At 70.7% G+C, this 451415-nt stretch carries 411 protein-coding genes, 4 tRNA genes, 4 pseudogenes and 3 riboswitches (2 of these 422 cut by a window edge); of the genes and pseudogenes, 150 read left to right on the top strand and 269 right to left on the bottom strand.

Going from position 1 to position 451415, the window contains the following annotated elements; all coding sequences use genetic code 11:
- Window positions 1-152 carry the 5' portion of a hypothetical protein gene (locus ACFZBP_RS27135; RefSeq protein ID WP_383460365.1) on the bottom strand. It extends 91 nt beyond the left edge of the window, so 152 of the gene's 243 nt are visible here — the first part of the coding sequence; its start codon is at window positions 150-152; its stop codon lies off the left edge, out of view.
- Window positions 145-1005 (bottom strand): mycothiol conjugate amidase Mca, encoded by an 861-nt coding sequence (gene mca / locus ACFZBP_RS27130; RefSeq protein WP_391416919.1) that lies wholly within the window; start codon window positions 1003-1005, stop codon window positions 145-147. The genes ACFZBP_RS27135 and mca overlap by 8 nt, the downstream gene beginning before the upstream one ends.
- A gap of 168 nt (window positions 1006-1173) precedes the next feature.
- On the opposite strand from mca, the gene ACFZBP_RS27125 reads away from it, so the two are divergent.
- Window positions 1174-1572: a DUF4307 domain-containing protein gene (locus ACFZBP_RS27125; RefSeq protein WP_383460362.1), complete on the top strand. Its 399-nt coding sequence runs from the start codon at window positions 1174-1176 to the stop codon at window positions 1570-1572.
- Window positions 1573-1786: 214 nt separating this feature from the next.
- Window positions 1787-2287 carry a transcription elongation factor GreA gene (gene greA / locus ACFZBP_RS27120; protein ID WP_383460359.1) on the top strand — a complete coding sequence of 167 codons (501 nt, stop codon included), beginning with the start codon at window positions 1787-1789 and terminating at the stop codon, window positions 2285-2287.
- Window positions 2288-2351: 64 nt separating this feature from the next.
- Here greA and ACFZBP_RS27115 read toward each other — a convergent pair whose 3' ends face one another.
- From ACFZBP_RS27115 to ilvA, 3 genes are all read right to left on the bottom strand, one after another.
- Window positions 2352-3209, bottom strand: coding sequence for an ABC transporter permease (locus tag ACFZBP_RS27115; RefSeq protein ID WP_391416786.1), 858 nt, complete (start codon window positions 3207-3209; stop codon window positions 2352-2354).
- Entirely contained in the window at window positions 3206-4186 is a 981-nt protein-coding gene (locus ACFZBP_RS27110; RefSeq protein ID WP_391416784.1) for an ATP-binding cassette domain-containing protein, read from the bottom strand. The genes ACFZBP_RS27115 and ACFZBP_RS27110 overlap by 4 nt, the downstream gene beginning before the upstream one ends.
- A gap of 152 nt (window positions 4187-4338) precedes the next feature.
- On the bottom strand, window positions 4339-5568 hold the full coding sequence (gene ilvA / locus ACFZBP_RS27105) for a threonine ammonia-lyase (RefSeq protein WP_391416782.1): 1230 nt from the start codon (window positions 5566-5568) through the stop codon (window positions 4339-4341).
- Between the two features lie 163 nt (window positions 5569-5731).
- Between ilvA and ACFZBP_RS27100 the strand changes: the two genes are divergently transcribed.
- The 3 genes from ACFZBP_RS27100 (at window position 5732) to ACFZBP_RS27090 (ending at window position 7074) form a co-directional block, all read left to right on the top strand.
- On the top strand, window positions 5732-6238 hold the full coding sequence (locus tag ACFZBP_RS27100; RefSeq protein ID WP_383455983.1) for a MarR family winged helix-turn-helix transcriptional regulator: 507 nt from the start codon (window positions 5732-5734) through the stop codon (window positions 6236-6238).
- Between the two features lie 108 nt (window positions 6239-6346).
- Window positions 6347-6829 carry a sigma factor-like helix-turn-helix DNA-binding protein gene (locus ACFZBP_RS27095; protein ID WP_391416780.1) on the top strand — a complete coding sequence of 161 codons (483 nt, stop codon included), beginning with the start codon at window positions 6347-6349 and terminating at the stop codon, window positions 6827-6829.
- Complete coding sequence (locus tag ACFZBP_RS27090) at window positions 6826-7074, top strand: hypothetical protein (protein ID WP_383455533.1); 249 nt, start codon at window positions 6826-6828, stop codon at window positions 7072-7074. Before ACFZBP_RS27095 ends, ACFZBP_RS27090 begins: the two co-directional genes overlap by 4 nt.
- 10 nt (window positions 7075-7084) lie before the next feature.
- Here the strand turns inward: ACFZBP_RS27090 and ACFZBP_RS27085 are convergent, their stop codons facing one another.
- On the bottom strand, window positions 7085-8239 hold the full coding sequence (locus ACFZBP_RS27085) for a cystathionine gamma-synthase (RefSeq protein WP_391416778.1): 1155 nt from the start codon (window positions 8237-8239) through the stop codon (window positions 7085-7087).
- A gap of 123 nt (window positions 8240-8362) precedes the next feature.
- On the opposite strand from ACFZBP_RS27085, the gene ACFZBP_RS27080 reads away from it, so the two are divergent.
- The 3 genes from ACFZBP_RS27080 to ACFZBP_RS27070 all read left to right on the top strand — a co-directional run bounded on the left by ACFZBP_RS27080 (window position 8363) and on the right by ACFZBP_RS27070 (window position 10767).
- Entirely contained in the window at window positions 8363-9481 is a 1119-nt protein-coding gene (locus ACFZBP_RS27080; RefSeq protein WP_383455540.1) for a hypothetical protein, read from the top strand.
- A gap of 79 nt (window positions 9482-9560) precedes the next feature.
- On the top strand, window positions 9561-10226 hold the full coding sequence (gene msrA / locus ACFZBP_RS27075; RefSeq protein ID WP_391416773.1) for a peptide-methionine (S)-S-oxide reductase MsrA: 666 nt from the start codon (window positions 9561-9563) through the stop codon (window positions 10224-10226).
- A 76-nt stretch (window positions 10227-10302) separates the two neighbouring features.
- Window positions 10303-10767 (top strand): SRPBCC family protein, encoded by a 465-nt coding sequence (locus tag ACFZBP_RS27070; protein ID WP_391416769.1) that lies wholly within the window; start codon window positions 10303-10305, stop codon window positions 10765-10767.
- A 69-nt stretch (window positions 10768-10836) separates the two neighbouring features.
- Here the strand turns inward: ACFZBP_RS27070 and ACFZBP_RS27065 are convergent, their stop codons facing one another.
- Window positions 10837-11769, bottom strand: coding sequence for a helix-turn-helix domain-containing protein (locus ACFZBP_RS27065; RefSeq protein WP_391416767.1), 933 nt, complete (start codon window positions 11767-11769; stop codon window positions 10837-10839).
- 172 nt (window positions 11770-11941) lie between these two features.
- Between ACFZBP_RS27065 and ACFZBP_RS27060 the strand changes: the two genes are divergently transcribed.
- Entirely contained in the window at window positions 11942-12982 is a 1041-nt protein-coding gene (locus ACFZBP_RS27060; RefSeq protein ID WP_383455553.1) for an NAD(P)-dependent alcohol dehydrogenase, read from the top strand.
- Window positions 12983-13030: 48 nt separating this feature from the next.
- Here ACFZBP_RS27060 and ACFZBP_RS27055 read toward each other — a convergent pair whose 3' ends face one another.
- From ACFZBP_RS27055 to ACFZBP_RS27045, 3 genes are read right to left on the bottom strand one after another with little or no spacing between them, the layout of a single operon-like run.
- Window positions 13031-14065, bottom strand: coding sequence for an iron chelate uptake ABC transporter family permease subunit (locus ACFZBP_RS27055; RefSeq protein WP_391416765.1), 1035 nt, complete (start codon window positions 14063-14065; stop codon window positions 13031-13033).
- Window positions 14062-15048 carry a FecCD family ABC transporter permease gene (locus tag ACFZBP_RS27050; RefSeq protein WP_383455559.1) on the bottom strand — a complete coding sequence of 329 codons (987 nt, stop codon included), beginning with the start codon at window positions 15046-15048 and terminating at the stop codon, window positions 14062-14064. Before ACFZBP_RS27050 ends, ACFZBP_RS27055 begins: the two co-directional genes overlap by 4 nt.
- Window positions 15045-16100, bottom strand: a complete 1056-nt coding sequence (locus tag ACFZBP_RS27045; protein WP_391416762.1) for an ABC transporter substrate-binding protein — start codon at window positions 16098-16100, stop codon at window positions 15045-15047. Before ACFZBP_RS27045 ends, ACFZBP_RS27050 begins: the two co-directional genes overlap by 4 nt.
- 249 nt (window positions 16101-16349) lie before the next feature.
- Between ACFZBP_RS27045 and ACFZBP_RS27040 the strand changes: the two genes are divergently transcribed.
- Window positions 16350-16733, top strand: coding sequence for a VOC family protein (locus ACFZBP_RS27040; protein ID WP_383455565.1), 384 nt, complete (start codon window positions 16350-16352; stop codon window positions 16731-16733).
- 81 nt (window positions 16734-16814) lie between these two features.
- On the opposite strand, the gene ACFZBP_RS27035 is transcribed toward ACFZBP_RS27040, so the two are convergent.
- From ACFZBP_RS27035 to ACFZBP_RS27015, 5 genes are all read right to left on the bottom strand, one after another.
- Complete coding sequence (locus ACFZBP_RS27035; RefSeq protein ID WP_391416760.1) at window positions 16815-20084, bottom strand: S8 family serine peptidase; 3270 nt, start codon at window positions 20082-20084, stop codon at window positions 16815-16817.
- 237 nt (window positions 20085-20321) lie between these two features.
- Window positions 20322-21005 (bottom strand): ABC transporter ATP-binding protein, encoded by a 684-nt coding sequence (locus ACFZBP_RS27030; RefSeq protein WP_383455569.1) that lies wholly within the window; start codon window positions 21003-21005, stop codon window positions 20322-20324.
- Window positions 21006-21370: 365 nt separating this feature from the next.
- Window positions 21371-22861 carry an ABC transporter permease gene (locus tag ACFZBP_RS27025; RefSeq protein WP_383455571.1) on the bottom strand — a complete coding sequence of 497 codons (1491 nt, stop codon included), beginning with the start codon at window positions 22859-22861 and terminating at the stop codon, window positions 21371-21373.
- 158 nt (window positions 22862-23019) lie between these two features.
- Window positions 23020-24270, bottom strand: a complete 1251-nt coding sequence (locus ACFZBP_RS27020; protein WP_391416756.1) for an Ig-like domain-containing protein — start codon at window positions 24268-24270, stop codon at window positions 23020-23022.
- A gap of 220 nt (window positions 24271-24490) precedes the next feature.
- Window positions 24491-24844 carry a hypothetical protein gene (locus tag ACFZBP_RS27015; RefSeq protein ID WP_383455576.1) on the bottom strand — a complete coding sequence of 118 codons (354 nt, stop codon included), beginning with the start codon at window positions 24842-24844 and terminating at the stop codon, window positions 24491-24493.
- A gap of 151 nt (window positions 24845-24995) precedes the next feature.
- Here ACFZBP_RS27015 and ACFZBP_RS27010 point away from each other — a divergent pair, with 151 nt between their 5' ends.
- On the top strand, window positions 24996-25292 hold the full coding sequence (locus ACFZBP_RS27010) for a hypothetical protein (RefSeq protein WP_383455987.1): 297 nt from the start codon (window positions 24996-24998) through the stop codon (window positions 25290-25292).
- A gap of 42 nt (window positions 25293-25334) precedes the next feature.
- Window positions 25335-26096, top strand: coding sequence for a hypothetical protein (locus tag ACFZBP_RS27005; protein WP_391416754.1), 762 nt, complete (start codon window positions 25335-25337; stop codon window positions 26094-26096).
- Window positions 26097-26150: 54 nt separating this feature from the next.
- Here ACFZBP_RS27005 and hutH read toward each other — a convergent pair whose 3' ends face one another.
- From hutH to ACFZBP_RS26980, 5 genes are all read right to left on the bottom strand, one after another.
- Window positions 26151-27689 (bottom strand): histidine ammonia-lyase, encoded by a 1539-nt coding sequence (hutH, locus tag ACFZBP_RS27000; RefSeq protein WP_391416916.1) that lies wholly within the window; start codon window positions 27687-27689, stop codon window positions 26151-26153.
- 181 nt (window positions 27690-27870) lie between these two features.
- Window positions 27871-29016, bottom strand: a complete 1146-nt coding sequence (locus ACFZBP_RS26995) for a diguanylate cyclase domain-containing protein (protein ID WP_383455582.1) — start codon at window positions 29014-29016, stop codon at window positions 27871-27873.
- Between the two features lie 136 nt (window positions 29017-29152).
- Window positions 29153-29959, bottom strand: a complete 807-nt coding sequence (locus ACFZBP_RS26990) for an enoyl-CoA hydratase-related protein (RefSeq protein WP_391416751.1) — start codon at window positions 29957-29959, stop codon at window positions 29153-29155.
- Window positions 29960-30944: 985 nt separating this feature from the next.
- Window positions 30945-32078: an adenylate/guanylate cyclase domain-containing protein gene (locus ACFZBP_RS26985; protein ID WP_062721964.1), complete on the bottom strand. Its 1134-nt coding sequence runs from the start codon at window positions 32076-32078 to the stop codon at window positions 30945-30947.
- A gap of 143 nt (window positions 32079-32221) precedes the next feature.
- Window positions 32222-33082 carry a biotin--[acetyl-CoA-carboxylase] ligase gene (locus tag ACFZBP_RS26980; protein ID WP_383455592.1) on the bottom strand — a complete coding sequence of 287 codons (861 nt, stop codon included), beginning with the start codon at window positions 33080-33082 and terminating at the stop codon, window positions 32222-32224.
- 110 nt (window positions 33083-33192) lie between these two features.
- Here ACFZBP_RS26980 and ACFZBP_RS26975 point away from each other — a divergent pair, with 110 nt between their 5' ends.
- Window positions 33193-34806, top strand: coding sequence for an acyl-CoA carboxylase subunit beta (locus tag ACFZBP_RS26975; protein WP_383455594.1), 1614 nt, complete (start codon window positions 33193-33195; stop codon window positions 34804-34806).
- 17 nt (window positions 34807-34823) lie between these two features.
- Window positions 34824-35033 (top strand): acyl-CoA carboxylase epsilon subunit, encoded by a 210-nt coding sequence (locus tag ACFZBP_RS26970; RefSeq protein WP_383455596.1) that lies wholly within the window; start codon window positions 34824-34826, stop codon window positions 35031-35033.
- A gap of 57 nt (window positions 35034-35090) precedes the next feature.
- Here the strand turns inward: ACFZBP_RS26970 and ACFZBP_RS26965 are convergent, their stop codons facing one another.
- A complete protein-coding gene (locus tag ACFZBP_RS26965; protein ID WP_391416747.1) occupies window positions 35091-36221 on the bottom strand; it encodes a GDSL-type esterase/lipase family protein in 1131 nt (376 codons plus the stop codon).
- Window positions 36222-36341: 120 nt separating this feature from the next.
- On the opposite strand from ACFZBP_RS26965, the gene mmpB reads away from it, so the two are divergent.
- Both mmpB and ACFZBP_RS26955 read left to right on the top strand, forming a co-directional pair.
- Entirely contained in the window at window positions 36342-36470 is a 129-nt protein-coding gene (gene mmpB / locus ACFZBP_RS26960) for a morphogenic membrane protein MmpB (protein ID WP_093747104.1), read from the top strand.
- A 31-nt stretch (window positions 36471-36501) separates the two neighbouring features.
- Window positions 36502-37122, top strand: coding sequence for a Maf family protein (locus tag ACFZBP_RS26955; RefSeq protein ID WP_383455602.1), 621 nt, complete (start codon window positions 36502-36504; stop codon window positions 37120-37122).
- Here ACFZBP_RS26955 and ACFZBP_RS26950 read toward each other — a convergent pair.
- On the bottom strand, window positions 37091-37597 hold the full coding sequence (locus tag ACFZBP_RS26950; RefSeq protein ID WP_383455605.1) for a hypothetical protein: 507 nt from the start codon (window positions 37595-37597) through the stop codon (window positions 37091-37093). The two genes, ACFZBP_RS26955 and ACFZBP_RS26950, sit on opposite strands and share 32 nt — an antisense overlap.
- A 360-nt stretch (window positions 37598-37957) precedes the next feature.
- Here ACFZBP_RS26950 and ACFZBP_RS26945 point away from each other — a divergent pair, with 360 nt between their 5' ends.
- Both ACFZBP_RS26945 and ACFZBP_RS26940 read left to right on the top strand, forming a co-directional pair.
- Complete coding sequence (locus ACFZBP_RS26945; protein WP_391416743.1) at window positions 37958-39730, top strand: biotin carboxylase N-terminal domain-containing protein; 1773 nt, start codon at window positions 37958-37960, stop codon at window positions 39728-39730.
- A gap of 83 nt (window positions 39731-39813) precedes the next feature.
- The gene (locus tag ACFZBP_RS26940; RefSeq protein ID WP_383455610.1) at window positions 39814-40398 is read left to right on the top strand and encodes a TetR/AcrR family transcriptional regulator; all 585 of its coding nucleotides are present in this window, start codon (window positions 39814-39816) and stop codon (window positions 40396-40398) included.
- A gap of 102 nt (window positions 40399-40500) precedes the next feature.
- Here the strand turns inward: ACFZBP_RS26940 and ACFZBP_RS26935 are convergent, their stop codons facing one another.
- On the bottom strand, window positions 40501-41442 hold the full coding sequence (locus ACFZBP_RS26935; RefSeq protein ID WP_391416741.1) for a DeoR family transcriptional regulator: 942 nt from the start codon (window positions 41440-41442) through the stop codon (window positions 40501-40503).
- 166 nt (window positions 41443-41608) lie between these two features.
- Window positions 41609-43072 (bottom strand): NAD(P)H-quinone dehydrogenase, encoded by a 1464-nt coding sequence (locus ACFZBP_RS26930; RefSeq protein ID WP_279616904.1) that lies wholly within the window; start codon window positions 43070-43072, stop codon window positions 41609-41611.
- Window positions 43073-43153: 81 nt separating this feature from the next.
- Here ACFZBP_RS26930 and ACFZBP_RS26925 point away from each other — a divergent pair, with 81 nt between their 5' ends.
- From ACFZBP_RS26925 to ACFZBP_RS26905, 5 genes are all read left to right on the top strand, one after another.
- The gene (locus tag ACFZBP_RS26925; protein ID WP_062721955.1) at window positions 43154-43591 is read left to right on the top strand and encodes a gamma-glutamylcyclotransferase; all 438 of its coding nucleotides are present in this window, start codon (window positions 43154-43156) and stop codon (window positions 43589-43591) included.
- A gap of 302 nt (window positions 43592-43893) precedes the next feature.
- Window positions 43894-44112: a hypothetical protein gene (locus ACFZBP_RS26920; RefSeq protein WP_391416737.1), complete on the top strand. Its 219-nt coding sequence runs from the start codon at window positions 43894-43896 to the stop codon at window positions 44110-44112.
- Between the two features lie 103 nt (window positions 44113-44215).
- The gene (locus ACFZBP_RS26915) at window positions 44216-45040 is read left to right on the top strand and encodes a purine-nucleoside phosphorylase (protein ID WP_383455618.1); all 825 of its coding nucleotides are present in this window, start codon (window positions 44216-44218) and stop codon (window positions 45038-45040) included.
- A gap of 249 nt (window positions 45041-45289) precedes the next feature.
- Window positions 45290-46921, top strand: coding sequence for a phospho-sugar mutase (locus ACFZBP_RS26910; RefSeq protein ID WP_391416735.1), 1632 nt, complete (start codon window positions 45290-45292; stop codon window positions 46919-46921).
- A gap of 222 nt (window positions 46922-47143) precedes the next feature.
- Entirely contained in the window at window positions 47144-48328 is a 1185-nt protein-coding gene (locus ACFZBP_RS26905; protein ID WP_391416733.1) for a hypothetical protein, read from the top strand.
- Between the two features lie 316 nt (window positions 48329-48644).
- Here ACFZBP_RS26905 and ACFZBP_RS26900 read toward each other — a convergent pair whose 3' ends face one another.
- Window positions 48645-49322, bottom strand: a complete 678-nt coding sequence (locus ACFZBP_RS26900) for a PH domain-containing protein (protein WP_383455627.1) — start codon at window positions 49320-49322, stop codon at window positions 48645-48647.
- A gap of 480 nt (window positions 49323-49802) precedes the next feature.
- On the opposite strand from ACFZBP_RS26900, the gene deoC reads away from it, so the two are divergent.
- The 5 genes from deoC to ACFZBP_RS26875 all read left to right on the top strand — a co-directional run bounded on the left by deoC (window position 49803) and on the right by ACFZBP_RS26875 (window position 54270).
- On the top strand, window positions 49803-50765 hold the full coding sequence (gene deoC, locus ACFZBP_RS26895; RefSeq protein ID WP_391416914.1) for a deoxyribose-phosphate aldolase: 963 nt from the start codon (window positions 49803-49805) through the stop codon (window positions 50763-50765).
- A gap of 5 nt (window positions 50766-50770) precedes the next feature.
- A complete protein-coding gene (locus ACFZBP_RS26890) occupies window positions 50771-52207 on the top strand; it encodes an aldehyde dehydrogenase family protein (RefSeq protein WP_383455633.1) in 1437 nt (478 codons plus the stop codon).
- Complete coding sequence (locus ACFZBP_RS26885; protein WP_391416729.1) at window positions 52200-53084, top strand: aldehyde dehydrogenase family protein; 885 nt, start codon at window positions 52200-52202, stop codon at window positions 53082-53084. The genes ACFZBP_RS26890 and ACFZBP_RS26885 overlap by 8 nt, the downstream gene beginning before the upstream one ends.
- Before the next feature lie 85 nt (window positions 53085-53169).
- On the top strand, window positions 53170-53871 hold the full coding sequence (locus ACFZBP_RS26880; protein ID WP_391416727.1) for a uridine kinase: 702 nt from the start codon (window positions 53170-53172) through the stop codon (window positions 53869-53871).
- 60 nt (window positions 53872-53931) lie between these two features.
- The gene (locus tag ACFZBP_RS26875; protein ID WP_391416725.1) at window positions 53932-54270 is read left to right on the top strand and encodes a DUF6281 family protein; all 339 of its coding nucleotides are present in this window, start codon (window positions 53932-53934) and stop codon (window positions 54268-54270) included.
- 195 nt (window positions 54271-54465) lie between these two features.
- Here the strand turns inward: ACFZBP_RS26875 and ACFZBP_RS26870 are convergent, their stop codons facing one another.
- Window positions 54466-55236, bottom strand: coding sequence for a SigE family RNA polymerase sigma factor (locus ACFZBP_RS26870; RefSeq protein WP_383455651.1), 771 nt, complete (start codon window positions 55234-55236; stop codon window positions 54466-54468).
- A gap of 276 nt (window positions 55237-55512) precedes the next feature.
- Here ACFZBP_RS26870 and afsQ1 point away from each other — a divergent pair, with 276 nt between their 5' ends.
- The 5 genes from afsQ1 to ACFZBP_RS26845 all read left to right on the top strand — a co-directional run bounded on the left by afsQ1 (window position 55513) and on the right by ACFZBP_RS26845 (window position 59538).
- Complete coding sequence (gene afsQ1 / locus ACFZBP_RS26865; RefSeq protein WP_041819431.1) at window positions 55513-56190, top strand: two-component system response regulator AfsQ1; 678 nt, start codon at window positions 55513-55515, stop codon at window positions 56188-56190.
- The gene (locus ACFZBP_RS26860) at window positions 56187-57749 is read left to right on the top strand and encodes an ATP-binding protein (RefSeq protein ID WP_391416722.1); all 1563 of its coding nucleotides are present in this window, start codon (window positions 56187-56189) and stop codon (window positions 57747-57749) included. The genes afsQ1 and ACFZBP_RS26860 overlap by 4 nt, the downstream gene beginning before the upstream one ends.
- Window positions 57749-58354 carry a hypothetical protein gene (locus ACFZBP_RS26855; protein WP_391416720.1) on the top strand — a complete coding sequence of 202 codons (606 nt, stop codon included), beginning with the start codon at window positions 57749-57751 and terminating at the stop codon, window positions 58352-58354. The genes ACFZBP_RS26860 and ACFZBP_RS26855 overlap by 1 nt, the downstream gene beginning before the upstream one ends.
- Before the next feature lie 319 nt (window positions 58355-58673).
- The gene (locus tag ACFZBP_RS26850) at window positions 58674-59225 is read left to right on the top strand and encodes a VanZ family protein (RefSeq protein WP_391416719.1); all 552 of its coding nucleotides are present in this window, start codon (window positions 58674-58676) and stop codon (window positions 59223-59225) included.
- A 106-nt stretch (window positions 59226-59331) separates the two neighbouring features.
- Window positions 59332-59538, top strand: coding sequence for a PspC domain-containing protein (locus tag ACFZBP_RS26845; protein ID WP_062721939.1), 207 nt, complete (start codon window positions 59332-59334; stop codon window positions 59536-59538).
- A 66-nt stretch (window positions 59539-59604) separates the two neighbouring features.
- On the opposite strand, the gene ACFZBP_RS26840 is transcribed toward ACFZBP_RS26845, so the two are convergent.
- On the bottom strand, window positions 59605-60879 hold the full coding sequence (locus ACFZBP_RS26840; RefSeq protein ID WP_383455666.1) for an MFS transporter: 1275 nt from the start codon (window positions 60877-60879) through the stop codon (window positions 59605-59607).
- Between the two features lie 62 nt (window positions 60880-60941).
- Here ACFZBP_RS26840 and ACFZBP_RS26835 point away from each other — a divergent pair, with 62 nt between their 5' ends.
- Complete coding sequence (locus ACFZBP_RS26835; RefSeq protein WP_383455669.1) at window positions 60942-61895, top strand: LysR substrate-binding domain-containing protein; 954 nt, start codon at window positions 60942-60944, stop codon at window positions 61893-61895.
- Window positions 61896-62058: 163 nt separating this feature from the next.
- Here ACFZBP_RS26835 and ACFZBP_RS26830 read toward each other — a convergent pair whose 3' ends face one another.
- Window positions 62059-62820 (bottom strand): alpha/beta hydrolase, encoded by a 762-nt coding sequence (locus tag ACFZBP_RS26830; RefSeq protein ID WP_391416716.1) that lies wholly within the window; start codon window positions 62818-62820, stop codon window positions 62059-62061.
- Window positions 62821-62981: 161 nt separating this feature from the next.
- On the opposite strand from ACFZBP_RS26830, the gene ACFZBP_RS26825 reads away from it, so the two are divergent.
- From ACFZBP_RS26825 to ACFZBP_RS26815, 3 genes are all read left to right on the top strand, one after another.
- The gene (locus ACFZBP_RS26825) at window positions 62982-64145 is read left to right on the top strand and encodes an adenosine deaminase (protein ID WP_391416714.1); all 1164 of its coding nucleotides are present in this window, start codon (window positions 62982-62984) and stop codon (window positions 64143-64145) included.
- Between the two features lie 138 nt (window positions 64146-64283).
- Window positions 64284-64682 (top strand): ATP-binding protein, encoded by a 399-nt coding sequence (locus tag ACFZBP_RS26820; RefSeq protein WP_383455678.1) that lies wholly within the window; start codon window positions 64284-64286, stop codon window positions 64680-64682.
- Between the two features lie 201 nt (window positions 64683-64883).
- A complete protein-coding gene (locus ACFZBP_RS26815) occupies window positions 64884-65900 on the top strand; it encodes a sigma-70 family RNA polymerase sigma factor (RefSeq protein ID WP_383455681.1) in 1017 nt (338 codons plus the stop codon).
- Here the strand turns inward: ACFZBP_RS26815 and ACFZBP_RS26810 are convergent.
- On the bottom strand, window positions 65784-66170 hold the full coding sequence (locus ACFZBP_RS26810; RefSeq protein WP_383455993.1) for an STAS domain-containing protein: 387 nt from the start codon (window positions 66168-66170) through the stop codon (window positions 65784-65786). The genes ACFZBP_RS26815 and ACFZBP_RS26810 overlap by 117 nt on opposite strands.
- Window positions 66171-66341: 171 nt before the next feature.
- Between ACFZBP_RS26810 and ACFZBP_RS26805 the strand changes: the two genes are divergently transcribed.
- The gene (locus ACFZBP_RS26805; protein WP_391416712.1) at window positions 66342-67262 is read left to right on the top strand and encodes an AEC family transporter; all 921 of its coding nucleotides are present in this window, start codon (window positions 66342-66344) and stop codon (window positions 67260-67262) included.
- Between the two features lie 6 nt (window positions 67263-67268).
- Here the strand turns inward: ACFZBP_RS26805 and ACFZBP_RS26800 are convergent, their stop codons facing one another.
- The 9 genes from ACFZBP_RS26800 to ACFZBP_RS26760 form a co-directional block, all read right to left on the bottom strand.
- The gene (locus ACFZBP_RS26800; RefSeq protein WP_391416710.1) at window positions 67269-67937 is read right to left on the bottom strand and encodes a Uma2 family endonuclease; all 669 of its coding nucleotides are present in this window, start codon (window positions 67935-67937) and stop codon (window positions 67269-67271) included.
- 20 nt (window positions 67938-67957) lie between these two features.
- Window positions 67958-69235 carry a thymidine phosphorylase gene (locus ACFZBP_RS26795; protein ID WP_391416911.1) on the bottom strand — a complete coding sequence of 426 codons (1278 nt, stop codon included), beginning with the start codon at window positions 69233-69235 and terminating at the stop codon, window positions 67958-67960.
- Window positions 69236-69327: 92 nt separating this feature from the next.
- A complete protein-coding gene (locus ACFZBP_RS26790; RefSeq protein ID WP_383455690.1) occupies window positions 69328-69738 on the bottom strand; it encodes a cytidine deaminase in 411 nt (136 codons plus the stop codon).
- A complete protein-coding gene (locus ACFZBP_RS26785) occupies window positions 69735-71000 on the bottom strand; it encodes an ABC transporter permease (RefSeq protein ID WP_383455693.1) in 1266 nt (421 codons plus the stop codon). Before ACFZBP_RS26785 ends, ACFZBP_RS26790 begins: the two co-directional genes overlap by 4 nt.
- Window positions 70997-72121, bottom strand: coding sequence for an ABC transporter permease (locus ACFZBP_RS26780; protein WP_391416707.1), 1125 nt, complete (start codon window positions 72119-72121; stop codon window positions 70997-70999). The genes ACFZBP_RS26785 and ACFZBP_RS26780 overlap by 4 nt, the downstream gene beginning before the upstream one ends.
- A complete protein-coding gene (locus tag ACFZBP_RS26775) occupies window positions 72121-73755 on the bottom strand; it encodes an ATP-binding cassette domain-containing protein (protein ID WP_391416908.1) in 1635 nt (544 codons plus the stop codon). The genes ACFZBP_RS26780 and ACFZBP_RS26775 overlap by 1 nt, the downstream gene beginning before the upstream one ends.
- 171 nt (window positions 73756-73926) lie before the next feature.
- Complete coding sequence (locus tag ACFZBP_RS26770) at window positions 73927-74979, bottom strand: BMP family protein (protein ID WP_383455698.1); 1053 nt, start codon at window positions 74977-74979, stop codon at window positions 73927-73929.
- Window positions 74980-75390: 411 nt separating this feature from the next.
- Window positions 75391-76443: a BMP family ABC transporter substrate-binding protein gene (locus ACFZBP_RS26765; protein ID WP_391416705.1), complete on the bottom strand. Its 1053-nt coding sequence runs from the start codon at window positions 76441-76443 to the stop codon at window positions 75391-75393.
- Between the two features lie 239 nt (window positions 76444-76682).
- Window positions 76683-77912 carry a M20 family metallopeptidase gene (locus ACFZBP_RS26760; RefSeq protein WP_383456002.1) on the bottom strand — a complete coding sequence of 410 codons (1230 nt, stop codon included), beginning with the start codon at window positions 77910-77912 and terminating at the stop codon, window positions 76683-76685.
- A gap of 287 nt (window positions 77913-78199) precedes the next feature.
- On the opposite strand from ACFZBP_RS26760, the gene ACFZBP_RS26755 reads away from it, so the two are divergent.
- Window positions 78200-78877, top strand: coding sequence for a methyltransferase domain-containing protein (locus tag ACFZBP_RS26755; RefSeq protein WP_391416701.1), 678 nt, complete (start codon window positions 78200-78202; stop codon window positions 78875-78877).
- 7 nt (window positions 78878-78884) lie between these two features.
- Here ACFZBP_RS26755 and ACFZBP_RS26750 read toward each other — a convergent pair whose 3' ends face one another.
- From ACFZBP_RS26750 to ACFZBP_RS26735, 4 genes are all read right to left on the bottom strand, one after another.
- A complete protein-coding gene (locus tag ACFZBP_RS26750; protein ID WP_383456005.1) occupies window positions 78885-79955 on the bottom strand; it encodes a hypothetical protein in 1071 nt (356 codons plus the stop codon).
- Between the two features lie 147 nt (window positions 79956-80102).
- The gene (locus ACFZBP_RS26745; protein ID WP_383455707.1) at window positions 80103-81041 is read right to left on the bottom strand and encodes an N-acetylneuraminate synthase family protein; all 939 of its coding nucleotides are present in this window, start codon (window positions 81039-81041) and stop codon (window positions 80103-80105) included.
- Window positions 81042-81054: 13 nt separating this feature from the next.
- Complete coding sequence (locus ACFZBP_RS26740; RefSeq protein WP_383455710.1) at window positions 81055-82314, bottom strand: cytidylyltransferase domain-containing protein; 1260 nt, start codon at window positions 82312-82314, stop codon at window positions 81055-81057.
- Between the two features lie 161 nt (window positions 82315-82475).
- On the bottom strand, window positions 82476-83789 hold the full coding sequence (locus tag ACFZBP_RS26735) for a DUF6716 putative glycosyltransferase (RefSeq protein ID WP_391416698.1): 1314 nt from the start codon (window positions 83787-83789) through the stop codon (window positions 82476-82478).
- A 198-nt stretch (window positions 83790-83987) separates the two neighbouring features.
- Between ACFZBP_RS26735 and ACFZBP_RS26730 the strand changes: the two genes are divergently transcribed.
- From ACFZBP_RS26730 to ACFZBP_RS26720, 3 genes are all read left to right on the top strand, one after another.
- On the top strand, window positions 83988-84968 hold the full coding sequence (locus tag ACFZBP_RS26730) for a glycosyltransferase (protein ID WP_391416696.1): 981 nt from the start codon (window positions 83988-83990) through the stop codon (window positions 84966-84968).
- On the top strand, window positions 84968-86338 hold the full coding sequence (locus tag ACFZBP_RS26725) for a polysialyltransferase family glycosyltransferase (RefSeq protein WP_391416693.1): 1371 nt from the start codon (window positions 84968-84970) through the stop codon (window positions 86336-86338). The genes ACFZBP_RS26730 and ACFZBP_RS26725 overlap by 1 nt, the downstream gene beginning before the upstream one ends.
- A 123-nt stretch (window positions 86339-86461) precedes the next feature.
- Window positions 86462-87595, top strand: a complete 1134-nt coding sequence (locus tag ACFZBP_RS26720) for an acyltransferase family protein (protein ID WP_391416690.1) — start codon at window positions 86462-86464, stop codon at window positions 87593-87595.
- A gap of 131 nt (window positions 87596-87726) precedes the next feature.
- Here the strand turns inward: ACFZBP_RS26720 and ACFZBP_RS26715 are convergent, their stop codons facing one another.
- From ACFZBP_RS26715 to ACFZBP_RS26705, 3 genes and pseudogenes are all read right to left on the bottom strand, one after another.
- Window positions 87727-89067 carry a polysialyltransferase family glycosyltransferase gene (locus ACFZBP_RS26715; protein WP_391416687.1) on the bottom strand — a complete coding sequence of 447 codons (1341 nt, stop codon included), beginning with the start codon at window positions 89065-89067 and terminating at the stop codon, window positions 87727-87729.
- Window positions 89064-90047 carry a glycosyltransferase gene (locus ACFZBP_RS26710; protein WP_391416685.1) on the bottom strand — a complete coding sequence of 328 codons (984 nt, stop codon included), beginning with the start codon at window positions 90045-90047 and terminating at the stop codon, window positions 89064-89066. The genes ACFZBP_RS26715 and ACFZBP_RS26710 overlap by 4 nt, the downstream gene beginning before the upstream one ends.
- 104 nt (window positions 90048-90151) lie before the next feature.
- Window positions 90152-90451, bottom strand: a pseudogene (locus ACFZBP_RS26705) (TetR/AcrR family transcriptional regulator C-terminal domain-containing protein); the annotation flags it as partial.
- Between ACFZBP_RS26705 and ACFZBP_RS26700 the strand changes: the two are divergent.
- Window positions 90438-90800, top strand: a complete 363-nt coding sequence (locus ACFZBP_RS26700; RefSeq protein WP_391416683.1) for a hypothetical protein — start codon at window positions 90438-90440, stop codon at window positions 90798-90800. The pseudogene ACFZBP_RS26705 and the gene ACFZBP_RS26700 sit on opposite strands and share 14 nt — an antisense overlap.
- Before the next feature lie 27 nt (window positions 90801-90827).
- Here the strand turns inward: ACFZBP_RS26700 and ACFZBP_RS26695 are convergent, their stop codons facing one another.
- Entirely contained in the window at window positions 90828-92408 is a 1581-nt protein-coding gene (locus tag ACFZBP_RS26695; RefSeq protein WP_391416681.1) for a methylmalonyl-CoA mutase family protein, read from the bottom strand.
- A gap of 166 nt (window positions 92409-92574) precedes the next feature.
- Between ACFZBP_RS26695 and ACFZBP_RS26690 the strand changes: the two genes are divergently transcribed.
- Window positions 92575-93438, top strand: coding sequence for a L,D-transpeptidase family protein (locus ACFZBP_RS26690; RefSeq protein ID WP_391416679.1), 864 nt, complete (start codon window positions 92575-92577; stop codon window positions 93436-93438).
- Window positions 93439-93650: 212 nt separating this feature from the next.
- Here the strand turns inward: ACFZBP_RS26690 and ACFZBP_RS26685 are convergent, their stop codons facing one another.
- The 8 genes from ACFZBP_RS26685 to ACFZBP_RS26650 all read right to left on the bottom strand — a co-directional run bounded on the left by ACFZBP_RS26685 (window position 93651) and on the right by ACFZBP_RS26650 (window position 100799).
- Complete coding sequence (locus tag ACFZBP_RS26685; RefSeq protein WP_391416676.1) at window positions 93651-94787, bottom strand: hypothetical protein; 1137 nt, start codon at window positions 94785-94787, stop codon at window positions 93651-93653.
- Window positions 94787-95449: a sigma-70 family RNA polymerase sigma factor gene (locus tag ACFZBP_RS26680; RefSeq protein ID WP_391416674.1), complete on the bottom strand. Its 663-nt coding sequence runs from the start codon at window positions 95447-95449 to the stop codon at window positions 94787-94789. Before ACFZBP_RS26680 ends, ACFZBP_RS26685 begins: the two co-directional genes overlap by 1 nt.
- Window positions 95450-95897: 448 nt before the next feature.
- Window positions 95898-97043, bottom strand: a complete 1146-nt coding sequence (locus ACFZBP_RS26675) for an FAD-dependent oxidoreductase (protein ID WP_391416672.1) — start codon at window positions 97041-97043, stop codon at window positions 95898-95900.
- A gap of 10 nt (window positions 97044-97053) precedes the next feature.
- Window positions 97054-97572, bottom strand: coding sequence for an isoprenylcysteine carboxyl methyltransferase family protein (locus tag ACFZBP_RS26670; protein ID WP_383455754.1), 519 nt, complete (start codon window positions 97570-97572; stop codon window positions 97054-97056).
- Entirely contained in the window at window positions 97569-98657 is a 1089-nt protein-coding gene (locus ACFZBP_RS26665; RefSeq protein WP_391416670.1) for a 3-oxoacyl-[acyl-carrier-protein] synthase III C-terminal domain-containing protein, read from the bottom strand. The genes ACFZBP_RS26670 and ACFZBP_RS26665 overlap by 4 nt, the downstream gene beginning before the upstream one ends.
- The gene (locus ACFZBP_RS26660; RefSeq protein ID WP_391416668.1) at window positions 98654-99835 is read right to left on the bottom strand and encodes a geranylgeranyl reductase family protein; all 1182 of its coding nucleotides are present in this window, start codon (window positions 99833-99835) and stop codon (window positions 98654-98656) included. The genes ACFZBP_RS26665 and ACFZBP_RS26660 overlap by 4 nt, the downstream gene beginning before the upstream one ends.
- Complete coding sequence (locus ACFZBP_RS26655) at window positions 99835-100626, bottom strand: UbiA family prenyltransferase (protein ID WP_391416666.1); 792 nt, start codon at window positions 100624-100626, stop codon at window positions 99835-99837. The genes ACFZBP_RS26660 and ACFZBP_RS26655 overlap by 1 nt, the downstream gene beginning before the upstream one ends.
- Before the next feature lie 47 nt (window positions 100627-100673).
- Window positions 100674-100799, bottom strand: coding sequence for a hypothetical protein (locus tag ACFZBP_RS26650; RefSeq protein WP_383455766.1), 126 nt, complete (start codon window positions 100797-100799; stop codon window positions 100674-100676).
- A 492-nt stretch (window positions 100800-101291) separates the two neighbouring features.
- Between ACFZBP_RS26650 and ACFZBP_RS26645 the strand changes: the two genes are divergently transcribed.
- Window positions 101292-102095 (top strand): alpha/beta fold hydrolase, encoded by an 804-nt coding sequence (locus ACFZBP_RS26645; RefSeq protein ID WP_383455768.1) that lies wholly within the window; start codon window positions 101292-101294, stop codon window positions 102093-102095.
- Window positions 102092-103345 (top strand): SpoIIE family protein phosphatase, encoded by a 1254-nt coding sequence (locus ACFZBP_RS26640; protein ID WP_391416663.1) that lies wholly within the window; start codon window positions 102092-102094, stop codon window positions 103343-103345. Before ACFZBP_RS26645 ends, ACFZBP_RS26640 begins: the two co-directional genes overlap by 4 nt.
- A 121-nt stretch (window positions 103346-103466) precedes the next feature.
- On the opposite strand, the gene ACFZBP_RS26635 is transcribed toward ACFZBP_RS26640, so the two are convergent.
- The 3 genes from ACFZBP_RS26635 to ACFZBP_RS26625 form a co-directional block, all read right to left on the bottom strand.
- A complete protein-coding gene (locus ACFZBP_RS26635; RefSeq protein WP_391416661.1) occupies window positions 103467-104360 on the bottom strand; it encodes an oxygenase MpaB family protein in 894 nt (297 codons plus the stop codon).
- An 888-nt stretch (window positions 104361-105248) separates the two neighbouring features.
- On the bottom strand, window positions 105249-106100 hold the full coding sequence (locus ACFZBP_RS26630; RefSeq protein ID WP_391416659.1) for a hypothetical protein: 852 nt from the start codon (window positions 106098-106100) through the stop codon (window positions 105249-105251).
- A gap of 212 nt (window positions 106101-106312) precedes the next feature.
- A complete protein-coding gene (locus ACFZBP_RS26625) occupies window positions 106313-106930 on the bottom strand; it encodes an RNA polymerase sigma factor (protein WP_383455778.1) in 618 nt (205 codons plus the stop codon).
- A 253-nt stretch (window positions 106931-107183) separates the two neighbouring features.
- Here ACFZBP_RS26625 and ACFZBP_RS26620 point away from each other — a divergent pair, with 253 nt between their 5' ends.
- The gene (locus tag ACFZBP_RS26620) at window positions 107184-108080 is read left to right on the top strand and encodes a septum formation family protein (RefSeq protein WP_391416656.1); all 897 of its coding nucleotides are present in this window, start codon (window positions 107184-107186) and stop codon (window positions 108078-108080) included.
- Window positions 108081-108211: 131 nt separating this feature from the next.
- Here the strand turns inward: ACFZBP_RS26620 and ACFZBP_RS26615 are convergent, their stop codons facing one another.
- On the bottom strand, window positions 108212-108607 hold the full coding sequence (locus ACFZBP_RS26615) for a hypothetical protein (RefSeq protein WP_391416654.1): 396 nt from the start codon (window positions 108605-108607) through the stop codon (window positions 108212-108214).
- A 166-nt stretch (window positions 108608-108773) separates the two neighbouring features.
- On the opposite strand from ACFZBP_RS26615, the gene ACFZBP_RS26610 reads away from it, so the two are divergent.
- Window positions 108774-109268: a DUF1877 family protein gene (locus tag ACFZBP_RS26610; protein WP_391416652.1), complete on the top strand. Its 495-nt coding sequence runs from the start codon at window positions 108774-108776 to the stop codon at window positions 109266-109268.
- 24 nt (window positions 109269-109292) lie between these two features.
- Here ACFZBP_RS26610 and ACFZBP_RS26605 read toward each other — a convergent pair whose 3' ends face one another.
- The 3 genes from ACFZBP_RS26605 to ACFZBP_RS26595 form a co-directional block, all read right to left on the bottom strand.
- Window positions 109293-109907 carry a hypothetical protein gene (locus ACFZBP_RS26605; protein WP_383455789.1) on the bottom strand — a complete coding sequence of 205 codons (615 nt, stop codon included), beginning with the start codon at window positions 109905-109907 and terminating at the stop codon, window positions 109293-109295.
- Between the two features lie 117 nt (window positions 109908-110024).
- On the bottom strand, window positions 110025-110528 hold the full coding sequence (locus ACFZBP_RS26600) for a hypothetical protein (protein WP_391416649.1): 504 nt from the start codon (window positions 110526-110528) through the stop codon (window positions 110025-110027).
- Window positions 110529-110617: 89 nt separating this feature from the next.
- Entirely contained in the window at window positions 110618-112231 is a 1614-nt protein-coding gene (locus ACFZBP_RS26595) for a family 20 glycosylhydrolase (protein WP_391416904.1), read from the bottom strand.
- 215 nt (window positions 112232-112446) lie between these two features.
- On the opposite strand from ACFZBP_RS26595, the gene ACFZBP_RS26590 reads away from it, so the two are divergent.
- From ACFZBP_RS26590 to ACFZBP_RS26570, 5 genes are all read left to right on the top strand, one after another.
- A complete protein-coding gene (locus ACFZBP_RS26590) occupies window positions 112447-113022 on the top strand; it encodes a 2-oxo-4-hydroxy-4-carboxy-5-ureidoimidazoline decarboxylase (protein WP_391416648.1) in 576 nt (191 codons plus the stop codon).
- Between the two features lie 187 nt (window positions 113023-113209).
- Entirely contained in the window at window positions 113210-113590 is a 381-nt protein-coding gene (gene sdhC / locus ACFZBP_RS26585; RefSeq protein ID WP_079056196.1) for a succinate dehydrogenase, cytochrome b556 subunit, read from the top strand.
- 5 nt (window positions 113591-113595) lie between these two features.
- Window positions 113596-114078, top strand: coding sequence for a succinate dehydrogenase hydrophobic membrane anchor subunit (locus tag ACFZBP_RS26580; RefSeq protein ID WP_062721899.1), 483 nt, complete (start codon window positions 113596-113598; stop codon window positions 114076-114078).
- Window positions 114079-114100: 22 nt separating this feature from the next.
- Window positions 114101-115855: a succinate dehydrogenase flavoprotein subunit gene (gene sdhA / locus ACFZBP_RS26575; RefSeq protein ID WP_391416644.1), complete on the top strand. Its 1755-nt coding sequence runs from the start codon at window positions 114101-114103 to the stop codon at window positions 115853-115855.
- Entirely contained in the window at window positions 115855-116616 is a 762-nt protein-coding gene (locus tag ACFZBP_RS26570) for a succinate dehydrogenase iron-sulfur subunit (protein WP_190072415.1), read from the top strand. Before sdhA ends, ACFZBP_RS26570 begins: the two co-directional genes overlap by 1 nt.
- Window positions 116617-116922: 306 nt before the next feature.
- Here the strand turns inward: ACFZBP_RS26570 and ACFZBP_RS26565 are convergent, their stop codons facing one another.
- The 3 genes from ACFZBP_RS26565 to ACFZBP_RS26555 are packed head-to-tail and all read right to left on the bottom strand — an operon-like array spanning window position 116923 to window position 120301.
- Window positions 116923-117405: a hypothetical protein gene (locus tag ACFZBP_RS26565; RefSeq protein WP_391416642.1), complete on the bottom strand. Its 483-nt coding sequence runs from the start codon at window positions 117403-117405 to the stop codon at window positions 116923-116925.
- Window positions 117402-119900 (bottom strand): DUF4132 domain-containing protein, encoded by a 2499-nt coding sequence (locus ACFZBP_RS26560; protein ID WP_391416640.1) that lies wholly within the window; start codon window positions 119898-119900, stop codon window positions 117402-117404. The genes ACFZBP_RS26565 and ACFZBP_RS26560 overlap by 4 nt, the downstream gene beginning before the upstream one ends.
- An 8-nt stretch (window positions 119901-119908) precedes the next feature.
- On the bottom strand, window positions 119909-120301 hold the full coding sequence (locus ACFZBP_RS26555; RefSeq protein ID WP_391416638.1) for a hypothetical protein: 393 nt from the start codon (window positions 120299-120301) through the stop codon (window positions 119909-119911).
- A gap of 68 nt (window positions 120302-120369) precedes the next feature.
- Here ACFZBP_RS26555 and ACFZBP_RS26550 point away from each other — a divergent pair, with 68 nt between their 5' ends.
- The 5 genes from ACFZBP_RS26550 (at window position 120370) to ACFZBP_RS26530 (ending at window position 124041) form a co-directional block, all read left to right on the top strand.
- On the top strand, window positions 120370-120780 hold the full coding sequence (locus ACFZBP_RS26550) for a VOC family protein (protein WP_383455807.1): 411 nt from the start codon (window positions 120370-120372) through the stop codon (window positions 120778-120780).
- A gap of 130 nt (window positions 120781-120910) precedes the next feature.
- A complete protein-coding gene (locus ACFZBP_RS26545) occupies window positions 120911-121318 on the top strand; it encodes a hypothetical protein (RefSeq protein WP_383455809.1) in 408 nt (135 codons plus the stop codon).
- Between the two features lie 37 nt (window positions 121319-121355).
- Window positions 121356-121904, top strand: a complete 549-nt coding sequence (locus tag ACFZBP_RS26540; protein ID WP_391416902.1) for a DCC1-like thiol-disulfide oxidoreductase family protein — start codon at window positions 121356-121358, stop codon at window positions 121902-121904.
- Window positions 121905-122123: 219 nt separating this feature from the next.
- Entirely contained in the window at window positions 122124-123170 is a 1047-nt protein-coding gene (locus ACFZBP_RS26535; protein WP_391416636.1) for a trypsin-like serine peptidase, read from the top strand.
- A gap of 37 nt (window positions 123171-123207) precedes the next feature.
- Window positions 123208-124041, top strand: coding sequence for a TetR family transcriptional regulator (locus ACFZBP_RS26530; protein WP_391416634.1), 834 nt, complete (start codon window positions 123208-123210; stop codon window positions 124039-124041).
- Window positions 124042-124059: 18 nt separating this feature from the next.
- Here the strand turns inward: ACFZBP_RS26530 and ACFZBP_RS26525 are convergent, their stop codons facing one another.
- On the bottom strand, window positions 124060-126471 hold the full coding sequence (locus tag ACFZBP_RS26525; protein WP_391416900.1) for an MMPL family transporter: 2412 nt from the start codon (window positions 126469-126471) through the stop codon (window positions 124060-124062).
- Window positions 126472-126635: 164 nt separating this feature from the next.
- Between ACFZBP_RS26525 and ACFZBP_RS26520 the strand changes: the two genes are divergently transcribed.
- Both ACFZBP_RS26520 and ACFZBP_RS26515 read left to right on the top strand, forming a co-directional pair.
- Window positions 126636-127325, top strand: coding sequence for a response regulator transcription factor (locus ACFZBP_RS26520; RefSeq protein ID WP_383455817.1), 690 nt, complete (start codon window positions 126636-126638; stop codon window positions 127323-127325).
- Window positions 127322-128779: an ATP-binding protein gene (locus ACFZBP_RS26515; RefSeq protein WP_391416631.1), complete on the top strand. Its 1458-nt coding sequence runs from the start codon at window positions 127322-127324 to the stop codon at window positions 128777-128779. The genes ACFZBP_RS26520 and ACFZBP_RS26515 overlap by 4 nt, the downstream gene beginning before the upstream one ends.
- Before the next feature lie 107 nt (window positions 128780-128886).
- Here ACFZBP_RS26515 and ACFZBP_RS26510 read toward each other — a convergent pair whose 3' ends face one another.
- The 3 genes and pseudogenes from ACFZBP_RS26510 to ACFZBP_RS26500 form a co-directional block, all read right to left on the bottom strand.
- Window positions 128887-130443: an ABC transporter substrate-binding protein gene (locus ACFZBP_RS26510; RefSeq protein WP_391416629.1), complete on the bottom strand. Its 1557-nt coding sequence runs from the start codon at window positions 130441-130443 to the stop codon at window positions 128887-128889.
- Window positions 130444-130659: 216 nt separating this feature from the next.
- Window positions 130660-132188: pseudogene (locus ACFZBP_RS26505) on the bottom strand (metallophosphoesterase).
- Window positions 132189-132245: 57 nt separating this feature from the next.
- Window positions 132246-132485 (bottom strand): SCO4848 family membrane protein, encoded by a 240-nt coding sequence (locus ACFZBP_RS26500; protein WP_062702372.1) that lies wholly within the window; start codon window positions 132483-132485, stop codon window positions 132246-132248.
- A 91-nt stretch (window positions 132486-132576) separates the two neighbouring features.
- Here ACFZBP_RS26500 and ACFZBP_RS26495 point away from each other — a divergent pair, with 91 nt between their 5' ends.
- Window positions 132577-133863, top strand: a complete 1287-nt coding sequence (locus ACFZBP_RS26495; protein WP_383455832.1) for a D-alanyl-D-alanine carboxypeptidase family protein — start codon at window positions 132577-132579, stop codon at window positions 133861-133863.
- On the opposite strand, the gene ACFZBP_RS26490 is transcribed toward ACFZBP_RS26495, so the two are convergent.
- Genes ACFZBP_RS26490 through ACFZBP_RS26475 form a run of 4 tightly spaced genes read right to left on the bottom strand, consistent with a single transcriptional unit; the run spans window position 133811 to window position 136773 of the window.
- Window positions 133811-134794, bottom strand: coding sequence for a YhjD/YihY/BrkB family envelope integrity protein (locus ACFZBP_RS26490; protein WP_391416627.1), 984 nt, complete (start codon window positions 134792-134794; stop codon window positions 133811-133813). The two genes, ACFZBP_RS26495 and ACFZBP_RS26490, sit on opposite strands and share 53 nt — an antisense overlap.
- Window positions 134782-135258 carry a GtrA family protein gene (locus tag ACFZBP_RS26485; protein ID WP_391416626.1) on the bottom strand — a complete coding sequence of 159 codons (477 nt, stop codon included), beginning with the start codon at window positions 135256-135258 and terminating at the stop codon, window positions 134782-134784. Before ACFZBP_RS26485 ends, ACFZBP_RS26490 begins: the two co-directional genes overlap by 13 nt.
- Window positions 135252-136244 (bottom strand): decaprenyl-phosphate phosphoribosyltransferase, encoded by a 993-nt coding sequence (locus ACFZBP_RS26480; protein ID WP_391416624.1) that lies wholly within the window; start codon window positions 136242-136244, stop codon window positions 135252-135254. Before ACFZBP_RS26480 ends, ACFZBP_RS26485 begins: the two co-directional genes overlap by 7 nt.
- Window positions 136237-136773 (bottom strand): phosphatase PAP2 family protein, encoded by a 537-nt coding sequence (locus tag ACFZBP_RS26475; RefSeq protein ID WP_391416623.1) that lies wholly within the window; start codon window positions 136771-136773, stop codon window positions 136237-136239. The genes ACFZBP_RS26480 and ACFZBP_RS26475 overlap by 8 nt, the downstream gene beginning before the upstream one ends.
- Before the next feature lie 133 nt (window positions 136774-136906).
- Here ACFZBP_RS26475 and ACFZBP_RS26470 point away from each other — a divergent pair, with 133 nt between their 5' ends.
- Both ACFZBP_RS26470 and ACFZBP_RS26465 read left to right on the top strand, forming a co-directional pair.
- On the top strand, window positions 136907-138262 hold the full coding sequence (locus ACFZBP_RS26470; protein ID WP_383455845.1) for an FAD-binding protein: 1356 nt from the start codon (window positions 136907-136909) through the stop codon (window positions 138260-138262).
- 26 nt (window positions 138263-138288) lie between these two features.
- Window positions 138289-139044: a decaprenylphospho-beta-D-erythro-pentofuranosid-2-ulose 2-reductase gene (locus ACFZBP_RS26465; RefSeq protein WP_391416620.1), complete on the top strand. Its 756-nt coding sequence runs from the start codon at window positions 138289-138291 to the stop codon at window positions 139042-139044.
- Between the two features lie 160 nt (window positions 139045-139204).
- On the opposite strand, the gene ACFZBP_RS26460 is transcribed toward ACFZBP_RS26465, so the two are convergent.
- Both ACFZBP_RS26460 and trpS read right to left on the bottom strand, forming a co-directional pair.
- Window positions 139205-139783, bottom strand: a complete 579-nt coding sequence (locus ACFZBP_RS26460; RefSeq protein WP_383455852.1) for a 2'-5' RNA ligase family protein — start codon at window positions 139781-139783, stop codon at window positions 139205-139207.
- A gap of 215 nt (window positions 139784-139998) precedes the next feature.
- Entirely contained in the window at window positions 139999-141012 is a 1014-nt protein-coding gene (gene trpS / locus ACFZBP_RS26455; protein ID WP_383455854.1) for a tryptophan--tRNA ligase, read from the bottom strand.
- Window positions 141013-141143: 131 nt separating this feature from the next.
- Between trpS and ACFZBP_RS26450 the strand changes: the two genes are divergently transcribed.
- From ACFZBP_RS26450 to ACFZBP_RS26440, 3 genes are all read left to right on the top strand, one after another.
- Entirely contained in the window at window positions 141144-141704 is a 561-nt protein-coding gene (locus ACFZBP_RS26450) for an RNA polymerase sigma factor (protein WP_383455857.1), read from the top strand.
- Window positions 141697-142716 (top strand): hypothetical protein, encoded by a 1020-nt coding sequence (locus ACFZBP_RS26445; RefSeq protein WP_391416616.1) that lies wholly within the window; start codon window positions 141697-141699, stop codon window positions 142714-142716. Before ACFZBP_RS26450 ends, ACFZBP_RS26445 begins: the two co-directional genes overlap by 8 nt.
- Before the next feature lie 196 nt (window positions 142717-142912).
- Window positions 142913-143653 carry a hypothetical protein gene (locus ACFZBP_RS26440; RefSeq protein ID WP_391416613.1) on the top strand — a complete coding sequence of 247 codons (741 nt, stop codon included), beginning with the start codon at window positions 142913-142915 and terminating at the stop codon, window positions 143651-143653.
- A gap of 25 nt (window positions 143654-143678) precedes the next feature.
- Here the strand turns inward: ACFZBP_RS26440 and ACFZBP_RS26435 are convergent, their stop codons facing one another.
- A complete protein-coding gene (locus ACFZBP_RS26435) occupies window positions 143679-145127 on the bottom strand; it encodes a glycine hydroxymethyltransferase (protein ID WP_383455864.1) in 1449 nt (482 codons plus the stop codon).
- A gap of 31 nt (window positions 145128-145158) precedes the next feature.
- Window positions 145159-145264, bottom strand: a riboswitch (ZMP/ZTP riboswitch).
- A gap of 162 nt (window positions 145265-145426) precedes the next feature.
- Between ACFZBP_RS26435 and rocD the strand changes: the two genes are divergently transcribed.
- A complete protein-coding gene (rocD, locus tag ACFZBP_RS26430; protein ID WP_391416611.1) occupies window positions 145427-146641 on the top strand; it encodes an ornithine--oxo-acid transaminase in 1215 nt (404 codons plus the stop codon).
- Window positions 146642-146694: 53 nt separating this feature from the next.
- On the opposite strand, the gene ACFZBP_RS26425 is transcribed toward rocD, so the two are convergent.
- Window positions 146695-147882, bottom strand: coding sequence for a glutathionylspermidine synthase family protein (locus tag ACFZBP_RS26425; protein ID WP_391416609.1), 1188 nt, complete (start codon window positions 147880-147882; stop codon window positions 146695-146697).
- A 12-nt stretch (window positions 147883-147894) separates the two neighbouring features.
- The gene (locus tag ACFZBP_RS26420) at window positions 147895-148242 is read right to left on the bottom strand and encodes a hypothetical protein (protein WP_391416608.1); all 348 of its coding nucleotides are present in this window, start codon (window positions 148240-148242) and stop codon (window positions 147895-147897) included.
- 119 nt (window positions 148243-148361) lie between these two features.
- Here ACFZBP_RS26420 and ACFZBP_RS26415 point away from each other — a divergent pair, with 119 nt between their 5' ends.
- On the top strand, window positions 148362-149192 hold the full coding sequence (locus ACFZBP_RS26415; RefSeq protein WP_391416898.1) for a hypothetical protein: 831 nt from the start codon (window positions 148362-148364) through the stop codon (window positions 149190-149192).
- 318 nt (window positions 149193-149510) lie between these two features.
- Here the strand turns inward: ACFZBP_RS26415 and ACFZBP_RS26410 are convergent, their stop codons facing one another.
- Complete coding sequence (locus ACFZBP_RS26410) at window positions 149511-150908, bottom strand: aminotransferase class I/II-fold pyridoxal phosphate-dependent enzyme (protein WP_391416605.1); 1398 nt, start codon at window positions 150906-150908, stop codon at window positions 149511-149513.
- 47 nt (window positions 150909-150955) lie between these two features.
- Here ACFZBP_RS26410 and ACFZBP_RS26405 point away from each other — a divergent pair, with 47 nt between their 5' ends.
- The 3 genes from ACFZBP_RS26405 to ACFZBP_RS26395 are packed head-to-tail and all read left to right on the top strand — an operon-like array spanning window position 150956 to window position 152666.
- Window positions 150956-151468 (top strand): carboxymuconolactone decarboxylase family protein, encoded by a 513-nt coding sequence (locus tag ACFZBP_RS26405; RefSeq protein WP_383455877.1) that lies wholly within the window; start codon window positions 150956-150958, stop codon window positions 151466-151468.
- A gap of 2 nt (window positions 151469-151470) precedes the next feature.
- On the top strand, window positions 151471-151923 hold the full coding sequence (locus tag ACFZBP_RS26400; RefSeq protein ID WP_391416603.1) for a carboxymuconolactone decarboxylase family protein: 453 nt from the start codon (window positions 151471-151473) through the stop codon (window positions 151921-151923).
- The gene (locus tag ACFZBP_RS26395; RefSeq protein ID WP_391416601.1) at window positions 151920-152666 is read left to right on the top strand and encodes an isocitrate lyase/phosphoenolpyruvate mutase family protein; all 747 of its coding nucleotides are present in this window, start codon (window positions 151920-151922) and stop codon (window positions 152664-152666) included. The genes ACFZBP_RS26400 and ACFZBP_RS26395 overlap by 4 nt, the downstream gene beginning before the upstream one ends.
- Window positions 152667-152707: 41 nt before the next feature.
- Here ACFZBP_RS26395 and ACFZBP_RS26390 read toward each other — a convergent pair whose 3' ends face one another.
- The 5 genes from ACFZBP_RS26390 to ACFZBP_RS26370 form a co-directional block, all read right to left on the bottom strand.
- Window positions 152708-153679, bottom strand: coding sequence for a glycine betaine ABC transporter substrate-binding protein (locus tag ACFZBP_RS26390; protein WP_391416599.1), 972 nt, complete (start codon window positions 153677-153679; stop codon window positions 152708-152710).
- Window position 153680: 1 nt separating this feature from the next.
- Window positions 153681-155630: an ABC transporter permease subunit gene (locus tag ACFZBP_RS26385; RefSeq protein WP_391416597.1), complete on the bottom strand. Its 1950-nt coding sequence runs from the start codon at window positions 155628-155630 to the stop codon at window positions 153681-153683.
- On the bottom strand, window positions 155630-156802 hold the full coding sequence (locus ACFZBP_RS26380; protein WP_391416595.1) for a betaine/proline/choline family ABC transporter ATP-binding protein: 1173 nt from the start codon (window positions 156800-156802) through the stop codon (window positions 155630-155632). Before ACFZBP_RS26380 ends, ACFZBP_RS26385 begins: the two co-directional genes overlap by 1 nt.
- The gene (locus ACFZBP_RS26375; RefSeq protein ID WP_391416593.1) at window positions 156802-158331 is read right to left on the bottom strand and encodes a GMC oxidoreductase; all 1530 of its coding nucleotides are present in this window, start codon (window positions 158329-158331) and stop codon (window positions 156802-156804) included. Before ACFZBP_RS26375 ends, ACFZBP_RS26380 begins: the two co-directional genes overlap by 1 nt.
- 135 nt (window positions 158332-158466) lie before the next feature.
- Window positions 158467-159984, bottom strand: coding sequence for an aldehyde dehydrogenase family protein (locus ACFZBP_RS26370; protein ID WP_391416591.1), 1518 nt, complete (start codon window positions 159982-159984; stop codon window positions 158467-158469).
- Between the two features lie 208 nt (window positions 159985-160192).
- Here ACFZBP_RS26370 and ACFZBP_RS26365 point away from each other — a divergent pair, with 208 nt between their 5' ends.
- Window positions 160193-161080 (top strand): GNAT family N-acetyltransferase, encoded by an 888-nt coding sequence (locus ACFZBP_RS26365; protein WP_391416589.1) that lies wholly within the window; start codon window positions 160193-160195, stop codon window positions 161078-161080.
- Between the two features lie 31 nt (window positions 161081-161111).
- Here ACFZBP_RS26365 and ACFZBP_RS26360 read toward each other — a convergent pair whose 3' ends face one another.
- The 6 genes from ACFZBP_RS26360 to ACFZBP_RS26335 form a co-directional block, all read right to left on the bottom strand.
- The gene (locus tag ACFZBP_RS26360; RefSeq protein WP_391416587.1) at window positions 161112-161972 is read right to left on the bottom strand and encodes a hypothetical protein; all 861 of its coding nucleotides are present in this window, start codon (window positions 161970-161972) and stop codon (window positions 161112-161114) included.
- A gap of 130 nt (window positions 161973-162102) precedes the next feature.
- On the bottom strand, window positions 162103-163092 hold the full coding sequence (locus tag ACFZBP_RS26355) for a malate dehydrogenase (RefSeq protein WP_383455904.1): 990 nt from the start codon (window positions 163090-163092) through the stop codon (window positions 162103-162105).
- A 365-nt stretch (window positions 163093-163457) separates the two neighbouring features.
- On the bottom strand, window positions 163458-164732 hold the full coding sequence (locus ACFZBP_RS26350; RefSeq protein WP_391416584.1) for a DUF2690 domain-containing protein: 1275 nt from the start codon (window positions 164730-164732) through the stop codon (window positions 163458-163460).
- Window positions 164733-165152: 420 nt separating this feature from the next.
- Window positions 165153-165641 (bottom strand): helix-turn-helix domain-containing protein, encoded by a 489-nt coding sequence (locus tag ACFZBP_RS26345; RefSeq protein WP_391416582.1) that lies wholly within the window; start codon window positions 165639-165641, stop codon window positions 165153-165155.
- Between the two features lie 222 nt (window positions 165642-165863).
- A complete protein-coding gene (locus tag ACFZBP_RS26340) occupies window positions 165864-166340 on the bottom strand; it encodes a DUF3017 domain-containing protein (protein ID WP_391416580.1) in 477 nt (158 codons plus the stop codon).
- A complete protein-coding gene (locus ACFZBP_RS26335; protein ID WP_391416578.1) occupies window positions 166330-167184 on the bottom strand; it encodes a bifunctional methylenetetrahydrofolate dehydrogenase/methenyltetrahydrofolate cyclohydrolase in 855 nt (284 codons plus the stop codon). Before ACFZBP_RS26335 ends, ACFZBP_RS26340 begins: the two co-directional genes overlap by 11 nt.
- Window positions 167185-167460: 276 nt before the next feature.
- Between ACFZBP_RS26335 and ACFZBP_RS26330 the strand changes: the two genes are divergently transcribed.
- From ACFZBP_RS26330 to ACFZBP_RS26300, 7 genes are all read left to right on the top strand, one after another.
- Complete coding sequence (locus tag ACFZBP_RS26330; RefSeq protein ID WP_383455919.1) at window positions 167461-168096, top strand: hypothetical protein; 636 nt, start codon at window positions 167461-167463, stop codon at window positions 168094-168096.
- Window positions 168097-168249: 153 nt separating this feature from the next.
- Complete coding sequence (locus ACFZBP_RS26325; protein WP_391416576.1) at window positions 168250-169023, top strand: FHA domain-containing protein; 774 nt, start codon at window positions 168250-168252, stop codon at window positions 169021-169023.
- A complete protein-coding gene (locus tag ACFZBP_RS26320) occupies window positions 169020-170639 on the top strand; it encodes a protein kinase (protein WP_391416574.1) in 1620 nt (539 codons plus the stop codon). Before ACFZBP_RS26325 ends, ACFZBP_RS26320 begins: the two co-directional genes overlap by 4 nt.
- 216 nt (window positions 170640-170855) lie before the next feature.
- The gene (locus ACFZBP_RS26315) at window positions 170856-171596 is read left to right on the top strand and encodes an FHA domain-containing protein (RefSeq protein ID WP_391416572.1); all 741 of its coding nucleotides are present in this window, start codon (window positions 170856-170858) and stop codon (window positions 171594-171596) included.
- Entirely contained in the window at window positions 171593-172948 is a 1356-nt protein-coding gene (locus ACFZBP_RS26310) for a protein kinase (RefSeq protein WP_391416570.1), read from the top strand. The genes ACFZBP_RS26315 and ACFZBP_RS26310 overlap by 4 nt, the downstream gene beginning before the upstream one ends.
- Window positions 172949-173041: 93 nt before the next feature.
- Window positions 173042-173635 carry an ALF repeat-containing protein gene (locus tag ACFZBP_RS26305; RefSeq protein WP_391416568.1) on the top strand — a complete coding sequence of 198 codons (594 nt, stop codon included), beginning with the start codon at window positions 173042-173044 and terminating at the stop codon, window positions 173633-173635.
- A gap of 36 nt (window positions 173636-173671) precedes the next feature.
- Window positions 173672-175153, top strand: coding sequence for a protein kinase (locus ACFZBP_RS26300; RefSeq protein ID WP_391416566.1), 1482 nt, complete (start codon window positions 173672-173674; stop codon window positions 175151-175153).
- A 13-nt stretch (window positions 175154-175166) separates the two neighbouring features.
- On the opposite strand, the gene ACFZBP_RS26295 is transcribed toward ACFZBP_RS26300, so the two are convergent.
- Complete coding sequence (locus ACFZBP_RS26295; protein ID WP_391416564.1) at window positions 175167-175331, bottom strand: DUF397 domain-containing protein; 165 nt, start codon at window positions 175329-175331, stop codon at window positions 175167-175169.
- Window positions 175332-175341: 10 nt separating this feature from the next.
- Window positions 175342-176196, bottom strand: coding sequence for a Scr1 family TA system antitoxin-like transcriptional regulator (locus ACFZBP_RS26290; RefSeq protein ID WP_391416562.1), 855 nt, complete (start codon window positions 176194-176196; stop codon window positions 175342-175344).
- 116 nt (window positions 176197-176312) lie between these two features.
- Here ACFZBP_RS26290 and ACFZBP_RS26285 point away from each other — a divergent pair, with 116 nt between their 5' ends.
- Complete coding sequence (locus tag ACFZBP_RS26285; protein WP_391416560.1) at window positions 176313-176528, top strand: hypothetical protein; 216 nt, start codon at window positions 176313-176315, stop codon at window positions 176526-176528.
- Window positions 176525-176890, top strand: a complete 366-nt coding sequence (locus tag ACFZBP_RS26280) for an ATP-binding protein (protein WP_391416558.1) — start codon at window positions 176525-176527, stop codon at window positions 176888-176890. Before ACFZBP_RS26285 ends, ACFZBP_RS26280 begins: the two co-directional genes overlap by 4 nt.
- Before the next feature lie 58 nt (window positions 176891-176948).
- Here ACFZBP_RS26280 and ACFZBP_RS26275 read toward each other — a convergent pair whose 3' ends face one another.
- Both ACFZBP_RS26275 and ACFZBP_RS26270 read right to left on the bottom strand, forming a co-directional pair.
- On the bottom strand, window positions 176949-177341 hold the full coding sequence (locus tag ACFZBP_RS26275) for a peptidase inhibitor family I36 protein (protein WP_391416556.1): 393 nt from the start codon (window positions 177339-177341) through the stop codon (window positions 176949-176951).
- A gap of 103 nt (window positions 177342-177444) precedes the next feature.
- Window positions 177445-178491 (bottom strand): helix-turn-helix domain-containing protein, encoded by a 1047-nt coding sequence (locus ACFZBP_RS26270; RefSeq protein WP_391416896.1) that lies wholly within the window; start codon window positions 178489-178491, stop codon window positions 177445-177447.
- 185 nt (window positions 178492-178676) lie between these two features.
- Between ACFZBP_RS26270 and ACFZBP_RS26265 the strand changes: the two genes are divergently transcribed.
- Window positions 178677-180419: a protein kinase gene (locus ACFZBP_RS26265; protein WP_391416554.1), complete on the top strand. Its 1743-nt coding sequence runs from the start codon at window positions 178677-178679 to the stop codon at window positions 180417-180419.
- A gap of 89 nt (window positions 180420-180508) precedes the next feature.
- On the opposite strand, the gene purH is transcribed toward ACFZBP_RS26265, so the two are convergent.
- On the bottom strand, window positions 180509-182080 hold the full coding sequence (purH, locus tag ACFZBP_RS26260; RefSeq protein ID WP_391416552.1) for a bifunctional phosphoribosylaminoimidazolecarboxamide formyltransferase/IMP cyclohydrolase: 1572 nt from the start codon (window positions 182078-182080) through the stop codon (window positions 180509-180511).
- Entirely contained in the window at window positions 182077-182691 is a 615-nt protein-coding gene (gene purN, locus ACFZBP_RS26255; protein WP_391416550.1) for a phosphoribosylglycinamide formyltransferase, read from the bottom strand. Before purN ends, purH begins: the two co-directional genes overlap by 4 nt.
- Window positions 182692-182957: 266 nt before the next feature.
- Between purN and ACFZBP_RS26250 the strand changes: the two genes are divergently transcribed.
- Window positions 182958-183758 (top strand): hypothetical protein, encoded by an 801-nt coding sequence (locus tag ACFZBP_RS26250; protein WP_391416548.1) that lies wholly within the window; start codon window positions 182958-182960, stop codon window positions 183756-183758.
- Between the two features lie 75 nt (window positions 183759-183833).
- Here ACFZBP_RS26250 and ACFZBP_RS26245 read toward each other — a convergent pair whose 3' ends face one another.
- Window positions 183834-185909, bottom strand: coding sequence for a DUF6350 family protein (locus tag ACFZBP_RS26245; protein WP_391416546.1), 2076 nt, complete (start codon window positions 185907-185909; stop codon window positions 183834-183836).
- Window positions 185910-185970: 61 nt separating this feature from the next.
- On the opposite strand from ACFZBP_RS26245, the pseudogene ACFZBP_RS26240 reads away from it, so the two are divergent.
- Window positions 185971-187010, top strand: a pseudogene (locus ACFZBP_RS26240) (sigma factor-like helix-turn-helix DNA-binding protein).
- A gap of 237 nt (window positions 187011-187247) precedes the next feature.
- Here the strand turns inward: ACFZBP_RS26240 and sucD are convergent.
- The 7 genes from sucD to ACFZBP_RS26205 form a co-directional block, all read right to left on the bottom strand.
- The gene (sucD, locus tag ACFZBP_RS26235) at window positions 187248-188132 is read right to left on the bottom strand and encodes a succinate--CoA ligase subunit alpha (RefSeq protein WP_383452452.1); all 885 of its coding nucleotides are present in this window, start codon (window positions 188130-188132) and stop codon (window positions 187248-187250) included.
- A 27-nt stretch (window positions 188133-188159) separates the two neighbouring features.
- Window positions 188160-189338, bottom strand: coding sequence for an ADP-forming succinate--CoA ligase subunit beta (gene sucC, locus ACFZBP_RS26230; protein ID WP_383452450.1), 1179 nt, complete (start codon window positions 189336-189338; stop codon window positions 188160-188162).
- Between the two features lie 526 nt (window positions 189339-189864).
- Window positions 189865-191964, bottom strand: coding sequence for a hypothetical protein (locus ACFZBP_RS26225; protein WP_391416542.1), 2100 nt, complete (start codon window positions 191962-191964; stop codon window positions 189865-189867).
- Between the two features lie 282 nt (window positions 191965-192246).
- Entirely contained in the window at window positions 192247-192723 is a 477-nt protein-coding gene (locus tag ACFZBP_RS26220) for a hypothetical protein (RefSeq protein ID WP_391416540.1), read from the bottom strand.
- Between the two features lie 774 nt (window positions 192724-193497).
- Window positions 193498-194661: a VWA domain-containing protein gene (locus ACFZBP_RS26215; RefSeq protein ID WP_383452444.1), complete on the bottom strand. Its 1164-nt coding sequence runs from the start codon at window positions 194659-194661 to the stop codon at window positions 193498-193500.
- A gap of 148 nt (window positions 194662-194809) precedes the next feature.
- Entirely contained in the window at window positions 194810-197524 is a 2715-nt protein-coding gene (locus ACFZBP_RS26210; RefSeq protein ID WP_391416894.1) for a DUF5682 family protein, read from the bottom strand.
- Between the two features lie 199 nt (window positions 197525-197723).
- Window positions 197724-198854, bottom strand: a complete 1131-nt coding sequence (locus ACFZBP_RS26205; protein ID WP_391416536.1) for an AAA family ATPase — start codon at window positions 198852-198854, stop codon at window positions 197724-197726.
- 157 nt (window positions 198855-199011) lie between these two features.
- Between ACFZBP_RS26205 and ACFZBP_RS26200 the strand changes: the two genes are divergently transcribed.
- Together ACFZBP_RS26200 and ACFZBP_RS26195 are read left to right on the top strand one after the other, a co-directional pair.
- The gene (locus ACFZBP_RS26200; protein WP_391416534.1) at window positions 199012-200367 is read left to right on the top strand and encodes an SWIM zinc finger family protein; all 1356 of its coding nucleotides are present in this window, start codon (window positions 199012-199014) and stop codon (window positions 200365-200367) included.
- Window positions 200368-200411: 44 nt separating this feature from the next.
- Entirely contained in the window at window positions 200412-202073 is a 1662-nt protein-coding gene (locus ACFZBP_RS26195; RefSeq protein ID WP_383452438.1) for a DUF5691 domain-containing protein, read from the top strand.
- An 83-nt stretch (window positions 202074-202156) separates the two neighbouring features.
- Here ACFZBP_RS26195 and ACFZBP_RS26190 read toward each other — a convergent pair whose 3' ends face one another.
- Window positions 202157-202564 (bottom strand): cobalamin B12-binding domain-containing protein, encoded by a 408-nt coding sequence (locus ACFZBP_RS26190; protein WP_383452484.1) that lies wholly within the window; start codon window positions 202562-202564, stop codon window positions 202157-202159.
- A 644-nt stretch (window positions 202565-203208) separates the two neighbouring features.
- Here ACFZBP_RS26190 and ACFZBP_RS26185 point away from each other — a divergent pair.
- The gene (locus ACFZBP_RS26185; RefSeq protein ID WP_391416531.1) at window positions 203209-204069 is read left to right on the top strand and encodes an alpha/beta fold hydrolase; all 861 of its coding nucleotides are present in this window, start codon (window positions 203209-203211) and stop codon (window positions 204067-204069) included.
- Window positions 204070-204440: 371 nt separating this feature from the next.
- A complete protein-coding gene (locus ACFZBP_RS26180; protein ID WP_391416891.1) occupies window positions 204441-205928 on the top strand; it encodes a peptidoglycan DD-metalloendopeptidase family protein in 1488 nt (495 codons plus the stop codon).
- A 105-nt stretch (window positions 205929-206033) separates the two neighbouring features.
- Here the strand turns inward: ACFZBP_RS26180 and pcrA are convergent, their stop codons facing one another.
- Entirely contained in the window at window positions 206034-208517 is a 2484-nt protein-coding gene (gene pcrA, locus ACFZBP_RS26175; protein WP_391416529.1) for a DNA helicase PcrA, read from the bottom strand.
- Between the two features lie 292 nt (window positions 208518-208809).
- A riboswitch (cyclic di-AMP (ydaO/yuaA leader) is annotated at window positions 208810-208968 on the top strand.
- Window positions 208969-208976: 8 nt separating this feature from the next.
- On the opposite strand from pcrA, the gene ACFZBP_RS26170 reads away from it, so the two are divergent.
- Window positions 208977-210137 (top strand): NlpC/P60 family protein, encoded by a 1161-nt coding sequence (locus tag ACFZBP_RS26170; protein ID WP_391416526.1) that lies wholly within the window; start codon window positions 208977-208979, stop codon window positions 210135-210137.
- Between the two features lie 317 nt (window positions 210138-210454).
- The gene (locus tag ACFZBP_RS26165; RefSeq protein WP_391416524.1) at window positions 210455-211480 is read left to right on the top strand and encodes a tellurite resistance/C4-dicarboxylate transporter family protein; all 1026 of its coding nucleotides are present in this window, start codon (window positions 210455-210457) and stop codon (window positions 211478-211480) included.
- On the opposite strand, the gene ACFZBP_RS26160 is transcribed toward ACFZBP_RS26165, so the two are convergent.
- The gene (locus ACFZBP_RS26160) at window positions 211458-211811 is read right to left on the bottom strand and encodes a hypothetical protein (protein WP_391416522.1); all 354 of its coding nucleotides are present in this window, start codon (window positions 211809-211811) and stop codon (window positions 211458-211460) included. The genes ACFZBP_RS26165 and ACFZBP_RS26160 overlap by 23 nt on opposite strands.
- 532 nt (window positions 211812-212343) lie before the next feature.
- Here ACFZBP_RS26160 and ACFZBP_RS26155 point away from each other — a divergent pair.
- On the top strand, window positions 212344-213408 hold the full coding sequence (locus ACFZBP_RS26155) for an NlpC/P60 family protein (RefSeq protein WP_391416520.1): 1065 nt from the start codon (window positions 212344-212346) through the stop codon (window positions 213406-213408).
- A 37-nt stretch (window positions 213409-213445) separates the two neighbouring features.
- On the opposite strand, the gene ACFZBP_RS26150 is transcribed toward ACFZBP_RS26155, so the two are convergent.
- Window positions 213446-214165 (bottom strand): LuxR C-terminal-related transcriptional regulator, encoded by a 720-nt coding sequence (locus ACFZBP_RS26150; RefSeq protein WP_383452423.1) that lies wholly within the window; start codon window positions 214163-214165, stop codon window positions 213446-213448.
- Entirely contained in the window at window positions 214162-215487 is a 1326-nt protein-coding gene (locus tag ACFZBP_RS26145) for a PspC domain-containing protein (protein WP_383452421.1), read from the bottom strand. Before ACFZBP_RS26145 ends, ACFZBP_RS26150 begins: the two co-directional genes overlap by 4 nt.
- Before the next feature lie 143 nt (window positions 215488-215630).
- Between ACFZBP_RS26145 and ACFZBP_RS26140 the strand changes: the two genes are divergently transcribed.
- Complete coding sequence (locus tag ACFZBP_RS26140) at window positions 215631-217022, top strand: PspC domain-containing protein (protein ID WP_391416517.1); 1392 nt, start codon at window positions 215631-215633, stop codon at window positions 217020-217022.
- Entirely contained in the window at window positions 217009-217233 is a 225-nt protein-coding gene (locus tag ACFZBP_RS26135) for a hypothetical protein (protein WP_391416515.1), read from the top strand. The genes ACFZBP_RS26140 and ACFZBP_RS26135 overlap by 14 nt, the downstream gene beginning before the upstream one ends.
- On the opposite strand, the gene ACFZBP_RS26130 is transcribed toward ACFZBP_RS26135, so the two are convergent.
- Together ACFZBP_RS26130 and ACFZBP_RS26125 are read right to left on the bottom strand one after the other, a co-directional pair.
- Window positions 217224-217754 (bottom strand): TQO small subunit DoxD, encoded by a 531-nt coding sequence (locus ACFZBP_RS26130; RefSeq protein WP_391416889.1) that lies wholly within the window; start codon window positions 217752-217754, stop codon window positions 217224-217226. The two genes, ACFZBP_RS26135 and ACFZBP_RS26130, sit on opposite strands and share 10 nt — an antisense overlap.
- A gap of 447 nt (window positions 217755-218201) precedes the next feature.
- Window positions 218202-219482, bottom strand: a complete 1281-nt coding sequence (locus ACFZBP_RS26125) for a hypothetical protein (RefSeq protein ID WP_391416513.1) — start codon at window positions 219480-219482, stop codon at window positions 218202-218204.
- A gap of 278 nt (window positions 219483-219760) precedes the next feature.
- On the opposite strand from ACFZBP_RS26125, the gene ACFZBP_RS26120 reads away from it, so the two are divergent.
- Complete coding sequence (locus tag ACFZBP_RS26120) at window positions 219761-220651, top strand: DUF4429 domain-containing protein (RefSeq protein WP_391416511.1); 891 nt, start codon at window positions 219761-219763, stop codon at window positions 220649-220651.
- Window positions 220652-220783: 132 nt separating this feature from the next.
- Here ACFZBP_RS26120 and ACFZBP_RS26115 read toward each other — a convergent pair whose 3' ends face one another.
- Entirely contained in the window at window positions 220784-221590 is an 807-nt protein-coding gene (locus ACFZBP_RS26115) for a class II aldolase/adducin family protein (protein ID WP_383452411.1), read from the bottom strand.
- A gap of 183 nt (window positions 221591-221773) precedes the next feature.
- Between ACFZBP_RS26115 and ACFZBP_RS26110 the strand changes: the two genes are divergently transcribed.
- Window positions 221774-222247, top strand: a complete 474-nt coding sequence (locus tag ACFZBP_RS26110; protein WP_391416508.1) for a pyridoxamine 5'-phosphate oxidase family protein — start codon at window positions 221774-221776, stop codon at window positions 222245-222247.
- Window positions 222248-222292: 45 nt separating this feature from the next.
- Here the strand turns inward: ACFZBP_RS26110 and guaA are convergent, their stop codons facing one another.
- Window positions 222293-223870, bottom strand: coding sequence for a glutamine-hydrolyzing GMP synthase (gene guaA / locus ACFZBP_RS26105; protein ID WP_383452407.1), 1578 nt, complete (start codon window positions 223868-223870; stop codon window positions 222293-222295).
- A 343-nt stretch (window positions 223871-224213) separates the two neighbouring features.
- Here guaA and ACFZBP_RS26100 point away from each other — a divergent pair, with 343 nt between their 5' ends.
- Complete coding sequence (locus ACFZBP_RS26100; RefSeq protein ID WP_383452405.1) at window positions 224214-224522, top strand: chorismate mutase; 309 nt, start codon at window positions 224214-224216, stop codon at window positions 224520-224522.
- 537 nt (window positions 224523-225059) lie between these two features.
- Here the strand turns inward: ACFZBP_RS26100 and ACFZBP_RS26095 are convergent.
- Window positions 225060-226232: a hypothetical protein gene (locus ACFZBP_RS26095; protein ID WP_391416504.1), complete on the bottom strand. Its 1173-nt coding sequence runs from the start codon at window positions 226230-226232 to the stop codon at window positions 225060-225062.
- A 252-nt stretch (window positions 226233-226484) separates the two neighbouring features.
- On the opposite strand from ACFZBP_RS26095, the gene ACFZBP_RS26090 reads away from it, so the two are divergent.
- Window positions 226485-227528 carry an LPXTG cell wall anchor domain-containing protein gene (locus tag ACFZBP_RS26090; RefSeq protein ID WP_391416502.1) on the top strand — a complete coding sequence of 348 codons (1044 nt, stop codon included), beginning with the start codon at window positions 226485-226487 and terminating at the stop codon, window positions 227526-227528.
- Between the two features lie 95 nt (window positions 227529-227623).
- Here ACFZBP_RS26090 and ACFZBP_RS26085 read toward each other — a convergent pair whose 3' ends face one another.
- From ACFZBP_RS26085 to ACFZBP_RS26045, 9 genes are all read right to left on the bottom strand, one after another.
- Window positions 227624-229441, bottom strand: coding sequence for a GMC oxidoreductase (locus ACFZBP_RS26085; protein WP_391416499.1), 1818 nt, complete (start codon window positions 229439-229441; stop codon window positions 227624-227626).
- Between the two features lie 48 nt (window positions 229442-229489).
- A complete protein-coding gene (locus ACFZBP_RS26080; protein WP_391416497.1) occupies window positions 229490-231103 on the bottom strand; it encodes a succinic semialdehyde dehydrogenase in 1614 nt (537 codons plus the stop codon).
- A gap of 133 nt (window positions 231104-231236) precedes the next feature.
- Window positions 231237-232922: a protein kinase gene (locus ACFZBP_RS26075; RefSeq protein WP_391416494.1), complete on the bottom strand. Its 1686-nt coding sequence runs from the start codon at window positions 232920-232922 to the stop codon at window positions 231237-231239.
- Window positions 232923-232962: 40 nt separating this feature from the next.
- Complete coding sequence (locus ACFZBP_RS26070) at window positions 232963-234639, bottom strand: protein kinase (protein WP_391416492.1); 1677 nt, start codon at window positions 234637-234639, stop codon at window positions 232963-232965.
- Window positions 234640-234793: 154 nt separating this feature from the next.
- Window positions 234794-235048, bottom strand: a complete 255-nt coding sequence (locus ACFZBP_RS26065) for a hypothetical protein (RefSeq protein WP_391416490.1) — start codon at window positions 235046-235048, stop codon at window positions 234794-234796.
- 319 nt (window positions 235049-235367) lie between these two features.
- Window positions 235368-236531, bottom strand: coding sequence for a protein kinase (locus tag ACFZBP_RS26060; protein WP_391416487.1), 1164 nt, complete (start codon window positions 236529-236531; stop codon window positions 235368-235370).
- Between the two features lie 104 nt (window positions 236532-236635).
- Window positions 236636-238318, bottom strand: a complete 1683-nt coding sequence (locus ACFZBP_RS26055; RefSeq protein WP_391416484.1) for a protein kinase — start codon at window positions 238316-238318, stop codon at window positions 236636-236638.
- Between the two features lie 162 nt (window positions 238319-238480).
- Entirely contained in the window at window positions 238481-241222 is a 2742-nt protein-coding gene (locus ACFZBP_RS26050) for a protein kinase (protein WP_391416481.1), read from the bottom strand.
- 185 nt (window positions 241223-241407) lie between these two features.
- The gene (locus ACFZBP_RS26045; protein WP_391416478.1) at window positions 241408-243546 is read right to left on the bottom strand and encodes a protein kinase; all 2139 of its coding nucleotides are present in this window, start codon (window positions 243544-243546) and stop codon (window positions 241408-241410) included.
- 210 nt (window positions 243547-243756) lie between these two features.
- Here ACFZBP_RS26045 and ACFZBP_RS26040 point away from each other — a divergent pair, with 210 nt between their 5' ends.
- A complete protein-coding gene (locus ACFZBP_RS26040) occupies window positions 243757-244842 on the top strand; it encodes a serine hydrolase (RefSeq protein ID WP_391416886.1) in 1086 nt (361 codons plus the stop codon).
- A gap of 85 nt (window positions 244843-244927) precedes the next feature.
- On the opposite strand, the gene ACFZBP_RS26035 is transcribed toward ACFZBP_RS26040, so the two are convergent.
- On the bottom strand, window positions 244928-246634 hold the full coding sequence (locus ACFZBP_RS26035) for a glycerol-3-phosphate dehydrogenase/oxidase (protein WP_383452379.1): 1707 nt from the start codon (window positions 246632-246634) through the stop codon (window positions 244928-244930).
- Window positions 246635-246897: 263 nt separating this feature from the next.
- Here ACFZBP_RS26035 and ACFZBP_RS26030 point away from each other — a divergent pair, with 263 nt between their 5' ends.
- Window positions 246898-248106 carry a nucleotide sugar dehydrogenase gene (locus ACFZBP_RS26030; RefSeq protein ID WP_391416474.1) on the top strand — a complete coding sequence of 403 codons (1209 nt, stop codon included), beginning with the start codon at window positions 246898-246900 and terminating at the stop codon, window positions 248104-248106.
- Window positions 248107-248683: 577 nt separating this feature from the next.
- Here ACFZBP_RS26030 and ACFZBP_RS26025 read toward each other — a convergent pair.
- The 4 genes from ACFZBP_RS26025 to ACFZBP_RS26010 form a co-directional block, all read right to left on the bottom strand.
- On the bottom strand, window positions 248684-249808 hold the full coding sequence (locus ACFZBP_RS26025) for a GuaB3 family IMP dehydrogenase-related protein (protein WP_383452375.1): 1125 nt from the start codon (window positions 249806-249808) through the stop codon (window positions 248684-248686).
- A 119-nt stretch (window positions 249809-249927) separates the two neighbouring features.
- Complete coding sequence (gene guaB, locus ACFZBP_RS26020; protein ID WP_391416471.1) at window positions 249928-251430, bottom strand: IMP dehydrogenase; 1503 nt, start codon at window positions 251428-251430, stop codon at window positions 249928-249930.
- A gap of 140 nt (window positions 251431-251570) precedes the next feature.
- Window positions 251571-252158: a sigma-70 family RNA polymerase sigma factor gene (locus ACFZBP_RS26015; protein WP_030946246.1), complete on the bottom strand. Its 588-nt coding sequence runs from the start codon at window positions 252156-252158 to the stop codon at window positions 251571-251573.
- A 305-nt stretch (window positions 252159-252463) separates the two neighbouring features.
- The gene (locus tag ACFZBP_RS26010; RefSeq protein WP_003948568.1) at window positions 252464-253075 is read right to left on the bottom strand and encodes a response regulator transcription factor; all 612 of its coding nucleotides are present in this window, start codon (window positions 253073-253075) and stop codon (window positions 252464-252466) included.
- Window positions 253076-253456: 381 nt separating this feature from the next.
- Between ACFZBP_RS26010 and ACFZBP_RS26005 the strand changes: the two genes are divergently transcribed.
- Entirely contained in the window at window positions 253457-253789 is a 333-nt protein-coding gene (locus ACFZBP_RS26005) for a WhiB family transcriptional regulator (protein WP_383452370.1), read from the top strand.
- Between the two features lie 112 nt (window positions 253790-253901).
- On the opposite strand, the gene ACFZBP_RS26000 is transcribed toward ACFZBP_RS26005, so the two are convergent.
- Window positions 253902-254807 carry a LysR substrate-binding domain-containing protein gene (locus ACFZBP_RS26000; RefSeq protein WP_391416468.1) on the bottom strand — a complete coding sequence of 302 codons (906 nt, stop codon included), beginning with the start codon at window positions 254805-254807 and terminating at the stop codon, window positions 253902-253904.
- Window positions 254808-254887: 80 nt separating this feature from the next.
- On the opposite strand from ACFZBP_RS26000, the gene ACFZBP_RS25995 reads away from it, so the two are divergent.
- The 3 genes from ACFZBP_RS25995 (at window position 254888) to ACFZBP_RS25985 (ending at window position 258108) form a co-directional block, all read left to right on the top strand.
- Window positions 254888-255547: an MOSC domain-containing protein gene (locus ACFZBP_RS25995; protein ID WP_391416466.1), complete on the top strand. Its 660-nt coding sequence runs from the start codon at window positions 254888-254890 to the stop codon at window positions 255545-255547.
- A 208-nt stretch (window positions 255548-255755) separates the two neighbouring features.
- Window positions 255756-257291, top strand: a complete 1536-nt coding sequence (locus tag ACFZBP_RS25990; RefSeq protein WP_391416464.1) for a multicopper oxidase domain-containing protein — start codon at window positions 255756-255758, stop codon at window positions 257289-257291.
- 43 nt (window positions 257292-257334) lie between these two features.
- Complete coding sequence (locus ACFZBP_RS25985) at window positions 257335-258108, top strand: SDR family NAD(P)-dependent oxidoreductase (RefSeq protein ID WP_383452361.1); 774 nt, start codon at window positions 257335-257337, stop codon at window positions 258106-258108.
- Here the strand turns inward: ACFZBP_RS25985 and ACFZBP_RS25980 are convergent.
- Window positions 258071-261676 carry a hypothetical protein gene (locus ACFZBP_RS25980; RefSeq protein WP_391416461.1) on the bottom strand — a complete coding sequence of 1202 codons (3606 nt, stop codon included), beginning with the start codon at window positions 261674-261676 and terminating at the stop codon, window positions 258071-258073. The two genes, ACFZBP_RS25985 and ACFZBP_RS25980, sit on opposite strands and share 38 nt — an antisense overlap.
- Window positions 261677-261817: 141 nt before the next feature.
- On the opposite strand from ACFZBP_RS25980, the gene ACFZBP_RS25975 reads away from it, so the two are divergent.
- Window positions 261818-262510 carry an ester cyclase gene (locus ACFZBP_RS25975; protein WP_391416459.1) on the top strand — a complete coding sequence of 231 codons (693 nt, stop codon included), beginning with the start codon at window positions 261818-261820 and terminating at the stop codon, window positions 262508-262510.
- 69 nt (window positions 262511-262579) lie between these two features.
- Here ACFZBP_RS25975 and groL read toward each other — a convergent pair whose 3' ends face one another.
- The 4 genes from groL to ACFZBP_RS25955 all read right to left on the bottom strand — a co-directional run bounded on the left by groL (window position 262580) and on the right by ACFZBP_RS25955 (window position 266863).
- On the bottom strand, window positions 262580-264208 hold the full coding sequence (gene groL / locus ACFZBP_RS25970; protein ID WP_383452352.1) for a chaperonin GroEL: 1629 nt from the start codon (window positions 264206-264208) through the stop codon (window positions 262580-262582).
- Window positions 264209-264326: 118 nt separating this feature from the next.
- Entirely contained in the window at window positions 264327-264635 is a 309-nt protein-coding gene (groES, locus tag ACFZBP_RS25965) for a co-chaperone GroES (protein WP_013001368.1), read from the bottom strand.
- Window positions 264636-264974: 339 nt separating this feature from the next.
- On the bottom strand, window positions 264975-265808 hold the full coding sequence (locus tag ACFZBP_RS25960) for a polysaccharide deacetylase family protein (RefSeq protein WP_391416456.1): 834 nt from the start codon (window positions 265806-265808) through the stop codon (window positions 264975-264977).
- Window positions 265805-266863, bottom strand: coding sequence for a polysaccharide deacetylase family protein (locus ACFZBP_RS25955; RefSeq protein WP_391416455.1), 1059 nt, complete (start codon window positions 266861-266863; stop codon window positions 265805-265807). The genes ACFZBP_RS25960 and ACFZBP_RS25955 overlap by 4 nt, the downstream gene beginning before the upstream one ends.
- A 90-nt stretch (window positions 266864-266953) precedes the next feature.
- Between ACFZBP_RS25955 and ACFZBP_RS25950 the strand changes: the two genes are divergently transcribed.
- Complete coding sequence (locus ACFZBP_RS25950; protein WP_391416453.1) at window positions 266954-268141, top strand: methyltransferase domain-containing protein; 1188 nt, start codon at window positions 266954-266956, stop codon at window positions 268139-268141.
- A 54-nt stretch (window positions 268142-268195) separates the two neighbouring features.
- Window positions 268196-268483, top strand: a complete 288-nt coding sequence (locus ACFZBP_RS25945) for a hypothetical protein (protein ID WP_391416451.1) — start codon at window positions 268196-268198, stop codon at window positions 268481-268483.
- 46 nt (window positions 268484-268529) lie between these two features.
- Here the strand turns inward: ACFZBP_RS25945 and ACFZBP_RS25940 are convergent, their stop codons facing one another.
- The 5 genes from ACFZBP_RS25940 to ACFZBP_RS25920 form a co-directional block, all read right to left on the bottom strand.
- A complete protein-coding gene (locus ACFZBP_RS25940) occupies window positions 268530-269792 on the bottom strand; it encodes an RNA polymerase sigma factor (protein ID WP_383452344.1) in 1263 nt (420 codons plus the stop codon).
- A gap of 47 nt (window positions 269793-269839) precedes the next feature.
- Window positions 269840-270196, bottom strand: a complete 357-nt coding sequence (locus ACFZBP_RS25935) for a YciI family protein (protein WP_383452342.1) — start codon at window positions 270194-270196, stop codon at window positions 269840-269842.
- Between the two features lie 112 nt (window positions 270197-270308).
- Window positions 270309-271379 carry an LCP family protein gene (locus ACFZBP_RS25930; protein WP_391416884.1) on the bottom strand — a complete coding sequence of 357 codons (1071 nt, stop codon included), beginning with the start codon at window positions 271377-271379 and terminating at the stop codon, window positions 270309-270311.
- A gap of 87 nt (window positions 271380-271466) precedes the next feature.
- Window positions 271467-272762: an endo-1,4-beta-xylanase gene (locus ACFZBP_RS25925; protein ID WP_391416882.1), complete on the bottom strand. Its 1296-nt coding sequence runs from the start codon at window positions 272760-272762 to the stop codon at window positions 271467-271469.
- Between the two features lie 216 nt (window positions 272763-272978).
- Window positions 272979-274067, bottom strand: a complete 1089-nt coding sequence (locus ACFZBP_RS25920) for a LacI family DNA-binding transcriptional regulator (protein ID WP_383452341.1) — start codon at window positions 274065-274067, stop codon at window positions 272979-272981.
- A gap of 122 nt (window positions 274068-274189) precedes the next feature.
- Between ACFZBP_RS25920 and ACFZBP_RS25915 the strand changes: the two genes are divergently transcribed.
- Window positions 274190-276508, top strand: coding sequence for a glycoside hydrolase family 3 N-terminal domain-containing protein (locus ACFZBP_RS25915; RefSeq protein ID WP_391416447.1), 2319 nt, complete (start codon window positions 274190-274192; stop codon window positions 276506-276508).
- A gap of 69 nt (window positions 276509-276577) precedes the next feature.
- On the opposite strand, the gene ACFZBP_RS25910 is transcribed toward ACFZBP_RS25915, so the two are convergent.
- From ACFZBP_RS25910 to tsaB, 5 genes are all read right to left on the bottom strand, one after another.
- Window positions 276578-280993, bottom strand: a complete 4416-nt coding sequence (locus ACFZBP_RS25910; protein ID WP_391416445.1) for a LamG-like jellyroll fold domain-containing protein — start codon at window positions 280991-280993, stop codon at window positions 276578-276580.
- Between the two features lie 113 nt (window positions 280994-281106).
- On the bottom strand, window positions 281107-281379 hold the full coding sequence (locus ACFZBP_RS25905; RefSeq protein ID WP_391416443.1) for a hypothetical protein: 273 nt from the start codon (window positions 281377-281379) through the stop codon (window positions 281107-281109).
- On the bottom strand, window positions 281376-282476 hold the full coding sequence (tsaD, locus tag ACFZBP_RS25900; protein ID WP_383452333.1) for a tRNA (adenosine(37)-N6)-threonylcarbamoyltransferase complex transferase subunit TsaD: 1101 nt from the start codon (window positions 282474-282476) through the stop codon (window positions 281376-281378). Before tsaD ends, ACFZBP_RS25905 begins: the two co-directional genes overlap by 4 nt.
- Entirely contained in the window at window positions 282469-282966 is a 498-nt protein-coding gene (gene rimI, locus ACFZBP_RS25895; protein WP_383452470.1) for a ribosomal protein S18-alanine N-acetyltransferase, read from the bottom strand. The genes tsaD and rimI overlap by 8 nt, the downstream gene beginning before the upstream one ends.
- Before the next feature lie 65 nt (window positions 282967-283031).
- On the bottom strand, window positions 283032-283688 hold the full coding sequence (gene tsaB, locus ACFZBP_RS25890) for a tRNA (adenosine(37)-N6)-threonylcarbamoyltransferase complex dimerization subunit type 1 TsaB (RefSeq protein WP_383452331.1): 657 nt from the start codon (window positions 283686-283688) through the stop codon (window positions 283032-283034).
- A 112-nt stretch (window positions 283689-283800) separates the two neighbouring features.
- Here tsaB and ACFZBP_RS25885 point away from each other — a divergent pair, with 112 nt between their 5' ends.
- Entirely contained in the window at window positions 283801-284352 is a 552-nt protein-coding gene (locus ACFZBP_RS25885) for a hypothetical protein (protein WP_391416440.1), read from the top strand.
- Window positions 284353-284678: 326 nt separating this feature from the next.
- Here ACFZBP_RS25885 and tsaE read toward each other — a convergent pair whose 3' ends face one another.
- The 4 genes from tsaE to ACFZBP_RS25865 form a co-directional block, all read right to left on the bottom strand.
- Window positions 284679-285191, bottom strand: a complete 513-nt coding sequence (gene tsaE, locus ACFZBP_RS25880; RefSeq protein WP_383452325.1) for a tRNA (adenosine(37)-N6)-threonylcarbamoyltransferase complex ATPase subunit type 1 TsaE — start codon at window positions 285189-285191, stop codon at window positions 284679-284681.
- Window positions 285157-286398, bottom strand: coding sequence for an alpha/beta fold hydrolase (locus ACFZBP_RS25875; RefSeq protein ID WP_383452323.1), 1242 nt, complete (start codon window positions 286396-286398; stop codon window positions 285157-285159). The genes tsaE and ACFZBP_RS25875 overlap by 35 nt, the downstream gene beginning before the upstream one ends.
- Window positions 286399-286584: 186 nt before the next feature.
- The gene (gene alr, locus ACFZBP_RS25870) at window positions 286585-287751 is read right to left on the bottom strand and encodes an alanine racemase (RefSeq protein WP_391416437.1); all 1167 of its coding nucleotides are present in this window, start codon (window positions 287749-287751) and stop codon (window positions 286585-286587) included.
- A gap of 69 nt (window positions 287752-287820) precedes the next feature.
- Window positions 287821-288711 (bottom strand): L,D-transpeptidase family protein, encoded by an 891-nt coding sequence (locus ACFZBP_RS25865; protein WP_383452319.1) that lies wholly within the window; start codon window positions 288709-288711, stop codon window positions 287821-287823.
- Window positions 288712-288808: 97 nt separating this feature from the next.
- Between ACFZBP_RS25865 and ACFZBP_RS25860 the strand changes: the two genes are divergently transcribed.
- Window positions 288809-289180, top strand: coding sequence for a holo-ACP synthase (locus tag ACFZBP_RS25860; RefSeq protein WP_062721780.1), 372 nt, complete (start codon window positions 288809-288811; stop codon window positions 289178-289180).
- Between the two features lie 59 nt (window positions 289181-289239).
- Here the strand turns inward: ACFZBP_RS25860 and ACFZBP_RS25855 are convergent, their stop codons facing one another.
- Complete coding sequence (locus tag ACFZBP_RS25855; protein WP_383452317.1) at window positions 289240-290388, bottom strand: hypothetical protein; 1149 nt, start codon at window positions 290386-290388, stop codon at window positions 289240-289242.
- Window positions 290389-290547: 159 nt separating this feature from the next.
- On the opposite strand from ACFZBP_RS25855, the gene ACFZBP_RS25850 reads away from it, so the two are divergent.
- Complete coding sequence (locus ACFZBP_RS25850) at window positions 290548-291984, top strand: NAD(P)H-hydrate dehydratase (protein ID WP_391416434.1); 1437 nt, start codon at window positions 290548-290550, stop codon at window positions 291982-291984.
- A gap of 177 nt (window positions 291985-292161) precedes the next feature.
- Window positions 292162-292704, top strand: a complete 543-nt coding sequence (locus tag ACFZBP_RS25845) for an MOSC domain-containing protein (RefSeq protein WP_383452313.1) — start codon at window positions 292162-292164, stop codon at window positions 292702-292704.
- Between the two features lie 30 nt (window positions 292705-292734).
- Here the strand turns inward: ACFZBP_RS25845 and glmS are convergent, their stop codons facing one another.
- The 4 genes from glmS to ACFZBP_RS25825 all read right to left on the bottom strand — a co-directional run bounded on the left by glmS (window position 292735) and on the right by ACFZBP_RS25825 (window position 296904).
- The gene (gene glmS / locus ACFZBP_RS25840; RefSeq protein WP_391416431.1) at window positions 292735-294582 is read right to left on the bottom strand and encodes a glutamine--fructose-6-phosphate transaminase (isomerizing); all 1848 of its coding nucleotides are present in this window, start codon (window positions 294580-294582) and stop codon (window positions 292735-292737) included.
- 69 nt (window positions 294583-294651) lie between these two features.
- Window positions 294652-294783, bottom strand: coding sequence for a hypothetical protein (locus tag ACFZBP_RS25835; RefSeq protein ID WP_391416429.1), 132 nt, complete (start codon window positions 294781-294783; stop codon window positions 294652-294654).
- Window positions 294784-295045: 262 nt separating this feature from the next.
- A complete protein-coding gene (locus tag ACFZBP_RS25830; protein WP_383452309.1) occupies window positions 295046-295861 on the bottom strand; it encodes an ABC transporter permease in 816 nt (271 codons plus the stop codon).
- The gene (locus ACFZBP_RS25825) at window positions 295858-296904 is read right to left on the bottom strand and encodes an ATP-binding cassette domain-containing protein (RefSeq protein WP_391416426.1); all 1047 of its coding nucleotides are present in this window, start codon (window positions 296902-296904) and stop codon (window positions 295858-295860) included. The genes ACFZBP_RS25830 and ACFZBP_RS25825 overlap by 4 nt, the downstream gene beginning before the upstream one ends.
- Window positions 296905-297140: 236 nt before the next feature.
- On the opposite strand from ACFZBP_RS25825, the gene coaA reads away from it, so the two are divergent.
- Window positions 297141-298109, top strand: coding sequence for a type I pantothenate kinase (coaA, locus tag ACFZBP_RS25820; RefSeq protein ID WP_383452305.1), 969 nt, complete (start codon window positions 297141-297143; stop codon window positions 298107-298109).
- Between the two features lie 16 nt (window positions 298110-298125).
- Window positions 298126-299064, top strand: a complete 939-nt coding sequence (locus ACFZBP_RS25815; protein WP_391416424.1) for a DUF389 domain-containing protein — start codon at window positions 298126-298128, stop codon at window positions 299062-299064.
- A gap of 124 nt (window positions 299065-299188) precedes the next feature.
- On the opposite strand, the gene glmM is transcribed toward ACFZBP_RS25815, so the two are convergent.
- The 4 genes from glmM to ACFZBP_RS25795 form a co-directional block, all read right to left on the bottom strand.
- The gene (gene glmM / locus ACFZBP_RS25810; protein ID WP_391416422.1) at window positions 299189-300547 is read right to left on the bottom strand and encodes a phosphoglucosamine mutase; all 1359 of its coding nucleotides are present in this window, start codon (window positions 300545-300547) and stop codon (window positions 299189-299191) included.
- A gap of 238 nt (window positions 300548-300785) precedes the next feature.
- The gene (rpsI, locus tag ACFZBP_RS25805; protein WP_359047574.1) at window positions 300786-301298 is read right to left on the bottom strand and encodes a 30S ribosomal protein S9; all 513 of its coding nucleotides are present in this window, start codon (window positions 301296-301298) and stop codon (window positions 300786-300788) included.
- A 42-nt stretch (window positions 301299-301340) separates the two neighbouring features.
- Entirely contained in the window at window positions 301341-301784 is a 444-nt protein-coding gene (gene rplM / locus ACFZBP_RS25800) for a 50S ribosomal protein L13 (RefSeq protein WP_010036634.1), read from the bottom strand.
- A gap of 401 nt (window positions 301785-302185) precedes the next feature.
- On the bottom strand, window positions 302186-303445 hold the full coding sequence (locus ACFZBP_RS25795; RefSeq protein WP_391416419.1) for a glycosyltransferase 87 family protein: 1260 nt from the start codon (window positions 303443-303445) through the stop codon (window positions 302186-302188).
- A 73-nt stretch (window positions 303446-303518) separates the two neighbouring features.
- Between ACFZBP_RS25795 and ACFZBP_RS25790 the strand changes: the two genes are divergently transcribed.
- The 6 genes from ACFZBP_RS25790 (at window position 303519) to ACFZBP_RS25765 (ending at window position 311967) form a co-directional block, all read left to right on the top strand.
- On the top strand, window positions 303519-304403 hold the full coding sequence (locus ACFZBP_RS25790) for a hypothetical protein (RefSeq protein ID WP_391416417.1): 885 nt from the start codon (window positions 303519-303521) through the stop codon (window positions 304401-304403).
- A gap of 251 nt (window positions 304404-304654) precedes the next feature.
- Window positions 304655-305839: a glycosyl hydrolase gene (locus ACFZBP_RS25785; protein WP_391416415.1), complete on the top strand. Its 1185-nt coding sequence runs from the start codon at window positions 304655-304657 to the stop codon at window positions 305837-305839.
- 241 nt (window positions 305840-306080) lie between these two features.
- Window positions 306081-307532, top strand: coding sequence for a glycosyltransferase family 2 protein (locus ACFZBP_RS25780; RefSeq protein WP_383452292.1), 1452 nt, complete (start codon window positions 306081-306083; stop codon window positions 307530-307532).
- 56 nt (window positions 307533-307588) lie between these two features.
- Window positions 307589-308788, top strand: coding sequence for a glycoside hydrolase family 113 (locus ACFZBP_RS25775; RefSeq protein ID WP_383452290.1), 1200 nt, complete (start codon window positions 307589-307591; stop codon window positions 308786-308788).
- 15 nt (window positions 308789-308803) lie between these two features.
- The gene (locus tag ACFZBP_RS25770; protein WP_391416412.1) at window positions 308804-309904 is read left to right on the top strand and encodes a sugar phosphate nucleotidyltransferase; all 1101 of its coding nucleotides are present in this window, start codon (window positions 308804-308806) and stop codon (window positions 309902-309904) included.
- A gap of 35 nt (window positions 309905-309939) precedes the next feature.
- Window positions 309940-311967: an SGNH hydrolase domain-containing protein gene (locus ACFZBP_RS25765; protein WP_391416410.1), complete on the top strand. Its 2028-nt coding sequence runs from the start codon at window positions 309940-309942 to the stop codon at window positions 311965-311967.
- Window positions 311968-311997: 30 nt separating this feature from the next.
- Here the strand turns inward: ACFZBP_RS25765 and truA are convergent, their stop codons facing one another.
- The 10 genes from truA to secY all read right to left on the bottom strand — a co-directional run bounded on the left by truA (window position 311998) and on the right by secY (window position 319531).
- A complete protein-coding gene (gene truA / locus ACFZBP_RS25760) occupies window positions 311998-312852 on the bottom strand; it encodes a tRNA pseudouridine(38-40) synthase TruA (RefSeq protein WP_383452284.1) in 855 nt (284 codons plus the stop codon).
- Between the two features lie 141 nt (window positions 312853-312993).
- Window positions 312994-313485 carry a 50S ribosomal protein L17 gene (gene rplQ / locus ACFZBP_RS25755; RefSeq protein ID WP_383452282.1) on the bottom strand — a complete coding sequence of 164 codons (492 nt, stop codon included), beginning with the start codon at window positions 313483-313485 and terminating at the stop codon, window positions 312994-312996.
- A gap of 176 nt (window positions 313486-313661) precedes the next feature.
- Window positions 313662-314684 carry a DNA-directed RNA polymerase subunit alpha gene (locus ACFZBP_RS25750; RefSeq protein WP_003966937.1) on the bottom strand — a complete coding sequence of 341 codons (1023 nt, stop codon included), beginning with the start codon at window positions 314682-314684 and terminating at the stop codon, window positions 313662-313664.
- Between the two features lie 205 nt (window positions 314685-314889).
- On the bottom strand, window positions 314890-315294 hold the full coding sequence (rpsK, locus tag ACFZBP_RS25745) for a 30S ribosomal protein S11 (RefSeq protein ID WP_003956432.1): 405 nt from the start codon (window positions 315292-315294) through the stop codon (window positions 314890-314892).
- 70 nt (window positions 315295-315364) lie between these two features.
- Complete coding sequence (gene rpsM / locus ACFZBP_RS25740; RefSeq protein ID WP_062721749.1) at window positions 315365-315745, bottom strand: 30S ribosomal protein S13; 381 nt, start codon at window positions 315743-315745, stop codon at window positions 315365-315367.
- Between the two features lie 188 nt (window positions 315746-315933).
- A complete protein-coding gene (gene rpmJ, locus ACFZBP_RS25735) occupies window positions 315934-316047 on the bottom strand; it encodes a 50S ribosomal protein L36 (protein ID WP_003998809.1) in 114 nt (37 codons plus the stop codon).
- A 60-nt stretch (window positions 316048-316107) separates the two neighbouring features.
- On the bottom strand, window positions 316108-316329 hold the full coding sequence (gene infA / locus ACFZBP_RS25730; RefSeq protein ID WP_003948620.1) for a translation initiation factor IF-1: 222 nt from the start codon (window positions 316327-316329) through the stop codon (window positions 316108-316110).
- A gap of 248 nt (window positions 316330-316577) precedes the next feature.
- Window positions 316578-317414 (bottom strand): type I methionyl aminopeptidase, encoded by an 837-nt coding sequence (gene map, locus ACFZBP_RS25725; RefSeq protein WP_383452280.1) that lies wholly within the window; start codon window positions 317412-317414, stop codon window positions 316578-316580.
- A 141-nt stretch (window positions 317415-317555) separates the two neighbouring features.
- Entirely contained in the window at window positions 317556-318218 is a 663-nt protein-coding gene (locus ACFZBP_RS25720) for an adenylate kinase (RefSeq protein ID WP_383452278.1), read from the bottom strand.
- Window positions 318218-319531 (bottom strand): preprotein translocase subunit SecY, encoded by a 1314-nt coding sequence (gene secY, locus ACFZBP_RS25715; RefSeq protein WP_383452276.1) that lies wholly within the window; start codon window positions 319529-319531, stop codon window positions 318218-318220. Before secY ends, ACFZBP_RS25720 begins: the two co-directional genes overlap by 1 nt.
- Window positions 319532-319874: 343 nt before the next feature.
- Here secY and ACFZBP_RS25710 point away from each other — a divergent pair, with 343 nt between their 5' ends.
- Together ACFZBP_RS25710 and ACFZBP_RS25705 are read left to right on the top strand one after the other, a co-directional pair.
- Entirely contained in the window at window positions 319875-320297 is a 423-nt protein-coding gene (locus ACFZBP_RS25710; RefSeq protein ID WP_383452274.1) for a hypothetical protein, read from the top strand.
- 100 nt (window positions 320298-320397) lie between these two features.
- Window positions 320398-321357 carry a hypothetical protein gene (locus tag ACFZBP_RS25705; protein WP_391416405.1) on the top strand — a complete coding sequence of 320 codons (960 nt, stop codon included), beginning with the start codon at window positions 320398-320400 and terminating at the stop codon, window positions 321355-321357.
- Window positions 321358-321446: 89 nt separating this feature from the next.
- On the opposite strand, the gene rplO is transcribed toward ACFZBP_RS25705, so the two are convergent.
- The 38 genes from rplO to ACFZBP_RS25515 all read right to left on the bottom strand — a co-directional run bounded on the left by rplO (window position 321447) and on the right by ACFZBP_RS25515 (window position 349304).
- Entirely contained in the window at window positions 321447-321902 is a 456-nt protein-coding gene (gene rplO / locus ACFZBP_RS25700) for a 50S ribosomal protein L15 (RefSeq protein WP_023547373.1), read from the bottom strand.
- A 2-nt stretch (window positions 321903-321904) separates the two neighbouring features.
- Window positions 321905-322087, bottom strand: a complete 183-nt coding sequence (rpmD, locus tag ACFZBP_RS25695; protein WP_003974250.1) for a 50S ribosomal protein L30 — start codon at window positions 322085-322087, stop codon at window positions 321905-321907.
- 2 nt (window positions 322088-322089) lie between these two features.
- Window positions 322090-322695 carry a 30S ribosomal protein S5 gene (gene rpsE, locus ACFZBP_RS25690; protein ID WP_009190144.1) on the bottom strand — a complete coding sequence of 202 codons (606 nt, stop codon included), beginning with the start codon at window positions 322693-322695 and terminating at the stop codon, window positions 322090-322092.
- Window positions 322696-322731: 36 nt separating this feature from the next.
- A complete protein-coding gene (gene rplR / locus ACFZBP_RS25685) occupies window positions 322732-323115 on the bottom strand; it encodes a 50S ribosomal protein L18 (protein ID WP_030930487.1) in 384 nt (127 codons plus the stop codon).
- 3 nt (window positions 323116-323118) lie between these two features.
- Window positions 323119-323658, bottom strand: coding sequence for a 50S ribosomal protein L6 (gene rplF / locus ACFZBP_RS25680; protein WP_053846786.1), 540 nt, complete (start codon window positions 323656-323658; stop codon window positions 323119-323121).
- A gap of 24 nt (window positions 323659-323682) precedes the next feature.
- The gene (rpsH, locus tag ACFZBP_RS25675) at window positions 323683-324081 is read right to left on the bottom strand and encodes a 30S ribosomal protein S8 (RefSeq protein ID WP_129799270.1); all 399 of its coding nucleotides are present in this window, start codon (window positions 324079-324081) and stop codon (window positions 323683-323685) included.
- Window positions 324082-324293: 212 nt separating this feature from the next.
- Complete coding sequence (locus ACFZBP_RS25670; RefSeq protein ID WP_003948630.1) at window positions 324294-324479, bottom strand: type Z 30S ribosomal protein S14; 186 nt, start codon at window positions 324477-324479, stop codon at window positions 324294-324296.
- Between the two features lie 5 nt (window positions 324480-324484).
- On the bottom strand, window positions 324485-325042 hold the full coding sequence (rplE, locus tag ACFZBP_RS25665; protein ID WP_053661885.1) for a 50S ribosomal protein L5: 558 nt from the start codon (window positions 325040-325042) through the stop codon (window positions 324485-324487).
- Window positions 325042-325365, bottom strand: a complete 324-nt coding sequence (gene rplX, locus ACFZBP_RS25660) for a 50S ribosomal protein L24 (RefSeq protein WP_030046380.1) — start codon at window positions 325363-325365, stop codon at window positions 325042-325044. Before rplX ends, rplE begins: the two co-directional genes overlap by 1 nt.
- A 2-nt stretch (window positions 325366-325367) precedes the next feature.
- Window positions 325368-325736: a 50S ribosomal protein L14 gene (gene rplN, locus ACFZBP_RS25655; protein WP_003998823.1), complete on the bottom strand. Its 369-nt coding sequence runs from the start codon at window positions 325734-325736 to the stop codon at window positions 325368-325370.
- A gap of 101 nt (window positions 325737-325837) precedes the next feature.
- Window positions 325838-326122 (bottom strand): 30S ribosomal protein S17, encoded by a 285-nt coding sequence (gene rpsQ / locus ACFZBP_RS25650; RefSeq protein ID WP_018543912.1) that lies wholly within the window; start codon window positions 326120-326122, stop codon window positions 325838-325840.
- Window positions 326122-326346, bottom strand: coding sequence for a 50S ribosomal protein L29 (gene rpmC, locus ACFZBP_RS25645; RefSeq protein ID WP_007494763.1), 225 nt, complete (start codon window positions 326344-326346; stop codon window positions 326122-326124). The genes rpsQ and rpmC overlap by 1 nt, the downstream gene beginning before the upstream one ends.
- On the bottom strand, window positions 326346-326765 hold the full coding sequence (gene rplP, locus ACFZBP_RS25640; RefSeq protein ID WP_030745246.1) for a 50S ribosomal protein L16: 420 nt from the start codon (window positions 326763-326765) through the stop codon (window positions 326346-326348). Before rplP ends, rpmC begins: the two co-directional genes overlap by 1 nt.
- A gap of 5 nt (window positions 326766-326770) precedes the next feature.
- Window positions 326771-327592 carry a 30S ribosomal protein S3 gene (gene rpsC / locus ACFZBP_RS25635; protein ID WP_031477835.1) on the bottom strand — a complete coding sequence of 274 codons (822 nt, stop codon included), beginning with the start codon at window positions 327590-327592 and terminating at the stop codon, window positions 326771-326773.
- Window positions 327592-327939 carry a 50S ribosomal protein L22 gene (rplV, locus tag ACFZBP_RS25630; RefSeq protein WP_019753093.1) on the bottom strand — a complete coding sequence of 116 codons (348 nt, stop codon included), beginning with the start codon at window positions 327937-327939 and terminating at the stop codon, window positions 327592-327594. The genes rpsC and rplV overlap by 1 nt, the downstream gene beginning before the upstream one ends.
- A 44-nt stretch (window positions 327940-327983) precedes the next feature.
- Window positions 327984-328265 (bottom strand): 30S ribosomal protein S19, encoded by a 282-nt coding sequence (gene rpsS, locus ACFZBP_RS25625; protein WP_019753092.1) that lies wholly within the window; start codon window positions 328263-328265, stop codon window positions 327984-327986.
- A gap of 12 nt (window positions 328266-328277) precedes the next feature.
- Window positions 328278-329114, bottom strand: coding sequence for a 50S ribosomal protein L2 (rplB, locus tag ACFZBP_RS25620; protein WP_037887002.1), 837 nt, complete (start codon window positions 329112-329114; stop codon window positions 328278-328280).
- A 40-nt stretch (window positions 329115-329154) separates the two neighbouring features.
- Window positions 329155-329574 carry a 50S ribosomal protein L23 gene (gene rplW, locus ACFZBP_RS25615; protein ID WP_234761752.1) on the bottom strand — a complete coding sequence of 140 codons (420 nt, stop codon included), beginning with the start codon at window positions 329572-329574 and terminating at the stop codon, window positions 329155-329157.
- Entirely contained in the window at window positions 329574-330230 is a 657-nt protein-coding gene (rplD, locus tag ACFZBP_RS25610) for a 50S ribosomal protein L4 (RefSeq protein WP_234761751.1), read from the bottom strand. Before rplD ends, rplW begins: the two co-directional genes overlap by 1 nt.
- Window positions 330231-330238: 8 nt before the next feature.
- Complete coding sequence (gene rplC / locus ACFZBP_RS25605; protein ID WP_046732368.1) at window positions 330239-330883, bottom strand: 50S ribosomal protein L3; 645 nt, start codon at window positions 330881-330883, stop codon at window positions 330239-330241.
- A gap of 17 nt (window positions 330884-330900) precedes the next feature.
- A complete protein-coding gene (rpsJ, locus tag ACFZBP_RS25600) occupies window positions 330901-331209 on the bottom strand; it encodes a 30S ribosomal protein S10 (protein WP_003948644.1) in 309 nt (102 codons plus the stop codon).
- 370 nt (window positions 331210-331579) lie between these two features.
- Entirely contained in the window at window positions 331580-332698 is a 1119-nt protein-coding gene (gene pqqE / locus ACFZBP_RS25595; protein WP_391416400.1) for a pyrroloquinoline quinone biosynthesis protein PqqE, read from the bottom strand.
- Complete coding sequence (pqqD, locus tag ACFZBP_RS25590; RefSeq protein ID WP_383452262.1) at window positions 332695-332973, bottom strand: pyrroloquinoline quinone biosynthesis peptide chaperone PqqD; 279 nt, start codon at window positions 332971-332973, stop codon at window positions 332695-332697. Before pqqD ends, pqqE begins: the two co-directional genes overlap by 4 nt.
- Complete coding sequence (pqqC, locus tag ACFZBP_RS25585; RefSeq protein ID WP_391416397.1) at window positions 332970-333707, bottom strand: pyrroloquinoline-quinone synthase PqqC; 738 nt, start codon at window positions 333705-333707, stop codon at window positions 332970-332972. The genes pqqD and pqqC overlap by 4 nt, the downstream gene beginning before the upstream one ends.
- Window positions 333704-334603, bottom strand: a complete 900-nt coding sequence (gene pqqB / locus ACFZBP_RS25580; protein ID WP_391416395.1) for a pyrroloquinoline quinone biosynthesis protein PqqB — start codon at window positions 334601-334603, stop codon at window positions 333704-333706. Before pqqB ends, pqqC begins: the two co-directional genes overlap by 4 nt.
- An 8-nt stretch (window positions 334604-334611) precedes the next feature.
- Window positions 334612-334752 (bottom strand): pyrroloquinoline quinone precursor peptide PqqA, encoded by a 141-nt coding sequence (locus ACFZBP_RS25575; protein WP_391416393.1) that lies wholly within the window; start codon window positions 334750-334752, stop codon window positions 334612-334614.
- A gap of 67 nt (window positions 334753-334819) precedes the next feature.
- Window positions 334820-335926, bottom strand: a complete 1107-nt coding sequence (locus ACFZBP_RS25570; protein ID WP_391416391.1) for a PQQ-dependent sugar dehydrogenase — start codon at window positions 335924-335926, stop codon at window positions 334820-334822.
- 144 nt (window positions 335927-336070) lie between these two features.
- Window positions 336071-336556, bottom strand: coding sequence for an adenylyltransferase/cytidyltransferase family protein (locus ACFZBP_RS25565; RefSeq protein ID WP_391416389.1), 486 nt, complete (start codon window positions 336554-336556; stop codon window positions 336071-336073).
- Window positions 336556-338097: a fibronectin type III domain-containing protein gene (locus ACFZBP_RS25560; protein WP_391416387.1), complete on the bottom strand. Its 1542-nt coding sequence runs from the start codon at window positions 338095-338097 to the stop codon at window positions 336556-336558. The genes ACFZBP_RS25565 and ACFZBP_RS25560 overlap by 1 nt, the downstream gene beginning before the upstream one ends.
- A gap of 74 nt (window positions 338098-338171) precedes the next feature.
- Window positions 338172-339716, bottom strand: a complete 1545-nt coding sequence (locus ACFZBP_RS25555) for a polysaccharide biosynthesis C-terminal domain-containing protein (protein ID WP_391416384.1) — start codon at window positions 339714-339716, stop codon at window positions 338172-338174.
- Window positions 339713-341263: a hypothetical protein gene (locus ACFZBP_RS25550; RefSeq protein ID WP_391416381.1), complete on the bottom strand. Its 1551-nt coding sequence runs from the start codon at window positions 341261-341263 to the stop codon at window positions 339713-339715. Before ACFZBP_RS25550 ends, ACFZBP_RS25555 begins: the two co-directional genes overlap by 4 nt.
- Window positions 341260-342690, bottom strand: coding sequence for a hypothetical protein (locus ACFZBP_RS25545; protein ID WP_391416379.1), 1431 nt, complete (start codon window positions 342688-342690; stop codon window positions 341260-341262). Before ACFZBP_RS25545 ends, ACFZBP_RS25550 begins: the two co-directional genes overlap by 4 nt.
- Window positions 342691-342844: 154 nt before the next feature.
- On the bottom strand, window positions 342845-344050 hold the full coding sequence (locus ACFZBP_RS25540; protein ID WP_391416377.1) for a glycosyltransferase: 1206 nt from the start codon (window positions 344048-344050) through the stop codon (window positions 342845-342847).
- Window positions 344051-344077: 27 nt separating this feature from the next.
- Entirely contained in the window at window positions 344078-345058 is a 981-nt protein-coding gene (locus ACFZBP_RS25535) for an NAD-dependent epimerase/dehydratase family protein (protein ID WP_391416375.1), read from the bottom strand.
- Window positions 345059-345178: 120 nt separating this feature from the next.
- Window positions 345179-345880, bottom strand: coding sequence for a CDP-alcohol phosphatidyltransferase family protein (locus ACFZBP_RS25530; RefSeq protein ID WP_391416373.1), 702 nt, complete (start codon window positions 345878-345880; stop codon window positions 345179-345181).
- Window positions 345881-346100: 220 nt separating this feature from the next.
- The gene (locus ACFZBP_RS25525; protein WP_391416371.1) at window positions 346101-347216 is read right to left on the bottom strand and encodes a glycosyltransferase; all 1116 of its coding nucleotides are present in this window, start codon (window positions 347214-347216) and stop codon (window positions 346101-346103) included.
- Entirely contained in the window at window positions 347213-347800 is a 588-nt protein-coding gene (locus ACFZBP_RS25520) for a putative colanic acid biosynthesis acetyltransferase (RefSeq protein ID WP_391416368.1), read from the bottom strand. The genes ACFZBP_RS25525 and ACFZBP_RS25520 overlap by 4 nt, the downstream gene beginning before the upstream one ends.
- 76 nt (window positions 347801-347876) lie before the next feature.
- Window positions 347877-349304 (bottom strand): exopolysaccharide biosynthesis polyprenyl glycosylphosphotransferase, encoded by a 1428-nt coding sequence (locus ACFZBP_RS25515; protein WP_391416366.1) that lies wholly within the window; start codon window positions 349302-349304, stop codon window positions 347877-347879.
- 429 nt (window positions 349305-349733) lie between these two features.
- Here ACFZBP_RS25515 and ACFZBP_RS25510 point away from each other — a divergent pair, with 429 nt between their 5' ends.
- On the top strand, window positions 349734-350204 hold the full coding sequence (locus ACFZBP_RS25510) for a hypothetical protein (RefSeq protein WP_391416364.1): 471 nt from the start codon (window positions 349734-349736) through the stop codon (window positions 350202-350204).
- Between the two features lie 98 nt (window positions 350205-350302).
- On the opposite strand, the gene tuf is transcribed toward ACFZBP_RS25510, so the two are convergent.
- The 16 genes from tuf to ACFZBP_RS25430 form a co-directional block, all read right to left on the bottom strand.
- Window positions 350303-351496 (bottom strand): elongation factor Tu, encoded by a 1194-nt coding sequence (tuf, locus tag ACFZBP_RS25505; protein WP_030046358.1) that lies wholly within the window; start codon window positions 351494-351496, stop codon window positions 350303-350305.
- 154 nt (window positions 351497-351650) lie between these two features.
- Window positions 351651-353777, bottom strand: a complete 2127-nt coding sequence (gene fusA, locus ACFZBP_RS25500) for an elongation factor G (RefSeq protein WP_030046357.1) — start codon at window positions 353775-353777, stop codon at window positions 351651-351653.
- Window positions 353778-353816: 39 nt separating this feature from the next.
- Complete coding sequence (rpsG, locus tag ACFZBP_RS25495) at window positions 353817-354287, bottom strand: 30S ribosomal protein S7 (RefSeq protein WP_003992340.1); 471 nt, start codon at window positions 354285-354287, stop codon at window positions 353817-353819.
- A 2-nt stretch (window positions 354288-354289) separates the two neighbouring features.
- Complete coding sequence (rpsL, locus tag ACFZBP_RS25490) at window positions 354290-354661, bottom strand: 30S ribosomal protein S12 (protein ID WP_003948652.1); 372 nt, start codon at window positions 354659-354661, stop codon at window positions 354290-354292.
- 341 nt (window positions 354662-355002) lie between these two features.
- Window positions 355003-355467 (bottom strand): DUF1707 domain-containing protein, encoded by a 465-nt coding sequence (locus tag ACFZBP_RS25485; RefSeq protein ID WP_391416361.1) that lies wholly within the window; start codon window positions 355465-355467, stop codon window positions 355003-355005.
- Window positions 355468-355739: 272 nt separating this feature from the next.
- A complete protein-coding gene (locus tag ACFZBP_RS25480; RefSeq protein ID WP_383452224.1) occupies window positions 355740-359639 on the bottom strand; it encodes a DNA-directed RNA polymerase subunit beta' in 3900 nt (1299 codons plus the stop codon).
- A 98-nt stretch (window positions 359640-359737) separates the two neighbouring features.
- Entirely contained in the window at window positions 359738-363223 is a 3486-nt protein-coding gene (gene rpoB / locus ACFZBP_RS25475) for a DNA-directed RNA polymerase subunit beta (protein ID WP_383452222.1), read from the bottom strand.
- A gap of 581 nt (window positions 363224-363804) precedes the next feature.
- Entirely contained in the window at window positions 363805-364194 is a 390-nt protein-coding gene (gene rplL, locus ACFZBP_RS25470) for a 50S ribosomal protein L7/L12 (protein ID WP_062706819.1), read from the bottom strand.
- 114 nt (window positions 364195-364308) lie between these two features.
- Window positions 364309-364839 carry a 50S ribosomal protein L10 gene (gene rplJ / locus ACFZBP_RS25465; RefSeq protein WP_030641169.1) on the bottom strand — a complete coding sequence of 177 codons (531 nt, stop codon included), beginning with the start codon at window positions 364837-364839 and terminating at the stop codon, window positions 364309-364311.
- A 289-nt stretch (window positions 364840-365128) separates the two neighbouring features.
- Window positions 365129-365980 (bottom strand): hypothetical protein, encoded by an 852-nt coding sequence (locus ACFZBP_RS25460; protein ID WP_391416356.1) that lies wholly within the window; start codon window positions 365978-365980, stop codon window positions 365129-365131.
- A gap of 108 nt (window positions 365981-366088) precedes the next feature.
- On the bottom strand, window positions 366089-366898 hold the full coding sequence (locus ACFZBP_RS25455) for a hypothetical protein (RefSeq protein WP_391416354.1): 810 nt from the start codon (window positions 366896-366898) through the stop codon (window positions 366089-366091).
- 129 nt (window positions 366899-367027) lie between these two features.
- Entirely contained in the window at window positions 367028-367753 is a 726-nt protein-coding gene (gene rplA / locus ACFZBP_RS25450; protein ID WP_383452215.1) for a 50S ribosomal protein L1, read from the bottom strand.
- A 79-nt stretch (window positions 367754-367832) separates the two neighbouring features.
- Window positions 367833-368267 (bottom strand): 50S ribosomal protein L11, encoded by a 435-nt coding sequence (gene rplK, locus ACFZBP_RS25445; RefSeq protein WP_028805116.1) that lies wholly within the window; start codon window positions 368265-368267, stop codon window positions 367833-367835.
- A 202-nt stretch (window positions 368268-368469) separates the two neighbouring features.
- Complete coding sequence (gene nusG, locus ACFZBP_RS25440) at window positions 368470-369327, bottom strand: transcription termination/antitermination protein NusG (protein ID WP_062721680.1); 858 nt, start codon at window positions 369325-369327, stop codon at window positions 368470-368472.
- An 80-nt stretch (window positions 369328-369407) separates the two neighbouring features.
- Window positions 369408-369692, bottom strand: a complete 285-nt coding sequence (gene secE / locus ACFZBP_RS25435; RefSeq protein ID WP_062721677.1) for a preprotein translocase subunit SecE — start codon at window positions 369690-369692, stop codon at window positions 369408-369410.
- A gap of 108 nt (window positions 369693-369800) precedes the next feature.
- Window positions 369801-369873 (bottom strand) — tRNA-Trp (locus ACFZBP_RS25430).
- 283 nt (window positions 369874-370156) lie between these two features.
- Here ACFZBP_RS25430 and ACFZBP_RS25425 point away from each other — a divergent pair.
- Together ACFZBP_RS25425 and ACFZBP_RS25420 are read left to right on the top strand one after the other, a co-directional pair.
- Window positions 370157-371383 (top strand): pyridoxal phosphate-dependent aminotransferase, encoded by a 1227-nt coding sequence (locus ACFZBP_RS25425; RefSeq protein ID WP_062721676.1) that lies wholly within the window; start codon window positions 370157-370159, stop codon window positions 371381-371383.
- A 138-nt stretch (window positions 371384-371521) separates the two neighbouring features.
- Window positions 371522-372559, top strand: a complete 1038-nt coding sequence (locus ACFZBP_RS25420) for an adenosine deaminase (protein WP_391416350.1) — start codon at window positions 371522-371524, stop codon at window positions 372557-372559.
- A gap of 42 nt (window positions 372560-372601) precedes the next feature.
- Here ACFZBP_RS25420 and ACFZBP_RS25415 read toward each other — a convergent pair whose 3' ends face one another.
- The 8 genes from ACFZBP_RS25415 to ACFZBP_RS25380 form a co-directional block, all read right to left on the bottom strand.
- Complete coding sequence (locus tag ACFZBP_RS25415) at window positions 372602-373828, bottom strand: UDP-N-acetylmuramate dehydrogenase (protein WP_391416348.1); 1227 nt, start codon at window positions 373826-373828, stop codon at window positions 372602-372604.
- A gap of 295 nt (window positions 373829-374123) precedes the next feature.
- Window positions 374124-375578: a DHA2 family efflux MFS transporter permease subunit gene (locus ACFZBP_RS25410; protein ID WP_391416346.1), complete on the bottom strand. Its 1455-nt coding sequence runs from the start codon at window positions 375576-375578 to the stop codon at window positions 374124-374126.
- A 121-nt stretch (window positions 375579-375699) separates the two neighbouring features.
- Entirely contained in the window at window positions 375700-376263 is a 564-nt protein-coding gene (locus ACFZBP_RS25405) for a TetR family transcriptional regulator (RefSeq protein ID WP_391416343.1), read from the bottom strand.
- A gap of 126 nt (window positions 376264-376389) precedes the next feature.
- Window positions 376390-376818, bottom strand: coding sequence for a MaoC family dehydratase (locus ACFZBP_RS25400; RefSeq protein WP_383452201.1), 429 nt, complete (start codon window positions 376816-376818; stop codon window positions 376390-376392).
- 5 nt (window positions 376819-376823) lie between these two features.
- Window positions 376824-377288 carry a MaoC family dehydratase N-terminal domain-containing protein gene (locus ACFZBP_RS25395; protein WP_383452199.1) on the bottom strand — a complete coding sequence of 155 codons (465 nt, stop codon included), beginning with the start codon at window positions 377286-377288 and terminating at the stop codon, window positions 376824-376826.
- A 136-nt stretch (window positions 377289-377424) separates the two neighbouring features.
- Window positions 377425-377589, bottom strand: coding sequence for a 50S ribosomal protein L33 (rpmG, locus tag ACFZBP_RS25390; RefSeq protein WP_003948671.1), 165 nt, complete (start codon window positions 377587-377589; stop codon window positions 377425-377427).
- Window positions 377590-377679: 90 nt separating this feature from the next.
- A tRNA-Met gene (locus tag ACFZBP_RS25385) sits at window positions 377680-377752 on the bottom strand.
- Window positions 377753-377798: 46 nt separating this feature from the next.
- Window positions 377799-377871: transfer RNA gene (locus tag ACFZBP_RS25380), tRNA-Thr, on the bottom strand.
- A gap of 285 nt (window positions 377872-378156) precedes the next feature.
- On the opposite strand from ACFZBP_RS25380, the gene ACFZBP_RS25375 reads away from it, so the two are divergent.
- The 3 genes from ACFZBP_RS25375 (at window position 378157) to ACFZBP_RS25365 (ending at window position 380702) form a co-directional block, all read left to right on the top strand.
- Window positions 378157-379419, top strand: a complete 1263-nt coding sequence (locus tag ACFZBP_RS25375; RefSeq protein WP_383452197.1) for a hydrolase — start codon at window positions 378157-378159, stop codon at window positions 379417-379419.
- 216 nt (window positions 379420-379635) lie between these two features.
- Window positions 379636-380292 (top strand): SDR family oxidoreductase, encoded by a 657-nt coding sequence (locus tag ACFZBP_RS25370; protein WP_383452195.1) that lies wholly within the window; start codon window positions 379636-379638, stop codon window positions 380290-380292.
- Window positions 380293-380294: 2 nt separating this feature from the next.
- Window positions 380295-380702, top strand: coding sequence for a nuclear transport factor 2 family protein (locus ACFZBP_RS25365; RefSeq protein ID WP_391416340.1), 408 nt, complete (start codon window positions 380295-380297; stop codon window positions 380700-380702).
- A gap of 118 nt (window positions 380703-380820) precedes the next feature.
- On the opposite strand, the gene ACFZBP_RS25360 is transcribed toward ACFZBP_RS25365, so the two are convergent.
- Both ACFZBP_RS25360 and ACFZBP_RS25355 read right to left on the bottom strand, forming a co-directional pair.
- The gene (locus tag ACFZBP_RS25360) at window positions 380821-381033 is read right to left on the bottom strand and encodes a hypothetical protein (RefSeq protein ID WP_234766817.1); all 213 of its coding nucleotides are present in this window, start codon (window positions 381031-381033) and stop codon (window positions 380821-380823) included.
- An 86-nt stretch (window positions 381034-381119) separates the two neighbouring features.
- A tRNA-Tyr gene (locus ACFZBP_RS25355) sits at window positions 381120-381201 on the bottom strand.
- A 225-nt stretch (window positions 381202-381426) separates the two neighbouring features.
- On the opposite strand from ACFZBP_RS25355, the gene ACFZBP_RS25350 reads away from it, so the two are divergent.
- Entirely contained in the window at window positions 381427-381915 is a 489-nt protein-coding gene (locus tag ACFZBP_RS25350) for a YajQ family cyclic di-GMP-binding protein (RefSeq protein ID WP_019756392.1), read from the top strand.
- Window positions 381916-382079: 164 nt separating this feature from the next.
- Here the strand turns inward: ACFZBP_RS25350 and ACFZBP_RS25345 are convergent, their stop codons facing one another.
- Window positions 382080-382346 carry a GlsB/YeaQ/YmgE family stress response membrane protein gene (locus tag ACFZBP_RS25345; RefSeq protein WP_383452190.1) on the bottom strand — a complete coding sequence of 89 codons (267 nt, stop codon included), beginning with the start codon at window positions 382344-382346 and terminating at the stop codon, window positions 382080-382082.
- A gap of 137 nt (window positions 382347-382483) precedes the next feature.
- On the opposite strand from ACFZBP_RS25345, the gene ACFZBP_RS25340 reads away from it, so the two are divergent.
- Window positions 382484-383749, top strand: coding sequence for an amino acid permease (locus ACFZBP_RS25340; protein WP_391416337.1), 1266 nt, complete (start codon window positions 382484-382486; stop codon window positions 383747-383749).
- A gap of 204 nt (window positions 383750-383953) precedes the next feature.
- On the opposite strand, the pseudogene ACFZBP_RS25335 reads toward ACFZBP_RS25340, so the two are convergent.
- The 13 genes and pseudogenes from ACFZBP_RS25335 to ACFZBP_RS25275 form a co-directional block, all read right to left on the bottom strand.
- A pseudogene (locus ACFZBP_RS25335) lies at window positions 383954-384588 on the bottom strand (SMI1/KNR4 family protein).
- A 121-nt stretch (window positions 384589-384709) separates the two neighbouring features.
- Window positions 384710-385105 (bottom strand): YccF domain-containing protein, encoded by a 396-nt coding sequence (locus tag ACFZBP_RS25330; protein WP_383452184.1) that lies wholly within the window; start codon window positions 385103-385105, stop codon window positions 384710-384712.
- Window positions 385102-385965 (bottom strand): zinc metalloprotease HtpX, encoded by an 864-nt coding sequence (gene htpX, locus ACFZBP_RS25325; RefSeq protein ID WP_383452182.1) that lies wholly within the window; start codon window positions 385963-385965, stop codon window positions 385102-385104. Before htpX ends, ACFZBP_RS25330 begins: the two co-directional genes overlap by 4 nt.
- Before the next feature lie 241 nt (window positions 385966-386206).
- Complete coding sequence (locus tag ACFZBP_RS25320; protein WP_383452180.1) at window positions 386207-387742, bottom strand: NADH-quinone oxidoreductase subunit N; 1536 nt, start codon at window positions 387740-387742, stop codon at window positions 386207-386209.
- Complete coding sequence (locus tag ACFZBP_RS25315; RefSeq protein WP_391416334.1) at window positions 387739-389313, bottom strand: NADH-quinone oxidoreductase subunit M; 1575 nt, start codon at window positions 389311-389313, stop codon at window positions 387739-387741. Before ACFZBP_RS25315 ends, ACFZBP_RS25320 begins: the two co-directional genes overlap by 4 nt.
- 6 nt (window positions 389314-389319) lie before the next feature.
- A complete protein-coding gene (locus ACFZBP_RS25310) occupies window positions 389320-391314 on the bottom strand; it encodes an NADH-quinone oxidoreductase subunit L (protein WP_391416332.1) in 1995 nt (664 codons plus the stop codon).
- A complete protein-coding gene (gene nuoK / locus ACFZBP_RS25305) occupies window positions 391311-391700 on the bottom strand; it encodes an NADH-quinone oxidoreductase subunit NuoK (RefSeq protein WP_391416330.1) in 390 nt (129 codons plus the stop codon). Before nuoK (ACFZBP_RS25305) ends, ACFZBP_RS25310 begins: the two co-directional genes overlap by 4 nt.
- Window positions 391700-392395 carry an NADH-quinone oxidoreductase subunit J gene (locus tag ACFZBP_RS25300; protein ID WP_391416328.1) on the bottom strand — a complete coding sequence of 232 codons (696 nt, stop codon included), beginning with the start codon at window positions 392393-392395 and terminating at the stop codon, window positions 391700-391702. The genes nuoK (ACFZBP_RS25305) and ACFZBP_RS25300 overlap by 1 nt, the downstream gene beginning before the upstream one ends.
- The gene (locus tag ACFZBP_RS25295) at window positions 392392-392961 is read right to left on the bottom strand and encodes a 4Fe-4S binding protein (protein WP_391416326.1); all 570 of its coding nucleotides are present in this window, start codon (window positions 392959-392961) and stop codon (window positions 392392-392394) included. Before ACFZBP_RS25295 ends, ACFZBP_RS25300 begins: the two co-directional genes overlap by 4 nt.
- A 2-nt stretch (window positions 392962-392963) precedes the next feature.
- Window positions 392964-393932 carry an NADH-quinone oxidoreductase subunit H gene (locus ACFZBP_RS25290; protein WP_383452169.1) on the bottom strand — a complete coding sequence of 323 codons (969 nt, stop codon included), beginning with the start codon at window positions 393930-393932 and terminating at the stop codon, window positions 392964-392966.
- On the bottom strand, window positions 393929-395392 hold the full coding sequence (locus tag ACFZBP_RS25285; protein ID WP_391416324.1) for an NADH-quinone oxidoreductase subunit C: 1464 nt from the start codon (window positions 395390-395392) through the stop codon (window positions 393929-393931). The genes ACFZBP_RS25290 and ACFZBP_RS25285 overlap by 4 nt, the downstream gene beginning before the upstream one ends.
- Window positions 395389-396021, bottom strand: a complete 633-nt coding sequence (locus ACFZBP_RS25280; protein ID WP_391416321.1) for an NADH-quinone oxidoreductase subunit NuoB — start codon at window positions 396019-396021, stop codon at window positions 395389-395391. Before ACFZBP_RS25280 ends, ACFZBP_RS25285 begins: the two co-directional genes overlap by 4 nt.
- Entirely contained in the window at window positions 396012-396407 is a 396-nt protein-coding gene (locus ACFZBP_RS25275) for an NADH-quinone oxidoreductase subunit A (protein WP_062724076.1), read from the bottom strand. Before ACFZBP_RS25275 ends, ACFZBP_RS25280 begins: the two co-directional genes overlap by 10 nt.
- Before the next feature lie 305 nt (window positions 396408-396712).
- Between ACFZBP_RS25275 and ACFZBP_RS25270 the strand changes: the two genes are divergently transcribed.
- From ACFZBP_RS25270 to ACFZBP_RS25250, 5 genes are all read left to right on the top strand, one after another.
- Entirely contained in the window at window positions 396713-397921 is a 1209-nt protein-coding gene (locus ACFZBP_RS25270) for a sensor domain-containing protein (RefSeq protein WP_391416319.1), read from the top strand.
- 208 nt (window positions 397922-398129) lie between these two features.
- Window positions 398130-399494: a sensor domain-containing protein gene (locus ACFZBP_RS25265; RefSeq protein ID WP_391416317.1), complete on the top strand. Its 1365-nt coding sequence runs from the start codon at window positions 398130-398132 to the stop codon at window positions 399492-399494.
- Between the two features lie 431 nt (window positions 399495-399925).
- Complete coding sequence (locus ACFZBP_RS25260; protein ID WP_383452468.1) at window positions 399926-400585, top strand: LuxR C-terminal-related transcriptional regulator; 660 nt, start codon at window positions 399926-399928, stop codon at window positions 400583-400585.
- A 253-nt stretch (window positions 400586-400838) separates the two neighbouring features.
- The gene (locus ACFZBP_RS25255; RefSeq protein WP_383452158.1) at window positions 400839-402767 is read left to right on the top strand and encodes a 2-oxoacid:acceptor oxidoreductase subunit alpha; all 1929 of its coding nucleotides are present in this window, start codon (window positions 400839-400841) and stop codon (window positions 402765-402767) included.
- Window positions 402760-403839, top strand: a complete 1080-nt coding sequence (locus ACFZBP_RS25250; protein ID WP_391416314.1) for a thiamine pyrophosphate-dependent enzyme — start codon at window positions 402760-402762, stop codon at window positions 403837-403839. The genes ACFZBP_RS25255 and ACFZBP_RS25250 overlap by 8 nt, the downstream gene beginning before the upstream one ends.
- 147 nt (window positions 403840-403986) lie before the next feature.
- Here the strand turns inward: ACFZBP_RS25250 and ACFZBP_RS25245 are convergent, their stop codons facing one another.
- Window positions 403987-404391, bottom strand: a complete 405-nt coding sequence (locus tag ACFZBP_RS25245) for a winged helix-turn-helix transcriptional regulator (RefSeq protein ID WP_391416312.1) — start codon at window positions 404389-404391, stop codon at window positions 403987-403989.
- Window positions 404392-404488: 97 nt separating this feature from the next.
- Between ACFZBP_RS25245 and ACFZBP_RS25240 the strand changes: the two genes are divergently transcribed.
- From ACFZBP_RS25240 to ACFZBP_RS25225, 4 genes are all read left to right on the top strand, one after another.
- Window positions 404489-405343 (top strand): NAD(P)H-binding protein, encoded by an 855-nt coding sequence (locus tag ACFZBP_RS25240; protein ID WP_391416310.1) that lies wholly within the window; start codon window positions 404489-404491, stop codon window positions 405341-405343.
- Window positions 405344-405563: 220 nt separating this feature from the next.
- Window positions 405564-406562, top strand: coding sequence for an EamA family transporter RarD (rarD, locus tag ACFZBP_RS25235; RefSeq protein ID WP_391416878.1), 999 nt, complete (start codon window positions 405564-405566; stop codon window positions 406560-406562).
- Window positions 406563-406895: 333 nt separating this feature from the next.
- Entirely contained in the window at window positions 406896-407378 is a 483-nt protein-coding gene (locus ACFZBP_RS25230; protein ID WP_383452149.1) for a VOC family protein, read from the top strand.
- A gap of 136 nt (window positions 407379-407514) precedes the next feature.
- Entirely contained in the window at window positions 407515-408465 is a 951-nt protein-coding gene (locus tag ACFZBP_RS25225) for a M28 family peptidase (protein ID WP_391416308.1), read from the top strand.
- A gap of 25 nt (window positions 408466-408490) precedes the next feature.
- On the opposite strand, the gene ACFZBP_RS25220 is transcribed toward ACFZBP_RS25225, so the two are convergent.
- Complete coding sequence (locus ACFZBP_RS25220) at window positions 408491-409849, bottom strand: tetratricopeptide repeat protein (protein WP_391416306.1); 1359 nt, start codon at window positions 409847-409849, stop codon at window positions 408491-408493.
- Between the two features lie 271 nt (window positions 409850-410120).
- Here ACFZBP_RS25220 and ACFZBP_RS25215 point away from each other — a divergent pair, with 271 nt between their 5' ends.
- The 3 genes from ACFZBP_RS25215 (at window position 410121) to ACFZBP_RS25205 (ending at window position 412561) form a co-directional block, all read left to right on the top strand.
- Complete coding sequence (locus ACFZBP_RS25215) at window positions 410121-410642, top strand: DUF6668 family protein (protein WP_391416304.1); 522 nt, start codon at window positions 410121-410123, stop codon at window positions 410640-410642.
- On the top strand, window positions 410639-411844 hold the full coding sequence (locus ACFZBP_RS25210; protein ID WP_391416875.1) for an amidase family protein: 1206 nt from the start codon (window positions 410639-410641) through the stop codon (window positions 411842-411844). Before ACFZBP_RS25215 ends, ACFZBP_RS25210 begins: the two co-directional genes overlap by 4 nt.
- Window positions 411845-411976: 132 nt before the next feature.
- Window positions 411977-412561, top strand: a complete 585-nt coding sequence (locus tag ACFZBP_RS25205) for an NAD(P)H-dependent oxidoreductase (RefSeq protein WP_391416302.1) — start codon at window positions 411977-411979, stop codon at window positions 412559-412561.
- Window positions 412562-412601: 40 nt separating this feature from the next.
- Here the strand turns inward: ACFZBP_RS25205 and ACFZBP_RS25200 are convergent, their stop codons facing one another.
- The 4 genes from ACFZBP_RS25200 to ACFZBP_RS25185 all read right to left on the bottom strand — a co-directional run bounded on the left by ACFZBP_RS25200 (window position 412602) and on the right by ACFZBP_RS25185 (window position 417381).
- Entirely contained in the window at window positions 412602-413504 is a 903-nt protein-coding gene (locus ACFZBP_RS25200; RefSeq protein WP_391416300.1) for an ABC transporter permease subunit, read from the bottom strand.
- Window positions 413491-414459 (bottom strand): ATP-binding cassette domain-containing protein, encoded by a 969-nt coding sequence (locus tag ACFZBP_RS25195; protein ID WP_391416298.1) that lies wholly within the window; start codon window positions 414457-414459, stop codon window positions 413491-413493. Before ACFZBP_RS25195 ends, ACFZBP_RS25200 begins: the two co-directional genes overlap by 14 nt.
- 195 nt (window positions 414460-414654) lie before the next feature.
- The gene (locus ACFZBP_RS25190) at window positions 414655-415959 is read right to left on the bottom strand and encodes an outer membrane lipoprotein carrier protein LolA (protein ID WP_391416296.1); all 1305 of its coding nucleotides are present in this window, start codon (window positions 415957-415959) and stop codon (window positions 414655-414657) included.
- A 411-nt stretch (window positions 415960-416370) separates the two neighbouring features.
- Window positions 416371-417381 carry a polyprenyl synthetase family protein gene (locus ACFZBP_RS25185; RefSeq protein ID WP_383452134.1) on the bottom strand — a complete coding sequence of 337 codons (1011 nt, stop codon included), beginning with the start codon at window positions 417379-417381 and terminating at the stop codon, window positions 416371-416373.
- 207 nt (window positions 417382-417588) lie between these two features.
- On the opposite strand from ACFZBP_RS25185, the gene ACFZBP_RS25180 reads away from it, so the two are divergent.
- The 3 genes from ACFZBP_RS25180 to ACFZBP_RS25170 all read left to right on the top strand — a co-directional run bounded on the left by ACFZBP_RS25180 (window position 417589) and on the right by ACFZBP_RS25170 (window position 422404).
- Complete coding sequence (locus ACFZBP_RS25180; RefSeq protein WP_391416293.1) at window positions 417589-419091, top strand: oligopeptide:H+ symporter; 1503 nt, start codon at window positions 417589-417591, stop codon at window positions 419089-419091.
- A gap of 64 nt (window positions 419092-419155) precedes the next feature.
- Window positions 419156-421204 (top strand): CocE/NonD family hydrolase, encoded by a 2049-nt coding sequence (locus ACFZBP_RS25175; RefSeq protein WP_391416291.1) that lies wholly within the window; start codon window positions 419156-419158, stop codon window positions 421202-421204.
- Window positions 421205-421489: 285 nt separating this feature from the next.
- Window positions 421490-421658, top strand: a riboswitch (cyclic di-AMP (ydaO/yuaA leader).
- Window positions 421659-421663: 5 nt separating this feature from the next.
- A complete protein-coding gene (locus tag ACFZBP_RS25170; protein WP_391416289.1) occupies window positions 421664-422404 on the top strand; it encodes a transglycosylase SLT domain-containing protein in 741 nt (246 codons plus the stop codon).
- A 32-nt stretch (window positions 422405-422436) separates the two neighbouring features.
- Here the strand turns inward: ACFZBP_RS25170 and ACFZBP_RS25165 are convergent, their stop codons facing one another.
- Window positions 422437-423291, bottom strand: coding sequence for a Cof-type HAD-IIB family hydrolase (locus ACFZBP_RS25165; protein ID WP_391416287.1), 855 nt, complete (start codon window positions 423289-423291; stop codon window positions 422437-422439).
- Between the two features lie 325 nt (window positions 423292-423616).
- On the opposite strand from ACFZBP_RS25165, the gene fahA reads away from it, so the two are divergent.
- Together fahA and ACFZBP_RS25155 are read left to right on the top strand one after the other, a co-directional pair.
- A complete protein-coding gene (gene fahA / locus ACFZBP_RS25160) occupies window positions 423617-424840 on the top strand; it encodes a fumarylacetoacetase (RefSeq protein ID WP_383452124.1) in 1224 nt (407 codons plus the stop codon).
- 261 nt (window positions 424841-425101) lie between these two features.
- Window positions 425102-426040, top strand: a complete 939-nt coding sequence (locus ACFZBP_RS25155; protein WP_391416284.1) for a M48 family metalloprotease — start codon at window positions 425102-425104, stop codon at window positions 426038-426040.
- A 34-nt stretch (window positions 426041-426074) separates the two neighbouring features.
- On the opposite strand, the gene recQ is transcribed toward ACFZBP_RS25155, so the two are convergent.
- The 15 genes from recQ to ACFZBP_RS25080 all read right to left on the bottom strand — a co-directional run bounded on the left by recQ (window position 426075) and on the right by ACFZBP_RS25080 (window position 444369).
- Window positions 426075-428093 carry a DNA helicase RecQ gene (recQ, locus tag ACFZBP_RS25150; RefSeq protein ID WP_391416873.1) on the bottom strand — a complete coding sequence of 673 codons (2019 nt, stop codon included), beginning with the start codon at window positions 428091-428093 and terminating at the stop codon, window positions 426075-426077.
- A gap of 212 nt (window positions 428094-428305) precedes the next feature.
- Window positions 428306-429955, bottom strand: coding sequence for an NADH-quinone oxidoreductase subunit NuoN (gene nuoN / locus ACFZBP_RS25145; protein ID WP_391416282.1), 1650 nt, complete (start codon window positions 429953-429955; stop codon window positions 428306-428308).
- Window positions 429952-431523, bottom strand: a complete 1572-nt coding sequence (locus ACFZBP_RS25140; protein ID WP_391416280.1) for an NADH-quinone oxidoreductase subunit M — start codon at window positions 431521-431523, stop codon at window positions 429952-429954. Before ACFZBP_RS25140 ends, nuoN begins: the two co-directional genes overlap by 4 nt.
- 5 nt (window positions 431524-431528) lie before the next feature.
- Entirely contained in the window at window positions 431529-433493 is a 1965-nt protein-coding gene (nuoL, locus tag ACFZBP_RS25135) for an NADH-quinone oxidoreductase subunit L (RefSeq protein ID WP_383452116.1), read from the bottom strand.
- Window positions 433494-433508: 15 nt separating this feature from the next.
- A complete protein-coding gene (gene nuoK, locus ACFZBP_RS25130) occupies window positions 433509-433808 on the bottom strand; it encodes an NADH-quinone oxidoreductase subunit NuoK (protein ID WP_003998919.1) in 300 nt (99 codons plus the stop codon).
- The gene (locus ACFZBP_RS25125) at window positions 433805-434647 is read right to left on the bottom strand and encodes an NADH-quinone oxidoreductase subunit J (protein ID WP_391416277.1); all 843 of its coding nucleotides are present in this window, start codon (window positions 434645-434647) and stop codon (window positions 433805-433807) included. Before ACFZBP_RS25125 ends, nuoK (ACFZBP_RS25130) begins: the two co-directional genes overlap by 4 nt.
- Complete coding sequence (gene nuoI / locus ACFZBP_RS25120) at window positions 434644-435285, bottom strand: NADH-quinone oxidoreductase subunit NuoI (protein WP_030046280.1); 642 nt, start codon at window positions 435283-435285, stop codon at window positions 434644-434646. The genes ACFZBP_RS25125 and nuoI overlap by 4 nt, the downstream gene beginning before the upstream one ends.
- Window positions 435278-436639, bottom strand: coding sequence for an NADH-quinone oxidoreductase subunit NuoH (gene nuoH / locus ACFZBP_RS25115; protein WP_383452112.1), 1362 nt, complete (start codon window positions 436637-436639; stop codon window positions 435278-435280). The genes nuoI and nuoH overlap by 8 nt, the downstream gene beginning before the upstream one ends.
- The gene (locus ACFZBP_RS25110; protein ID WP_383452110.1) at window positions 436636-439140 is read right to left on the bottom strand and encodes an NADH-quinone oxidoreductase subunit G; all 2505 of its coding nucleotides are present in this window, start codon (window positions 439138-439140) and stop codon (window positions 436636-436638) included. Before ACFZBP_RS25110 ends, nuoH begins: the two co-directional genes overlap by 4 nt.
- Window positions 439137-440486 (bottom strand): NADH-quinone oxidoreductase subunit NuoF, encoded by a 1350-nt coding sequence (nuoF, locus tag ACFZBP_RS25105; protein WP_391416274.1) that lies wholly within the window; start codon window positions 440484-440486, stop codon window positions 439137-439139. Before nuoF ends, ACFZBP_RS25110 begins: the two co-directional genes overlap by 4 nt.
- Complete coding sequence (gene nuoE, locus ACFZBP_RS25100) at window positions 440486-441358, bottom strand: NADH-quinone oxidoreductase subunit NuoE (protein WP_383452106.1); 873 nt, start codon at window positions 441356-441358, stop codon at window positions 440486-440488. Before nuoE ends, nuoF begins: the two co-directional genes overlap by 1 nt.
- Window positions 441355-442677 (bottom strand): NADH-quinone oxidoreductase subunit D, encoded by a 1323-nt coding sequence (locus tag ACFZBP_RS25095; protein WP_217205782.1) that lies wholly within the window; start codon window positions 442675-442677, stop codon window positions 441355-441357. The genes nuoE and ACFZBP_RS25095 overlap by 4 nt, the downstream gene beginning before the upstream one ends.
- On the bottom strand, window positions 442674-443444 hold the full coding sequence (locus tag ACFZBP_RS25090; protein ID WP_391416272.1) for an NADH-quinone oxidoreductase subunit C: 771 nt from the start codon (window positions 443442-443444) through the stop codon (window positions 442674-442676). Before ACFZBP_RS25090 ends, ACFZBP_RS25095 begins: the two co-directional genes overlap by 4 nt.
- Window positions 443441-443995 carry an NADH-quinone oxidoreductase subunit B family protein gene (locus ACFZBP_RS25085; protein ID WP_007383964.1) on the bottom strand — a complete coding sequence of 185 codons (555 nt, stop codon included), beginning with the start codon at window positions 443993-443995 and terminating at the stop codon, window positions 443441-443443. Before ACFZBP_RS25085 ends, ACFZBP_RS25090 begins: the two co-directional genes overlap by 4 nt.
- Window positions 443996-444009: 14 nt before the next feature.
- Complete coding sequence (locus ACFZBP_RS25080; RefSeq protein ID WP_030950624.1) at window positions 444010-444369, bottom strand: NADH-quinone oxidoreductase subunit A; 360 nt, start codon at window positions 444367-444369, stop codon at window positions 444010-444012.
- Window positions 444370-445082: 713 nt separating this feature from the next.
- On the opposite strand from ACFZBP_RS25080, the gene ACFZBP_RS25075 reads away from it, so the two are divergent.
- Window positions 445083-445910: a C40 family peptidase gene (locus ACFZBP_RS25075; protein WP_383452102.1), complete on the top strand. Its 828-nt coding sequence runs from the start codon at window positions 445083-445085 to the stop codon at window positions 445908-445910.
- Window positions 445911-445986: 76 nt separating this feature from the next.
- Here the strand turns inward: ACFZBP_RS25075 and ACFZBP_RS25070 are convergent, their stop codons facing one another.
- On the bottom strand, window positions 445987-447813 hold the full coding sequence (locus ACFZBP_RS25070) for an FAD-dependent oxidoreductase (RefSeq protein WP_391416270.1): 1827 nt from the start codon (window positions 447811-447813) through the stop codon (window positions 445987-445989).
- 88 nt (window positions 447814-447901) lie between these two features.
- On the opposite strand from ACFZBP_RS25070, the gene def reads away from it, so the two are divergent.
- Entirely contained in the window at window positions 447902-448534 is a 633-nt protein-coding gene (gene def, locus ACFZBP_RS25065) for a peptide deformylase (RefSeq protein WP_391416268.1), read from the top strand.
- Between the two features lie 24 nt (window positions 448535-448558).
- Here the strand turns inward: def and ACFZBP_RS25060 are convergent, their stop codons facing one another.
- Window positions 448559-449878 (bottom strand): geranylgeranyl reductase family protein, encoded by a 1320-nt coding sequence (locus tag ACFZBP_RS25060; protein WP_383452096.1) that lies wholly within the window; start codon window positions 449876-449878, stop codon window positions 448559-448561.
- A 98-nt stretch (window positions 449879-449976) separates the two neighbouring features.
- Here ACFZBP_RS25060 and ACFZBP_RS25055 point away from each other — a divergent pair, with 98 nt between their 5' ends.
- On the top strand, window positions 449977-450483 hold the full coding sequence (locus tag ACFZBP_RS25055) for a GNAT family N-acetyltransferase (RefSeq protein ID WP_383452094.1): 507 nt from the start codon (window positions 449977-449979) through the stop codon (window positions 450481-450483).
- Between the two features lie 160 nt (window positions 450484-450643).
- Window positions 450644-450955 (top strand): PASTA domain-containing protein, encoded by a 312-nt coding sequence (locus ACFZBP_RS25050; RefSeq protein ID WP_383452092.1) that lies wholly within the window; start codon window positions 450644-450646, stop codon window positions 450953-450955.
- On the opposite strand, the gene ACFZBP_RS25045 is transcribed toward ACFZBP_RS25050, so the two are convergent.
- On the bottom strand, window positions 450942-451415 hold the 3' portion of the coding sequence (locus ACFZBP_RS25045) for a demethylmenaquinone methyltransferase (protein WP_383452090.1). 222 nt of this gene lie beyond the right edge of the window; 474 of the gene's 696 nt are visible here — the last part of the coding sequence; its start codon lies off the right edge, out of view — the gene reads right to left on this strand; the stop codon is at window positions 450942-450944. The two genes, ACFZBP_RS25050 and ACFZBP_RS25045, sit on opposite strands and share 14 nt — an antisense overlap.

Below are 451415 nucleotides of genomic sequence, written 5' to 3'. Positions count from 1 at the left end.
ATCGACTTCATCAGGCCCCAGACCGCCAGGGCCATCACCGCGAAGACGATGAAGCCGAGGACGCCGGGGGTGACCTTGTCCTCGTCCACCTCCTTGGCGAGGGTGGCGAGCTGTGTCATTGCCAGGCTTGCGCTTGCGCTCATGTCAGGCATTGTCGCGGATGCCCGCAAAGAGGTCGTCCTCGGGGAGGGAGGTATCGACGAGGGACTTCGCCAGCTCGTACTCCTCCGTCGGCCAGACCTCCTTCTGGAGCTCCAGCGGTACCCGAAACCAACCGCCGTCGGGGTCGATCTGCGTGGCGTGCGCGATGAGCGCCTTGTCACGGATCTCGTAGAAGTCACCGCACGGAACGTGCGTGGTCAGCGTGCGCTGCTTCATCCCGAACTCGTCCCAGCGCTTGAGCCAGTCCCCGTACGGGGACTCCATGCCACGGTCGAGCATGGCCTGGTGCAGCGCCTCGGTGCGGGGGCGGTTGAAGCCCTGGTTGTAGTAGAGCTTCCGCGGCTGGTACGCCGGGCCGTACTCCGCCTCCGGGTACTTCTCGGTGTCCACCGCGCCCTCGAACGCCACCATCGAGATCTTGTGGGTCATGATGTGGTCGGGGTGCGGGTAGCCGCCGTTCTCGTCGTAGGTGGTGATCACCTGGGGACGGAAGGAGCGGATCTGCTTCACCAGCTCACCGGCCGCCTTGTCGACGTCCTCCAGGGCGAAGCAGCCCTCGGGGAGCGGGGGCAGCGGGTCGCCCTCGGGCAGACCGGAGTCGACGAAGCCGAGCCACTCCTGCTTGACACCCAGGATCTCGCGGGCCTCGTCCATCTCCTTCTTGCGTACCTCGTGGATGTGCTCCTCGATGTACTTGTCGCCCTGCAGCTTCGGATTGAGGATGGAGCCGCGCTCCCCGCCCGTGCAGGTCACGACCAGCACGTCCACCCCCTCGGACACGTACTTCGCCATGGTCGCCGCGCCCTTGCTCGACTCGTCGTCGGGGTGGGCGTGCACGGCCATCAGTCGCAGCTGGTCAGTCAAGACTCAATCCTCGTAAGTCGGCGCCCCGGTGTCTTCGGGGGCGAACGGCGCTTCTATAGTGACCGAATCGGGGGGCGGATAATTCCGGGGTACGGCCCGGAGGCCCCGTTTCGGGACATCCGTCCCGCCCCGGCCGAGAGGACGATCATGAGTACGGCGAGCACGCGGCTGTCCGAGAGCCGCTACGGCCGCTCCTCGGACCAGCGCGCCGACCGCACGCTCAAGGTCGTCGGCGCCGCCCTCGGGGCCGTGCTGCTGGCGGTGATCGGCTACTTCGGCTATCACTACGTCGGCCAGAACAAGATCAGCGCCGAGGTGATCGAGTTCGACGCGGGCAAGGACGCGGTGAAGGTGCATCTGGAGGTCCGCAAGGACTCCGGCGCCTCCGGCTACTGCACGCTGCGCTCCCAGGCGGAGAGCGGCGCCGAGGTGGGCCGGGCCGACTTCCGCTTCGACGGCGACGCCACCCGCATCGACAAGGTCGTCACCCTGCGTACGACGTCCCAGGGAACGACGGCCGAGCTGCTCGGCTGCCACGCCGACTGACCGCACCGCCGACCGAAGCCGACCGGACCTGATCGACACCGACCGGCCGCGTCCAGGTTACATAGGCGCTGACCTGCGTTGACGTGATTCTGATGGCTTATGTCCTCCCCCTTCGGCCATTGAATTGTTAGGCTCGTGGTTTCGCCCATCCGTGAAGGAACATCCTTCTGGGTAGGGCGATGCTTTGTATTCCCAGTACCTACGAGGAGCACCTGTGACCCAGACCAGCGAGAACGTCACCTGGCTGACCCAGGAGGCGTACAACCAGCTCAAGGCCGAGCTGGAGTACCTGTCTGGTCCTGCGCGCACGGAGATCGCCGCCAAGATCGCGGCCGCGCGCGAGGAGGGCGACCTGCGCGAGAACGGCGGGTACCACGCGGCCAAGGAGGAGCAGGGCAAGCAGGAGCTCCGAGTGCGCCAGCTGACCCAGCTCCTGGAGAACGCCAAGGTCGGCGAGGCGCCGGCGTCGGCGGACGGCGCGGTGGCGCCCGGCATGGTCGTGACGATCGCCTTCGACGGTGACGAGGACGACACCCTGACCTTCCTGCTCGCCTCCCGCGAGTACGCCAGCTCCGACGTCGAGACGTACTCCCCGCAGTCCCCGCTGGGCTCCGGCGTGATCGGCCACAAGGTCGGCGAGGACGCCGAGTACGAGCTGCCGAACGGCAAGACCGCCAAGGTGAAGATCCTCAAGGCCGAGCCGTACAACGGCTGACCTCGGGACCTCCAGCACCGGCCTTCCACGAGCCCCCGGCCGCCTCCCGGCACCGGGGGCCTCGTCATGCGGTCGCGGAGCGGTACTTCCGTACCGCGAGGGTGCGGAACACGATGATGATCAGGACCGAGTAGATCAGCGAGGCCCAGACCGGGTGCTGCATGGGCCAGGCGTCCGACGGCGACTGTCCGGGATTGGCGAACAGCACACGGCACGCCTGCACGGTCGCGCTGAACGGGTTCCACTCGGCGATGTGCCGCAGCCACGGGGTCATATGGCTGGTGTCCACGAACGCGTTCGAGATGAAGGTGACCGGGAAGAGCCAGATCAGCCCGCTGGACGTGGCCGCCTCCGGTGTCCGCACGGACATGCCGATCAGGGCACCGATCCAGGTGAACGCGTAACCGAGCAGGAGCAGCAGCCCGAAGGCTCCCAGGACCCTGCCCGCGTTCGTGTCGCCGTTCGAGCCCACCCGCCAGCCGACCAGCAGGGCCACGACCGCCAGCACGACGAGCGTCAGCGCCGTCTGTACGGAGTCGGCGAAGGTACGCCCGGTCAGCACCGCGCCGCGCGCCATGGGCAGCGAGCGGAAACGGTCGATAAGGCCCTTGTGCATGTCGTCGGCGATGCCCGCCCCGGAACTGGCGGTGGCGAAGGTGACGGTCTGCGCGAAGATGCCCGCCATCAGGAAGTTCTTGTAGTCGGCGGCGCTGGTGCTGTTGCCGATCTGCATCGACCCGCCGAAGACGTAGGTGAACAGCACCACGAACATGATGGGCTGGATGAGCCCGTAGATGATCATCTCCGGGATCCGGGACATCCGGATCAGGTTGCGCTTGGCGACGACCATCGAGTCCCGGACGGACTGGCTGAACGGGTTCGTGGCCGGCGCGACCCGCACGGCGTCGGTGACGGCGCTCACTTCGCGGCCTCCTTCTTGTCGTTCTCCTCGGTCCCGGCCTCCGCGAGGTGGCCCGTCAGGGACAGGAACACGTCGTCGAGGGTCGGGCGGCGCAGACCGATGTCGTCGATCTCGATGCCGCGGGTGTCGAGCTCACGGATGACCTCGGCCAGGAGTTTGGCGCCGCCGGTCACGGGGACGGTGAGCTTGCGCATGTGCTCCTCGACCGCGGTGTCCCCCTTGCCGAAGCCGCTCAGCACCTCGGAGGCGGGCTGGATGTCGTCGCGCTCGTGCACCACGACCTCGACGCGCTCGCCGCCGGTGCGGGCCTTGAGCTGGTCGGAGGTGCCCTTGGCGATGACATGGCCGTGGTCGACGACGGCGATCTCGTGCGCCAGGTGGTCGGCCTCTTCGAGGTACTGGGTGGTCAGCAGCAGGGTCGTACCGCCGGAGACGAGCTGTTTGATGACCTCCCAGAGCATCTGGCGGTTGCGGGGGTCGAGCCCGGTGGTCGGTTCGTCCATGAACATCACGGGCGGGGAGACGACCAGGGCGGCGGCGAGGTCCAGGCGGCGGCGCATACCGCCGGAGTAGGTCTTCGTGGGCCGGTCGGCGGCGTCGGCGAGGTCGAACTGGGCCAGCAGTTCGTCCGCGCGGGCCTTCGCGGCCCTCGCCTTCATCTGGTACAGCTGGCCGACCATCTGCAGGTTCTCGCGGCCGGTGAGGTACTCGTCGACCGCCGCGAACTGGCCGGACAGGCCGATGGAGCGGCGGACGGCGTCGGGATGCCGGAGGACGTCGATACCCGCGACGACCGCCGAGCCGCTGTCGGGGCGCAGCAGGGTCGTGAGGCAGCGGACGGTGGTCGTCTTGCCCGCGCCGTTCGGCCCGAGCAGGCCGAGGACCGTGCCCTCGGGGACATCGAGGTCGACGCCGTCCAGAGCCCTTACGTCACCGAAGGTCTTCACCAGGCCTTCGGCATAGATGGCGCCTGGCATATGAATCTCCACGTCGTCGGGAAACTTCGGGAAGCCTAGGTTTGCACTTTTCGTTCCGCCGGGTGGCGGAATCACGAGACACACCATAACGCGATATATCGCGTCTCACAATGGACTTGCCCGAAGGAGTGACACGGGGGGTCTTCGAGGCTTCAGCCGATGACGGTGTAACCCGCGTCGCGCAGGGCGTGGCCGACCTCGACGCAGTGCGCGCGGCCCTTCGTCTCCAGGTGGAGTTCGACCTCCGCCTCCGTGAGCCCGAGCCGCGGGTCGGTCCGTACATGGCTCACGTCGAGGACGTTGGCGTCGACCGTCGACAGCACCCCCAGCAGTGTGGCGAGCGCGCCCGGCCGGTCCGTCAGCCGCAGCCGTACGGCCAGGTAGCGGCCCTGCGCGGCCATGCCGTGCCGCAGGACGCGCTGGAGCAGCACCGGGTCGACGTTGCCGCCGGACAGCAGCGCGACGACCGGCCCCTCGAAGGACGTGGGGTCACTGAGCAGCGCGGCGACAGGGCTCGCGCCGGCCGGTTCGACGACCAGCTTGGCCCGCTCCAGGCACAGCAGCAGGGCGGTGGCGATCTCGTCCTCGGTGACGGTGCGGACCTCGTCGACCAGGTCGCGGACGAGTCGGAACGGCACGTCACCGGGCCGGCCGACCTTGATGCCGTCGGCCATCGTCGCCGGGTTGTCGACGGCGACCGGGTGCCCGGCCGCCAGCGAGGGCGGGTACGCCGCCGCGCCCGCCGCCTGCACGCCGACGAGCCGCACGTCGGGCCGCAGCGCCTTCACCGCCGTCGCGACGCCCGCCGCGAGCCCGCCCCCGCCCACACCGACGACGACGGTGCGCACCTCGGGGCACTGCTCGAGGATCTCCAGGCCGACCGTGCCCTGGCCAGCGATGATGTCGGGGTGGTCGAAGGGGTGGATGAAGACCGCGCCGGTGGCGGCGGCGTACTCCTGCGCCGCGGCGAGCGTCTCGTCGACGACCTGGCCGTGCAGCCGCACCTCGGCGCCGTAGTCCCGGGTGGCGCTGATCTTCGGCAGCGGGGCGCCCTTCGGCATGAACACGGTCGAGCGGACGCCGAGCAGCGACGACGCGAGCGCGACGCCCTGCGCGTGGTTGCCGGCGCTCGCGGCCACGACCCCCGCGGCCCGCTCCTCCGGCAGCAGCCCGGCGATCCGCACATACGCGCCGCGCAGCTTGAACGATCCGGTCCGCTGGAGGTTCTCGCACTTGAAGTGGACCGGCGCGCCCACCAGCTGGGACAGGTGCCTGCTGCCCTCCATCGCCGTCACCCGCGCCACGCCCGTCAGCATCTTCTGGGCGCCCCGTACGTCGTCGAGCGTGACGGGCGGCAAGGAGTCAGCCGTGCTGTAGCTCATGACACAAGTCTCGCAGTTCACAGGCACAAGGCCCTGTTGTGACCAAGCACCGAGATGGGTTTGCGCAGCGCCGGTACACCCCGGGTCCGGGCCGCGTACCCTGTCCCCCAACCCAGCACCCCCCTGATGAAGTGAGCCCCCGGCCATGCCCACAACACCCGACATGTCGATGGACATGACGACCGTCGCCGACAGCGGTCTCCTCGACACGCTGCAACACGAGGTGGCGGTCTTCGCCCGCCGTGCCGAACAGACCCGGCTCGGTGGCGTCGGTCAGGTGCGCAACTCCATGGACCGCGCCGCGTATCTGCTGCTCAACCGCCTCGACAAAGAGGGCCCCATGGGGGTCAAGGCGCTGGCGGCGAGCATGGGGATCGACTCTTCGACGGTCACCCGGCAGGTGGCGCCGCTCGTCGACACGGGCCTCGTCAAGCGCACCTCGCACCCGGAGGACGGCCGGGCGGTGGTGCTGCAGCTCTCCCCGCGCGGGCAGTCGCGGCTGGAGGAAGTGCGCTCGTCGCGACGTCAGTTGATGGCCGAGCTGACGCAGGACTGGGCGCCGGAGGAGCGCGAGGCGTTCTGCTCGCTCCTGACCCGCTTCAACACGGCGCTCTCCTCGCGGATGGCGGCGCAGGGAATCTCCGGCGCGGAGACGCCCTCGGTGTCCTGAGGGTGATCCGGTCCCGGCTCTTGACCCGGGCCCGCGGCCGGCCTCATATGAAACCGGGTCCACTCGTGCGGGGCCCGGTTCCTCAGGGTCGGTCAGGCGGGAGGGACGGTGGGACGACGACGTGTGGTCCAGGACGCCCGCCGGAACCGCGAGTTCGAGGCGTTCGTCGCGGGTGCGGCCGGACGGCTGCTGCATGCCGCCACGCTGCTCACCGCCGAGCCGCCCGATCGCAACCCACGCGCGCGGCGCCTGCTGACGCTGTCCCTGGCGCACACGTACGCGTGCTGGGACGGGCTGCGTGGCGAGGACCCGTACGACCGCGCCCGCGGCCAGCTGGCCACCCGCTTCGCCCGCTCCACCTGGCGCCGGCACCACCCGCACCCCGGCAGTCCACTGGCCCGGCTCTCCTCGCAGGAACGTCTGATCCTGGTCCTACGGCTGTACGAGGGGGTCGCCGAGGAACAGGCGGCGGCGCTGCTGGGTCTGCCCCCGGAACGCGTCCAGACGATCTGCGACCGGGCGACGGCGCGGCTGCTGCATCCCCGCGGCACGACGCAGGCCGTGCCGGTCGCGAAGGCGGTGTCGCCGTGAGCCGCGCCCAACGCGAAGCAGCAGCGAGGCGGATCATGGAGCGCGCGCCGACCCCCGTCCCGCCGGACCTGTACCCGGAGGTGCTGCGACGCGGGGGCCGCATGCTGCGCCGCAGAAGGGCCACCGCGCGGCTGATGTGGCTGCTCCTGCTCGCGGCCACGGCGGCGTTCGTCATCTGGGCACTGACGGCCCGCCCGTGGGTGGAGCCGCCGTCGGAGACGACCCCACCGCTGACGGGCTGGTGAGCCTGGAGGACTATCCCAGTGCCTGCTGAAGGTCCTCGATGAGGTCCTCGACGTTCTCGATGCCCACGGAGAGCCGGACGAGGTCGGCGGGGACCTCCAGGGCGGAGCCGGCCACGGAGGCGTGGGTCATCCGCCCCGGGTGCTCGATCAGCGACTCGACACCGCCCAGGGACTCGCCGAGCGTGAACACCTTGGCGCGGTTGCAGACCTCGACGGCCGCCTCCTCGCCGCCCTCGACCCGGAACGAGATCATGCCGCCGAACGCCTTCATCTGCTTGGCGGCGACCTCGTGACCGGGGTGGTCGGGCAGGCCCGGGTAGAGCACACGCGTCACGCGCGCGTGCCGGGTGAGCATGTCGGCGATCTTCGTGGCGTTCTCGCTGTGCCGGTCCATGCGCACCGACAGCGTCTTCGTCCCCCGCAGCACGAGCCAGGAGTCGAAGGGCCCGGCCACGGCGCCCATGGCGTTCTGGTGGAAGGCCAGTTCGTCACCCAGGTCCGGGTCGCCGACGATCAGCGCGCCGCCCACGACGTCCGAGTGACCGCCCATGTACTTGGTCAGCGAGTGCACGACGACGTCCGCGCCCAGCGACAGGGGCTGCTGGAGATACGGCGTGGCGAAGGTGTTGTCGACGACGAGCCTCGCACCGGCGTCCCGGGCGACCTGCGCGACGGCGGCGATGTCGGTGATCCCCAGCAGCGGGTTGGAGGGGGTCTCGACCCACACCACCTTGGTCTTCGGGGTGATGGCGGCGCGCACTGCGGCCGGGTCGCTGGTGTCGGCGACCGACCACTCGACGCCCCACCGCGCGACGACCTTGGCGAACAGCCGGAACGTGCCGCCGTACGCGTCATTGGGGATGACCACATGGTCGCCGGGGCTGAGCAGCGTACGCAACAGGCAGTCCTCGGCCGCCAGTCCGGACGCGAACGCGAGGCCGCGGCGACCGCCCTCCAGGGCGGCGAGGTTCTCTTCCAGGGCGGTCCTGGTCGGGTTGGCGCTACGGCTGTACTCGTAACCGCCGCGCAGCCCCCCGACGCCGTCCTGCTTGTAGGTCGAGACCTGGTAGATCGGCGGGACGACCGCGCCGGTGAGGGGATCGGCGGTGTTGCCCGCGTGGATCGCCAGGGTCTCGAAGTGCTGACTGATGTGCCTGTCACTCATGGGCACCGAGCGTAGTCCGCGAACGGGAGGGATGCGCCCGCGCAAGCCGGAGACCCCGCCCACCCGCAAACGGTCGACGACACCCGTTGGCCAATTGTCGGCGTCGTCTGGAACGCTTGAGGCATGGAGATTCTCTGGGTCCTGATGGCGCTGGTCATGCTCGGCTTCGTGGTGTTGCCGTTCATGCGGCGTCGGCGGGGCATGATCGAGCAGGTCCCGCCGGGCCACCCCGACGCCGCGGATCCGGCGAACTACGGCTTCGTACGCCAGGAGGAGCTGGACGTCCGGATGCCCGGCCCCGACCAGGACCTGCTGGACGTCCTGGACCTGGTGCAGCGCACGCAGGACTACAAGGCGGCCTCCCAGCTCCTCGCCGGCACCGAGACGGAGGGCGAGCTGCGCTGGCAGCGTGTGCAGGCCTTCGCCGGAGCGGCGTCGCTGGAGCTGCAGCAGCGTCCCGGCGGGGTCAGTGAGTCGCCGGGCGGCCAGTGGCTGCGGGTGTGGCGCACCGAGCAGCCCAAGGACGCGGGCGGCGCGGCCGTGCACGCGGAGTTCCTGGTGCAGCAGGCGTGGCGGACGGCGACGCCGGGCACGGACGAGTTCCGGATCATCATGGAGGAGGCGAAGTCGGCGTGCGGCGACGCGGCGCTGCTGGCCCCGGGTGATCCGATCCCGTACATCATCGAGCTGTCGGTGGCCCGTGGACTGGCCTACGCCCGCCCGGAGTTCGAGCAGCTCTGGCTGAAGATCCTGGACCGGGCCCCGGCCCACATGGGCGCGCATCTGGCGGCCCTGCACTACTGGTGCGAGAAGTGGCACGGCTCGCGCCAGCTGGCGTACGACTTCGCGGAGGCGGCGGCGGCCCGCGCGCCCCAGGGCTCCCTGCTCGCCGCGATGCCGCTGTTCGCGGTGTTCGAGCATCTGCCCGAGGTGAACCTGGTCAGCGGCTTCTACCAGAGCGAGGTCGTGACGAAGGCGATGCACGGCGCGCTGTTCGCGGTGCACGCGGCCCGCCATGACGACCCGATGCTGGCGCACGTACGCCATCTGCTGGTCTTCTTCCTGGTCCGCGGCGAACGCTGGGCGGAGGCCATGGACCAGCTGACGCACGTCGACGGTCACGTCGGGGCGCTGCCCTGGACGCTCTCCCCGGACCCGGCGGCGGAGTTCGCGGTGTACCGCGCGCTGGCGGTGGCGGGCTACGAGGCCAACGGCGGCAGCCCGGCGACGCTCCCGCACTGAGCCCGGAATCTGCGGGGCCGGCCGTACGTTGAAGGGGGTACCGCCCGGTTGGGAGGTGCCCCACGAGGAAGGAAGCCTCATGCTCTTCGGCCGTACGCCCGTCCTGCCCACCCCCGAGCAGGCGCTGCAGGGCCGTCCGGAACCGATCTTCACGGTCCCCGACCACCACACCGTCCTCGGCAACCCGCTGCTCGGCCCCTACCCCGAGGGCCTGGAGACCGCCGACTTCGGGCTGGGCTGCTTCTGGGGCGCCGAGCGCAAGTTCTGGCAGCTCCCGGAGGGCGTGTGGACGACCCTGGTCGGCTACCAGGGCGGCTACACCGAGCACCCCACCTATGAGGAGGTCTGCTCGGGCCTGACCGGCCACACGGAGGTCGTCCGCGTGGTCTTCGACCCGAGCGTGATCTCGTACGAGCGGCTGCTGAAGACGTTCTGGGAGGCCCACGACCCCACCCAGGGCTTCCGCCAGGGCAACGACGTGGGCACGCAGTACCGCTCGGCGATCTACACGCACACCCCGGACCAGGCGAAGACGGCCGAGGCGTCCCGCGAGTCCTACCAGGAGGTCCTCACGCGCGCCGGCCACGGCACGATCAGCACGGAGATCCTCCCCGCGGAGGGCCGCACCTTCTACCCGGCCGAGGCGTACCACCAGCAGTACCTCGACAAGAACCCGGCGGGCTACTGCGGAATCGGCGGCACAGGCGTCTCCTGCCCGATCGGCGTCGCCAGGGCCGACGGGTGAGCGACGGCGTCACCGCGTCACCGGTCCAGGCCCGGTCGTCGGGCGGGGGGCGGCTCCGGCTGCTTTGATGGAGGGCATGAGCAGCAGAAGTGTCGTCGTGGAGCGGCGTATCGCCGCAGGCCAGGGGCCCGTGTGGGAGTCCTTGACCGATCTGCGGGGCATGGAGCAGATGCTCAGCGGGGTCACCGGCGTCGAAGTGCTCACGGCCGGGGTCTTCGGGGTCGGCACGCGGTGGCGGGAGACGCGGCGCATGTTCGGCAAGGAGGCCACCGAGGAGATGTGGGTGACGGCCTGCGAACCGCCGGAGCGCTATGTGGTGGAGGCCGAGTCGCACGGCACCCGCTACATCTCGGAATGGCAGCTGCTGGCGGACGGGCCGACGGCGACGACGGTGCGTATGACGTTCACGGGCGTGACCTCCGGCGGGGTCACGGGCCTGCTCGCCAGGGTTCTGGGCGGCGTGGGCGCCCGGGCGGTGAGCAAAGCCGTCGCGAAGGACCTGGAGGACGTCGCCGTGGCGGTCGAGGGCCGCAGACGCTGACGCGCCGTACAGCTGACCGCCCGGCACCTGCCCTCCCGGCAGCCTCTCCCGGGCCCCGCCTCACCACACCTACGCCCTCGAAGCCCCGGACCCCGGACCCGTCCCGGACCCCGCCTTCGTCGCGTCCGTTCCCCAGCTGGCCAGCAGCCGCAAGGCCTCCGCCGAGGGCGAGCCCGGCTCCGCGTGGTGCGTGATCAGGACCTGTTCCGTGCCGTCGCCGAGGCGGAACGACTCGAAGTTCAGGGTCAGCTCGCCCACCAGCGGATGCCGCAGGTGCTTGACGCCGTACGTCTTCTCCTTGACGTCATGCGTGGCCCACAGCCGGCGGAACTCCTCGCTCTTGAGGGAGAGTTCACCGACGAGGGCCGACAGGCGCGGGTCGTCGGAGTGGCAGCCCGCGTCCATGCGCAGATAGCTGACGACGTCGGACGCCTTCTGGTCCCACTCCACGAACAGCTCGCGGTACTCGGGCCGCAGGAAGACCAGCCGCGCCCAGTTCCGCTCCTGTGCCGGCAGCTCCGACCAGTCGCCGAAGAGCGCCGCCGCCATCCCGTTCCAGGCGAGGATGTCCGAGCGCCGGCCCGAGATGTACGCGGGCACGCCGTCGATGGAGTCCAGCAGCTGCCGTAGCGCCGGCCGTACCTGCTCGGGCCGCGCGACCTGCTTCTTCTTGTGCTGCTTCGGCTTCGCGAGGTGCGTGAGGTGCGCGTGCTCGGCGTCGCTCAGCCGCAGCGCCCGGGCGATCGCGTCGAGGACCTCCGCCGAGACGTTCCGCCCGTTGCCCTGTTCCAGGCGGGTGTAGTACGCCACGGACACCCCGGCCAGCTGCGCCAGCTCCTCCCGTCGCAGCCCCGGCACCCTGCGGTGCCGCCCGAAGTCCGGCATCCCGACGTCCTCCGGCTTCAGCCGGGCACGCCGGGTGCGCAGAAACTCGCTGAGCTCGGCGCGCCGGTCGAGGCCGGCGCCGGCGGGCCCGGAAGCGGATTCGGGGATTTCGTCCATGCCTCAAGTATTCCCGGTCGTACGCCCGCGATCCTGTCCCCACCAGTGGTAGGACCGGCGAACGTACGCAGAACCGTGGTCTGGGTAGCCTCCCGGGATCCAGGCAGGCTGGACACCGCGCCCAGGCCAGAAGGCAGCCGGGCGCGAACCCCCCTGCTAGGAGAACCCCGGCATGACCACTGTCGCTGCGTACGCCGCACCCGCCGCCAAGGCTCCGCTGGAGCGCACCACCATCGAGCGCCGTGCCGTCCGCGAGCACGACGTGCTGATCGACATCAAGTTCGCGGGCATCTGCCACTCCGACATCCACCAGGCCCGGGAGGGCTGGGGCGAGGCCATCTTCCCGATGGTCCCCGGCCACGAGATCGCGGGCGTCGTCTCCGAGGTCGGCCCGGGCGTCACGAAGTACAAGGTCGGCGACCGCGTGGGCGTCGGCTGCCTGGTCGACTCCTGCCGTGAGTGCGACAACTGCAAGGCCGGCGCGGAGCAGCACTGCACCGGCGGTTCGGTCGGCACGTACAACGCCGTCGGCAAGGACGGCGAGCCCACCTACGGCGGCTACTCGCAGAAGGTCGTCGTCGACGAGAACTTCGTCGTCCGGGTTCCCGACGGCCTGTCCCTGGACGTCGCCGCGCCGCTGCTGTGCGCGGGCATCACCACGTATTCCCCGCTGAAGCACTGGGGCGCTGGGCCGGGCAAGAAGGTCGCCGTGATCGGCCTGGGCGGCCTCGGGCACATGGGCGTGAAGATCGCGCACGCGCTGGGTGCCGAGGTCACCGTCCTCTCCCAGTCGCTGCGCAAGAAGGACGACGGCCTGAAGCTGGGCGCCGACCACTACTACGCGACCAGTGACCCGAAGACGTTCGAGGAGCTCGCCGGCTCCTTCGACCTGATCCTCTCCACGGTGTCCGCGCCGCTGGACTTCGGCGCCTACCTCGGCCTGCTGCGGACGGGCGGCGCCCTGGTGAACGTGGGCGCCCCGGAGGAGCCCGTCGCCCTGAACCTGTTCTCGCTGATCGGCGGCAACAAGACCCTCGCCGGCTCGGCGATCGGCGGCATCGCCGAGACCCAGGAGATGCTGGACTTCTGCGCGGAGCACGGCTTCGGCGCCGAGATCGAGCTGATCGACGCCGACCAGATCAACGAGGCGTACGAGCGGGTCCTGAACAGCGACGTGCGCTACCGGTTCGTGATCGACGCGGCGACGATCTGACGTCCCGCCGCTGACCGAGGGCCCCGGAGCCGCACTGCTCCGGGGCCCTCAGCGTGTCGCCGTACGCCGTCCCAGCAGCCACAGCAGATACGGCCCGCCGACCAGCGCGGTGAGCGCGCCGACCGGGATCTCCAGCGGGGGCAGCAGGGTCCGGGCCACGAGATCGGCGGCGACCAGGACGACCGCGCCCGTCAACGCGGAGTTGAGGAGCGGCAGTTGGGGCGTACGGGTGAGCCGTCGGGCCAGTTGTGGCGCGGTGAGCGCGACGAACCCGATCGGTCCGGCGGCACCGGTCGCGGTGGCGGCGAGGACGACGCCGAGGACGGTGAGTCCGAGCCGGACCCGGTCGACGCGTACGCCGAGCCCGGCCGCGGTCTCGGGATCGAGCGCGAGGGACCGCAGCGCCCGGCTCGCCCACACCAGGGCGGGCAGGGAGAGACCCAGTACGACGGCCGGCGGCCACGCCTGCTCCCAGCCGCGCCCGTTGAGGCTCCCGGTCAGCCACAGCTTGACCTGCTCGGCGGCCTCCAGCTCGCTGTCGGTGAGGTACAGCTGCACCACGGCCGAGAGCGCGACCCCGATGCCGACGCCGGTGAGCACGAACCGGCTCGGCTGCATACCGCGCCGCCAGGCCAGTACGTAGACGAGGGCGGCCGCGACGAGTCCGCCGAGCACGGACACCACGGGCAGGGCACCGGGCGAACTGACGACGCCGGTCGCCAGCGCGAGCACGGTCGCGGCGGCGGCCCCGTGTCCGACGCCGATGACATCGGGGCTGGCCAGCGGGTTCCGGGTGACGGTCTGCACCAGCGCCCCGGCCAGCCCCAGCGCGGCACCGACGAGGACGCCGACGGCGATCCGGGGGACGCGCAGTTCGTTGACGACGAGGTCGTACGGGCCGGATCCGGTGCGCAGGGTGTGCCAGACCTGGGCGGGCGGGATGTACGTCTGGCCTACGCAGGCCGAGGTCAGCACGGCGGCGACGAGGATCCCCAGGAGGACGAGGGCCACGGCGGCGGACCGGCGGTGGAGGAGGAGGGAGACGCGGGGGTGGGGGCGCAGGAGAGTCGTGCCGGCCCTCAAGAGACCGCCCCTTTCCTCCGTACCAGCACCACCAGCACCGGCACTCCCACCAACGCCGTCATCACCCCGGCCGGCACCTCCGCCGGCGCCCGTACGACCCGGCCCGCCACGTCGGCGCCCAGCAGCAGCGCGGCGCCCAGCAGCCCGGACAGCGGCAGCACCGCCGGGTACCCGCCCCGCACCAGCCGTCGGGCGAGATGCGGCACCGCCAGTCCCACGAACGCCACCGGCCCGGCCGCGGCCACCGCGGCGGCGGTCAGCAGCGTCGCCCCCGTGGCCGCGACGCCCCGCACCACCGCCACCCGATGCCCCAGCGCCCGGGCCGTCTCGTCCCCGAGGGCCAACGCGTCCAGCCCCCGGGCGCAGGCCAGTACCAGGGCGGCCCCGACCACGAGGAACGGCAGCATGCGTACGACCGTGTCCGCGTCCCGTCCGCTGAGCGCCCCGACCTGCCAGAACCGGAACTGGTCGAGCGTGGCCGAGCTGGAGGTCAGGACGACGGTCGTGGCACCGGCCGTCATCGCCGACAGCGCGGTCCCCGCGAGGGCCAGCTTCACCGGCGACGCGCCGCCCCGCCCCCGGGCGGCGATGCCGTAGACCAGGCACGCGGCGGCGACGGCACCGGCGAAGGCGTACCAGACGTAGCCGCCGAAACCGTTCGCGAGGCCGAGGGCGATGGCGAGGACGACCCCGGCCGCGGCGCCCTGGCTCAGCCCGAGGATGCCGGGATCGGCGAGCGGGTTGCGGGTGACGGCCTGGAGCGCGGCCCCGGCCGTCCCGAGCGCGGCGCCGGCCGCCAGGCCCACCTCGGTGCGCGGCAGCCGCAGCGACCGTACGACGAGCGCGTCCGGTGAGCCGCCGCCGTGCAGCAGGGCGTCGAGCACGGCGGACGGCGGTACCGCGCGGGTGCCGACGGCGAGGCTGAGCACGACCGCGGCGGCCACCGCGAGGACGGCGGCCGCGAAGGCAAGCGGGGACCTCACTTGCCGATGTGCTCGGCGAGCTGCCGTATCACCAGCCGTGCCGCGGTCGGACCGGCGTTGAGGTACCACGGGTCGTCGTCCACCTTCACGGCGTGCCCGGCCTCGACCGCCTTCATCGACTTCCACAGCGGCCCGGCCACCACGCTCGCGGCATCGGTCTTCGCCGGGTCGCCCTGCACGGAGTAGAAGATCCAGTCGCCGTCCGCGGTGTCGACGCTCTCGGGGCCGATGTCCTCGGAAATGGCGTTGAACCGCTGCGACTCGGGCCGCTTCAGTCCCATGTCCACGGCGATGGAGCCGGTGAAGGAGGAGACGCCGAACATCCGGGTCCGGTCCGGCGTGAAGCGCACCATGGAGACGGCGGGGTCGCCTTCGACGGCCTGGCCCTGCTTCACCGCGTCGGCGGCGATGTCGTCCAGCAGCTCCCGCGCCTGCCGGCCCTTGCCGACGGCTTCGCCGACGAGCAGCAGGTCGCGCTTCCAGTTGACGCCGTTGCCGGCGGTGATCACGGTGGGCGCGATCCTCGACAGTTTGGGGTAGAGGTCGCCGAGCGAGTCGTTGGCGAGGATCAGGTCGGGCTCGGCGGCGGCCAGCGATTCGAGGTTGGGTGCCTGCCGGGTGCCCGCGTCGGTCATCGCGGCGAGCCGTGCCTTGTCCTCGGGGTGGGCGTCGGCGAGGTAGTCCGGCACGAGCCCGGCGTTGTCGGCGCGGGTCGTGGCCGTGGGGACGATGCCGAGGGAGAGCAGGTCGTCGAGCTGTCCGGTGCTGAGGACGGCGATCCTCTCCGGCTCGGCCTTGAGGGTCGTACTGCCCTGGAAGTGCTTGACGGTGCGCGGGAAGGAGCCGTCCTTGTCGGTGTCGGCGCCCATGCCGTCGGCGAGGGCGCTGGGCGCGGCGGAGGGGCCGTCGCCCTCGGCGGCGCCGATCACCTGGCTGCGTGAGCCGTCCTCCTTCGCGGTGCCGCCCCCGCCGTCCGGCGCGGACGAACAGCCGGCGAGCAGCGCTCCGACGACGGCCGTGGCCAGGACGGCCTTCATTCCGACTGCACGCATGCCTGCACGCACCACTGCTCCCACACGATCACGACGACTGACGACTGACGTCCATCGACTGACGACCAATAACTAAGGCGAGCCTTACCTTACCCTGGTCGATCTCATGCGGAACGCACGGCTCCGGGGAGGCGGAGTACCGCAGCAGTAGAACCACCCCCGCCCCAGGACCGATGCGCCGCCCCACGGCCCCTGCCTAGCGTGGGATCAGGAGCCCGTCCGAACCGTGCACACGAGGAGGCAGCCCCGATGACCGTCCGGCTCAACCACACCATCGTCGCCGCGCACGACAAGCAGGCCTCGGCCCGGTTTCTCGCCGACATCCTGGGCCTGGAGGTGAGCCCGCAGTACGGCCCGTTCATCCCGGTCGAGATCCCGAACGGGGTGACCCTGGACTACGCGGACTCCCGCGACGCCATCACGCCGCAGCACTACGCGTTCCTGGTGTCGGAGGACGACTTCGACACGATCTTCGGCCGGATCCGTGAGGCCGGCCTCACGTACTGGGCCGACCCGTACCACCGCCGCGCCGGCGAGATCAACCACAACGACGGCGGCCGCGGCACCTATTTCGAGGACCCGAACGGCCACAACCTGGAAATCCTTACCAGGCCGTACGGCAGCGGCGACTGACGTCGTTTCAGCCCCTCCGGCACGGGCTCGTCGAAACGCGAATGCCCGCCGGAAGCTGCGACTTCCGGCGGGCTTTCGCATCTACTTCCCGTAGTACGCGTTGTAGATCGAGATCGTCGACTTGTTGCCCTGCTTGTCGGCGATCTTGGCGTGGAAGGAAATGGCCTTCCCCTTCGCCGGGTTCTTCACGGTGATCTTGCCGTTCCTGACGTCGAGCTTCTTCCAGGTCTGGCCGTAGTCGTACGACACGTACACGTGCAGCGACTTCAGGTTGCTGCCCGCCGCCGAGCCCTCGACGGTGACCGGGAACGTCACTTTCCGGTCGGCCTCGACCCGGCTGTCCAGGCCCGTCCTGGCGTTGAAGCGGACCGTGGAGGCCGGGAGCACGGCCTGTTCGGTGGACGGCTTCTTGGAGCGGAAGGTCCAGCTCGCGTCGATCCGCGTGGAGGCTGCCGCGACCTTGACGCTCCGCTTGACCGAGGTCGTCAGCTTGTACTCGGCGTCCCCGGCCGGGACCTTGAACGTCCCGCCGCCGAACACCGTGTCGTCGTAGCTGCCGATCTTGGTGCCGTTGCGGTACAGGCTCGTGGTCGCCGAGGTGAAGACCGAGGAGCCCGCGTGCTTGCCGGCGTCCGCGAACACCGGCAGCTGGCCGTAGATGTCGTTGCCCTCACGGAAGAGGCCGTAGTCCTTGTCGATGCGCGGGCCGAAGACCGCCGTGTTGAAGGTGTTGGAGTAGCTCTGCCCCGCCTTGTAGGTCCGCGACTCGCCCAGGGAGTAGGACGCGTCGATCACCGGGAGGCCGTCGGCGTCCCGGCCGGCGTACTGCTCGAAGTCGAACGACCACTGGATCTTGTCGGACGTGGACAGGTACACCGTGCGCGTGCCCGGCAGCTTCTGCTCGATCGGGTCGCTGACGATGCCGCCGTCGGGGAAGCTGCCCGCGGTGAGCAGCCCGCCGGTCTTGCCGGGGGCCGCGGCGCCGAGGCCGTTCTTCACCTTGGCGAGCTCACTCGCCTTGAAGTGGCGGACCTTGTCGCCCTGGATCTTCTTGACCTCGGCCACCGTGGCCACGTTGTACTCGGTGTCCGCGCCCTTGGTCCACTGGCCGTTCCAGGTCTGGCTCAGGCCGCTCGCGACGGCCGGACCGACGTGCGCCATGCGCAGGTTGGCGAAGGTGTCGACGCTGATGCCGAGGCCGATGCCCGCCGGGTCGTAGAAGTAGTCGCCGCCGGCGGCCACCTGCTTGGCCCGCGCGTCCGGCACGGTGATGTCGGCCGGCCTGGTGGTGCGGGCGTCGATCGTCACGGAGGTGTTCCTGGTGAGGTCCAGCTTCGGCTGGACCAGCCAGTCGAGCCCGCCCTCGAAGGAGTCCGGGTTCTTGTCGATGAAGGCGTTCAGCAGATACGAGCCCCTGGGCAGCCGCATCTTTACGGTGCCGGACTCGGTGACCGGCACCTTCTGGTCCAGGTTCGTCGCCAGGCCCGAGTACCCGAACAGGCTGGTGTCGTACTCGGACGCCGGCTTGCCGTCCCGGCCGATGTGCCTGACGGTGACGTCGTACGACTCCACCTCGCGCTGCACCGCGGCGGCCGTGCGGACGCTCTGCCCGCCGCCCCTCGCCGTCACGTACGCGGAGTAGGCGCCGTCGAGCGTGCCGCCCAGCCTGGTGTTGACGGTGAGGTCGACGGCGGCCTCCTTGCCCGCCGGAACCGTCACCTTCGTCGCCCCCAGCTCGAAGGAACCCTCCGGAGCCGGCCGGCCCTTGGGGTCCGTGGCCGTCACGGAGAGGGCGAGCGTGACGTCCTGGGTGCCGAAGTTGCGGTAGGTCAGCTTCCTGGTGTCCGGCTTGTCGTCGGTGTGCGGCCACTGCTGCACACCGAAGCTCACCGACGCCGGTTCGGCGATCACGGTCTGCTTGATGGCCTTGTCGAGCTGGATACGGCCCGAACCCTGCTGGAACGGCGTGTACTTGCCGCCCTTGGCGGACCCGGTCAGCGCACCCTTGAGCTCGGTGTACGTCCAGTCCGGGTGCTGCTGCTTCAGGATCGCCGCCGCGCCCGCGACATGCGGGGTCGCCATGGACGTGCCCTCGATGGTCAAGTAGCCGGGCGGCTTCTCGCCGACCTCCTGCTCGATGACGCTGCCCTTGGCGGACGCGGCCGTGATGTCGACGCCCGGCGCCGTCACGTCGGGCTTGACGGCGCCGTCACCGAGTCGGGGGCCGGTGCTGGACCAGGGCGCGAGCACGTCCTTGTCGTCGACGGCGCCGACGGTGAGCGCGGCCTCCGCGCTGCCGGGCGAACCGAGGCTCTCCGGGCCGGCATTGCCCGCCGCGATGGCGAAGAGGATGCCCTTCTCGGCGGACAGCTTGTCGACCGCCGCCTCCAGCGGGTCGGTCTCCGGGGTGTCGGCGCCGCCCAAGCTCATGTTGACGACTTGGGCGCCCTGCTCGGCGGCCCACTCCATGCCGGCGAGGATGCCGGAGTCGTCGCCGAAGCCGTCGTCGTCGAGAACCTTGCCGCTGATGATGTCGGCGCCCGGTGCGACGCCCTTGTACTTGCCGCCCGACTTGGCGCCGGTGCCCGCCGCGATGGACGCGACGTGCGTGCCGTGCCCGTACTTGTCCTGCGCTGTGGCGGCGGGGGTGAAGTTCTTGGCGGCGACGACCTGGTCCTTGAGGTCGGGATGGGTCGCGTCGACACCGGTGTCCAGGACGGCGATCTTGACGCCCTTGCCGTCGTAGCCGGCCGACCACGCCTTGGGGGCGCCGATCTGGGCCACGGACTTGTCGAGGCTCGCCTTGCGGACGCCGTCGAGCCAGACGTGCGCGATGCCGGAGGCGGTCCGGTCACCGTTGGTGAGCGCGTCCCACAGATCGGGCGTGTCCTGCTGCGAGGTCTGCACCGCGTCCGCGTTCAGGGACGTCAGGGTCCGGCGCAGCTTGCCCGCGTCGCGGACGTCCGCCTTGGCGCCGGTGGCGGCTCCCTTGTAGCCGACGATGACCTTCAGGCCCTTGGCCTGGGAGGTGCGGATCGCGGACCTGGTCAGCTCGGTGACGTCGAACAGCCGCTGGTCGAGCTTGCCGGCCGCGACCAGCCGGGCCGCGTCGGCCGGGATCACGAGGGTGTGCCCGCGGATCTCGCGGACCTGGACGGGTATGTGCTGACGTCCCTTCGCCCGCTCCAGGCCGACCACGCGGCCCTTGGAGTCGACGGCGACCCGGTCACCCGTGATCAGGGTGACGCGGTGGGGGGAGGTGGGTGAGTGAGCGGTGCCGGAGGCGCTCTGCTCCGGTTCGGCCGACGCCGGGGTGGTCATTCCCGAGGCGAGGGCCACGGCGGCCGCCATGGCGACTGAGGCCGCGCATACGCTTTTGAGTTGTCTGCGCAAGTTTCCCCCTTGCAGATGGTCCGGGTGAATTCCCCTTCACCCGGCCGGGGGAGGTCACGTACGCATTACACGTCACCCCCCGGAATACGCAGTATGCCGAGGGGCGATCAGGGGCCTCAATAGATGAGAAGGAGGTAAGAAGCCCGCCGGTCAACTGTTACGCGGCGGCGAGAACTCCGTTACACAGTGCTCAAGTTACGCTCCCGCGTTTTCCTTGACACTGATGCGTCCCTTGCGGATGGTCGCCACTCGTGGGGCCTTTTTCGCAATCGCGGAGTCGTGGGTGACCATGATGAAGGTCAGCCCGAGTTCCTTCCACATGCGTTCGAGTACGTCCATGATCTCGTCGCGCATCGACTCGTCGAGGTTTCCGGTGGGTTCGTCGGCGAGCAGTACCTTCGGTTCCTTGACGAGTGCGCGGGCGATGGCGACGCGCTGCTGCTGTCCGCCGGACATCTCGGACGGCAGGTGTCCGAGGCGCTCGCCGAGGCCGACCGACGTCAGTGCCTCGGCGGCTCGTTCGCGGCGTTGCTTCGCCTTGATACCCAGGGGGACGAGGGCGGTCTCGACGTTCTCCTGGGCGGTGAGGGTGGGGATGAGGTTGAAGGCCTGGAAGACGAAGCCGATGTTCTCGCTGCGGACCTTTGTCAGCCTCGCCTCGGGGAGCTTGGCCAGGTCGGTGCCGTCGAGCACGACCTCACCCGCGGTGGGCCTGTCCAGTCCACCGAGCATCTGGAGCAGGGTGGACTTGCCTCCGCCGGTGGGGCCCTGGATGACGAGACGGTCCCCGTCGGCGATCGTGAGATCGACTCCGTCGAGGGCGTGGACGGTGTCCTTGCCCCGGGTGTAGCTCTTGGTGACGTTTCTGAGCTCGTACATGTGGGTGGCTCCTGGGAGTTGAGGGTTCGGGGTGGTCTGCGGTCGATTTCGACTGCGGGCGGGTGGGGGCTTGTCGCGCAGTTCCCCGCGCCCCTGGGGAGTTGCGGGTCGGTCGGACATAGCTGCGGGGGCATGGGAGCCACGTGCGCGGTTCCCCGCGCCCCTGAGGGGTGGTTGCGGGGCGGTCCGACGCAGCTGCGGGGCCGTGGAGGCCACGTGCGCGGTTTGCCGCGCCCCTAGGGGGTGGCGCCGGCTGTGATGCCTCGCAGTTGTGGCCGGCGGGACTGCAACCTCCGCAGGGGCGCGGGGAACTGCGCGACCAGCCCCCACCCACCCGCAGACGAAGAACCGCCGCACCCCGACGCCTACTCGACCCTCCGCAACGCATCCGCAGGCCGCAGCCGAGACGCCCGCCACCCCCCGAACGCGCCGGCGATCAACCCACCCGTCACCGCGAGGCCCACCGCGAGGGCGACCGTCGTGAGGCTGACGGGCGCGGTCAGGGCGACGTCGAGCGTCGTGGACGCCGTCTGCCGGCCGGGGCCGCCACCGAAGCCACCGCCACCGCCACCTCCCGGGCCCCCGCCCATACCGCCGCCACCGGCACCCCCACCGAGCTGAGCCTGCAGCGTCGGACTGATCGCGGTCACGACGTACGCCCCCGCGAGCCCCACCGCGATCCCCAGCACACCGCCGAGCAGCCCGTTGACGACCGCCTCCCCGACCACCTGCCGGGTCACCCGCCCCGACTTCCACCCCAGCGCCTTCAGCGTCCCGAACTCCCGCACCCGGCGGGAGACCGCCGACGAGGTGAGCAGCCCGGCGACCAGGAACGCGGCCACGAGCACCGCGATGGACAGCCACTTGCCGACACTCGTCGCCAGCGAGGACGCCGTGGACAGCGAGCCGGACACCGTGTCCGCGAGATCCGCGGAGGTCGTCACCGTCGTACCGGAGATGTTCTTCTGGATGGCCGACTTGACGGAGTCGATCCGCTGGGAGTCGGTCGCCTGGACGTAGATCGTGGTGACCTTGTCCTTGGCGTCGGCCAGCGTCTGCGCCTGCTTCAGCGGGATGTAGAGGTTGGCGGCCGCGTCCCCGCTGTCGGGCGTGGCGATGCCGATCACCTCGAACTTGGTGCCCTTGACGGTGACGGTCGAGCCGACCTTGAGCTTCTTCTCCTTGGCGTAGGAGGTGTCGGCGACGACGACCTCGGCGTTCGTCTCCGTCGTCTTGAAGGTACGGCCGCTGGTGATCTTCGACGACGTCAGCGGGCCGAGCGCCGGCTTGGTGACGTCGGTGCCGTAGACGGAGTAGTTGTTGACGTCGAAGTCGGCGCCGCCGCCGCGCACTTCGCCCTGCGGCTGGCCGCTGCCGCCGTTCCCGCCCTGGCCGGGTCCACCGCCCTGCTGGCCGCCACCGCTCTGGTCCTGCTGGAACTGGCCCCGCGTGAACTGCCCGCTGACCTTGACGACTTGGAGGCTCAGCCCGCCGACGGCGTCCGAGACCCCGTCCTGCGCGCCGACCTTGGCGACGGTCGAGCTCGCGAGCGTCTGGAAGCCCTGGACCATCACCCGGTCGCTGGACTGCTCCTCGTCGGAGCCGTCCTCGCGCGCGTCGAACCGGAACCGCGGCCGCTCGGAGCTGCTCGCGGCCGGCTCGGCGGCCTTGGTGACGGTCATGTCCGTGCCCAGGCCGTACAGGGACTGCAGGACCTTGTCCTGGGCCTGGCTCATGCCGGAGGACACGGAGTTGACCACGATGACCAGCGCGATACCCAGCGCGAGTCCGGAGGCGACGACGAGGGCCGCCTTTCTGCGGCGGCGCAGCTCGCGCCTCAGGTAGGTGAAGAACATGCGCCGCAAGCTAGGGACGGCGCGTGATGAAGGGATAAGGCCGACATAAGAGATGGATGAGAAGGCTGGGAGCCTCCCCGGAAACACCGATGCCGCCCCTTGGGGCGGCATCGGCTACTTGTGCGGGAGCTGTGCGGCGGCTACGCGCCCGGCGTCGGTCAGACCGCCGAACCGGCCTTCCACTGCGCCCAGTCCATGTTCCAGCCGTTGAGGCCGTTGTCCGGGGCGATGGTCTTGTCACCGGTGTTCTCGACGACCACCACGTCGCCGACCATCGAGTTGTTGTAGAACCAGTAGCCCGCGGTGCCCTTGTCGTTGGCGCCCTTGGTGTCGGACAGGCCCACGCAGCCGTGGCTGGTGTTCACGCTGCCGAAGATGGACTTCGCGCCCCAGTAGTTACCGTGGATGAAGGTGCCGGAGGTGGACAGGCGGATGGCGTGCGGCACGTCCTTGATGTCGTACTCGCCCTTGCCGTCGTCGTCCGTGAAGCCCACGGTCGCGCCGTTCATGCGCGTCTCCTTGAACTTCTCGGACATCACCATGACGCCTTCGTAGGTCTTGTTGTCCGGGGAGCCCGCGGAGATCGGGATGGTCTTGATGGTCTTGCCGTCCTGCGTGACCTTCATCTGCTTGGTCTTCGCGTCGACGTAGGAGATCTGGTTGCGGCCGATCTTGAAGGTGACCGTCTTCTCCTGGACGCCGTAGACACCGTCGGCGCCCTCGACGCCGTCCAGGGCCATCTTCAGGGTGACGGTCGAGCCGCCCTTCCAGTACTCGTCGGGCCGGCAGTCCATGCGGGTGTCGTTGAACCAGTGGCAGACGACTTCCTGACCGCTGGTGGAGGTGACGGTGACGCCCTTCTGGACGGCCGCCTTGTTGGTGATCGACTTGTCGAAGTTGATCGAGACCGGCATGCCCACGCCGACCGTGGAGCCGTCCTCCGGCGTGAAGTAGCCGAGGAAGCTGTTCTTCGGGGAGACCGTGGTGAAGGAGGCGTTCTCGTGGGCCTCCAGGCCCTTGGCGTCCTTGGCGGTCACGGTGACCTTGTAGGTCGTGGAGCGCTCCAGCTGGGCGTTGGGCTTCCAGCTGGTCTTGTCGGCGGATATCGCGCCCTCGACCGCGGCGCCCTCGGCGGTCGTCATCGTCACCTCGGTGAGCGTGCCCTTGCTCACGGTGACGGCGGCGGAGTTGTTGATGGAGGCGTTGTCGGTGCCGTCCTCGGGCGTGATCTTGATCTGCGCCGCGGAGGTCTCCTTGGCCGCCGCCTCGTCGACCTTGGACTGTGAGCTGTCCCCGCCGTCGTTGCCGGAGGCGTTGTCGTCGCCGCCGGAGCAGGCCGAGAGCACCAGGACACCGCCGAGCAGTGCGGACGCGACCGTCAGGCCCTTGCGCCGCTTACTGTTCGTCATCACACGCTTCTCCATTGTTCCCGAATCCCCAAAACGCCCGAGAGTCCCCGTTAAGAATCTTCAACGCTACGACCGGTTCGTCCCGTTCCACATCCCATGCACGTGTGGGGCACACCACGCCTTCGAGGCCGGTGGTGCGGGTGTCGGTCAGTGCGCCCCATGAGACGACGAAACCCCGGGCGGCGGTTGCCACCCGGGGTCACGATTTCCCCAAGAAGCCTCAGCCGGCCCGCCCGGCCCCTTCGCCGTCGAAGTCCTCGTCCTCATCATCCTCGCCGAGGTCCCACTCGGGCGAATCCGGGTCGTACTCGACGTGCTCGCTGGACCAGGAGGCCTGCGCGAGGTCGACCCCGGGCACCTCGCTGACCAGGTCGAACGGGTCGACGAGATAGGCGAGGGCCTCCGCAGTGTCTTCCGTCACAGCGGCCTCGGCGTGGGTCCGCTCGTCGTCCGGCATGGTCGTGTCGTCGGCGATCCGCCGCAGCGCGGCCTTGGTGACGGCGTCCTGGTCGTCCACTTCGAGGACGAGTTCCACGCGAAGCCGTACAAAACGTGAGGTTTCTGGAGTACTCATGCCCGGAGCGTACGGCCCTTTTCTCCCGTGACTTTCCCGTGACCCGCGACTTTCACTAACATCGCCCCACACGGCCAATTCGCCAGCGCCACAAGGGGATCGATATTCCGTGTCCGCCGCTCACCGATCGTCGTCCACCGCACGCCGATCGCTGCTGACCGCCACCGCCGCGGGAGCCCTGCTGGGCGCCCTGTGGTTCGTGCCCTCCGCGAACGCGACGGGCGACGATCCGACCAGAGCGGAGCCCTCGGCGACCCCCACGTCGCAGGTCACCCAGCAGGCGCGGGTCACGTCCGAGAGCGCGCGGGACACCACGGCGGACGGCACCCGGCTCGCCGACACCGGCAGCTTCGACACCACGCCGTACATCGTCGGCGGGACCGTCTCCCTCGCGCTGGGCGCGGGCTTCGTCGCGTATTCGGTTCGCCGGGAACGTCTCGGTTTTTGAATTGACTTGACGCTTCCTTCACCCGGGCTTCATAGTCCGCCCATGAAGAGATCATCGGGCGTGCGTGTAGCCGCCACGGTTGCCGTGAGCGCGCTGTCGCTCGCCCTTGTCACGGGTTGCGGGGGTGACTCCGGCGGTTCCGACGCGAAGGCGCTCTCGGCCGCGGAGTTGAAGAAGTCGATCATCGCGCAGGGCGATGTCGAGGGTTACAAGGTGGACGCCTCCGGCAAGCAGCTGCCGAAGTCCAAGGACCAGGTCAAGAGCAGCGACGAGAAGTGCCGGCCGCTCGCCTACGCGATGGGCGGCCTGGCGCCGGGTGACGCGGCCTCGAGCGCGGCCGTGATGACCACGGAGGACAAGAAGAAGCCCACCGACAGTGCCTCCAAGTCGCTGGAGGACCTGAGCGAGGGCGAGATCGAGGACTCGCTGACCGACGCGATGAGCCTCAACCTGACGGTCGTGGGCCTGTCGTCGTACGACGGTTCCGGCGCCGAGGACACCTTCAAGTCCGTGTCGGACGCGGTGGAGGGCTGCTCCGGCGGGTTCCCCGTCGTCATGCAGGGCAGCGAGCAGAAGCTCACCAAGATCACCTCGGAGAAGGCGTCCGGGGCCGGTGACGAGTCGGTGGCGTTCGCCGCGGTGAGCGACGACGACGGCGACGTGGGCACCACGCACGTCGAGGTGGTGCGGCACGGCAACACCATCGCCACGTACTACACGATCAACCTCGGTCTGATGATGACCGACAAGGCGTACGACGTGCCGGCCGCGCTCATCGAGGCGCAGGCCGCCAAGCTGAAGTAACCGGTTCCGACCGCACAGGGGCCCTGTCGGCCGTACGACAGGGCCCCTGACGCGTCACTGGAGCGGCCCGGTGACCTTCTCCACCGCGGCGACCAGCTCCCCGCCGCGCACGAAGGCGTCGGCCGCCGCGAGGTCGGGTGCCAGGAACCGGTCCGGTCCGGCGCCCTGGACCCCGGCGGCCCGCACGGCGTCGATGACGGCCTGCGAGGCCGGCGCGGGGGCGAGCCCTTCGCGCAGCTCGATGGCCCGGGTGGCGGCGTACAGCTCGACGGCGAGGACACGGGTGAGGTTGTCGACGGCGGTACGGAGCTTGCGCGCGGCCGACCAGCCCATGGAGACGTGGTCCTCCTGCATGGCGGAGGACGGGATGGAGTCGGCGGACGCGGGCACGGCCAGCCGCTTCAACTCGCTGACCAGGGCGGCCTGCGTGTACTGAGCGATCATCAGGCCCGAGTCGACGCCCGCGTCGTCGGCGAGGAACGGCGGCAGGCCGTGGCTGCGGTTCTTGTCCAACAGCCGGTCGGTGCGCCGCTCGGCGATGGAGGCGAGGTCGGCGACCGCGATGGCGAGGAAGTCGAGGACGTAGGCGACGGGCGCCCCGTGGAAGTTCCCGTTGGACTCGACGCGCCCGTCAGGCAGCACGACGGGGTTGTCGACGGCGGAGGCCAGCTCCCGCTCCGCGACGACCCTCGCATGCGCCATGGTGTCCCGTCCGGCCCCGGCGACCTGCGGAGCGCACCGCACGGAGTACGCGTCCTGCACGCGCGGCGCGTCGTCCTGGTGATGCCCGGTCAGCCCCGAACCCTTCAGTACGGCCAGCATGTTGGCGGCGGCGGCGCCCTGCCCGGGGTGCGGCCGGATGGCGTGCAGCTCGGGGGCGAGCACCTTGTCGGTCCCGAGGAGCCCTTCGAGGCTCAGCGCGGCGGTGACGTCGGCGGACTTGTAGAGAAGGTCGAGGTCGGCGAGGGCCATGACGAGCATCCCGAGCATGCCGTCGGTGCCGTTGAGGAGGGCGAGCCCTTCCTTCTCACGCAGCTCGACGGGCGCGATGCCGTGCGCGGCGAGCAGTTCCCCGGCCGGCCGCACCTCCCCGTCCGGCCCCTCGGCGTCCCCCTCGCCCATCAGCGTGAGGGCGCAGTGCGACAGGGGAGCGAGGTCACCGGAGCAGCCGAGCGAGCCGTACTCGTGGACGACGGGGGTGATACCGGCGTTGAGGATGTCGGCCATCGTCTGCGCGACCTCGGGCCGTACGCCCGTGTGCCCCGAGCAGACGGTCTTGAGCCGCAGGAACATCAGCGCCCGTACGACTTCCCGCTCCACCCGCGGCCCCATCCCGGCGGCGTGCGAACGAACGATGTTCCGCTGCAACTGGGCCCGCAACTCCCGGCTGATGTGCCGGGTCGCCAGCGCCCCGAAGCCGGTGGAGACGCCATAGACGGGGTCCGGCTTGGCGGCCAACGCCTCCACGATCTCCCGCGCCGCCCCAAGCGCCGCGACGGCCTCCCCGGCCAACTCGACCCGGGCCCCGCCCCGCGCCACGGCAAGAACGTCGGACGCGGTGACCCCGGACGTCCCCACCACCACAGTGTGCATATCCATATTCAGGAGCGTACGCAGTGAAGACGAAGATGTCACTAGTGGATGACCGGCACACCCCTTACAGGCATCTTCAGCCCGCCCGGCGTTCGAGGACGAGGCCCGGAGGGCCGATCAGGGGGCTCGGGGCGGAGCCCCCAGGGATGGGACGGGTGGGGGCGGCGGGGGCGAGGGAGGCTCAGGGCTGTCGGCCCCGGAAGCGGCGTCGTTCCGCACTCCCCTCCCCGAAGGGCTCGTCGGCGAGCCGCACCACAGGATCGTCCGGCCCCTCCCGCCCCGCCACCACAGGCCGCCCCGCCCGCACAGCCTTGGCCCGATACTGCGCGGCATCAGCCAACCGGAACAACCGCCGCGCGGACCGCACCACCCCGATCGCATCCTCGGTGGAAGCCACCCCACAAGCGACCCCCTCCCCCAACTCCAACTCCCCCGCCCGCCGACACAGTTCATCCGCGGCCTTCACCACCTCATCCGCGGCCGACCCCACAGCCAGCAGACAGAACTCGTCCCCCCCGAGCCGCCCGGCCAACGCCCCCGGCAACATCGCCCCACACACCGACAGCACCGACCCGAACCGCTCCAACAGCCGATCCCCGACCGCATGCCCCTGGGTGTCGTTGACCCGCTTGAGCCCATTGAGATCACAGACGACAAGGCTGACCACGACCCCCTCACTGCGATGCCGCTCAACGGCCTCCTCCAACCGCACATCCACGGCCCGCCGATTCGCCAGCCCGGTCAACGCATCGGTGAACGCCAACCGCCGCGCCTCCTCCAACCGCTCACTCTGCGCAAGCCCCGCCGCCACCACGGAGGCGAGCACGGTGGCGAAATCGGCGTCCCCCCGATCGAAGACGGGCGCACCGGCAGGACGCGCGACATAGAGCTCCCCCCAGGCCCGCCCGTTCAGCACGAGCGGCGCGACCACACAGCACCCCCGCCCACGCCGCCGAAGAGCGGCGACCCGCTGATGGCAGTACCCGGGATGCCCGGTCGCGGGCCCCTCGGCCGTCTCCACCCAGGCGTTGGGCTCACCCCCGGCGGCCCACCGCTCGTGCAGGAACTCGGCGATCTCCGGGAACTGATGCACCGGATAGGCCTCGTCCCCGGGGAACTCCTCCTCGCCCTCCGCGCGGTCCCCCACGTTCACGAGCACCCGCAACCGCCCGAGCTCCCGCTCCCACACCGACAGCGCGGCGAAGCTCCCGGCCAACGCCCGACACGCCCCGAGCGCCGCGGCCCGCCAGGACTCACGCGGGGTGTGCGCCGCCGCCATCCCCTGCGCCAACGCCACCACGGCCGCGAGCCGTCTGTCCTCACCCATCACTCCAGGCTAGGGAGTTTTACCCCGTTTTGGGACGTTGGCGTGGCGAACGGGGAGGTCACCGGCACAGCCACAGACACGGAACCGGCACCGGCAAGGCCCCGAGCATCAGGCGACAAACAACAGACGTCGCCCCTCACTCCCCCGGCCACTCGGGCCTCCGCTTCTCGTTGAACGCCGCCACCCCCTCCGCCCGGTCCCCCGAGAACGCCGTGGCCCGCCACGCCGAGTCCTCCACCTCCAGCCCGGCCCGCAGATCCAGCCCCTGCCCCAGCCGCAGCGCCCGCTTGGCGTTGCGCAAGCCCACCGGGGAGTTCACGGCGATCCGGGACCCCAGCGCCAACGCCTCCTCCCGGTCCCGCCCCGCCTCGACCAGCTCGTCGACCAGCCCCAGCTCCCGCGCCTCGACGGCCTCGACCCGCCGCGCCGTGAAGATCAGCTCGGCCGCCCGGGCCGCCCCCACCCGCCGCGGCAGCAGCTGCGTACCCCCACCGCCCGGAATCACCCCGACCGACACCTCGGGCAGCCCCACCACGGCCGTACGGTCCGCCACGATCACGTCGCACGACAGCGCCAGCTCGAAGCCACCCCCCAGCGCAAACCCGTGCACCGCCGCGATCGTCGGCACCGGCAGCTCCAGCACCCCCGTGTAGGCCCCCCGCGCCACGGGCCGCTGCCGCACCAGATCGGCGTCACTGAACGAGTTCCGCTCCTTCAGATCCGCCCCGACGCAGAACGCCCGCTCATGGGTCGAGGTCAGCACCACCACCCGTACGTCACGGTCCGCGCCCAGCGCCGCGCACGCCCCCGCGATCGAACGGGCCATCTCCGTCGAGACGGCGTTCATGGCCTTGGGCCGGTCGAGGACGAGTTCCGCAACATGCCCGACCCCGTCACCGTGCCGCCGCACCAGCACGAACTCCCCGTACCGCTCCTCGCTCATGACACCCTCCGGTTAACGCGGGTTAACAACACTCGCCCCGATCATCGCAGCCGGGCCCCTCCGGGGAAAGAGCCACCACCGGCGATCCCCGAGTCGAGCCCCGACACCCCGTTCGAGTGACATCCCGCCCAACTCCCGCCCTACCGCCGATGCCAGCGCATAGCGTGCGCGAGCCACGGCGCATCGGGGGCGCGAGCGGGCGGGGAGGGGTCGTGATGAGCGGAACGACGAGAAGAGCGACGGAATCAGTGCGGGAAACCGGGACGGAACCCGGCGCGACCGCCGACGCGGACGGTGAGACAGTCGGCGCCCGCCTCTTCGGCTCCCGCGGCCGTCACCGTCGCCCCCGCCGCCGCAAGGTCCTCCTCGCAGCCGGCGGCCTCGCCCTGGCGGCCGGCGCCCTGAGCCTCGTACGCCTGACGCCGGAGGCGGAGGTGGCCGGCCTGGGCGCGACAGAAACAGAGCCCGCCCCGGCCTCCGACACGATCACCGACACAGCCGCGGACACGGACGCGAGCACGGACACGGACTCGGGCCGCTCGGCGAACGCCGCCGCCACAGTCCCGAAGCCGAGCCCGTCGACAACCTCCGCCATGGGCGGCCTGAACACGACACCGACATCGACGACGATCGTCGTACCGACGACCAACCCCCCACCACGCCCTGTCACGAGGCCGACCGCCACCCCGACCGCACCCCGCCCACCAGCACCGACCGACCAGGCACCCCGGCCGACCCCCACCCCACCCCCCAGCCGACCGACGACAAACCCCCCGACCCCCCAGCCGGATCACCCAGCCGAGGACTCAGTCTGCGTACCGATCATCGGCCTGTGCGTGGACCGCGCAACAAACGACGACTGAAAACCCCGAGCACAGCAACGCCCTGAAGGGGTGCGGGGCTGTATCAATTGCGGCTCCGCCGCGTGGGCGCGACAAGCCACAACGCACCCGCACCCGAAAGAACAGCGCAACCCCAACGGCGCTCACTCGCCCCCGGCGGCAGCCCTGCGCGTCAACAACCACGGCTCCACCACGCCCAACCCTCGCACCGGCCGCTGCCACATCGGCTGCAACGCGAACCGGTACACCGGCGCCTCCTCGCCCTCCTTCTCCGCGGCGGCAGCGGCCTCCGCCGCCTCCGCCTCGGACGCGGGCGCCTCACCCGTTCGAATGAGTTCCTCGGCGAACGCGCTGTCGACCAGCACGGCGTCCCGCGGAGCTATCGATGTCAGCCGGGAGGCGAGATTCACGGTCGTACCGAACACATCGCCCATTCGAGTGGTCACCGTGCCGAACGCGATGCCGACCCGCAGCTCGGGCATCGTCTCGTCGCCCGCCATCGTCTCGATGAGCCGCAGAGCGATCTCCGCCGCGACCCCCGCGTCGTCGGCGGCGTACAGGACCTCGTCGCCGAGCGTCTTGATCAGTCGCCCGCCGCGCGCGGCGACCAGGTCCGCAGCCGTGGTCTCGAAGGCCTCGACGAGCTCGCCGAGTTCCTCCTCCTCCATGCGGCGGGTCAGCCGGGTGAAGCCGACGAGGTCGGCGAAGCCGACGGCCAGGCGCCGGTCGACCATCTCCTCGTCGTCGGCGGCCTGGATGACCCGGCCGGCCGAGGCGGCGAGCTGGCGGCGCCAGACGTAGACGAGGAACTCCTCCAGCTCGGGCAGGAGCAGCTCGATGATCGGGTACGTCACCTCGGTCCGGGTCATCCCCGGCTCCGGCGGCTCGGTCAGCCCCTCCAGGAAGGAGTCGATCTGCCACTCGGCCAGCCGGGCGGTGGTCTGCCCGGTGGACCGCGCCACCTGCACGGCCATGGCCTCGCTGAGCAGGCCCGCCTCGACGAGACCGGCGAGGCGCCTGAGCGCCAGTACGTCGGCCTCGGTCAGCGCCTTGGCCTGTCCGATGTCGGCGAAGCCCATGGCCCGCCAGAAGCGGGACGCCAGCTCCATGGAGACACCGGCGCTGCGGGCCGCCTGAAACGGGGTGTAGCGCCGCTCGGCGCCGAGGATGAGGCCTTCCAGGCGCAGGGCGAGCGGATTGTCCTCGCCGGGTTCGGCGGCATGGGGGTCCACCCGGCCGTCCGCGCCCGTGCCGGAGCCCGTGTCGTCGACGGTCACGCCTGCTGCCCTTCCGATCTGCCGCGGTCAGTAATCGACCGGCCTTCACTTTACGGCAGGTGTGGGCCACCTCACTCCGGAAGGCCGGGGAGCCGAACTCACACCGACCGAACCCACGCCGACCGACTTCACGCCGACCGAACTCACGCCAACCGCAAGTGCACGATGTCCCCCGCGCCCACGGGCTCCTGCACGCCTTCCCCGGTGGCCAGCACCAACCGCCCGTCACCGTCGATCGCGACGGCCTCGCCGGTGACCGACCGGTCCCCCGGCAGCTCGGCCCGCACCTGCCTCCCCAGCGTCGCGCAGCCCGCCGCGTACGTCTCCTGGAGCTCGCTCACCACCGGGTCGCCCGCGGCGGCCCGCCAGCGCCCGTACCACTCCTCCAGCGAGCGCAGGATGCCCCGCAGCAGCGGATCGCGGTCGGTGCTGACGGCTCCGGCGAGGCTCAGTGAGCCCGCCTGGGGCACCGGCAGCTCGTCCTCACGCAGGGTGACGTTGATGCCGACGCCGACGACGACGCCCGCGTCCCCCGCGCGCTCCGCGAGGATGCCGCCGGCCTTGCGTTCCTGGCCGCCGACGGTCACCAGCAGGTCGTTGGGCCACTTGAGTGCCGTGTCGACGCCGGCCGCCCGGGACAGCCCCGTGGCCACGGCGACGCCCGTGAGCAGCGGGAGCCAGCCCCAGCGGGCCGCCGGGACCTCGGCCGGGTTCAGGAGCACGGAGAAGAACAGCCCGGAGCGGGCCGGTGCCGTCCACTGGCGGTCCAGGCGCCCCTTGCCGGCCGTCTGCTCCTCGGCGACGAGGACGGCGCCCTCGGCCGCCTTGCCCGCGGTCGCCAGGGCCACCAGGTCGGTGTTGGTGGAGCCGGTGCGCTGCACGACCTCCACCTCGCTCCACAGCCCGCCCTCCCGCACGAGGCCGCGCCGCAGCGCGGCGGCGTTCAGCGGCGGACGGTCCAGGTCGGACCAACGGCTGTCGTCTGATGCATCTCGCGGCGTCATGCAAGCCACCCTAGGTGTGTGAAACGCCGCACTGCTGATTCGTAGGCCCCCCACTACTCTACGGATGAGTAACCGTCCCCCCTTTTGAGCAGGCAGGGAGCGCCATCCCGATGTCCGAGCCGGAAGAGCGTCACGAGATCCAAGGGATCGACATCCACACGACCGCGGGCAAGCTCGCGGATCTCCAGCGCCGTATCGAGGAAGCGACGCACGCCGGCTCCGCTCGCGCCGTCGAAAAGCAGCACGCCAAGGGCAAGTTGACGGCCCGTGAGCGCATCGAGCTCCTCCTCGACGAGGACTCCTTCGTCGAGCTCGACGAGTTCGCCCGGCACCGCTCCACCAACTTCGGCCTGGAGAAGAACCGCCCCTACGGCGACGGTGTCGTCACCGGGTACGGCACGGTCGACGGCCGCCCCGTCGCCGTGTTCTCCCAGGACTTCACCGTGTTCGGCGGTGCGCTGGGCGAGGTCTACGGCCAGAAGATCGTCAAGGTCATGGACTTCGCGCTGAAGACCGGCTGTCCGGTCATCGGCATCAACGACTCCGGCGGTGCCCGTATCCAGGAGGGTGTGGCCTCGCTGGGCGCGTACGGCGAGATCTTCCGCCGCAACACGCACGCGTCCGGGGTCATCCCGCAGATCAGCCTGGTCGTCGGCCCGTGCGCGGGCGGTGCGGTGTACTCCCCCGCCATCACCGACTTCACGATCATGGTCGACCAGACCTCGCACATGTTCATCACCGGCCCGGACGTCATCAAGACGGTCACCGGCGAGGACGTCGGCTTCGAGGAGCTGGGCGGGGCACGGACCCACAACTCGGCCTCCGGCGTGGCGCACCACATGGCCGGGGACGAGAAGGACGCCATCGAGTACGTCAAGCAGCTGCTGTCGTACCTGCCGTCCAACAACCTGTCCGAGGCCCCGGCGTTCCCGGAGGAGGCGGACCTCGCCGTCACGGACGAGGACCGCGAGCTGGACCGCATCGTGCCGGACAGCGCGAACCAGCCGTACGACATGCACACGGTGATCGAACACGTCCTGGACGACGCCGAGTTCTTCGAGACGCAGCCGCTGTTCGCGCCGAACATCCTCACCGGCTTCGGCCGGGTCGAGGGCCGTCCGGTCGGGATCGTCGCCAACCAGCCGATGCAGTTCGCCGGCTGCCTCGACATCCAGGCCAGCGAGAAGGCCGCCCGCTTCGTGCGCACCTGCGACGCCTTCAACGTCCCGGTCATCACCTTCGTCGACGTCCCCGGCTTCCTGCCCGGTGTCGACCAGGAGCACGACGGCATCATCCGCCGCGGCGCCAAGCTGATCTACGCCTACGCCGAGGCGACGGTCCCGCTGATCACGGTGATCACCCGCAAGGCCTTCGGCGGCGCCTACGACGTCATGGGCTCCAAGCACCTCGGCGCCGACCTCAACCTCGCCTGGCCCACCGCCCAGATCGCCGTCATGGGCGCCCAGGGCGCGGTCAACATCCTGCACCGGCGCACCATCGCCGAGGCGGAGGCGAACGGCGACGACCTGGAGGCGGTGCGCGCCCGGCTGATCCAGGAGTACGAGGACACCCTCCTCAACCCCTACATCGCGGCCGAGCGCGGCTACATCGACTCCGTCATCATGCCGTCCGACACCCGCCGCCACGTCGTGCGCGGCCTGCGTCAGCTGCGTACGAAGCGGGAATCACTGCCTCCGAAGAAGCACGGCAACATCCCCCTCTAGGCCTGCTGGGAGCCGTCATGAACATCAAGGTCCTACGGGGCAACCCCACACCGGAGGAGCTGGCCGCCGCCCTGGCGGTGGTCCGCGCCCGCGCCGCGGCGGAGTCCGCCCTCCCGCCCGGCGCGCCGACACCCCGCGACTCCTGGTCCGACCCGGCCCGCATCGCGGCCCAGAGGGTGCCACAGCCGGGCCCGACGACATGGGCGCGTACTTACTGGCCAAGCTAGGTGGAACGCCCTTGAGGGGCGCGGGGAACTGCGCGACCAGCCACGATGCACCGGCAGTCACAAACGGCGCGCAGTTTCCTCCGCCATCACCGTGTACCCCGTGTCATTGGGGTGCAGATGATCACCGAAGTCGTACGCCGGGCGCAGCCGATCCGGATCCCCCGGATCGGCCAACGCCCGCCCGAGATCCACCACCGCGTCGTACTCCCCCGCGCACCGAATCCACTCGTTCAGCTCGTGACTCACCTTGGCGGCCCGCTCGCCCCAGTGGTCCGAGCCCCCGAACGGCAGCAGAGTCGCCCCGACGACCCGCAGTCCCGCCGCCCTGCCCTGCCGTATCAACTCCCGGTGCCCGGCGATGAGTTCTCCCGCCTCCACCACCGGCGCCGGCTTGTAGGTCGGCTGCTCGTCCGTCTCGCTGAAGCCGATGTCGTTCAGCCCGAGAAGGACGACGAGCGTGTCCACGCCGGGCCGGTCGAGGACGTCCCGGCGCAACCGCCGGAGGCCACCGTCGCCGTACCAGGCGGAGTCGTTGAGCAGCAGGTTCCCGCCGATCCCGGCGTTCAGGACGGGCCGGCCCGTGCGCTCGGCGAGGGCGTCGGACCAGCGCCGGTCCGCGCCCGGCGTCGAGCCGAACCCGTCCGTGATCGAGTCCCCGAGGAGCGCGACGGCGTCCGTGCGCCCGGAATCGACCTCGACCGCCGACAGGAAGTACCAGGACTCCGTCACCCCGTCGAACCTCTCGCCGCCCGCGTCCCCCGACAGGTCGCCCTCGCCCCGGTAGCTGCGCGTGAAGGCCTGGGCGTGGAAGGTCGCGGGCCCGGTGGTGGTGTCGAAGTACAGGGTGACGGTCAGCGACTCGCCGGCGGCCAGGGCGAGCGGGATGTCATCGCTGACCAGTTCCGCGCGCGCGGGTATGTCGGCGTCCGCCGCGCCCCCGAAGGTCAGCCGCACGAGCGATCCCGGCTCCACGCCGGCCCCCGGGGCCGTGCGGCCCACGCTCGCGGCCGCGATCCGGACGGGCGATGCCCCGTACGCGTTCGACAGCCGCACCCGCACCCGGTCACCTCCCGCCGACAGCCGTACGACCTGCCGCAGCGACTGGCGCCAGAAGCCCTCGCGGGACCAGTTGGGCGTGAAGCCCTCGCTGGGCAGCTGCGGTGACGCGATCCAGGAAGCGGTGAACACGGCACACCCTCCAAACGGAACTGTGGACCCTTTAGTTATTGGAACACTAGCACCGTTTAGGGAGAAGTTGAGTATGCGTACTCAGGCGCCACCACGGAGTCCCGGCCGACGATGGAAGGCATGCTGTGGTCCGACCCCGAGAACGAGCCGCCCAAGGAACTGCGCGACATGCAGGAGATGTTGCGGCGGCTGGGCGTTCTCATGGCGCTGGCCATGGTGCTCACGATGATCGTGCTCGGGCTGAGGTGAGCCCGGCCGGGCGCGCCGATACGCTGGCCGTATGACTGATCAGCCCCGCCGCCGGCTCGTCCTGGCCTCCCAGTCCCCCGCCCGGCTCAATCTGCTGCGCCAGGCCGGCCTGGACCCCGAGGTCATCGTGAGCGGCGTCGACGAGGAAGCCGTCACCGCACCCACCCCCGCCGACCTGGCGCTGGCCCTCGCCGAGGCGAAGGCCTCCGTCGTGGCGGCCAGGCCCGAGGTCAAGGGTGCGATCGTGATCGGCTGCGACTCGGTCCTCGACCTGGACGGCCAGGCCCTGGGCAAGCCGGCTGACGCCGAGGAGGCCACGGCGCGCTGGAAGTCGATGCGCGGCCGGGCGGGCACGCTCCAGACCGGCCACTGCGTCTACGACACCGTGACCGGCCGGTACACCTCCGCCACCGCCTCCACGGTCGTCCGCTTCGGCGAGCCGACCGACGAGGAGATCGCCGCGTACGTCGCCTCCGGCGAACCGCTCTACGTCGCCGGGGCGTTCACCCTCGACGGCCGCTCGGCCCCGTTCATCGACGGCATCGACGGCGACCACGGCAACGTGATCGGCATCAGTCTGCCGCTGGTGCGACGACTGCTGGGGCAACTGGGCGTCGGCATCACGGAGTTGTGGGCGCCGGCGGAGGACTGACCGGGGAGCCGCCCGCCGGGGCGCCGTCCCCGCCGGTGCCCCCGTCGGGCGCGGCGTCGGCGGGCTCCGCGGAGCCGGGCGCGGCCTGGGCGTCGTACGTCATGAGCAGCAGCACTATCAGGCCGAGCACGACGACCATGAACAGGAACGCCGTCCAGCCCACCAGCCCCCAGGCGAACGCGCCCAGCAGCCCGTGCACCACGGCCGCACTGATCAGCAGGATGCGGCCGAAGCCGGCCGGGGCTCGGTCGCGCAGGGCCACGAGCAGGGCGACCAGGCCACACAGCGCGAAGTAGGCGCCGAAGACGACCCCGCCGATCTTCGAGGACAGCGACATCACGTCCGGGTCGAGGCCCGCCAAGGACATGTCCTGACGGTCGACCACGACCCCTAGGAACCACTGAAGCGCCGCGACACCGAGCCCCTCGACGAAGAGCACGACCGCCACCACCCACGCCACCGGCCTGCGCACCACCGGCCCCCACCTACTTCCGAGCGCTCTGTTACTCCAAGTACGGACGAGACATCGCGAACGCTACTAACGGGTAAACCCCGGGACAAGGGTTCGGGCGTCGGCAAAGAATCATTGGGCCATTCGTAGGGATTCCACAAAGAAACCGAGTGGCCCGCAGCACGTGATGACAGAGACCTTGACCACAGCGGAGGGCTAGGGTTTTCCGGGAGAGACCTGCGTGCCCGGGCGCGACATGGGATTTCGCAGGTCGAGCGAGCCTGGAATCACGCTCCGTGTGGGCAAGCTCACCACTGGGGACGGGTCGATGTGGCGTGTCGGCAGTCCCTAAACTCGGCTTGTTTCAAGGAGGGAGCCTCAATCGTGCGCAAGGTGCTCATCGCCAACCGTGGCGAAATCGCTGTCCGCGTGGCCCGGGCCTGCCGGGATGCCGGCATCGCGAGCGTGGCCGTATACGCCGACCCGGACCGGGACGCTCTGCATGTCCGCGCCGCGGATGAGGCGTTCGCCCTGGGTGGTGACACTCCGGCGACCAGCTACCTGGACATCGACAAGGTGCTGAACGCGGCGCGCGAGTCGGGCGCGGACGCCATCCACCCCGGCTACGGCTTCCTGTCGGAGAACGCCGACTTCGCCCAGGCCGTCCTCGACGCCGGCCTCATCTGGATCGGTCCGCCGCCGCAGGCCATCCGCGACCTCGGCGACAAGGTCGCCGCCCGGCACATCGCCCAGCGTGCCGGTGCCCCGCTCGTCGCCGGCACGCCCGACCCGGTGTCCGGCGCGGACGAGGTCGTGGCGTTCGCCGAGGAGCACGGCCTGCCGATCGCCATCAAGGCCGCCTTCGGCGGTGGCGGACGCGGCCTGAAGGTCGCCCGCACCCTCGAAGAGGTGCCGGAGCTGTACGACTCGGCCGTCCGCGAGGCGGTCGCCGCCTTCGGCCGCGGCGAGTGCTTCGTCGAGCGCTACCTGGACAAGCCGCGTCACGTCGAGACCCAGTGCCTCGCCGACACCCACGGCAACGTGGTCGTCGTCTCCACCCGTGACTGCTCGCTGCAGCGCCGCCACCAGAAGCTCGTCGAGGAGGCCCCCGCGCCGTTCCTCTCCGAGGCCCAGGTCGCCGAGCTGTACTCCGCGTCCAAGGCGATCCTCAAGGAGGCCGGCTACGTCGGCGCCGGCACGGTCGAGTTCCTGGTCGGCCTCGACGGCACGATCTCCTTCCTGGAGGTCAACACCCGCCTCCAGGTCGAGCACCCGGTCACCGAGGAGGTCACCGGCATCGACCTCGTGCGCGAGATGTTCCGCATCGCCGACGGCGAGGAACTCGGCTACGGCGACCCGGTCCTGCGCGGCCATTCCTTCGAGTTCCGCATCAACGGCGAGGACCCGGGCCGGGGCTTCCTGCCCGCCCCCGGCACGGTGACCACCTTCGCCCCGCCGACCGGCCCTGGCGTCCGCCTGGACGCGGGCGTCGAGTCCGGCAGCGTGATCGGCCCGGCCTGGGACTCCCTCCTCGCCAAGCTGATCGTCACCGGCGCCACCCGGCAGCAGGCCCTGCAGCGTGCGGCCCGCGCGCTGGAGGAGTTCCAGGTCGAGGGCATGGCCACGGCCATCCCGTTCCACCGCGCGGTCGTCAAGGACCCGGCGTTCGCACCGGAACTGACCGGCAGCCAGGACCCGTTCACGGTCCACACCCGCTGGATCGAGACCGAGTTCGTCAACGAGATCAAGCCCTTCGCGGCCCCCGCCGACACCGAGACGGACGAGGACCCGGACCGCGAGACGATCGTCGTCGAGGTCGGCGGCAAGCGCCTGGAGGTCTCCCTCCCGTCCTCGCTCGGCATGTCGCTGGCCCGCACCGGCCTCGCCGCCGGCGCCAAGCCCAAGCGTCGCGCGGCCAAGAAGTCCGGCCCCGCGGCCTCCGGTGACACCCTCGCCTCCCCGATGCAGGGCACCATCGTCAAGGTGGCCGTCGAGGAGGGCCAGGAGGTCAAGGAAGGCGACCTGATCGTCGTCCTCGAGGCGATGAAGATGGAACAGCCCCTGAACGCCCACAAGTCCGGCACCGTCAAGGGCCTGTCCGCCGAGGTCGGCGCCTCCCTCACCTCGGGCGCCGCGATCTGCGAGATCAAGGACTGAGTCGTACGACATCCCGGGGCGCCCGGCGGGCTGAGCGATCAGCCCCTCGGGCGCCTCTTTTCATCGAAGGGCAGGTGAACCCGATGGCCCGGCCGCCGGCAGGCATGCGCGCCGACGCCCGCCGCAACCACGAGCGCCTGGTCACCGAGGCCCGCGCCGCCTTCGCCGAACACGGCACGGCCGCGTCCCTGGAGGACGTGGCCCGCCGCGCCGGCGTCGGTATCGGCACGCTCTACCGTCACTTCCCCAACCGCGACGCCCTGCTGAGCGCGGTCTTCGAAGACGCCGTCAGCGACCTCCTGACCCGCTCCCACGAACTCCTCGACGCCCCCGAGCCCTGCGCCGCCCTGGTGACCTGGCTACGCGAGATGGTCACCCACGCCGGCGAGTACCGCGGCCTGGCCAGATCCCTGATGTCCGTGTCGTACGACAACACCTCGGCCCTGGCCCGATGCAGCGGCCCGATCCGCGAGGCAGGGGGCGCACTGCTGACCCGGGCTCAGGAAGCGGGCACGGTCCGGGAGGACGTGGCGATCACCGACCTCCTCCAGCTCACCCACGCGATCGCATTGGCGGCGGAGGAGTCGCCGGGCGATCCGGCGTTGGCCGACCGACTGCTGATGCTGACGTTGCGAGGTTTGAAGAACGGTCCCAGCCAACCGACCTAGCGGCAGCCAACCCAGGGGCGCGGGGAACTGCGCGACAAGCCACAATCAACCGGCACTCGCGCACCACCACAACCACCTACGGCGAATAGGCGAACGGCGAACCTAACGCCGCCGCAGATCCGCGACCCGGGCCCGCTCCCGCTCCCGCTCCGCCCCTTGCTCCCCGAGCACCGCCGCAGCGGACCGCAACCCCTGCCCCCGCCTAGGCCCCGGCAGCGGCCCCCGCCGCCGCGCCGGGACCTCGTCACCCCCCTGGCCCCCACTCGCCCCGGCCACGGCGATCTGCACCCCCTGATCGGCGAGGGCCTGCAGCTCGGTGTGGGCACGGTCGTCGTGGACCGGCGGTTCATCGGTGACCAGCCGCGTGATGACATCGGTGGGCACCGTCTGGAACATCGTGTCCGTACCGAGCTTCGTGTGGTCGGCGAGGACGACGACCTCCGCGGCCGCCTGCACCAACGCCCGGTCGACGGACGCGGAGAGCATGTTGGACGTGGACAGCCCGCGCTCGGCGGTGAGCCCGCTCCCGGAGATGAAGGCCCGCGACACCCGCAGTCCCTGGAGGGACTGTTCGGCGCCGCTGCCGACCAGCGCGTAGTTCGACCCGCGGAGCGTGCCGCCGGTCATCACGACCTCGACCCGGTTGGCATGGGCCAACGCCTGTGCCACCAGGAGGGAGTTGGTGACGACGGTCAGTCCGGGGACGCGGGCGAGCCGGCGGGCCAGCTCCTGCGTGGTGGTTCCCGCCCCGACGACGATCGCCTCGCCCTCTTCCACGAAATTCGCGGCGAGGTCGGCGATGGCCGTCTTCTCGGCGGTCGCGAGATGCGATTTCTGCGGAAAGCCGGACTCCCGCGTGAACCCGCCCGGCAATACCGCACCGCCATGCCGGCGGTCGAGGAGTCCTTCTGCCTCCAGTGCGCGCACGTCCCGCCGTACGGTCACTTCGGAGGTCTGGACGACGCGGGCGAGCTCACGGAGCGACACGGCTCCGTTCGCTCGCACCATTTCGAGGATCAATTGGCGACGTTCTGCAGCGAACACGAAACTGACAGTAACCCCAACGACCGTCTGCTTTCAGCAGTTTGCGCCGAATTACAGAAGTTGTTCGTACGCAAGGGCGAGAAGTGGTATAGAGCCTAGTCCCGCCGCCTATGCCGCACGCATGCTCGACAACTCCCCGTGACCAGCGGGGAGTTGGATTCGGCCGTCAGAGTTCGCCACCGGACTTCCGGGTGTGCAACTGCCGTGCCACCTCGGCGATCGAGCCCGAAAGGGAGGGGTACACGGTGAAGGCGTTCGCGATCTGTTCGACCGTCAGATTGTTGTCGACCGCGATCGAGATCGGGTGGATCAGTTCCGAGGCGCGCGGCGACACGACCACACCGCCGACGACGATGCCCGTACCCGGCCGGCAGAAGATCTTGACGAAGCCGTCCCGGATGCCCTGCATCTTGGCGCGCGGGTTGCGCAGCAGCGGCAGCTTGACGACCCGGGCGTCGATCTTGCCCGCGTCCACGTCGGCCTGGGAGTAGCCGACGGTGGCGATCTCGGGGTCGGTGAAGACGTTGGAGGACACGGTCTTGAGGTTGAGCGGGGCCACCGCGTCGCCGAGGAAGTGGTACATGGCGATACGTCCCTGCATCGCGGCCACCGACGCGAGGGCGAAGACGCCGGTCACGTCACCGGCGGCATACACGCCCGGCGCGGTCGTCCTGGACACCTTGTCGGTCCAGATGTGCCCGGACTCGCGCAGCTTGACGCCGGCCTCCTCCAGGCCCATGCCCGCCGAGTTCGGGATGGCGCCGACGGCCATCAGGCAGTGGCTGCCGCTGATGACACGCCCGTCGGCGAGGGTGACCTCGACGCGGTCGCCGACCCGCTTGGCGGCGGCGGCGCGGGAGCGGGCCATGACGTTCATGCCGCGGCGCCGGAAGACGTCCTCGAGGACGGCGGCGGCGTCGGGGTCCTCGCCCGGCAGCACGCGGTCCCGGGACGAGACGAGGGTGACGCGCGAGCCGAGCGCCTGGTAGGCACCGGCGAACTCGGCACCCGTCACACCGGACCCGACCACGATGAGCTCCTCGGGCAGCTCGGTGAGGTCGTAGACCTGGGTCCAGTTGAGGATGCGCTCGCCGTCGGGCTGGGCGTCCGGCAGCTCGCGCGGGTGACCGCCGGTGGCGATGAGGACGGCGTCGGCGGTGAGGGTCTCCTCGGTGCCGTCCGCGGCGCGCACCACGACCTTCCTCGACCCGTCGAGGCCCTGCATGCCCTCCAGCCGGCCGCGGCCACGCAGGACCCGGGCGCCGGCCCGGGTGACGGAGGCGGTGATGTCGTGGGACTGAGCGAGGGCGAGCCGCTTCACACGCCGGTTGACCTTGCCCAGGTCGACGCCCACCACCCGGGCGGGCGTGTCGATGTGCGGCGTGTCGTCGGCGACGATGATGCCCAGCTCCTCGTACGAGGAGTCGAAGGTGGTCATCACCTCGGCCGTGGCGATGAGGGTCTTCGACGGCACGCAGTCGGTGAGCACCGACGCCCCGCCCAGACCGTCGCAGTCGACGACGGTCACCTCCGCGCCGAGCTGGGCGGCCACCAGGGCCGCCTCGTATCCGCCGGGTCCGCCACCGATGATCACGATCCGAGTCACGTACTCCATTGTCCCGCACGCCACACGGTGCCACTGCCTGGGGGCCCGCCCGAGACACCACTGTTACGGGAGGGGCGGACGATTCGCCTGCCGTACCCTCTCTCCATGTCGCTCTACGCCGCGTACGCCGGCAATCTCGACGCGCGGCTGATGACCCGCCGCGCTCCCCACTCGCCGCTGCGCGCCACCGGCTGGCTGAACGGCTGGCGGCTGACGTTCGGGGGCGAGCAGCTCGGCTGGGACGGCGCGCTGGCGACGCTCGTCGAGGAGCCGAAGGAGCAGGTCTTCGTCGCGCTGTACGACATCGCCCCGATGGACGAGGAGTCCCTGGACCGCTGGGAGGGCGTCGGACTCGGCATCTACCGGCGGCTGCGGGTACGGGTGGACACGCTGGAGGGCGAGGAGCCGGCGTGGGTGTACGTGCTGAACGCCTATGAGGGCGGGCTGCCGGCGGCACGCTACCTGGGCGAGATCGCGGACGCGGCGGAGTCGGCGGGGGCGCCACACGATTACGTGATGGAGCTGCGGAAGCGGCCCTGTTGAGGGGGGACACGCGGAGAATCCCCTACGTGATCCCGTACGCATGCCCGCAGGTGAACGCTCCCCTCGTCCTCGAACCCCTGTACACCGAGCAGGCCGCGTCGGCCCGCGACCGGACAGGGGGTGTTTCGAAAGTCCCGTGCGGTGCCCGCGCCCGCCGCGGCAGCGGCTGGTGTCGCAGCCGGTGCGTGCCCTCGGCGCACCGGACGAAGGCCCTCGTACTGGACGTACCTGGGCCTTTGGCCGGTGCGGCGAGGGTGCGAGCCGGGCGCCGTGGGTGCTGTGCGGGACGTTCGAAACGCCCCTTGGACGACCTGCGACGCGCCACGTTCGACCGAGGGTTCGCCACCCTGACCCAGGACCCGTTTCCTTCCGTGTCCCGGGCGAGCGACCCCGCGGGGACCACCCGTAGGGTCCGGCTCACCGAGGACGCCCTGGTCGAATACACGGTCAGCCTGCGGCGTCTGGTCATCATCGCGGTGACGGTTCTCGACGACTCCGACATCCGCGTCCCCGACTCCTGAGGACCGGGAGGGACCGTTTCGTTGGAAACGACAAGACAACGATCGCCATCCCGTGAGCTCTGTCATCTACGCGCGTAGGCCCAAACCGGCTACCCTCAGTCGCGTGAACGCATCTCTTCTTCCGGACGACATCCAGGGCGACCCCCACGCCGCCGCCGACGCCGCCGCCGCGCGCCTGCGCGAACTCACCGGCGCCGAGACCCACGACGTCGCCCTCGTGATGGGCTCCGGCTGGGCGCCGGCCGTGGACGCCCTCGGGGCACCCGAGGCCGAGTTCCAGGTCACCGAGCTGCCCGGCTTCCCGCCGCCGGCGGTGGAAGGGCACGGCGGCAAGATCCGCTCCTACCGGATCGGCAACAAGCGCGCCCTCGTCTTCCTGGGCCGCACCCACTACTACGAGGGGCGCGGCGTGGCGGCGGTGAGCCACGGTGTGCGCACCGCGGTGGCGGCCGGCTGCAAGACGATCGTCCTCACCAACGGCTGTGGTGGACTGCGTGAGGGCATGCGGCCCGGGCAGCCGGTGCTGATCAGCGACCACATCAACCTCACGGCGACGTCCCCGATCGTCGGCGCGAACTTCGTCGACCTGACGGATCTGTACTCGCCGCGACTGCGGGCCCTGTGCAAGGAGATCGACCCCACGCTGGAGGAGGGTGTCTACGCCCAGTTCCCCGGCCCGCACTACGAGACGCCGGCGGAGATCCGGATGGCTCGGGTCATCGGGGCGGACCTCGTGGGGATGTCGACGGTGCTCGAGGCCATCGCCGCGCGTGAGGCGGGTGCGGAGGTGCTGGGCATCTCCCTGGTGACGAACCTCGCGGCCGGGATGACGGGCGAGCCCCTCAACCACGAGGAGGTCCTTCAGGCCGGGCGTGACTCGGCGACGCGGATGGGGTCGCTGCTGGCGCAGGTGCTCGGGCGCCTGTAGAGCGTTTCCTCGCCCCCGCCGCCCCTACCCGTCCCCTCCTTCTGGGGCTCCGCCCCAGAGCCCGCTCCTCAAACGCCGGAGGGGCTGAGTCGTTCAGCCCGTCCGGCGTCTGAGGACGAGGCCCGCAGGGCCGACAGCGGGGGTCTGGGGGCGCAGCCCCCAGGGACGGGACGGGTAGGGGCGGCGGGGGCGAGAAACCCGGCCGTGACCGGCCCGCTTTCGAACGACACGAACGAGAGGTTGACCGACGTGCACGACGATCTCATCGCCCGGGCCCAGGCCTGGCTCACCGAGGACCCGGACCCGGAGACCCGCGACGAGCTCGCCAAGCTCATCGAAGCAGCCGACATCGAAGAGCTCACCGCACGCTTCAGCGGCACCCTCCAGTTCGGCACAGCAGGCCTGCGAGGCGAACTCGGCGCGGGCCCGATGCGCATGAACCGCACGGTCGTCATCCGCGCCGCCGCGGGCCTCGCCGCCTACCTCAGGAAGCAGGGCCACGCGGACGGCCTCGTCGTCATCGGCTACGACGCCCGCCACAAGTCGGAGGACTTCGCCCGCGACACGGCGGCCGTGATGACCGGCGCGGGCCTGCGTGCCGCGGTGCTGCCGCGCCCCCTGCCCACCCCGGTCCTGGCGTACGCCATAAGGCACCTCGGCGCGGTCGCCGGCGTGGAGGTCACCGCCAGCCACAACCCGCCCCGCGACAACGGCTACAAGGTCTACCTCGGCGACGGCTCCCAGATCGTCCCGCCCGCCGACATCGAGATCGCGGAGGAGATCGCCGCGGTACCGTCCCTGACGGTCGTCCCCCGCCCCACGGAGGGCTGGGAGACCCTCGACGACAGCGTCCTGGAGGCCTACCTCGCCCGTACGGACGCGGTCCTCGCCCCCGACTCCCCGCGCACCGCCCGCACCGTCTACACGGCGATGCACGGCGTCGGCAAGGACGTCCTCCTCGCCGCCTTCGCCCGCGCCGGCTTCCCCGCCCCGGCCCTCGTCGCCGAGCAGGCCGAGCCGGACCCGGACTTCCCCACCGTCGCCTTCCCCAACCCGGAAGAGCCCGGCGCGATGGACCTGGCCTTCGCCAAGGCCCGCGAGACCGACCCCGACCTGGTCATCGCCAACGACCCCGACGCCGACCGCTGCGCCGCGGCCGTCAAGGACGGGGAGGCCTGGCGGATGCTGCGCGGCGACGAGGTGGGCGCGCTGCTCGCCGCGCACCTCGTGCGCCGCAGCGCGCGGGGCACGTTCGCCGAGTCGATCGTCTCCTCCTCCCTCCTCGGCCGTATCGCCGAGAAGGCGGGCCTGCCCTACGAGGAGACCCTCACCGGCTTCAAGTGGATCGCCCGTGTCGACGGCCTGCGCTACGGCTACGAGGAGGCCCTCGGCTACTGCGTCGACCCGGAGGGCGTACGCGACAAGGACGGCATCACCGCCGCCCTGCTGATCACCGAGCTGGCCTCGGTCCTGAAGGCCGAGGGCCGCACGCTCCTCGACCTGCTCGACGACCTCGCCGTGGAGCACGGCCTGCACGCCACCGACCAGCTCTCGGTCCGCGTCCAGGACCTGTCGGTCATCGCGAACGCCATGCGCCGTCTGCGCGAGCGGCCGCCGGCCGAACTCGCCGGTCTGGCCGTCACCCGCGCCGAGGACCTCACCCGGGGCACCGAGACGCTCCCGCCCACGGACGGTCTGCGGTACACCCTCGAAGGCGCCCGCGTCATCGTCCGGCCCAGCGGCACCGAGCCCAAGCTGAAGTGCTACCTGGAGGTCGTCGTCCCGGTCGCCGCGCACGCCGACCTGCCGGCCGCCCGCGCCGAGGCGGCCGACCTGCTCGCGACGATCAAGCGGGACCTCTCGGCGGCGGCGGGCATCTGAGCCGTACGCGGCCCGCTCGGAGTCGTACGACACTCTCGGAGTCCTACGAGCGCTCTCGGAGTCCTACGCCGACTCACTGATCGTTCCCGAAGGGGTGCCCCCGTCCGGAGGCGCCCCTTCGGGTGATTTCCGCCCGGCGGTTGACCCGCGCTCCACGCCCTTCGGCGCCCTCCGGGCAACGGTGGACGCAAGACGCACCACCGATCCGCCTGGAGCCGCGCCGTGTCCACGACCGCATCCCGGCCGACCCCCCGCGCCACCACCGCCCCAAACTCCCGCCCGCCGCCGAGGAACCGCCCCGCTCTCCTCCCCGCCCTGCGCCGCGCCGCCCCCGCCCTCCTCGCCTACGTCGCCGTACGCGGCACGGGCCTGCTGTTCCTCACCGTCTGGGCGCACCGACAGGGGCACGGCGTCTGGCCGATCCTGGCGACGCAGTGGGACGCCGACTGGTACCTCGGCATCGCCGAGCACGGTTACGCGCACGGGCTCGGCACCGCGCACAACGCCAACAACCTGGCGTTCTTCCCGCTCTACCCCACCCTGGTGAGGGTGCTCTCGCTGCTCACCCCGGGCTCCCGCGCGAGCACCGGCCTCGGCCTCGCCGTGATCGCCTCCCTCGTGGCCGCGTGGGGAGTCTTCGCGGTCGGCGACCGGTTGTACGGGCGCCGGGCCGGTGTGCTCCTGACCACCCTGTGGGCCGCGCTCCCGGTCGGTCTGGTGCAGTGGATGGGCTACACCGAGTCCCTGTTCACGGCGCTCGCCGCCTGGTCCCTGTACGCCGTGCTCACCGGTCGGCTCCTCGCCGCGGCCTGGCTCGCCGCGCTCGCGGGCCTGACCCGCCCGACCGGGGTCGCGGTCGCGGCGGCGGTCACGACCGCGGCCTTGCTCGCGCTGCGCCGCCGCTTCGACGTCCGTACCCTCGCGGCCGCCGTGGTCGCGCCGCTCGGCTGGTGCGGGTACGTCGGCTGGGTGGGCCTGCGAGTGGGGCGCTGGGACGGATACTTCGCCGTGCAGCGGCTGTGGCACAACGAGCTGGACGGCGGAGTCGAAACCCTGCGCGAGATGCGACGGCTGCTGCTCCACGCCCCGAAGCCCGAGCTGTTCCTGGTGATGGTGACGCTGACGCTGATCGCGTCGGTCGTGCTGTTCGGGCTGGCTGTGGCTGACCGGCAGCCGGTCGCGCTGCTGGTCTTCACGGCCGTACTGCTGGCGATCGTCCTGGGCAGCGGCGGCGTCTACTTCCCGCGCGCCCGCTTCCTGCTCCCCGCCTTCCCGCTCCTGCTCCCCCTCGCCCTGCACCTGTCCCGCGCGAGCCGCCGCTACCTCGCGCTGGTCCTCGCGGCGGCGGTCGTCGGCTCGGCGTACTGCGGCGCGTACATGGCGCTGGTGTATCCGGGCGCACCCTGACCGCCGACCCCGCGCACTCAGGGCTCAGCTCAGGAAGCCCCGCAGCAGCGCCGCCGTCCCCCGCGGTGCCGTCGGCCGGCTGGCCCCGTCGGGCCCAGCGCCAGGAGGATCAGCAGCAGCACTGCCCCGCGACGGCCCTGGTCTACCCGGACGCACCCCGACCAACCTCGCGCACCCCTCGCCGGCCGCCCCCGTCGGGCTCTCAGCCCACCGCCAGCGGAATCAGCAGCAGCACCGCCCCGCGATGGCGCTGTTGCCCCCGGACGCGCTCCGACCGCCGATCCCGCGCACGCCCTCAGCCGGCCCCGTCGGGCTCTCAGCCCACCGCCAGCAGAATCAGCAGCAGCACGGCCCCCGCGATCGCCGGGCCCATCACCTCGTAGGCCCATCGCACGGTCACCTCGCCCTGGGCGGGCTCGGCCTCCCCGTGGTTCTCCAGCAGTTCCCGCAGGTCGTCCATGATCTTGTCGGTCTCGGCCCGCGTCGGACCGTTCGCGTCGGCCATCCCGCGCGACCCGCGGAGTCCGCGTCCCCCGCCGCCTCCCCGGCCCGCGGCGTTCGTCTGCGCCGCCGTGCGGTCCGCGTGCTGCGCGGCCTTCTTGCGGGCCCGCAGCGAGACCGGGATGGCCCAGAGCTGGTACTTGGTGCCGGACTTCGCGACGACCTCGTTCGAGTAGCCGGACCGCAGGGAGGCGACCTGGCCCCAGGGGACCACGACGACGCGCAGCGGGTTGCGGATCCGCAGCCGCTCCTCGTTGGCGTACACGGCGGGGCGGAGCGTGAACGCGGACGCCAGTGGCACGATGAGGATCATCGCGGCGAGCGCCAGCCACTGCGTGCGGCTCTCGCCGCGTACCAGCGCGTCGATGCCGAGCCAGAACACGATGGCGAGCAGCGCGACGCCGCCGAGGATGCCCATGGGTGAGCGGTAGACCCGGTCCCTCGATACGGGGTCCGGGGTGGTGGGCTGGTGCTCGGGGTCGGGGGTCGTCATGGGGCCGATTGTGCCGCATGCCTGCCGGCGGCTTGGCGGGGCGCCCGGTCGCCGTGGGGGGTGCGGTGTGCGTGGGCGGGTGCGGGTCGGAAGGGGCTGGTCGCGCAGTTCCCCGCGCCCCTGGGGGCGTGCGGGTGCCCGGCGTCTTGGCAGCTGTGGCACCCCGCGCCTGAGGCATGCGAGCACCCGGCGTCTGACAGGTCCCGCGGCCCCCCGGGGGGCGTGCGGGTGCCCGACGCGTTGGCAGCTCCGGCACCCCGCGCGCCTGAGGCATGAGAGCACCCGGCGTCTGGCAGGCCCCGCGCCACTGGGGCGTCCGGCATCTCCCGCGCCACGGGGGGCATCCGACATCTCCCGCGCCACGGGGGGCATCCGACATCTCCCGCGCCACGGGGGCATCCGGCACCCCCCGCGCGATTCACGGATCCGACCCTCGGGGTGTACAGCTGCTACGCGCGTAGATATGCTCGTCTGGTGACCATGCCCACCAATGCATCTGCCGCAGCTCACGCACTCACGGACGTCACCGCGTCCGACAGCACGCTGCGCCGCTTCCTTCACGGGCTGCCCGGCGTCGACGCGGTCGGCCTGGAGGGGCGTGCGGCGTCCCTCGGTACCCGTTCCATCAAGACGACCGCCAAGGCGTACGCCATCGACCTCGCGATCTCGATGGTCGACCTGACGACGCTGGAAGGCGCGGACACCCCGGGCAAGGTCCGGGCGCTCGGCGCCAAGGCGGTGCGCCCCGACCCGACCGACCGGACGACCCCGCCGACCGCGGCCGTCTGCGTCTATCCCGACATGGTGGCCACCGCCAAGGAGGCCGTCGCGGGGTCGACCGTGAAGGTCGCCTCGGTCGCCACCTCGTTCCCGGCGGGCCGCGCCCCGCTCACCGTCAAGCTGGCGGACGTGCGCGAGGCCGTGGCGGCGGGCGCCGACGAGATCGACATGGTCATCGACCGCGGGGCGTTCCTGGCGGGCAACTACATGAAGGTGTACGACGAGATCGTCGCCGTGAAGTCGGCCTGCGGGACGAGCGCCCGGCTCAAGGTCATCTTCGAGACCGGCGAGCTCTCGACGTACGACAACATCCGGCGGGCGAGCTGGCTCGGCATGCTGGCCGGCGCCGACTTCATCAAGACGTCCACCGGCAAGGTCGCCGTGAACGCCACTCCGGCGAACACCCTGCTCATGCTGGAGGCGGTGCGCGACTTCCGTGCCCAGACCGGCATCCAGGTCGGGGTGAAGCCGGCCGGCGGGATCCGGACGACCAAGGACGCCGTCAAGTTCCTCGTCCTCGTCAACGAGACCGCCGGCGAGGACTGGCTCGACAACCACTGGTTCCGCTTCGGCGCCTCCTCGCTCCTGAACGACCTGCTGATGCAGCGTCAGAAGCTGGCCACCGGCCGCTACTCCGGCCCCGACTACGTGACGGTGGACTGATCACCATGGCATCGGTATTCGAATACGCACCGGCCCCCGAGTCCCGCGGAGTCGTCGACATCGCGCCGTCGTACGGCCTGTTCATCGACGGCGAGTTCGTGGAGGCGGCCGACGGCAAGGTCTTCAAGACCGTCTCCCCCTCCTCCGAGGAGGTCCTCGCCGAGATCGCCCAGGCCGGCGAGGCGGACGTGGACCGCGCGGTCAAGGCCGCCCGCAAGGCGTTCGAGAAGTGGTCGGCACTGCCCGGCGCCGAGCGCGCCAAGTACCTGTTCCGCATCGCGCGGATCATCCAGGAGCGCTCGCGCGAGCTGGCCGTCCTGGAGACCCTGGACAACGGCAAGCCGATCAAGGAGACCCGCGACGCCGACCTGCCCCTGGTCGCCGCGCACTTCTTCTACTACGCGGGCTGGGCCGACAAGCTGGACCACGCCGGTTTCGGCGCGAACCCGCGTCCGCTGGGCGTCGCCGGCCAGGTCATCCCCTGGAACTTCCCGCTGCTGATGCTGGCCTGGAAGATCGCCCCGGCGCTGGCGACCGGCAACACGGTCGTGCTGAAGCCGGCCGAGACGACCCCGCTCTCCGCCCTCTTCTTCGCGGACATCTGCCGGCAGGCGGGCCTGCCCAAGGGCGTCGTCAACATCCTTCCCGGCTACGGCGACGCGGGCGCCGCGGTCGTCGCGCACCCCGACGTGAACAAGGTCGCCTTCACCGGCTCCACGGCCGTCGGCAAGGAGATCGCGCGGACCGTCGCGGGCACCCGCAAGAAGGTCACCCTGGAGCTGGGCGGCAAGGGCGCCAACATCGTCTTCGACGACGCCCCGATCGACCAGGCCGTCGAGGGGATCGTCAACGGGATCTTCTTCAACCAGGGCCAGGTCTGCTGCGCCGGCAGCCGGCTGCTGGTGCAGGAGTCGATCGAGGAGGAGCTGCTGGAGTCCCTCAAGCGCAGGCTCTCCACGCTCCGCCTCGGCGACCCGCTGGACAAGAACACCGACATCGGCGCGATCAACTCCGAGGAGCAGCTCACCCGCATCACCTCGCTCGTGGAGCAGGGTGAGGCGGAGGGCGCCGAGCGCTGGTCGCCGGCCTGCGAACTGCCGGAGAGCGGCTACTGGTTCGCCCCGACGCTCTTCACGAACGTCACCCAGGCGCACACCGTCGCCCGTGACGAGATCTTCGGCCCGGTCCTGTCGGTCCTGACCTTCCGTACGCCGGACGAGGCGGTCGCCAAGGCGAACAACACGCCGTACGGCCTGTCGGCGGGCATCTGGACCGAGAAGGGCTCCCGGATCCTGGCCGTCGCGAACAAGCTGCGCGCCGGTGTCGTCTGGTCCAACACGTTCAACAAGTTCGACCCGACCTCGCCGTTCGGCGGCTACAAGGAGTCGGGCTTCGGCCGCGAGGGCGGTCGCCACGGCCTGGAGGCGTACCTCGATGTCTGACCGACTGTCTGTCTTCAAGACCTACAAGCTGTACGTCGGCGGGAAGTTCCCGCGTTCCGAGAGCGGCCGGGTGTACGAGGTGACGGACTCGAAGGGCAACTGGCTGGCCAACGCGCCGCAGTCCAGCCGTAAGGACGCCCGGGACGCGGTGGTCGCCGCACGGAAGGCGTTCGGCGGCTGGGCGGGTGCCACGGCCTACAACCGGGGCCAGGTCCTCTACCGGGTCGCGGAGATGCTGGAGGGCCGCAAGGCGCAGTTCGTGCGCGAAGTGGCCGACGCCGAGGGTCTTTCGAAGTCCAAGGCGGCCGAGCAGGTCGACGCGACGATCGACCGCTGGGTCTGGTACGCGGGCTGGACCGACAAGATCGCCCAGGTGGTCGGAGGCGGCAACCCGGTCGCGGGCCCGTACTTCAACCTCTCCTCCCCCGAACCGACGGGCGTGGTGGCGGTCCTCGCCCCGCAGGACTCGTCCTTCCTGGGCCTGGTATCGGTCGTCGCCCCGGTGATCGCCACGGGCAACACGGCGATCGTGGTGGCGTCGGAGAAGTCCCCGCTGCCCGCCCTCTCCCTCGGCGAGGTCCTGGCCACCTCCGACGTCCCCGGCGGCGTGGTCAACGTCCTCTCCGGCCGTACGGCGGAGATCGCGACGCCGCTGGCCGCGCACCAGGACGTCAACGCGATCGACCTCGCGGGCGCCGACGACGTACTGGCCAAGGAGCTGGAGATCGCGGCGGCGGACAACCTGAAGCGCGTCTTGCGTCCACAGCCTGTGGATTACGCGGAGACTCCCGGCATCGACCGCATGACGGCGTTCCTGGAGACCAAGACGGTCTGGCACCCGACGGGCTCCCTGGGCGCCTCGGGCTCGTCCTACTGACCCACCCCAAACCAGAGGGCCGTGCCTCCTCTCCGTCCGGAGGAGGCACGGCCCTCTTCCTCTGCGCCCGTTCGACAGAAATGTGATGCGCGCTTCAATCCCCGTCCACCGGGTCGTTCCCGGCCCGCGCCATGCCTCAGACTGGTGTCCCGTGAGTTCCCATCCGTCCATACCGACGCGAGTCGTGCTGCTCTGCGGCCCTTCCGGCTCCGGCAAGTCCCTTCTCGCCGCGCGTTCCGGGCTTCCGGTGCTGCGGCTCGACGACTTCTACAAAGAGGCCGACGACCCCACGCTGCCGCAGGTCCCGGGGAGCGCCGACATCGACTGGGACCACCCGGACTCGTGGGACGCCGACACGGCCGTGAAGGCCATCGCGGACCTGTGCGGCACGGGGCGTACGAACGTGCCGGTGTACGACATCTCGCTTAGCGCCCGTACCGGCGAGGAGACCGTCGAGATCGGGCGTACGCCGCTGTTCATCGCGGAGGGCATCTTCGCCGCCGAGATCGTGACGCGCTGCCGGGAGCTCGGCGTGCTGGCCGACGCGCTGTGTCTGAGCCGGGGCCCGGTGACGACGTTCCGGCGCCGGTTCCTGCGCGATCTGAAGGAGGGCCGCAAGTCGGTGCCCTTCCTGTTGCGCCGCGGCTGGCGCCTGATGCGCCTGGAGCAGTCGATCATCGCCCACCAGACCTCCCTGGGCGCCTACGCCTGCGACCGCGACGAGGCCCTCACCCGCCTCACCGCGGCAGCGGCGGGGCGCCGCCCGGCGGCGACTCCGGCCACCTGAACGAAGTCTGCGCCTTCTCCGTCGTAGGACCGGATGACGGTCCCTGCGGAAAGGAAGCCGATGACAACTGTCCTCCGGGCCGGCTCACGGCTGGCCACGGCGGTCACGATCCTGGCGGCGGCCGCCGGCTGCGCGTCGGGCGGCGAGGCCGCATCCTCCTGCGCGGGGTTGGTGACGTACGACAACCGCGGCTATCTGCCCGCCGCGGACATGGCCTTCACCGTGGGCGAGCGGCTGGGCACCGCCACGATCGTGGAGTGCGACGACACCCCGAACGATCCCGGGGTCACCATTCCTGAGGGCAGCACCGGCGCGTACACCGTCGAGGGAAGCGATCCCGCCGACGCCATCGCCGTGGGCGACACGCCCGCCGGGGCGACCCTCGTGAAGGCCCGCTGAGCGCACAGCGAAGCGGGACTGGACGGACCCCCCGGCCCTCCAGCCCCGCTGCTGTTGTGCTCCACCGCTTCCCCCGTGGTGGAGCACCCCCCGTTTCCCCCGTTGGTCCCCCGTGGGCCCCCCAGCCCCCGTGGGTCCCCCCACTTCTTCACCGCTCCCCCGTTGCATCCCCCCGGATGCGGTCCCCCCGTACCCTCAGGCGACAAGCTCCCCGAAGGCGTCCTCCTCGTCACGGCCGAAGCTGAGGACCTCGTCCTCGCGCAGCCGGCGGAGCGACCGCCAGATGCTGGACTTCACCGTGCCGACACTGATGTCGAGGATCTCCGCGATCTCCGGGTCGGTGCGGCCCTCGTAGTAACGGAGGACCAGCATCGTCCGCTGGAGTTCGGGGAGCCGGGCGAGCGCCTGCCACAGGACCGCGCGCAGCTCGGTGCCGCGCATCGCGTCCGTGTCGCCGGGCGTCTCCGGCAGCTCCTCGGTCGGGTATTCGTTCAGCTTGCGGCGGCGCCACGCGCTGATGTGCAGGTTGGTCATGGTGCGGCGGAGGTATCCGCCGACCGCGGCCTTGTCGCTGATCCGGTCCCAGGCCCGGTACGTCGAGAAGAGGGCGCTCTGCAGCAGGTCCTCGGCCTCGAAGCGGTCACCGGTCAGGTGGTAGGCGGTTGCGTACAGGGAGGCGCGGCGCTCCTGGACGTAGGCGGTGAACTCCGCCTCCGACAGCGAGCGACGCCGCTCCCCCGAGTCCTCCCTGTACGCGGCTCCCCCGACCGTACCCATAGCGGCTACCGCCGCGGGCTCCCCCGTGAAACCGTCAACCACCGTCATGTACGCGGTGTGCTGACGCCCGGCGCCGCGAGCGCACCCCCGCCCGCTCACGGCACCGGACTTCTCCGAACCCCGGCCCCCGTTCACGTCGTGCAGACGCGTGATCACTGCGCTGTTGCTGGTGCCGTGCAGCGTGTTCATCTCGCGCCCCCCGTCGTGGACTTCCGGTGTTCTGCTCGTTCGTCTTGCTGTGGTGATGCTGTGGTGCGACTTGCTGTCCTGCCTGTGCCGAAAAGCTTGCCCGGGCACCTTCATGGCCGTGTCCGCCGACTGTCACAGACCTGTCACAGGGGCCTGTGTCAGAGCCGCCCCCCAGGCGCACGACAGCCCGGACACAGTCATGAGCGCTACGTGCGCGTAGCCGTACAGCTCGTACAGGTGTCGAAAGACCGCCCCGCATGGGCCAGAATGACCCCCGTGCCTTCCCTGTTGCTGATCGAGGACGACGACGCCATCCGTACGGCCCTGGAGCTCTCACTGACGCGCCAGGGACACCGGGTGGCCACCGCTGCCACCGGCGAGGACGGTCTGAAACTGCTGCGTGAGCAGCGGCCGGACCTGATCGTGCTGGACGTGATGCTGCCCGGCATCGACGGCTTCGAGGTGTGCCGGCGCATCCGGCGCACGGACCAGCTGCCGATCATCCTGCTGACCGCGCGCAGCGACGACATCGACGTCGTGGTCGGACTGGAGTCCGGCGCGGACGACTACGTCGTCAAACCCGTGCAGGGGCGCGTCCTCGACGCCCGGATCCGGGCCGTGCTGCGGCGCGGCGAACGCGAGTCGAACGACGCGGCGGCTTTCGGCAGCCTGGTCATCGACCGCGCGGCCATGACCGTCACCAAGAACGGCGAGGACCTCCAGCTCACCCCGACCGAGCTGCGTCTGCTCCTCGAACTGAGCCGCCGCCCGGGCCAGGCCCTGTCCCGCCAGCAACTCCTGCGCCTGGTCTGGGAGCACGACTACCTGGGCGACTCACGCCTGGTCGACGCCTGCGTGCAGCGCCTGCGCGCCAAGGTCGAGGACGTCCCGTCCTCCCCCACCCTGATCCGTACGGTCCGTGGTGTCGGCTACCGCCTGGACGCGCCTCAGTGACCAAGGCGCAAGGGGGTTTCCGCGGCTGGCTCGCGGCTCGCAAGGGAGTGTGGTCGAGGCTGCGTCTGACCAGTCTGCGACTGCGGCTGGTGGTCGTGTTCGGCCTGGTGGCGCTCACCGCCGCCGTGTCCGCGTCCGGCATCGCGTACTGGCTCAACCGCGAGGCGGTGCTCACCCGTACCCAGGACGCGGTGCTGCGCGACTTCCAGCAGGAGATGCAGAACCGCGCGGGCCTGCTGCCCACGGAGCCGACGCAGGACGAGCTCCAGCACACGGCCGGTCAGATGGCCAACAGCAGCCAGCGCTTCAGCGTCCTCCTCGTCGCCCAGGACGCCGAGGGCAAGCCCGCCTACGGCAGTTCCGGCGGCCTGGACGGCTTCACCCTCGCGGACGTGCCGAAGTCGCTGCGCACGGCCGTGAACGAGAAGCAGGAGATCAACTCCTCCAACAAGGCCGAGTACCACCTGTACTGGCAACGGATCGTGGAGGACGACACCCCTTATCTGATCGCCGGTACGAAGGTGATCGGCGGCGGTCCGACCGGCTACATGATGAAGTCCCTGGAGCAGGAGGCCAAGGACCTCAACTCCCTGGCCTGGTCCCTCGGTATCGCCACCGGCCTCGCCCTGATCGGCTCCGCGCTGCTGGCCCAGGCGGCCGCCACGACCGTACTGAAGCCGGTGCAGCGGCTGGGCGTCGCCGCCCGCCGCCTGGGCGAGGGCAAGCTGGACACGCGCCTGAGGGTCTCCGGCACGGACGAACTGGCCGACCTCTCCCGGACCTTCAACAACGCCGCCGAGGCACTGGAGAAGCGGGTCGCCGACATGGCCTCGCGTGACGAGGCGTCACGGCGCTTCGTGGCCGACATGTCCCACGAGCTCCGCACCCCTCTCACCGCGATCACCGCCGTCACCGAGGTCCTCGAAGAGGAGCTGGAGGCGGACTCCGGGTCCATGGACCCGATGATCGAGCCCGCCGTGCGCCTCGTCGTCAGCGAGACCCGCCGCCTCAACGACCTGGTCGAGAACCTGATGGAGGTCACCCGTTTCGACGCGGGCACCGCACGTCTGGTCCTCGACCACGTCGACATCGCCGACCAGATCACGGCCTGCATCGACGCCCGCGCCTGGCTGGACGCGGTGGACCTCGACGCCGAGCGCGGCATCATGGCCCGCCTGGACCCCCGCCGCCTCGACGTCATCCTGGCCAACCTCATCGGCAACGCCCTCAAGCACGGCGGCTCCCCGGTCCGCGTCTCGGTCCGGGAAGCGGAGGAAGCGCTGGTGATCCAGGTCCAGGACCACGGCCCGGGCATCCCCGAGGACGTCCTCCCGCACGTCTTCGACCGCTTCTACAAGGCCAGCGCCTCCCGCCCCCGCTCCGAGGGCAGCGGCCTCGGCCTGTCCATCGCCCTGGAGAACGCCCACATCCACGGCGGCGAGATCACCGCCGCCAACTCCCCCGAGGGCGGCGCGGTGTTCACCCTGCGCCTGCCCCGGGACGCCTCGGAACTGGCGGAACAGACCAACGGCCAGGGCGCGAAGAAGGGGGACGCCTGATGCACGTACGCCACCTGCTGGCGCTCTCCGCGACCGGCGCCGCCCTGCTGACCGGATGCGGCATACGGCCCACGGAGGTCCCCACCAACTTCGGCCCCGCCCCCTCACGCGTGCACTGCTCGCTCTCCGAACCGAACGTGTCGACCCAGGCGGCGCGCGGCCTCCCGGTCCAGGTGTTCCTCCTGTGCGGCTCCCAACTGGTGGCGGTCGACCGCACCGTACGCGTCCCCGACGGCACCGCCGACTCGGCCCGCCGCGTCCTGGTGGCACAGGGCCTTCTCGACGAACTCGAGGCAACCCCGTCGACCGCCGAGAAAGAGGCCGGCTACACCACGGACGTCCGCGGCGCCATGGCCGTGACGGGCCCCCGCCCGGGCGACCCCGACGAAACCCTCCACCTGAGCACAGCCCCCAACGACCTCACCTCATACGCCCTGGCCCAGATCGTCTGCACCTTCTCCGACTCCACAGCCGCGGAGGGCGACGGCTCAGTGATCCTGGGCGGCCCCACCACCACTCCCCCACGCCGCTACGAGTGCACGGACGAGGTCCGCACCAGACCAGGCACCAACGAGCCCCCGTCCACAGACGTCTCGGACGCCTGAGAAACCCCAGGCGGCACACCCCCACGGCGCAGCACCCGCGTACGGCGGCAAGGCGACGCGTCGGGGGGTGTCCGCCCGCAGAGTCCGGTGTCAAGACACGGCCCCTCCTGTCGGTACGGGACCACCGGACCGAGGACGGCCCCCCCCGCGCGTCCCCGCCCCACAACGCGCACCCAGGCGCTACGCGCACCCCCACTCACCGCAACGGGCCGCCGCGGGCATCCCCGCGCCCGCCGGAGGCACCCGCGGGCATCCCCCCGCCCCACCGTCGGAGACATCCCCCGGAACCGATCCCCCCGCCCCACGCGTCTAGGGAGGCGTGCAGCGTCAAGGCTCCATCGGCGGCAGCGCCGCGATCCGCATCCGTGTGACCGGGGGTGTCCTCCTGGCCGCGCACCTGGCGTTCGTCGCCTGGCTCACGCTGCGCCCCCTCGACGTCCCCTGGGTGATGCCCGCCAACCTGCAGCCCTTCGCCGGCATCAGAGCCGACCTGGCCCTCGGCTGGCAGGAGGCGGCCCGCCGCATCATCGAGGGCCTGGCGCTCCTCGCCCCGCTGGGCGTGCTGATCCCGATGGCGCACGGCAGGACCGACGCCTCCCCCATAGGCTCCCTGGTCCGCACGGTCGCCGCCGGCGCCCTGATCTCCCTGGCCATCGAACTGCTCCAGACGGGCGTACCCGGCCAGACGGTCGACGTGGACTCCCTGCTGCTGAACACGGTCGGCGTGGGCCTCGCCCACGCCGCGATCGTCCCCGCCGCCCGAGCCCGGCTCCGCCGCAGGTCCGAGCGCGCCGACCGGTCACCCGTCCCCCAGGAGGAGCCTTCTCAGGGTCGGACCCCGACGATTCCCAGGGTCGGGATAGCTCCGTAGAGTGACGCTTTGCCCGGTTCGTCGCCGTAGCGTTGATGTCAGTGAGGAACTTCCTCACGAGGCCCCACAAGGAGCCTCAGGCCGACGCTCGCGAAGGAGCCGCACCATGACCGCGCTCGCCCGACCCACCCACGGCCGCATGATCGGCGGAGTGTGCGCCGCGCTGGCACGGCGCTTCGGCACCTCCGCGACGACGATGCGCGTGATCTTCCTGATCTCCTGCCTGCTTCCGGGTCCGCAGTTTCTCCTCTACATAGCCCTCTGGATCCTGTTGCCCTCGGAGGACAAGGCGAAGGCACGCGCAGCCTGGTAACCCACAGAGAAACCAGAGAAACCAGTGCGCCCCGCCTCCCCCCGGCGGGGCGCACGCACGTCCGGCTCAGGCAGCCGTGGCCAGCTCCCGCCGCGCCACCCGGGCCGCGCGCGTCCCGAACACGGTGATCGTCACGACACCGAGCACCGCCAGCAGCCCGACCCCGACGGTCCCGGCCCAGCCGCCCGCGTGGAAGGCGAGGGCACCGACCGTGCTGCCCGCGCTGGAGCCGATGTAGTAGGCGGACTGGTACAGCGCCGAGGCCTGGGCGCGCCCCTGCGTGGCCGTCTTGCTGACCGCCGAGGACGCCACCGCGTGCCCGGCGAAGAAGCCGCCGGTGATGAGGACCAGGCCGAGCAGGACCAGTGGCAGGGACCCGGCCAGGGAGAGCAGCAGTCCCGCGGCCGTCGTGGCGCCCGCCGCGTACAGCGCGCCGCGCCGGCCCAGGCGGCCCACCAGCCGGCCGGCCGTGGACGCCGACACCGTGCCGACCAGGTAGACCAGGAAGATCGAGCCGATGATGCCCTGCGGCAGGGAGAACGGCGCCTCCGTCAGGCGGTAGCCGATCACGGTGTACACGCCGCCGAAGACCGTCATGAACAGGGCGCCGATGGCGTAGAGACGGCACAGCAGCGGGTTGCCGAGGTGGTCACGGACCGTTCGCGCGAGCACCCGCGGCCGCAGCGAGCCCGGCCTGAAGTGCCGCGGCGCGGGAAGCAGCAGCCGGAAGGCGACGGCGCACCCGACCGCGATCACACCGATGACGCCGAGGGCGAGACGCCAGCCCCATTCCTGCGCGACCCAGCCGGTGATGACCCGGCCGCTCATACCGCCGACGCTGTTGCCGGCGACGAACAGGCCGATCGCCGTGACCAGCGCCTTGGGGCGGACCTCCTCGGCGAGGTACGCCGTCGCCGAGGCCGGCAGACCGGCCAGCGCGGCGCCCTGTACGGCCCGCAGCACGACCAGGGCGGTCAGGTTGGGGGCGAGGGGGACCAGCAGGCCCACGGTCACCGCGACCGCCAGCGAGGCGGTCATGACCGTACGGCGTCCGTACCGTTCCGACAGCGCGCTCATGGGGAGGACGAACAGCGCCAGACCGCCCGTCGCGGCCGCCACCGTCCAGCTCGCCTCGCTCGCCGCCACCCCGAACTCACCGGAGATCAGCGGCAGAAGGGCCTGCGTGGAGTAGAGAAGCGCGAAGGTCGCGACACCGGCGAGGAAGAGGGCGAAGCTCATCCGGCGGTAGCCGGGGCCGCCCGGGGCCATACGGGAGTCGACGACAGGGACTGCGGGTGCGGCGCCCACGGTGGTGGACGCCCCGGTACTGGCGGGAGACATGCTTCGAAGCTACGTACGGCCCACTGATCCGTCCAATGCATGGATTCGCCATAATCGTTCCCATGGCGCATCAGCACAGCTCACAGCCTCGACTGTCACCGTCCAGTGACACAGAAGACATGACGATGTTGCTCGTTCCTCGCCTCGCCCACTTCGCCGGGGTGGCCCGGACCGAGCACGTCACCCGGGCCGCCCAGGAGATGCGGGTCCCGCAGTCCACCCTGTCGCGGGCCATGGTCCGCCTGGAACAGGACCTGGGCGTCGACCTGTTCGCCCGCCACGGCCGTACGGTCTCCCTGACCCCCGCCGGCCGCACCTTCCTCACCTCGGTCGAACGCGCCCTCGCCGAGATCGCGCGCGCCGCCGACGAGGTCCGCGCCGACGCCGACCCGGCCACCGGCAAGGTCGCCTTCGGCTTCCTGCACACCATGGGCGCGGAAACGGTCCCCGGCCTCCTCCACGCCTTCCGCGCCGACCATCCCCGCGTCCGCTTCAGCCTGGTCCAGAACTACGGCGAGGCCATGCTGGAACGCCTGCGCGCGGGCGAGCTCGACCTCTGTCTGACATCCCCCGTCCCGGACGCCCCCGACCTGGTCGCCCGCCGCCTCGACGAGCAGAAGCTCCGCCTGGTCGTCCCCGCCGACCACCGCCTGGCCGCCCGCAGACGCATCCGCCTGGCGGAGGCCTCCGACGAGATCTTCGTGACCCTGGAACCCGGCTACGGCCTGCGCCGCATCACCGACGACCTCTGTCAGGAGGCGGGCTTCAAGCCGCGTATCGCCTTCGAGGGCGAGGAGGCGGAGACCCTGCGGGGCCTGGTGGCGGCGGGCCTGGGGGTCGCCCTCCTGCCACCGCCGGCGGTGCCCCGCCCGGGGGTCGCCGAACTGACGGTCACAGCGCCACGGGCGGCCCGCGAGATCGGCGTGGCATGGCTGGCCGACCGGCCGGACACCCCGCCCGTGGCGGCCTTCAAGCGCTTCCTGCTGTCGAGAAGGGGCAACCTGCTGCCCGCGTAGGGGGGTCGTTCGGCTCACCCCTGGTCAGAAGCGGTCGTCGTGATCCATGCGGCGAAACTCGCCGCCGCGCACCGGTGGGTCCTCGCCGTCCCCCTCGGCACCGTGTTTCATCACGCTGCCCGCCCTGGTCATCGTGCTGGTCGGGCGTGGTCCGAACTCGGCGTCACCGCCGCAGCGACTTGCCGAACCCCGCGGCCAGCGGCATCCGCAGCCCCAAGGGGGGCGGGGCCGCGAACGCGTCCTGGACCGGCCGGGAGAACACCCTGCCGAACAGCACCCCCATCACGAAGTCCTCGGCCAGCGCGAGGACTTCGTCGCGGTGCTGCTGCAACCCGTGCCGATCGGAGTGCACTTCGAACCGGCACACGTCCCGGTTCGCCTTCTTCGCCCGCGCCGCCAGCCGGAACGACAGTTCGGGATCGGTCCGCTCGTCGTTGGTGCCGTGCACGATCATCACCCGCCGCCCCCCGAGCTGCTTCACCGGTTCGGGCGACGCCGCCACGTCCTCCTCCGGCAGCCAAGGCGCGATCGCCAGCACGGAGTTGACGGCCTCGTGGCCGCCCGCGCGCAGGGCCGCCCGTCCGCCCATGTCGACCCCGGCGAGACACACGGGAACGTCCCCGTAGCGGCGTACGACCTCGTCGGCGGCCCACAACGCGTCGCTCACCTGGTTGGCGTCGCTGCCGTTCCACCCACGGAACCGGTAGTGGACGACATGCGTGGCGAGCCCCTCCCCGCGCCCGGCGCGCGTCAGCCGGCGCCCCAGGGTCCGCAGGTAGGAGGGCGCCAACAACGCCGTCGGTTTGCGATGTGACACTTCGTCACCTGAGGGAAGCAGGAGGACCACTCCGCTCACCGCCGTCGGCTCCGGCCCGATCGCCTTGCCCAGCCGGACCCTGCGCACCGGCGTCGCTTGCTGTGCCATGACAGAACAGTGTCAGAAGCGAGGGTGTACGCCACCCGTCCGTGGGGTCACCGTTACGTATCGACGGATGTGTAAAGCACAAAACGAGACGAGCGGCCGGGCTCGGCGACGGACGGGCGATGCGGCGGGCCCTCTACGCGCGTAGGCGTTAGAGTGCGGCAATGACGAGCCAGACTGCCCAGAAGGCGAACATCCCGAGCTCGGACCAGATCCGCCGGGCGCCGAAGGTTCTGCTGCACGACCATCTCGACGGCGGGCTCCGCCCCGGCACGATCGTCGAGCTCGCCCGCGCGTCGGGCTACTCCCAACTCCCCGAGACCGACCCGGACAAGCTCGGCGTCTGGTTCCACGAGGCGGCCGACTCCGGCTCCCTGGAGCGGTACCTGGAGACCTTCTCGCACACCGTCGGCGTAATGCAGACCCGCGACGCCCTGGTCCGGGTCGCGCGCGAGTGCGCCGAGGACCTCGCGGAGGACGGCGTCGTCTACGCCGAGGTGCGGTACGCGCCCGAGCAGCACCTCGAAGGCGGACTCAGCCTCGAGGAGGTCGTCGAGGCCGTCAACGAGGGCTTCCGCGAGGGCGAGCGGCTCGCGCGGGAGAACGGCCACCGCATCCGCGTCGGCGCGCTGCTCACCGCGATGCGGCACGCGGCCCGCGCGCTGGAGATCGCCGAACTCGCCAACCGCTACCGCGACCTGGGCGTCGTCGGCTTCGACATCGCGGGCGCCGAGGCCGGTCACCCGCCGACCCGGCATCTGGACGCGTTCGAGTACCTGAAGCGGGAGAACAACCACTTCACCATCCACGCGGGCGAGGCGTTCGGCCTGCCGTCGATCTGGCAGGCCCTCCAGTGGTGCGGCGCCGACCGGCTCGGGCACGGGGTGCGCATCATCGACGACATCCAGGTGCACGCCGACGGTTCGGTGAAGCTCGGCCGGCTCGCCTCGTACGTACGGGACAAGCGCATCCCGTTGGAGCTGTGCCCCAGCTCCAACCTGCAGACGGGCGCCGCCGAGTCCTACGCGGACCACCCCATCGGTCTGCTGCGCCGGCTGCACTTCCGGGCCACCGTGAACACCGACAACCGCCTGATGTCCCACACCAGCATGAGCCGGGAATTCGAGCATCTTGTCGACGCATTCGGTTACACGCTCGACGACATGCAGTGGTTCTCCGTCAATGCGATGAAATCATCGTTCATTCCTTTCGATGAACGACTGGCGATGATCAATGACGTCATCAAGCCCGGATTTGCCGAACTCAAGTCCGAATGGCTGTTCCGGCAGACCAGCTCTACCAGCGGTTCTGAGGCCGAGGAGGACTGACCGGGGATCCTTCGGGCACACGGAATGCGGACGCCATTCACAATCCGTCCGCATTTCGATGTTTGCGGTGGCAGGCGGGGCGTGTTTACGGTCGAGAACCGCTCACAACCCCGTAACGAATTTCGAGGACTTACTTTCATGAAGCAGTCTGCTGCCAAGACCCTCGGTGTCGCCGCCCTCGGTGCCGCCTTCGCCGCCGCCGGCGCCGGTGCCGCGAACGCCGCTCCGGTCTCCCCGGACGCCGCGGGCGCCGCGCTGGGCACCGTCACCAGCGCGCTCCCGGCCGAGCAGCTCTCCCAGGCGGGCCCCACCGCCGGTGCGGGCCTTGCCCAGGGTGCCGCGGGCCTGGCTCAGGGGCAGGAGGCGCTCGGCGCCGGCGTGGCCGCCGCGCAGCCGGCTGCGGAGCAGGCGCTGGCGGGTGGCCCGGCCCTGCTCGCCGGTGGCCCGGCCGCCGGGGCCGAGGGCCTGCTCGGTGGTCTGCCGGTGCAGGGTCTGCCCACCCAGGGCCTGCCGGTGAACGGCGTTCCGCTGGCCTGATCCGCCTCGCTCACACCACGCCGCTGGGGCGCGCCCTTCTCGCGAAGGGTGCGCCCCAGTGGCGTCTGCGTCCTGGGCCGGGCGCTTTCGACCTGCGGCTTTGTCGGCTCCGGGGGCCGTTGTCAGTGGGCTGCGGTAGCTTCCGAGGTGTTGGGCGCGACGAGGCGTCCGACGGGATACGGCCACAGGGGTGGGTGGACGATGAGCGACGGCACGGCGACGACAATGGACCTCGACGTCAGGCTGGAGAAACACCGCGTCGAACTGACCGGGTACTGCTACCGCATGCTGGGTTCGTCCTTCGAGGCCGAGGACGCGGTGCAGGACACGATGGTGCGCGCCTGGCGGAGTTACGACAAGTTCGAGGGACGTTCCAGTCTCCGGTCGTGGCTCTACCGCATCGCGACGAACGTGTGCCTGGACATGCTGACCGCGGGCAACAAACGAGCGCGGCCGATGGACCTCACGGAGTCGACGCCGCTCGCGCAGGCGGCGCTCTCGCCCCGGCCGGACAACACGTGGCTGGAGCCGATGCCGGACAGCCGGGTGCTGCCCACGACGGACGACCCGGCGGAGGCGGCGGTCGCCAAGGAGTCGGTGCGGCTCGCCTTCATGGCGGCTCTCCAACAACTGCCGCCCAAGCAGCGTGCGGTGCTGATCCTGCGCGAGGTGCTGGCCTGGAAGGCGAGCGAGGTCGCGGAGCTGCTGGGTACGACGGTCGCGTCGGTCAACAGCGCGCTTCAGCGGGCGCGTGCGACGCTCGCCGAGCAGCAGCAGCCGGGCACCGACGCCGTCGCCTCGGACCCGCTGGACGAGGAGCAGCAAAAGCTCCTGGAGCGGTATGTCGCGGCCTTCGAGGGCTATGACATGACGGCGCTCACGGCGCTGCTGCACGAGGACGCCATCATGACGATGCCGCCGTTCGACCTGTGGCTGACCGGCGTCCGGGACATCACCGGCTTCATGACGACGCTCGGCGCCCCCTGCGCGGGGTCGCGACTGGTGCCGGTCCAGGTCAACGGGCTGCCGGGCTTCGCCCAGTACAAGCCGGACCCGGAGGCGGGCGGCTTCAGTCCCTGGGCGGTGCAGGTTCTGGAGATCTCAGACGGCCGGATCACCGGGTTCCACTGCTTCCTCGACACCAAGCGCTGGTTCCCGCTGTTCGACCTCCCCCTCCACCTCGAAGCTGAGGCCGACCAGGTCGAGGAGGGCGTGTAGCGCGGGGTCCGGGTCACGCAGCCGTATCCGGCCCCCGGCCCGGCGAGCGGCCAGTTGCAGCCGGGCCAGCAGGTCCACGACGCCCAGTCCCGGCGGTCCGAGCCCTCCCACATCGCACACCACGACTCTCGCCCCGGCGCCCTCCAACCGGGCCCGTACGGCGTCGCACAGCCCTGCCACCTCGTCCCGGGTGACGGGGCCGGCCAGCACGAGTACAGCGGGTGTCATGGCATCCACGATCGGTAGACCGGACGGGCGGGCATAACTCATCGGGCCGGGCACCGGGCGCCGGTTTCCGCTGCTCATCGTGCTTGAGCGAGGTGTCCGCCGACCGAGATCACGTTGACCTGCCGCCCTCCTTCCCCGGAGGGTTGGCTGTATGCCCCACCTATCGACACCTCCCCGAATACCCTGCGGCTTGCGCCACGCCATGGAGGCGCCGTGCAGGGGGTGCTGACGGGGTTCGCGGTGATCGCGGTCGTCATCGGGGTGGGCTATCTGATCGGCCTACGCGGCTACCTGGGGGTCCACGGCCGTGACGTCCTCACCAAGCTGGCCTTCCATGTGGCGTCCCCGGCCCTGCTGTTCACCACTCTCGCGCAGACCGACCTCTCGGTGATCTTCTCCAGCCGTCTTCTGGTCACGGCCCTGAGCACGGCCGCGGCGGCCGGTGTCTTCGTCGCGGTCGGTGTCGTACGGCGCTGGGGCACAGGCCGCACCACGATCGGCGCGCTGTGCTCCAGCTACGTCAACTCCGGCAACCTCGGCATCCCCATCGCGGTCTACGTGCTGGGCGACGCCTCGCTGGTGGCCCCCGTGCTGCTGTTCCAGCTGATCGGGGTCACCCCGATCGCCCTGACGATCCTCGACCTGTCCGGCGAGGGTGAGAAGGGCCCCTTGTGGCGCCGTCTTCTGACACCGCTTCGCAACCCGATCGCGCTGGGCTCACTGGCGGGTGTGGCGGTCTCGGCGGCCGGCGTGAAGGTCCCGGCGCCCGTCCTGGACCCGCTGACCCTGATCGGCGGCATGTCCGTCCCAGCGGTCCTGCTGGCCTTCGGCATCTCCCTGTGCGGCAGCACGATGCCCGGCCGGGGACCGGACCGGCAGCCGGTCCTGCTCTCGGTAGCGCTCAAGTCGGTGGGCCAGCCGGCGGCGGCCTGGGCTCTGGCAGCGGGGGTCTTCGGTCTGCGGGGTGCTCCGCTGCTGGACGTGGTGGTGACGTCGGCACTGCCTGCCGCTCAGAACCTGTACACGTACGCGTCGAGTTACGGGGTGGGCGAGCGGCTGGCCCGGGACTCGATTCTGCTGTCGACGGTGTTGTCGGTGCCGGCGTTGGTGGGGGTGGCGGCGCTGCTGGGCTGACGTGCGTCAGCCGACAGGGAACTCGCTGGTGTCCAGGCTCAGGTCGAAGGGATCTGGCAGCTCGATTTGGTCACCGAACTTGCCGGCGCGGAGCACGCGGTACACGTCGCCTTGAGGTTCGCCGTACAGCGTGATCGTTGGCCCGCCCGGCGCCCAGTTGTCGATGAGGAGGTAGAGCGGAACCCCCGCCTGCGCGTAACCAGCAGCCTTCTTGATCCGGTCGTTGCTCGCGTTGGACTTGGAGGTGATCTCCACGATGAGTTCCGCCGCAGCTGCAGGAATGTAGTTCCCCTCCTCGGCCCGGAGCACAGCCTTCGGTGCCACCGCGATGTCGGGGATGTAAAGCCCGTCGCGAGACGGTACCGCCGTTCCTAGGGTCTGGTAGATGCCCCATTGCATGGGGATCACCTGATACAGCTCGCGCTGCACAAGGTCGGCAATGTCGTTGTGGGCGTTGGACGGCGGCGGTGCCACGGTGACGATCCCCTCGATGATCTCCACCTTGCAGCCCTCGGGTGCGTCCGTCTCCCTCCAGATCCGGACGAGGCCGTCCCACTCGTGGCCACTGGCCGTCATGTGGTCGACGGTGAGTGCGCCCATGGCGGTCTCCAATCGGTACGTCACCGATCCCAGCATGCCGAACGGGACCGGCAGCAGTCCACCGATCCCGTTCACCCGAAAGAGGAAACCCCAGGTCAGGCGATACGTTCCAGCACCACCGGCGACGCCGTGAAGTCCGTACCCGCTGCCGCGATGTCGTACGAACCCTCCACCGACTGGAGCGCGTACTCGAAGCGCTCCGGGGTGTCCGTGTGCAGGGTCAGCAGGGCCTGGCCCTCGGTGACCGTGTCGCCCGGCTTGGCGTGCAGCTCGATGCCGGCGCCGGCCTGCACCGGGTCCTCCTTGCGGGCGCGCCCGGCGCCGAGGCGCCAGGCGGCGACGCCGATGTCGTAGGCGTCGAGGCGGGTCAGGACGCCGGAGGACGGGGCCTTGATCACGTGCTGCTCGCGGGCGACCGGCAGTTCCGCGTCCGGGTCGCCGCCCTGGGCCGCGATCATGCGGCGCCAGACGTCCATCGCCGAGCCGTCGGCCAGGGCCTTGGCCGGGTCGGCGTCCTTCACGCCCGCCGCGTCCAGCATTTCGCGGGCCAGGGCGATCGTCAGCTCGACCACGTCGGAGGGGCCGCCGCCCGCGAGGACCTCGACCGACTCGCGGACCTCCAGGGCGTTGCCCGCCGTGAGGCCGAGCGGGGTGGACATGTCGGTCAGCAGCGCGACCGTCTTCACACCGTGGTCGGTGCCGAGGCCCACCATCGTGGAGGCCAACTCGCGCGCGTCCTCGATGGTCTTCATGAAGGCGCCGGTGCCGACCTTCACGTCCAGGACGAGGGAACCGGTGCCCTCGGCGATCTTCTTCGACATGATCGACGAGGCGATCAGCGGGATCGCCTCGACCGTGCCGGTGACGTCCCGGAGCGCGTACAGCTTCTTGTCCGCCGGGGCCAGGCCGTCGCCGGCCGCGCAGATCACCGCGCCGGTGGTGTCGAGGACGTTCAGCATCTCCTCGTTGGAGAGCAGGGCGCGCCAGCCGGGGATCGACTCCAGCTTGTCCAGGGTGCCGCCGGTGTGGCCGAGGCCGCGGCCCGACAGCTGGGGGACGGCGGCACCGCAGGCCGCCACGAGGGGCGCGAGCGGGAGGGTGATCTTGTCGCCGACGCCGCCGGTGGAGTGCTTGTCGGCCGTGGGGCGGGACAGGGACGAGAAGTCCATGCGCTCGCCGGAGGCGATCATCGCGGCGGTCCAGCGGGCGATCTCGCGGCGGTTCATGCCGTTGAGCAGGATCGCCATGGCGAGCGCGGACATCTGCTCGTCGGCGACCTCCCCGCGGGTGTACGCGTCGATGACCCAGTCGATCTGTGCGTCGCTGAGCTCACCGCGGTCCCGCTTGGTGCGGATGACGGAGATGGCGTCCATGGCCATGGCTTGGCTTCCTTCCGAGGTTTCCAGAAGCCGTACGGCCCCTCCGAGCCGGTCGCGTGGAGCGACTGGGAGGGGCCGCACGGGAGTTACTTGCTGAGGTGGCCCGGCCCGAAGGCCTGCGGCAGCATCTCCGAGAGCGGCAGGATGCCCGCCGGGGTCTCCAGCAGCAGATCCGGGCCGCCGAACTCGTACAGCAGCTGGCGGCAGCGGCCGCACGGGACGAGGACATCGCCCTTGCCGTCCACGCAGGTGAAGTGCGTGAGCCGGCCGCCCCCCGAGTTCTGCAGCTCGGAGACCAGTCCGCACTCGGCGCACAGGCCGACGCCGTACGACGCGTTCTCGACGTTGCAGCCGGTGATCGTGCGGCCGTCGTCGACGAGGGCCGCGACGCCGACCGGGTAGCCGGAGTACGGGGCGTAGGCGCGGGACATGGCGTCCCGGGCCGCCGCGCGCAGCTTGTCCCAGTCGACGGCGTGGGAGGCGGCGGGCGACGTCACTTGCCCTGGCCCTTCTTGTACGGCAGACCGTCCGCCTTCGGCATCCGCAGGCGTTGCGCGGAGAGCGTCAGGACGACGAGCGTGACGACGTACGGCGTGGCGGAGACGACCTGGTTGGGGACCTCGTTGGTGGTGGCGTACCAGGTGTAGACCAGGGCGCCGACCACCGCGGTGATCATCGACGGGGCGTACTTCTTGCGGACCACGAGCCAGATGGCGCCGATGATCAGCAGGAGCGCGCCGAGCAGCAGCAGGGCGTGGACGTTCTGGGAGCCGCCGCGCAGGTTGAGGCTGTCGGTGTAGCCGAACAGGCCGGCGCCCAGGGCGAGGCCGCCCGGCATCCAGTTGCCGAAGATCATCGCCGCGAGGCCGATGTAGCCGCGGCCGCTGACCTGGCCCTCCAGGTAGAAGGGGTTGGCGACGATGGAGAGGAAGACGCCGCCGAGGCCGGCCAGGCCGCCGGAGATGATCACGGCGATGTACTTGTACTTGTAGACGTTCACGCCGAGGGACTCGGCCGCGACCGGGTTCTCACCGCAGGAGCGCAGCCGCAGGCCGAAGGCGGTGCGCCACAGGATCCACCAGGTGCCGGGGATCAGCGCGACGGCGATCAGGGTCAGCCAGGAGACGTTGGTGACCAGGCCGCCGAGCAGGCCGGCGATGTCGGAGACGAAGAACCAGCCGTGGTTGTTCAGGTCCCGCAGCCCGTCGGACAGGCCCGGCACGGTGAAGTGGCCGAGGGAGTCGACCGCCGGGGACTGCTTGGCGGAGCCGCCCGCGTGGCCCTCGAAGGCGAGGGGCGCGAGGTAGCGGGTGATGCCGAGGGCGAGGATGTTGATCGCCACACCGGAGACGATGTGGTTGACCCGGAAGGTGACGGTGGCGATGGCGTGCAGGACGCCGCCGATGCAGCCGCCGATGATGCCGACGACGACACCGGTCCACGGGCCCCACTGGAAGCCGGCCCAGGCGCCGAACCAGGTGCCGAGGATCATCATGCCCTCGAGGCCGATGTTGACGACGCCGGCCCGCTCGGCCCACAGACCGCCGAGACCGGCGAGGCCGATCGGCACGGCGAGCTGGAGCGCGGTGGACATCTGGCTGACGTTGGTGATGCCGTCGGCGCCGGTGATGATGCGGACGATCGAGGTCAGCGCCAGGGCTCCGGCGATGACCAGCAGCAGGACCGACCACGACAGGCGGCGGCCCTTCGGTGCCGCGGGCTGCAGCGTGGGCTGGTTGACGTCGGTCGCGGTGGTCATCGGCCAGCCACCTCCTTCGTGGTGTTGTTGTCGGCGCCGAGGACGTGACCGGCGGCCAGTTCCGCGCCGACCCGGCGCTGCTGGCGGCGCAGGCCCCACTCGCGTACGGCCTCGTAGGAGACGACGACCGAGAGCACGATCAGGCCCTGCATGATGACCGCGATCTCCTTGTCGTAGCCGTGGAAGTCCAGCTCGGGCGACGCCTTGTCGAGCCAGGCCCACAGCAGGGCGGCGAACGCGATGCCGACCGGGCTGTTGCGGCCGAGCAGGGCGATGCCGATGCCGAGGAAGCCGATGCCGGTGGGGAAGTTCAGGCTGTAGGTGTGGGTGTCGCCGAGCAGGATCGGCAGACCGGCGAGGCCCGCGATACCGCCGGAGAGCAGCATGGCGGTGAGCACCATGCGCTTGGGGTCGACACCGCTGGCCGCGGCGGCCGTCTCGGAGGCGCCGGAGGCGCGCAGGTCGAAGCCGAACCGGGTGCGGTTGAGGACGACCCAGTAGGCGATGCCGAGCAGGACGGCGAGGAAGACCAGGCCGTAGATCTCGCCGGCGTCGCCCATGTCGATGCCGGGGACCCAGCCGGACTCGTGCATCTCGCCGGTGGTGTTGTTGTTGCCGACCTTGACGCCGAAGACGTTCGGCAGCCACAGGTAGGCGATGACCGAGGTGGCGATGGCGTTCAGCATGATCGTCGCGACGACCTCGCTGACGCCACGGGTGACCTTCAGGATGCCGGCGATACCGGACCAGAAGGCGCCGGTGCAGACCGCGGTGAGGATCAGCAGCGGGACCTGGAGGGCGGCCGGCAGGTTCGCGTGGGCGCCGACGACGGCGGCCATCATGGCGGCGAGCTGGTACTGGCCGTCGACACCGATGTTGAACAGGTTCATCCGGAAGCCGATGGCCACCGCGAGGGCCGCGATGTAGTACATCGAGGCCTGGTTGATGACCAGCACCTGGATGTCCGAGAAGCCGATCTGCTCGAACATCAGGGTGTACGGCTCGACCGGGCTCTTGCCGGAGGCGAGCAGCACGATCGCGCTGAGCACGAAGGCCACGGCGAGCGCGATGACCGGTCCGGCCACCGCGAGGAGCACGCGCTCCTTGTCGAACTTCTTCATCAGCGGGCCTCGTCTTCCGGAGCCTCGGGAGACTTGCGGATCTCGGGGGTGTCTGCGCCGGGCTCGGCGTTCTCGTCGTGTTCCAGGTGGCCGGTCGCGGCGCCGGTCATGGCCGAGCCCAGTTCCTCCGGGGTGATGGTGGCCGGGTCGGCGTCCGCGACCAGCTTGCCGTTGTAGATCACGCGGAGGGTGTCGGACAGGCCGATCAGCTCGTCCAGGTCGGCGGAGATCAGCAGCACGGCCAGGCCCTCGCGGCGGGCCTCGCGGATGTGGTCCCAGATGGCCGCCTGGGCGCCGACGTCCACACCGCGGGTGGGGTGCGCGGCGATCAGGAAGCGCGGCTTGTGGCTCATCTCGCGGCCGACGATCAGCTTCTGCTGGTTGCCGCCGGAGAGCGAGGCCGCAGTGACGTCGATGCCGGGGGTGCGGACGTCGTACGCCTCGACGATGCGGCGGGTGTCGGCCTGCGCGGCCTTGGGGTCCAGCCAGACGCCCTTGGCGTTGGGCTTCTCGGTGACATGGCCGAGGATGCGGTTCTCCCAGAGGGGGGCCTCCAGGAGCAGGCCGTGGCGGTGGCGGTCCTCGGGGATGTAGCCGATGCCCTGCTCGCGGCGCTTGCGGGTGGTCCAGGAGGTGATCTCCTCCTCGGCCAGTGCGATGGTGCCGGAGTCGGCGGCCTTCAGGCCGATGAGGGCGTCCACCAGCTCGGTCTGGCCGTTGCCCTCGACGCCGGCGATGCCCAGGACCTCGCCCGCGTGGATGGTGAAGGTGATGTCGTCCAGCAGGGCCTTGCCGCCCACCGCCTCCAGGCGCAGCTTGTCGACGGAGATGACCGGGCGGGCGGTCACCGTGGACTCGGCGGTCTCCGGCGTGGGCAGCTCGCTGCCCACCATCATCTCGGCCAGCTGCTTCGGCGTGGTCTCGGCGGGGACCGCCGTACCGACGGTGGTGCCGCGGCGGATGACGGTGATCTCGTCGGCGACGGAGAGCACCTCGCCCAGCTTGTGCGAGATGAAGATGACCGACAGGCCCTCGGCCTTGAGCTCGCGCAGGTTGTCGAAGAGCGAGTCGACCTCCTGCGGCACCAGGACGGCGGTGGGCTCGTCCAGGATGAGGGTGGTGGCGCCGCGGTAGAGGACCTTGAGGATCTCCACGCGCTGGCGGGCGGCGACACCGAGCTCCTCGACCAGGCGGTCGGGCTGTACGCCGAGGCCGTAGCGGTCGGAGATCTCCTTGATCTTGCGGCGGGCCTTGGCACCGATGCCGTACAGCTTCTCGCTGCCCAGTACGACGTTCTCGAGGACGGTGAGGTTGTCCGCGAGCATGAAGTGCTGGTGGACCATGCCGATGCCGCGGACGATGGCGTCGGCCGGGGACGAGAAGGTGACCTTCTCGCCGTCGACCGCGATGGTGCCCTCGTCCGGCTTCTGCATGCCGTAGAGGATCTTCATCAGCGTCGACTTGCCGGCGCCGTTCTCGCCGACGAGGGCGTGGACGGTGCCCTTGCGGACGGTGAGGTGGATGTCGTGGTTGGCGACGACACCGGGGAATCGCTTGGTGATCCCGGCGAGTTCGACGGCGGTCGCCTGACCGTTGACCGCCGCGCCGGCCGGAGGGCTGCTGGACGCGTTGATGGCGCACTCTCCTGGGGACGGGGGTCATCTACGCGCGTAGCGCCCCTATGGCCTGAAAGGGGCCGACGCGCCGCGACCAACGGGGTACGGGGAAGGCCCTTGGAAAGCCTCCCCGTACCCCGTTGAGCGGACGTAACCCCGGGGTTACCGCTGCTCAGGGTGTTGCTGCAATCAGCTGGACTTGACCTTGATCTCGCCGCTGATGATCTTCTCCTTGGCCGTCTTGATGGCGTCCTGGAGCTCGGTGTCGTCCGCGAACTTCGGGTTGGAGTTCGACAGGCTCACCTCACCCGTCTTCAGATCGCCACGAACGATACCGGTCTCGGGCTTGCCCTCCTCGACCGACTGCGCCAGGTTGTACACCGCCTTGGCGACGTCCTTCATCGCCGAGGTCAGGATGTAGTCCTTGTACTTGGCAAGGGCTGCCTGCTTGTACTGGTCGGAGTCGACGCCGATCGCCCACACCTTGTTGGCGGCGGCGGCCTCGATGACACCCTGGCCGGACAGGCCGGCGGCCGCGTAGACGACGTCGGCCTTCTTCTCGATCTGGCCCTCGGCGGCCGACTTGCCCTTGTCGGGGCTGGAGAAGCCGCCCTCCTCCGCGGTCTGCGTGAGGTACTGGGAGAGGACCTTGACCTTGCCGCCGCTGGTGTCCTCGACGCCCTGCTCGAAGCCGGCCTGGAACTTGTGGATCAGCGGGATGTCCACGCCGCCCACGAAGCCGACGGTGTTGGTCTTGGTGCTCTTGGCGGCGGCGACACCGGCCAGGTACGAGGCCTGCTCCTCGGAGAAGACCAGGTCGGCCACGTTCTTCGACTCGACGGTGGAGTCGTCCACGATGCCGAAGGTGGTGTCCGGGAACTTCTCCGCGGCACCCTTCACGGCGGCGGCGTACGCGTAGCCGACACCGATCACCGGGTTGTAGCCCTGCTTGGCCAGCGACACCAGTCGCTGCTCCTTGTCCGCGTCCGTCTCGCCCTCGGTGGGCTCGACGTCGGCGGTGTCGTACTGGAACTCCTTCTTCGCCTGCTCCAGGCCCGCGTACGCGGCGTCGTTGAAGGACTGGTCGCCCTTGCCGCCGACGTCGTACGCGATGGCGAGACCCTTGTCGCCCTTCGAGTCCGACGACGAGGCGGACGTCGAGGTGCCGCCACAGGCGGACAGCGCGAGGGCCAGAGAGGCGGTCGCTGCGCCTGCGACCGTGATCCGGGAAATCCGGCGCATGTGTAGGTGCTCCTGTCGTACTGGCGGGGCCGGAGAGGTGTGGGTACCTTCCTGCGTCGTTCGGTGCGTGCTCTCGGTGTGCCGGACGAAGGTCCTCGTAGCGGAGCTACTAGGGCCTTTGGCCGGTGCAGCGAGAGCGCGTGCCGGGCGGCGCGGGGGCGTGCCCACACTTCTCCGGGGTCGACCAGCGCCGGACGGTACTGCTGCACAGAACAGGTTCACAGCTACGGCGCTGACTTTCGTCGCAGATTAACGCGCGTAGACAAGCCTGAAAACCCCTTCTGTCCACCTTGTTATCCGCCCGTGGCCAACACCATGTCGGACCTTGACCAAGGGCGGGAACGCCACAGCGGGCGGGCACCCCCCGGATGCCCGCCCGCTGTACCGGTGTACGACCGCGTACGACCGTGACTACTCGGTCTTGACCTTGATGGAGCCGTCGATGATGCCTTCCTTGGCCTTGGCCACGGCCTCCGAGAGGCCGGCGATCTTCGCGAACTCCGGGTTGGACTCGGAGAGGCCGACGCCGTTGACCTTCAGGTCGAAGGTCTGGGTGCCGGTCAGCGGCTTGCCGTCCTCGACGGACTTGGCGAGCGCGTAGACGGCGCCGCCGACGTCCTTGAGGGCGGAGGTCAGGATGTACTGCTTGTAGCCGGCGAGCGCGGCCTGCTTGTACTGGTCGGAGTCGACGCCGATCGCCCAGACCTTGGCCTTCGCGGCGGCCTCGATGACGCCCTGCCCCGAGAGACCGGCCGCCTGGTAGATGACGTCCGCGTTCTTCTCGATCTGGCCCTCGGCGGCGGCCTTGCCCTTGTCGGGGCTGGAGAAGCCGCCCTCCTCGGCGGTCTGGGTCAGGTACTGGGAGATGACCTTGACCTTGCCGCCGCTGGTGTCCTGGACACCCTGCTTGTAGCCGGCCTCGAACTTGTGGATCAGCGGGATGTCCACGCCGCCCACGAAGCCCACGGTGTTGGTCTTGGTGGCCTTGGCCGCCGCGACACCGGCCAGGTACGAGGCCTGCTCCTCGGCGAAGACGAGGGAGGCGACGTTCTCGCCCTCGACGACCGAGTCGACGATGCCGAAGGTGGTCTTCGGGTACTTCTTGGCCACGGCCTCCATCGCGGGACCGTAGGCGAAGCCGACGCCGATCACCGGGTTGTAGCCCTGCTTGGCGAGGGACGCCAGGCGCTGCTCCTTGTCGGCGTCCGTCTCGCCCTCGGTGGGCTCGATGTCGGCGGTCTTGTAGCCGAACTCCTTCTGGGCCTTCTGCAGACCGGCGTACGCGGCGTCGTTGAAGGACTGGTCGCCCTTGCCGCCGATGTCGTACGCGATGGCGAGGCCCTTGGTGTCAGCGCTGCCGTCGCTGCTGCTGCTGTCACTGCTGGTACCACCGCACGCCGTGGCGGCGAGCGCGATCGACGCGACCCCCACCGCGACACGGGTCAGTTTGGATATCCGACGCATCGTGAAGTCCCCATTCTCCAAGCCCCGCAGTGGGTGCTGAGTTCGGCGCACATTAACGCGCGTAGACACTCCTGGGAACGGGGTTTCGTCTTGCCGTTATCCATTCGTGCCGATGGCCGGTTACGCCCTTGTGAACCATCGGATCGAAAGGCACGCATGGGGCAACACCGTCAGCCATGGGGCCAGACTCCCCCCGCCACGGGGGCGCCGCAAGCGGAGGGACGGGAGGACCGGGCCGGCTAACCCACGGCGTCCAGAAGCGCCGCCGCCGTGAACAGTTCCACGCCCACCGTGATGGCGGACTCGTCCACGTCGAAGTCGCCCTGGTGCAGGTCCCGGCCGATGCGGTCGCCCGGGTGGCGGGTGCCGAGGCGGGCCATGGCGCCGGTGACGTGCTCCAGGTACCAGGAGAAGTCCTCGCCGCCGAGGCTCTGCTCGGTGCTCTCGACGGAGTCGGCGCCGCGACGGGCGGTCATGGCGCCGCGCAGCAGTTCGGTGGCCTCCGGGTCGTTGACGACCGGCGGGACGCCACGGACGTAGTTGATCTCCGACTTGGCGCGGTGGAGGTTGGCGATCTCGTCGATGGCGGCGACGACGAGGTCGGGCGCCTGCCGCCAGGTGTCGAGGTTCAGACAGCGCACAGTCCCGGAGAGCTCGGCGCGCTGCGGGATGACGTTGGGCGCGTGGCCGGACTCGATCCGGCCCCAGGTCACGGAGAGGCCGCTGCGGGCGTCGGCGCGCCGGGCGACGATCGCGGGCACGTCGGTGACGACGCGGGCGGCGGCGGTGACCAGGTCGGTGGTCAGGTGGGGGCGGGCGGTGTGCCCGCCGGGGCCGTCCAGGGCGATCTCGAGCCGGTCGCAGGCGGATGTGATCGGGCCCTGTCGCAGGCCGATCTTCCCGGCGTCCACCTTGGGGTCGCAGTGCACGGCGAGGATCCGGCCCACGCCTTCGAGCCCGCCGCACTTGATGACGTCCAGGGCGCCGCCGGGGAGGACCTCCTCGGCGGGCTGGAAGAGCAGCCGGACGGGGCGGGGCAGCCGGCCCTGCCGGTGCAGCTCGGCGAGGACCAGGCCCGCGCCCAGCACGACGGTCGTGTGGACGTCGTGGCCACAGGCGTGCGCACGGTCCGGCACGGTGGAGCGGTACGGGCACTCACTCTTCGTGTCCGGGATGGGCAGGCCGTCGATGTCGGCGCGCAGGGCGAGCACCGGCCGCTCGCCGTCCTGCTTCCCGATCTCCCCGATGTCGCAGACGAGACCGGTTCCGGAGTCGAGCACGCGCGGCTGGAGACCGGCCTTCTCCAGGCGGCCCTTGATCGCGGCGGTCGTACGGAACTCCTGGTTGCCGAGCTCCGGGTGCATGTGCAAGTCGCGCCGGAACGCGACGAGTTCCGCACGGAGCGCCTCCGGCAGGGTGCCGGGAAGTGCGGCTTCCCCGGTGTGATCGACCTCGGACTCTTGGGACATCAGTTGGTTCACCCTCTACAGGGTAGGACGCCGGGGCGGCCAACTCCCCCTCGATCAACAAAAGTTCAACCCCTCAGGGGAAGAAAATCCGGCCGCTCGACGCATGGGTGCGGATGGAGATGGGTAGGTAGTTCTTTTCTCTACGCATACCACGTCCCGCGCTCTCCCGGCGGTTCTGTCCACCGGACGGGATCGGACGGCTCGGTCACGCTGTGCACATGCCCCCTCCGGCGGCGGCTCCGGAGAGGTGCCACGCGTCCCGGCCCGGTGACGTTAGGGTGCGGTCCGTGAGCGCCGAGAACCCGGAATTCATACGGGCCACCCGAATCTCGTACGACACGATCGCCGACGCCTATGCCGAGCGGTTCTCGGACTGGCTCGGCGTCCATCCGATGGACAGAGCCCTGCTGGGCGGGTTCGCGGAGCTGGTGGCGGTGCGGGGCGGCGGGCCGGTGGCCGACATCGGGTGCGGGCCGGGGCAGGTGAGCGCCGCGCTGGACGCGTTGGGGCTGCCCGTGTTCGGGGTGGATCTGTCACCGCGGATGGTGGAGCTGGCCCGCCGGGCCCACCCGGGGCTGCGGTTCCATGTGGGGTCGATGACGTCCCTGGGGCTGCCGAACGGGACGCTGGGCGGGATCGTCGCCCTCTACTCGGTCATCCACGTCCCGGACGATCACCTGCCGACGGTGTTCGCCGAGTTCCACCGCGTCCTGGTGCCGGGGGGCCATGTCCTGCTGGCCTTCCAGGCCGGGGACGAGGACGGGGCCGGGCAGCTGCACCTCGGCGAGCGCTTCGGTCACGCGATCGACCTCGACTACCACTGGCACACCCCGGACACGGTCGCCGCACGGCTGACCAAGGCGGGCCTCCAGCCGGTCACCCGGGTGCTGCGGGAACCCCAGGGCGAGGAGAAACGCGCCCGCGCCTTCCTCCTCGCACGCAAGGACGACCAGGGCGTTTCGTGACAGGCCACTAGACCGCGCTGACCGCCGACAGCCGGGTCACGTCCCGCGCCGTCCCCGTCACCCCCGACAGGAACCCCTGCGCCCGAGGTGACGCGCTCTCGGTCAGCCAGGCCGGGTCGATGTCGCACACGGCGACCCGCACCTCCGTGCCGGTCAGAGCCAGCGGCAGGGTGTGCACGACGGTCGAGGGGAAGCTGAGGATCGTGCGGCCGATGGGGCCGCGGCGGGCGATCAGCTCCAGGGGGAGGTCGGGGCGTACGACCTCCAGACCCGTCTCCACCGCCAGCCGGTGGAGCTTCTCCGCGCTCTCCCTCCGGTGGGCGAAGTAGCGGGTGGCGCCGTGGGCCCTGGCGAGGGAGCCGACGGCTTCCAGGTAGCGGTCGCCGTCCACCACTCCCGTCTCGACCAAGGACGTGCCGACCATGTCGGCGCCCTTGGTGATGCGGGGCGGGCCGAAGCGGTCGCGGGTCCAGGCGAAGGTGTTGGCGGTGACCGTCACACCGTCCGGGGTCTCCTCCATCGGCATGGAGGAGAAGATCTCGACGGTGCGCCGCTCGCTCGGGGTGAGGCGCTTGCGGGCCGCCGAGGACACCGGGGCGAAGACCAGGTCGCGGGGGCCGGGGCGGCCGCCCTTGCGGTGCCAGCGCACCAGGCGTTCGCCGCGGGCGAGTTGGGCGACGAACTCCATCGTCGCCGTGCCGTCGTCGACGACGACCAGGTCGCGGGCCTTGGTGATGGTCAGCAGGAGCTGGACGTAGCGGGAGAACGGGTCGCCCAGGACCACCCTGTCCGCCCGGCGCAGCAGGCCCGCGAGGCCGCCGATGGTCTGGAACGGGGCCGACGCGCCGCCCCGCGCCTCCTCCCAGCGGACCTCATGGCCGTCCTCGCGTGCCAGTTCGGCCATCCGGCGCAGCTGGCCGCGGGTCATGGGGTCGATCGGGGACAGGACGACGAGGGTGAGGCCCGGGCCGGCGGCGGGCTCGCGGGCGTGCGCCCACTCCAGCACGTTCAGGAGCTGTACCGGGCTCTCGACGAAGGCGAGAGTGTGGGGGCCGGTGTTCCCGGCGCGGGGGCTCATCGACGTACGACCGTCCCGTCGTAAGGCGCTCATGCGGCGCTCGTGTTCAGCTCGGGTTCAACAGGAACCCGAAGGGCGCCGAGTCCGAGCGCCCCTGTTCGGGAGCGCTCGGACATCGGCGCGCGTTCGGGTTCGGTGCGTTCCGGGTCAGACCTGGACCGGCTCGCCTGCCGCCGCGGCGATCTCCGCCTCGGCGACCACGCCGGCGACCCGGCGCAGCTTCTTCATCGGACCGAGCTCGGAGTCGTAGACCTTCTTGACGCCGTCACCGAGGGAGGCCTCGATGGTGCGGATGTCGCGCACCAGGCGGGTCAGGCCCTGCGGCTCGACCGAAGCGGCCTGGTCGGAGCCCCACATCGCGCGGTCCAGGGTGATGTGGCGCTCGACGAAGACGGCGCCGAGGGCGACCGCGGCCAGCGTGGTCTGCAGGCCCGTCTCGTGGCCGGAGTAGCCGATCGGGACGTTCGGGAACTCCTTCTCCAGGGTGTTGATCGCGCGGAGGTTGAGCTCCTCGGCCTTGGCCGGGTAGGTGGAGGTGGCGTGGCACATGACGATGTTGTCGGAGCCGAGGACCTCGACGGCGTGACGGATCTGCTTGGGCGTCGACATGCCGGTGGAGAGGATGACGGCGCGGCCCGTGGCGCGGAGCGCGCGCAGCAGCTCGTCGTCCGTCAGGGACGCGGAGGCGACCTTGTGGGCGGGGACGTCGAACTTCTCCAGGAAGGCGACGGCCTCAGTGTCCCACGGGGAGGCGAACCAGTCGATGTTCTTGCTCTTGCAGTACTCGTCGATCTGGCGGTACTCGTCCTCGCCGAACTCCACGCGGTGGCGGTAGTCGATGTAGGTCATCCGGCCCCAGGGGGTGTCGCGCTCGATGTCCCACTGGTCGCGCGGGGTGCAGATCTCCGGCGTGCGCTTCTGGAACTTCACGGCGTCACAGCCGGCCTCGGCGGCCACGTCGATGAGCTTGAAGGCGTTCTCCAGCTCACCGTTGTGGTTGATGCCGATCTCGCCGCAGATGTAGACGGGCTTGCCCGGGCCGACCTCACGCGAACCGAACGAGCGCAGACGGGAGTTGGTGCTCATGGCAGAGATGTCCTTACTTGGTGAGGGAGTCGAGAGAGGGGCCGAGGATCCAGCTGGCGATCTCTCGGATGGCGCCGTCGCCACCGGGTGTGGCGGTGACCGCGCGTGCGGCGCCGCGTACGACGTCGTGGGCGCTCGCGACCGCCACGGGCCAGCCCACGAGGGCGAAGCACGGGAGGTCGTTGACGTCGTTGCCGACGTAGAGCACGCGCTCGGGCGCGATGCCCTGCTCCTCGCACCACTGCTTGAGTGCGAGGTCCTTCCGGTCGATGCCGTGCAGCACGGGGAGCTTCAGCTTCCGTGCGCGGGCGGCGACGACCGGGTTCTGCTCCGTGGAGAGGATCAGCATCTTCAGGCCGCTCTTGCGCAGGGCGGCGATGCCGAGGCCGTCTCCGCGGTGCACGGAGACGAACTCCTTTCCATCGGCATCGATCAGCACCCGGTCATCGGTCTGGGTGCCGTCGAAGTCCAGTACGACCGCGTCGATGTCGTCCGTGGTCGGGAGGGCGCCGGGCCGGTCCGCGTCGAACAGCGGCGCCAGCGCGCGGGCGCGGGCCAGGTCGTGGGGATCGTCGATCTCCAGGACCCGGGCGGGGTCGGTGCGCACGAGTTCCGTACGGCCGAAGAAGCGGTGCTTGTGCTCGCGGAAGCCGCGCGCGTCCATCGCGTAGGCGGCGCCGGTCTCCAGGAAGTCCTGGGGGCGGTCCTGGCGGCGCGGGCGGAAGGACTTGTCGTGGTTGACGCCGTGGCCGCCGGTGGTGGCGGCGCGCTCGGTCTGCGCGGCGGCCGCGTCGTCGTCGCCGTGCCGCCACACGAAGCCGTGGAAGGGCGCGACGGTCAGGGAGGTGTCGGCACCGTTGGCGACGATGGCCTTGACGACCGCGTCGATGTCCTCGCGGACGATGAACGGGCTGGTGCACTGCACGAGCAGGACCACGTCCACCGGGGCGCCGTGCAGCGCCTCGTGCGCGTCCATGGCGTGCAGCACGGCCGCCTCGGAGGTGGCGGTGTCGCCGGCGATGGCGGCGGGGCGCAGTACGACCTCGGCGCCGGCCTGGCGGGCGGCGGCCGCGATGCCCTGGTCGTCGGTGGAGACGACGACGTCCGTGACGAGTCTTGAGGCCCGGCACTCGCGCACCGCGCGCGCCACTAGCGGTACGCCTCCGACGGGCATGAGGTTCTTCGCGGGCACGCCCTTGGAGCCGCCGCGGGCGGGGATGACGGCGAGGACTCGGCGGGCCGACGCGCTCGCGTGTGACGGGGAGTCAGACATGGATGGCACTCCTTGCGCAGAGTTCGCAGAGCGATGGAGGGCGGCGGAGCCGCCCGACAGGGGCGCGGGGCTGCCTCGATCAGCGGCTCCGCCGCGGGGCGCGACCGGCCCCGGCGGCGGCGCAGCCGCCCGACGACCCGAAGCGGCACTTCCCGGGGCGCTCACAGCTCCCCCATCCGCCGGATGACGGGCGCCACGCGCTGCACGCCGTGCCGGTAGGCGCCGCGTGCCGCCCGGCGCACTATCTGGCGGACGGGGCCGGGCTCCTTGTCATGGGCGGGGGCGCCGGGCAGCGGACCGCCGTCGACGCCGAGGTGGTGGCGGGCGAGGATGCCGGGCAGATAGCCGGGCGCGGTGGCGGGCGTGTAGTACGGCGTGAGGGCGGGCAGTTGGCCGGGGCGGTCCAGCAGCTCGGCGATGCGCTCGCGGGCCGCGTCGAAGGCGGTGGCGTAGGAGCCGTCGGCGCAGACGCCCTGCCGGGACACCCACTCCTCGTCGGGCGTGGGGCGGTGTCCTTCGTCGAGCTGGTCCCAGGAGGCGAGGCAGCCGGAGCCCACGAAGTGGTGGTTGCCGAGCGTCTCGCGCACGCCGAGGTCGGTGAGGACGACGGTGGGGACACGGCGGTGCAGCGACTCCAGCGCCGCGGTGGAGCTGATGGTGACCAGCAGGTCGGTGCGGTCGAGGACCTCGCCCATATTGCCGTACACCAGGCGGAAGTTGGCCGGCGGTTCGAGCCGCTGGACCAGCTTCTGGTAGGGCAGTTCCTCGATGTGCGTGGTGTGTTCGCCCGGCTTGGAGCGCAGCTTGAGCAGCACCTCGCGCTCGGGGTGCCTGCGGGCGTGCTGGATGAGGCGGTTCAGCAGGTACGTACGGTCCCGGCGGCTGTCCGGCACCGAGGGCTGCGCGGCGAAGACGACCGTGTACGGGTCGTGCTCGCCGGCGTAGGGCTCGCCGCCGAGGAACGGCAGCGCCACCTCGGTCACCGCGGAGGCGTCGGCGCCGACCCCCTCGTACACCGCGCGGAACCGCTCGGCGTCCTGGCGGGAGTTGGCGAGGACGAGGTCCGCGCCGTGCCGCAGCAGCAGGCCGTCGGCGAGCTTCTCGTAGACGACGCCGACATAGCCGGTGACGACGACGGGCCGCTGCGCCTGGCCCTCCCAGACCCGCTTGAGGCCGTGCAGCACGGCCTGCACCCCGCCGCCCACGAGGGCGAGGACCAGGACGTCGTACGACTCCTGCGCGATGGCGCGCAGGAACTCGACCGCGGTCACCTCACGGAGGGAGTCGGCGTGGACACCGACTTCCTGGAGCTGGCGGGGGGTGGGGGTGGCCCGGCCACGCAGGAGATATCCGTCCAAACGGATGTCCGAATTCTCCGGGGCGATACGGTTCGCGGTGAGCGCGCCCCATTTCCACCGGGTATCGGAATCCGCGAGTACGGCAACTCGCCGGGTCTTCGTCGCACTTGCTGGCACGTCGAAGACGCTAGGAAGCGATTCCGAGGTTCTGCCCAACCCGAATGCAACAAACGGTTAACAGCACATCGACGAACGGCGAATCAGTGTCCGAAGCGGCCGGGAAAAAGCCTGGTTCACGGCATCGCCACGCGTCGTTCACCTGACATCAAGCTCCGGGTAAAGACGGGTGACGGACGGCCCCCTAACGTCCTTCGCGTGGTCAAGCTCTCCGTCATCGTGCCGTTCTACAACGTGCAGCAATACGCGCCAGACACCCTGAAGAGCCTGCGTGCGAACACACGCGAGGACTTCGAGTTCATCCTCGTCGACGACTGCTCGACCGACGGGACACCTCAGCTGCTCGCGCGCGCGGAGCGTGAGCTGCCGGGCGCGGTGGTCGTCCGGCACGAGCGGAACGGAGGACTGGCCACCGCGCGGAACACGGGCATCGACAGGGCGCGCGGCGAGTACCTGACGTTCCTGGACGGCGACGACTGGCTCGCCCCCGGCTACTTCCCGCAACTCCTGTCCGCCATCCAGGAGTTGGGCTGTGATTTCGTCCGCACCGACCATGTGCAGTGCACCGGGCGGGCCCGCGGCATCCATCGGGTGCCGCACGGCCGGCGCTGGACGGTGATGAACCCGCGCGAGGCGATCCTGCCCGCCGACCGGTCGACGTCCGTGGACTACGCCTACGCGTGGGCGGGCGTCTACCACCGCCGGCTGGTCGACCGCGGAATCCTGCAGTTCACCCACGGACTGCGCACCGCCGAGGACCGGCCGTGGATCTGGAGACTGCACCGGGAGGCGGAGTCCTTCGCCGCGGTGGGTCTGCTCGGCGTCCACTACCGGCGCGGAGTCGCCTCGTCACTCACCCAGATCGGTGATGTCCGACAGCTCGATTTCATTCGTGCGTTCGACCAGGTAATCGACGAAACCGCGGCTGACCCCGAGGCCGATAAACTGCTTCCGAAAGCCGTGCGCACCTATTGCGCGATCATGGCTCATCATCTCGGACAAATCGAGAGGTTCGAACCCGCCGTGGCTCGAAAACTGCGCTCGATGAGCGCCGCCGCCCTGAAAAGAATGCCGCAGGACGTGCTCGCGGAGGTCATGGACTCGATGGACGCCCAGCGCGCCGCCCGGCTGCGGCGGGTGCGCCGCCGCTCGATCGGGGCCCGGACGGTGGCCGCCTGATGCCCCGCACCACCCAGATCTTCTGCGCCTCGACGCTGTACGGCGCCGCGACCCTGGCCGCCGCCCTGGACGCCGGGCTCTTCGAACCGGCCGACCGCCGGCTGCTGCTGGTCACCAACAACGCGCCCAACCCCGAGATCACCCCGTCCGTCGACACGATGCCGGGCTTCGACCTGCTGCGTGAGCGCTTCGACGAGGTGCTGTCCTGGAACACGACCATCTCCCCGTTCCACCCGAGCGGCTGGTCACCGCGCGCCGACGACATCCCCATGTGGGAGCGGTACGTGCGGCTGCTGTGGAACCTCGGCGACGACGAGGTGCGGCTGGCCGTCGAGTCGGTCCAGGCCAACCCGGCGCTCGCGCTGTGCCAGCTGTTCACCGGCGCTCCCGTCGACGTCTACGCGGACGGCCTCATAAGCTACGGCCCCACGCGCGACAAGATCGACCCGTTGGTCGGCACCCGTATCGGACGGCTGCTGCACCTCGATCTCGTCCCGGGCCTCACCCCGCTGCTGCTCACCGAGTTCGGCGTCCCGACCGAACTGGTGCCGTCCGAGGCGTTCCTGAAGGTGCTCGGCGAACTCGCCGCGGACCAGGACGACCTGGCCGACGGCCTGTCCTCCTCCGGCGCGGACGGCAAACCGGCCCTGCTGCTCGGCCAGTACCTCTGCGCGCTCGGCATCCTCAGCGACGCCGAGGAGGAGGACCTGCACCGGCAGATGGTGCGCGGCGCCGTCGCGCTGGGCCACCGCAGGCTCGTGTTCAAGCCGCACCCCGTCGCACCGGCCCGCTGGTCGCGGCTGCTGGAGGACGAGGCGGCGAAGCTGGGCGCCGAACTCACCCTGCTGGACCGGCCCGTCCTCGCCGAGGTCGCCTTCCAGCGGCTGAAGCCCGCACTCGTCGTCGGCTGCTTCTCCACCGCGCTGCTCACCGCCGCCGGTCTGTACGGCCTCCCGGTCGCACGGGTCGGCACCGACACCGTGCTGGCCCGGCTCGCGCCCTACCAGAACAGCAACCGCGTACCGCTGACCATCGTCGACGCCCTGCTCCCCGACATCGCGGACGGCTCGGCGGTGCGCAGCTGGGCGATGCCGCCGCGCGAACGGGTGGCCGAACTGTCCGCGCTGCTCAAGGCGGTCGGCTTCGCGATGCAGCCGAAGATCTACCCCGGGTTGCGCGGCACGGCCGAGACCTACCTCGCCAAGCACCTCAACCCGCACACCTGGCGCTACTTCAAGCGCAGGCGCCTGACCTCGCTGGCCCTGCCGGGTGCCGTGCCGGCCCAGCTCTCCTTCATCCCGCGCAACGCGACCGTACGCCGACTGGCGCGCCGGGCGCGGGCGCTGCGGGGCGCCGCGGTGAAGCGGTAGCGGTGGGCTGTTCATCCGAGCGACATCTTTGAGCTCCCCCTGCGTCAGCTGTCACTCACCTTTCACCCGTCGGAGGTACATAGGTTCGGTTCGTCCCACGACTCCCATGAGAAGGGCCCCAGGATGAGCGCGGCTGACCAGGCCACGGCACCGCACATACGGCTGCCCCTGTCCGACCGGCCTCCCGTCCGGCCCCGGGCGGCGAGCCGGCTGCGGGCCCTGGACGGTCTGCGGCTGATGGCCGCGCTGATGGTGTGCATGTACCACTTCACCGGCAAGAACGGCGAGGTCGCCACCTCCTGGCACCAGTCCCCCGGCGTCATGTTCCCGACGCTGTCGCAGCTGTCCACCTACGGCAGCCTGGGCGTCCAGTTCTTCTTCGTCATCAGCGGCTTCGTGATCTGCATGAGCAGCTGGGGCCGGACCCTCGGCGACTTCTTCCGCTCCCGGATCTCCCGCCTCTACCCGGCGTACTGGGTGGCCATCGTCATGGTCACCGGCGCCGCGGTGCTCCTGCCGGTCGTCGTCCACCCGCTCCGGCCCGACGAGCTCCTGGTCAACCTGACGATGATGCAGCAGCCGCTGGGTGTACCGCGGGTGCTGGGCGTGTGCTGGACGCTGTGGGTGGAGCTGAAGTTCTATGTGCTCTTCGCGCTGTTCGTGATCTGGAAGGGCGTCACCTACAAACGGGTCGTCACCTTCTGCATCCTGTGGACGCTGGCCGGTGCCTTCGCCCGGGTCGCCGACAACCCGCTGACCGACGAGCTGGTGATGCGCGACCACGCCCCGTTCTTCATCGGCGGCCTCGCGCTGTACCTGATCCACCGGTTCGGCAGCGACCTGCTGCTGTGGGGGATCGTCGGCATGTCCTTCCTGCTGGGCCAGCGCTACTCGGTCACGGCGCTGTGGCACCCGGGCGAGCAGGGCGACTTCCACCGCGATCCGCTGGTCATCCAGGCCATCGTCTTCTGCGCCTTCGCCGCGGTGGCCGTGGTGGCGCTGGGCTGGACGCGCTGGGCCAACTGGCGCTGGCTGACGGTGGCGGGGGCGCTGACGTACCCCTTCTATCTGATCCACGAGCACCTGGGCTGGTTCTTCATCCGGGTGCTGCACCGGGGGCTGGGGCTGGGTTCCTATGCGACGCTGGCGTTGTCCGTGCTGGGACTGTTGGGGCTGGCCTATCTGATGCACCGGTTCGTGGAGAAGCCGTTCGGGCCGAAGCTGAAGCGGGCGTTGCCCACGGTGCCGCTCCGCTAGGAGGGCCGTTGTTCGTCTGCGGGTCCGGTGAGGGCTGGTCGCGGCCACGCGGCGGAGCCGCATATCGATACAGCCCCGCGCCCCTGGGGGTGAGGTGAAGGGTTTCGCCCTCACCCCACCCCCTCCTGGTACTAGCGCGCCGTCTGGCGTAGGCGCCGTACTGCCTTGCGTACCGCCGGGTGCTTGCGCAGCGCCTCCGCCCGGACCGGGCTGCCGCCGGGGAGGCGGAGGCTGGTGAGGCGGCGGCGCTTGAAGTAGCGCTGGTAGCGGTCCAGGTTGCCGGTGAGCCAGGCGGTGACCTCGTCGCGCAGGGCGTGGTGCTTACGGGACTGCATGCAGTAGCCGACGCTGCGCACCAGCGGGGCCAGGCCCTCGGCCATCCCGGCGAGTTCGAGCGGGGAGCCGAGTTCGGCGTGCTCGGCGTCGGGCAGGGCCGCGTCGATGATGGTCAGCGGGATGCGGTTGCTGTTCTCGTACGGCGTGATGCGTTCGAGGAGCAGGTCCGTGCCGACACGGGCGACGGGGATGCCGTAGAAGGCGGCGGCGGTCATCAGCGCGGTGGAGAAACAGCCGATGACCAGCTTGGGCTTCAGGAAGGCGAAGACGGTCTCGGCGAGGACGGGCTCGTTCAGGACCGTGAGCCGCACGTCGAGTTCCTTCGCCACCGCCTCCAGGGACTCGTTGAAGACGGCCGGTGCGCTCGGGTGCGGCTTGAACAGGATGTCCTGGTGTCCGGCGCGCGCGGCGGCGCGCAGGAAGCGGATGTGGAGCTGCTCCTCCTCGTCCTGGGTGATCAGGTCGATGGCCGAGAGGTACTGGCCGAGGAGGACGGCGGTGGGCGGGGCGTCGGCCGGGAGGCGCTCGGCGAGGATGCCGGCGCCGGACTCGCCGATCTGGGCGAGGACGTCGACGATCGCGTCGTTCGGGACGGCCTCGGGCGGCACGCCGTACTCGGCGAGGAGCATCGGCTCCAGGCCCGGCACCAGGTCCAGGTGCAGGACGCGCTTGATGCGGCTGCTCATGCCGTGCGGGATGCGGTTGCGGGTGGGGCCGTAGCTCATCAGGCCGTCCGCGTACACATGGATCGGGCTGTCCGCGAAGATGTCGGCGACCGCGCGGGAGGGGTTGGCCTGGATGGACTCACAGGCGATCTCCACGGGCTCGTCGCCCAGGTTCCAGGCGAGGCGTACGGCCTTCTCCCACAGCAGGGTGTCCTGGCCGCGCGGCGACCAGCCGGCCGGGTGGTGCGGGGAGATGAACTCGTTCCAGGAGCGCACCTCGTCGAACTCGGGGCGCAGCTTCTCGAAGCCGGCCATCCGGTCCAGCGGGGTGCCGACCTCGGGGACGGCGGCGGTGTTGCTGACGACGAGGATGCGGCGGACGCCCTCACGCGGGCCGAACTGGCCGGCCCGGATGGCGGCGGTGACGGTCGCGGCCGCGTACTGCGTGGCCGAGAAGAAGATCTGGATCATGCCGCCACTCCCTTCATGCCGCCCCGTATCCGGCGCAGCATGTACACGCGCTCCTCGCCCATCCCGACGAGGGCCTCTTCCAACTCCTCCTCCGACATCCTGCCCAGCGCCTCGGCCGCCATCTGCTTCAGCCGGGCGGCGATGCTGCGTTCGAACCGGCTCCGGCTGAGCAGCTGGTGGGCGATGACGACGCAGTAGTTGCGCAGCGCCTTCTTGCGGAGCCTGCCCACCTCGGGGTCGTCGGCGAGTTCGGCGAGGACGAGGTCGAAGGAGCGGAAGAAGTCCAGCTGGCGGACGTCACCGATCTGGGTGAGCGAACTGGCCACGCCCCGGCGGTAGAAGACGCCGCGCAGGCTGGCGACGGCGTAGGAGTCGGCCCTGCGGTGCAGGTCCCAGATCCAGGGGCGGTCCTCGGCGGTCTTCAGCCCGTCGTGGAAGCGCAGCATGCCCTTGTCGAGGAGGCGGCGGTGGTAGACGCCGGCCCAGGCGTAGGGGTAGTCGACCATGGTGGTGTCGTCGACGGGGAGGATCGAGGTGCGCGGGTCCAGCGGGGTGTGGCGGCGGCCCTCGGGTGCCCGGTGGACGGTTCGCTCGATGCCGGTGACCTGCACGTGGTCGGTCCGGACGAAGTCGACGTCGAACTTCTCGACGGCGTCGACGAGATCCGCGAGATAGCCCGGCGCCAGCCAGTCGTCGCCGTCGAGGAAGGTGAGGTAGCGGCCCTCCGAGGCGTCGATGCCGGTGTTGCGCGCGGTGGCCAGTCCGCCGTTCCGCTCGTGCCGTATCACCCGGCTGTTCCTCAGTCTCTTCGTCAGCGTCAGCAGCGCTTCGTACGTCTTGTCCTTGGTGGACCTGTCCTCGACGAAGATGAACTCGAAGTCGTCCCGTGCGTTGTTGACCAGGCTGGTCACGGTCTCGGGTACATACGACTCGATGTTGTAGCAGGGGACGATCACGGACAGGGCGGGTTGGTTGGCCACGTGTGCACACCTGGATTCTCAGCGGGAAATCTCCGAGATCCTAGGAACGGACGGGCTGCCTGGACACGACACCTCGCCGACCTCCAGGTGAACTCGGCATGACATCACCATGCCGGGCCCTGTCCGGCCCGGTAGCGCGCCTCGATCCCGGCGATCACCAGGGCCAGCCCTTCCTCGAAGTGCCGGTCGTGGTCGGCGAAGATCTCCGCGCCCGCCCGGGCCGACAAGGGGAAGTCGGCCATCCGGCGGGCGCGTTGCTCGATGTCGTAGCCCTCGCGGCGTTCGCCGGGCAGCGGCTCGACGTCCTGTTCCTCCGTGACGAAACCGAGCGTGCAGAAGTACGTCGCCGAGGTCGCGCGGACCGCCTGGGCGAGGGTGAAGCCGGCGGTCGTGAACAGGCGCAGGTTGTTCATCTTCCCGCCGCGCGGGGAGGGCGACGGTTACCTGGCCGTCTGCCCGCTCGCGGGTACGGAGGACTTCCAGGTCGTGGCCCGGTTCCCGGAGGGCGCCCCGGTGGACGTCTCCCTGGAGGGCGTACGCCTCTTCGACGCGTTCCGGGGGCCGCACTGGACGGTGGTGGCGGTGGGAGTGGAGGGGCCGCAGGTGCCGGACGCGGTTCGGGGGGTCCGGGGGCGGGTGCAGGCGTCGTACGGCTCCGGGCTGTTCCTCGTGCGTCCGGACGGCTGTGTGGGAGGGGCCGGGGACCGGGCGGCCGGGCTCGTCGACCACCTGGGCCGGTTCGGGGTTCGCTAGCCGGCGATTCGCCGAGCAGTCGGTCCCTCAGAACGCGTCCGATGGCACATAGGTCCCCCAGACCTCCCGAAGCGCGTCGCACACCTCCCCCACCGTCGCCCGGGCCCGCAGCGCCTCCTTCATCGGGTACAGCACGTTGCCCTCCCCCTCGGCCGCCTTCTTCAGCGCCGTCAGCGCCGAGTCCACCGCCCCCTGGTCCCGCTCCGCCCGCAGCTTCGCCAGTCGCTCCGCCTGCCGGGCCTCGATGGCCGGGTCCACGCGGAGCGGCTCGTACGGCTCCTCCTCGTGCAGTTGGAAGCGGTTGACGCCGACGACGACCCGTTCACCGGCGTCCGTCTCCTGGGCGATCCGGTAGGCGCTGCGCTCGATCTCGCTCTTCTGGAAGCCGCGCTCGATGGCCGCCACCGCGCCGCCGAGGTCCTCGACCTTCCGCATCAGCTCCAGCGCGGCCGCCTCCACGTCGTCCGTCATCCTCTCGACGACGTACGAGCCCGCGAACGGGTCGACGGTCGCCGTCACGTCCGTCTCGTACGCGAGGACCTGCTGGGTCCGCAGCGCGAGGCGGGCGCTCTTGTCCGTCGGCAGTGCGATGGCCTCGTCGAAGGAGTTGGTGTGCAGGGACTGGGTGCCGCCGAGGACCGCGGCGAGGCCCTGGACGGCGACGCGGACCAGGTTCACCTCGGGTTGCTGGGCCGTCAGCTGGACGCCGGCCGTCTGCGTGTGGAAGCGCAGCATCAGCGACTTGGGGTTCCGCGCGCCGAACTCCTCGCGCATCACCCGGGCCCAGATACGGCGGGCGGCGCGGAACTTGGCGACCTCCTCCAGGATCGTCGTACGGGCGACGAAGAAGAAGGAGAGGCGGGGCGCGAAGTCGTCCACGTCCATGCCGGCCGCGACCGCCGTACGGACGTACTCGATGCCGTCGGCGAGAGTGAAGGCGATCTCCTGCGCGGGGGAGGCGCCCGCCTCGGCCATGTGGTAGCCGGAGATCGAGATGGTGTTCCACTTCGGGATCTCGGCACGGCAGTACTTGAAGATGTCGGCGGTGAGGCGGAGGGAGGGCTTGGGCGGGAAGATGTACGTGCCGCGCGCGATGTACTCCTTCAGCACGTCGTTCTGGATCGTGCCGGTGAGCCGGTCGGCGCCGACTCCCTGTTCCTCCGCGACCAGTTGGTACAGCAGGAGCAGCAGCGCGGCCGGGGCGTTGATCGTCATCGACGTCGACACCTGGTCCAGCGGGATCCCGCCGAACAGCACCCGCATGTCGTCGATCGAGTCGATGGCCACGCCCACCTTGCCGACCTCGCCGTGCGCGATCGGCGCGTCGGAGTCGTGGCCCATCTGGGTGGGCAGGTCGAAGGCGACGGACAGGCCCGTGGTGCCGTGGGCGATCAGGTCGCGGTAGCGGGCGTTGGACTCGGTGGCCGTGCCGAAGCCGGCGTACTGGCGCATCGTCCAGGGGCGGCCGGTGTACATGGACCGGTAGACGCCGCGGGTGAAGGGGTAGGAGCCCGGCTCGCCCAGCTTCTCGGCCGGGTCCCAGCCGTCCAGCGCGTCCGGCCCGTATACCGGCTCGATGGGCAGTCCGGACTCCGACTCACGCGCCATGGTGTTCCTCCGTGTCCCGGTTCGCTTCTGTCTCCCACCATGCCGCCTGGTTCGCAACCGGTCACCCGCGGGGAACATCTCAGGTGACATCAGGGCCGCCGGGGGGGGCGGCCGCGGTGAGACGCCGGGGGTCGGGATGCGTACCAGGGGCATGGGGAGATCTGGCATGGGGAGGTCTACCGCCGTACTCGCCGCGGGCGCCGCGCTCGCGGTCCTGTGCGGCTGCACGGTGCAGGCGTCCGGGGACGACCGGCACTCGCCGGTGCGCATAGAGCTGCCGAGCGGCACACCGTCCGCGAAGTCCGAGGCGCCCGGGAACGATGACGCCGGCACGGACGGCGACGACGGCAGCGACGACAAGCCGGGCTCGACGCCCACCACCGCACCCCCGACTCCCGCCGCCGTGCTGTGGTCGCGGGGCGACGAGGGCCGTGACATACGCGAGCTGCAGGCCCGGCTGCGGCAGATCGCCTGGCTCTTCGACGGGCCGACCGGGACCTACGACGATCTGACCGAACAGGCGGTCCGCGGCTTCCAGGGCAAGCGCGGGCTGCCGAGGACGGGGAAGACCGACGAGGTCACCTGGCAGCGGCTGCTGGGGATGACCCGCGAACCCGGCAAGTGGGATCTGTACCTGATGGGCGGCCAGCCGGCCGACGCGCCGGACGCGCGGTGTCTGACCGGCCGGGTGCTGTGCATCAGCAAGTCCAGCCGGACCCTGCGCTGGATGATCGACGGGCGGACCGTTCTGACGGTGCCGGTGCGGTTCGGGTCGCAGTACACACCGACCCGGGAAGGTGTGTTCAGCGTCTACTGGAAGTCCCGGCACCATGTGTCGACGCTCTATGACTCACCCATGCCGTACGCCATGTTCTTCAGCGGCGGCCAGGCGGTGCACTACTCGTCCGACTTCGCGGCGACCGGTTACGCCGGTGCCTCGCACGGCTGCGTCAACGTACGGGACGAGCGGGCTGTCTCGGAGATGTTCGCCCAGGTGCGGACCGGCGACAAGGTCGTCGTGCACTGGTGAGGCGCGGGGCGCCGAGGGAGGGGTGGGTGTGGGGCGCGGGCGGGACCGGGGGAACGTGTCCCGCCCGCGCCGATGCACGAGCCGCAGGTACGGGGGGAACCCCGGCTCTGTGCGACGGCCGATGACCAGTCGGCTCACTCAGATCAGCGCCGTAGCGGCCGAAAGTGTCACTCCTGCCGCGAAGAAATTTCCACGAATCACAAAACCGCAGGTCAGCGACGTGTGAGCGAGGTGAGTGACGGGAGGATCCGGTCCCTCGGGTCATCGGCCACGGCTGACGGGGCGACCGCGGCGCGGTCCACGCGGTGGTCGTTGCCATGGCCGTCGCGGTTTCCGTCTCCGTGCCGGTTCCCGTGGTCGCCGCCGTGGTGGCCGCCTCGGCCGTCGGGGCGCCGGTCGGCACGGTCGCCCTCGTCGTCGTCCTTCTCCCGGTCCTTGCCCTTGTCCCGGCTCTTGTCCTGGCCCTTGTCCTTGCCGTTGCCCGCCTTGCTCCAGGCCCCGTCGCCGGTCGCCTTGAGGACGTTCCCGCAGTACTTCCGCACGCGCTCGGAGCCGCCCGCCGCGCCCTCCAGGGTGCGGCGGTGGTCGCTCGACAGCCGCTTGCCCTCGCGCAGGTCGCGGCAGTACGAGGTGACGGCCTTCCACCAGCCGGCGGAGGGCTGGACCCGGTCGTCACCGGCGGACTCGCGGTCCGTGGCCGGACCGCCGGGTGCCGTGTCGTGGGTGCCGCCCGGGCCGGCGGAGGCCCCCGCGCCGTCGTCCGGCGTGGGGTCGCCCTGCACCCGGCTCTCCGGGGAGGGCGAGACGAACGGGCGCTCCGACGGCACCGGCGCCGAGACCGAGGCGGCCGGGCGGCCCTCCTCGTCCCCGTCGAACGGCGTCGGCAGGAATCCGGTTCCGGCCGCCACGGCGACGCCGCCGACCATGCCGACGGCCAGCGCGGCGGCGAGACCGAGCCGGACCGGGCGGGCCCAGCGGGGCCGGCGCCGGGCGGCGCGGGCGGGGCCGGCGCCGATCCGGACGAGGCCCACGTCGGCGGGGTGGTCGGGGTGGGATCCGGCTCCGGGGCCGAGGCTCACGGTGACGTCGTCACAGTCGTCCCGGTCGGCGCGGGCCGCGCGGAACGCCGCCAGCGCGGCGGCCTCTCCGGGGAGTTCCGCGCTGCTCAGAGGGGGTTCGACGGTCAGTGCCTCAAGGGTCTTGGCGAGGCGTTCGGCCTCGTCGCGGTCGGCCGCGTCGACAGTTTCGAGTGACTCTCCGCGCAGCAGACGCTCAGCCGTTTCGCGGTCCAGCCACCGGCCGGGGGGCCGGGGGTCGGCCCCCGGAAAGACACAGCGCTCGTCGGCCATCACACATCCTTCTGCGTCCGCGAACGCATATGCGTCACACTCGCGGACGTCACCGCACGGCCCCGCGGTTCTCGCTGGGGAGGCAGGGCGTCGAGCACCCCGGTCGATTCCGGATCGTCGCCGAGCAGCTCGGCCAGCCGCTTCAGACCCCGGTGCGCGGCGGTGCGTACGGCGCCCGGACGCTTGCCCAGCGTCTCCGCGGCCGTCTTGGCGTCGAGGCCCACCACCACCCGCAGGACGACGGCCTCGGCCTGGTCCTGCGGCAGCCGCGCGATGAGGGAGAGGGTGCCGTCGGTGGCCAGGGCCTCCATGGCCTCGCCCGCGGTGTCGGACTCGGCGGCCTTCCCGGTCAGCTCCGTCTCGTCGCCGCCGATCGCGGGGCGGCGGCCGCGCATGCGTATGTGGTCCAGCGCCCGGTTGCGGGCTATGCGGGCGGCCCAGCCGCGGAAGCGGTCCGCGTCGCCGCTGAAGCGTCCCAGGTCACGGGCTATCTGGAGCCATGCCTCCGACGCGACGTCCTCGGCGTCCGGATCGCCGACCAGCGTTCTCACGTACCCGAGCAGCCGCGGGTGCACGGAGCGGTACACAGTCCGGAACGCACTCTCGTCCCCGTCCTGTGCGGCAAGCACCGCGGCGGTCAACTCCGCGTCTTCCCCCAGCACTGGTACCTCAATTGGTGGTTGCGGTTGCGAGACCGCAGGTCGTTGCGGTGGTCATACACCCTCCGCGTCCGGCGCGAAAGGCACGTTACGGCCTGAAAGCGTTGCTCGTCCATGTCCGTACAACATGCAACTACCCGGGATTCCGCGAATGTGTCCGCCGGGGTGTGACAGAAAACGCAGTCATGACGCTGTAGAAGATACGGGCCGCCGCGCGGCCCGTGCCGCGCGACGGCCGGGGCCTCTCCTGTGGGGGGTGGCGGTCCCGGCCGTCTCCGCGGCTCACCAGCCTCTGACTTGAGGCCTTTCGCGGATTCCGGGACCAGTGCGACCGACGCGTGACCAGCGGACCGGACGCCTCACGGGATCCTTTCCAGCACAATGCGCCGAGCCGTCCGGGACGCCGGCTTGCGGACGCCTGCGGCCCGGCGGGTGCCGTACGGGCCCTGGCTCAGAACGTTCCCGAGTCGGGGGTCTGCTGATCATCCAGCGGGCGCGTGGGCCGGGCAGGGTGACCGTGGTGAGGTTCGACCATGTGTTCCAACGGGGCCGTCCCACATGATCGGGATTCCCCAGCCGGGCGTGCCAGCACGTCGACTGTGGCGGAGAAAAGCCACGGCAACCTCTGCGCCATGGGCACCAGCGCCGCGCGGGCCGGCGGAACCCTGGTCGAACAGAGGAGAGCGTGGGTCAACCAGCGGTAGCGTCGGGTGAGCCGTCGCCACTCCCGCTCGTAGGCCCCGAGGTCCCCGCTGGTCACTGCTCGCACAGCCGCCGGCGCCTGCGCGAGCGCCAGCGCCACGCCCTCGCCGGTCAGGGCGTCGACGTAGCCGGCCGCATCGCCGACGAGCAGCACCCGCCCGGCGGTACGCGCGCTCGCGTCCTGGCGGAGCGGGCCCGCTCCGCGCACCGGTCCGGCTGGCCTGGCCCCGGCCAGCCGTTCCCTCAGCTCGGGGAAGGCGGCAAGGTGAACGTCGTACGATCCGCGTGCGGCGGTGAGCAGGGCGACGCCCACGAGATCGTCGGAGACGGGGGTCACGTAGGCCTCCGCGTCGCGGGCCCAGTGCACCTCGACGTGGTCGGCCCAGGGGGCGAGGGCGTAATGGCGCCGCAGCCCGTGCCGGCGGAAGTGGCCCGGACGGCGCCGGTCGAGGCCCAGGGCATGGCGGATCGGTGAGTGCAGGCCGTCGGCCGCGACGAGGTGACGGGCGCGAACGCCGTCGGCCACCACGCCGTCCTCCGCCTGCTCGATGCGGCGCGCGGTGCGCTGCTCGATCCGCACTCCTGCGGCGAGCACCACCTCACGGAGCGCCGCGTGCAGCGTCGTGCGGCGTACCCCGCGCCCCGGCCCCGCGCGGAAATCGGCGTCGACCCGGCGTGGCCCGGCGACGTACCGGATGCCTCTCAGGGCGTGCCCCGGTGGGTGCACGCCGAGCGCCGCAAGGGCGGCGACGGCGCCCGGCATCAGTCCCTCGCCGCAGGCCTTGTCGACGGTGCCGGCACGCTGTTCCCAGACGGTGACGTCGAGCCCCGCCCTGGCCGCGTGCAGGGCCGTGGCCAGGCCCGCGGGTCCTCCGCCGACGACGAGCAGGTCCACGCGCGCCTCCTCAGGCCAGCCGTGTCAAGGCGGCGTCCTCGGTGCGGATGCGGGTGGCGAGCAGGAGCCCGTTCAGTGCGGTGAAGACCAGGGCTGTGCCCCAGGCAGCGTGCACCAGCGGGAGCGCGAGCCCCTCGATCACGACAGCGACGTAGTTCGGGTGGGGGATCCATCGGTAGGGGCCGCTGATGACGCGTGGGGCGCCGGGCACGACGATCACGCGGGTGTTCCACTGGCGGCCCAAGGTGGCGATGCACCACCAGCGCAGCCCCTGCGAGGCCGCGACCAAGGTGAGCATGGCCCACGCGAGGACCGCCGCGGGATCCGGCCGTCGCATCCACACCTCTGTGAGCGCGCCGACGAGCAGCCCTGTGTGCAGCGTCACCATGAGGGGGTAGTGGCCCCGCCCGTGCTCCACGCCGCCCCGCGTCAGGCTCCAAGCGGCGTTGCGCCGGGACAGGACCAACTCGGCGACCCGCTCCAGGCCGATGGTCACGATCAGGGCGGTGAACAAGACCTCGCTGGTCACTGCCCACCTCGCGGAGCGCGCAGAAGCACGAGTTCAGAGCAGAAGCCCGGCCCCATGGCGAGCAGGAGCCCGTAGGAGCCGGGGGTCGGCGGACGGTTGGCGAGCGTGTCCGCCAGGACATGCAGCACCGACGAGGAGGACAGGTTGCCGATGCGGCGCAGCGAGTCCCAGGTCACGCTGAGGGCGTCCCGCTCGACCCCGAGGGCGTCCTGCAGCGCCTCCAGGACCTTCGGGCCGCCGGGGTGGGCGACGTACCAGCCGATGTCGTCGCCGGTCAGTCCGTGGTCGGCGAGGAAGCCGCGGACGTCCTCGCCGGCGTACCGGCGCACCAGGTCGGGGACCGAGGCGTCGAGCACGATCTTGAAGCCGCGGGCGCCGACGTCCCAGCCCATCATGCGTTCCGAGTCGGGGTAGAGACGGCTGCGGGAGGCGAGCACCTCGGGACGGGTGGGCTCGTCGGACTGCGCGAGGGGGTGCTCGCATCCGACGGCCACCACCGCCGCGGCACCGTCCCCGAAGAGACCGCTGGCCACGAGGTTGGCGACCGAGGTGTCGTCGCGCTGGAGCGTGAGCGAGCACAGCTCCACCGACATCAGCACCGCGACACCGTCCGGTCGACCGCGCAGCAGGTCGTGCAGGCGGGCGATGCCGGCCGCTCCGGCGACACAGCCGAGGCCGACGAGGGGCAGCCGCACCACATCGGGGCGCAGCCCGATCTCCGCGGCCACGCGAGCCTCGATCGAGGGGACGGCCAGGCCGGTCACCGTGCAGGACACGATGTAGTCGACGTCGGCCGGTGTGAGCCCGACAGCCTTGAGCGCGTCGACGACCGCGCGGCCGCCCAGTTCGACGCCCGCCCGGATGAACACGTCGTTCGACTGACCGAAGTCCCCGAGCTGGGCGTACTCGTCCAGCGGCAGCACGGTGTGCCGGGTCGCGACACGCACATTGCGGTGGAAGCGCTCGACGACGCCGCGGTTGACCCTGCCCTCGGTCAGCGTGGTGGTGAAGGACCGGGTGATCTCTTCCTGCCGGTGGCGGTGCTCGGGCAGGACACCGCGGACACTGAGGACACGCATGGTCATTGTGGCTCCGGGAGTCGGCCGGTGGGGCGGAACGACGCGACCAGCGCCCGGCCCAGGCCGAGCGCCACGGCGGGAGTGAGCCCGCCGCGGGCCAGGCCGAGCTCCACGAGGTCGTCGAAGACGCGCTGGTCGGCGGCCGACGCGCGCAGCCCGGCCTCCAGGACGCGCGTGCTGCGCGCGAGCCGGGCTGCGACAGCGGTGTGCCGCAGGTGGGGCAGCAGGATGCGGCGGGTGGCACGGGCGTACCGGTCCCCCGCGCTCTCGGGCCGTCCCACGCGCCGGGCCGCGGCAGCCGCGCGACCGGCCTCGATGCCGGAGGCGACGGCGTAGTAGATGCCCTCGCCGGTCAGCGGGTTCACCAGGCCGGCGGCATCGCCCGCGAGCAACAGGCGGCCGGTGGACGGGCGCCAGCGTGCCGTCGAAAGCGGCAGGTGGTGGCCGACCCAGCGCTCCCCGCCCTCGGTCGCGCCGGGCAGGAGAGCCTCGATGCGCTCGAACAACTGGATCCGGCTCGGTGCGGGACGGTTCTCATGAAGGATTTCGCCGTACCCGACGTTCGCGCGGCCGTCATGGAGGTCGAAGGACCATGCGTATGCCAGCTGGTGACGTTCGGCGAACGCGATGACCAGCGCGCCACGCCGCTCGGCTGGGATCGACGCGTAGCCGCGCACCGCCAGGGCCACCGGTCCGCCGGCAAGTCCGAGCGCGCGTCGGACGATCGAGTGGGCGCCGTCGGCGCCGACGACGACCGCGGCGGAGATCTCGCCGTCGAGGACCACCGCGTCGCCGTACTGCCGCACGTCACGGACCCGGTGCCGGAGAAGCTGGGCGCCTGCGGCGACCGCCGCGTCGACCAGGCGGGTGTCGAGGACGCGGCGCGGTACCACCCAGGCCGGGCGGGCCATCCGCCGCTCGGTTACCAGGCCACCGCGGCCGAGACGGAGCCGTTCCACCGGCGCGCGGTCGTCGACGAGACCTGTCACGCCCACCTCGCTCAGCAGATCGAGTACGTGCGGAGCCACCCCGTCGCCGCAGGCCTTGTCGCGGGGGAAGTCCGCCCGGTCCAAGAGGGCGACGCGCAGACCCGGCTCGGCCCGCAGCGCGCCGAGGGCTGCGGCCGCGCCAGCCGGTCCGGCGCCGACAACGGCCAGGTCCCAGTGGGTGGGTGTCGGCGCCATCAGCCGACCGCCAAGAGCAGCACGACGTCGAGGAGGGCGATGAACACCGCGGCCCGGAAGGGGGAACGGCCCTGAGCGACCAGCGTGTACCCCGCGAGGACGGCCACGAGTGCGAGGACCGCCCACGCCCACGCCGGGGGCCCACCCGCGGGGCCGAACACAGCGAGCAGCGAAGCCACGGACAGCAGCACGGCGGCCAGGACGCGGGAGAGGTGCTCACCGATCCGGTGCGGGAGGCCGCGGACACCGGTGCGTTCGTCGTCCGCGAGGTCGGGCAGCATGTTGAGCAGGTGCGCTCCGACACCCAGCGTGGCGCCCGCACCGGTCATCCAGAACGGCGCCCAGTGCGGGGTGGGAGCGGCGAGGGCGACGACCGAGGGCAGCAACCCGGAGGCGCAGGCGTACGGCGCCCACGACCACCGGGTCGACTTGAGCCCCAGGTTGTAGAGGTGCCCCGCGCCGGTGACGACGAAGAGGCCGAGGGCACTGCGCCAGCCGGCGAGCACGGACAGAACCAGGCAGGCGAGTGCGGCCCAGGCCAGGGCTCGCACCACCAGCCCGACCGGGAGAGCTCCGGTGACCAGCGGCTTGTCGGTGCGGCCGACGGCGAGGTCGCGACGACGGTCGAGCAGGTCGTTGCCCCAGCCGATCGTGAGCTGGCCGGTGAACAACCCCGCGGTGAGGGCGACGGCGTGGAGCGGGTGCAGGTCGGCGCGGAGCGCCAGCAGCCCCCCGACCGCGGTGACCGCCAGAGCCGGCCCGCCATGGGCGGCGGCGAACAGTGCGAGCACGGGTGACGGTGCCGGCCTCGCCGGCCCCGCGCTGGACGCCACGGCCATCACCAGACCGCCACCGGGGCGTGCAGCCGCCAGGCCGGGCCGACACGGTCGTGCGTGCCCTCGGCACGCGGACGCCGTACGACGGCGGACCTGACGTTCCCGGTCGTCCCGGTGACGATGCGCATGGAAGATCGGTGCCACGTTGCCCGCCCGTTCACACGGTCCATTCCGGCATCCGGCGGACGTCGGTGATCTGCTGCGACTCCGCGTCACCCCGAGTCCCTGCAGGCCGGTCGACGGCGTCGTCGACCGAGCTCACGCCGCGGCCCGGTCCCGCCTGCCGCCGTCTGTCCACCGCCCGACGATCGGGTGCGTCCGGCCATTCGGGCAAGGGCCGACGAAGCGCCGTACATGTCATCGGCCGCGCGCACTCAGGCGTCGGGGACGTGGACCTGCAGCGCCTCGACCCGCTGCTTGCCGAGTCGACGACGCTCCAGGACCTGTCCACGGAGTCACCTGCTGTGGCCGCACCACCTGCTACGGGCGGCAATGATCTCCGGTGGCCCAGATGGCGTCCGCACCGTCAGCGCCTTGTGATCCGAGGCCGTGCAGATGGTCGGTGCCAGGGTCGATGGCGGAACAGGCGAGTCCGATCGCCGACATGGGACCATGGACGGATGGCTGTCCTCCAGAGGAACAACGTCCGCGTCCTCGGGCCGGAAGACCGTCCGACCGTCGTCCTCGCACACGGCTTCGGCTGCGATCAGAACATGTGGCGTCTCGTGGCGCCCGTCCTGGCGGAGCACTTCCGCGTCGTGCTGTTCGACTACGTCGGGTCCGGCCGCTCGGACCGCAGGGCCTGGCAGGAGGAGCGCTACGCCACTCTGGACGGCTACGCCCAGGACGTGATGGACGTGAGCGAGGAGCTGGAACTGCGGGACGCCGTGTTCGTGGGCCATTCCGTCAGCGCCATGATCGGCGTCCTGGCTGCCGCGGCGGCACCGGGCCGACTCGGTTCGCTCGTCATGGTGTGTCCCTCACCGTCCTACATCGACGAGGAGGACTATCTCGGCGGTTTCAGCGCGGCGGACATCGACGAACTGCTGGAGTCACTGGAGGCCAACTACCTCGGCTGGTCCGCGACCATGGCCCCGATCATCATGGGCAACCCCGACCGGCCGGAACTGGGTGAGGAGTTGACCAACAGCTTCTGCGCCACCGATCCGGACATCGCGCGCGCCTTCGCACGCGCCACGTTCCTCTCCGACACCCGTCATGATCTGAAAACCGTGACCGTCCCAACCTTGATCCTGGAATGCGAGCAGGACGTCATCGCACCACGGGAGGTGGGAGCCTACGTCCACGCTGCCATTCCCGGCAGTCGTCTGGTCACCCTCGCCGCTACTGGGCACTGCCCGCAGTTGAGTGCTCCCGAGGCCACCGCCCAGACGATCATCGCGTTCGTGAAAGACCTGGCATGACGCGCCGCTCCGGCCCCGCTCCACCATCCGACGGCGACGGGCAGCCCCACGTCGACGCGGATGTCACCGCGTTACTGGAGGACAGTACGGAGGAACTCTACGAGTCCGCGCCTTGCGGTTACCTGTCCACCCTCATGGACGGCACCATCGTCAAAATCAACAAGACGCTGCTGGACTGGCTCGGCCTCTCACGGGAGGAGGTCGTCGGCCGCAAGCACTTCAGCGACCTGCTGACCGTGGGAGGCAGGCTCTACCACGAGACCCACTACGCGCCGCTGCTGCGCATGCAGGGGCACGTCGGCGGCATCGCACTGGACCTGAAGGTCGCGGACGGGTCCCGGCTTCCGGTGCTGATCACCTCGACCGTGAAGAGGGGCGCGGAAGACCGCCCCCTGCTGATCCGCACGACCGTCTTCGATGCCACCGACCGGCGCTCCTACGAGACCGAGCTGCTGCGCGCCCGCCGCGCGGCCGAGGAGGCCCGCCGCCAGGCGGACGCCGACCGTGAGCAACTGCGCGAGGCCCTGGCCGTACTGCAGCAGAGCCTGCTCCCGGCCGACCTGCCGACCGTGCCCGGCGTGGAATGCGCCGCCTACTACCACACGGCCTCCTCGTTGGAGCTGGGTGGTGACTTCTACGACCTGTTCCCCCTTGCCGACGAGCGCTTCGCCTTCTTCCTCGGCGACGTCTGCGGAAAGGGCCCGCAGGCCGCGGCCGTGACCTCCCTCGTGCGCTACACCCTGCGCACAGCGGCCTTGCACGATTCCGATCCGGAAGCCGTCCTGTCCACCCTCAACGCCGCGCTGCTCGAGCGGTACACCAGCGGCGACCCGCGCTACTGCACCGCCGTCTTCGGCATCCTGGAACCCGCAGGGGAGACCGTCACCGTCCGCCTGGCCTCCGGCGGCCACCCGCCGACGCTGATCCTGCGGGCGGACGGCCGGGCCGAGTATCTGCCGACGCCTGGTGGGCTGCTGATCGGTGCCTTCCGCGAAGCGTCCTTCATCACCGTCCGCACCGCCCTCCACCCCGGTGACACCCTGCTGCTCTACACCGACGGCCTCACCGAGGCGCGCACGGGGGAGAACGAGGACCTGTACGGCTACGACGCGTTGCAGTCGTTCGCCACCGACCTCGCCCCGGCACACCCACGCTCCGTGATCGATGCCTTCATCGGCCTGCTCGCCGGCTTCGGCGACGGGCTCGACGACGACACCGCCCTGCTCGCCCTGGGCCGTCCGTCCCTCTGACACCGTCCGATGGCCGACTGCCCGTGACTGGCGCACCTCGTGCCTGGGAACGCTGTGTCGGCTCCAAGCCCCTCCAGGCCCATCGGCGCCATGGGGCCCAGGGGCTCAGGGGCTCAGGGGCTCAGGTCGGACGAGACTGGCGCGGTGGGTTCATGGCCCAGCGGATGGTCCGGGTCAGAACCTGGCCGGTGGGGCGTACGGCAAGGTCCTCGACGACCGGCACCCGGGGCAGCCACAGCATGCCGCGGGCCCAGGGCGGGAGCAGCGCGACGGCGTTCGCGGCCAGGACGCCGTAGAAGGGCCGTACCACGAGAGGCAGGGGAGGCTGGAACAACAGGAAGCGGGCGGCAGAGCGGGCCTCAGGCGTGGCCCGCAGTTCCGGGCGGTAGGCGGCCAGCCGCTCGGACAGTTCGCGGCGGTCGCGCGGTGGGTCGATCGCCCCCAGCGCCTCGGCGACGCGAGCGGTGTCGGCGACGTAGCCGTCATAGGCGGCGGCGTCCAGCGGGCGGGCTCCGTAGCGTTCGTGGGCGCGCAGGAAGCTGTGGGCTTCGGCGGCGTGCACCCAGCCGAGCAGGTGCGGTTCGGCCGCGTGGTACGGCACGCCCTCGGCCGTCGTTCCGCTGATCCGTTCGTGGATGCTGCGCACGTGGTCGACGGCCCGCTGGGCGTCCGCGGCGGTGCCGAAGGTCGTCACGGCGAGAAAAGTGCTGGTGCGCTGGAGCCGGCCCCACGGGTCGCCGCGGTAGCCGGAGTGCTCGGCCACCGCCGCCATCGCGAGCGGGTGCAGGGACTGCAGCAGCAGTGCGCTCAGCCCTCCGATGAACATCGAGGCGTCGGCGTGGACCGTGCGGATCGGGCGGTCCGGTCCGAACCAGCGCGGGCCGGGCGTGTGGTGGATACGGGCACGCACCGCCGGTCCGTCGGGGCCGGCGACACGGCGGAACAGGGCCTGGCCCAGCCGTTCACGGACTACCAGCAGCACCGTCGCACCTCCCCTCCCACCAGTGTCCGTCATGCCCGGACGGACACGGGCAACAGCGGCAGGGTGCACCGAGCGGCGGGCTCAGTGCCGTGGCTCACGGTCCGGTGCCGGCCGAACATGGGGCAGGTCGTCGTGCGCCCGGGAAACACGATGAGCGATGGTGACCGGGGCCGACCACGTCATGCGTCCCGCCCAGGCGCATCCCGTGTCCTGTCGAACCAAGGGGCGCTCTGGAGCGATGCGGCTGTGCACAGCGCGTTCCGATGCGCCGCCGGACCCCGCACGGGGAAACCCGCGGCGCGCGGACCCGCGGGTCGCTCAGCGCCGTGCTGCCAGTCCTCGGTCCCGGGGATCGACCCGCCCCGCGCTGCCGGGGGATCCTCGTCTCCAGTGCCTTGGACAGCGCTCCGAGGGCCTCGACGGTCCTGTCGTCGCCCCCGGCGGGGCGCCTGTTGTCGCGGGCGGGGCTTTGCGGGGTTCCCTCGTACTCGGTCATGGGTCTCCCTGCCGGGTGCCCGGGCCGGCACTAGCGAGGACGGGCCGCCGCCGGCGGGCGACCGCCCACGCGTCGTGCCGGTTCCCGCCCAGGTTTGATCGTTCTGACGTCGCCAGTCATGGGGCGGGCGTGACGCGTGCACAACGCGCACCGCGGGCCACGGTGCCACCGAGCGGGGGTCGGCCGCGGATCCGACCCCGCTCGTCGGCCGATGTTCACGACGAGCAGCGCGGACCACTTGCCGTCCGGGAAGAACTCACGGTTGACCCCGTCCGCGTCGAAGCCGCTCATAGGTCCGGCAGCAAGTCCTGCCGCCCGCCCGTATCCCGATAATTCTCCTCCTGCCGGGCCGACGGGCGGCCCCTGCACCCGGCTCCCCGGGGAAGCGGCGGACCGGTCGGACGTCCGGCCGCCCGGCCGGGGACTCAGTCCTTCTTCTCGGCCTGCTCGGGGTTCTCGGCGCTCTCGCCGGAGGCGTTCTTCCCGCTCGGGTCCTGGCTGTTGCCCGTGGCGCCGCCGCCGGCCGTCTTCGTCGGCCCCGTATTCGGCACCCCGGACTTCGTCGGCTCGGACTTCGCCGGTTCGGACTTCGCGGGCCCGTTCTTCGCCGGCTCGGACTTCGCCGGCCCGTTCTTCGCCGCCCGCGCCAGCTGCTCGGCGCAGTACGCGGCCACCCGGTCCGCGCCGCCGGCGGCCGCGACGAGCCGTTGCCAGGCCGTGGAGTCGAGGGCCTTGCCGTTGTCCTCGACCTGGTCGTAGGCGCGGCACTTGGCCTCGGTGTCCCGGGCTGTGGCGGGGTGGCCGGGCCGTCCGCCGCGGGACTCGGACACCGCGGCGGACGGCTCGGCGGACGGCCGGTCGGGGGCACCGGCCGTCGGGGTGGAGCCGACCTTGTCGTCGGCGGGGTCGTCGGAGGAGCCGGCCGAGCCGATCGCGGCGACCGCCACGCCGCCCAGGGCGAGGCTCGCGACGAAGAGGGAGAGCGTGGTCTTCACCGACAGCGCCAGTCGCCGCGGCGCGCGGGGCCGCCAGTCGTCCCGGCGCCGGGTGCGCGCCCGGTGTGCCCCGGCCGCGCGGGCGGCCCGGTACGCGGCCACGGCTCGCTGCTCGGCGTCGAGGTCCGCGCGGTGTCCGCGCAGTACGGCGGCGGAGAGCAGCGCCTCCAGCGCGGCGTCGTCGAACGTCATGTGCGGGCCGGCCGCCCGGCCGGGGAGGAGGCCCTCAGGGTGCGCACGCCGACGGCCGGGGGTCCCACCGCCGCTCTGCTGTTCACCCATGTCCGTTTCCTGTTCCTGTCCGACCTGGCCTGTCAGCGGTCCCGTGACGCATGTGCCGTAGGTGATCTACGCGACCTTCGTCACGACCGCGACGCGCACGCTCCGTAGAGCCTGTACGTCCCTCACGCCCCGTACGACTCACCGAACACACATCGCTTCGCCTCATCGAGGCGCCGGTGTGCCGCTCCGGTCGCCGCCGTCAGGTTCACTGTTCATTTCGATTCCCCCAGCGTCCTGGGGCCGTCATCCGTCACACCTGCGACGCCGAGCTGCTGGGCCAGACGCTTCAGACCCCGGTACGCCGCCGTCCGCACCGCGCCCGGGCGCTTGCCGAGGACGCGTGCGGCGGCGGGCCCGTCGAGACCGACGACGACCCGCAGCAGCACCGCCTCGGCCTGGTCCCGCGGCAGCGCGCCGACCAGCGCCAGGGCACGTTCCGTGGAGATCGACTCCAGCGCCTGGTCGTACGTGCTGTGCGGGCCCGGCAGGTCCAGTACGTCGCTCTCCAGCGCCGACGCCCGGGGCCGTACCTTCTGCCGGCGCAGATGGTCCAGCGCCCGGTGCCTTGCGATGGTCGCCGTCCAGCCCCGGAACCCGGCGCCGTCGCCCTTGAACCGGCCGAGGTCGCGGGCGATCTCCAGCCAGGCGTCGGACGCCACGTCCTCCGCGTCGTCCCCGACCAGACCGCGCAGATACCCGAGCAGTCCCGGCTGCACCAGGCGGTACGCGACCGCGAACGCGGCCTCGTCACCTTCCTGAGCCCGCGCGACGGCCGCGCTCAACTCCCCGTCGTGCGCGCGCACGCGGCGGGGTTCCCCTCCCTGGCCCAAGAACCGTCCTCGTCCGTACCTGTTCGCGGCGCATCCGCAGCTCGCGATGCGGCCACCCTTTCGCACGCCCCTCCACGGTCAACAGCGCCCGGCCTCGCGGAAGTGTCACAGCGCGGCCGGGCTACAACCCTTGCGGTTCATCGGGAGTCACACAGACGCCGCGTGAGGCAAGGGCCTTGGCGCAGCGTCAGCCCCGGGATGGCATACGATGCGCGCGGCCCTCATAAAGATCAAATAAGAGGATGTACACGTCATGTCGATGCCTCGACCTTCCCGTCCCCTTCGCGGTATAACCGCCGCCGTCGCCCTGCTCGCGCTCGGCGCGGCCGGTTGCTCGGACGTCTCGGACGCCGTGGACAGCGCCAAGGACGGCGCGAAGAAGGTGGCCCGCCAGCGCTCGGTGTTCTCGCTGGCCGTCGGGGACTGCTACAACCCCAACACCAAGGGCGAGGGCGAGGGCGAGGAGATCCTCGTCGAGATCGTGCCGTGCACCGAGGCGCACGCGGGTCAGGTCGTCGCCGACTTCAAGATCGACGAAGGCAGCTCGTACCCCGGGGACGACGCCATCACGGCCATCGCCGACAAGCGGTGCCCGGTCGAGGCGGGCAAGTTCGCCCCGGACACCTGGGCGCTCCCCAAGGGAGTCTCGATCTTCTACTACACCCCGACCAAGGAGAGCTGGGCGACGGGCGACCGCGCCGTCACCTGCACCTACAACAAGGAGTCGGGCAGTTTCACCGGCACGCTGAAGGCCGACGCGAACGCGCTGAAGCCGGCGCAGAGTACGTACCTGCAGGGTTCCAACGCCGTCTACGACGCGCTGTGGACCAACCAGTCCGAGAAGGACACCGTCGAGGAGGACCTGCCCGGCTACAAGGCGCAGGCCAAGGCCGTCGCCGCCGCCCTCGACGCGCACCTCAAGGGCCTGAAGGGCATCGAGGGCACGGCGGTCGGCAAGCTCCGTGCGCAGCTGACGAAGACGGCCGAGCAGTGGAAGACGGCCGCGAACGCCGCCGACGTCGACGCGTTCTACATCGCCTACGACCCGGCCTTCACCGGCATCGACCCGAACAAGACGATCGCCGCCCGCAAGGAGCTGGGCCTGGCCACCACCGTCCCGGCCGACGACGCCGAGGTCTGGGCGAGCTGACGCCCCACCGTGCGAGCCCCGGTCCGTCGTTTCCTGACGCCGTGACCGCCGAGGCGTCCGCCCAAAGCTGCTGACCCGGCCGGGACCCCGCCCATTCACGGGGTCCCGGCCGAGTCATGTCCGACGGTCGCCTACCCCCGCGACCCGCCGCTCGTCGCGTCCCGGCACAGCAGCCGCAGCGATCCGTCGCCCATGAAACACCGCCGGGCCTCGTCGATCGGGTCCCACAGCCGTCCGTCGGGGGTCCTGACCCAGTGGTCGCCGCCCGACGCCCACCACTCGGCGCCGGTCTGACGGGCGATCACCTCGCCGGCGTACGCGCCGAGACCGCGCAGGGTGTTCTCCACGGCGGGATACGGGGTCCGTTCGCGGCGCAGCTCCTCGATCATCCGGTCGACCCGCCACAGGCTCTGCGCCGAGTAGTCGAGTCGCAGCCGCGCTCCCTCGCGCATCGTCGCCACCGCGTCCGCCGCCCACCGCACGGGCTTGCTCGCGGCTGAGGGCCTGGTCTCCGCTTGAGTCGTCACATCCTGGAGAGCGTGGTCCACGTGCGTTTCGTCACGCGGATCCGGGGGCTGACCGGGACCGGTGCAGGACCGCCCCACGTCCACCCCATGACAGTCACAGGACTCCCTCAGACATCGGGTTTACGCGGGAGTGACGCTTCGCCGCTCCCGTGCGCTCCAGTCACTGATGAGCATGTACTTCCACCTCCGAGCGGTGCCGCCCTCGGCGCTGCGCAACAGCGCGACCTGGTTCCAGCGTCTGTTCGAGGACGACTGGGACATCGTGCGGGAGCGGATCGGCCGGCATCGCGAGGAGGTGCTCGACCGGCAGTACCTCGACGTCGAGCTCCTCTACTCCGGCATCCCCCCGAACCACGCCCCGGACGGCCCCCCGACCGACGTGGTCCTCGGCGGCCGCCCGGTCTTCCCTCCCAACCCGTCCCTGCCGCCGTTCCTGCTGCTCACCGCGGCCCAGGTGACCGGGGTGGCCGGGTATCTCAAGGCGGCCGACTTCGATGACCTGTGGCGCCGCGCGCGCCCGCAACTGCTGCGTCCGTACATCGCGACGGACGCGGAACCCGAGGTGCGCGGCCTGTTCGCCGCGACCCACCGCGACCTGACCGCGTTCTACGCGCAGACGGCCGAGTACGGCGACGCGGTGGTGAAGTGGCTGGTGATCTGAGGCCCGTACGTCGGTGCCGGCCCGTCAGCCCCTCCCCCGGGCCCGGCGCGACACCACCGCCCGCAGCACCCGGCGCCCCTCCGTCGACACCTCCAGCGCTCGGCGCAGCCCGCCCGCGCCATGCCCGGCGAGGATCTCCAGGACGCTGATCTGGCGCCGCAGTTCGGCGGCGACGAGCGGCGACATGCCCGCCGTACGGCCCTCCACCGCGGGGACCCCTTCCGCGCGCGCCGAGCTGAGCTCCTCGGGCAGGGCGCCGGCCGAGGACGCGTCGTCCTCCGCGGGGTCGAGGAGCCGGTGTATCTGGAGCGAGGCGACGGAGCAGGCGTCGGCCCAGATCCGGGCCTCGGCGGCGGACCGTACGGCCGGGGCGGCGGCCAGCATCCGCCGGGCGAGCAGGGCGGCCTCGTCCTCGACGTCCTCGTCGTCCACGATCTCGGCGACGCCGAGCTTCCCGCGTACCTGCTCCAGCAGTTCACCCCACGCGGTCGGCTCCCCGCCCGCGGCGAGGTTCGCCCAGAGGGGCCGCAGGACCTCGTCGTCACCGCCCAGCAGGGGCACACACCGATCCAAACAAGCCAACCCGCTGGCGGCCAGTCCGCGTTCGTCGGCCTGAGCGATCAGTTCCACCAGGCTCATCCACGCCTCCCTAAGCGGGTCAGTCATGAGGGTCGGGGTCCCCGCACAGGCCCCTGGCGGGCCCCTTCCTTAACGGAGCCCACACCTCCCCTTACTGCGTGCAACGGCCCCCGAGTGTCACAGGGGTACGACACCGAGCCGGTCGAGCAACCGAAAGAAGAGGTTTTCGGCCAAAGGATCCGCTTCAGAGGTGAGTACGTCGATCACCGACTCGGCGTTCACCTCGTGCCCGGCCTCGGAGGCCCAGGCGACGGCCCGTTCCGCGGCGTCGGAGGCGTCGAGGAAGTAGTCCTCAAGCGTGAGCCCCTCGTCGTCGGCGCCGAGATACCCGGCCATCGCGCCCCGCGCCAGACAGGTCGTCCACGCGCCGCTCTCCGGCGCCGCCGCCTCCACCACCACCGAGGCGCTGTCCATGACGTACCCGAAGAGCGCGGGCGCCCCGGTCTCGCCGGCCAGGGCGTTCATGCTCCCGACGGCACCGTCCCCGCTCGGGTACTCCCACACCTGCCAGCCACCCGGCGCCTCCTCGCGCAGGGTCATCCCCTCGGCGCCGGCCAGCGCGTCCAGCTCCGCCAGCGGCCGCTCCCCGCGGCCCACGACGAAGTACCCCCAGTAGCCCATTTCCGGTTCCCCCTGGCTCTTCGGTACGGCTCGGGCCGAATACACCACAGTCGCACGGGAGTTCGCAGGCGTATCGGCCAATCCACGGCTCAGTCCAGCCGGTCCGCCAGCGCCTGGAACTCGGCCCAGGACAGCTCCGGCTCACCCGCGTCCCACAGCTTCTGCACGGTCGCCCGCAGCGGCATCCGGATGCCGTCCGCGACCTGGGCCTGCGTCTGCGAGTTCGCCAGGTCGCACCAGACCGCGAACGCCCCGCCCAGGATCTGATCGTCGTAGGTGGCCGGCACGGGCGTCGTCCCGCGCAGCACCCGCGGCGTCCACTGCTGGTAGATGCGCTCACCGGTCGGATAGACGAAGGTCTGCGGCTCGCCGAGCACGTAGTAGAGGAACTCGTCGTTGTAGTTGATGACCTTCCGCCCCTCCCTCAGGTACTCCACCGGCAACCGCGCGCCGATCTCCTTGCCCGTCCAGTACGCCACCTGGATGTCCTTGTCCGCCTGGACGGAGGTGTTCCGGAAGAACCCGTCGTTCCAGGCCCGCGGGGTGCGGTCGTGGGCGCGGACGGTGGCGGCGCGGTCGTTGAGCCATCCGGTGGCGAGGTCGGCGACGGTGCCGCCGGAGCCGTAGGCCTCCCGGGCCGCGGCGGCGAGCTGCGGATAGGACGCCTCGGGATTCGAGACCACCAGCGCCTGGTACTCGTCGCCGCCGAGGTGCCACTGGTTCCCGGGGAAGAGCCCGGCGTACTCGTTCAGCAGGTCGTCGACGATCTCGGCGGACTCGGGCTTGGAGATGTCCACGGCGCCCCGGGTCGCGACCCCGTTCACATTGCGCAGTTGCAGATCCGGGTGCGCGGCGATGACGGCGCCCAGATGCCCGGGCGAGTCGATCTCGGGCACCACGGTGATGTGCCGGCTCTCGGCCAGCTCGACGATCTTCTTGACCTGGGCCTTGGTGAGGTGCTGCTGGGACACGATCTCGGGATGCGAGGTGGACTCGATCCGGAACCCCTGGTCGTCGGAGAAGTGCAGCCCCAGCTGGTTGAACTTCAGGTCCCCCAGCTCCCGCACCCGGTCCTCGATCCAGTCCGCGGTGAAATACTTGCGCGCCATGTCGAGCATGAACCCGCGCACCGGCTTGGCCGGCGCGTCCCGCACGACGCCCTCCGGCGCCGTACCCCCGTCGTGGACCTCCTGCTTCAGCGTCCGGGTCCCGTAGAAGACCCCCGCCTGGCCGGGCCCGGATATGGTCACCCGTCCACCGCCCACGGTCATCGAGTACGACTCCGGATCCGCGCCCTTGTCGTCGTTCAGCGCCAGCCGCACGTCGCCGGCCCGCACGTCGTCCTTCTCACCGGCGTACGTCAGTCCCAGCTCACCGGCGATGAGCCGCCCCTCGTCGGCGAGCCCCTTGTCGTTCACGACGACCCGCCCCCCCTTCACGGGACGCCAGCCCGGCCCCCGTGCGGCGGTGTGCGAGGCGACCGCCGGGATCGTCCGCGGGGCCTGCGAGAGCGGATACGACCGAGTGGGTGACGGTGTGGGAGTGGCCGCCCGTCTCGGTGCGGAGGGAGAGGCGGCCTCGGATATGCCCGGTGCCGATCGCCGCTGCTCCGATCCGGTCGGCGCCCCGTCGTCGCCGGTGGCCAGGAGCCCGAGGCTCACCCCGGCCGCGACCGTCACGACGACCACGGCGACGATCAGCACCCACGTCTGCTTCAGCGCCCTCGTGGCCGGGGCCCGGCGCCTGTGCTTGTGCTGGCTCACATCGCCAACCTAGGCCCTGAGAGCTCGGCCCGCCGTCCAGGGAACGTTCCGAAACTCTCCCGTTCGACTGAAATTCGGGCATCCGTCGGACACGTCACGTCCACACTCGGTAACGTGGCGCCACTCCTGCCCCAAGAATCCCCTGTCGAAACCACGTGACGCCCACACACCTTCCTGGCCGAGTCGCCATACCGCCGCTGCCCGAGCAGACCCGAACTCCACCGTCCCCCACAGCGCTGGAGTCCTTCAACACGGCCCCCGCCGACCAGGTCCGACAGACCCTCCTGACCTGCCTGCACAGCCCCCGCTGGGCCGACCGCATCACCGACCACCGCCCCTACCCGGACGTCGACTCGCTACTGGCCGCATCCGACGAGGCGGCCTACGACCTGACCCCGGGCGACCTGACGCGGGCACTGGCAGGAGAAACGTTGCCGGTACTGCCGAAGGGCGCGTACGGGGTGGCGCATACGGCCCTCAGCGCAGCGAGCGCCGCCTACGAGGCCAGATTCGGACACGCTTTCGTCATCTGCGTGCACGACCTCGCACCGAACGAGGCCCTCGACCAGGCCCTCGCCGGCATCCGATCACGATTGACAAACGATCCGGAAGAAGAGCGCGTCGTTGCGGCAGAGGAACTCCGCCGCCTTGCAAGGGCACGGCTGGTGGAGCTACTCAGGGGCGCGGGGAACTGCGCGACCAGCCCAAACGGCGCAGCACCCGGCAGATAACCCACCAGAGCACCCCCTTAGCCGCCAATCCCCCATCCGCGTGCCACATTGATCACATACCCAGCCCCCCGCTAAGCGCCACAGGCAACCGTGGATACGATGCTGAGGGCCGGTGGACCGTACCCGGCCGGGCCCGACCGACAGCACAAGCCGGCTGGCCCCAATCCCCGCTCCCGGAGGAACTTCCGTGCCGGCTGGAACGCTGTACCGCGGCCGGGAAGGAATGTGGTCCTGGGTGGCTCACCGAGTCACCGGCGTCCTCATTTTCTTCTTCCTGTTCGTTCACGTGCTGGACACCGCTCTCGTCCGTGTCTCTCCCGAGGACTACGACAAGGTCGTAGCCACGTACAAGACGCCGATCGTCGCGCTGCTGGAGTACGGCCTCGTCGCCGCCATCCTCTTCCACGCGCTCAACGGCCTGCGCGTCATCGCCGTCGACTTCTGGTCGAAGGGACCGCGCTACCAGAAGCAGATGCTCTGGTCCGTCGTCGGCCTCTGGCTGGTGCTGATGCTCGGGGCGATCTACCCCGTCCTCGGCCACGCCGCTCAGGAACTGTTCGGGAGCTGACGCGTATGTCCACCACTGAGAAGACCGCCACCGGTATCGGCCCGGTCGAGGGCGAGTCCCTCTACAACGTCGACAACCCGGCCCCCTACATCGAGGCGCCGCGCAAGCGCACCAAGAAGACCCCGAAGTCCACGCGGGGCAACTTCGAGATGGCCGCCTGGCTGTTCATGCGCCTGTCCGGCGTCGTGCTGGTCGTCCTGGTCATCGGCCACCTGCTGATCCAGCTGGTGCTGGACGGCGGCGTGTCGAAGATCGGCTTCGCGTTCGTGGCCGGCCGCTGGGCCTCGCCGTTCTGGCAGGTCTGGGACCTGCTGATGCTGTGGCTCGCGATGCTGCACGGCGCCAACGGCCTGCGCACGGTCATCAACGACTACGCGGAGCGCGCGAACACCCGGCTGTGGCTGAAGGGCCTGCTCTACACCGCCACGGTGTTCACCATCCTGCTGGGCACGCTGGTGATCTTCACCTTCGACCCGAACATCCGCTAGGCACGGGGCTGAGGCAACCACCATGAAGATCCACAAGTACGACACCGTCATCGTCGGCGCCGGTGGCGCCGGTATGCGCGCGGCCATCGAGTCCACGAAGCGCAGCCGTACCGCCGTGCTGACCAAGCTGTACCCCACCCGCTCCCACACGGGCGCCGCGCAGGGCGGCATGGCCGCCGCGCTGGCCAACGTGGAGGAGGACAACTGGGAGTGGCACACCTTCGACACGGTCAAGGGCGGTGACTACCTGGTCGACCAGGACGCCGCCGAGATCCTGGCGAAGGAGGCCATCGACTCCGTCCTCGACCTGGAGAAGATGGGCCTGCCGTTCAACCGCACCCCGAACGGCACCATCGACCAGCGCCGCTTCGGCGGTCACAGCCGCAACCACGGCGAGGCGCCGGTGCGCCGGTCCTGCTACGCGGCGGACCGCACCGGCCACATGATCCTCCAGACGCTGTACCAGAACTGCGTGAAGGAGGGCGTGGAGTTCTTCAACGAGTTCTACGTCCTCGACCAGCTGATCACCGAGGTCGACGGCGTCAAGAAGTCCGCCGGTGTCGTGGCCTACGAGCTGGCCACCGGCGAGATCCACGTCTTCCAGGCGAAGGCCGTCATCTACGCGTCCGGCGGCTGCGGCAAGTTCTTCAAGGTGACGTCGAACGCGCACACCCTGACGGGTGACGGCCAGGCGGCCGTGTACCGGCGCGGGCTGCCGCTGGAGGACATGGAGTTCTTCCAGTTCCACCCGACCGGCATCTGGCGCATGGGCATCCTGCTGACGGAGGGCGCCCGCGGTGAGGGCGGCATCCTCCGCAACAAGGACGGCGAGCGCTTCATGGAGAAGTACGCGCCGGTCATGAAGGACCTCGCGTCCCGTGACGTCGTCTCGCGCTCCATCTACACGGAGATCCGCGAGGGCCGGGGTTGCGGTCCCGAGGGCGACCACGTCTACCTCGACCTGACGCACCTTCCGCCGGAGCAGCTGGACGCCAAGCTGCCCGACATCACGGAGTTCGCGCGGACGTACCTCGGTATCGAGCCGTACACGGACCCGATCCCGATCCAGCCCACCGCGCACTACGCCATGGGCGGCATCCCGACGAACGTCGAGGGTGAGGTCCTCAGCGACAACACGACCGTGGTTCCGGGCCTGTACGCGGCCGGCGAGGTCGCCTGTGTGTCCGTGCACGGCGCCAACCGCCTCGGCACCAACTCGCTGCTGGACATCAACGTCTTCGGCCGTCGGGCCGGCATCGCGGCCGCGGAGTACAGCCAGAAGGCCGACTTCGTGGAGCTGCCGGAGAACCCGGCGGAGCTGGTGCTCGAGCAGGTCGAGCGGCTGCGCACCTCCACCGGCACCGAGCGCGTGGCGACCCTGCGCAAGGAGCTCCAGGAGACCATGGACGCCAACGTCATGGTGTTCCGCACGGAGCAGACCATCAAGACGGCGGTCGAGAAGATCGCGGAGCTGCGCGAGCGCTACCGGAACGTCTCGATCCAGGACAAGGGCAAGCGGTTCAACACGGACCTGCTGGAGGCCATCGAGCTGGGCAACCTGCTCGACCTGGCCGAGGTCATGGCCGTCTCCGCCCTGGCCCGCAAGGAGTCCCGCGGCGGCCACTACCGCGAGGACTACCCGAACCGCGACGACGTCAACTTCATGCGCCACACCATGGCGTACCGCGAGGTCGGCGACGACGGCACGGAGTCCATTCGTCTCGACTACAAGCCGGTCGTCCAGACCCGCTACCAGCCGATGGAGCGTAAGTACTGATGGCTACCCCCGTTATGGACAAGGTGGAGGCCGAGTCCGCCGCGTCTCCCTACATCACGGTCACCTTCCGGGTCCGCCGCTTCAACCCGGAGGTCTCGGCCGAGGCCACCTGGGAAGACTTCCAGCTGGAGATCGACCCGAAGGAACGCGTCCTCGACGGCCTCCACAAGATCAAGTGGGACCTGGACGGCACGCTGACCTTCCGCCGCTCCTGTGCCCACGGCATCTGCGGCTCCGACGCGATGCGGATCAACGGCAAGAACCGCCTCGCGTGCAAGACGCTGATCAAGGACATCAACCCCGAGAAGCCGATCACGGTCGAGCCCATCAAGGGCCTCACGGTCCTGAAGGACCTCGTGGTCGACATGGAGCCGTTCTTCCAGGCGTACCGCGACGTCATGCCCTTCCTCATCACGAAGGACACGAACGAGCCGACGCGTGAGCGTTTCCAGACGGCCGAGGACCGCGAGCGCTTCGACGACACGACGAAGTGCATCCTGTGCGCCGCCTGCACCTCCTCGTGCCCGGTGTTCTGGAACGACGGCCAGTACTTCGGCCCGGCCGCCATCGTCAACGCGCACCGCTTCATCTTCGACTCGCGTGACGAGGCCGGCGAGCAGCGGCTGGAGATCCTCAACGACAAGGACGGCGTCTGGCGCTGCCGCACGACCTTCAACTGCACGGACGCCTGCCCGCGCGGTATCGAGGTCACGAAGGCCATCGCCGAGGTGAAGAAGGCGCTGATCACGCGCCGCTTCTGAGCGCTGTTCCCCTTCTACGGTGAGGTGGCCCCGTTTCCCGGATGCGCAACCGGGAAACGGGGCCCTTGCTGTCCCACCCACCTCACCCCCGCCGTGCCGCTCCTCGATGCCTGTGGCCTGAAAGGCAGTTGAGGTATGTGGGTTGTCGCGGGCATCCAGGTGGAACTCCACGCACTGCCACCTCGCGGCCGTGGCCGGTGCCGAGGTCTTCCAGGACGTCCAGTCGCCCGTGGGGCCGAGGTCGGAGTTCGGATGGACGACATCGCGGTGAGCACGCGACGGATCGGCGGCTGCGGGGGCTGAGGGTCAGGAGCGCTCCGGCGTGTACTCGAACAGGGCGGGCAGGCCTTCACGATCGGACGACGACTCCATCGACATGACGACCCGTCGGCCGCACGCGTCGCCCACCCGCCTCATGAACGTCTCCACGACGGAGACCTCCGCCGCCCCCACGACGTCGGCGGGATCGAAGGTGAACTCGATCTCCGAAGAGTCGAAGAAGTAGCTGGTGAACCAGATGCCGTCGATCCGGACGGAGAAGGCCGCCGAGTCCTGGCCGCCCTCCTCCAGCGCGGCGAACAGTGCCGCGGCGCCGGAGCGGAGCAGGGCGTCCCCGAGGGGATGCGTGGTCGAGAAGGCGACCTCCCATGCCGACTCCGTCAACGCGGAGATCACCCGGTCCCAGTCCTCGACCTCGACGGAGAGGACCCACACGTCGCGCAAGGCTCCGTCCACCACGAAGATCTCGTGGTCGGACAACGGGACGCCCCGCTTCACGGGGGCGGTCACAGCTGACTCACGATCGTCGGGTCCGTGATCTTCAGGTCGTCGGCCAGCATCATCGCCTTGCTGAGGATCACCGCCAGCATCCGGTCGCCCTCGTACGGCAGGTAACCGGCTTGCGGGGCGCCCGGGTTGGACTTGGGGACGATGCACAGGTACCGGTCGGCCGGGGTCATGAGGACGTTGCCCGAGCCGAGGTGGATCTTGTACGTGTGCCGCTCGCCCCTCACCTGCAGGAAGCGGCCCTCGATCGTGCAGCGGTCGGCGATCCTCAGCCGCGGTATCAGGCGTTCGAGCAGGCCCCGGCGGATCTCCGCGCTCACGCCCAGTTCACCGAAGCCGTACGACGTCCAGTAGTCGCGGAAGCGTCCGTCCGGGCCCCCGTCCTGCCATGTCGGGTCATTGCCGACGCTCGCCACGCCGACGAACAGGTCCACGTCGCGCAGGACTTCGGAGAGCACCAGGGGCGGGATGTCCGTCAGGGGCAGCGGCTCGACCGGGTCGGCGCCGTCGCGCAGCCACATGCGGTACTCACCGCCGCAGCAGTGCGCCGAGTTGTGCGGGGCGTCGATCGGGTAGAAGCGGACCTGGTCGGTGCGCAGGCGCAGGAAGCTGCCGGAGTCGCTGATGTCGTCGTGGTCCTCGCCGCCGTCGCCCGTGATCCAGTACTCGGCGCGCAGACCCCACTGCGGCAGTTCCCGTACGGCGGGCGGCGCCTCGTCGTCGACGGCCAGGCGCAGCTTGTCGTGCCAGCCCCGGAGCGCGGCCAGGGAGTGGAACTGGTGCTGGCGCAGGACGTGCGCGGCGAAGCGGTTGGAGTACGTGCCCGTCGCCCGCTCGGCGTCCGTGAGCAGGTACACCTCGCGGTGGGCCTGCTTGAAGGGCTGGGTGACGCCGTGCCGCTCCAGCCAGTCGCGCCAGGCGACGATCTCGGCTGGTTCATGGCCGACCGGGTGCCAGAGCTCGACCCGGGTCCCGTCGGTCACCGGTGTGTCGGCCAGTGTCCGCAGCTCGCCGTGCGCGTACCCGACGGTGGTGCCGTCGACCGTCCACAGGAGACGGCGGGCCAGGGAACCGACCAGGGGGTGGTCGAGGTGGCGCTCACGCCAGGCGGCGTACGGCCAGGTGCGGCGGGCCAGGAACTGGCGGTCCAGGCGCTCGCTCTGGGCCGTGAGCATCTTGTCGATGTCCTTGACCGCCGCCTTGAGCTCCTTCAGCTCGTCGGCGTGGTCGCGGCGTACGGCGGCGGGGACGCTCTTCACCGCCTTGCCGCTCGCGTTGCGCCAGCTCAGCACCGCCTTGGAGCCGTGGACCTCGAGCTGGGCCGTGACCTCGCCGAACCGGTGCTCGGCGCGGCCCACCTCGGTCAGGCCGTATGCCGGTACGGCCAGTTCCTCGACCTCCTCGCGGGCCAGGCCCAGCGCCTGGGCGCGGGCGTCCAGCTCGGTGTTGAGGACCTTGAGGGTGCCCTTGAAGGTGACTCGGGTGGCGAGGCGGGCCAGTTCGGCGAGGGCCGCCTCGGCGTCGACGCGGGCCAGTGCGATGACCGCGGCGTTGGCGACCTTGGGGTTCACGGGTCCGAGGCCCGGGACCTTGCGCAGGGACGTCTCGGCGAGGGCGCCCAGGGTGCGGGCGGTCTCGGGGTGCGCGGGCAGGAGGGAGAGCAGCCAGGCGAGGCCGCGCAACGCGTCGGCGTTGTACGGGTCGTAGGTGGCGTTGGGGTCGGGCCCGTAGCGCGGGGCGAGCAGTGGGCTGGTGCGCGGCCGGCCGGCCCGCCGGAGCCAGGACAGCAGCCGCTCCCGCACCGCGTCGGTGTCGGCGCCCGTCTCCGCGTCCAGCGCCGCGATCAGGGCGCGGCCTGCCTTGTCCCACTTCGCGGAGGGGCGGGCGCTGGTCGCGGTGGCCGCGTGGGCGAGGAGCCGCCGCCAGTCCTCGCCGAGCTCGGCCACCTCGGCGAGGGCCCGGTCGGACCAGGCCTCGCCCGGGTTCACCGGGGGTCCGTCCAGCCGCGCCACCAGTCCCCCCAGACGCTTCTTGCCGTTCCACACGGTCAGACACGAGCGGCGGATCACGGCGACGAACTCGCCGGACAGCTCCCGCCCGTCGGCGAGTTCCTGGTCGACGAGCCGGGCGAGCCCGTCCGGGTCGTGATGGACGTCCTGGCAGGCGATCAGGCTGATCAGCGCGGCGCGCGTGGCGGCCGGTTGTCCCTCGGTGGCGGCCCGCATCATCCGGAAGCTGTTGAGCAGGTCCACCACATGGCGGCGCCCGACGGCGCCGGGCGCCAGCTCGTGGTACCGGGTGGCCAGCGCGTGCAGCAGCCGTGCCTGGAAGGCGGTGTCCGCGGCATAGACGGCTTCGGCGACCTTGTGGCCGTCCCGTCGCCACTTGCCGTCGGTCAGCGCGAAGAGCCCGAGCAGTTCGGGGACGAGCCGCTCGGCGTCCTCCGCCTCGATCAGGGCGAGGGCCTCGTCGACCAGCTGGACGTGTTCGGGTGCCATGGCGACCATCAGCCACCCACCAGCGGGACGAGCTTGAGGAACGTGATCTCGGTGGCCGGGGCGAGCTCGATCTCGTCGTCGAGGTCGGTGAGCTGACGGTCCCCCACGAGCACGAGGAAGCCGTTGCCCGTGAAGGCCCGCAGCGCGAGCTCGGTCTGTGCTTCGGGGTCCAGCCTGCGGGCCGTGCGCATCGCGTACCCGTTCAGCACGCGCTCGGCGTCCCGCGGCCGCACGAGGCCCTGGAACACCTCCGGCGTACGCGCGTTGTACTCGGCGACCTCCTGGAAGACCCGGCGCCGGATCAGCTCGCGCACGGTGAGCCGCTCCTCGGCGATCTCCAGCCCCCAGCAGTCGCCGCGGCTCCCGCTTGTCGTCTCGTCGACGAACGTCACGATTCCCATGACGACGACAGTACGAGCCGCCACTGACAATCACCGGATCCGGCCGATCATCGCCTTACTCTGACGACATGTCAGATGACGAGTCGTACGAACTGCTCGGGTTCGACCACGTGCTGTTGCCGGTCGGCGACCTCGGCGAGGCCGTCCGTTTCTACGAGCGCGCCGGGTTCGCGGTCGGGTTCCGGCTCGACGAGGCCGGGATCGCGCTGCTGAAGGTCGGGGGTGAGACGCCCGGCATCCTGCTGCGCGCCGAGGACGCCATGGGACACCGGTCGCCCCCCTGGCCCTCCCCTCGCGTGTGGCTGGAGGTGCCGGACGCGCGGAGGGCGGCGCGGGCGCTGCGCGACGCGGGCATCGAGCCGCTCGACGAGCCCTTCTCCGGCGCCACCGGGTGGACCGTCGAGATCGCCGACCCGTGGGGCAACGTCACCGGGTTCACGGACTACTCCAAGCGGCCGGAGCTCGGGCGCAGGCCCTGACGCCACCCTGACGCCACGTCGGCGGTCGGCGTGACGGAGGCCTCACCGACGTTGAGTTGAACATGTTCAAAGGCAAGGTCTAGAGTCTCCCTCGTCAGCGTTTTGAACGTGTTCAAGAAGAGGGGGCGTCATGGACCGCACGGTCATCGCCTACGTCATCTACCTGGTTGTCAGCATCGCCCTGACCATCTGGGTGGCCCGCACGCTCAGCCGCAACGGGCGGATCTTCCTCGCCGACGTGCTGCGCGGGAACGAGAAGCTCGCCGACGCCGTGAACCATCTGCTCGTGGTCGGCTTCTACCTCGTCAACCTCGGCTTCGTCGCGCTGTATCTGGGCGACGACGACACCGTGCTCGACACGCGCGGGATCTTCGAGGCCCTGTCGACCAAGCTCGGCGTGGTGCTGCTCGTGCTCGGCGTGATGCACCTGGGCAACGTCTACGTGCTCAACAAGATCCGGCGGCGCGGTGTGATGGAGCGCGAGCAGGTGCCGCCGGTCGCACCGCAGGGCTGGATCGCTCCGTCGGCCGGGGCGTGACCCGGTGTCCGGTACGACAGCGGGCAGGGCGGCCGGTGTGACGGTCGGGACGGGGTCCGGCACGGCGGCCGGCGTCGCGGTGCGGCGGCTCACCGTCCTCTACGACGCCCAGTGCTCCCTGTGCGCCTTCCTGCGGGACTGGCTCGTACGGCAGCCGCAGTTGGTGCCGTTGGAGCTGGTCCCGGCCGGGTCCGACGAGGCCCGGCGGCGCCACCCCGGCCTCGACCACGCGGCCACCCTCGACGAGATCACCGTCGTCGGCGACGCGGGGCAGGTCTACCGGGGCGGGGCCGCCTGGATCGTCACGCTGTGGGCGCTGCGCGAGCACCGGGGACTGGCGCATCGTCTCAGCACCCCGGCCGGGGCGATGCTCGCCAAGGGGGCCGTGCTCGCCGCCGCCAAGTGGCGCGGGGCGCAGGGGAAAGCGGCGCAGTGGCGCGGGGCGCGACAGGGCGGGGCGCAGTGGAACGCGGCGCAGTGGGGCGGGCGGGCCTATCGGCGGGGGGACGGGTGGTCGTACGACCCGGGTCGGGGCTGGACGTACGACGCGCCGGGCTGCGAGGGCGGTTCCTGCGCCACGGGGTGAGGCCGTCGTCGAGCTGCCGTCAGGCCCTGCCCAAGGCACCCAATTCGTCCTGAACGGCTCGCTTTCGAACCTCGTTTTGGCATGCGCCCTTCCAAAACGGTGCTCGGGTTGGCACGCTGCCTCCCGGTTCTCCACTCCGCACTCGCATCGACCGTCTGTCGTCCGCCGGGCGGCGCCGACCCGGTGGCGCCCGGTCCCCCCATCGCAGAAGGAGTACGCGTGAGAGGCATACCCGGCGTCACCCGCACACCCCGTCCCCTCCTCGGCACCCTGGTCGGCGTCACCGCGCTGCTCACCGCGGGCGCCCTCGCCACACCGGCGAGCGCCGCGCCGAGGCCCGACACCGCGACCGGCGTCAGCTCGGTCCCGGCCGACGCGCAGCGCCAGGCCCGCGAGTTCTGGACACCGGAACGGATGCGCGCGGCGACCCCGCTCGACCTGGTGACCGTCGACGGTCACCACGACGGCGGTTCGGCTCCCCTCAAGGGCATCGCGACCAAGGTCGCGCCCACCGCCCCGGCGGGCGACGTGGCCGGAGCCGTCGGGGCGGTCGGAAAGGCCGTCTCCGACGTCGGCCTGATGGCCTTCCCGAACGGCGGCGGTCAGTGGAGCGGCGGCGGTGCGGTCGTCTCCACGGCCGGCCGCGTGTTCTTCACCTACCAGGGCCGTACGGCGTCCTGTTCCGGCAACGCCGTCACCAGCTCCAACAAGAGCACCGTCATCACGGCGGGCCACTGCGTGAAGCTGGAGGGCGCCTGGCACACCGACTGGGTCTTCGTGCCCGGCTACCACGACGGACAGGCCCCCTACGGCCGCTGGACGGCGTCGAAGACCCTGTCCACCCCGCAGTGGACGGCGAGCGAGGACATTAACTACGACGTCGGCGCGGCGGTCGTCGCCCCGCTGGACGGCAAACTGCTGACGGACGTGGTCGGCGGGCAGGGGCTGGCCTTCAACACCGGCTACAACCTGCGCATGTACTCGTTCGGCTTCCCGGCCGCCGCCCCGTACGACGGCGAGAAGTTCATCTACTGCTCCGGCACCACCAACCGGGACTTCCTGCTCTCCGACGACCACGGCATGAACTGCAACATGACGGGCGGCGCCAGCGGGGGCCCCTGGTTCACGCAGTTCGACGAGGCCACCGGCAAGGGCTTGCTGTCCTCGGTGAACAGCTTCAAGTACAACTTCCTGCCGAACCGGATGTACGGCCCGTACTTCGGCGCCGACGCCCAGAACCTGTACCAGACGGCACAGACCTCCTGACCGCCGGCCGAATCACCACTCGTTAGGCTCTCGTTCCGTGCCCTCGAAGAACGACAGCCCTGAGCAGGGCGACACGCCCAGCAAGTCCGAGCAGACCCGCGCGCTGATCCTGGAGACCGCCATGCGGCTCTTCCAGGAGCGCGGCTACGACAAGACGACGATGCGGGCCATCGCCCAGGAGGCCGGGGTCTCGGTAGGAAACGCGTACTACTACTTCGAGGGCAAGGAACACCTGATCCAGGGCTTCTACGACCGGATCGCCGCCGAGCACCAGGCGGCGATCCGGGACGTCCTGGCCCGCGAGACCGACCTGGAGGCGCGGCTCGCGGGTGTGCTGAAGGTGTGGCTGGACATCGCGACGCCGTACCACGAGTTCGCCGTGCAGTTCTTCAAGAACGCCGCCGACCCCGACAGCCCGCTCAGCCCCTTCTCGGCGGAGTCCGAGCACGCGCGCGTGGAGGCCATCGAGGTCCATCGGCAGGTGCTGGCGGGCGCGACGCGGACGAAGGTGCCCGAGGAGCTGCGGGACGTGCTGCCGGAGTTGATGTGGCTCTCCCAGATGGGGCTCGTCCTGTACTGGATCTTCGACCGCACCGAGGGCCGCGAGCGCAGCTACCGGCTGGCCGAGCGGGGCGCACGGCTGACCGCGCGGGGTGTCGCCCTGGCGCGGTTCCGGGTGCTGCGGCCGCTGGTGCGCGAGGTGCACGAGCTGTTCACGGACTTCCTGCCCGGGATGACGAACGCGCTGCCGGATCCGGCGAAGGACAAGGAGAGCAAGAGGGGCGGCGGGAAGGCCGGCGGGAAAGCGGACGGAAGGACGGGCGCGCAGGGGGGCGGGCAAGGGGCGCCCGCCGAGGACGAGCGCCCCTGAAAAGCCTCCGTCTGACCGTCAGTTGACGGCGTCCACCTCACCGTCGGCCAGCTCGACGTCGTACACGAGCGGCCCGTCCGCCACGACCACCTGGGCCGCCCGGGACCCGTACGACTCGGCGGTGACCGCCAGCAGATACGTTCCCGGCGCCGGTACCGCGACGATGTACGAGCCGTCGGCCAGGGACGTCACCCGGTCGACCCGGCGCCCGCCCTTCGTCAGCAGCGTCACCGCCGCGCCGTCGACCGGGTCGCCGTCGGCGGTGCGGACGAACCCGTGGACGACCGACGCCCGGCCCGGCACGACCGGCTCCTCCTCGGCCGCCGACGCCTCCTCCCTGGGCTCGACCGCGAGATGCGGCAGCCGCTTCTCCAGCCAGTCCGGCAGCCACCAGTTCGACCGGCCGAGCATGTGCATCGCGGCCGGCACCAGCGCCGTACGCAGGATGAACGCGTCCAGGGCGACCGCCGCCGCGAGGCCGATGCCCGCCATCGCGCCCTCCATGTCGCCGCTCAGCACGAACGCGCTGAACACACAGATCATGATCAGGGCCGCCGAGTTGATGACCCGGCTGGTCTCCGCGAGGCCGACGCGCACCGCGCGCGCGTTGTCCTTCGTGTGGACCCACTCCTCGTGCATCCGGCTCACCAGGAACACCTGGTAGTCCATGGAGAGGCCGAACAGCAGGGACAGCATGATGACCGGCAGGAACGACGTGATCGGCCCCTCCTTGCCGATCCCGAGCAGTTCGGTGCCCCAGCCCCACTGGAAGATCGCCACCAGGACGCCGAAGGACGCGGCGGCCGCGATGAGGTTCATCAGCGCCGCCGTCAGCGGCACCACCAGCGAGCGGAACGCCACCAGCAGGAGCAGGAAGCCGAGCGCGATGATCGTCGCCACGAAGTACGGCAGCCGGTCGCCGGTCACCGACGCGAAGTCCTTGAAGACCGCCGTCACGCCGCCGACATGGGCCTCGGCGCCCGACCGCGGGATCACGTCGTCGCGCAGCCGGTCGATCAGCCGGTCCGTCTCCTCGGACTGGGGCGAGGTCGTCGGTACGACCTGGATGACCGTGACGCCGTTCGCGGGCGGCACGGCGGCCACCTGGGCGACGCCCTCGGTGGCGCGGATGCCGTCGACCAGACCCGCGGGGGCGTCGCCGTCGACGACGACCTGGAGCGGGCCGTTGACGCCCGGCCCGAATCCCTCGGCGAGCAGGTCGTAGGCCTGCCGGGTGGTGGTCGACTCCTGGTGGTTGCCCTGGTCGGTGGCGCCGAGACGCAGCGAAAGCACGGGGATCGCGAGGACCGCCATGACGACGACGGCCAAGGCCGCGATCGGCCGCGGGCGCCTTTGGACATACGCCGACCAGCGCGCCGCCGGTCCGCTCGCCTCCGCCGGCTCCGGTCCCGCCGCGGCGAGCCGGCGTCGCTGCCGGCGGCTGAGCACCCGCGTGCCGAGCAGGCCGAGGAGAGCGGGCAGCAGGGTGATCGCGGCGAGCACGCTCAGGATGACGGTGAGCGAGGTCGCGACGACCACGCCGTCCAGGAACCGCATGTTCATCACCAGCATCCCGGCGAGCGCGATGCAGACCGTGCCGCCCGCGAACAGCACCGCGCGCCCCGAGGTGTTGAGGGCCGTCACGGCCGCCTCCTCGGGCTTCATCCCGCGCAGGATGCCGCGCCGATGCCGGGTGACGATGAACAGGGCGTAGTCGATGCCGACGCCGAGGCCGATCAACGAGCCGAGCAGCGGGGCCACTTCTGGCACGTCCGTGACATGGCTCATCAGCATGGTCGCGATCATTCCGGTGCCGACGCCCGCGACGGCCACGACGATCGGCAGCAGCATCGCGAAGAGCGAGCCGAAGGCCAGGAACAGCACGACCGCCGCCGCGAGGATGCCGACCGCCTCCGCCGTGCCCTGCGGCGGCTCCTGGGTGCGGGCGATCGCCTGACCGCCCAGCTCGACCTGGAGACCGCCCCGTTCGGCGGCCTGTGCCGTGTCGACGACGTCCTCGACCAGCTCCATGGGGACGGCGTTGGCCTGCTCGGTGAACGTGATCTGGGCGTACGCGATCCGCCCGTCCCGGCTGATCTGCGCGGCCCCTTGCGCCGCGTACGGGTCGGCGACCTCGCCGACCCCCTCCATCCGCCCGATCTCCACCAGCGCGGGCTCGATCAGGGACCGTACGGACTCGTCCCGTACCGATCCGTCGTCCACCTTCCACACCACCGTGTCGGTGTCGCCCGCGCGCTCCGGGAAGGCCTTCTCCATCAGGTCGTACGCGGTCGCGGAGTCCGTGTCCGGGAGGGAGAAGACGTTCGCGTAGTTCGTGCCGGCGGCGGAACTCGCCGCGCCCAGGCCGAACAGCGCCCCCAACCACAGCAACAGGACCACCAGCCGGTGCCGATAGCACCACCGTGCCAATGTCGCCACGCTCAACGCTCCTTATTCGGTTCGGTCGGTCCCCCAGGTCCTGGGCAACAGGATTGGGCGCGGCACGCGCGCGTGGCAGGCGACGGCCATGACTCTCAAGGAACTCCAAAGGGCGAACCCGCCCGACTGTCAGTGGCCCCGCCGATACTGGGGGCATGACGACGCGTTCTGGCACCGTGCTGGTCGTGGAGGACGAGGAGAGCATCGCCGACGTCCTCGCCATCGCCCTGCGCTACCACCGGTTCGAGGTCATGATCGCGGGCACGGTCCGCGAGGGCCTCGCCCTGGCCGAGCGCACCCGGCCGGACGTGGCGCTGCTCGACGTCATGCTCCCGGACGGCGACGGCCGGGCGCTGGGGCGTGAACTGCGCGAGCGGCGGCCCGACCTGGCGCTCGTCTTCCTGACCGCACGCGACTCGCCCGCCGAGATCGTCGGCGCCCTCGGCTTCGGCGACGACTACATCACCAAACCGTTCAACATCGACGAGGTCGTCGCCCGCATCACCGCGGTGCTGCGCCGCACCCTCCCCGCCGATGTGCTGCCGCAGCGACCGCCCCTGCGCTACGGCGACCTGGAGCTGGACGAGTCGACGTACTCGGTGCGCCGCGCGGGCCGCACCGTCGAGCTCACCCCCACCGAGTACGCGCTGCTGCGCTTCCTGGTGCGCAACGGCGGCCGGATCGTGCCCAAGGAGCAACTCCTGCGCCACGTCTGGCAGTACGAGCACACGCCGCCCGAGTCGACCGTCGTGGAGACCTACATCAGCTATCTGCGGCGCAAGCTGGACACCCTGGGACCGCCGGTGATCACCACACGGCGAGGCGTCGGATACGGGCTGGCATGAGGGTCCCCGGGCTCCTCGGCCGCTTCCGCCGCCGGCACGGCATCCACTCGCTGCGCGGCAAGCTGACGCTGACGAACGTGGCGCTGCTGGCCGTCGGCATCGCCGTCGCGACCGCCGTCAGTCTGATGACCGCGCGGTTCTTCCTGCTCGACAAGGTCGACACCGAGCTGAAGAGCGCGCGCACCACGCTGGGGAACGCCGGGTTCACCCTGCGCCAGATCGAGTCGCTGAGCGAACTGGGCATCGCCCTCGACAAGTTCAACGGCGGCGGCGCCACGGACACCGATCCGCTGCCGAGCCCGACCATGGTGTACGTCGCGGTCGACTCGGCGGGGCAGCCCGTGTCCCTCGGCCCACTGCGGCCGACGCCCCGCCAGCACGCGCTCGCCGCGGCCGCGCGGGACCCGGTCGCCCTGGCCGCCGACGAGGAGCCGCGGGACGTACGGGTCGAGGGTGACCGCCACCGGATGGTCGGCGCGCGACTGTCGGACGGCACGACCGTGCTGATCGCCATGCCGACCGAGGGCCTGCACGAGGGCATGGGCAAGGCGCTGCGGATGGACCTGGCCGTCGGGACGCTGCTGCTGGCGCTGCTCGGCTGTCTGACGATGTTCAGCGTGCGCCGCCGGATGCGGCCGCTGGAGGACATGGTCGAGACCTCGTCGGCCATCGCCGAGGGCGATCTGACCCGGCGCGTCCCCTCCAGCCGCGACCCGACCCTGGAGGTCGAACAGCTCCGGGTCGCCCTCAACTCCATGCTCCACCAGGTGGAGTCGGCGTACCGCACGCGCGAGCGCAGCACGGCCCAGTTGCGCCGCTTCGTCGGCGACGCCTCGCACGAGCTGCGCACACCGCTGTCCGCGATACGCGGGTACCTCCAGCTGTACGACAAGGGGATGCTGACCGAACCCGTCGAGCGAAAGCGCGCCTGGGACCGGATGAACGGCGAGGTCGACCGCATGGGGCGCCTCGTCGACGAACTGCTCACCCTCGCCCGGCTCGACCAGCGGCCCGAACTGCGGTTCCGCAACGTCGACCTGAGCCGTCTGGTGCGCGAGGCGGCCGAGGACCTGCGGGTCCAGCAGCCCGAGCGGCCGATCACGGTCGGCGCCGACGGGGCGCTGCTCGTGCACGCCGACGAGTCGGGGCTGCGTCAGGTGCTGGGCAATCTGCTGAGCAACGTCCGCACGCACACGCCCGCCGACGTGCCGGTGCGGCTGGGGGTGCGGCGGGCGGACGGGGTGGTCCGGCTGTGTGTCGAGGACGAGGGGCCGGGGCTGCGCGAGGAGGACGCGGCACGCGTCTTCGACCGGTTCTTCCGGGCCGGCGGGGGCGCGGGCAGCGGGTTGGGGATGGCGATCGTGCAGGGGGTGGTGGAGGCACACGGCGGCGAGGTGACGGTGGACTCGGCGCCCGGCGAGGGCGTAAAGATCACGGTGACCTTGCCCACCTGAGGGGCGCGAGGCTGTATCGATGTGCGGCTCCGCCGCGTGGGCGCGAGCAACCACAAACCACCCGCAGCCACGATCCAGCCGAAACCCACCACCCCGGAGCGACTCAGTCAGATCCAGGTGAGCCGCCAGAGCCGGAAGACACCGGTGCCGTCCGAGAGGTACTGGCCCCCGCCGACCTCCTCGCTGGCGACCACGTACTCCTTGGCCTGCCACAGCGGAATCGCCGGGACGTCCCGGGCGACGGCCTCCTGGAGCAGCCGGAAGTCCTTCGTGGCCTCGCTGCGGTCGGCGTACTGCTGACTGGCCGTGATCAGCCGGTCCACGGTCTTGTCGCTGTACCCGGTGTTCATGGTGCCGTCGGTGCCGACGAGCGGGCCGCCGTAGGTGTCCGGGTCGGGGAAGTCCGCGACCCAACCGACGGCGTACGCGTCGAGCTTGCCGCTCGCCCAGCGCTTCTGGAAGTCGGTCCACTCGTAGCTCTTGACCGTCACCTTGAACAGGCCGGTCTCCTCCAGTTGCCGCTTGATCTCCGCGGCCTCCGCGGCTCCCGCGCCGCGACCGGCGCCATAGCCGTAGGTGAAGCGGACGGGCAGGCTCACCCCCGCCTCGCTGAGCAGGACGCGCGCCTTGGCCGGGTTCAGCTTGGGGTAGGTGTCGAAGAACGACGTGGTGTGACCGGTGATGCCCGTCGGGATCAGCGAGAACAGCGGGTCGACGGTCCCCTTGTACACCGTGGCCGCCAGCCGCTCGCGGTCGATCAGCCAGGCCATGGCCTGCCGGACCCGGACGTCGTGCAGCGGTGAGCCCTTGCGGGTGTTGAGGTAGAGGTTGCGGATCTCGGAGCTGTCGGCCTCGGAGACACGCTGGCCCGGGTCGGCGACGTTCAGTCCGGCGAGGACCTCGGGCGGCAACGTGCGCGTGGCGACGTCGATCCGCTTCTCCTTCCAGGCGCTCTCGAGGGCCTCCCCGTCGGCGAAGTAGCGCAGTTCGACGGGGCGGCCGGTGCCCTTGACGGCGCCCTTGTACTGCGTGTTCGGGGCGAGGACCGCCTCCTTCTCCTTCGTGTACGCGGTCAGGGTGTACGGGCCGGTGCCGTCGACAGCGTTGTCGGTGCGCAGCGCGTCGGCCGGGTACTTCTCGCGGTCCACGATGGCGCCCGCCCCGGTGGCCACCTTGAGCGGGAACGTGGCGTCGGGCGACGACAGCCGGAAGGTGACCGTGCGGCCGCTTGCGCTCACCGAGGCCAGGGTGCTCAGCAGGGAGGACGGGCCGACGTCCGACTTGATCCGCTTGACGCGGTCGAAGGAGTACTTGACGTCCTGCGCGGTCATGACCCGCCCGCTCGGGAAGGTGAGGCCCTCGCGCAGCTCACAGCGGTATGTCTTCAGGTCGGTGCCGTCGAAACCGCAGCTCTGCGCCGCGTCCGGCTCGGGTGCGACGCCACCCGGCTCGAAGGTCAGCAGTGACTGGTAGACGTTGTTGAACAGCGCCCAGGAGCCGGCGTCATAGGCGCCGGCCGGATCGAGCGACGTGACGGCGTCCGTCGTGCCGACCGTGATGGTCCTGTTCTCGTCCTGCTGCGACGGCAGCAACTGCCAGCCGCCCACTCCCACGGCCGCCAGCACGAGCAGCGTCGCGAGAATCCGCATGCGAATCGAACGCATGGGTGTGCCCTCTCCCCGGCCCTTCACGGGCCCCCACATGAGCAGTGAATAGGTGAATATCCGCCACTCCCCTAAGTGGCGGGCACACCTAATCACACCTGTTTCACCAGGGGGAAGGGCTTTCTGGCGACATGGGAAAGAACTTACCTACGGGCGTTTCCAGCAGGTTTCACAGGCCGCTCACAGCCGCCGGACGGTCGGGCGGGTCGAGGCCGGTCAGGCCTGACGGGACGCCAGCTCGATCACCGTGATGTCCGACGGGGCGCCCACGCGCGTCGGCGGACCCCAGGCGCCGGCGCCCCGGCTGACGTACAGCTGGGTGTCGCCGTAGCGGTCCAGTCCGGCCAGGGTCGGGTTGGCCATGCCCGCGACGAGGTTGCCCGGCCAGAGCTGGCCGCCGTGGGTGTGGCCGGAGAGCTGGAGGTCGACGCCGTGGTCGACGGCGTCGTGGATCTGCACCGGCTGGTGGGCGAGGAGCACGCACGCGCGTGCCTTGTCCCGGTCGCCGAGTGCCTTGGCGAAGTCGGGACCCTGGCCCTCGCTCTCGCCCGCGATGTCGTTGACACCGGCCAGGTCGAAGTGGGCCAGTTCGGTCCGGTCGTTCTCCAGTGGGCGCAGGCCCAGGCGGCGTACCTCGTCGACCCACTGCTCGGCGCCGGAGAAGTACTCGTGGTTGCCGGTGACGAAGAACGCGCCGTGTCTCGCCCGGAGCTGGGCGAGCGGGGCCGCCGCCGGGCCGAGGTCCTTCACGCTGCCGTCCACCAGGTCGCCGACGACCGCGATGAGGTCGGGCTGGGTGCCGTTGATGGTGTCGACGACCTTCTGCGCGAAGCCGCGGCCCAGGACCGGGCCCAGGTGGACGTCGCTGACGACCGCGATCCGGTAACCGTGCGCCGCGCGCGGTAGCTTGGCCAGCGGGACGGTGACCCGCTTGACCTTGGGACCTCTGACGACGCCGTAGGTGCCGTAGCCGACGGTGCCCACGGCGGCCGCGGCGGCGGCACCGGCGACGACCCGGGAGACGAAGAGACGGCGGGTGGGGGTGGCCAGAGGGCGGGGCGGGGTGGCGGGGTCTGATGCCGGGGTGGGGTCGGTCGGGGACGCCGGGGACACCTGGGACGGGTCGGTCCGGGGGCCGGGGGCGGGTCGGCGGTGAGGGCGGAGGCCGAACCGGTCGGGGAGGTCGACGCCGTGCCGGTGGCGGTCGCGGAAGCCGATGTCCCGCCGGTCGCGGTGGCGGAAGCCGATGTCGCGGCGGCGGCGGTCGCGGAAGCCGATGTCCCGCTGGTAGCGGCCACGGAGGTCGCAGTTGAGCCGTTGGCGGGTGACGAGATCGAGCCGGTCGCAGAGGTCGACGCCGGAGCGGGCGTGGACGCCGTGCCGTCCGCCGGTGCCGAGCCGGGCATGACCTCCTGCGCGCGCGCCCGCCGCTCGAGCAGGCGCCGCAGCAGCGGCCGTACGACCTCACCCGCGAGCACGCCCAGCATGAGGTACATCGACAGGGCCAGCCACAGGAAGCCCGGCCAGGCCAGGACCTGCTGGAGCCAGAAGGGCGCGCCCGAGCGCTCGGCGACCAGGGCGCCGACCGTCAGGGCCCAGCCACCGGCGATCACCACCACGCCCGCGCGGCGCACGAACCCGGGGCCGCGGGTCGTGTCGCGGAACAGACGGCGCCACATCCACCAGTTGCCCGCGACCAGGACGGACACCACGAGCAGTGCGACAAGCGCGAAGACGATGACCACGCCGACGTTCCCTTTCCCTTGCGTGTCGAGTGAACGTCCCGGGTCCTGGCCGAGTTCCTATGACGTCCGGCGCAGTGCGCGCACTCCACGCAACCCGATGACCCCGACGACCGTCCCCAATACGAAGGAGACGACGGCGAGCAGCAGATGCACCCAGAAGTACGCCGTCGGGTGACCGTCGTCGAACGCGAGCCCGCTGCTGTCCTTGATCAGATTTTTGACGAAAGTGACCCAGATGACCCAGCTCCACACCCCGAAGGCGAGCAGGAACCAGGAGACGGGGCGGCTGAGCTTCATGCGTTCAGTATCACCGTCCCGGGTTCGGCCCTCCGAGCGGGGTAGCGGCAGAAGCGGGACTTCCGTGGGTGGGGCATGTACGTTCTCCGTCGTGCCCGCACCCAAGAAGACCGCCAGGCGCGCCCTGCTGGTCACTTCCGCCGTCGTGTCCTCCCTCGCGCTGACCGCGCCCGCCTCCTACGCGGCCCCCGAGCCGTCACCGAGTACGAGCCCGTCGGCCACGCCTCCGGCGAACATGTCGACCGTGGGCGGCGAGCGGCTGGGGCAGGCCGGCACCCAGGTGAACCTCGCGGCCGGTGTCCCCGTGCTGCCCAAGGACCTGACGGCCCGCTCCTGGATCGTCGCCGACGCCGAGTCCGGCGATGTGCTCGCCGCGCACAACGCGCACTGGCGGCTGCCGCCCGCGAGCACCATGAAGATGCTGTTCGCCGACACGGTGCTGCCGAGGTTCCCCAAGACCATGAAGCACGAGGTCGTCCCGTCCGACCTGGCGGACATCGGGTCCGGCTCCAGCCTCGTCGGGATAAAGGAGGGCGAGACGTACTCCGTGCACGACCTGTGGCTCGGGGTGTTCCTGCGCTCCGGCAACGACGCCGTGCACGTGCTGTCGAAGATGAACCACGGCATCGACAACACGGTCAAGGAGATGAACGAGCACGCCGAGGAGCTCCAGGCCCTCGACACGAACGTGGTGTCGCCCGACGGCTACGACGCTCCCGAGCAGGTGTCGTCGGCGTACGACCTGACGCTGATCGCGCGCTCCGGGCTGCAGAAGAAGGACTTCCGCGAGTACTGCTCGACGGTCACCGCCAAGTTCCCGGGCGCGACGACGAAGAACAAGAAGGGCAAGTCGGTCCGCGAGTCCTTCGAGATCCAGAACACCAACCGGCTGCTGTCCGGCGACAGCGACGTGCCCGTCTACCAGGGCATCGCGGGCGTCAAGAACGGCAACACCACGAACGCCGGCGCCACCTTCACGGGCGTCGCCGAGCGGAACGGCAAGGTGCTGCTCGTCACGGTCATGAACCCGGAGAAGAGCGAGCACAACGAGGTCTACAAGGAGACCGCGCGGCTCTTCGACTGGGGCTTCCAGGCGGCCGGCAAGGTGCAGCCGGTGGGTGAGCTGGTCGCCCCGAGGGGCACCGCGCAGGCGAGCGCCCAGCCCGGTGCGAACGACGCCGGGGAGGCCGGTGGCGCCGGGGACGCCGAGAAGTCCTCGAAGTCGGCGGTGGGCGCGTCGGCCGCGAGCGGTTCGAGCGGCATGGGCATCGCGATCGGAATCGCCGGCGGGCTGCTGGTGCTGCTCGCGGGCGGCGCGTTCCTGATCAACCGCCGGTGGCCGCTGCCCGACCTGGTGCGCCGTCGGGGCCGTTCCTGAGTCCGGGTTTCCCGGGCCGGTCTTCGGCCTGAGAGTCGTCGGGCGCGTCCCCGGACTCCTCGGAAGAGTCGGCGAGTTCGGTCTCCTTGCTCCGCGTCGCCGTCCAGGCGGCGCAGAAGACGACCAGCTTCGAGGTGAAGTTGATCCACAGCAGCAGGGCGACCGGCACGCCGAACGCGCCGTACATGCTCTTGGTGGCGACGCCCTGCATATAGCCGCTGAGCAGCAGCTTCAGCAGTTCGAACCCGACCGCGCCGATCAGTGCGGCCACCATCAGCCGGTGGCGCGGCGGTTCGACCCCGGGCAGCAGGGTCAGGACGTACAGCAGGAGCAGGAAGTCGGCGAGCACGGCGATCAGGAAGGCGGCGATCCGCAGCAGGATCCCGCCCCAGCCGTCCTCGTCGATGCCCATCTGCCGGGTGATCCAGCCGACCATGGCGGAGGCGACGGCGGAGGCGGCGAGCGTGACGAGTACGGCGCCGCCGAAACCGACCAGGACGCCCGCGTCCTTGGTCTTGCGCAGGACCGGGTTCTCCTCGTCGTCGGGTAGCTCCCACACCGCGCGCAGGCACTCGCGCATGGAGCCGACCCAGCCGATGCCGGTGAACAGCAGGACGGCACCGGCGATGAGGCCGACGGTGCCGGCGTTCTGGACCAGCGCGCCGATGTCGAGCTGGTCGGAGATGCCGGGCACCTGGTCGGCGAGCTTGTCCTCCAGCCTGTTCTGCTGGTCCTTGCTGAGGGTCGCCGCGGCGATCGCGGCGGCCACGGTGAGCAGCGGGAAGAGCGCGACGAAGCTGGTGAACGTCATGGCGGCGGCCAGCCGTGTCCACTTCACCCGGTCCATGCGCTCGTACGACCGCCACGCGTGCGTGGTCATCAGCCGGGTCACCGCGGACCCGACGACGGGGAGTTTCTTCAGCCAGTCCATGATCCGACTCTGCCCTCCACGCGGAAGACCAATGTCCGAGTGCCCCAAAACCGCAGCACGGTAGCCAGCGCCATGCCAATTCCCGCTCCGGAGACGGTGTCCGCCCGCTGGGAGGTGAGGCCGAGGCCGTAGTGGCTCACGGTGAGGCAGAGGAGTTGTACGGCGGCTCCGGCGACGTTGACCGCGCAGAAGACGGCGTAGGGGCGCAGGCCCCGGGGCCGGGTGTGGCGGTAGGGGCCGAGGGCGTTGCCGGCGTAGGCGACCGTGCAGCCGACGACGAAGGAGAGGGCCTTGGCCGTGAGGGGGTCGAGGGCGGCCGGGCCGCGGAGCAAGGTGAACAGGGCGAGGTCGACGGCGTAGGCGAGGAGGCCGACGGCGGCGAAGCCGAGGAACTCGCTCCGGTCGCCCCACGCCCGCGTGCGGGCCGCTTGTCCTCGGCCGCGCCACGCGCGCGTGGCTACCAATTGGCCACCGCCAGCCCGTACATCGCCAGCCACACCAGGCCGATGACGGCGAGGGCACGGTCGTGCAGGACGACGTCCTCGGGTTCGCCGGCGGTGCCGCGGTCGGCGAAGACGGCGTACCGCAGGATCGCGAGGGTGAAGGCGACCATGGACAGCTGCCGCCAGGGCAGCACCCCGGTGTGCGGGTCGCCGCCCTCCTCCAGGGCCCACAGGCAGTACCCGAGGAGGGCGACGCCGGCCGCGAGCTGCCACACGAAGCGCAGATAGCCGGTGGTGTACTCGGTGAGCAACGCGCGCGTGGCGCCCGCTTTCCCGGCCATCTGCACGGCCTCGGAGTAGCGCTTGGCCGACACCATGAACAGCGCCCCGAACCCGGTGGTGATCAGGAACCAGCGCGACAGCGGGATGCCGAGCGCGAGCCCGCCGACCATCGCCCGCATCAGGAACCCGGTCGTGACGACGGCGAGGTCGACGACCAGGACGTGCTTGAGGCTGACGCAGTAGGCGAGTTGCATGCCGATGTACGCCGTCAGCAGGGCCGCGACGGCCGGCGAGGTCAGCCGGGCCGCGGCGACGGGCCCGAGGACGGCGAGGGCGCCTCCGACGGCGTACGCGACCGGCACGGGGACCTGTCCGGCGGCGACCGGGCGGCGGCGTTTGACGGGGTGCGCGCGGTCCGCCTCGGCGTCACGGGCGTCGTTGATCAGGTAGACGGCGGCGGCGCAGGCGGTGAAGAGGGCGAAGACGAGGGCGAGTTGGGTCAGGGCGTGGGCCGAGAAGAGCCGGCCTGCGGCGGCCGGGGCGGCGATGACCAGGATGTTCTTGACCCACTGCTTGGGGCGCGCGGTCTTGACGAGACCTTTCAGCAGCGCGCCGGGGCCGCCTCGGGGAGGGGGCGGTACGGGCCGTCGCGGGGGCGTGCGCTGGGCGTGCAGCGCCGCTTCCCTGATGCGCGCGGCACTCTTCAGGGGCGCGGTCTCAGCCACGGGCGCCCCCCTTCCTCATCCAGCGCGCCCCGATCCGCGCGGTGAGTGCCCCGAGCGCCGCGCCCGCCGCCACGTCGGAGGGGTAGTGCACGCCGACGACCAGGCGCGAGACGCACATCGCGGCGGCGAGCGGCGGGATCGCGTGGACCCCGAGCGCGCCGAAGGCGACGGCGGCGGCGCAGGCGGAGGCCGCATGGGAGCTGGGGAAGGAGTGCCGACCGAGGGTGCGCACCAAGGGCTGGACGTGCGCCGGACGCGGGCGGCGCACCACCCTCTTCACCCCACTGCTGACGAGGTGCGCACCGGCGGTGAGCGCCGTCCCGCGCAACCAGGCGCCGCGTCGACCGGCGTCCACGGCCGCCCCCGCGAGCCCGGCCGCCAGCCACAGCGCGCCGTGCTCGCCCGCCCAGGAGAGGGCACGCGCGGCGGTGGCGACGCGCGGGTCCGCGCCACGGGCATGGAACGCGGAGAGGATTCTGCGGTCCGCACCCCAAAGGCTTCGGTGATCGATGTCGTCGAGGTGGTCCATGTGGACTCACTGTTCACGCCGACACAGCCAGAATTACGGCAATATTGAGCGACATCCCATTAATCACCCATTTCGGGGAGAGCAGGGATGTTTCATAACTGATCGCTCACAAACGGGCGCTACGGTCGCCGACATGCCTGCCGACACCGTCTCCGTCACGGGATGGGGCCGCACCGCCCCCACCGTCGCCCGTCTGATCCGTCCCAGGACGTACGAGGAGGCCGCGGCCGCCGTCCGGGACTGCGGGGCCCGCGGAGGCATCCCGAGGGGCCTGGGACGGGCGTACGGGGACGCGGCGCAGAACGCCGGGGGCGCGGTGTTCGACATGACCGGCCTGGACCGCATCCACGCGATCGACGCCGACGGCGGCACCGTCTCGTGCGACGCGGGCGTCTCGCTGCACCGGCTGATGCGGGTGCTGCTGCCGCTCGGCTGGTTCGTGCCGGTGACGCCCGGCACCCGCCAGGTGACCGTCGGCGGTGCCATCGGCGCCGACATCCACGGCAAGAACCACCATGTCTCGGGCGCCTTCTCCCGTCACGTGCTGTCGCTGGAACTCCTCACCGCCGACGGCGGGATCCGCACCGTCCGCCGCGGCACGCCCCTGTTCGACGCGACCACCGGCGGCATGGGCCTGACCGGCGTGATCCTCACCGCCACCGTCCAACTCCAGCCGGTGCAGACCTCGCTGATGTCGGTCGACACCGAACGCGCGCGGGACCTCGACGACCTCATGGCCCGCCTGGCCGCCACCGACGACCACTACCGCTACTCGGTGGCCTGGATCGACCTGCTGGCACGCGGCGCGGCGACCGGCCGCGCGGTGCTGACCCGCGGCGACCACGCGCCCCTGGACGCCCTGCGCGCAGGCACGCGCGCGCGCAGGGACCCGCTCGCCTTCCGCCCCTCCCGGCTGCCGGCCCCGCCCGCCCTTCTGCCTGAAGGCCTGCTGAACCGCCGTACCGTGGCCTGCTTCAACGAGTTCTGGTATCGCAGGGCGCCACGCGCGCGTACCGGCGAACTGCAGAAGCTCACCACCTTCTTCCACCCGCTGGACGGCGTGCCGCACTGGAACCGGATCTACGGCCGGGGCGGCTTCGTGCAGTACCAGTTCGTCGTCGGACACGGCCAGGAGGAGACCCTGCACCGCGTGGTGCGGCGCATCTCCGAGCACCGCTGCCCGTCGTTCCTGGCCGTCCTCAAACGCTTCGGGGACGCCGACCCCGGCTGGCTCTCCTTCCCCGTCCCCGGCTGGACGCTGGCCCTGGACATCCCGGCCGCCCTGCCCGGCCTCGGCGCGCTCCTCGACGCGCTGGACGAGGACGTGGCCACGGCCGGCGGGCGCGTGTACCTCGCCAAGGACTCCCGGCTGCGGCCCGAGCTGCTCGCCGCGATGTACCCCCGCCTGGACGCCTTCCGCTCGCTGCGCGCGGACCTGGACCCGCACGGGGTCTTCGTGTCGGACCTGGCCCGCCGCCTCGCCCTGTAGAACCCACCGGATCCCTAGGAGCTGTCGTGAAGGACGCCTTCGGCCTCCCCCAGTCCCTGCTCGTCCTCGGCGGTACGTCCGAGATCGCGCTGGCCACCGCCCGCCGCATGATCGCGCGCCGCACCCGCACCGTGTGGCTCGCGGGCCGCCCCTCACCCGCCCTGGAGCAGTCCGCCGCCGACCTGCGCGGGCTCGGCGCCGACGTGCGCACGGTCGCCTTCGACGCACTCGACCCCGAGTCCCACGAGACGGTGCTCGGCAAGGTCTTCGCCGAGGGCGACATCGACATGGTGCTGCTCGCCTTCGGCATCCTCGGCGACCAGGCGCACGACGAGCGTGAGCCGATGAGCGCGGTACGGGTCGCCCAGACCAACTACACCGGCGCCGTCTCGGCCACCCTGGTCAGCGCGAGCGCCCTCCAGACCCAGGGCCACGGCTCCCTCGTCGTCCTCTCCTCCGTCGCCGCCGAACGCGCCCGCCGCGCCAACTTCATCTACGGCTCCAGCAAAGCCGGCCTCGACGCCTTCACCCAGGGCCTCGGCGACGCCCTCCACGGCACCGGCGTCCACGTCATGCTCGTACGCCCCGGCTTCGTCCACACCAAGATGACCGCCCCCCTGGAGCCGACCCCCCTGGCAACCACCCCGGAGGCAGTAGCCACAGCCATCGAGACCGGCCTACGCCGCCGCTCGGAAACCGTGTGGGTCCCCGGCCCCCTCCGCCTACTGATGTCAGCCCTACGCCACACCCCGCGCCCCCTGTTCCGAAGGCTGCCCTTCTAGCCCCCAGCTCTCTTCAGGCCTTAGGGGCGGGGGCGCCGCGGTATCGATGTGCGGCTGGACACCCCCTAAGGGGCGCGGGGAACTGCGCGACCAGCCCCCACGACGCCGCACACAAGATCGAACCGACCGCGGCCCCCACCCCACGCCCCAACCAGCGGAGCTAATTCGCTGGGATGGACCCGCGCTCCACGGCCCCCGCCTGCGAAGGCACCACCGGCCCCCCGAACGCGAAGTCCCGCAGCTTGCGCCACACACCGTCGGGACCCTGCTCGTAGAGGGCGAAGCCGGTGCACGGCCAGCCGGCCTCGTAGTCGGCGAGCTCCTCGAAGGCGCGGTCCATCGACTCCTCGTCGATGCCATGGGCGACCGTGACATGCGGGTGGTACGGGAACTGAAGCTCCCGCGCGACCGGCCCGGAGGCGTCGCGGACCTGCTTCTGCAGCCAGGTGCAGGCCTCGGCACCCTCGACGACCTGGACGAAGACGACCGGCGAGAGAGGCCGGAAGGTGCCGGTGCCGGACAGCCGCATCGGGAAGGGGCGCCCGGCGGCCGCGACCTCCAGGAGGTGCGCCTCGATCGCCGGCAGCAGCTCGGCGTCGACCTCGGTCGGCGGCAGCAGGGTGACGTGCGTGGGGATGCCGTGAGCCGCGGCGTCGCCGAAGCCCGCGCGCCGCTCCTGGAGCAGGCTGCCGTGAGGCTCCGGGACCGCGATCGACACGCCGATCGTTACGGTCCCCACGTCGTCTCCTGTCGTCTGTCGGTGAGCCCGCCCGTCGCGGACGGCTCGTCCTGTTGTGAGCTCATGCCCTGTTGGTGAGCGTGAATGGCCGCTGATACGGCCATTCGGCTATCGACTGTACGGCTACGGAGGTGCTGCGGGCAGGCGCAACCGTAGTGATGTGCAGCGCTGTGCGGTGGTACGTCCGTGTTCCGGACGTGTGCCGTGGTGCGGGCTCAGTGCTTGGCGGGCAGGAAACCCACCCGGTCGTACGCCTGGGCGAGCGTCTCCGCGGCAACGGCACGCGCCTTCTCCGCGCCCTTGGCCAGGACCGAGTCCAGCGTCTCCGGGTCGTCCAGATACTGCTGGGTGCGCTCCTTGAAGGGCGTCACGAACTCGACCATGACCTCGGCGAGGTCCGTCTTGAGCGCACCGTAGCCCTTGCCCTCGTACTTCTGCTCCAGTTCCGCGATTCCCGTACCCGTGAGGGTCGAGTAGATCGTGAGCAGGTTGCTGACGCCCGGCTTGTTCTCGGCGTCGTAGCGGATGACGGTGTCGGTGTCGGTGACCGCGCTCTTGACCTTCTTGGCGGTGGCCTTGGGCTCGTCGAGCAGGTTGATGAGGCCCTTCGGCGTGGACGCCGACTTGCTCATCTTGATCGCCGGGTCCTGGAGGTCGTAGATCTTCGCCGTCTCCTTGAGGATGTACGGCTTCGGCAGGGTGAAGGTCTCGCCGAACCGGCCGTTGAAGCGCGTGGCGAGGTCACGGGTGAGCTCGATGTGCTGGCGCTGGTCCTCGCCGACCGGGACCTCGTTGGCCTGGTACAGCAGGATGTCCGCGACCTGGAGGATCGGGTACGTGAAGAGGCCGACCGACGCCCGGTCCGCGCCCTGCTTGGCGGACTTGTCCTTGAACTGGGTCATGCGGGACGCCTCGCCGAAGCCGGTGAGGCAGTTCATGACCCAGGCGAGCTGGGCGTGCTCGGGGACATGGCTCTGGACGAACAGCGTGCAGCGCTCGGGGTCGAGGCCGGCCGCGAGGAGCTGGGCGGCGGCGAGCCGGGTGTTGGCGCGCAGGTCGGCGGGGTCCTGCGGGAGCGTGATCGCGTGCAGGTCGACGACCATGTAGAACGCGTCGTGGGACTCCTGCAGGGCAACCCACTGGCGGACGGCGCCGAGGTAGTTGCCGAGGTGGAACGAGCCTGCGGTGGGCTGGATTCCGGAGAGCACGCGGGGTCGATCAGAGGCCATGCTCACCATTCTCTCAGGTCTCGGGGGCCGGTCCGGAACTGGTGGGAAACAGATGGGAACCGAACCGTCCTCCGCGGTGTAACAAAGGTGTGAGGACGCGGGAGGGGGGCCGCATCGTCGATGAGGCCGCGGTGATCGCACGTGTACGCGCCGGAGAGCCGGAGGCGTACGCGCAGCTGGTGCGGGCCCATACGGGCATCGCGCTCAGGGCGGCCGCCGCGCTCGGGGCGGGTGCGGACGCGGAGGACGTGGTGCAGCAGGCCTTCGTCAAGGCGTACTGCTCGCTGGGCCGGTTCAAGGACGGCTCGGCGTTCAAGCCCTGGCTGCTGGCCATCGTGGCCAACGAGACGAGGAACACAGTGCGTACGGCGGCCCGTCAGCGCACGCTCGCCGGGCGCGAGGCGGCCTTGGTGGAGGCGGAGCCGCTGATACCGGAGTCGGCGGACCCGGCGATGGCCGCGCTGGAGATAGAGCGCCGCGCCGCGCTCCAGGCCGCCCTGGAGAAGTTGAGCGAGGAGCATCGCCTGGTCGTCACCTACCGCTATCTCCTGGAGATGGACGAGTCCGAGACCGCCCAGGCCCTGGGCTGGCCCCGGGGCACGGTGAAATCCCGGCTGAACCGCGCGCTGCGGAAGCTGGGGCGGCTGCTGCCGGATTTTCAGCCTCGGGAAGGAGGTGATGAGCATGGGTGACGGACGTGTGCCGTCCGACGGCGACCGCGACGGGCGGAAGGCGTACGAGAGCGAGGACCGACGTGCGCACGGCCGGGAGGGCGCCAGAGGTGCTGGACGCGCCGGTGGCGGGGGCCCCGGTGACCGCGGTCGGCCTGGTGACGCGGCCCGGCTGCCCGAGGAGCTGCGGGCGCTCGGGCGGTCGCTGGACGGGCGGGGCGCGGCGGACGGCGCCGAGACGATGGTCGAGCGGGTGCTGGGGCAGCTGCTCGCCGAGCATGTGCCGGTTCCGGTGGCCGAGCCGCCGGGCGCCGCTGAGCGGCTGCGGGCGGTGCGGCGCTGGACACGGGTGCGGTGGCGTTCGCTGACCGCGGCGCTGTGCGGCCTGCTGGCGGTGCTGGTGCTCACGCCTCCGGTGCGGGCGGCGGTCCTCGACTGGTTCGACTTCGCCGGGGTCGAAGTGCGGTACGACCCGTCGGCGGTGCCCTCCCCCGGCGCCGAGGTCCCGGGCTGCGGCCGCTCGGTGTCGCTCGCCCAGGCGGAGCGCCGGGCCGGTTTCGAGCCGCTGGTCCCGCAGGAGCTCGGGATGCCGGACACCGTCTCGGTGACGGGTGAGCCGCGGGGGCGGTTCGTGGTGAGCCTGTGCTGGCGGGACGACGGCCGCACGATACGGCTGGAGGAGCGCCGGGCGAGTCTGGACCTCGGCTTCACCAAGACGGTGCGCGAGCAGCCGGAGTGGATCTCGCTGGGCCCCGACACGCCGAACGGCGCCGGGTCCGACCCGGCCCTGTGGTTCCCCCGACCGCACCTGCTGACGTTCTGGCTGGTGGACGCGGACGGGGAGCGCTACGCCCGCGAGGAGCGGACGGCGGGACCGACACTGCTGTGGACCCATGGGGGCGACGCGGCCGACGGCGCAGGCCCGGCCGGCGGCGGGACCGTGACGCTGCGGCTGGAAGGCGTGCTGTCGAAGGAGCGGGCGGTGGAAGTCGCGCGGTCGCTCGGCCGACCGTCCGAGGCTTCTTCGAAATAGCCGGCTCGGGGTGGGAACCCAGTCGGGTCGGGCGGTGTACCAGAAGTGACACGCGGCTCGCGGACGGGCCGCACGGGGATCGCTCGGGTAGGGGGTTCGGATGTGGGGACATGGGGTCGGCAGCCGGGAGGACCGGTCACGCGGGCGTGGGGGCCGGAGGGGCCGGTGCCGTGAAGTCACGGCGCTGACCGGGGCGTTGACGGCAGCGCTCGCCCTGCTGCTGTGGGGCGCCGCGTCCCCCGCCTCGGCCGGAGGACCGACCAGCGTGCTCCTGGTCTCCCCGGAGAGCGCGGAGACGGCGGCCCTGTACTACTCGGACAAGGAGTACGGGGAGCTGGAGCAGCTGCTCGGCGCACCGGGCAAGGGCACCCGCGACAAGCCGCCCGAGGCCGGTCTGACGGCGGCCCGCCAGATCAACGTCACCTGGATGGTCCACGACGTGACGCCCTGGCGCCTCGACCGGGTCTACCCGGCCCACAAGGGACCGGACGTCTGGATCCACACGTCGGCGAACCTGGACAGCACGACGAACGGCGCGTGGCACCGTGCCGATCATCCGTCCCAGCTGCGTGCTCTGCTCAAGAAGCTGGGTCTGATGGGCAAGGTTTCGGGCGAGGGGGGCGCGGCGATCTTCCCTCCGGCGTGGGAGACGTCCGGGAAGGAGGAGGCTGCGGAGGACCAGCCGGCCCAGGCAGGGACCGGGCCGGAATCGGGGTCGGTGTCGGGGTCAGCACGAGGTGACGGCACCGACTGGTGGTGGGCCCTGCCGGGCGTGGCGGCCGGGGCGGTGCTGGCGTTGCTCCTGCGGCCCTTCGCCGTGCGACTGCGGCTGAGCGGCGCCGGCGGGACGCTGCTGATACGCCGCGCGGCGGCCCGGCCGGGAGCCGGACCGCCGCGGGAGGAACCACGTCAGGAGTTGATCGACCGGGACCTGTGAGGCCCTGTGTGGATCGTCGCGGGCGTCAGCCCAGGTCGATCTCCGGGTACAGCGGGAAGCCGGCCACGAGGTCGGTGGCCCGACGGGAGATCTCGTCGGCGATCTTCGGGTCAAGGACGTGAGCGGCCTTGGAGGGGGCACCGGACTTGGTGGTGCCGGGCTCGGTGGTGGTGAGGACGCGGTCGATGAGGGCGGCGACCTCGTCCATCTCGGCGGTGCCCAGGCCGCGGGTGGTCAGGGCGGGGGTGCCGATGCGGATGCCGGAGGTGTACCAGGCGCCGTTGGGGTCGGCCGGGATGGCGTTGCGGTTGGTGACGATGCCGGAGTCGAGAAGCGCGGCCTCGGCCTGGCGGCCGGTGAGGCCGTAGGAGGAGGCGACGTCGATCAGGTTCAGGTGGTTGTCGGTGCCGCCGGTCACCAGGGTCGCGCCCCGGCGCATCAGGCCCTCGGCCAGCGCGCGGGAGTTGTCGACGATGCGCTGGGCGTAGTCCTGGAAGGCGGGCTGGCGGGCCTCGGCCAGGGCGACGGCCTTGGCGGCCATGACATGCGGGAGGGGGCCGCCGAGGACCATCGGGCAGCCGCGGTCGACCTGGTCCTTGAGGGAGTCGTCGCACAGGACCATGCCGCCGCGCGGCCCGCGCAGCGACTTGTGGGTGGTGGTGGTGACGATCTGGGCGTGCGGGACCGGGTCGAAGTCGCCGGTGAGGACCTTGCCGGCGACGAGACCCGCGAAGTGGGCCATGTCGACCATGAGCGTGGCGCCGACCTCGTCGGCGATCTCGCGCATGATCCGGAAGTTCACGAGACGGGGGTAGGCGGAGTAGCCGGCGACGATGATCAGCGGCTTGAACTCGCGGGCGGAGACGCGCAGGGCCTCGTAGTCGATGAGGCCGGTGGCGGGGTCGGTGCCGTAGGAGCGCTGGTCGAACATCTTGCCGGAGATGTTCGGGCGGAAGCCGTGGGTGAGGTGGCCGCCGGCGTCCAGGGACATGCCGAGCATGCGCTGGTTGCCGAACGCCCGGCGGAGCTCGGCCCAGTCCGCGTCGGTGAGGTCGTTGACCTGGCGGACGCCGGCCTTCTCCAGGGCGGGGGCCTCGACGCGGGCGGCGAGGACGGACCAGAAGGCGACGAGGTTGGCATCGATGCCGGAGTGGGGCTGTACGTAGGCGTGCCGGGCGCCGAAGAGCTCCTTGGCGTGCTCGGCGGCGAGGGACTCGACGGTGTCGACGTTGCGACAGCCGGCGTAGAAGCGGCGGCCGACGGTGCCCTCGGCGTACTTGTCGCTGAACCAGTTGCCCATCGCGAGGAGGGTGGCCGGGGAGGCGTAGTTCTCGGAGGCGATCAGCTTGAGCATCTCGCGCTGGTCGGCGACCTCCTGGCCGATGGCGTCGGCCACGCGCGGCTCGACGGCGCGGATCACGTCGAGGGCGGCACGGAAGGCGGTGGACTCGTTGGAGAGGGGCACGGCTGACATGGGGACCTCCGGACGTCGTGTGCAGCGTTCACGGTACGGCCCAGGCGCACGGCACTCGGTCTGGACGCGTTCTCCCTCGTCCAGGGGCCGCTCCCCGATGGTTGGTCCATCCCAGCGCGCCAGTCACGGCCCGTCGATCAGACTACCGGGCGCGCCGACGGCGCATGGTCCCGCGTCCACCATGCGAGCAACGATAGGAAGGGGCCGCAAAGCGGTCTTAGGGCCGGAAATGGATAGTGGCCGCGAGGCTCGTGACGGCCGGGACACGAGCCCTCGTGGTGGCGGAAACGGAGAGCCCCGTGAGTACGTCGAGCACCACCGCATCCTTGATCGCCGCGGTCGAGGCGCACAGCGCCCGCAACTACCACCCGTTGCCGGTGGTGGTGGCGACGGCGGCCGGGGCGTGGATGACGGATGTGGAGGGACGGCGGTATCTGGATCTGCTGGCCGGGTATTCGGCGCTGAACTTCGGGCACGGCAACCGGCGGATCCTGGAGGCGGCGAAGGCGCAGCTGGAGCGGGTGACGCTGACGTCGCGGGCGTTTCACCACGACCGGTTCGCGGCGTTCTGCGAGCAGCTCGCCGAGCTGTGCGGGATGGAGATGGTGCTGCCCATGAACACGGGGTCGGAGGCGGTGGAGACGGCCGTGAAGACCGCCCGGAAGTGGGGTTACCGGGTCAAGGGGGTGCCGGCGGAGATGGCGAAGATCGTCGTCGCGGGCAACAACTTCCACGGCCGTACGACGACGATCGTCAGCTTCTCCACGGACCCGGAGGCACGGGCGGACTTCGGGCCGTACACGCCGGGCTTCGAGATCGTGCCGTACGGGGATCTGACGGCGATGCGGGAGGCGCTGACGGAGAACACGGTGGCGGTGCTGCTGGAGCCGATCCAGGGCGAGGCGGGGGTGCTGGTGCCGCCGGCCGGTTATCTGCCGGCGGTGCGGGAGCTGACGCGGGAGCGGAACGTGCTGTTCGTGGCGGACGAGATCCAGTCGGGGCTGGGGCGCACGGGGCGTACGTTCGCGTGCGAGCACGAGGGCGTGGTGCCGGACGTGTATGTGCTCGGGAAGGCGCTCGGCGGCGGGGTGGTGCCGGTGTCGGCGGTGGTGTCCTCGGCGGAGGTGCTCGGGGTGTTCCGGCCCGGGGAGCACGGGTCGACGTTCGGCGGGAATCCGCTGGCGTGTGCGGTGGCGCTGGAGGTGATCGCGATGCTGCGGACGGGCGAGTTCCAGCAGCGGTCGGCGGAGCTCGGCGCGCATCTGCACCGGGAGCTGGGCCTGCTGGCGGGGACCGGGCGGGTGACGGCGGTCCGGGGTCGGGGGCTGTGGGCGGGGGTCGACATCGCCCGGGTGGTGGGTACCGGGCGGGAGGTGTCCGAGCGGCTGGTGGACCGGGGTGTGCTGGTGAAGGACACCCAGGGGGCGACGATTCGGATCGCGCCGCCCCTGGTGATCGGGAAGGAGGATCTGGACTGGGGGCTCGCCCAGTTGCGGGGTGTGCTCGGCGTGTGAGCCGGTGGGGCGGGGGCGGGCCGTCGCGGGCGTGCGGGGCCGGGGACGGCTGTCTAGAGGATCACGTGAGGCAGGAAGCGGGCGTACTCGTCGGTGATCAGGCCGGACGACTCGCGGATGCCGAGGCCCGCGGCCTCGTCCTCGACGACCCATGCGCCGAGGACGACGTGGTTGCCGTCGAAGGCGGGCAGGGGCGCCAACTGCTGGTAGCAGCAGGGCTCTTCGCGAGGAGGCGCCGCCTCGGTGCCGGGTTCGTGGATCGTGACGCCCGCGCCCTCGCGGCCGAGCAGGGGCTTGGCGACGTAGCCCGTGGTGTTCGCCAGTTCCCTCGGGCCGTCGACGTAGGCGGGGAGCAGGTTCGGGTGGTCCGGGTTGAGCTCCCAGAGGATGGCGAGGAGGGCCTTGTTGCTGAGGAGCATCTTCCAGGCCGGTTCGATCCAGAGGGTCGTGCCGGTGCCGCCGCCGTTGTCGAGGGTGTCCAGGACGTGGTCGGCGAAGCGGTCGGTGGTGAGCCACTCCCAGGGGTAGAGCTTGAAGCAGCTGCGGATGAAGCGGAGCCGGGTGTCGACGAAGCGGCCGGAGAGACGGTCCCAGCCGATCTCCTCCATGGAGATCCAGCCGGTGTCCAGACCCGCCTGTTCCGCGGTCTCCTTGAGGTAGGCGACCGTCATCATGTCCTCGCCGAGTTCGTCGGCCGAGGAGTACGCGAAGTACAGGGGGCCGCCGGGCGGGAGCAGGGCGGACTGCTTCTTCCAGGCGGCGACGAGGCGTTCGTGGAGGGAGTTCCACTGGTCGGCGCCGGGGAAGCGGTCCTCCATCCAGAACCACTGCGGGGACGCGGCCTCGACGAGGGACGTGGGGGTGTCGGCGTTGTACTCCAGGAGCTTCGCCGGGCCGGTGCCGTCGTAGTGGAGGTCGAAACGGCCGTAGACGGAGGGGAGTTCGGCGCGTCGGCGCCAGGCCTCGGCGACGGCGTTCGCGACGCGCGGGTCGGTGATGCCGAGGTCGGTGAAGCGGTCGGCCGAGACGATGTGGTCCGCGGCGGCGAGGCACATGGCGTGCAGTTCCTCGACGACCTCCTCCAGCGCCTCGACCTCGGCGAGGGAGAAGACGTAGTGGGCGCTCTCGTCCCAGTACGGGCGCAGGGAGTTGTCGGGGTGGCGGGTGAGGGGGTAGATGAGGCCCTGTTCCTCGACGGTCTGCTGCCAGCCGGGGCGGGGTTCGATCGTGCGGCGCTCCATCGGTCTGCCCGCTCAGCCGCCGCCGCTGCCCGAGCCCGAGCAGCCGAAGCCGCCCCGGTCGACGGCGTCGGCGCGGTTGAAGGTGCCGTAGTCGGCGCGGCTGCCGTCGATGTCGGCGTCGTAGTACCAGGCGGCGTCGGAGCCGCCGGTCTTCTTCCGGGCGCTCTTGCCGTACGAGGAGCTGGAGCCGGACGTGCAGTTCTTGTCCGCGATGACCTTGTAGCCCTCGTAGGTGTAGCTGTCGCGGTCGACGCAGCGGCGGTCCGGTTCCGAGCCGCACGAGGTCAGGGCCGCGGCGATGACGCCCATGCCGCCGAGGACGACCGTGCTCGAGCGCAGTCGGCGTCGTGCCTCCGCCATGTTGTCTCCCCCGGTGATCCGTTCGGTGTTCAGCGGACAGCCTAAAGATCGCCGCGTGCCGCCGCGCGAGGCCCCCCTGGCCGCACCCCGCCGCCTACAGTCGCTTTGTGCTCTTCGGAATGATCTGCGCCCTTGGTGCGGCGGTCTGTTTCGGTGCGGCCACCGTCCTTCAGGCCGTGGCCGCGCGGGCGGCGAGTGCGCAGGGGGGACGGGGTGGCGAGGCGGGGGTGCTGCTGCGGGCGCTGCGGCAGTGGCGGTATCTGGCCGGGCTCGCCCTGGACGGGCTGGGGTTCGTGTTTCAGGTTCTCGCCCTGAAGTCGCTTCCCATCTACGCCGTGTCGGCGGCGCTGGCGTCCAGTCTCGCGGTGACCGCGGTGGTCGCGGCGCGGTTGCTGGGGGTGCGGTTGCGGCGCGGCGAGTGGGCGGCGGTGGGGGTGGTGTGTGCGGGGTTGGCGATGCTGGGGCTGGCCTCGGGGACGGAGGGGGATCGGGGCGGGTCGGATGCGCTTCGGTTCGCGATGCTCGGGGTGGCCCTCGGGGTGCTGGGGGTGGGGCTCGCGGGTGGGCGGTTGCCGGAGCGGGGGCGGGGGTTGGTGCTGGGGCTGGCCGCCGGGTTCGGGTTCGGGGTGGTGGAAGTGGCGGTGCGGCTGATCGACTCGGTGTCGGTGGCGGAGTTGGCGAATCCGGCGACGTATGCGCTGCTGTTGGGGGGTGGGGCGGCGTTCTTGGCGTTGACGTCGGCGTTGCAGCGGGGGTCGGTGACGGTGGCTACCGCGGCGATGGTGATCGGGGAGACGGTTGGACCGGCGGTGGTGGGGGTGGTGTGGCTGGGGGATCGAACGCGGGAGGGGTTGGCGTGGTTGGCGGTGCTGGGGTTTGTGGTGTCGGTGGCGGGGGCGTTGGCGTTGGCGCGGTTCGGGGAGGCGCCGGGGGTGCCCGACGGGGAGTGAGCGCCCCCGCCGCCCCTACCCGTCCCATCCCAGGGGCTCCGCCCCTTCGACCCCACTGGGGCTGCCGCCCCAGACCCCGCCATCGGCCCTCCGGGCCTCGTCCTCAAACGCCGGACGGGCTGGGGTGCCTGGGCCTGCGTAGCCCCCGCAGGTGGGTGGGGGTTCGGGACGGCAAAGACTCGTCCTCCAACGCCGGACCGGCTGAAAGGGCCTAGGCCTGCGTAGCCCCCGCAGGTGGGTGAGGGTTCGGGACGGCTAAGGCTCGCCCTCCAACGCCGGACGGATGAAGAATGCCTGGGCGGGTATCTCCAATCCTTCTCACGGCAGCACCCTGCACAACGCCTCCAACGTCCCCGCCCACGCATGGTCCGGAGGAGTGCCGTAGCCCACGACCAGGGCGTCCATGTGGGCCGTCGGGGACGACTCGTGGCGGTAGGCGGTGAGGCCGTGGAGGGCCAGGCCTTGCCAGGTGGCGGCTTGGAGGACGGACTGTTCGGTGCCGGGTGGGAGGCGGAGGACGGCGTGCAGGCCGGCGGCGATGCCGGTGACCTGGAGGTGGGGGGCATGGGTGGCGAGGGCCTGGACCAGGGCGTCTCTGCGGCGACGGTAGCGCAGGCGGGCGGCGCGGACGTGGCGGTCGTAGGCGCCGGAGGTGAGGAACTCGGCCAGCGTCAACTGGTCCACCGCGCCGCAGGTGTCCGAGCCGCCCTTGGCCTCGGTGACCGCGTCCACCAGCCTCGGCGGCAGCACCATCCAGGCCAGCCGCAGGCCGGGGGCGAGGGACTTGCTGGCGGTGCCGACGTAGACGACGCGGTCGGGGTCGAGGCCCTGGAGGGCGCCGACGGGCTGGCGGTCGTAGCGGAACTCGCCGTCGTAGTCGTCCTCCAGGACCACTCCGTCGGTGCGGCGCGCCCAGTCCACCACCGTGGCCCGGCGGTCGCGGTGCAGGGGCACGCCCATGGGGAACTGGTGGGCCGGGGTGAGGAGCACCGCGCCGATCGAGGGGTCCTCCCCCAACCTCGCCGGGTTCGTGCCCAGTTCGTCGAAGGCCAGGGGGGTGGTGGTCAGGCCCGCCGCCGTCAGCTGTTTCCAGTGCGGGGGCAGGCCGTACGACTCCACCGCGACCGTGTCCAGGCCGCGCGCCCGCAGTGCCCTGCCGAGCAGTTGCAGGCCGTGTACGAAGCCCGCGCACACCACCACGCGCTCGGGGTCGGCGCGCACGCCCCGTGCTCGGGCGAGGTAGCCGGCGAGGGCGGCGCGCAGTTCGGGGCGGCCGCGGGGGTCGCCGTAGCCGAGGGCCTGGTTCGGGGCGGCGAGGAAGGCGCGGCGGGCCGCCTTGAGCCACTCCGTGCGGGGGAATGCGGCGAGGTCGGGGGTGCCGGGGATCAGGTCGTAGGCGGGGCGCGGGCGCTCACGGTGCGGTGGGGCGGGACGTCCCGCCGGCGGGATCACCGGGCGGTCGGCCACGCGCGTGCCGGAGCCCTGGCGGGCGGTGAGCCAGCCCTCGGCGACCAGTTCGGCGTAGGCCTCGGCGACCGTGTTGCGGGCGATGCCCAGGTCGGCGGCGAGGGAGCGGGAGGAGGGCAGCCGGGTGCCCGGGGCGAGGCGTCCGGTGCGGACAGCCTCGCGCAGGGCGTCGGTGAGGCCGCGGCGCAGGCCCGGTCCCGCCGGTTCCAGATGGAGGTCGACGCCGAAAGTGGCCCAGGGTTTCGCCATGGAAGTGGACCATACTCCTGGGCTGCCTCACTCCTAGGGTCGAGATCATGACGACCACTGAAGAGAGCACCACCACGACCGTCTCCTACGCCTCCGAGCCGACCCCGCGCCTCGACTGGGCCGCTCTCGCCCCCGACGTCTTCAAGGCCATGGTCCGGCTCGACGCGGCGGCCGGACGGGGGCTCGACCCGGTTCTGCGCGAGCTGGTGAGGATCCGGGCCTCGCAGCTCAACCACTGCGCCTTCTGCCTCGACATGCACACCAAGGACGCGCTCGCGTCCGGCGAGAGTGTCGAGCGGATCGTGCAGTTGAGCGCCTGGGAGGAGTCGCGGCACTTCTACACCGAGAAGGAGCTCGCGGCGCTGGAGCTGACGGAGGCCGTGACCGTGCTGACGGACGGCTTCGTGCCGGACGAGGTCTACGAGCGTGCCGCCGCGCACTTCGAGGAGGCCGAGCTGGCGCAGCTGATCGCCGCGATCAGCGTGATCAACGCGTGGAACCGGTTCGGGGTGACCTGTCGGCGGACTCCGGGGCACTACCGGCCGGGGCAGCACCTGTGACCGTGCGGACGACGCGTCGGACGACACTGCTCGACCCCGCCGTCGCCCAGGCCATGTCGGCCGTCAGCGCCTCCGCGAAGAAGGGCCTCGGCGACCCGGCCCTCGCCGAGCTCGTCGTGATCCGGGCCTCGCAGCTCAACCACTGCGCGTTCTGCCTGGACATGCACCTCGGGATCGCCCGCACGCACGGGGTGAGTGAGGACCGGCTGGACATGCTGGCCGCCTGGGAGGAGGCGGAGGGGCTGTTCGACGCGCGGGAACGGGCCGCTCTCTCGCTCACCGAGGCGATCACCGTTCTCACGGACGGCTTCGTGCCCGACGATGTGTACGACCGTGCCGCCGCACACTTCGACGACACCCGACTCGCCCATCTCATCGCGCTGATCGTCGCCATCAACAACTGGAACCGGATGATGGTCGGCCGCCGCATTCCACCAGGGGGATACACACCGTGACCAAGGTCGAGACCTTCCGTGCCCTGCACCGGCGCACGGCTCCCGGCGACCCGCTCGTGCTGCCCGGCCCGTGGGACGCCGCCTCCGCGCGCGTCTGTGTCGAGGCCGGGTTCCCCGCGCTGGCCACGCCCAGTGCGGCCGTCGCCGCCTCCCTCGGGTACGAGGACGGGCAGACCCCGGCCGACGAGATGTTCGCGGCGGTCGCCCGGATCGTCCGGGCGGTGGACGTGCCGGTGTCGGCGGACATCGAGGGCGGCTACGGGATCGCGCCGAAGGAGCTGGTGGAGCGGCTGCTGGAGACCGGTGCCGTGGGCTGCAACCTGGAGGACTCCGAGGCCGGGGTGCTGAAGGACCCGCGCGCCCACGCCGAGTGGCTCGCGGAGGTGCGGTACGCGGCCGGGGACCAGCTGTTCCTCAACGCGCGGGTGGACACGTTCATCCGGGGCGTGTCCGATCCGGAGCGGGCCATCGAGCGGGCCGCGCTGTACGTCGCCGCGGGCGCCGACTGCGTGTATCCGATCGGCGCCCCCGTCGGCGTACTGCCCCTGCTGCGGTCCGGCATCCAGGGCCCGGTCAACGTGCACGGCACCGTGACCGGGGACGGCCCCTCGCCCACCGCGCTCGGTGAACTCGGGGCCACCCGGATCACGTTCGGGCCGGGGATGCAGCGCGCCGCCGCACAGGCGCTGGGCGAGATCGCCGCGCCCCTGAACCAGCGGGTCACGAGCTTGCCGCGCTCCTGAACCAGCGGGTCACGAGCTTGCCACGCCCCTGAACCAGCGGATCAGGACAGCCACGCCTTCCACGTGGACTCGTGGCTGTCCACCCACTTCTTCGCCGCCTCCTCGGGCGACAGCTTCTGCTCGGCGATCATCAGGGAGACCTCGTTCTGGTCCTCGGTCGTCCACTTGAACTTCTTCAGCAGGGCCGCCGCCTCGCCGCCGCTCTTGGCGAAGTCCGCGTTGAGGTACTTCTGCAGCGGGGTGTGCGGATAGGCGCAGGCGACCTTCTCCGGGTCCGCGTCGCAGCCCTCCTTGTACGCGGGCAGCTTCACCTCGGTCATGGGGACCTTCTTGAACAGCCACTGCGGGGAGTACCAGTACGTCAGGAAGGGCTTCTTCTCCTTGGCGAACTGTTTGATCTGCGTGATCTGCGCGGCCTCCGAACCGGCGAACACCACCTGGTAGTCCAGGCCCAGGTTCTTCACCAGCGCCTTGTCGTTGGTGACGTAGGAGGGCGAGCCGTCCATCAGCTGGCCCTTGCCGCCGCTCTCGGCGGTGCGCAGCTGGTCGGCGTACTTGTTCAGGTTCTTCCAGTCGGTGACGTCCGGGTGGGCCTTGGCGAAGTACGTCGGCACGAACCAGCCGATGTGCCCGGTGACCCCGAGGTCGCCGCCGGGCACGATCGTCTTCTTGTCCTTGACGTACCGCTGCTCCTCCTCCGGGTGCCCCCAGTCCTCCAGGAGCGCGTCGACGCGGCCCTGGCTGAGCGCGTCCCAGGCGGGGACCTCGTCGATCTGGACGGTGTCGACGCGGTAGCCGAGCTCGTGCTCCAGCAGGTACTGGGCGACGGCCACGTTGGCCTGCGCGCCGACCCAGGACTGCACGGAGAGGGTCACGGACTTCGCGCCCTGGGCGTTCGCGAACGGCGAGGCCTGCTTGGTCATGTCGGCGGCACCGCAGCCGGTCAGGCCGGTGAGCAGCGCCAGCGAGGATACGCCGGCCACTACGGCAGTCGTACGCATACGAACGCGCATGTCAGGCTCCCTTCTTCGCACGGCGTTCCGTCGGCTGGGTCACCCGGTCGAGCATCAGGCCCAGGCAGACGATCGCCACGCCGGCCACCAGGCCGGTCGCGAGGTCGCCCTGAGCGAGTCCGGCGACGACGTCGTAGCCGAGCGCGCCGCCGCCGACCAGGCCGCCGATGATGACGACGGCGAGGACCAGGACGACGCCCTGGTTGACGGCGAGCAGCAACGCCGGGCGGGCGAGCGGGAGTTGGACCTGCCGCAGCTGCTGGGCGGGGGTCGCGCCGAGCGAGCGGGCCGACTCCAGGGCGGCCGGGTCGACCTGCCGCAGGCCCTGGGTGGTGATGCGGACGACGGCGGGCAGCGCGTAGACGACGGCCGCCGCGACGGCCGGGGCGCGGCCGACGCCGAACAGCGCGACCACCGGGATCAGGTATACGAACTGCGGCATCGTCTGGAAGACGTCCAGGACGGGTCGCAGCAGCCGCTCCACGCGGTCGCTGCGGGCGGCCGCGATACCCGTCGCGAAGCCCAGGACCAGGGTGACGGCGACCGCCGCCAGGACCTGGGAGAGGGTGTCGAGCGCCGGTGTCCACACACCCAGGACACCGATCGCGGCCAGGGCGAGGACGGCGGTGAGCGCGGTGCGCCAGGTGCCGATCAGCCAGGCCAGCGCGGCGACGATCAGCAGGAGCGACCACCAGGGCAGCCACTGCAGGGTGTCGCGCACGGGGTCGAGGACCCAGGTGGTGAAGTGGGCCGCCCAGTCGGCGGTGCCGCCGATGACCGGGACCCCGGAGTAGAGGTGGTCGGTCATCCAGTCGACGGCGCGGTTGACCGGCTCGGCGACGTTCAGGGTCCAGGCCTCGGGCCAGTCGAGACGGCCCAGGAGACGTCCGGCGACGGCCACGGCGACCGCGGCGACGGCGGCGTAGACCCAGCGTGCCCGGCCGCCCGGCCGCGGCTCCGCGCCGAGGCCCTCCCCCGCCGCGCCGGTCACCCGGTCCAGGACGACGGCGAGCAGCACGATCGGGATGCCGGCCGCGAGGGCCGCGCCGACGTCGACCGTGGCCAGCGCCTGGTAGACGCGGTCACCGAGGCCGCCGGCGCCGATGACCGAGGCGATGACCGCCATCGACAGCGCCATCATGATCGTCTGGTTGAGGCCGAGCAGGAGTTCCTTGCTGGCCAGCGGGATCCGGGCGGTCAGCAGGCGCTGCCGTGCGGTGGCGCCGAGCGACTCGACGGCCTCCAGCACCTCCTTGTCGGCGCCGCGCAGACCGAGGGCGGTGAGGCGGGCCATCGGCGGGGCGGCGTAGACGACGGTGGCCAGGACGGCCGCGGGGACGCCCATGCCGAAGACCAGGACGACGGGGAGCAGGTAGGCGTACGCCGGGAGCACCTGCATGGTGTCCAGGACGGGGCGCAGGATCTTGTCCATCCGGTCGGACAGTCCGGCGGCGAGGCCCAGCAGCGCGCCCACGACGACGGAGGCGAGGACCGCCACGACCATCAGCGCGAGGGTCTGCATGGTCGGGATCCACATGCCGAGGAAGCCGCAGGCCAGCAGCGCGACGCCGGTACCGGCGGCGAGCCTCCAGCCCGCGACCCGCCAGGCGATCAGGGACGCCGCGGCGGTGACGCCGGCCCAGCCGGCCGCGAGCAGCACCAGGTACACGGCGCGTACGCAGAGCACGACCGCGTTGCTGATGTGCCCGAAGAAGTAGACGAACAGCGGGTGGCTGTCCCGGTTGTCGATGATCCAGACGCTGGCCCTGGTCAGCTGGTCGGAGAAGTCGACGGTCAGCGCGGCCGGCCAGCTGCCGCTCGCCCAGCGGGCGTTGGCCAGCGGCACGAGGATCGCGGCGGCGAGGGCGAGCAGCAGGAGCTTGCGCAGGACCGGGTGTTTGAGGACGCCCGGAACGGCGATGCGGGGAGCGGCGGTGGTGACGGTGGCCATCAAGCCACCTCCTTGCTCTTCCCCGCCCCCGCCACGGCACCCTGCCCTGCCCCCGCTGGGGCACTGCGCCCCGCCCCGGCCGGTGTGCTCTGGTCCGTCCCCGCCACTACGCCGAGCAGCCGTTCGTGGTCGACCACGCCCAGACAGCGGGCCCCGTCCATGACCCGGGCCGGGGTACCGGTACGCGCCACGGCCTCGATGGCCTCGGACACCGTCGCGTCCGGCGCGACCGCCGGCCCGTTGCCGCTCTCGTCGGCCGACGCGGCACGCATGGCCGTACGCACGGTCATGACCTGCTCGCGCGGCACGTCACGGACGAACTCGCGGACGTAGTCGTCGGCCGGGGAGCCCACGATCTCCTCGGGCGTGCCCAACTGGACGACGCGGCCGTCGCGCATCAGGGCGATACGGTCACCGAGCTTGAGGGCCTCGCTGAGGTCATGGGTGATGAAGACCATGGTGCGGCCCTCCTCGCGGTGCAGGCGGACGACCTCCTCCTGCATGTCCCGCCGGATCAGCGGGTCGAGCGCGCTGAACGGCTCGTCGAAGAGCAGCACCTCCGGGTCCACCGCGAGCGCCCGGGCCAGCCCGACCCGCTGACGCTGACCGCCGGACAGCTGGCCCGGCCTGCGGTGCTCCATGCCCTCCAGGCCGACCTTGGCGACGACCTGCGCGGCCCGCTCACGGCGCTCGGCCCTGCCGACGCCCTGGATCTCCAGGCCGTACGCCACGTTGTCCAGGACCGTGCGGTGCGGGAGCAGACCGAAGTGCTGGAAGACCATCGCGGCGCGGTGGCGGCGCAGTTCGCGCAGCCGGGTCTTGTCCATGGCGCGGACGTCCTCGCCGTCGATGGCGATGGTGCCCGCGGTCGGCTCGATCAGCCGGGTCAGACAGCGCACCAGCGTGGACTTGCCGGAGCCGGACAGGCCCATGACGACGAAGACCTCACCCTTGCGGACGTCGAAGGAGACGTCCTGCACGGCGGCCGTGCAGCCGGTGCGGGCGCGCAGCTCGGCGGACGTGAGCCCGGCGAGCTCCGGGTCGGCGGGGACGCGGTGCGCCTTCGGCCCGAAGACCTTCCAGAGCCCGTCGACGGAGAAGACAGGGGTACCTGCGGCACCAGCGGTATCAGGGGTATTGGGGGCAGTAGGGGTATTCGGGGCAGTACTCATCACGCCTCACCTCCAAGCAGATCGACGGCCTTCTCCCCGACCATGAGCACCCCGATCATCGGGTTCACGGCGGTCATCGTCGGGAAGACGGAGGCGTCGGCGATGCGGATGCCGTCCAGGCCTCGGATCCTCAACTGTGGGTCGACCACGGCCAGTTCGTCGTCGGCGGCGCCCATACGGCAGGTGCCGGCCGGGTGGTACACGGTGTGCGCGACCTTGCGCGCGTACTCGCTCAGCTCCTCGTCGCCGTCGACGTCGGGGCCGGGGCACACCTCCCTCTTGAGCCAGCTCGCGAGCGGCTCGGTCTTCGCGATCTCACGGGCGATGCGGATGCCGTCGACGAGGGTGCGGCCGTCGTAGTCGTCCTCGTCGGTGAAGTACCGGAAGTCCAGCGCGGGCTTCACGGCCGGGTCGGCGCTGGTCAGGTACAGCCGGCCGCGGCTCTTCGGCTTGGGGATGTTGGGGGTCATGGACACCCCGAACTCGGGCCGCTGGTACCCCAGTCGCTCCGGGTTGTCCGTGAACGGGATCTGGTAGAAGTGGAACATCAGGTCGGGGCCCTGGTGTTCGGGGTCGCGCCGCACGAAGAGACCGGCGTCCGAATCCATCGCGGAGTTCTCGGGGATCGGTCCGTTCGTCTCCCAGACGATCACCGACTCGGGGTGGTCGAGCAGGTTCTCGCCGACGCCGGGCAGGTCGTGGACGACCGGGATGCCCAGCTCGGTGAGGTCCTTCTTCGGCCCGATGCCGGAGTGCATCAGCAGCCGGGGCGAGTCGACGGCGCCGGCGCACAGGACGACCTCGCGCCGGGCGCGGATCAGCTGCTCCTCACCGTCCTTGGTACGGACGTGGACGCCCTCGGCCCGGGTGCCGTTCAGCTCCAGCTTGTACGCCCAGGTCTCCAGCAGGATCGTCAGGTTCTCCCGCTCGTCCATCACCGGGTGCAGATACGCCACCGACGCCGACGAACGCTTGTTGTTCTCGGGGTGGTAGGCGAGGTCGAAGAAGCCGACGCCCTCGGTGAAGGGCTGCTTGTTGAAGCCCTCGACCCGCGGGACGCCGAGCGTGCCCTGCGCCGAGTCGACGAAGTCGCGGGCGATGGCGTTCCGGTCCTTCTCGTCGACCGGGACGATGTTGTTCTTCAGCCGCGCGTAGTACGCCTCCATCGGCACCGCGCCCCAGCCCGTGGCGCCGGCCTGCTCCCACTCGTCCCAGTCGGACGGCAGCGGCTTGAACGCGATGAGCGTGTTGTGGCTGGAACATCCGCCGAGGACACGGGCCCGGCTGTGCCGGATGTGCGAATTGCCGCGTGGCTGCTCGGTGGTGGGGTAGTCGTAGTCGAGGTCGCCGCCGAGGAGGCCCATCCAGCGGCGCAGCGTGAGGACGTCGTCGCGGCCGACGTCACTGGGGCCGCCCTCGATGACGGCGACGGTGACGTCCGGGTTCTCGGTCAGCCGGGAGGCGATGACGGAACCTGCGGTGCCGCCGCCGATGACGACGTAGTCGTAGACAGGGGTGTTCTGGGACATCAGGGGGTTACTCCAGGGGTTCAGATCGAGGGACGTGACGGGCACGCCCCCATGGGGCGCGGGGCACTGCGCGACCAGCCACGACGGCGCCGCAGACGCCGGACAACCAAGCGCGGCACCGTCGAAGGCGCAGTGTCAGCCCCGGAACCACCGAACCGGCACCGGCGCCAGGTTCTGGTACACGTGCTTGCTCTCGCGGTACTCGGCGAGCCCGGCAGGGCCTAGCTCGCGCCCCACCCCGCTCTTGCCGAACCCGCCCCACTCCGCCTGCGGAAGGTAGGGGTGGAAGTCGTTGATCCATACGGTGCCGTGCCGCAGCCGCCCCGCGACCCGCCGGGCCCGCCCCGCGTCGGCGGTCCAGACGGCGCCCGCGAGCCCGTACTCGGTGTCGTTGGCGAGGGCGACCGCCTCGTCCTCGGTGCGGAAGGTCTCGACGGTGAGGACCGGGCCGAAGACCTCCTCGCGGACGACGCGCATCTCGCGGTGGCAGTGGTCGAGGACGGTCGGCTCGTAGAAGTAGCCGGTCTCGGGCCGCTCCGGGGACGGCTCGGGACGCCGGCCGCCGGAGCGCAGCACCGCGCCCTCCTTGAGCGCGGAGTCGACGTACGCCTCGACCTTCGCGCGCTGCTGCTCGGAGACGAGCGGCCCGCACTCGACGCCGTCGGCGGTGCCCCGGCCGAGCCGGATCCTGCCTGCCCTGCGGGCGAGTTCGGCGACGAAGCGGTCCCGGACGGACTCCTCGACGATGAGCCGGCCGCCCGCCGAGCAGACCTGGCCGCTGTGGATGAAGGCGGCGTTGAGGGCCTGGTCGACGGCGGTGTCGAAGCCCTCGTCCGTGGCGCAGGCGTCGGCGAAGACGACGTTGGGGTTCTTGCCGCCGAGTTCGAGCGCGACCTTCTTGACGGAGGGCGCCGCTGCCTGGGCCACCTTGGTGCCGCTGACCAGGCCGCCGGTGAAGGAGACGAGGTCGACGTCGGGGTGCTCGGCGAGCCGGGCGCCGACGGAGTGGCCGGGGCCGGTGACGATGTTGGCGACACCCGCGGGCAGCCCGGCCTCGACCAGGAGGTCGATGAGCGCGACGGTCGTCAGCGGGGTGATCTCGCTGGGCTTGACCACGAAGGTGTTCCCGGCGGCGAGGGCGGGCGCGATCTTCCAACTGGCCTGGAGGAGCGGGTAGTTCCAGGGGGTGATCAGCGCACAGACGCCGACGGGCTCGTGGACGACGACGCTGTGGATGTCGGACGAGCCGGCGTCGACGACCCGGCCCGGGGCCTCGGCGGCGACGAGGTCGGCGAAGTAGCGGAAGGCGTCGGCGACGCAGTCGATGTCGACCCGGCCCTCTTCGACGGTCTTGCCGGCGTCGCGGCTCTCCAGGAGGCCGAGCTTCTCGCGGTCGCGCACGAGGAGGTCGGCGACGCGGCGCAGCAGGGCGGCGCGTTCGGCGACGGGCGTACGCGGCCACTCCCCCTGGCCGCCGTCGAAGGCTCGGTGGGCGGCCGCGACCGCCAGGTCGGTGTCCTTCTCGTCGCCCTCGGCGACCACGGCGAACGGCGACGCGTCCGCGGGGTCGAGGATCTCGCGCGTCGCGCCGGAGACGGCGTAGCGCCACTCGCCGCCCGCGTGAATCGTCTGCTGCGCCTGCTGTCCGGTCATGATCGGTGTTGCCTTCCGTTCCTGTTCAGTGCCCCTGAGTCACACAGGTGTCACACACGAGGACCGTGACCGCCTGCCCCGGGCCTCGCATTGCATGCGCAATCGATGACCGAAAGTGCGGTGCATCACTGAACATCCGGACAAACAGGAATGAAAAGGTCGCCGAAGGGTCGACCGAACCCGGACCTTTGACTAAAGTCAAAGAACTATGGAGCCAGTGTCTACGGACCATGTGACGGCCTTCCGCCGCTTCAACCGTTACTTCACGCGCCGCATCGGCGTACTGGACGACCACTACCTCGGCCAGGACCGCCCGCTCGGCGAGGCCCGGCTGCTCTTCGAGATCGGCGACGGCGCGTCCCTGCGGGAACTCAGAAGCCGGCTCGGTCTGGACGCGGGGTATCTGAGCCGGATGGCCAAGGCGCTGGAGTCCCAGGGCCTGGTCCGGCTGAGCCCGCACCCGCGGGACAACCGGCTGCGCACGATCGAGCTGACCCCGGCCGGTCGGATGGAGGTGACGGAGCAGGACCGGCGGGCGGGCGCCGCCGCGGCCGGGCTCCTCGAAGGCCTCGGCGAGGCACAGCGCGCCGAACTGACCCGGGCCATGGCCACCGCCCAGCGGCTGCTGCGCCTCGCCGGCATCACCGTCGCCCTCGTCGACGGCGCCGCACCGGACGCCCGGGCCTGTCTGGACGCCTACGCCGCCGACATCGACGCGCGGTTCCCCGGGGGGTTCGACAAGGACGACCTCGTACGGCCGCAGGAGGTGTCCGGCGACGCCGGGGCGTTCTTCGTCGCCTACGAGGAACACCGCCCCGTGGGCTGCGGGGCGCTACGGCGCCTGGAACCGGGCGTCGGCGAGATCCGCCACGTCTGGGTGCACCCCGACGCCCGCCGCCTCGGCCTCGCCCGCCGTCTGCTCGATGCCCTCGAACAGGAAGCCTCCGCCCGCCACTTCACCGTCGTACGCCTCGACACCCACGCCGCGCTCACGGAGGCGCAGGCGATGTACCGGGCGTGCGGCTACACGGACATCCCCGCGTACGACGACAACGTCTACGCCAGTCACTGGTTCGAGAAGCGGCTGGACGGCTGAACCTCAAAGCCGCTGACGCATCCCCATGCTCTCAACGGCACTGGCCGCCCGCCGGGCAGAAGGACTCCAGCGCCGCGGTGAGCGGTTCGCGGACCAGATCGGGGGCCAGCTCCACCGGACCGGCGGCGCGGATCGCGTAGAGCGTGCCGTCGACGGCCTCGAAACGGTGGTCGACGACCTGGCGCGGGCCCATGTTCTCGTCGTCGTAGCGGTACGTCAGCTCGGACCAGTCGGCCGCCGAGGCCCGGTCCAGGGGGCGGTAGCCGGGCTGGTGCGCATAGCCGTAGCCGGGGTCGTTCTCGGCCAGGTCGAGGGACTCGGCCGGGGTGTCCTCCGCGAGCGCGAAGATCTGGAGGCTGCGCCCGTCGTCCGGGGCGTCGTAGAAGACGACCGGGGCCTTCTCGCCCTGCTTCTGACTGCGCACCCACCCCTCGGGGACGCGCAGGCTGTAGCCCACGGGGTCCTGGGCACGGCGGTAGCCGGGCAGCGAGGAGCGGGACGGGGAGGAGGACGAGGACGGGATCGGTGTGGTCGCGACGACGCCGGGCGGCGGGGTCGCACCGGTCCGGCTGAACGGGGAGTCGTCACGGATGAGGAACCAGACGCCCGCGCCGACACCGGCGCCGAAGACGGCCGCGGCGAGCAGGACGAGCAGGAGTCGGCGGGCGCGGGGCGGGGAGGGGGACGGCTGGGCAGGCGCCGGAGCGGGAGCCGGAGCCGGAGGAGGTGGAGGCGAGGGGTGGGACGAGAAGGTCTGCGTCTCGGCCGAGGCCCAGATCGGCGGAACGACCGGTTCCTGCGCGGCCCAGGCCGCCTGGCCTCTCTCCTCGCTCGGCTCGTGCTCCGCCCAGGAACCGGAGCCGTGACCGCCGTTGCCGCCCCATCCGCTCATGGCAAGCCCCCCGAATCACCCCATGCCTACTGCTTCCGACGTTAGCGGCGAAAAAGGCCGCAGGCCCCGTTCCGGAAGCAACCGGGACAGGGCCTGCGCAGGTTCGTGACAGAAGTCCGAAGAGACGGGCTCAGATGAGGCCGAGGGAGCGGACCGCCTCGCGCTCCTCCTCGAGCTCCTTGACGGAGGCGTCGATTCGGGCGCGGGAGAACTCGTTGATCTCCAGGCCCTGGACGATCTCGTACTTGCCGTCCTTGGTGGTGACGGGGAAGGAGGAGATGAGGCCCTCGGGAACGCCGTAGGACCCGTCGGACGGGATGCCCATGGAGACCCAGTCGCCGTCGGCGGTGCCGTTGACCCAGGTGTGGACGTGGTCGATGGCGGCGTTGGCGGCGGAGGCCGCGGAGGAGGCGCCGCGGGCCTCGATGATCGCCGCGCCGCGCTTGGCGACGGTCGGGATGAAGTCCTCGGCGAGCCACTTCTCGTCGCTCACGACCTCGGCGGCGTTCTTGCCGGCGACCGTGGCGTGGAAGATGTCCGGGTACTGGGTGGCGGAGTGGTTGCCCCAGATCGTCAGGCGCTTGATGTCGGCGACCGTCGAGCCCGTCTTCTTCGCGAGCTGGGTCAGCGCGCGGTTGTGGTCCAGGCGGGTCATCGCGGTGAAGCGCTCGGCCGGTACGTCGGGCGCGGCGGCCTGCGCGATGAGCGCGTTGGTGTTGGCCGGGTTGCCGACGACGAGGACCTTGATGTCGTCCGCGGCGTGCGCGTTGATGGCCTGGCCCTGGGGCTTGAAGATGCCGCCGTTGGCCTCCAGGAGGTCACCGCGCTCCATGCCCTTGGTGCGGGGGCGGGCGCCGACGAGGAGCGCGACGTTCGTCCCGTCGAAGGCGACGTTCGGGTCGTCGCTGATGTCGATGCCCGCCAGGAGCGGGAACGCGCAGTCGTCGAGCTCCATGGCGGTGCCCTCGGCGGCCTTGAGCGCGGGCGTGATCTCCAGGAGGCGCAGCTTGACCGGCACGTCCGCGCCGAGCAGCTGGCCGGAGGCGATGCGGAAGAGCAGGGCGTAACCGATCTGGCCGGCCGCGCCGGTGACGGTGACGTTCACGGGAGTGCGGGTCATGGCGTTCTCCGTATGACAGCTGGTAGAGATGATCGATCTCTTGGCGTCGAGAGATCCAGCGGTCAGGCTATCGCGCATCCGGGATCTCGCACGGCCGGGTCCGTGTGGCCCGCCCCACAGAAATGACCTTGACCGCACGAAAGGGCGGCCGCCCTGTCCGGGAGAGGGGGACATGGGCGGCCGCCGGGTGGGGGTACCGGTTGCCGGACTCCCGTGGGGGTACCGTGCGCGTGCCCACAATCCCGACGACCATTCCTGCCGCCCGAGTTTTTCTCGCCCCCGCCGCCCGACTCGATCAGCCCCTCCGGCGTTCGAGGAGCGGGGGTCCAGGGGGCGGAGCCCCCTGGTACGGCGCCGCAGTCCCCCTACTGCGTGCACCCCTCCTGCCCAGCGGCCAGCGTCACGCAGGCCTTTGCCTCGCCCGCGTCCTTCACGGCCACCATCGGCGTGTACGCGATCGTGTCGCCGGCGACGGTGATCGTGCCGGTCTCCTTCGCCTTGCCGACCGTCACCACGACCTCGTCGCCCTGCGCGGCCTGGGTGACACGCCCCCAGGCCGCGCCGCAGGTCTCGCTGTAGCGGACCTCGACCACGGACGTGCCGACGGTCGCGGTCCTGGCGGTGGTCACGAGGTCACCGCTGCACCCCATGGCCTCGGCGTCCTTGCCGGTGCAGGAGTCACCGCTGCACTTGACGCCGGCCGGCAGATCGGGGTCGGTGGTCGCGGACGGCGAGGGCGACCGCACGGCGTCCTCGTTCTTCTTGCCGCCGCCGTCGGTGAGGAAGAAGACCGCGGCGATCACGACCAGCACCCCCACGACCCCCGCGAGGAACATCGTCAGCCGCCGCTTGCCGTTCCCTCCGCCGGAGGAGCCGCGCCCCGGCACGGGCCCCTGCGGAGGCTCACCGTAAGGACCGGCCATCCCCGAGGCACCGGGCACCGCACCAGTAGCGCCGGACCCACCGGACACCCCGAGCGGACCGGACATACCGGACGCACCAGACGCACCGGACGAATCCGGCAGGCGACCCGCGCCCGTCGGCGCCGGCCCCCGATACCCCGCCAGCCCCCACGAGTTGCCCCCGGACGAGGAGCCGTCCCGTACCGGAGCGTCCCGTACCGGCGAATCCCGCACCGCCGAGTCCCGCACCTCCGGTGCCGTCGGCTGGGCCGGTACCGGTGGCACGGTCGGGGCCACGCCCGCCGGCCCCGCCACCCCGGGCGTCGCCGTCGCGCTCCCGCTCTTGCGGGCGGCCCTGGCCGCCTTCGCGCTGCTCTTGGCGTTCGCCGGCGGCGCTCCGAACTCACTCAGGGCCGCTCGGGCCTGGGAGATCCGGATCGCCTCCATGGTCATGTCGTGGCGCATCTCCGAACGGCTCCACGCCCGTTCGGCGAGCTCCCACATCGTCGTCAGATGAACGGGATTGGTGCCCGTGACCTCCGCGAGCGCCACGATCGCGCCCTTGGGTGCGAGCAGCCGCCCGTTCAGGTACCGCTCCCAGGACGTCTTGCTGTAACCCGTCCGGTCGGCCAGCGCCGCGATGCTCAGACCGCTGCGGTCCACGAGCCGCCGCAACTGGCTCGCGAACTCCCTGACCTGCGGATCGAGTTCATCCGGCAAGGCCCTCCAACGAGGCATTGCTTCCCCCCTCTTCCCCCCGGTTCGTGCTGGTGTTTCTCGCGTTCCCCCGCGCGTGACGCCCTCTGCCGAGTCCCCGTTCTGGCTACCCACAGGGATGCGCCCGACAAGGATCTCAGTTCCCGGGGTGGGGGCGCACGGGAGCATCCGGACCGTGGCCATGCACCGTCGCACGCCCACCGGATGGCGTCCAGTGTTCCACCGGCCTCCCTCTCCGGCCGACACAACCCCGGCAGTAAGCCCTTACAGAACAGTGGGGCGCCCCGGACGTCCCGATCGACCACGCTAGCCCGCCCACCGAACGACTTCCTTGCAAATCCGCGAACTTGTCAACACATCGACACACGGAAAGCACATAGAAGAACTCTCAGGTCACACGGGTCGTATCCGGGCGACTCGGACACGCCGCTCCCACCGGACTCAGCCCAGCACAACGGCCCCGACCACCGCCGCCAGCACCAGCGCCACGGCGAGCACCACGGCGACGGCCAGTAGCCTCCCCGTGGGCGGCCCGGACCTGCTGGGCGGCGCGTCCCACCACGGCAGCGTGGGATCGTCCTCGTACTCCTCACCGCCGCCCTCGGCCGCCGCCCCCTCCAGCTCCGCCGTCGTCGGCAACGGCACCGGCACCGGCTTCGGCCAGGCCTGCACCGCCAGTTCCCACCGCACCCCGAAGCGCTCCGCCTCGTCCTTGCCGACGTCGGCGACCCGGCACAGCGCGACGACCGCCTGCCGGGGCGGGGGCTGGGTGGCGTTGAGGTAGCGCTGCCAGGAGGACTTGCTGTACGCGGTGCGCGCGCCCAGCGCGACCAGGCTCAGGCCCGTGCGGTCCTTGAGCTGCCGCAACTGCTCCACGAAATGCCGCACCTCCGGCGGCAGATCGTCGGGCAGCGGCTGCCAGGCACCCATCGCTCACCTCCGAACCAGATCCGATCAGGTGACGACACGGGACGGCGCATCGGTTCCCGGACCGGCCCCGACGTAGCGGAACGGTCACTTCCGTGCCACAGCGCGCGGACAGCCGTTGAACAGCCGCTCCGCCGTGTCCGAGGGTGGACGCGAAACGGCGGCCCGTCCTTCCTCGGGGGAGGGGACGGGCCGCCGTCGCGCACCGGGCACGGGGTCCCGGCGTCAGCTGTCCACCGTGAAGTGCAGCGCGTCCTTCAGGAACGGGACCTTCAGCAGCGGATCCGGCTGCGCCATCAGCGCCAGCAGCACGATCACCAGGCCCAGCACGCCGTACGTCACGATGTCGGTGAAGCGGGAGCGTACGGCGAGCATGCCGACGCTCGGCAGGAACCAGCGCAGCACCGCGCCGGCCAGCAGCGCGCTGCCGATCACCAGCGTGCCGACCCGGAACACGTCGAGCGCGGTGATCAGCAGGCCCACGCCGACCATGCCGAGGACCAGCAGGACCGGCCACTGCCGGGCGGGCGCCGGGGCGTCACCCGGCGCGGCCCGGCCGCCACCCTCGGGGCGGGCCGTGTCCCTGGTGAACAGCGGGAAGCGGCGGGTGGTGCGCCGGGGCACGCCCGCGGCGTCCCGGGCGCTCACCGGGTCCCGGACCTCGATCTCCTCCGTCTTGCCGGAGTCCGCCTCAGCCGGCACTGCGCTCCGCCGCCTCGACCACGTTGACCAGCAGCTGCGCCCGCGTCATCGGGCCCACGCCACCGGGGTTCGGGGAGATGAAGCCGGCCACCTCGGCGACACCGGGGTGGACATCGCCCACGATCTTGCCCTCGGCGTTGCGCGAGACACCGACGTCGAGGACGGCCGCGCCGGGCTTGACGTCCTCGGGGCGGATCAGGTGGGCGGAGCCGGCGGCGGCCACGATGATGTCGGCGCGGCGCAGGTGGGCGGCCAGGTCACGGGTGCCGGTGTGGCACTGGGTCACGGTCGCGTTCTCGCTGCGCCGGGTCAGCAGCAGCGGCATCGGACGGCCGATGGTGACACCGCGGCCGACGACCACGACCTCGGCGCCCTTGATCTCCACGCCGTACCGACGGAGCAGGGTGAGGACGCCGTTGGGGGTGCAGGGCAGCGGGGCCGGCTCGTTCAGGACGAGGCGGCCGAGGTTCATCGGGTGCAGGCCGTCGGCGTCCTTGTCCGGGTCCATCAGCTCCAGGATCCGGTTCTCGTCGATGCCCTTGGGCAGCGGCAGCTGGACGATGTAACCGGTGCAGGCGGGGTCCTCGTTCAGCTCGCGGACGACCGCCTCGATCTCCTCCTGGGTCGCCGTGGCGGGCAGTTCGCGCTGGATGGAGGCGATGCCCACCTGGGCGCAGTCCCGGTGCTTGCCGGCGACGTACTTCTGGCTGCCGGGGTCGTCCCCGACCAGGATCGTGCCGAGGCCGGGCGTGACGCCCTTCTCCTTCAGCGCCGCCACGCGGGCGGTCAGATCGGACTTGATCGCGGCTGCGGTGGCCTTGCCATCGAGAATCTGGGCGGTCATGCCTCCCATCCTCGCGGATGACGCCCTCCCGGTTCCAATCCGGGTCTCCTCCGACCCGCGCCGCCGCATCTCCTCCCGTATCCGTCCATGATCAGTGATGTTGCACTTGCACAACACATAGGGAATGCGGCTGGACAAGTAAGAGGCGTCTAAAGAACGATGAGACGCTGGTGCCGCGGGCAGTACCGGGGGGACGAACCGCATCCGTAGAACTTCCTCCGAACCGTGCCACGCGTCGTCCCCGCACTGGATCAAAAACGGAGGAAGGACCGCCCGATGAGCTTCGGCGACCCGAACAACCCCTACGGCCCGCCCCAGGGCCAGCAGCCCGGCTACCCGCCGCAGCAGCCCCCTGCCCAGCCGGGCTACGGCTACCCGCAGGGCGCGCCCCAGCAGCAGCCCGGCTACGGCTACCCGCAGGGTCAGCCGGCCCAGCCCGGCTACCCGGGCTACCCGGGTTACCCCGGCGGCAACGCGATGCCCATGGAGATGCCGGGCCTGATGAAGACGGCCCGGGTGCTGCTCTTCGTCCTCGCCGGCTTCCAGCTCCTGTTCGGCGTCATCGCCGGCATCGCCATCGGCGCCGCACAGGACGTGTCCAACGGCGTCGGCAGCGGCGACGAGACCGACACCCTGGCGGGTCTCGGCTTCCTGATCGCGGGCCTCATGGTGGCCCTGGGCGCCCTGTCCATCTTCCTGGGCGTCAAGTTCAAGAACGGCGGCAGCGGCATCCGCATCACGACCATCGTGTACGCGGCGCTGATGATCCTCGGCGGCATCGTCAACATGGTGAACGGCGGTGGCGGCTCGGCCACGTTCGGCGGCCTCATCTCCCTCGCCATCGCGGGCATCATCCTCGCCTCGATGGTCAACGGCGCGGCCTCGGCGTGGTTCAACCGCCCGCGGTACTGAACGCTTCACCGAACGCACCGAACATTCACGCGGGACTGAAGAGTTCGCGCCATTTAACAGCCGGGGCCGTGTCTCACTCGTACGAGGGGGACACGGCCCCGCCGCGTCCCCCTAATCTGGCGTGGGTAGCCGTCAGGCACGGGGAGACGCACCTTGTACAGCATCATCGTGGTACCTCCGCCGACCACGGAGGACGAGACCGATCGCGGCCAGTTCCGGCTGGCGCCCGGCGAGCGGCTCGGCTTCGGCCGTTCCGCCGGGGACAACGACCTGACCATCGCGCACGACGGGGTGTCCCGCAGAGCGGGCGAGATCACCGCGCAGGGCGCCTTCTGGATACTGAGCAACCTCAGCCGGGAACAGACATACGTCGTGGAGAACCCGGAGGGGGCGGGCGAGCACATCAAGGTGGGGCCGGGGCGCCTGGACGCGCCGGTCCCGTTCGAGTTCTCGCGGATCGTGCTGCCCGCGGCCGGCGATCTGCTGGCCATCGAGGTGTGGGCGCCGCGCCACGACTATCTGAGCTCCGACGGCGGCCTGGACGGCGCCACCACCGCGCCCGCCTTCTCCGTCGACCGCACCAAGCGCTACTTCGCGGTCCTGGCGGCGCTGTGCGAGCCCCGGCTGCGCGGCGAACCGCACGCCGCGCTGCCCACGGTGGACCAGGTGGTGGACCGGCTGCGGCCCGACTGGCCGGCCGCGTCCCGTACGTCCGTGCAGTGGAACATCGACTACCTCGCCGTGAAGCTGCGGCTCAAGCCGGGCCCGGACACGGCGGACACGGGTCCGCGGCTCAACGGCAAGAAGGAGTCGCTGGTGTCGCTGGCGCTGCGGTTCGACCTGGTGCGCGAGGACGACCTCGTCGTGCTGGGCAGGGCGCCGCGGGAGCCCTCGTCCGCCTCGGCTCCGGGTCGGCCGGCCCGGTGACCGAGCCGTACGCCGTGCCGGTGCCGAGGGGGTACCGGGTGGGCGCGTGGGAGGTGCGGGAGCCGATCGCCACGGGGGCGTTCGGGAGTGTGTACGAGGGCAGGCGCGTCGCGTCCGACGGCGATCCGCCGGGCCTGCCGAGGTCGGCGGCCCTGAAGTTCCTGCCCACCGGCACCGGCACCCCGCGCCAGCTCACCCACCTGCGGGAAATCGTCGAGCGCGAGGTCGAGTTGTACCGCCGGCTGAAGCAGCCGCGGCTGATCCGGATGTACGACACCCTGACCGTCGACGACCCGGCGAGCCCGGTGCTCGACGGTGCCACCGTCCTCGTGCTGGAGCGGGCGGAGGGCTCCCTGTCGGCGCTGCTCGCGGCGGAGCCCGGTCCGGCCGCCGGGCCCGGGCTGCTCGCGCAGATCTGCGAGGGGCTGGCGCAGCTGCATCACGCGGGGTGGGTGCACGGGGACCTGAAGCCGGCCAACGTGCTGCTGATGGCGGACGGTTCGGCCAGGCTCGCCGACTTCAACATGGCGGCGGAGCTGGAGGGCACGCACGCGTACACACCCGCCTTCTCGACGCCCGACTACACGCCGCCCGAGCTGCTGTGGTCGGAGATCGGTGAGCGGGGCCGCCGGATCCGTCCGTCGGCGGACGTGTGGGCGTTCGGGGTGCTGGCGCATCTGGTCCTCACCGACTCCTTCCCGCTGCCCGGGGCGACCCCGACGGCCCGCCGTGACGCGGCCGCCGCCTACGCCCGTGGCACCGACGAGCTGCGGCTGTCGCCCGAACTGCCGGACGTCTGGCGGGAGATCGTGCGGGACTGTCTGGCCCGGACGCATGCCGACCGGATCCCCACGAAGGATCTGCTGCGGCGGGTGGAGGAGGCGGCGGGCACGGGCCGTTCGCCCCGGCTGCCCCGCAGGCTGCTGCCGCGCCGCCGCCTGCGCCGTACGCGGGTCCTGGCCACCGTGGTCGCCGTCGTCGCCGCCTCGGTGCTCGGCTACGGCGTCAGCGACTGGGCGGGCGTGGGCGGCTCGGACGGCTCGGACGGGGACAGCGAGAAGGTGACGCCCGCGAGCTACGGCGCCGGCGAGCTCCGTACGGACAAGGGCATCCCGGCTGCGTACCGCCGGCTGATCGTCGACTCCGCTCACGACTGTGTCCAGCCGGAGGTCACGCCCGCGCTGATCGCCGCGCTGCTGAAGGCCGAGAGCGACTTCGACCCGGATCTCTCCGATCCCGACAAGGACGAGTACGGCATCGCCCGCTGGACGCCTGGCGTGTTGCGCTGGTGGATCCGGGACGACGGTGTGCCCGCGAAGGAGACGCCCCGACCGCCCATCACGCCCTCCGAGTCGATTCCGGCCGTGGGCCGCTACCTCTGCTTCATCGAGCCCCGGCTGCGCGACAACCTGCCGGGCGACCGCCGGGTGCTGCTCGCCACCGCGTACCGGACCTCGTACAAGAAGGTGAACGAGGCGGGCGGTGTTCCCCCGAACACCGGCTCCTACGCCACTCGTGTCGCCCATTTCCTCAAGGAGTACACGCCGCAGGACCGCGACTACACCGCCCGGGTCGCTCACTACCTGGAGGAGTACACCCCGCCGCGGAAGGCGTGACCCTGTGAGTTCACAGGTACCGCGCGCGGGCGGCCGGCGTCATCGTGGTCCTGTGGCCGCCTGTTGACGGCCCGGTTCGCGGCTTCCGGCTCCCTCGGGGGAGGGCCGGAGGCCGCGACGCGCCACGCTGGCCCAAAGCTTCGCTCCCGCAATCAGGTCTCCCTTACCCTTTCCCCTGTTGAACGTTGAACTGGGGATCTTGAGGGGGACGGGTCCATGTACAGCGTCATCGTCGTACCGCCCGACTGCGCCAATGTGGACGACCAGGTGCGGATCGGCGCCGGTGAGCGGCTCGCGTTCGGCAGGGCCGCGCCGGACGGCGGGCTGACCATCGCGCACGAGGGGGTGCCCCGGGTCGCCGGGGAGATCACGGCCCACCGGTCCTTCTGGCTGCTGAGCAACCTGAGCGAGCATCAGACCTACGTGGTGGAGAACCCGGAGGGCGCCGGCGAGCATCTCAAGATCGCGCCGGGGCGACTCGAGGCGCCCGTGCCGTTCGAGTTCGCGCGGGTCGTCCTGCCGGCCGCGGGTGACCTGCTCACCTTCGACGTCTGGGCCCCGCGCCACGCCTTCCGCAGCGCCGACCGGCAGGGCCTGCCCGGTCCCGTCACGGCCCCCGCGTTCGCACTGGACCGCACCAGCAGGTACTTCGCGGTGCTGGCCGCCCTGTGCGAGCCCCGGCTGCGCGGCGAGCCGCACGCGCCGCTGCCCGCCGTGGAGCAGCTGGTGGAGCGGTTGCAGGGCGTCTGGCCCGCGGTCAGCCGGTCCGCCGTGTACTGGAACATCGACTATCTCGCCCTCAAGCTCCGGCTGCGCCCCGGTCCCGAGACCGCCGAGCCCGGCCGGCGCGTCAACGGCAAGAAGGAGTCCCTGGTCTCCCTCGCGCTGCGCTTCGACCTGGTCCGCGAGGACGACCTGACGGTGCTGGCGGCCCCCGTCGCCGAGGCCCTGCGATGACCGGCCGGTCCTACGCCGTCCCCGTCCCCAAGGGCTACCGGGTCGGCCCGTGGGAGGTCCGCGAGCCGCTCGCCTCCGGCGCCTTCGCCACGGTGTACGCGGCGCGGCTCGCCGAGGAGGAACGGGACTCGGAGCTGCCCGCCCGGGCGGCCCTGAAGTTCCTGCCCACCGGCACCCGCACCCCGCGCCAGCTACGGCACCTGCGGGAACTGGCCGAGCGCGAGGTGGAGTTGCTGGGCCGGCTGCGCGCACCGCGCCTGATCCGCATGTACGACACCCTGACCGTGGACGACCCGGACCACCCGGAGCTCGACGGCGCCACCGTGCTCGTTCTGGAACTGGCCGAGGGCTCCCTGGACGCCGTACTGGCCCATGACCCGACACCGGAGTCGGCCCCGGCGCTGCTGGCCCAGATCTGCGAGGGCCTGCACCAGCTGCACCACGCGGGCTGGGTGCACGGTGACCTGAAGCCGGCCAACGTGCTGCTGCTGAAGGGCGGTTCGGTACGGCTGGCCGACTTCAACATGGCCGCGGAACTGGAGGGCACGCACGCGTACGCCCCCGCCTTCGCGACGCCCGACTACACCCCGCCCGAGCTGCTCTGGCCGGAGATCGACGAACGCGGCACCCGCATCCGCCCGACCGCCGACATCTGGGCCTTCGGCGTCCTCGCCCATGTCGCCCTCACCGGTTCCTTCCCGCTGCCGGGCGGCAGTACGGAGGCCCGCACGGACGCGGCGACGCGATACGCGCGCGGGACCGAGGAACTGCGTCTGTCGCCCGGACTCCCGGACGTCTGGCGGGAGATCGTCCGTGACTGCCTGGCCCCCACGCACGCGGCGCGCGTCGCCCGGGTCCCCGACACCGAGGCCCTTCTGCGCCGCGCGGAAGAGGCCGCGGGCGCCTCCCCCTCCGCCCGCCTGCCGAGGCTACGGCCCCGCCGGTGGCGCCGCCCGGTGCTGGTCGCGGCCCTCGCGGTCACCGGGGTGCTGGGCGCGACGGCGGTGACGTACGCCCTGCGCGACGACCCGCCCGCCGCCACCGCGGCACCGCCGAGCTGCGAGAAGCCGGCGGTGTACGAGGACGAGGAGTTCGGCCGCGGCTACACCGCCGGCCAGAGCGATTCCTGGGACTTCACGATCAAACGGGGCGACGGCGGCAGCCAGGTCCGCGAGGCCCAGTGCCTGCTCCGCCACCTGCACGGTATCGCCGAAGTCGGCGAGGCCGACGGCGACTTCGGACCGCTGACGCAGGGGGCGGTGGAGACGCTCCAGAAGCGGGAGGGGCTGGACGCGGACGGGGTGGTGGACGCGCGGACGTGGAGCGCGCTGCGCAAGGCCGACGAAGCCTGACCGGGTTGAAGACTGCCGCATTCCGGCAGTGAACTCCCGTACTGCGTAAGGGAAAATGTGTTCCATCGGCAACCCTGGAAGAAAGGCTTACACGTGAGACCGACCCGCGCTGCCCTGGCCCTCGTGGCAACCGCCCTCACCCCGGCGCTTCTGCTGGCCACCCCGGCCGTCGCCGCGACCTCGGCGACGACCGTGGCGACCGCGTCCGACACGGCCGGTTCCGGGGTCGACGACATGTCCGACGACGACGTCCGCGTCGCGATCATGCGCATCATCGGCGACCCGAACACCGGCAGGGCCGTGTACGCCGCCGCGCAGAAGGCCATGGACGGCACCATCGAGGACCAGCGGTACTTCCTGGAGACGGGCCGTTGGATCGCCCAGGCCGAGGACGACCGGGTCGCGATAGCCCGCATCCTGGCCACCGCCGACCCGAAGACCGACAGGGCGGTCGTCCGGGAGGCCAACGAGGCCCTCGACACCAACACCCCGGAAGCGCTGCGCGCCTTCCTGGAGACCGGTCACCGCCTGGCCGTCGCCGAGGACGACCGCGTCCGTGTCGCCCGTATCCTCGCCGACCCGACGATCAGCGACGCGTTGCGCTCCGCCGCGGAGGACGTGATCGACGGGACGCCCGAGGAGTTGCGGTACTTCATCGAGGTGGGCCAGTACGAGGTGGACGGCTAGGCCTGTTTCCGGAATCGGGGGGAGGGACGGGTTCGGATGACCGGACGGCAGCCGCACGCGGTGCCCGTACCGCAGGGCTACCGCGTGGGTCACTGGGAGGTGCGCGAGCCGCTCGGGTCGGGTGCCTTCGCGACCGTGTACGCGGGCCGGCCGACCGGCGAGGCGGATCCGTCCCTGCCCCGCCGGGCCGCCCTGAAGTTCCTGCCAACCGGCACCCGCACCCCGCGCCAGCTACGGCACCTGCGCGAACTGGCCGAGCGCGAGGTGCAGGTGCTGGGCCGCCTGCAAACTCCCCGCCTCATCCGCATGCACGAGACGCTGACCGTCGACGACCCGGCCCACCCGGAGCTGGACGGGGCCACCGTCATCGTCCTTGAGCGGGCCGAGACATCCCTGGACGCCGTACTGGGCCACGACCCGACACCCCAGTCGGGCCCGGCCCTGCTCGCACAGATCTGCGAGGGCCTGCACCAGCTGCACCACGCCGGCTGGATCCACGGCGACCTGAAACCGGCCAACGTCCTGCTGATGAGGGACGGTTCGGTACGGCTGGCCGACTTCAACATGTCCGCCGAACTGGAGGGCACGCACGCGTACGCCCCCGCCTTCGCCACGCCCGACTACACCCCGCCCGAGCTGCTCTGGCCGGAAGTCGACGAACGCGGGACGCGTGTCCGCCCGACGGCCGACATCTGGGCCTTCGGCGTGCTCGCCCATGTCGTCCTGACGGGACAGTTCCCGCTGCCGGGCGGGACGACCGAGGGGCGTATCGACGCGGCGACACGTTACGCACGCGGCACGGACGAACTGCGCCTGTCCCCCGAACTCCCGGACGGCTGGCGGGAGATCATCACCGACTGCCTGGCCCGCACACACGCCGAACGCATCACCGCGGCGGCGCTGCTGCCCCGCGTGGCCAAGGCCGCGGATGTCGCCACGCCCGCCCGGCTGCCCCGGCTGCGCCCCCGCTTCTGGCAGCGGCGGCCCATTCTCGCGACGGCGCTCGCGTTGGCCCTGCTCACCACGACGACGTCGGCGGTCTCGGCGTACCGCCATGTGACGACGGACGACGGAACACCGGTGTACGCGGCCCTGCCCAGAGAGCTGGCGTTCCCCACGAACTCCCGCGGCGAGGTGGTCTACGGCTATCACCGCTGCCCGGAGGACAGTGTCTGCTTCTTCAGCGAGCACAACGGCAACGGCGACCTGTGCGCCTGGCAGGGTGACGACCCGGACTGGCAGTCGGGCACGGACACCTGCGGCTGGGCTGACGGCGCGCCCGTGCGCTCGATCTTCAACAACATCGACGACACCCGGAAGGAGAGCGCCGTCGCCTACTTCCGGGGCACCGACTTCTCCCCGGCGGACGCGGACCGCCGCCGCCTGGCGCAGCGCACCGGGTGCAGCGCGGTGAACAGCATGGGCAACCTGGCCGGCACGTATGCGCCGCGCTCGCACACGCTGATCGACAGTTGCTCGTCGTTCACGGCGGTGGTGGATCTGCTGACGCCGTGGTGAGGGGCGGGTGGGGCTAGAGGGACTTGATGAAGAGGTCCCAGGCGGGGGTGGGGAACGTCAGGGTGGGGCCCTCGGGGTTTTTGGAGTCCCGGACGGGGACGGTACCGGGGAGGTTGGCGGCTATTTCGAGGCATTCACCACCTTCGTCGTTGCTGTAGCTGCTCTTGCGCCAAGCCACGGAGCTCGTGTCAATCCCGTTGCTGCGCTTCATTTCTATGGGTCCTCACTGCTTCTTCCATCAAGGCCAGGGACGCCTCGGGTGGCAGTGCGGCGGCCCGGAGCAGATCGTATCTACGACGGTACTCCTTCACACGGGCCGGATAGTCGACGATGTGTCCGTTGAAATCCCCCTCCGTATACACCAGCGGTGGGGCGTCGGCGAAGGTCATGATCTTGGCCATGCCATGTTCCAGCGGGTGCCACGGGGTCGTTTCCGGAACGATCTGAAGAACGCTCTGGGTGGACCGGATCACGTCGATGATGTGCTCCACCTGCTCGGCCATCACCGCTGGGGGAAGTGGCGAGCTTCGGACGACCGACTCTCGCAGGATCCCCCAGTAGGTGGGTCGATCCTCGCGCTTCCACAGCTCCGCACGAGCCAACCGTGCATGGACACGCTCCTCAACCACCTGGGGCGGCGCCTCTGGGTCCGCATACCGAGCGCGTCCCCGAAAGTACGCTCCGGTCTGCAGTAGCCCTGGGACGACATTCGGCGCCCACTCCTCCAGTGTCAGAGCTTGCTTCTCCAGGTCCGGGATATCCGCGGAGTACGACTGGTGCCCTGCCCGCCGCGCCTTGGCCGCATCTTCACACCGCCGCTCGAAGAACCCGTCCGTCCCGAGCCTCTGGTCCACATGCCGAGCGAAGTCCATCGGCATTCCCCGCTCGCCCCGCTCGATCTGACTCAGGAACGAGATCCCCCGAAACCCCCCCTCCACCAACTGCTCCAACGTCAGCCCCGCTTGCTCCCTCCTGAAGCGCAACTCGGCGCCATAGAAGCAGGGAACATTCATCGACGCGTCAGGGTCCTTCTTCGCGGGCACAACCCACCACCGCCGTTTCTCACTTGCTCGTGCACACCCGAAACCCCTTTCACGGTACGCAACTCGACGCCAGCCTGTGAGTGATTCATCACAGACCGCACACGGAGGCGTCCCCCATGCACCCCCACCCCCACGACACCGACACCGACACCTGCGTCGAAGACCTCCGCACCGCGCTGGAAGCGAACGGCATCACGCTCCCCTCCCTCGGTGTCGACCTGCCGACCTTCGCCGGGGCGCTCCCCACCCGCCCCCTCATCGCACTCGGCAACTGCAACCAGGCCACCGCCCGCGCGCTGATCAGTGCCCTGCGCAAGGCGGCGGCCCGGTGAGACCCCTCGTACTCAACCTGCTCGCGCTCCCCAAGGCCGTGCCCGAGGTACGGCACGCCGTGCGCGAGCACCTGGGCTCCCCCTGCCCCGAAGTCCAGTTGTGCGTCAGCGAGTTACTGACGAACGTGATCGACCACGTCGGCGAGGGCACCCCGGTGACCGTGCGACTGGCCCGCACCCCTGACGGCCGTATCCGACTGGACGTGACCGATCCCGAGCCGCACGCCTGGCTGATCCTGCGCCGCCCCGGAACGGACGACGAGACGGGTCGGGGTCTGCTGCTGCTCGAAGCGCTCACCCGGCGCTGGGGCGTCTGGCTGACGCCCGCGGGCAAGACCGTGTGGTGCGAGTTGCAGGACTGAGACGGTCGTGGCCGGACACAGTGTGTCCGGCCACGAGGCACGTCAGGTCAGCGGCCCGTCAGCAGACCCACTTGTTGGAGGCGATGCCGTTCTTGAACTTGCCGCCCTGGAAGGTGCTCAGGTCGGGAACGGACTTGCCGCGAGCGAGCAGGAAGCTGGCGCCCTGGAAGTCCTTCTTCACGTAGAGCCGGACGTCGCAGGAGGTGCCCCTGTTGAACACCGACTTGGCCTTCTTGAACTTGTTGTACTGCAGGAGGTCCTTGTTGTCGCCCTTCACCTGGCCCGGCGTCCCCGCGTAGTTGGTGCCGATGTAGGCGCACAGGGAGCCGGGGTCACAGTCCGACAGAGCGGCCTGCGCCGGCGTCGCCGTCGCCGCGACCCCCAGGCCGCCCAGCAGCATCGCCCCCGCCGCGATGCCCGCCTTGGCGCGCATTCCCCCGAACTTTTGCATATCACTTCCCCTTCCAGGGCCCCGTAGTTGCTTGACGGGGTCTACTGTGTCCGCCGGTCAGCTCGCCTGGCGACACCGTTGCGGTCGACCGCAAAAGGCCAGTTCAGCGAGGTGCGGCGGCCCGCAGCACCGATGCGCCCGCCGGGGTCAGCGTGTGCAGCACGCTCGCGCCGTTGCGGCTGGTGGTGATCAGGCCCGCGTCTCGCAGCACGGTGGCGTGGCGGCTGGCGGAGGACGCGGAGACGCCGATGACCCGGGCGATCTCACCCGTGGTGGCGCCACCCGCCGCGGTCGACAGGACACCGGCCCGCGCGGGTCCGAGCAGGGCGGTGAGGGATTTGCCGGGAGCGCAGCCCTGGGCGGCGGGGGCCGTGGTGGACGGTGCCGTGCGGGCCGGTTCCCTGAGCACCGGGTAGCACAGGACCGGTTGCAGGTCCGGGTCTGCCAGGCTCACCGGCGTACCCCACGAGAAGTAGGACGGCACGAGTCGCAGTCCGCGGCCGTTGAGATGGAGATCCCGGTCCGCCACGGGGTACGTGACGTGCAGGACGGGGTTCTCCCAACGCATCGTGGGGCCGAGCCCGGCCAGCATTCCCTCCACGCCGCCCGTCATGAGAGCGCGGGAGCGCGTCGCGCGCTCGGCCTCGATCCGGGCCCGCATCCGCTCGCCGTGCGGCGCGATGACCGCCGAGTGATAGGCGCGCAGCAGCCCCACGAGTTCCTGTCGGCCTTGCGCGCGCGGGAGTTTCGCGGCCCATGGGGAGAGCCGGGAGGGCCGGGATGCTCGGGGAGATCGAGGTGATTCGGCGGTACGGGCGAGTCGGCGGATCTCCGCCGTGATCCGGCCGGGGTGCTCGTCGAGGATCGCCGAGAGTCCGCCTTCCAGGCCCTCCGCCGCCTGTTCCGGCGTCAGGAAGTCCGGGAAGTAGCCGCCTCTCGGGTACAGCGGCACGAGGAGTGCGCCGACGGCCCGTTCCAGCCCCAGCTCCCGCAAGGCGTGACGGGCCTCGTGGTGCCACTGGGCGAAGGCCCAGCGGCCGCGACGGGTCTGCAGGCGGTGCAGGCTCGCGGCGACCTCCCAGAGCGGATCCGGGTCGACGGCCAGTGTCGTCCGGGCCAGGTCGACCTCGGTGAAATGGATACGCAGCATCATCTCCCCCTTATGAGCTGGGGTTTTGCGGTCAGCCGCAACGGTAAGGGGGTGTGCCCGGCAACCGACCCTCAAAGGTTTCAGGTATCAGTTCCACCCGGCCACCTCTCGCGCGGGCACGGTAGCCTCGCGTCAACTGACGTGACACGAGGGCACGTTGAGCCACCACAGCACTCGGGGGATCCATGAACGACCAGCGGCACCTGGGGGACGCGGGCGCCACCGCGCTGCGCCCCGCCGACCCCGGCCGCATCGGGCCCTACCGGCCCCTCGGCCTCCTCGGCAGCGGCGGCATGGGCCGGGTGTATCTGGCCCGCTGCGCCGACCACTCCCCCGGCCTCGCCGCCGTCAAGGTGATCCGCCCCGAGTACGCCGAGGACCCCCGCTTCCGAAGGCGGTTCGAGCGGGAGGCGTCCGTGCACGGGCGGGTCCACACGCCGCGTACGCCGGACCTGCTGGGCACCGGATTCGACGACTCGTTGCTGTGGATGGCGACGCAGTACCTGCCGGGGCTGAACCTCGCCGAGGCGGTCCGCGATTACGGCCGGCTGGAGCGGGCCGGTATGTGGCGGCTGGTGGCGGAGCTCGGGCAGGCCCTGTCCGCGCTGGCCGCCGCCGGCGTCGTGCACCGGGACCTCAAGCCGTCCAACGTGATCCTGTCCCTCCAGGGCGTGCACGTCATCGACTTCGGCATCGCCCAGGCCGCCGACAGCAGCGCGATCACCTCCACCGGCACCCGGGTCGGTACGCCCGCGTTCATGGCTCCGGAGTATCTGCGCGAGGGCCTCTGCGACACCGCCTCCGACGTCTTCTCCCTCGCCGGGAGCCTGATCTACGCCGCCACCGGGCACGCGCCGTTCGGGGACGGCACGGGCGTCGACGTGATGCACCGGGTCGCGTTCGAGGAGCCCAAGCCGGGGGTGATGGCCGAACTGGCTGCCAAAGACCCGGAGCTGGGTGCCCTCCTCGCCGCCTGTCTCTCCAAGGACCCCGCCGGCCGGCCCACCCCGCGACAGCTCATCGACGCCGCCACGGCCGCCGGTCACAGACACGGGCAGGCGGTCACCTGGCACGAGCCGCTGGGCGCTTTACTGCTCGGCCGACGGCAGGCCTGCGAAGTACTGGAGCAGATCGCCGCACCCGAGACCGTCCAGTCGCGGACACCGGCGCAGGGGCCCGCGCCGTCCGGCCCAGCGTTAACCCCGCCCGCACCGCCCTCGTGGCGCCAGCAGGCCACGCCCGTCCAGACCCCGGCACCCCAGGACGGCGGGGGACGCAAGCGGCGGAAGGCCTACCTCGCCGTGGCCGCCGTCGTCGCCGTGTGCGCCGTCGCAGCGGGCGCCTTCCTCCTCACCCGGCCGTCCTCGGGCGAGACGACCCCGGCCGCCGTGGCAGCGGAAGCCGAATCCACCGCCCCCGACGGCAACCAGGCGTCCTCTCCCCTTCCCAGCCCCTCCGGCTCCGCCTCCGGCGACAAGGAGAAGGGCAAGGAGGAGGAGACGGGTAAGGCCGAGCCTCGGGAATCGGACGTCACGGCCTCCCAGAGCTCGGACAGGGCGTCCGGCGGCGACGCGGACCCGGCCCGTCCCACCCCCACCGGCCAGGCCTCCCCGACCTCCGACGGCGGCGGCAGCAGCGCACCGACCCCCACCAAGACCGCCACCACCCCCGCCACCCCGCCCTGGCTCTCCGACTGCACCCACTACTCCGGCACCAAACTCACCGTCCGGGGCGACAAGGGTCGGCGCGTCCTCCAGGTCCAGTGCATGCTCACCAAGCGCGGCTACAGCCTCGGCGGGTCGGGCGTGGACGGCAAGTTCGGGGCGGACACGGAGTCGGCGGTCAGGCTGTTCCAGAGCGACAAGGGACTGTCCGTCGACGGTGAGGTCGGGCGCAACACCTGGGCGGCGCTGCGCAGTTCGACGTGACGGCGAGCTGAAGGGCGGCGTACTGAACAGGCGGGGGCCCGCCGGTCACCGACCGACGGGCCCCACTGCGGACGCTGCTCAGATGCGGCTCAGTGGAAGAAGTGCCGCGTCCCCGTGAAGTACATCGTGATCCCGGCCTTCTGCGCGGCCTCCACGACCAGCTCGTCGCGGACCGAACCGCCGGGCTGGACGATGGCCTTGACGCCGGCCTCGGTGAGGATCTCCAGGCCGTCCGGGAACGGGAAGAAGGCGTCGGAGGCGGCGTAGGAGCCCTGCGCGCGCTCGGCACCGGCCCGCTCGACGGCCAGCTTCGCGGAGTCGACCCGGTTGACCTGGCCCATGCCGACGCCGACGGACGCGCCGTCCTTGGCGAGGAGGATGGCGTTGGACTTGACGGCCCGGCAGGCCCGCCAGGCGAAGGCGAGCTCGGCGAGCTCCTCGGCGGAGAGCGCCTCGCCGGTCGCCAGGGTCCAGTTGGCGGGGTCGTCGCCGTCGGCCTGGAGGCGGTCGGTGACCTGGAGGAGGGCGCCGCCGTCGATGGGCTTGACCTCGGCGGGGTGCGCGGGCGCGGCCGGAGCCTTCAGGACGCGGATGTTCTTCTTCTTGGCGAGGGCTTCGAGGGCGCCGTCCTCGTAGTCGGGCGCGACGATGACCTCGGTGAAGATCTCGGCGACCTGCTCCGCCATCTCCTTGCTGACCGGACGGTTGACGGCGATCACGCCGCCGAACGCCGACAGCGGGTCACACGCGTGCGCCTTGCGGTGCGCCTCGGCGACGTCGGCGCCGATCGCGATACCGCAGGGGTTGGCGTGCTTGATGATCGCGACGGCCGGCTCGGGGTGGTCGTACGCGGCACGGCGGGCGGCGTCCGTGTCCGTGTAGTTGTTGTACGACATCTCCTTGCCGTGCAGCTGCTCGGCCTCCGCGAGGCCGACTCCCGTGCCGTCGACGTAGAGGGCGGCGGGCTGGTGCGGGTTCTCGCCGTAGCGCAGGGTGCTCTTGCGCTCCAGTGCGGCGGCGATGAACTCGGGGAAGGGGGAGTCGTCGGCCGGGGCGTACGCGCTCGCGAACCAGCTCGACACCGCGATGTCGTACTCGGCGGTGTGCCGGAAGGCCTCCGCGGCGAGCCGCTTGCGGGTGGTGAGGTCGAAGCCGCCGTCCGCGACCGCGGCCAGGACGTCCGCGTACCGCTCGGGGCTGGTGACGACGGCGACCGACGGGTGGTTCTTGGCGGCGGCGCGCACCATGGACGGGCCGCCGATGTCGATCTGCTCGACGCACTCGTCGGGCGAGGCACCCGAGGCGACGGTCTCGCGGAACGGGTAGAGGTTGACGACGACCAGGTCGAACGGCTCGACACCCAGCTCGGCCAGCTGCCGCTGGTGGTCCTCCAGGCGCAGGTCGGCGAGGATGCCGGCGTGCACGCGCGGGTGCAGGGTCTTCACACGGCCGTCCAGGCACTCCGGGAAGCCGGTGAGCTCCTCGACCTTGGTGACGGGGACGCCGGCGGCGGCGATGCGGGAGGCGGTCGAACCGGTGGAGACGAGGTCGACCCCGGCCTCGTGCAGCCCGCGCGCCAGCTCTTCCAGACCGGTCTTGTCGTAGACGCTGACGAGCGCCCGGCGAATGGCCCGCTTGTTGCTCTCGGCGGTGGCGGTCACTGGATAACTACCTTTCGTCCCTCAATGCGATAGCCGTTACGGGCGAGCCGCCCCACGACCTCGACGAGCAGCCTTCGCTCGACTTCCTTGATGCGCTCGTGCAGAGCGCTCTCGTCGTCCTCGTCCCGGATCTCCACCACGCCCTGGGCGATGATCGGTCCGGTGTCGACGCCGTCGTCGACGAAGTGGACGGTGCAGCCGGTGACCCGGGCGCCGTACGCGAGGGCGTCACGGACGCCGTGGGCGCCGGGAAAACTGGGGAGCAGCGCCGGGTGGGTGTTGACGAACCGGCCGCCGAAACGGGCGAGGAACTCCTTGCCCACGATCTTCATGAACCCGGCGGAGACCACGAGGTCGGGCTCGTGGGCGGAGACGGCGTCGGCGAGCGCCATGTCCCACTCCTCACGGCTGCCGTGGTCCTTGACCTTCCGCACGAAGGTGGGCAGTCCGGCGCGCTCGGCCCGCGCGAGCCCCTCGATGTTCTCGCGGTCCGCGCCGACGGCCACGACCTCGGCGCCGTACGCCTCGGGACCGACGGCGGCGATCTCGTCGAGCAGCGCCTGGAGGTTGGTGCCGGATCCGGAGACCAGCACGACGAGGCGCTTGGCCACGGTGGAGCCCTTTCTCGGGTGAGCGTCTTTGTATGGTCGTACGAATGCTTCGCGCCCTCGGATACGGGGAAGTCTACGAAGCGGCCGACCGTCAGCAACGATACCGGCACTCCCGACGCCCCCCACGGGACGGGGGCGGGGCCGGAAGGTAGCGTCTGGGGGGACCGGCCCGGGAACGCGGTGGTGGTGTGGTGCGTTCACGTGGTGACAGCTCATTCGGATCAGTCGTTCATCATGTCGTTCACCAAGGGGAAGACGCTCACTTGATGTCGGACCGCAGCCTGCGACTCCTCACCCTCCCTCCGCAGTCCGCGCCGGGAGGGAAGCGTGACGCCGTCCTGCTGCGCGAGCGGCCCGCCTCGCCGCCCGACGCGCCCTCGGACAAGCCGTCCGACGACGGACAGAGCAGTGGCAGTGGCAGTGGCCCCCAGGACGACAACCCCTTCGCCCCGCCGCCGGAGGGCACCCCGGACCGCCCGTGGCGGCCGCGGCGCCCGTCCGGCGAGGACGGCTCCCAGGGGTCCGACCAGGGCGGCGGCCACTCGCCCTGGGGCAACCAGTGGAGCGACCGCCAGCCGGGCCGCTCCCCCGGCGGCTTCGGTGACCACCCCCGAGGCCCCGGCCAGGACGGCTCCGGGAACGGCACCCAGGGCACCGGCATGCGCTGGGACCCCACCGACCCCGCCCAGCGCCGCGCACGGTACGCCCTGCTCTCCGGCATGTGGGCCTTCTTCTTCGCCCTGTTCAGCTGGCCGTACGTGGCCCTGCTGCTGGGCGCGCTGGCCCTGTACTGGGGCATCAGCAGCCTGCGCGCCAAGCCCCGCACCCCCGACCCGGACACCCCGGCCGCGCCCCGGCCCACCGGCCGCCCCCAGACGACGGCGGCGGTGAGCGGCCTGGTCACGGCGTCCCTCGCCATCGCGGTGGTCGCCGCCGGGTTCACGGCGCAGGTGGTGTACAGCGACTACTACACGTGCACGAACGACGCGCTGACCAACGAGGCCAAGCAGTCGTGCGAGCAGCATCTGCCGGAGGAGCTGCGAGGGGTTCTGGGGACGGGGGACTGAGCGGCCGGTTCCACGGCTGTCCGGTGCCGGGGGTAGGTCGTCAAGGTGAGGCCGGTGATCCGGGGACCTCGGGGGCTAGGAGGGCTCGGTGACCTCGGGTCCTTCGGGACCGGCGGGAGCCTCAGGGCCTTCGGTGCTCCCGGGACGCTCGGCGGGCTGTTGGGCCTGTCCGGGGGCGTCCTGAACCTTCGGGACGCCCCGTGCTTCCAGGGCTCTCGGCGGCTTGGGGACCGTCGGGGGTTCCTGTGGGCCCGAGGCCTCCTTCATCGCCGCCCAGCGTGCCGCTCGCGCGTCCTCGTCGTGCCAGGGTGACGGCTCGGCGGGCGGGAAGTCGTCCGGCTCGAAGGTCGTGTCGTGGTCGTACGTGCCATACGGAACCGCCTGGTCGCCGGCCTCGTACGGCCCGTGCTCGTCGTACCCCGCCGCGGACCCGTCGTGGCTCCTGCCCTGCGGGCCGGCCTGGTCCTGCGCCAAGGCGGTGAAGGGCCCTTCCTCGCCGTAGGCGGAGTGCCGGTGCCGCACGTCCGAGTCGGCATGCGCGTCCGAGCCGGAGCCCGGGTCCACGCCCGAGCCCCAGTCCAAGTCCGCGCCTGAGCCCGAGACCAAGTCCGCTCCTGAGCCCGAGACCAAGTCCGCGCCTGAGTCCGTGTCCGCGTCCGTCGACGCACCCTTGCCGCGCCCGGGACCCTCCGCCTCCCCCGACGCCTCCGGCTGCTCCGACCTCGCCGACCTCTCCGGCTCGACGCGGGGCTTGCCGATCCGGGCCCCCCGCGTCTCCGTCTCGCTCGCCCGGGCCGACCGCGGCGCCCCACCCGTCCGGCACCGCCACCCGCGTACGACCACCGCCACGGGGACCGCCACCACGGCGACCCACCCCAGCGTCGCCGCCCCGACCTGCCACCACACCGGCCCGAACTGCGCCAGCACCCCGCGGCCCAGCGGGCCGCCCGACAGGGCGGCCAGCACCGCGATCACGGCCGCGCAGAACACGGCCGCCAGCAGCGCGACCCCGGCGGTCCGTCCCGGCGCCCAGGCCATGGCAGGCGCCGGGACGGCCCGGGTCCCGGTCGTCGTGGACGTCCGCCGCTCCTCGTACCCGCCGCCCCACCCCGCCGCGAACGACCCCACCACCACACCCGCCGCCAACGGCACCGCCCCGACCGCCCACTGCAACGGCCCGCCCACCCCGGCTCCCGGCACCGCCTCCAGCAGCGGCAGCGGCGGCAGCAGGGGCGCGGGCGAGGAGGACAGCGGGCCGACGACATGTCCCGTGCCGAGGACGAACCCGGGGCCGAGGGCGTACGACGCCGCCCAGACCGCCGCGTTCGGCACCAGCGCCGCGCACAGCAGCAGGACCGCGAACCGTCCCGACCAGCCCGCCGTCAGCTCCAGGAAGGACGCCTGCGCCGCCCCGCCGTGCCAGAGGAGCGAGCCGCCCACCAGTACCGCCCCGCCGCCGACGAGCGCCGCCGCCCCGGCCCCGGCCGCTCGGGCCGCCGCGCGCAGTCGGGCGGGTGCCTCCGCGACCGGCACCAGCCGCCGTACCTCCGTCGGCATCGCGCCCAGCACCCCGTCGGCCGCCTCGGGGCGTCGTTCGCACGCCGTCCACACCCCCACGCCCGCCGCCGCCATCGTGACCAGGGGCACGCACAGCACGGTCCAGAACCACGCCGGCCGCAGGTCGCCCCCGGTGGCGTAGACCGCGGCCGCCGCCCCGACGCCGAGGTACCCGAGCACGACGCCCGTCCACGCCGTACGCCCCGACACCACCGGCGCCCCGTCGCCGCCGTCCGCCGCCGCGTCGCGGGCCGCCCGGTGCACCAGCCACACCGGCAGCATCAGCAGCAGCAACGGGGTGACGCCTACCGGGGTGGGGACGCCGGAGAGGGTGTCGGCGCGGACCAGTTCGGCGCCGTGCGCCAGGAGCCACAGCACGGCGGCGACCTGGAGCGCGCCGCCCGGGCCGCTGTCCGGATACGGCGAGCTGATCCACAGCGCGATCACCAGTACGGCGAGCACGCCGAGCCCCAACCCGGCGGCCACGGCGCCGTTCAGCAGGCTGGCGCCGAGGCCGGGCATTCGGTAGCGGATGCGAGTGAGCAGGGACGACAGGGGCGTTCGACGGGCGGTCATCTCGGTCACGAGCGCCATGCTCCCAACGACACGCGCTTTCCCGTCGTAACAGGCGAACCTCCGATGTGTCGCTCAATATATGTTTATGTACCTTTTCGCACGAAGGGCCGTACGTCGACGCCTGCGCGAGGCCTGTTCATTGACGTCGGATCAGCTCGCGGAACGGGTGGGCGTCAGCCGCGAAACGGTACGCGCGGGCGAGAGCGTCCGTACGGATCCGCGCGGTCGGCGCAGGGAGGCGTGGTGACGGGACGTCAGCGATCCGAGGACCAGCACCTGGACACGGGCCCGCCCCTGCCCCCGGAACCCCGGCCCGAGCACCTGCTCTCCCCCGCCCAGGCCTTCGACGCGCTCTACGCCTTCTGCGCACCCGCCCTCGTACGGCAGACCTACCTGCTCACCGGGCGCCGTGAACTCGCCCGCGAATCGGTCGAGCGGGCCTTCCAGGCCGCCTGGCAGCGGTGGCCCGAGGTGGCGCGCGACCGCGATCCGGCGGGCTGGGTGCGGGCGACGGCGTACGACTTCGCGCTCTCCCCCTGGCACCGGTTCCGGCCCCGTTACCGACACCCCGAACCCCCGCCCTCCGACGCGTCCGACCGCGCCCTGCTGAACGTACTCCTCGAACTCCCGCCGCCCCAGCGCCGCACGCTGCTCCTGTACGACGGGGTGGGGCTCGACCTGCCGGAGACGGCGGCGGAGACGGAGGCGACCACGCCTGCGGCCGCGAACCGTCTTCTGCATGCCCGCGCCTCTGTCGCCGCGCGGCTTCCGGGGCTGTCCGACCCCGCCGAACTCCACGAACGGCTGGCCGAACTTGCCTCCACGGAGCGGCTGCGCGCGCCCAGGCCGGCGGTGGTGCGGGACGGCAGCGAGCGCCGGGCCCGGTTCTGGACCCGGGCCGCCATCGCGTTCACGGTGGCCCTCATCGGCACGACGGCGCTCACGCTGCGGACGGCTCCTACCCAGTACGAGCCTCCTGTGCCGCCGGGGGAGACGGTGCGGGGGGTGCCTCCCCGGGTGGCGCCGGGGCCGCTGTCCTCGAAGGAGCTGAAGCTGAGGGCCAAGCTGCGGTCGGAGGCTCAGAACGGTCCCGAACGGCTGGCTCCGCAAACGGGGTGAACCATGTGGGGACTCACCGTTGCGGGTGAGGCCGACTGCCGGCCGCGGGCACGTCGTGGCTGGTCGCGCCCGCGCGACGGAGCCGCATAGGCAGCACAGCCCCGCGCCCCTAGGGGGTTGCTGTCACCGGCGCTTGCATGACCTGCGGGCAGTGCTGGCGAGGACAACGCCGGTGGGCCCGCCCCCACGCAGGGAACGGGCCCACCAAAGCTCAGCCAACCGGCGTGACTACGGCGTTCAGCCGCCGAGGATCTCGCGGGCGAGCTTGGCCGTCTCGGTCGGGGTCTTGCCGACCTTGACGCCCGCGGCCTCCAGGGCCTCCTTCTTCGCCTGGGCGGTGCCGGAGGAGCCGGAGACGATGGCGCCGGCGTGGCCCATGGTCTTGCCCTCGGGGGCGGTGAAGCCCGCGACGTAGCCGACGACCGGCTTGGTCACGTTCTTCGCGATGAAGTCCGCGGCACGCTCCTCGGCGTCGCCACCGATCTCACCGATCATCACGATCAGGTCGGTGTCGGCGTCGGCCTCGAACGCGGCGAGCGCGTCGATGTGCGTGGTGCCGATGATCGGGTCGCCACCGATGCCGACGGCGGTCGAGAAGCCGATGTCACGCAGCTCGTACATCATCTGGTACGTCAGCGTGCCGGACTTCGAGACCAGGCCGATACGGCCCGGCTTGGTGATGTCGCCCGGGATGATGCCGACGTTCGACTGGCCCGGGGTGATGATGCCGGGGCAGTTCGGGCCGATGATCCGGGTCTTGTTGCCCTTCTTGCCCGCGTACGCCCAGAAGTTCGCGGAGTCGTGCACCGCGATGCCCTCGGTGATCACGACGGCCAGCGGGATCTCGGCGTCGATGGCCTCGATGACCGCGTCCTTGGTGAACTTCTCCGGCACGAAGATGACGGAGACGTTGGCGCCGGTGGCCTCGATGGCCTCCTTGACCGTGCCGAAGACGGGTACCTCGGTGCCCTCGAAGTCGACCTTCTGTCCCGCCTTGCGCGGGTTCACGCCGCCCACGACGTTGGTGCCGTCGCCCAGCATGAGCTTGGTGTGCTTCATGCCCGTGGCACCGGTCATGCCCTGGACGATGACCTTGCTGTCCTTGTCGAGCCAGATAGCCATGGTGTGTTGTGTCCTCGTCCTGAGTGCTTACTTGGCGGCGTGGGCCAGCTCGGCGGCCTTGTCGGCCGCGCCGTCCATGGTGTCGACGCGCTGCACCAGCGGGTGGTTGGCGTCGGTGAGGATCTGTCGGCCGAGCTCGGCGTTGTTGCCGTCGAGGCGGACGACCAGCGGCTTGGTGACGTTCTCGCCGCGGTCCTCGAGAAGCTTCAGGGCCTGGACGATGCCGTTGGCGACCTCGTCACAGGCGGTGATGCCACCGAAGACGTTCACGAACACGGACTTGACGTCCGGGTCGCCGAGGATGATCTCGAGGCCGTTGGCCATGACCTGGGCGGAGGCGCCACCGCCGATGTCCAGGAAGTTGGCCGGCTTGACGTTGCCGTGGTTCTCACCGGCGTACGCGACGACGTCCAGCGTCGACATGACCAGACCGGCACCGTTACCGATGATGCCGACCTCGCCGTCGAGCTTGACGTAGTTGAGGTTCTTCTCCTTGGCGGCGGCCTCGAGCGGGTTGGCCGCGGCCTTGTCGTGCAGCTCGTCCCAGTCGTGACGGAACTCGGCGTTGTCGTCGAGCGACACCTTGCCGTCCAGGGCGATGACGTCACCGGAGGCGACCTTCGCGAGCGGGTTGACCTCGACGAGGAGGGCGTCCGACTTGATGAAGGTGTCCCACAGCGTGATGAGGACGTTCACGACCTTGTCCGCGACCTCGGCCGGGAACTTGGCGGCCTCGACGATCTCGCGGGCCTTGGCCTCGTCCACGCCGTCGATGGCGTCGATCGCGATCTTGGCGACGGCCTCCGGACGGGTGGCCGCCACCTCCTCGATCTCCATGCCGCCCTCGACGGACGCGATGGAGAGGAAGGTGCGGTTGGCACGGTCGAGGAGGAAGGAGACGTAGTACTCCTCCAGGATCTCCGGGGCCGTCTCGGCGATCATGACCTTGTGGACCGTGTGGCCCTTGATGTCCATGCCGAGGATGTCGGTCGCCCGGGCGACGGCCTCGTCCGCGCTGGCGGCGAGCTTCACGCCACCGGCCTTGCCACGGCCGCCGACCTTCACCTGGGCCTTGACGACGGACTTGCCACCGAGACGCTCAGTGGCTGCGCGGGCCGCCTCAGGCGTGTCGATGACTTCACCGGCCAGCACCGGTACATCGTGCTTGGCGAAGAGGTCCCTCGCCTGGTACTCGAACAGGTCCACGCGCTTCCGTCCCTATCAGTGATCTCGCGGTTCGTTGGATGCGTGGGCGTGCCGCGAAGGGCAACGTGACGTCCGCTGTCACAAGGGAGGCGCACACGGTGTCCGAGCGCGCGGCATGTCCGTCTCGCAGGTTATCTCTGCTTGCAGGAGCCCCCTAAATCGAGGGTCACACCTGAGCGGTGATACCTGTCACATGATGCCGCGATCAGCAAAGATCTCTGGCACGGCGTGCCGACTGTGAGCAGTCGGGAACCTGCCGGGCACATACAAGGACCGACGCGCTGCCCGGGAGGGAAGGACCCCACCGGGTTGGGGTTGACCCGGTGGGGTCCCTTGAGCAGCCCGAAGGGGCACGAATGGGCCGCCCCTGTGGGCTCTGGCCGGGGTGATCCCCACCCCAATGGGGATCACCCCGGCCCGTCCGCGAGGTTCCGGTCGGACCGGCCGACGGTTTTCGGCCGTCCGGGTCCATCCGCCCCGCGGAGTCGGTCGGTCACCTCGGGGGTGACGTGAGGGAGAGCGCGCGTCAGATGCGGCGCGCGCCGCCTTCGTAGAGGTCCTGCTGGAGGCTCTGCGTGAGTCCTTGCTGGAAGTCCTGCTGGAAGTCCTGCTGCAGGTCCTGCGCGTAGACCGGCGTGGCGGAGTGGGCCACCTGCCGCACGCCGGCGACGGCGTTGCCGGCCAGCGGGCCGGCCGAGTCCCGGACCGTTCCGGTCAGGTCCTCGGCGAAGGGCGCGACCTGCCCGGCGACCCCGTACGCGAACGGGTCCGCCTCGCCGACCACTCCGTACGCCAGCGTCGTGGCGCTGCCGCCGACGCCCCGCACGACCGGCTGGACGGTGTTCACGACGGTCTCGACGACGGGCCGTACGGCCCCGGTGACCCCCTCGGCGAAGGGCGCGGCCTGCCCGGCCACACCGTGCGCGAAGGGCCCGACCTCGCCGACCACGCCGTACGCGAAGGGCCCGACGTCGCCGACCACGCCGTGGCCGAGCGCCCCGGCGTCCGCGACGGCCTGCCCGGCGACCGGCACGACACCGTGCACGGCGGCGTCGGCGACGGGCGGCAGGACGGTACCGGTGGCGTCCGTGGTGACATGCCCGACCAGACCGGTGGCGTACGGGGGTACGTCGGCGGCGACACCCTGCACGACCGGCCGCACGTCGGCGACCGCGCCGTCGGCGACGGGCCGGACGTCGGCGACGGTGCCGTGGGCGAGGTGCTGGGCGTCACCGACCGCTCCGTGGGCCACCGGCTGTACGCCCTGGACGACCCCGCCGACGACCGGCTGGACGCCCGCGACGGTCTGGCCGGCCACGGGCTGGACGTCGGCGACGACGCCGTACGCCAGTGCCGTCGCGGCGTCGACCGTGTGCCCGGCGGTCCCGGCGACGCCGGCCACCGCGCCCCCGGCGACCGGAACGACACCGTCCACCGCCTGGCCGACGACCGGCCGCACGCCGCTCAGCGCGCCACCGGCCAGCGACTGGACGCTGTCGACCGCGCGCGGGGCGACCGGCGCCACCCCGGCGACGGCGTGACCGACGGTCTGCTCGACGGTGGGGACGACGCCCTCGACGGCGTATCCGGCGATGGGCAGCACGCCGTCGACGGCCTGGGCGGCGACCGGCGGGACGACCGCGTCGGCGGTCTGCCCGACGACCGGGGCGACCGTGCCGGGAACCGCGGAGACCGTCCCGACGACGCGCTGCTCGACGCCGCCGACCGTGCCGGTGACGTGGCCCGGGACGGCGGAGACGGAGGCCTCGGCGGCCGTCCCGACGGCGGTGGCCTCGCCGGTCGCGGTGGACGCGACGGCGCTCACCGCGCCCCGGGTCCTGCCGTCGACGTGCGCGACGGTGGCCTGCCCGACGTCCCGCGCGCCCTCGGCGGTTCGGCCCGCGCCGGCGACGGCGTACTGCGCCTTCGTCCGTACGACCCCCTCGACGCCCTGCACCTGCGAACGCGCCGCCGTCTGCGTGCCCTGCAACCGCGTCTGCGCCGCGGTGAGCGCCTGCTCCAGCTCGGGGGCGAAGGCGGCGAGCGGGCCGAAGAGGTAGTCGACGGTGCCGGGGGCGTCCGGGGTGTCCTGGGGCACGTCCCGGATGTCGGAGACGGCGGCGGAGGTGGCAGCGGCGGTGGCCGTGGTGACGCGTGCCGAGGCATCGGCCTGGGCCTGCGCCGCCTTGTCCGCGCGGGCGGCCTTGGCGCCCTGACTGCCCTGGGCGGCGCGCTTGGCCTTGGCCGCGGTGGAGGAGGTGGCGGACGTGGCGGAGGTGGTGGCCCGGGCGGCGGACGGGGCCGTGACCCTGGCGTCGACGTAACGGCGGGACTGCTCGACGGCGTCCGCGGGCGCGGTCCGGGCCGTGCCGACGGCGCCGTCGGTGGTGCCCGAGACGGTGTCGGTGACGGTGCCGGTCACGTCGGAGACGACGCCGTTGACGGTGCCGGTGACCCCGCCGAGCAGGCCGGGGGCGTCGGCGGTGTCGGCCGCGTCGGTGGTCGTGTCCGGTATGGAGAGGGTGGAGGCGGGCAGCTCGTCCGCGCTGGCGGCGGCCGAACCGAGCGCCCAGGCGCCGGTGACACCGGCGGCTATGACGATCGAACGGCGGATGTTCTTGTTCATACTGCGTCGGATCCCTAGATCTCGGGCTCCGAAGGCCCCGGCGGCTCGCAGCGGCGAGGAACTCCGGGACTTCGGACGGTTGGGGACATTCGGCGCCGCTTCCGGTCGCGGTCCGGGCAGCCGAGGAGCTGGGACCAGCGGGACCGGGTAGTACGGCTCCGGAGGCTTCCGTCCGGGGGATGTCGGGGGACATCCGGGAAGTGGGGAGTGTCCGGACGGGCGGGCAGACCTGTTTCCGCCCCCGCGCGGCAGGTCTACGGCGGGGAGGGCCGGCCTTCTGGCCTAGGCGGGGGAAACCGGAATGTCCCGGTGCCTGTCCTGGATCTCGTCCGCTTCGACGCGGGCGGCGGCGCCGGGCACCAACCGCAGCGGCGCCCTCGGGTTCAGCGACACGGCGTGCGCGTCCCCGTGCCGCGTGCTGCTGTTGTCGCCCGCCGAACGGTTGCCCAGCACACCACCCGGGTGATCGACCGGCGCCTGCTGAACGGGCGCGAACCCGGCCGGCGCGACACCGTGCGCGCCTTCGCCCGCCGGGACATGGGTCGCGGTGTCGTCGGCGGACGCCACGAACCTGGGCCCGTAGGCCATGGCGGCTTCGTCGCCGTCACGCCCCTCACCGCTCCGTCCTTCGCCGTCCCGTCCGTCACCGGCCCCGGGCGCCTGTGCCTGCGGCTGCGAAGCCCCGCCGTCGTACGCCGGCAACGTCCGCCCGGGCACGGCGGGCACACCGGACAGCGTCGGAAGGTCGGCACCGGGCATGTCCGGGAACGCGGGCAGCTCCACCCCCGGCCAGCTCGGCCACGCCGGCGACTCGGGAGCCTCTGGCAGGGAAGGCAGGGAAGGCAGAGTAGGCAGGGTGGGCAGTGGAGGGTTGGAGGGCAGCGAAGGGAGGGAAGGCAAGGCGGGCCGTGAAGGGAGAGAGGGACGTGATGGGACCTCAGTCGGCTTCTCGGTCACCGAGTCGACGACGGGATGAGCCACACGCCCGACCTCGCCGTGCCGGGGAGCCGCAGGATTGGAAGCCACCGTCGACTCCTCGCGCACGCCGTGCTTGGCCGGAAGGCTCACGACCCGCACGGCCTCGCTTTCCACCGACGCCCCGGTAGCCGTCGACACCCCGGTCGCCGACACCCCGTCCGCCGCAGCCGCCTGCCCTCCGCAGAGCAACCCGATCGCGAACAGACCACCCAGCAACAGCGCCAGCTCCAGCGCACGCCGACCAGCCGCGATGCGCAGAACGCGCAGCGCGGCGGCGGGTGACATGGCTGACCAGGTCAAGACGGGGCAGTCCTCCCGTGTGGCGGAACGAAGCGCACAAGTACACGTGCCGAGCGACGAGTCAGCTGGACGCGGTACGGGCGAGCGGCGCGCGGCGCGCCGCTGATGAGGCGTCGATCCTCGCACGCCCCTCCCGAGGTCGCGCAAGCCCCCCGCTACCGATGGGCACTCATGTCCGTTTTGCTGGCCGAAGTCGGTAGTCACCGGGTCGACAAATCACCGGTAATTCCTCGCCATCCCCCTCCTCACCCCGCCTCACCCCGCGTCCGGCACCGGAATCGGCCGCTTCTCGATCGCCGCCGCCATCACCTCCGGGAACAGGTCGGGCGTACACGCGAAGGCCGGTGCGCCCAACGCGGCGAGCGCGGCCGCGTGGTCCCGGTCGTACGCCGGCGCCCCCTCGTCCGACAGCGCCAGCAATGCCACGAACTGCACCCCGGACGCCTTCATCGCGGCGACCCGCTTGAGCATCTCGTGGCGTATCCCTCCCTCGTAGAGGTCGCTGATCAGCACGACGACCGTCTCCGCGGGGCGGGTGATCTGCGACTGGCAGTACGCGAGCGCCCGGTTGATGTCGGTGCCCCCGCCGAGCTGTGTGCCGAACAGGACGTCGACCGGGTCGTCGAGCTGGTCGGTGAGATCGACGACGGAGGTGTCGAACACGACGAGCCTCGTGTTGATGGACCGCATGGACGCAAGCACGGCCCCGAACACCGACGCGTACACCACCGACGCCGCCATCGACCCCGACTGGTCGATGCAGAGGACGACCTCCTTCTTCATGGACTGCGACGCCCGCCCGTACCCGATCAGCCGCTCCGGCACGATCGTCCGGTACTCCGGGAGGTAGTGCTTGAGGTTGGCCGCGATCGTGCGGTTCCAGTCGATGTCGTGGTGGCGCGGCCGGCTGACCCGGGCACTGCGGTCGAGCGCGCCGGTGAGGGTGGCCCGGGTGCGGGTGGCAAGCCGCTTCTCCAGGTCCTCGACGACCTTGCGCACCACCGCACGCGCCGTCTCCTTCGTGGTCTCCGGCATCGCCCGGTTCAGCGAGAGCAGCGTGCCCACGAGATGCACGTCCGCCTCCACCGCCTCCAGCATCTCCGGCTCCAGCAGCAGCGTGGACAGCCCGAGCCGGTCGATGGCGTCCCGCTGCATGACCTGGACGACGGACGACGGGAAGTACGTCCGGATGTCCCCGAGCCACCGCGCCACCGACGGCGCCGACGCCCCGAGCCCCGCCGAACGGTCCTTCCCCGACAGCCCCTTGTCCCCCTTGCCGTAGAGAGCGGCGAGCGCTCCGTCCATCGCCGCGTCCCGCCCGGAGAGCGCGCAGCCGGTGCCGTCGGCGTTGTCCCCGCCCAGCACCATCCGCCACCGGCGCAGCCGCTCCTGGGCCGGCTCCGTCGCCTCGACCGTCATCGGCACGCTCCCTCACGAGGCCGCTCCCACAGCGGGATCACCGGCACGGTCGTCGTCATCGGCCGCCCCTGCGCCACGAACCCGTGCGACCGCCGCACGGCACCCACCACTCCGGCCCGCTCCCCGGACTCCCTCACTCCACCCACCGTCATCCCGCCGCCCCCACAAGTCCGTTGCCCGCGAGGCCGCCCCCGGCGCCCTCTGCCATGACCGCTTGATCCGTGTCCGCTTGGTCCGTGTCCCCTTGATCCGTGCGCACCAGGCCCACGGCCACCTTGTCCTTGTCCACTTGGTCCGGTTCCACCTGGTCCAAACCGCCCACCTGGTCCAGGCCCAGCAGCAGCCGCACCACCGGCACCACCGCATCCGCCCGCTCGACGTCGAGCCCGGCCGCGAAACCGGGTATGCCGGAACCGCCACCGGCCGCCGCACGCCCCCGCTCCCCCGGCCCACGCCGGACCAGCTCCCCCAAGGTCCGCCGCACCCCCGGCTCATACGCCGAGAAGGTCCGCCGCAGCAGCGGCAGCACGTCGGTGAACGCCTCCGCCGACACTCCCGTCAGCCACGCGTCGACCAGCCCGAGCAGCCGCTCGTCGTGCACGAGCAGCATCCCGCCGCCGGAACCCCCGCCGACGAAACCCTCGATCCACGCGGCCGCGTCCCCGGGCGGCGTCCCCGGCGACAGAGCCAGCCCCATCAACCGAGCCGCTTCCTCCTGCCCCAACTCCCCGTCGTCCAGCAGCAGCCGTACGCCCCGCCCTCTGATCACACCGGGCACGGTGTCCCGCACGGACAACACCCGCAGCACCGCGTGCCACCGCGGCCGAAGGCCGCCGTGCCCGAGGGTGGACGCCCTGTCCGGAGTGCCGGAGCCGGCGGGCGTGTCCTTGGCCACCGCATCGCCCAGCAACCCCACCGCCCCATGCACCGCGTCGACATGCCCCCGCATCTCGACGGCGGCATCCGCGTCCAGTGCGGCGCACGCCGGAGGCAGACCGACGAAGATGCGCTCGGCGAGCCCCGCCGCGACCTCCGTGAGCGCCACGGTGTCCGTGCCGCGCACATCGCCGTATCTCAGGGAGCGGACCAGCGCGGGCAGGGCCTGGGCGAGATGGCCCACATCGGCGTCGAGAGCGGCCCGGTCGGCGAGGACCTGCATCACGGTGGGCAGCGCGTCCGACAGTTCGGCCAGCAGACAGCGCTCGGCGAGAGCGGTGACGTCGGCGAGCGTCTGGGCGGCCACGGCATCCGCCTCCGCCTTGGCGGTCGCCGCGGCGAACACGGTCGTCCCCCACACCCCGGCCTCGGCGACCCGCAAGGACAGCTCGGGCTCCCACCGCAGCCGCCACGTCTCCCGGAAGGTCCCCGTGCTGCCCCGCGACGCGACAGGCTCCCCCCACCCCACGCCGAGCAGCCGGAGCCGGTGCAGGAGCCTGCTGCGCTCGGAGTCGTTGTCGTTGCGCAGGTCGAGCTCCAACTCCCGCTCCAGCGCCTCCGGTTTGAGCCGCAGCCGTCGCTGGATGCGGTCGAGGTCGCGCTGCAACGGCACCGCCGGCGCCGACGGCGGCACCTCCCCCAGCACATCGCCCACGACCAGCCGGTCCCGCACCAGCGCCAACGGCACGTCGGAGCCGTCACACATCACCGCCCGCACCGCGTCGGTGGTCTCGCCGAGCCCCGGCAGCGGACGCCCGCGCATCGCCGCGAGTGTCTCCGCGAGTCGTACCGCCTCGATGACATGCGCCGAGGACACGACGCGGTCCTCGTCCCGCAGCAGCCCGGCCACCTTGGTCATCCACCGCTCGACCGGCCGGTCCGGCGCGCTGAAGAGATGCCCGTACCACCCCGGTGAGTCGATCCCCGCGCCGTATCCGCTGGCCCGGGCCAACCGCCGGTAGGTCCACGGCACCCAGGTCATGTCGGCCTTGACCTTGGGCAGCCCCTTCAGCAGGGCCTTGTCGCCGGCCACCGTGGTCTTCCGCCGCAGCGCGGGCACATGCCACGCCCCGCACACGACCGCCACCTCGTCCCCGAACTCCCGCTGGGCGGCGCGCACTTGGAGCCGCATGTACGCCTCCCGCACGAGATCCCGCTCATGCCCTCCGCTGCCGTACGCCTCCCGCAACGCCCCCATGGCCTCCTCCAGCCCGAGAAACGGCGCGAACGCGTCCCCGTCCCCCTCCCCGCCGCCCGTCCCCCGGTGCTCGACGACGTCCTCCCACCACCGCTCGGGATCGTCGTACCCGGCGACCTCCGCGAGAACGGCGAGGGGATCGACCCGGACATCCGCGACCGTGCCGGGGCCGGGGCCGGGCGCAAGGTCGGCGCCGGGGCCGTTCCCGTCGACCGGATCGGTCTCCGCGTCCTCACCGGCCACCCCCGCCGCTCGATCCTGACCGGCCACCCCCGCCGCGCTGTCCTCACCGGCCACCCCCGCCGCACCGCCCTGACCGGCCGACCCCGCCTCCGCGTCGTCGCCGGCCGGCCCCCTTTCCGCGTCCTCCCCCCACGCCAGCGTGTGCGTCGCCGGCAGGTCGATGAAGCGGGCCGGGACCTGGTGCTCCATGGCCCAGCGGATCGCGACCCACTCCGGGGAGAACTCGGCCAGCGGCCAGAAGGCCGAGCGGCCGGGCTCGTCCACGGCGTGGGCGAGGAGGGCGACCGGCGGCCGCATGGCCTCGTCGGCGGCGAGCGCGATCAGGGCGTCGGCCTCCGGTGGCCCTTCGATCAGCACGGTGCGCGGCCGTGCCGCGTCCAACGCCGTCCGAACGGCCCGCGCCGACCCCGGCCCGTGATGCCGCACACCGAGCAGCAGCGGTTCGCCACCCCGGCCTTCGCTACCGAACCTGTCCACGCCGATCACACCTCCCCCCTCGCTCCCCGACCGTCCGGCGGCGCCACCACCCTCACCGCGCACCCCGTCGCGCACCGCGTCCCTCCTCGTCACGGCGCTCCCCCTCCTGCGCGGCCACCGGACGCCGCCGCCCAGCGCGCCCTCTCCGCCACGGATCCGCCCTTGGTCGACCCGCCGCTCGGGCGCCCCCATCCGAGGTCGTCGTCGCTCACGCGCTCACCTCCCGGCACGCGCGGTAGAAGTCCGTCCATCCGTCCCGCTCACGCACGACCGCCTCCAGATACTCCTGCCAGACGACCCGGTCGGCCGCCGGATCGCGGACGACGGCGCCGAGGATGCCCGCGGCGACATCGCCGGGCCGGAGCACTCCGTCGCCGAAGTGGGCGGCCAGGGCGAGGCCGTTGGTGACGACGGAGATCGCCTCCGCCGTCGACAGCGTGCCGCTCGGCGACTTCAGCTTGGTGCGGCCGTCGGCGGTGATGCCGTCGCGCAGCTCGCGGAAGACGGTGACGACGCGGCGGATCTCGTCGACGCCGTCGGGCGCGGCCGGCAGGTCGAGGGAGCGGCCGATCTGGTCGACACGGCGGGAGACGATGTCCACCTCGGCCTCGACGCTCTCCGGCAGCGGCAGCACGACCGTGTTGAAGCGGCGGCGCAGGGCGCTGGAGAGATCGTTGACGCCCCGGTCGCGGTCGTTGGCCGTGGCGATGAGGTTGAAGCCGCGCACCGCCTGCACCTCCTGCCCCAACTCCGGTACGGGCAGGGTCTTCTCCGACAGGATCGTGATCAGCGTGTCCTGCACATCGGCCGGAATTCGGGTCAGCTCCTCGACCCGCGCCGTCATCCCCTCCGCCATGGCCCGCATGACGGGGCTGGCCACGAGGGCGTCACGGCTCGGTCCGTGTGCGAGCAGCTGCGCGTAGTTCCAGCCGTACCGGATCGCCTCCTCCGGTGTGCCCGCCGTGCCCTGCACCAGCAGCGTCGAGTCACCGCTGACCGCCGCCGCCAGGTGCTCGGAGACCCAGGTCTTCGCGGTGCCGGGGACACCGAGCAGAAGCAGGGCGCGGTCCGTGGCGAGGGTGGTGACGGCGACCTCGACCAGACGGCGCGGGCCCACGTACTTCGGTGTGATCACCGTGCCGTCCGGCAGCGTGCCGCCGAGCAGATACGTGGCCACGGCCCACGGCGACAGCTTCCAGCGGACCGGGCGCGGACGGTCGTCCTGCGCGGCCAGCGCGGCCAGTTCATGGGCGAAGGCGTCCTCGGCATGCGGTCGCAACGCCGTGGTCGATTCCGCCTCCCCCGCTTCGACGGACGTCGGCTCAACGGACACGGTCATGGCAAAGTCCCCCTCCAGCTCGGCCGGTTCGGATCTGCCACCAACGGTGCACCACGCCACTGACAATGCGTTCCGACCTGCGAAAACGCCTCTGCGGGGCCGATCGCGAGACGCCGGATCCGGCCGATTGTCAGTGGTGGGATCTACCTTCGATGGCATGACTGAGCAGGGGGTGCGCTGGACCGCGGACCAGGTGTTGGCACTGGCTCCTGACGCCGCGTCACGCAAAGCGGGAAGCAAACTCGGCGCGGCAGGGCCGTGGTCCGAGACGGGGAGTTCGAGCGAGGGGACGGTGTGGGGGCTGTGCAAGGGCAGTGGCAGCAAGCCGTATCAGACGGTCATCGACATCGCGGACGCCGCCGGGCCCGCGTACAAGTGCAGTTGCCCGAGCCGGAAGTTCCCGTGCAAGCACGCCCTCGGGCTGCTGCTGCTCTGGGCGGACGGCGAAGGCGCGGTGCCGTCGGCACAGGCGCCGGACTGGGCGGAGCAGTGGATGAAGGGGAGAAGGCAGCGCGCCGAGGAGAAGCGGACGGCGGGCGCGTCCGGCTCCTCGTCGGGGTCCGGTGATCCGGAGGCGGCGCGGCGCCGGGCGGAGCGCCGTGCCGTGCGGGTCACCGCGGGCGCCACGGAGCTGGAGCAGCGCCTGGCGGACCTGCTGCGCGGCGGCCTGGCCGGCGCGGAACAGGCCGGGTACGGGATGTGGGAGGAGACGGCCGCCCGCATGGTCGACGCCCAGGCCCCCGGACTGGCGGCGCGGGTGCGGGAACTGGGGGCGATCCCGGCGTCCGGGCCGGGTTGGCCGGTGCGCCTGCTGGAGGAGTGCGCCCTTCTCCATCTCCTCGACCAGGGCTGGCTGCGCCGCGAGGCGCTGCCCGGCGCCCTGTCGGACACCGTCCGCTCCCGCGTCGGCCTGCCCGCCTCGGCGGACGGCCCGCCGGTGCGGGACCGCTGGCTGGTCCTCGCCCAGTACGACACGGCGGACGTGAAGCTGACGACGCGCCGGATATGGCTGTACGGCACCGACTCGGGCCGCACCGCGCTCCTCCTGTCCTACGGCGCCGCCGGCCGGGCGCCGGAGCTGACGCTGCCGGTCGGGCTGGTCCTGGACGCGGAGGTCACGGCGTACCCCGGTGCCGGGCAGCTGCGGGCGTCGCTGGGCGAGCAGTTCGCACCGCCCGCGCCCGCGTCGACACGACCTCCGGGGGTGACGACGGCCGACGCGACGGCTCGTTACGGCCAGGCGCTCCGCGACGACCCGTGGCTGGACTCCGCCCCGGTCACCCTGGACCGGGTCGTACCGATCCAGGACGGCGACTCCTGGCAGCTGGCGGACGCCGACGCGGACACGGCCCTGCCGCTGGCCCCGGCCGCTCGCGCCCGCCCGGGCCTGTGGCGGCTGGTCGCACTGGCCGGCGGCAGGCCGGTCAGGGTCTTCGGCGAGTGCGGCCACCGTGGCTTCACCCCGCTGACGGCCTGGCCGGAGGGCAAGGGAGAGGCGGTACGGCTGTGCTGACCGACGCCTCGCGGACATCAAGGCAGAGTGGAAGGCAGACCGGAATGAGCCTCACGAACAGCCCCTCCCTTCCTGTGGACGCGCCTGCCCCGGACGCCTGGGAGGAACTCGTCACGGCGGCCCTCCTCGGAACGGACCGGCGTACCCCCCCGGGCTGCGCGCCGGGCAGGGAAGCCCCGGTGACGCTGCTGGACACGGCGGCCGTGGAGACCGTACGGCGGCGGGCCGGGCTGAAGCCGGCCCGGGCGGCGCGGCGACCCGATCCGGCGCCCGAGGACCCCCGCCCGGTGCTGCCCCCGGCGGCGGCCCGCAGGCTGGCGATGCTGCTGGCCGACCGTCCCGGCGCGGGCGGCGGACGCAGAGGCACGGCACCGGACCTGATGGAGCTGCTGCCGCAGTGGCTCGCGACGGCGAACGACCGCGGTTTCGCGCCGCCCCCGGAGACGCTGCCCGCGCTGCTCGACGCGGCGCGGGGCCGTACGGATCTGCGGCCGTCGGCACTGACCTTCGCCGGCCCGCGGGCGGTGTGGCTGGCCCGGATGAACCCTGACTGGCGGTTCGCCCTGCGTGCGAGCCCGGGCGGGGGCGCGGCTCTGCCGGACCTCGACGACCCGGCCGAGGTCCAGCAGCTGTGGCAGGAGGGCCTGTTCGCCGAGCGGGTCGCCCTGCTCTCCGCGATCCGCGCCCGTGAGCCCGCCGCCGCGCGCGAGCTGCTGACCACGACGTGGCCGACGGAACGGGCCGAGGACCGGCTGATGTTCCTCGACTCGCTGCGCACCGGTCTCGGCCCGCAGGACGAGCCGTTCCTGGAGCAGTCGCTGGCCGACCGGAGCCGTAACGTCCGGGCGACGGCCGCGGAGCTGCTGTCGGCGCTGCCGGGTTCGGCGCTCGCCGCGCGGATGGCGGTACGGGCCGGGACCTGCGTGGCACTGGACCACACCCGGGACACGCCGACGATCTCCGTGGAGGCGCCGCACGAGTGCGACGCCGGCATGGAGCGCGACGGAGTCGTGGCCAAGGCTCCGGCGGGACGCGGTGAACGATCCTGGTGGTTCGGCCAGTTGGTGGAGGCGGCCCCGCTCGGCACCTGGCCGGGACGGCTGGGAGGCCGTACGCCCGGCGAGATCGTGGCGCTGCCGGTGACGGACGGCTGGCAGGGCGAGCTGCACGCGGCGTGGTGCCGGGCGGCGGTGCGGCAGCGGGACGGGGTGTGGGCGAGAGCGCTGCTCGGGTCGCCGTCCGCCCCGGAAGCCGGCGGTCCGGGGGCGGTGTCCCTGGCCGAGCGCGCCAAGCTCCTCGGCACGCTGGGCTCCGCCGAACGGGCCGAGTGGGTGGCCGGGTTCATCGCGACACACGGTCTGTCGGAGGCGTTTCAGCTGCTCGGGGTGTGCGCGGTGCCGTGGAGCGGGCCGCTGGGGCGGGCGGTCGTCGACGCGCTCAACATCGCACGGGACGCGGGGAGTTATCCATGGAGCTTCAGTGGAGTGATGGGCCTGGCCGAACGCTGCCTCGACCCGGCCGAGGCAGGCCGCCTCGACGGCCTGCTCGCGATACCGGACGAGCCGGAGGACGCGTCGCCGGGCGCCGGGGGCTACTGGGCGGAGGCGTTCCAACGACTGGTCACGACGCTGCGCCTGCGAGCGGCCATGATCGAGGAACTGGGCCCCACCAGCGGGTCCGCCGTCACCGGCCCGTCCGGCGTGTGAGGACGAGGCCCTTCGGGCCGAAACGGGGCTCTGAGGGGCGGCAGCCCCAGGGACAAGTCATCCCACCCGCACCAGAATCCGGCTCACCTGCCGGAGGCCGTGGCCCGAACCCAGTCCACGATCGCCTGCGTCGTCGCGCCCGGCGTGAAGATCTCGGCGACACCCTTCTCCTTCAGCGGGGCGATGTCCGCCTCGGGGATGATCCCACCGCCGAAGACCAGGATGTCCTCCGCTTCGCGCTCCTTGAGGAGGTCGATCACGGCGGCGAAGAGAGTGTTGTGGGCGCCGGAGAGGATGGACAGACCGATCGCGTCGGCGTCCTCCTGGATCGCGGTGTCGACGATCTGCTCGGGCGTCTGGTGAAGCCCGGTGTAGATGACCTCCATACCGGCGTCGCGCAGCGCACGCGCGATCACCTTGGCCCCCCGATCGTGGCCGTCGAGCCCAGGCTTGGCCACCACCACGCGGATCGGACCGGCTGCCACACCCATCACTGCCTCCATGAAGCGACTACATCCATCCGTACCGACAGGCACCGCTCATATCCGAGTTATGCCGTACTCGCCGCACATGTCACACATGGTGCGCGTATCGCATGCCTCCGTCGCCCATCGCTCCGGACGCACCCTCACGGCACGGACGCCCCGGGCCACATCACCCGAGGAAGTGAACGAACGTTATCTCCAGCATCCCGCAACCGGCGGTTTCGCGGTGCAGACAGAGGGGGAAATCACACGGTGGGACACGTTCGCCGCGCACCGTTCCACTTCTCTGCGGCACACGGACCGCGGAGGCCGCGGTGCGCGCGCCGCAGCGGGACCACGCGCAAAGGGAGCCGCAACGAGGTCGCCGCACCACCGCGCCGCCGACCGCGCGCCGTGGCGATGCGGCATCGACGGTGGCACGAAGGGCACGTAGGGCAGGTAAGGCGCGACAAGCGGGGAGCTTCGTCGCCACACCGGCAGGGAGCCCCGTCAGGTCATCGGCGCACCATGGCCGACCCGACCGAAGCACGGCACGCGCCTCGCCCACCCCACGCGCCTTCCTCATGCTCCGCCGGCCACCTCCGCCGCGACTTCCACGAGGGCACACGGGGGCCGGAGCCGTCCTCCCGCGTGCCACAAGGAGGTCGGCCATGAAGGTCACCGGGGCAGCTCTCCCCTTTCTTCCGCTCTGCCGACGCCTGCTCCCGAGCAGACTCACCGGCCTCTCCCTCGCCCTGCTGAAGGCGACCGCCCTGGAGCTCGCGATCCTCGCCGGTCACGTCCTGCTGTATCCCTCCGGCGTCACCCAGGAGCGCCGCACGCCCCCCATGCTTCCCGCCCGGGACACCGCCCCGCTGCCGACCCGGACCCGACCGCCCGTCGTCCTGCTGCACGGCTTCATCGACAACCGCTCGGTCTTCGTCCTGCTGCGCCGCAGCCTCGCCCAGCACGGCAGGCACCAGGTCGAGTCGCTCAACTACTCCCCGCTGACCTGTGACATCCGCGCCGCCGCCGAACTGCTCGGCCGGCACATAGAGGGGTTCTGCGAGCGCACCGGCAGCAGCCAGGTGGACATCGTCGGACACAGCCTCGGCGGGCTGATAGCGCGCTACTACGTGCAGTGCCTCGGCGGCGACCTCAGGGTTCGCACCCTGGTCACGCTCGGCACGCCGCACTCCGGCACCCGCGTCATGCCGCTGGCGAACGCGCACCCGATCGTGCGTCAGATGCGCCCCGGCTCAGCGGTCCTCGAGGAACTGTCCCGGCCCGCGCCCGGCTGCCGCACCCACTTCGTGAGCTTCTGGAGCGACCTCGACCATCTGATGGACCCGCTGGAGACGGCCTGCATCGACCACCCGGACCTGCTGGCGCAGAACGTCCGCGTGAGCGGCATCGGCCACCTCGCCCTCCCGGTGCACCCCGCCGTGGCGACCGGGATACGGCAGGCACTCGACTCCGCACCGCCGGGAACCGAGGCCACCCCGCAGACCGACGGCCTGACCGTGGCGTAACGGCACCCCCACGCACCCCCAAGGCACGCCCGACGCACCCCCCACGCACCCCCACGCACGCCCGACACAGCCGCGACGCACGCCCGACGCTCCCCCCGACCGACCCTCGATCCGCCCCGACTCACCCTCGACCCACACCCGACACACAGCCCCGGAACAGCCGACCGACATCGAACAATCTTCGAACACAAGGCCAAACTCGCGCCCACAGTCCGCCAAAACACGGCCGAATGCCCGTTTCCTTCGGGCGCGAAACCTGCCGAAGATTGTCGTGCCCGCGTACCGCCGGGTACAGTCGCCGCACTGCTCTGGCAGCCCCTGTTGTCGAGGCGAGAGAGAAGTTGGTGAACGATCGTCACCCGTCGGGGACCATGACCTCCCCGGCCACGGCTTCCGACGCCGCCTCGGCGCACTACGCGTCCTATGGCGCCCAGGAAGCCCAGTACGGTGACTCCACCACGTACGGCACCTACGACGCCGCCGGATTCGGCGCCGCCGGTCACGCCACCACCACCTTCGACGCGGACCCCCTCTTCGGCAGCCTCCCCGGTGACACCACGGGCGGGTACGACGCCACACAGTGGTCCACGGGCAACCACCACACCGTGAACTACGACGCCTACGCGGCCCAGCACCACGCCGCCTACGACACCGGCGCGTACGACACCACCGGGTGGACGGCCGAGCACGAGCGGCTGGCCTTCGTCCCGCAGCAGGCCAACGGCCATGACACCTCCGGCCATTGGGACGCGACCGCCTGGGCCCAGCCCGACCAGTCCGGCGTCCCGGCCGACCAGACCCAGCAGTGGGAATGGGGCACGCAGGCCTTCGACACCGGCGCGTACGACGCCACGCAGTGGAACTCCGACGGCGGAATCGACGGCACCACCGCACAGGCGACGGGCGAGTACCAGCAGCCAGCAGAATCCTTCGATCAGCAGGCGACCGCGCACTTCGACCAGATCGACCCCGCGGGACACGCCGACCCGACTGCGTACGACGATCCCGCCCGGCTCGACGCCGAGCCGGCCGCCACCGGCGAACTCCCCGCCGCGGCCCCGCTCCTCGACGACCAGGAGGAGACCACCCCGGCCCCCTCCCCGCGCGCGGCGTCCCGCAGCGGCTCGCGCTCCCGTCGCCGTACGCCCCCCAAGCGCTCCGCGCTGCTGACGGTCGCCGTTCCTTCCGCGTGTGTGATGGGCGTCGCCGGCATCGCCGCCGCCTCCGTCGGCACCCTGAGCGACGACAAGGACGCGTCCACGCTCGCCTCGGACACCGAGGCCGTGAAGCCGTCCGCCGCGAACAACAAGCTGGACTCCCAGCTCGAGAGCCTCTCCGCCGGCGCCGACGACTTCGCCGACCGGGCCAGCCGTACGCAGGAGCGCATCGACCTCAAGGCCCAGCAGGCGGCCGAGAAGCGCAAGGCCGCCGAGGAGGCGGCCCGCAAGGAGCGGCTGCGCCCGAAGTTCGCGATCCCGGTCGCGAACCACGGCCTCAGCGCCTATTTCGGCCAGTCCGGCATCAACTGGATGTCCGTGCACACCGGTATCGACTTCCCCGTCTCGTACGGCACGACGGTGATGGCCGCGACCGACGGCACCGTGCGGACGCAGTGGAACAGCGCCTACGGCAACATGATGATCGTGACCGCGAAGGACGGCACGGAGACGTGGTACTGCCACCTCTCCAGCTACCGCGTCGCCTCCGGTACGACGGTCAAGGCCGGCGACCCGATCGCGTACTCCGGCAACTCCGGCAACTCGACCGGCCCGCACCTGCACTTCGAGGTCCGTCCCGGCGGCGGCTCGGCCATAGACCCGCTGCCGTGGCTGCGCAGTCACGGTCTGGACCCGACGTAACCGACCGGCCGTCAGCAGACGACGCCGACCACCGGACCGACCACGGCCGGCTCACCCGCGGACCGCACGCCCCCGCCCGTCAGCGGGGGCGCACGCTTGCCGGTCCTACAGCTTCTCCACCGGCGCGTACCGCAACAGCAGCCGCTTCGGCTTGGTGTCCCCGAAGTCGACCGTCGCCTCGGCGTTCGCGCCCGTGCCCTTCACGGCCATCACGGTGCCGAGCCCGAACTGGTCGTGCGTGACCCGGTCCCCGACGGCCAGCTGGACGACGGGCTTCTCCGACGTACGGCGCGTGGCGAAACCGGACGCGCCCGAGGCGGAGGAGCGCGAGCGGGACGAGGACAGCGAGGCGGCCACCGCGGACACGGGACCGGAGGACACCGGCGAGGTCGCCCCCGTCCGCTTCCAGTCCACGTGCTGGGCGGGGATCTCCTCCAGGAACCGGGACGGCGGGTTGTACGACGGCTGCCCCCAGGCGCTGCGCATCGCCGACCGCGTGAGATACAGCCGCTCACGCGCACGCGTGATGCCGACGTAGGCGAGCCGCCGCTCCTCCTCCAGCTCCTTGGCCTGGCCGAGGGCGCGCATGTGCGGGAAGACGCCGTCCTCCATGCCGGTGAGGAAGACGACCGGGAACTCCAGGCCCTTGGCCGTGTGGAGGGTCATCAGGGTGATGACGCCGGAGCCGTCCTCGTCCTCGTCGGGGATCTGGTCGGAGTCGGCGACGAGCGCGACCCGCTCCAGGAACTCCGCGAGACCGCCGGAGGTCTCGCCCTCACCGGACTCCTGCTCGAACTCCAGGGCGACGGCCGCGAGTTCCTGAAGGTTCTCGATCCGGGTCTCGTCCTGAGGATCCGTGGAAGCCTGCAGCTCGGCGAGATAGCCGGTCCGCTCCAGGACCGCCTCCAGGATGGTCGCCGGCCCCGCCCCGGACTCGACGACCGTGCGGAGCTCCTCCATCAGCGTGTTGAACCGCTTGACGGCGTTGGTCGACCGCGCGGCCATGCCGTACGCCTCGTCCACGCGGCGCAGCGCCTGCGGGAAGCTGATCTTCTCCCGCTGCGAGAGGGCGTCGATCATGGCCTCGGCGCGGTCGCCGATGCCCCGCTTGGGCACGTTCAGAATCCGCCGCAGCGGCACCGAGTCCTCGGGGTTGGCCAGCACGCGCAGATAGGCCAGCACATCGCGGACCTCCTTGCGCTCGTAGAACCGCACCCCGCCGACGACCTTGTAGGGCAGGCCGACGCGGATGAAGACCTCTTCAAAGACACGGGACTGGGCGTTCGTACGGTAGAAGACGGCGACGTCGCCGGCCTTCGCGTCCCCCGCGTCCGTCAGTCGGTCTATCTCGTCGGCGACGAACTGCGCCTCGTCGTGCTCGGTGTCCGCGACATACCCGGTGATGCGCGCGCCCGCGCCCGCGTTGGTCCACAGGTTCTTGGGCCTGCGGGACTCGTTGCGCTCGATGACGGCGTTGGCGGCGCTCAGGATCGTCTGGCTGGAGCGGTAGTTCTGCTCCAGCAGGATGGTCGTCGCGTCCGGGTAGTCCTCCTCGAACTGGAGGATGTTGCGGATCGTCGCGCCCCGGAAGGCGTAGATCGACTGGTCGGCGTCACCCACGACACACAGCTCGGCGGGCGGGACGTCGAACTCGCTGGGCGGCACGTCGACGGGGTGCTCGCCGGTCCCGACGAGCTCGCGCACCAGCGCGTACTGGGCGTGGTTGGTGTCCTGGTACTCGTCCACCAGCACATGGCGGAAACGCCGGCGGTAGTGCTCGGCGACGTCCGGGAAGGCCCGCAGCAGATTGACCGTCGTCATGATCAGGTCGTCGAAGTCGAGGGCGTTGGCCTCCCGCAACCGCGACTGGTACAGGGCGTACGCCTGCGCGAGCGTCTTCTCGAAGCCGTCCGTGGCCTGCGCGGCGAAGTCCTCCTCGTCGATCAGCTCGTTCTTCAGATTGCTGATCTTGGCGCTGAACGACTTGGGCGGAAACCTCTTCGGATCAAGATCCAGATCCCGGCAGACCAGCGCCATCAGCCGCTTGCTGTCGGCGGCGTCGTAGATCGAGAACGAGGAGGTGAACCCGAGCCTCTTGCTCTCTCTCCGCAGGATGCGCACGCACGAGCTGTGGAAGGTCATCACCCACATCGCGTTCGCCCGCGGCCCCACGAGCTGCTCGACGCGCTCCTTCATCTCGCCCGCGGCCTTGTTGGTGAAGGTGATCGCGAGGATCTGCCCCGGATGCACGTCACGCTCGGCCAGCAGGTGGGCGATGCGATGGGTGAGCACCCGCGTCTTGCCGGATCCGGCGCCGGCCACGATGAGCAGCGGGCTGCCGGAGTGGACGACGGCCGCACGCTGGTTCTCGTTCAGCCCCTCCAGCAGCGCGGCGGCATCGAGGGCCGGGCGCGGGGCGCCGTCGCGGTAGTAGGCGTCCCGGTCCGGCGGCACGTCGAACTTCCCGCCGAACAGATCGTCCGGAACCGGCTCCGGAGCGTGATCGTCCTCGGGCGGCGGCGGAGGCTCCTCGTGGGCCCGCGGGGCCTGGAGGTCCGCCAGGAAGCTGTCGTCAAAGAGGCTGCTCATCGCTCTCCGAGTCTAGGGCGCCCCACTGACAGCCCGCCGCCACCCCGAGAACCTCGCCGCCCCAATCTCCGACCCTCACCCTCCAGCACCCGACCATCACCCTCAGCAACCAACCAGCCGATCCCCCCACACCTCCTCAAACACCGCCAAACCAACCTCCGCCCGCAATACACCTCCCCAAGGTCACGAAAATGTATCGGGCATATCGAACATCAACCTTCACAGGGGCCACACGAGTTGGCTACCGTGCCGGGCAGGCCGTACGACCCCCACCGGCGAACGTCGCCGGGCCGCGCGGCCTCCGCCGAGTCCGGTAAGCCCCCTGGGCCCCGGAGCCGGGGACCCACCGAACTTGGGGTGAATCGGCCGGACTTCCGAGCCGTAGGGCAACCCTTCCGAACCACCCGCCCGAACCCGACAGCTAACTCGGTAGGCGGAGCACGGAAGGAGTCGCCTCCCTTGGCGTCGCACCGCAAGTCGCGTCCCGCAGGTACGCGCGTAGCAGGCATACGGACCCCCGCGCTCGCCACGGCGGCCCTCACCTCCGTGGCCCTGCTGTCCCAGACGGCCAACGCGAACCCGTCCACGGACGACAAGCCGAGCCTCGAAGAGGTCGAGAAGAAGGTCGACGACCTCTACCGCCAGGCGGAGTCGGCGACCGAGAAGTACAACGCGGCCAAGGAGAAGACCGCGAAGCAGCGCAAGCGCGTCGACACCCTCCTCGACGACCTCGCCCAGCGCACCCAGACCCTCAACGACGCCCGCGAGGAACTCGGCCGCAACGCCGCCGCCCAGTACCGCACCGGCGCGGCCGCCCCCGACACGGCCACCTTCCTCCTCGCGGACACCCCGCAGGACTACTTCGACCAGTCCCAGCTGATGGACCGCATGACGGGTCGTCAAAAGGAAGCGGTCGACGACTACTTCACGCAGCAGTCCGCGACCATGAAGAAGCGCCAGGAGGCCACCCGGAGCCTCGAGACGCTCACCGAGTCGCAGAACGACCTCCAGGCCGCCAAGACCACCGTCCAGACGAAGCTCGCCGACGCCCGCGAACTCCTGTCGAAGCTGACGGCCGAGGAGAAGGCCCGCCTCGCCGCGATCGAGAAGCGCAAGCAGGAAGAGGCCGCCCGCAAGGCAGAGGAACTGGCCCGCCAACAGGCAGAGGCCGAGCGCCAGCGCCAAGAGGCGGCACAACAGCAGGAGACCACCGAGCCGTCCGACTCCTCCTCATCGAACTCCTCCTCGGACTCGTCGTACGCCACCAAGGCCGAAAAAGCCCTGGCCTTCGCCCGTTCCCAAATAGGCAAGCCGTACGTCTGGGGCGCCACCGGCCCCGACTCCTACGACTGCTCCGGCCTCACCCAGGGCGCATGGAAGGCCGCCGGCGTCGACATCCCCCGCGTCACCTACGACCAGGTCAACGCCGGCACCACGGTCCCCCTCTCCAGCGCCCAGCCCGGCGACCTGGTCTTCTTCTACGACGACGTCACCCACGTAGGCATCTACATCGGCAACGGCATGATGATCCACGCCCCCAAGCCCGGCGCGTACGTCCGCGAGGAGTCGATCTACTACGACGGCGAGTCAGCGATCCACAGCGTCGTACGCCCGGCGTAGCCGCACACGGCGGCAAGGAGACGCGTCGGGGGCCCGCCCGCAGCGGCGGGCGTCAACAAACAGCACCTCTGAAGTCACGGCAACCGCCCGACCGAGGACGGACACCCCCCGGCGCGGCCCCGCCCCCGTCCGCCCCCAGGCGCGACGCGAAACCCTACTCCCCGCGACAGGCCGCCGCAGGCATCCCGACCCAACCACCGAAGGACCCGCAGGCACCCCGCCGAACCGCCGGGGGCACCCGCGGGCATCCGGCCAACCGCCGGAGGCACCCGGCGTGCCCCACCCTCCAACCTCCACCCCCCTCCTAGCATCGACCCATGTCCGCCACCACCACCCCCACATCCCCCCTCCACACCTGGTGGTCGCGGCGTCCCCCCACAGCCGGCGCCGCAGTCATGGCGACCGGCATCCTGTCGGTCACCCTGCACCAGACCGGCTACGAAACCCTCTCCCGCATCGCCCTCGCCCTGGCCTCCGTGACCTGGCTCGCCCTCGCCGCCGACTTCACCGCACGCCTCCTGTGGGACCGCGCGAGGTGGGTGAAGGAGGCGGCCACCCCGGCCGCCCTGACCGCCATCGCCGCGACGACCGTCCTGGGCACCCGCTTCAGCGTCCTCGGCTGGCAGACCCTCGCCAAGGCCCTCCTGGCCCTCGCGGCCGTCCTCTGGCCGGGCCTCCTCATCGCCGTGGTACGCCACTGGCACCGCGGGATGCCGGGCACCGTGTTCCTGGGCTGCGTGGCCACGGAGGGCCTGGCCGTCCTGGGCGCGACGCTCGCCGTGACCGAGGCCTCGGCATGGCTCGCCCACGCGGCCCTCGTACTGTTCTGGCTCGGCCTGGTGCTCTATGTCGTCGCCCTGACCCGCTTCGACCTACGGCAGGTGGCCGACGGCGTCGGCGACCACTGGGTGGCGGGCGGCGCCCTCGCCATCTCCGCGCTCGCCGGCTCGAAGCTCTTCGCCGCCGACAGCGCCCGCCTGTACCTCTGGAACGACGACGACACCAGCACCCTGCACACGGTGACCGTCGCCCTGCTGGTCCTGGACCTGGCCTGGTACGCCGCCCTGCTGCTGGCCGAGATCGCCTGGCCACGGCCGCGCTACGACATACGGCGTTGGGCGACCGTGTTCCCGCTCGGCATGACGGCCGCGGCGACCCTCTCCGTCGCCGCCGCCCTGGACGTCCCCTGGCTCGAGGGCCCCGGCGAGGCGCTGATGTGGATCGCGGTGGCGGCCTGGCTGGCGGTCACGGCAGGCGCGGTCTGGGCGTACGCCCCCGGCTCCACCACGGGAGCCGGAGCCAGGACCGCTGGGACGGACGTCACGTCCACAACACGGCGATGAAGATGTTCGCCACGGTCAGCAGCCCCACCACCCCGAACAGCCGCTTGTCCACCGTCTCCTCGTCCCGCTTCACGTACACGAGCCCGAGGATCACGACCAGCAGCGCAAGCTTCACGCCGATCTTGACGTTGTCGACGGGCTGGTCGTCCGCCTGATTGAGGCCGACGAGGATCACCCCGGTGACCAGCATGGTCAGCGCGCCGTGCAGCATCGCGGGGACGAACCGGGCCGTGCCCTGGCCCATCGCCTTCATCTGAGTGAGGAAGCCACCGAGCAGCGCGGCGATACCGACGATGTGCAGGCCGACGAAAAGGTGGATGAGTACGTCCATGACGCCGGAGCCTAACCAGCCCGACGGACACCCCCACCACCGCACCCCGCCATCGAGCCCACCCCTCTCGATCATGCATATATGCGCCCCTTAGCACCCGATCGCCTCACCCCGCCCTCCATTCCGCCACATCGGTCAGCACACAGCGTGAACATGACGTCCCCAACCCGGGATCACGCTCACTTACGGTCATCTCCCGGTCTGCTCCCGGCACTTCCGCACAACGCGTTACCGGACCGACACACAGAGGTTTAGCGTCCTCCACCAGGTGACCGGCTCCCCACCGCCGCCCGGGCCAGGGGCGGCAGTCGGACACCACCGCCGAGAAAGTCCGGCGGCGGCCCGCTCCCCCTGTGCAGGCCGCCGCCGGACGCGTAACCCGCCCCCGGGCAGCCGTACGTCCGCACCCCCAGGCGCTCGTACGCCCACCGCTCCCCCGGGGCGGCCCGCTCCCTCCGGGAACGGTCGTACGGCCACCGCCCCGGTGGACGTACGGGACGAGGCGGTCGTACGAAAGGACGTGCAGGTCCACGTGGCAGCGCACCGAAAGCCCCGTCAGCGCTCGGCCGGCGGCAGTACGGCCCGCACGGCATGGACGATCGCCCTGGCGGGCGCGGCGACGGCGACGGGCTTCGACGGGACGGGACATGCCGAGCCACAGCTGACTCCGGCGCAGGTGAAGGCGAAGGTGGACAAGCTGTACCAGGAGGCGGAGGTCGCGACCGAGAAGTACAACGGGGCGAAGGAACAGGCGAACGCGGCCGAGCGGCGGATCAGGACGCTTCAGGACGAGGCCGCCCGCAAGACGGAGAAGCTCAACTCGGCGCGGGAGGCGCTCGGTTCGATGGCGGCGGCGCAGTACCGCGACGGCGGCCTCGACCCTGCACTCCGACTCGCCCTCTCCGCCGACCCCGACCGCTACCTCGACGGAGCGGAGTTCGCCGAACGCACCGGCAACCGCCAGGCGGCCTCCGTCGCGAGCGTCCGCAGCCAACTGCGCGAGATCGAGCAGTTGCGCGGGGCGGCGCACATCGAACTGACCTCGCTGAAGTCCCGGCAGGCGGAACTGCAACGCCACAGCAGGACGATCAACGGCAAGCTGGACACCGCCCGCACCCTGCTCGCCCGGCTGACCACCGAGGAACGCGACCGGCTCCAGGCGAACGGCACGGACCGCGCCGCCCGCTCCTCGACCGGCAGCCGCGACGCCCTGACGGCCCCCGGCTCGGCCACGGCCCAGGCCCCCAACGCCCGCGCGGCGGCAGCCGTTTCATACGCCTACTCAAAGCTCGGCAGCCCCTACGTCTGGGGCGCGACCGGCCCGGACGCCTTCGACTGCTCCGGGCTCACCCAGGCCGCCTACCGCTCGGCCGGTCTCTCCCTCCCCCGCACGACCTACGCCCAGATCGACGCCGGCCGCCGCGTCTCCCGCTCCGAACTGCTCCCGGGCGACCTGGTGTTCTTCTACTCCGGCATCAGCCACGTGGGCCTGTATATCGGCAACGGCCAGATGATCCACGCCCCGAACCCCTCGGCCCCGGTCCGGGTGGCCCCGCTCGACGAGATGCCGTTCGCCGGGGCCACACGGGTCGCGTGACCTGGGGGCCCGACACCCCGGCGCACCGGGGCCGGGCTCACACCAGACGCCGCGCCGTCGCCCACCGTGTCAGCTCATGCCGGTTGGACAGCTGGAGCTTGCGCAGCACCGCCGACACATGCGACTCGACCGTCTTGACGGAGATGAACAGCTGCTTGGCGATCTCCTTGTACGCGTACCCCCGCGCGATCAGCCGCAGTACCTCCCGCTCGCGCTGGGTGAGCCGGTCGAGATCCTCGTCGACCGGCGGCGCGTCCGTCGAGGCGAAGGCGTCCAGGACGAACCCGGCGAGGCGCGGCGAGAACACCGCGTCGCCGTCCTGGACCCGGAAGACGGAGTCGACCAGGTCGGTGCCGGTGATCGTCTTCGTCACGTACCCGCGCGCACCACCCCGGATCACCCCGATCACGTCCTCCGCCGCGTCCGAGACGGACAGGGCGAGGAAGCGGACGGGCTGCTCGGCGTCGGCCATCAACGGGGCGCAGCGGCGCAGGACTTCGACCCCGCCGCCACCCGGGAGGTGCACGTCGAGGAGGACGACCTCGGGCCGTGTCGCGGTGATGACGGTGACCGCCTGGTCGACGTCGTCGGCCTCCCCGACGACCTCGACGCCGGTCTGCTCGGTCCGGCCGATCTCGGCCTGGACTCCGGTACGGAACATGCGGTGGTCGTCGACGAGGACCACGCGCACATGCCGCTCGACCGCGCTCGCGCCGGTCGACTCCACAGGCTCGTTCGCCTCGGTCGGGTCGCTCATGACGTCTTCTCCGCCCTCTCCATCTCCAGCTCGACCTCCGTACCGCCGTCGGGCACCGCCCGGAGCCGGGCCGTCCCGCCGTTGCGCTCCATACGGCCGATGATCGATTCTCTGACGCCCATGCGGTCGGCGGGTATCGAGTCGAGGTCGAAGCCCGGACCGCGGTCCCGGACGGACACGAAGACGGTCTTTCCCTCCACCTCGGCGTAGACCTGCACGGCGCCGCCCTCGCCACCGTACTTGGCGGCGTTCACCATCGCCTCGCGCGCGGCTTGCATCTGTGCGGCGATTCTCTCGTCGAGCGGGCAGTCGCCGACGACCACGACCTCTATGGGGACACCGTGCTTGTCCTCGATCTCGGCGGCGTTGCGCCGCACCGCGTCGGCGAGGTTGGCGGGTTCGTCGGCCTCCTCCTTGCCGGTGCCCTCGGGTTTGTAAAGCCAGGTGCGCAGGTCGCGCTCCTGGGCGCGGGCGAGGCGGCGGACCTCGTTGGCGTTCTCCGCGTTGCGCTGGATCAGGGTCAGGGTGTGCAGCACCGAGTCGTGGACGTGCGCGGCGACCTCGGCGCGCTCCTGGGCGCGGATGCGCATCAGACGTTCCTCGGACAGGTCCTGTGTCATCCGGACCAGATACGGGCCGGCGAGGAGCGTTATACCGACGAGCACCGCCAATGCCGCCTGAAGGACTGAGCCGAGGTGGGCGGCGGAGCCCTGGAGGACGAAGATGCCGGAGACACCGGCCGTGACCAGCACGACGCCGCCGGCGGCACGCAGCAGGGTGAGGGTGCGCCTGCGTCGGCCGACCTCCATCCAGCGGGCCCGCCGGGAGTTGTCCGCCTGGCGCCAGACCAGGGCGACGCCCGCGCCGACGAGCACGGCGGGCAGGAGGTAGGCCTTGGCGCCGCTGCCCAGGTCCACGCTGCCGACGAAGACCATCGCCACCACGACCATGAGGAGCAGTGCGACGATCTGCCCCTTGTCCGGCTTGCGGGCGACGAGTCTGCGCCGCCCGTCGGGTGCGGTCTCGGTGGCGAAGGGGGACGGCCGCTGCGCGCCGACGCCGCCGACGCCGAGCGGCACGAAGAACCAGAACGCGGCATACAGCAGCGCACCCAGCCCGTCCGCCATGAACAGACCGACGAAGACGAGTCGCACCCAGATCACGGGCAGGCCGAGATGCCCGGCGAGCCCCCGCGCCACGCCCCCGAGCCAGCGTCCGTCGCTGCTGCGGTAGAGCTTGCGCGGCGGCCGCGGTTCGACGAGTGGCGCTGCTGCGGCTTCCGGCATGCCATCGATGTTCACACGGTCGGAGCACCGGGGCATCAGGGTCGACCCCCGAGACTCCCCTGATCTTCGACATCCGCCGCGTCGAACACTTCCCCCGCCCCCTCCTCAGGGCCGATATCAGGGTCCGACCAGGGTCATTCCGACTCCCGCCGGACCGACCCGCCCGTCACCATGGACACATGACAGATCACCAGCCCGCCGCGGACTCCGTGCCCGAGCCGGACGCCGTGCCCACCGCGGGCACCACGTCCGGCCCGGCAGCCGCGTCCCAGCAAGCGGGCGTGGAAGCGGAGGCACTCGACCCGCCGCACAGGTTCCGGCGCGACCGTCGGCACAAGATGCTGGCCGGCGTGTGCGCCGGACTCGGGCGGCAGTGCGACATGGACCCGGTGATCTTCCGGATCACCCTCGCCGTGCTCTCCGCGACCGGTGGCATAGGTCTCCTCTTCTACGGCTTCGCCTGGCTCTTCGTCCCGTACGACGACGAGGACGAGAACGAGGTGCGCAAGCTGCTGACCGGCCGCGTCGACGGCCAGGCGCTGACGGCCGTGCTGTTCGCGCTGGTCGGCTGCGGCGTTTTCCTGACGCTGCTGAAGAACGGCGGTGTGCTGGCCTTCGCCGTCGTCCTCTCCCTCCTCGTCGCGGGCGCCGGCTACTGGTCCCGGCACCGCGGCACCCCCGACCCCGACCCGCTCGCCGCCCAGGCCGTCGCCGACGCCCCACCCGAGGCCCAGGCCCCACCGGTCCCCGCCGCCTACCCCTCCTGGTGGCGCGACCCCATCGTCAAGGACGGCACCCACGAGGGCGGCACCGGCTATCTCTGGGGCCCTCGCGACTCCCACGACCGCGATGTCGCGGCGGCCGTCACCATCGGCCTCGGCACCTGGAGCAGCCGCGGGGACATACGGGCCCGACGCCCGCAGCCGCCGAAGCCGCGCGGCCCTCGCTGGATCGGCGGCTGGGTGTTCCTGCTGGCCCTTCTCGCGGGAGCCCTCGGCACCAACGCGACCTGGGACGACCACGCCCTCGGCACCAGCCTCCAGACCGGCCTGGCCTGCGCGCTGCTCGTCCTCGGCCTGGGCATAGCCGTCAGCTCGTTCCTGGGCCGTACAGGAGCGGGCTCCATATTCCTGGCGATCGTCACCGCGGGCCTGCTGGCCGCCTCGGCGGCACTTCCCAAGGACATCAGCACCCACTGGGTCGAGCGGAACTGGAGACCGGCGGCCGTGGCGGAGGTACAGCAGCAGTACGACCTCGGCACAGGCGTCGGCACCCTGGATCTGACTGACCTGGATGTCGCTCAGGGCCAGACGTTGACCACCGGAGCGGACGTGGGCGTGGGCCGCCTGAAGGTGATCGTCCCCGACGACATGACCGTGCGGCTGAGCATCGACGTAGGAGTGGGAGACATCCAGCTGCCGGGCGACGACCAGCAGGACGTGGACGTGGCACCGGGCAAGCACAAGGAACTCACGCTGACACCGCCCACGGGCACCAAGGAGGCGGGCACACTGGACCTCGATCTGAGCGTAGGCGTGGGACAGGCGGAGGTGAGCCGTGCTACGTCATGAGTTCCAGCCCGGCAGGCTGGTCGCCGGCGCCTTCCTGACCATCACGGGCGTCATCTACGTCGGGGACGCGGGCGGCGCCTGGGAGACACCCTGGTTCGTGGTGATCCCCCTGGTCATGGGCGGCCTCTGCCTGGCAGGTGCGGTAGGAGTCCTGACCCGAGGGATACGCAAGCGCGGCGTCGCGGATCCCCACCCTCCCGACTACCGATAACCGCCCGCCCTCTGCCGTCGCCGCCCACGCAACGCCGCGTCCACGGACAGCATGGGGGCGCCCGCCAGCACGAGAGGCAGCCAGGCCATCAGATAGGCCAGGTCATTGCCGTAGTAGTAGGGATCGGAGGCCCAGCTCACCGTCAGCCACAGGCTCAGCGAAATCAGCGCCCCACCGAGCGCCGCCAGTCGGGCGAACAGCCCGATCAACGTCCCGATCCCGACGGCCACCTCGCCGAAGGCAATGGCGTAGCCGAACCCGACGGGATTCTTCATAGCCATGTCCACCATCGCCGGAATGGCCGACGAGTCACGAACGGCACGCATCATGTCCCCGACCGACCCCGCACCGGAGTCCTTCATAAAGGCGCTGTCGGTCAGTTTGTCCAGCCCGGCATAGATAAAGGTGACGCCCAGAAAGACGCGCAGCGGAAGCAACGCGTACCGGGAAGCCGTATCCCGCCAATTCCGGTCGCCGTCGAGATAAGGGGAGTGCGTGTCCGAATGCATACCGTGAGTCATCGCCCGTAGCCGCCTCTCGCCCGCCATGCCGTGACCCCTCAACAGACGATACGTACGCAAGGCCCGCGCCGCTCACCTGTCCCAGCCCCGTATTCTCCGACCACCCCCGCCCAAGGGAAACCCCGCGGAGGCATGGAAGCCCGACGAGAAGCCCCCACGGCCCCGCACTCGCCCACGGCGGGAAGGGGACGTGTCGGGGGGTGTCCGCCCGCAGAGTCCGGTGTCAAGACACGGCCCCCTCCTGGCAGTACGTGACCACCGGACCGAGGACGGACACCCCCCGGCACGGCCCCGCCCCACAGCGCACCCAGGCGCTACGCACCCCACTCACCGCAACGGGCCGCCGTAGGCATCCCCGACCCCACCGCCGGAGGCACCCGCAGGCATCCCCCGCCCCACCGCCGGAGGCACCCGCAGGCATCCCCCGCCCCACCGCCGGAGGCACCGTCACTCGGTCACATCGATCGCGTACCGATTGGTCTCCACCCCCACCGCACTCACCACCTGCACCTCCACCCGCCCCGGCTCCACATCCGCCGGCACCGGCACCGTGAGCACCGCGTCGGTCGGATTGCTGAAGCCCCCGTTCACCGGCACCAGCGGCACCCGCACATGCACGGCCCCGATCCGCACCACCATCCGGGACAACCGGTCCGCCCCCTGCGCCCCCGGCGGGACGAACCCGGCTCCTCGGATCTCGATGTCGTCCCCCGTACGGATGGGCGCGTCCAGGTCACCGGCCTCCCGCGCCCGCACCACCGAAAGGATCACCGGCCGACCCCCCTCGGCGTACTTCCCGGCCAGATACGTCGCCGCGGAGACCAGCACGACCACCGCCAGCCCCCACGGCAGGTCCGGCAGCTGATCCGGCCGCCGAGCCAACCGCACCGCCGCGAACAGCAGCGCCACCCCGCCGATCACGACGTACTGGATGTCGGCGAACGCACCCCGCCCCGCGTCGTCCGTCAGCAGGTCCGCCGCCCGGGGCCGATGGGCCCGAACCTTCTGCAGGCGCTGCCCGAGCACCCGCACCCCGACGACCCGCCGCACCAGCACCGCGATGGCACAGACCACGGCGAGCACGGTCACCACGCCGGCACCGCGCCCGAGTTCGAGACCGGCGATCAGCGCGTCGCGCTCATGGTGCCCGGACGCCGCCGCGAGCTGACCGACCAGCACCAGCACGGCGTAGGCCACGAACAGCACCCAGGCCGCGGCCACCACACGCGACGTGGACAGCCGGTTGTCCTCACCGATGACCGGGGCCAGCGCCCCGCCGCGCGCCCGGTGGAACCAGGACGCGGCCGTGAGCGCCGCTGCCGTCACCAGCGCCGCCAGCAGCCCCGCCGTACGCGCCGACGTCCACCCCGTGCCGATGGCCGTGAATGCCTGCACCAGCAGCAGCGCGACGACGAGGCCCCAGACGACGGCCGTCGTGCGCGACCACAGCCGGGCCAGCCAGGCCTCCCCCTCGGCGCGCCCCCGCTCGGCGACGAGTTCCGCCGACTGTGTCAGTTCCTCGGAGACCCACTGCCGGGAGGCCGAGGCCGAGTGGGCCACCGCGGCGGGGAGTCCTTGACCGGCCGCGAATTCGTCCCGTTTCAGCAGGAATTCGGCGACCGCGCGCCGATGCCCCGCCCGCGCCCCGTGCGGACAGTCCCCGCAGGTGCAGCCACCCCCGTGCGCGCCCACCGCCGCGCTGCCCTGTCCAGCCTCCTGCACCGCCACGCCCGACGCCCGCCTTCCCGAAAACCCTCATGCCCTGGTGCCCCATGGCCTATGACCTCATGGCCTTATAGCCCCACAGCCCCACGATCGGCAGCCCGATCTCAGATACCGGCCACGGCCGAATCGGGCCCCGGCCGCACCACCGACCACCGCCGCCGCCAACTCACGTACGGCGACAGCGAATTGTGCCGTAGTCCAGGCACGATCCGCCCGGCAGGTCGGTTCGACGCGAGTGACGACAGGGCTCTCCGTGTTGACCCGGCTGCGAGAATTTCCCCATGGCCGAGATCATCCAGCGCGACGGGACCTGGGCCTTCGACGGCACGACGGTCCGGATCACGCCGGGACTCCACCGCTCCGTGCCGCTGTTCCGGCAGACCTACGGAGAGATCGCCGTCCCCCTCGAAGCGGTCGCGAGCATCGTCTTCGAGCCCGAACGCAAACGCGGACGGCTACGGATGCGGCTGCGTGAGGGCGCCGACCCGCTGCTCCAGGCGACCGGCGGCCGGCTGCCCGACACGGCGGATCCGTACCGGCTGGCGGTGGACGCCGACCGTGCGGGGGTCGCCGAGTACGTCGCCGAGGAGATCCGCCACGCACTCCTCCTGGACCAGATCCCCAAGGAGCCGACCAGGACGTATCTCCTCCCCGGCCCACCGGTCCCGGTCTCCGTCCGCTCCTCCGACGGCACGGTCTCCTTCGACGGCAGCCAGGTGCGGATCGACTGGTCCGACACCTCCGACCGGGTCAAACGGGCGACGGGCCCGCGCATCATCGGCATGGGCGACCTCGTCCAGGTCGAGTGGCTGCCGAACTCCGGTCACGAGGACGGCTTCCTGCGGTTCGTGACCCGGGAGACGGTGTTCTCCCAACTGCCGCCGGAGAAGGACCCGTACGCCCTCGACCTGTGGGGCAGCGTCCGCCGGGACCTGCTCACCGCCCTGGTGGCCACCGCGGTCGCCGCCCGCCTGCCGCACCCGTCCACCCGCCCCGGCATCGACTCCGCCGACCGCGCCCGACCCACGGCGTCCGTCCCGCCGCCCCAGGCCGCCGACCACCACGACGTACTCCTGCGCAGACTGCGGGAGTTGGGCGAGCTGCACCGCGACGGCGTCCTCACGGACGAGGAGTTCACGATGACGAAGGCGGCAGTCCTGCGAGGCTTCTGACCGCGGCCAGGAGTCCCTCACCGCGGCCAGGGGTCCTCACCGCGGCCAGGGTGCCCCTCACCTCGCCCAGGGCCACAGGCCTGCCCAGCGCCACAGGCGTCGCCCAGGGCTACGCCCCGGCCCTTCCCTCCGTCAGCTCAGCAGATCCGGCTCGCTCCGGCTCACGTCCTGCCACAGCGGCTGGTAGTTGATCCACGCCACCAGATCACCGCCGAGCTGCTCCCGCGTCGCCACGGCCTGCCGGTGGTCGATGAGCACGGGACGCCCCGCGGCCCGGGCCGTCAGCTGGACCTGGCTGGACCGTTCCATCGACAGGAACCACCAGGCCGCCGCGTCCACCGAGTCGCCGACGGTCAGCAGGCCGTGGTTGCGCAGGACGAGGGCCTTGCGGGAGCCGAGCGCGGTGGCGATCCGGCGGCCCTCAGTCGCGTCGACGGCCACGCCCGAGTAGGCGTCGTAGAGGGCGTGGTCCTCGTAGAAGGCGCAGCTCTCCTGGGTGATCGGGTCCAGGAGCTCCCCGAGCGCCGCGAGCGCCCGCCCGTGCACCGAGTGGCAGTGGGCGACGGCGACGACGTCCGGGCGGGCGGCGTGGACCTGGGAGTGGACGGTGAACGCCGCCTGGTTGACGTGGTACCGCCCCTCGATCACCTGACCCTCGGAGTTGGCGAGGACCAGGTCACTGACCGTGACGTGCTTGAACGGCATCCCGAACGGGTTCACCCAGAAGCAGTCGCTGAACTCGGGATCGCGCGCGGTGATGTGCCCGGAGACCCCGTCCTCGAAGCCGAGCCGCCCGAAGATCCGCAGCGCGCCCGCGAGCCGTTCCCTGCGGTGCCGGCGCTCGTCCTCGACGGATTCGTGCATGGGCGGCATCGCGAACTGCAGCCGGTCGGTCGGCAGCGGCGAGGGCGGAGTGGGCCCGAGGGGCGTCCCGTGCATGTGTCCTCCCGCACTGGGTTGCTTACGGGGCGGAAGTTACCGGCGGTCAGCGCAGGAGAACAGAGATGTTCTGTAAAGATCCCGCCCCCGAAAGCCCGGGACCGCCCCCTCAGACCCGGGATCGCGACTTCCCCACCCGCAATCCAGACAGCGGATGTCGGATATCGACGCGACACTCACCGTATGACAGCGAACTGGGCCACCTTCACCGAGGCCGAACCCGATCTCGCCCGCACCGCCGAGGAACGCTTCGGTGCCTTCACCCACCATGTCCTCGCCACCCTCCGCAAGGACGGCTCGCCCCGCACCACCGGACTGGAGGTGCGCTTCCTGAACGGCGAGCTGTGGCTCGGCATGATGCCGGACTCGCTCAAGGCCCTCGACCTGCGCCGCGACCCGCGCTTCGCGCTCCAGGCGAACCCCGGGGAGGGGCAGTCGATGGGCGGCGGGGACGTACGGGTCTCCGGGCGGGCGATCGAGGTCGAGGACCCGGCGCAGAAGGCCGCGTACGGCGAAGAGGTGGAACCGCCGGAGCCGTTCCACCTCTTTCGTACCGAGCTGACGGAGGTCGTGCGGACCTACGTCGAGGAAGACAAGTACCTGGTCGTCCAGGTCTGGAAGCCCGGCGAGCCGTTGCGCACGATCAAGCGCAGCTGAGCCCCTTCACAGCCCGAACCCTTCACCGGAAGGGCCGTGAAGGGCCTACTCCCACTCGATGGTGCCCGGCGGCTTCGAGGTCACGTCGAGGACGACCCGGTTGACGTCGCGCACCTCGTTGGTGATCCGCGTCGAGATCTTCGCCAGGACGTCGTACGGCAGCCGCGACCAGTCGGCGGTCATGGCGTCCTCGGACGAGACCGGCCGCAGGACGATCGGGTGGCCGTACGTCCGCCCGTCACCCTGTACGCCCACGCTGCGGACGTCGGCGAGCAGGACCACCGGGCACTGCCAGATGTCGCGGTCGAGGCCGGCGGCCGTGAGCTCCTCGCGGGCGATGGCGTCGGCCTCGCGGAGCAGGTCGAGCCGCTCCTTGGTGACCTCGCCGACGATCCGGATGCCGAGGCCGGGGCCCGGGAAGGGCTGGCGCTGGACGATCTCCTCCGGCAGCCCGAGCTCCTGGCCGACCATCCGGACCTCGTCCTTGAACAGCTTGCGCAGCGGCTCGATCAGCTGGAACTCGAGGTCCTCCGGCAGCCCGCCCACGTTGTGGTGGGACTTGATGTTGGCCGTGCCGGTGCCGCCACCGGACTCGACCACGTCGGGGTAGAGCGTGCCCTGGACGAGGAACTCCACGGCCGGACCCTCGTCCGCGATGATCTCGGCCTGGGCCTGCTCGAAGACCCGGATGAACTCGCGGCCGATGATCTTCCGCTTCTCCTCGGGGTCCGAGACCCCGGCGAGCGCCTTGAGGAACCGCTCCTCGGCGTCGACGACCTTCAGCTGGACGCCGGTCGCGGCCACGAAGTCCTTCTCGACCTGCTCGGTCTCGCCCTTGCGCATCAGGCCGTGGTCGACGTACACGCAGGTCAGCTGGGACCCGATGGCCTTCTGGACCAGCGCCGCCGCCACGGCGGAGTCGACGCCGCCGGAGAGGCCGCAGATGGCGCGCTTGTCGCCGACCTGCTCGCGGATCGCGGCGACCTGCTCGTCGATGACGTTGCCGGTCGTCCAGTCCGGCGTGAGGCCCGCGCCGCGGTACAGGAAGTGCTCCAGCACCTGCTGGCCGTGCGTGGAGTGCATGACCTCGGGGTGGTACTGGACGCCGTAGAGCTTCTTCTCGTCGTTCTCGAAGGCGGCGACCGGGACGACGTCCGTGGAGGCCGTGACGGCGAAGCCCTCGGGGGCGGCGGAGCAGGCGTCGCCGTGCGACATCCACACATGCTGCTCGGCCGGGGTGCCCTCGAAGAGGGTGGAGGACGACTTCGAGACGTGCAGGTCGGTGCGGCCGTACTCGCGGGCGCCGGTGTTGTCGACGGTCCCGCCGAGGCTCTGCGCCATCAGCTGGAAGCCGTAGCACATGCCGAAGACGGGGACGCCGGCTTCGAAGAGCGCGCGGTCGATCCGGGGGGCGCCCTCCTCGTACACGGACGAGGGGCCGCCGGAGAGGACGATCGCCGCCGGGTTCTTGGCGAGCATCTCGGCGACCGGCATGGTGCTCGGCACGATCTCGCTGTAGACCCGGGCCTCGCGGACACGACGGGCGATGAGCTGGGCGTACTGCGCACCGAAGTCGACGACCAGGACGGTGTCGGTGGCGGCGGCGGGGTTCGCTGATGACACGGGTTGCCTTCCGGCGGTGAGCGAGGTGTGTGTGAGGCCGAGTCTACCGGGCTCGGCGGAGGCCCTCCGGGGTCGAAGCCGGTCTCACCATGCGAACCCTCTTGGACACCCGTCGGCGGCACGGCATACTGACGCCATGCTCACGCACCAGACCTTCCTCTTTACCTATGGCAACCGGCCCACCGGCTGCCATGGTCGTGCTGCTTGAGCAACTGACAAGCGACTTCCCAGGCGCCCCGGGCCGACAAGGTCCGGGGCGCCTCGCGTTTTCCGGATCCTGCCGCTCCGGGGCACCGCACTCGTCCAGCCCCATCAGCCCCATCCAGCGAGGAGCCCCCCCGAGATGACGACCACCGCAGCAGAGAAGACCGCGACCGCGGCGGAGAAGACCGGCGCGCACACGCCCGAGGCCGCCGGCGTGATCACCGGCGCCCGGGAACGCATCGACGCACTCGACGACCGGATCATCGGCCTCATCCAGGAACGCATGGCCGTCTCGGCGGTGATCCAGGAGGCGCGGATCACGTCGGGCGGCCGGCGCGTGAACCTCTCCCGTGAGATGGAGATCCTCAACCACTACAGCGAGGCGCTGGGCAAGCCGGGCACCTCGCTGGCGATGACGCTGCTGGAGCTGTGCCGCGGCCGGATCTGAATCCACGTTCCGGGGACAGACGTACGCATCCCCTCTCACTCGTACGGAGCGTGACGCCTCCCGGGCCCCTTCGTTGGTACCGGTGTCCGTGCCAGCCAGGGGCGGGCCCGAAAGAACCACGCGTGGCTCGCTGGGGCGATGAGGCGTACGGATCGTGTCGTACGCCGTGGGACCTCGCTCCAGGAAGGTGACCGGACGGCAGGGGACAGCAGCCCGGTCACTCAAGAGAAGGTCGGCTCCGGGGACGCCCGGGGCCGACCGGCGGGGAGGGCGACAGGGAGTGCGAGGCCCGGGACGGAGTACAAGGCAGGGTCGAGCGGTTGCGGTGGCCCCGTCCGTCCAGCACGATGCGTGAGAAGCGCCTCGGTCCCCTCGACCATCCAGGCGCACCCCGACCATGACCAGCGGCGCGACCCCCCGGCGCCGCTCCGCAGGCACCGACGCTGCCCTGACGTCGGTGCTGACGAAAGAAGGGCCCCGCGGCTCCGTCCCGCGGGGCCCTTCTCATGTCCGGTCGCCCGACGGCCGGGCGACGCCTCAGGTGCGGGAGACGGTGCCGCATCCCTCCGCGCGGTCCGCGTCGATGTCCTTGCTGCGGTCGTACGGGTCCGTGGTCGGGCCGGTGGGGGGTGCGCCGGTGGGCGCCGTCGAGTCGAAGTGCGGATGCAGGTACCCGTCGTACACGTCGCAGGCCGAGTTGCCGATCTCCTGGTCGTAGCGCAGGACGGCGATCTTCCCGGAGGTGACCTGGTACCTGGTGGGGTCGGACAGCTCGGTGTCGACGACCCGGCGGATGATGGTGCGGGCCACCTCGGTCGAGCCCTCGCGGACGAGCGGGTAGACGAAGGTGTAGTCGGCGTGTACGACGACGGAGGCGTGTTCACCCGCCTTGAACGTCATGCGGCCCCGCGTCTTGACGACGGCACCGGCGAGTCGCACCTCGTCGGGGTCGAAGCGGCTGAACATCGAGAGCGGGTCGTGGTCCTTGTCCGGCTTGCGCAGCGCGGTGGTCAGCAGGTCGAGCAGTTCCGTCTGGCGGGGCTCGATGACGCCGAGGGCGGTTTCGGGGCGTTCGCCGCGGAGCGTGGCCGGGTCGAGGTTGGCGTCGACCAGGAGCTTTCTGGTCTGTCGCAGTGCCTGCTCCACCTGGCCCTTGGACAGCGTGCCGACCGGGGTGGCCTTCGGCAGGGCGATGCCGGCCTCGCCGTCGGCCCAGCGCTCGGCAGGCGATCCGGCGAACGGCCGGGCCACGGTCGGGACGGCCGGGTCGGCGGCGCCGGGCGCGGCCGTCGGGGCGGCGGTCTCCGCCGGGAGCGGGGACGCGGATACGCCCTGCGGGGAGGAGTCCGCGGTGCCGAACGGGTCGCCCGGTATCAGCGAGGGCCGTACCGCCACGACGGCGACGGCCACGGCGAGCGGCACGCCGAGGATCGCCCACCGGCGGCGGCGCCGGGCTGCCCGCCCGTCCATCTCCTGCCAGGCGGGTCCGGTACGCCAGCCGGGCGGCAACTCGCCCCGCGCCTCCTGCTGTCGCAGCCGTTCGGTGACCATGCGGGCGCGGGCGGAGGGTTCCTTCGGGGCGGAGGCGGCTTCGCGTTCGGCGTCCTCGACGAACTTCTTCCACTCGTCGTCGGATATGGACGAGGACGGGCCGGCTCCCTCGCCCTCGTCCGCACCGGATCTGGGCCCCTCTGACGGTCTGTCGGCCATGCCTGTCGCTCTCTCTCGATCTGTCGTGGGGCAGCTGAGCGTACGTCAGGCCTCGGACATCGCTCGGGGCCGCCGGGACCGATGAGAGATGTGACGCAGGGCACATAAGAAATCCGTTAGTGAAGGCACAACCATTCACAGCCGTCACTGATCAAACCCTGCGAACCAAGGGCCACACCCGCGCCCCACACGCGGAGGCCTCCCTGACACGCGTGCCGCGACATCGCGGCACTCCGGACTTTCGAGGTCTTCATGAAGCTTCGCCGTGCCCTGGCCGCCGCGGCCACGACGGCCGTCATAGCGCCGATCGCGCTGCTGTCGGCGCCGGCCGCGTTCGCCACTGGCGAGACGCCGACGCCGACTGCGTCGGAGAGCACGCCGGCCGCCGAGGAGTCGACCCCCGCGGCCGAGGAGAGCACTCCCACCGCCGAGGAGTCCACCCCCGCGGCCGAGGAGAGCACCCCCGCCGCCGAGGAGTCCACCCCCGCGGCCGAGGAGAGCACCCCCGCCGCCGAGGAGTCCACCCCGGCCGCCGAGGAGAGCACGCCGGCTCCCGAGGAGAGCAACCCTGAGGACCTTCCGTACTGCGAGGAGGTCGACGAGGACTTCGCCGAGGAGGCGCTCGAGACCGAGGTCAGCGCCCTGCCGGGCAAGATCGTGGCGGGCAGCGGTTGGCACTCCTTCTTCCTGAAGGTCACCAACACCTCCGACGTCACGCTCAAGGACGTCGCCTTCTACGCCGAGGTCGAGAGCACCAAGTACTGGGAGACCTGGAAGCCGACCCTCAGTCCGTACGTCGACCTCCAGTTCCGCAACCCCAGCACGAATGCCTGGGAGAGCATCGAGGGCGAGGACGGCCTGGCCGGTGCCTACTTCTGGGGCACCGACACGATGAAGCCCGGCGACTTCAACAAGATCGACCTGCGGGTGAACATCCACAAGGGTGCCCCGGCCGGTGAGTCCTACCACTTCGGCACCGGTGCGTACGTCGACAACATCAACGGCGAGGACTGCATCGCCGAGGGCTTCGGCGACGGCTGGTTCTTCGACGTCCTGCCCGCCGGCTCGTCGAACGAGAACCCGGGCGAGGCCGAGCCCGGCGCCGAGAAGCCCTCGACCGGGGCCGAGGAGAAGCCGCAGGGAGGCGTCAGCGAGCAGCCCGTCACCGGCAGCCTCGCGCAGACTGGCTCCAGCTCAGACATGCCGGCCATCGCCACCATCGGTGGCATCGCCATTGTCGCCGGTGCCGGCGTCATGTTCGCGATGAAGCGTCGTCGGAGCGGTGCGGAGGCGTAAGCCTCACCAGAGCTCCACGCAAGACAGCGAAGGACCTGCGCTCGGAGGGGGGCGCAGGTCCTTCTCTGTTTTCGCGACGCGTCCAGCGGCGTCGCCTACTGCTTCGGCGGCACCGCCGGCATCCCCAGGAACGGCAGCCGCAGGGCGCCGAACGCCTCCGTCGGGACGGCCGGGGACAGGGGTTCCACCGGCTTGAGGCGTTCGTACGCGGAGCCCTGGGCGGGGCGCGGGTCGGCCTCGCCCTTGTTGGGCCAGTAGGACATCGCGCGTTCGGCCTGTGCGGTGATCGTCAGGGACGGGTTGACGCCGAGGTTGGCCGAGACCGCGGCTCCGTCGACGACCGAGATGCCGGGGTGGCCGTACAGCCGGTGGTACGGGTCGATCACGCCGGTCTCGGGTGAGTCGCCGATGGGGCAGCCGCCGAGGAAGTGGGCGGTGAGGGGGGTGCCCATGAGTTCGCCGACGTTGGAGCCGGCGAAGCCGTTGATGTCGGCGGCGATGACCGACGCGGCCTGGGAAGCGGCCTTGATCTGCTTGGGGTTGGGCGCGCCGTGGCCCTGGCGGGCGGTCAGCAGGCCCTTGCCGACGCCGTCCTGTTTCAGGTACGTCGTCAGCGAGTTGTCCAGGGACTGCATCACCAGGCCGATGATGGTCCGCTCCGACCAGCGGCGGTTGGAGAGGGAGCGGAGGACGAGGAGGGGGTGGCGGGCCGCGTTCGCCAGCCAGCCACCGACCCGCGAACGGCCTTCCGCGTAGGGGACCTGGAGGATCGACAGGCCGCCCATCGAGTTGGAGCCCCTGCCGTAGCGGACCGGCTCGATGTGGGTGTTCTCGTCCGGGTGGATGGACGACGTGATGGCCACCCCGCGGGTGAAGTCGACCTTCGGCTCGCCCGTCGCCTTGCGGTAGCGCCGGTTGTCGGTCTGCGCGCCGACCAGGGCCTCGGAGTTGGTGCGGGTCAGTTCGCCCAGCTTCGGGGAGAGGTACGGGAGTTGGCCGCCCGCCTTCATGCGGTGCAGCAGGGTCTGGGTGCCGTACGTGCCGGCCGCGATCACCACGCGGCGGGCCTTGAACAGCCGGTCCCCGCCCTTCTTCCGGCGGTCGGTCGGCAGGGTCGCCACCGCGTAGCCGCCCTGCGAGTCGTCCGTGACGGAGACGACGGTCGTCAGGGGGTGGACGACCGCGCCGGCCTTCTCGGCGAGGTAGAGGTAATTCTCGTTGAGGGTGTTCTTCGCGCCGTGGCGGCAGCCGGTCATGCACTCGCCGCACTCCGTGCACGCCCTGCGCGCCGGTCCCGCCCCGCCGAAGTACGGGTCGGCGACCTCCTGCCCGGGCTCGGCCTGTGCCTTCCCCTCGGCGTCCTTGCCGTCGCCGAAGAAGACGCCGACCGGCGCCATGTGGAAGCTGTCGCCGACGCCCATCTTCTCGGCGGCCGCCTTGAGGTGGACGTCGGACGGGGTCATCGTCGGGTTGAGCCGTACGCCGAGCATGCGCTGGGCCTGGTCGTAGTACGGCTTCAGCTCCTCCTGCCAATCGGTGATGTCCCGCCACTGGGGGTCGTCGAAGAAGGCCTTCGGCGGTACGTAGAGGGTGTTGGCGTAGTTGAGGGAGCCGCCGCCGACGCCGGCGCCCGCGAGGACCATGACATTGCCGAGCAGGTGGATGCGCTGGATGCCGTACATGCCGAGCTTGGGGGCCCAGAGGTAGTTCTTGAGGTCCCAGGAGTTCTTGGGGAGGGTCTCGCGGGTCCAGCGGCGGCCGGCCTCCAGGACGCCGACCCGGTAGCCCTTCTCGGTCAGGCGGAGCGCCGTCACGGAGCCGCCGAAGCCCGACCCGACGACGATGACGTCGTAGTCGTATCCCTCGTGATCCGAGCCTTCGCCCTGTTTCTGGGCAGAGTTCTCCTGTGACACGTGCTCTCCTCGTTGAAAGCGGTGGTGCGGCGGCTGGAAGGCCGGGCTCTAGCGGAAACGGAACGCCTTCATCAGCCGGAGGCTGCGGCTCATGAACTGCGCGTACTTCTCGTCGTCCATCCCCAGCGACGGCGCCATCGGCAGCAGCCGCTGCTGGGCGACCGTCTGGGCCTCCGTGTACTTGAGGATGCCCTCGGAGCCGTGGCGACGGCCGAGGCCGGAGTCCTTCATGCCGCCCATCGGGGACTGGACGCTGCCGTAGGCGGGGGCGTAGCCCTCGTTGACGTTGACCGTGCCGGTGCGCAGGCGGGCGGCGACCGCGCGGCCGCGGCTGCCGTTCTTCGTCCAGACCGAGGAATTGAGGCCGTACGGCGTGGAGTTGGCGTGTTCGACCGCCTCGTCCTCGGTCTTGAAACGGTAGATGGAGACGACCGGGCCGAAGGTCTCCTCGGCGCAGACGCTCATCTCCGGCTCGACGCCGTCGAGGATGGTCGGCTCGAAGAAGTACGGGCCGATGTCGGGGCGGGCCACACCGCCGGCGACGAGCTTCGCGCCCTTCTCGACCGCCTCCTCCACATGCCGGGTGACCGTCTCCAGCTGGCGCTCGCCCACCAGGGAGCCCATGTCGGCGCCGTAGGCGAGGGACTTGCCGAGCCGCATCGCCTTGGTGCGGGCGGCGAAGCGCTCGACGAAGGCGTCCGCGATCGACTCGTGGACGTAGAGCCGCTCGATGGAGATGCACAGCTGGCCTGCGGAGGAGAAACAGGCGCGGACGGCGCCCGCGGCGGCCTTCTCCACGTCGGCGTCCTCGAGGACCAGCATGGCGTTCTTGCCGCCGAGTTCCAGGGAGACGCCGACCAGGCGGGCGGCGGCGCCCTGGGCGACCTGGCGGCCGGTGCGGGTGGAGCCGGTGAAGGAGACGTAGTCGGCGTGCCGGACGACCTCGGGGCCGACGACCGGGCCCTCGCCGAGCACGACCTGGAAGACGTCGGCGGGCAGACCGGCCTCTATGAGCAGGTCACGGGCCCAGAGGGCGGTCAGGCAGGTCTCCGTGTCAGGCTTCATGACGACCGCGTTGCCCGTGACGAACGCCGGGAGCGCGTCGCCGACGGAGAGCTCCAGGGGGTAGTTCCAGGGGGCGATCTGGCCCACGACGCCGCGCGGGTGGCGCAGTTCGGTGACGCGGGTGAGGGTGGGCATGGCGCCCGCGTGCCGCTTGGCCTTGAGGTAGGCGGGGGCCTTACGCCCGTAGTGGCGGGCCGCGACGGCTACGGCCTGGACCTCCTCGTGGGCGTGCAGCCGGGCCTTGCCGGTCTCCAGCTGGATGAGGTCGAGGACCTCGGCCTGGCGTTCGAGCAGCAGGTCGTGGAAGCGGAGCAGGACGGCGGCCCGCTGCCGTACCGGGACCTGCGCCCAGACGGCCTGGGCCAGGCGGGCCGCCTCGAAGGCCTGGCGTACGTCCTCGGGCGTCGACTCGGGCAGGTCGGCCAGCTTCTCGCCGGTGAACGGCGTGTGGTTGGCGGTGCGACCGGAGCCGACCACGCCCTTGGTGAGCTGGGCCACCAGCTCGGGGGTGACCACGTCGGCTGCGGTACGGGCGCCCTCCGGGGCGGGGGCGAGGGGGTTCGTGCCGGTCTTGGCCGGGGCCTGCGCGTCCGTCATGAGGCGCAGGGTATGCCGGAGTGCCGGGCTTTGTGTACCCGTCGGTAACGGGGATTCACCGAGTGCTCACATGCCGCCAGTGTCCACTGGCAACGAATGTGCTGATCAGGGCGTTGCCGGGGTCGGTGCCGGGTCATTCGATCTCGAGTCGGTCACGGGCGCCCTTGAAGACGGCGGTGCCTTCCTTCTCCCGAGCGGTTCCCTTGGGCATCTTGACGCGCAGTGCGTACAGGCGGGCGTCGTCGGTCTTGACGAACAGCTCCATCACCCGGGTCGGGACGTCGCCGTCCCGGTAGGTGGTGTCGGCGAGGACGGCGTCGTAGCCCTGGAAGCTGGTGTCGTTGTACTGGGTGCCTGCCCTGTCGTCCGTCAGTTTCCAGTAACCGGAGTGCAGGCCCGCCTGGCTCCTGACCGGCTCGGCGACCTTGTCCCACCGGGTGAGCCGGACGCTGACGCGGTCGCCCTCGTAGATCACGAGCCGCGGCTCGTCGGTGGGGCCGGCCTGGCGGTGGAACAGCTCGTACCGGCTCGGCACGGACAGGACGGCGTCCAGCTTCTCCTCCCGGTGACTGGTCCAGGTGAGGGGAGCCGGGGTGGGGGCGGAGTGCCTCGCCCTGCCGTCGTCGTTGTCGTGGCCGACGAGGAAGGAGGAGGTGGTGAACCAGGTCCCGCCGACCAGGAGGACGCCGAGGACGGCGGCCGGGACGGTGCGCAGCGGCCAGGGACGGCGCCGGGGGCCGGAGGGGGCCGCGGGAGATGCGGTCGCCTCCGGGTCAGGGGTTCCGTCGACGGCTTCGGCCTTCGGCTCGGGCTCCGGCCCGCCCTTCTCTCCGGACGCCGCCTCGTTCCTCAGCCGTACCGTCCCCGAGTCCTCCGCGAACTCCCGCAGCCCTGAAGCGTCCTGTGACTCCTCCTCTGCCGAACCCCCGGAGGGCACCGGCAGCGGCCACCCTTCCACCACCGCCTCCAGCACCGCCCCGACCTCGTCCGCGCCGGGCCGCCGGTCGGGGTCCTTCACCAGCAGGCGCACGAGCAGCGACCCCAGCGGTCCCGCCTGCTTCGGCTCGGGCGGGTCGGCGGCGAGGATCGCGGCGAGCGTGGACTCCAGGGTCGTACGGCGGAACGGGGACCAGCCCTCCACGGCGGCGTACAGGAGGACGCCCAGCGACCACAGGTCGGAGGCGGGGCCTGCGCCTCGGCCGGACATCCGTTCGGGGGCGATGAACTCCAGGGAGCCGACGAACTCGCCGCTGACGGTGAGCGACTCCTCGCCCTGGATGTGGGCGATGCCGAAGTCGGTGAGGACGACGCGGTGGTGGGGGTCCCCCCGCTCGAGCGAACTCGAGAGTGGGGGAGGGCCGAGCAGTACGTTGGCGGGCTTGACGTCGCGGTGGACGATGCCGACGGCGTGCGCGGCGCGCAGGGCGCCGAGGACGGCGAGGCCGATCCGGGCGGCCTCGGTCGCCCCCAACGGGCCGCGCCGCAGCAGTTCGTGCAGGGACTCGCCGCGGACCAGCTCCATGACGATCCAGGGCAGGCTGTCCTCGACGACGACGTCGTGGATGGCTACGGCGGCCGGATGCTCGACGCGGGCGGCGGCGCGGGCCTCACGGTAGAGCCGGTGGGCGGCGCGCTGACGGGCCTCGTCCTCCGGGTCGCCGGGCAACCTAGGCTGTTTGACGGCGACTTCGCGGCCGACCAGTTCGTCGGACGCCCGCCAGACGGTGCCCATGCCGCCGGAGCCGATGCGCTCGATCAGGCGGTAACGCCCGCCGATCACACGCCCGTTGGGAGCGGGGCGGGCACCGTCTTCGTTCATGTGTCCCATGACTACCTTGTGGGACCGACCCTTGGCCAGTTCAGAGCTTGTCGATCTTCAGGTTGTCGATGGCCGTCTGCGCCACCTCACGTCCCCGGTCCGTGAAGTCGCCCTTGCCGGGGTAGTTGATGGTGAGCTTGTACATGTTCCCGGCCGAGGTCTTGTAGTAGAAGATCCTCATCTCGCGCGGACGTGGGTTCTGGCTGTCGGTGGTGGTGTAGACGACGGTGTTCTCGGCGGCCGACTTGCCCTGGTACGTGGTCTCGCCCTCGGGCTGGGTCCGAGCGCCCGCGGCCATGCTGAGGTCGTAGGCGGTGCCTTCCTTGAAGTCGCTGTTGTCGTCGTACATCTCGGCGGCCGCGGAGTCGGCGATACTGCTGCCCGTGTCCTCGGCCTTCTTGTCGAGCCTCAGGCCGATCCAGATGGCACCGCTCTCATCGGTGTACGTCACCCAGTGGTCGTCGTCCGTCTCCTCCGGCACGCCCCGCTTGTATCCGTCGGGCACCGCGAGGGAGGCGCCCAGGACCTTCTCCTCACGGACCTTCCAGTGATCCGGCAACGGCCCCGCGAACGGATCGGCGACCACCAGATACGCGGCCACGGCCCCGGCGACCACCGCCGCACCGATGCCGAGCAGCGTCCTGGGCCCCAGCACGACGCCCCTCTTGACACTCTCGGGTATCCGTACGACCTGGGTGGCGGCCTGCACCGGCGGATTGGCGGCCTGTTCCAGCAGCGCGCGCGTCCGCGCGGCGTCGGGGCGGCGCGCCGGGTCCTTCTGGAGCAGGCCGTTGATGGCCTCGGCGAGCGGACCCTGGGCCGCGGCGGGCGGTGCGGGCGTGGCGTTGAGGACCGACTGGAGGGTGGCCGGGGTGTTGCTGCGGCGGAACGGCGAGACGCCCTCCGTCGCCGCGTAGAGCACGACGCCAAGGGACCACAGGTCGCTCGCGGGTCCCGGGCGCTGGCCCAGCACCCGCTCCGGCGCGATGTACTCGGGCGAGCCGACGAAGCCGCCGGTGTCGGTCAGATTGGTCTCGCCCTCGATCTGGGCGATGCCGAAGTCGGTGAGGACGACGCGGTCGTGGCGGCCGAGCATGACGTTGTCCGGCTTCACGTCGCGGTGCAGGACGCCCGCCGCGTGCGCGGCCTCCAGCGCGCCGAGCACCTCGAGGCCGATTCTCGCCGCGTCCCGGGCCCCGAGGGTGCCCTCCTGGAGCGCGTCGCCCAGCGAACGGCCCTGCACCAGCTCCATCACGATCCACGGCTGGCCGTCCACGACGGCGACGTCATGCACGTTCACGACCGCGGGGTGGTCGAGCCGGGCCGCGGCGCGTGCCTCGCGACGCATGCGCTCGAACGCGTTGGCACGTTCACGTTCGGGAAGGTGGTCCGGTACGCGAGGCTCCTTGACGGCGACCTCGCGGTCCACCGTCTCGTCCTTGGCCCGCCAGACGGTGCCCATGCCGCCGTGCCCGAGCTTGGCGAGCAGCCGGTAACGGCCCGCGATCAGCCGCCCGGTGCCGGGGTCCGGGGTGGGTGCGGAGGGCGCGGCAGACGCTGTGGGCGCTGCGGGCGGGGTGGGCGCGGTGGGCGCGGTGGGTGTCGCGTACGGGTTGTCCGGGTGGGGGACGGCCGGGGGCAGGTTCGGCTGCGGAGGTTGCAGTTCGAAACTCGTCGGCTCGTCGGACCGGTAAGGGGCTCCCCCGTTGCTGCTCATGCGTCCATCCATATCGCGGCAGGCGGTTCGACATCCAGCGTGAATGCTTTCCAGTCACAGAGCCGTGACTCAGGTCGTTCCTTATCTCCGCTTTGTAGGCCCATCCTGATCTCCGCTTTGCAGGCCCGCCCTGCCGCAGATTCTGGCCGTCGGCTCAGCCCCGCTTTCCCGTTTCGAGCTGGTTGACGTCCTGACTGGTGCGCCGCATGGCCTCGTACAGCGCGGCATCCTCGGGTGGGTCCGGCAGCGGGCCGCGGGCCGGGGCCTGGAAGGACTGGATCATCCAGGCGACGAGACGGCGCCAGGCGTCCGGGGCGGCGTCGGCCGTGGCGCCGAGGACTCCCCCGGCTACTGGGACCTGCACAGCACCAAGCGCGACCAGGCCGAACTCGTCTTCAGCCTCTGACACCCACCAGCCGCCCGCCTCCTGGCCTCCTGGCCTCTACGCCACGCATATCACCAGCAACAGCTGGCTCAGCGAGGGCGGCCCCGGGCATCCCCCGGCCGCCCTCGAACAGGTCGCCCCCCGTTACTAGGACGGGACAACGGCAGCGCGGCCGCAGCTGTAGGCATTCAAGCGCCTCGGTGAGCCGGAGGAGGTCGCCGACGTGGTGGTCTTCCTCGCCACCGACAGGCGCGCTGGATCACCGGCACCTCCGTCGACGCCACCGCCGGGCAGCCTCCTCGGCCCGCCGCCCGCTCCGCCCCTGTCCCCTCTCTCACCCTCGTCAGGGTGACGCACTCGACGACGGGGACCTGCTCGACGAGGGGGACTCACTCGGTGACGGGGACGCGCTCGGCGAGGGGGACGCGCTCGGCGAGGGGGACGCGCTCGGCGAGGAGGGCCTGGTCGTGCCGGACGGGCTGGAGCTGGTCGGCACCACACCTCCGTCCCCACCCCCGTTCACCAGCAGCGCCGCCGCCGACACCCCCGCCACCGCCATCGCGGCGACCAGCACCACCGTGGCCAGCATGCTGCGGGTCGAGTGCCGGCGCTCTGCCGCGACGCCGCCCGGCACGGCGGCGACGGTCCTGCCGAACCGTTTCGGCACGGGCGTGTTCCCCGTCTCCAGGAACTCCCGCAGCATCCGCTCGGCCCCCGCCGCGTCCAGCCGCCGCCCGGGGTCCCGCTCCAGCAGCCCCGCCACGACGGCCAGGATCGGCGCCGCCTGCGCGGGCGGACGTATCTCGTCGGACACCACGGCGAGCACGATGCCGCTCAACGAGTCGCGCCGGAACGGCGATTCGCCGCTCAGGGCCGCACAGAGCAACGCGCCCACGGACCACAGGTCGGCCGCGGGGCCGGTCCGCGACCCGGACATCCGCTCGGGCGCGGTGTACTCGGGCGAGCCGACGAACGCCCCGGACTCGGTGAGCGTGGAGGTGCCCGGGACCTGGGCGATGCCGAAGTCGGTGAGGACGACACGGTCGGTGCCGTTCTCGATGAGGACGTTGGCCGGTGTGATGTCCCGGTGCAGGACCCCGGCGGCGTGGGCCGTGCGCAGCGCGCTCAGCAGGTCGACGCCGATCCGGGCGGCCTCGTGCGCGTCGACCGGCCCGTGCGCGGCGATCCGGTCGGCCAGGGAGTCCCCGTCGACCAACTCCATGACGATGTACGGGCGTTCGTCGTCCTTCAGGATGTCGTGGACGACGATGACGTGCGGGTGGCTCAGCTGTGCCACCGCCTGGGCCTCGCGCAGGGTGCGCTCGCGCTGGCGCCGGGCCTCGGCCGCGGAGAGGGTCTCGTCGAGGGGGAGTTCCTTGACGGCCACCTGCCGTCCGAGCAACTGGTCGGTCGCCCGCCACACGACGCCCATACCGCCACGACCGAGCTGCGCCTCGAGGCGGTAACGCCCCGCGATCACACGGAAGTTGGCTCCCTCGGTCCCCATGCGCCCCATCATGCAGCACCGGATGGATCGACTCCGGGGCGCCGATCGGCCAACTCTGCAAAGGAGCAAAGGGTTCCAAAAGCCGCTCGACGACCCCCGGACGCTCAGGATCCGCCCGCCTGCCAGCCCTGCAGCACCGCCGTGAACTGCTTGCGCGTGGTCGCCCAGTCCGACTCGGGAGTGGACATGTAGATCGCGTACTCCGTGCCGTCCCGGTCGATGTACGCCTGGTCGATGGCCCGGCGCGGTCCGGGGAAGGGGGTGTCCTTGGCCAGCGCGGTCCACGTGTACTCCCACAGGGAGCCCTCGCGGTCGCGGTAGAGGTCCGTCTTCAGGGAAACCGTCCTGTAGTCGACCAGCTTCTGCTTCAGCTGCTGCTCCAGGTCGCGCTGGTGGTCGTAGGCGTTCGCGAAGTCGGGCGAGGTGTCGACGGCGATACGGACGAAGTGCTCACCGCCGTCGGGCGTGTAGTCGACCTGCTGGAGGCCGTCGATCTCCTTGCCGACCACCTCCCGCTTCCAGCCCTTGGGCAGGTAGAGGCTGAAGCCGAGGGGGTCCTCGTAGCGGATCCAGTTCGCGGCGACGTCGGCCTCCGGCCTCGGCGACTCGCTCGGCGCGGCGCCGGGCGTGGTCGAGACCGACGTGTCACCGCGGTGCGGCCCCCATTTCTGGAGGGCCACCGCCGTGCCGCCGCCGACGATCGCGGCGAGCGCGACGACGAGGGCGAGCGAGCGCAGCCGACGACGGCGCCTGGGCGGTCGGCCTGGCGCGACGCCGGGGCCCGTGCCGGTACCCCCGGTGTCGTACGGTCCGCCGATCACCGTCGGGCCCGCCATCGGCGGATACGGCGTGCCGGTCGCCGCGGTCGCGGCCCCGGTGGGCGAGGTTCCGCCGCCGTATGTGCGCCCCGTGCGCGGCTCCGGCTCGTAGCGGGTGTGCTGGGTCGGCACGTATGCCTGTGCCGCGTTCGGCCGCCGTCCCTCGGCCGCCTCGGCCAGCATCTGCTCGGCCTCGGCGGCGTCGGGCCGGGTGGCCGGATCCTTGCGCAGCAGGGCGCTGATCACGGGCGTGAGCGGGCCGGCGTGCTGCGGCTCGGCCGCCTCCTCCTCGACGACGGCCTGCATGGTGCCCAGCGGCGAGGTGCGGCGGAAGGGCGAGCGGCCCTCGACGGCCGTGTAGAGCGTCGCGCCGAGCGCCCACAGGTCGGAGGCCGGGCCGGGGTCGTGACCGCGGACGCGCTCGGGCGCGAGGTAGTCGACCGAGCCGACGACCTCGCCGGTGCGGGTGATGGTGCTGTCGCCCTCGATCTGGGCGATGCCGAAGTCGGTGAGGAGGACGCGGCGGTCCTCGGAGAGCAGGACGTTGCCGGGCTTGATGTCGCGGTGCAGGACGCCTGCGGAGTGGGCGGCGCGCAGGGCCCGCAGCACCCACAGGCCGATCCTGGCGGCCTCGGCCGGCTCGACGCGGCCCTGCTCCTTGACCGCGTCGGCCAACGAGTGGCCCTCGACCAGCTCCATCACGATCCACGGCCGGCCGTCGTGCTCCAGCACGTCGTGCACGGTGACCACGGCGGAGTGGTTGATACGGGCGGCGGCGCGGGCCTCGGCGCGGGTGCGGGCGAGCAACCGCTCCTGGTCGCTCTCGGAGACGTAGAGCGCCGCGGTCAGCTCCTTGATCGCGACGGCCCGATGCAGCACCTCATCGTGCGCACGCCACACCCGGCCCATACCGCCGCTGCCGATCGCGTCGGCGAGCCGGTAGCGGCCCGAAACGAGCTGGCCCTGCATCTGATTCACGTTGCCCCGCAATGCTCTTGACACGGTCAGGTTAAGGACCGGCCGACGCGACCGGAACCACGGGGGTGCCAAGGAGACCGCACTGTGATGGTTGTCGCTTTCGACGCCGGGAAGCAACCCGGAGCGACTGTCACGCAGGGTTCACGAACGCAATCACCCGGTGACCTGGTAGGTCGCCGAGGCCTGCTCGAACAGCCGTGTCACCTCGTCCCGCTCGGCGTCCGGGCCGCGCACCTGCACCACGTGGTACCTCCCGTCGACCAGGATCGCGACATTGCGTACGAACAGCTCGCGCCCCTGGTCGTCGGTCCAGGTGAACTGCCCCTCGGCCATGACCCGCTCGCCGACCTGAATGGTCTTCAGCCCACCGGAGGAGGCCCAGCTGGAGTCCCGGTACGGCTGCAACTCCCCCTCGTGCTCCCGCTGGTAGACCATCGGGTCGCTGCCGTACTGGTCGGCGGTGTCCCGGCCCGCCACGACGATGAGGTCGAAGTCGCCGTGCGAGTAGACGACCTGCCCGCGCCCGTTCTCCGGGGTGCGGTTCCAACCGTTGGCGACGGCGATCTGGAACCCGGCCGTGTCCTTGCGCAGCGTGAAGCCGTCCGGGACGTCGGGGTCGTCGGGGCTGTTGCTCTGCGTCTCGGTCGAACCGGCCGACTCCGAGGGGTCGTTGCCGGACCCGGGTGAGGTCTGCTCGGGCCGTGGCTCGCTGCTCGCCTCGGCGGACTGCTCGGGTTCCGCCCCGCCGGCCTGGCCCGCGGCGCCGGTGCGGCCGGCGTCGGCCGCGGCGCCGTCGCCCTGGTCGGCCTTCGGCATGAAGAGCATGGCGTACGCGATGGCCGCCGCCATCCCGAGCAGCACCAGCACCAGCAACGTACGCCCGAGCCTGCGCGGCGAATGCTCCGTCTCCCGCCTGGCCCGCTTATGCCGCCCGTGATGCGCGGGCAGCCCGGCCCGCCGCCTGCGCACCAGCTCGCCCCGGCGCCGCACGATCGGCAGCCGGGTGGGATCGACCGGCGGGGCGGGGACGACATGCGTGCCGGCCTCCGGCTCGGGCGCCGACCGCACGAGCGAGCGCAGCCAGCCCCGAAGCTCCTCGAAGTCGAGGCGCTCGATCGGGTCCTGACGCAGCAACGACTCCACGACCGGCCGCAGCGGCCCGCACTCCTCGGCGAAGGCGGGGGGCTCAGCGCACACCATCTGCACGAGCTCGGCCGTCGACTCCTCCGGATACGGCGCATGCCCCTGTACGGCCCTGAAGAGCAGCGCGCCGAGAGCCCACAGGTCGGTCGCGGGCCCGATCGGCGCGGCGAGCTGCCAGTTCTCATGCACGGGCCCGGCCTGCTCCGGCGCCCACCGCTCGGTCACCGGCCCGACCACAGCCATCCGCGCCTGCCGCGCCCGCTCCGCGGCGAGCGCGGTGGTGGGGCCACGGCGAGCGGGCGCACCGGTCACCAGGTCGTCCCAGTGGGCCGGGGGACGGGGGGTGGGGTCATCGGCGGGGGTGCCTTGTGCGGGGAGGCCCGCGGGAGTGCCGGGCGGGGTGCCGAGGCCACCAGGGTGTGCGCCCGGCAGGGCCCGGGAGTGAGGCACCGGGCCACCGGCGGACACGCCCTGCGCGGGGACGCCCGCAGGGGTGCCGGGCGGGGTGCCGAAACCGCCAGGGTGGGCGCCCGGGACGGCCGGGGGGAGTGCCGTAAGGCCGCGTGTGTCGTCCGTGGGTGTGCCGGGGGCCCCGCTTCGGGGTGCGGCGCCGGGCCAGGACGGGGCCCCTACGCCGTACGGGTCGGCGATCCGGCCCGGGGGCGTGGCGGTGCCGTTGCCGGAGCCGTACGGCTGCTGTGCCGTGCCGTTGGCCAGGGCTGCGGGGCCGTCCTCGGGCGCCGGGCGGGCGCCGGGCAGCGCGGCGCGTCCGTTCTGCGTCTCCTGCACCCGGGCCGCGGCTCGGGCGCCCGCCCGGTACGCCGCGATGGCGCCGGCCCGCGCGGCCCTGATGTCCCCGCCGGTCTCCAGGGCACCGGGCGGTGCCCCGCCCGGCGCCTCGGTGCCGGTGCCCGCTTCGGCCCCGGGCACCGGCCGCGCTCCGGCCGCACGCGCCTCGATGGCGGCACGCCGGGCGGCCTCGGGGTCCGCGCCGGCCACTCCGGGTCCGCCGATCACCGGTCCACCCGCGCGCGGGCCGGGAGGTGCGGCCACCCCCGCGCCGCCAGGCCCGCCGGCGAACGTCCCGGACGCGCCGCCCTCGCTCTGGCCCCCGTCCCCGTCCTCGACCGGCACCGGGTCATACCCGCACAGCGCCTCCTCCGCGGCCCCGACCGCGAGCCCGGTGAGCATCACCCGGCCGTCCTCGCAGACGAGCACCGTGCGGGCGGTGATGTTCCGGTGGACCCAGCCGTGCGCGTGCAGCACCCGCAGCGCCATGAGGACGTCGGAGGCGACCTCGGCCGCGCGATACGGCGTCAGCGGCTTCTCTGCGAGCAGCGCGGCGAGCGGACGCGCGGTCACGAACTCACTCACTATCCACAAGGACCCGCCCTCGGCGAACACGTCGAAGACCTGGTCCAGCCGCGGATGGTCGGGGATCCGCGCCGCGGCCTGCGCCGCCTCGACCGCCCGCCGCACGGCGGGGTCACTGGGCCGACGCGTACTCGCCCGGGACGAGGAACGCCGCCCCGCCCCACGCTCCCGCGTCTCCCGTGCCGTGAACCCGGCGGGCAACCCCTCGGCGTCCAGCACCTCGGCCTCGACGACCTCCGGCAACGGCACCTGCCGGACCAGGACTTCCTGCCCGCTGTAGGTGTCGAAGGCGCGGGTCTCGGTGAGTTCGTACTCGTCGGAGGGCGGCAGCGGCAGGCGGTAGCGGTCGGCGAGCACCCGACCCGCATAGTCGTCCACGTTGCCTCCCCCGGCCGCCCGGTCGGTCAATTCCGTTCGTCTTGCGTCCCGTTCCGGACGCACGACCAAATGCGTACGGTCCGCAAGCATTCACGATACGTGCCGGAGGCAACTCGCAAAGCGGGGTTGCCGGATCTCACGGCCCAATCCCGGCCCTCGCGAGCCCAAACCGAATTCCGCTCACTTCAGGACTTCGGCTTGAACGATTCCGTCAGCGTCTTCCACGTGTCCTTGCGCAGCCCACTGTCCCAATTCGAAGCTTTCGCCGTGTACATCAGCGCATGTCCGAGATGGTCGTTCACCACGAACCCACGGTCGATCGTGCGGTACTTCGTGCCGCCCTCGACATAGGTGAACTCCCAGTCAGCCGTGTTCCAACCGCGGTAGTTCACCTCCTCTATACGGATCCGCTTGTACTGCGAGCGGACCATGCCCCGTTCCTGGTTCTTCCAGTCCGTCACCGGGTCGCCCTTCGGCGTGGACGTCCAGGCGACGAGCAGCTTCTGCCCGTCGGGCCCGGTGAACCGGTCGCCCGCCGACCCCGAGGACTGGAACTTCCACCCCGCGGGCAGCCCGATCGAGTACCCCTGGCCCCCCTTGTGGGTCGACGCGACCTTGCTGTCGCCGGACCCCGCCTCGGCCCCGCTCCCGCCGGTCGCGCTCGCGTCGGCGCTCGGCGTCTTCCCGGTCTCCGCCGCTCCGGACCCCGACCCGGTCGTCGCGGACGCGGACTTCTCGCCGTCCGCCCGCGTGCCGTCGTTCTCGTCCGTCCTGGTGTCGGCACTGGCGCTCGCCTTGGCGGAGGCCTTGCCCCCGCCGCCGTTCGCCGATGAATTCGAGTCCCCGTCGTCGCCGAGCGTGAGGGCCAGCACCACGCCGAGCACGACCAGCGCCACGGCCACCGCGATGACCACCAACGTCCGCTTCGGCACCACATCGGTGAGCGGCGCCCTCGGCACCGGCCGCGGCGGCAGATCCGGCGGCGTCATCACGGGCCACCCGGAACTCCGGCCCCCGCTCTGCCCCTTCCCCGCCTCCGCATCCCGCTCACCGGCACCGGCAGAGTCCCCGACACTGGCCCCGCCAGCTGAACCAGCGGCGGCCCCAGCCGCCCCGGCCCCGGAAGCCCGACCCGAACCCGAACCCGAAGCGGAGCCGGAAACGGACCCCGAACCCCCGGCCTTCGCCGACGCCCCGGCCCCGCCCACTCCCGTCGACGCCGCACCGGACTCCGAAACAGCCGTCTCGCCCTCGGACTTGGCACGAGCCGCGGCCGCCCCGGCCCCCGCACCCGCGGCGGCCTTCCGCACGGAACGCAGCGCCCCGCGCAACCGCTCCCCGGCCTCCTCACCCCGCTTGCTCCCGGCCTTGGCACCCGAACGGCCCTTGCCGTCGGGCTGCGGCGGCAACGGCACGACCTTCGTCGCGTCCGCCGGCTCCGGCTCGGCCTTGGGCGCGGGCGCGTGGATGACGGCGTTGAGCATCGCCCGCGCAGCGGCGTCGTCGAGCCGCTTCTCGGGGTCCTTGGTGAGCAGACCGTAGATGACGTCCTTCAGCGGTCCCGCGTTCTTCGGCTCCTCCAGCGGCTCGGTCATCACCGCGGTGAGCGTCGCGATGGCGGAGCCCTTGTCGTACGGCGGTGTGCCCTCGACCGACGCGTACAACAGCCCGCCCAGCGACCACAGGTCGGCCGCGGGGCCCGGCTTGTGACCGCGGGCCCGCTCCGGGGAGATGTAGGAGGGCGCGCCGACGAGCATGCCGGTCGAGGTGATGGAGGGGTCGCCCTCGACCTGGGCGATACCGAAGTCGGTGAGCACGACCCGGTCCGTGTCGGACTCCAGCAGGACGTTCGACGGCTTCACGTCACGGTGCAGGATGCCCTCGCGGTGCGCGGAGCGCAGCACGTCGAGCACGGCGAGGCCCACCTCGGCCGCCCGCTTGGGCTCCAGGAGACCGTCCTCTCGGATGACCTCGGCGAGCGACTTGCCCTCGACGAGCTCCATCACGATCCACGGCCGGTCGTCCTCGTCGACCACGTCGAACACCGTCACGGCGCTGTTGTTGCGGATCCGCGCGATCGCCTTCGCCTCACGCAGGGTGCGCGTGATCAGCCGCCGCTTCTCCTCCTCGTCGATGTTCGACGGGAACCGCAGCTCCTTGACGGCGACGGTCCGTCCGAGAGTCTCGTCGACGGCACGCCACACCGTGCCCATGCCGCCCCTGCCGAGCACTCCGCCCAGCCGGTACCGCCCCGCGAGGAGACGCTCGCGGTCGTCCTGACGAGTGTCCTGACGAGATGTCCCCGCCCGCTCCGCCTCCGACATGCGTCCCCTCATACAACCCGCCCTGACAGAGCCTCCATTGTCTCTCACCCGACAAGTGCCCGACGCCCAGGGTGCCCCTGGCCCCGCAACCCGACCGCACGGCCCTCGCCCGCGCGGCACGGCGCCTCCGAGGCCCGGTGAATCGCGCGTTCCGCTTGACCGGCATGATGAGCCGCGACAAGGGAAGGAACCCGCATGGCACGACCGGCGATGCCCCTGCTCCGGACACTGGTGGCCCTGCCCGTGGCCCTGGCGCTCATCGGCCTGGCGGCCCCGGCACTCCTCGGTCTGTCCGCCACCTCCTCCTCGATCCGCACCGCCTCGTCGTCCGCCACGGCACAGGCGACGGACTCCCTGCTGCCGCGCCTGCTCACCCGGGGCAAGGCCCCCGCCGCGGCCCTGCTGGCCCGCGAGGCGACCGGTACCCACTACGCCGGGGCCGGCCGGGGCATCACCCGCGCCGACCACTTCCGCGCCGGCAGCATCACCAAGACCTTCATCGCGACGGTCGTCCTGCAACTGGCCGCCGAGCGACGGCTGTCCCTCTCCGCCCCGGTGGAGCGGTACCTGCCGGGCCTGGTGCGCGGGGCGGGCAACGACGGGCGCGCGCTGTCCCTTCGTTCCCTGCTGACCCACACCAGCGGCCTGTACGACTTCACCGCCGCGACCGGGGGCACCGTCCCCCTCACACCGCTTCAGGCCGTACGCATCGCGCTCACCCACCCCCCTGCCGAACCCGGCACCTTCTCCTACTCGAACACCAACTACGTCCTGCTCGGCCTGGTCGTCGAGCACGTCACCGGCCACTCCTACGCGGCCGAGACCGAGCGCCGCGTCATCGCTCCGCTGGGTCTGACCGGCACCTCCTTTCCTGGCTCCCGCACCTCTCTGCCCGCTCCGCACGGCCGCGCCTACGCCACCGACGGGACCGATGTCACCGAACTCGACCCGCGGGTGGCCGGCGCCTCGGGCGAACTGGTGACCACGCTCGCCGACCTCGACCGCTTCTACGCCGCGCTGCTCGGCGGCCGACTGCTGCCCCCGCGCTGGCTGCACGAGATGCTCGACACCCGTGCCGCGCATGGCTCGTACGGCATGGGACTCTTCCCCGTGAAGCTGCCGTGCGGCACCGTCGTATGGGGGCACAACGGGCGCATCTCCGGCAGCTACGTGCGCTCCGCGGCCACCGTCGGCGGTCGTCGTGTCCTGACCTTCCGGGTGAACACGACGGCGATAGCGGATCCCGGTCTCGAACCCCGGCTGCTCGCCGCCGAGTTCTGCCCTCGCACCAAGTAGAACGGCCGGGGTTCGAGCGGAGATCCCACCTTCCGCCACCCGTTCGAGTGACGTTCCCGTGGCTGCCCCGCACCTGGCTCGATTCCTACAGCGGCACGATGTCCGGCGCCCCCAACCGCGCCGCGTCCGCCGTCAGGTCGTCGGGCTGCCGCTGCGACTCCCGCTCGGCCTCCACCCGCTTCTCGTAGTGCTGGATCTCGCGCTCGATGTGGTCCTTGTCCCAGCCCAGCACCGGCGCCATCAGCTCGGCCGCCTCACGCGCGCACCGCGTCCCCCGGTCGAACGTCTCGATGGAGATGCGCGTACGCCGGGTCAGCACGTCGTCCAGGTGCCGCGCCCCCTCGTGCGAGGCGGCGTAGACGACCTCGGCGCGCAGGTAGTCGTCGGCGGACTGCAGGGGCTCGCCCAGCGTGGGATCGGCGGCGATGAGTTCGAGCAGCTCCTCGGCCAGCGAGCCGTATCGGTTCAACAGGTGCTCCACGCGCACCACATGAATGCCCGTCCGCGCCGCGATCCGCGCACGCGCGTTCCACAGCGCCCGGTATCCCTCCGCGCCCAGCAGCGGGATGTCCTCCGTGACGCACTCGGCGACGCGCATGTCGAGCCCGTGGACCGCCGCGTCCACGGCGTCCTTGGCCATCACCCGGTACGTCGTGTATTTGCCGCCCGCCACGACGACGAGCCCGGGCACCGGGTGCGCCACGGTGTGCTCGCGCGACAGCTTGCTGGTGGCGTCCGACTCACCGGCGAGCAGCGGCCGCAGGCCCGCGTACACGCCCTCCACGTCGTCGCGGGTCAGTGGCACCGCGAGCACCGAGTTCACGTGTTCCAGCAGGTAGTCGATGTCCGCGCTGGACGCGGCCGGGTGCGCCTTGTCGAGGTCCCAGTCGGTGTCGGTGGTGCCGACGATCCAGTGCCGGCCCCAGGGGATGACGAACAGCACCGACTTCTCGGTGCGCAGGATCAGCCCTGTCGTGGAGTGGATGCGGTCCTTGGGCACGACCAAGTGGATGCCCTTGGAGGCGCGCACGTGGAACTGTCCGCGCTCCCCCACCATCGACTGGGTGTCGTCGGTCCACACACCGGTGGCGTTGACGATCTGCTTGGCGCGGATCTCGTACTCCCCGCCCGCCTCGACGTCCTGCACCCGGGCGCCGACGACCCGCTCGCCCTCGCGCAGAAACCCGGTCACGCGCGCGCGGTTGGCGACCTTCGCGCCGTAGGCCGCCGCCGTGCGCACGAGGGTGGCCACATAGCGTGCGTCGTCCATCTGGGCGTCGTAGTACTGAAGCGCGCCGACCAGGGCGTCCTTCTTCAGCGCGGGGGCGATGCGCAGGGCGTGACGGCGGCTCAGGTGCCGGTGCAGGGGCATGCCCCGGCCGTGGCCGCGGGCCATCGACATGACGTCGTAGAGCAGGACGCCGGAGCCGGCGTACAGGCGCTCCCAGCCCTTGTACTGGAGCGGGTAGAGGAAGGGCACCGGTTTCACCAGGTGCGGGGCCAGCCGCGAGACCAGCAGTCCGCGCTCCTTCAACGCCTCGCGTACGAGGGCGAAGTCGAGCATCTCCAGATAGCGCAGGCCGCCGTGGATCAGCTTGCTGGACCTGCTGGAGGTGCCCGACGCCCAGTCACGGGCCTCGACCAGGCCGGTGGACAGTCCCCGGGTCGCCGCGTCGAGGGCGGTGCCCGCGCCCACGACGCCGGCGCCCACGACCAGTAGGTCCAGCTCGCGCTCGGCCATTGCTGCGAGTGACTCGGCGCGCTCCGCCGGCCCCAGTGTCGCTGTCCTCACCGCTGCCTCCCGCTCATCGGTCGCGTAGGCCGCACCCGTCGGGCGAAGCCCGCTTAGTACCCCCCATGCCCAAAATTCTGACCGGGTTGCCCGAGTTCAGCCACCACGCGCCCCCAGCCTGTGGACAACACTCCTGGAAACGCGATCATTCAATGCCGCAAATCGGTCATATTTACTCCTAGTCTGACATTGCGCTCCCTCGATCTGTCCACAGGGCTTGCGCACCTGCTCCACATCGGTTACTGGGAAGGACGGCCCACGCCATGCCCGCAGATCTCGCCGTCATCGGACTCGGCCCGTACGGCCTGCCGCTGGCCAAGGCCGCCGTCGCGGCCGGCATCCCCACGCTCGGTTACCGGACCGGGCCCGAGGCCGCCTCCCTCAGCCCCGCGGAACTGCGCCGGATGCTCTCGGGGGGCTTCCGGCACGCCACCAGCCCCGCCGAGCTCGGCCGCGTACGCACCGCCGTCATCTGCGCGCCCACCCCGCCCGGCGCGGACGGCGGGCTCGACCTCAGCCAGGTGGAGACGGCCGCCCGCACCCTGGCCGCCCGGCTGCGCCCGCACACCACCGTCATCCTGGAGTCGCCCGTCCCGCCGGGCACCACCGAGAACGTCCTGCGCCCCCTCCTCGAAGAGGGTTCGGGCATGGTCGCCGGCCGCGACTTCCACCTGGCGTACTCCCCCAGCCGCATCGATCCCGGCAACCGCGACTTCACTCCCGCCAACACCCCCAAGGTGATCGGCGGCCTCACGTCCGCGTGCACCGAGTCGGCCGCCGCCTTCTACGGCCGCCTCACCGACAAGGTGGTACGCGCGCGTGGCCCGCGCGAGGCGGAGACCGTGCAGGTCCTCGAGACCAACTTCCGGCACGTCAACATCGCCCTCGTCAACGAAATGGCCGTCCTCTGCCACGACTTGGGCGTCGACCTGTGGGACGTCATCCGCTGCGCGGAGACCAAGCCGTTCGGCTTCCAGGCCTTCCGCCCCGGCCCCGGCGTCGGCGGCCACGCCGTCCCGCAGGACCTCACCGCCCACGCCGGCCGCACCCTGCGCATGGTGGAACTGGCCCAGCAGGTCAACAGCCAGATGCCCCAGTACGTCGTCCAGCGCGCCGCCGCCCTCCTCAACGAACACGGCAAGTCCGCGCGCGGCGCCCGCGTCCTCCTCCTCGGCGTCACCTACAAGCCCGACCTCGCCGACCAGCAGTCCACCCCCGCCGAGGAGGTCGCGGTCCGCCTGATGCGGCTCGGCGCCTCCATCAGCTACCACGACCCGCACATCCCGTCCTGGAACGTCCTGGACCGCCCGGTCCCCCGCGCGGACTCCCTGTACGAGTCCGCCGCCGACGCCGACCTGACGATCCTGCTCCAGCAGCATCGCCGGTACGACCTTCAGGGGCTGTCGGTGAAGGCACAGCTGCTGCTGGACACGCGGGGGGCCACTCCCACGGGGGCGGCGCATCGGTTGTGACGGGGCGCGTGGGGGGCGGCTGTGCTTCCAAGGCTGGTGGCATACGATCCGCCGACTTCGGTACCGTACAAAAGGTGGAGCCCACCGCAGCAGGCACTGCGGCAGGCTCCAGGATGGTTCACGGAGTGCCCGCCCCTATTGTCCTTAGGGGCGGTCGCTCACCATCCGAAAATCCGCAAGATCCACCTCCTCCGGCACTCCACCATCCGCAGACGGATCCGGTCCCAGCGAGTGGGCTTGCGGTGATGTCCCATGGACGCCCCCTTCCATGACGCCACCCAGAGGCCCGGTGGGCGGTTCATTGGAGTTCGGGCCGGGCCCCGAGGGCGGGGTCCGGAACGATGTCCTTGGAAGGGGGCGCCTCAGACAACTGGGTCGCCGACATGGACAGTACCGACTCCCCACGCCCGTTCAGCCCGCATTCGCCCCAAACGCAACCACGCGCCCCCTCCCCCACAACACGCCCCCACCGAGCCCCACTTGGGCGCACCTGGGCGCTCCTGGGCACGCAAAAGGGCCGGTCACCCCACCCGGGGCGACCGGCCCTTCCCTGCCGTATCGGCCGTAGCCGTACGGGCTACCGCTGGTGCTGCGAGTCCGCGACCGTCACCTCGACGCGCTGGAACTCCTTGAGCTCGCTGTACCCGGTCGTGGCCATGGCCCGCCGCAGTGCGCCGAAGAAGTTCATCGAACCGTCGGGGGTGTGCGACGGGCCCGTCAGGACCTCCTCGATGGTGCCGACCGTACCCAGGTCGACCTTCTTGCCGCGCGGCAGCTCTTCGTTGACGGCCTCCATGCCCCAGTGGTGGCCCTTGCCCGGCGCGTCCGTGGCGCGGGCGAGCGGGGAGCCCATCATCACGGAGTCGGCGCCACAGGCGATGGCCTTGGGGAGGTCGCCGGACCAGCCGACGCCGCCGTCCGCGATCACGTGCACGTACCGGCCGCCGGACTCGTCCATGTAGTCCCGGCGGGCCGCCGCCACGTCCGCGACCGCAGTGGCCATGGGGACGCGGATGCCGAGCACGTTGCGCGTGGTGTGCGCGGCGCCGCCGCCGAAGCCGACCAGGACGCCGGCCGCGCCGGTGCGCATCAGGTGCAGGGCCGCGGTGTACGTGGCACAGCCGCCGACGATCACCGGAACGTCGAGCTCGTAGATGAACTGCTTCAGGTTCAGCGGCTCGGCCGCACCGGAGACGTGCTCCGCCGAGACCGTCGTACCGCGGATGACGAAGATGTCCACGCCGGCGTCGACGACGGCCTTGGAGAACTGGGCCGTGCGCTGCGGGGAGAGCGCGGCGGCGGTGACGACGCCGGAGTCGCGCACCTCCTTGATGCGCTGCCCGATCAGCTCCTCCTTGATGGGAGCGGCGTAGATCTCCTGGAGGCGGCGGGTGGCGGCCTCGGTGGGCAGCTCCGCGATCTCGTCGAGGAGCGGCTGCGGGTCCTCGTACCGCGTCCACAGGCCCTCGAGGTTCAGCACGCCGAGGCCGCCGAGTTCGCCGATGCGGATCGCGGTGGCCGGGGAGACGACCGAGTCCATGGGGGCGGCCAGGAAGGGCAGCTCGAAGCGGTAGGCGTCGATCTGCCAGGCGATCGAGACCTCCTTCGGGTCGCGCGTACGACGGCTGGGGACGACGGCGATGTCGTCGAAGGCGTACGCCCGGCGGCCGCGCTTGCCGCGCCCGATCTCGATCTCAGTCACGATGTGTGGCCTTTCCCTGATGCGTTTCAGCGTCTTCCAGTATCGCCGACGGGCACGACAGGGGCGGCCCCGGATGCTTCCGGGACCGCCCCTGAAGGACCGTGCCTGAGGACAGATGCCTACTTACGGCTGTAGTTCGGCGCCTCGACCGTCATCTGGATGTCGTGCGGGTGCGACTCCTTCAGACCCGCGGAGGTGATCCGCACGAAGCGGCCCTTGGACTCCATCTCGTCGATGGTGGCCGCGCCCACGTAGCCCATGGTCTGGCGCAGCCCGCCGACGAGCTGGTGCAGGACGCTGGAGAGCGGGCCGCGGTAGGGCACCTGGCCCTCGATGCCCTCGGGCACGAGCTTGTCGTCCGCCGAGACCTCGGCCTGGAAGTAGCGGTCCTTGGAGTACGACTTGCCCTGGCCCCGGGACTGCATGGCGCCGAGCGAGCCCATGCCGCGGTACGACTTGAACTGCTTGCCGTTGATGAACTGGAGCTCGCCGGGCGACTCCTCGCAACCCGCGAGCAGCGAGCCCAACATCACGGTGTCGGCGCCGGCGGCGAGCGCCTTGCCGATGTCGCCGGAGTACTGCAGGCCGCCGTCGCCGATCAGCGGGATGCCCGCCGGGCGGGCGGCCAGGGAGGCCTCGTAGATCGCGGTGACCTGCGGCACGCCGATGCCGGCGACGACACGGGTCGTACAGATGGAGCCGGGGCCCACGCCCACCTTGATGCCGTCGACACCGGCGTCGATCAGCGCCTGGGCGCCGTCACGGGTGGCGACGTTGCCGCCGATCACGTCCACGCCGACGCTGGACTTGATCTTCGACATCCAGCTCAGTGCGTTGCTGTTGTGGCCGTGCGAGGTGTCGACGACCAGGAAGTCCACGCCGGCCTCGGCGAGCGCCTGGGCGCGCTCCAGGGCCTCGGGGCTGGCGCCGACGGCGGCACCGACGAGGAGGCGGCCCTCGGAGTCCTTGGCGGCGCTGGGGTACTTCTCCGCCTTGACGAAGTCCTTGACGGTGATCAGGCCCTTGAGGACACCGGAGTCGTCGACGAGCGGAAGCTTCTCGATCTTGTGCTTGCGCAGCAGGTCCATGGCGTCGGTGCCGGAGATGCCGACCTGGCCGGTGACCAGCGGCATCGGCGTCATGACCTCGCGCACCTGGCGGCTGCGGTCCGACTCGAAGGCCATGTCACGGTTGGTGACGATGCCGAGCAGCTTGCCGGCCGGGTCGGTGACGGGGACGCCGCTGATGCGGAACTTGGCGCACAGGGCGTCGGCCTCGGCGAGGGTCGCCTCCGGGTGCACCGTGATGGGGTCGGTGACCATGCCGGACTCGGACCGCTTCACCAGGTCGACCTGGTTGACCTGGTCCTCGACGGACAGGTTGCGGTGCAGTACGCCGACACCGCCGAGGCGGGCCATGGCGATGGCCATGCGCGACTCGGTCACCTTGTCCATGGCGGCCGAGAGCAGCGGGATGTTCACCCGGACGTTGCGGGAGATGCGGGACGAGGTGTCGACCGCGTTGGGGAGCACCTCGGATGCGCCCGGCAGCAGCAGCACGTCGTCGTAGGTCAGCCCGAGTGTCGCGAATTTGTCGGGCACTCCGTCGACGTTTGCAGTCATGACACCTTCCCCAAATGGCCTTGATCGGTGCGGATGTCCATGCTAACGGGAAGCGGGGCTGTCAAATTCCATGGTTCGGGCCCGCTCCGGGCTTCGTATGTTCGTACGGAATCGGCGCCGTGCCCGTTCAGTGAGGCGGCCTACTGCTCGGCCAGGGCCCGCAGCCGGCTCAGCGCCCGGTGCTGAGCCACCCGGACCGCGCCGGGTGACATTCCCAACATCTGACCGGTCTCTTCCGCGGTCAGGCCCACCGCGATCCTCAGCAGCAGCAGCTCCCGCTGGTTCTCGGGCAGGTTGGCCAGCAGTTTCTTGGCCCACTCGGCGTCGCTGCTGAGCAGCGCCCGCTCCTCCGGGCCGAGCGAGTCGTCGGGGCGCTCGGGCATCTCGTCCGAGGGAACCGCCGTGGACCCCGGGTGCCGCATCGCCGCCCGTTGGAGGTCGGCCACCTTGTGCGCGGCGATGGCGAAGACGAACGCCTCGAAGGGGCGGCCGGTGTCCTTGTAGCGCGGCAGCGCGAGGAGCACGGCGACGCAGACCTCCTGGGCGAGGTCCTCGACGAAGTGGCGGGCGTCACCCGGCAGACGGGACAGTCGGGTGCGGCAGTAGCGCAGGGCCAGGGGGTGGACATGCGCGAGCAGATCGTGCGTGGCCTGCTCGTCTCCGTCGACGGCGCGATGGACGAGTGCACCGATCGCCCCTGCGGCTTTGGCCGCCTCGTCGTCGCGCATCGGTCCATGGTGCCTTGTGGCCGTATGGTCCGTGGCATCGCGCCCGATGTTGTGCACCGAAGCGTTATGAGCAGGTGCGCCGGCACTCATCCCCTGCGCCCTCCCCTTCCGCTCGACCGACTCGTCCCCGAGAGACTCCACACCTCAAGGATGCGGCATCCGCCGCGAAACGAGCAGCGGGCGCCGACAGAGCTGCTCGGCCGACCTCGCACCCGCGCCCCTGAAGGGGCGCGGGAAACTGCGCGACCAGCCACGACGCACCCGCGGCCGCCGTACGACACAACGCGGCACCCTCGGTGAGGCGGTTAACGAACCAGACCCCACCGGAAGCCGAGTGCCACGGCATGCGCCCGGTCCGAGGCACCGAGCTTCTTGAACAACCGCCGGGCATGCGTCTTCACGGTGTCCTCGGAGAGGAACAGCTCGCGCCCGATCTCGGCGTTGGAGCGACCGTGGCTCATGCCCTCCAGTACCTGGATCTCACGCGCGGTGAGCGTGGGCGCGGCACCCATCTCCGCGGACCGCAGTCGACGCGGGGCGAGCCGCCACGTCGGGTCGGCCAGCGCCTGCGTCACCGTGGCACGCAACTCCGCGCGCGAGGCGTCCTTGTGCAGATAGCCCCGGGCACCGGCGGCGACCGCGAGGGCCACACCGTCCAGGTCCTCGGCGACGGTGAGCATGATGATGCGCGCACCGGGGTCGGCGGACAGCAGCCGCCGCACGGTCTCGACGCCGCCCAGACCGGGCATGCGTACGTCCATCAGGATCAGGTCCGAGCGGTCGGCGCCCCAGCGGCGGAGGACTTCCTCGCCGTTGGCCGCCGTCGTCACGCGCTCGACGCCGGGCACGGTCGCGACCGCGCGGCGGAGCGCCTCTCGGGCAAGCGGGGAGTCGTCGCAGACGAGGACGGATGTCATGGCCGCCCTCCGCAGCTGATGCACGTCACCTTGAGCCTCCAGGCTGGTACGAAATCGTCACCTGTGCGGTCGACCGTCTCGGACGCCTGCCCGAGCCCTTGTTCCTTCAACCGCCTCCGCCCTCTCAACGACGGTCACTCGAAAGAGTTACGGGGGCATGTGCCGTCTTCGGCACTCTACGTGAGGGGGCGGACACGGGGCAGACATGCACGGCGGACCCTCAATCTTTCATCACAACCCATGCCCCATTCAGCCCTTTTTCTTCCTGTTTGCTGGCGTTTGGGGCTAGATTCGCAATGAGTCATATTTTCATCTTCTTAGATCGTAGATGTACGGTCGTAGACACCGTATCCGCCCAGAACGGCTACAAGGGGTCACGCAATGGCAGATTTCTCCCGCCTTCCCGGACCGAACGCGGACCTGTGGGACTGGCAGCTGCTGGCTGCTTGTCGCGGGGTGGACAGCTCGCTCTTCTTTCATCCGGAGGGCGAGCGCGGTGCGGCTCGGAGCGCTCGAGAGAACTCGGCCAAGGAGGTCTGCATGAGGTGCCCGGTCCGTGCGCAGTGCGCGGCGCATGCGCTGGCGGTGCGCGAACCGTACGGCGTCTGGGGCGGCTTGACCGAGGACGAGCGCGAGGAGCTCATGGGGCGGGCACGCAACCGGCTGGTGTCGGCAGCGTCGACGACCAGCGGGGAGGCCGGCCCACACACCTGAAGGAACGTTTCTGCACGTAAGGGCACGCGCATGCGTGCCCTTCTCTCTGCGCCCGGGGTCCCCGCCCGCTACGCCGAGGATTCCCCTCTCCTCTTCGCCGCGGGCTCCTCCGCTAGCGGGCGGCGGCCCGCGTCAGCTGGTCGAGCGTCGCGGCCACGGCCGGCACCTGCGCCAGGTCGGGCAGCGTGAGCGCCACGATCTCCCGCCGGACCGCCGGTTCCAGCGTCAGCACGCGCACCCCTCGCGGCCGTACGGACTCGACGGCGAGCTGGGGCAGGACGGCCACGCCCAGGCCGGCGCCCACCAGGCCCACGACCGCCGGGTAGTCGTCGGTGGCGAAGTCGATGCGGGGTGTGAAGCCGGCGCTCGCGCACACCTCGATCAGCTGTCCCCGGCAGCGCGGGCATCCGGCGATCCACGGCTCGGCGGCGAGTTCGCCGATGGCGACGGGCCCGGCGGAGGCGGTGCGCGCGAGGCGGTGCCGTTCGGGGACGAGGCCTACGAGACGGTCCGTCAGCAGGGGGCGTACGACCAGGTCGTCCCACTCCTCCGCGCCCGCGGCACCCTCGTACCGGAAGGCGAGGGCCACGTCGCAGTCGCCCTCGCGCAGCAGTTCGACGGAGTTCGGCGGCTCGGCCTCCTCCAGGGAGACCCGGGTGCCGGGGTGGGCGGCGCGCAGGGCGGCGAGGGCGGTGGGGACGAGGGTGGAGCTGCCGCTGGGGAAGGAGACGAGGCGGACGCGGCCGGCGCGCAGTCCGGCGATGGCGGCGACCTCCTCCTCGGCGGCGGTGAGTCCGGCCAGGATCCCGGCGGCGTGCCGCACCAGGGCCTCGCCTGCCTGGGTCAGCCTCATCTCGCGGCCGGTGCGGATCAGCAGGGGTGTGCCGACGGACGTCTCCAGGGCCTTCATCTGCTGGCTGACGGCGGGCTGGGTGCAGCCCAGTTCGCGCCCGGCCGCGGAGAAGGAACCGGTGGCGGCGACGGCGCGCAGGACGCGGAGGTGACGGGCTTCGAGCACGGACCGAGCATAAGCGGGCCTTGGAGAGATCGCCGAATATTGCGGTGACACTTTGGCCACCGGTCGCCTACCGTGCCCGCATGAAGCTTCTGTCTGTGAACCTGGGCCGCGCGAAGCCCGCGCCGAACGTGGATGACCCCGAGGCCGTGACCGGCATCGACAAGCGGCCGGTGACGGGGCCGGTGCGGGTCGCGGCACCCGGGCCCAAGGGCATCGGGGGCAGCGGGCTGGCCGGGGACGCGGTGTGCAAGCGGGAGCACCACGGCGGCGACGACCAGGCCGTGTACGCGGTGGCGCGCGAGGACCTCGACGAGTGGGAGCGCGAGCTGGGGCGGCCGCTGGCGAACGGCGGCTTCGGCGAGAACCTCACGACCTCCGGCCTCGACGTGTCCGGCGCGCTGATCGGCGAGCGCTGGCGGATCGGGTCCGGGGTGGTGCTGGAGGTGACGAGCGGCCGGATTCCCTGTCTCACCTTCCAGGGCCATATGGGTGAGAAGCAGTGGGTGAAGCGGTTCACGGCGAAGGGGGCGCCGGGCGCGTACCTGCGGGTGATCGAGCCGGGCGAGATCCGGGCGGGTGACGCGCTGGAGATCATCCACCGCCCGGATCACGACGTGACGGTGGCGCTCCAGTTCCGGGCGGTCACGACCGAGCGGAAGCTGCTGCCGCGACTGCTGGCGGCCGGGGAGGCGCTGCATCCGGAGTTGCTGGAGCAGGCGCGGAAGTACGGGGCGAAGTAAGGGTCCTGACGGGGCGTCGGCGCGGGCCGGTCTCTCCCCCTCCCGCGGCCGCCCGCCGGCCTTGCGCAAAGGGCGGTTCGGGGATGCCGGTCGGGCAGGTGCCGCAGGGCCTAGGGGGAAACCCCGTACGGGCGGCCCGGGTTGGCTCCGGGGTGGGTCGGGGGACGACCCGGATGTTCGGGGGGCGGCGATCAAGAATGCTCGAAGCATGTCTCGCTTCAAGCGCGTCCTCATCATCGTGGGTTCCGTCGTCACGGTCGTGGCGATGGCGGTCGGCGGCCTGTTCGCCTGGCTGTGGACCGGCGCCGACGTCAGCACGGTGGGCAAGGCCTCGTTCGACAACGCGCTGGCGATACCGCCCCTGGCCGAGTCCACCGTGGACAAGGACGGCACCCGCGTGTTCGACCTGCGGATGCGGGCGGGCGAGACGGAGTTCAACGCCGGGCGGAAGACGCCGACCTGGGGATTCAACGGCTCCTATCTCGGCCCTACCCTGCGCGCGGCCCGCGGTGAGAAGGTCCGCGTGCGCATAGCGAACGGGCTCGACGAGGCGTCCAGCGTGCATTGGCACGGCATGCACCTGCCCGCGCGGATGGACGGCGGCCCGCACCAGATGATCGCCCCGGGCGGCACCTGGACTCCGCACTGGAAAGTGGACCAGCCCGCCGCGACCCTCTGGTACCACCCGCACCCGCACGGCGCGACCGAACAGCATGTGCGGCGTGGCCTGGCCGGCCTGTTCATCCTCGACGACGACAAGTCCAGGGACCTCGCCCTGCCCGAGCGGTACGGCGTGGACGACCTGCCGGTCATCGTGCAGGACGTGCGCTTCGACGGCGTGAAGCTCGCCGGCGGCCACAAGATCATGCAGAACGTGGGCTTCCTCGGCGACCAGACCATGGTCAACGGCACGCTGCGGCCCTACAAGGAGGTCGGCGACGAGCTCATACGGGTGCGGCTGCTGAACGCTTCGACGGCACGGACGTACGCCTTCGGATTCCCGGACGGCCGCGCCTTCTCGCTCATAGCGACGGACGGAGGTCTGCTGGAGCGGCCCGAGTCCATGGACCGGGTGCAGTTGTCGCCGGGTGAGCGCGCCGAGATCGTCGTACGGATGCGGGCGGGTGAGCGGGTGATGCTGCGCAGCTTCCCGCAGGACAACTACGGGGACGCCTGGAACCGGCGGTTCGGCGGGGGCGACGACTCCTTCGACGTACTGGAGCTGCGGGCGGCCGGGGAGCTCCGGCCGTCACCCGCGATACCGGCGGCGCTGGGCGAGCTGGAGGCACCCGACGGCAAGGACGCGGTGCGGGGGCGGTACTTCGATCTGAAGCGGTCCGGTATCAACGGGCGATCCATGGTGATGGACCGGGTCGACGAGACGGTCACGCGGGGGACGACGGAGGTGTGGACGGTCCGCAACAGCAACGGCATGCCGCACAACTTCCATGTGCACGACGTGCAGTTCCGGGTGTCGGAGGTGAACGGTGAGGCGCCGCCGGCGGCGCTGCGCGGGCCGAAGGACACGGTGTTCCTGCCGAACGGGACGACCATGAAGCTGGCGCTGCGCTTCACCGGACCGGCGGATCCGGACACGCCGTACATGTACCACTGCCATCTGCTGTACCACGAGGACGAGGGGATGATGGGTCAGTTCGTGGTGGTGGACAAGGGGCAGCGGGCGCACGCGCCGTCGCAGCAGACGGGCCGGTCCGGGCACGAGCACGAGCACGAGCACGGCTGAGACGGGAGCGGAGGCGCGCAGTCCGGGGCCCTAACCTTGCGCCATGACAACGGCATTGATTACGGGTTCGACCGCGGGGATCGGCGCCGCGTTCGCGCGGCGGCTGGCAGCCGACGGGCATGACCTCGTCCTGGTGGCCCGGGACACCAAGCGGCTGCGGGAGCAGGCGACCGAGCTGCACGACCGGCACGGCATCGAGGCGGAGGTGCTGGCGGCCGACCTCGCCGAGGACTCCGGCATCGAGACCGTCGCCGCCCGCCTCGGTGACCGCAGGAACCCGGTCGACCTGCTGATCAACAACGCCGGCTTCGGGAACAGGGGCCGCTACCTCGACGTCCCCATGGCCGACGAGCTGAAGATGCTCAAGGTGCACTGCGAGGCCGTACTGCGCCTGACGTCGGCGGCCACGGAGGGGATGCGGGAGCGGGGGCGCGGCGGCGTCGTCAACGTCGCGTCGGTCGCGGCCTTCGTGCCACGCGGGACGTACGGCGCGTCCAAGGCGTGGGTCGTGCAGTTCACGCAGGGCGCGGCGCGGGATCTGGCGGGGAGCGGGGTGCGGCTGATGGCGCTGTGCCCGGGGTTCGTGCGGACCGAGTTCCACGAGCGGGCGGGGATGGGGACGGACAACATTCCGGGGTGGATGTGGCTGGACGCGGACAAGCTGGTGGCGGCGGCACTCAGCGATCTGGCGCGGGGGAGGGCGGTGTCGATTCCGGATCCTCGGTACAAGGTGCTGATGGGGGCGGCGAAGTTGGTGCCTCGGGGGGTGCTCGGGGGGATCAGTTCGAGGACGGGGAGGAAGTACGGGCCGCAGTAGGCAGTTCGTGACGGTGCCGGCACTCCGCCTTCATCGCACTGGCCGCCTCGACCACGAGCGGCACCGTCTCGGGCGTGTGCTTCAGCAGAGCCGGCAGGGCCGGCACCCAGCCGCCGCTCTGCAGGGCGAGGGCGGTCAGTCGGCGGGCCTGTTCGGCGTCCGTGGTCGCGGCCGCGATGCGTACACAGGCATCTGTCGCCGGCCCGGGAGCGGAGATCGTCCGCGCCACATCCTCGGCACGGACGAACTGTCCTGACTCGACCAGGACTCCCACCAGTGCCGCAAGCCCTTGGGCTCGCTCGTACTGATCCGTGAGACAGTTCAGCTCCTCGACGGCTTCCTCGACGCGGCCGAGTACGCACAGAGTCTCGGCGACGGCAGTCCTCTCCCACTCGGCGAGGTAGCCGTTCGGCTCGGCGCGCGACGGCCTCGTCTCTTCGAACAGGGCCTCGGCGGCCGCGCGGTCTCCCGCCGCGTCCAAGGTCTCGACCCACACACGCATGTCCACCATCGTCGGGTGGGCGTCTTCCATCACGATCACTTCATCGAGCAGCAGCCTCGCCTGCTCGGAACGTCTCGCACCGGCCATCGCCCAGGCCAGTCGGCCGAGTTCCGATGCCCGTAGCCAGCGCGGACGGGTGATCGCACGAATGTGGGCCTCGGCCTGTGCGAAGTGGCCTGCCTCGACCAGCCCGCGGGCAAAGGCGGAATCAAGCGACGGAGCGATTCCCTCAAGGCCGGAATCCAGCTCGGCCTCGGCCCTCATCACGGCCTCGGCCCGTGCCCACTCACCTGTCCTGGCGCAGCCTTGGACCACCCGGGAAAGGAGGTCCTTCCGGTCAAAATTGTCGGAGGCGTCATCAGCGGGAACACTTTTCGCGATGGCTTCGGCTTTCTCCATCTGTCCGGTGGACACCAACGCGGAGACCAGAGCCTGCAATGCCATGACACTCTCGGCCCGGGCGAGGGAACCGGCCTCGGTCCGCCGACCTGCGATCAGCGCCTCGGCCCCGTCCAGCACGTTCAGGGCCGCCCGTCGGTGCCCCGCGTCGGCGAGGGCCTTGGCGGCACTGCCGATTTTACGGGCGGCCGTAGGCGGATTCAGCACACGCGTCCGGCCCTCGACGTCCAGCAGGGCCTCCACCGCCTCCGTTCGCCGCCCCCGATATGCCAAGGCGGTGGCCACCTCCACCTGCGCACGAGCGCACTCCACCGGATCGCTGAAACTTTCACCGAGTGCCCTGGCCCGGTCCACTTCTCCCGCACGGGCCAGAGCCTTGACGATCTCAAAGAAGGCGGATGACCGGTTCAAGTCCGGGTCTAGGGTGCGGGCCAGGGTTTCGGCCCGGGCGTACTCGCCTGCCTCGGCCATGACGCCGACGACCGAACACAGCGCTTCCGCGGCGTCGGACCCGGGAATCGCCCGGGCCAGTGCCTCGGCCTGCGCATGGCGTCCGGCGCGTGCTCGGGCCAAGGACACATTCCGAAGCGCGTGAACATGTGTGTCGGGGCGAAGGTTGCCGAGCAGCGCCTCGGCCCGGTCGAGCTCTCCTGCCTCGGCGAGCGACTCGACCAGCTCCGCCACGGCCCACGCCCGTTTCTCCCCGTCCGGCATGGCGTCCACGATCGTCTCTGCCCGGTCGAACTCACCTGCCCGAGCGAGGAGTTTCACCAGCTCGCCGGGCTGGGCACCCTCTCGGCCGATCGCCGCCTCCACCTCGGCGCAAAGGGCATCGGCCCGTCGATGACTCCCCGCGGCGCGTAGCGCGGACGCAATGGCGATCAACCCCGCGGCCCAGGCGGTCGGTTCGCCGGAGCGGGCCATGGCCTCGGCCTCAGGCACCCGGCCGGCCCTGGCGCGGGCCGACACGAGGACGATCGCCAGGTCCGAGCGGCACTCACCGTCGGGGGCGTCCCGGGCCAACGCCTCCGCGAGGTCCCACCTGCCGGCTGCCGTGCACGCCTGGACGACGGTGACGTAAGGATGGCTGCCCAGGCTCCTCGGGTCCGCCGCCCGCACCACGGTCGCCGCTCTCTCGTACAGCCCGGCGCGGACGAGAAGCAGAATCACCTGGGACCACACGACATCGCCGTGGAATCGGCTCTCGCTCTGCCGCGCGGCCTGCTCCGCCTCGAGGACGAGCTCCAACCCCGCGTCCCGGGAGTCCTCCCGCTCCAGCAGCACATGGGCGATGCCGGCCAGGGCCATGCCCCGCCGGTGAGCGTCCGGGAAACTGCGGGCCAGCGCGAGGGCTCTGCCCGGTTGCCCGGCCACGGCCCAGGCGTGGGGCAGGGAGTCCGGAATGCCTGCGCTCCGGTCGCCGAGGCGGTCCCGTCGGATCGCCAGCCGCAACGACTCCAGCGGCATGTGCGCGCCACCTTCGAGGATCAGCTCCTCGGTGGCGTGTATCTCGTTCACCGCGGACGCGTCACCGCCGGTGGCCACCAGCATGCGCTCCTGGCGTGTGGCGTCGAGGCCGCACCGGATCATCCGGGGCAGGTCACCGCCCGCCCGCAGCATCCGGAAGTAGCCCCGCAGCAGATACTCCGGCGTTCCCTGCGGCCAGCCCCGCTCCCGCCACGTCTCCGCCCAGTCGTGCAACTTCCCCCGGTACCGGCCGAGTTCGGCGGCGCCGAGCATCTCCTGGGCCTGGGCCTGCAGTTCCTCATGGCCCAGCAGATAGACGTTCACCCGTACTCCGAACGTCCGCCCCGCCCGCGTACGCAACACATCCCGCACCCGGTACGGCACCGCTCCGGTCAGCTCGGCCAGGTCCTCCGCCGCGAGACCGCCGCCGGCCGCCGTCACCAGCGCCAGCAGGTCGTACTCCAGGCCACCGGCCGCGATCAGGTGCTTCAGCTCGCGTTCCGCCTCGGCGCGGATCGCCTGGGCGTACGACGAGGCCGTCAGTGTCCGCGCGATCACAGGGTCGCACAACGGATGATCACCTGGAACGTCTCCCGGGAGCGGCGGGTTCAGGCGGCCCGAGACCAGGACGCGCATACCCGCCTCCGGCCGGGCGGGCAGGAGGCTCGCGATGCTGTGGGCATCCGGACCCGTGGTGACACCGCGGTCCTCGTCCAGGCCGTCGACCAGGAGGAGCAGGCGCTCGCCCCGCTCCGCGCAGACCCGGGCGGCGACGCCGTACAGGTGCAGCAGGTGCGCCTCGCGGGTGGCCTCGGTCAGCTGGGCGGGGAGACCTTCGCCGACCAGGTCCGCCAGCTGTTCCAGAACGACGTCGACGTACGCCACCACATCGTTCTGTGCGCCCAGCCGAGCCGTGACGAAGAAGGGGACGACGCGCACGCCACGCGGTGGATGCAGCGCGAACCATGACATCAGCGCCGTCTTGCCCGCCCAGGCTTCGGCTCGCCACCAGGCGTACGTCGGTCCGGAGTCGGCCGTGCAGAAGGCTGCCAGGTCGGCCAGCTCGGCTGCCCGGCCCACCAGTTCCGGCGGAGCGATCCGCCGCACCTGCTCCCAGTACGCCGAGCGCACGGCCGGTGCCAGCAGGATGTGGTTGTGGTCACCGGTGACGGCCACACCGACATCCCGTCCGGCGGTCACCGACCGCTGTCTCCCCCACCTGCGCATCCCGTCATGATGTCAAAGCGCCGACAGGCGCGGTGCACCTGCGATGGGGAGAATGGTGCTGTTCGTCCGAAGTCCGGAGTCGGCGCAATCAGGGGACCGGGAGGCGACGGCGTCATGACCTTCGTACAGCTCATCGACTGCAGGACCAGCCGTTTCGACGAGATGAACCGGCTGATGGACAGGTGGGTCGAGCAGACCAAGGGGAAGCGGACGGCGACGCACGACATCATCGGGAAGGACCGGTCCGACCCGGCTCACTTCATCGAGATCGTGGAGTTCGCCTCGTACGAGGAGGCGATGCGGAACTCCAACCTTCCCGAGACGGACCGGATCTTCCAGGAGATGGTGGCGCTCTGTGACCAGGAGCCCACGTTCACGGATCTGGACGTGGTGCGCGACGAGCAGCTGAACGTCCGGGCCGCGCGGGCCTTCTTCGAGGCCATGGGCAGGATGGAGCCGGGGCGGATCGGTGACCACCTCACCCGGGACTACGTGGACCACGATCCGTCGTACCCGCAGCCGGTGCAGGGCGTGGACGGGATCCGCGAGCAGTACGAGGGATGGCGGGCCGCCTTCGACTTCACCTTCCGGATCGACGACCAGATGGCCCAGGACGACCAGGTGTGCACCCGGTGGACCTGGGTCGCCCACCACAAGGGCGAGTTCCTGGGGATTGCGGCGACCGGGCAGGACGTGAGCATGCGGGGCATGACCTGGCAGCGGTTCCGGGAGGGCAGGATCTGCGAGAGCCACTGGCTCTACGACCGGGCGGGACTGCTGGAGCAACTGGGGGTACTCGGTCAGTGAAGCCCGCGAAGGGGAAGGCCCCGGTCCCGCGCACACGCGCAGGAGCGGGGCCTTCTTCGAACGCTGGGCTCAGTGGGCGTGCCCGTGGCCGTGGCCACCGGCGGCGGCCGGCTCTTCCTCTTCCTTCTTCTCGACGACCAGGGTCTCGGTCGTCAGCAGGAGGGAGGCGATGGAGGCGGCGTTCTCCAGGGCGGAGCGGGTGACCTTGACCGGGTCGATGACGCCGGCCTTGACCAGGTCGCCGTACTCGCCGGTGGCGGCGTTGAAGCCCTGGCCCTTGTCGAGCTCGGCGACCTTGGAGGTGATGACGTAGCCCTCCAGGCCGGCGTTCTCGGCGATCCAGCGCAGCGGCTCGACGGCGGCCTTGCGGACGACCGCGACACCGGTGGCCTCGTCGCCGGTCTTGTCGAGGTTGCCCTCGAGGACCTTGACGGCGTGGACGAGCGCGGAGCCACCACCGGAGACGATGCCCTCCTCGACCGCGGCGCGGGTCGCGGAGATGGCGTCCTCCAGACGGTGCTTCTTCTCCTTCAGCTCCACCTCGGTGGCGGCGCCGACCTTGATCACGCACACGCCGCCGGCCAGCTTCGCGAGGCGCTCCTGGAGCTTCTCGCGGTCCCAGTCGGAGTCGGTGTTCTCGATCTCGGCCTTGATCTGGGCGACACGGCCCTGGACGGCGTCGGACTTGCCGGCGCCGTCGACGATCGTGGTGTCGTCCTTGGTGACCGTGATGCGGCGGGCGGAGCCCAGCACCTCGAGGCCGACCTGGTCGAGCTTGAGGCCGACCTCCTCGGAGATGACCTCGGCGCCGGTCAGCGTCGCCATGTCCTGGAGCATCGCCTTGCGGCGGTCACCGAAGCCGGGGGCCTTGACGGCGACCGCGTTGAAGGTGCCGCGGATCTTGTTGACGACCAGGGTCGACAGGGCCTCGCCCTCGACGTCCTCGGCGATGATCAGCAGCGGCTTGGAGGCACCGGCCTGGATGACCTTCTCCAGCAGCGGCAGCAGGTCCTGGATGGAGGAGATCTTGCCCTGGTTGATGAGGATGTAGGGGTCCTCCAGGACGGCCTCCATGCGCTCCTGGTCCGTCACGAAGTACGGCGACAGGTAGCCCTTGTCGAAGGCCATGCCCTCGGTGAAGTCCAGCTCCAGGCCGAAGGTGTTGGACTCCTCGACGGTGATGACACCGTCCTTGCCGACCTTGTCCATCGCCTCGGCGATGAGCTCGCCGACCTGCTGGTCCTGGGCGGACAGACCGGCGACGGCGGCGATGTCGGACTTCTCGTCGATCGGGCGGGCCGTCGCGAGGAGCTCCTCGGAGACCGCGGCGACGGCGGCGTCGATGCCCTTCTTCAGGGCGGCCGGGGAGGCGCCGGCGGCGACGTTCTTCAGGCCCTCGCGGACGAGCGCCTGGGCGAGCACGGTGGCGGTGGTCGTACCGTCACCCGCGATGTCGTTGGTCTTGGTCGCCACCTCCTTCACCAGCTGGGCGCCGAGGTTCTCGTACGGGTCCTCGACCTCGACCTCGCGGGCGATGGTGACGCCGTCGTTGGTGATGGTGGGCGCGCCGAACTTCTTGTCGATGACGACGTTGCGGCCCTTGGGGCCGATCGTCACCTTGACCGTGTCGGCCAGCTTGTTGACGCCGCGCTCGAGGGCGCGACGGGCGTCCTCGTCGAACTTCAGGATCTTCGCCATGGGAGCGGTTCAGCCCTCTCGGAAAACGTGGGTGAAACGAACTGCGCCCCAGACGCCCGGCTTCACAAGGTGGCGGGGGCCCGGGGCGCAGCTCACAAGCAAATGTGCTTGAGGTGACTTACTTCTCGATGACCGCGAGCACGTCGCGGGACGAGAGGACGAGGTACTCCTCGCCGTTGTACTTCACCTCGGTGCCGCCGTACTTGCTGTACAGCACGATGTCGCCGACCTTCACGTCGAGCGGCAGGCGCTCGCCGTTCTCGAAGCGGCCCGGGCCCACGGCGAGGATGACGCCCTCCTGGGGCTTCTCCTTCGCGGTGTCCGGGATGACCAGGCCAGAGGCGGTGGTCTGCTCGGCGTCGAGCGGCTGGACCACGATGCGGTCCTCGAGCGGCTTGATGGCAACCTTGGAGCTGGTGGTCGTCACGATCCGACCTCCCCCTTCGGAGATCTCACGGGGTTAACTGTCTGAGGTGGCGACCAGGTGGATCCGTCGTCGCGGGTGCCGGACCTGCCCGTCGCGTAGTTGGCACTCTCATCTGCCGAGTGCCAGAGCCGAGACTATGGCGGCGGTTAGCACTCGGTCAAGCGGACTGCTAATTCGCTGCGCTGGCTGAGCCGCAATTCGGGTGACTGGCGTTGCCGAGACCGCCCCGGGGGCTGCGCCCCCAGACCCCCCTTATCGGCCTGAACGGCCTCGTCCTCAAACGCCGGACGGGCTGAACGGGACAGGGCCGGTGCCCGAAAGTCCTGCCGGAGAATTCCGTCAGATGTAGTCCTCCAAGCGGCCTACCGTCAGGCCCCTGCGTTGGATCTCGCGCAGCAGCCTCGTCGTGCGGTCTCTCAGGGAGAGGCCCGTCGGTTCGCCTGAGGGGACGGAGACGATGTCGCCGGGGCGGAGGTGGGTGGGGGCGTGGGCGTAGGTGAGCTCGCCGTCGGCTTCCATGGCCGCTCGCCAGAGGGTGAGGGCCGTGATGCCGCAGTCCTTTGCCGCGCGGAGGGTGGTGGTGTCGTACGTGCCGTAGGGCGGGCGGAAGAGGCGGGGGCGGATGCCGAAGCGGGCGCGGAGTTTGTTCTGCTGGCCGCAGATCTCGGCGCGCTGGCCGGCGTACGGCAGGCCGCGCAGGGCGGCGTGGTCGAGGGTGTGGTTCTGGATGGACGCGCCCACCGAGCGCAGGCGCGCGAAGTGGCCGTAGCCCGGGCCGACCACGCTGTCGGTGAGGAACATGCTGACGGGCAGCCGTAGTTCACGCACCATGTCGACGAAGCGGGAGTCCTTCTCGGCGCCGTCGTCGTAGGTGAGGAAGACGACCTTGTCGCGGGTCGGGACGCGGCGCACGACGGGCAGCGGGTCGGGGGCGGGGAGCCGCGGTCTTCGGACGGGCGGCGAGGGCGGTGCGGGGAGCGGGGCGGTCAGGCCCCAGCGGCGGTAGGGCTGTGCGGTGTGGGTCGGGCCCTTCGCCGAGCGGGCGCTGTACGACCCCTCGCCGGACGGCCCCGCCCCGGGAGCCGCCGTCGTCGCCGGCCGGGCGCAGCCGGCGAGCAGGGTGGACGCCAGGACCACGGCTGCCAGCACGCGCGGCCCAGGCGTCGGCCTCACAGGTAGTCCTCCAGCCGGGCCACCGCGTACCCCTCGGCCGTGACCTTGTTCAGGAACCGGCGGATCATGTCCGGCATTGTGCCCTTCCAGTCGTCCCTGCCCCGGAAGTGCGTGAGGACGATGTCACCCGGTCGGATCCTCTGGTCCCACTCGCGGTACTCCCAGTGGTCGACGAAGACCTCCTCGTTCCACAGCGGGACGTACTTGACACCGCACGACTTCGCGGCGCGCAGGCTGTCCCGGTCGTAGTTCCCGAAGGGCGGGCGGAACAGCAGCGGGCGCTTGCCGTAGCGCTCCTCGATCACGTCCTGCATCGCGCAGATCTCGTACTGCTGGCGGCGGTAGGAGAGGGCGGGGAGGTAGGGGTGGTGGAGGGTGTGGTTGTTCAGGGCCACGCCGTCGCGCTGCATGCGCTTGAAGTAGCCGTAGTCGTCCTTGATCAGGTAGTCGCTGAGGAAGGCGGTGTACGGCACCTGCAGGTCGTTCATCATCCGCAGGAACGCCGGGTCCTTCTCGGCGCCGTCGTCGATCGTGAGGAAGACGACCCGCTGCTTGGTGGGGACGGTGGTGAAGACCGGCGGGAGGCCCAGTTCCTCGTGGCCGTCGACCTCGAAGCCCTCGCGGGTGGTGACCTTCGGCTTGATGAGGGGTGGGGGCGGGGGTGTGAGGGGGATTCTCGCCAGGCCCCAGCGTCTCGCCGCGGCGGCCCGGGCGGCCAGGGCGGACTTTCCCGAACGGTACTTCTGGGTGGGTGGGGTGTGGGTGGGCCGGGTCTGGGTGGACGGCGTCCCGGTGGTGGCCGGGGGTGGCGCCTTCAGGGGCTGTCGGCTGGTGGTGGGGGCGGTCGTGGGGCGTGCCGTTCCGGTGCCGCCCGGGCCTCCCGGGGCGCCGGCGGGGGCGCAGGCCGAGGCGATGGCCGCCGCGGCCAGTGCGGCCACTCCGCCGCGGAACCCGGCATGCCCGGCCCGTCCGGGGCGTCTGGGTCTCCCGCGGCGGTGGCGCCTCACTGCTGCCCCATTGCGGTGACTTTTGTCATTTTGTACTACTAGTCGCATGGTGCCGGATCTTCGCAGGCACTCACCCCGAGCCCCGGCCGACACCGCCGCCGGCCGCGGACCATCCACCGACTGGCCGACAATGGCCCGGTGAACGACCTCGCCTCCTTCTCCGCGCTCCTCACCTCCGAGGGCCGCGCCCTCCTCGACGCCGTACGCGACACCGATCCCGCCGACGAACTCGCCGTCGCCACCCGGCTGCGCCGCGAGCACCCCGCCGAACTGGTGTCGGCGGCGCTCGGGCAGGCGCGGCTGCGGCAGCGGGCGGTGGCGAAGTTCGGGGCGGCGGACGCGGGGCGGATGTTCTTCACTCCGAACGGGGTCGAGCAGTCGACGCGGGCGAGCGTGGCGACCCATCGTGCCGAGTGCTTCCAGGCGCTCGGGGTGCGGTCCGTCGCCGACCTGTGCTGCGGGATCGGCGGTGACGCGATCGCCCTGGCCCGCGCCGGGATCCGGGTACTGGCCGTGGACCGGGATCCGCTGACCTGTGCGGTGGCCCGCGCCAACGCCGACGCGCTCGGGCTCGCCGACCTGATCGAGGTGCGCGAGGCGGATGTGACGGAGGTCGACACGGCCGGGTACGAGGCCGTGTTCGTCGACCCGGCCCGGCGTTCCTCCAGGCGCGGCCGGATCTTCGACCCGGAGGCCTACTCCCCACCGCTCTCCTGGGCGGTGTCCGCCGCCCGCACCGCGCCGCTCGGCGTGCTGAAGATCGCGCCCGGAATTCCGCACGAGGCGATCCCCGCGGAGGCGACGGCGGAGTGGGTCTCGGACGGCGGGGACGTGAAGGAGGCCATGCTGTGGTTCGGCCCGAACGTGACCCCGGGGGCACGGCGGGCGACACTGCTGCCCGCCCAGGCCGGAATCTACGTCACCCCCGCCACCATGCTCCCCGACCCGGAGGTCCGGCCCGTCGGGCGATACCTGTACGAGCCCGACGGCGCCGTCATCCGCGCCCATCTGGTCGCCGAGGTGGCCGAGGACCTGGACGGCGGGCTGATCGACCCGACCATCGCCTACGTCACCGCCGACGAACCGCACGTCACGCCGTACGCCACCGCGTACGAGATCACCGACCAACTCCCCTTCAACGTCAAGAAGTTGAAGGCCCTGCTGCGGGAGCGCGAGGTCGGGATCCTGACCGTGAAGAAGCGGGGGTCGGCCGTCGAGCCGGAGGAACTACGCCGGAAGGTCAAGCCGCAGGGGCCACGTTCGGCGACGGTGTTCCTGACGCGGGTGGCGGGGGCACCGACGATGCTGGTCGGGCGGCCGGTGTAGCGGGGCGGCGCGGGGGCGTGCGGGGCGGCGCGGGTCCTCTGGCAGGCTCCACAGGTGCTGTGCCGAGCGCCGCAGGTGCTGTGCCGGGCGCCGCAGGTGCTGTGCCGGGCGCCGCAGGTGCTGTGCCGGGCGCCGCAGATGCTCTGCCGGGCGCCGCAGGTCCTGTGCCAGGCTCCGCAGATGCTCTGCCGGACTCCGCAGGTGCTGTGCCGAGCGCCGCGCCGGCAGGTCCTCTGCCAGGCTCCGCAGGTCATCTGCCAGGCTCCGCAGGTCATCTGCCGGACTCCGCAGATACTCGCCGGGCGCCGCAGGGTGCTGTGCCGGGCGGCGAGGGCGCTGTAACAGGCGCCCGCAGATGCTGCGCCCGGGCTCTCACCACGCCCCCTGCTCACGGCCCGGCGGTCGCCGCCCGTTTCAGCAGCATCTCCCGCTCCCGCTCGTTGCGGGTGAGCGTCGCCGCTCGCTCGAACTCCGCCCGCGCCTCCGCCGTGCGGCCGAGCCGCAGGAGCAGGTCGCCGCGCACGCTCGGCAGCAGGTGGTACTCCCGCAGGGCCGGTGCGGCGGCGATCGTGTCGATGATCCGCAGGGCTGGTTCCGGGCCGTCCGTCATCGACACGGCGACCGCGCGGTTCAACTCGACGACGGGCGAAGGGGAACGCGCGGACAGCAGGCCGTAGAGGGTGGCGATGGTCTTCCAGTCGGTGTCCTCGTAGGTGTACGCGTGCGCGTGGCAGGCGGCGATGGCGGCCTGGAGGGCGTACGGGCCGGGGGCGCCGGTGGCCGTGGCGTCCGCGCGGGAGAGGGCCGTGATGCCCCGGGCGATGAGCATGCGGTTCCAGCGGCGGCGGTTCTGGTCCCTGAGCAGGACTGGCTCGCCGGAGGGGCCGGTGCGGGCGGCGGCGCGGGACGCCTGGAACTCCAGGAGGGCGGTCAGGGCGTGCACCTCCGGCTCCTTCGGCATGAGACCGCAGAGCACGCGGGCCAGGCGCAGCGCGTCCTCGCACAGCGCCGGGCGCAGCCAGTCGTCGCCCGCCGTGGCGGCGTAGCCCTCGTTGAAGATCAGGTAGATGACGTCGAGGACGGAGCCGAGGCGGGCCTCGCGGTCGGGGCCGTACGGGACCTCGAAGGCGACGTTCCTGGTCGCCAGGGTGCGCTTGGCGCGGACGATGCGCTGGGCCACGGTCGGCTCCGGGACCAGGAAGGCCCGGGCGATCTCCGGGGTGGTCAGGCCGCCGAGGAGACGCAGCGTGAGGGCGATGCGGGCCTCCGGCGACAGCACCGGGTGGCAGGCGGTGAAGACCAGGCGGAGCAGGTCGTCGTCGATGTCCTCGGGGTCGGACGGCTCCTCGGGCGGTGCCGTCGTCTCCAGGTCGCGGCCGATCTCCGCGAGCTTGCGGGCGTAGTTCTCGCGCCGGCGGATCAGGTCGACGGCGCGGTGCCTGGCCGCGGCCATGAGCCAGGCGCCGGGGTTGTCGGGGACGCCGTCGCGCGGCCACTGCTCCAGCGCGGCGACCAGCGCGTCCTGCGCGAGTTCCTCGGCGATGCCGATGTCGCGGACGGTGCGGGCGACGGCGGCGATGACGCGGGGTGACTCGATGCGGAAGACGGTCTCGATCGTGCCGTACGGGTCTGCGGTGGGCTGCGGGGTCACAGCCCACCATGCAACACCCGTACGGCCGTGGATCCAAGGAGGGCGGCTCAGCCCTCGGCGATTTCCCGGACCTCGCAGGTGACCTGCCATTCCGGGCCGTGGACCTTCACGAAGCGCGAGGCCCACTCCAGCGCCTCGGCCCGGTCCTTGCACTGCATGATGGCGTAGCCGCCGATGACCTCCTTGGTCTCGGTGAAAGGCCCGTCGGTGACCGAGACGTTCGCGCCGTCCCAGTGCACCCGGGTGCCCTGCGCCGAAGGGGTGAGCCCCGCGGTGTCGAGCATCACCCCGGCTTTGGTGATCTCCTCCAGCAGCTCCCCCATGCGCTGCATCATCTCCGGGCTCGGGCCCTCGGCGGGCGCGGTGGACTCGTCGATCCGGACGAGAGAGAGGTAGCGCGGCATGGTGACTCCTCGGGTTGGGCGACCGGGTCCTTCCCGGCCTCTCACCCCTGCGTCGAACGGGAGACCTCCGGATCGACACGCTGCCCGGGTTTTCTTCGGAGATCTTTTTCTGTCATCGCAACGACTCCCACAGCTCTCCCGCCTCCGGCTCCCGCGCCACCACCCGGTTGCCGTCCGACGGCGCCGGTGCCACCGGCATCGTCACCGTCCGCACGGCATCCGAGGTCAGGCCCCGCAGGCTCCGGCCGAGGTCCATCAGTTCGGTCAGGGAGTCCAGACCGGTGTCGGTGGTGAGGCCGGCCGTCGCGGCGTCGGCGACTCGGTAGAGCTTGGCGGGGTCGGTGAGGAGGGAGGTGGCGGAGATCTGGTCCAGGAGTGCCTTCACCAGGTTCTGCTGGAGGCCTATGCGGCCCAGGTCGCTGCCGTCGCCTATGCCGTGCCGGGTGCGGGCAAGGGCCAGGGCCTGCTCGCCGTCCAGGTGGTGGGTGCCCGCCGCGAGGGTCAGGTGGCTGTCCTCGTCGTCGATGTCCTCGTCCGTGGTGACCGTGACACCGCCCAGCGCGTCCACCAGCTTCGCGAAGCCCGAGAAGTCGATCTCCAGGTAGTGGTCCATGCGGACGCCGGTGAGCGACTCGACCGTCTTCACCGCGCAGACGGGGCCGCCGACGGCGTACGCGCTGTTGAACATGGTGCTGTACGCCTCCCGCGTGGTGCCGCCCGACGGGAGCGGACAGGAGGGGCGGGTGACCAGGGTGTCGCGGGGGATGCTGACGACCGTCGCCGCTGTCCGGCCGGCGTCGACGTGCACCACCATCGCCGTGTCCGAGCGGGCCCCGCCGCCGCTGCCGCCGCCGAGTTCCTGGTTCTCGGCGCCGGTGCGCGAGTCCGACCCCAGGACCAGGATGTTCAGGGATCCGGTGGGCAGGGGGGACGCCGAGGCCGAGGGGGACGGTGTCGTCAGCGCCCTGGGTGGGCGGTTGTCGCCGAGGGCGCTGTTGATGTCGACGCTCCTGATGTTGTCGTTCAGGTGCCAGTAGGCCCAGCCGGCCGTGCCCGCGCCCAGCAGCAGGGTGCCCGCGAGGAGGAGGCCGGCGGTCTTCAGCACCCTCGACCGCCGGCCGGCGTGTCTGCCGTCGTCCCCGTTCGCGTCCCGCCGGTTCGCCCCAAGTCCCGTCACAGGCAGGAACGTACGTCCGAATTATTACGGGCAGGGACGCCAGGGCCGGTTTTCTTCGGAAATTCTCAGACTTCCCGCCCTGTCTCCTCTGCCTCAGCCCAGCGTCACGGCCGGCACCGGATTGCTCCCGCTCCACGACCCGTTGAAGCCGAAGGTGACCGAACCGCCGTCGGGAACGGTCCCGTTGTACGAGGCGTTGGAACAGGTGACCGTCGCCCCCGACTGCGTACAACTCGCGTTCCAGGCCTGGGTGAGCTGCTGGCCCGCGCCGAAGGTCCAGCTCGCCTTCCAGGACGACAGCGCCGCCCCCGAGCAGGCGATCCGGACCTGCCCGGTGAAGCCGGTGTTCCACTGGCTGGTGACGCTGTAGACGGCCGTGCACGCGTCCGTGGGCGGCGGGGTGGTCGTGCCGCCGCCCAGCGACTCGGCGATGGCGTGATAGGCCGGTTTCGGCGCGTAGTTCTCGTCGTACGGCGTCGCCGCGCCCTGCCCGGGGAAGGTGGACGGGATCCAGGAGTCGGAGTCGGTGAAGCCCCACACCGTGACGCCGGCGCACCGGGACACCGCGAGGCAGGCGTTCATGACGGCCTTGTAGTCGGCGGCCTGCTGGGTCAGCTTGCCGCTGTCCGAGGGCAGTTGCATACGGATGTCCAGCTCGGTGATCGCCACGTCGACGCCGAGGTCGGCGAAGCGCTGGATGTTCTGCCGCATGGTCGACGGCACCTGACCGAGGATCAGATGGGCCTGGAGGCCGACGCCGTCGATCGGGACGCCGCGCTCCTTGAGGGACCTGACCAGGTTGTACAGCGCCGTGCTCTTCGCGTTGACGCCCTCGACGTTGTAGTCGTTGATGTACAGCTTGGCGCCCGGGTCGGCGGCGCGGGCCGCCGTCAGGGCCTGGGCGATGTAGTCCGCGCCGAGGCCGTTGTACCAGAGCGTCTGCCGGTAGGTGCCGTCCTCGTTGAACGGCTCGTTCACCACGTCCCAGGTGGCCAGCCGGCCCTTGTAGCGGCCGACCTCGAGCGCGATGTGGTCGTTCATCAACTGGCTCAGCTCGGCGGATGTCCAGCTGCCGTTCGTCAGCCAGCTCGGGTTCTGGCTGTGCCAGACCAGGGTGTGGCCGCGCACCTGCTGGCCGTGCGCCTCGGCGAAGTCGACGATCTGGTCGGCCTCGGCCCAGTTGAAGGAGCCGCGCGTCGGCTCGACCGAGCCCCACTTCATGGCGTTGCCGGGGGTCAGCGCGTTGAACTCGCGGCCTGCGAGGTCGCCGTAGGTGCCGGTGAGCTTGGCGCCGGTGACGGCGGTGCCCATGACCTTGCCCTTGGCGGCGGCCAGGTCGCGCAGCGGTGTCTCGGCGGCTTGGGCGGGGGTGGCGCCGAGCGTCAGCAGGACGGCGGCCGCCGCGGTCGTGACCGCGGTGCCGAGGGCGGCTAGGGCGTGTTTCGAACGTCCCGTCGTCCGCCCGGCAGGCGGGACTTTCGCAACGCGCCCTAGACGTGCACGGAACGCTCTGGAGGTTCTCACGGCGGGGCCTCCGAAAGTTTCGGTCGTGCATCCGATTGACTTCGGAGGAGTGTGGAGGCGCTTGCCCCACCCGTCAATACATCAACTTCCGGCCACAGGCGCCCCCGTACTACTACGCACCACGAGGCTGGTCGCCAGCTCCACCCGCGTGGCCGCCGGTGTCCCCTCCTCCCGAGCCAGGTCGAGGACCAGCTTGGCCGCGGCCTCCGCCATCTCCGTCAGCGGCTGCCGGACGGTCGTCAGCGGCGGCCCCACCCAGCGCGCGATCGGCAGATCGTCGAAGCCGACCACGCTGAGGTCCTCCGGGATCCGCAGCCCCAGCTCGCGCGCGGCCTCGTACAGCCCGAGCGCCTGGAGGTCGTTCCCGGCGAAGACGGCGGTCGGCCGGTCCGGGCGGCGCAGCAGCTCCAGGCCCTGCCGGTAGCCGGTCTCGTGGTGGAAGTCGCCGGGCCGGATCAGGTCGGGGTCGACCGGGAGTCCGGCCGTCTCCAGGGCGGCGCGGTAGCCGTCGACGCGGGCGCGGCTGCACATCATCCGGGACGGTCCGGTGATCGCGCCGATCCGACGGTGCCCGAGGTCGACCAGGTGCCGGGTGGCGGCGAGTCCGCCCTGCCAGTTGGTCGCCCCGATGGACGGCACGTCGGCGCCCGGGTCGCCCGCCGGGTCCATCACCACGAACGGGATGGACCGGCTGGTCAGCAGGGCGCGCTGGGACTCGTCGAGGCCGGACAGCACGAGGATCACGCCGTGCGGGCGGCGGGCGGCGACCTGGTCGGCCCAGGTGCGCCCCGGGGTCAGCCGCCCGGCGCTCTCGCTGAGCACGACGCTCAGGCCGGCGTCCCGGGCGGCGTTCTCCACGCCCCGGATGACCTCCATCGCCCAGGCGCTCTCCAGCTCGTGGAAGACCAGGTCGATGAGGGGGGAGCGGCTGGCCTCGGCCCGCCGTCGGCGGTAGCCGTGGGCGCGCAGCAGCTCCTCGACCCGGCTGCGGGTGGCCGGGGCGACATCGGCACGTCCGTTGAGGACCTTCGAAACAGTCGGCGCGGACACGCCGGCCTCGCGGGCGATCTCGGCGAGCGTCGCGGTCTGCGTGGACCGCCCGGAGGACGGGGATGTCGTCCGGGTTTCACGCGTTGTCGTCCGGGTTTCGGCGGGCTCCGAGGGTGTCATGGCGGCGATCGTATCCCTGCACGACCTCTTGACGAACCCTTCTCACCACGCCTAGGTTCCCGGAACATTCGAGGTGAACAACGAAACATTCGCGAGTGGGCCATCGCCCCGACAGGAGTTTCATGACCACCGCCCCCTGGCGCGACCCCGCCCTGCCCGCCGCCGCCCGCGTCGACGACCTCCTCTCCCGGATGACCCTCCAGGAGAAGACCGCCCAGCTGTACGGCGTGTGGGTGGGCGCCGCCACGGATGGCGAGGGCGTCGCCCCGCACCAGCACGACATGACCGCCGACCGCTCCGACGACGAATGGGACGAGCTGATCACCCACGGCCTCGGCCAGCTCACCCGTTCCTTCGGCACCGCTCCCGTGGACCCGGCGCTGGGCGCGCGGGCGCTGGCCCGCGCCCAGCGCCGGATCGCCGCCGCGGGCCGCTTCGGCATCCCGGCCGTGGCCCACGAGGAGTGCCTGGCGGGGTTCACGGCCTGGCAGGCCACTGCCTATCCGGTCCCGCTGGCGTGGGGGGCCACCTTCGACCCGCCGCTCGTCGAGGAGATGGCCCGCCGTATCGGCGAGGACCTGCGCTCGGTCGGCGTCCACCAGGGTCTGGCGCCGGTCCTGGACGTCGTACGCGATCCGCGCTGGGGCCGGGTCGAGGAGACCGTCGGCGAGGACCCGTACCTGGTCGGCACGATCGGCACGGCGTACGTCCGGGGCCTGGAGTCGGCCGGGGTGGTCGCGACGCTGAAGCACTTCGCCGGGTACGCGTCCTCGGCGGGCGCCCGCAATCTCGCGCCGGTGCGGGCGGGCGTCCGGGAGTTCGCGGACGTGACCCTGCCCCCGTTCGAGATGGCGCTGCGCGAGGGCGGGGCGCGGTCGGTGATGGCGGCGTACAACGAGACGGACGGGGTGCCGGCGTCGGCGGACCCGGGGCTGCTGACAGATCTCCTGCGGGAGCGGTGGGGCTTCACCGGCACGGTGGTCGCCGACTACTTCGGCATCGGCTTCCTCCAGACGCTGCACCGGGTGGCGGGCGGCCCGGGCGAGGCGGCGCACGTGGCACTGGCGGCCGGCATCGACGTGGAGCTGCCGACGGTGAAGTGCTACGGGCAGCCGCTGGTGGAGGCGGTACGGGCGGGGGAGGTACCCGAGGAGCTGGTGGACCGGGCGGCACGCCGGGTTCTGCTCCAGAAGTGCGAGCTGGGCCTCCTGGACGAGGACTGGGCGCCGGAGCCGGCCGCGCCCCGCGTCGACCTGGACTCCCCCGCGAACCGGGCGCTGGCCCGGCGCGTGGCCGAGGAGTCGGTGGTGCTGCTGGACAACCCGGACGGCGTACTGCCGCTCCCGCCGGACGCCCGCGTCGCGGTCGTGGGGCCCCGTGCGGCCGACGCCCTGGCGATGCTGGGCTGCTACTCCTTCCCCTCCCACGTCCTCACGCACCACCCCGAGGTGCCGACGGGCATCGAAATCCCGACGGTCCTGGAGGCGCTGCGCGCCGAACTCCCCGACGCCAAGGTGACGTTCGCGGAGGGCTGCGGCGTCCTGGACCCGGACACGGCGGGCTTCGAGGAGGCGGTGGCGCGGGCCTCGGAGGCGGACGTGTGCCTGGCGGTGCTGGGCGACCGGGCCGGGCTGTTCGGGCGGGGCACGTCGGGTGAGGGCTGCGACGTCATGGATCTGCGGCTGCCGGGCGTACAGGCCGATCTGCTGGACGCCCTGGTGGCGACCGGCGTCCCCGTCGTCCTGGTCCTGCTCACCGGCCGCCCGTACGCGCTGGGCCGCTGGCAGGGGCGGCTGGCGGCGGTCGTACAGGCGTTCTTCCCCGGCGAGGAGGGCGGGCCGGCGGTCGCGGGGGTGCTGTCCGGCCGGGTGAATCCGTCGGGGCGGCTGCCGGTGAGCGTGCCTCGGGTGCCGGGCGGTCAGCCGTGGACGTACCTCCAGCCGCCGCTGGGGCTGGCGGGCGAGGTCAGCAACCTGGATCCGACACCGCTGTATGCGTTCGGGCACGGTCGGTCGTACACGGAGTTCACCTGGGACGACTTCCAGGGAACGGCTTCGCGGATCACCACGGACGGCACGTACGACCTCTCCCTCACCGTCCGCAACAGCGGCGACCGCGCCGGGGCGGAGGTGGTCCAGCTGTATCTCCACGACCCGGTGGCGTCCGTGACCCGGCCGGACGTCCGGCTGATCGGCTACCAGCGCGTGGAAATGGCCCCGGGCGAGGCGAGCCGGATCACCTTCCGCTTCCACGCCGACCTGTCGTCGTTCAGCGACCGCGCCGGACGCAAGGTGGTCGAACCGGGGGTGCTGGAGCTGCGGTTGGCGGCGTCGAGCGCGGACGTACGGCATGCGGCGCGACTGGAACTCACCGGCCTGGTACGGGAGTTGGGGACGGACCGGCGGCTCCGGTGTGAGGCCCTGGTGTCGGAAGCGGTCTGACACCCGCAGGCCGGGACGGGGGGAGGCCCACCAGCACCGGCTGGTGGGCCTCGGCCTCGGAGGTGGCGATCAGCTGTGGCCCGGCACGGTGGTGGCCGTGCCCGGCATGCCGAGCGACAGGTGCCCGATCTGTGCGTCGTCGAGGGCGCCCTGGAAGGTCCAGACGTCCGAGAGGGAGCCGGGGAAGTAGGCGCCGGCCCGGTCGCGGCCGAGCCGCAGCGACTGGACGGCCTTGAAGGTGAGCACGTTCTCGGCGTACGACACCTGCTCGGCGCAGCCGCTGACGTCGGGCTCGCCGTCGTCGTCGGCGTCCTGGCAGGCGACCTCCTCCAGCTCGCCGTTGACGTACAGCCGCAGCTCGTGCGCGAACCCGTCGTAGACCAGCGCCAGATGGGTCCAGTCCTCGGGGCCGTAGAACTGCCCGTTCTCCACCTCGGCCGACGTGGCGTCGGTCTTGTCGGCGTCGGCGGTGGTGATCCGCCAGCGGCCGCCGTTGGTGTCCGGGGTGCTGCTCGGGATGTAGCGGACCGAGAAGGCGTCCTTGTTCGTGCCGGGCGCGCTGAGCAGTGCGACCTGGCCGGTGGGCCGGGCCGTGGCCTGGGCGAAGGCGCTGACGGTGAAGCTGGCGGTGGTGTCGAGGGGCACCGTGCCGCTCGCGGTGGCGGCGTAGTCGTCGACGCCGTCGAGGGTCAGGCCGCCGTCGACCCAGCCGGAGCCGAGCGCTGCGCCGTTGTGCAGGCTCAGGCCCGCCGCGGCGGGGCCGGCGTCCGGGGTGACCGGCGGGGTGGCGGTGGACGCGGTCTCGAACTTCCAGCGGCTCTTGACCAACGGCCGCTGCCTGAACAGCTGCTTCACCTCGTCGTCGGAGACGGCCCGGTCGTAGAGGCGTACGTCGTCCATGGCGCCCTTGAGCGGGCTGCCCAGGGAGCCGTCCGCCTTGCGGGTGGCGCCGAGGGTGACCTGGCCGACGGCCAGCCACGGGGTGGTGAAGGCGGCCGTGCCCTCCAGGACGCCGTTGACGTACAGCAGGATCCTGCCCGCGTCGACGTCCTGCACGGCGACGACGTGGTTCCACTCGCCGAGCCGGGCCGCGGCGCAGTTGGTGTTCGCCGGGCAGGCGGACTCGGTGACCCGGACGACCGTGGAGCCGGCCGTGTCGCTCTGTTCCCGGATGAAGACCCAGCCGCCGAGCGCGGAGGAGTGGTACAGCTCGAAGCCCGGGTTGACGGTGCCCGCCTGGGCGACCGCCGTCATCGCCTTGGCCTCCTTGTCCTTGGGCAGCTTCACCCAGGCGGAGACCGCGAAGCTCTGCGCGGTGTCCATGATCGGTCGGCCCGTCGTCGCGTGGTCGTCGACGCCGTCGAACTCCACCGCCCGGCTGTTGACCCCGGCGACCCCGGCGGTGGCGCCGCCCTTGAGCTGGGCCGGGGCCTGCTGGGCGCGGCCGGTCAGGGCGACGGCCTCCGCGGTCTCGTCCAGCGGGAAGACCAGCTTGGCCGGACGGGCGCTGCTGACCGGCACCTTGTCGTACAGCTGGGTCACCTGGGAGTCGGTGATCTGGTAGTCGAAGAACTGCGCCTCGTCGAGGGAGCCCCTGAAGAAGCCCTCCACGGTCCCGTAGTGGGAGGCGGCACCGAGGATCGTGCGGCCTCGGGCGTCCCAGGGGGTGGTGGTGTACGGGGCGGTGGCGACGAGGGCGCCGTTCACGTACAGCTTCAGCTGCTGGCTGGGGTAGTTGAAGGCGGCGACCAGATGGGTCCAGGTGTTGACCCGGGCCGACTGGCATGCGGTATCGCCGCTCGCGCAGGCGGGCTGTACGGCCCTCGCCACGCCGGTGCCTGACGCGTCGGTGGTGTGCCGCAGGAAGACCCAGCCGCCGAGCGCCGTCGAGTAGTAGATCTCGTAGCCGCTGGTGCTGGAGCCGGCCTGGGCGACGGCGACGGGTGCGCCGGTCGGGTCGGCGGGCAGCTTCGCCCAGACCGACACCGCGAAGCTCTTGGCGGTGTTGAGGACCGGGGAGTCACTGGCCGCGTAGTCGTCGGTGCCGTCGAGTTCGAGGCCGTTGCCGCTCACGCCCTCGGCGCCGGGCTGGGCGCCCGCGTACAGCTGGGCGGGCCACTCGCCGCCCGAGCCGGTGACCTCGGCGGCGCCGGCGCTCTCGTCCATCTGCCAGGACAGCCGGTCGGGCTGGCCGGAGCGGACGCGGAAGTAATAGGTGCGGGTCTCGGAGCCGTTGCCGGCGGCGTCGAAGGCCTGGGCGGTGATGAAGTTGACGCCGGGCCTGGTCGGCATGAACTTCATCGTCTTGGCGCCGCCGCCGGAGGTGGTCAGCGTGTGGGCGCTGGTGGGCGAGCCGTTCACGCCGAACCAGTACTTGGTGACGTCGCCGGAGGAGGTGTCGATGGTGAAGGTGCCGTACCGGCCGACGCCGTCCCACCAGGGGTCGTTCGGGTCGGCGGGGTCGGAGGCCGGGTACTGCGACGAGGCGATCGACGGGCCGACGGGCACGGTGGTGTCGTAGACGAAGTGACAGCTGTGGGCGTTCTGGGAGCTCCAGGCGGACCACTGGCCGCCGTCCCAGGCGCGGGCCTGCCAGCCGACGGTCTTGTTCTGCGGGATCGTGGTGGGCAGCTGGACGGAGAAGTCCGAACCGGACGCCTTCTCGGTGCTCTTGGCCGAGATCCAGTGCTGCTTCCAGCCGTCACCCGTGTCCCACAGGGCCCGGAACTGCACCTGGATCCGGTCCTTGTCCGGGTCTCCGACGTTGTTGGCGCGGACGGTGGCCCGGGAGCGCACCCGCACCCGGGTGTCGTTCGGCTCGCAGGTGCCGCCGGGGTCCATGGTGAGCTGCGCGGTGGAGATCCGCGGCGGCGGACGGTTGTAGCGCACGCGCAGGAACGCGTCGTCGGAGAACCGCTTCCAGCTGTACCGGTCGCCCTCGCCGGAGGCGCTGGCGCGCATGCCGAAGGTGATCTGCGGCCACTTCTTCGCCGCGGCCGTCGCCACGGCGTCCTTCACGTCGAACTCCGCGTCGGCGGCGGCACAGCCGTCGTAGCCGTAGGCGAAGCTGCGGTTTCGGAGGTGGTCGATCCAGAAGCCGGAGGCGTCCTGGGTGTTCCAGGTGGTGGAGGAGTTGATCGCCTTGGTGCGCCACAGCTGCACCTCGCGCGCCTCGCAGGACGACGACCAGGTGTTGCGTACGACGAACTCGGCGGACAGGATGCTGCGGCCCGCGAACTTGGTGGTCGGGATCTGGTAGAAGAGCCGCTTCACGTCCTGCGGCTGGCAGTAGCTCCAGCCGCAGAACCCGAGCCCGGCGTCCGAGTCGCCGTTGAACTTCCACTGCGGCGAACTCGCCCAGTACCGCGAGGCCATGGTCCACGAGGTGGCCTTCGGCGAGTACCACTGCGGGTCGATGAAGACCGGGTAGACGGTGTCGGCCCCGGTGAGCAGCTCCTTGTCCGGGGTGAGGACGAGCTCGTCCCGGCCGGCGGGGAGGTCGACACCGATGGGCTCGACCCGGCCCGCGTCGGCGGCGGTGGGCTCGGCCTCGGAGACGTCCGTGCTGTCGGGGGCCTCGGAGACGTCCGCTTTGTCGGCGGCCTCGGTGATGTCATCGGCCCCGGCGGCCGAGAACGACGCCGGCCGTACGCCCGTCCCGGTGCGGGTGTCCGACGACGGCTGCGGTTCCTGGGCGCTGGAGTCCCACATCACGGGCCGGGGCGCCTCGAACACGACCCCGCCCGAACCCTCGTCGACCGCGGCCAGCCCGCCGTTCGCGGTCTCCCGCGCCACGAGCCCCTCAGTCCCCAACTTCAGCCGCAGCTCGGCGAGTTCCCTGCTCCTGGCCGCCTGCGCCGACTTCACGACGAGAAGCTGGGTGAACCCCTCGGGCCGGGCGGCCAGCCGCAGGTCGACGTCCGGCAGGATGTCCGGGTACGTGGCCGTGTCCCCGTCGAGCCGCGGCGCCGGTACGGAGCCGGGCCACGACAACTCCAGGGTCCGACCGGCGCGTTCCAGCCGCACGAGCGGCCCCGCGCCGCCACCGGAGAACGCCAGCCCCACGGAGGCCGCCTTCGGCGCGACCATCCCCTCGCCGGCGCCACCGGTCACCGCGGCGAGGTCGGTGTCGATGGCCCGCCAGGTTCCGTCGATCCGGGTGCGCACGGGACGCAGGTACTCGCGGGACTCCAGGTCGCCTTCAGGGGTCGCGAACACGTCGGTGCTCTCGCCCCGCAGCGCGCGGATCTCGACGTTCCTGCCCAGGCGCGCGGCCCGCGCGAACGCCTCTTCCTCGGTGTCGGCGACGGCCGCTTTCCCGGCGTCGGACGCCTGTCCGCTCACGGCCCGCGCCACCGCGGCGGCCTGCGGACCGCCCCAGGACACCGGCAGCAGGCCGACCGTCACCGCGATCCCCACACCGATCGCGACGGACGCGACGGATCTGCCAGACCCCCTGCGGCCACGCGCACGACGAACCGTCACGGCCCCTCCCCCGTCCGGCAGAAGCCGGTTCAAGATCCCGCTATGAACACGTCAAAGTAAGGGGATCCTGGGAAGGAAGGATGAATTCCGAATGCCTGGACGCTGAACTCGGCTCACGCCTCTCGAGGCGACTCCAGCCCCACCGACTCGAACCGCCACCGATGCACGGCCCGGGCCACCAACTCCCCGTCCGGCTCCGGCAGTTCCGGCACCTCCGCGTCGAACTCCGCGTCCCACCAGGTGATGACGAGCACCCGGTCCTGCGGCGACCGGAGGGTCTCCCGGCGCAGGGGCCGTACGGCCAGCTCCTGCGCCCGCGCCCACTCCAGCAGCTGCTCCCCGCGCCCCGGAACCGCCCGCGCCTCCCACATCAGCGCGACCGTCACGAGTACAGGTTCTCCTTGCTGACCTCGTGCACGTGGTCGTGGCTGTGGCCCGGCACATGAGGGTCCGTCACCGGCAGCGAGGAGTCCGCCGACAGGTCCCAGCTGGACGCCGGCCGGTTCCGCGCGACCATCTCCGCGCCCAGCGCCGCCACCATCGCCCCGTTGTCCGTGCACAGCTTCGGCCGGGGCACCCGCAGCCGGATGCCGGCCGCCTCGCAGCGCTCCTGGGCCAGGGCCCGCAGCCGGGAGTTGGCCGCCACGCCGCCGCCGATCATCAGGTGGTCGACACCCTCGTCCTTGCAGGCGCGGACGGCCTTGCGGGTCAGCACGTCCACTACCGCCTCCTGGAAGGAGGCGGAGACGTCCCGCACCGGCACCTCCTCGCCCGCCGCCCGCTTGGCCTCGATCCAGCGGGCGACCGCCGTCTTCAGACCGGAGAAGGAGAAGTCGTACGCCGGGTCGCGCGGGCCGGTCAGACCGCGCGGGAAGGCGATCGCCTCCGGGTCGCCCTCGCGCGCGTACCGGTCGATGACCGGGCCGCCCGGGAAGCCCAGGTTCAGCACCCGGGCGATCTTGTCGAAGGCCTCGCCGGCCGCGTCGTCGATGGTCGCGCCCATCGGGCGGACATCGGAGGTGATGTCCGTCGACAGCAGCAGCGAGCTGTGCCCGCCGGACACCAGCAGCGCCATCGTCGGCTCGGGCAGCGCCCCGTGCTCCAGCTGGTCCACGCAGATGTGGGAGGCGAGGTGGTTGACGCCGTAGAGCGGCTTGCCCAGCGCGTAGGCGTACGCCTTCGCCGCGGAGACGCCGACCAGCAGCGCGCCCGCGAGCCCGGGGCCGGCGGTGACCGCGATGCCGTCCAGGTCCCGCGCGCTCACCCCCGCCTCCTTCAGCGCGCGGTCGATGGTGGGGACCATGGCCTCCAGGTGCGCCCGGGAGGCGACCTCCGGCACGACGCCGCCGAAGCGGGCGTGCTCGTCGACGCTGGAGGCGATGGCGTCGGCGAGCAGGGTGGTGCCGCGGACGATGCCGACGCCGGTCTCGTCGCAGGAGGTCTCGATGCCGAGGACGAGCGGCTCGTCGCGTGAGTCAGTCATTGATCTCGGTTCCTTGTACGGAAGGTGAACCCGCGGCGGAGCCGCTGCCGGATTTCGTGTTCAGTCGCATCACCAGGGCGTCCACGTTCCCCGGTTGGTAGTAGCCGCGCCGGAAGCCGATGGCCTCGAAGCCGAAGCGCTCGTACAGCTTCTGCGCGCGGACGTTGTCCACCCGGCACTCCAGCATCACTTCGGCGCACTCGAATGCGGTGGCGGCCCGCAGCAGTTCGGTGAGGAGCCGGCCGCCGAGGCCGGTGCCCCACTGGTCGCGGGCGACGGCGATGGTCTGGACGTCGGCCAGATCGCCGGAGGAGGCGAGCCCGGCGTATCCCACGAGCCGTCCACCGTCCTCGGCGACGACGTAGTGCCGGGTCGCGCCGGGCCCTCGGGCGTGGGCCAGCTCGGACCAGAACATCCCGCGGGACCAGGCGTCCTCGGGGAACAGGTCCTTCTCGAGACCCAGTACGGCGTCGATGTCCCACCAGCGCATCTCGCGCAGCGCGGGCGTCACAGGAGCCACGGGCGGCCCGGTCCGCGGTCCGGTCGGCTGTCCTGTCACTTGGGGGTGACCACCTTGTAGTTCTTGGGGACCTGGGCGTCGGGTCGGCGCAGGTACAGCGGCCGGGGCGCGGGGAGTTCCGCGCCGGCCGCCAGTCTCTCGGCGGCCAGCGCCGCGAGGGCCGCCGCCGACACGTGCTCGGGCGCGTGGGCGCCGGGGAAGGTGTCGGGGTACAGCAGCGCGCCCGCGCCGACGGCGGGCAGGCCCGCGACCTGGTCGGCGATGTCGGCGGGCCGGTCCACGGCCGGGTCGGTCAGCCGGGTGCGGGAGTCGGCGTACCGGGCCCAGTAGACCTCCTTGCGCCGGGCGTCGGTCGCCACGACGAAGGGACCGGTCTCGATGTCGGCGGCGTACGCGAGACCGTCCAGCGTGCACACGCCGTGCACGGGGACGCCGAGGACGAGCCCGAAGGTGTCGGCGGTCATGAGTCCGACGCGCAGCCCGGTGTAGGGGCCGGGTCCGATGCCTACGACGATGCCGGTGACGGCGTCGAGTTTCACGTCGGCCTCGGCGAGGACCCGGTCGACGGCCGGCAGCAGCAGCTCGCCGTGCCGGCGCGCGTCCACCTGACTCGACGAGGCGATGACGTCCGTGCCGTCGTGCAGCGCGACGGTGACGGCGGGGGTGGCGGTATCCAGAGCGAGCAAGAGCACGCAAACAGCCTACGGCGCCCGCGCCCCCAGAAGCGCCGCCCCGGTCGGCCGCTTGACGACTGCTACGGTCGGCTCGAACGCGACGTACGACACGAACGCTGAGGTGGTGACGGTGGCAAGCAGCAGCTCCTCGATCGTCGCGGGGCTCACCGTGGCGGCCCTCGCGACCGTCGGCTTCCTCGCGTTCCAGGCCTCGGCGACCGTCCCGGCCGACCTGCGGACGCCGCACGCCGCCCGCTCACCCGAGGCGAGCGTCTCCAAGGCGCCCCGCGACCGGAAGCCGGGTGCGCTGCCCGCCGGCTCCGGCAGCGGTCAGCGCGTCGTGTACGCCCTGGGCCGCGACCGGGTCTGGCTGGTCGACCCGGGCGAGAAGGTCAAGCGCACGTTCCGCGTCACCCCCGGAACGGTCGACCCGGCACCGGGCATCTACACCGTCACGTCCCGCTCCAACGCGGTCACCGGCACCGACGGCCTCCCCGTCGAACACGTCGTCCGCTTCGCCACCGCCGAGAACACCACCATCGGCTTCAGCGCCCCCGCTGGCGGCTCGGCCCCCCAGCCCAACCCGACGGTGAAGACGGGCGGCATCCGGGAATCCCGGGAGGACGGCAACGCCATGTGGGACTTCGCGACGATCGGCCGAACGGTAGTGGTGATCCCTTAGCAAGGGGCTACGCCGCGTCGCGATGCCTCTGCTCCGCCGCAGGCCGACGGGTCTCCGCCCCCACCTCGGGCCCCCGAGGCGGAGTGGAAACGACCCTCGCGGCCAACCCCGCCGCCAACAGATCCCGCATGGACACCCCGGCGACCACCTGGGTCCCCTGCGGAACCTTGTTCTCCGAAGCCGACATGACGCCTCCTGGGAGCCGGGGGCGGAGTAGTTAGGTACACCTAACTACGAGCTGGATACCATGTGACCACGCACGCGACCGCCAACGCAATATTTTGCCGACACCTTGTCGGAACGGACCGCACCCGGTTCAGCCCCGGTCAGGCGGACAGCACGCTCAGGTCCACGGAGCCCCACCGCTCCCCCAGCCCCGTCACCGTCACATGCCGCACCTCGTCGGTCGTGTCCCCGACGGCCCGGTGGATCACGAGCTGCAACCGCTCCTCGGTCAGCTCCTCGACCTTCCCCTCGCCCCACTCCACGACGACCACCGACTCCGGCAGGGACACGTCGAGATCGAGGTCCTCCATCTCGTCCAACCCGCCGGCCAGGCGATACGCGTCGACGTGGACGAGCGGCGGACCGTCGCCGAGGGACGGGTGGACCCGGGCGATCACGAAGGTCGGCGAGGTGACCGCGCCCCGGACCCCCAGCCCCTCGCCGAGTCCGCGCGTCAGCGTCGTCTTGCCCGCGCCGAGCTCCCCGCTGAGCATCACGAGGTCGCCGGCGCGCAGCAGCTTGGCGAGTCGGCGGCCCAGCTCCCGCATCTGGTCGGGAGAGGTGACGGTGAGCTCTAGATCACCCGCGTTGTGCGGTGCTGCTGGTGCTTCCATAGCCACTTACGGTAGCCCCTGCCGGCACGGCACCCGCCCGGGTGAGCAGGTCGGCGAGACGGTCGGTGACGGCCTCCGGGTGCTCCAGCATCACGAGATGCCCGGCGTCCGGCACCAGGACCAGCTCGGCGTCCGGCAGCAGGTCGGCGATCGCCTCGCTGTGCTCGCTGGGCGTGACGAGGTCCCCCACACCGGCCAGGACGAGCACCGGCATGTCCGTGAAGAGGGCGAGCGCCTCGGTCTTGTCGTGGTCGGAGAAGGCCGGGTAGAACTCCGCGACCACGTCGATCGGCGTCCCCTCGATCATCCGCTCGGCGAACCGGGCGACCGCCGGGTCGACGTCCCGGGACGAGAACGAGTACCGCTTGATGATCCCGGCGAACAGGTCGGCCGTCGCCCGGCGTCCCTTCTCCACCAGCTCGGCCCGCTGCCCCAGCGCCCTGAGCACACCCGGCAGCACCCGCCGCACCGCGTTCACTCCCGCGACGGGCAGCCCGAAGTTGACCTCGCCGAGCTTCCCGGACGACGTACCGACGAAGGCGGTGGCGACGACCCGGTCACGGATCAGCTCCGGGTACTGGTCGGCCAGCGCCATGACGGTCATGCCGCCCATGGAGTGCCCGACCAGCACGAGCGGCCCCTCGGGCGCGGCCGCGTCGATGACGGCCTTCAGGTCACGGCCGAGCTGCTCGATGTCGACGTGCGTGCCCTGCTCCATCTGGGCGACGCCCCGGCCGGACCGGCCGTGGCTGCGCTGGTCCCAGTGCACGGTGCGCACGACGCCCCGCAGCGCGGCGCGCTGGAAGTGCCAGGAGTCCTGGCTGAGGCAGTAGCCGTGGCTGAAGACGACGGTGACGGGGGCGGGAGCCTTGCGGCCGAAGAGCCGGCGCCGGCGCGGGGTGAGGGCGGGAGCGGCCTCGGGGTCGATGTCGTCGACCTCGTAGTACAGCTCGGTGCCGTCGTCGCCGTAGGCCTTGCCGGGCATGCCGCGCAGCGAGCCGTACGGGCCCGCCGAGTCGAGGGCGAGACGGGCCTTGGCCCGCATGCCCCGGCCGACGGTCATCCGCTCTATGGCGACGCCGGCGGCCGCGCCGGCCGCGATCACGCCTATCGCCGCACCGGCGAATCCGGTCGCCCTGCGCCAGTTCGCGGCCGCCCCCGTGGCGGAGGCGACGGCCGCGACGGCCTCCGCGCTGCTCTCGCTCACGTACCGCTCCTCTTCGCTGGGTCGGGTGGTGCCGGTGTGACGTAGGTGGTGGATGGTGCCGGTGTTCGCTTGCGATCTTCCGCTACGGGTTACCCGTCTCGTTCCTCATTCACATAGCCGCATGCCCACGAACGCGTCACATGGACGCGTCCATCGGCCGCATCGCGTGCCCGTCGGCGGGCCGCGTCACAGGGACGCATTCCTGTAGACGCGTGGAACGCGCGTTCCGATCCGGGTGACGATCTCGTATGCGATGGTCCCCGCGGCCTGTGCCCAGTCCTCGGCGGTGGGCTCACCGCGTTCGCCAGACCCGAACAGCACGGCCTCGGTCCCGGGCTCGGGCTCGTCGCCGCCCAGGTCGACCACGAACTGGTCCATCGCGATCCGCCCCGCGACCGTCCGCCACTTGCCCCCGACCAGGACGGGCCCGGCGCCGGAGGCGTGTCGCGGGATGCCGTCGGCGTAGCCCAGGGGGACCAGGCCGAGGGTGGTCTCGCCCGGGGTGACGTAACGATGGCCGTAGCTGACGCCGTGGCCGCCCGGGACGTGTTTCACCAGTGCCAGGGACGCCGAGAGGGTCATCACGGGCCGCAGTCCGAAGTCGGCGGAGCTGCCGAGCTCGGGGCTGGGCGAGATGCCGTAGGTCGCGATGCCGGTGCGCACCAGGTCGAAGTGGCTGTCCGGGACGGTGAGGGTGGCGGGCGAGTTGGCGATGTGCCGCACCTCGGGCCGCGCGCCCTGCGCCTCGGCGTACGCCACCATCTCGCGGAAGCGGGAGAGCTGGGCGGCGATGGAAGGATGCCCGGGCTCGTCGGCGCAGGCGAAGTGCGACCAGAGCCCGGTGACGCGGAGCCGCCCGGCGGCCTCGGCGCGCAGGGCCTCGCGGATCAGCTCGGCCCAGTCGTCACCCGGCTGGCAGCCGTTGCGCCCCAGCCCCGTGTCGGCCTTGAGCTGCACGCGCGCGGGGGCACCGGCCTGCCGGGCGGCGGCGATGACCTCGCGCAGGGCCCACATCCCGCTGACGGAGACGTCCAGGTCGGCCTCGATGGCCTCCCGCCAGGGCCCGCCCGGCGTCCACAGCCAGCACATGATGCGTACGTCGTCCAGGCCGGCGGCCCGCAGCACGAGGGCCTCCTCGGGCGTGGCCGTGCCCAGCCAACGGGCGCCGCCCTCGATGGCGGCGCGGGCACACGGGAGCGCCCCGTGGCCGTACGCGTCCGACTTCACGACGGCCATCAGGGCCGCGCCCGGCGCATGGGCGCGCAGGGTCCGCACATTGGCCCGCAGGGCGGCCAGATCGATCTCGGCGCGGGCCCGCAGGGGCGCGGTCCGCAAGGCTGCTGTTTCTGTCATGGCGCCCCCAGTGTCTCAGAGGGCACCGACAACGCCGCCGAGCCGGGACCCCGCCCGTGCCCGCCGGGTCTATGCCTCCGGCCGGTGCCCCCACACGTACACCCGGTCGTTCTGCTTCAGCAGGCCCCACAGTTTCCGGGCGTCCGCCAGGCGCATGTTGACGCAGCCCATGGAGCCGACGGGGGTGAAGAGGGTCGCGTAGACACCGTGGAAGGCCTGGCCACCGCTGAAGAACTGGGAGTAGGGCATGGGGCTGTTGTAGAGCGACGACACGTGGTTCTTGTGCCGCCAGTAGACGCGGTGCCAGCCGACCCGGGTGCCGTATCCCTTGCGGCCGCTGCGGATGTGCACGGGCCCGTACACGACCTTCTTGCCCTGCTGCACCCAGGCCAGCTGCCGGTCGAGGTCGACGCAGGCGACGCGGTACGCCCGCACCGGGCACTTCCCGGCGGCGTTGGGGTTCTTGCGGGCGGCGTCGAGCTGCATGGTGGCCCAGGTCACGGGTCCTGCGAAGCCGATGGCGGGCTTGATCTTGTGCTTGGTCTGGAAGGCGCGGATGGCCCGGCAGTCGTCGGCCGACTGCTTCCCGTCCGCCTCCCGTTCCAGCCACGCCTCGACCTGGCGCTGGTGGGGGCCCGTCTGCTCGCTGCACTTGGGCTCGTCGAGGACGTCCCAGGGGTCGACGTACTCCACGAGTTCGTCCGTGCCCTTCTTCGCCTTCGGCGGCTCGACGGCGTCCTCCTCGGCGGTGGGCTCGTACACCTTCGGCGGCAGGGCCTGGTCGGGCGTGTCGGTCGCCCAGAGCGGGAGCGTGCTCAGGGGGACGCCGGGCACGAGTTCGGCCTGCGGTCCGGAAGCCGGGGGTTCGGGGTCGTCGGCCGAGGCGCGGCCGATGGGCAGCACGGCGGCGCCGGCGAGCAGCAAGGCGATGCTCCGGCTTGCGATACGTCCGCTGATCATGCGGACAGGGAAGCGTGCGGGCCTGCCGTGCGGGAGGTGCCGCGCGGCGAGGTCACTCTTTAGGGAGCGTTTTCGAGCGAGCCATAGGGTGCTCGGCATGAGCATCATCGGGGTCGGTATCGACGTGGCGGAGATCGACAGGTTCGAGGCGGCGCTGAAGCGCACCCCCGGGCTGGCCGAACGCCTGTTCCTGCAGAGCGAGTTGCTGCTGCCCACGGGTGAACGTCGGGGCAGCGCCTCGCTCGCCGCCCGTTTCGCCGCGAAGGAGGCCCTCGCCAAGGCGCTGGGCGCGCCGGCGGGCCTGCTCTGGACGGACGCCGAGGTCTTCGTCGAGGACAGCGGCCGGCCGCGGCTGCGGGTGACGGGGACGGTGGCGGCGAAGGCGGCCGAACTGGGCGTCCGGTCCTGGCACGTGTCGCTGAGCCATGACGCCGGGGTGGCGTCGGCGGTGGTGGTGGCGGAGGGCTGATCCGCCGCCGCCCCGCCCCACCCCGCCACGCAGCTACGACCGCCACGCACCCGCCCGCGTCAGCAGATGGACTGGCTGCTGTTCACCCGGGTGATGTTCCGGAAGGTCGTGTTCTCACCGCACGGGCTCTCCCTGATCGCCGAGTTGGTCACCGTCAGGTTCTGGACGGTGATGTCCCGGTTGTTCGGGAACTCGGACCGCGCCGCCAGCCGCAGCTCGCCGCCACCGGTGATGCTGCCGCTCTGGGCGGCGAGGTTGACGTTGTAGCAGTTCTCGATCAGCACCGAGTTGTTCCCGGTGTTGTTGAGGGTCACCCGGTCGATGACGGCCCCGCCGCTCTCCGACACGCAGAACACCCCGCGTCCGCCGCCGCGCGCGATGACCTCGCCCACCCGGATGTTGGTCGGGTAGGAACTGCCCACCCGCCCGTTCCGGTTGGCCATGCGGAAGGCGGCGTACCCGGTGCCGGTGCCCGCGTTCTCGGCGTCGACCTTGCCGACGGTGGCGTTGACGGTCTGGTTGAGCAGCAGCCCCGACTCGCCGACGCCCCGCGCGGTCACCGTGCCGACGGTGAGGCCGTCGACGCCGTACGTCTCGACGGCGTGGCTGGAGGCCCCGGAGACGAAGACGTTGTCGATCCGGACGTTGCGCGTCCACTGGCTGGTGTCCCCGCGGTTGTCGATCCGCACGCCCAGCCCCGCAGACAGCCGCATGTCGATCTGCCCGAGGACGACGTTCTGCACGTTGCGCAGGAAGATCCCGTACAACGGGCTGCCGGTGAGGTTCAGATGCTGCACCTCGACGTCCCGGGTGCCGCGCGAGTAGACGGGCGCCTGGTCGCCGGAGCCGCTGCCGGTGACGTTGATGGTGCCGCAGACGTCGAGCGTGGTGTAGCTGGGCAGGGATATCCGCGACCCGGCGGACATCGATCCCGAACCGCGCACGACCACCCGCTCCTTGGCGGTACGCCCGGAGGTCAGGCTGTTCACGGCGGCCTGGACGGCGGCCCGCATGTCGCCGCCGGTGTAGACGGTGCCGCTGCCGCGCCGGGCGGTCCAGGTGCTGCCGTTGAGCACGGCCTCGGCCTGGTAGGAGCCTTCACCGCAGGCGGCGGCCGCGGCCTGCGGCGCGGGGCCGGTCAGGGTGCCTACGACGGTGAGGAGAGCCGTGGCACCGACAGCGGCGAGGAGGGAAGCTCTGCGTCCCATGGGGGGGTCCTCTCATCAAACCGATCCCATCGACGCCCGCTCGCATCGAACGGATTCGACTGAATCGATTCACCATGTGGGGGTCGGTGAGTTTGGCAAAGGCGCGGCAAAGCGTCAATGGATGCGACGTGTTCGGGTCGGTGCGGGAGACTCGAACGCATGCGGACTGCGTACAGCGTGGAGACGGTAAGGGCGGCCGAACGGGAGCTGATGGCACGGCTTGCGGACGGGGCGCTGATGCAGCGGGCGGCGGCCGGACTCGCCGCGGCCTGCGCGGATCTGCTGGGCCGGGTGTACGGCCGCCGGATCGCCCTGCTGGTCGGCAGCGGCGACAACGGCGGCGACGCCCTCTACGCCGGGGCACGACTGGCCAGGCGCGGCGCGGGAGTCACGGCGATCCTGCTGACGCCCGGACGGGCGCACGCCTCAGGCCTCGCGGCGCTGCGCCGGGCGGGCGGCCGGGCGGTGGGGGTCGCCGGGGCCGAGGAGTTGATCGAGCGCGCGGATCTCGTCGTCGACGGCATCGTCGGTATCGGCGGCAAGGGCGGGCTGCGCCCGGAGGCGGTACCGCTGGCCGCGGCGGCCGAACGGTCCCGCGCGGCCGTGGTCGCCGTGGACCTGCCGAGCGGCGTGGACGTCGAGACGGGCGAGGTGCGCGGCACGGCACTGCGGGCCGACCTCACCGTCACCTTCGGCACCCACAAGCCCGGCCTGCTGATCGATCCGGCGCGGGAGTACGCCGGTGTGGTGCGGTTGGTGGACATCGGCCTGGCGCTGCCGAACGACGCGGTGGAGCTGGAGGCGCTGCAACACGCCGACGTGGCGCGGCTGTTGCCTCTTCCGGCCGCGGAGACGGACAAGTACCGGCGGGGCGTCGTGGGCATCGCCGCCGGCTCGGCCCGCTATCCGGGCGCGGCGGTGCTGGCGGTCGCGGGGGCGCTGCGGGGCGGGGCGGGGGCCGTACGGTACGTCGGTCCGGCCGGGGACGCGGTGATCGCCCGGTTCCCCGAGACGCTGGTGTCGGACGGGGGCCCGCGGAAGGCGGGGCGCGTCCAGGCCTGGGTGGTCGGCCCGGGCGCCGGGGACGACGCGGCGACGGTCGCGGAGGTACTGGCGACGGACGTACCGGTGCTGCTGGACGCGGACGGGCTACGACTGGCGGACCCCGCGGCCGTACGGGACCGCATGGCACCGACCCTGATGACCCCGCACGCCGGGGAGGCGGCGGCGCTGCTCGGGGTCTCGAGGGAGGAGGTCGAGGCGGCTCGGCTGGCCTCGGTACGGGAGTTGGCGGCGCGATATGCCGCGACGGTGCTGCTCAAGGGGTCGACGACGCTGGTCTCGGACGCCGGCGGCACCGGCCCGGTCCGGGTCAACCCGACGGGAACCGGCTGGCTGGCCACGGCCGGCAGCGGCGACGTGCTCTCCGGCCTGGCGGGCTCCCTGCTGGCAGCGGGCCTCACGGCACCGGACGCCGCGAGCGTGGCGGCGTATCTCCACGGCCTCTCGGCGAGGTTCGCGGCGGACGGGGCGCCGGTGGGGGCGCATGACGTGGCCGAGGGGATTCCGGGGGCTTGGCGGGATGTACGGGGGTGACGAGTCAGTCTGGGCTCGGCTCCCCGGCGACCAGAGGGGCCTCGGATGTCGAACACGCTTCCGTAAAGTGGAGTCTGTAGCACTGGCCCCGGCCCGAGGAACCCTCACCTTCCCCCGCACCGCCGTCACCACCTTCGTCCCCGCCCTCAAACACACCGAACAGGGACTCCACTCCGAATGACCGCCAAGGTAACCGCAGTCAGCAGCAACAGCGAGTACTCCTTCACCAAGCCCAACCGCCCCAGCATCACCCTGTTGGCCGGCCTCGGTGTCGAGGGAGACGTGCACGCCGGCGTCACCGTCAAGCACCGCTCCCGGGTGGCACAGGACCCCAGTCAGCCGAACCTGCGCCAGGTCCACCTCATTCACGAGGAGCTGTTCGCCGACGTCGACCGGCAAGGGTTCGCTGTCGCGCCAGGTGAACTCGGGGAGAACATCACCACCAGCGGTATCGACCTGCTCGCTCTACCGACCGGCACGCTGCTGCACATCGGCGGCGAGGCGGTCGTGGAGGTCACGGGCCTGCGCAACCCCTGCCTGCAGATCGACGCCTTCCAGCAGGGCCTGCTGAAGCAGGTCGTCGGCCGCGACGAGGCGGGGAACATCGTGCACAGGGCAGGGATCATGAGCGTGGTCCAGGTGGGCGGCGTGGTGCGTCCCGGTGACACGATCACCGTGCAGCTCCCGGAGGAGCCGCACCGCCCTCTGGAGCGGGTCTGACCGATCAGGTCCGACGTCCACCCTCGACTGCTACTCCACCGTCACGGACTTCGCCAGGTTCCGAGGCTGATCCACCTCGTTCCCCCGGGCGGTGGCCAGCTCACACGCGAACACCTGCAACGGCACCGTGGCCACCAGCGGCTGGAGCAGCGTCGGCGTGGCCGGGATCCGGATCAGGTGATCCGCGTACGGCACCACCGCCTCGTCCCCCTCCTCGGCGATCACGATGGTCCGGGCGCCCCGAGCCCGGATCTCCTGCATGTTGGACACGATCTTGTCGTGCAGAACGGACCGCCCCCGGGGCGAGGGCACGACCACGACCACCGGCAGGTCGTCCTCGATCAGGGCGATGGGCCCGTGCTTCAGCTCCCCCGCCGCGAACCCCTCGGCGTGCATATAGGCGAGTTCCTTCAGCTTCAGCGCGCCCTCCAGCGCCACCGGGTATCCCACGTGCCGCCCGAGGAAGAGCACCGTGTTCTTGTGGGCGAGGCTCCGCGCGAGCTCCCGTACCGGCTCCATGGTCTCCAGGACCCGCTCGACGTCACCGCCGATGTGCGCGAGGTCCCGGATCACGGCATGGATCTCGTCGCCCCACTTCGTCCCGCGCACCTGCCCCAGGTACAGGGCGACCAGGTAGCAGGCCACCAACTGCGTCAGAAACGCCTTCGTCGAGGCGACCGCGACCTCCGGCCCCGCATGGGTGTACAGCACCGCGTCCGACTCCCGCGGAATGGTCGACCCGTTGGTGTTGCAGATCGCCAGCACCCGGGCCCCCTGCTCACGGGCGTGCCGTAGCGCCATGAGCGTGTCCATGGTCTCGCCGGACTGGGAGATGGCGATGACGAGGGTCTGCTGGTCGAGGATCGGATCCCGGTACCGGAACTCGCTCGCCAACTCCACCTCGCACGGGATCCGCGTCCAGTGCTCGATGGCGTACTTGGCGATCAACCCGGCGTGGAAGGCCGTACCGCAGGCGACGATGACGACCTTGTCGACCTCCCGCAGCTCGGCGGCGCTGATCCGGACCTCGTCCAGTGTCAGGGAGCCGGCGGCGTCGATACGCCCCAGCAGGGTATCGGCGACAGCCTTGGGCTGCTCGGCGATCTCCTTGAGCATGAAGTAGTCATAGCCCCCCTTTTCCGCGGCGGCGGCATCCCAGTCGACGCGATACGACCGCACCTCCGCCGGCCGCCCGTCGAACCCGGTGACGGTCACCCCGTCCCGCCGCAGCTCGACGACCTGGTCCTGACCCAGCTCGATCGCCGACCGCGTATGGGCGATGAACGCGGCGACGTCCGAGGCGAGAAAGGCCTCACCCTCCCCAACGCCCACCACGAGCGGCGAGTTCCGGCGCGCCCCCACCACCACATCGGGCTCGTCCGCGTGCACGGCGACCAGCGTGAACGCCCCCTCCAGCCGTCGGCACACCAGCCGCATCGCCTCCGCGAGGTCGGCGGTCACCGAGAACTCCTCGGCCAGCAGGTGCGCGACCACCTCGGTGTCCGTCTCGGAGGCCAGCTCATGCCCCCGCTCCTCCAACTCCGCCCGCAGCCCGGCGAAGTTCTCGATGATCCCGTTGTGCACGACGGCGACGCGCCCGGCGTTGTCGAGATGCGGGTGGGCGTTGGCGTCGGTGGGCCCGCCGTGAGTGGCCCACCGCGTATGCCCGATCCCCGTACTCCCCGTCGGCAGCGGCCGCTCGGTCAGCTCCTTCTCCAGATTGACGAGCTTGCCCGCCTTCTTCGCCGCCGCCATCCCCCCGTCCGCCAGGACGGCGACCCCCGCCGAGTCGTACCCCCGGTACTCCAGCCGCTTCAGTCCGGCCGTGACAATCTCCAGCGCCGACTGCGACCCCACGTATCCCACGATTCCGCACATGCGCGGCAGCCTACGACCGAACCGGCGCCCGAAAGGGCCACAGCGTGCCCGATTTCGGAAATTCCCGCGTCACTCGGGGACGGCGGGGGCCACGTCCGCCGAGAAGTCCGCGGCGACATCGCACAGGCCGGGCCGCCGGCGCCGTAGACCCGAGAGGGGCAGCTGGGGGTCGGTCGGCGCGATGTCCGTTGCAGCCCCCACTCCGCCGCCATCTCGTCACTCACCGCCGCGCGCGGATCCGGCGGAACACCACCCCATCCCCGCCTCCGCCCCGTACGACTCGCCCGGCAAGGACAACCCGGCGCCCCCGCGTTCGACCCGTCGTCCCCCGAGTCCCGCGCCAACGCCCGAGCCGGTCCTGGATGGTGCGTACGTACCGGCTGATGTCCATCGCCTGGAACAGCGAGCGTCCCCCACACCGCCGAGTTCGCGCTCCGCGCGACGGGCCCGCAGCCTCCAGTGACTACGTCTTGGCCCGGTACGCCCGCATCGCCACCGGATAGAACACCACCGCGATCCCCGCGGCCCACACCAGCGACCACATCACCGGCTCCGCCACGGCCCCACCCAGCAACAACCCCCGGAACGCGTCCGACAGATGCGTCACCGGATTGACGTCGCTCCACGCCTGGAGCCACCCCGGCATGGTGTCGACCATCACGAAGGCGCTGCTGGTGAAGGTGATCGGGAAGATGATCGTGAAGGCGAACGCCTGCACCTTCTCCGCGTCCCCGGCGAGCATCCCGATGAGCACCGCGCTCCACGACACCGCCGCGGCGAACACGACCACCAGCAGCATCCCGAGCACCAGCCCGTCCAGTCCCCCGGTGATCCGGAAGCCGAGCAGCAGCCCGAGGCCGATCATCAGCAGCATCGCCCAGACGTGCTTGGCGAGGTCCGCGGTGATGCGGCCGATGAGCGGGGCGGAACGGGCTATCGGCAGGCTGCGCAGGCGGTCGAAGACGCCCTTGGTGAGGTCGGTGTTGAGCGCCATGGCCGTGTACATGGTCATGAACAGGGTGTTCTGGACGATGATCCCGGGCAACGCGTACTTCAGGTACGCCTCGGGCGACCCGGCCATCTGCCCGCCCAGCACATACGTGAAGAGGAACACGAACATGATGGGCGTGATGCTGTAGTCGACCAGCTCCAGCGGATTGTGCTTGACCGCGACAAGGCTCCGCCAGGCCATCGTGAAGGTCTGGCGCAGCCCGTCGAGCGGTCGGACACGACCCGACTTGGTGACCGGGGCCGTGATGGTCGTGGCGGCGGCGGTCATGGCCGCATCACCGCCTTCCGCTGCTCGGCCTCCCGCGGCTCGGCCTCCCGCACCTCCGCGTCGTCCCCGTCCCGGACGGCCGCACCACCATCGCCCTCCGGCTCTCCCGGTTCCGCGCGATGCCCGGTCAGGGCGAGGAAGACCTCGTCGAGCGAGGAGCGCCGCAGTGCGAGCTCGCCCACCGCGATCCCCTCGCGGTCGAGGGTGCGCACGACGGCCGGCATCAGCTCGGGGTCCTTCACCGGGGCGGTGATCGTCTCGCCCTCGATCCGGGCCTCCGGCCCCGCGGCCCCGGCCACCAGCACGTGCGCCCGCGCGAGATCCCGTTCAGCGACCGGCCGCAGCTCCAGCACCTGCCCGCCGACCTGCGACTTCAGCTGGTCCGGGGTGCCCTCGGCGATCACCCTCCCCTTGTCGATCACCACGATGTCGTCGGCGAGCACATCGGCCTCGTTCAGATACTGCGTGGTCAGCAGCGCCGTCGCCCCGTCCGCGACCAGCCCCCGCAGCAGGTCCCACAGCTCACCGCGGCTGTGCGGATCGAGGCCGGTGGTCGGCTCGTCGAGGAAGAGGATGCTGGGCCGGCCCACGAGACTGGCGGCGAGGTCCAGACGCCTGCGCATACCGCCCGAGTACGTCTTCGTGGCCCGCCCGGCAGCGTCCGTCAGCTGGAAGCGGTCCAGCAGCTCACGGGCCCGCGCCCTGGCGTCCCGCCGGGAGAGTCCGAGCAGCCGGCCGATGAGCAGCAGGTTCTCCGTGCCGGTCAGGTTCTCGTCCACCGCCGCGTACTGCCCGGTCAGCCCGACCATGGCGCGTACGACCCCGGCGTCCCGGACCACGTCGTGCCCGGCGACCCGCGCGCTGCCCCCGTCGGGCCGCAGCAGCGTCGCGAAGATCCGCACCGCGGTCGTCTTCCCCGCGCCGTTGGGCCCCAGCAGTCCGAGCACCGTGCCTCTACGGGCCCCCAGATCGACCCCGGCCAGCGCCTCGGTGTCCTTGAACCGCTTGACCAGGCCTTGCGCCTCGATCGCATACGTCGTCATGGTCACCCCTCGTCACCCCTCGAGGCCGTGGACCCGGCCCGGGCCCACCTCTCCCACAACTGTGACGCACGCCACCGACATTCCCCACTTGCCCGGACTTGCCCTCCATGCCCGAGCTCGCCCCGCTTCCCTCCGGTCGCTGTATCTTTCTCCAAAAGGTCGCGGGGTGACGGATCCCACCTCACCGTCCGTTCGTACTCCCGTAACAATGGACTGTGATCTCTCCGGTCTCCTCGATGCCCCGGAGCGCCCACCGGCCCAGGCCGGAGGCGACTCCTTACGTCGACCTCACCCGCTCGGAGTGGAGCGCGCTGCGCGACAAGACCCCGCTGCCGCTCACCGCGGAGGAGGTCGAGAAGCTGCGCGGTCTCGGCGATGTCATCGACCTCGACGAGGTCCGGGACATCTACCTCCCGCTCTCCCGCCTCCTGAACCTCTACGTGGGCGCCACCGACGGCCTGCGCGGCGCCCTGAACACCTTCCTCGGCGAACAGGGCTCCCAGTCCGGCACACCGTTCGTCATAGGGGTCGCCGGCTCGGTCGCCGTCGGCAAGTCCACGGTCGCCCGACTCCTGCAGGCCCTGCTCTCCCGCTGGCCCGAGCACCCGCGCGTCGAGCTGGTGACGACGGACGGCTTCCTGCTCCCCACCAAGGAACTGGAAGCCCGCGGCCTGATGTCGCGGAAAGGTTTCCCCGAGTCCTTCGACCGCCGCGCCCTGACCCGTTTCGTCGCCGACATCAAGGCCGGCAAGGACGAGGTCACGGCCCCCGTCTACTCCCACCTGATCTACGACATCGTCCCGGACCAGAAGCTCACGGTCCGCCGCCCCGACATCCTGATCGTCGAGGGCCTCAACGTCCTGCAGCCCGCCCTGCCCGGCAAGGACGGCCGCACCCGGGTCGGGCTCGCCGACTACTTCGACTTCAGCGTGTACGTCGACGCGCGCACCGAGGACATCGAGCAGTGGTACCTCAACCGCTTCAAGCGGCTGCGCGAGACCGCCTTCCAGAACCCGTCCTCGTACTTCCGCAAGTACACCCAGGTGTCCGAGGACGAGGCCCTCGACTACGCCCGCACGATGTGGCGCACCATCAACAAGCCCAACCTGGTCGAGAACATCGCGCCCACCCGGGGCCGGGCCACCCTGGTCGTCCGCAAGGGCCCGGACCACAAGGTGCAGCGGCTGAGCCTGCGCAAGCTGTGACGGCTACGCTGCCGCCATGCTGCACCTGCGCCTGATCACGCCGTCCGACAAGACCGACGACGTGGTCCGCCTCATCGAGAAGACGGTGGGGACGGCCCATGTCGCCGTCCTGCCCGGCGCCGCCCGCAACCCCGCCGGGGACCTGGTGCTGTGCGACGTGGCGCGCGAGGCGGGCGACGAACTCCTCGCCGACCTCCAGGCGTTGGGCATCCAGGAGCGCGGCTCCATCGCCGTGGAGAACATCGACCTGTCGCTGTCCAAGCGGGCCGACAAGGCCGAGGCGGAGGCCCCCGGCGAGGGCGCCGACGCGGTGCTGTGGGAGCACCTGGCCGACGCGACCCACGAGGAGTCGACGCTCTCCGCGACGTACCTCGCCTTCCTCACGCTCGCCACGATGATCGCGGCCTGCGGTGTCGTGCTGGACAACGCGATCCTGATCGTGGGCGCGATGGCGGTCGGCCCGGAGTTCGGCCCGCTGGCCGGGCTCAGCACGGCCCTGGTCCAGCGGGCGCCCCGGCTCGCCCTGCGGTCGCTGATCGCGCTCGTCGTCGGTTTCGCCGTCGCCATGGCGGTGACGGTCGGCTTCAGCTCGTTCATGGACGCGCTGGGCCAGTTCTCGAAGGAACAGCTGGAGGCCGACCGCCCGAGCACCGCCTTCGTCTACGCCCCCGACGCCTTCTCGTTCATCGTGGCGGTCCTCGCCGGCATCGCCGGCACCCTGTCCCTCACATCCGCCAAGTCCGGCGCCCTGGTCGGCGTCGCCATCTCCGTCACCACGGTCCCGGCAGCCGCCAACGCGGCAGTGGCCCTGAGCTACGGCGACACGAAGCAGACCTGGGGCTCCACGGAACAGCTCCTGCTGAACCTGTTGGGGATCGTCCTGGCCGGCACCCTGACCCTACTGGCCCAGAAATGGCTCTGGGGAAAAGGACGCCAACGCCCGAACGCCGCCTAGGGGCAAGGCCCCCGGGGGCGCGGGGCTGCATCGATAAGCGGCTCCGCCGCGTGGGCGCGACCAGCCACAACGAACCCGCGGCCCGCACCGAGCAGATCCCCCACCCCCAACCCGGCACACCCGACTACCCCAGCGCGGACTTCACGACATCAGCCAACCGCCCGGCAACAGACCGCGCCTGATCGATATCCGCGGCCTCGACCATCACTCGCACCAACGGCTCGGTCCCGGACGGCCGAAGCAACACCCGCCCCGTAGCCCCGAGTTCCCGCTCAGCCTCGGCAACGGCAGCCGCGAGGTCGGCCGAGTCCCCGACCCGGGACCGGTCCACGTCCGGCACATTGATCAGCACCTGAGGCAACCGCTCCATCACAGCGGCAAGCTCCCGCAGCGAACGCCCGGTCCGCGCGACCCGAGCGGCCAACAGCAGCCCGGTCAACGTGCCGTCACCGGTCGTCGCGTGATCGAGGACGATCACATGCCCGGACTGCTCCCCGCCGAGGGCGTACCCGTGCTGCTTCATCTCCTCCAGCACATACCGGTCACCCACCGCGGTCTGCACCAGCTTCAGCCCCTCGCGCTCCAGCGCCAGCTTGAAGCCGAGGTTGGACATGACGGTCGCCACGACCGTCTCGGAGCGCAGCACGGACCGCTCGCGCATGTCCAGCGCGAGCACGGCGAGGATCTGGTCGCCGTCCACCTCGTCGCCGGTGTGGTCCACGGCGAGGCAGCGGTCGGCGTCGCCGTCGTGCGCGATACCGAGGGCGGCACCGTGCTCGACGACGGCGGCCTTCAGCTTCTCCAGATGCGTGGACCCGCACCCGTCGTTGATGTTGAGCCCGTCCGGCTCGGCACCGATGGTCACGACCTCGGCCCCGGCCCGCTCGAACGCCTCCGGCGACACACCGGCCGCGGCGCCGTGCGCCTCGTCGAGGACGATCTTCAGCCCGTCCAGCCGGTTGGGCAGAACGCCGAGGAGATGGGCGACGTACTCCTCGAACCCCTCGTCGTACGACCGCACCCGCCCGACCGCCGCACCCGTCGGCCGCTCCCACGGCTCACCGTGCCGGTGCTCGTCGTAGACGGTCTCGATACGGTCCTCCAGCTCGTCGGCGAGCTTGTGGCCGCCGCGGGCGAAGAACTTGATGCCGTTGTCGGGCATGGCGTTGTGGCTGGCGGAGAGCATCACGCCGAGGTCGGCGCCGAGCGAGCCGGTGAGGAACGCCACGGCGGGCGTCGGCAGCACGCCGACCCGCAGCACGTCGACGCCCGCACTCGCCAGACCGGCCACCACGGCGGCCTCCAGGAACTCCCCGGACGCACGCGGATCCCGTCCGACCACCGCTGTCGGCCGGTGGCCCTCGAAGGTGCCCGCCTCGGCCAGTACGTGCGCGGCCGCCACGGACAGACCGAGCGCCATCTCGGCCGTCAGATCCGCGTTGGCGACGCCGCGCACGCCGTCCGTGCCGAAGAGTCGTCCCACTTGTCCTCCTGAGGAAACTTCAGATCCGGAAGCGGACCCGGCTCGCGTTACGCGGCCGGCGGCTCCCGCTTCCCGGCATTCCATGCCCGGGGCATCGGATCACACAAGCCTTTGAACGTCTTGTGCCGTTATACGCCCGAGGCCGGTGATAAAACGAACGCCCCGGTGGCACTGTGGCGTGCCGCCGGGGCGTTCGGAGTACTCGGCGTACCGGAGTACGTGCAGAGGCAGCCCGCGCTTAGCGCTTGCTGTACTGCGGAGCCTTGCGGGCCTTCTTCAGACCGGCCTTCTTGCGCTCGACCGCACGGTCGTCGCGCTTGAGGAAGCCGGCCTTCTTCAGCGGGCCGCGGTTGTTGTCGACGTCGGCCTCGTTCAGGGCGCGGGCGACACCGAGACGGAGCGCACCGGCCTGGCCGGAGACACCGCCACCGGCGATGCGGGCGACGACGTCGTAGCGACCGTCGAGCTCAAGAACCTTGAACGGCTCGTTGACCTCCTGCTGGTGCACCTTGTTCGGGAAGTAGTCCTCGAGCGTCCGCCCGTTGATCTTCCACTTGCCGGTGCCCGGCACGATGCGAACGCGCGCGATGGCGTTCTTACGACGGCCCAGACCGGCGGCGGGCTGGGGCTCACCGAAGCGCGAGGCGAGGGACTCGGAGGTGTACTCGCCCTCCACCGGAACCTCGGACTCGGTGGTGTAGCTGTCGATGTCAAGCTCTTCGAGCGGCTGCTCGGCAGTGGTCTCGGCCACGATTCTCCTCAGATTCTCTTCAGGCTTAGGGGGTGGCCGGACTTACTGCGCGACCTGGGTGATCTCGTACGGCTGCGGCTGCTGCGCGCCGTGCGGGTGCTGGTCACCCTTGTAGACCTTCAGCTTCGAGAGCATCTGACGGCCCAGCGTGTTCTTGGGGAGCATGCCCTTGACGGCCTTCTCGATCGCCTTCTCAGGGTTCTTGTCGAGGAGCTCGTCGTAACGGACGGAACGCAGACCACCCGGGTAGCCGGAGTGGCGGTACGCCATCTTCTGGGTCCGCTTGTTACCGGACAGGTGCACCTTGTCGGCGTTGATGATGATGACGAAGTCACCAGCGTCGACGTGCGGCGCGTAGATCGGCTTGTGCTTGCCCCGGAGGAGCGTCGCGGCAGTGGTGGCGAGACGGCCCAGGACAACGTCCTGAGCGTCGATGACGTGCCACTGGCGCGTCACATCGCCGGGCTTGGGGCTGTACGTACGCACGGTTCGTAGCCTTCGCTTCGAGTGAATGGTCCTGAACAGGTCACCGAAACGATCACGACAGCCTGGACCGCACTGCGGCGACGCATACCGCGTACGTGGGGTCGCTGGTCATCGGCCCGGTGGACCGGTGTAAGGGCCCGTCCCGTGAGAATGAGCAAGCCAATACACAACGAACATGCAGGATACCTGCGGCGCCACGGCCGGGTCAAAATGGCGTGACGACGACTGCCCTGCTGTCCGCCCACCAGGATAAACGCCCCGCCCTCGGGCCGGCACCGGAAGCGGTCTCCACACCCTGGACCGGGCGCCGGGGGGCGACCGGCGGTTCGGGCGACCTGCGACCCGCGCCAGGAGACGGTCGGCCGACACTGCGCGCGCCGCACGTGAAGCGACCACGGCGCTCACTCCCCCACCCCGGGCGCCTCCGGTGCCGCCCGGGGCCGCCGCTCGGCCGACCGGCTCGGGGCCGAGTGCTCGAGGGCGGAGCCCCTGGAGGACGGGACGGGTAGGGGCGGCGGGGGCGAGGAAAGACCCCGTCGGCAGTGGGCGCCCAGCGTCACAGCCGCCGCACACAGCGTCACCGCGTCTCGGAACGCCCGCCGCTGGACCGTCTCCAGAAAGGGCCAGCTCACACCGGGCAGCTGCGGCACCAGCGCCAGCCAGAACCACGGCCCACGAGCCACCGCCCCCGCACACGGCAGCCCCGCCACCAGCAACGGCACGACCACCAGCAGATAGTGGTCGTACGACGGCCTGGCCACCAGGAACGCCGAGAGCATCACCATCGCCGCCGTCTCCGCGAGCCGCACCGCCCCGCCGTCCCCCCGCCGCCACCGCCACCACGCGCACCCCACCCCCGCCGCGGCCAGCACCATCCCGATCCCCCCGGCCAGCACCCCCGGCACCCCCACCCGCGGCAGCACCGCACCGGGCGACGCCTCATAGAGCCGTACGAACCCGTCGTCGCCGCTCAGCAGAAACGGCAGGGTCCGGGTGAAGAACCCCGCCGGATCCGGCAGCAGCAGCGCCGCCCCCGCCGACGCCACCACCGGCACCCCGACCAGCACCCCCAGCCCCCGCCAGCGCCCCGCGAACACGAACACCAACGCGACCGGTGCCAGCAACGGCTTCAGCGCGACCGCCGCCCCGATCACCGCGCCCGCGGCCACCCATCGCCCCCGCCCGGCCAGCAACAACCCCAGCGGAAGGGCTAGCGCCGCAGTCGCCGTCCAGTTCCCCAACAGGACGAGGTGGGCGAACGGCGCGAACCCCACCGCGAGTCCGAGCAGCCCGAGCGCGGCGAAGCGACTGCGCAGCGGGACGCCGTGGAGTCGGACGGCACACGCCCAGCCCCCGACCAGGCACCCCGTCACCGCCAACGGGACCAGCACGCACAGCACATCCCGGGGCAGCAGCACCTGAGGCGCCGCCGCCAGCACGGCGCCCGGCAAATAGAGGAAGTGGGAGTCGTCATACGGCGAGCCCCCGGCCCACCACACCCGCGCCGCCCGCACCACGATCGCGTTGTCCATCCCTCCGCCCGAGGTCACCCGGGCCGTACGCGCCACGAGGGCGGCCAGCACCACTCCGAGCGCCCCCCACAGATGCCACGTCGCCCGTCGTACCAACCACCCGGAGATGTCGCTTTTGCGCTCGCTCACCGTGTGAACGCTAGGTGCGGGTGCGCCTCTTGGGGCGGACCGGCACACCCTCGGTCCGTCTAAGATGCGCCCCATGAGCTACGGGCAGCAGGGGGGACCCCAGTCCCAGTGGGATCCCTGGAAACCGCATTCCCAGCAGCCGTGGAACAGCGGCGCCGACGAGACGCCGGACTGGGCCGCACTCGCCGAGGCGTCCGAGACGCGCAACAAACGGCGCCGGCTGCTCTTCATCGGCGGCGGCGCACTGGCCACCGTCGCGATCGGTGCCGCGGTCGCCGTGGCCGTGGTGTCGGCGAACGACGGCGACCCGGCCGCGAACAAGCCGGCTTCCGGTGTTCCGGGCAGCTCGGGCCTGCCGACCCAGACCACCGCCCCGTCGTTCGCGTCGACCAGCGCCCCGCCGCCGCTGAACCCGAAGGACTTCATCTCCAGCAAGAGCAAGGACACCGCCCCGCTCAGCGCGGAGGGCCTCTTCCCGGGCACCCAGCTGACGGTGGGCAGCGACACGGTGTACAAGAAGGGCGCGACGGACGACACGAAGAACTGCTCCGCGGCCACCAAGGGCGGTCTGCCGAAGATCCTCTCCGACAACAAGTGCACCAGCTTCATGCGCGTCTCGTACGTGAAGGACGGCGTGGCGGTGACGGTCGGCGTGGCGGTCTTCGACGACGCGGCGCAGGCCACCAAGGTCAAGGGCAAGGTCAACACCGACACGGACCTCGTCAGGACGCTCCCCGGCAAGGGCATCAAGGACTTCTGCACATCCGCCTTCTGCCTCGTGACCGCGAACTCCTACGGCCGTTACGCCTACTTCACCCTGACCGGCTTCACCAACGGGAAGGACATGACGGACAAGGACACCGAGGCTCTCCAGGTCGGCGAGACCCTCGAGGACTTCACCTTCCGTCAGATCCGCAGGCGCGGCGAGATCCAGGCGTCGGCAGCGGCCGGCGAGTGACGCCCGCCCTCATCTGAGTCCCCCGTCCGGGGCGGGGGACAATCTCCGCACGAACGTGTCGGGGAGGGGCGGGGGCTGTGCGGGTACGAGGCCGGATAGGGCTGCTCGGTGCGGCGGCGGGTGCCGCGCTGCTGGCGCCACTGGGCATATGGGCCTGGCCGGAGGCGACCGACGGGCGACCGGGCGGGCCCGCGCTCGTGCCCACCGATCTGCGGACCCGGGACCCTAGGGCGACCGTCGCCGCGCGCCGGGTGTACGCCCTGCTGGCGGGCCTGGAGAACGACGCCCGCCGCGGCCGCCCGAGCCGCACGGTGATCGGGCAGCACGTCGAGCTGCACAACGAGCGGTACAACCCCGAGTACGGCGACTACCGGGGCACGAAACAGCCGGGCTACTACTACCGCAAGGCCCGGGACATCGCCGGCCGGCTGCCCGGCTTCGTGGAACTGGACCTCGGACCGGGCTACGGCCGTCCGGGCTGGGCGGTGGGCGAGGCCCGCTCCTACTCCCGCGCCTGGCCGAGCTGCCGGCCGCGCTGGGGGTACACCGAGGACGCGGTGGACCTGGCGGTCGGCGTGTGGGCGGGTCTGCCCCGGCCGGCCGACGGCTCGTACCGTCCCACCGGCAGGCACACGGACTGCGCCGACGGCACCGAGGTCGCGCTGCCGCGGGGCGGCGACGGACCGGCGGGCATCGTCGGCTTCTCCTTCCACCAGCCCTATCCGGGCAGCCCGGTCAAGGGCTTCGCGCAGACACTGCACCGCAACTCGCCCGGCGCCCGGGACCCGGGCTGGTTCGCCCGGGTGGTCACCCCGGGCAGCGCCGAGCACGGGCACCTGCTGCAGGACCTCGCCTTCCTCGCGGACCACCTCGGCTATCTCGCCGACCGCGGTGTGCCGGTGCTGCTGCGCCCGTACCACGAGATGAACGCGGCGCCCGGCCGGGGCTTCTGGTGGGCGGGCCAGGACCCCGCGGCGTTCCGGAGGCTGTGGCGGCTGACGTACGACTACCTCGTGCACCGGCGCGGGCTGCACAACCTGGTCTTCGTCTGGGCGCCGCACTCCTGGGACGGGACGGACGGCCGGGAGCCGCGGGACTACTACCCGGGCGGCCGCCACGTCGATGTCGTGGGCGTCGACGACTACAGCGACACCCCTGCCGAGCCCTTCGGTTCGGGCGCCTGGACGGAGGTCTGGTACCGGGGCCTGGAGCCGTACCGCAAACCCCGGGTCCTCGCCGAGTCCTTCCATGTGCCGCTCAACTCCGCCCGGCCGGACACCCTGACCAGAACGCCGTGGGTGCTGTGGACGGTGTGGGGCCAGGCGCTGTCGTACGACAACCTCACCGAGCCCCGGCGCAAGAACAGCGAGCGCGACGTGAAGCGGACGTACGGATCACCGAAGGTGATAACGGCCGGTGGCTTCGTTAACGATTGAACACAACTTGCTCACATCAGTTCCAAGTACACACACATATGTGCAAGGATCGGCCATCTGTTCGGCCTGTTGTTTGGGCGCCTGGGGGGGCATCTGAGCGGCGACAGGGCCGAAGCGCCAATGAAGGCGTTGGGGGGCAGAAGCCCGAAGTAGACGTGCCGTGGCGCGCTGTGCCGTGCCGGGGCCGAGATCTGTTGCTGCCTCAACGCACCACCGATCTCACGGGAGTTCTGCAGTCGTCATGGCATCGACACTGGTCGAGGGGGGCGTGCCGCATTCGCGGCACCATCAGAAACTCGCGAAGCGCACGGCGTCCTGGAAGCCGGGAATCCTCCCGTTCCTGCTGCCGTTCGTCCTGTTGGTCGCGTTCGGGCTCTGGAGCTACCGGCCCAGCTCGTCACTGATGAGCTGGATCCTGACCGTCGTCTGGTCCCTGCCGGTGGCCGGTGTGCTGGTCGGCATCCAGGGCGCCCTGCTGATCCGCCGCCGGGTCCGCAAGAGCGACCGGATGACCCCGCCGGCCCCGGCCGAACAGGACTTCCTGATCGTCCTGTGCCCGACCATCGGACGGCACGACACCTACCCGGCCCTGGAGCGCTCGGTCCTCAGCTACGTCGAGCACCTGCCGGAGTGGTTCCCGTACATGCGGGTCGACATCCTCACCGAGGAGGGCTGCGAGGCCACGGAGGCCATCGACCGGCTCGCCGACTCCCACCCGCTGATCCGGGTCGTCACCGTCCCCAAGGACTACGTCCCGGCCAACGGCACCCGCTTCAAGGCCCGCGCCAACCACTACGCCCACGAGCTGCGCATCGAGGAGGGCGAGGCCCTCGAGTACGTGTGGGTGCTGCACATGGACGACGACACCGGCGTCGGCCCCGACACCGCGTCCTCGCTCGCCCAGTTCATCAACCGCCAGCGCCGCGCCCACCCCGATGAGGCCAAGCACATGGCGCAGGGCATCCTCACGTACCCCCGTGAGAACGCGGTGAACATGTTCACCTGGCTCGCGGACGCCGTGCGCCCCGCCGACGACATCGCCCGCTTCCGCGCGCTGACCGGCATGGGCACCCCGGCCGCCGGCGTGCACGGCGAGCTGCTGGTGCTGCGCGCGTCCATCGAGGCCGAGATCGGCTGGGACTTCGGCCCCAAGGAGATCGTCGAGGACGCGCGTCTCGCCCTGACCTTCTGCCGCAAGTACCCCGGCCGCAGCGACTGGTTCAACGGCCGCTGCTACGGCGCCTCCCCCGCCAGCGCCGCCGACTTCGTCAAGCAGCGCGACCGGTGGGCCTGGGGCCTGGTGGCGCTCTGCTTCAACCGGGCCGTGCCGCTGCGCTACCGCTGGTTCCTGTCGATCTGCGTGGCCACCTGGATCCTCGGCCCGCTCCAGCACATCGGCGCCGTACTGCTCGTGGGCTGGCTCATCAACGACATGAACACCTCGCCGGTGACCCAGTCCATCGTGCTCCTGTGGGCGCTCAACTTCGCCTACGTCATCTGGACGTACTGGGAGGGTCTGCGGCTGAACGCGCTCGCGTCGGTCAGCGGGCGACGCAAGTGGTGGGAGCCGATCGTGGTGGTCGCGCTGATCCCCGTCTTCTCGGTGCTGGAGGGACTCGGCGGCTTCAAGGGCTTCCTGAAGTTCGTCCGGCGCGAGGAGAACAAGTTCGTCGTGATCGCCAAGCCCGCCTGACCGCCCGGAAGACCACTGACATGCGTTCACGACTGCCTCTGCTTGCCATTTTCCCGGTGACCGTCCTCACCCTCGTGTTCGGCACCCCCTTCGTCCTCGGCGACCACCCGGTGCGCTGGGAGTCGGGCTCGGCCCTGCCCAGGATCGTCATCGGCGACTCCGCGGAGTCCGCCTCGCCGGACGGCGGCACCGACGGCACACCGTCCACCCCGTCCGCCACCTCCTCGTCCTCCCCCGCCAACACCCTCCAGGTCGCCCGGCCCTGGACGAAGGGCATGGCGCAGTGGGGCGTACAGCTCTACTGGGAGGAGGAGAAGACCAGACGTTCCGACTCGTTCATCGAGAAGCAGGCCGCCAAGCACGCCAAGTACCTGATCGGCCTGGGCGCGAACTCGGTGGCCGTCTCCTTCCCGTTCTACATCGAGGGCGCCACCTCCAACCACCTCGCGGCCGGCCGCAAGACCCCGTCCCCCGAGCGCGTCGAGCGGGTGCTGAAGGTGTTCAAGGACGCCGGTTTCCGCACCACGCTGCGCCCGATCATGGACGAGGGGAACCTGAGCCAGGGCAACGGCTGGCGCGGCAGCATCGAGCCCGCCTCCCGCTCCGCCTGGTTCGCCTCGTACAAGAAGCTCCTCACCCCGTACCTCGAGGCCGCCGACGCGACGAGGACGAACACCTTCGTCATCGGCACCGAGCTCAACTCCCTGGAGGGCGACCCGGGCTGGAACACCCTGGTCGACTCGGCCGAGAAGACCTTCTCCGGTGAGGTCTCCTACGACGCCAACTGGGACAACTACGTCTCCGGCCGCATCAACATGCCGGTCAACCACCTCGGTGTCGACGCCTACTTCCCGGTCAAGGTGGCGGACACCGCGCCCGTCGGGGACCTCGTCGAGGGCTGGAACAAGTGGCTGGACCGCAAGGCCGCCGGCCCGCTGCCGAACATCCTCATCGCCGAGTCCGGCATCGGCGCGATGAACGGTGCCTACCACGCGCCCGGCGACTTCTACGCCCGGCGCACCGTCAACCAGAAGGTGCAGGCCAACTGGTACAAGGCGGTCTGCCAGGTCGTCCAGGAACGCAAGATGCAGGGCGTCTACTGGTGGTCGATCCACTTCGACGACGACCCGAACACCGCCCCCGACGACAAGACCGCCTCCCGGCTCGATTTCGCCGGACGTCCCCTCACCGAGAAGGCCATCAGGACCTGCTTCAACTCTGACTACGCAGGACCCGGCACCGACACCGCGAGCTGACCGAGCGAGGCAATCATGCAGGAAGCCATCATCCTCGTGGGCGGCAAGGGAACCCGCCTGCGACCTCTCACGAACCACACCCCGAAGCCGCTGCTCAGCGTCGCGGGCACCTCCTTCATCCGGCACCAGATAGCCAAGCTGATGGACGCGGGCGTCGAACACGTCGTCTTCGCCACCTCCTACCTGGCCGGCCTCTTCGAGGAGGAGTTCCAGGACTTCTCCCAGAACCTGGAGATCTCCTACGCCGTCGAGGAGGTGCCGCTCGGCACGGGCGGCGCGATCCGCAACGCCGGGCGGCTGCTGCGCGGCGACGCGGCGGACGCTCCGGTGCTCGTCCTCAACGGCGACATCCTCTCCGGCGTGGACCTGCGCGCCCTCCTGGCGCGACACGAGGCACAGGACGCGGAGGTGACGCTGCACCTCACCCGGGTCGCCGACCCACGCGCCTTCGGCCTGGTCCCCACCGACGAGGCCGGAAGGGTGCTGTCCTTCCTGGAGAAGCCCAAGACGGCCGAGGAGATCGTCACCGACCAGATCAACGCCGGCTGCTACGTCTTCCGCCGCTCCGTCCTGGACGCCATCCCGGCCGACCGCGAGGTCTCCGTCGAGCAGGAGACCTTCCCCCAGCTGGTCGCCGCCGGGCAGCGCGTCTTCGGCCACACCACGGCCGAGTACTGGCGTGACCTCGGCACCCCGCTGGCCTTCGTGCACGGCTCCGCCGACCTGGTCACCGGCAAGGCGCCCTCGCCCCTGGTGGAGCGGCCGGCCGAGGCCCTGGTCCACCCCACGGCGGTCATCGACCCGACCGCCCGCGTCACGGGCGGCTCGACGATCGGCCCGCACGCCGTCATCGGCGCGCACGTGGTCGTCGACCGCTCCATCATCGGCGCGAACGTCACCGTGGCGGAGGGCGCCCAGGTCCGCGAGTCCGTGGTGGACCACGACTCCTCGATCGGCAGCGAATCGTTTCTTCACGAGGTCGTGGTGGGCTGCCACTCCCATGTCGGCGCCCAGAACGAACTGCCGGCCCAGCTGAGGCTGTCGTGCGGCATCCGCATCCCCGCCCAGGGCGTGCGCGTCAGCGGAACAGCTGTCGCCTGCCCGACGGTCCACTGAAGTCGCCGGTCGGCCCGGACAGTTACTGGAGAACCGTGACCCGCCATCGCTCAACGGCCGCGAACGCAGAACGCCTGCGCAAGTACCGGCCGGACATTCAGGGCCTGCGTGCCGTCGCCATCATGATGGTCGTCAGCATGCACTGCGGCATACTCGACATCCACGGCGGCGTGGACGTCAGCTTCGTGCTCAGCGGCTTCCTCATCGGCAGCCAGCTCCTCGCCGAGATCGACAGGACCGGCAAGGTCTCCCTCAGCAAGTTCTGGGCCCGCCGCTTCCGCCGGCTGGCGCCGGGCGCCGCCTTCACCATCGTCGTGGTGGGCGTCCTGTCCTGGATCTACGCGAGCCCGTTCAGATTCCGCGAGTACATGGACGACGGACTCGCCGCCTCGCTGAGCGTCATCAACTGGCGGCTGGCCGAGAACGGCACCGACTACTTCGCCGCGGACGGCAGCCAGTCCCCGTACCAGCACTTCTGGTCACTCGGCATCGAGGAGCAGTTCTACCTCGCCGCCCCGCTCGTCCTCGTCGTCGCGGCCTGGCTCAGCCGGACCCTCTTCCGCAACCGCATCCTGGTCGGGCTGGTCCTCCTGGCGGTGGTGGGCGGCTCGTTCCACGTCGGCTACACCCAGACCGCGACCAACCAGCCCCTGGCCTACTTCGGCACCCACGCCCGCATCTGGGAACTCACCTTCGGCGTCCTGCTCGCCCTGTGGGCGCCCTTCCTCTCCCGCATGCCACGGGGCCTCGCCGCGTTCGTCTCCTGGCTGGGTCTGGGCACCGCCCTGGTCACCGGGCTCCTCATCACGGAACACACTCCGCTGCCGGGCTACGCCGTCGCAGGGCCGGTGCTGGGCGCCTCGATGATCATCGCCGGCGGCTGCGCCAACCCCCGCTTCGGCGCCGAGAGGCTCCTCGACAACCCCGTCTTCGACTTCATCGGCAAGGTCAGCTACGGCTGGTATCTGTGGCACTGGCCCCTGCTGATCCTGTGGACCCACATGATCGACTGGGAGTTCGGCTACTCCGACCGGTTCCGGGTGGCCGTCCTCTCCTTCCTCTGCGCCATCGCGATGCACTTCATCGTCGAGAAGCGGTTCCGGGAGAACGTGAAGCTGGTCGTCCGCCCCTGGCGGGGCATCCTCACCGGCGGCACCCTGACGGCCACCTCCGCCGTCGCCATGGTGGTCGCCCTCCAGGTACCGCTCAACCTCTCCATCGGCACCGCGGGAACCGCCGCCGCCCTCACCGGATTCACCGGCACCGAGTCCGTCGAACAGGCGGTGCGCGAGAGGAACGACCCCAGGATCAGCCAGAGCACCCTGCTGAAGTCCCCCGACGACCGGGGCGACCACGGCTGCATCGACCAGCTCCTGGTCACCAGCTTCACCCCGTACGACGAGTGCGTCATCGGCGACAGGACGTCCGACCGGACCATGGTGCTGCTGGGCGACTCGCACGCCTACCAGTGGGGCAACGCCTTCGACTCCCTCGGCCGCAAGCTGAACGTCAAGGTCGTCACGGTCATCAAGAGCGGCTGTTCCCCGGAGGCCTACAAGATCACGCGCGAGGATCTCGGCCGTGAGTACACCGAGTGCCCCCAGTGGCGAAAGACCGCCCTCGCCTACATCAAGAAGCTCAAGCCGGACGTCATCGCCGTGGCCAACCGCGTCCAGTACACGACCGTCCGCGAGGGCGCCGAGGACACCTTCAAGACGCTCAGGGCCACGGGGGCCGAGCTCGTCTACCTGACCGACACCCCGAAGCCGACCTTCAGCGTCCCGGACTGCCTGGCCGAGCAGTCCGACCACCCCGCCGAGTGCACCCTCAAGGCCGAGACCGCCGTCGACCTCCCCGACTTCCGCAAGCTGGAACGCGAGGTCGCCGAGGAGTACGGGGCCACGGTCATCAACACCCTCCCCGCCTTCTGCGCCGACGGCTACTGCCCCGCGGTGATCGGCGGACACGTCGTCTACTGGGACAACAGCCACATGACCGGCAGCTACGCCGAGTCCCTGGTGCCGTTCCTGGAGCCGACCTTCAAGCAGGCCCTGGCCGACTGACCCGGCACACCCCCGTTGCCCGGGCCCGGCTCAACAGCAGCCGGCCCCGGGCAACGACCGCTTGTTCCGCGCCTCCTTGCTCCGCGCGGCCAGCAACTCGTCGGCCGGATAGCCGACTTCCTCCAGCGTCAGCCCGTGCGGCCGTACGACATGCACGGCCGAGTCCCTGACCCCCGCGGCCAGCACCTTCCCGGGCCAGTCCGCCGGCCGATGCCCGTCCCCCACGAACAACAACGCCCCGATGAGCGACCGCACCATGTTGTGGCAGAAGGCATCGGCCCGCACGGTGGCCGTGACGATCCCGTCGTCCCCCCGCACCAGACTCAGCTCCTGCAACGTCCGGATGGTCGTCGCCCCCTCCCGCTTCTTGCAGTAGGCAGCGAAGTCATGCTCCCCGAGCAGCCGCCCGGCAGCCTCGTTCATGGCGTCGACGTCCAACGGCCAGTCGTGCCAGAGCACATGACCACGCAGCAACGGATCGACACCCCCGGGATTGTCGGTGACGCGATACGCGTACCGCCGCCACACGGCCGAGAACCGCGCGTTGAACCCGCTCGGCGCCTCCCGCAGCGCCCACACCCGCACATCCTTGGGCAACCGCCCGGCCAGCCGCTTCAGCAGCTTCTCGTGATGCTCGGCCCACACCTCTCGAGGCAGGTCCACGTGCGCCACCTGCCCACGTGCGTGCACCCCGGCATCCGTACGCCCGGCGACGGTCAGCTCGTACGTCTCCCGCGACCGCGTGACCGTACGCAGCGCGTCCTCGACCTCCCCCTGCACGGTCCGCCGCCCACCGGCCTGCTTGGCCCAGCCGTGGAACTCGCTTCCGTCATAGGACAGATCGAGACGGACTCGAACGTAACCGGCTGCTGCTTCATCACTCACGTACAGATCCTCTCAGCAACACAAGAGCGGGCCCGCTCCTGAAAAGGAACGGGCCCGCAAACGCCCTGAAGGGGCGCGGGGAACTGCGCGACAAGCCACGACGGCGCCGCAGCCGCAAACGCACAGTCCCCGGCAGAACGCTTAGGCGTCCTTCGACTCCTCGGCGGGAGCCTCGTCAGCCTTGGTCGTGTCGACCTTGGCCTCGGCAACCTCGGCGTCCTTGGCGGCACGCTTGGTGGCGGCCTCGGCCTCACCCGTCGCCTCCTGCGCGACCGTCAGCGCCTCGACCAGCTCGATGACAGCCATGGGCGCGTTGTCGCCACGACGGTTACCGATCTTGGTGATCCGGGTGTAGCCACCGGGACGGTTCTCGTACCGCGGGCCGATCTCGGTGAAGAGCGTGTGGACGACGCTCTTGTCCGTGATGACCTGGAGCACCTGACGGCGGTTGTGAAGGTCACCCTTCTTCGCCTTGGTCACCAGACGCTCGGCGTACGGCCGCAGACGGCGGGCCTTCGCCTCGGTGGTGGTGATCCGGCCGTGCTCGAACAGCGCCTTCGCGAGGTTCGCGAGGAGCAGCTTCTCGTGCGCGGCACTGCCGCCCAGACGGGCACCCTTGGTGGGCTTCGGCATGGTTCTTCTCCTGTACGTCTGCCCCGGCCGTATCAGGTACCGGAGTCAGTATCCGAGCAGACGGTTGTCTGTCGAAGATCCGGGGCGTCCCCGAAGGGGCGCCCCGGAAGGGCACGGGGAACTGCGGACCAGCCACAACCGGCCCGCAGACGCAGTACGGCCTCCCCGCGGAGCGCTTAGTACTGCTCGGTCTCCACAAACCCGGCGTCCGCGTCGTCGTCCGCACCAAAGGCGTCCGCAGCCGCGGTCGGGTCGAATCCGGGCGGGCTGTCCTTGAGGGCCAGGCCCATGCCGGCCAGCTTCGCCTTGACCTCGTCGATGGACTTCGCACCGAAGTTGCGAATGTCGAGAAGGTCGGCCTCGCTGCGCGCGACGAGCTCACCCACGGAGTGGATGCCCTCACGCTTGAGGCAGTTGTACGACCGAACGGTGAGCTCGAGCTCCTCGATCGGCAGCGCCAGATCAGCGGCGAGCGCGGCGTCCGTCGGCGACGGACCCATGTCGATGCCCTCGGCGTCGATGTTGAGCTCACGGGCCAGCCCGAACAGCTCGACCAGCGTCTTACCAGCCGACGCCATGGCGTCACGCGGACGCATCGCCTGCTTGGTCTCGACGTCGACGATCAGCTTGTCGAAGTCGGTGCGCTGCTCGACACGCGTGGCCTCGACCTTGTACGTGACCTTCAGCACGGGGCTGTAGATGGAGTCGACCGGGATACGACCGATCTCCTGGCCCACCTGCTTGTTCTGCACGGCGGAGACGTAACCACGGCCACGCTCGACCGTGAGCTCCATCTCCAGCTTGCCCTTGCCGTTGAGCGTGGCGAGGACGAGGTCGGGGTTGTGCACCTCGACACCGGCCGGGGGCGCGATGTCGGCGGCGGTGACCAGACCCGGGCCCTGCTTGCGCAGATACATCACGACGGGCTCGTCGTGCTCCGAGGAGACGACCAGCTGCTTGATGTTGAGGATCAGGTCGGTGACGTCCTCCTTGACGCCCGGCACGGTGGTGAACTCGTGCAGCACGCCGTCGATGCGGATGGACGTGACCGCCGCACCCGGGATCGAAGACAGGAGGGTCCGGCGGAGGGAGTTGCCGAGGGTGTAACCGAAGCCCGGCTCCAGCGGCTCGATCACGAACCGGGAGCGGAACTCGTCGACGACCTCTTCGGTCAACGAGGGACGCTGAGCGATCAGCATGTGTGGATCAGATCCTTCTTTCGTGGACGCCCGCTATTTGACGCCCGACGGAACCGCGCCGCGTACACAGCGCGGGGTACTACAAGGGTACGGGCGATACGGCCCCTTTACGGTGCCGTACCGCCCGGCTGTTACATGTGGGGGACAACCCCCACACCCCCGGCCGAAAAGCCCGGAGGCGCAGCAAGCCCTTGAAGCGCCGGTGTCAGACGCGACGACGCTTCGGCGGACGGCAGCCGTTGTGCGGGGTCGGGGTGACGTCCTGGATGGAGCCGACCTCGAGGCCCGTGGCCTGCAGCGAACGGATCGCGGTCTCACGACCGGAACCCGGACCCTTCACGAACACGTCGACCTTGCGCATGCCGTGCTCCTGGGCGCGGCGGGCAGCCGACTCGGCGGCCATCTGCGCGGCGAACGGCGTGGACTTCCGGGAGCCCTTGAAGCCGACGTGGCCGGCGGAGGCCCAGGAGATCACGTTGCCGGACGGGTCCGTGATGGAGACGATCGTGTTGTTGAACGTGCTCTTGATGTGCGCGTGGCCGTGAGCGACGTTCTTCTTTTCCTTGCGGCGCACCTTCTTGGCAGCGCCCTGACGACCCTTGGGGGGCATCTACTAACTCCTACGGGGAGGTGGTCGGTCCTACAGCGAAGACCGCTGATGAAGCGTTGTCCGCTGAGGACTACTTCTTGCCCGGCTTCTTCTTGCCGGCGATGGCGCGACGCGGGCCCTTGCGGGTACGGGCGTTCGTGCTGGTGCGCTGACCGCGGACGGGCAGGCCGCGACGGTGACGCAGACCCTGGTAGCAGCCGATCTCGACCTTGCGGCGGATGTCGGCCTGGATCTCACGACGGAGGTCACCCTCGGTCCTGATGTTGTTGTCCACGTACTCGCGGATCGCGACGAGCTGCTCCTCGGAGAGGTCGCGAACGCGGGTGTTCGGGTCGACGCCGGTGGCGGCCAGCGTCTGCTGCGAAAGGGTCCGGCCGATGCCGAACACGTAGGTGAGGGCGACCTCCACGCGCTTTTCGCGCGGGATGTCAACACCGGAAACGCGTGCCATTCAATGGCTCCTGGTGATCTTCGGAGGTCTTCCACAGAACCGACTCCCAGCCGCCGTACTAGGTACGAACTGAGTCCCCGGCCTCCGAACCGGGGGTGTCAGGCAAACTCGCCTGGGTTCTGCGTATGAACATATTCAGCTTGCGTCGCGCGAATCTCTGCGATGGATGCAGAGGGATCGGTCGTGCGTCAGCCCTGGCGCTGCTTGTGGCGCGGGTTCTCGCAGATGACCATGACCCGACCGTGACGGCGGATCACCCTGCACTTGTCGCAGATCTTCTTGACGCTCGGCTTGACCTTCATTGGGTGAGGTTCTCCGGGTCAGTGCCATCGCCCAGGGAGGTCCCGGGGCTCGGGCAAGATCTACTTGTACCGGTAGACGATCCGGCCACGCGTCAGGTCGTACGGAGACAGCTCCACCACGACCCGGTCGTCAGGGAGGATGCGGATGTAGTGCATACGCATCTTGCCGCTGATGTGTGCCAGGACCTGGTGGCCGTTCTGGAGCTCGACCTTGAACATGGCGTTCGGCAGAGACTCGACGACAGTGCCCTCGATCTCGATGGCACCTTGCTTCTTGGCCACGCTTCGCCCTTCGAATCGACTACCTTGATCGACTCCCCTGCTTTCCCTTACGGGCGCATGCGGACATGCGGGTGCACGAGAGCCGACGAGTCAGTCTACGTCAGCACACCCTGAAAGACGAATCGAGAGATCCTGCCCCGACAGGCAGATCATTAAGCGCGCCCCATAGGGGCGCGGGGAACCGCGCGACCAGCCCCCACCCGGCGGCACCCGCCACACGCCGGGGCAACCCGTTCCCGTAGGCGAACTCAGCCCAGAGGATCCGGCGCGGCGACGATCCCCAGCTCAGCCAACTTCGCCTTCCCCCCGTCGGGAGACGTGAGCACCAGCGGCCCCTCCTCCGTGAGCGCCACCGAATGCTCCCAGTGGGACGACCACGTACCGTCGGTCGTGATCACCGTCCAGTCGTCCGAGAGCACCTCGGTCTTCGGCGTCCCCAGCGAGACCATCGGCTCGATCGCGAGGCAGAACCCGGGCACCAGCTTCGGCCCCTTCCCCCGCCGGCGGTCGACATAGTTCAGCAGATGCGGGTCCATGTGCATCTCGGTACCGATGCCGTGACCGCCGTAGTCCTCGACGATCCCGTACTTGCCGCCACCCGGCTTCGGCTGCCGGCGGATGTACGTCTCGATGGCACGGGAGACGTCGACGAGCCGGTTGCCCTGCTTCATCGCCGCGATGCCGGCCCACATCGACTCCTCGGTCACCCGGGAGAGCTCGATCAGCTCCGGAGCGTGACCGGAGCCCACGAAGGCCGTGTAGGCGGCGTCGCCGTGCCAGCCGTCGATGATGGCGCCGCAGTCGATGGAGATGATGTCGCCGTCCTTGAGGACGACGTCCTCCGACGGGATGCCATGGACGACGACGTCGTTCACGGAGGTGCAGATCGTCGCGGGGAACCCGCCGTAGCCGAGGAAGTTCGACTTCGCGCCGTGCTCGGCGAGCACCTTGCGCGCGACCTCGTCCAGATCCTTGGTGCTGGCCCCGGGCACCGCGGCCTCGCGGGTGGCCGCGTGAATGGCGGCGACGACCAGCCCCGCCTCACGCATCTTGGCGATCTGCTCGGGGGACTTGATCTGCACCATGGGGACGGGCGCCTTTCGTGGGCCGGATAGAGGGGACTGTGTCAACCATAAGGGCGGAGCCTGCGCGCCCCACCCCACGCAGCAGCCGCGGCCCCCTCACAGGGAACCGCGGCCTGAGCTGCGTACGCGCCAAGAGCGCTGCTACTTGCCGTCCTCGTCACGCTGAAGCGCCTCCATGGCGCGAGCCGTGACCTCTTGGACCTTGCCCAGCGCGGAGATGGTGACGACCAGCCCCTGCGCCTTGTAGTAGTCGATGATCGGCTCGGTCTGCGTGTGGTAGACCTCCAGCCGCTTGCGGACCGTGTCCTCCGAGTCGTCGTCACGCTGGTACAGCTCGCCGCCGCAGGCGTCGCAGACGCCCTCGGCCTTCGGCCGGCTGTACGTCACGTGGAAGACGTGGCTTGAGTCCTTGCGGCAGATGCGCCGCCCGGCGATCCGCTTGACGACCTCTTCCTCGGGGACCTCGAGGTCCAGCACCGCGTCCAGCTTCATGCTCTCGGACTGGAGCATCTCGTCGAGCGCCTCGGCCTGGGACACGTTGCGCGGGAAGCCGTCCAGAAGGAAGCCGTTCTCGGCGTCCGGCTTCTCCATGCGGTCCTTGGCCATCCCGATGGTGACCTCGTCCGGCACCAGGTTGCCCGCGTCCATGTAGGACTTCGCGAGTTTCCCGAGCTCCGTCTGCTGGCTGATGTTGGCCCGGAACAGGTCGCCCGTGGAGATGTGCGGGATCGACAGGTTCTTGGCGAGGAACGCGGCCTGCGTTCCCTTACCGGCACCCGGCGGCCCGACGAGGACGATACGCATTAGCGGAGGAACCCTTCGTAATTGCGCTGCTGGAGCTGGCTCTCGATCTGCTTCACCGTCTCGAGGCCGACACCCACGATGATCAGGATGCTGGTCCCGCCGAACGGGAAGTTCTGGTTTGCCCCGAAACCAGCCAACGCCATCGTCGGCACGAGAGCGATCAGGCCCAAGTACAGCGAGCCCGGCCAGGTGATCCGGTTGAGCACGTACGAAAGGTACTCAGCGGTCGGTCGGCCAGCCCGGATGCCCGGGATGAAGCCACCATACTTCTTCATGTTGTCCGCGACTTCCTCGGGGTTGAACGAGATGGCCACGTAGAAGAACGCGAAGAAAATGATCAGGAAGAAGTACAGGACGATGTGCGTCGGAGCGTCCGTCTGCGCGAGGTTCCGCTCGATCCAGGCCTTCCAGTCGGAAGAACCACCGGAGAACTGCGCGATCAGCGCCGGGATGTAGAGCAGCGACGAGGCAAAGATCACAGGGATGATGCCCGCCTGATTGACCTTCAGCGGAATGTAGGTCGACGTACCGCCGTAGGACCGGCGGCCGATCATCCGCTTCGCGTACTGAACCGGAATACGGCGCTGAGCCTGCTCGACGAAGACCACCAGGCCGATCATCACGAGGCCCACGGCGACCACGGTGCCGAACTCGATCCAACCGTCCGCCAGGGAGCCCGACTCCTTGATGGCCCACAGCGCGGACGGGAAGGTCGCGGCGATCGAGATGAACATCAGGATCGACATGCCGTTGCCGATGCCGCGGTCGGTGATGAGCTCACCGAGCCACATGACGGTGGCCGTACCGGCGGTCATGGTGATGACCATCACGACGGTGGTGAAGATCGACTGGTCCGGCACGATCTGGTTGGCGACCTGGCAGCGCTGGAAGAGCGCGCCGCTGCGGGCGGTGGCCACCAGGCCGGTGCCCTGGAGGATCGCAAGCGCCACGGTCAGGTACCGCGTGTACTGGGTGATCTTCGCGGTACCGGCCTGCCCCTCCTTCTTCAGGGCTTCCAGACGCGGGATCACAACGGTCAGCAGCTGAAGGATGATGCTCGCCGTGATGTACGGCATGATGCCGAGCGCGAAGATGGTGATCTGCAGCAGAGCGCCGCCGCTGAACATGTTGACCAGACCGAAGAGGCCGGTGTTGGTGCTCGCCTGATCGATACAGACCTGGACGGCCCTGTAGTCGACGCCGGGGATCGGGATATGCGTACCGATCCGGTAGATCACGATGATGCCGAGCGTGAAGAGCAGCTTCTTGCGCAGGTCGGGCGTCTTGAACGCCCGGGCGAACGCGGTGAGCACGGTGCCTCCTGCGACCCCCGCGTGTGCGCGCGTGAGGTAACGACTAATTGGGTTAACGGCCTGCGGAACGAGATTACGGCACGCCAGGACAGCGCTGGGCGCTAGCGCCACAGCCTACCTACATCAGAGCCCTAACGGGGCGTCGATCCACCCCCCTTGTGGTTCTCCTTCAGCCCGTCGGCCGGAAGGATTCGAACACACACACGTAAAACGCTTGACCGCCCTGGGTGCTCCTCGTAGGGTCCTTGATCGAGCGGCGTGATCATCACGTCGCACAGCGTCAGGGAACGCGGCCGACCAACCGCACGACCAGCCCTGACGAACCAAAACAGGGGGTTCAACAATGCGCGTGAAGCGCTCCATAGCAACGATCGCGTCCGTCGCCGCCGCCACCGTGGCCGCGGGCATCATGCTGGCGCCGTCGGCCTCGGCCGGAAGCGGTGACGGCACATGCTCCAGCACCGACATCTGTGTGTTCAACGACCACGGGCACAACAAGAGCAAGGGCTACTACGACCTGGGCTCGCCCGCCCTCAAGAACTTCCACGGTCGCTACTACTTCAACGACGGCGCCTACATCGGGGACTCCATCTCCGGCTGGACGGCCGGCTCGGGTACCTCCTGCACCGGGTTCAAGTTCTTCGTGAACGTCGACTTCAAGGGCGCCAGCATCCAGATCGCCAAGGGCACGAAGGGCGAATTCAGCAGCCCCTTCACCGGCCCCTACAACGACATCATCTCCTCGTACTCCAAGTACGGCTGCTGAGTCCTCGACGGACGGCTGACTGACGTCCGATTCAGCTGCGTGGCCTCCTGTCGTGAAACAGGGGGCCACGCGGCTTTTCCTGTTGCTTTACGGAGGACCAGTGGCAACCAAGAAATTCGTGCTCTTCCTCGCCGCCGGCACGGTGCTCGTGACCGGCTGCTCGAGTCTCGGCTCCACCCCGCGGCCGGACGGCACGGCAAGCCCGCAGCCGGAGCCGTCCGTCCGCGCCGTTCCCAAGGTGCCGACCGACCGGCTCCAGGTCACGAGGCCCCTGGACAAGTACGCCCCCGACACGGCCGACGACACCGCGCTGAAGCAGGCCGAGGCAGTGGTGGTCAACCGCTGCCTGCGCGACCTCGGCCACCCACAGCATCCGCTCGACGAGAACGCGGTCGCCGAGGCCGAACCCAATATCTATGAATTCCTCTGGTTCCCCGAGGCGGCGAGGAACGGCTATTCCCTTCCTCCCGAGGGCCCGGAAAAAGGAAGTTGGGACGACACGGCAACACAGACCGAGAAGAAACTGCTCTCCGGGAAGATGGTGACCTACAAGGGCCACCAGGTCCCCAAGGACGGGTGCTACGGGGAAGCCGGCCGCGAATTGACGGAGGGCGCGAGCCCGCCCAGTAAATTCGAGGAACAGGGCATGGTCATCACCCGTGTCTCGGATGCCAGCCCACGAGGTCTCATCGAGTCCTATGTGAGCGTCATCCGCCAGACGCTCTCCCTGCAGATCCAGCAGGACAGCCGTATCGAGCGGGTGATCTCCCGCTGGTCGTCCTGCATGAAGTCCGACGGCTACGCGTACGCGTCCCCGACGGAGGCCGCCACGGACGCACGGTGGCAGACGAACACCGGCAAGGGCCCGAGCAAGGCCGAAAAGGACACGGCGATCGCGGACATGGCCTGCAAGAAGCGCGTGCGCTACCTCGAGGTGGTCGTCGCCGTCGAGTCCGCCTACGAACAGCGGTACATCAGCCAACACGCGGAGCAGATGAAGGAGTTCCTCGACCTGCGTGACAAGTGGCGGAAGAACGCCGAACGCGTCACCGGCGCCTGACGGAGCAAAAAGAAACGGCCGGGGACGCCCCTCCGAAGAGGGCCGTCCCCGGCCGTCCTGCTGTTACGTCAGCGAGACGCCGTCCGGACTCAGACGAGCTCGGTGACGGTGCCGCCGGCGGCGGTGATCTTCTCCTTGGCGGAGCCGGAGACGGCGTCGACCGTCACCTGCAGCGCCACGGAGATCTCGCCCTGGCCGAGGACCTTGACGAGGCTGTTCTTGCGAACGGCACCCTTGGCCACCAGACCCTCGACGGTGACCTCGCCACCCTCGGGGTAGAGCGCGGCCAGCTTGTCGAGGTTCACGACCTGGAACTCGGTCTTGAACGGGTTCTTGAAGCCCTTCAGCTTCGGAAGACGCATGTGGAGGGGCATCTGGCCACCCTCGAAGCGCTCCGGAACCTGGTAACGGGCCTTCGTGCCCTTGGTACCACGACCGGCCGTCTTACCCTTCGACGCCTCACCACGACCCACACGGGTCTTGGCGGTCTTGGCGCCGGGGGCGGGACGGAGGTTGTGGATCTTGAGCGGGTTCTGCTCCGCCATGATCAGTCGACCTCCTCGACCGTCACGAGGTGGCGGACGGTGTGCACCATGCCGCGGAACTCGGGGCGGTCCTCCTTGACGACCTGCGTGTTGATGCCCTTGAGACCAAGGGAGCGCAGGGTGTCGCGGTGGTTCTGCTTGCTGCCGATGTAGGACTTGACCTGCGTAATCTTGAGCTGCGCCATGATTACGCACCCGCCCCGGCACGCGCACGGAGCAGAGCCGCGGGAGCGACGTCCTCGAGCGGCAGACCACGGCGGGCCGCGATCTCCTCGGGACGCTGCAGACCCTTCAGGGCCTCCACGGTCGCGTGCACGATGTTGATGGCGTTGTCGGAGCCGAGCGACTTCGACAGCACGTCGTGGATACCGGCGCACTCGAGCACGGCACGCACCGGACCACCGGCGATAACACCGGTACCGGGCGACGCGGGCTTCAGGAGCACGACGCCGGCAGCCTTCTCACCCTGGATGGGGTGCGGGATGGTGCCCTGGATACGGGGGACCTTGAAGAAGTGCTTCTTGGCCTCCTCAACACCCTTGGCGATGGCGGCCGGCACCTCCTTGGCCTTGCCGTAACCGACACCCACGGTGCCGTCACCGTCGCCCACCACGACGAGCGCGGTGAAGCTGAAGCGACGACCACCCTTCACAACCTTGGCGACACGGTTGATCGCGACGACACGCTCAACGTAAGCGGTCTTCTCGGCGGCGGCTGCGCCACCGTCACGGCCCTTACGGTCCCGCCGCTCGCCGCCACCGGCACCGCCACCGCGGCGCTGGGGTCCAGCCATTGGATTACCTCTCTCTTTCCGCTAGCTACGAGCGGCTCAGAACTTGAGCCCGGCTTCGCGGGCGGCGTCCGCCAGAGCGGCGATGCGCCCGGCGTACTGGTTACCACCACGGTCGAATACGACGGCCTCGACGCCGGCGGCCTTGGCGCGCTCGGCGACCAGGGCGCCGACCTGCTTGGCCTGCGCGGACTTGTCGCCCTCGCCACCGCGGATCGAGGTGTCCAGGGTGGACGCCGACGCAAGGGTGTGACCCTTGATGTCGTCGATCACCTGGGCCACGATGTGGCGGTTCGAGCGGGTAACGACCAGACGCGGACGCTCCGCCGTTCCGTTGATGTTCTTACGGATCCGGATGTGGCGGCGCTTGATCGCGGCGCGCTTGTAGGCGTCGCCCTTAAGGATCTTCTGTCCGTATGCCATGGCTTACTTACCCGCCTTTCCGACCTTGCGGCGGATGACTTCGCCCTCGTACTTGACGCCCTTGGCCTTGTACGGGTCGGGCTTGCGCAGCTTGCGGATGTTGGCCGCAACCTCGCCGACCTTCTGCTTGTCGATGCCCTCGACCGAGAACCGGGTGGGGGCCTCCACCTTGAAGGTGATGCCCTCGGGGGCCTCGACGGTGATCGGGTGGCTGTAGCCCAGAGCGAACTCCAGGTTCGAACCCTTGGCCGTCACGCGGTAACCGACACCGCTGATCTCGAGCTTCTTCACGTAACCCTGGGTCACGCCGGTGATCATGTTCGCCACCAGCGTGCGGGACAGGCCGTGCAGGGCCTTGTTCTGACGCTCGTCGTTGGGGCGGGTGACGTTGAGAACGCCGTCCTCACCCTTGGCGATGTCGATCGGCGCGGCAACGGTGTGGGTCAGTTCGCCCTTGGGGCCCTTGACCGAGACCGTACGGCCGTCGATGGTGACGTCCACGCCGGCGGGAACCGTGATGGGGAGCTTGCCAATACGCGACATAGCTGTTTCCTCCGTTCCCTTCCGCTACCAGACGTAGGCGAGGACTTCCCCACCCACGCCCTTCTTGCCGGCCTGCTTGTCGGTCAGGAGACCGTGCGACGTGGAGATGATCGCCACGCCGAGGCCACCGAGGACCTTGGGCAGGTTGGTGGACTTCGCGTAAACCCGGAGACCGGGCTTGGAGATCCGCTTGATGCCCGCGATGGAGCGCTCACGGTTCGGGCCGAACTTCAGCTCGAGGACGAGGTTCTTGCCCACCTCGGCGTCCTCGACGCGCCAGCCCGTGATGAAGCCCTCCTGCTGGAGGATCTCCGCGATGTGCGACTTGATCTTCGAGTGCGGCATCGCCACGGTGTCGTGGTACGCCGAGTTCGCGTTCCGCAGACGCGTAAGCATGTCTGCGATCGGATCAGTCATGGTCATGAATTGGCCTTCGGCCTCTCTCGCCGGGGTTTCCTGGTGCGCCATCCCTCTCCCCGATCCGAGACGGGACGGGTGCGGCGCGGTGGACCTACGGCGTAGTAAGTCGTACGGGCGTGACAGGCGCCCAACCCCACAAGCCTAAGCCATGTGGGAGTGGGCCCCTGTCCACCCAGATGCTTACCGAGAGCCTCTGGAATCCCTAAATAAGGGGATTACCAGGAGCTCTTGGTCACGCCCGGCAGCTCGCCACGGTGAGCCATCTCACGAAGGCACACGCGGCACAGGCCGAACTTGCGGTACACGGAGTGCGGGCGGCCGCAGCGCTGGCAGCGGGTGTAGCCACGCACACCGAACTTGGGCTTGCGAGCAGCCTTAGCGATCAGAGCCTTCTTCGCCATCTCGCTCACGCCTCCTTGAAGGGGAAGCCGAGGTGACGAAGGAGCGCGCGGCCCTCAGCGTCGTTGGTCGCCGTGGTGACCACGGTGATGTCCATACCCCGGACGCGGTCGATCTTGTCCTGGTCGATCTCGTGGAACATGACCTGCTCGGTGAGACCGAAGGTGTAGTTGCCACGGCCGTCGAACTGCTTGGGGGACAGACCACGGAAGTCGCGGATGCGCGGGAGCGCGAGCGACAGGGTGCGGTCCAGGAACTCCCACATGCGGTCGCCACGGAGCGTGACGTGGGCACCGATCGGCTGGCCCTCACGCAGCTTGAACTGCGCGATGGACTTGCGGGCCTTGGTGACGGCCGGCTTCTGACCGGTGATCGTGGTCAGGTCGCGGATGGCGCCCTCGATCAGCTTCGAGTCACGGGCGGCGTCGCCGACACCCATGTTGACCACGATCTTGACGAGGCCGGGAACCTGCATGACGTTCTCGTACTTGAACTCGTCACGCAGCTTGCCCGCGATCTCCTCGCGGTACTTCGTCTTCAGACGCGGAGTGGTGGTGGTAGCCATCAGATGTCCTCACCCGTCCGCTTGGCAACGCGGATCTTGTTGCCTTCGTCGTCGAAGCGGTAGCCGACACGCGTGACGACCTTGTTGCCGTCCTTCTCAACGACCAGCTGGACGTTGGAGACGTGGATCGGCGCCTCGGTCGTGACGATGCCGCCGGCCTGCGAACCCTTGGCGGTCGGACCGGCCTTGGTGTGCTTCTTGACCCGGTTGACACCCTCGACCAGGACGCGCTCGTCGCGCGGGTAAGCGGCAATGACCTTGCCCTGCTTGCCCTTGTCCTTGCCGGTGATGACCTGGACCAGGTCGCCCTTCTTGATCTTCATGCTTACAGCACCTCCGGCGCGAGCGAGATGATCTTCATGAACTTCTTCTCGCGCAGCTCACGGCCGACCGGGCCGAAGATGCGGGTGCCGCGAGGGTCGCCGTCGTTCTTCAGAATGACGGCGGCGTTCTCGTCGAAGCGGATGTACGAGCCGTCCGGACGGCGGCGCTCCTTGACGGTGCGAACGATGACCGCCTTGACGACGTCACCCTTCTTCACGTTGCCGCCGGGGATCGCGTCCTTGACGGTGGCGACGATGACGTCACCGATGCCCGCGTAGCGGCGACCGGAGCCACCGAGCACACGGATGCAAAGGATTTCCTTCGCACCAGTGTTGTCGGCGACGCGCAGTCGCGACTCCTGCTGGATCACGTCTATCTCCTGTGTGTCTGCCGGTTCCCCGGGTGGGTGTGCGAGTCACACACCCACCCGGAGCCTGGCGGAACTGACCTGCGGGATGTTCCCCGCAGGAATTACTTGGCCTTCTCGAGGATCTCGACGACGCGCCAGCGCTTCGTCGCGGACAGCGGCCGGGTCTCCATGAGGAGGACACGGTCGCCGACGCCCGCGGCGTTCTGCTCGTCGTGCGCCTTGAGCTTGTTGGTACGGCGGATGACCTTGCCGTACAGCGCGTGCTTCACACGGTCCTCGACGGCGACGACGACGGTCTTGTCCATCTTGTCGCTGACGACGAGACCCTCACGGGTCTTGCGGAAACCGCGCGCCTCTGCGTTCTCAGTCACGTTCTTCTCGCTCATCAGGCGTTCTCCACCGTTTCGATGCCCAGCTCACGCTCGCGCATCAGGGTGTAGATCCGCGCGATGTCCTTGCGGACCGCCTTGAGACGGCCGTGGTTCTCGAGCTGACCCGTCGCCGCCTGGAAGCGGAGGTTGAACAGCTCTTCCTTGGCCTCGCGGAGCTTCGCCAGAAGCTCCTCGTTGCCCAGCTCGCGCAGCTCGGACGCCTTGGTACCGGCCGACATCACGCTTCACCTGCCTCGCGCTTGACGATCCGGCACTTCATCGGCAGCTTGTGGGCGGCGCGAGTCAGAGCCTCACGGGCGATCTTCTCGTTGGGGTACGACAGCTCGAACATCACGCGTCCGGGCTTGACGTTGGCGATCCACCACTCCGGAGAACCCTTACCGGAACCCATGCGGGTCTCGGCGGGCTTCTTGGTGAGCGGACGGTCCGGGTAGATGTTGATCCAGACCTTGCCACCACGCTTGATGTGACGCGTCATGGCGATACGAGCGGCCTCGATCTGACGGTTCGTCACGTAGGCCGGGGTGAGCGCCTGGATGCCGTACTCGCCGAACGCAACCTGCGTTCCACCCTTGGACATGCCAGAGCGCTTCGGGTGGTGCTGCTTGCGGTGCTTGACCCTACGGGGGATCAGCATGTCGGTCAGGCCTCCGTTCCGGTGCTCTCAGCCGGAGCGGACGCGGGAGCCTCGGCCTTGGGGGCCTCGGAACCAGCAGCCTGCTGCGGCTTACGACCGCGCCGCTCGCCACCGCGGCCACCACGGGCCGGGCGGTCGGCACCACCGCGGGCCGGGCGGTTACCCGCACGGGCCGCAGCGTTCTCGGCGCGGACCTCGGCGATGTTCTTGACGTCGCCCTTGTAGATCCAGACCTTCACACCGATGCGGCCGAAGGTCGTCTTGGCCTCGAAGAAGCCGTAGTCCACGTTCGCACGGAGCGTGTGCAGGGGCACACGGCCCTCGCGGTAGAACTCCGAGCGGGACATCTCGGCGCCACCGAGGCGGCCACCGCACTGGATCTTGATGCCCTTGGCGCCGGCCTTCATCGCCGACTGCATGCTCTTACGCATGGCGCGGCGGAAGGAGACGCGGGAGGAGAGCTGCTCGGCAACGGCCTGGGCAACCAGCTGAGCGTCGGTCTCGGGGTTCTTGACCTCGAGGATGTTCAGCTGGACCTGCTTGCCCGTGAGCTTCTCGAGGTCACCGCGGATGCGGTCGGCCTCGGCGCCACGGCGGCCGATGACGATGCCCGGACGAGCGGTGTGGATGTCCACCCGCACACGGTCACGGGTGCGCTCGATCTCAACCTTCGAGATGCCGGCGCGCTCCATGCCGGACGTCATCATCCGACGGATGGCGACGTCTTCCTTGACGTAGTCCTTGTACAGCTTGTCGGCGTACCACCGGGACTTGAAGTCCGTGGTGACACCGAGCCGGAACCCATGCGGGTTAACCTTCTGGCCCATTACCGGGTTCCTTCCTTGCTGGCGACGACCACGGTGATGTGGCTGGTCCGCTTGCGGATCCGGTAGGCACGGCCCTGGGCACGCGGACGGAACCGCTTCAGGGTCGGGCCCTCGTCGACGTACGCCTCGCTGATGAACAGCGAGGAGGCGTCCGGGTGGTCGTAGTTGTGCGCGGCGTTGGCGATGGCGCTGTCGAGCACCTTGCCGACGGGCACGGAGGCTGCCTGCGGAGCGAATCGCAGAACAGCCTGAGCCTCCGTGGCATCCATGCCACGGATAAGGTCCACCACGCGGCGGGCCTTCATGGGCGTAACGCGGATGTACCGCGCCTGGGCCCTGGCTTCCATGGTTGTCCCTCTCAGTTACTTACGTGTCTGAATGCGATCCGCTACTAGCGGCGCTTCGACTTCCGGTCGTCCTTGACGTGGCCCCGGAAGGTGCGCGTCGGCGAGAACTCGCCGAGCTTGTGGCCGACCATCGACTCGGTGACGAACACCGGGATGTGGGTCTTGCCGTTGTGCACCGCGAGCGTGTGGCCGAGCATGGCCGGCACGATCATGGAGCGACGGGACCAGGTCTTGATGACGTTCTTGGTGCCGGCTTCGTTCTGGGCTTCCACCTTCTTGATCAGGTGGTCGTCGACGAAGGGCCCCTTCTTGAGACTGCGCGGCATCTAAACCCGCTCCTAGCGCTTCTTGTTCGTCTTGCGGCGGCGGACGATGTACTTGTTGCTCGCCTTCTTGGGAGCACGAGTACGACCCTCCTTCTGACCCCACGGGGAGACCGGGTGGCGACCACCGGAGGTCTTGCCCTCACCACCACCGTGCGGGTGGTCAACCGGGTTCATCGCCACACCGCGAACGGTCGGGCGGACGCCCAGCCAGCGCTTACGGCCGGCCTTACCCCAGTTGATGTTGCTCTGCTCGGCGTTGCCGACCTCGCCGACGGTGGCGCGGCAGCGCACGTCGACCAGGCGGATCTCACCGGAGGGCATGCGCAGGTGGGCCATCTGGCCCTCCTTCGCGAGCAGCTGCACGGAGGCACCGGCGGAGCGGGCGAACTTGGCGCCGCCACCGGGACGGAGCTCGATCGCGTGGATCGTGGTACCGACCGGGATGTTGCGCAGCGCCAGGTTGTTGCCCGGCTTGATGTCGGCCCCGGGACCGTTCTCCACGCGGTCACCCTGCTGCAGGTTGCGCGGGGCGAGGATGTAGCGCTTCTCGCCGTCGGCGTAGTGCAGCAGCGCGATGCGCGCGGTGCGGTTGGGGTCGTACTCGATGTGCGCGACCTTCGCCGGCACGCCGTCCTTGTCGTGACGACGGAAGTCGATCACGCGGTAGGCGCGCTTGTGGCCACCACCCTGGTGGCGGACGGTCACACGACCGGAGTTGTTACGGCCACCCTTGCTGTGCAGGGGGCGGACCAACGACTTCTCCGGCGTGGACCGCGTGACCTCGACGAAGTCGGCGACGCTGGAGCCACGACGGCCCGGCGTAGTCGGCTTGTACTTGCGGATTCCCATTTCTCAGTCCTCGTCCGATATCGGACGATCCGGACCGCCCTTAGGCGGTCGGACCGCCGAAGATGTCGATACGGTCGCCCTCTGCGAGGGTCACGATCGCGCGCTTGGTGCCGGCACGCTGGCCGAAGCCCGTGCGGGTCCGCTTGCGCTTGCCCTGGCGGTTGATCGTGTTGACCCCGGTGACCTTGACCTCGAAGACCGACTCGACGGCCTGCTTGATCTGGGTCTTGTTGGAGCTCGGCGCGACGATGAACGTGTACTTGTTCTCGTCGAGAAGCGCGTAGCTCTTCTCGGACACGACCGGCTTGATCAGGACGTCACGGGGGTCCGTGAACGCCTTGCTGGCCGGGGTGACGACGGTGTTCTTGCCCTCGGCGGCGTGGCGACGCGCCTTGGCGACGCGAGCGGCCTTGGCCTTCTTCGCGGCCTTGGAGGCAATGGCGGGGTGACGGATAGCCATCAGGCCTCGCTCCCTTCGGTGTCATTGGCCTTCGGGCCGGACACGAAGGACTCCAGGGCGGCCTGGGTGAAGACCACGTCGTCCGAGACGAGAACGTCGTACGTGTTCAGCTGGCCCGGCTCCAGGATGTGGACCTGGGGCAGGTTGCGGGCGGACAGCCACGCGGCCTCGTCGGCGCGCTCGACGACCAGGAGCAGGTTCTTGCGCTCCGAGATCTTGCCGAACAGGCTCTTCGCGGCCTTCGTGGAGGGGGTCTCGCCCTCGATCACGCCGGAGACGACGTGAATGCGGTTGTTGCGGGCCCGGTCGGTGAGGGCGTGGCGCAGGGCCGCGGCCTTCATCTTCTTCGGGGTCCGCTGCGAGTAGTCACGCGGCACGGGACCGTGCACGACGCCACCACCGGCGAACTGCGGCGCGCGGGTCGAGCCCTGACGGGCGCGACCGGTGCCCTTCTGGCGGTAAGGCTTCTTGCCACCACCACGGACCTCGCCACGCGTCTTGGTCTTGTGCGTGCCCTGGCGGGCAGCGGCCAGCTGTGCGACGACGACCTGGTGGAGCAGCGGAACGCTGATCTTCTCTACGTCGAAGATCTCCGCGGGGAGCTCGACGGAACCGGCCTTGTCGCCCGCCGGCGAAAGGATGTCAACAGTGCTCATCGGTTACCTCAGGCCCCCTTGGCCGCGGTGCGGACCAGGACGAGGCCGCCGTTCGGACCGGGAACCGCGCCCTTGATGAGCAGCAGACCCTTCTCCGCGTCAACGGCGTGGACGGTCAGGTTCTGGGTGGTGACCCGCTCGTTGCCCATGCGACCCGCCATGCGGAGGCCCTTGAACACGCGGCCCGGGGTGGCGCAGCCACCGATGGAACCGGGAGAGCGGTGCTTGCGCTGGGTGCCGTGTCCGGCGCCGAGGCCCTTGAAGTTGTGACGCTTCATGACACCGGCGAAGCCCTTGCCCTTGCTCTTGCCGGTGACGTCGACCTTCACGCCGGCCTCGAAGACCTCGGCCGTGACTTCCTGGCCGAGCGTGTACTCGGCGGCGTCAGCGGTGCGGATCTCGACGAGGTGGCGACGGGGGGTGACGTCGGCCTTGGCGAAGTGGCCCTTGAGGGGCTTGTTCACCTTGCGCGGGTCGATCTCGCCGAAGGCGATCTGGACCGACTCGTAGCCGTCGACGTCGTTGGTACGGACCTGGGTGACGACGTTGGGGCCGGCCTTGACGACGGTGACCGGAACAACACGGTTGTTCTCGTCCCACACCTGCGTCATGCCGAGCTTCTCGCCCAGGATGCCCTTGATCTGCTTAGCCATTCTCAGATCACCAGCCCTCAGAGCTTGATCTCGATGTCGACACCGGCCGGGAGGTCGAGTCGCATCAGAGAGTCAACGGTCTTGGGCGTCGGGTCGAGGATGTCGATCAGGCGCTTGTGCGTGCGCATCTCGAAGTGCTCGCGCGAGTCCTTGTACTTGTGCGGCGACTTGATGACGCAGTACACGTTCTTCTCAGTGGGCAGCGGCACCGGGCCCGCGACCGACGCACCAGTGCGAGTCACCGTCTCGACGATCTTCTTCGCCGAGGAGTCGATGACCTCGTGGTCGTAGGCCTTGAGCCGGATGCGGATCTTCTGTCCCGCCATGGCTACTCAGTAGTCCTGTCTCTCTACAGCTCTGGAACCCGGTGTCCCTTTGACTCCTCCGACCCACGCGGTCGGGCGTGTCGCGCTTTCGCTGACACAGATGTCCCTTGTTCGAACATCCCTTGCCTTGGGAAAGAGGTTCACCGGGTGCCTGGCCAGTGCCGCACCACACTTCCCGGAAGATTCCCGTACGTCCGCCCCAGCGCTGCCTTACGGCAGTTAGGGCGACGAGTACTGTGGGACTCGCTTCCGGTCCTCCCGGCGGGAGGCGCGCAGCATCAACACTCGACCGAGCAACTCGGACAGTCTGCCATATGGGGCAGGGGGTCCGCCAATCGAGCCGGAGAGAATACCCCGAGGGTGACGAAGGTCAAACCCGGGTGCGGACGGCCCCGCCCCGCCCTGGTCGGCGCGGCCTGATCCGGTCGGTCCCGCCCTCGCTCCCGTCCGTGAGCGCCCTGATCACGCCGTGGTCCGGGGAGAGCCGGCACGCCGGGTCCGTACGGGCCGCGTCCCCGGTGAGAGCGTAGGCCTGGCAGCGGCAGCCGCCGAAGTCCTCGTCGCGGCGGGAACAGCTGCGGCAGGGGTCGGCCATCCAGTCGGTGCCGCGGTAGCGGGTGAACGCCTCGGAGTGATCCCAGATCCAGTCCAGGGGACGGTCCCGGATGTTCGGCGGGTCCAGGTCGGGCAGCGAGGCGGCGGCCGGGCAGGGCAGGACGGTGCCGTCCGGGGTGACGGTGAGCGAGACCGCTCCCCAGCCGCCCATGCACGGCTTGGCGACCCCGTCGAAGTGGTCGGGGACGACCCAGACCAGCTCGGGTCCCGTCGAGAGCCGCTCCCGCCGGCGCTGCACGGTGTCCCGTGCGGCGGCGAGCTGCTCGCGGGTGGGGAGCAGCGCGCCGCGGTTGAGCAGGCCCCAGCCGTAGAACTGGACGTTGGCCAGCTCGATGCGGTCCACGCCCCAGGACACTCCGAGCTCGATGATCGCGTCGACGGCGTCGAGGTTCTCGCGGTGCAGGACGACGTTGAGGCCGAGGGGCAGGCCGGCGGCCCGGACGAGCTCGGCGGCCCGTTCCTTCTCGGCGAAGGACCGGCGTCCGCCGATCCGGTCCGAGGCCCGCGGGTCGGCGTGCTGGACGGACAGCTGGACGCTCTTCAGGCCGGCGTCGCAGAGAGCGTGGAGGCGGGTCCGGTCCAGGCCGACTCCGCTGGTGACCAGCTGGGTGTAGATGCCGGCGGTCTCGGCGGCGGCGACGATCTCGTCGAGGTCCCGGCGCAGCAGCGGCTCACCGCCCGAGAGATGGGTCTGGACGACGCCGAAGTCGCCCGCCTGGCGCAGCACGTCGGTCCACTGTGCGGTGGTCAGTTCGCGCGAACGGCGGGTCAGCTCAAGGGGGTTGGAGCAGTAGCCGCAGTGCAGCGGGCAGGCGTGGGTGAGTTCGGCCAGCAGGGCCCAGGGGCGGGAGGGCGGCGGATCGGTCGGGGTCATCTCAGCCAGCCCTCCGCGCGCAGCCGGAGCAGGAACGGGGGGACTTCGTCGGCCACCGGGGCGCCGGGGAAGCGTTCGGCCAGGGCCTCGACGATCGCGTCCACCGTGCGGGTGCCGTCGCACAGCCCGACGACCGCCACGGCGGACCCCTTCAGGACACCGACGCGTTCCGGGAGGAGCAGCAGGTCGGTGTCGCGTACGGGGTCGTGGCGTCGGACGAGGGCGGGGGACGGTTCCGGGCGCCAGTCGGTGCCGGGGGTCGTGGGCGCGGTCACTCCTGGTCCCGGTGGCCGGCCTGGTCCACGGCGTCCAGCAGCGACCACAGGACCTCGCACTTGAAGCGCAGGGCGGCGACGGCCCGCTCCTGGTCGTCCCGGGCGCGGGCCCACAGGTGCACCAGGTCGAGCGCCTCGCGGCTGTCGCGCCGGCCCTGGGAGACCCGGGAGCGGAAGTAGGCGAGGCCTTCGGGTTCGATCCATGGATAGTGGCGTTCGAAGGCGTCGATGCGGGTGAGCATCAGGTCCGGGGCGGACAGCTCGGTGAGCGAGGCGGCGACGGCTTCGAGGGGCGGGCGCAGTCGGCAGAAGTTGACGTATCCGTCGACCGCGAGCCGTACGCCCGGCAGCACGGAGTCGGCGTTCAGCAGCGTCTCGCGGTCCAGCCCGGCCGCCTCCGCGAGCCGCAGCCACCGCTCTATGCCGCCCTCGCCCTCCCGCGGCCCGTCGTGGTCCTGGATGCGGCGCAGCCACATCCGGCGCAGTTCGGGGCTGTCCAGCTTGGCGGTGATCAGGGCGTCCTTGACCGGGATGTGGCGCTGGTAGTGGAAGCGGTTGACGATCCAGCGGCGGAGTTCGGCCGGGCTGAGGTCGCCGCTGTGCATCCGGATGTTGAAGGGGTGCCGGTGGTGGTAGCGCTCCTCCCCCACCGAGCGCAGGCGTGCCTCGAACTCCGCGGGGCTCCAGGGCTCCGGCAGCGGGGCGGGTCTCTGGTGCGCGGTCGCTGTGCTCACAGTTCGATCACCATCCCGTCGTGCGCCACCTCGATGCCGAGCCGGGCGAGCCGCTTGTGCTGGGGGGCCGCCGGGTCGACGAGGGGGTTGGTGTTGTTGAGGTGGGTGTAAAGGCAGCGGGCGGGGAGTCGGGCGAGGCGTTCGGCGGTGCCGTCCGGGCCCTCGACGGGCAGGTGGCCCATGCCGGTGGCGGTGCGGGAGGAGATGCCGGTACGGCGGGGTTCCTCGTCGTCCCAGAAGGTGCCGTCGACGATGACGCAGTCGGCCTCGGCGGCGGCCTGCTGGAAGGGGTCCGGCCAGGCGGCCAGGGCCGGGGCGTAGAGGACGGTGGCGCCGGAGACCGGGTCGTACAGGCGCAGCGCTACGACCCACGCCTCGTCCTCCGGTGCGTCGGCGGCGTACCGCGGGCGCTTGCCGGAGACCGGGATGGCGCTGATCTGCGGCCCGGGAGCCGTGGGGCCCAGTGGCCCGGCGCCGTGGGTGGGCAGGTCCCGCCAGGTCACGTCGGTGTACGGCGTCAGCACCTCGCCGAGGCGCAGGCGGTCGAGCAGCGCGTCCCGGACCGGGGCCGTTGCCGTCACCTGGAGCCGGTCCGCCTCCCGCAGCCGGGCGAGGCCCAGGGTGTGGTCCAGTTCGGCGTCGGTGAGGACCACTCCGGCGATCGGGGTCTGCCGGGGGTCTGGGCCCGGCTGGAGCTCGGGCCGGGCCTCGATCTGGTCGCCGATGTCGGGCGTCGCGTTGACGAGGTACCACCGCCCCTCCCCCGCCCGCACGGCGAGGGAGGCGTGCCGGCGCCGCCGGTGCGGGTGGGTGCGTGCCCCGGTACATCCAGGGCACGCACAGTTCCACTGTGGGATGCCGCCGCCGGCGGCGGTGCCGAGTACCAGCAGCAGCATGGCTGCGGCTAGCGGGTGGTGAGGGAGTAGGCGGTTACCTCCAGGGCGGTGTCGACGACCTCGCAGGCCGGGGTCTGCCAGGTGGCTTCCTCCGTCCGCTTCGAGGGGGTGTGCTCGACCGGCTTCAGCGGTTCCGTGGTCTCGTGCATGGGTGGTACGTCCCTTCTGTCGGGCCGACTTGGGCCTGGATCGGACCGGGGTGACCGGGATGGCGCGTCACTTGATGGGGACGCGGAGGATCAGGTTCTTGCCGTTGCCCCGGTCACTGGTGCCGAGCCACAGTTCATTCACGCCAGGAACCTTGGCGATGGCCCGAAGTCGGCCGTATCTACCGGGGTAGAAGGCGGTCTTCGTGCCGAGGCGCTCACTGTTCCCGATGATCGGAACGCGCCACAGCCGCTGGCCGCGCAGGGACGAGACGTAGATGACGTTGCGCACGATGGCCAGCTGGGCGGGCACGCCCTTGTCCGGGGTGAAGGTGGCCTTCGGGTTACTCATGCCTTTGACCGCGCAGGGCCCTTCGCAGGTTGGCCAGCCGTAGTTGGCTCCCCGCTTGATCAGGTTGAGCTCGTCCTTCGCTTCCTGCCCGATCTCGGCCGACCAGAGCCGGCCCTTGCGATCCCACGCCAGGCCCTGCGGATTGCGGTGGCCGTAGCTGTAGACGCGGTTGCCGAACGGGTTGCCGGGGGCGGGCGCGCCGGTCGTCGTGATCCGGAGGATCTTGCCGTTCAGCGAGTTCAAGTTCTGCGCGAGGTTCCGCTGCAGGGCGTCGCCGGTCGAGACGTAGAGGTACCTGTCGGGGCCGAAGGCGATTCGGCCGCCGTTGTGGTCCCCGCCCCGCGCGATGCCGGTGACCAGCGGCTTGTAGTTCCTGAGTGACCTGCCGTCGTAGTCCATCCTGGCGACCCGGGTCTCGTTCCTCGTGGTGTGCATGAAGAACACCCGCTTGTCCTTCTTGCCGTCCCAGGTCGGTGACGGAGCGACGCCCAGCAGGCCACCGGAGCCCTGATCGGACGGTCCGGGGACCGTGTACGGCACTTCGCCGACCCGCTTCTTGGTGCCGTCGCGGTCGAGGCGGTGGACCTGGTAGGTCAGCCGTTCGGTCACCAGGGCCGACCGTCCGTCCGGCAGGAAGGAGATGCCCCAGGGGGTCTGCCATCCCGTCGACAGGGTCTTGACGCCGACGGGTGCTCCGCCGTCGGCGGCGTTCGGGGCCGCGGAAACCGGCTGAGCCAGGCCCGCCGCCAGCACCGCGGTCGCGGCGGCCATCGCCGCTATGCCGATTGAGGACGAATGCCGCTTTGAGCAGCGTATGTCTGTCATGCGAGCAATCTTTACAAAATGCGACCAGGGTGCCACACGGAGTGAGCTACGAGGGTGAGCTTCACCGCCGGTGGAACGGCTGAGTGGTCCGAAGCCTCGACGGACCCGTCAGCCGCACCAGCGCCTGAGCCGCCATGGCCCGCGTCAGCTGTCCGTCCCTCCCGGGCGGGGTACGGCGAGCCGGCCCGCGAGCTGCTCGGAAGGGCTCTCCTCACCGAGAAGCCGCAGCGCCTCCCGCAGCAAGGTGCTCGAGGTGTGGACGGTGTAGGGGAAATAGACGACCTTCACGCCCACGCTCGCGAACTCGGCCTCGAGCGTTGTCCAGACGTCCGTGCCGAGCCAGTCGTCGCCCTTGAAGATGACGTCGAAACCGACCTCCTTCCAGATCCCGATCTTGTCGTCCACGGTCGCGACATAGGTGTCGTCGACATGACGCACGCTGCGGACGATCTGGAGTCGCTCGGCGAGAGGTACGACGGGTGGGCGGCCCTTGAGGCGCACCACGAGTTCGTCGGAGCAGACGCCGGCGATGAGGCGGTCGCAGTGGTCGCGCGCCCGGCGCAGGATGTTCAGATGGCCCACGTGGAAGAGGTCGAAGACCCCGGGCGCGTAGCCGAGACGTTCACCCATCAACGGTTTGCCTTCGTCCGCTCGGGGCCGACCGCGGTGACCAGGAGCGCTTTCGACGCGGGGGCCGCGTTCCTGCCGTCGGTGACGACGATCCGGTAGCGGTGGCGGGAGCCGGGCGCGACCGTGTCCGTGTACTTCATCGTGGGGCGGTTCCACTCCGTGGACCGGCCCGTCGGCGAGGCCAGGAGCTTGCCGTCCCGGTAGATCCGGTACCTCAGCACCGCGTCGTCCCGGTCCCATGCGGATCGCCAGGTGAGCGTGACCCGGCCGGTACGCGAGGCCGAGGCCTTGAGCTGGGGCGGCTCTTCCGGGGCTCCCCGGTCGGGCCCGGTGGTGAAGCGGGTCAGGCTCTGCTGCTGTCTGCCGTTGACCTCGGTGAACTCGCCTCCTGCCCACAGGATTTGACCGGCGATCTTCAGCGCCCGGGGCCCGTTGCCCTCACCGTTGCCGCCGTTGGTGTCGGGGAACCAGTGCAGGATGTGCCGGTCACGCACCGACTGGGCCAGGAAGTGCTGGCGGAAGTGGCCCTCGGCGAAGCCGCCAGGTGTGTCCCGGCAGTTGTGGGCGTGGGAGCCGCTGTAGAGCACGCCGTCGTGCACGGCGACGGCCTGCGTGGCGCCCAGGCAGGTGTCCTTCCACACCATCTCTCCGCTGCTGAGGCGTCCGGCGATACGGCCGTCGAAGATGCCGGTGCCCCTGCCCTCGGCCGCGACATAGAAGTTGGTCGCGTCACGCGTCAGCGCCTGCACGGAGGACCTCGACGGCAGCCAGCCGGGGTACGAGACCACCGTCTTGCCGGTGACGGGCCGCAGCGCGACGAGCGACCTCTCCAGGTCACCGTTGACCATGTTGAAGTTGCCGCCGACGATGAGCTTGCCGAACTCGGGCGCGGCGAGGAGGGCCCGTACGGGACCGTCGATCTCCGCCTTGAACGGCAGCAGCGCACCGCTGGGGGTGAGGGCGGCGACGCGCTCCCGCTCCCGGCCGTTGACGAGCGTGAAGTCGCCCCCCAGGAAGACCGCGCCGTCCGTGACATCGATGGCCCGGACGAACGACGACATGGTCGGCCGGAAGTCCTTGCGCAGTGAGCAGTCGCCCGTGTCGAGCGCGGCCGCACTGGCCACCCCGGTCTTGCCGGCCCTGGTGAACGAGCCACCGACGTAGAGCACTTCGTCGTTCGGCGCCGCCTTCAGCGCACGTACGGTGTTCCCGGCGCCGGAGAAGGGCAGGGCACAGGGCAGCAGTCGGCCGGTGCGGGCGTCGAACGCGGCGAAGTTCTTGCGCGCGACCTCCCGCTGGCCGGGCCTGGCGCCCGGAGGGCGCACCTTGTTGAAGGTGCCGCCGACGTACACGACCCCGTTCGCGTACTCCAGCGACCAGACGATGCCGTCGGTCTGCCAGGTCGCCAACGTGTCGGCGGTCAGGGTCTTCTCGTCGCTGTCGGCTGCCGAGGCGGTGGTGGTGATGAGGGAGGCGGCCGCGAGGAGGGCCACGGCCGAAGCCGTGGTGGCCCCCCTCTTCGTGCTTTTTCTGAGGCGCATGGAACTTCCCGGGTTGCAGCGAGTACGGGTGATGAGAAGGGGAGAAGGCGGGCGGTCTCGGCTCGGAGACGGCCTCATGTGGCGCGTTCGCGCAGCACACCGACGAGTTCGCGCATGTCCAGAGGTGTGCGAAATCGCCACAAACTTATACCGAATGCGAACATTCCCAGGGTGACCGCGGCGGTAAGTCCGACGGTCGTGTCACCTGCCAGCAGCCTCGCGGAAAGGACCAGCGGCATCGTGAGACCGAGTCCCGCGGCGGTCGCGACGAGGTAGCCGTGGTCGATGATCGTGAAGCCCGGATGCCGCCGGACCAGCGCCGCGGAGACGAGGTTCTCCACGACCGTCGCCGCTCCCCAGGACAGCGCGGCGCCGAGGACGCCCAGCCGGGGGACGGCGAGGAGGCCGACCGTCAGCTGCACGGTGAACGCGACGCCGGTGACCGCCAGATGCCAGGAGCTCTTGCCTGCCATGAGCAGCACGGTCTGGGCGTTCCCCACCCCGACGTTGACCGCGGAGGCGACACAGAGCACCACCAGCGCGGCGGCGCCGTGCTCGAACTCCGGCCCGAACAACGACAGGACGGTGCCCGGGAAGCTCGTGAGCAGGACGAGCAGCGGCCAGGAGAACAGCACGATCCAGCGCGTCGAGACCCGGTGCAGATGGCAGGCCTGCGACAGGTCGCCCACGGCGAGGAGGCGGCTGATCTCGGGAGCGACGGCCAGTCGGATGGCGAGCTGGAGGAGCGTCGCCGCGATGACGACGCGGCCGACGGCGGTGTAGATGCCCGCCTCTTCGCTCGTCGCCAGGCTGGACAGCAGGACGACGCCCACCCAGACCGCGCTGATGTCGAAGACGGAGGAGACCGCCCGCGGCCCGGCGAAGGCCCAGAAACCTCGCCGGGCGGCGACCGTGTCCGGTCCGGACGTATGACTCGGACTCGTCCGGCGGCGTTTGCGCAGGGCGAGACAGGCGATGACGAAGCCGGCCACGGTCGGCACGAGCCAGGCGGCGGCCAGGCTCAGCACCCCGGGAGCCAGCAGGACGACCGGTACGGCGATCAGCACACGAAGAACCGGTTTGCCGATCTGCTCGACACCGACGAACGGGATCACGGTGCCGTAGCCCTGGGTGGCGCCCAGCAGGATCAGGGTTACCGTGGCGAGGGGGAGGAACACGGCGAACAGCCGGACCAGGGTCACCGCGTCGTCCGGGGCGAGGCTCGGCAGCAGCGAGGTGGCCGTCCAGGGCGACAGGAACAGCAGCGCGGCGGCGGCCGTACTCGCGACGGCACCGGGCAGGACGGCGCTGCGCAGCAGTGCGCCGACCGCGCGGCCACCGGTGGTGGCCAGGTCACCGGAGACGAACCGCACCAGCCCCGTGTCGGCCCCGAGTTTGCAGGCGTTGCACAGGATGGTGAAGGCCGCGACACCGGTGAACACCGCTCCCGCCCCGTAGGCGCCGAGCCCCCGGGTGACCAGGGCGACCAGCGCGTATCCGAAGACCGCGTTGACCGACGCCCCCAGGAAACCCCACCATCCGCCGCGCGCGGTGGCGGCGACCCCGGACCGGGCCGTCGTGCCGCCGGTGGCGGGGGCGGCCGTACCGGAGGCGCTCACCGGGAGACGCTGAGCGTGTCGTCCTGCACCGGCGCGGTCGGCTGCGCCACGACGTCGTCGGCCGGTCCGGACGTGATCGTGGACGGGGTCCGCCCGGTCGCCCGGCGCATCCAGTCGCTGTCGACGACCCGGCGGAGCAGGCCGGGCCGGGTCACATGGTGCAGTGCGACGCCGACGATGTGCCCGCCCGAGCAGCTGATCAGCTCGCGTACCCGCTTGAGGTCGTCCCGTCTGACGTCGCCCAGACCGCCCACCACGAGGACGCCGTCCACGCGTCGGGCGAGCGCCAGGCCGTCGGCGTGCTCCAGCAGGGCCGGGGTGAGGAAGAGCGTCGGCCTGTCGTCGCCGGTGACCCCACGGCTGTCGGGGCGGAGCGTGAACCGCCCGGCGGTGCCCGCGTCGACGACCACCTCGCCCTGGGGGACTTCGGCGTCCGCGGCCGTCAGCGGCAGCCGCGTCGGCAGGCCGGGCACGCGTGCGGTGGCGTCCACCAGCAGGACGTCGTCGCCCGACTCGGCGAGCGCGGCGGCGAGATTCACGGCGACGGTCTCGGCTCCGCGTTCCCGCTTGGGCGCCACGACCATGAGCCTGCCCACGGGCGTACGGTCGTCGCCGCCCCGCAGTCGGAAGGCGAGGGCCCGGTACGCCTCCGCTCGGCTGCCCGCGGATCGGCCGACCTCCAGCAGGTCGCCGTCGGTGTCGGGGGCCGGGAGGATGCCCAGGACCGGAGCGTGCAGCGCCCCTTGGACCTCGCCGACCGAGCGTGCCCGCGGCTCCAGTGCGGAGCGCAGCCAGGCGAGCACGACACCCAGGAGCAGACCGCCGATCAGGCCGAAGGCGAGGAGCCAGGCGGGGGCGGGACCCGAGGGTCGGGTCGGCGGCTCGGCCCGGCGGACGACGTCACCGCCGGAGGTGTCGTAGGTCCTGATGTCGGAGACCCGCTTCTGCAGAATGCCGATCTGTTGCTGCATGCCCGCGGTGCCGGCGGAGGACCCGCCGGACTTCATCGCGATGACCCGCTTGGTGAGCGCCGTGATCTGCTCTTCCAGTCCGGTGGTCATCCGCGTGACCATGGCCCTGGAACGGTCCTGGCGATCGTCGAGGTAGGCCTGGGCGAACGCGTTGGCCACACGGGCCGCACGCGTCGGGGTGCCTCCTGTGTACTCGAACCGGAGCACCTGGGTGTCCCGGGGGTTGGTCACCCGCAGGTCCGTCAGCAGCGCGTCCGCGCGGGCGGGCTGCCGCAGCGCCGTCGCCGCGCGGGCCGCGACGGTCGCGCTGAGCGCGATCTGGAGTTCCGTGCCCATGCTCACCTGGTTGTCGGCGGCCACCCCGAACGTGCTGAACGGGTCCGTTCTCGAGCGGACGAGCACCTCGCTGGTGGAGGTGTAGCTGCCCGCGGTCAGCAAGGTGAGGGTCAGTCCGGCGAGCAGGCCGAGGACCACGCCCAGCGCGATGGTCGCGCGGTACCTCAGCAGCAGGCGCACCTGGTCGCGCAGCTGGTCGGGGTCGTCGTACCGGTCGTCGAAGCCGGCGGGGCTGGTCACGGATGCCTCCTGTGTCCGGGGATGGGCGCGGGGCCCGTGGGGGCGGGCGTCCGCACCGGTGACGGGAGCCGGGGTGGCCGGGCGGCGCGGGTGATGAGGAGCGGAACGGTCATGAGCAGCAGCAGCGGGCCGACGATCGCCATGAGGCTGCCGCGCAGGAAGATCAACTGGTAGAAGGCGTAGGCGGGGACCAGCAGCGCCGCCAGCGTGCCGTGCCGGTCCCGCAGCCGGGCCCTGATGTCGTCCATCCGCCGTCCGGCCGCGCCCAGCAGACAGAAGACGGCGACGACACAGGGAGCGCCGCCCCACAGATAGCTCTCGATCCACAGCGGCGCGGAAAGGTTGTGAAAGTCGTAGCCCGCGTACTGGGCGAGTTCGATACCGGTGGTCTGGGGTTTGTCGGGCCACATGGAGCGGGGCACCATGAAAAGGACGGGACCCAGCACGGCCGACGGCGAGAATCCGTTTTCCTGTACGTAGTCGATACCGGTCTGCATCTGCTGAAAGGCGTCGTAATCCATGTTGGAGCTGAACTGCTCCGCAAGCGCCACGACGTGCACCACTTCCCGCTCGTCGTAACGGAAGTAGTCGCTGTACGGAAACGCGAAGAGCACCACGGCCGTGAGCGCCACCGCGGTGACGCGAAAGGCCCGTGGGGTGCTGAACCGGCGCCAGGAGAAGAGCAGGACCAGCAGGACGGTGCCGGCCCAGAAGCGCGGCCTGCTGATCGGGTTGTTGACCAGGACGTTGAGCGCGAGAAGGAGCGGCAGCAGCATCCATCGGGTCGCGCGCAGCAGCCGGTCTCCGCCGGACAGGCGGGGCAGGTGGACCAGGCCCACCGCGGCCCAGAAGGCAGGGACGGCGAGCGCCCAGACGCGCAGCGCATGGGCGAGATCCGGGTCGGCACCCGACTGCCGCAGCGCCTGCCTGCTGGTGAAGAAGGCGCCCACACCACCCTCCTGGCCGGGGATCAGCACGGCCGCGAGCACGAGCGAGATACCGCACAGCAGGAGCACGGGCAGCGGTGCGAGCCTGCGGGACAGCAGTGGTTCGAGCACGGTCGAGCGGGCGCCCTCGCGGGTGGCGGCCAGCGCCACGCCCGCGCTGTAGGCGAGGAGCCCGACTTCGCTCAGTACGGCCGCGGCGAAAGCGGTGGACTCACCGGTGCGGTATTCCAGCGGATAGGCGTCGGTGGCGAGCATGGCGAGCGGCGCGAGGCCCAGCCACACATAGACGAAGAGCCAGAACCCGAAGGCGACGAGACGCACCGAGGTGTCGGTCAGCACCCTGGTGAGCGCCCCGCCGCTGTGCGCCACGACCACGCACTGCGCCGCGAGTGCCGCCCCGAACCGGGCGTCGGCGTCCTGGAGGATCAGTGCCGGCAGAAAGGCGATGAGAAGGAGGGCCCAGCAGCAGACCGCCGCCACGCAACGCTTTTGACTGCCTCGCACTCTGCACCCCCGGTGAGCGGGCAAACGGAACAAATCGGCGCCAGTAGATTTATAGCCTGTAGGCCGGGCCGATCTCCCGCATTTCAGAGGGTGTTTTCACTTGACGTAAATTGCTATGAATTCACAATAATCAATTGCAGTTGGTGCGGCGGCGCACTGCTCGCAGAATTTCCTCGAATCGCGAGGCGCATCCTTCCAGGGCGAACTCCCGCTCGGCCAGCGCCCGGCTCTCCTTGCCCAGCATCTGTGCGCGCGCCGGGTCGTCCAGGACCTCGCGGACCCAGGCGGCCGCGTCGGGCAGCGAGGACTCCTCCGGGGTGAACACCGCCGAGCCGGCCTGGCGGAGCAGCTTCGCCGCCAGGTTGTCCGCCGGCATCAGGCCGAGCACGGGGCGCCCGGCGCACAGATACGACAGCGTCTTGGAGGGCACCGAGAACTCGCCGGCGTCCGCCGCCAGCAGCACGACCAGCACATCGCCGGTGCCCAGCACCTCGGGCAGCCGGTCGTAGGGCTGGAAGGGCAGCAGGGTCAGATCGACGCCTCGGGCCGCGGCGGCCTCCTTGATGACCGGCACGGCCGGGCCGTCGTTGACGACGACGAGACGGACCCGTTCGCCCTGCTCACGCAGCGTCTCGGCCAGCCGCACCAGCAGGGCGGGGTTGTGCTTGAGGCCGATGGTGCCGGAATACAGCACGGTCCTGACGCCGGTGAGGCCGTGCTCCCGCGACCAAGCGTTGGCGCGGGGAACGGGGAGGATCTCGTCCAGTGGCGCCCAGTTGGGGATGACGGTGACCTTGCCGGCGGTGCCCCACTCCCGGTGGATCCGCACGAAGGAGTCGGCGATCACCACGATCGCCGAGGCGCGTCGGGCCGCCCACCTCTCGCCCCGCTCGAAGACCTTCGCGGCGATGCCCATCAGCCTCGACACCCCGGCGGCGGCGAAGCTCTTGAGGGCGACGGCGGTGATGTCCTGGTGCCACAGCACCCAGGGGATGCGCAGCGCCCCCAGTGCCGCCGCGGCCACGACCAGGGTCGGGATCGGCAGGTTGCCCAGCATCGCCACGTCCGGCTTCTCGCGCCGTACCTGGCGGGCCAGTTCCAGGCCCAGCCGGGTCTCCTGGAAGAGGCGTCGGACGTAGGCGCCCTTGTCGAGGACGACGCGCTCGCCGATGGTGACGAAGCGGAGGCCGACGACCGGGTCCTCGGCGAGGTTGCCCTTGCCGGAGACGTAGGCCGGACAGGTCGAGTGGACGACGTCATGACCGCGCCGGGCCAGCTCACGGGAGAGCTGCACCTGGAACGGGTGTCCGCTGTAGTCGTGGACGAGGATCCTCATCGACTGCTCTCCCGGCCGGTTCGAGGGTCAGGAGCGGGCGCGCTTGACCTGGTCGTAGACCCAGGCGTAGGTCTTCTCCAGCCCCTCGGCCAGGGGGATCGACGGCTCCCAGCCGTGGAGTTGGCGGATCAGGGTGTTGTCGGAGTTGCGGCCGCGTACGCCCTGCGGAGCGTCCATCTGGTACTTGCGCTCGCAGTGGACGCCCGCGATCTCCTCGACGATGTCGACCAGTTGGTTGATGGTGACGAGCTCGGACGAGCCGATGTTGACGGGCACGCTGCTGGTGCCACGCATCAGCATCTGCGTGCCGTGCAGACAGTCGTCGATGTACATGAAGGAGCGGGTCTGCCGGCCGTCGCCCCAGATGTCGATCCGGTGCTCCCCGGAGAGGACCGCCTCGGCGACCTTGCGGCACACGGCCGCCGGTGCCTTCTCGCGGCCTCCGGTCCAGGTGCCCGCGGGGCCGTACACGTTGTGGTAGCGGGCGATACGGCAGCTGAACCCGTAGTCCTCCTCGAAGTGGCGGCACATGCGCTCGGAGAACAGCTTCTCCCAGCCGTAGCCGTCCTCGGGCTGCGCCGGGTAGGCGTCCTCCTCCTTCAGCGCGGTGACGTTCGAGGCGGTCTGCTTGCCGGCGGCGTAGACACAGGCGGACGAGGAGTAGAAGTAGCGCTCGACACCGGCCTCGTGCGCGGCCTTGAGCATGTGGGTGCTGGTCAGCACCGACATCATGCAGGCAGCCTTGTGGTTCTCGATGAATCCCATGCCGCCCATGTCGGCGGCCAGCATGTAGACCTGACGGGCGTCGCGGACCGCGGCGCGGGCGTCGTCCAGGAGGGACAGGTCGGCGACGACGTTCTCGGCGGCCGGGTGCACCTGCTGCCACTCGTGCAGCGGCTTGATGTCGACGCACCGGACGGTCAGCCCCTGCGTCAGGAGGTCGGCCGCGAGATGCCCACCGATGAATCCTCCGCCTCCCGCGACAACGACGTCCACCTGCTTGCTCATGGCAGCTCCTTCTGGAAAGCGGAATCCGCCTGGAAGGTTAGCTACCTTTTGCACCTTTTCATGCGAAATGACGCGCGTTTTTCGCATCGCAGGACCCGGATGCCGCCGTCCGAGTCCTCGTCAGGCCAGCTCCCGCAGCCACTTGGCGAAGAACGCCGGCAACAGCACGACATGGGCCGCGAGCAGCACCACGTACACCGCGAGGAAGAGCTTCTGGTTTCCGAGGAAGAGGAAGCTCAGGCAGAGCAGCCCGTAGTCCACGGGCAGCAGTGCCATGCCCCGCACGGTGGACGGCACGGGCACCGGCCCGGCTGGTGTGTCCCCTCTTCCCCGTCTCAGCTGTTCGGTGAGGATTCCTCCGAAGAACAGCAGGACAGCGGCGCACTGGAAGGCGATGGGCAGCAGCAGCGCGGGACGCTGCAGCTCGAAGAAGCGGTAGAAGGAGATCAGCACCGCCGCGTGGACGGCCAGGAGTTTCGCGCAGTCCACCACATGGTCCAGCCACTCCCCGGCGAGGCTGGACGACCGGTGCAGCCGGGCCAGTTGACCGTCCGCGGAATCGAGTGCGAAGCCGAGCAGCAGCGCGAGCGAGACCCACGGTCCGAGCGTGTGGGACGGCGGGAGCAGAGCCGTCGCGAACACACCCGTGAAGGTGATCGAGGCGCTGACGGCCGTCACATGGTTGGGCGAGAGCCCGATACGGTACGCGGCGGCCGCGAGCAACCGGCCGGCCGGGCGGTTGACGTACCGGGCGTAGACGGAGACCCCCTGAGCGGGTTTCTGCGCCGTCGAGAGCTGCCGCAGCGTGCTGGAAAAGTCCATTCCCTGACCTCGTGCGTGAACGGGCGGACGGATCACCACGTGCCGCAGGCTCTCGTCGACGCCCTTCCGTGGATGACGCGGCGGCGGACCGCGGACGGCCGTCCGAGAGGGGAACCCATGGCCAGAAGGTAGGCGCCTCGGCCCACTACACCTGATCCGACCAGCGGGATGGTCACGTTGTCCATCCGATCGGCCGCAAGCTCCTTGCGGCGGTCTTCGGTCACAGCCCCCGATAGATCGCCTCCAGCCGGTCCGTCACCGCGTGGACGGAGAACGCCTCCGCGACGGCGCGCCGCCCCGCCTCGGCGACGGCCGCCCGCTTGGCGTCGTCGGCGAGCAGTCCGCACACCGCGTCGGCCATCTCACCGGGACTGCCGTCGGTGACCATCGCCGCCCCGCGTCGAGCCAGCTCGTCCGCGATACCGCAGGTGTCGGTGCACACCACGGGGGTGCCCGCCGAGAGAGCCTCGATCACCGTCATCCCGAACGGTTCGTCGACACTGGGCAGCACATATACGGCCGCCCGCGCGTAGGCCCGTACCGCCTCCGCGTGGTCCAGCGCCCCGCCGTAGGAGACGATGCCCTGGAGCCCATGGGCGGCGATCAGCCGGCGCACCGCCGGCAGCACTCCCTCGTCCGCCCCGTAGAGGGTGAAGCGGGCGTCGGGCATCCTCCGGTGCACCAGCGCGGCCATCTCGACGAACGCGTCCGGGCGCTTGCGCGGATGCAGCCGGGCGAGGAACAGCACCTCCCGGTCACGTCGCCCGCCCTCGCCGGCCCGGTCAGCCCGCTCGGGCCGCACCCCGTTGGGCAGGGTCATCAGCGGCGGACCGCCGGCACCGACCACCTCGGCCACATCCCGGCGTTCCTGCTCGGTGAGCACGAGACAGCCCCGCGCCCGGCGCAGCAGAGGCACGTACAGGCGGTCGAAGAGCCGGACGGCGGCCGCACGGCGCGGCTGCACCATGCCGTGCGTCTGTGCGACGAACCTCTTGCGGCGCAGCGCGGCCACGGCGAGCGCCGCGACGGAGACCAGGTCGCGGCCCGCGTGCACATGGACCACATCAGCCCTGCCCATCGCGACCCACATGTCCCTGACCAGCAGCGGATGCATGAGCCCGGTGAAGCGGCCCGGCAGCATGGAGCGGGCCGGACGAGTGCGCAGCGGCACCGAGCCGAGGCGGGCCGGCGCCGCGGACCTGCCGCGCCACAGGGACACCAACGAGACCTCATGGCCTCGGGCGGCGCACTCCTCGAGCTGCCCGGCGGCCACGCTCGTCGGCCCGCCGTACGCTCCGTCGTCGCTGACCAGCGTCACGACATGGACGACCCTCATGCCACACCCCCACCGGTGACGACCTCACCCGGACCGAGGTCGCGACGGGCGACCGCACCGGCACCCACCACCGCGCCACGACCCACCGTCACGCCCCGCAGCACGACCGCGCGCGTCGCGACCCACGCCCCCGGCTCCAGCCGGATGGGCCCGTTGTCGAACTCGAAGGTGGGGCTCAGACGTTGATGGCTCCCCGTGCACAGCAGCGCCCCCTGCGAGACGCACACGTCGTGGCCGATCGTGATCTGCCGCAGGTTCAGCAGCCAGGCCCCCTCCCCGATCCACACGTCGTCGCCGACGGACAGCCGCCAGGGCCAGTGCACTCGAACCCCGTGCCGGATCAGCACCCGCCGCCCGATCCGCGCGCCGAAGGCCCGCAGTACCGCCGGCCGCCAGCGCGCCGGAAACCACCACTTCACGAACACGAGATGGAGTACGGCGAACCAGGCCGCCTGGAGGACGAAGGGGCGCCCCTTGTCGTAGCCCGCGCCGGTGAAACCCCGCAGGGAACGCTCGACGACGGCCCTGTGACCGGGCGGGCCGGGGCGGATGCCCGCATCGGGCGGCACTGCGGTCTCTGCCATGGAGCTGCACCTTTCCTGACGGGGAGGCATACGCCTTCACATGACTTGCAGGGAACTCAGGGGTGGCGTCCCGGTCTCAGTACGCCCCGCGCCCGTCCAGCACGGCCCGAACCGTACGAACCATCACGGTCATGTCCCACCCCCACGACCAGTTGTCCACGTACCGCAGATCCAGCGAGACGGTCTCGTGCCAGGACAGGTCCGACCGTCCGCTCACCTGCCACAGTCCCGTGAGACCGGGTTTGACGCTCAGTCGGCGCATCTCCACCCGGTCGTAGCGGGCGACCTCCTCGGGCAGCGGCGGGCGGGGGCCCACCAGCGACATGTGGCCGAGCAGGACATTGGCCAACTGGGGCAGCTCGTCCAGCGAGTAGCGGCGCAGGAAGCGTCCGGCGGACGTGACGCGCGGGTCCCGGCGCAGCTTGAACATATGGCCGTCGTGTTCGTTCGCGGCCGCGAGGTCGCCCTTCATCCGGTCCGCGTCCACGACCATGGTCCGGAACTTCCACATCGGGAACGGCGCCCCGTTGCGGCCCACCCGGGTCTGGCGGTAGATGACCGGCCCGGGCGAACTCAGCCGCACGGCGAGCGCCAGCAGGGCGAACAGCGGGGCCAGCACCACGAGCAGGACGAGCGAGCCCGACCGGTCCGTGGCGGCCTTCAGCAGCGTGGGCAGGCCGCGGCGCGTCGGCGGTGAGACGTCCAGCAGGGTGAGCCCGGCCGCGGAGGCGATACGGACCCGGCGCCGGGCCACTTCCACGATGCCGGGCAGCACCATCAGCCGACGGCCCCGGTCGTGCAGGGCCCAGGACAACCGCCGCAGTCGGTCCCCGCACATGTGCCGGCTCGCGGCGACGAAGACCAGGTCGGCGCCGAGCAGTTCGGCCGCGTCCGCCACCGGCGCGGCGTCCTCGTCCGGAGCGTTCGTCGCGTTCGGCATGTTCGGCGCGTCGCCGGGCAGCCGGGCGGGCACGGGCACCCCGGACAGCACCTCGCCCTCACCCAGCACACAGGCCCCGACCACCACGTACCCATGGTCCGTACGCTCGGCCAGCTGCCCGACCACGGCGTCCACGGCCCCGGCCTCACCGACGACGAGGACGCGTCGCAGCCCTTCGGCCCGTCGGCGTACGGCCAGGATGCGGCGGTGGATCGCCTTGCGGCACAGCACGGTCACCGCCAACGACGGGCACAGCGCGGCGAACTCGGTCGCGGGCGCGTCGCCGAGCCCGGAGACGGTGCGCAGTACGGCCAGTACGCCGAGCAGCACCAGCCAGTCCCGTACGACCGGTCCGACGGGGGCGCCCTCGTCCCAGGCGGAGGGTGCGTAGCGCCTCGCGGCTAGGCCCACGAGCAGCCAGAGGAGCGTGACGGCGACGGCCTGGTGCACGGCGTGGGCCGTACCGGTCAGCGGGAGGGCCGCCGCGGTCGGCAGCGCCATGCCCGCCGCGTCGGCGCCGACCGCGACCGGTACGTACCACCCGTCCGCCGGGCTCCGGCGCATGACCGGCCGGTGCGGCGTGAGGGGAACTGCCCGCCCTGACACCGTGCTGGTGGACTGCCGCATGGTTCTCCCTGTGACCCCGGCCCTCGGCGAAGACATGGGGCGCCGCCGCATCGGAGGATCGGCGCACGCCCCATGAGGGTTATATCAACCTTTTTTAAATGTATGTCCTATTTGCACGAGGTACTGCCGAGCGTGGCGCCCCCTCGACACTCAGCCTTTCCGGTCCTCCGCGACCCGGACGGGCTAGGCGGAGGAAGTCCCGGGAGTGGCGTTCATCGGATTGTGCAAATGATCAGATGCCCGGCGGTGGATGCGACTCAGCCCGGGCGAACTCCGGTACCTCCAGAGCAAGAAGGAGCACACACAGTGCGAGTAACCACACGATCAACCAGAGCGAGATGGGGCGCCCGCGGCATCGGCCTCGGCGTGACCACGGCACTGGCGGTCACGTTCGGGGCCGGCCCCGCCGCGGCGGAGGCGGGGCCCCAGTTGCAGGCCGCAGTACAGCCCTATGAGTTCACGGACGAGGTGAACCCGGACTGCGTGGACATCAGACCGCCCCTTGTCGGTTTCACCGAGCAGGACACGGACAACGCGCCCATGAACGGCGAGACGATCAACTTCACGTTCAACGGGAACAACGGATCGATCACCCTCGGCGTCTCGAACAGCGCACAAGGGCAGCTCCTCTCGTTCGACTTCAACGACACCCCCTTCGCCGCCGCGGTGGTCATCGTGAAGGGCAGCAACAACGCGAACATCTACGACTACCGGACGACGATGGCCGGCCAGATCGAGGCCGACAACACGCTCCACGCCCCGATCAATCCCAGTGGCGGTTTCGCAAACCTCAGCCACGTCGCCTTCTGCGTAGTCCCGGACGGCGACAACACCTGACGCGAGTCACGACAGCACAGCAAAGGGGCCCGTACGACCGAAGTCGTACGGGCCCCTTCAGGAGCTCGCGCTGGAGCTACCAGGTCAAACCAACAAGACTACTTGTTGATCTTGGTGACCTGGCCGGCGCCGACCGTCCGGCCACCCTCACGGATGGCGAACTTCAGGCCCTCTTCCATGGCGACGGGCTGGATGAGCTCCACCTTCATCTCGGTGTTGTCACCCGGCATGACCATCTCGGTGCCCTCGGGGAGGGTCACGACGCCGGTCACGTCCGTCGTACGGAAGTAGAACTGCGGACGGTAGTTGTTGAAGAACGGCGTGTGGCGGCCACCCTCGTCCTTGGACAGGATGTAGGCCTGCGCCTCGAACTCGGTGTGCGGGGTGACCGAGCCCGGCTTGATGATGACCTGGCCGCGCTCGACGTCCTCGCGCTTGATGCCGCGGAGCAGCAGACCGACGTTCTCACCGGCCTGGCCCTCGTCGAGCAGCTTGCGGAACATCTCGATGCCGGTGACCGTGGTGGTGGTCTTCTCCTGCTTGATGCCCACGATGTCAACGGTCTCGTTGACCTTGAGGACACCACGCTCGATACGGCCGGTGACGACCGTACCGCGACCGGTGATCGTGAAGACGTCCTCGATCGGCATCAGGAACGGCTTGTCGACGTCACGCTCGGGCTGCGGGATGTTCTCGTCCACGGCCTTCATGAGCTCGAGGACGGTGTTGCCCCACTCCTTGTCGCCCTCAAGGGCCTTGAGCGCCGAGACCTTGACGACCGGCAGGTCGTCGCCCGGGAACTCGTACTCGGAGAGCAGCTCACGAACCTCGAGCTCGACGAGCTCCAGGATCTCCTCGTCGTCCACCATGTCGGCCTTGTTCAGGGCGACGACGATGTACGGAACGCCGACCTGGCGGGCCAGGAGCACGTGCTCCTTGGTCTGCGGCATCGGGCCGTCGGTGGCGGCGACCACGAGGATGGCGCCGTCCATCTGAGCGGCACCGGTGATCATGTTCTTGATGTAGTCCGCGTGACCGGGGCAGTCGACGTGGGCGTAGTGACGCGTCTCGGTCTGGTACTCGACGTGCGCGATGGAGATGGTGATACCGCGCTGGCGCTCCTCGGGAGCCTTGTCGATCTGGTCGAAGGCCGAGGCCTCGTTCAGGTCCGGGTACGCGTCGTGCAGCACCTTGGTAATGGCGGCCGTGAGGGTCGTCTTACCGTGGTCGATGTGACCGATGGTGCCGATGTTGACGTGGGGCTTAGTCCGCTCGAACTTCGCCTTCGCCACGGGGTCCTCCTGTGGAGTGGTTCTGAACGCCTTGCTTCATCGGCGCCAGGTGATCTTTGCTGGAAAGCCCGGGGCCGGGGGCATTCCCCCACGAATGCGGGTGAATACCCCTGGCGGCTCCGGAGTCAAGCCTAAAGCGTGTGAACGCGGTGCGTTACTCGCCCTTGGCCTTCGCGATGATCTCCTCGGCGACGTTCCGCGGAACCTCGGCGTAGGAGTCGAACTGCATGGAGTAGCTGGCACGGCCGGACGTCTTGCTGCGCAGGTCGCCGACGTAACCGAACATCTCCGAGAGAGGCACGAGGCCCTTCACGACGCGGGCACCCGCCCGCTCCTCCATGGCCTGGATCTGGCCACGGCGGGAGTTGATGTCGCCGATGACCTCACCCATGTAGTCCTCGGGCGTGGTGACCTCGACGGCCATCATCGGCTCGAGCAGCACAGGGCTGGCCTTGCGCGCGGCCTCCTTGAAGGCCTGCGAACCGGCGATCTTGAACGCGAGCTCGGAGGAGTCGACCTCGTGGTAGCCACCGTCGATGAGCGTGACGCGGACGCCTGTCATCTCGTAGCCCGCGAGGATGCCGAACTGCATGGCCTCCTGCGCACCGGCGTCGACCGAAGGGATGTACTCCTTCGGGATACGACCACCGGTGACCTTGTTCACGAACTCGTACGAGGCGTCGCCGCCCTCGATCGGCTCGATCGCGATCTGCACCTTGGCGAACTGGCCGGTACCACCAGTCTGCTTCTTGTGCGTGTAGTCGACGCGCTCGACGGCCTTGCGGATCGTCTCGCGGTAGGCGACCTGCGGCTTGCCGACGTTGGCCTCGACCTTGAACTCACGGCGCATACGGTCGACCAGCACCTCGAGGTGCAGCTCGCCCATACCACCGATGATGGTCTGGCCGGTCTCCTCGTCCGAGTGGACCTGGAAGGAGGGGTCCTCCTCCGCGAGACGCTGGATGGCGACACCCAGCTTCTCCTGGTCACCCTTGGACTTGGGCTCGATGGCGACCTGGATGACCGGCGCCGGGAAGTCCATGGACTCCAGGATCACCGGCTGCTTGTCGTCGCTCAGCGTCTCACCGGTGGTGGTCTGCTTCAGGCCCATGACGGCGACGATGTCGCCGGCGCCCACCGACTCGATCTCCTCACGCTTGTTCGCGTGCATGCGGTAGATCTTGCCGATGCGCTCCTTCTTGCCCTTGACGGAGTTCAGCACGGCGGTGCCGGACTCCAGGCGACCGGAGTAGATCCGGACGAAGGTGAGCTTGCCGAGGTGCGGGTCGCTCATGATCTTGAAGGCAAGAGCCGACAGGGGCTCCTCGTCGGACGGCTTGCGCTTGACGACGACCTCGGGGTCCTTGACGTCGTGGCCCTCGATGGCCTCGACGTCGAGGGGGGTCGGCAGGTAGCGCACGACCGCGTCGAGCAGGGGCTGGACGCCCTTGTTCTTGAACGCGGTGCCACAGAACACCGGGGTGACCGTGGTGTCGCTGGACTTGCCGGACGCGATGGTGATGCGACGGATCGCGGCGTACAGCTGCTCCTCGGTGGGCTCCTGGCCCTCCAGGTACAGCTCCATGATCTCTTCGTCGTTCTCGGCGACGCCCTCGATCAGCTTGCCGCGGTACTCCTCGGCAGCCTCGGTGTGCGTGGCCGGGATGTCGACGACGTCGTACATCTCGCCCTTGGCGGCCTCGGCGGACCACACGAGCGCCTTCATGCGGACCAGGTCCACGACGCCCTTGAAGTCGGCCTCGGCACCGATCGGAAGCTGCATGACCAGCGGCTGCGCACCAAGGCGGTCCGAGATCATGTCGACGCAGCGGTGGAACTCGGCACCGGTGCGGTCCAGCTTGTTCACGAAGCAGATGCGCGGCACGCCGTAACGGTCGGCCTGACGCCACACCGTCTCGGACTGCGGCTCGACACCGGCGACACCGTCGAACACCGTCACGGCACCGTCGAGCACACGCAGGGAGCGCTCCACCTCGACGGTGAAGTCGACGTGCCCCGGGGTGTCGATGATGTTGATGGTGTAGTCGTTGTCCTCAAGCGGCCAGTGACAGGTGGTGGCAGCAGAGGTGATCGTGATGCCACGCTCCTGCTCCTGCTCCATCCAGTCCATGGTGGCAGCGCCGTCGTGGACCTCACCGATCTTGTAGCTGACGCCGGTGTAGAAGAGGATCCGCTCGGTGGTGGTCGTCTTGCCCGCGTCGATGTGGGCCATGATCCCGATGTTGCGGACCTTGGCCAGGTCAAGTGAAGTGGTAGCCATAAGGCTTCAGTCTTCTCTCGGTCTCGATGGGGTCTGCGACTACCAGCGGTAGTGCGCGAAGGCCTTGTTGGACTCGGCCATCTTGTGGGTGTCCTCGCGCTTCTTCACGGCCGCACCGAGGCCGTTCGAGGCGTCGAGAAGCTCGTTGAGGAGACGCTCGGTCATGGTCTTCTCGCGACGGGCGCGGGAGTAACCGACCAGCCAGCGCAGCGCGAGCGTGTTGGCACGACCGGGCTTGACCTCGATCGGAACCTGGTACGTCGCACCACCGACACGGCGGGACTTGACCTCGAGGGTCGGCTTGATGTTCTCCAGCGCGCGCTTCAGCGTGATGATCGGGTCGTTGCCCGTCTTCTCACGCAGACCCTCCATGGCGCCGTAGACGATGCGCTCGGCGGTGGAGCGCTTGCCGTTCAGCAGCACCTTGTTGATGAGCGACGTGACAAGAGGAGAACCGTAGACCGGGTCGATGATGACCGGGCGCTTCGGGGCGGGGCCCTTACGAGGCATTCTTACTTCTCCTTCTTGGCGCCGTAGCGGCTGCGGGCCTGCTTGCGGTTCTTGACACCCTGGGTGTCAAGCGAACCACGGATGATCTTGTAGCGAACACCCGGCAGGTCCTTCACACGGCCGCCGCGCACGAGCACGATGGAGTGCTCCTGCAGGTTGTGTCCCTCACCCGGAATGTAAGCGGTGACCTCGATCCCGCTGGTCAGACGCACACGCGCGACCTTACGCAGGGCCGAGTTCGGCTTCTTCGGGGTGGTCGTGAACACACGCGTGCAGACGCCACGACGCTGAGGGGAACCCTCGAGTGCGGGCGTCTTGTTCTTCTCGACCTTGTCCTGCCGGCCCTTACGGACCAGCTGCTGGATCGTAGGCACTACTTCTCCGGTTTCTGTGTGCCGAATGGTGAAGCTAACCTGGAACGTCGCCGACCCACGCGGTCGGGTGTGTCGAATCCGGCGGACTCCCGCCGCGAGGCGAAAAGAGCACAGATTACGGTGGCCGCTCACAGCTCGCTATGCGGTCGAAGGCACGCACGAGAGCCAGGGCACACCCCAGGCACAAGGTCTGAGCGTACCTACCTCAAACGCTACGGTCAAAACAAATGGGCCCCGCCCGCATCGCCATGCGGTCGATGTCAAGACCACACGACGTGTTCGATCTTCGAATCGGCGATTCGAGCACATCGGAGCACCTCCCGGACCACCCTCGCGCCGGCCTAGGCGGACACCGCGGCGGCCACGAGCATCAGCGTCAGCAACACCGCCCAGGCAGCGGTCGACAGCCACCCGAGCACCAGCCCGGTCAGGGCGAGCGCGTCACCGCCCTGACCGCTGCGCCGTATCTCGGAACGGGCCGAGTGCCCCAGCACGACCGCCGGAATCCCGGTCAGCCCGAAACTCACCAGGCACAGCACCCCGCAGACGGCGGACCCCACCGCCTTGCCGTTCACCTGCGGCCGGGCCACCGGCACGAAGGCCCGCGGCACCGGCGTCACGGGCACCGGCAGCGGCAGCGGCCCCTGAGGAAGGTCGGCGACCAGCAGGGCCAGCTCCCCCACCGTACGAGCCGCATACGCCCGCTCGATCCGCTGATCGAACTCCCCCTTCTCCAGCCGCCCCTCACCGAAGCCGGCCCTGAGCACATCCACGGCCCGCTCCCGATCGGCATGCGAGGCAAGCATCACCGAGCCACCCAGGGCAGGCCACACCTGCGGCCCCACCGGCGCATGACCCCCCTGCCACGGCCGCGGAGCCCCGCTCCCCTGCCACGACGACGGATGTGTCATGGAGCACCTCCCCCGTACTGGTCGGAGTCCTTCCATGATGCGCCGGACTGGCGCCCGCGGCATCGGGGTCCACCCGGAGATGACCCGGAGAGCGTCCCAGGGAGACGTCCGGGCACGCCGAAGGGCGGCCACCCCAAGAGGTGACCGCCCTTCACACGATCGCTCGCTTACTGGTTGTACGGACCGTAGTCGTAGTCCTCCAGCGGAACGGCCTGGCCGGAGCCCGTACCGAACGGCGAGTAGTCGATGTCGTCGTAGCCGACGGCCGAGTACATCGCGGCCTTGGCCTCCTCGGTCGGCTCGACCCGGATGTTGCGGTAGCGGGACAGACCCGTACCGGCCGGGATGAGCTTACCGATGATGACGTTCTCCTTGAGGCCGATCAGGGAGTCGGACTTGGCGTTGATCGCCGCGTCCGTGAGGACCCTGGTCGTCTCCTGGAAGGACGCCGCCGACAGCCAGGACTCCGTGGCCAGCGAGGCCTTGGTGATACCCATGAGCTGCGGACGACCGGAGGCCGGGTGACCGCCCTCCTGGACCACACGACGGTTCTCGGTCTCGAACTTCGAGCGCTCGACCAGCTCGCCGGGCAGCAGCTCGGCGTCGCCGGACTCGATGATCGTCACGCGGCGCAGCATCTGCCGGATGATGATCTCGATGTGCTTGTCGTGGATCGACACACCCTGCGAGTTGTAGACCTTCTGGACCTCGCCGACCAGGTGGACCTGGACGGCACGCTGGCCCAGGATGCGCAGCACGTCGTGCGGGTTGGTGGCACCCACGGTGAGCTTCTGGCCCACCTCGACGTGCTCGCCCTCGCTGACCAGGAGTCGGGCACGCTTCGAGATCGGGTACGCCGTCTCGTCGCTGCCGTCGTCCGGGGTGACGACGATCTTCTTGGTCTTCTCGGTCTCCTCGATCCGCACGCGGCCGGTGGCCTCGGAGATCGGGGCGACACCCTTCGGGGTACGGGCCTCGAAGAGCTCGACGACACGCGGCAGACCCTGGGTGATGTCGTCACCGGCCACACCACCGGTGTGGAAGGTACGCATCGTCAGCTGGGTACCGGGCTCACCGATGGACTGGGCGGCGATGATGCCGACCGCCTCACCGATGTCGACCAGCTTGCCGGTGGCGAGCGAACGGCCGTAGCACATGGCGCAGGTGCCGACGGCGGACTCACAGGTCAGGACCGAGCGGGTCTTGACCTCCTCGACGCCGGCGCCGACCAGGACGTCGATGAGGACGTCACCGAGGTCGACGCCCGCCGGGGCGAGCACCTTGCCGTCCACGACGATGTCCTCGGCGAGGCAGCGCGCGTACACGGACGTCTCGGCGTTGTCCGCCTTGCGCAGGACGCCGTCGGCGCCGCGCTCGGCGATGGCCAGCTTGAGGCCGCGCTCGGTGCCGCAGTCCTCCTCGCGGATGATGACGTCCTGCGAGACGTCCACCAGACGACGGGTGAGGTAACCCGAGTCGGCGGTACGCAGGGCGGTGTCCGCCAGACCCTTACGGGCACCGTGCGTGGAGATGAAGTACTCCAGCACGGACAGGCCCTCACGGAAGGACGCCTTGATCGGACGCGGAATGGTCTCGTTCTTGGCGTTCGACACCAGACCACGCATACCGGCGATCTGCCGCATCTGCATCATGTTTCCTCGGGCACCCGAGTCAACCATCATGAAGATGGGGTTCGTCTTGGGGAAGTTCTCGTTCATCGCCTCGGCGACCTCGTTGGTCGCCTTGGTCCAGATCGCGATGAGCTCCTGAGTGCGCTCTTCCTTGGTGATCAGACCGCGCTCGTACTGCTTCTGGACCTTCTCGTCCTGCGCCTCGTAGCCGCGGACGATCTCCTTCTTCGCCTCGGGAACGACGACGTCGGAGATGGCCACGGTGACACCGGAACGGGTCGCCCAGTAGAAGCCCGCCGCCTTCAGGTTGTCGAGCGTCGCCGCCACGATGACCTTGGGGTAGCGCTCGGCCAGGTCGTTGACGATCTCGGAGAGCTGCTTCTTGCCCACCGAGTAGTCGACGAACGGGTAGTCCTCGGGCAGCAGCTCGTTGAAGAGCGCGCGGCCCAGGGTGGTGCGCAGGCGGAAGGTGTCCCCCTGCTGCCACTCGGGCTCGCCCTCCTCCTGCGCCGGCGGGGTCCAGCCGCGCGGCGGGATGGTGCCCACCGGGAAGCGGATGTCGATCGCCGACTGCAGCGCCAGCTCACCGGCGTCGAACGCCATGATCGCCTCGGCCGTGGAGCCGAAGGACCGGCCCTCGCCCTTGGTGTCGCGCAGCTCGCCGTCGGTGGTGAGGAAGAACAGACCGAGGACCATGTCCTGGGTCGGCATCGTCACCGGACGACCGTCGGCGGGCTTGAGGATGTTGTTCGAGGACAGCATCAGGATGCGGGCCTCGGCCTGCGCCTCCGCGGACAGCGGCAGGTGCACGGCCATCTGGTCACCGTCGAAGTCCGCGTTGAACGCGGTGCAGACGAGCGGGTGGATCTGGATGGCCTTGCCCTCGACCAGCTGCGGCTCGAAGGCCTGGATGCCGAGGCGGTGCAGGGTGGGAGCACGGTTCAGCAGAACCGGGTGCTCGGCGATGACCTCTTCGAGGACGTCGTACACGACCGTGCGGCCGCGCTCCACCATGCGCTTGGCGCTCTTGATGTTCTGCGCGTGGTTCAGGTCGACCAGGCGCTTCATCACGAACGGCTTGAAGAGCTCCAGCGCCATCGCCTTGGGCAGACCGCACTGGTGCAGCTTCAGCTGCGGACCGACGACGATCACGGAACGCGCGGAGTAGTCCACACGCTTGCCGAGCAGGTTCTGACGGAATCGACCCTGCTTACCCTTCAGCATGTCGCTGAGGGACTTCAGCGGGCGGTTACCGGGACCGGTGACCGGGCGACCACGACGACCGTTGTCGAACAGCGCGTCGACGGCCTCCTGGAGCATGCGCTTCTCGTTGTTCACGATGATCTCGGGCGCACCGAGGTCGAGAAGGCGCTTCAGTCGGTTGTTCCGGTTGATCACACGGCGGTACAGGTCGTTCAGGTCGGAGGTCGCGAAGCGGCCACCGTCCAGCTGCACCATCGGACGAAGGTCCGGCGGGATGACCGGTACGCAGTCGAGCACCATGCCCTTGGGGCTGTTGCTGGTCTGCAGGAACGCGGAGACGACCTTGAGGCGCTTGAGCGCACGGGTCTTCTTCTGGCCCTTGCCGGTACGGATGATCTCGCGGAGCTTCTCGGCCTCCTCGTCCAGGTCGAAGGACTCCAGGCGCTTCTGCAGCGCCGCGGCACCCATCGAGCCGTCGAAGTACGTGCCGAAGCGGTCACGCAGCTCGCGGTAGAGCAGCTCGTCGCCCTCGAGGTCCTGGACCTTGAGGTTCTTGAACCGGGTCCACACCTCGTCGAGACGGTCGATCTCGCGCTGCGCACGGTCACGCAGCTGCTTCATCTCGCGCTCGGCACCCTCGCGCACCTTGCGGCGCACATCGGCCTTGGCGCCCTCGGCCTCCAGCTCGGCCAGGTCGGTCTCGAGCTTCTTGGCGCGAGCCTCCAGGTCGGCGTCCCGACGGTTCTCGATCTGCTGACGCTCGACGGAGACGTGCGCCTCCAGGGAGGGCAGGTCGCGGGTACGACGCTCCTCGTCGACGTACGTGATCATGTACGCCGCGAAGTAGATGACCTTCTCGAGGTCCTTGGGCGCCAGGTCCAGCAGGTAGCCGAGGCGCGAAGGGACACCCTTGAAGTACCAGATGTGCGTGACGGGCGCGGCCAGCTCGATGTGGCCCATCCGCTCACGACGCACCTTGGCGCGAGTGACCTCGACGCCGCAGCGCTCACAGATGATGCCCTTGAAGCGGACGCGCTTGTACTTGCCGCAGTAGCACTCCCAGTCCCGGGTCGGACCGAAGATCTTCTCGCAGAAGAGTCCGTCCTTTTCGGGCTTGAGGGTGCGGTAGTTGATGGTCTCGGGCTTCTTGACCTCGCCGTGGCTCCACTGACGGATGTCGTCAGCGGTGGCCAGACCGATCCGGAGCTCATCGAAGAAGTTGACGTCGAGCACTATGCGTCAATCCCTCTCAGGGTTGTAAGTCTTGGGGTCTGAAACGGGGGCCTGGGGGTCGGCGGGGCCCTGTGGGTGAGGGCCCCGCCGGACTCCCGTCAGACCTCTTCGACGCTGCTCGGCTCGCGCCGGGACAGGTCGATGCCGAGCTCCTCCGCAGCGCGGAAGACGTCCTCGTCGGTGTCACGCATCTCGATGGACATACCGTCGCTGGACAGCACCTCCACGTTCAGGCAGAGCGACTGCATCTCCTTGATGAGCACCTTGAAGGACTCGGGGATGCCGGGCTCGGGGATGTTCTCGCCCTTGACGATGGCCTCGTAGACCTTCACGCGGCCGGTGACGTCGTCGGACTTGATGGTCAGCAGCTCCTGGAGGGCGTAAGCGGCGCCGTAAGCCTCCAGCGCCCACACCTCCATCTCACCGAAGCGCTGGCCACCGAACTGGGCCTTACCACCCAGCGGCTGCTGGGTGATCATGCTGTACGGGCCGGTCGAACGGGCGTGCAGCTTGTCGTCGACCAGGTGGTGCAGCTTCAGGATGTACATGTAGCCGACCGAGATCGGGTCCGGGAACGGCTCACCGCTACGGCCGTCGAACAGCCGCGCCTTACCGGTCGGGAGCACCATGCGCTCGCCGTCGCGGTTCGGGATGGTGTGCTGCAGCAGACCCGCGAGCTCGTCCTCACGGGCACCGTCGAAGACCGGGGTCGCGACGTTGGTGCCCGGCTGGACCGAGTCGGCGCCGATCGCCTGGAGGCGCTGCGCCCACTCGTCCGCGAGGCCGGAGACGTCCCAGCCGCGGCTGGCGAGCCAGCCGAGGTGGATCTCCAGGACCTGTCCCGGGTTCATTCGGGACGGCACACCCAGCGGGTTGAGGATGATGTCGACGGGGGTCCCGTCCTCGAGGAACGGCATGTCCTCGATGGGCAGGATCTTGGAGATGACGCCCTTGTTGCCGTGACGGCCGGCGAGCTTGTCACCGTCGGTGATCTTGCGCTTCTGCGCCACGTACACGCGCACCAGCTGGTTCACACCGGGGGGAAGCTCGTCGCCCTCCTCGCGGTCGAAGACGCGGACGCCGATGACCTTGCCGATCTCGCCGTGCGGGACCTTCAGCGACGTGTCACGGACCTCACGGGCCTTCTCACCGAAGATCGCGCGCAGCAGGCGCTCCTCCGGCGTCAGCTCGGTCTCACCCTTGGGCGTGACCTTGCCGACGAGGATGTCGCCGGCGACGACCTCGGCACCGATCCGGATGATGCCGCGCTCGTCGAGGTCGGCGAGGACCTCCTCGGAGACGTTCGGGATGTCCCGGGTGATCTCCTCGGGGCCGAGCTTGGTGTCACGGGCGTCGACCTCGTGCTCCTCGATGTGGATCGAGGAGAGGACGTCGTCCTGCACGAGGCGCTGCGACAGGATGATCGCGTCCTCGTAGTTGTGGCCCTCCCACGGCATGAACGCCACGAGCAGGTTCTTGCCCAGCGCCATCTCGCCGTTCTCGGTGGCCGGACCGTCGGCCAGGACCTGGCCCTCGATGATCCGGTCGCCCTCGTTGACGATGACCTTCTGGTTGACCGAGGTGCCCTGGTTGGAGCGGGCGAACTTGGCCAGGCGGTACGTGATGTACGTGCCGTCGTCGTTGGCCGTGGTGATGTAGTCCGCGGAGACCTCCTGGACCACACCCGCCTTCTCGGCCTTGACCACGTCGCCGGCGTCGACGGCGGAGCGGTACTCCATGCCGGTGCCGACGAGCGGGGACTCGCTCTTGATCAGCGGCACGGCCTGACGCATCATGTTCGCGCCCATGAGGGCACGGTTGGCGTCGTCGTGCTCGAGGAACGGGATCATGGCGGTCGCGACCGACACCATCTGGCGCGGCGAGACGTCCATGTAGTCCACGTCGTCACCGGCGACGTAGTCGACCTCACCACCACGGCGGCGGACGAGGACGCGGTTCTCGGCGAACCGCATGTCGTCGTTGAGCGTGGCGTTGGCCTGCGCGATGACGAAGCGGTCCTCTTCGTCGGCCGTCAGGTAGTCGACCTCGTCGGTGACCTGGCCGTCGACGACCTTGCGGTACGGCGTCTCCACGAAGCCGAACGCGTTGACGCGGCCGTAGGAGGCGAGCGAACCGATCAGACCGATGTTCGGGCCTTCAGGGGTCTCAATGGGGCACATACGGCCGTAGTGAGACGGGTGCACGTCACGGACCTCGAAGCCGGCCCGCTCACGGGAGAGACCACCCGGACCAAGAGCCGACAGACGGCGCTTGTGGGTGAGACCCGACAGCGGGTTGTTCTGGTCCATGAACTGCGACAGCTGGCTGGTGCCGAAGAACTCCTTGATGGAGGCGACGACCGGCCGGATGTTGATCAGGGTCTGCGGCGTGATCGCCTCGACGTCCTGGGTCGTCATGCGCTCACGCACGACGCGCTCCATACGAGCCAGACCCGTGCGGACCTGGTTCTGGATGAGCTCGCCGACGCTGCGCAGACGACGGTTGCCGAAGTGGTCGATGTCGTCGGTCTCGACAACGATCGTCTGGCCGTTGTCCGCGGCCGTCTCGGTCTCGCCGGCGTGCAGCTTCACCAGGTACTTGATCGTCGAGATGACGTCCTCGACGGTCAGGATGCCCGCATCGAGCGGAGCCTCCGCACCCAGCTTCTTGTTGACCTTGTAGCGGCCGACCTTGGCGAGGTCGTAGCGCTTCGGGTTGAAGTACAGGTTCTCCAGAAGCGTCTGCGCGGCCTCGCGGGTCGGGGGCTCGCCCGGACGCAGCTTGCGGTAGATGTCGAGCAGCGCGTCGTCCTGGCCCTGGGTGTGGTCCTTCTCCAGGGTGGCGCGCATGGACTCGTACTCGCCGAACTCCTCCAGGATCTGCTCGGTCGTCCAACCGAGAGCCTTGAGCAGAACGGTCACGGACTGCTTGCGCTTGCGGTCGATGCGGACACCGACCATGTCGCGCTTGTCGATCTCCATCTCCAGCCAGGCACCCCGGGACGGGATGATCTTGGCGGAGAAGATGTCCTTGTCGGACGTCTTGTCGATCGAGCTGTCGAAGTAGACACCCGGCGAACGGACCAGCTGCGACACCACGACACGCTCGGTGCCGTTGATGACAAAGGTGCCCTTGTGGGTCATGAGCGGGAAGTCGCCCATGAAGACCGTCTGGGACTTGATCTCGCCGGTCTCGTTGTTGGTGAACTCAGCCGTCACGAAGAGCGGGGCGGCGTACGTGAAGTCGCGCTCCTTGCACTCGTCGATGCTGTTCTTCGGCGGCTCGAAACGGTGGTCGCGGAACGTCAGCGACATCGACCCGGAGAAGTCCTCGATCGGGGAGATCTCCTCGAAGATCTCCTCCAGACCGGACTTGGTGGGGACGTCCTGACCCGACTCCAGAGCCGCCTCGACCCGACTCTGCCAGGCGGTGTTGCCGAGCAGCCAGTCGAAGCTCTCGGTCTGCAGCGCGAGCAGGTTCGGAACCTCGAGGGGCTCCTTGATCTTTGCAAAAGAGATGCGCAGCGGGGCGGTGCTTGCGCCGTTGTTCGTATTCGCGGTCGAGGCAGTGCGCGAGGCGGCCAAGAGGGGGTCCTTCCGAGGGCTCGGACTCACTACGCGCGTACCGGCCCCTCACCGGGGCACAGAGACAGGCGTTTCCTTCTCCGACCAAAGAATGGCCAGGTCAGGGACGGTCCGGTCATCGGTGCTTCAGCGAGGGCATGCCCCTGGTGACGGGCAGGGGACAGCTAACAGGCAGCGCAAAGGGTCAGTGTAGCCACTTGGCACACTGATGTCCAGTGCGGGTTTTTCGCGACCCTCGTTGTTCTCAACGCCCTCGGCATGCTCGCCCTCAATGCACGTTGATACTGCCCTCTTCGTCGCCGATCCATGCCTCGGATTCGGATCCTTGTGACGACGCGTCCTGAGAATTGCGCGCTGCGTGCGGTTCGTCAAGGCCCCCATGCCCGAACCCAGGGGCTCCCGGAGACACGACGAAGATCACCATACCCCCCGCCGAAGCGGGCGCAAGGTAACCGTGGCCGCGCCCCCAGGAACGCCGAAGAGCGACCACCCGAATGGATGATCGCTCTTCGGTGCGACTGCGTTACAGCCTCAGGAGGCTGGTTTCAGCATGCGCGACGGTCGTGTTCGACCGAAAGGTCTTACTTGACCTCGACGGAGGCGCCGGCGCCCTTGAGGGACTCGGCGGCCTTCTCCGCGGCGTCCTTGGCGACCTTCTCGAGAACGGGCTTCGGGGCGCCGTCCACGAGGTCCTTGGCCTCCTTCAGGCCCAGGGAGGTCAGCTCACGCACGACCTTGATGACCTGGATCTTCTTGTCGCCGGCGCCGGTGAGGATGACGTCGAACTCGTCCTTCTCCTCGACGGCCTCGGCGGCGGCGCCACCAGCGGCACCACCGGCGACGACGACCGGCGCGGCAGCGGCGGCGGTGACGTCGAACTTCTCCTCGAAGGCCTTCACGAACTCGGAGAGCTCGATGAGGGTCATCTCCTCGAACTGCGCGAGCAGGTCTTCCTGGCTGAGCTTCGCCATGATGGCGGTCCTTCCACTAAATCGGCAGGTGCCGGATGTACTGGGTGAGGCGGGCGTACGTCGGCCCGCTGTGGCCTCCGCGATCAGGCCGCGGCGGCCAGTGTGCGAGCCGAATTACTCGGCACCGCCCTGCTCGGCCTGCTTGGCGCGAAGCGCGTCCACGGTGCGGACGAGCTTCGACGGCAGCGCCTGGAAGACGGAGGCAGCCTGGGACTGCTTCGCCTTGAAGGCACCGGCCAGCTTGCTGAGCAGAACCTCGCGGGACTCGAGGTCCGCAAGCTTCTTGATCTCGTCGGCGGACAGCGCCTTGCCATCAAGGACACCGCCCTTGATGACGAGATTCGGGTTGTCCTTGGCGAAGTCACGAAGACCCTTCGCCGACTCCACCGGGTCACCGGTGACGAAGGCGACGGCCGTCGGACCAGCGAAGAGCTGGTCGTCCAGCGTGATCCCGGCCTCGTTGGCCGCAATCTTGGTCAGCGTGTTCTTCACCACGGCGTACTGGGCGTTCTCACCGAGCGAACGACGCAGCGTCTTGAGCTGCGCCACGGTGAGACCGCGGTACTCGGTCAGCACGGCGGCGTTGGAGCTACGGAACTTGTCCGTCAGCTCGGCAACCGCGGCAGCCTTGTCGGGCCTCGCCATAGAGCCTCGGCCTCCTTCCGGGTGATTCGGACCGCGCGGACCCGAAGGAGGACTGGGGAAAACGAAACGCCCCGGCGCAGGCGCACGGGGCGGACTCGACCGGTCGCACACGCGAGACGCACGCGCTCCGGGAGTTCTTCCACTGTCACCTGCGCGGGTCGTCCGCATTACAGCGGATCCTTCGGCCACCGCACCCTCTTGCGAGTGCACGGCAACGACCAGCGGTCTTTGGCTTCGGTAGGAGAGTACGGGACTCGGTCGCCGACAGGCAAATCGGCCCCTACGGCCCTCAGCTACCGCGCTTCTCCAGCGGCTTGCGCATGTCCGCCGTGTCGCCGGCGCGCGGCGCGCGGACGGTCACCGGCTTGTCCTGGTCGAGGAAGGTGAAGGTGAGGTCGAGCGCCCCGTGGCTGCCGAAGCCCTGGGTGCGGAACTGCTTGACGTGGTCGTCACGGTCGATCCACACGTCCAGGGTGAGCTCGTCCACGCCCGCCTTCTCGTACTGGTCGAGGCTGTTCGCCCGCCCCTCCCGGACGGCCTTGTCCTTGAGCCCCTCGAGCGAGGCCCGGAGCTCGTCGACCGTGGCCGTGCCCGCGTAGTGCGTCGTGTCGGCGCCGCCGACCTTCTCGGCGCCGACCCGCTTCACGTCCTCGGCGTCGGCGAGGAAGGCGGCCTCCCGCGCCGGGTTGCGGCCGACCTGGTCGCGCAGGCTCCCGACGTCCATGCGCAAGCCGCTGTCCGTGGTGAACTTCTCGTCCGGGCCGTAGCTGATCCAGTGCCGGCCGCCCAGCTCCTCGACCATGTCGTCGCTCGCGCTGCCGTACAGGACCCCGCCGACCAGGCGCAGCTCGGTCTCGCCCTGCTCGTCGCCGCTCAGGTTGACCGTCGTGAGCCGGGCCTCCAGCGGCTCCCTGCGGACGGCGCCCTCGTCCGCTATCCGCCCCCGCTCCGGGAACCGGCCGGTCACGCGATAGTGCAGGGAAGCGAGCCCCTCGGTCCTGTCCGCGGCCCGCGCGACGGCGTCGGCCGCAGAGGAGCCCGCGGAGTCCTGCGCGCCGTCTCCCGCCCCACAGCCGGCGAGCAGCAGCACGGCGGCCGGCAGAGCGACGGCAGGCAGGACGGCGCGTACGGCAAGGCTCACTGATTCCCCCCAAGGAGCACATGACTGGTGCGAACACGTCGCTGATGCGTGGTCGGCGCACAGCAAGAGCGGGAGCGTATCCCAGGCGGCCTGAACAGTCCTGCGAATTCAGCGACCCGCCGAGCCCGACAGCAGTTCCTTGAGGTCCGCCGTGTCCCCCGCCGGGGGCTTCTCGACCCTGGCCTCGATTCCGTAGTCGCTGTAGTACGCGGTCTGGGTCAGCCGCCCCGTGGCCGTCCGGCCCCGCTCGACCTTCTTGACCAGCAGGTTCCGGCCGTTGACCCATATGTCGACGGTCTGTTCGGTGGTACCGCCCTCTGCCCGCACCGTCCCCGAGTAGTGCGTGGTGGGCTCGCCTGCGACCGCCTCCGCACCGACCTTCCGTACGTCCGTGGAGGACAGCAGCCGCTTCACCGACGTGTGCGGGGCCGTGCCGCGCATCTGGGCCGCGAGATCGGCTCCGGAGCTGCCGGCGAGCTCGTCCAGGTCGTCGTAGGCGTACTTGATCCAGTGCTTGCCGTCGGTCTTGGCGGAGAACGCCTCGCCTATGCGCGCGTAGTAGGCGTCGGGGAGGTAGCGGGCCTCCATCGACGTGGTCCCGAGGCGGCGCATCGCCTCGGCCGTCGTGCCGCCGGTGTAGGTGATCGTCAGGAGGCCGGTGAGGTCGTCGGTCCAGGCGAGGGTGCCGTCGGCCTTCATGGACAGCGTCGAGCCGATGGTGGTCGTGGATCTGACGCGAGCGGACTCGGCACGCTCGGTGGAGCGCTCGACGGTGCGCAGGGCGGCCATTACGGCGCGGGCCGGCCCGGTGCGCTCCGCCTCGTCGGGGCGGGCGGCGGAGGTGCAGGCGGCCAGGGCCGTCAGCGCGGTCAGCAGCGCGATCCAGAACGCCGGCCGGCGCACCCTCGTGCTCGTCATTCGACCCCCCTGTGCGAATCCCGTGAATGCACGTTAACCCAGGGCACTGACAAAGGGCCTGGGAACGGGGACGGGCCCCACACCCGGGAAGGGTGTGGGGCCCGCTTTCGAGCCTGGTGAGCCGGTGGCTCAGACCGCGGCCGGGTCCTCCTCGACGAGGAGGTTGCGGGTGCGGTTCGGGTCGACGGGAACGCCGGGGCCGATCGTGGTGCTGATCGCGGCCTTCTTGATGTAGCGACCCTTGGCGGCCGACGGCTTCAGACGGAGGATCTCCTCCAGCGCGGCGCCGTAGTTCTCCACCAGCTTGGTGTCGTCGAAGGACACCTTGCCGATGATGAAGTGCAGGTTCGAGTGCTTGTCGACGCGGAACTCGATCTTGCCGCCCTTGATCTCGGTCACGGCCTTGGCCACGTCCGGGGTCACGGTGCCGGTCTTCGGGTTCGGCATCAGACCACGCGGGCCGAGGACGCGGCCGAGGCGGCCGACCTTGCCCATGAGGTCCGGGGTGGCGACGACGGCGTCGAAGTCCAGGCGGCCCTTCGAGACCTCGTCGATCAGCTCGTCGGCGCCGACGATGTCGGCGCCCGCGGCACGCGCGGCCTCGGCACGGTCGCCGGTCGCGAAGACCAGGACCCGGGCGGTCTTACCGGTGCCGTGCGGAAGGTTCACGGTGCCACGGACCATCTGGTCGGCCTTACGCGGGTCGACACCCAGACGGAAGGCGACCTCGACGGTGCCGTCGAACTTGGTCGTGGACGTCTCCTTGGCGAGACGGACGGCCTCGAGCGGGGCGTACAGCTTCTCCCGGTCGATCTTGGCGTCCGCAGCGCGGAGAGTCTTGCTGCGCTTGCTCACTACTGCTCCTGTGATTTCCGAGGAGTTGTGGTCCGGGCCGAGCAGGCCCCGCCACTCACTTCTGCTTGGGGGGTTGGGGTCAGCCCTCGACCGTGATGCCCATGGAACGGGCGGTGCCGGCGATGATCTTCGCGGCGGCGTCCAGGTCGTTGGCGTTGAGGTCGGGCATCTTCGTGGTGGCGATCTCGCGGACCTGCGCCTCGGTGATCTTGGCGACCTTGGTCTTGTGCGGCTCGCCGGAGCCCTTCTCCACGCCCGCGGCCTTGAGGATCATCTTGGCGGCCGGCGGCGTCTTGGTGATGAAGGTGAAGGAACGGTCCTCGTAGACCGTGATCTCCACCGGGATGACCCAACCGCGCTGCGACTCGGTCGCGGCGTTGTAGGCCTTGCAGAACTCCATGATGTTCACGCCGTGCTGACCCAGCGCGGGGCCGACCGGCGGAGCCGGGTTGGCGGCACCGGCCTGGATCTGGAGCTTGATGAGCCCCGTGACCTTCTTCTTCTTGGGAGGCATAGCTCTCCGGGTCCTTTCGATTGAGGCGTGCCTCCGCCCGGGTCGCGTCCCGGATGAAGGCATACCGCACAACGATAACGGGTATAGATGCGCGGTCAAAAACGAAGCAGGTCAGGCGGCTCACTCGAAGCCCACCTGACCTGACCGACCTAGGGACGCGGGGAACTGAGCGACCAGCCCCCACGCGCCCGCAGGCGAAGAACTAGTTCTTCTGGATCTGATCGAACGAGAGCTCGACCGGCGTCTCGCGCCCGAAGATCTCCACCAGACCCTTGACCTTCTTCGAGTCGGCGTTGATCTCGTTGATCGTGGCCTGCAGCGTGGCGAACGGGCCGTCGGTGACGGTGACCGAGTCGCCGACCTCGAAGTCCAGGACCTGGACCTCGACCTTGCGCTGCGGAGCGGGCTTGCCCTCGGCCTCGGCGGCCTCGCGGGCGGCCTTCTCCTCGGCCTCCGGGGCGAGCATCTTGACGATCTCGTCCAGGGTCAGCGGGTACGGGTCGTAGGCGTTGCCCACGAAGCCGGTGACGCCGGGGGTGTTGCGGACGACGCCCCAGGACTCGTTCGTCAGGTCCATGCGGACGAGGACGTAACCAGGCAGCTTGTTCTGCTTGATCGTCTTGCGGTCGCCGTTCTTGATCTGGACGACCTCTTCCTGCGGCACCTCGGCCTGGAAGATGTAGTCCTCGACGTTCAGCGAGACGGCGCGCTGCTCCAGGTTGGTCTTCACGCGGTTCTCGTAACCGGCGTAGGTGTGGATGACGTACCACTCGCCGGGGAGCGTGCGGAGCTCGTCACGCAGGGCGGCGACGGGATCGACCGGCTCGGCCGGCTCCTCCTCGGCGTCCTCTTCCTCGTCCTCGACGGCCTCGACGTCACCGCCGGACTCGTCCTCCACGTGGAGCGCGGCCTCCTCGGCGGGCTCGCCCGCCTCGGCCTCGGCAGCCTCGACCTCGTCCAGGTCCTCGTCCGCGCCTTCGACGATCTCGAGCTCGTCTTCCACGGACTCGACACCCTGCCCGTGTGGCTCGATGGCGTCGTTCACGTTCTGGTCAGACACGGTGGCTGCTTCTTCCTGGATACATAGGGGTGGAACATGCGAAAGGGGCGCCGGTAACCGCGGCGCCCTTCGCTCTTGGCTCAGCCGAAGACGTACTTGGCGGCGTGGTCGAGCCCATAGTCAATCACGGTCACCAGGCCGATCATGATGACGACGAAGATGATCACCACGGTGGTGTACGTCGTCAGCTGGTTGCGCGTCGGCCAGACAACCTTGCGGAGCTCCGCGATGATCTGGCGGTAGAAGAGCGCGAGTCGCTTCAGCGGGCCCTTCTTGGCGCGCTTGCCACCCTTACGGGTCTTCTTGGACTCCGGCGCCTCGTCCTGGGCATCAGGCATGTCGATGGAGCCCACGGCGTCCGTCACTCGTCCTCACCTGATTCCGGGTCGTGGCCGTGCCGCGCCCGGTCTGAGCCGCACGGCGGTGCATTGCTGTACGTACATGCGCACACATCCTGGCGAAGGTGTGTGTAGCAGGGCCGGAGGGACTTGAACCCCCAACCGCTGGTTTTGGAGACCAGTGCTCTACCAATTGAGCTACGACCCTTTGTGTGCCCCCCAACGTACCGCATCCGAGCGGGTGCACGGTGTGCACACGGTGACTGCGGGCCGCTGAAGGCCAACGAGGTGAGAGTGTACGTGGTCCTGGGCGCGCCGTCGAACAGAAAGTGCCCGTGGGAGCGTTGACCGGCGAAAGATCGGCCGAAGATCACCGGTCCTCGGGTGCAAGATCCGCTGGCCGCGGCCCGGATCCGCACGGTTGTTCAGCTGATGTTCAGTCTGTGAAACCCCCGTGCCGGGCGCGTTTCCTGTCTGAAACGATGGGTCCCATGAGCGCTGCAACCCCTCCCACCGAGCGCCGGGTCTCCGCCCGAGTCGGCGCGATCTCCGAGTCCGCCACCCTCGCCGTGGACGCCAAGGCCAAGGCCCTCAAGGCCGCCGGGCGTCCGGTGATCGGCTTCGGCGCCGGTGAGCCCGACTTCCCGACCCCGGACTACATCGTCGAGGCCGCCATCGAGGCCTGCAAGAACCCGAAGTTCCACCGCTACACCCCGGCCGGCGGTCTGCCCGAGCTGAAGGCCGCCATCGCCGCGAAGACGCTGCGCGACTCCGGCTACGAGCCCGACGTCTCGCAGATCCTCGTCACCAACGGCGGCAAGCAGGCGATCTACGAGGCCTTCGCCGCGATCCTCGACCCGGGCGACGAGGTCATCGTCCCCGCCCCGTACTGGACGACGTACCCGGAGTCGATCCGTCTCGCCGGCGGTGTCCCGGTCGAGGTCGTCGCCGACGAGACGACCGGCTACCGCGTCTCCGTGGAGCAGCTGGAGGCGGCCCGTACGGAGAAGACGAAGGTCGTCCTCTTCGTGTCGCCGTCCAACCCGACCGGCGCCGTCTACAGCGAGGCCGAGACCGAGGCGATCGGCCGCTGGGCCGTCGAGCACGGCCTGTGGGTGATGACCGACGAGATCTACGAGCACCTGGTCTACGGCGACGCCGTGTCCGTGTCGCTGCCCGCCGTGCTGCCCGAGCTGCGCGACAAGTGCATCGTGGTCAACGGTGTCGCCAAGACGTACGCCATGACGGGCTGGCGGGTCGGCTGGATCATCGGCCCGAAGGACGTGGTGAAGGCCGCGACCAACCTCCAGTCGCACGCGACGTCGAACGTCTCGAACGTGGCGCAGGTGGCCGCGCTCGCCGCCGTCTCCGGCGACCTGGACGCCGTGGCGAAGATGCGCGAGGCCTTCGACCGCCGCCGCAAGACCATCGTGCGGATGCTCAACGAGATCGACGGCGTGGTCTGCCCCGAGCCCGAGGGCGCCTTCTACGCGTACCCGTCGGTGAAGGCCCTCATCGGCAAGGAGATCCGCGGCAAGCGCCCCCAGGACTCGGTCGAGCTGGCCGCGCTCATCCTGGAGGAGGCCGAGGTCGCGGTCGTTCCGGGCGAGGCCTTCGGCACGCCGGGCTATCTGCGGCTGTCGTACGCGCTCGGTGACGAGGACCTCGTCGAGGGCGTGAGCCGGATCCAGAAGCTGCTGGCGGAGGCCAGGGACTGACCGTCCACTCACGTGAGTAGACGGTGAGCGGGCCGTTCCCTCGGGGAACGGCCCGCTTTCGTCGTGTGCGCGTGCGAGCAAGACCACGTTCGGGGAAAGCGCTACCGGGACGGGCGGGGCGTGCGGCAGGATCCTGGAATGGAGCGTGTACGTGATGTCTCTGAACTGCCGAAAGCCCATCTGCACCTGCACTTCACCGGCTCGATGCGGCCCACGACCCTGCTGGAACTGGCCGACAAATACGGTGTACGCCTGCCCGAGGCGCTGACGGATGCGCTGACCAGCGGGGAGCCGCCGAGGCTACGGGCGACGGACGAGCGGGGCTGGTTCCGCTTCCAGCGCCTGTACGACGCGGCGCGGTCGTGCCTACGGCAGCCGGAGGACATCCAGCGCCTGGTCAGAGAGGCCGCGGAGGAGGATCTGAGGGACGGCTCCGGCTGGCTGGAGATCCAGGTGGACCCCACCTCGTACGCGCCCCGGCTGGGCGGTCTGATCCCGGCTCTGGAGGTCATTCTGGACGCCGTCGAGACCGCGTCGCGGGACACCGGGCTCGGGATGCGTGTCCTGGTCGCCGCGAACCGTATGAAGCACCCTCTGGACGCCCGCACGCTGGCCCGGCTTGCGGTGCGGTACGCCGACCGGGGTGTCGTCGGCTTCGGGTTGTCGAACGACGAACGCCGGGGCATGGCAAGGGACTTCGACCGCGCCTTCCACATCGCCGGTGAGGGCGGCCTGCTGTCGGCCCCGCACGGTGGCGAGCTGACCGGCCCGTCCTCGGTCCGTGACTGCCTGGACGACCTGCACGCCAACCGGATCGGTCACGGGGTGCGGGCGGCGGAGGACCCGCGGTTGCTGAAGCGCCTCGCGGACCGGGGCGTGACGTGTGAGGTGTGCCCCGCCTCGAACGTCGCCCTCGGCGTCTACGAGAAGCCCGAGGACGTCCCGCTACGGACGCTGTACGAGGCCGGCGTGCCGATGGCCCTGGGCGCCGACGACCCCCTGCTCTTCGGCTCGCGGCTGGCCGCGCAGTACGACATCGCGCGCCGCCACCACGCCTTCACGGACGAGGAGCTGGCTGAGCTGGCGCGTCAGTCGGTGCGGGGGTCGGCGGCGCCGGAGGAGATGAAGGCGAAGCTGTTGGCGGGGGTGGACGACTGGCTCGCGCAGCCCCAGTGACGCGTCCTACGCGCAGTACACGCAGTACACGCAGTACGCGTCCTAGAGGCTGACGCCGACCGTCACCGGCTCGTTGACCAGCGTGATGCCGAAGGTCTCCCGGACGCCCGCCACGACCTCGCGGGCGAGGCCCAGGAGGTCCTCGGTGGTCGCGCCGCCGCGGTTGGTGAGAGCGAGGGTGTGCTTGGTGGAGATACGGGCGGGGCCGGTGCCGTATCCCTTGGTGAAGCCCGCCTTGTCGATGAGCCAGGCCGCGGAGGTCTTGGTGCGGCCATCGCCCACCGGGTACGCGGGCGGCTCCACGCCGGCGCCCAGGTGCTCGCGCACGCGCGCGTGGAACGCTGCGAACTGTTCGTCGGTGAGGATCGGGTTGGTGAAGAAGGAGCCGGCCGACCAGGTGTCGTGGTCCTCGGGGTCCAGGACCATGCCCTTCCCGGTACGCAGCTTCAGCACGGTCTCGCGCGCGGCGGCCAGGGGGACACGGTCGCCGGGTTCGACGCCGAGGGCTCGGGCGGTCTCGGCGTACTTGATCGGGGCGGAGAGGCCTTCGGCGTCCTCCAGCCGGAAACGGACGCGCAGGACGACGTAGCGCTCTGGGTCGGCCTTGAAGCGGCTGTGGCGGTAGGAGAAGGCGCAGTCGGCGTTCGGGATGACGACGGTCTCGCCTGTCTGTCGGTCGTACGCGATCACCTCGGTGATCGTCGAGGAGACCTCCTGGCCGTACGCACCGACGTTCTGGATCGGCGTGGCGCCTGCGGAGCCGGGGATTCCGGCGAGGCACTCGATTCCGGCGAGGCCTGCCTCCACGGTCCGGGCGACGGCGTCGGTCCACACCTCGCCGGCGGCCAGTTCAAGCGCGGTGCCGTCCAGCTCGAACCCCTTGGTGGCGACGACCAGCGCGGTGCCCGCGAAGCCCTTGTCCCCGATGACCAGGTTCGATCCCCCGCCGATCACCAACAACGGCGTCCCCTCGGCGTCCGCCTCGCGCACGACGTCGATGACCTCGGCGTCGGTGGTGGCGGTGACCAGCCGGGTGGCGGGGCCGCCCAGGCGGAAGGTGGTCAGGGGGGCGAGGGAGGCATCGTGGAGTTCCTGCACGCGCTCAAGAGTACGAGACGCCTGCGGCGGCCTGTTGGTGTTGGGTGGGGCGGGGGCTTGCGGGGGTGTCAGCTCGGGCCGATGCCTGCGGCGGCCTGTCGGTGTTGGGTGGGGGCGCACCGGCCCAGACCCTTCCAGCCCATCTGATGTTCGGGGACGGGTCCTTGCCATCCCGAACCCCCACCCACCCGTAGGGGCTCCGCAGGCCCAGGCACCCCCAGCCCGTCTGAGGTTCGAGGACGGATCCTTGCCACCTCGAACCCCCCACCCACCCGCAGGGGCTCCGCAGCCCAGGCACCCCGCCAGCCCGTCCGGCGTTTGAGGACGAGGCCCGGAGGGCCGATGGCGGGGTCTGGGGCGGCAGCCCCAGTGGGGTCGAAGGGGCGGAGCCCCTGGGGATGGGACGGGTAGGGGCGGCGGGGGCGAGAAAACGCTTCGCCAACCCCTGCCACCCCGTTAGGCCACGTCACCCGGCGATAGTCTCCAGAGTCGGCGCCTGCTCGGTCGGGCTCACAGCCCGGCTGACCGGCCGCCGGCGAGGGATCAGCAGAGCCGCAACCCCGGCGAGACCAACCACCGCCGCCCCCGTGACCAGCGCGGGCCGAAGGCCGTCCACGAAGGCCTGGCCGGTCTCATAGCCACCCTGCGCGGAGAAGATCGACGCCATCACGGCAATACCGAGCGCCCCACCGACCTCCCGCAGCGCGTTGTTCGCGCCGGAGGCAATGCCCTGTTCAGAAGCCCGCACACTGGACATCACCAGATTGGCCGCCGGCGCGAAGAACAGCGCCATGCCGACGCCGCTGATGATCAGACCGGGCAGCTGCGCGGCGTACGAGGCATCGACGGTGACCACGGAAGCCATGTAGGCGAGCCCGGCCGCCTGGAAGAACAGCCCGGTGGCGACGACAGGCCGCCCACCGATGCGGTCGGAGAGGATCCCGGCGATCGGCGCGACAAGCATCGGCATCCCCGTCCACGGCAGCATCCGCAGCCCCGCCTCGGTCGGCGAATACCCGAGCACCCCCTGCATGTACTGACTGAGCAGGAAGATCGACCCGAACATCCCGAGGAACATCAGCATGCTCGCGGCGTTGATCCCGGAGAACGCCCGGGAGCGGAACAGCCGCATCGGCAGCATCGGGTTCCTGGCACGGGTGCTGTAGAGCACGAACCCGACGAGCAACGCCCCTCCGGCGAACAGGCCGGTCAGCACCAGATGGCCGGTCCACCCGTCGGCAGGCCCGCGCACCAGTCCGTACACGATCCCGAACAGACCACCGCTGGCCAGCAGGGTGCCGGGAAGGTCTAGCGGGGAGCCGGTGCCGTGCGACTCGGCCAGGCGCAGGCGGGCCAGCGGCAGCAGGGCGAGGCCCAGTGGGACGTTCAGCCAGAAGATCCACTGCCAGGAGATGTGTTCGGTGAGGCTGCCACCGATGAGCGGCCCGGACGCGACCGCGAGCCCGTTGACGGCACCCCATATGCCGTACGCCATCCCGCGCTTGGCGGCGGGCACGGCGGCCGTCAGCAGGGTCAGCGTCAGCGGCATCATGATCGCCGCGCCGACGCCCTGTACCGCGCGGGCCGCGATGAGCAAGTCGAGGCCCGGCGCGAGGGCCGCGGCGGCGGACGCGCCGGTGAAGATCGCTATGCCGACGAGGAAGAGCCGACGGCGACCGAACCGGTCACCCAGCGCCGCCCCGAACATCAGCAGGACGGCGAAGGTGAGTGTGTACGCGCTCACCGTCCACTCCAGGTCGGGCAGCGATCCGCCCAGGTCCTCGCGGATGGACGGCAGCGCCGTGGTGACGACGAGGTTGTCGAGGGCCGCCATGAACCCGGCGACGCTGGTGATGACGAGGGCCCATACGGCCCCTCCGAGGCCGCTTGCCCGTGCGCTCTGTTCGGTCTGGTGTGACATCGCTCCCCCAGGGGTGATGCGTTCCGGTTCCTGTTGACGAACTCTTCGCCTTGGGTAGTTATCGATTACTAACTTCTGCGCTCATGGAGAAGCGCGGCGATCCACGCCGCCCCCTCCTTACTTACGGCTGCCCCTCAGCCGCCTTGGGCGGCTCCATCCCGGCCCAGACACGGTGCTCGGGAGGGAAACCCATGGCCACCAGGCAGTTAATGAGCATTCCGTACGCCATGAAGGTCGTCGTCTCGTTGACGTCCGCCCCCAGCGGCACGTGGACGGTGTCCCACAACCGCATCCAGCCGGCCCGCACGGCCTCGCCGAACTCGTGGTCGCCCTCCTGCTCGGCGGCCGCCACGGCGAGGTACATCTGCATCTGCATCATCAGTCGCTCGGGCTGCTCAGAGACGACCTTCCGGTACGCGACCCCCATGGCATGCAGGGCCTCTTCACCCTCCAGCCCCTCGGAAGCCTCCGCGAACATCCGGGTGGTCTCCTCCACGCAACGTTCGGCCGCCGCCAGGAAGATCGCCTTCTTGCCCGGGAAGAGCCGGAAGAGATACGGCTGCGAGACGCCGACACGCTTGGCGATCGCCTCGGTCGACGTGCCGTAGTAGCCACCGCGAGCGAACTCGGTCGTCGCCGCGCGGATGACGCTCTCACGCCTCTCGGCTGCACTCATCCTGACCATGTGAAGTAAGTTAGTACTCAATCACTAACTAGGTCAAGAGGTGCGGCGGAAATGTGCCGCGACCCAAACATGTAAGGGGCGCCCCTCCATGGAGGGCGCCCCTTACCGCACGGCACGCGCGTGTCGCTACGCCAGCTGTACGACCGCCCGCGACATCCCGAGCACCTTCTGCCCGGCGCTCTTCACGAGCAGGTCCACGCGGACCCTGTTGTCGTCGAGCTTGGCCGCGACCTTGCCGCTGACCTCGATCGTGGCGCCCTCGTCGTCGTTCGGCACGACGACCGGCTTGGTGAAGCGGACGCCGTACTCGACCACCGCGGCCGGGTCGCCGGTCCAGTCGGTGACCACCCGGATCGCCTCGGCCATGGTGAACATGCCGTGCGCGATGACGTCCGGCAGTCCGACCTCCTTGGCGAACTTCTCGTTCCAGTGGATCGGGTTGAAGTCTCCGGAGGCGCCCGCGTACTGGACGAGGGTGGCACGAGTCACAGGAAAGTTCTGGGCGGGCAGCTCGGTGCCGACCTCGACGTCACCGTAGGCAATCTTCGCCGTCATCGGTCTCAGGCCTGCCCTTCTTCGGCGTCCAGGCCGCGGGCCACGAGCTTCATCCAGGCGGTCACCACATGCTCGCCCGCCTCGTCGTGGATCTCGCCGCGAACGTCCAGGATGTCGTTGCCCGCCATGGTCTTGACCGCCTCGATGGTCGAGGTGACGGTCAGCCGGTCGCCGGCGCGCACCGGGCGGGTGTAGGCGAACTTCTGGTCGCCGTGCACCACGCGGCTGTAGTCAAGGCCGAGCTGCGGGTCCTGGACGACCTGTCCGGCGGCCTTGAAGGTGATCGAGAAGACAAAGGTCGGCGGGGCGATCACATCGGGGTGACCGAGCGCCTTGGCGGCCTCCGGGTCCGTGTACGCCGGGTTGGTGTCCCCCACCGCTTCGGCGAACTCACGGATCTTCTCCCGGCCCACCTCGTACGGGTCGGTGGGCGGGTAACTCCGCCCCACGAAGGACTGGTCGAGCGCCATGGCTCGGCACCTCCTGCTGTCTGCTGCCGTTGACCTGCTGGTTCACCTGAGTCGGCCCCAACCGACCGGTAACCGGGGCGAAAACGACGCGAGGCCGCCCCCCGACTGAGGGGGCGGCCTCGCGTACGAGCCTGATTTATCGCGTTTCGCGGTGCGCGGTGTGCGCGTTGCAACGCGGGCAGTGCTTCTTCATCTCAAGGCGGTCCGGGTTGTTACGCCGGTTCTTCTTGGTGATGTAGTTCCGCTCCTTGCACTCCACGCAGGCCAGCGTGATCTTCGGGCGGACGTCGGTGGCAGCCACGTGAGTGCTCCTTGACGAACGGATAGGACTGAATTAACGCATAAAAGAGTAGCCGATCGAAGGACCGACCCCACAATCGGCTACTGTCAGTAGCGGTGACCGGACTTGAACCGGTGACACAGCGATTATGAGCCGCTTGCTCTACCGACTGAGCTACACCGCTGTGATGCGATCGGCCCCCGCCTTGCGACGGGAACCTCCCACACCAGAGCCCCAATACGGAATCGAACCGTAGACCTTCTCCTTACCATGGAGACGCTCTACCGACTGAGCTATTGGGGCGAGCGATGAAGACATTACACGCTCGGCAGCCGTTCACCCAAATCCGTTTCGCGGCCCCACCCGAGGGCTGATCGGCGGGGCGCACAGACGCCTCGCAGGCCACTGCGGTCCCGCGGGACGCGGCTCCGTTCGGCGGACCACACCGGTACGACTATTGCGCTCCTGCGCGCCAGGGCGGTATCGCCACCCTAGGCTCGACTCACTCTGCGTGATCTTGCGTGCCCGGCGTATCCCCCGGCACCGTTCCCCGCAGCCCGATGCGCAGCCCCGAACCTCTGGAGCGCGATGCCCGACAGCCATCCCCAGCCACCCCACTCGTCGTCCTCGTCGGGTTCCTCCGGACCGGCCGACCCGGGTGCACTGCTGCTGTGCGGGGCGCGGCTCACCGACGGCCGGACCGTGGACGTACGGCTGGGCGGCGGGCGCATCGAGGCGGTCGGCACCGCCGGGAGCCTGGCGGGGGACGGCACGCGTGCGTACGCGCGCGTGGACCTCGGCGGCTATCTGCTCCTGCCGGCCCCGGCCGAAGCGCACGCCCACGGCGACACCGCCCTCTCCGCCGACGAGGGCGGCCCTGTCTCGTACGAGCCCCAGGACGTCCAGCGCCGGGCCACCGAGGCCGCCTTGCTCCAGCTCGGACACGGGGCGACCGCACTACGGGCACACGTGCGCGTAGGCGACGTCCAGGGGCTGGGCGCGCTGACCGCCGTACTGCAGGCACGGCGTTCCCTGCGCGGGCTCACGGAGTTGACGACGGTGGCGATGCCCCGGCTGCTGACCGGGGTGGCCGGTGCCGACGGGCTGGCGATGCTGCGGGACGCGCTGAAGATGGGCGCGTCCGTGGTGGGTGGCTGCCCGGATCTGGATCCGGATCCGACGGGGTACGTGGAGGCGGTCCTGGAGGTCGCCTCCGAGCACGGCTGCCCCGTCGACCTGCACACCGACGCCACCGACCCTGCCCGCCTGGCCCGGCTCGCCGCGATGGCCGGCGGACTGCGCCCCGGCGTGACCCTCGGCCCGTGCGGCGGCCTGGGCCGGCTGCCGGCCCAGACGGCCTCCCGCACCGCGGACCAGCTCGCCGCGGCCGGGGTGACGGTGGCCTGTCTGCCCCAGGGCGGCTGCGGGGGCGCGGAACGGCGGAGTACGGCGCCCGTACGACTGCTGCGCGCCGCCGGCGTACGCGTCGCCGCCGGAAGCGGTGCCCTGCGGGACGTGTCGAACCCGGTGGGGCGGGGAGACCCGCTGGAGGCCGCCTACCTGCTGGCCTCCCGGCACGGGCTGCGCCCCGAGGACGCGTACGACGCCGTGAGCGCCTCGGCACGCGCGGTGCTGGGGCTGCCCGAGGTGCGGGTGGAGGCGGGCTTCCCGGCCGAATTGCTGGCGGTGCGCGGGGACCGGCTGGCGGGGGCGCTGTCGCTGGCGTACAGCCGCATCGTGGTCCACCGGGGGCGCGTGGTGGCGCGGACCAGCGCGGTGCGGGAGTACTGCAACTCGGCCGTGGCGGCGGAGTTGGGGCTGCCACGGCAGGGGCGGGGAGAGCTGTCCTGAGGAGATGCGGGGCTGCGGCCCTGCGCGGGGCGGGGCACTCCGAAGGTGTGACAGGGGGCGGATTGGGGCGCACAGGGGTGCGCGGGCAGCTCGTGCGCCCGGTGTGTGCCCATGCGATGCGCCCCCTGTGAGGCAGTGATGCATGCACCTCGGAAGACGTGAGGCGCGGCTGAAGTCGTGCGGCGGATGCGTCCGTCCGGGCGTACGGTCGAAGACATGCGCATTGTCATCGCTGGTGGTCATGGTCAGATCGCGCTGCGGCTGGAGACGCTGCTCGCCGCGCGCGGGGACGAGGTCGCGGGGATCATCCGCAAGGCCGAACAGGCCGACGATCTGCGGGAAGCCGGTGCCGAACCGATCCTGCTCGACCTGGAGTCGGCCTCGGTCGAGGACGTCGCGGCACAACTTCAGGGGGCGGACGCGGCGGTCTTCGCCGCCGGAGCCGGCCCTGGCAGCGGAACGGACCGCAAGGACTCGGTGGACAAGGGCGCGGCCGTCCTGTTCGCGGACGCGGCGGTCCAGGCGGGCGTACGGCGCTTCCTGGTCGTCTCCTCCATGGGCGCGGACCCGAAGCACGAAGGCAGCGAGGTCTTCGACGCCTACCTGCGGGCCAAGGGCGGGGCCGACGAGTACGTCCGCGGCCTGGCCGGGCTGGACTGGACGATCCTGCGCCCGGGCATGCTGACGAACGACGCCGGAACCGGCCTGGTGCGCCTGGAGGCCCACACCGGTCGTGGCCCGATCCCGCGCGACGATGTGGCCGCCGTCCTCGCCGAGTTGCTCGACACCCCGGCCACGGCCGGCCTGACGCTCGAACTCATCAGCGGATCGGCGCCGGTGTCGGTCGCGGTGAAGTCCGTGGCGGGGAACTGAGGATGGGCCCGGCGGGCGTCCCCGCCGCACAGGAGGCGCTGTTGCGCCGCATGTACGAGGTCTTCTCGACGGACGAGCGCGAGCCGGTCATGGAGCGGTGCCTCGCCCCCGACGTGGACTGGCCGAACGTCCTGGACGGGGTCCGGCTGCACGGCCGCGAGGCGGTACGCGCCTACTGGGCGCGGCAGTTCGCCGCCGGGCATCCCCTCGTCCACCTGGAGGGTCTCCGGCCGGACGCGGACGGCGAGGCCGTGGTGGCGACCGTACGGCTCGGGATGCGAGACGCGTCGGGCGACGATCAGTGGGCGGAGGAGCGGGTCGAGCACGTGTACCGGTTCGGCGGGGACGGGCTGGTCGCGCGGATGGACGTGCGACCCCGTTCCTCGGGCGGCCCGGCCGCCTCGGGGTGAGGCAGGCGAGGTCGGTGTGCGAGGTCGGGACGCGGCGACTCGATGGCTCGGCAACTCCATGAATCGATGACTCGCGACTCGGCGTGTGAGGCGCCGCGTCGGCTGGGGCAGGGGGTTCTCAGAACAGCGGCAGCTGCCCGGGAAACTCGGGCACGACGTACCCGTCCAACGCGGGCTGTGCGGCGCCGAGTTGCGCCTGTCGCCTCGAACCGGGGCACGACACGAGTTCCCCGTGCTCCCGCGCGCCGGGCGGATCGTGCCGCGCGAAACGACCGGCGACGACGGCGATCTCACGACGGCACTCGGGGCAGCTTCTACGACGCGTGGACATGGCATCAGTGTGCCCCGGGCCTGGCCCTGGAACGCGAAAACCCCTCCGCTCTACGTTTCCGCAGATCGGAGGGGTTTTCCCCAGTGTGGCGGCGCCAGGATTCGAACCTGGGAAGGTAGAACCGGCAGATTTACAGTCTGCTCCCTTTGGCCGCTCGGGCACACCGCCGGGGTTGCTGCCGTTCGAACCGCTTTTCGGCGGTGCTCCGTGGCAACGACGTAAACAATACCCGATGTGGAGGGGTGCTTCGCCACCCGATTGATCGCCTCCCGGGGGACCAGGGGTGGCTAGGCTTGTCCGAATGCGGCCCGGGTTCCGCCCCGGGCTCGGCGGCCACCCCCACGCCCGCCGAGACGCACCCCATACGCACCCCGATACAAGGAGCCACAGGACATGGCCGACTCCAGTTTCGACATCGTCTCGAAGGTCGAGCGGCAGGAGGTCGACAACGCCCTCAACCAGGCCGCCAAGGAGATCTCACAGCGCTACGACTTCAAGGGCGTGGGTGCCTCGATCTCGTGGTCCGGTGACAAGATCCTCATGGAGGCGAACTCCGAGGACCGGGTGAAGGCTGTCCTCGACGTCTTCCAGTCCAAGCTGATCAAGCGCGGGATCTCGCTGAAGGCCCTGGACGCGGGCGAGCCCCAGCTTTCGGGCAAGGAATACAAGATCTTCGCGTCGATCGAGGAGGGCATCTCCCAGGAGAACGCGAAGAAGGTGGCGAAGATCATTCGCGACGAGGGCCCCAAGGGCGTGAAGGCCCAGGTGCAGGGCGACGAACTGCGCGTCAGCTCCAAGAGCCGGGACGACCTCCAGGCCGTGATCGCCCTGCTGAAGGGCAAGGACTTCGACTTCGCGCTGCAGTTCGTGAACTACCGGTGAGCTGCTGATCCGATCCCGGCCCCAGCAGCCAGCGGCTTCGGCTTCGGCTTCGGCTTCGGCTTCGGCTTCGGCTTCGGAGTGATGCTTTACGAGGAAGGGTGGGCACCCCTGGGTGCCCACCCTTCTCGCCTGCTGGCTGCGGTTCGGGGCTGTACTCGTCCCACTCAGTTGCGCGAGTGGCCGAACAGGAGGCGGTAGGCGATCAGGAGCACGAGGGAGCCTCCGATCGCGGCGGCCCAGGTGGCGCCGTCGTAGAAGTCCTTGGTGATGGGGTGGTCCAGCCAGCGGGCCGAGATCCAGCCACCGATGAACGCGCCGGCGATCCCGATGACAGTGGTGCCGATGAAGCCGCCCGGGTCGCGCCCCGGCAGCAGGAACTTGGCGATGGCCCCGGCCAGCAGCCCCAGAATGATCCAGCTGATGATCGTCATGCCGTGAACCCTGCCCCTCCGCGCTGTGCCTGCACTCGCCGGGCACTGTGATCTTGGGCGCGCTCGTTCGTGCTCTGTTGATGAACAGGACGTCACGGCGGCGTCCTCCGGTTGCGGCGATCAGTAGGGTTCCGGCCATGGAAGGGTCCAGCTCCGCCTCTTCCGAGCTGCGGCGCACCCTCGGTCTCGGGGACGCCGTGGTCATCGGACTCGGCTCGATGGTCGGTGCCGGAATCTTCGCCGCCCTGGGCCCTGCCGCCCGCGCGGCCGGGTCCGGACTGCTTCTCGGGCTCGCGGTCGCGGCCGTGGTCGCATATTGCAACGCCACGTCGTCGGCGCGGCTGGCCGCCCTGTATCCGGCCTCGGGTGGCACATATGTGTATGGCCGAGAGCGGCTCGGGGAGTTCTGGGGGTATCTCGCGGGCTGGTCGTTCGTGGTCGGTAAGACGGCCTCCTGTGCGGCGATGGCGCTCACGGTGGGCGCGTACGTCTGGCCGGGGCAGGCGCACGCGGTGGCGGTCGCCGCCGTGGTGGCGCTGACCGCGGTGAACTACGGCGGCGTCCAGAAGTCCGCCTGGCTGACACGGGCGATCGTGGCTGTGGTCCTGGCTGTCCTCGCTTGTGTGGTGGTCGTCTGTCTGGGGTCCGGGCAGTCCGACGCCGGGCGCCTGGGCGTCGGGGTCTCGGGCGGTGTGGAGGGCGTGCTGCAGGCGGCGGGGCTGTTGTTCTTCGCGTTCGCCGGGTACGCGCGGATCGCGACGCTCGGTGAGGAGGTGCGGGACCCGGCGCGCACCATCCCGCGGGCGATTCCGCTGGCCCTGGGCATCGCGCTGGCGGTGTACGTGTGTGTGGCGGTGGCTGTCCTTTCCGTGCTGGGGTCGGAGGGGCTCGGGCAGGCTGCGGCGCCGCTGGCCGACGCGGTGCGGGCAGCCGGGGTGCCGGGGATGGTGCCGGTGGTACGGGTGGGCGCGGCTGTCGCGGCGCTGGGCTCGCTGCTCGCCCTGATCCTGGGCGTCTCGCGGACGACGCTGGCCATGGCGCGCGATCGTCATCTGCCCGGCGTCCTGGCCACCGTGCATCCTCGCTTCCAGGTGCCGCACCGGGCAGAACTGGCCGTGGGAGTGGCGGTCGCTGTGCTGGCCGCCACGGTGGACCTGCGAGGTGCGATCGGGTTCTCCTCCTTCGGGGTGCTGGCGTACTACGCGGTGGCCAATGCCTCGGCGTGGACTCTCGATCCGGCGGCGACCAGGCGGTTCGTGCCGGCGGTGGGTCTTCTCGGGTGCGTCGTCCTGGCGTTCTCCCTTCCGGAGATCTCGGTTGTCGTGGGTGCTGGGGTGCTGGCGGTGGGTGTGATCGCGTACGGCGTGCGGCGGTGGATGGTGGGCCGTGGGGCGGTCGGGTGACCGGGAGGGCGGGCGCGCACGGCTTGAGGGCAGGCCGCTGAGGTACGCGGGGCGTCGCTGTCGGGGCTTGCCGGGGGCGGGCGAAGGAAGGGGGGCTGGCCGGGGCTGGGTAGGTGTCCGTCTGCGGGACGACCGGTTCGCTCAGAGGCGTGGGCCTGGGCTCCGGCGCAGGCGGGGCTGACTCGGGTGGTCGTCGCGGTCCGCTCAAGGGCCGTTGATCCACTCCACCGGCCGTCGGTCCATCGCCTCCCACCGTCGAGTCATTCCCGCCTCAGGACGCGGTGCCGTGGCGGCCGTGCGTATGCGGAAGTCGGCCCAAGGAGTCGGCTCCGCATCCTCGTTCGTCTCCTCGTACCAACCTGTGCCGTCGAGCCAGACGCGCAGCCACTCCTTGAGGCTCGGGGCGTCCACGTACCACGCCTGGTCGGTGTCGTCGGCATTCGGTTCGAAGAGGAGGACGGTGGCCTGAGGGCTGCGGCAGTCCACGCTGGCGTACATCGCGCAGCCCCAGTGGGATATGGGCAGGACTCCTTCGGGCCAGGGCCAGTCGGGGTCCTCGCGGCCGCTCTCGCGGTTGGCGAGGTACTGCGTGACGGCGGCGGGCTCACCGGCCGGAAGGCTGTCGAGCAGGGGCAACAGGCCGTACTCCGGGCCGAATCCGCCGTCAGCTATGCGCAGGTAGAGGTCGGCGAGCAGCGGTGGCAGGGGGAAGCCGAGAGCGGCCTCGGCGCGGGCCAGGGTGGCCGCGTCCACGGGCTCGGGAAGGGAGTCCAGCCCCACGGGCGGACGTTGCGGGCCTTGTCCGCCACGCTCGTCAGCAACTGCTCGTTCTCGGTCATGCATTCATGATGCAAGCCGCCACCGACAATCGATCCGGCCTGTGGACAACTGTGAGGCTGTGGAAAACCTTCGGCTTCCGTCCGAGGGCTTCGGACGGAAGCCGGTACGCCGCGAGGACTCCTACCAGCTCGATGCGAACGGCTGGTTCGTCGACACGATCTCGCGCCCCAGCGGGAACAACGAGACCGGGATCAGCTTGAAGTTGGCGATGCCGAACGGGATGCCGATGATCGTGACGCACAGGGCGAGACCGGTGACGATGTGCCCGATGGCCAGCCACCAGCCGGCCAGGACCAGCCACAGGACGTTGCCGACGCAGGACGGCGCTCCGGCGTCGTGACGCTCGACCGTGGTGTACCCGAACGGCCACAGGGCGTAGACGCCGATGCGGAAGGCCGCGATGCCGAACGGGATACCGATGATGGTGATGCAGAGCAGGAGGCCCGCCAGCATGTAGCCGAGGAACAGCCAGAAGCCGCTCAGGACGAGCCAGATGACGTTGAGGATGGTCTTCACTGTGGGGGGCCTGCCATCTTCTCGAGCCGGGCGATACGGTCCGCCATCGGCGGGTGTGTGGAGAACATTTTGGAGAATCCCTGACCTGGGCGAAAGGGGTTCGCGATCATCATGTGGCTGGCGGTCTCGATGCGGGGCTCGGGGGGCAGCGGGAGCTGCTTGGTGCCGAGTTCGAGCTTGCGCAGGGCGCTGGCGAGGGCGAGCGGGTCGCCGGTGAGCTGGGCGCCGGACGCGTCGGCCTCGTACTCCCGGGAGCGGCTGATGGCCAGCTGGATGAGCGTGGCGGCGAGCGGGCCGAGGATCATGATCAGCAGCATGCCGAGGATGCCTGGGCCTTCATCGTCATCGGAACGGCCGATCGGGATCAGCCAGGCGAAGTTGACGAGGAACATGATCACGGACGCGAGTGCGCCGGCGACCGACGAGATCAGGATGTCGCGGTTGTAGACGTGGCTCAACTCGTGCCCGATGACACCGCGCAGTTCGCGCTCGTCGAGGATGCGCAGGATGCCTTCTGTGCAGCACACGGCGGCGTTGCGCGGGTTGCGGCCCGTCGCGAAGGCGTTCGGCGCCTCGGTCGGGGAGATGTACAGACGGGGCATGGGCTGACGGGCCTGGGTGGAGAGCTCCCGGACCATGCGGTACAGGGCCGGGGCTTCGAACTCGCTGACCGGGCGGGCGCGCATCGCGCGCAGCGCCAGTTTGTCGCTGTTCCAGTACGCGTACGCGTTCGTACCCAGCGCGACCAGGACCGCGACGACGAGCCCCACACGTCCGAAGAGGCTGCCGATGACGATGATGAGTGCGGACAGTCCCCCGAGGAGGACTGCGGTCCTGAGCCCGTTGTGCCGGCGGTGCACGGTACGCCCTCCAAGTGGTGCGGCAGGGGAACCCTTTACTGGTCGATCTCCGATGCCACTGGTGCCCTGGTCTCACGTCCAGTGGACCCTTCTGTACTGGTCAACGCCAGGCGAGGGCCACGGGTTCCCTGGTGTGCGCGGCGGCGGGCGTGAGCCGTCCAGGTGAGGGCGCCGGCGCGCGTGGGGAGGCGGGTCGTCCCACGCGCGCGTACGGAACGCTCCCCAGGGTTCCGCCCGGGGCTCAGAAGAGGCCGGTGTCGGCGAAGCGCAGGATCAGCTGGGGGGCTCCGGACAGGGCGATGCCGACGACTCCGGTGAGGGCCATCGTGGCCGTCAGCGGCACGGGGACGAGGTGCCTGATTGCCTCGCCCTCGGGGGCGCGGAACAGCAGGGTCGTCCACTGGAGGTAGTAGAACAGCGCGATCACGACGTTGACGGCCATGACCACGGCCAGCCAGCCGAGACCCGCGTCGACGGCGGCGGAGAAGACGGTGACCTTGGCGAAGAGGCCGATGATGCCCGGCGGGAGCCCGGCGAGGCAGAGCAGGAAGAAGGCCAGGATCAGGGCGGACAGGGGGTTCCGCGCGTACAGGCCGCGGTAGTCGCTGATGCGGTTGAGGGTCTTCGTACGGCCGACGAGTGCGGCCACCGCGAAGGCGCCGAGGTTCACTGCGGCGTACATCAGGGCGTAGGCGACGGTGGAGCCGATGGACCGCTCGGCGTCGTCGGAGTACGCGGCGGCGGCGATCGGCACCAGGAGGTAGCCGGCCTGGCCGACGGAAGACCAGGCGAGCAGGCGAACCGCGCTGTACGCGCGCGTGGCCTGCTGCCGCAGGGCGCCGACATTGCCGACGGTCATGGTGAGCGCCGCCAGCGCCGCGAGCGCGGGGCCCCAGACGTCGGCGTAGGACGGGAGGGCGATGACCGTGATGAGGATCAGGCCGGTGAAGCCGACCGCCTTGCCCACGACCGACAAGTAGGCGGCGACGGGCAACGGCGCGCCTACGTAGGTGTCCGGCACCCAGAAGTGGAAGGGCACGGCGGCCGTCTTGAAGGCGAAGCCGATCAGGGTGAGGACTACTCCGGTCTGGGTGAGGGTCTGGAGCTGTCCGTCGACGTGCTGGATCCGGTCGGCGATCTGGGTGAGGTAGAGGGTGCCCGTGGAGGCGTACACGAAGCTGACGCCCATGAGGCTGACCGCGGTCGCGGTGACCGAGGACAGGAAGAACTTCAGGGCGGCCTCGGAGGACTTGCGGTCGCCATGGCGGAGGCCGACCAGCGCGAAGGCCGGCAGGGAGGCGACTTCGAGCGCGACGACGAGGGTCGCCAGGTCCCGGGAGGCGGGCAGCAGGGCGGCTCCGGCGGCGGAGGAGAGCAGCAGGAACCAGAACTCTCCTTCGGGGAGTTCCTTGTTGGCGTCCTTCAGTGCGGTGACGGACAGCAAGGCCGCGAGGAGGGCTCCGCCGAGGACGAGGAACTGGATGACCAGGGTGAACCGGTCGGCCGTGTAGCTGCACACGTCGGCGTCGCCGGTCAGGCAGAAGGTGGCGCGGTCGCCGTCGAGGAGCGGCAGGAGCAGGAGCAGGGAGGCGGCCAGGCCGGCCACGGACGTCCAGCCGAGCACGGCCTTCTTGCGCTCCGCGACGAACAGGTCGGCGACGAGGACCGCGAGTGCGACGACCGCGGCGACGGTGGGCGGCGCGATGGCGAGCCAGTCGACGGACTGGACCACCGACTCGGCCAGGGGCTGGGCCAGGCTCTGGGCCAGGGAGCTCATCGGGTGCCTCCTGCGAGGAGCTGCTGCACGGCCGGGTCGGTGAGGCCGAGGAGGGTCTTCGGCCACAGTCCGGCGAGGACGGTGAGGGCGACGAGCGGGGTCCAGGCCGCGAACTCGTACGTCTGGACGTCGGCGAGCTTCGGGGCGTCCTGCGGTGCGGCACCCATGCAGACGCGGCGGACCACGACGAGCAGGTACGCGGCGGTGAGCAGAGTGCCGAAGGCGCCGATCGCCATGAAGGTCAGGAAGGCCGGGCGACTGAGCTCGGGGGCGGGGTCGAACGCGCCGAACAGGGCAAGCATCTCGCCCCAGAACCCGGCGAGGCCCGGCAGTCCGAGGGAGGCGACGGCGGCGAACGCGAGCAGACCGCCGAGGCGCGGTGCCTTGCCGTAGAGCGCGGCGCCGGTCTGCTCGGCGAGGGCGTCGAGGTCGGTGGTGCCCGTACGGTCCTTCAGCGCGCCGACCAGGAAGAAGAGCAGGCCGGTGATGAGGCCGTGGGCGATGTTCGCGAACAGCGCGCCGTTCACGCCGGTCGGGGTCATCGTGGCGATGCCGAGCAGGACGAAGCCCATGTGGCCGACGGAGGAGTAGGCGATGAGGCGCTTGAGGTCGCCCTTCGCGCCCTGCTTGGCGAGGGCCAGGCAGGCCAGGGATCCGTAGATGATCCCGACGACGGCGAAGGCGGCGAGGTACGGCGCGAAGTCGGCGAAACCGTCAGGGGCGATCGGCAGGAGGATACGGACGAACCCGTACGTTCCCATCTTCAGCAGGACGCCCGCCAGCAGGACCGAGCCGACGGTCGGCGCCGCGGTGTGGGCGTCGGGCAGCCAGCTGTGCAGTGGCCACATCGGCGTCTTGACCGCGAGCCCGAGCCCGATCGCCAAAACGGCGATGACCTGCACGGATGCGGTCAGCGGCCGGCCGTTGTCAGTGGCGAGTGCCACCATGTCGAATGTGCCCGCCTTGAGTCCGATCAGGAGCAGGCCGAGCAGCATGACCACGGAGCCGAGCAGCGTGTAGAGGATGAACTTCCAGGCGGCCGCGGCCCGGCCCTCGCCGCCCCAGCGGGCGATGAGGAAGTACATCGGGATGAGGACCATCTCGAAGGCGAGGAAGAAGAGGAGCAGGTCGAGGACGGCGAAGGTGGCGAGGGTGCCGGACTCCAGGACGAGCAGCAGTGCGACGAAGGCCTTCGGGGTCGGGCCCGCGGGCAGCTTGAAGTACGAGTAGAGCGCGCAGAGGAAGGTCAGCAGCGCGGTCAGGACCAGAAGGGGGAGGGAGATGCCGTCGATGCCGAGGTGGATGCGCACATCGAGTGCGGGGATCCAGCTGATGTCCGTGCTGGCCTGCATCTTCGACGGTTGGTCGTGGTCGAAGCCGAGCGCGAGGACGATCGCCGCGATCAGGATCGCGCCGGTGACGGTGACGCCGTGCCGAAGCACGGCCTGCTCGGGCGACTTCCCCTTCAGCCCGGGCGGGGCCGGCAGGAGAGCGGCGGCCGCGCCGAGAAGCGGGCCGACGACGACGAACGCCAGAAGGAACTGCATCACGGACTCGTTGATATCGATCACGCCTGCTCACGCTCCCGTGGCGACGAGGACGGCGGCGACCGCGAGGACGACGGTGCCGGCGAGCAGCGCGCTCACATAGGTCTGCACATTGCCGGTCTGGGCGCGCCGTACGGCGATGCCGAGCCAGCGGGGTAGGGCGCCCGCGCCGCGTACGTAGGTGTCGACGACCTCGCGGTCGAGGAACCGGACGAGACCGGCCCCGGCCTGGACCGGGCGGACGAACAGCGCCCGGTACACGGCGTCGAGGTGGAAGCCGACGGCCGCGTGTCGGTGCAGGGGGCCGAGCAGCAGCCGCCCGGGATCCGCCGGGTCCGGTGCGTAGGCCACTCCCCCGTACACGGGCGCGTGGCTGGCGATGGCCTCGGCCTCGACCTGCGCTGCGTCGCCCTCCGGGTGAGCCGCGACCGCACCCAGTGGGACGCGCGCCGCCACGGCCGTGGTGTGTCGCCAGGCCGCGTAGGTGACGATGCCGCCGACCAGGGCCACGCCCGTGCCAAGGACGGAGGTGGTGAGGGTCGGGGCGAGGTCGCGGCCGTCGAACCAGTCGGGGAGCACGCGGTAGGCGAAGGCGCCCACGGCGAGGGACGGGACGGCGAGGACCCACAGCACCACGGTCATCGTCAGCGGCTGCCTGCCGTGGTCAGGGGCCTCGGCGCCACGGCCGCGGAAGGCCAGCAGCCAGAGCCGCATCGCGTAGGCGGCGGTGAGCACGGCCGTGAGCAGCCCGGCGATCAGGACGGTCCAGCCTGCGGCGCCCGGGACGTTCTCGGCATCGCCTGCGGCGGCGTGCTCGGCGGCGCCGAGGACGGACTCCTTGGAGAAGAAGCCGCTGAACGGCGGGATCGCGGCGAGCGCGAGGAGCGCCACGGTCATCGTCCAGAAGGCGTCCGGCACACGGTCGCGCAGGTGACTCATGCGGGACATGGCGGCCAGCGAGTTGGTTCCGGAGGCGTGGATGATCACGCCGGCCGCGAGGAACAGCAGCGCCTTGAAGGCGCCGTGCGACAGGAGGTGGAAGACGGCGGCACCGCGGTCGACGACCGCGAGGGCGCCGGTCATGTAGCCGAGCTGGCCGATCGTCGAGTAGGCGAGGACGCGCTTGATGTCGTCCTGGGCGAGCGCGGCGAGGCCGGAGCCGATCATCGTGACGGCGGCCATCACGGCGAGGACGATCATCGCGGCCTGGGAGGCCTCGAAGACCGGGAGGAGACGGGCGATGAAGTAGACACCGGCGGCGACCATCGTCGCGGCGTGGATCAGCGCGGAGACGGGTGTCGGGCCCGCCATCGCGTCGGGGAGCCAGGTGTGCAGCGGGAACTGCGCCGACTTGCCCGCCACGCCGGCCAGGAGCAGCAGGGCGATCAGTGTCGGATGGTCGAGTCCGCCGCTGGCGACGGTGCCGAGGATCTTCGTGATGCGGAAGGACCCGGCGTCGGTGGCCAGCGCGAACAGGCCGATGAGGAAGGGGACGTCACCGAGCTTGGTCACCAGGAAGGCCTTGATGGAGGCGGCGCGGGCCTCCGGGGTCTCCCAGTAGTGGCCGACCAGGAAGTACGAGCAGATGCCCATGATCTCCCAGCCGACCAGCAGCACCATCAGGTCGCCGGAGTAGACGACGAGCAGCATCGCGGAGGTGAACAGGGAGACGAGCGCGGCGTACGAGGGATAGCGCGGGTCTTCCCGCAGGTAGCCCGTCGAGTAGATCTGCACACAGCTGGCGACGACGCCGACGAGTACGGCGACGAGGGCGGCGAATCCGTCGATGTGCAGGGCGAGTTCGATCGGCACCGAACCGGTGGGCGTGAGCTCGGTGGCGGCGTCGATCGCCTGGTCACCGCCCTGGCGCACGGCGACCACCGCGGCCAGCACGAGGGAGGCGAGCGGCGGCAGGACGGCGAGCGGGCGGACGAAGCCAGGGGCCGTGCGGCCCAGAAGCAGGCCGGTGGCGGCGCCCAGGAACGGAAGGAGGGGGACGAGGACGGCGAGGGTGGTCGTGGTCACGCGGTGGCCTCAGCCTTCTCGGCCTGCCCGGCGGTGAGGGCGTCGTGGTCGGGGCCGTCGGACTCGTGGCCTTCGGCGGTGTCGCGGAGCTTGTCGATGTCCGATGTGCCGCGGTTGCGGTGGACGGCGAGGACGATCGCCAGGCCGATGCCGATCTCGGCGGCGGCGATGGTGATGGTGAACAGCGTCAGCGCCTGGCCGGAGTGCAGGGTCTCCTCGGCGGCCCTACTGAGCCAGACGTCGAAGGCGACCAGGTTGAGGTTGACGGCGTTGAGCATCAGCTCGACCGACATCAGGACCAGGATCGCGTTGCGGCGGGCGAGGACCCCGTACAGGCCGGTGCAGAAGAGGAGGGCGGAGAGTACGGCGGGGTAGGCGAGGTGCATCAGCGGGCGCCTTCCTGCTCGGCCGACTCAGTTCCCTTGGACGACCCATTTCGCCCGATCGGGTGATTGCGGGAATCCGGGACGGATGGGGAACTCCCGGTCTCGGCCCGGGAGTTCACAGGGGGAGAGCTCGACTCCGCCTTCGCCTTGCGGGACAGGACGATCGCGCCGACCAGTGCCGCGAGAAGGAGGACGGAGAGGGCCTCGAAGGGGAGCACCCAGTTCTGGAAGAGGCTCTCGCCGGTGGCCCTGGTGGAGCCGGCGGCGGGGCCGTCGAGGTCGATCCAGGTGGTGCGGAAGGCATCGACGACCACCCAGACCAGCGTGGCCGCCGAGGCGAGGGCCACGGTGAGCGCGGCCCAGCGGTTACCGGAGTCGGCGTCCGGGGAGCGGCCGATGGGAGCCCTGGTGAGCATCAGACCGAACAGAAGGAGGACCACGACGGATCCGACGTAGATGAGGACCTGCACCCAGGCGATGAACTCGGCGGTGAGCAGGAGGTATTCGACGGCGAGGCCGCCGAGGGTGACCACGAGCCACAGGGCGGCGTGCACCAGCTGCCGGGTGGTGACGGTGACCAGTGCGGCGCCGAAGGTGACCAGGCCGACGAGGAGGAAGACGATCTCGACGCCGGTCGGGGAGAGAAAGCCGTGTGTGTCGGCGGCCGTGGCCAGCGTGGCGTGGGTGGGGCTCACGACTCGCCCTCCTGCGGCTCGGTCGGCTCCTTCGGCTCGGACTGGGCGGCCGCCAGCTTCTCGGCGGTCTTGCGGGCGGCGGCGATCTCCTTGGGCTCCTCCGCGCCGGGGTCCAGGGCGGGCGGGGCCGGGACGGTCCACATCCACTCGCGGAGCTTGTCGCGCTCGTGGGTGAGGTCGCGGATGTCGGTCTCGGCGTACTCAAACTCCGGGGACCAGAAGAGGGCGTCGAAAGGACAGACCTCGATGCAGATACCGCAGTACATGCACAGGGAGAAGTCGATGGCGAAGCGGTCGAGGACGTTGCGGCTGCGTTCGCGGCCTCCGGGGGTCGCCGCCGGGACCGTCTCCTTGTGGGAGTCGATGTAGATGCACCAGTCGGGGCACTCGCGGGCGCACAGCATGCAGACCGTGCAGTTCTCCTCGAACAGGCCGATCACACCGCGGGTGCGGGGCGGGAGGTCGGGCTGCGTGTCCGGGTACTGCGCGGTGACGGACTTCCGCGTCATCGTGCGCAGGGTGACGGCCAGGCCTTTGGCGAGCCCAGAGCCGGGGATGGGGGCCATGGTTACTGGATCACCACCTTGACTACGCCGGTGAGGGCGATCTGGGCGAGGGAGAGGGGGACGAGGAGGGTCCAGGAGAGCTTCTGGAGCTGGTCCTCGCGCAGACGGGGATAGGTGACGCGGAGCCAGATCACGATGAAGGCGAGGACGGCCGTCTTCAGCAGGGTCCAGACCCAGCCGAGGCCGTCGGCGCCCCAGGGGCCGTGCCAGCCGCCCAGGAAGAGGACGGTGGTCAGGCCGCACAGGACGACGATTCCGGCGTATTCGGCGAGGAGGAAGAGAGCGAAACGGAGACCGGTGTACTCGGTGTAGGCGCCGAAGATGATCTCCGAGTCGGCGACGGGCATGTCGAAGGGCGGGCGTTGGAGCTCGGCCAGTCCGGCGACGAAGAAGACGATGGCGCCGACGATCTGCCAGGGCAGCCACCACCACTCGAAGGCGTCGAGGATGCCGGGGAGGGAGACGGTGCCGGCCGCCATCGCCACGGAGGCGGCGGTCAGCAGCATCGGAAGTTCGTATGCCAGCAGCTGAGCGGCGGTGCGGAGGCCGCCGAGGAGGGAGAACTTGTTGGCGGAGGCCCAGCCGGCCATGAGCGAGCCGAGGACGCCGACGCCCATGACCGCCAGGACGAAGAAAATGCCCGCGTCGATGATCTCACCGACCGCGCCCTCGCCCGGGCCGATCGGGATGGCGAGGAGAACGAGCAGATAGGGAAGGAGGGCCACAGCGGGGGCGAGTTGGAAGATGCGGCGGTCGGCGCCCGCCGGGACGACGTCCTCCTTCTGCGCGAACTTCACGCCGTCGGCGACGAGCTGGGCCCAGCCGTGGAAGCCACCCGCGTACATCGGGCCGAGGCGGCCCTGCATATGGGCCATGACCTTGTGCTCGGTCTGGCCGATGAGCAGGGGGAACGTGAGGAAAACGACGAAGACGATCAGGAGTCGCAGGGTGACGTCCAGCGCGTCGTTCACTGCGGGCCTCCTGCGGGGTCGGTGCGGTCGTCGGTGGGGTCTGCGGGTTCGTCCGCGGGGTTTGCGGGGCCGTCCGCGGGGTCTGCGGGGTCCTCGTTCTCGGCGGTGGTGGCCTTGGTCTCGTCGGGCTCGGGGCGTGTGGGCTGGTCGGACCGGTCGGGCTGGTCAGTGGGCGACGTGGGGTGTTCCGGGGCCGACTCGGGCTGCAGAGGCTCGGGCTCGTCGAAGGCGGGGCGTGCGTGGTGCCAGGGGGCGTCCGGGCTTCGCGGGGCCTTCGGGGGCGGAGGGGTCGAGGGGGTCGTGTCGGGTGACGCCGCGTCGGGCGCGGGCCTCTGGCTGGCGGAGCCGTCCGACGCGCTGCGGGATCGGCGGGGGCCGGCCGGAGTGCCGCTTTCCGGGCGCTGCGAGGCCGAGCCTTCGCCGGCGCTGCGCGCACGCCGGGTCGGTGGGGCGGGGGGCGCTGCCGGCTGTCCGGCCTCCGTGCCCTCGGTCGTGGCGTCCGTCGAGGTCTCGGCCCGCTGGCTCGCTGAGCCCTCGCCGGCGGTCCGTGAGCGTCGAGGCGAGGCCGGTGCGCTCGTGCCTGCCGGGGGCGCGGTCGTGTCCGGGGAGGGTTCGGCCGCTCGTGCGGCGGGCGTCTGGCCGGCCGGGCCGTCCGGGGCCGGGACCGCTGCCCGCTGGCCGGCCGAGCCTTCTGCCGCCGTGCGGGTGCGTCGCGGGGTGCCCGCCGCGCCTGCGGCAGGGGCTCCGCCCGGGGCCGAGGGGTCCGCCTGGCTCGCCGAGCCCTCTGCGGCTGTGCGGGTCCGTCGTACCGGGCGGTCTCCCGCCGCGCGGGCCGGGCGTTCGCCTGCCGCGCGGCCCGCGCCTCTGGCCGGGCGGGCCGGGGCTGGGGGGAGCTGGCCTTTGAGGGGGCCCCATTCGTTGGGGTCGGGGACGCCGGGGGGCAGCATCTGGCGGCGCTTGGGGCCGCCGTGTTCGGACTCGCCGGGTTCCTTGGCGCCGGGCCAGGCCTTGGCGACGCGGGCTGCCAGGACGAAGTCCTTGCGGAGGGGGTGGCCCTCGAAGTTGTCGGGGAGGAGGAGGTGGTCGAGGGCGGGGTGGTCGGCGAACAGGACGCCGAACATCTCGTGGGTCTCGCGTTCGTGCCAGGCGGCGCCCGCGTAGACGCCGACCGCCGTGGGCAGCGTCGGTGCCTCGTGCGGGACGGTCGTGCGGACCAGGAGGCGCCGTACCGGAGCCAGAGCCGCGACGTGGGCGGCGACGCGGAAGCCGGTGCCGGGTTCGTCGACCGCGCTCAGCCAGTCGAAGTAGGTGCAGCCCAGTTCGTCGCGGGCTGTCGTGAGGGCCGCGATCCAGGAGACCGGGGGCACGTCGACCGTAAGGACGTCGTACGACTCCTCGGCGGTGGCCTCCGGGCCGAAGAGGTCCTCGACGGGGGTGGGCAGCCAGCCGGTCGTCGTCATCGGCCGGCCTCCCCCGCGTCCGTGTCACTGGTGCTGCCGGGATTCGGCGGCTGCACCAGGCCGCTCTGCAGTGCCGCTGTGGACGGGCGGGTGGACTCGGCGCCGTAGCGGTCGCCGAGGGACTCCCGGGCGATCTTTTCCTGGAGTTTCAGGATTCCCTGGAGCAGCGCCTCGGGGCGGGGCGGGCAGCCGGGGACGTACACGTCGACCGGGATGATCTGGTCGACGCCCTTGGTGACGGAGTAGGAGTCCCAGTAAGGGCCGCCGCAGTTGGAGCAGGCTCCGAAGGAGATGACGTACTTCGGTTCGGGCATCTGCTCGTACAGGCGCTTCACGGCCGGGGCCATCTTGTCCGTGACGGTGCCGGAGACGACCATCAGGTCGGCCTGGCGCGGGCCCGGTGCGAACGGGATCACGCCGAGCCGGATGAAGTCGTGGCGGGCCATCGACGCGGCGATGAACTCGATGGCGCAGCAGGCGAGGCCGAAGTTGAAGACCCAGAGCGAGTAGCGGCGACCCCAGTTGAGGATCACCTTCATCGGCTCGGGAGCGAGGCGGGCCAGTGCGCCCAGCCGCTTCGGCTCCGGGAGCAGAACGGGCTGCTCGTTGGTGTCTGGCGTCACGTCCATGCCAGGACGCCCTTCTTGTATGCGTAGAGCAGGCCCACGGCCAGGAAGCCGAGGAAGATGAACATCTCGACGAGCGTGGTCGCGCCGTAGCCCGGGTCGGCGAAGACCGTGGCCCACGGGAACAGGAAGATCGAGTCGATGGCGAAGATCACGTACAGGAAGGCGTAGACGTAGTAGCGGACCTGGGTGTGGGCCCAGCCCTCGCCGACGGGGTCGACGCCGCACTCGTATGTCAGGAGCTTCTCGGGTGTGGGGACGACGGGGCGCAGCAGGCGGCCCGCTCCGAAGGCGACGGCGACGAACAGCACGCCGACGACGGCCAGCAGTCCGACGACCGAGTAGGACTGGAAGTAGTCCGCCGCCACGACGACGGTCTGTTCCGACACGTCCGCCCCTCGCTCCCTGACCTCGTCACCGATGCCTCAGGACCAGTGTCCTGCGACCGGTGATCCTGTGAACACTGCTGTTTCCGGTGAACACTGACGTTTCCGGTGGACACCGCTGTTCGACGATCTGTACGCACGGGAGTCTAGGCCCTGCTAAAGAGACCGTAAGCAGCCCGTCACGCGTTGAGATCCCGTCGAGATACGAGGGTCCGTGGCCCGGGCGGGCCGGGGGTGGGGATTTCCCCCGTAGGCGAGGGCAGTCCGCCTCATGGCGCGGCGGCGCACCGCGCGGCACGCTAGCCCATATGACCGAACGCCCCAGCCCTTCGCGGGACGCCTCCGGGCGGTCCGACGGCGACCAGCTGCCGCTGCCGCCCGCTCGTTTCGCCTACGACCGGCACACCTGGAAGGAGATCGCGCATCTCCTGGCGAACCTTCCGTTGTCGCTGCTCGGCTTCACTTATGTCGCCGTGGTGCTGTTCACCGGGGCGTTCCTGACCTTGACGGTGATCGGGTTCCCGCTGCTCGCGGCCGGGCTGATGGGAGCGCGGCAGCTGGGCAAGCTGGAGCGGGCACGCGCGCGTGCGCTGCTCGGGGTGCGGGTGGACGAGCCGAGTCCGTTGCCGTTGCGCGGCGGCAAGGACGGGTTCTTCCCACAGCTGTGGCTGGCGTTGAAGGACCCCGTGGGCTGGCGCACGGTCCTGTACGACTTCATCCGGCTGCCCTGGGGTGTCCTCACCTTCGCGATCACGCTGACCTCGCTGTTCGTACTGTGGCCGGTGCTGCCGTTCATCGCACGGGCCCTGACGAACGCGGACCGGGCGATGGTGCGGGGCCTGCTGTCGCCCTCCGACGAGCTGGAGCGCCGGATCGCCGAACTGGAGTCGGACCGGGGGGTCGTCGTGGACACGGCGGCCGCCGATCTGCGGCGTATCGAGCGCGATCTGCACGACGGCGCGCAGGCCCGCCTGGTCAACCTGGCCATGGGGCTGGGCCTGGCCAAGGAGAAGCTGCTGGAGGATCCCGACTCGGCGGCGGCGATGGTCGCGGAGGCGCACGGCGAGGTGAAGCTGGCCCTCCAGGAGCTCCGGGATCTCGCCCGGGGCATCCATCCGGCCGTGCTGACCGACCGCGGCCTGGACGCCGCGCTGTCGGCGGTGGCCTCGCGGTGCACGGTCCCTGTCAAGGTGACCGTCGACCTGCAGTCCAGACCGGCGGCGGCCATCGAGGGCATCGCCTACTTCACCGTCTCCGAGCTGCTGCAGAACATCAGCAAGCACAGCGGGGCCAAGTCGGCGTCGGTCGACGTATGGCGGGCGAACGACCGGCTGCTCATCCAGGTGGGCGACGACGGGCGCGGAGGTGCGCGCCTGGACGGCGGTACGGGCCTGCGTGGGCTCGCCGACCGGCTGGACGCCGTGGACGGCCTGTTCGTCATCGAGTCACCGTGGGGCGGTCCGACCACCGTGACGGCGGAGCTGCCGTGGCGGGACCGCGTCCCCGGGCAGGGGTAGCCGGGGACGCCGGCCAGTTCGGCGCCCGGGCAGCGGCAGTCGGGCAGGGGCAGTCGGCCGGGGCAGAGCCCGGTCAGGGGTGGGGAAAACCCCCCGTTCGAGACGCCGACGGCCTCCATGGTCCACGGGCCCGCGGTCGACCAGGGTGGAGATACGACGGCACAGCCCCGGCGGCGGGGCTGCGGGACGAGGAGAACGGACGACGCCGATGGCCACGGAGTACGGACAGGGCTACGGGCACGGGCTCGGTTACGCCGAGCGCGGCCTTCCCGAGCACGGCGGTGAGCGACGGCACCGGCTGCCTGCCGGGCTGCGGGCGCCGTTCGAGGGACGCAGCTGGCGGGAGTTCTCGTATGTGCTGCTGGGTCTGCCGATCAGCATCCTGCTGTTCGTGTACGCCATCACGATGGTGTCGCTGGGCGCGGGCCTGCTGGTGACGTTCCTCGGCATCCCGGTGCTGGCGGCGGGACTGGCCGGCTGCCGGGGCCTCGGGGCGATGGAGCGGGCACGCGCGCGTGCGCTGCTCGGCCTGGAGGTGGGCGACCCGGAGCCGCTGCGGATGCGTCGGCGCGGCTTCATGGCGTGGATGGGCGCCGTACTGAAGAGCGGGACGTCGTGGCGCAGTGCGCTGTACGCGGTGCTGCACTTTCCGTGGGCGGTGTTCTCCTTCGTCGTCGCCGTGAACTTCTGGGCGTACGGCTGGGCGCTGCTGACGTATCCGCTGTGGTTCTGGGTGTTTCCGCTGTGGGCCGGTCAGGACGGCCTTCAGGTGGTCGGTGACGAGACCCACAGCATCTACCTCGACAACCCCTTCGAGATCGCGGTCACCGCAGTGGTCGGGCTGCTGTTCACGCTGGCCACGCCCTGGATCGTGCGGGCGCTGACCACGGTGGACCGGCTGATGGTGCACGGTCTGCTCGGCCCGTCGCGGCTCGCCACGCGCGTGGTGGAGCTGGAGTCGGACCGCGGGATCGTCGTCGACACGGCCGCCGCCGACCTGCGGCGCATCGAGCGCGACCTGCACGACGGTGCCCAGGCCCGGCTGGTGGCCCTGGCCATGGATCTCGGCCTCGCGAAGGAGAAGCTGACCGAGGACCCGCAGGCCGCGGCCCGGATGGTCGACGAGGCCCACGGCGAGGTGAAGACGGCGCTGCAGGAGCTGCGGGACCTGGCGCGCGGCATCCATCCGGCGGTCCTGACCGACCGGGGGCTGGACGCGGCCCTGTCGGCGGTGGCCTCGCGGTGCGCGGTGCCGGTCGAGGTCCAGGTGGATCTGGACGAGCGGCCGGTGCCGGCGATCGAGGGGATCGCCTACTTCACGGTGTCGGAGCTGCTCCAGAACATCAGCAAGCACTCGCGGGCGACGTGGGCGGCCGTGGACGTGTGGCGGGTGGAGAACCGGCTGATGTTGCAGGTCACGGACAACGGCGTCGGTGGCGCGGGCATCTCCGGCGGCTCTGGGCTGGCGGGACTGACCGAGCGGCTGGACGCGGTGGACGGGATCCTGGTGGTCGACTCGCCGGTCGGCGGGCCCACCCGGGTGACGGCGGAGCTCCCTTGGCGGACCGTGTAGGCCGGCCGGGTTGCAGTTCGGGGGCGCCCTTCCGCGTCCCCACCGAGATGGGGATCCGGCTCCGGTTGGTTCGGGGCCGGATTTTCGTCTGTCGTCAGAGCGCGCCCTCGCCGCAGCGCGCCTTGCCCCGCGAGCGCGCCTTGGCCCGCAAGCCCGCAGTGGCCCGCGAGCACGCCCTTGGCCCGCCGAGCCCGCCCTGGCCGCGAGCACGCCATGGCCGCGAGCCCGCCTTTCCGACAAGCACTTCCTGGCGGAGAGCACGCCACAGGCACGAGCCCCCTGAGCACGTCACGTCGTTCGGACGCAGGTTATCCACAGGCTCGGTACGGAAGAGCCGATCGCGGGATACTGAGGGCGCGAAGGACGACAGGGCCGGGACACGCTCGGCCGAACACCAGGGCACACGGGGGGCCGGGGACGTGGAGGACAGGGTGCGGGTGGTCATCGCCGAGGACTCGGTGCTGCTCAGGGAGGGGCTGACCCGGCTGTTGACCGACCGGGGGCACGACGTCGTGGCGGGTGTCGGGGACGGCGACGCGCTGATCAAGACCATCACCGAGCTGGACGGACAGGGCGAGCTGCCGGATGTGGTGGTGGCGGACGTGAGAATGCCGCCGACGCACACCGACGAAGGGGTACGGGCCGCGGTACAGCTGCGCAAGTCGCATCCCGGGCTGGGGGTACTCGTACTGTCGCAGTACGTGGAGGAGCGGTACGCCACGGAACTGCTGGCCGGGTCCAGCCGCGGGGTCGGCTATCTGCTCAAGGACCGCGTGGCGGAGGTTCGGGAGTTCGTGGACGCGGTCGTGCGGGTGGCCCGAGGAGGTACGGCGCTCGACCCGGAGGTCGTGGCCCAGCTGCTGGGCCGCAGCCGTAAGCAGGACGTGCTCGCGGGGCTCACGCCGCGTGAGCGGGAGGTCCTAGGACTGATGGCCGAGGGACGGACCAACTCGGCCATCGCCCGGCAGCTCGTGGTGAGCGACGGAGCGGTCGAGAAGCACGTGAGCAACATCTTTCTGAAGCTCGGGCTGTCGCAGAGCGACGGGGACCACCGGCGGGTTCTGGCGGTCCTCACCTATCTCAACTCCTGACGATCTGACACCGTGTCAGAAAGCTGGGTTCCGCCGAGCCGGAGGCCCAGAACCAAAGACCGAGCGGGGAGCGTCTTCAAGGAAGCGCCGGGGGGCGTGTAAATCATGAAAAGTCCGGGTGGCGCACCATCTCAAATCCACGTCCATCATGCGAATGGCCCAGGGAGAGCGACCTTTGCGGACGTAGGGTTGATCCTGGGAAGGCTTGCGGGAAGGCCGTGCCCAGTTGCCGCCTCTAGGGAGGTCCAGTTCAGTGACCAGCCAGGTCAGTAGCCCAGCGGAGCAGGCCGACGAAGCCGTCGTGGGAGAGCAGCGCAAACCGGCAGGGACGAAGGACGTCCGCCGGCTGGACCGGGTGATCATTCGTTTCGCGGGGGACTCCGGCGACGGTATGCAGCTCACCGGCGACCGTTTCACCTCGGAAACAGCGACCTTCGGCAACGATCTGTCGACGTTGCCGAACTTCCCGGCCGAGATCCGCGCCCCCGCAGGCACCCTGCCCGGCGTGTCCTCCTTCCAGCTGCACTTCGCCGACCACGACATCCTCACCCCGGGCGACGCGCCGAACGTGCTGGTCGCTATGAACCCGGCGGCCCTGAAGGCCAACATCGCCGATCTGCCGCGCGGCGCGGAGATCATCGTCAACACGGACGAGTTCACCAAACGGGCGATGCAGAAGGTCGGCTACGACGCCTCGCCGCTGGAGGACGGCTCGCTCGACGGGTACAGCCTCCACCCGGTGCCGCTGACGACGCTGACGGTCGAGGCGCTGAAGGAGTTCGCCCTCACCCGCAAGGAGGCCGAGCGCAGCAAGAACATGTTCGCGCTGGGCCTGCTGAGCTGGATGTACCACCGGCCGACCGAGGGCACGGAGAAGTTCCTGACCTCGAAGTTCGCCAAGAAACCGGATATCGCGGCCGCCAACATCGCCGCCTTCCGCGCGGGCTGGAACTTCGGCGAGACGACCGAGGACTTCGCCGTCTCCTACGAGATCGCCCCGGCGACGACGGCCTTCCCGGTCGGCACCTACCGCAACATCTCCGGGAACCTCGCCCTGTCCTACGGACTGGTCGCCGCGTCCCGTCAGGCGGATCTGCCGCTGTATCTGGGCTCGTACCCGATCACCCCGGCCTCGGACATCCTGCACGAGCTGAGCAAGCACAAGAACTTCGGCGTACGGACCTTCCAGGCCGAGGACGAGATCGCCGGGATCGGCGCGGCGCTGGGGGCGGCCTTCGGCGGCTCGCTGGCGGTGACCACGACCTCCGGGCCCGGTGTGGCGCTGAAGTCGGAGACCATCGGGCTGGCCGTGTCGCTGGAGCTGCCGCTGCTGGTGATCGACATCCAGCGCGGCGGGCCGTCGACGGGGCTGCCGACCAAGACCGAGCAGGCGGACCTGCTGCAGGCGATGTTCGGCCGCAACGGCGAGGCGCCGGTGCCGATCGTCGCTCCGTGCACCCCGGCCGACTGCTTCGATGCGGCGCTGGAGGCAGCGCGGATCGCGCTCACGTACCGCACTCCGGTGATGCTGCTGTCGGACGGCTATCTGGCCAACGGCTCGGAGCCCTGGCGGATCCCGGAGCTGGACGAGCTGCCGGATCTGACGGTGCAGTTCGCGCAGGGCCCGAACCACACCCTGGAAGACGGCAGCGAGGTCTTCTGGCCGTACAAGCGGGACCCGCAGACCCTCGCCCGGCCGTGGGCGATCCCGGGCACGCCGGGCCTGGAGCACCGGATCGGCGGCATCGAGAAGGAGGACGGCACGGGCAACATCTCGTATGCCCCGGCCAACCACGACTTCATGGTCCGCACCCGCCAGGCCAAGATCGACGGTATCGAGGTGCCGGACCTGGAGGTCGACGACCCGCACGAGGCGACGACGCTGGTGCTGGGCTGGGGATCGACGTACGGCCCGATCACGGCGGCGGTCCGGCGGCTGCGCAACGCCGGCGAGTCGATCGCGCAGGCGCACTTGCGCCATCTGAACCCGTTCCCACGCAACCTGGGCGTGGTACTCGGACGCTACGAGAAGGTGGTGATCCCCGAGATGAACCTCGGCCAGCTCGCCACCCTGATCCGGGCGAAGTACCTGGTGGACGCGCACTCGTACAACCAGGTCAACGGCATGCCGTTCAAGGCGGAACAGCTCGCCAAGGCGCTCAAGGAGGCCATCGATGGCTGAGACGTCCACGGAAGGCACGGGCACGATCGAGGCGCTCTCGCTCGTCCCCAAGGCCGAGGCCCGCCAGTCCATGAAGGACTTCAAGTCCGATCAGGAAGTGCGCTGGTGCCCCGGCTGCGGTGACTACGCGATCCTGGCCGCGGTCCAGGGCTTCATGCCGGAGCTGGGCCTGGCCAAGGAGAACATCGTCTTCGTCTCGGGCATCGGTTGCTCGTCCCGCTTCCCGTACTACATGAACACCTACGGGATGCACTCCATCCACGGCCGCGCCCCCGCCATCGCGACGGGCCTCGCCACCTCGCGGCGGGACCTGAGCGTGTGGGTGGTGACCGGTGACGGCGACGCGCTGTCGATCGGCGGCAACCACCTGATCCACGCCCTGCGGCGCAACGTCAACCTCAAGATCCTGCTGTTCAACAACCGGATCTACGGTCTGACGAAGGGCCAGTACTCCCCCACCTCCGAGGTCGGCAAGATCACCAAGTCGACGCCGATGGGATCGCTGGACGCGCCCTTCAACCCGGTGTCCCTCGCCCTCGGCGCCGAGGCGTCCTTCGTGGCGCGCACGGTGGACTCCGACCGCAAGCACCTCACCCAGGTGCTGCGCGAGGCGGCGGCCCACAAGGGCACGGCGCTGATCGAGATCTACCAGAACTGCAACATCTTCAACGACGGCGCCTTCGAGGTCCTCAAGGACAAGCAGCAGGCCGAGGAGGCGGTGATCCGGCTGGAGCACGGGCAGCCGATCCGCTTCGGCACGGACGGGGCGCGCGGCGTCGTACGCGACGCGCGGACCGGTGACCTCAAGGTCGTCACCGTCACCCCGGAGAACGAGTCGCAGGTCCTGGTCCACGACGCGCACTCGGAGTCCCCGACCACGGCGTTCGCGCTGTCCCGGCTGGCCGACCCGGACACCCTGCATCACACGCCGATCGGGGTGTTCCGCTCGGTGGAGCGTCCGGTGTACGACACCCAGATGGCCGACCAGCTGGACACGGCGATCGAGCAGAACGGCAAGGGGGACCTGGCAGCGCTGCTGGCGGGCGGCGACACCTGGACAGTGGTGGGCTGACCGGCCCGTTCGAGCACGGTTGAGGGCCCGGTGCCGTACGGCGCCGGGCCCCTCGCCGTTCAGTCGCACCGCCGTTCAGTCGCACCGCCGCTCAGCCGCTCAGCCGCTCAGCCGCTCAGCCGCTCAGCCGCTCAGCCGCTCAGCCGCTCAGCCGCGTGAGTCTGCCTTGCGCGCGTCGTACGCCTCGCGTGCCTTCTCGACGTCTCCCATCCGCTCGCTGGTCCACAGTGCCAGCCCGCGCACCTGTTCGGCCGCCTCGCGGCCCAGGTCGGTCAAGGAGTAGTCGACCCTCGGGGGGATCACGGGCTTGGCGTCGCGGTGGACCAGACCGTCGCGTTCCAGGGTCTGGAGGGTCTGGGTGAGCATTTTCTCGCTGACGCGGCCGATGGTGCGGCGCAGTTCGCTGAAGCGGTAAGGGCGCTCCAGCAGCTCGATCAGCACGAGGACGCCCCAGCGGCTGGTGACGTGCTCCAGGACCAGCCGGTAGGGGCACATCGCCTCGCCGATGTCGTACTTGCTCGTCGCTGTATCCGTCACGGGACTTACTGCCATGCCAGTACCTTACTTCAAAGTGGGTACTTTCGAAGAGTTAGCGCACTCCTTAGGGTTAGCGACAGCATCGAACGCATCCCACAAGGAGTTTCTGATCATGAGCATCGTCGTCACCGGAGCCACCGGACACCTGGGCCGCCACGTCGTGGAGCAGCTGCTGGAGAAGGTTCCGGCCGACCAGGTCACCGCCGTCGTCCGCACCCCCGAGAAGGTCGCCGACCTCGCCGAGCGCGGCGTGAAGATCGCCACCGCCGACTACAACGCGCCCGAGACCTTCGACGGACTGTTCGCGGCCGGCGACAAGGTGCTGCTCATATCCGGCAACGAGTTCGACAAGGGCCGCGTCGGCCAGCACCAGGTCGTCATCAACGCCGCCCAGGCCGCCGGCGTGGCGCTGTTCGCCTACACCAGCGCCCCCGGCACCCTCACGGCCGCCCTCGCCGACGACCACCGGGGCACCGAGAAGGCACTCCTGGAGTCCGGTCTGCCGTATGCGCTGCTGCGCAACGGCTGGTACCACGAGAACTACACCGAGAACCTCGCCCCGGTCCTCGAGTACAACGCGGTCACCCACGCCGCCGGCGAGGGCCGCGTCTCCTCCGCCTCCCGCGCCGACTACGCGGCCGCCGCCGTCGCCGTGCTGACCGGCGAGGGGCACGAGAACAAGACGTACGAGCTGGGCGGCGACGTCGCCTGGAGCTTCACCGAGTACGCCGCCGAGCTGAGCCGGCAGACCGGCAAGGAGATCGCCAACAACGCCGTCTCCGTCGAGGCCTTCGCCGGCATCCTGACCGGTGCCGGGCTGCCCGAGCCGCTCGCCGCGACCCTCGCCGGCGTGGACGCCTCCGTCGAGAAGGGCGAGCTGGTCGTCGACAGCGGGGACCTTTCCCGCCTGACCGGCCGCCCGACCACGCCGCTCGCCGACGCCATCGCGGCCGCGCTCAAGGGCTGACACCCTCGAACATCCCGGAAATCCCGGAGCACCCGAGCACCCGAGCACCCGAGCACCCGAGCACCCGAGCACCAGGAAAGCCCTCCCCGGAACACCCCGGAACTCCCGGCGCCCGCCCCGACAGGCGGCCCTGGGCCTTCGAACCCCCGCGTGTCATGACCGTATGGCGATACGGGCATGACACGCGGGGGTGTTCGGCGTTACCTTCGTGCAGGCCGGCATGCGGGCGCGGCCGGTGTGCGCGAAGGAGGGGCCCGTGAGCGGGAAGTCGCAGGGTGAGCGGCGTACAGGACTGCTGAACGGCTTCGCGGCGTATGGCATGTGGGGGCTCGTCCCCCTCTTCTGGCCGCTGCTGAAGCCCGCCGGGGCGGTCGAGATCCTCGCCCACCGGATGGCCTGGTCCCTTGTCTTCGTGGGGGTGGCGCTGGCCTTCGTACGGCGCTGGGCCTGGGCGGGCGAGCTGATACGGCAGCCGCGGCGACTGGCGCTCGTCGCCGTGGCCGCGGCCGTGATCACGGTCAACTGGGGCGTCTACATCTGGTCCGTGAACTCGGGGCATGTGGTGGAGGCGTCGCTCGGGTACTTCATCAATCCGCTCGTCACCATCGCGATGGGCGTCCTGCTGCTCAAGGAACGGCTGCGGCCGGTGCAGTGGGCGGCGGTCGGGGTCGGGTTCGCCGCGGTGATCGTGCTGACCGTCGGGTACGGCCGGCCGCCGTGGATCTCCCTCACGCTCGCCTTCTCCTTCGCCACGTACGGCCTGGTCAAGAAGAAGGTCAACCTCGGCGGCGTCGAGTCGCTGGCCGCGGAGACCGCGATCCAGTTCCTGCCCGCCGTGGGGTACCTGGTGTGGCTGACGGCCCAGGGCGAGTCGACGTTCAGCGCGCAGGGACCCGGCCACGCGGCGCTGCTCGCGGCCACCGGGGTCGTCACCGCGCTGCCGCTGGTCTGCTTCGGCGCCGCCGCGATACGGGTGCCGCTGTCGACGCTGGGACTGCTCCAGTACCTGGCGCCGGTCTTCCAGTTCCTGCTCGGCGTCCTGTACTTCCACGAGGCGATGCCGGCCGAGCGGTGGGCCGGGTTCGCGCTGGTGTGGCTGGCGCTGACGCTGCTCACGGCCGACGCGTGGCGCTCCGCGCGCCGCAGCAGGGCGGCGGAGTTCAGCGTGCCGCGGGTCGAGCAGCCCGCGTCCGCGGTCGTGGACGCCCGGGTGCCGTAGCCGGACGTCCGGGCGCCGTAGACAGAAGGGCCTGCGTGCCGTAGCCGACGTCCGGGTGCCTTGGCCGGACGCCCAGGTGCCGCAGCCGGATGCCCGCGTGCCAGAGCCGGACGCCCGGCACCCCGGCACCCCGGCACCCCCGCACCCCCGCACCCCGACGCCCCGACGCCCCGACGCCCCGACGCCCCGACGCCCCGACGCCCCGACGCCCCGACGCCCCGACGCCAGGGTGCCGTAGCCGACACACCCCAGCCTCCGTGCCGGACGTCGAGACTGAAGGCATCACGGCGATTCCCGTTGCCACCCCGCTCACGCACCCCTATGAGTGGTCGCATGACACAGGCACCCACATCCAAGCCCACCCCCGCGCCCCTGCACTGGAAGCTCGTCATCGACTCCGCCGACCCGCAGTCCCAGGCCGTCTTCTGGGCGGCGGCGCTGCGCTACGAGATCGAGGACAACAACGCCCTGATCGAGCGGCTTCTGGAACTCGGCGTGCTGCCGCGCGAGGACGTCGTCGAGTTCCAGGCCCGCCTGGCCTTCCGGGACCTGGTGGCCGTACGGCATCCGGACGACCCGTACGACAAGGACAGCGGCACCGGGCGGGGGCGGCGGCTGCTGTTCCAGCGGGTGCCGGAGGCGAAGAGCGTCAAGAACCGGCTCCATCTCGATCTGCACGCGGCGGCCGGGGAGCGCGAGGCCGAGGTCGAGCGGCTGCGGGGGCTGGGGGCGAGTGTGCTGCGGCATCTGAAGGAGCCGGGCGGGGAGTGGACGCTGATGGCCGACCCGGAGGGGAACGAGTTCTGCGTGCAGTGAGGAGTGCAGGGTTTTCCCTATGCGAACTCCGAGTCCGAATAGCGCTCTTGACGGAGAGTCAGGCTCACCTCGACCATCCAGGCACCCCATTCACTGAGGAATCCCTGTGATTCCCAAGGAATCCGGAGCCCCCCACATGAAGCTCTCCGTCTCCTGGCGCGCGTCGGCGGCCGCCGTTGTCGCGGCCGCCACGCTTCTGACCAGCCAATCCATAGCCGGCGCTGCACCCGGGGCCGACGTCGAGGCGGCCGCCGCGCCCGACATACCCGTGGCGAACGTGAAGGCCCACCTCACCCAGCTCCAGTCCATCGCCACGGCCAACGGCGGCAACCGGGCCCACGGCCGCCCCGGCTACAAGGCCTCCCTCGACTATGTGAAGGCCAAGCTGGACGCCGCCGGATACACGACGACCATCCAGCAGTTCACGTCCTCCGGCCGCACCGGCTACAACCTGATCGCCGACTGGCCCGGCGGCGACGCCAACCAGGTCGTGATGGCCGGCTCGCACCTCGACAGCGTCTCCTCCGGCCCCGGCATCAACGACAACGGCTCCGGTTCCTCGGCCGTCCTGGAGACCGCGCTCGCCGTGTCGCGGGCCGGCTACCAGCCCACCAAGCATCTGCGGTTCGCCTGGTGGGGCGCGGAGGAGCTGGGGCTGGTCGGCTCCCGCTACTACGTCAACAACCTCTCCTCCGCGAACCGCGCGAAGATCAGCGGCTATCTGAACTTCGACATGATCGGCTCACCCAACCCCGGCTACTTCGTCTACGACGACGACCCCGCGATCGAGAAGACCTTCAAGGACTACTACGCCGGCCTCGGCGTCGCGACCGAGATCGAGACCGAGGGCGACGGCCGCTCCGACCACGCCCCGTTCAAGAGCGCGGGCGTGCCGGTGGGCGGCCTGTTCACCGGGGCGAGCCGTACGAAGACCGCGGCTCAGGTGACCAAGTGGGGCGGTACGGCCGGGCAGTCCTTCGACCGCTGCTACCACTCGTCCTGCGACACCACGTCCAACATCAACGACACCGCCCTGAACCGGAACAGCGACGCGGTCGCGTACGCGGTGTGGGAGCTGTCGCAGTAGCGGCAGGCCAAGGGCAGCGGGCGTTTCAAGCGGTGGGCGGTTCGGCCGACTTGGCGGCGCGGGCGGCGAGACGGTCCATGCGGGCACGGGCCGACTCCAGTTCCTCGGCCTCCTCGGCGGCGGGGCCGCCCGCCGCCACGAGCTCGCCCCACAGACCGATCAGGTCGCGGCCCAGGGCCAGGCCCAGCGCGGGGTCCCGGACCGCCCGCCACGCCGTGGCCGCGCCGTGCAGGCTGCCGTACGCCGCCTCCGCGTCCCGGAGGCGGTGGTGCGTACGGGCCACGTCGAGGGAGAGGCCGAAGGCACGCTCCGGGTCGCCGGCCAGGTAGGCGATGTACGCGGCGAGTTCCCGCATCCGCAGGACCTCGGCGTGCTCAAGGCCCAGCACCGCCGACGCCTGGGCCACGGTCCGCTCCGCGAGCCCGGTCGCCTCCGCCGTCCGGCCCTCCTTCACGGCCTCGTTGATCCGCGCCGTCTGCTCGGCGAAGGGCGAGGCGTCGGCGGTCGTGGCCGGCTCCGCGTCCCCGAGGACGGCTTCGGCCACGGCGTCGAAGCCGCGCGGCGGGGTGAAGCCGGGGTCCGGGTCGGGGGCGGGGGTGGAGGTGGGGAGGAGGAGGGGGGCCGGGCGCGGGGCGGCTCGCGGCGCCTCGGCTTCCGGGGCGACACCCTCGGGTGCGAGACATTCGGGTACGGCGTTCTGCGGTACGGCACCTTCCGGTACGGCACCCTGCGGCACGTCCGTCGGCTCCGGCTTCGCGTCCATGAGCGGCGGCGGGCCGAACTCCCCCAGCGGCGGCGCGACCGTGCCGGGCACGGCGTCCCGCACCGGCTCGGGGGCCGATCCGGGCAACGCCCGCAGCCGGAAGGTGGGCGAGGCGTCCCGCTCCGGGCCCGGTAGCGGGCGTAGGACGTGCGTGGGCCTGTCCCGGTGGGGCGCGGGGTCCTGCGGGAGCGACGCGGGCGGCGCGGGCGGCGCTTCCGGCACCGGCGGCGCCGACCGCTCGGAGAGCACCGGGGGCTCGGACGGCGCCGAGGGCTCCGAGGGCTCCCTGGGCGGAGCCGTCCGTACCGGCTCGGCGGTGAACTCGCTGGAGCCGTCCTCGGCCACCCGCAGCGGGACGACGTAACCGATGCTCTCGTCGTGGATCGTGGCGTGCACGGGGTGGCCGCTGGCGACCGCGATGCGCTGGAGCTGGGTCAGCACGGTGCGCTGGATCTCCTCGCCGGGGACGGCGTTGACGGGTACGCCGCCGATCGACGCGCCGGCCGTGCCCGGACCGACGGCGGGGACGCGCACATCGATCGGCGCGGCCACCGGGGCCTGAGCCGCAGCGGCCGCGGCGCGTTTCTGTTCCCGCTTCATCGCGCGGCTCAGTCGAGACATCGCTTCCCTCACTCGCATGCGCCGGGGAGATACACGGCCGACGCGCTCGGGTTCCATGGTGCCCCCTCCCGCCGCCGTGTTCCGCTTCCCCGGCATCAACACCCGGTAGTACAGATCGGACACGTCGTACACGTACTGTCGAGTCTCTCCGGCCGCGCGCGGCGCGGGCGTCACCGGGACGTCACAGACTCGTTCCAGGAGCTTGTGCCACGTCACGGCGTTCTCATGCCTGGCTCGACGATCATTGGCGTGACGAGGGAGGAGTCCGGGCATGCGGAGTGACATGCACGTGCGGCAGGGGCGGTCCGAGCCGGGGCCGGAGATCTGGATCCGTGGGCCGGAGCCGCTGCCCGAGGAGCCCTCGCCCTCCCCCGCCGTCGCCACACCCCGGCGCTTCTCCTGGGTCGGCGTGCACGGCGGCGCGGGCGTCACCACACTCGCCACGGTCTACGGCGGCCAGGACTGCGGCCGCGGCTGGCCCGGTCCGGCCGATCCGCGGTCCGTGCTGCTCGTGGCCCGCACGCACGCGGCCGGGCTGACCGCCGCCCTGGGTGCCCTGGAGCTCTTCCGGCGGGGCGAGGCTCCGCACGGGCTCGATCTCGATGCCGTCGTCCTGGTCGCGGACGCGCCGGGTCGGCTGCCGCGGGCGCTCGCCGAGCGGGTCAAGGTGATCGGGTCGGTCATCGACGTGTACCGGGTGCCGTGGGTGCCGGCCTGGCGGCTCGGCGAGCTGGGCGGGCAACGGCCGCGGGAGGCGGCGGCGTTGGCCCGGCTGACGGGACACTCCCGCTGAGCCCGGCCGCGGCCGAACCGTCGGCCACCGAGATCGCCTCGGCCGTACGCTCGCGGACCCTGCGCGCCGTCGATGCCGTCGCGGCGGCCCTCGAACGCATCGAACGGGCCGACCCCGTCCTGTCCGCGTTCATCGAGGTGTGGGACGAGGAGGCGCTGCGGCGGGCCCGGGACGTGGACGCACGGGTCGCCGCGGGCGAGCGGCTGCCGCTGGCCGGCGTGCCGATCGCCGTCAAGGGCCGACGTGGGTTGCGGACAGCGGGTCCGCTCCTCGCGGCGGGCTGCGTGGCGGTCGGGGCGACGTCCGTTCCGGGACCCGGAACTCCCTGGCAGACCTGGGGACTCGGCCGATACGGCCCCACGACCAACCCCTGGCGCCCCGACCGCACACCGGGCGGCTCCTCTGCCGGGTCGGCCGCGGCCGTGGCGGCAGGGCTGGTACCGCTCGCGACCGGCAGCGACGGGGCCGGCTCGGTGCGGATCCCGGCGGCGTGGTGCGGCGTCGTCGGCCTGAAGACCGGCAACGGACGCCTGCCGTCGGCCGACCGTACGGGGCTTATGGCGCCGGGGGTGCTGGCTCGGTGTGTGGGGGATGTGGCGGCGTATTGGGGGGTGATGACGGGGAGTGGTGGGGTGTGGGGTGGCGGGGCGTGGGGCGACGCGGGCAGGGCAGTCGGTGAGCTCGGCAGGTACGACCCCCCAACCGCCGTATGGTCCCCCGACCTCGGCTTCGACGCCCCCGACCCGGATGTCGTCGCCGTCGCCCACGCCACGGCCGTACGGCTGGCCGAGGCCGGCGCGATACGCCTCGTACGGCCCCGGACACCGCTGCGCCTCGACGACCCGGCCCCGGCATGGCTCGCCCTACGAGCCCCGGGTGCAGCTCCTCGACCACCTGATGCGCACCGGGTCCGGGTCGCGAACGACAGGCGCCTGGCCGATCTCTTCGCCGGGACCGAACTGCTGCTGACACCGACCGCCCCCACCCCGCCGCACGGCCACGGCGGTCCCGGCGACCGGTACTCCACCGCGCTGACCTGGGCGTTCAACCTGAGCGGGCATCCGGCGCTCAGCATTCCGGCGGGGTTGGACGGCGATGGCTGTCCGGTCGGGCTCCAGTTGGTGGCGGCGCACGGCCGTGAGGATCTGTTGATCGAGACGGCGCGGGCGGCCGAGGTGGCCGTCGGACCCTGGACGGGCTGAAGGGGCTGAACGGGCCGGGCTGAACTGAACTGGGCTGGGCTGGGCTGGGCTTGGCTGGGCTTGGCAATTTCTTGCGTGTGCATATAATGCAAAGGCAAGTTACCATCGCACGCCGACCATTCGGGAGACCCCATGACCCGCCGCTTCCTGTTCCTGCTGGGCAGCAGCCGCAGCGAGGGCAACACGGAGGTGCTGGCCCGCAAGGCCGCCGAGCAGCTGGGCGAGGATGTCGAACAGGAGTGGATCAGCCTGGCCGACCACCCGTTGCCGGACTTCGTGGACGTACGTCAGGACGACGCGCCGCCCCCGGCCCCCACCGGGGACGCCGCGCTGCTGCTCGACGCCACGCTGGCCGCCACGGACCTGGTGATCGCGTCGCCGCTGTACTGGTACTCGCTGTCCGCCCACACCAAGCGCTATCTGGAGGAGTGGGAGAACTGGCTGCGCACTCCCGGCCTCGACTTCAAGGCGAGGATGGCCGAGCGCACTCTGTGGGGGGTCACCGCGCTCTACCACAGCGAACACGAGGTCGCCGAGCCGCTGATCGGCACGCTCAACAACTCGGCCGCCTACTTCGGTATGCGCTTCGGCGGCGTCCTGCTGGGCAAGGGCGGCCGGATCGACGACGTACTGGACGACACCGCGGCGCTCACCCGCGCCAAGACCTTCTTCGCCCAGCACCCGCCCACCGCCCGCTTCCCCTACCGGGCCGCCTGACCGGACACCCCGCCGCCCGACCGGCCGCCCGGGCGGAGCGCTACGCCGTGATGTCCTTCGTCGTGAACCTCGCCCAGGCCGCCGAACCGAACACCCCGGCGTAGAGGGCCTGGATGCCCAGGTTCTTGACGAGGTCGTCCCAGTAGACGGGTTCGCGCATGAGGTCGGCGAAGGACAGCCAGTAGTGGGAGAAGAAGTACGGCTGCAGCGCGTGGAGCTGGGGTATCTGGTCGAGGATCTGGACGGTGATGAGCAGGCCGACGGTCGTCGCCATCGCCGCGATCCCGCTGTTGGTCAGCGTGGAGACGAACAGGCCGAGCGCCGCCACGCCGATCAGTGACGCGGCGACGACCAGGGCGATCAGCAGGGCTCTACCGAGGCCCTCGGCGAAGCTGATGCGGGTGCCGGAGATGGTCGTCAGCTCGCCCAGCGGGAACAGCAGCGCCCCGACCGTGAGTGCCGAGATCGCGACCACGAGGGTGGCGACCAGGCAGAAGGCCATCGTGGTCGCGTACTTGGTGAGGAGCAGCCGGGTGCGGCCGGCGGGGGCGACGAGGAGATAGCGCAGGGTGCCCGCGTTCGCCTCGCCCGCTATCGCGTCGCCCGCGATGACGCCGATCGCCATGGGCAGGAAGAACGGGAGTGTCGCGGCCAGTGCGGTGAAGACCAGGAACAGGCCGTTGTTGGTGATCTGCGAGATGAACGCCGGGCCGCCGCCCTGGGGTCCGCCGCCGCCCATCGACGCGCCGTCACTGGTCTCGATCTTCACCGCGATCCCGACCAGGATCGGCACGGCGGCGAGGACGGCGAGCAGCGCGAGGGTGCGCCAGCGCCGGAAGGTGGTGAGCAGTTCACTGCGGAAGAGGCCGAAGGTCCACAGCGGGCTGACCTTCCGGGCCTCTTCGCTCGCGCCGCCCTGCCGGACGACCTCAGCCCGCGACATCGAACCCCTCCCCCGTGAGCGCCACGAACGCGTCCTCCAGGGAGGCCCGTTCGACGCCGAAGCCCCGTACCCGGACCCCGGCGGTCACCAACGCCGCGTTGACGTCGGCGAGATCGCGGTCCGGGGGTTCGGCGGTCACCCGGTCCTCGGTGATGACGACATCGCCAACACCCTGCTCCTTCAGCACCCGGGCCGCGTCCGCGGTGTCGGGCGTGGTCACGACGAGCCGACCGCGGTTCCCGGCCGCCAGCTCCGCCACCGCGCCCTGGGTGAGCAGCCGGCCCTGCGCCATCACGGCCGCGTGGGTACAGACCTGCTCGATCTCGTCGAGGAGGTGGGAGGAGAGGAAGACGGTCGTGCCGTCGGACGCCAGCTCCCGGATCAGGGCTCGGATCTCGCGCATGCCCTGCGGGTCGAGCCCGTTGGTCGGCTCGTCGAGGACGAGGAGCCGACGCGGCTGGAGCAGTGCGGCCGCGAGCCCCAGCCGCTGCTTCATGCCGAGCGAGTACGCCTTGGCCTTCTTGCCCGCGGCGGCCGTCAGGCCCACCCGGTCCAGCGCGGCCGCGACGCGGGTGCGCCGGGTGCGCGGATCGGCGGTCGGGTCGGCCGCGTCGTACCGGAGGAGGTTGTCGCGTCCGGAGAGGAAGCCGTACAGGGCGGGTCCCTCTATGAGCGCGCCGACGTGTGGCAGCACGGAGCGCGCGGACCGGGGCATGGGCCGCCCCAGCACGCGCGCGCTGCCGGCCGTGGGCTCGATCAGGCCCATCAGCATGCGGATGGTGGTGGTCTTGCCCGAGCCGTTCGGACCGAGGAAGCCGAAGACACTGCCCGCCGGGACGGTCAGATCGAGACCGTCGACGGCGAGCTGCCCGCCGCGGTAGCGCTTGGTGAGCGCGCGGGTGGCGATCACCGGGCCGGCGACGTCGCCGGCCTCCGCGGCGGGCAGTTCCTCCATCGGTTCCTCAGGCTCCTCGGTTTCCTAGGGGCACCACGATCGTTGGCACGCACGGCTACGGCTACGGCTACGGCTACGGCTACGGCTACGGCTACGGCTACGGCGACCGGCCGGTCACCAGCCGCCGACCAGCGACCAGCGACTGCCAACCCGCACCCGGCAACCGGCAACCGGCAACCCGCAACCGTCCCCGCCTCACTTCCCGGCGTCGGCCGCCTTCACGAGCGCGGCCTTGTCCACCGCGCCCACGTAGACCTTGCCGTCGTCCGTGATCAGGGCGTTGATCAGACGGGTCTTGAAGACCGTGCCCGAGCCGAACTTGCCCGTGACCTTGTCGCCCAGCGAGTCGAGGAAGCCGCCCACGTCCCCGCCGACCTCGGCGCCGGAGGGGACACCCTCGCCGCCGGTGTCGAAGACGGCCACGGAGTTCCAGCCCTCGCCGATGACCTCGGGGCCGCCCTCGGGCGCCCTGCCGAGCTTGTCCCCGGACTTAGGACCGTCGAGTTCCTTCCCGAAGTCCTTGCCGAAGTCCTTCCCGAACTCCTTGTCGAGCTCCTTGCGCAGCTCGTCCTCCGACTTCGGGGAGCCGTGCTCGCCGCCCTTGCCCTCCAGCGCGTCCTCCTCGGTGACCTTCGCACCCTTGGGCGGGGTGAAGTCGAAGGTGGAGGCGGCCGGCTTGGCGAAGCTGACCTGGGTGAAGCCGGCGTCGATCACTGCCGCGCCACCGCTCGACGGGGTCAGCGTGAACTTCAGCGGCATACCGGTCTTGGCGTCCACGGCCACGGTGATCGCGCCGACCGTGGTCCCGGACTGCTTCGGCTTGATGAGCAGCCGGTAGGCGTCCCGGCCCGCGACCTGCGCGGTGCCGTCGACGGTGACGGACGTGGTGTCGTCGACCGCCTTGAGCGCCTCCTCGGCGAAGTCCTTGGGCGTGGCGGGAACCTCCTGCTTCTCCTGACCGCCCTTGGCCTCCTCCGCGGTGCCGTGGAAGACCTCGTTGGACTTGCTGTCGTAGCCCCAGACGTCCTTGCCGTTGTGGATGAGGCTGTACTCGGAGGCGTTCTCCAGCAGGGAGAGCTTCTGCTTGTTCTCGCCGTCCACGGCGACGCGCAGCGTGTGCGTGCCGGACGCCAGCTCGGTGAGCTTGGCCGACGGGTCGGCGGACGATCCGTCACCCGAGCCGGACGCCATGGCGCCGGAGGCGAGGCCGGCTCCCAGCCCGCCGAGGTCCGGCAGCCCCAGGTCGGTGCTGATCTTCACGGTGCCGGACAGCTGCTCCACGTCCGACTGCGCGATCTTCTCGATGAGTTGCTCTGCGGTGATCTTCGGCAGGTCCGGGTCGCCCGAGTCGGCGATCGCCGGGACGAGCCCGATGGTCGCCGCCGCGACTCCCACGACCGTGACCGGGACGACGTACCGCGCGGCCTTGCGCCGCCCCGAGGGCAGGTCGTCGACCTCCCCTACCGCGGTCGTGCTGTCGTCGGATTCGTACGGTGCCATGTGTGCCTTACCTCCGTCGTCGGCGGCGGCTGTCCTTCTCGTTCGTCGCCCGTGAGTCTGACGACCCCGCACTCGTCCACCCCTGTGCCGCCATTCTCACCCGAATCGGTGAGGAGTGGTGTTGTCCGTGGTTTCCATCTGACCAAATCGGCCAGGGAGTTTCGTCAACCTTCGGAGCCAACTCCGCGTACACCTGGGGTATGACAAACAAGGGCGGCGCCTCCCCCGACCCGTAGGGGTCGGCGGCGAAGAGCCGGGCGAACTCGGATCGGTCTTCGGCACGTTGAGCCGACCTTGACATCCGGCCCTTCCGGCGATTGAGGAGCGGGGGCCAGGGGGCAGAGCCCCCTGGCGGGGTCGAAGGGACGGAGCCCCATCGGGGTGGGACGGGCAAGGGCGGCGGGGGCGAGATCACCCGGCCCGATGCACCACCGCGTCGCACAGCTCCATCAACGCGGCCTTCGCCCCCATCTCCGGCAGCGGCGCCAACGCGGCCCGCGCATCCTCCGCATACCGCACGGTGTCCCGCCGAGCCTGCTCCAACGCCGGATGCACCCGAAGCTGGGCCAACGCCTCCGCGAGCCGCGCGTCATCACTGAGATCGGAGTCCAGCAACTCGCACAACGCGACGTCCTCCGCCAGCCCCAACCGCGCGGCCCGCTCCCGCAGCCGCAGCACCGGCATCGTGGGAATCCCCTCGCGGAGATCCGTCCCCGGCGTCTTCCCGGACTCATGGGAGTCGCTCGCGATGTCCAGGACGTCGTCCGCCAGCTGGAAGGCGACCCCGAGCCGCTCCCCGTACTGGGTCAGCACGTCGACCACCGTCTCGTCGGCGCCCGACATCATCGCCCCGAACCGGCACGACACCGCCACCAGCGACCCGGTCTTCCCGCTGAGCACATCGAGGTAGTGCTCGACGGGATCCCGCCCGTCCTGCGGCCCCGCCGTCTCCAGGATCTGTCCGGTGACCAGCCGCTCGAACGCCTCGGCCTGCACCCGCACCGCCTCCGGCCCGAGGTCGGCCAGGATGTGCGAGGCGCGTGCGAAGAGGAAGTCGCCGGTCAGGACGGCGACCGAGTTGCCCCAGCGGGTGTTCGCGCTGTCGACGCCGCGCCGTACGGCCGCCTCGTCCATCACGTCGTCGTGGTACAGCGTCGCCAGATGGGTCAGCTCCACGACCACGGCCGACGGCACGATGCCCGGCGCATACCGGTCCCCGAACTGGGCAGTGAGCATCACGAGCAGCGGCCGGAACCGCTTTCCACCCGCCCGCACCAGATGCTGGGCGGCCTCGGTGATGAAGGGGACCTCACTCTTGGTGGCTTCGAGCAGTCCCTCCTCGACAGCCGTCAATCCGGCCTGGACATCGGCTTCCAGAGCCTGGTCCCGCACGCTCAGCCCGAACGGCCCGACGACGGTCACGAGGGGTCTCCTGTCTGCTGGTGTCTACTGGCGATTACACGGTTTGTCGATAGGTCGCTGCCATCACTCAAGTCAGCGTATCCGGTCACGTTTCGATCACCGATGCCGCCCACCCGTCCACCACGGGCGGTATCGGATCACGACAGGTATGTTTTTGATCACGCGATAAGGCCGGATATCCATCGACTTATAGGGAAGTAGGGGCCCGTGTCCCGAACCGAAGTCGATGTCCAGCCCGACAGCGAGCCGCCGCCGCACGCCGACCACGCCTTCTTCGGCCAGCCCAGAGGCCTTCTCACGCTCTCCGGCCTGGAGGTCTGGGAGCGCTTCTCGTTCCTCGGCATGCAGGCCATCCTCGTCCTGTACTTCGCCGACACGGTCGCCCACGGCGGTATGGGCATGTCGGCCGGGACCGCCGCCTCCGTCTCCGCCGCCTACGGCACCCTCGTCTATCTGGTCTCCGTCGCGGGCGGCTGGCTCGCCGACCGCGTCCTCGGTTCGTACCGCGCGGTGCTGTGGGGCGGCGTCCTGATCGCCTGCGGCCATTACGCCATGGCGGTGCCGGCCGCCGGCACGACGTGGGCCGGTCTCGGTCTGATCAGCGCGGGCACGGGGCTCCTCAAGCCGAACGTCGCCACCATGGTCGGCAAGCTCTACCGCACGGACGACGACCGCCGTGACGCCGGCTTCGCGCTCTACTACATGGCGATCAACATCGGCGCCTTCGCGGGCCCGCTCGTCACCGGCTGGCTCGGCGACCACAAGGGCTGGCACTGGGGCTTCTCGGCCGCCGCGATCGGCATGACGCTCGGCCTGGTCCAGTACGTCCAGGGCCGTCGCCACCTGGCCGGACGCAAGCACGCCGCCGACTTCGCGCTGCCCCCGGACGCCATGCGCCGGACGGTCGGCCTCATCGTCGCGGGCCTCGCCGCCACCGCCGCGCTCGCCGTCCTCCTGGCCTCCTCCGGCCTGCTCACCATGGACCGCTTCGTCGACCTGCTCACCCTGGTCTCGGTGATCGCGCCGGTCGTCTACTTCGCGGCGATGTTCGCCAGTCCGCGCGTGACCGCCGAGGAACGCGGCCGGCTCCGCCCGTACATCGTCCTCTTCCTCGCCTCGACGGTCTTCAACTTCATCCTGTTCCAGGCGTACTCGACGATGATGCTGCTGGCGTCGACGAACGCCGAGACGTCGATCCTCGGCTTCGGCTTCCCCGCGAGCTGGTACGCCTCGGCCCTCGGCGCCTTCGAGGTCGCCCTCGCGCCGGTCGTCGCCGCGCTGTGGGTCCGCATGGGGCGCCGCCAGCCGCACACGTCGAACAAGATCGCGATCGGGGTCGTCCTGGGCGGACTGTCCTTCCTGCTGATGGTGATCCCGACGTCCGGGCACTCCTTCGACGACCAGCTCATGTCCGTCTGGTGGATCGTGGGTTCGTACCTGCTGCTCGGCCTCGGCGACATCCTGCTGGAGACCTCCGGCATGTCGGCCACGACCAAGCTCGCCCCGGCCGCCTTCGCCGGCCAGACCATGTCCCTCTGGTTCCTCTCCCTCGCCCTGGCCAACGGCATCCAGGCCCAGACGGTCAAGCTCTACGACGACGTCTCGGGGCCCGCCTACTTCGGCGTCAACGGCGCCGTCGCGGTGCTCGCGGGCCTCGCCGTGATGGCCGCGACCCCCTGGCTGCGCCGCACGATGCACCCGGTGCACTGACCCGGCACCAAGGGCCCGACGCACCCGACCCGCCCGACGCACCGACCCGACCGGGATCCCGCCCATGCACATCCGTACGTCCTTCCCCTACGAGACGACCCATTACGACATCCGTATCCCGCTCCAGGACGGGACCCTGCTGTACGCGCGCGTGTGGCGCCCGCTGACGGACGAGCCCGTACCGGCGCTCCTCGAATACCTGCCTTACCGCCTGACCGACTGGACCGCGCCCCGCGACCACCAGCGCCATCCCTGGTACGCCGGCCACGGCTACGCCTCCGTACGCGTGGACATCCGCGGCCACGGCAACAGCGAGGGCATGCCGACGGACGAGTACTCGGCGACGGAACTGGCCGACGGGGTCGAGGTGATCGACTGGCTGGCGGCCCAGCCCTGGTGCAACGGCAAGGTCGGCATGTTCGGCATCTCCTGGGGCGGCTTCAACTCCCTCCAGATCGCGGCCCTCGCGCCCGAGCCGCTCAAGGCGATCGTCACGGTCTGCTCGACGGACGACCGCTATGACAACGACGTGCACTACATGGGAGGTTCCGTCCTCGCGGTCGACATGCACGCCTGGGCGTCGACGATGCTCGCCTTCGTCGCCCGTCCACCGGACCCGCTGTACGTCGGCGAGGGGTGGCGGGACATGTGGCTGCGGCGCCTGGAGGCCGTCGAACCGTTCCTGCACACCTGGCTCGGCCACCAGACCCGCGACGACTACTGGCGTCACGGCAGCGTCTGCGAGGACTACGGCGCGATCGACGCCGCCGTCCTCGCGGTGGGCGGCTGGCACGACCCGTACCGCGACACGGTCCTGCGCCTGGTCGAGCACCTGCCCGCCGACCGCGTCCGCGGCCTGATCGGCCCCTGGTCGCACCAGTACCCCGACCGCGGCCTGCCGCCCGGCCCGGCGATCGGCTTCCTCCAGGAGACGCTGCGCTGGTGGGACCACTGGCTCAAGGACGAGGACACCGGCGTCATGTCCGAGCCCCTGCTGCGCTCCTACGTCAGCGACTCCCACCCCCCGGCCACGGTGTACCCCACGCTGCCGGGCCGCTGGGTCGGCGAGCCGGCCTGGCCCTCTCCTCACGTGCGCACGGTGACGTACGCCTTCCAGGGCGCCCCCGTCCTCGTGCGCTCCCCCATGCACACCGGCGTCGACGCCGGCCGCTTCTTCCCCTTCGGCAACGACGCCGACCTGCCGCCGGACCAGCGGGAGGAGGACGCGCGGTCGGCGTGCTTCGAGTTCGAGGTGGGCGAGGAGACCTGGGTGTCGGGGCGACCGAGGGTGCGGCTGCGGCTGACGTCGGAGGTGCCGCGCGGGCAGGTCGTCGCCCGGCTCTGCGACGTGGCACCGGACGGTTCCTCGACGCTTGTCACGCGGGGCGTGCTGAACCTGACGGCACGTCATGGCCGGGACCGCGTGGTGCCCTGGGAGCCGGGCGCCACCGAAGACGTGGCCCTCGAGCTGAACGGCATCGGCCACGCCTTCCCGCCCGGCCACCGCATCCGCCTCGCCGTCTCCTCCGCGTACTGGCCGTGGATCTGGCCCCAGCCGGACTCGGCGGCCGGCTTCGTCCTGGAACCGGCGGGCAGCTCACTGGAACTTCCGGTACGCGCACCCGCGTTGGAAGAGTCGGCGACCGGATCGCCAGACGTGGCGGCAGACGGCGGGATGGACGGCGACGCGGCGATCACCTTCGAGGAACCGGAGCAGGCGGAGCCGCTCGGCGTGAACTTCCCCCTCACGCTGGACGAGCCCCGTCCCGAGCGGCTGGTCGTGCGGGACGTGGCCAAGGGCGAGTGGCGCCTGGAGGTCGACCCCCGGTACGGCGGCACGCGCGTGTACCCCGACGGCCTGGAGTTCACCGAGGACGCGCTGGAGCAGTACACGATCAACGAGGCGGACCCCCTGTCGGCCCGCACCCGCTCGGACTGGTCGATCCGGCTGCACCGCCCGGAGCTCGACTGGGAGACGACGGTGCGGACGCGTTCCGAGATCAGCTGCGACCGGCATGACTTCATCGCCTCCAACGAGCTGATCTGCACGGAGGGCGAAGAAGTACTTTTCCACCGCACATGGGAAAAACGGACGCCACGGACGGCCGGTTAAAGGCGAGTTGGATTCATTGCCCGATTTGCCGCTCTTGTGGATGCCCGTGAGTTGGGTCACGCACACCCGGTCGCACACCCCGGCCCACCCGCCCCCGTCTCCCCTTGCCCCATATACGAGTTGAGGCTTGGCAACCGCAAAGGATCAAGCCCCCCATACGCACCAGACCATGGTCAACCGGTACGTCAGGTGACCACGGCACTTGTTTCGGGCATGTGCTCTCGCATACGTTCCCGCTCGTCGGGCGGACGCCGAATCCTGCCGCCGCCCGAGTCACCCACCCACGGAACTCACACGCACGGCAGGAGCGGGGGACCCAGGTAAGTCGCCGGACCGGACGCCTTGATGGCACACCGGCCCGGCTCGGGGTGAAGTCGCGCCACCGCTCAGCGGCGCGGCCGGGCATCTCCCGCCCGAACCCGACAGCTCACCTCGCAGGCGTCGGAGAGGAACAGCGCCATGCCCCGAGGCAAGCACCGCCGCCCCCGCACCAACCCGCTCACCCGTCGCGTCGCCATCGCCGGCACCGGCACCGCCGCCCTCGCGCTGCCGCTCCTGAGCGCGACCACCGCGGGCGCCGCCCAGCCGGCCCAGACCCCCACCGCCACGCAGGCCAAGACCATTACGTACACCACCAAAAAGGGCGATTCGCTCTACGGCATCGCGGACCGGTACGACGCCCAGGGCGGCTGGAAGCAGCTCTACAAGGACAACCGCGAGGCCATCGGCGACAACCCCCGGCTGATCCACCCAGGCGTCGACCTGAAGGTCCGTGCGACGAAGAAGGCCTCCACCGCGAGCCCGACCGCCGACAAGGCCGCCGCGCCCGCCAAGAAGTCCGCCGTCGCCCAGGCCACCCAGTCCTCGGTGAAGACCTACCCGGACAACCTCGACGGCTGGATCCGCAACGCCCTGGACATCATGGGACAGAACGGAATTCCCGGCTCGTACGAGGGCATTCACCGCAACATCATGCGCGAGTCGTCCGGCAACCCCCAGGCCATCAACAACTGGGACTCCAACGCCGCCGCGGGCACCCCGTCCAAGGGCCTCCTCCAGGTCATCGACCCCACCTTCGCGGCATACCACGTGCCGGGCACCGTCTACGACCCCTTCAACCCGGTCGCGAACATCGCGGCCGCGTGCAACTACGCGGCCGCGCGCTACGGCTCGATCGACAACGTGAACGGGCCTTACTAGCCTGAAGCGTGGCCCAGTAGGCCAATTCATCCCTACTGGGCCAAATCGGCCAAAGTGCTCGCACTCGCACCCGCGCCGACGCCCGCGAACAACCTCTCGAGGACGACGGCGATGCCGTCGTCCTCGTTCGAGAGGGTGATCTCGTCGGCGACCGCCTTGAGTTCGGGGTGGGCGTTGGCCATCGCCACCCCGCGGGCGGCCCAGTCGAACATGGGGATGTCGTTGGGCATGTCCCCGAAGGCGATGGTCTCGTGCGCGCCGAGGCCGAGATGCTCGGCGGCGAGCGCGAGACCGGTCGCCTTGGTGATGCCGCATGGCTGGAGTTCGACGGTCCCGGGTCCGGACATGGTGACCGTCGCGAGGGAACCGACGACCGCCCGCGCCGTCGCCGCCAACTCGTCGTCGGACAGGGTGGGATGGCGCAGCAGCACCTTGCTGATCGGCTCGCACCACAGGTCGTCCCGGTGCTGGACGCGTACGGCGGGCAGGGTGGGGTGCGGCATCAGGTACCCGGGCTCGATGAGCGTGAGCCCGTCGACGCCGTCCTGGTCGACGGCCGCGTACACCTCCCCGACCTCGGCCTCGATCTTGCCGAGCGCGGTCTCCGCCAACTCCCGGTCCAGAGTGATGGACCACAGCAGACGGTCCGCGCCGGCGTCGTACAACTGCGCGCCCTGTCCGCACACCGCGAGCCCCTTGCTGCCCAGGACGTCGAGGAGCGGCCGCACTCTGGGCGCCGGCCGCCCCGTCACGACGAGGTGCTGGGCACCGGCCGCCGTGACCTGCGCGAGCGCGTCGAGGGAACGGTCGGAGAGCGTGTCGTCGCCTCGGAGCAGCGTCCCGTCCAGGTCAGTGGCGATGAGTGAATATGCGATGGGTGGGGCCATGATCAGAGAATACGGACAGGAAGCCCCATCGACTCGACGTGAACCGGACGGCTGCCGTGTTCACATGTGTTGACACCTGTTCCGGTTCGGATTCTGTTTCCGTGTGCACAACTTCCTTCCGCTTGTTGCGATTTCACTCCCACGTGGTCCCTCGGCCCGCACCATCACCTCACAGCGGGGGCGCGTGAGCCGCGCCCGTGCGCCGCGACCTGGTGATTCGCCGGCCCCGCCGACGCGAGTTCCGTACTGCCCAAGACCGGCACCTCACCCGTAACGTGTGGCCCGACCACATGGCACGGAGCGTAAGAGAGTGAGGCAGCACCCCATGCCCCCCTTCGATCTCCCCGAGGGCGACCCCTTCGGCACGCACAACCTTCCGTACGGCGTCTTCTCCCTTCCCGGCACGGACTCCGCACGCCGGGTCGGCGTCCGGCTCGGCGACCACGTCCTCGACGCGGGCAGAGCGGCCCACGCCCTCGGCTCGCCGTACGCCCCGCTGCTCGCCCAGGACTCCCTGAACCCGCTGCTCGCCGCGGGCCGCACCACCTGGTCCGACGTGCGCCGCGCGCTGACGGCGTGGGTGACGGTGCCGGCGCACCAGGAGGTGGTCGCGGACCTGCTGCACCCTCTGTCCTCGGTGACCCTGCACCTCCCCTTCGAGGTCGCGGACTACGTCGACTTCTACGCCTCCGAGAACCACGCCCGGAACGTCGGCCAGATCTTCCGCCCCGACGCCGCCGACTCCCTCACTCCCAACTGGAAGCACCTCCCGATCGGTTACCACGGCCGCTCCGGCACGGTGGTCGTGTCCGGCACGGATGTCGTACGCCCGTCCGGCCAGCGCAAGGCCCCCACCGACCCGGCGCCGCTCTTCGGCCCGTCGGTCCGCCTGGACATCGAGGCCGAGGTCGGCTTCGTGGTCGGGACGCCCTCGCGGCTGGGCCGGCCGGTGGCGCTGGGTGACTTCCGCGAACACGTCTTCGGCCTGTGCCTCCTCAACGACTGGTCGGCCCGCGACGTCCAGGCCTGGGAGTACGTCCCCCTCGGCCCGTTCCTCGGCAAGTCCTTCGCCACGTCGGTGTCGGCGTGGATCACCCCGCTGGACGCTCTGGAGGAGGCCCGGGTGGCAGCACCGGAGCGGACGCACCCCCTGCTGCCGTACCTCGACGACTCCGGCTCCGAGGCCGAACCCGGCGGCTACGACCTGCGCATCTCGGTGGCCATCAACGGCCACGTGGTCTCCGAGCCCCCCTTCTCCACCATGTACTGGACGGCCGCCCAGCAACTCGCCCACATGACCGTGAACGGTGCCTCCCTGCGCACCGGCGACCTCTACGGCTCGGGCACCGTGAGCGGCCCGACGGAACGCGAGCGCGGCTCGTTGCTGGAGCTCACCTGGAACGGCCGGGATCCTCTCGAACTCCCCGACGGCAAGCGCACGTTCCTGGAGGACGGCGACGTGGTCACCCTGTCCGCCTGGGCTCCGGGCCCCGGTGGGGTCCGGGTGGGTCTTGGCGAGGTCACCGGGCAGGTGGTGGCGGGCAGTTGACGTGAGGCCGGGGAGCGCGGGGCGGCGCCTCGGTGCCGGGCTCGCCGAGACCTCGGCGGTCCGCGAGGCACCGCGACGGCGGGGGGTGGCGGCGACGGCCGTGCCGGCGTACGCCCGGTGCCCCTAGGCGAGTTCGGCGACTCTTCACCGCTGACTCCGGCGGCCGTCACCGTCATACTGGCTGACGGTGGCGTGTTCCTCGTCCACCGCCCCGCATGTCCGCCCGCGCACCTCCCCTGACCAGGATCCGGAGCCTCCGGCATGACCTTCTGCCTGCTCCTGTTGAGCACCGTCGCTCTGACAGCAGCCGTGCCCGTTCCGCGAGCGTTGACCCGTGCCGCATGGCCCGAACGGGAACCCGTGGTCGCGCTCTGGGTGTGGCAGTGTCTGGTCGCCACCGTCCTGCTGTGCTGTCTGACCGCCCTGGCGCTGGGCGCAGCGGCCGTCTTCGGTACCGTACGCGCGCAGCTCTTCGCCCCGGCACCGCCCGCGGTGACCGCGGCGTACGACCTCTCGTCCGCGCCGGCCTGGGCCGCCCTCCTGACCCTGCTCCTGGCCTGCGGCGCCGCCTGGACGACGGCGATGCTGGGCCGCGAACTCGCCGAGGCCCGTCGACGCCGCGGCCAGGCCAGAGCCCACCTGCGCGAACGCGCCCCCGACCTGCCGGCCGGCCTGCCCGCGGCGCGCGGGCCGCTGCTGGTCCTGGAGGACGAGTACCCGGACGCCTGGTGGATGCCCGGCAACCCGGCCCAGTTGATCGTCACGACCGGCGCCCTGCACCGCCTCACCGACCACCAGCTCGACGCCGTCCTCACCCACGAGCGCGGCCATGCCCGCGCCCGCCACGACTGGCTCCTGCACCTCTCGACCGCGCTCGCCACCGGATTCCCCCGCATCCCGTTGTTCGCCCACTTCTGTGACCAGACCCACCGCCTGGTCGAACTGGCCGCCGACGACACCGCGTCCCGCCGCTGCGGTCACCTGACGACGGCCCTGGCCCTGATCGAGCTCAACCAGCATCGAGGCGTCCTGTCCTGCGCCTCCACCCACCGTCTCCTGGGCGAACGCGTGGACCGCCTCCTGCAGCCACCGCCGCGCCTGGACCGCCACCACCGGGCCCTGACCACGACGCTGGCCGCGCTGGTGCCCCTGCTGCCGCTCGTGATCACGTTCGCGCCCGGGCTGACCGCGTTGACGTGACCGCCGCGCCCGGGGCTGCCGCCGCCCTCCCCGGCTAGGCCCAGTCCTCCGGCTCAGGCTCCGGCTCCATCTCGGGCCAGTCGTCCGCCCCGTGATCGGCGGCCGCTGTCGCATCGCCGACCGCCCCGGCGTCGGAGCCACCGCGCATCGAGGCCAGCACCTCCAGCACGCCCTCCCCGTACGTGGCCAGCTTCTTCTCGCCGACTCCGCCGACACTCCCGAGCTCCCGCACGGAGGCGGGCCACACCGTCACGATCTCCCGCAGCGTCGCGTCATGGAAGATCACATACGCCGGAACCCCCTGCTCCCGAGCCTGCTCCGCACGCCAGGCCCGCAGTGCCTCGAAGGCCGGCACCAGCTCCTCGGGCAACTCGGCCACCGCGGCCTTCGCCCTGCGCTCTCCGCGCCCGGACCCGCCGGAACCGGACCCCGACGCCGACCGCGAGGTCACCGGCTTCTTGGGCTCCTTGCGCAGCGGCACCTCCCGCTCCCGCCGCAGGACCGTGCCGCTGGCCTCGGTCAGCACGAGCGTCCCGTACTCACCCTCGACCGCGAGCAGACCCTGTGCCAGCAACTGCCGGATGACGCCACGCCATTCGCCCTCGTTCAGCTCCTCGCCGATGCCGAACACGGAGAGCTGGTCGTGGTCGAACTGGATCACCTTGCCGGTGCGCTTGCCCAGCAGGATGTCGACGATCTGCAGCGCCCCGAACTTCTGCCCCCGCTCGCGCTGCAACCGCACCACGGTCGACAGCACCTTCTGCGCCGCGATCGTGCCGTCCCAGGTCTCCGGCGGTGTCAGACAGGTGTCGCAGTTGCCGCAGCCCGCCGCGTCCGGGTCCTGGCCGAAGTAGGCGAGCAGCTGCCCGCGCCGGCACTGGGCCGTCTCGCACAGCGCCAGCATCGCGTCCAGGTGGGAGGCGGCCCGGCGCCGGAACGCCTCGTCGCCCTCGCCGGACTGGATCAGCTTGCGCTGCTGTATGACGTCGTTGAGGCCGTACGCCATCCAGGCCGTGGAGGGCAGGCCGTCCCGGCCGGCGCGGCCCGTCTCCTGGTAGTAGCCCTCGACCGACTTGGGCAGGTCGAGGTGGGCGACGAACCGCACGTCCGGCTTGTCGATGCCCATCCCGAAGGCGATGGTGGCCACCACGACCAGGCCCTCCTCCCGCAGGAACCGGGACTGGTGCGCCGCGCGCGTGCCCGCGTCCAGGCCCGCGTGATACGGCACGGCCTCGATGCCGTTGCGGCTCAGGAACTCGGCCGTCGCCTCCACGGACTTGCGGGACAGGCAGTACACGATGCCCGCGTCGCCCGGGTGCTCCTCGCGCAGGAAGCTCAGCAGCTGCTTCTTCGGGTCCGCCTTCGGCACGATCCGGTACTGGATGTTGGGCCGGTCGAAGCTCGCCACGAAGTGCCGGGCCGTCGGCATGTTCAGCCGCTGGGTGATCTCCTGGTGCGTCGCGTGCGTGGCGGTGGCCGTGAGCGCGATCCGGGGGACGTCCGGCCAGCGCTCGCCGAGCAGCGAGAGCGCCAGATAGTCGGGGCGGAAGTCGTGGCCCCACTGGGACACGCAGTGCGCCTCGTCGATCGCGAAGACCGCGATCTTGCCGCGTGACAGCAGGTCCAGCGTCGAGTCGAGCCGCAGCCGCTCCGGGGCCAGGTACAGCAGGTCCAGCTCGCCCGCCAGGAACTCCGCCTCCACCACGCGTCGCTCGTCGAAGTCCTGCGTGGAGTTGACGAACCCGGCCCGTACGCCGAGCGCCCGCAGCGCGTCCACCTGGTCCTGCATCAGCGCGATGAGCGGCGAGACGACGACGCCCGTGCCCGGTCTGACCAGGGACGGAATCTGGTAGCAGAGCGACTTCCCGCCTCCGGTCGGCATGAGCACGACGGCGTCGCCGCCGGCCACCACATGCTCGATGACGGCTTCCTGCTCGCCGCGGAAGGCCTCGTACCCGAAGACCCGGTGCAGTGCGGCCAGCGCCTCGCTGTCGCCCGTCTGCGCCACCTCGGTCACCCTTGGCATCTCGCTGATCCCGCCCGTCGCACCCATCGTCGTGTCCCCCGTACGTCGTCCCTCGACCACTGCCTCCACGATAGGGGCCGCCACCGACAGCACCCGGAGTTATCCACAGGCTCACCCCTCACCGGGCCCACTACCACAACGCGGCGGCCCGGCATCCCCCCGAGGGAAGCCGGGCCGCCGCGGTACACACGGGCCGCGCACACGGGCCCTGCGAGCGGGCCGTACAGGCGGGCGCCGCCTCAGCGCACGAAGACCCCCGCCGTACTCGCCAGATCCAGGAAGTACTGCGGCGCCACACCCAGCACCAGCGTCACCGCCACGCCGACCCCGATCGCCGTCATCGTCAGCGGCGACGGAACGGCGACCGTGGGCCCCTCGGGCCGCGGCTCACTGAAGAACATCAGCACGATGACGCGGATGTAGAAGAACGCCGCGATCGCCGACGAGATCACACCGACCACGACCAGCGGGGCCGCCCCGCCCTCCGCCGCCGCCTTGAACACGGCGAACTTCCCGGCGAAGCCGGAGGTCAGCGGGATACCGGCGAAGGCCAGTAGGAACACCGCGAACACGGCCGCGACCAGCGGCGAACGGCGGCCCAGACCCGCCCAGTTGGACAGGTGCGTGGCCTCGCCGCCGGCGTCCCGCACCAGCGTCACCACCGCGAACGCCCCGATCGTGACGAACGAGTACGCGGCCAGGTAGAACAGGACGGACGACACCCCGTCCGGCGTGGTCGCGATGACACCCGCGAGGATGAACCCGGCGTGCGCGATCGACGAGTACGCCAGCAGCCGCTTGATGTCGGTCTGCGTGATCGCGACGATCGCACCGCCCAGCATGGTGACGATCACCACGCCCCACATGACCGGCCGCCAGTCCCAGCGCAGGCCCGGCAGCACGACGTAAAGGATCCGCAGCAGGGCACCGAACGCCGCCACCTTCGTCGCCGCCGCCATGAACCCGGTCACCGGCGTCGGAGCGCCCTGGTAGACGTCCGGCGTCCACATGTGGAACGGGACGGCGCCCACCTTGAACAGCAGCCCCATCACGATCATCGCGGCGCCGACCAGCAGCAACGCGTCGTTGCCCATCGTGCCCGCGAGCGCCGGGGTGACCTCCGGGACCGTGCCGTCGACGACCTGCGCGATCGTCGCGTACGACACGGAGCCCGCGTAGCCGTACAGCAGCGCGATACCGAACAGCGTGAACGCGGAGGCGAAGGCCCCGAGCAGGAAGTACTTGACCGCGGCCTCCTGCGACATCAGCCGCTTGCGGCGGGCCAGCGCGCACATCAGGTACAGCGGGAGGGAGAGGACTTCCAGGGCGATGAACAGTGTCAGCAGATCGTTGGCCGCCGGGAAGACCAGCATGCCCGCGACCGCGAACAGCAGCAGCGGGAACACCTCGGTGGTGGTGAACCCTGCCTTGACCGCGGCCTTCTCGCTGTCGCTGCCCGGCACGGACGCGGCCTGCGCGGCGAACGAGTCGACGCGGTTGCCGTGCGCCGCCGGGTCGAGCCGTCGCTCGGCGAAGGTGAACAGACCGACCAGGGCGGCCAGCAGGATCGTGCCCTGCAGGAAGAGGGCCGGTCCGTCGACGGCGATGGCACCCATCGCGGCGATGCCCGCCTTGGTCGTGGCGTATCCGCCGGCCGCGAGCGCCACGACCGCGGCGAAGGCCGCGACGAGGGCCACGACGGAGACGAACACCTGCGCGTAGTAGCGGGCCTTGCGCGGGACGACCGCCTCGATCAGCACCCCGACGACGGCCGCGCCGACGATGATCAGGGTGGGTGAGAGCTGTCCGTACTCGATCTTCGGCGCGCCGATCTTCGGGATCGGGTCGGCCGCGATTGTCCACAGGCTGTGGACGGCTGATGCGCTCACTTGGCCGCCTCCACCTCGGGCTGGGGGTCCTTCTTCTGTACGTCGGACATGGTCTGCTTGACCGCCGGGTTGACGATGTCCGTGACGGGCTTCGGGTAGACGCCCAGGAAGATCAGCAGTACGACCAGCGGGGCGACCACCACGAGCTCGCGCGCCCTGAGGTCGGGCATCGCCGAGACCTCGGGCTTCACCGGGCCCGTCATCGTCCGCTGGTAGAGGACGAGGGTGTAGAGCGCGGCGAGCACGATGCCGAACGTGGCGATGATGCCGATCACCGGGTAGCGCGTGAACGTGCCGACCAGGACCAGGAACTCACTCACGAACGGTGCGAGGCCGGGCAGCGACAGGGTCGCCAGACCGCCGATCAGGAAGGTGCCGGCGAGCACCGGGGCGACCTTCTGCACACCGCCGTAGTCGGCGATGAGCCGCGAGCCGCGCCGGGAGATCAGGAAGCCCGCCACCAGCATCAACGCGGCCGTCGAGATGCCGTGGTTGACCATGTAGAGCGTCGCGCCGGACTGGCCCTGGCTGGTCATCGCGAAGATGCCCATGATGATGAAGCCGAAGTGCGAGATCGACGCGTACGCGATCAGGCGCTTCATGTCCCGCTGCCCGACCGCGAGCAGCGCCCCGTAGATGATGCTGATCAGGGCCAGTACGAGGATGGCGGGCGTCGCCCACTTGCTGGCCTCCGGGAACAGCTGGAGGCAGAAGCGGAGCATCGCGAAGGTGCCCACCTTGTCGACGACCGCCGTGATGAGGACCGCGACCGGCGTGGTGGCCTCCCCCATCGCGTTGGGCAGCCAGGTGTGCAGCGGCCACAGGGGTGCCTTCACGGCGAAGGCGAAGAAGAAGCCGAGGAACAGCCAGCGTTCGGTGTTCGTCGCCATGTCGAGGGTGCCGTTGGCGCGGGCCTCGGCGATCTCCTGGAGGCTGAAGTTCCCGGCGACCACGTAGAGGCCGATCACCGCGGCCAGCATGATCAGACCGCCGACCAGGTTGTAGAGCAGGAACTTCACCGCGGCGTACGAGCGTTGGGTCGACGCCACCTTCTCGCCGTGCTCGTGGGCACGGTCCCCGAAGCCGCCGATGAGGAAGTACATCGGGATCAGCATGGCTTCGAAGAAGATGTAGAAGAGGAAGACGTCGGTGGCCTCGAAGGAGAGGATCACCATCGCCTCGACGGCCAGGATCAGGGCGAAGAAGCCCTGGGTCGGCCGCCAACGGCTGCTGCCGGTCTCCAGCGGGTCGGCGTCGTGCCAGCCCGCGAGGATGATGAACGGGATCAGCAGCGCCGTCAGCGCGATCAGCGCCACCGCGATGCCGTCCACGCCGAGTTCGTAGCGGACGCCGAAGTCGGCGATCCAGGCGTGGGACTCGGTGAGCTGGTAGCGGTCGCCGTCCGGGTCGAAGCGGACCAGGACGGTGATCGCGAGGGCGAGTGTGGCGAGCGAGACGAGCAGCGCCAGCCACTTGGCGGCGGTGCGCCGGGCGGCCGGTACGGCGGCCGTGGTGATCGCCCCGATCGCCGGGAGCACCGCCGTAGCTGTCAGCAGAGGAAAGGACATCGGTATCAGACCGCCCTCATCAGCAGGGTCGCGGCGATGAGGATCGCCACACCGCCGAACATCGAGACCGCGTACGACCGCGCGAAGCCGTTCTGCAGCCTGCGCATCCGTCCGGACAGGCCGCCGACCGAGGCCGCCGTGCCGTTGACGACGCCGTCGACCAGGGTGTGGTCGACGTACACCAGGGAGCGCGTGAGGTGCTCGCCGCCGCGTACGAGGACGACGTGGTTGAAGTCGTCCTGGAGCAGGTCGCGCCGGGCGGCCCGGGTGAGCAGCGACCCGCGCGGGGCGACGGCGGGGACCGGGCGGCGGCCGTACTGGGCGTAGGCGATGGCGACGCCGATGACCATGCACGCCACGGTCGCGCCGGTGACCGCTGCCGCGCCGATCGGCGGGTGGCCGTGGGAGTGCCCGGTGATGGGCTCCAGCCAGTGCACGAAGCGGTCGCCGATGCTGAAGAACGCACCGCCGGCCACCGATCCGACGGCCAGCACGATCATGGGGATCGTCATGACCTTGGGCGACTCGTGCGGGTGCGGCTCCGCGTGCTCGCCGTGCGTCTCGGCTGCGGGCTCCACACTGGGCTCGGCCGGTGATGCCGTCTTCGTGTGCCGCCAGCGCTCCTCACCGAAGAACGTCATCAGCATCACGCGCGTCATGTAGTACGCCGTGATGGCCGCGCCCAGCAGCGCGCAGCCGCCGAGGATCCAGCCCTCGGTGCCGCCCTTGGCGAACGCCGCCTCGATGATCTTGTCCTTGGAGAAGAAGCCGGACAGGCCCGGGAAGCCGATGATCGCGAGGTAGCCGAGGCCGAACGTCACGAAGGTGACCGGCATGTACTTGCGCAGGCCGCCGTACTTGCGCATGTCGACCTCGTCGTTCATGCCGTGCATGACCGAACCGGCGCCGAGGAACAGCCCGGCCTTGAAGAAGCCGTGCGTCACCAGGTGCATGATCGCGAAGACGTAACCGATGGGGCCGAGCCCGGCGGCGAGGACCATGTAGCCGATCTGCGACATGGTCGAGCCGGCCAGCGCCTTCTTGATGTCGTCCTTCGCGCAACCGACGATCGCACCGAAGAGGAGCGTGACGGCGCCGACGATGGTGACGACCAGCTGCGCGTCGGGCGCCGCGTTGAAGATGGCACCGGAGCGGACGATCAGGTAGACGCCTGCGGTGACCATCGTCGCGGCGTGGATGAGGGCCGAGACCGGGGTCGGGCCCTCCATCGCGTCCCCGAGCCAGGACTGCAGCGGCACCTGGGCGGACTTGCCACAGGCGGCGAGCAGCAGCATCAGGCCGATCGCGGTGAGCCTGCCCTCGCTCGCGTCACCGACCAGGCCGGGCTCCCCCTCCCCGCCGAGCACCGGCCCGAAGGCGAAGGTGCCGAACCAGAGGAACATCATCATGATCGCGATCGACAGACCCATGTCGCCGACGCGGTTGACCAGGAAGGCCTTCTTCGCGGCGGTGGCGGCGCTTGGCTTGTGCTGCCAGAAGCCGATCAGCAGGTAGGAGGCGAGACCGACGCCTTCCCAGCCGACGTACAGAAGCAGGTAGTTGTCGGCGAGGACGAGCAGCAGCATCGCCGCGAGGAACAGGTTCAGATAGCCGAAGAAGCGGCGGCGCCGCTCGTCGTGCTCCATGTACCCGACCGAGTACAGGTGGATCAGCGAGCCGACGCCGGTGATCAGCAGCACGAACGTCATCGACAGCTGGTCCAGGCGGAAGGCGATGTCCGCCTGGAAGCCCTCGACCGGGATCCAGCTGAACAGGTGGCTCGTCAGGGTCCGGTCCTCGGCGCTCCTGCCGAGCAGGTCGGCGAAGAGGACGACGCCGAACACGAAGGAGACGGCGGCGAGGGCGGTGCCGATCCAGTGGCCGACGCGGTCGAGGCGCCGGCCGCCGCACAGCAGTACGGCCGCTCCGAGCAATGGCGCCGCGATCAGCAGCGCAATCAGGTTCTCCACGATTCTTCCGACCCCTTAGAGCTTCATCAGGCTGGCGTCGTCGACCGAGGCCGAGTGGCGGGAACGGAACAGCGACACGATGATCGCGAGCCCGACGACGACCTCGGCGGCGGCGACGACCATCGTGAAGAAGGCGATGATCTGGCCGTCGAGATTGCCGTGCATCCGGGAGAAGGCGACGAGCGTGAGGTTGCAGGCGTTCAGCATGAGCTCGATGCACATGAAGACGACGATCGCGTTGCGCCTGATCAGCACGCCGGTGGCGCCGATGGTGAACAACAGGGCGGCGAGGTAGAGGTAGTTGACCGGGTTCACTTGGACGCCTCCTCGGGCCGCTTGAAGGTCGCCGGCTCGATCGCGGTCCGCTCCAGCCTTTCCTCCGCGCGCTGCTCCAGGGCCCGCAGGTCGTTCAGCGCCTCGGTGGACACGTCACGGATCTGGCCGCGTTCACGCAGCGTCTTGCTGACCGTGAGGTCGGACGGCGTGCCGTCGGGCAGCAGGCCCGCGATGTCGACCGCGTTGTGCCGGGCGTACACGCCGGGCGCGGGCAGCGGCGGGACGTGCTTGCCTTCGCGGACGCGCTGCTCGGACAGCTCGCGCTGGGTCTTGGCGCGCTCGGTGCGCTCGCGGTGCGTGAGCACCATGGCGCCGACGGCGGCCGTGATCAGCAGGGCGCCGGTGATCTCGAAGGCGAAGACGTACTTGGTGAAGATGAGCGCCGCGAGGCCCTCCACATTGCCGCTCGCGTTCGCCTGCGCCAGGCCGTTGAACTCCGTCAGGGAGGCGTTGCCGATGCCCGCGATCAGCAGGATGCCGAAGCCGAGCCCGCAGAGAAGGGCCAGCCAGCGCTGGCCCTTGATGGTCTCCTTCAGGGAGTCCGCGGCCGTGACGCCGACCAGCATCACCACGAACAGGAACAGCATCATGATCGCGCCGGTGTAGACGACGATCTGCACGATGCCCAGGAAGTAGGCGCCGTTGGCGAGGTAGAAGACCGCCAGGATGATCATGGTCCCGGCGAGACAGAGCGCGCTGTGCACGGCCTTCTTCATGAAGACGGTGCACAGGGCGCCGATGACGGCGACGGTGCCGAGGATCCAGAACTGGACGGCCTCTCCGGTGGACGTGGAGTAGGCGGCGAGCTGCTCGGTCATCGGCCGATCACCTTCTCGGACGCCGGTTCGTCCTCGCCGAAGGTGGTGGCGGCCTCCTGCGGGACCTCGCCCTTGGAGAGCGCGACCTGCTGGGTCGTGCCCGGCGCCGCCTCCGTCACCAGACCCCGGTAGTAGTCCTGCTCGTCGGTGCCCGGGTAGATGGCATGGGGGCTGTCGACCATGCCGTCCTCGAGTCCGGCGAGCAGCTGCTCCTTGGTGTAGATGAGGTTCGCGCGGCTGGAGTCCGCGAGCTCGAACTCGTTGGTCATCGTGAGCGCGCGCGTGGGGCACGCCTCGATGCACAGGCCGCACAGGATGCAGCGGGCGTAATTGATCTGGTAGACGCGGCCGTACCGCTCGCCCGGCGAGTAGCGCTCCTCGTCGGTGTTGTCGGCGCCCTCCACATAGATGGCGTCGGCGGGGCAGGCCCAGGCGCACAGCTCGCAGCCGACGCACTTCTCCAGGCCGTCCGGATGGCGGTTGAGCTGGTGCCGTCCGTGGAAACGCGGAGCGGTGGTCTTCTGCTGCTCCGGGTACTGCTCGGTCAGCCGCTTCTTGAACATGGCCTTGAAGGTCACGCCGAAGCCGGCCACGGGGTTCTGGAAACCGGGCTTGGTCTCCTTGGGCTCCTCAGCCATCGGACGCCTCCTTTCCATCCAGAGATCCGTCACTCTGAGTATCGGGCCCACCACTGACAATCAGCTCCCGCTCACGGCGCGAGCGGCGCCGAGGCACCGGCGGAAGCTCCTGTCCGGGCAGGGGCGGCACGGGGAATCCGCCCGCCATCGCGTCGAACGCGGGCTCCTCGGCGGGACGCGAGGCCGCCTTCGCCCGCTCACGGAACATGTCCGCGATGAAGGAGAGGAGCAGCAACGCGATGACGCCGCCTGCGACGTAGAGCACGATGTCGGCGAAGTCGTAGTTCTCGTTCCGGAGGGTCCGCACGGTCGCGACGAGCATCAGCCAGACGACGGAGACCGGGATGAGGACCTTCCAGCCCAGCTTCATCAGCTGGTCGTAGCGCACGCGAGGCAGCGTGCCGCGCAGCCAGATGAAGAAGAACAGCAGCAGCTGGACCTTGACCACGAACCAGAGCAGCGGCCACCAGCCGTGGTTCGCGCCCTCCCAGAAGGCACTGATCGGGTACGGCGCGCGCCAGCCGCCCAGGAAGAGCGTCACGGACACGGCCGAGACCGTCACCATGTTCACGTACTCGGCGAGCATGAACATCGCGAACTTGATCGACGAGTACTCGGTGTTGAACCCGCCGACCAGGTCGCCTTCGGACTCCGGCATGTCGAACGGGGCCCGGTTGGTCTCGCCGACCATCGTCACGATGTAGATCAGGAAGGACACCGGCAGCAGCACGATGTACCAGCGGTCCTGCTGCGCCTCGACGATCGCCGACGTCGACATCGACCCGGAGTAGAGGAACACCGAGGCGAACGCCGCGCCCATCGCGATCTCGTACGAGATCATCTGCGCGCAGGAGCGCAGGCCGCCGAGCAGCGGGTAGGTGGAGCCGGAACTCCAACCCGCGAGGACGATGCCGTAGATGCCGACCGAGGCGACCGCGAGGATGTAGAGCATCGCGATCGGCAGGTCGGTGAGCTGCATCGTGGTGCGCTGGCCGAAGATCGAGATCTCGTTCCCGGCCGGCCCGAAGGGGATCACCGCGATGGCCATGAAGGCCGGGATGGCCGCGACGATCGGCGCGAGGACGTAGACGACCTTGTCCGCGCGTTTGACGATGACGTCTTCCTTCAGCATCAGCTTGATGCCGTCGGCGAGCGACTGGAGCATGCCCCAGGGGCCGTGCCGGTTGGGGCCGATGCGCAGCTGCATCCAGGCGACGACCTTGCGCTCCCACACGATGGAGAACAGCACGGTCACCATCAGGAAGGCGAAGCAGAACACCGCCTTGATGACGACCAGCCACCAGGGGTCGCGGCCGAACATCGAGAGGTCTTCAGCGGCGAGGAAAGGGCTCATGCCTCCACCTCCTCGGGGGCCTCGGACGCGAGGGTCGCCGGGCCGATGCGGACGAGTGAGCCGGGCCGCGCCCCGGTGTCGGAGGCGACGCCGCGGCCCACGGAGTTCAGCGGGAGCCACACCACCCGGTCGGGCATCTCCGTGATCTGCAGCGGGAGTTCGACGACTCCGGCGGGGCCGCTGACGGCGAGGAAGTCGCCGTTCTTCACGCCGGCCTCGGCGGCCGTGGCGGCCGACACGCGCGCGTGGGCGGCGTGCCGGGTGCCGGCGAGCGCCTCGTCGCCCTGCTGGAGGAGGCCCTGGTCGAGCAGCAGCCGGTGCCCGGCCAGCACGGCCTCACCGGCGGCCGGCCGCGGCAACTGGGCCGCGATCTCCAGGGGCTCGGTGGCCCGCGGACCGTCCCAGGATCCGAGCCGGTCGATCTCCGCGCGCGTGGTACGCAGATCCGGCAGGCCCAGGTGTACGTCCATGGCGTCGGCCAGCATCTGGAGCACCCGCGCGTCGGCCGGGGCCAGGCGGCGGGTCATCTGGTCGGGCTTGAGCGCGGCTTCGAAGAAGCGCACCCGGCCCTCCCAGTTGAGGAAGGTGCCGGCCTTCTCGGCGACCGCGGCGACCGGCAGCACGACGTCGGCGAGCTCGGTCACCTCGCCGGGCCGCAGCTCCAGCGAGACCACGAATCCGACCTCGGCGAGCGCCGCACGCGCGCGTGCCGGGTCGGGCAGGTCGGCGACCTCGACGCCCGCGACCAGCAGGGCCTGGAGTTCGCCGGTCGCGGCGGCCTCGACGATCTGCCCGGTGTCACGGCCGTAACGGTGCGGGAGATCGGCCAGACCCCAGACGGCGGCGACCTCCTCACGCGCGCGTGGGTCGGTCGCCGGACGCCCGCCGGGCAGCAGCGTCGGCAGGGCGCCCGCCTCGACGGCACCGCGTTCCCCGGCCCGGCGCGGGATCCACACCAGTTCGGCGCCGGTCGCCGTCGCGGCCCGTACGGCGGCGGTGAGCCCGCCCGCCACGGCGGCAAGCCGCTCGCCGACGACGATCACCGCGCCCTCGGTACGCAGCGCCTCGGACGCCTTCGCCCCGGCCTCGTCCAGGCCGACCCCACTGGCGAGCGCGTCCAGCCACTCGGTCTCGGTGCCCGGAGCGGCGGGCAGCAGCGTGCCGCCCGCCTTCTCCAGACCGCGCGTGGAGTGCGTGGCCAGCGAGAACACCTTCTGGCCGTGCTTGCGCCAGGCCTTGCGCAGCCGCAGGAAGACGCCGGGCGCCTCCTCCTCGGCCTCGAACCCGGCCAGCAGGACGGCCGGTGCCTTCTCCAGAGAGGTGTACGTGGCGCCCGTACCGTCGAGGTCACGGCCGTGACCGGCGACCCGCGCGGCGAGGAAGTCGGCCTCCTCACCGCTGTGCACGCGCGCGCGGAAGTCGATGTCGTTCGTGTCGAGCGCCACCCGCGCGAACTTGCTGTAAGCGTAGGCGTCCTCGATGGTGAGCCGGCCGCCGGTCAGGACACCGGTCCGGCCGCGCGAGGCGAGCAGGCCCTGGGCCGCGATCTGGAGCGCCTCCGGCCAGGAGGCCGGTTCGAGGTCGCCCTCGGCGTTGCGCACCAGAGGCGTCTGAAGCCGGTCGCGCTGCTGCGCGTACCGGAAGCCGAACCGCCCCTTGTCGCAGATCCACTCCTCGTTGACCTCGGGGTCGTTGGCCGCCAGGCGCCGCATGACCTTGCCGCGCCGGTGGTCGGTGCGGGTGGCGCAGCCGCCGGAGCAGTGCTCGCACACCGACGGCGAGGAGACGAGGTCGAAGGGACGGGAACGGAACCGGTACGCCGCCGAGGTCAGCGCGCCGACCGGGCAGATCTGGATGGTGTTCCCGGAGAAGTACGACTCGAACGGGTCGCCCTCACCGGTGCCGACCTGCTGGAGCGCGCCGCGCTCGACCAGCTCGATCATCGGGTCGCCCGCGACCTGGTTGGAGAACCGGGTGCAGCGGGCGCACAGCACGCACCGTTCGCGGTCGAGGAGCACCTGCGTGGAGATCGGTACGGGCTTCTCGTACGTCCGCTTCCTGCCCTCGAAACGGGACTCGGCGTGTCCGTGCGACATGGCCTGGTTCTGCAGCGGGCACTCGCCGCCCTTGTCGCAGACCGGGCAGTCCAGCGGGTGGTTGATGAGCAGGAGCTCCATCACACCCTGCTGGGCCTTCTCGGCGACCGGCGAGGTGAGGTGTGTCTTGACGACCATGCCGTCCGTGCACGTGATCGTGCAGGACGCCATCGGCTTGCGCTGGCCCTCGACCTCGACGATGCACTGGCGGCAGGCGCCGGCCGGGTCGAGGAGGGGGTGGTCGCAGAAGCGGGGGATCTCGATGCCGAGTTCCTCGGCGGCCCGGATGACCAGGGTGCCCTTGGGCACGCTGATCTCGGCGCCGTCGATGGTCAGCGTCACGAGATCTTCCGGCGGGACCGCCGCCTCGCCTCCTCCGGAGGGAGCGCTGGTGGTCACAGTCATGCGTTCACCTCCGTGCGGTGGTCGGCCCAGGCCGTCGACTTGGCCGGGTCGAAGGGGCAGCCGCGGCCCGTGATGTGCTGCTCGTACTCCTCGCGGAAGTACTTCAGCGAGGAGAAGATCGGCGAGGCGGCACCGTCGCCGAGGGCGCAGAAGGACTTGCCGTTGATGTTGTCGGCGATGTCGTTGAGCTTGTCGAGGTCGGACATGACGCCCTTGCCGGCCTCGATGTCGCGCAGCAACTGCACGAGCCAGTACGTCCCTTCGCGGCAGGGCGTGCACTTGCCGCAGGACTCGTGGGCGTAGAACTCGGTCCAGCGGGTGACGGCGCGGACGACGCAGGTCGTCTCGTCGAAGCACTGCAGGGCCTTGGTTCCGAGCATGGAACCCGCGGCGCCCACTCCTTCGTAGTCAAGAGGGACGTCGAGGTGCTCGTCGGTGAACATCGGCGTCGAGGAGCCGCCCGGCGTCCAGAACTTCAGGCGATGGCCGGGACGCATCCCGCCGCTCATCTCCAGCAGCTGGCGGAGGGTGATGCCGAGCGGGGCCTCGAACTGGCCGGGATTGGCGACGTGGCCGCTGAGCGAGTAGAGCGTGAAGCCCGGGGACTTCTCGCTTCCCATCGACCGGAACCATTCTTTGCCCCGATGCAGGATCGCGGGAACCGACGCGATCGACTCGACGTTGTTCACAACAGTCGGGCAGGCATAGAGACCTGCCACCGCAGGGAAGGGGGGACGAAGCCGCGGTTGACCACGGCGGCCTTCGAGCGAGTCGAGCAGTGCGGTCTCCTCACCACAGATGTACGCGCCGGCGCCGGCGTGCACGGTGAGTTCGAGGTCGAGTCCGCTGCCCAGGATGTTCTCGCCGAGGTAGCCCGCCGCGTAGGCCTCGCGCACGGCCTCGTGCAACCGCCGCAAGACGGGGACGACTTCACCACGCAGATAGATGAAGGCATGCGAAGACCTGATGGCATAACACGCGATGACAATGCCCTCGATGAGGCTATGCGGGTTCGCGAAGAGGAGCGGAATGTCCTTGCACGTTCCGGGCTCCGATTCGTCGGCGTTGACAACTAGATAGTGCGGTTTTCCATCACCCTGGGGAATGAACTGCCATTTCATTCCCGTCGGGAATCCCGCGCCACCGCGCCCGCGCAGACCGGAGTCCTTGACGTACGCGATCAGGTCGTCCGGCGACATGGCGAGTGCCTTGCGCAGACCCTCGTACCCTTCGTGCCTTCGGTAGACGTCCAGCGTCCAGGCCCTGTCCTCGTCCCAGAAGGCCGACAGCACGGGTGCGAGCAGTTTCTCGGGGCTGTTTTCCTTCAGCTCTGGTGCCAACGTCATCACTCCCCCTCCTCGGCGACAGGCCCTGCCGGGTGGGCTGGGTCGGACGCGGACGATTCCTGCGGCGCGTCGTGCGAGCTGAGGTGTTCAGCCGGCGACGGTTCGTGCACTGCCTTGCCCTGCGGCTCGTCGTGCGGGCCGCCGTCCCGCGGATGGACCACGCGCGCGGGTGCGGCCTCTCCCCTGGCCAGGCGGAGGCCCACCAGCGACGCCGGTCCCGCACTGCCGCTCTCCTCGACGGCGCCGGGCCGCTCGTCGGGGAAGCCGGCCAGGATCCGCGCGGTCTCCTTGAAGGTGCACAGCCGCGCCCCGCGCGTCGGCTCGACGGGCCGTCCCGCCCGCAGGTCGTCCACGAGGCGCTTGGCGCTGGCCGGGTTCTGGTTGTCGAAGAACTCCCAGTTGACCATCACGACCGGCGCGAAGTCGCAGGCCGCGTTGCACTCGATGTGCTCCAGGGTGACCTTGCCGTCGTCGGTGGTCTCGCCGTTGCCGACGCCCAGGTGCTCCTGGAGCTCCTCGAAGATCGCGTCGCCGCCCATCACCGCGCACAGCGTGTTGGTGCAGACGCCCACCTGGTAGTCACCGCTCGGCCTGCGCCGGTACATCGTGTAGAAGGTGGCCACCGCGGTGACCTCGGCCGTGGTCAGGCCGAGCACGTCCGCGCAGAACCGCATCCCGGTGCGCGTGACATGCCCCTCCTCCGACTGCACCAGGTGCAGCAACGGCAGGAGGGCGGACCGGGAGTCCGGGTAGCGGGCGATGACCTCGCGCGCGTCGCGCTCGAGCCGTTCCCGAACGTCGTCCGGGTACGCGGGCGCGGGCAGTTCGGGCATGCCCAGGCTGACGCCCCGCTCCGAAGAAGAGGTGGTCACCGGTCGACGCCTCCCATCACGGGGTCGATGGACGCGACGGCGACGATGACGTCGGCCACCTGGCCGCCCTCGCACATCGCCGCCATGGCCTGCAGGTTGGTGAAGGACGGGTCGCGGAAGTGGACCCGGAAGGGGCGGGTGCCGCCGTCGGACACGGCATGCACCCCGAGCTCGCCCTTGGGCGACTCGACGGCGGCGTACGCCTGTCCCGGCGGGACGCGGAAGCCCTCTGTGACCAGCTTGAAGTGGTGGATCAGGGCCTCCATGGAGGTGCCCATGATCTTCTTGATGTGGTCCAGGGAGTTGCCGAGCCCGTCCGGGCCCAGGGCGAGCTGGGCGGGCCAGGCGATCTTCTTGTCGGCGACCATGACCGGGCCGGGCTGCAGCCGGTCCAGGCACTGCTCGACGATCCCGAGCGACTGGCGCATCTCTTCCAGACGGATCAGGAAGCGCCCGTAGGAGTCGCAGGTGTCGGCGGTCGGGACCTCGAAGTCGTAGGTCTCGTAGTCGCAGTACGGCTGCGCCTTGCGCAGGTCGTGCGGCAGGCCGGTGGAGCGCAGGATCGGGCCGGTGGCGCCGAGGGCCATGCAGCCGGCCAGGTCGAGATAGCCGACGTCCTGCATACGGGCCTTGAAGATGGGGTTCCCGGTGGCGAGCTTGTCGTACTCCGGGAGGTTCTTCTTCATCTTCTTCACGAACTCGCGGATCTGGTCCACCGCGCCGGGCGGCAGGTCCTGGGCGAGTCCGCCGGGGCGGATGTACGCGTGGTTCATCCTGAGGCCCGTGATGAGCTCGTAGATGTCGAGAATCATTTCACGATCACGGAATCCGTAGATCATGATCGTGGTGGCGCCGAGCTCCATGCCGCCGGTGGCGATGCACACCAGGTGGGAGGAGAGCCGGTTCAGCTCCATCAGGAGCACCCGGATGATCTTGGCGCGCTCGGTGATCTGGTCCTCGATACCGAGGAGCTTCTCCACCGCGAGACAGTAGGCGGTCTCGTTGAAGAAGGACGTCAGGTAATCCATGCGCGTCACGAACGTGGTGCCCTGCGTCCAGGTCCGGTACTCGAGGTTCTTCTCGATGCCGGTGTGGAGATAGCCGATGCCGCAGCGGGCCTCGGTGACCGTCTCCCCGTCGATCTCCAGGATCAGGCGGAGCACTCCGTGAGTGGAGGGGTGCTGCGGGCCCATGTTGAGGACGATGCGCTCGTCGTCGGCGCGGGCCGCGGCCTGGACGACCTCGTCCCAGTCGCCACCGGTGACCGTGTATACGGTGCCCTCGGTGGTTTCGCGGGCGGATGCTGACTGCGTGCTCACGAGTACGACCTCCGCTGGTCCGGAGCCGGGATCTGGGCGCCCTTGTACTCGACGGGGATGCCGCCGAGGGGGTAGTCCTTGCGCTGCGGGTGGCCCTGCCAGTCGTCCGGCATCATGATCCGCGTCAGGGCGGGGTGACCGTCGAAGACGATGCCGAAGAAGTCGTACGTCTCGCGCTCGTGCCAGTCGTTGGTCGGGTACACGGAGACGAGCGACGGGATGTGCGGGTCGCTGTCGGGGGCGCTGACTTCGAGGCGGATCAGCCGATTGTGGGTGATCGAGCGCAGGTGGTAGACGGCGTGCAGCTCGCGGCCCTTGTCGCTGAGGTAGTGGACGCCGCTGACGCCGGTGCACAGTTCGAAGCGCAGGGCCGGGTCGTCGCGCAGGGTGCGGGCGACGCGGAGCAGGTGCTCGCGCTCGATGTGGAAGGTGAGTTCGCCGCGGTCGACGACCGTCTTCTCGATGGCGTTGTCGGGCAGGAGTCCCTGCTCCTCCAGCGCGCCCTCGAGTTCGTCGGCGACCTCGTCGAACCAACCGCCGTAGGGCCGGCTCGCCGGTCCCGGGAGCCGGACCGAGCGGACCAGGCCGCCGTAGCCGGAGGTGTCGCCGCCGTTGTTCGCGCCGAACATGCCGCGCTGGACGCGGATCTCCTCGCCGCCCTGGCCGCGCTGGCCGGGGAGGTTGGAGGCGGAGAGGTCCTTCTCGGGATTGACCCCGTTCGACCCGTTCACCCCGTTGGTTCCGTTGGTTCCGTTCGCGTCGCTCACCGCAGCAGCCCCTTCATCTCGATCGTGGGCAGGGCCTTGAGCGCCGCTTCCTCCGCCTCACGGGCCGCTTCCTCGGCGTTCACGCCGAGCTTGGAGGACTGGATCTTCTGGTGGAGCTTGAGAATGGCGTCCATCAGCATCTCGGGCCGCGGCGGGCAGCCGGGGAGATAGATGTCGACCGGGACGATGTGGTCGACGCCCTGCACGATCGCGTAGTTGTTGAACATGCCGCCCGAGGAGGCGCAGACCCCCATGGAGATCACCCACTTGGGGTTCGGCATCTGGTCGTAGACCTGCCGGAGCACCGGCGCCATCTTCTGGCTGACCCGGCCGGCGACGATCATCAGGTCGGCCTGGCGCGGCGAGCCGCGGAAGACCTCCATGCCGAAGCGCGCCAGGTCGTAACGGCCGGCGCCGGTCGTCATCATCTCGATGGCGCAGCACGCGAGGCCGAAGGTGGCCGGGAAGACGGACGCCTTGCGCACCCAGCCCGCGGCCTGCTCGACGGTGGTCAGCAGGAATCCGCTCGGCAGCTTTTCTTCGAGTCCCATGAGTTAAAGGCCCCTCAGTCCCATTCCAGGCCGCCGCGCCGCCATACGTACGCGTACGCGACGAAGACGGTGAGCACGAAGAGCAGCATCTCCACGAGCCCGAAGATCCCCAGGGAGTCGAAGGTGACGGCCCAGGGGTAGAGGAAGACGATCTCGATATCGAAGATGATGAAGAGCATCGCCGTCAGGTAGTACTTGATCGGGAAGCGCCCGCCTCCGGCCGGCGTGGGGGTCGGCTCGATGCCGCACTCATAGGCCTCGAGCTTGGCCCGGTTGTACCGCTTCGGACCGATCAGCGTGGCCATGACCACGGAGAAGATCGCAAAGCCTGCCCCGAGGGCTCCCAGTACGAGGATGGGCGCATAGGCGTTCACCGCTCCTCGCTCCTCTCAGTCGGCACTGACTGCTGGCGGTTGCACTGGGCTCACAGCCGCCTCACCGATCCCACGAGCCCCGCTCGTCCCGGCGAAGATCGAGAACATGTGAAGCAGGTCACAAGCCCAACTGCCTCGCATCTTATGCCCGCCGCTCTGTGATCTGCGACACGGGGTATTGCACAAGCTTTGTGATCTCCACCACCTGACGAAGGATCATGAAGCCGGATGAGCGGTGATCTTCGCACGAGAAGCGTCCGAGTGATCACCAGAGGTGACATTTTCGCTCGTCGTCGCAGCTCGGAGGGGGCGTCTCCATATCAAGAGACTTCTCTTGCATGCAAATTGGTGTTGGACGGGGCGCCTTGATAGAGGAGCCCGTTCACACTTCAGAGGGAGCCGGGGAGGGGAGTGTGGACGCGTGCACGCGTTCACGAGCGTCGGCCGGCGCGATTCGGACACAGGACGCGCACGGAGCCGTAACCGTTGCGTGACCTCCGCCACATGATGAGAGGGCCATGAGAACCGGGCTTGGCCACTGGTCCCAACAAGTGGTAGGCGGTAGGCAATTCGGACTTAATGATGAAAGACCGTGATCACGGGCGGGATACGGCGCGTCCGCAATGTCCGTTACGGCGTCAATAAAGGGCGGTCGGCCGGGAATTTGGGGCGGCGATTGAACAACTGTGGCGCAGCACACGTTTCTTGTAGGTATGGAGGAGCCCCTGATACCGGTTGTTCTCATGTCCCACACCGCTCACATACGTAGCCACCGGAAGCCCCGCCGCAGCGCGTCGTCGTCCATCGCGATGCGTGCCGGAGTTGCCGGTGGCGTCCTCAGCATGGCGGCGGCTGGTGCGTCGGCCACGGCGAACGCCGCCGAGCCGGTGACGCAGACCATCGAACTGCCCACCCTCACGGCTGACGTGGCGGACCAGCTCACCCAGTCCGCGGACGCCACCCAGTTGGCGGCGGCGAACTACGAGCTCGACGCCCAGCGTGACGCGGCCGCCGCCGCGGCCGCCAAGGAAGCCAAGAAGGACCTCGCGGAGGCCAAGAAGAAGGCCGAGGCGAAGAAGAAGGCCGAGGAGGCCCGCAGGGCAGCCGCCGAGGAGGCCGCCTCCCGCAGCGCCGAGCGCACCACCCTGTCCGCTTCCGCGAGCACCAGCGTGGCCGCTCCCGCCAGCGGCAGCGTGGGGACGGTCATCGCCTTCCTCCAGGCGCAGGTGGGCGACGCGTACGTCATGGGCGCCACCGGCCCCAACGCGTGGGACTGCTCCAGCCTGGTCCAGGCCGCGTTCAAGCAGGTCGGTGTCGACCTGCCGCGGGTCTCGCAGGACCAGTCGATGGCCGGAACCGACATCCCGCTCTCGCAGATCCAGGTCGGCGACATCCTGTACTGGGGTGGCAAGGGCTCGGCGTACCACGTGGGCGTCTACATCGGTAACGGCCAGTACCTGGACGCGGCCAACCCGTCCAAGGGCGTCGTCATCCAGGACCTGTCCGGATACCCGGCGTCGGGCGCGGTGCGCGTCCTCTGAGTCGCAGGGATCACCGTAAGGGCCGCAGCCGCTCGGGGGCAGCGGCCCTTACGTCCCGTTCGAGAGCCTTCGTGGCTCAGCCCAGGTCGAAGGTGTTGGGCAGGCCCAGCTTGTAGCGCACCTCGTCGACCCGTTTCAGGGGCTCCAGCTCCGGGGGCCGGTACAGCTCCCAGATCTCACAGCGCTCGGCGTCCGAATTGTCCGCGTCCAGGAGCGCGTTGACCGCGAGGCGGGCCGACTCGTTGGCGCCCTCCATCGTCGCCAGATCCACGTCGGTGCGGACGTAGTCGCCCGCGAGGAAGAAGTTCGGGACCTTCGTACGGGCCGTGGGGCGGTTGTAGAGGGTGCCCGTGGGGTGGATGAGGAGCTGCTCGCGGTTGCGCGGATCGGGGCCGCCCAGACCCGTCACCGCCGGGTCCATGAACCAGCCGAGGCGGTCCTCGTCCCGCAGGGTGGTCTTGCCGGCGTCGTTCAGGCCGTCCTTCAGCTGGGCCCAGAGTTCGGCGACGACCTCCTCCTTGGTGCACTCCTTGGCCGTCTTGCCGTACAGGATGCCCGGCTTGTCCCACTCCGAGATGATCGCGGAAAGGCAGTCCCGCGCCCGGCCGTCGCCGTAGTCGCGCGGGAAGTCCCGTCCGTTCCAGAACTGGGCCTGGCCGACGGCGGTCACCGACCACGGTGAGTCGAGGCAGTTGACGTGGCCGTGCACGACGGGGGTGGGCGTGCGCAGATAGAACATCACTCCGGTCATCCAGTCCGCCTGGAGCGCGTCGCAGCGGGCGAGCTGAGGGTCGGCCGCGCGCAGAGCCGGACCCCATGTCAGACGTGCGTGCTCGACCGGGAGCGCGGAGACGTAGTGGTCGGCCGTGACGGTGCGTTCGTCGCCGCCGTCGCGGGCCGAGACGTGCACGCCGCTCACCCGGCCGGCGTCGTGGCGGACCTCGCGGACCTGGGTGCCGAGGACGAACTCGACGCCGAGGGAGCGCAGGTGGGCCTCCCAGGGGTCGATCCAGGCCTCGCTGGTGGGGGCGTTGAGGACGCGGTCGATGTCGGCGTCGCCGTCCATGCCCCGGCCGAGCAGTCCCCACAGGAGCAGGGCCTCGATGATGACGCGGCCGACGGTCCGGGTGGACGCCACCTCCGCGCGGGTGGCGACGAGGTTGCGGGTCTGGCCGACGCCGAGGAGCGTGCGGTACTCCTCGCTCATCTCCTCGGCGCGGATGAAGTCCCACCAGGCGACCTTCTCCCACTGCCCCTCGCGGCGGGCGTCGCAGCTGGTGAGGTGGACGAGGAGGCGGTCGGCGAAGTAGGCGGCCTCGTGGGCGGGGAGGCGGGTGCCGAGGTCCAGGACCGACAGGAGCTGGTCGCGGATCCAGCCGGGGGTGAGGTCGCCGGGGCGGGGCGGAGTGGTGGCGCGACGGAGCGGGAAGTGCAGGTCGGGGCGGCCGCCGGCGCGGGCGAACAGGGCCTCGGTGCCGCTGACGAGGTTGTCGTGGACGCCGTGCGCGTTGCCGGGGACGGGGATGCGGCGCATGGTGTCCGGCAGGTTCCGGTAGAAGCCGGGGAAGAAGCGGAAGCCGTGTTCGGCGGGGAGGTCGGCGCGGCCGCCGGTCGCCGTGCCCGGCACGGGCATCGAGCGGGCCTTGCCGCCGAGGGCGTCGTAGTACTCGTAGACGGTGACGGCGTAGCCGCGTTCGGCGAGTTCGTGGGCGGCGCTCAGGCCGGAGACTCCGCCGCCGAGGACGGCGACGCGTTTGCCGCCGGCCGCGCTCGCGCGGCCGGCGGGCCATAAGGCGAGGGCGCCGGCGACTCCCCCGGCACCGGCCAGGAAGCGTCTGCGGGTATGGCCGGATCGCGTGTGCCCTGACTGCTCCTGGGGCTGCTGCGGGTGTTCTGTTGTCATGATTCCCGGAGGGTAGGGAGGGGCTTCGAAGGTCGGAAGTCCGATTCCCGGTCACCTACAGCATCCTCACAACCACAAGGAGACACAGATGCCCAGCGTGTTCGTCCAGGGCAGGCCCGTGGACTCGTATCCGCCGCTCGCGCCCGAGGCCCGGCGTGGGTCGGTGCGCAGGATCACCGAGACGGGTGAGGAGGTACTGCACAAGCCGTGCCGGGACGTGACCGAGTTCGGGCCCGATCTCGCCGCGCTGATCGACGACATGTTCCTGACGATGTACATCGCCGACGGGGCGGGACTCGCGGCGAACCAGGTCGGGGTCGGTCTGCGGCTGTTCGTGTACGACTGCCCGGACGACGACGGCGTCCGGCACGTCGGGCACATCGTCAACCCGGTGCTGGAGCCGCTCGACGCCGCGGACAGGAGGCTCCTCGACGACTCGGAGGGCTGTCTGTCCGTGCCGGGGGCGGTGATGGACGTACCGCGTCCGGACCGGGCCGTGGTGCGCGGGCTCGACAAGGACGGGCAGCCGCTCGTGATCGAGGGCACGGGGTACTTCGCCCGCTGCCTCGCGCACGAGACCGACCACTGCGACGGACAGGTCTATCTGGACCGGCTCTCCAAGCGGGAGCGGAGGGACGCGCTGCGACAGGTGGCGGACCGGCGGGGCGAGGTGTTCGCGCGCCGGGCCGCCAACGTCGAGGCCGTCAGCAAGGTCCAGTAGGGCTGTCCAAGAGCCGCCCGGTGGCTAGGCCTTCGGCGCCACCTTGCTCAGCCCGTTGATGATCCGGTCCATCGCGTCGCCGCCCGTCGGGTCGGTGAGGTTGGCCAGGAGCTTCAGGGTGAACTTCATCAGGACCGGGTGGGTCAGGCCGCGCTGGGCCGCGATCTTCATGACCTTCGGGTTGCCGATGAGCTTCACGAAGGCGCGGCCCAGCGTGTAGTAGCCGCCGTAGGTGTCCTTCAGGACGCGCGGGTAGCGCTGGAGGGCGAGTTCCCGGCCGGCGGGCGTGGAGCGGGCGTGGGCCTGGACGATGACGTCGGCGGCGATCTGGCCGGACTCCATGGCGTAGGCGATGCCCTCGCCGTTGAAGGGGTTCACCAGGCCGCCGGCGTCGCCGACGAGCAGCAGGCCCTTGGTGTAGTGGGGTTGGCGGTTGAAGGCCATGGGGAGGGCGGCGCCGCGGATGGGGCCGGTCATGTTGTCGGGGGTGTAGCCCCAGTCCTCCGGCATGGAGGCGCACCAGGCCTTCAGGACCTCGCGCCAGTCCAGTTCCTTGAAGGAGTCGGAGGTGTTCAGCACGCCGAGGCCGACGTTGGAGGTGCCGTCACCCATGCCGAAGATCCAGCCGTAACCGGGAAGCAGGCGGTCCTCACCCGGCCCTCGGCGGTCCCACAGCTCCAGCCAGGACTCCAGGTAGTCGTCCTCGTGGCGGGGGCTTTCGAAGTACGTCCGTACGGCCACGCCCATCGGGCGGTCCTCGCGGCGGTGCAGGCCCATCGCCAGGGAGAGGCGGGTGGAGTTGCCGTCGGCGGCGACGACCAGCGGGGCGTGGAAGGTGACCTCGCGCTTGTCCTCGCCGAGCTTGGCGTGGACGCCGGTGATCCGGCCGGTGCGCTCGTCGACGATCGGGGCGCCGACGTTGCAGCGCTCGTGGAGACGGGCGCCGGCCTTCTGGGCCTGGCGGGCGAGTTGCTCGTCGAAGTCGTCGCGCTTGCGGACGAGGCCGTAGTCCGGGAAGGAGGCGAGATCCGGCCAGTCCAGCTGGAGGCGGACGCCGCCGCCGATGATCCTCAGGCCCTTGTTGCGCAGCCAGCCGGCCTCCTCGGAGATGTCGATGCCCATCGCCACCAGCTGCTTGACCGCGCGCGGGGTCAGGCCGTCACCGCAGACCTTCTCCCTCGGGAACTCGGTCTTCTCCAGCAGGAGTACGTCGAGACCGGACTTGGCCAGGTGGTACGCCGTCGTGGAGCCGGCCGGCCCCGCGCCCACGACGATCACATCGGCGGTGTTCTCGGAGAGCGGCGAGGAGAGAGGTGAGGAGAGGGGCTCGGTCACGTCGGTCACGGCGGGATCTCCCCAAGTTCGAAATCTGTGTGCCGACCGGCACTGGACATGGGCAGTCTATTCAGCAGCACCGATCACCCGGCTGAAGGGCTGCCTCCGTGAACCGAGCTCTCCCTGTCGTACGGCTCCGTGTCCCCACCGACGAGGACGCCGTCGCCTGGCACCGGATCTTCGCCCACCCGGATGTCATGGAGTTCCACGGCGGCCGGCCCGCGGAGCTGTCGGTCTACGAGGAGCTCACCGCCCGCCAGCGCCGGCACGACGCCGAGCGCGGGTACTGCCTGTGGACCATGCTCGACGACGACGAGCAGGTCATCGGCTTCACCGGAGCCCAGCCGTGGGAGCGGAACTGGGGTCCCACCGGCGAGATCGAGATCGGCTGGCGGCTCGGGCGGGAGTACTGGGGCAAGGGGTATGTCACCGCGGCGGCCGAGCTGACGCTGGAGCGGGTGCGGGCGGCCGGGGTGCCGGGCGTGGTGGCGATGGTGGACGCGCGCAACGAGCGGTCGATCGCGGTGACACGGCGGCTGGGCATGGAACTCGCCGAGGTGTTCACCACCCCGGACGGGCGGCAGAAGGGGCACTGTTACCGGCTGGAGCTGTGAAGCGGGGGGAGGGACGGACGCGCGCCTTCCGGTCTCCTCACCCTGCGTAATCGACTGCTACAGAAAGGTACTTGAAGCTTCCGGTCGGTGCCCCCGGGCGGTTACCCTGCCAGTACCGCTGGGGGTGACATCTGTGCGCATAACACCCAAAAGGCCCGAGGTGCGAGTACCGAGACTCGTCGGACTGATGGCCATGGACGCGCGCGAGGCAGCGAAGTCGCACGGCCTGCTCCTCACCGCACCGGACCGGCCCGACTTCCATCTCACCGTCGTCGACTACGTCGTACGCCAGTACCCCCAGCCCGGTGCCGAGGTGCCGCGCGAGTCGTCGGTCTACGTCTGGTTCGACTTCGGCGAGGGTGAGGGCGGCGGAGGCGTCCGCGAGCCACGCCTCCCGCGGCCGCCCTCGGGCGGGCTGCGGCGCGAACTCGACCAGCCCGAGGACCCGTACCCCGTCGTCAGCTCTGCTTGAAGCCCCGGTGCAGGGCCACGACCCCGCCCGTCAGGTTCCGCCAGGCCACCTTGGACCAGCCGGCCTTGCGCAGATGCTCGGCGAGGGCCGGCTGGTCGGGCCAGGCGCGGATGGACTCGGCGAGGTAGACGTAGGCGTCCGGGTTCGAGGAGACCGCGCGGGCGACCGGGGGCAGGGCACGCATCAGGTACTCGGTGTAGACCGTGCGGAACGGCGCCCAGGTCGGGTGCGAGAACTCGCAGATCACGACCCGGCCGCCGGGCCGAGTCACCCGGTACATCTCGCGCAGGGCGGCGTCGAAGTCCTGGACGTTGCGCAGCCCGAAGGAGATCGTCACGGCGTCGAAGGTGTCGTCCTTGAACGGCAGCCGCGTCGCGTCGCCCGCCGTGAACGGCAGCCAGGTGTGCTTGCGCTTGCCGACCTGGAGCATCCCGAGGGAGAAGTCGCAGGGGACGACGTA

Source organism: Streptomyces sp. NPDC008086 (assembly GCF_042957325.1).
Classification (GTDB): Bacteria; Actinomycetota; Actinomycetes; order Streptomycetales; family Streptomycetaceae; genus Streptomyces.
Note: the sequence above shows the minus strand (reverse complement) of the source record. Positions and strands in the feature narration are given on the sequence as shown.

Excerpts from the sequence above, each read along its gene's own strand:
- mca (WP_391416919.1), bottom strand. The coding sequence starts at position 1,005 with ATGGCCGTGCACGCCCACCCCGACGACGAGTCGAGCAAGGGCGCGGCG.
- ACFZBP_RS27125 (WP_383460362.1), top strand. The coding sequence starts at position 1,174 with ATGAGTACGGCGAGCACGCGGCTGTCCGAGAGCCGCTACGGCCGCTCC.
- ACFZBP_RS27110 (WP_391416784.1), bottom strand. The coding sequence starts at position 4,186 with ATGCCAGGCGCCATCTATGCCGAAGGCCTGGTGAAGACCTTCGGTGAC.
- ilvA (WP_391416782.1), bottom strand. The coding sequence starts at position 5,568 with ATGAGCTACAGCACGGCTGACTCCTTGCCGCCCGTCACGCTCGACGAC.
- ACFZBP_RS27100 (WP_383455983.1), top strand. The coding sequence starts at position 5,732 with ATGTCGATGGACATGACGACCGTCGCCGACAGCGGTCTCCTCGACACG.
- ACFZBP_RS27085 (WP_391416778.1), bottom strand. The coding sequence starts at position 8,239 with ATGAGTGACAGGCACATCAGTCAGCACTTCGAGACCCTGGCGATCCAC.
- ACFZBP_RS27080 (WP_383455540.1), top strand. The coding sequence starts at position 8,363 with ATGGAGATTCTCTGGGTCCTGATGGCGCTGGTCATGCTCGGCTTCGTG.
- msrA (WP_391416773.1), top strand. The coding sequence starts at position 9,561 with ATGCTCTTCGGCCGTACGCCCGTCCTGCCCACCCCCGAGCAGGCGCTG.
- ACFZBP_RS27070 (WP_391416769.1), top strand. The coding sequence starts at position 10,303 with ATGAGCAGCAGAAGTGTCGTCGTGGAGCGGCGTATCGCCGCAGGCCAG.
- ACFZBP_RS27065 (WP_391416767.1), bottom strand. The coding sequence starts at position 11,769 with ATGGACGAAATCCCCGAATCCGCTTCCGGGCCCGCCGGCGCCGGCCTC.
- ACFZBP_RS27060 (WP_383455553.1), top strand. The coding sequence starts at position 11,942 with ATGACCACTGTCGCTGCGTACGCCGCACCCGCCGCCAAGGCTCCGCTG.
- ACFZBP_RS27045 (WP_391416762.1), bottom strand. The coding sequence starts at position 16,100 with ATGCGTGCAGTCGGAATGAAGGCCGTCCTGGCCACGGCCGTCGTCGGA.
- ACFZBP_RS27040 (WP_383455565.1), top strand. The coding sequence starts at position 16,350 with ATGACCGTCCGGCTCAACCACACCATCGTCGCCGCGCACGACAAGCAG.
- ACFZBP_RS27035 (WP_391416760.1), bottom strand. The coding sequence starts at position 20,084 with ATGGCGGCCGCCGTGGCCCTCGCCTCGGGAATGACCACCCCGGCGTCG.
- ACFZBP_RS27030 (WP_383455569.1), bottom strand. The coding sequence starts at position 21,005 with ATGTACGAGCTCAGAAACGTCACCAAGAGCTACACCCGGGGCAAGGAC.
- ACFZBP_RS27025 (WP_383455571.1), bottom strand. The coding sequence starts at position 22,861 with ATGTTCTTCACCTACCTGAGGCGCGAGCTGCGCCGCCGCAGAAAGGCG.
- ACFZBP_RS27020 (WP_391416756.1), bottom strand. The coding sequence starts at position 24,270 with ATGACGAACAGTAAGCGGCGCAAGGGCCTGACGGTCGCGTCCGCACTG.
- ACFZBP_RS27015 (WP_383455576.1), bottom strand. The coding sequence starts at position 24,844 with ATGAGTACTCCAGAAACCTCACGTTTTGTACGGCTTCGCGTGGAACTC.
- ACFZBP_RS27005 (WP_391416754.1), top strand. The coding sequence starts at position 25,335 with ATGAAGAGATCATCGGGCGTGCGTGTAGCCGCCACGGTTGCCGTGAGC.
- hutH (WP_391416916.1), bottom strand. The coding sequence starts at position 27,689 with ATGCACACTGTGGTGGTGGGGACGTCCGGGGTCACCGCGTCCGACGTT.
- ACFZBP_RS26995 (WP_383455582.1), bottom strand. The coding sequence starts at position 29,016 with ATGGGTGAGGACAGACGGCTCGCGGCCGTGGTGGCGTTGGCGCAGGGG.
- ACFZBP_RS26990 (WP_391416751.1), bottom strand. The coding sequence starts at position 29,959 with ATGAGCGAGGAGCGGTACGGGGAGTTCGTGCTGGTGCGGCGGCACGGT.
- ACFZBP_RS26980 (WP_383455592.1), bottom strand. The coding sequence starts at position 33,082 with ATGACGCCGCGAGATGCATCAGACGACAGCCGTTGGTCCGACCTGGAC.
- ACFZBP_RS26975 (WP_383455594.1), top strand. The coding sequence starts at position 33,193 with ATGTCCGAGCCGGAAGAGCGTCACGAGATCCAAGGGATCGACATCCAC.
- ACFZBP_RS26970 (WP_383455596.1), top strand. The coding sequence starts at position 34,824 with ATGAACATCAAGGTCCTACGGGGCAACCCCACACCGGAGGAGCTGGCC.
- mmpB (WP_093747104.1), top strand. The coding sequence starts at position 36,342 with ATGCTGTGGTCCGACCCCGAGAACGAGCCGCCCAAGGAACTGCGCGAC.
- ACFZBP_RS26955 (WP_383455602.1), top strand. The coding sequence starts at position 36,502 with ATGACTGATCAGCCCCGCCGCCGGCTCGTCCTGGCCTCCCAGTCCCCC.
- ACFZBP_RS26940 (WP_383455610.1), top strand. The coding sequence starts at position 39,814 with ATGGCCCGGCCGCCGGCAGGCATGCGCGCCGACGCCCGCCGCAACCAC.
- ACFZBP_RS26925 (WP_062721955.1), top strand. The coding sequence starts at position 43,154 with ATGTCGCTCTACGCCGCGTACGCCGGCAATCTCGACGCGCGGCTGATG.
- ACFZBP_RS26900 (WP_383455627.1), bottom strand. The coding sequence starts at position 49,322 with ATGACGACCCCCGACCCCGAGCACCAGCCCACCACCCCGGACCCCGTA.
- deoC (WP_391416914.1), top strand. The coding sequence starts at position 49,803 with ATGCCCACCAATGCATCTGCCGCAGCTCACGCACTCACGGACGTCACC.
- ACFZBP_RS26890 (WP_383455633.1), top strand. The coding sequence starts at position 50,771 with ATGGCATCGGTATTCGAATACGCACCGGCCCCCGAGTCCCGCGGAGTC.
- ACFZBP_RS26885 (WP_391416729.1), top strand. The coding sequence starts at position 52,200 with ATGTCTGACCGACTGTCTGTCTTCAAGACCTACAAGCTGTACGTCGGC.
- ACFZBP_RS26880 (WP_391416727.1), top strand. The coding sequence starts at position 53,170 with ATGCGCGCTTCAATCCCCGTCCACCGGGTCGTTCCCGGCCCGCGCCAT.
- ACFZBP_RS26875 (WP_391416725.1), top strand. The coding sequence starts at position 53,932 with ATGACAACTGTCCTCCGGGCCGGCTCACGGCTGGCCACGGCGGTCACG.
- ACFZBP_RS26870 (WP_383455651.1), bottom strand. The coding sequence starts at position 55,236 with ATGAACACGCTGCACGGCACCAGCAACAGCGCAGTGATCACGCGTCTG.
- ACFZBP_RS26855 (WP_391416720.1), top strand. The coding sequence starts at position 57,749 with ATGCACGTACGCCACCTGCTGGCGCTCTCCGCGACCGGCGCCGCCCTG.
- ACFZBP_RS26845 (WP_062721939.1), top strand. The coding sequence starts at position 59,332 with ATGACCGCGCTCGCCCGACCCACCCACGGCCGCATGATCGGCGGAGTG.
- ACFZBP_RS26840 (WP_383455666.1), bottom strand. The coding sequence starts at position 60,879 with ATGTCTCCCGCCAGTACCGGGGCGTCCACCACCGTGGGCGCCGCACCC.
- ACFZBP_RS26835 (WP_383455669.1), top strand. The coding sequence starts at position 60,942 with ATGGCGCATCAGCACAGCTCACAGCCTCGACTGTCACCGTCCAGTGAC.
- ACFZBP_RS26830 (WP_391416716.1), bottom strand. The coding sequence starts at position 62,820 with ATGGCACAGCAAGCGACGCCGGTGCGCAGGGTCCGGCTGGGCAAGGCG.
- ACFZBP_RS26825 (WP_391416714.1), top strand. The coding sequence starts at position 62,982 with ATGACGAGCCAGACTGCCCAGAAGGCGAACATCCCGAGCTCGGACCAG.
- ACFZBP_RS26820 (WP_383455678.1), top strand. The coding sequence starts at position 64,284 with ATGAAGCAGTCTGCTGCCAAGACCCTCGGTGTCGCCGCCCTCGGTGCC.
- ACFZBP_RS26815 (WP_383455681.1), top strand. The coding sequence starts at position 64,884 with ATGAGCGACGGCACGGCGACGACAATGGACCTCGACGTCAGGCTGGAG.
- ACFZBP_RS26810 (WP_383455993.1), bottom strand. The coding sequence starts at position 66,170 with ATGAGTTATGCCCGCCCGTCCGGTCTACCGATCGTGGATGCCATGACA.
- ACFZBP_RS26795 (WP_391416911.1), bottom strand. The coding sequence starts at position 69,235 with ATGGACGCCATCTCCGTCATCCGCACCAAGCGGGACCGCGGTGAGCTC.
- ACFZBP_RS26785 (WP_383455693.1), bottom strand. The coding sequence starts at position 71,000 with ATGACCACCGCGACCGACGTCAACCAGCCCACGCTGCAGCCCGCGGCA.
- ACFZBP_RS26780 (WP_391416707.1), bottom strand. The coding sequence starts at position 72,121 with ATGAAGAAGTTCGACAAGGAGCGCGTGCTCCTCGCGGTGGCCGGACCG.
- ACFZBP_RS26770 (WP_383455698.1), bottom strand. The coding sequence starts at position 74,979 with ATGCGCCGGATTTCCCGGATCACGGTCGCAGGCGCAGCGACCGCCTCT.
- ACFZBP_RS26765 (WP_391416705.1), bottom strand. The coding sequence starts at position 76,443 with ATGCGTCGGATATCCAAACTGACCCGTGTCGCGGTGGGGGTCGCGTCG.
- ACFZBP_RS26760 (WP_383456002.1), bottom strand. The coding sequence starts at position 77,912 with ATGTCCCAAGAGTCCGAGGTCGATCACACCGGGGAAGCCGCACTTCCC.
- ACFZBP_RS26750 (WP_383456005.1), bottom strand. The coding sequence starts at position 79,955 with ATGAGCCCCCGCGCCGGGAACACCGGCCCCCACACTCTCGCCTTCGTC.
- ACFZBP_RS26745 (WP_383455707.1), bottom strand. The coding sequence starts at position 81,041 with ATGAGCACCAACTCCCGTCTGCGCTCGTTCGGTTCGCGTGAGGTCGGC.
- ACFZBP_RS26740 (WP_383455710.1), bottom strand. The coding sequence starts at position 82,314 with ATGTCTGACTCCCCGTCACACGCGAGCGCGTCGGCCCGCCGAGTCCTC.
- ACFZBP_RS26725 (WP_391416693.1), top strand. The coding sequence starts at position 84,968 with ATGCCCCGCACCACCCAGATCTTCTGCGCCTCGACGCTGTACGGCGCC.
- ACFZBP_RS26720 (WP_391416690.1), top strand. The coding sequence starts at position 86,462 with ATGAGCGCGGCTGACCAGGCCACGGCACCGCACATACGGCTGCCCCTG.
- ACFZBP_RS26715 (WP_391416687.1), bottom strand. The coding sequence starts at position 89,067 with ATGATCCAGATCTTCTTCTCGGCCACGCAGTACGCGGCCGCGACCGTC.
- ACFZBP_RS26695 (WP_391416681.1), bottom strand. The coding sequence starts at position 92,408 with ATGGCGCGTGAGTCGGAGTCCGGACTGCCCATCGAGCCGGTATACGGG.
- ACFZBP_RS26690 (WP_391416679.1), top strand. The coding sequence starts at position 92,575 with ATGGGGAGGTCTACCGCCGTACTCGCCGCGGGCGCCGCGCTCGCGGTC.
- ACFZBP_RS26685 (WP_391416676.1), bottom strand. The coding sequence starts at position 94,787 with ATGGCCGACGAGCGCTGTGTCTTTCCGGGGGCCGACCCCCGGCCCCCC.
- ACFZBP_RS26665 (WP_391416670.1), bottom strand. The coding sequence starts at position 98,657 with ATGACCATGCGTGTCCTCAGTGTCCGCGGTGTCCTGCCCGAGCACCGC.
- ACFZBP_RS26660 (WP_391416668.1), bottom strand. The coding sequence starts at position 99,835 with ATGGCGCCGACACCCACCCACTGGGACCTGGCCGTTGTCGGCGCCGGA.
- ACFZBP_RS26650 (WP_383455766.1), bottom strand. The coding sequence starts at position 100,799 with ATGCGCATCGTCACCGGGACGACCGGGAACGTCAGGTCCGCCGTCGTA.
- ACFZBP_RS26645 (WP_383455768.1), top strand. The coding sequence starts at position 101,292 with ATGGCTGTCCTCCAGAGGAACAACGTCCGCGTCCTCGGGCCGGAAGAC.
- ACFZBP_RS26640 (WP_391416663.1), top strand. The coding sequence starts at position 102,092 with ATGACGCGCCGCTCCGGCCCCGCTCCACCATCCGACGGCGACGGGCAG.
- ACFZBP_RS26635 (WP_391416661.1), bottom strand. The coding sequence starts at position 104,360 with ATGACGGACACTGGTGGGAGGGGAGGTGCGACGGTGCTGCTGGTAGTC.
- ACFZBP_RS26630 (WP_391416659.1), bottom strand. The coding sequence starts at position 106,100 with ATGGGTGAACAGCAGAGCGGCGGTGGGACCCCCGGCCGTCGGCGTGCG.
- ACFZBP_RS26620 (WP_391416656.1), top strand. The coding sequence starts at position 107,184 with ATGTCGATGCCTCGACCTTCCCGTCCCCTTCGCGGTATAACCGCCGCC.
- ACFZBP_RS26610 (WP_391416652.1), top strand. The coding sequence starts at position 108,774 with ATGAGCATGTACTTCCACCTCCGAGCGGTGCCGCCCTCGGCGCTGCGC.
- ACFZBP_RS26605 (WP_383455789.1), bottom strand. The coding sequence starts at position 109,907 with ATGAGCCTGGTGGAACTGATCGCTCAGGCCGACGAACGCGGACTGGCC.
- ACFZBP_RS26600 (WP_391416649.1), bottom strand. The coding sequence starts at position 110,528 with ATGGGCTACTGGGGGTACTTCGTCGTGGGCCGCGGGGAGCGGCCGCTG.
- ACFZBP_RS26580 (WP_062721899.1), top strand. The coding sequence starts at position 113,596 with ATGTCCACCACTGAGAAGACCGCCACCGGTATCGGCCCGGTCGAGGGC.
- sdhA (WP_391416644.1), top strand. The coding sequence starts at position 114,101 with ATGAAGATCCACAAGTACGACACCGTCATCGTCGGCGCCGGTGGCGCC.
- ACFZBP_RS26570 (WP_190072415.1), top strand. The coding sequence starts at position 115,855 with ATGGCTACCCCCGTTATGGACAAGGTGGAGGCCGAGTCCGCCGCGTCT.
- ACFZBP_RS26560 (WP_391416640.1), bottom strand. The coding sequence starts at position 119,900 with ATGGCACCCGAACACGTCCAGCTGGTCGACGAGGCCCTCGCCCTGATC.
- ACFZBP_RS26555 (WP_391416638.1), bottom strand. The coding sequence starts at position 120,301 with ATGGGAATCGTGACGTTCGTCGACGAGACGACAAGCGGGAGCCGCGGC.
- ACFZBP_RS26550 (WP_383455807.1), top strand. The coding sequence starts at position 120,370 with ATGTCAGATGACGAGTCGTACGAACTGCTCGGGTTCGACCACGTGCTG.
- ACFZBP_RS26545 (WP_383455809.1), top strand. The coding sequence starts at position 120,911 with ATGGACCGCACGGTCATCGCCTACGTCATCTACCTGGTTGTCAGCATC.
- ACFZBP_RS26520 (WP_383455817.1), top strand. The coding sequence starts at position 126,636 with ATGACGACGCGTTCTGGCACCGTGCTGGTCGTGGAGGACGAGGAGAGC.
- ACFZBP_RS26515 (WP_391416631.1), top strand. The coding sequence starts at position 127,322 with ATGAGGGTCCCCGGGCTCCTCGGCCGCTTCCGCCGCCGGCACGGCATC.
- ACFZBP_RS26510 (WP_391416629.1), bottom strand. The coding sequence starts at position 130,443 with ATGCGTTCGATTCGCATGCGGATTCTCGCGACGCTGCTCGTGCTGGCG.
- ACFZBP_RS26500 (WP_062702372.1), bottom strand. The coding sequence starts at position 132,485 with ATGAAGCTCAGCCGCCCCGTCTCCTGGTTCCTGCTCGCCTTCGGGGTG.
- ACFZBP_RS26490 (WP_391416627.1), bottom strand. The coding sequence starts at position 134,794 with ATGGACTGGCTGAAGAAACTCCCCGTCGTCGGGTCCGCGGTGACCCGG.
- ACFZBP_RS26475 (WP_391416623.1), bottom strand. The coding sequence starts at position 136,773 with ATGGACCACCTCGACGACATCGATCACCGAAGCCTTTGGGGTGCGGAC.
- ACFZBP_RS26470 (WP_383455845.1), top strand. The coding sequence starts at position 136,907 with ATGCCTGCCGACACCGTCTCCGTCACGGGATGGGGCCGCACCGCCCCC.
- trpS (WP_383455854.1), bottom strand. The coding sequence starts at position 141,012 with ATGGCCTCTGATCGACCCCGCGTGCTCTCCGGAATCCAGCCCACCGCA.
- ACFZBP_RS26445 (WP_391416616.1), top strand. The coding sequence starts at position 141,697 with ATGGGTGACGGACGTGTGCCGTCCGACGGCGACCGCGACGGGCGGAAG.
- ACFZBP_RS26435 (WP_383455864.1), bottom strand. The coding sequence starts at position 145,127 with ATGTCAGCCGTGCCCCTCTCCAACGAGTCCACCGCCTTCCGTGCCGCC.
- ACFZBP_RS26425 (WP_391416609.1), bottom strand. The coding sequence starts at position 147,882 with ATGGAGCGCCGCACGATCGAACCCCGCCCCGGCTGGCAGCAGACCGTC.
- ACFZBP_RS26420 (WP_391416608.1), bottom strand. The coding sequence starts at position 148,242 with ATGGCGGAGGCACGACGCCGACTGCGCTCGAGCACGGTCGTCCTCGGC.
- ACFZBP_RS26415 (WP_391416898.1), top strand. The coding sequence starts at position 148,362 with ATGATCTGCGCCCTTGGTGCGGCGGTCTGTTTCGGTGCGGCCACCGTC.
- ACFZBP_RS26410 (WP_391416605.1), bottom strand. The coding sequence starts at position 150,908 with ATGGCGAAACCCTGGGCCACTTTCGGCGTCGACCTCCATCTGGAACCG.
- ACFZBP_RS26405 (WP_383455877.1), top strand. The coding sequence starts at position 150,956 with ATGACGACCACTGAAGAGAGCACCACCACGACCGTCTCCTACGCCTCC.
- ACFZBP_RS26390 (WP_391416599.1), bottom strand. The coding sequence starts at position 153,679 with ATGCGCGTTCGTATGCGTACGACTGCCGTAGTGGCCGGCGTATCCTCG.
- ACFZBP_RS26385 (WP_391416597.1), bottom strand. The coding sequence starts at position 155,630 with ATGGCCACCGTCACCACCGCCGCTCCCCGCATCGCCGTTCCGGGCGTC.
- ACFZBP_RS26380 (WP_391416595.1), bottom strand. The coding sequence starts at position 156,802 with ATGAGTACTGCCCCGAATACCCCTACTGCCCCCAATACCCCTGATACC.
- ACFZBP_RS26375 (WP_391416593.1), bottom strand. The coding sequence starts at position 158,331 with ATGTCCCAGAACACCCCTGTCTACGACTACGTCGTCATCGGCGGCGGC.
- ACFZBP_RS26370 (WP_391416591.1), bottom strand. The coding sequence starts at position 159,984 with ATGACCGGACAGCAGGCGCAGCAGACGATTCACGCGGGCGGCGAGTGG.
- ACFZBP_RS26365 (WP_391416589.1), top strand. The coding sequence starts at position 160,193 with ATGGAGCCAGTGTCTACGGACCATGTGACGGCCTTCCGCCGCTTCAAC.
- ACFZBP_RS26360 (WP_391416587.1), bottom strand. The coding sequence starts at position 161,972 with ATGAGCGGATGGGGCGGCAACGGCGGTCACGGCTCCGGTTCCTGGGCG.
- ACFZBP_RS26355 (WP_383455904.1), bottom strand. The coding sequence starts at position 163,092 with ATGACCCGCACTCCCGTGAACGTCACCGTCACCGGCGCGGCCGGCCAG.
- ACFZBP_RS26350 (WP_391416584.1), bottom strand. The coding sequence starts at position 164,732 with ATGCCTCGTTGGAGGGCCTTGCCGGATGAACTCGATCCGCAGGTCAGG.
- ACFZBP_RS26345 (WP_391416582.1), bottom strand. The coding sequence starts at position 165,641 with ATGGGTGCCTGGCAGCCGCTGCCCGACGATCTGCCGCCGGAGGTGCGG.
- ACFZBP_RS26335 (WP_391416578.1), bottom strand. The coding sequence starts at position 167,184 with ATGACCGCCCAGATTCTCGATGGCAAGGCCACCGCAGCCGCGATCAAG.
- ACFZBP_RS26330 (WP_383455919.1), top strand. The coding sequence starts at position 167,461 with ATGAGCTTCGGCGACCCGAACAACCCCTACGGCCCGCCCCAGGGCCAG.
- ACFZBP_RS26315 (WP_391416572.1), top strand. The coding sequence starts at position 170,856 with ATGTACAGCGTCATCGTCGTACCGCCCGACTGCGCCAATGTGGACGAC.
- ACFZBP_RS26310 (WP_391416570.1), top strand. The coding sequence starts at position 171,593 with ATGACCGGCCGGTCCTACGCCGTCCCCGTCCCCAAGGGCTACCGGGTC.
- ACFZBP_RS26300 (WP_391416566.1), top strand. The coding sequence starts at position 173,672 with ATGACCGGACGGCAGCCGCACGCGGTGCCCGTACCGCAGGGCTACCGC.
- ACFZBP_RS26285 (WP_391416560.1), top strand. The coding sequence starts at position 176,313 with ATGCACCCCCACCCCCACGACACCGACACCGACACCTGCGTCGAAGAC.
- ACFZBP_RS26275 (WP_391416556.1), bottom strand. The coding sequence starts at position 177,341 with ATGCAAAAGTTCGGGGGAATGCGCGCCAAGGCGGGCATCGCGGCGGGG.
- ACFZBP_RS26270 (WP_391416896.1), bottom strand. The coding sequence starts at position 178,491 with ATGCTGCGTATCCATTTCACCGAGGTCGACCTGGCCCGGACGACACTG.
- ACFZBP_RS26265 (WP_391416554.1), top strand. The coding sequence starts at position 178,677 with ATGAACGACCAGCGGCACCTGGGGGACGCGGGCGCCACCGCGCTGCGC.
- ACFZBP_RS26250 (WP_391416548.1), top strand. The coding sequence starts at position 182,958 with ATGTCGGACCGCAGCCTGCGACTCCTCACCCTCCCTCCGCAGTCCGCG.
- ACFZBP_RS26245 (WP_391416546.1), bottom strand. The coding sequence starts at position 185,909 with ATGGCGCTCGTGACCGAGATGACCGCCCGTCGAACGCCCCTGTCGTCC.
- sucD (WP_383452452.1), bottom strand. The coding sequence starts at position 188,132 with ATGGCTATCTGGCTCGACAAGGACAGCAAGGTCATCGTCCAGGGCATG.
- ACFZBP_RS26225 (WP_391416542.1), bottom strand. The coding sequence starts at position 191,964 with ATGAACAAGAACATCCGCCGTTCGATCGTCATAGCCGCCGGTGTCACC.
- ACFZBP_RS26220 (WP_391416540.1), bottom strand. The coding sequence starts at position 192,723 with ATGCCCGGTGCCGACCTTCCGACGCTGTCCGGTGTGCCCGCCGTGCCC.
- ACFZBP_RS26215 (WP_383452444.1), bottom strand. The coding sequence starts at position 194,661 with ATGACGGTCGAGGCGACGGAGCCGGCCCAGGAGCGGCTGCGCCGGTGG.
- ACFZBP_RS26205 (WP_391416536.1), bottom strand. The coding sequence starts at position 198,854 with ATGACCGTGTCCGTTGAGCCGACGTCCGTCGAAGCGGGGGAGGCGGAA.
- ACFZBP_RS26200 (WP_391416534.1), top strand. The coding sequence starts at position 199,012 with ATGACTGAGCAGGGGGTGCGCTGGACCGCGGACCAGGTGTTGGCACTG.
- ACFZBP_RS26195 (WP_383452438.1), top strand. The coding sequence starts at position 200,412 with ATGAGCCTCACGAACAGCCCCTCCCTTCCTGTGGACGCGCCTGCCCCG.
- ACFZBP_RS26190 (WP_383452484.1), bottom strand. The coding sequence starts at position 202,564 with ATGGGTGTGGCAGCCGGTCCGATCCGCGTGGTGGTGGCCAAGCCTGGG.
- ACFZBP_RS26185 (WP_391416531.1), top strand. The coding sequence starts at position 203,209 with ATGAAGGTCACCGGGGCAGCTCTCCCCTTTCTTCCGCTCTGCCGACGC.
- ACFZBP_RS26180 (WP_391416891.1), top strand. The coding sequence starts at position 204,441 with ATGACCTCCCCGGCCACGGCTTCCGACGCCGCCTCGGCGCACTACGCG.
- pcrA (WP_391416529.1), bottom strand. The coding sequence starts at position 208,517 with ATGAGCAGCCTCTTTGACGACAGCTTCCTGGCGGACCTCCAGGCCCCG.
- ACFZBP_RS26165 (WP_391416524.1), top strand. The coding sequence starts at position 210,455 with ATGTCCGCCACCACCACCCCCACATCCCCCCTCCACACCTGGTGGTCG.
- ACFZBP_RS26160 (WP_391416522.1), bottom strand. The coding sequence starts at position 211,811 with ATGGACGTACTCATCCACCTTTTCGTCGGCCTGCACATCGTCGGTATC.
- ACFZBP_RS26150 (WP_383452423.1), bottom strand. The coding sequence starts at position 214,165 with ATGAGCGACCCGACCGAGGCGAACGAGCCTGTGGAGTCGACCGGCGCG.
- ACFZBP_RS26145 (WP_383452421.1), bottom strand. The coding sequence starts at position 215,487 with ATGCCCCGGTGCTCCGACCGTGTGAACATCGATGGCATGCCGGAAGCC.
- ACFZBP_RS26140 (WP_391416517.1), top strand. The coding sequence starts at position 215,631 with ATGACAGATCACCAGCCCGCCGCGGACTCCGTGCCCGAGCCGGACGCC.
- ACFZBP_RS26130 (WP_391416889.1), bottom strand. The coding sequence starts at position 217,754 with ATGACTCACGGTATGCATTCGGACACGCACTCCCCTTATCTCGACGGC.
- ACFZBP_RS26120 (WP_391416511.1), top strand. The coding sequence starts at position 219,761 with ATGGCCGAGATCATCCAGCGCGACGGGACCTGGGCCTTCGACGGCACG.
- ACFZBP_RS26115 (WP_383452411.1), bottom strand. The coding sequence starts at position 221,590 with ATGCACGGGACGCCCCTCGGGCCCACTCCGCCCTCGCCGCTGCCGACC.
- ACFZBP_RS26110 (WP_391416508.1), top strand. The coding sequence starts at position 221,774 with ATGACAGCGAACTGGGCCACCTTCACCGAGGCCGAACCCGATCTCGCC.
- ACFZBP_RS26100 (WP_383452405.1), top strand. The coding sequence starts at position 224,214 with ATGACGACCACCGCAGCAGAGAAGACCGCGACCGCGGCGGAGAAGACC.
- ACFZBP_RS26095 (WP_391416504.1), bottom strand. The coding sequence starts at position 226,232 with ATGGCCGACAGACCGTCAGAGGGGCCCAGATCCGGTGCGGACGAGGGC.
- ACFZBP_RS26090 (WP_391416502.1), top strand. The coding sequence starts at position 226,485 with ATGAAGCTTCGCCGTGCCCTGGCCGCCGCGGCCACGACGGCCGTCATA.
- ACFZBP_RS26080 (WP_391416497.1), bottom strand. The coding sequence starts at position 231,103 with ATGACGGACGCGCAGGCCCCGGCCAAGACCGGCACGAACCCCCTCGCC.
- ACFZBP_RS26075 (WP_391416494.1), bottom strand. The coding sequence starts at position 232,922 with ATGAACGAAGACGGTGCCCGCCCCGCTCCCAACGGGCGTGTGATCGGC.
- ACFZBP_RS26070 (WP_391416492.1), bottom strand. The coding sequence starts at position 234,639 with ATGAGCAGCAACGGGGGAGCCCCTTACCGGTCCGACGAGCCGACGAGT.
- ACFZBP_RS26060 (WP_391416487.1), bottom strand. The coding sequence starts at position 236,531 with ATGGGGACCGAGGGAGCCAACTTCCGTGTGATCGCGGGGCGTTACCGC.
- ACFZBP_RS26055 (WP_391416484.1), bottom strand. The coding sequence starts at position 238,318 with ATGCAGGGCCAGCTCGTTTCGGGCCGCTACCGGCTCGCCGACGCGATC.
- ACFZBP_RS26045 (WP_391416478.1), bottom strand. The coding sequence starts at position 243,546 with ATGTCGGAGGCGGAGCGGGCGGGGACATCTCGTCAGGACACTCGTCAG.
- ACFZBP_RS26040 (WP_391416886.1), top strand. The coding sequence starts at position 243,757 with ATGCCCCTGCTCCGGACACTGGTGGCCCTGCCCGTGGCCCTGGCGCTC.
- ACFZBP_RS26030 (WP_391416474.1), top strand. The coding sequence starts at position 246,898 with ATGCCCGCAGATCTCGCCGTCATCGGACTCGGCCCGTACGGCCTGCCG.
- guaB (WP_391416471.1), bottom strand. The coding sequence starts at position 251,430 with ATGACTGCAAACGTCGACGGAGTGCCCGACAAATTCGCGACACTCGGG.
- ACFZBP_RS26015 (WP_030946246.1), bottom strand. The coding sequence starts at position 252,158 with ATGCGCGACGACGAGGCGGCCAAAGCCGCAGGGGCGATCGGTGCACTC.
- ACFZBP_RS26010 (WP_003948568.1), bottom strand. The coding sequence starts at position 253,075 with ATGACATCCGTCCTCGTCTGCGACGACTCCCCGCTTGCCCGAGAGGCG.
- ACFZBP_RS26005 (WP_383452370.1), top strand. The coding sequence starts at position 253,457 with ATGGCAGATTTCTCCCGCCTTCCCGGACCGAACGCGGACCTGTGGGAC.
- ACFZBP_RS25995 (WP_391416466.1), top strand. The coding sequence starts at position 254,888 with ATGAAGCTTCTGTCTGTGAACCTGGGCCGCGCGAAGCCCGCGCCGAAC.
- ACFZBP_RS25990 (WP_391416464.1), top strand. The coding sequence starts at position 255,756 with ATGTCTCGCTTCAAGCGCGTCCTCATCATCGTGGGTTCCGTCGTCACG.
- ACFZBP_RS25985 (WP_383452361.1), top strand. The coding sequence starts at position 257,335 with ATGACAACGGCATTGATTACGGGTTCGACCGCGGGGATCGGCGCCGCG.
- ACFZBP_RS25975 (WP_391416459.1), top strand. The coding sequence starts at position 261,818 with ATGACCTTCGTACAGCTCATCGACTGCAGGACCAGCCGTTTCGACGAG.
- groL (WP_383452352.1), bottom strand. The coding sequence starts at position 264,208 with ATGGCGAAGATCCTGAAGTTCGACGAGGACGCCCGTCGCGCCCTCGAG.
- ACFZBP_RS25955 (WP_391416455.1), bottom strand. The coding sequence starts at position 266,863 with ATGCGACTAGTAGTACAAAATGACAAAAGTCACCGCAATGGGGCAGCA.
- ACFZBP_RS25935 (WP_383452342.1), bottom strand. The coding sequence starts at position 270,196 with ATGCCGCGCTACCTCTCTCTCGTCCGGATCGACGAGTCCACCGCGCCC.
- ACFZBP_RS25920 (WP_383452341.1), bottom strand. The coding sequence starts at position 274,067 with ATGACACCCTCGGAGCCCGCCGAAACCCGGACGACAACGCGTGAAACC.
- ACFZBP_RS25915 (WP_391416447.1), top strand. The coding sequence starts at position 274,190 with ATGACCACCGCCCCCTGGCGCGACCCCGCCCTGCCCGCCGCCGCCCGC.
- tsaD (WP_383452333.1), bottom strand. The coding sequence starts at position 282,476 with ATGACTGACTCACGCGACGAGCCGCTCGTCCTCGGCATCGAGACCTCC.
- rimI (WP_383452470.1), bottom strand. The coding sequence starts at position 282,966 with ATGCGCTGGTGGGACATCGACGCCGTACTGGGTCTCGAGAAGGACCTG.
- tsaE (WP_383452325.1), bottom strand. The coding sequence starts at position 285,191 with ATGGAAGCACCAGCAGCACCGCACAACGCGGGTGATCTAGAGCTCACC.
- alr (WP_391416437.1), bottom strand. The coding sequence starts at position 287,751 with ATGACAGAAACAGCAGCCTTGCGGACCGCGCCCCTGCGGGCCCGCGCC.
- ACFZBP_RS25865 (WP_383452319.1), bottom strand. The coding sequence starts at position 288,711 with ATGATCAGCGGACGTATCGCAAGCCGGAGCATCGCCTTGCTGCTCGCC.
- ACFZBP_RS25860 (WP_062721780.1), top strand. The coding sequence starts at position 288,809 with ATGAGCATCATCGGGGTCGGTATCGACGTGGCGGAGATCGACAGGTTC.
- ACFZBP_RS25855 (WP_383452317.1), bottom strand. The coding sequence starts at position 290,388 with ATGGGACGCAGAGCTTCCCTCCTCGCCGCTGTCGGTGCCACGGCTCTC.
- ACFZBP_RS25850 (WP_391416434.1), top strand. The coding sequence starts at position 290,548 with ATGCGGACTGCGTACAGCGTGGAGACGGTAAGGGCGGCCGAACGGGAG.
- ACFZBP_RS25845 (WP_383452313.1), top strand. The coding sequence starts at position 292,162 with ATGACCGCCAAGGTAACCGCAGTCAGCAGCAACAGCGAGTACTCCTTC.
- glmS (WP_391416431.1), bottom strand. The coding sequence starts at position 294,582 with ATGTGCGGAATCGTGGGATACGTGGGGTCGCAGTCGGCGCTGGAGATT.
- ACFZBP_RS25830 (WP_383452309.1), bottom strand. The coding sequence starts at position 295,861 with ATGACCGCCGCCGCCACGACCATCACGGCCCCGGTCACCAAGTCGGGT.
- ACFZBP_RS25825 (WP_391416426.1), bottom strand. The coding sequence starts at position 296,904 with ATGACGACGTATGCGATCGAGGCGCAAGGCCTGGTCAAGCGGTTCAAG.
- coaA (WP_383452305.1), top strand. The coding sequence starts at position 297,141 with ATGCCCCGGAGCGCCCACCGGCCCAGGCCGGAGGCGACTCCTTACGTC.
- ACFZBP_RS25815 (WP_391416424.1), top strand. The coding sequence starts at position 298,126 with ATGCTGCACCTGCGCCTGATCACGCCGTCCGACAAGACCGACGACGTG.
- ACFZBP_RS25790 (WP_391416417.1), top strand. The coding sequence starts at position 303,519 with ATGAGCTACGGGCAGCAGGGGGGACCCCAGTCCCAGTGGGATCCCTGG.
- ACFZBP_RS25780 (WP_383452292.1), top strand. The coding sequence starts at position 306,081 with ATGGCATCGACACTGGTCGAGGGGGGCGTGCCGCATTCGCGGCACCAT.
- ACFZBP_RS25770 (WP_391416412.1), top strand. The coding sequence starts at position 308,804 with ATGCAGGAAGCCATCATCCTCGTGGGCGGCAAGGGAACCCGCCTGCGA.
- rplQ (WP_383452282.1), bottom strand. The coding sequence starts at position 313,485 with ATGCCGAAGCCCACCAAGGGTGCCCGTCTGGGCGGCAGTGCCGCGCAC.
- ACFZBP_RS25750 (WP_003966937.1), bottom strand. The coding sequence starts at position 314,684 with ATGCTGATCGCTCAGCGTCCCTCGTTGACCGAAGAGGTCGTCGACGAG.
- rpsK (WP_003956432.1), bottom strand. The coding sequence starts at position 315,294 with ATGCCCCCCAAGGGTCGTCAGGGCGCTGCCAAGAAGGTGCGCCGCAAG.
- rpsM (WP_062721749.1), bottom strand. The coding sequence starts at position 315,745 with ATGGCACGCGTTTCCGGTGTTGACATCCCGCGCGAAAAGCGCGTGGAG.
- rpmJ (WP_003998809.1), bottom strand. The coding sequence starts at position 316,047 with ATGAAGGTCAAGCCGAGCGTCAAGAAGATCTGCGACAAGTGCAGGGTG.
- map (WP_383452280.1), bottom strand. The coding sequence starts at position 317,414 with ATGGTGCAGATCAAGTCCCCCGAGCAGATCGCCAAGATGCGTGAGGCG.
- ACFZBP_RS25720 (WP_383452278.1), bottom strand. The coding sequence starts at position 318,218 with ATGCGTATCGTCCTCGTCGGGCCGCCGGGTGCCGGTAAGGGAACGCAG.
- ACFZBP_RS25710 (WP_383452274.1), top strand. The coding sequence starts at position 319,875 with ATGCGCGTGAAGCGCTCCATAGCAACGATCGCGTCCGTCGCCGCCGCC.
- rplO (WP_023547373.1), bottom strand. The coding sequence starts at position 321,902 with ATGGCGGAGCAGAACCCGCTCAAGATCCACAACCTCCGTCCCGCCCCC.
- rpmD (WP_003974250.1), bottom strand. The coding sequence starts at position 322,087 with ATGGCGCAGCTCAAGATTACGCAGGTCAAGTCCTACATCGGCAGCAAG.
- rpsE (WP_009190144.1), bottom strand. The coding sequence starts at position 322,695 with ATGGCTGGACCCCAGCGCCGCGGTGGCGGTGCCGGTGGCGGCGAGCGG.
- rplR (WP_030930487.1), bottom strand. The coding sequence starts at position 323,115 with ATGGCATACGGACAGAAGATCCTTAAGGGCGACGCCTACAAGCGCGCC.
- rplF (WP_053846786.1), bottom strand. The coding sequence starts at position 323,658 with ATGTCGCGTATTGGCAAGCTCCCCATCACGGTTCCCGCCGGCGTGGAC.
- rpsH (WP_129799270.1), bottom strand. The coding sequence starts at position 324,081 with ATGACCATGACTGATCCGATCGCAGACATGCTTACGCGTCTGCGGAAC.
- ACFZBP_RS25670 (WP_003948630.1), bottom strand. The coding sequence starts at position 324,479 with ATGGCGAAGAAGGCTCTGATCGCTAAGGCTGCTCGCAAGCCCAAGTTC.
- rplE (WP_053661885.1), bottom strand. The coding sequence starts at position 325,042 with ATGGCTACCACCACCACTCCGCGTCTGAAGACGAAGTACCGCGAGGAG.
- rplX (WP_030046380.1), bottom strand. The coding sequence starts at position 325,365 with ATGAAGATCAAGAAGGGCGACCTGGTCCAGGTCATCACCGGCAAGGAC.
- rpsQ (WP_018543912.1), bottom strand. The coding sequence starts at position 326,122 with ATGAGCGAGAAGAACGTGACTGAGAACGCAGAGGCGCGCGGTTTCCGC.
- rpmC (WP_007494763.1), bottom strand. The coding sequence starts at position 326,346 with ATGTCGGCCGGTACCAAGGCGTCCGAGCTGCGCGAGCTGGGCAACGAG.
- rplP (WP_030745246.1), bottom strand. The coding sequence starts at position 326,765 with ATGCTGATCCCCCGTAGGGTCAAGCACCGCAAGCAGCACCACCCGAAG.
- rpsC (WP_031477835.1), bottom strand. The coding sequence starts at position 327,592 with ATGGGCCAGAAGGTTAACCCGCATGGGTTCCGGCTCGGTGTCACCACG.
- rplV (WP_019753093.1), bottom strand. The coding sequence starts at position 327,939 with ATGGAAGCCAGGGCCCAGGCGCGGTACATCCGCGTTACGCCCATGAAG.
- rpsS (WP_019753092.1), bottom strand. The coding sequence starts at position 328,265 with ATGCCGCGCAGTCTCAAGAAGGGGCCCTTCGTCGACGACCACCTGATC.
- rplB (WP_037887002.1), bottom strand. The coding sequence starts at position 329,114 with ATGGGAATCCGCAAGTACAAGCCGACTACGCCGGGCCGTCGTGGCTCC.
- rplW (WP_234761752.1), bottom strand. The coding sequence starts at position 329,574 with ATGGCTATCCGTCACCCCGCCATTGCCTCCAAGGCCGCGAAGAAGGCC.
- rplD (WP_234761751.1), bottom strand. The coding sequence starts at position 330,230 with ATGAGCACTGTTGACATCCTTTCGCCGGCGGGCGACAAGGCCGGTTCC.
- rplC (WP_046732368.1), bottom strand. The coding sequence starts at position 330,883 with ATGGCTAAGCAGATCAAGGGCATCCTGGGCGAGAAGCTCGGCATGACG.
- rpsJ (WP_003948644.1), bottom strand. The coding sequence starts at position 331,209 with ATGGCGGGACAGAAGATCCGCATCCGGCTCAAGGCCTACGACCACGAG.
- pqqE (WP_391416400.1), bottom strand. The coding sequence starts at position 332,698 with ATGACCCCGACCGATCCGCCGCCCTCCCGCCCCTGGGCCCTGCTGGCC.
- pqqB (WP_391416395.1), bottom strand. The coding sequence starts at position 334,603 with ATGCTGCTGCTGGTACTCGGCACCGCCGCCGGCGGCGGCATCCCACAG.
- ACFZBP_RS25575 (WP_391416393.1), bottom strand. The coding sequence starts at position 334,752 with ATGCACGAGACCACGGAACCGCTGAAGCCGGTCGAGCACACCCCCTCG.
- ACFZBP_RS25570 (WP_391416391.1), bottom strand. The coding sequence starts at position 335,926 with ATGACAGACATACGCTGCTCAAAGCGGCATTCGTCCTCAATCGGCATA.
- ACFZBP_RS25565 (WP_391416389.1), bottom strand. The coding sequence starts at position 336,556 with ATGGGTGAACGTCTCGGCTACGCGCCCGGGGTCTTCGACCTCTTCCAC.
- ACFZBP_RS25560 (WP_391416387.1), bottom strand. The coding sequence starts at position 338,097 with ATGCGCCTCAGAAAAAGCACGAAGAGGGGGGCCACCACGGCTTCGGCC.
- ACFZBP_RS25540 (WP_391416377.1), bottom strand. The coding sequence starts at position 344,050 with ATGAGGATCCTCGTCCACGACTACAGCGGACACCCGTTCCAGGTGCAG.
- ACFZBP_RS25535 (WP_391416375.1), bottom strand. The coding sequence starts at position 345,058 with ATGAGCAAGCAGGTGGACGTCGTTGTCGCGGGAGGCGGAGGATTCATC.
- ACFZBP_RS25530 (WP_391416373.1), bottom strand. The coding sequence starts at position 345,880 with ATGGACTTTTCCAGCACGCTGCGGCAGCTCTCGACGGCGCAGAAACCC.
- ACFZBP_RS25525 (WP_391416371.1), bottom strand. The coding sequence starts at position 347,216 with ATGAGGGTCGTCCATGTCGTGACGCTGGTCAGCGACGACGGAGCGTAC.
- ACFZBP_RS25520 (WP_391416368.1), bottom strand. The coding sequence starts at position 347,800 with ATGGCAGAGACCGCAGTGCCGCCCGATGCGGGCATCCGCCCCGGCCCG.
- ACFZBP_RS25515 (WP_391416366.1), bottom strand. The coding sequence starts at position 349,304 with ATGCGCCGGAGCCCGGCGGACGGGTGGTACGTACCGGTCGCGGTCGGC.
- fusA (WP_030046357.1), bottom strand. The coding sequence starts at position 353,777 with ATGGCTACCACTTCACTTGACCTGGCCAAGGTCCGCAACATCGGGATC.
- rpsG (WP_003992340.1), bottom strand. The coding sequence starts at position 354,287 with ATGCCTCGTAAGGGCCCCGCCCCGAAGCGCCCGGTCATCATCGACCCG.
- ACFZBP_RS25485 (WP_391416361.1), bottom strand. The coding sequence starts at position 355,467 with ATGCTTGCCTCGCATGCCGATCGGGAGCGGGCCGTGGATGTGCTCAGG.
- rplL (WP_062706819.1), bottom strand. The coding sequence starts at position 364,194 with ATGGCGAAGCTCAGCCAGGAAGACCTGCTCGCGCAGTTCGAGGAGATG.
- rplJ (WP_030641169.1), bottom strand. The coding sequence starts at position 364,839 with ATGGCGAGGCCCGACAAGGCTGCCGCGGTTGCCGAGCTGACGGACAAG.
- ACFZBP_RS25455 (WP_391416354.1), bottom strand. The coding sequence starts at position 366,898 with ATGACGAGCACGAGGGTGCGCCGGCCGGCGTTCTGGATCGCGCTGCTG.
- rplK (WP_028805116.1), bottom strand. The coding sequence starts at position 368,267 with ATGCCTCCCAAGAAGAAGAAGGTCACGGGGCTCATCAAGCTCCAGATC.
- ACFZBP_RS25425 (WP_062721676.1), top strand. The coding sequence starts at position 370,157 with ATGAGCGCTGCAACCCCTCCCACCGAGCGCCGGGTCTCCGCCCGAGTC.
- ACFZBP_RS25420 (WP_391416350.1), top strand. The coding sequence starts at position 371,522 with ATGGAGCGTGTACGTGATGTCTCTGAACTGCCGAAAGCCCATCTGCAC.
- ACFZBP_RS25415 (WP_391416348.1), bottom strand. The coding sequence starts at position 373,828 with ATGGCAAGGACCCGTCCCCGAACATCAGATGGGCTGGAAGGGTCTGGG.
- ACFZBP_RS25410 (WP_391416346.1), bottom strand. The coding sequence starts at position 375,578 with ATGTCACACCAGACCGAACAGAGCGCACGGGCAAGCGGCCTCGGAGGG.
- ACFZBP_RS25405 (WP_391416343.1), bottom strand. The coding sequence starts at position 376,263 with ATGGTCAGGATGAGTGCAGCCGAGAGGCGTGAGAGCGTCATCCGCGCG.
- ACFZBP_RS25400 (WP_383452201.1), bottom strand. The coding sequence starts at position 376,818 with ATGACGGCGAAGATTGCCTACGGTGACGTCGAGGTCGGCACCGAGCTG.
- ACFZBP_RS25395 (WP_383452199.1), bottom strand. The coding sequence starts at position 377,288 with ATGGCGCTCGACCAGTCCTTCGTGGGGCGGAGTTACCCGCCCACCGAC.
- ACFZBP_RS25375 (WP_383452197.1), top strand. The coding sequence starts at position 378,157 with ATGCCCGACAGCCATCCCCAGCCACCCCACTCGTCGTCCTCGTCGGGT.
- ACFZBP_RS25370 (WP_383452195.1), top strand. The coding sequence starts at position 379,636 with ATGCGCATTGTCATCGCTGGTGGTCATGGTCAGATCGCGCTGCGGCTG.
- ACFZBP_RS25365 (WP_391416340.1), top strand. The coding sequence starts at position 380,295 with ATGGGCCCGGCGGGCGTCCCCGCCGCACAGGAGGCGCTGTTGCGCCGC.
- ACFZBP_RS25360 (WP_234766817.1), bottom strand. The coding sequence starts at position 381,033 with ATGTCCACGCGTCGTAGAAGCTGCCCCGAGTGCCGTCGTGAGATCGCC.
- ACFZBP_RS25350 (WP_019756392.1), top strand. The coding sequence starts at position 381,427 with ATGGCCGACTCCAGTTTCGACATCGTCTCGAAGGTCGAGCGGCAGGAG.
- ACFZBP_RS25345 (WP_383452190.1), bottom strand. The coding sequence starts at position 382,346 with ATGACGATCATCAGCTGGATCATTCTGGGGCTGCTGGCCGGGGCCATC.
- ACFZBP_RS25340 (WP_391416337.1), top strand. The coding sequence starts at position 382,484 with ATGGAAGGGTCCAGCTCCGCCTCTTCCGAGCTGCGGCGCACCCTCGGT.
- ACFZBP_RS25320 (WP_383452180.1), bottom strand. The coding sequence starts at position 387,742 with ATGAGCTCCCTGGCCCAGAGCCTGGCCCAGCCCCTGGCCGAGTCGGTG.
- nuoK (WP_391416330.1), bottom strand. The coding sequence starts at position 391,700 with ATGCACCTCGCCTACCCCGCCGTACTCTCCGCCCTCCTCTTCTGCACC.
- ACFZBP_RS25295 (WP_391416326.1), bottom strand. The coding sequence starts at position 392,961 with ATGGCCCCCATCCCCGGCTCTGGGCTCGCCAAAGGCCTGGCCGTCACC.
- ACFZBP_RS25285 (WP_391416324.1), bottom strand. The coding sequence starts at position 395,392 with ATGACGACGACCGGCTGGCTGCCCACCCCCGTCGAGGACCTCTTCGGC.
- ACFZBP_RS25280 (WP_391416321.1), bottom strand. The coding sequence starts at position 396,021 with ATGGACGTGACGCCAGACACCAACGAGCAGCCCGTTCTGCTCCCGGAG.
- ACFZBP_RS25270 (WP_391416319.1), top strand. The coding sequence starts at position 396,713 with ATGACCGAACGCCCCAGCCCTTCGCGGGACGCCTCCGGGCGGTCCGAC.
- ACFZBP_RS25265 (WP_391416317.1), top strand. The coding sequence starts at position 398,130 with ATGGCCACGGAGTACGGACAGGGCTACGGGCACGGGCTCGGTTACGCC.
- ACFZBP_RS25250 (WP_391416314.1), top strand. The coding sequence starts at position 402,760 with ATGGCTGAGACGTCCACGGAAGGCACGGGCACGATCGAGGCGCTCTCG.
- ACFZBP_RS25245 (WP_391416312.1), bottom strand. The coding sequence starts at position 404,391 with ATGGCAGTAAGTCCCGTGACGGATACAGCGACGAGCAAGTACGACATC.
- ACFZBP_RS25240 (WP_391416310.1), top strand. The coding sequence starts at position 404,489 with ATGAGCATCGTCGTCACCGGAGCCACCGGACACCTGGGCCGCCACGTC.
- rarD (WP_391416878.1), top strand. The coding sequence starts at position 405,564 with ATGCGGGCGCGGCCGGTGTGCGCGAAGGAGGGGCCCGTGAGCGGGAAG.
- ACFZBP_RS25230 (WP_383452149.1), top strand. The coding sequence starts at position 406,896 with ATGACACAGGCACCCACATCCAAGCCCACCCCCGCGCCCCTGCACTGG.
- ACFZBP_RS25225 (WP_391416308.1), top strand. The coding sequence starts at position 407,515 with ATGAAGCTCTCCGTCTCCTGGCGCGCGTCGGCGGCCGCCGTTGTCGCG.
- ACFZBP_RS25220 (WP_391416306.1), bottom strand. The coding sequence starts at position 409,849 with ATGTCTCGACTGAGCCGCGCGATGAAGCGGGAACAGAAACGCGCCGCG.
- ACFZBP_RS25215 (WP_391416304.1), top strand. The coding sequence starts at position 410,121 with ATGCGGAGTGACATGCACGTGCGGCAGGGGCGGTCCGAGCCGGGGCCG.
- ACFZBP_RS25205 (WP_391416302.1), top strand. The coding sequence starts at position 411,977 with ATGACCCGCCGCTTCCTGTTCCTGCTGGGCAGCAGCCGCAGCGAGGGC.
- ACFZBP_RS25200 (WP_391416300.1), bottom strand. The coding sequence starts at position 413,504 with ATGTCGCGGGCTGAGGTCGTCCGGCAGGGCGGCGCGAGCGAAGAGGCC.
- ACFZBP_RS25195 (WP_391416298.1), bottom strand. The coding sequence starts at position 414,459 with ATGGAGGAACTGCCCGCCGCGGAGGCCGGCGACGTCGCCGGCCCGGTG.
- ACFZBP_RS25190 (WP_391416296.1), bottom strand. The coding sequence starts at position 415,959 with ATGGCACCGTACGAATCCGACGACAGCACGACCGCGGTAGGGGAGGTC.
- ACFZBP_RS25175 (WP_391416291.1), top strand. The coding sequence starts at position 419,156 with ATGCACATCCGTACGTCCTTCCCCTACGAGACGACCCATTACGACATC.
- ACFZBP_RS25170 (WP_391416289.1), top strand. The coding sequence starts at position 421,664 with ATGCCCCGAGGCAAGCACCGCCGCCCCCGCACCAACCCGCTCACCCGT.
- ACFZBP_RS25165 (WP_391416287.1), bottom strand. The coding sequence starts at position 423,291 with ATGGCCCCACCCATCGCATATTCACTCATCGCCACTGACCTGGACGGG.
- fahA (WP_383452124.1), top strand. The coding sequence starts at position 423,617 with ATGCCCCCCTTCGATCTCCCCGAGGGCGACCCCTTCGGCACGCACAAC.
- ACFZBP_RS25155 (WP_391416284.1), top strand. The coding sequence starts at position 425,102 with ATGACCTTCTGCCTGCTCCTGTTGAGCACCGTCGCTCTGACAGCAGCC.
- recQ (WP_391416873.1), bottom strand. The coding sequence starts at position 428,093 with ATGGGTGCGACGGGCGGGATCAGCGAGATGCCAAGGGTGACCGAGGTG.
- ACFZBP_RS25140 (WP_391416280.1), bottom strand. The coding sequence starts at position 431,523 with ATGTCCTTTCCTCTGCTGACAGCTACGGCGGTGCTCCCGGCGATCGGG.
- ACFZBP_RS25125 (WP_391416277.1), bottom strand. The coding sequence starts at position 434,647 with ATGACCGAGCAGCTCGCCGCCTACTCCACGTCCACCGGAGAGGCCGTC.
- nuoI (WP_030046280.1), bottom strand. The coding sequence starts at position 435,285 with ATGGCTGAGGAGCCCAAGGAGACCAAGCCCGGTTTCCAGAACCCCGTG.
- nuoH (WP_383452112.1), bottom strand. The coding sequence starts at position 436,639 with ATGAGCCCTTTCCTCGCCGCTGAAGACCTCTCGATGTTCGGCCGCGAC.
- ACFZBP_RS25110 (WP_383452110.1), bottom strand. The coding sequence starts at position 439,140 with ATGACTGTGACCACCAGCGCTCCCTCCGGAGGAGGCGAGGCGGCGGTC.
- nuoF (WP_391416274.1), bottom strand. The coding sequence starts at position 440,486 with ATGACGTTGGCACCAGAGCTGAAGGAAAACAGCCCCGAGAAACTGCTC.
- ACFZBP_RS25085 (WP_007383964.1), bottom strand. The coding sequence starts at position 443,995 with ATGGGACTCGAAGAAAAGCTGCCGAGCGGATTCCTGCTGACCACCGTC.
- ACFZBP_RS25075 (WP_383452102.1), top strand. The coding sequence starts at position 445,083 with ATGGAGGAGCCCCTGATACCGGTTGTTCTCATGTCCCACACCGCTCAC.
- ACFZBP_RS25070 (WP_391416270.1), bottom strand. The coding sequence starts at position 447,813 with ATGACAACAGAACACCCGCAGCAGCCCCAGGAGCAGTCAGGGCACACG.
- def (WP_391416268.1), top strand. The coding sequence starts at position 447,902 with ATGCCCAGCGTGTTCGTCCAGGGCAGGCCCGTGGACTCGTATCCGCCG.